The following is a 382,952-nucleotide window of genomic DNA, read 5'->3' as shown; positions in this document are numbered from 1 at the left end:
GCAAAGGCGAGTTCGCCGCCTTCTACAAACGTCTCGTCGCCAGTGGCAAAAAGCCGATCGTCGCTCTCGCTGCCGTCATGCGAAAGATCGTTGTCGTGCTCAATGCGAGACTGAGAGACGACCTCGTTCAACAGAGTTGATGACGGCGGAGGGGCCCGAGGATAACGGCCGAGAAGCCCCTGGGATAACCGGAACAGGGATGAAATAAATTAAAGCAGCGGCCGTGAGGCCGCCGCTGCTCTCAAAATTTGTCGCATCAGTGCAGGATCTGGCTGAGGAACAGCTTGGTGCGCTCGTGCTGCGGATTGTCGAAGAATTCCGCTGGCGCGTTCTGTTCGACGATCTGGCCCTGATCCATAAAGATCACCCGGTTGGCGACCTGGCGGGCAAATCCCATTTCGTGAGTAACGCACACCATGGTCATGCCCTCTTCGGCAAGTTGCACCATGGTGTCGAGCACTTCCTTGATCATTTCCGGATCGAGCGCCGAAGTCGGCTCATCGAACAGCATGATGCGCGGGTTCATGCACAGCGAGCGGGCAATAGCAACGCGCTGCTGCTGGCCACCGGACAACTGGCCCGGATACTTGTTGGCCTGTTCCGGAATCTTGACGCGCTCGAGATAGTGCATCGCGACCTCGTCCGCCTTCTTCTTCGGCATCTTGCGAACCCAGATCGGCGCAAGCGTGCAATTCTCGAGGATTGTCAGATGCGGGAACAGATTGAAGTGCTGGAAGACCATACCGACTTCGCGGCGGACTTCGTCGATCTTCTTCAAGTCGTTCGTAAGCTCAATGCCATCGACGATGATCTTGCCGCTCTGGTGTTCTTCGAGGCGGTTGATGCAGCGGATCATGGTCGACTTGCCCGATCCCGAAGGCCCCGCAACGACGATGCGCTCGCCGCGCATGACCTTGAGGTTGATATCCTTGAGGACGTGGAAATCCCCGTACCACTTGTTCATGTTGATGATATCGACAGCCACGTCCGTCTTCGACACGTGCAAGAGCGATCGGTCGACGTGGATTTCATTTGGGTCAACAACGTTTTCGGTTGTCATTATGCGGTGCTCCTCAGCGTTTATGTCCTTTGTCGAGCCGCTTTTCCATGAAGATGGAATAGCGCGACATCCCGAAACAGAAAATCCAGAATACGAAACCGGCAAAAATCAAGCCGGAGATGGGGGTCTGCGGTGATGCCCAATTGGCATCGGCGAAGTGCTGCTTCACGGTTCCCAGCAGGTCGAACATGCTGATGACCGTTACAAGGCTGGTATCCTTGAAGAGGCCAATGAACGTGTTGACGATGCCCGGGATGACCAGCTTGAGCGCCTGCGGAAGGATGATGAGCCCGGTCTTCTGCCAATAGCTCAACCCCAGCGAATCTGCGCCCTCATACTGCCCCTTCGGGATTGCCTGCAGACCACCGCGCACCACTTCCGCCATATAGGCCGAAGCAAAGAGCGCAACGCCGATCAGAGCACGCAGATACTTGTCGAAGGATACACCCGGCGGCAGGAACAGCGGCAGCATATAGCTTGCCATGAAGAGCACGGTGATGAGCGGGATGCCGCGGATCGTCTCGATGAAGATGACGCACAGCATCTTGATTACCGGCATCTTTGAGCGCCGCCCAAGCGCAAGCGCAATGCCGAGCGGCAGCGATACTGAAATGCCGACGAAGGATAGCGTCAACGTTACCAATAGTCCGCCCCAATTGGCCGTCTCCACATAAGGCAAGCCAAACCAGCCGCCGACAAGCAGGAAGAAGGCGACAATCGGGAAGATGAAGAAGAAGACGATGGCGTTGGCAACCTTGTACGGGGCCTTCGGAATGAGCAGCGGCACGAGCAGCAACACAAACAGGATCGCGACGATATTGACGCGCCAGTGCTGATCGATCGGATAGGGCCCATACATGAACTGGCTGAAGTTGGCGTTCACATAGGCCCAGCAGGCGCCCGACCATCCCTCAGGCTGGATGCCGCCCTGCGCCACCGTGGAGCAGACCGACCGGTCCGGACCGGACCAGACGGCGTTTACGAACAGCCAGTTGATGATACCGGGCAGGAACCAGGCGATCACCAGCAGCGCAAATACGGTCAGAGCCGTATCCATCGGCGTCGCGAAGAGATTGATTCTCATCCAGCGGATGATGCCTCGCTCTCCGAGCGGCGGGGTCTGCTCCTGCAACATTTCGGTGCGAACGTAGCTTAGATTATTATCCATGATCAGCGCTCCACCAGTGCCACTCTGGCGTTGAACCAATTCATGAAGATCGACGTCAGAACGCTGATGCCGAGATAAACCACCATCCAGATCGCAACCACTTCAATCGAGTGCCCCGTCTGGTTGAGGATCGTACCGCCCACAGCCACGAGATCGGGATAACCGATCGCAACAGCCAGGGACGAGTTCTTGGTGAGATTCAAATACTGGCTCGTCAGCGGCGGAATGATGATGCGCATCGCCTGCGGAACGATGACAAGCCGGGTCGTTGGACCGGCACGCAGCCCCAGCGCATGGGAGGCCTCGGACTGCCCCTTGCCCACGCCGCGAATACCGGCGCGGACGATCTCGGCAATGAAGGACGCCGTATAAAACGACAGCGCGAGATAGAGCGACATGAATTCCGGGCCGATTTGCGCGCCACCCTTGAGATTGAACGAGCCTAGGACGGGATAGTCGAACGACAGCGGAAAACCCTTGACCAGCAAGGCAAGCAGCGGCAGACCGACGATCAGAGCAAGTGCGGTCAGTCCAACCGGAAACTGCTGCCCGGTGACCATCTGGCGCTTGCGCGCCCAGCGCTTTACGAGCAGCGCTCCGACGATACCGACGATGAGGCCCACGCCGGCAAGCCAAGCGCCTTCGCCAAACACCGGCGACGGAAAGAAGAAACCGCGATTGTTGAGGTAGGTATTGAACGGCAGATGGATGCTCTGGCGCGCCTGAGGCAGCACCGAGAGAACGCCGAGATACCAGAAGAAGATGACCAGCAGCGGCGGAATGTTGCGGAATATCTCCACATAAACCGTGCAGATCTTGCGGATCAGCCAGTTATGCGACAACCGCCCGATACCGATGACGAAGCCGATGATCGTCGCAGTTATGATGCCTACGAAGGCGACCGTGATCGTATTGAGGATGCCGACCCAAAGCGCCTTGATGTAGGTGGAATCGCTCGAATAGGCCAGATACGGGCTGCTGCTGATGTCGAAGCCGGAACGGCCGTCCAGAAATCCGAAGCCAGACGCCAGATTAGCGCGCTGAAGATTGGTGATGGTATTGTTGATAATCCAGTAAATAAGACCCGCGATGACAACAACCGTCAGTACCTGAAAAACCAGTCCGCGAACTTTCGGATCGTAAAGAAGCGACGCCTTGGCGCTCGATCTTCCGACAGGCGTTATGTCCTGCGATGCCATTGACCCCTCGATTCATTCGTTTTTATTCTTATTATTATTGTTTTATGGTCGAGGGCGAGGAGGCAATGCCCCCTCGCCCCATGTTATTTGAGCATGAGTTAATCAGCGGATCGGCATCGCGTATTGCAGGCCGCCCTTGCTCCATTGTGCATTGATGCCGCGAGCAATCTTGAGCTTGCTGCCCGAGCCGATGTTGGTCTCGAACACTTCGCCGTAATTGCCGACTGCCTTGACGATGTTGACCACCCAATCGTTGGTCAGGCCAAGGTCCGTACCGAGCTTGGTATTGGCTTCCTGGCCGAGAACGCGCTTGATTTCCGGACTGTCGCTCTTCGTCAGTTCCTCGACATTTGCCTTGGTGATGCCGAGTTCTTCGGCGGTCAGCAGCGCAAAGTGCGTCCAGCGAATGATATCCGCCCACTGATCGTCGCCCTGGCGTACGACCGGACCAAGTGGCTCCTTCGAGATGATTTCAGGAAGAACGACATGGTCGTCCGGCGCCGAGAGCGTCAGGCGGATGGAGTAAAGGCCGGACTGGTCGGTGGTGTAGACGTCGCAACGGCCGGAATCATAAGCCGCGTTGACCTCTTCGAGCTTCTCGAACACGACGGGATTGTATTCCATCTTGTTCGCCTTGAAATAGTCAGCAAGGTTGAGCTCAGTTGTGGTGCCGGCCTGTACGCAAACCGAAGCGCCGGATAGCTGCAGAGCCGAGTTGATGCCCGACAGCTTCTTCGAATTGATCATGAAGCCCTGGCCGTCAAAATAGTTGACGCCGGTGAAATCGAAGCCCTGCGTATCGCGGCTGAGCGTCCATGTGGTGTTGCGGATCAGAACGTCGATTTCGCCGGACTGCAGGGCCGGGAGACGATCCTTCGCCGAGAGAGGCGTAAACTTTACCTTGGTTCCATCGCCAAAGATCGCAGCGGCGACCGCGCGGCAATAATCGACGTCGAAACCGGACCATTCGCCCTTGTCATTCGGAGCGCCGAAGCCGGCAAGACCGGTGTTGACGCCGCACTGGAGGAAGCCCTTCTTCTTGACGTCGTCGAGTGTGCTGGCGGAGGCAGCGGTCGCCAACAGAACGAGCGCCGAAACAGCAAGCGTGCCCTTCAAAACAAGATTTTTCATAACAAGTGTACCCTTTGGTTGTATTGCCCTTAGTTCCCAGAGAGGAAAAGTACGATATTGGCAGGTAACCCCCATACCCAAAAAGGGCCCAATACCTCTCCCATTCACCGCTGCATCGAAGGCCATTCTGTCTGTTTGGTCAAGGGACAATCTTTGCTTGAGAATATTGCAAAACAGGCCGTTAACCTGCCCTCAAAGCGATTATTCTGATTATTCGCTGTGCAAATCGCGATCCGCTCACCAAAAATTGTCGCGAAAGCGGATTTTGGGCCAGAATCGCCCGTCAGAAACAAAGGCAGTGCGGCGCCCTGCGAGGAACCTTGCAAGGGCAACCGTCAGTAGAAAGCCGACGCTGTAGCCGGCCACGACATCGGTCGGATAATGGGCGCGCACCAGGATGCGGGTAAATGCGATGAACATCGTTGCGAGGATGATCGCAACCCGCCAGCGCGGAAACCACAATGCAAGCACCGCGCCGACGGCACCCATGGTCGTCGAATGGCCCGACGGAAAACTTGCGAAATCATATCCCGACACAAAGGGCGAGAAGGCGTTTGGACCGAGCGTATCGATGAATTTCGGCCGGGCGCGTCCGATCAGAAACTTTGCGATATTGGTGAAAATACCCGAAAGGGCGATCGCCCAGAAAGCGAATGTCGCTTGCGAATAGATCAAGCCGAACTGAACTCTTCTTGTCCGCGCCAGACCCCACCAATCGATGCCGATAAGGCAAACTGCGACGGCAAACGCTGGGATCAAATACCACTGAGAAAGACCAATGTCGGTCAGGTGGCGCGCCTCGCGCAACCGTCCGTGCGATGACAGTGTGCGCGACAGCCACTCATCGTAGGGATGCAGCAAGAGAATGACGAAGACGATCATGACCGCAGCCATGGTCATTCCTTGCGTCCAGGCGGGTTCGGTCGCCGGATAAGCGGGCGCATTCATGCGGCGCAGAAAGCGGATGACGGACTGGCCCGCGCGCACGAAGCCGGAGGGGCGGTCCTGAAGCTGATCCGTCATATTTCCTTTCGACGCTCCCTGTTGCAACCGGCGCGCTGCCGGATTATCGACTTCTCACCAGACAGACAAGATGTGGAGACGAACTCATGGACAAGCAACCGGGTAAGCCGGCGAAACTGGGCATCAACACCAGATTGGCGCATGGTGGATACGATCCGCACGACTATCATGGCTTTGTCAATCCGCCCGTCGTCCATGCCTCGACGGTGCTTTTCCCCGACGCTGAAACCATGGCGGGCCACAGGCAGAAATATACATACGCAACGCATGGAACGCCGACAACGGATGCGCTTTGCCGCGCAATCGACGAACTCGAGGGCTCGGCAGGAACATTGCTCGTCCCTTCAGGTCTGGTAGCGGTAACGCTCCCCCTCCTCGCTTTTCTTGCCCCTGGCGATCACCTGCTGATGGTCGATTGCTGCTACGGCAATACAAGGCACTTCTGCAACACGATGCTGAAGCAGTTCGGTGTCGAGGTCGAATATTACGATCCGCTCATCGGTGCGGGAATCGAAAAGCTGATCAAGGCGAACACACGCGTCGTCTTCACCGAATCGCCGGGTTCCAACACGTTCGAGGTGCAGGACATTCCGGCTATCGTGGAAAAGGCACATGCTGCCGGCGCCATTGTGATGATGGACAATACCTGGGCAACGCCGCTCTATTTCAGGGCGCTCGATTTCGGCGTCGACATAACGATTCACGCAGCAACGAAATATCCATCAGGACATTCCGACATATTGATGGGAACGGTTTCCGCCACCGAGGCATGCTTCAAGAAGCTCGACGCTGCCTATACCGCCCTCGGACTTTGCGTCGGCGGTGATGATGCCTACCAGATCCTGCGGGGCCTCAGGACCATGGGCGTGCGCATGGAGCGGCATGCCAAGAGTGCGCTCGAAATTGCCAATTGGCTGGAGCGGCAGGACGGTGTGGTCGAAGTCCTCCATCCGGCGCTTGAAAGCCATGCCGGCCACACCCTCTGGAAACGCGACTTCGGCGGCGCCGGCGGCGTATTCTCAATTGTCATCGCTGGCGGGGTGAACCAGGCGCACGCCTTCCTCAATGCGCTGAAGATATTCGGTCTCGGCTATTCCTGGGGCGGCTATGAGAGCCTTGCCGTCCACGTCAATCTAGGCGGGCGGGTCATCACCGGAAAAAACTATGCCGGCCCCTTGATCCGCCTCCAGATCGGGCTCGAAGACCCTTCCGATCTGATTGCAGATATCGAAAATGCGCTTGCGGCAGCAAGAACGGCGTGAACGACGTGAAGAGAAGTGATTTCAGTTCATGCGGGGTTCTTGTTAGAACGACCGGATGAAACGCTTCGCTGCGATCTTCGCGCTGATAACTGCGCTTTGCATTGGCTGGGTGCCGGTATTCGCCGCACCCGGACGGCTCGCCGCGGAAATCGGGACGCAGCACCACGGTTTGGAGACGCCAGCGGCCCGGCACATCCATCACCAGCGCAACTGTGATGGACAAAATCATTGCGCGCAGGACCCGGCGCCGCATCTTGCCGCCTGCGCCGCCTGTATCGGCGTTCCAGCAACGGCACTGATGGTTTTAGTTGCCGCAAAGCCTCGAATCGTCATTCCACGCGACCGGCAACTGCCGCTCGTCAACGGCATACCAGCGCCCCTGCCACGTCCCCCCAAGCTCTGATCGTAAACACTTTTCGCAATTGACGCGCAGGTGAGCCGGGCCAAAGCCTCGCGCATGATTTCTGCTGGCCCAAGGAAAGTTACAACAATGAAGAGAGTTTATACGACAGCGCTGGTTCTCGGCATGGCCTTCGCTACGCCCGTTATTGCCCAGGATGACAGTTCACACGGGAAGATGCAGCATGAGATGTCCGCAAAGCCCGCCGGCGATCAGAGTGCCCCATCGAAGGCCTTCGCCGCGGCCAATGCCAAAATGCACGAGGATATGGCGATCAAGTTCACGGGAAAGGCCGACGAGGATTTCGTGCGGGGCATGATCGCACACCACCAGGGTGCCATAGACATGGCGAAGGTTGAACTCGAATACGGGAAGGATGCGGAGATCCGTAAACTCGCGAGCGAAATCATCGCGGCCCAGGAAGCGGAAATCAAACAGATGAAGAGCTGGCTGGCCAAAAACGGCGGCTGACGCTCCAAAAAAATCACCCGCCGGCGAGACCGGCGGGTGACCACATTGTTTGACTTGAAACTAGATACGCATCTCATAGCTCGCTGCGCGCTTTTGCAAGCATAGTTGCCACAGACTATAGGCGGCATCGGCATAGGTCGAAGTGCCCACCTTGAATTCAGCTGAACGCAACGGCAACAGATCTTCAATGACGTCCAATGTGCGTGCCGGAAGAATGTCCGTGCAAGTCCACAGGCGGCGGAACACGGTACTGATCGCGACCCGCTTCTCGTTAACGTCAATTACCGGTTCATCAGTGCCGAGTTCCCAGTCCTCAAGTGCATCGATCGCGTCTTGGAAGGCGTTTTGCAATATGATCGGCGCGTGGCCGTCGTGAAGTGGGTGCAGCAAACCAGGCATTCCTGTCTCCTCACTCTTTGGGTTGCACGACCGGGGGCTCCCGGAAGTAGAATCATAAGGGCGGAACGACGGTTTCAGCAAGCGCAAACTGCGATATCATACTAAATTACTAGGCATATCGGATTAAATCCAGATTTCCCGACAGTTTTAACCTTCTTTTTTTATCCGGAATATCAAAAGATTCTTCTATATAACTGATTTATAAAACTTGTGTCTTTTCGCCAAATTCGCGATCCGCTCGCGCTCATCCATCGATCGAGTGGTGAAAAACCCGGGTCCGCACGGGAATCACTGCCTGAATTGATCATTTAGCACCATTTGACGACGTGCCTGAACTCAAGTAAGAATTCGTTTATAGTTTTTTATCTTTTTAGATTTTTTCGGATTTAAACATCATGTATTTCGATGAGTACGTGGAGCTGGCATCCACATCGATTTTTACTTTCCAGACAAAGAAAACCGGCCTCGGGCCGCTGTCGGCCCTGCGGTTATTTGCAGCCGAATTTCTTCGGTCCTCTGGCCGGCGCGGAATTGATGAACTACCACGCGCAGTCCAGGCTGCCCTCGAAGTGCGGTGCCAGGGCGACGTGGCCATGGTTTGCCGGATACTCGATGGAGTTGGCGCGTTGCGCCGCAATTCCACTGTGCTGGAACTCGGCGCCGGCCGCGGCGCCACCACAAGCGAACTCGCCACTTGCGGCGCATTTACGCGCGTGCTGGCGGTTGAGCCGGAGCCCGAAAATTTCCGTGCACTTGCTCGAAGGGTTGCCGACAAAAATCTCGATGAGGTTGTACACAAGGTCCCCTCCGCCGCCGGCATGATCGATGGCATGATCAATTTCCATGTTAACCGTACCGACAGCCTCAAGAGCAGCGTCAGGCAAAAACATGCATCGGACATGCCGCTGCGGACCACCGTCAACACCGCCCAAACTATATTGGACGATGCGCGTGTCCCCACAAACCAGTTGGGCCTCGTCTGGATCGACATTGAGGGTTACGAGACGATGGCGTGCCTTGGCCTTCTCCAGGTCATGCGGCAGAGCATCCCCATTTACGTGGTCATGTCACCAAATCCGGCCCAACCGGGCCAGACCGCAAGTTTTTTGCGCTTTCTTGCAACTCATTACCATCGCTGTGTTGTATTTGACGACGAAAGCGCGCGGATAACCACGATAATGGATATTCCGACCAATCGCGTCGGCCAGCGCGTTCTGATTGTCAACTGAGCCCGATCATGGTGCAGCCGCCTCGGCATCACCCCCGGCGGTTGCTGGTCGAGCGGTCGCCATTCAGTATGTCGCGCACTTCATGACGTCTGCGTTGCGCGAGATTTTGGACACCCATCTTGCCAAAACATCGCCATTGGCCCATTCATGTCCGCGCTGCTTCGCGATCGGGGATATTTGACTTATGACGATACGGCACCTTCAGGTGATCATCCTTACCGTAGTTCTTGCCGGTTGCGGCAACATCCAGGGCCAACTCGACAACGAGAAGATTTCGTCGCTGAACTACGATACGACAGACTGCGCGGCTCTGATCGCTCAGCGCAACCAGAAGATGGCCGAGGTCAGCCGCCTGACAAATGGCGCCGGCTACCAGGACCCGAATATTATTGTTGGTCTTGGGCCCTTCCTTCCCGACTATCGCACCAATAACCAGAAGCAGGCCGGGCCGCTGCAGGGCCAGGTCGATTCGATGACACGTTCGATCGACCGCAGGAAATGTGCCAGTTAACCTACCCCCTTACTGAAAATGCAAGTCTCCTGCCAGCATCCACGCTTAAATATTGAGAACTACACTCATATTTTTGAAGAAGATGTGTCCGATTTACTTTTGTTTGTAAAAATTGTTTCGTTGTGTGAAGTTGATTCCACGCCATACAATCACGAGTTGAGGGGACCATCATGATTCTGGGTATGACGCCATTTACCTTGTTCCACGTGATCTTGAGCCTTATTGGCATCGTGACAGGACTGGTCGTCCTGTCGGGCCTGCTCAAGTCGGAGAACTGGCCGGGCTGGACCTTTATCTTCCTGCTGACGACGGTCGCCACGAGCGTGACCGGATTTCTGTTCCCATTCAACGGCTTCACCCCGGCGATTGGCGTCGGGATTATCTCGATGGTATTTCTTGTTCTGGCAATCGCCGCCCTCTATGCATTCCGCCTCGCGGGATCGTGGCGCTGGGTCTATGTGGTATGCGCGATCGTGTCGCTCTACCTCAACGTTTTCGTGCTTGTCGCGCAATCGTTTCAGAAGATCCCAGCCCTTAACGCACTCGCGCCCACGCAGTCGGAACCGCCATTCGCAATCAGCCAGGGGATCGTGCTTGTACTTTTCATCATCGCCGGGTTTCTTTCGCTGCGGCGGTTCCATCCGCTGCAAGCTTGAAAAATGCACTAAAAGAGCCGGTCCAGCCTGCTTGACCGGCAATCCTATTCTTGTTTTTCACGGCATGTTGAATAACAAACGCAGAATGTGACTGCTGCCGACATTGATCTTAGTTGTATAAGCACGAAACTAGGCGTACACATATCGGCTTAGGCGACAATTAAGCTTTCAGCCTTCCGACCAACGGAAGGTAATTTGCTCTTCTCCAGGGAGTGACGAAATGGGCGACGTGACGCTTCATCTGCCCCATAATGCCAGTTGTGCAAGCCAACAAATTCTACAAAAAGTCCGCGAAGAAATGCCAAAGAAGCCCGCAAGCCCCAACAAGCTTTCGGATATTTTGAGGCGCGCCAAGGGTGGTTTCACCCATCGCAGGTTCAAACAGCACACGGCATGACGACAATGACAATTTAAAATATTTGACCTGCCGGCTTGCTGGCAGGTCAAAATTGCGTGCTTCCCGCCAAGTCGTGCTGGGTTGCTTACGATGGGCGAGCGCGGGGCATTCGAAGCCCGCCACCCCAATCATTTCAATACATGTTTGTCTCTGCAACCCTAGGGTAGTATGACTTCGGCGTTGACCCGTTGAAGTTGCAGCTCTGCCAGACCTTGCTATTATCGCCACGATTGTTATGTCGCCCGGCTCAACAGGCGCAGCCTTGACGCAGTCGGTTGACGTTGCTCGTGCGCCCGGACTGGCCTGGCGGCGATACACTTTCGAACTAGTGCACATTTCCGCTTTTGATCTAACGACGTAGCCTGAATTGTTGAATTGTTTTCAACCTGCCACCATGGCTTGATGCGACCTGAGCCGCATTCATTAGTTGGCTCTAAGTCCTCTTAATCACTGTGTCACGGGCAGATGTGGGAGGCACCAATGGATGAGGAGGATGAACGGAAGGAACGAGAGGATTACGCGCCCTACCTCACTTCAATCTGGGGATACCTCATCATCTTTCTGATCATCATACCGGTAGTCTTGTATCTGGGCCGTCAGTTCGGAAGGTGAGTAGTTGTGCCGTTCATCGCGTTGAAGAAGAGGGCAAAGACCCCCGCAGCGAATATTCCAGCCACATTTGATGACAACACACGCTGTTTAGACGGTGAATTAAAAGCCTATCTCTATTGGCCGCTAGCGGTCGTGCTGATCGCTATCGCTGCGAGCAGTTATCTCGCCGGAATGTATTACGCCTCGTGAGCTTGCCAGCGCTCAGCGCGGAGCCTCGAATTCCGGAACCTTGCTGTCCTCACCGAAAAACAGCTTCTTGGGATCATCTGCAAAACCCGAGACCGCCCGGTCGATGCTGTCGACGGAACGCCGGCTCGCCGAAATGAATTTCTGCACCTCCGGCAGCTTCGTGCCGGTGAAACTGCCGATGTTCTTCAAGATGGACGCCAATTGAGCATCCAGGGTTTTGGCCTGCTGTTGATAGGCTTCAAGCTTGGCACGTGCGTCGCTGACGGCGCTGCCTTTTTCATCTGACAGTTCACGATCGACCTTCGCCAGGGCATTGTCGATTTTAACGGAGGCTTCGTTGATGCGGGCGATCACGTCACGCGCATCATGCGTGATCTCATTGAGGCTTTTTGCGCGCTCGCCATATTTATTGATCAGATCGGTGCTAGCAGCCAACTTGTCTGTCGCCGCCTTGGCCTGGTTGATGCCTTCGACAAATGGCCCGCGGGTGTCGGCAATGTATTTCTCGGTCGCCGTCGTTGCCTTGTCGACGCGGTCAATCCAGTCCTGCGCTGTCTGAACCAGGGTTTTCAACGATGTGGGGTCAATGTCGACGCGCGCAACAGTGTCCTCCTTTTCCGCCTCCTCCAGAAGCTTGGGCTCATAGGCCTTGCCGCCTTTCAACTCGATATAGGCGCGGCCTGCCAGCAATTCGAACGCAAGCGTCGCGACCGTCGAACGCGTGATCGGCGTTGTCGCATCGATGTCGGTCTGGACGATCACGGCGTCCGGATTGGTCGAATCGATATACAATCGACGCACCTGCCCTACCTTCAAGCCATTGAAATAGACCGGACTATTGGCAGCAAGGCCAGTCACGGATCCGGGAACCCTGATTTCTAGCGTGGCAGTCTCGCGCGTCTCTCCATAACGCCCGATCCAGTAAAAGAAACCGAATGCGAGGAAACTCACCGCGAGCAAGAATATAGCTACAAGAAAATAGTTGGCCTTGGTTTCCATTGAAATTCCGGAATGAACACAGGTTCAGAAAATTGATCTTCTCATTACCGCCTCATGTCGCGGCAAATCAATGGCGTTCAGCCTTAAAGCGTTCCAATGTACGCATTGATCGAGGTGTTGGTTGTGACGAATGTCGGATTGGCCAAGTTTGGCAGCCGTGCCGGGACCAGCAAAACAGGCCCGGCGCTTCGACACGTATGGCGCTTGCCCAGCGTTCGGATTAACTTGAATATCCAGGAAGGCATTTTCGGATATTGTCGAACAATGATGAAGCTCGAGGGGATTGCAACCTTTGTCGCCGTGGCCGAAGCAGGCTCGATCAGCGAGGCCGCCCGCCGGCTGCGGCTATCGAAATCGATCGTCAGTGAAAGGCTTGCGGAACTGGAGCGTCAGATCGGGGCTGTGCTTCTGCATCGCACGACACGCAGTCTTGCCCTGACCGAGGATGGCGCGGCCTTCCTCGAGCGCGCGGCACGCATTACGCGTGAGGTGGAGGATGCGGCAGCCGACATGGCCGAGCGGCGCGGCCTGCTGGTGGGCCCGTTGCGCATTTCCGCGCCCGTAACTTTCGGGCGCATGCATCTCGGCCCTGCCCTTTTCCCGTTTCTGAAAGCGCATCCCGATATCGAGCTTTTTCTCGATCTCGACGACCGCCGCGTCGACGTGGCGTCCGATGGTTACGATGCCGTCATCCGCCACGGTCCGATTGCCGATTCCCGCCTCATCACCTGGCGCCTGGCGAGCAGTCAGCGCGTGCTCGTCGCATCGCCCGCTTACATCGATAGTTATGGAACTCCGGATTCCATCGAAGCGCTCGACCAGCACAAAGGTATTTTTTATGCAAACCGCGGCGTGGCCGATTGGAGTTTCCCAACGAACGGCACCGTGATGACCGTCCGTGGCCGGATCGGGCTCAGGGTCAACAATGGCGACACGATGCGCGATGCCGCCGTTGCCGGGATCGGGATAGCAATGCTGCCGAGCTTCGTCGCCGGCGAAGCGATCAAGGCCGGGCAATTGCAGGTTATCGATATCGGCGTGGCGGCGGCGGCCGAGCACATCTACATCGCCCACCCCGAAGGCCGCACGCCTTCAGCCAAGCTGAGGGCCCTTGCCGACCATCTGCGCAAGGCCTTCGGTTCTCCGGCCTACTGGGACTGTTGAAGCCATTCAGCCTGCGTTCAGCAGGTCGATCGTACAAAGATCACACTAGAAATAATGGGACCGAAGGTTCTTTGACTGGACGGCGAGCCGTTGCACTTCGCGCTGGAACTTTTTCCGGCGCGCAGTTGTTGAACAGTGATAGAATAACGGTCCGTATGGGAGGTAGACTTCTATGTCCATCAGATATTTGACGCTGGCTGCAGCAGTGGGTCTCTCTGCGGTTTTTCTTTCGGGCTGCGTCGAGACGACAGGTCCTTATTACGGCGGCTATGGCGGATATGGCGGCTATTACGGGACGACCGTCTATAGCGGATTTTATGATGGCCCCGGCTACAATGGCTACCGCTATAACCCTTACCGGAATGACCGCTATAGGTACGACCGCTACAGATACGATCGCTCCCGTTACGATCGCAATGGCAATGACGACCGCCGTCACTACAGCAACAGTGACAACAACCGACCGAACGTCAACCCGCCATCAAATCCCCGCCCGTCCTCGAATAACGACGGCGGTTACGGGGACCAGAAGATCTACCTGCCCCGCGGCGGCGACGCCTATATGGGTGGGTCGGGACGGTCGCACCAATAAGCTAGCGATGACAAAGCGGATCTTGCGATATAATTGGCGGAGGCTGGTCCAAAAGCAGGGGGCGTAATTGGGGGAGCGATAATGTCCGATGCCTTGCTCGAACGCCTGATCCCCTTCATTGGCGAGTGGCGCACGGACGCGACCATTGGCGGCAAGCCCATGGCCAGCGGTCATACCCGCTTTGAATGGCTGGCCAACAGGCAGTTCGTGATCCAGCGGGCCGACGCGGAGATGGCGCCGAGCCTTCCACGCGAATGGACGGAAAATTCCCCGTTTCCGATCACGTCAATCATCGGGCTCGATGATGCGACCGGGCTTTTCACGATGCTTTACACTGATGCACGGCACGTACACCGCATCGTCAACATGACGGTTGGTGACGGAGTGTGGAAGCTTTGGCGCGATTCTCCGGGTTTCTTCCAGCGCTATGTCGGTACGTTCGACACCGGAGGAAACACGATCAAAGGTTCGTGGCAACGCTCGCAAGACGGCACGTACTGGGCGCACGACTTCGATCTCGTATATCGCAGGGTCGGATAACAAGCCGGACCTCGATAACCCCAGGGCGAATACCGACAATCTAAAGTCTAATACCTTCCATCCTGGAATTGCACTAGAATATTTAATTGACCTTCCGGTCGCAATCTTTTGCACAACCAAATTGGGAAAATACACGACCCACTATTTTCCTTGCTGTGATTTATACACAAGTAGATGCGTAAAACGCAGTATAATTTATTGCTATATATGCAAACTTATCACGCCGAAAGTTCTATATTTTATCTATACATTTGGGAGGAATACAGGTGTCAATGTACAAGCTAACCCGGCGCGCATGCCTCGCTGCCGGCATCGCCGCTTTGTCGGCAATCGGTTTTTCCGCGCCGGCAACGGCAGGAACTTTCCCGGATCATGTGGTTACGCTGGTCGTGCCGTTTGCTGCGGGCGGTTCGACGGATGTTGTCGCCCGCGTGATCGCAGCCAAGATGTCCGGTCTGCTCGGCCAGCAAGTTATTGTCCAGAACATGGGCGGCGGCGGCACCAGCCTTGGCGCGAGCTTTGTGGCGCGGGCTGAACCGGATGGCTACACCGTTCTCATGGGCACGGTTGCGTCGCATGCGCTGAACCCCTTGATCTTGAAGACCAAAACCTATGATCCAGAAAAGGACTTTGCGCCGGTATCGCTGCTATTGATGGTTCCTAACATGCTCGTGGTCAACCCGGCACTGCCGGTAAAATCGGTTCAGGAACTGATAGACCTGCTGAAGGCCAATCCCGACAAATACAGCTACGCCTCCTCAGGCACCGGAACGCCGCTGCATCTGTCGGGAGAACTCTTCAAGAAAATGGCCGGCGTATCGATGCAACATGTCCCCTATAAGGGCGCGGGCCCGGCGTTGAACGACGTTCTTGCCGGTCAGGTCCAGATCCTCTTCGATAATCCCCCTTCGGCAGGACCGCACATCAAGGCGGGCACATTGCGCGCTTTAGGCGTAACCACCAAGGAAAGGGTGCGGGTTCTGCCTGATATTCCGGCCATTGCCGAGACCATTCCAGGCTATGAAACCTATACGTGGAATGCGCTTTTCGCCCCGGCCGGCACCCCGCCCGAGGTGGTTGCCAAACTCAACGAGGCCGCCAACAAGGCGCTACAGGACCCGGACGTAATCAAGCGACTGACGGATCTTGGCGCCACCGTGGTTGGTTCCACCCCGGAGGAACTGGCGGCCCATGTGAAGGCAGAAATCGCCAAATGGACGCCGATTGTCAAAGAGGCCAACATTCAGTTGGATTGAGGGAATCGAGGGGAAGCGGGGTGCGCGCCCCGCTTCCCGCCAATTTCAGAAACGCTCGGGACACACTGCTATCGTGTTGAAATCACGCATTGATCTTCTGGAATATTGTCTTGACCGTGCGGTGCAGCCAGGGCCACCGCGCCAATAGCCCCGACAGTCTTCGCGTCAACTGACTGGGCGGTCGATATTCAGCCAGGTCCTTGGCGATGAGTGCGGCGTCCTTCTCCGGGTCGGCCTCGCGGAACGCCTGGGACAAGACCTCGATTACAGACGAGCGCGCGGCCTCGATGGACTGTTCTGCTGCGTCATCGCGCTTGTAGAAGGACGAGTCGCGCGTTTCTTCAAGATAGGACAATCCCCACTTCTGGTCAGGCTCAAGATGACAGCCCTCGCCCCATTCGTTCCAGGCGTTGATGAAGATGAAATTGTCTTCGCCCTTGTCAAACTCGGTTCGCGTATAGGCCCGCAAATAGCGCAGCCATCTGCCATAGAGTGATGGGTTGGAATTTATGATCGTCGTTGCCGTGTCCTGGCGGCGCGCGGTGTTGTCCCAGCTTGGAATAATCCCACGATAAAGCCGAAATGCGGGCACCGGCCGGTTGACGCTTTGAGCTACCATCTTGCGGTAGTCAACAAAGCGGCCGGAGAACTCCGGATTGGTCGTGATCGGCGACCGGTCGGGCCGGCTTTCCGCACCGATGAATTTGTGCGGCGGGAATTCGACCAGTGCATCGGCCCCGCACTCTTGAGGCGCCGAGATATCATAAAAATCCACCGCGGCAATGTGCAGGTCCGGAAACCCCTGCCGCTTCGCAAATTCGCGCCAGACGGCAAAACTCTTCTTCGGGTTTGGAATTTCTTTGGCGTGATAGACGACAAGCAGCGGTTTGCCGTCGATCTTGATATAGCGATCGTCCTTGAAGTAATCGATGAGGCTGGCGATGAAGGCCTCATCATCGCCTTCGGCATATTTCTGTTCGAGAAGCACGCTCCTGGTGTCGCCGTCCCAGGTCCGGGTCCAGTTTTCGTTGGCCCAGCAGAGGCAAAACTTAATATCGATATCCGATTTGAGAAAGTTTTCTGCGGGACGTTCAAGAATGCGTCGCCCGCTGAACCAGTAATGGTAAAAGCAGAAACCGTGGATGCCATATTGGCGCGCCAGCGCCGCCTGTTCCGCCAGGGGTTCCACGTAGGACAGATCGTAGAAGCCGAGCTCGCGCGGGATATGCGGCTGGTAATGGCCGTCGAAATTGGGCCGGCCACGCGCGACATTGGTCCACTCGGTAAAGCCGGGACCCCACCAAGCGGAATTTTCCTTCACCCGATGAAACTGGGGCAGATAGAAGGCGATCAGCTTGGAGGTGTCCACGGAATCTGTAACGCGGCCGCTGTCTGAAATATCCGGGCCAACTCGATTGGCAGCAGATCCAGAACGCTCGGGCCCAAAAAGGCGGTTCATTGGCTACCTCGTCCTCGTGCTCGCCCGGGCACTAATTTTGGCGATCCCGGCTGGATTCGAACCAGCGACCGTCGGCTTAGAAGGCCGGTGCTCTATCCAGCTGAGCTACGGGACCGTTTGGTATCGGCGCGCCCATCCCGGCGGACAGGCGCAAAATTCAGTAAATCAATGCGTCCAGGGCTGCTTGCGGTCGAAGCGAAAGTTTTCCGAATAGGAGACGGCGCGGCGGCGCGTTTCCTTGGGTTCCAGTACCGTGAAAGCGATGCCGTTTTTTTGCGCGTAGGCAATCGCCTCTTCCTTGGTCTCGAAAGTCAGGCGAATCTGGCTCTTCATGTCGCGCGACGAGGTATAGCCCATCAGCGGTTCAACCTTGCGGGGCTGTTCCGGCTCGTATTCGAGCGTCCAGGTGTCGGCTTTCGCCTTCCCTGACTGCATGGCTGTTTTTGCTGGACGATAAATGCGCGCTGCCATCGAAGAATCCCTTTGTCTGCAATGCCGATATATTACAGGCTTTTGCCGAACTCCAGCAGCAACTTCACTGAAAATGGTCGGAGCGGCAGGATTCGAACCTGCGACCCTCTGGTCCCAAACCAGATGCGCTACCAGACTGCGCTACGCTCCGTCCGTTCTTGGACGCTGAGTTCCCTATTGTCTTAGCTTCGATAACGCAAGAGCCGAAATCAAGAAAACGGTCTAAAACGGAATAAACGGGTTGCAGTGGCGCGTTGTGCCGCCAAAAGCCCTTACCACGGTGTCAGTCTGAAGCACAAAATCAGACAATGGAATCTGAACTGACAGGGCCTACGACGTCGAACTGTAGGTTACAGTAATGTACTTTACAGGCCAGATGCTGCCGCAGACACTCCACGCGTTGCAAGTATCACGGAATGGGGTGCGGCCCTGTGGCGCAATCGCTTCAGGTGATTGCCCCCTCACGAGGACCTTGCTTCGCGTGGCCAAGAGGAGGGTTCCATGCACTCTCGCTATCTGCACGTCTCTCGCGCCTTCATTGCCGCCATTGGCTTTACGGCCCTGACAGGAATCGGTTACCCGACAGCTTTCGCGCAATCGGTGAGCGGGCAAGCGGGTTTACCGGGAGCCACGACCACGATCGACGGCAAGCAACTTCCCCCACCACCGCCAAAGTTTGGCGGGGTGATCAGGGAAAAGGCTGCGGACTCGCAACCCTGGTGGGCGCCGCGCGTCGTACCCCCGAAAGGCGCGCCCAACATCCTCCTGATCATGACGGACGACCAGGGCTTTGGCGCTCCAAGCACCTTTGGTGGTGTCATACCGACGCCGGCGATGGACCGGATCGCCAATGCCGGACTGCGTTTCACTAATTTCCACTCGACGTCGCTGTGTTCGCCGACACGGGCGGCATTGATAACGGGCCGCAACCACCACTCGGTCGGTGCGGGGGGTGGTCGGCGAAATAGCCACCGGATACCCGGGCTATGATTCGATCATTCCAATCGAGAAGGCGACGATCGGCACAATCCTCAAGGAGAATGGTTACGCGACGTCGTGGTTCGGAAAAAATCATAACACGCCCTCCTACCAGTCGAGTCAGGCAGGTCCATTTACTCAGTGGCCGACAGGGATGGGCTTTGATTATTTCTACGGGTTCGTCGGCGGCGACGCCAGCCAATGGCAGCCGAACCTCTTTCGCAACACCACGGCCATCTATCCCTTCGAAGGTAATCCCGGCTGGAACCTAGAAACGGCAATGGCCGACGAGGCCATCCAATATATGAACCAGTTGAAGGAAATCGCGCCCGAAAAACCGTTCTTTGTCTATTACGTGCCCGGCGCCACGCATGCCCCGCACCACCCGACGCCGGAATGGATCAAGAAGATCAGCGCCATGCACCTGTTCGACGAGGGCTGGAACAAGCTTCGCGAGACCATCTTCGCCAACCAGAAGCGCCTGGGGATCATGCCCGACAACGCCCGGCTGACGCCATGGCCGAAGGAACTGCCCGAATGGGATTCGCTTGGATTGGAGGAGAAGAAGCTCTTCATCAGGCAAGCGGATGTCTATGGAGCATACCTTGCCTACGCCGACAACGAGATTGGCCGGGTTATTCAGGCCGTCGAAGACCTTGGCGAACTGGACAACACGCTGATCATTTATATCGGCGGAGATAACGGCGCGAGTGCCGAGGGCATGCTCGACGGCACGCCGAACGAGTTCACCACCTTCAACGGCGTCGACGTGCCCGTAAAGGACCAGTATCTCTGGTATCCGTTCTGGGGATCCGAGCGAACGTTTCCGCATTATGCCGCGGCCTGGGCATGGGCGATGGATACGCCGTTCAAATGGGTCAAACAGGTACCATCGCATTTCGGCGGCACTTCACAGGGCGTCGCCATGTCCTGGCCCGGCCACATTACGGACGTCGGCGGTATCCGCCGCCAGTTCCATCATGTCATCGATATCGTGCCGACCTTGCTCGAAGCCACCGGCATTCCGATGCCCGAAACGGTCAACGGGATCGAGCAGCGCCCCATAGAGGGGACGAGCATGGTGTATACGTGGGACAAGGCAAACGCCACCGCGCCGACCCGGCACACGACGCAGTATTTTGAGATGCTCGGCAATCGCGCCATTTACGACAATGGCTGGGTCGCGGCGACAACGCCTGCAACCCGGCCATGGGAACTCAGCACCGCAACGCCGCCCGATGTGATATCCGGTTATAAATGGGAGCTTTACAATGTCGACGAGGATCCCACCCAGTTCAACGATCTTGCGGCAGCCATGCCGGACAAGCTCAAGCAACTACAGGACCTGTTCTATGCGGAGGCAAAAAAGTACGACGTCCTGCCGCTCGACAATTCGACGCTTTCGCGATGGAATACGCCGCGGCCAAGTCTCACGGCCGGCCGAACGGAATTTACTTACTCTGGCGAACTAAGCGGCGTTCCGGCGAGTGCCGCGCCAGGTACGCTCAACAAGTCCTACACCATCAGTGCTGACGTGGAGATACCCGCAGGCGGTGCCGAAGGCATGATCGTCACCGAGGGCGGAAGGTTCGGCGGCTACGGTCTGTTCCTGAGCAAAGGCGAATTCGGCGTCGGTCGCGGCAAGATCGTGTTTCTCTACAACCTTCTCGACCTCAAGCGGACCGTGTGGGAAGGCCCGGAACTGGAACCCGGCAAGCACACAATTGTCTTTGATTTCAAATCGGACGGCAAAGGTCTCGGCACGGGCGGGACCGGCGTCCTTTCAGTAGACGGCAAGGAGGTTGCCAGGAACACGATGGATCACACCATTCCGGTTACCTTCCCCGAGGATGAGAGTTTTGATGTTGGCGTCGATACCCGCACCGGAGTTGCTCTCTTCGAATACCGCTACGATTCTCCGTTCAAGTTTACGGGAACGATCGACAAAGTGACCTTCAAGCTCGGACAATAGCGAAAGGGGCAAAGCACAATGCCGGGGCGCGTAAATACCAAGCCGCTTCTCTCCGTGATGGCTGCGGCCGAGGGCGCGACCGGAGTGGCGCTGCTGGCTGCGCCTGCAATGCTCGTCGAACTGCTCCTCGGCACGGGCGTTGATGCGACCGGTGCCACGGTTGCGCGTGTAGCCGGTGTTGCGCTGCTCGCCCTTGGCATTGCTTGCTGGCGGGCAAGCGTCGACGCGGCGAGCGATGCCGCGCGCGGGCTGGTAGCGGCCATGCTTGTCTATAATTTTGGTGTCTCCGCGGTTCTGGTGCTGGCGGCGTTCCGCCCTGGACTATCCGGCATCGGCCTCTGGCCAGTCGCTATCGCCCACCTTGCGATCGCTGGCTGGTGCCTCGCATTTATTTTGGCACCTTCCCGCGACACCGCTTGAGGGTTGTGGGCAACAGATAATGCAATTATCGATCGTCTCCGGGCTCGGTAAGACCATTTTTAAAGATCGAAAGCGGCCTGCCCTTCGTCGATAGCCGTCACCAGGCTGGCGGCGAGCGCGCGCGTTATCTTCGATTTGCGCTCAAGTGCTGCCCTGTCCAGCCGCTCAACAATCCGATTTGCCGTCGAGAGCGATCGCTCGATATGGCTTACAAGAAAGCCGATTACGCTGGGTTCGACGGCAATCTGCCTGTCGGCGAAAAGCTTGTAGAGGACGCCGGACAACAGCATGTCGTCGGGCTCGCCGATTTCCACCGTCGTTGCCGCCTTCAGGCGCGAGGCAAGGTCCGGCAGCGTCACCGGCCAGTTGGCCGGCCATTTGCGCGATGTCATCAACAGGCTCGAGCCGCTCTGCCGGACGTTGTTGATGAGGTGGAAGAGACCGGCTTCATCAATTCTACCGTCGCCGATATCGTCGATGAGGAATGGACCCGCCTCACCCGCAGCGGCGCCGATGCGTCGCGGGTCGACGACGAGGGCATTGGCCTCGGCCTTCCAGATTGCAGCAAGGTGAGTCTTGCCCGAACCGGTCGGCCCGGCGAGCACCACGACCGGCGCGATCCATTCCGGCCAGCGATCGACGATATCCACGGCCGCCATGTTGGATGAGGACACGATCAGGTCGTCGCGGGAATATCCTGGCTCATGGCCGAGATCGAGCGGGAGTTGGCGGGGCGAAATCGTGCTGGTCATGGCGATGAAATACAGCCAGCTCTCCTGCCCTGTCACCTCAATTGTTTGGGCTCATCGGATTTGGGGTAGTCGCCTGTGTAGAGCGGGGATTGTTTATAGCGTCCGATCATGAACCGCACGAGAACGCCGATGGCAGCGGCGGTCGGTACGGCGATCAGCATGCCGGTAAAGCCAAGGAGCGTTCCGAATGCGAACAGCGCGAACATGAGCCATACCGGATGCAGGCCGACGGACGAACCGACGAGTTTCGGCTGAAGAATATTGCCTTCGATGAACTGGCCGACGCCAAAGGCGATGGCGACGCCGAGAATATGGCCCCATTCGGGCCAGAACTGCACCATGGCCACGCCGAGCGCAACGACAAGGCCGACCAGCGATCCGACATAGGGAATAAAACTGATCAGACCGGCAAAGAGGCCAATGAGAAGGCCGAAGTTCAATCCGACAATGGTAAGACCGACGGCATAGATGACGCCGAGGAGGAGGCAGACGGTGCCCTGGCCGCGGACGAACCCGGCGATCGCCTTGTTCATGTCGCGGGCAATGGCACGTATCGTATAGACGTGCTGGCGCGGTACCAGATTGTCGATCTTGGAAACCATCCGGTCCCAATCAAGCAGCATGTAGAATGCCACGACGGGGGTCACGACGAAGAGCGCAAAGACATCGATCAGCGTCTTGCCCGAACTCCAGATCGATTGCAGCAGCGTGGTCAGGAAACCCGCGCCCTGCTGCAGCAGCGAATCGAGGCTGTTGCGGATGACCGAGGCGTCTACGCCGATGAAATTCTTCAGCCATTGCGAATCGCGGTTGGCGATCAATTCCTGCAGGCGTGCCACGTAACTTGGCAGGCGCGCGATGAAATCGCTCATCTGCGAAGCGAGAACGGGCACGAGGATGATAAGGAGCAGCGCGAATGTCACGATGAACAGGACAAGGATGACCACCGTCGCAAGCAGTCGCGACAGGCCGAGCCGCTGCAGCCGGTCCGCCACGGGATCAAGGAAATAGGCCAGCACCATGCCGGCCACAAATGGCAGCAGGATCGAGGAGAACATATAGAGGAAAAGGCCGAGGAAAAGGAGAGCAGCTGTCCAGAACACCGCCTGACGGCGAACGCTGCTGGCAAGCGTATTGACCTCAACTTCCACATGGATGTCACGATCGGGGATCTCGACCGGGATCGCCTGTGTCTTGGTCGTGACTACGCCCTTGCTTTCAGTCTTTGTCATATCCAGCCATGTGTTTTGTCCAGGCGACGAGATAGGCAGTCGCGGAAGCTACGGTCAAGAGGGCAACGCCCCAGGTGAGCACGGCGCGGATGCCGGCAAATGAATAATCAAATGTAATATCGGCAAGCGTCACCGCGACGAGTATGATCTGAAATACGGTATTCGCCTTTGAGACCAGTAATGGATGCATTGCGACCGGCCTGTCAATGACAGTGCCGAGCACCACGGCTCCAATAATGAAGATATCTCGTGAAACGACAATGACGACGAGCCAGACCGGCAACTCCTTGAGGAAGCCAAGGACTACATACAGCGACACGAGCAATACCTTGTCGGCAATCGGATCGAGATAGGCTCCTAGGTCGGATTTCTGGTTGTAGCGGCGCGCGATGAACCCGTCGACACCGTCCGAAACACCCGCAACGATGAATCCTGCAAGAGCCGCTCCGACGTAGCCGGACAACAGCGCCATGACGATGAACGGAACCAGAATAAAACGGAAGATTGTGATGTAGTTGGGAATGGTCACGCGTCTTCCTCAAGGCATGCATCTCTGCTCTACATGGCGCGATGAACGCTGACGCTCAAGTGCTTGCGCGGGGCAAAGTGTCAATAAGTGGCGTTTTCTCCGCCGCTCCCGGCATAAGTTCTTGCAGCCACGCGTAAGTCGTGCCATTTCGCCATCAAAATCCGGAGCTGACGATGAGTGACAAGAACCAAGCCGGCAAGAATGGCCTCACCTATGCGCAGGCAGGCGTCGACATCGATGCCGGCAATCTGCTCGTCGAAAAGATCAAGCCGATCGTGCGCTCGACGCGGCGGCCCGGCGCGGATGGCGAAATTGGCGGCTTCGGCGGCCTTTTTGACCTCAAGGCGGCAGGTTTCACCGATCCGGTCCTGGTGGCCGCCAATGACGGCGTCGGCACCAAATTGAAGATTGCCATCGATGCCGGTGTCCACGACACGGTCGGCATCGATCTCGTTGCCATGTGCGTGAACGATCTCGTCGTGCAGGGCGCCGAGCCGCTGTTCTTTCTTGACTACTTCGCCACCGGCAAGCTCGACCCCGATCAGGGCGCCGCGATCGTAAGCGGCATCGCCGAAGGTTGCCTGCAGGCCGGCTGCGCACTTATCGGCGGTGAAACGGCGGAAATGCCGGGCATGTATCGCGACGGCGACTATGACCTCGCTGGATTTGCCGTCGGCGCAGCCGAGCGCAATGAACTGCTGCCGTCCGGCGACATCGTCGAAGGCGATGTCATTCTCGGACTTGCCTCTTCGGGCGTTCATTCCAACGGCTTTTCGCTGGTGCGCCGCATCGTCGAACTTTCCCGGCTCGGCTGGGATGACAATGCACCGTTCAAATCCGGTACGCCGCTTGGCGAAGCATTGCTGACGCCGACGCGCATTTATGTAAAACCACTCCTTGCAGCCATTCGCGAAACAAAGGCGATCAAGGCGCTCGCCCATATCACCGGCGGCGGCTTTCCGGACAATATTCCCCGCGTGCTGCCAAAGCACTTGACCGCCAGCATCGATCTTTCCGCGATCAAGGTTCCGTCCGTATTCTCCTGGCTCGCCAGCACCGGCGGCGTCGAGCGCGATGAAATGCTGCGCACCTTCAATTGCGGGATCGGCATGATCGCAGTCGTAGCGCCTGAGAATGTCGACGCGGTACTCACCGCATTGAAATCGCAGGGCGAAGATGCTGTGCGCCTCGGGACCATGGTGGCCGGTGCCGATCGGGGCGTCGTCTACCATGGTAAGCTGGCGCTGTGAGCGCCGGAATGCAGAAGAAGCGGGTGGCGATCCTGATTTCCGGGCGCGGCTCCAATATGAGCGCGCTTATCGAAGCAGCAAAGGTGCCCAACTATCCGGCGGAAATCGTTGTCGTCATCGCCAACAAGGCCGATGCCGCCGGGCTTGCAGCAGCGCGCGCCGAAGGGATCGAAGCGATCGCCATCCCGCATCGCGATTTTACCTCCAAGGCTGAACACGAGGCCGCCGTCTCCGCCGCGCTCCATGCGGCAAACGCCGATATTGTCTGCCTTGCCGGCTATATGCGGCTGATCTCGCCGGAATTCGTCAGGCAGTGGGAAGGCCGGATGCTCAACATCCACCCTTCCCTGCTCCCGCTGTTCAGGGGCCTTCACACCCACGAACAGGTGCTCGCCTCCGGTATGCGCGTGCATGGCTGCACCGTGCATTTCGTCACCGAAGGCATGGATGAGGGTCCGGCCATCGCCCAGACCGCAGTTGCCGTAAAGACCGGCGACACGCCGGCGACCTTGGCGGAGCGCGTTCTATCCGTCGAGCACGAAACCTATGCGCGTGCACTCGCGCTGGTTGCCAGCGGCAAGGCCACGATGCACGAAGGGCGCACCGTTTTCAGCGACTAGGCTCCGCTTTTCCGCAAGGGATCCCCCTCAGCCGCTTAGGCGGCGTCCTGTTCATCGTTCGAGGTTCGAACAAAGGATAGACGGAACCCTAGTGCTTGGGCGACTTTCGCTATGGTTGCAAGTTCCGGATTTCCGTCGCCGCTCAAGGCCTTATATATCGCTTGACGACTGAGGCCGGTCGTGCGCGAAAGTTCCGTAATTCCTCGAGCCCTTGCGATGACGCCCAGCGCTCTTGCGATTTCCGAAGGATCACCATCCGCACAGGTCGCTGCCAAATATTCTTCGATGACGTCTTCGGAATCGAGATGGTCAGCAGGATCATATTGGCTCAGTTTGATCACGATTTCGTCTCTCTCAAAACGTTGTTCATTATATTCGCCCTCCCGATATCGCGGCCCTGTGTACTCTTGTCGCCGCCGCAAAGGAGGATAATCAGCGATCCGCCTTGCTCCACATAATAGACGCGATACCCAGGACCATAGTCGATCCGAAGCTCGCTCACTCCCCGGCCTACAGGCCTAACATCACCCGGATTGCCGGCAACCAGGCGATCAATCCGCCTTAAGATGATCGCCTTAGCCCTTATATCGCGAAGCCTGTCGATCCACTGCTGAAACACATCCGTCTTCTGGACCGTCAACATAAATACTGTAAACCATAGTTGTCAAATTGAGCAAACGAAATTAGTTATGCAAAACCAAAAAATACGCAGCGGGAGCGGCCGGTTCAGGCAAGCCGCACCCAAATCTTGTTGTCGTGAAAGGCCGCGCCGCCATTGGGAGCCGGTGAATCGGCGCCGGTCAGCACATTGATGCCCTCGCCGCGTTCGAAGGCGGAATTGGCAAAGATGCCTTCCGAGATAACGACGCCGCGCTTCGTCCGCGCTTCGACGCGAGCGTGCAGAATGACTTCGCCACGTTCATTGCCGATCTCGACGCGCGCGCCGTCGATAATGCCGAGCGCCGCAGCGTCTTCCGGATGAATCAAAAGTTCGGGACGCTGTTCCTTGGCGGTCGAGGTCGGTGTTTCGGAAAAAGTCGAATTGAGGAAGTTGTGCGCCGGCGATGTCGCCAACCGGAACGGATGCTTTTCATCGGCCGCCTCGATCGCTTCCCAATAGTCCGGAAATGCCGGCAGCGTGCTGTAAGGCCCCTGCAGCCCCATGGATTGCGGCGGACGGTTGGGCGACGGGCCGTTCACCCAATCCGGCCTGAAGCGAAACTTGCCGTCCGGCCAGGCGAAGCCCTTTTCGTAATGCGCGGTCTCGAAGTCGGGCTGGATGTCGAGCCAGCGCATGGCCTTGAGCGCGTCGAAGCCCGGCAGATTGCTCGCCGCCATCATATTGTCGATGAGGGTCTTTGCATCGAGATCAAAGCCCGGCAGGTGCGCGACGCCGAGCCGCGTGGCGAGTTCGTTGATGACGAAAAGATTGGGGCGTGTCTCGCCGGGTCCGTCGATCAGTTTTGGCCCAAGCACGATGTGCTGCTGGCCGCCGCCACGATAAATGTCGTCATGTTCCATGAACATCGTCGCTGGCAGCACGACATCGGCGAGCTTCGCCGTATCGGTCATGAACTGCTCATGCACGGCCATGAAGAGGTCATCGCGCAGCATGCCCTGTTTCACCAGCCGCTGCTCCGGCGCGACATTGGCGGGGTTCGTATTCTGCACCAGCATCGCGGTGACGGGAGGTCCGCCATAGAGCGCCGATGCGTCGCCCGTCAATGCGGGGCCAATGCGGGACTGGTCGATGTGGCGGATCGAGGGATCGGCAAAGGCCCGCCCCTCGATCTCGCGCTTGTCCATCCGGAAAATGCCGGAATTGGAATGGAAGCCGCCGCCGCCTTCAAATTTCCAGGCGCCGGTCACGGCCGGGATCGACAGCGCCGCATGCATATTGACCGCGCCGTTGCGCTGGCGGGCAAATCCATAGCCAAGGCGGAAGAACGTCTTCTTGGTCGTGCCGACGAGACGGGCGAATTCTTCGATTTCTGCAACTGAAAGGCCGGTGATCGCCGCGGCCCATTGCGGAGTCTTATCCTTGAGATGCCGTTCAAGCCCTTTCGGATCGTCCGTATAGGCATTGAGATAGTCCCAATCGGCGAAGCCATCGCGGAAAAGCACGTGCATGACGGCGCAGGCGAAGGCTCCGTCGGTGCCGGGCTTGAGCACGAGGCCGAGATCGGCCTGTCGCACCGTCGCCGTCTCATAGATGTCGATGGCGACGATCTTTGCGCCGCGATCCTTGCGGGCGCGCACGGCATGGGTCATGACATTGACCTGTGTCGCCGCGGCATTCGTGCCCCATATGACGACACAATCCGACTTTGCCATCTCGCGCGGATCGACGCCCCCAAGCTTACCGGTGCCGGCATAAAAGCCGCTCCAGGCGAGATTGGTGCAAATACTGTCGAACTGGTTGGTATATTTCTTGGCGTGGCGCAGGCGATGGATCGAGTCGCGCTGCACAAGTCCCATCGTGCCGGCGTAGTAATAGGGCCACACGGTTTCCGAGCCGTACCTTGCCTCAGCCTTGAGGAACCGTTCGGCGACGAGGTCGAGCGCAGCATCCCAGCTTGCCTCCTTCCACAGCCCCTCGCCTTTGGCGCCAGCGCGGATAATCGGCTTCAAGAGCCGCTCCGGATGGTGGATGCGCTCGGCATAGCGGGCGACCTTGGCGCAGATGACGCCGGCCGTATAGGTATTTTCCTTGGCGCCGCGCACCCGCCCGATATGGCCCGTGTCGAGAACCTCCACATCGAGCGCGCAGGTCGACGGGCAGTCGTGGGGGCATGCGGAATGGCCGGTGCGAAGAAGGACAGCTTTGTTCATGTCCGATCCATAGCGCAAAATCACATCGGCACAAATGCCGCTTTTTGTCTTGGTGACAAGCTTGACCGCGCCCCATCATCGTTGTTAGTTAAGCAACTACTTTAGTAATGATCAAAGCGGAGGAAGAAATGTCGCTGACGCTGTATTTTCACCCATTGTCATCCTTCTGCCAGAAGGTTCTGACGGCCCTCTACGAGAAGGACATCGCCTTCGAGAAGCACGTCGTCAATTTCATGGATGCGGCGGAAAACGCACGCTTCACCGAGATTTGGCCGATCCGCCAATTTCCAGTGCTTCGCGATACGGCAAGCGGCAGGACAGTCCCGGAGTCGAGCCTGATTATCGAATATCTCGACCAGCATTATCCCGGCAAAATGCAACTGTTGCCGGAGGATCGCGAGGAAGCTTTCGAGGCGCGCAGACTTGACCGGTTCTTCGATCTGCACGTGCAGGTACCGATGCAAAAGACCGTGACGGACAAGCTTCGCCCCGAGGGCCAGAATGACAGTTTCGGCGTCGAGGAGGCAAAAGCGAAGCTCAACACAGCCTACGGCGTGCTTGAAAAGGAACTCGGCGGCAAAACCTGGGCGACGGGCGAGCGTTATACAATGGCCGATTGCGCGGCCTCGCCGGCGCTATTCTATGCCAACCTGTCCGTGCCGTTCGGCGCCGAATATCCGGGTGTCTCTGCCTATCTCGACAGGCTGATGCAGCGCCCATCTTTCGCGCGCGCCGTGGAGGAAGCAAGGCCTTATTTCGATATGCGGCCCGAATAGGTCAGGCGAGCCGCATGACTGCCGCACCAGCCGCGATCAACGCCACGGCGGCAATACGTTTCGGTCCAACGCGCTCGTGGAGAACCAGCGCGGAAATTGCAACGGCGAAAAGAATGGAGGTCTCGCGCAATGCCGCGACCGTCGCCACCGGCGCCATCGTCATCGCCCAGAGCGCGAGGCCGTAGGAGCCAAGCGTTCCGACGCCGCCGATGGTGGCAAGGCGTATGCGCCTGGTGAAATGCGGCCAGAGTTCGCCGCGACGCATCACCACGGTCCACAAGAAGAGCGGTACAGCATTGAGGACGAAAACCCACATCGTATAGGAGGCGGGCGCGCCGGAATGGCGCACGCCGATGCCGTCGATGAGGGTATAGGTGGCGATGACGAAGGCATTCACGAGCGCAAACATCGTCGCGGCGCGATTGGCGGAAGCCCGCCGCCTCGCCTCCAGCGCCAGAGCGAGGACGCCGCCGCAAATAAGCGCGATGCCTGCCCATTTCTGCAGCGAAAGCACCTCGCCGATGAGCGGCCCACTGGCAATCGCCACGATAAGCGGCGCCGTGCCGCGCATGATCGGATAGGCCTGGCTCATATCGCCGCTGCGATAGGCAGCCGCGACGAGGATGAGGTAGATCACCTGCGCGACGCCCGACGCGGCGAGAAACGGCCAGCTCTCCCGCGCCGGCGGCGGCAGAAATGGCAGGCAGATTGCCGCGATCAGGCCTGCCGACGTGACAACGACGACGGTGTTGAGAAATTTGTCGCCTTCGGATTTGACGACGGCATTCCAGCTCGCGTGCATGAACGCGGCAAAGAGCACAATGAGAATGACAGTCCCGGACATGTTGCTAACCCGTAGCACGCCAGCGATACGAGTGTGCCCTGCGGCCCTATAGGACAGATTTATGACATTTGGCAAATTGGTTGCTTGAAAGCACAGGTTCAGGGAAATTGAAGGCTTGCTTTCGGCCGCTTCCTCGGTCCTCGGGACGAGCCCGGGGAAGACGGCAGCGATGGGTGGAAGCGGCGGTGGTAGCTGGAGCACGGCAATGATTGTGGATCCGCGCCCTGCCCCAGGCACGCGCAGCATCAAAATGAGGCAGCGGTCACACCGGATACTTGCGAGCGGCAGGACATCGTGAAACAAGCAGCGCATGAACTATCGCCACGCCTATCACGCCGGCAACTTCGCGGATGTGGTCAAGCACATCATCCTGACGCGGCTGGTGCTTTACCTGCAGCGCAAGGAACAGGCGTTTCGCGTCATCGATACCCATGCGGGGGTCGGCGGCTACGACCTTAAGGGTGTCGAGGCCGGCAAGACCAATGAATGGCAGAACGGCATTGGCAGGCTGCTGGAGGCAAAGTTCGATCCCGACGTCGCCGCGCTCGTGTCTCCTTACCTCGACATCGTCCGGGCCGAAAATGCCGATGGAGCGATGCGGCACTATCCCGGCTCACCGCTCATCGTGCGCCACTTGCTGCGGCGTCAGGACCGGCTTTCCGCCCTCGAACTGCACCCACGGGATGCAGAGCAGCTCGGCGACCTCTTTGCCGGCGACGTGCAGGTGCGCGTAACCCAGCTCGACGGCTGGCTCGCCATGGGCGCGCATCTGCCGCCGAAGGAAAAGCGCGGCCTCGTCCTCGTCGATCCGCCATTCGAGGTTGCGGGCGAGTTCGACCGGCTGGTCGACAGCCTTGCCAAGGCGCACAAGCGCTTTTCCGGTGGAACCTTTGCCCTGTGGTACCCGGTCAAGGACCGCCAGGAAGTCAGGCGTTTCGCGGAAGCGCTGCGCGATACCGGCATTCCCAAGATCCTGCGCACGGAGCTTATGATTCGCGCGCCGTCGGCCGAGCCGCGGCTCGACGGCACCGGCATGATGATCGTCAACCCGCCTTTCACGCTGGAAGCGGAACTGCGCATTCTCTTCCCGGCGTTGTCAAAAATCCTCACTGAGGAAAAAAATGCAGGCTTTACAGTCGATTGGGTACGCGGGGAACAAGTTGACGCTTGACCGGAAGCAACTGCTGGTCGAAATTGCGGCAAAGATTAGTGGAGAGTACACACATGGCACGCCTATCACCCCTCCTTGCGGTTGGCTTTGCGGTCAGCGTCGTATTGTCCTCAGGGATCCCGGTTAGGGCAGCGGACTACGTTCAGGGCGGCTACGACGATACATGCGGCCAGGCAAGTGTGCTGAACCGCATCGTGAACCGGTTCGCCTATCAGGTGCGGCACGTGCCCAACCTGCCGCAGGTCGGCATACAGAATTTCAGCGATGTTCGCATGACGCGCTTTGAGCCGAGTCGCGAGCCCGAACTTGCCGCCGTCGAGCGCCACTATTGCAAGGCCACCGCGCATCTGAGCGACGGCGTCCAGCGCCCGGTCTGGTACGTGGTCGAGGACGGCATGGGCTTTGTCGGCATCGGCAACAATGTCGAGTTCTGCGTGGCCGGATTCGATCGCTGGCACGTCTATGACGGCCAGTGCCGCACGCTGTACTGAGCCGCCGAAACCTCGTTAGGTGATGCCGATCGGCAAATGGGCCGGCTACGCGCTGTTTGCGGCACTGCTCGCGATTTCAGTTCTCACCTATCTGCGCGAACAGAATGCGCCGGAAATCACCGGGGCGGCGCCGGTCCCCGAAATCTCGGAGGACGCGCAACGATCCACCCCTACGGATGCAAAGTCAGTCCCCATAGGTTCGGGGTTCGATTTCTATGTCCTTGCCCTCTCCTGGTCGGCGAGCTACTGCGCGGCGGAGGGCGCGAAGGCCAACCGGCAGCAATGCAGTTCCGGCCGCCCCTACGGCTTCGTGGTGCACGGACTGTGGCCGCAATATGAGCAAGGCTATCCCGAGGATTGCGACACTACCGGGCCACGCGATGTGCCTTACGCCTTAGCGAAGCAGCTTTCGGACATCATGCCTTCTGTCGGGCTCGTCACGTACGAATGGCGCAAGCATGGCGCTTGCAGTGGCCTCAGCCAGCAGGACTATTTCGCCGTGATGCGCCGCGCGGTGGATCGGGTGTCGATCCCCGGAGCATATCGCCAACCGACCGCACGCCCGCAAGTTAATCCGCTGGTTATCGAACAGGCATTCATATCCGCCAATCCCGGCATACCGAAAGCGGGCGTCGCCGTGACATGCGACCGTGATTATCTTCGCGAAGTGCGCATCTGCCTGACCAAGGATCTGAATTTCCGGGCCTGCCCTGAGGTTGACCGCTCGAGTTGCCGGCAACGCGCCGTCGCAATGCCCGCTGCCCAATAATCGGGACCGCTTTGCGAAAACGCTCGCGGCGTTTACGTTTCACCATCGAATCGCAACACGCTGGAGCGTCATCGTGACGAAAGTTCTCTATTCCCCCGCCTCGCCCTATAGCACCAAGGTTCGCATGGCCGCGCTTTATTCCGGCGTGCCGATCGACAGCGTACTCGTCGACAGCAATGCCGAGCCGGCCGAACTGATCGACGCCAATCCGCTCGGCAAGATTCCGACGCTCATCCTCGATAATGGCAAGGCTATTTTCGACAGCCGGGTGATCACGCAGTATCTCAACCGCCTGTCCGGCAACAAGCTTTTCCCCCGCAACGCGGAAAAGCGCCTTGAGGCCGAACAGCTCGAATCGATCGCCGACGGGCTTTGCGATGTACTGCTCGCGCATGTCTATGAAAGACGGTTTCATCCGGAAGAGAAAATTCATCAGCCATGGCTCGATCGCCAATGGGGCAAGGCGGTACGCGTGCTGGATCACCTCAATGCCGCGCCGCCGCGCCTGGGAAAGAAGATCCATGGCGGGCATATCGCGCTCGCGGCGGCCCTCGCCTATGCAAGCCTGCGCTTCGAGGGCAAATGGGAAAAGGGCCGCTCGAAATTGAAGCGCTGGCAGAAGCGCTTCGAGGAGTTGCACCCCGAACTTGCGGCGCTGCTGCCGAAATAGCACAAAAAAAGGCCGGACAGTTGCCTGTCCGACCCCTTTCGTCATCCGGCTGGCTTAAAACTTGTAACCAACGCCAACCCGGACTTCGTTTGTGGTCAGCTTGCTCGAAACGTCGCTGAGGCCACCAAGATCGTAGTCCTTGCGTCCGAAATCGTTGTAGCGATATTCGACGCGGCCAACGATGTTGTTGGTGATCTTGGCTTCGGCGCCCGCACCAACCGTCCAGCCGAGCAGCGTATTGGAATCGCTGCCGGTGTCGGCCGAAAGCTTGCTGTTCGTCACGGCAAGACCGCCGGTGCCATAAAGCAGCACAGGGTCGAGGGCGATACCGGCACGGGCACGTACCGAGCCTTCTACGCCCTGCTTGGCCTTGATGCCGTTGCGGGTTTCATCGCCGCCGGAATAGCCGAGATCGGCTTCACCACCGTATACGAACTGGCCGTTCTGGAAGTTGTAACCACCATAAGCACCACCTTTGAAACCGTCGGCATTGATTTTGCCGTCATCGGTCTTGTGCTTGTTCCAGCCGTAGCCGCCATAGGCACCGAGATAAGCGCCTGACCAGTCGGATGCGACAGGCGCTGCTTCGACAGGAGCCGGTGCTGGCGGCTGTTCCATGACAGCGTCGGCGGCAAATACGGGAGCGGAAAGCATCAGCACAGCGGCCGACGCGAGGAAGGTTGTTTTAAGAGTGCGCATGGCAATCTCCTTTTTTTTAAACTCTTTTACACGGAGCGGGCACTGGTCGGGGGGAAAAACCATGGATTGCGTCCGCTTAACGAGGCGGACATTCGCGCCGCATTGTGGCGGCACTTGCGCGGCAGTGTGATAAGAAACCGACGAGATCGTGGCCGAAATGCGATGTGCTTTTTGCGCAACATTCTGCATTGCGGCCAAACTCAATAGTATGTCAGTCTAGCTGTGAAAGAACTGCTCACAAACATTTGATAATAAACAAAACTATCTCGCTGGTAATGGTTAAATTCCGATTAGAATACTTAATATTTACTTAATATTTGCACAGATCGACGGAGAGACATTGCCGCCGCCAAATAACGCAACTTTCGGCTGGCAAGCCGTAGCGAAAGAACACCGTTCGACTGCTTCTGTTCACTGCTGACCTTTCACCCTCGCGCTTTTCGTCGCCGAACCCTATATTCGGACCTGAATCACAGCATGGATGGAGTGGACCTTGAAGATTGACCGAACCGTTGCTCTCGTAACCGGCGGCGCGAAACGGATCGGCAAGGCGATTGTCGAGGACCTGGCGGCGCATGGCTTTGCCGTCGCCATTCATGGCCATAACGGCCTTGATGAAGCGCGCGACCTGCTTCGTTCAATCGAGGCGCAAGAGGGCAAGGGCTGCGTTGTGAAAGCCGATCTTAGCGACAGTGACGCAGTTCGCCGCCTGATCGGTGATGTCGGAACCGCGCTTGGCCCGGTTCAACTCCTCGTCAACAACGCTTCGGTGTTCCACGCGGACGGCATCGGCGATCTCGGCAATGACGAGATCTGGGACGGCCATTTCGCGGTGCATGTTAAAGCGCCGGTGCTGCTCGCCGATGCCATGGCCGCGGCCCTTCCACCGGAAGCCGAGGGACTGATTGTCAACATGATCGACCAGCGCGTCCTGAAGCTCATGCCGACGTTTACATCCTACACATTGTCGAAGGCGGCACTGTGGGCCGCGACGCAAACGCTGGCGCAAGCGCTGGCACCCCACATTCGCGTCAATGGCATCGGCCCAGGCCCTACCCTGCCGAGCTCCCGCCAAAATAGCGCCGCGTTCGACAAGCAGGTTCACGCGCTCCTGTTGCAACGCGGCCCCGATCTGTCAGAATTTGGCCGCACAATCCGCTACCTCTGGGAGACCCGCTCGATCACAGGGCAGATGATCGCCCTTGACGGCGGACAGCATCTGGCGTGGGAAACGCCCGATGTATCAGGAATTATTGAATGAGCGACCCGGACAATCAGAACCAGAAGAACGAGCTTCACGCAGACAATACCAACGATGACGACATCGTTCTTGGCGTCGACGAGGAGGAAGACGAGCCTGCCGAGGAAAGCAATGAGCCCGTCCGCGACGTCGCTGCGCTGATCAGCGCGATCGAATGGGATACGAGCGTCGTTTCCGAAGGCTCGAGCGGACCCGATGTGATTGCGGACCTCGTCAAGCGGCTGCCCAACAAGCCCGGCGTCTATCGCATGTTCAATGCGAGCGGCGACGTTCTCTATGTCGGCAAGGCACACAGCCTGAAGAAGCGCGTTTCCAACTATGCGCGCGGACAGGGCCACAATAACCGCATCTCCCGGATGATCCGCGAGACGGTCAAAATGGAGTTCGTCGTCACACGCACCGAAACGGAGGCGCTTCTCCTTGAAGCGAATCTGATCAAACGCTTACGGCCGCGTTTTAACGTGCTGATGCGGGACGACAAGTCCTTCCCCTATATCCTGCTCACCGCCCCGAAGCGCGGCGAAAAATGGCTGGCGCCCGGCATCTTCAAGCATCGCGGTGCGCGCTCCAGCAAGGGCGACTATTTTGGCCCCTTCGCTTCGGCGGGAGCGGTAGGACGCACGATCAATGCGCTGCAGCGTGCCTTCCTTTTGCGCACCTGCACCGATTCCTTCTACGAGAACCGCAGCCGGCCGTGCCTGCTCTATCAGATCAAGCGGTGCTCTGGCCCGTGCACCGGCGAGGTCAGCGAAGGCGACTACGACGAACTCGTGCGCGAAACGAAGGCGTTCCTCTCCGGCAAGAGCCAGGCGGTCAAGACCCACCTTTCCGACGCGATGCGCGAGGCGTCGGCCGAACTCGACTTCGAACGCGCCGCCATCTATCGCGACCGCCTCTCGGCGCTCTCGCACGTGCAATCGCATTCCGGCATTAATCCGCAATCCGTCGAGGAAGCCGACGTTTTCGCCATCTACCAGGATGGCGGCGTGACCTGCATTCAGGTGTTCTTCTTCCGCACCGGACAGAACTGGGGCAACCGCGCCTATTACCCCAAGGCGGACTCTTCCCTGTCCGCCGCCGAGGTTCTCGGCGCGTTCCTTGCGCAGTTCTATGACGACAAACCGTGCCCCGCATTGATCATGCTGTCGGAGACAGTCGAAGACCAGGAACTGCTCTGCGCTGCCCTCACCGCAAAATCTGACCGCAAGGTCTCGATCACCGTGCCGCAGCGCGGCGAAAAGAGGGACCTGGTCGAACATGCCTTGAGCAATGCGCGCGAGGCGCTGGGACGGCAACTCGCGGAGACCTCGTCGCAATCGCGCCTGCTCAAGGGCGTCGCCGATACGTTCGGGCTGGAAAAGACGCCGCGTCGCATCGAGGTCTACGATAACTCGCACATCATGGGAACCAACGCGATCGGCGCGATGATCGTTGCCGGGCCGCAGGGCTTCGTCAAGAACCAGTATCGCAAGTTCAATATCCGCTCGACCGAGATTACCCCGGGCGATGATTTCGGCATGATGCGCGAGGTCATCGAGCGGCGATTCAGCCGGCTGGTCAAGGAGCACGGAACGCCCGAGAACCGCGACGCACCGGCCGAGGACCTCGAGGTCGATGAATTCGAGGAAGATACCGATGCCTTCCCCGCCTGGCCGGACATCATCCTGATCGACGGCGGACAGGGGCAGATGAGCGCGGTGCGCGGCATCCTCAACGAGATGGGGATCGCCGACAAGGTGACGGCTATCGGCGTTGCCAAGGGCGTCGACCGCGATGCCGGGCGCGAGCGGTTCTTCATGGAAGGCAAGCCGTCGTTCACGTTGCCGCCGCGCGACCCGGTTCTCTATTTCCTGCAACGCCTGCGCGACGAAGCGCACCGTTTTGCCATCGGCACGCACCGGGCCAAGCGCAAGAAGGAAATGGTCAAGAATCCGCTCGACGAGATCGCCGGTATCGGTCCGTCGCGCAAGCGCGCGCTCCTGCATCAATTCGGCACGGCAAAGGCAGTTTCACGCGCCGCTGTCGAAGATTTGATGAAGGTCGACGGCATATCTGAAGCGATGGCGATTACAATTCGCGACCATTTCCGTACATAGCTGATTTTCGGACATAAATGCGCCTGACTTCTTATTGATTGGCTTGACGTTTGGCGGTCGAGCCACTTTGATCGGCACTGATTTGATTGGTTGGAAACATGCCCAGAAACAACGCCTACTCACTGCCGAACCTGTTGACCTATGCCCGTATCATCGCGGTTCCCCTCGTCGTCATTTGCTTCTTCCTCGAAGGCAGGCTGCAATCGAGCGACGCTGCGCGCTGGGGCGCGCTGGCCATCTTCCTGATCGCCAGCATTACCGACTTTTTCGATGGTTATCTCGCCCGTATATGGCAACAGACTTCTACGATCGGGCGTATGCTCGATCCCATCGCCGATAAATTGCTGGTTTCTGCCGTCCTCCTCCTTCTCGCTGCAGACGGGACCATAGCAGGCTGGAGCCTTTGGGCGGCCATCATCATCCTTTGCCGGGAAATTCTTGTTTCGGGCCTGCGCGAATATCTTGCCGAACTCAAGGTCAGCGTGCCGGTCAGCCGGCTGGCGAAATGGAAGACGACGATCCAGATGATCGCGATCGCGTTCTTGCTGACCGGCCCGGCCGGCGACAAGATCGTGCCGATCGTGACAATAACCGGCATTATTCTATTGTGGATTGCCGCGCTCATTACGCTGTACACTGGCTGGGACTATTTCCGCGCCGGCCTGAAGCATGTCGTCGATTAGAAAGGTTTCGATATGACCAAGCTCGTCTATTTCGCATGGGTACGCGAGCGGATCGGCAAAGGCGAGGAAGAGCTCGAACTCGCTCCATCGATCGTGACCGTCGGCGACCTTCTCGCGCATCTGAAGCAACGCGGCGACGAATATGAGGCCGCATTCGAATATCCAGAGGTCATCCGTGTCGCTATCGACCAGGAGCATGTCGAGCACGACGCGCCGATCCAGGGTGCGCGCGAAATCGCCCTCTTCCCGCCGATGACCGGGGGATGAAATGGGTTCGGTCCAGCCCCTCGTCCGGATTCAGGGTGAGGATTTCGATACAGCCTCCGAGATTGCCCGCCTGACCGAAAACCGCCGCGGCATAGGCGCCGTCGTAACATTCAGCGGCCTTTGCCGCGACGAGGCAGGAACGCTCGCCGCGCTCGAGATCGAGCATTATCCCGGCATGGCCGAAGCCGAGATCACCCGCATTGCTGACGAGGCCCTGGCGCGCTGGAGCCTGGACGGGCTGACGGTCATCCATCGCTATGGCTTCATCAAGCCCGGCGAAAACATCGTCCTCGTGGTGGCGGCCTCGGCGCATCGGCAGGCGGCTTTCGAAGCCGCGTCGTTCCTGATGGATTACCTAAAAAATGCCGCACCTTTCTGGAAAAAACAGCATCTCGTGGGCAGGGATGGCGAGAACAGCTGGGTGGAAGCCAAGGCAACGGACAAGGAAGCGCTAAGGCGCTGGCAGAAGAAAACCAAATGAACCGGATAGCAATCGGATCGCTCGTCATCGGCTTCATCGCCGCCGTCGTACTTCTTGGACTGTCGCTGACAGCGCGCAGTGCGGAAGCCGCCAGGCAATTGACCGACATCAACTGGGTTGCGGAAGATCTCAATGGCGGCGGCGTCATCGATTATGCGCAGACGACGCTGCTCATCGGGCCGTCGGGCGCCGCGAGCGGCTCGGGAGGTTGCAATCGTTTCGCAACGACTGCGACGATCAACGGTGCGAAGATCAGCTTCAAACCCGCTGCGGCGACGCGCATGATGTGCGCGCCTGCCGTGATGGACCAGGAGCAGAAATTCTTTGCGGTCCTGGAAGAGGCGCGGACCTATTCGGTCGAGGCCGCTACGGGAAAGCTCTTTCTCTACGACAAGGACGGCAAGATCGTCGCCCGCCTGTCGCGATAGACCTCCAGAAACAAAAAAACCGGGCACTTGGCCCGGCTTTTTCAATTCGATTATCAAGTATCAACCGACGATTTCGGTGCCCGAGAACCAGTAGGAGATTTCCTCGGCAGCGGTTTCGGGAGCATCCGAGCCGTGCACAGAGTTCTCGCCGATCGACAGGGCGAACAGCTTGCGGATCGTGCCTTCGTCGGCATTGGCCGGGTTGGTCGCGCCCATGATTTCACGGTTGCGGGCAATCGCGTTCTCGCCTTCGAGGACCTGAACGATCGTCGGGCCGGAGGACATGAACTCGACGAGCTCGCCGAAGAACGGGCGTTCCTTGTGAACCGCGTAGAAGCCTTCGGCTTCGCGGCGGCTCATCCAAACGCGCTTCGAAGCAACGACACGAAGGCCGGCCTCTTCGAACTTCTGGATAATGGCACCGGTGAGATTGCGACGCGTCGCGTCGGGCTTGATCATCGAGAAAGTGCGTTCAATCGCCATGGGAGTAAACCTTGTCATGAGGGAAATTGGTGGCGACCCTATAGCGGCAGGCAGTGCTTTTGCCAAGGGCTCGCCGCGATAAAGGCGAAAGGCTAAAAACTCATCGCTACCTGCCATGCTCGGGCGCGCCCATCCTTGGCGCAGAATAAAATCGCGTGGAAAGATGGCATCGTTTGGATAATGTGTCAGCAGGACTGACTCTTATCGGCGGAACGTCAACGTCATGGAACAGCATTTTCGCATGTTCGCAGCCTATAACCGCTGGGCGAACGAGCGGCTATATACAATAGCGGCCGAACTCGATGACGAGGAGTATCGCCGCGACATGCGCGCTTTCTTTGCGTCGATGCATGGGACGCTCAACCATCTTCTCGTCACCGACCGCATCTGGCTTTTCAGGTTCACTGGTGAAGGCGAAGCGCCGAAGGCCCTCGATGCGATCCTGTTCGACACGTTCGAGGATCTCAGGATTGCGCGCGTAAAGGAAGATGCCCGCATCATTGACTGGGTCAGCAGCCTGAATGCAGCGGCCATCGGCGGGCGCTTCACCTATACTACCGTGAGCGACATGCGCACGATCAGCCAAAGGCTTGCGCCGGCGCTGGCGCATTTGTTCAACCACCAGACGCATCATCGCGGCCAGGCGCATGCCATTCTGACGGCGCTCGGCAAGACGGCTCCATCCTTCGATCTGATCCAGTTTCAGCGAACGGAAGAAGGTCGCCCCTACGCCTGACGGCATTTTTCGGTCCGTTCGGGACATATCTGCAACAGGAGCGGCTTGCGAAATCGGCATTTCCCGTGCAAAAGCGCGGCCATGCTTATTCTCGACAATATATCCGTGCGCATGGCCGGCCGCTTGCTGATCGATCACGCCAGCCTCAACCTGCCTTCGGGCACGAAGGCTGGGCTGGTCGGCCGCAACGGCGCCGGCAAGTCCACGCTGTTCAAGGTGATTACCGGCGAGCTTCACGCCGAGACGGGCGATTTCTCGCTGCCGAAGAACGTGCGCATCGGCCAGGTGGCGCAGGAAGCGCCGGGTACCGAAGACTCGCTGATCGAGATCGTGCTGGCCGCCGATACTGAGCGCAGCGCCTTATTGGCGGAAGCCGAGAGCGCAACGGACCCGCATCGCATCGCCGATATTCATATAAGGCTTGCCGATATCGACGCGCATTCGGCGGAAGCGCGCGCCGGGGCGATCCTTTCGGGTCTCGGCTTCGATGCGGAGGCGCAGAAGCGGCCAGCCTCGTCTTTTTCGGGCGGCTGGCGCATGCGCGTTGCCCTGGCGTCAGTGCTGTTCGCCGAACCCGACCTTCTGCTCCTTGACGAGCCGACCAACTATCTCGATCTCGAAGGCACCCTGTGGCTCGAAGATTATGTGCGCCGCTATCCGCATACGGTCATCCTCATCAGCCACGACCGCGACCTTTTGAATTCCTCGGTCAACGCGATCATCCATCTCGACCAAACCAAGCTGACGCTGTGGCAGGGCAATTACGACCAGTTCGAGCGCCTGCGCAGTGAAGCGTTGGAGCTGCAGCAAAAGCAGCGCACGAAGCAGGAGGCCCAGCGCAAGCACATGGAATCCTTCGTCGAGCGCTTCCGTGCCAAGGCATCCAAGGCAAAGCAGGCCCAATCGCGCCTGAAGGCGTTGCAAAAGCTGAAGCCCATCGCCGCCGTTATCGAGGACCATGTCCGGCCGTTCCATTTTCCCGAGCCGGAAAAGGTCGTGGCATCGCCGATCATCGCAATCGAGAACGGCGAGGTTGGCTACACCCCGGGCAAGCCTGTATTGCGGCACCTCAATCTGCGCATCGACGCCGATGACCGCATCGCCCTCCTTGGCTCGAACGGCAACGGCAAGTCGACGCTGGCAAAGCTCATCGGCGGCCGCCTGCCATTGCAGAGCGGGCGCATGACCGTTGCGCCCAATCTCAAGATCTCGTTTTTCGCCCAGCACCAACTCGATGATCTGGTGCCGGAAGACAATGCGATCGAGCATGTGCGCAAGCTGATGCCGGATGCGCCCGAAGCAAAGGTCCGCGCGCGCGTTGCGCAGATGGGTCTTGCGACCGTCAAGATGAACACGGCGGCAAAGGACCTTTCCGGCGGCGAGAAGGCGCGCCTCCTGATGGGCCTTGCGACCTTCCACGGTCCGAACCTGCTCATCCTCGACGAGCCAACCAACCATCTGGACATCGATAGCCGCGAGGCGCTGATGTATGCGCTCAACGATTTCAACGGCGCGGTCATCCTCATCGCCCACGACCGCCACCTGATCGAGGCGACGATGGACAGGCTCTGGCTCGTGCGTGATGGCGGGGTTGCGCCCTATGATGGCGATCTCGACGCTTATCGCGCACTCGTGCTTGCCGATGCAAAGGCGGAACGCTCCGGTAGCGGCAAGGCGGCCGTCGATGAAGGGCAGAAGCTGACCAAGGCCGAGCAACGCAAGCTGGCGGCGCAGCGGCGCGAAGCGTTGAAGCCCCTGCAGAAGAAGATCCATGAGGCGGAGGCACAGGTTCAGCGCTTCCAGAAGAAGATCGACACGCTGCAGGCGCAGCTCGCCGATCCGGTCATCTATTCGCGCGAGCCTGCCAAGGCGACGCAGATCGGCAAGGAGATCGGCTATGCCAGGACTTCGCTCGCCCGCGCCGAAGAGGAATGGCTGACGCTGTCGGGCGAGTATGAGGAAGCGATGGCGGAACTGGCGCAGTAAACTTTGCCTAAGCTTCGGGCGGGATCAGCACAGTCGTATAGGGCGAGTGCAATTGCCAGCCTAAGGTCTGATAGAGCGCACGTCCATCCGGCGTTGCGACAAGGGCGGCATGGCGAATGCCGTTCTCGTGCGACAGACGCTCCAGCTGCTTCATGAGCGCACGGCCGAGCCCGCGCCGCCGGTGGTTTTCATGGGTGCGGATGCGGTCATAGACGGCGAGTTCGCCGGGAAATGCGATGCGCCCGGTGGCAGCGATCTCACCGCCACCGTCCAGAATATTGAGAAGCGTTACGCCAGCGCCAAGCTCCTGGCGGGAAAAGGAATAGCCGTCCGGCAGCGACGCATCTTGCCCGACCATTTCTCCGGAAAGCAGCATCATGTATCCCGGCGGCCCGATGTGCCATCGGCGCGGCAGATTTAACCCGACCGTTTTCGCGGGCGCGCAAACCTTCAGGAAGACGAAAGGCTCGCGGATGGCTTCAGCGTGCTCCAGGACATGGGCGGAATATGCCGGAAACAAGTGCCGCCGCTTCTGGTCGGGCAAGCCGACCTCGATGCGGTAAGCGCCATGCTCGAAAACGGGCGCCGCCACCTGCCGTGTCAGCGCCCATCCTTTCGCCCAAATCCCCACAATCGCCGGATCGGCTTTCAAATCGTCTTCATTCGCCATGCGCTATCTATAGCGGCTTGTGCAATTCGATCGCCAGCGGATTTTTCTTGCGAAGCGGCAGGGCAAAGCCCGCGATCATGGCGCCGAGGCCAATGATCGCCGAGACCGTGAATATGGTGATCGTCGCATCGCGTAGGCCATCGGGCGTGGTCGCCTCGGGGTAACCGGCGGCGTTGGCGGTAAGACCCGCCACCGCTGCACCGATTGCATAGCCCGCCGACTGCAAGGTCGGCAGCAGCGCGGAGGCGCGGTCGCGCTCACCGCTACGAGCGGCCTCCATGACATTCTGGCTCAGAAAGCCCCAGCTTACGCCAAAGCCGGTGCCAATGCTCATCTGTCCGAGCATCACGACGAGCGGAATATCCAGCGAAAAGCCAACGACAATGACGGCGAGGCCAGCAACCAGCAGGGCCGGCCCAAGCCGGATCAAGAATGCGCGGCGGGAAGGACTCTGAATATTGGCCACGAGGATAGCGCAGGTGCTCCAGGCGATGGCAAAGGTCGCGCTGAAGGCACCCGCCTTGGTCGGACCGTAGGACCAGAGGTCCTGCAGCGTCATCACCAGGTAGACGGATGTCGATGCCTGTGCCACCGGCATCAGCAGGACGACCCAGAGGCCGATACCGACCGTCGAATTCAATGCAAAAGCGTCCGAAGGGAAGAGCGGCGTGTGGCTGCGGCGGTCGAGGACGATAACGCAGATGAGCACCAGGGCGGCCGCTGCAACGAACACGACTTCCATACCGAGATTGTTGGCGATGCCGGCAAGAGCAACGAGCATGATGCCAGTACCGATCGCCGCGAGGCGAAAGATCGGCACAGAATGGCGTGATACTTCACCGGAAAATTTCGGCACGATACGCAAAACAAGGGCGATGAAGATCAGCCCAAGCGGAACGTTGACGAGGAAGGCGGCGCGCCAGGAAAAATGCTCGGTCAAAAGCCCGGATGCCAGCGGGCCGCCAAAGGCCGCAGTGGCCCAGACCAGTGCTTCGGCACCAAAAACCTTGGCGACCAGCCGCGACGGGAAGAGTTCGGGAATGAGCGCATAGCAGATCGCGGCAATGATGCCCTCGCCCAGTCCCTGCAAGGCGCGGCCCAGGAGCACCTCCGGCATTGAAGACGCAAACGCGGCGATGAGCGTGCCGAGCAGAAAGATCAGCCCGGAGCCGACGAGTGTCGTACGCGCGCCAAACCTTCCCTTCAGAAGCGCGCCGCTGGCGCCGCCGACAATGGAAAGCACCAGATAAAGCGTGAAGGCCCAGGAAATCAGTTCCAGACCGCCGATTTCGCGAACAGCTGTCGGCAGCGATGTCGAGACGAGGAAGCCGTTGAAGGCAAAGAGCGCAACGCCGAGGCAGAGCGTCGTCGTTGCGGCCGAGTAGCGCGGATCAAGCAATTCCGACCAGCCGGCGTCGCCAACATTTTCCTTTACTTCCGACATGGCATTTCCTCATTTAATAAGTTTTATGTTTTTATATTCCCTCAAATTAAACAAGCAATAGCTTTTTTAATTTTTTTCGATAAGCTCGAGACATGCAGGACCGTACGACAAACCGCATGCTATATTCACTGAAAGTGGCTGGTCCGCAGACCGCCGCCGCCCTGGCCGAACGACTGGATATTACCGCCGTCGCTGTCCGTCAAATGCTTGGGCGATTGCATGAGGGCGGCCTTGTCGCCTTTGAAGACAGCCGCGAAAGCGTCGGACGGCCCAAGCGCTTCTGGCACCTGACCGATGCCGGCAATGCGCAATTCCCCGACAATCATGCCGGTCTTACCGCCGATCTCTTGGCCTCGGTTTCATCTGTGTTCGGCGAAGCGGGCCTTGACCGGCTGATCTCGCACCGAGAACAGGCGACGTTGAGCCAGTACCGCGCGGCACTTGACCCAATTCACTCTATCGAAGGGAAAGTCGAGCAGCTCGCCGAAATCCGCTCGGCGGAGGGCTACATGGCGGAAGCCAGGCGCGACCCCGATGGCGATTTTATGCTCATCGAGAATCACTGTCCGATCTGTGTTGCGGCCAAGGCCTGCCAGAAACTCTGCAGATCGGAGCTCGAGGTGTTTCAGGCTGCGCTTGGGCCCGATGTCAGCGTCGAAAGGTTCGAGCACATCCTCAAGGGCGCTCGCCGCTGCGCCTACCGGATCAGGCCAACCAGCGAGGGTCAGCTGGCGATGAAGCTGTAGAGCATCGGGCTCATATAGGTAGTCCCTGTTCGCCAATAGTCGCGCAATGGACCGCCCTCGCATTCAAAACCGAGCTTGGTCACCAGCCGGATCGAAGGGGCATTATCCGGGTGAATGATCGCAGCAATGCGCCTTGTCTTGAGGTTTTCGATGCAGTGCGCCACCAGTCCCTGCACGGCTTCGCGCATCAGTCCGCGCCCATGCCAATTTGCGTTGAGGATATAGCCGATCTCCAGGCGATGGTTGCGCGCTTCGCGATGATGATAATTGACCATGCCGATGCATTCATCGGTTTTGGCATCGGCGACAGCCCAGGCAAGCGCGTCATAGGGCGATGTCGTCTTCGCAAGAATGCGCACCCAGCGCCGCGTCTCGTCGATATCCTCGCAGGCGACGAAATCCCAGTAGCGCATGAGTCGTTCATTGCCGAGACAAGCGTGGAGACCGCGGTCGTCGCGGGCCTCGAACTGCCGCAAGCGCAGCCGCTTCGTCGTAATTACCGGAAACGACCGGTCCATCACCGGCCCCATTTCGGCTGCGTCGGCACTTTTTCAACGGATTTGCGGCCGCGCGACCGGATAAGGCCGAAAACACCGATCGCGATCAGGGCGACACCGCCCGACACGATGCGCCAATCGATGGCCCGTGCACCGCGACGCAGGATCAGATCGACCCCGGCGACCTCGAGCCCATCAAAATCGCCGGGACCTATGGTGAAGGTATAATTGCCAGATTCGACCGGATCGATATCGCCGATACTGGCGCGATAGAACTGCGGGCCCTGTGGCGAGCCCTTGTTGCCAACCCGCCCGTTCAGATAATCCAGCGTCTTGACGAGAATGTCCTTGCCGTCCCGCGTCACCACTGCCGTCAGGGCCGTGCGTCCCTGCGTCGGCACGAAATTGCGTAGGGGCTGCATATCGACAAAAGCGCGCACCGGCGCATCGTTAACGTCGAGGCGGACCGTAACCGGCTTGTAGGGACCGGGCCGGTCGTAGATGCGCCGCGATCCGATCTCCTCACCGGAAAAATTGGTGGTCGCCCAGGGATCGGCCACGCCAAGGGCGATTCCGGCCAGGAGAATGAGAAACAGAATCAGCCGCATCTGACAGCGCTCACGCTTTCTTCTCCCAACGGCCCTCTGCGTTCTGCTGCCAGTAGGTCAGCGTGTGCCCTTCGGCCTTCAACGATTTCCACTGTTCCCGCGCTTGTTCGAGTTGCTGCTGGTCGTGGCCATCGAACATGAGCACCAGCCGGTCGTATTTCTCGACGTTGCGGGGTGCGGCGCCATCGACGAGGAACCGCACCGTTGCGCCATTCGGATTGCCGTCGCCGGTCGTCAGGATGATTGGCTGTTCTTCCGGGTATGGCTCCAGATCGGTGGCATGGGCGAGGAACGAGGCGTCTGACCAAGTCCATAAATGGTTGTCGAGGCTGTCGCGGCGCTCTTCCGACCCTGTCTGGATTACCACCCTCCACTTGCGCTCCACCGATCGCTCGATCAAGCCGGGAAGCGCGTTTTCGAGCGTCGATTCCGTCAGATGGTAGAAAAGGATCTCGGTCATTGGGTCTCGGCGATCAAAATTTCGTATGTTGCGAACGCGTGGACGCCATGATCGGCAACATTCGAACACCGTTCCACCATTCACGCAAGCGCGGCTGTTCGTCAATGAGGTTCGAGCCGATCGCAACGCTGGCGGCCGCAGCAAGCACGCTTCCGAGATAAAACGTCGCTAGCGTCGGGTCGGCGAACGCGGCAGCGGGCGATGCGGCGACAAAACCCTCAAGAACCCGCAGGACGCGCCGCCCGTCTTCAATGCTTTCGCTCGAAGGCTGCTCGCCGTCGCGCCACCAGAGCGGAACGTATATGTCCCACACGAGCGGCCGATAGCCGTAATTGTCGATGATGCGCATCAGCTGGCGCATGCGCGCCGCCATTTCCACGTCCGTCGGAGTGAGGCTCGACGGTTCTACGATTGCATCGATATAGTGGATTATGGCGTCCGTCTCATAGAGGCGAACGCCATCGATCTCGATGGCCGGAATGCGCTTGAAGGGATGGCGTAGATCGTAACCCTCCGGCACTGTTCCGCCTTCGAACGGATCGGTCTCGACCAGATCGAACGCCAGGCCCTTCGCGTGAAGGACGAGCCGCACGATCCGCGTATAGACGCTTTCATCGAGACCGTAGAGTGTGACGTCCACCAGACTAGCCTTCGAAATTGTCCCTTACCAGGCGGTCGAGAAGCCGAACGCCGAAGCCCGAGGCCCAGGACTGGCTGTATTCGGTTGCCGGTGAGCCCATTGCCGTGCCGGCAACGTCCAGATGAGCCCAGGGCGTGTCGCCGACAAAGCGCTTCAGGAATTGCGCGGCGATGATCGCACCGCCGTGACGTCCGCCGATGTTCTTCATGTCGGCGTTCTTGGTGTCGATCAGCTTGTCATATTCATCGCCGAGCGGCATGCGCCAAAGCTTCTCGCCAGTCGCCTCGCCTGCATCGAAGAGTTGGGTGGCAAGCGTATCGTCGTTGGAGAAAAGGCCGGCGCGGTAGACGCCGAGCGCCACCATGATGGCGCCGGTCAACGTTGCAAGGTTGACCATGAACTTCGGATTGAACCGGTCGTTGCAATAATAGAGCGCATCGGCGAGGACGAGACGGCCTTCCGCATCGGTATTCAGCACTTCAATCGTCTGGCCGGACATCGACGTGACGATGTCGCCGGGCCGCTGCGCCTCGCCATTCACCATGTTCTCGACAAGGCCGATGATGCCGACCACGTTGACCTTGGCCTTGCGCGACGCGAGCGCGTGCATGAGACCGGTCACGGCAGCGGCGCCGCCCATGTCGCCCTTCATTTCATCCATGCCGGCCGCAGGCTTGATGGAGATGCCGCCGGAATCGAAGGTAACGCCTTTGCCGACAAATGCGATCGGCTTGTCCTTACCCTTCCCGCCATGCCACTCCATGATCGCAAGACGCGCGGGGCGAACAGAGCCCTGGGCGACGCCCAGAAGCGAGCCCATTCCGAGCTTTTTCATGTCCTTCTCGCTGAGGATTTCGACCTTCACATCGAGCTTCTTCAACTCCTCGACACGTTCGGCAAATTCGACCGGGCCAAGAATGTTGGCGGGTTCGTTCACAAGGTCGCGCGCCAGGGTCACGCCGGCAGCGATGGCCTCGGCGTCCGAAAAAGCCTTCTTTGCCGCCTGTGGATCGGCAACATGAATGGTGATGCTGGCCGCCGACTTGCTCTCCTTGGCCTCATCGTCGTTCTTGCCCTTCTTCGTCTTGTATTTGTCGAAGGTATAGGCGCGCAGCAGCATGCCCAGCGCAAACTCGGCAGCATTTTCGGCGGAAATCTCGCTGGCCTGCAAAGCCAGGATCACCGACACATCCTTTGCCTTGCCCAATTTGGAGAACGCCGCGCCGCCAATCTTCAACCAGTCATCCGCCTTGAGCTTGGCCGGGTCGCCGGTGCCGACGAGGACGAGACTTTCGAGTTCGGTGGACGGCGCTACAGTCGACACGGTTGCAGCGAGTTTTCCCTTGAAATCCGAGACACCGATGATACGCGAGAGCAGCGCCTGCCCGACGATAGATTCGGCCTCCGCAGCGGTCTTGCCGTCTGCGGCGACAAGCACGATCGCAGTGCCTTTCTCGACGGCTGCGAATTTGGCGAAACTGATGGATGGGCGTTTGGACATGATATCTCCAGATCGAACAAAAACGTGATTTTCCTATTCACCAGACCGGTGAAAGAAGGGATGGTTGCGAAGAACCTTGACTAACACCTTGTTAACCAGCTTTCTTCGCCTATTTTTAGCCAAGCCTGACTAGAGTGAACATATGTCGGGTTTATTGAACATGTAACGGGTTCGTCCCATAGTGCGGCAAAAATAATGCCATGGAGTTCATGGCATGGATTAAGCAACCGGTGTTTTGTCGCCGGTCGGTCGAACAAAGTGGCGGTACTCTTTTGCGAAACATGACATGCGCCTGATTGAGATATATATCTTGCGACGGATCGTCGTCATGTTTTTTTCCGTGCTGCTATCGGCGGTCGGGATCACATGGATCGTTCAGGTTCTGAACCGCATCAACTTCCTGACCACCAGCGGCCAAAGTTTTCTCTATATCCTGAAATTCAGCTCGAACCTGCTTCCGGCAGCATTTCCGATCGTGATGCCGTTCGCACTCGTGATCGCAGTGGCGCAGACGCTCTCGACCATGAATCAGGATTCGGAACTCGTCGTCATCAATGCCGCCGGTGCGCCGCGCTCCGCCGTCATCCGCCCGGTTTTGCTGTTTGCGGTCGTCATTTCGGCAGCGTCTTTCCTCATCAACAATTTCATCGTCCCCTACTCATCGATGAACATGCGGCAGATGGTTGCCGAAGCTCGCTCCGACGTCATCAACCTCGTCGTGCAACAGGGCACGTTCAAGGAGATCGACACGGACCTCTATCTGCAGATCGAAAACCGCGACGCGAATGGCGCGATAAAGGGGCTTTTCGTTTCCGATTCGCGAGACAAGACGACCGACCTCATCTACTACGCCAAGGACGGTCTTGTGTTCGATACGGGCGAGCAAAACCTTTTGATCATGAAAGATGGCGAGATCGATCGCCGCGACGTCCAGACGGGCAACGTCTCGATCATCAAGTTCAACACCTACGCGCTTGACCTTGCAGCAATGCTGCCGGCGGACGACGACAATGTCACGCTGTTTCCGAAGGACCGGCCGCTGACCTATCTCCTGAGCCCGGATCCCAACGACAAATATTTCCAGCAGAACCCGCTGCGCTATCAGTCCGAACTGTACAAGCGGCTGACCGACTGGATGTATCCCATTGTTTTTGCGTTGATCTCGCTCGCAGCCGCCGCCGATTCCCGCTCGCACCGCGAAGCCCGGGTATCGGCATCGTTTACGGCGATCACGCTTAGTCTGATCGTGTTCTGGCTCGGCTATTCTGCCGGGCAGAGCAGCGACAAGAATGCCTCGGTATTGCCCCTGCTCTTTGCGTTCCCGATCGGCGCGGCCTTGCTGGCGACCTATGCACTTGTTACCAACCGGCAGATCGGCGTCCCGGTAAAATGGAGCAACTGGGTTCGCGATGCCTTCGCGACGCCGCAGACCGCCTTTGCCGGGGCTGGCGCCAGACTCTTCCGTCGCGGACGCGGAGGACGCTCATGATCGGCTGGACCCTCGGGCGCTACTTCTTCCTGCGCTATGTGCAGATCACGATGTATTTCCTTTTCGGCAGCTTCGCACTGGCGCTGATTCTCGACTTCACCGAACTCTCGGGCAAACTCTCGTCGCTCCCCGACTATTCGGCAATCCAGGCCTTTGGCCTTTCGGCGATGCGCGTTCCCTACATCATGCAGCAGGTGTTTCCCTTCCTCGCCTTGTTCTCGGCAATGGCGACGCTGATTTCGCTCAACCGCAAATATGAACTGGTCGTCGCGCGCTCGGTCGGCGTCTCCGCCTGGCAGTTCCTCCTGCCCGCCTGCACCGGCGCACTCCTGTTCGGCCTCGTCGCTATTTTGGTCGTCAATCCCCTCGCCGCCTGGGGCTTCGACCGCAGCGAGCAGATCACGGCAAACTGGCGCGCCGGCAAGGCCAATGACGTGCAGGCCGATCGGGTACCCTGGCTGCGGCAAAAGACGGAAGATGGCGAGACCATTATCGGTGCCAAGTCAGTGGTCAATCGTGGGTTGCGCCTGGTCGATGCGACCTTCATCAGGCTCGACAAGAATCAGGATATTCTCGAGCGGCTCGACGCCAAGGTCGCCGACCTTGAAGAGGGCTACTGGAAGCTCGCCGACGTTACCAAATTCGTCCTCGGCTCGACCCCTGTCGCGCAAGACGAGGTTCGGATCCCGACGCATCTTCGCCCTGAATTCGTTGAAGAAAGCCTCGCTCGGCCCGAGACCATTCCTTTTTTTGAGCTGCGTAACAAAATTGCCGCAGCCCGCTCATTTGGCTATCCGGCCAACGCTTTTGACATGCATTTCCAGTCTTTGCTGGCTTTGCCGGCTCTTCTGATGGCGATGACTTTAATCGCTGCAACCGTTTCGTTGAAATTTGTTCGTTTCGGACAATCGGGGACGATGATTCTGGGTGGCGTCCTCGCAGGCTTCGTGCTTTATGTCGTCACTGTTGTGGTCAAGGCATTCGGGAACGCAGGATTCGTCCCGCCTTTCGTCGCCGCATGGACACCCGTGCTGATTGCAACATTTTTTGGGGTCTCCTTTCTGTTGCACAAGGAGGATGGTTAGAGTGGGATTGAATGTAACGCGCTCGGTGTTGCCGACGTGGTTCGCACGGCTGGCGTGCGGGACGGCGGTTCTATGCCTTGCGGGCGGGATTTCACTCCCAGCCTATGCCCAAATGGGCGGCGCTGATGCGCTTACCGGAAATGTCCAGACCAACCCGAATGCCCAGCTTCTGCTGGAATCGGACGAACTCGTCTATGACATCAACGCCAAGACTATTTCCGCAGTTGGTGGTGTACAGATCGATTATGACGGCAACAGGCTTGTTGCGCGTCAGGTTACCTATGACCAGAAGACCGGGCGCCTCAAGGCGATGGGCAAGGTGGAGCTCGTTGAAAAAGACGGCAATCGCATCTATGCCGAAAATCTCGACGTTACCGACGATTTCCGCGAAGGTTTCGTCAATGCGTTGCGCGTTGAAGCAGCCGACAATACCCGCTTTGCGGCAGAGAGCGCCGAACGTATCGGCGGCGAGCTGACCGTCTTCAACAATGGTATCTATACGGCGTGCGAGCCGTGCCGCGCCAAGCCCGATCGTGCGCCGATCTGGCAGGTTCGCGCCCAAAAGATCGTATGGAACGGCAAGAAGAAAACGATCCGCTTCGAGCGCGGCCGGTTCGAAATGTTCGGCATGCCCCTGGCTTATCTGCCATCATTCGAAATTGCCGACCCGACCGTGAAGCGCAAGAGCGGCTTCCTCATGCCGAGTTATCAGCATGAAACCGAGCTTGGCTCGGGTATTTCCGTTCCCTATTTCTGGGCCCTGGCGCCGAACTACGATCTGACGACGACTGGCACCTACTATACCAAGCAGGGCTTTCTGGGCGATGTCGAGTGGCGGCACAGGCTGGCCAACGGCGCCTATACGTTAAGGCTCGCCGGCATCAGCCAGCAGGATCCGAATACATTCTCTCCGGGTGAGCCGGAAGACCGGAAGACCAATCGCGGCATGATTGGATCGACGGGCGCGTTCCAGATCAATCCACGCTGGTCCTACGGCTGGAATGTCATGACCCAGTCGGACAAGTCGTTCGCCTACCGGTACGGCATTGAAGGCTATTCCGGTTATAATATCACCGACCAGATTTATTTGGTGGGGCTTAACGACCGCAACTATTTCGACGCGCGGCTCTATCGCTTCCACGTCCAGGAAAGCATACCAGACTCTAATCCCAGCGCATCAGAGCCAAGACAACCATACGTTCTCCCGGTTGTCGATTATGCGTATTACCTACCGCAATCCGTGGCAGGCGGCGAACTTAGTTTCGACGTGAATTTGCAGAATCTTCATCGCGACAGCTTCGATTGCTTCTTGCCAACTAATCAGACCGCTTGCGGAAGCGGCTATATAGCTGGCGTTGAAGGTAACGACGGTCGGATCACGGGCGAAGCAGAGTGGAAACGCACGTTCATCGCCGACAACGGCTTGGTGATCACTCCAATTCTCGCATTACGCGCCGACGGAATGTACGTCGATTCGGATACAGCTGGCGTGACCCGATCCGAGGCTTTCCGCGGCATGGCGACAGCCGGCATGGAAACCAAATGGCCGATACTCTTCTCCACGACGAGTTCGACGCATATTCTCGAGCCCACTGCGCAGCTCTTCGTGCGCAACGACGAGCCCTATAATGGCGAGATGCCGAACGAAGACGCGCAGAGCTTTGTCTTCGACGCCTCCAGCCTTTTCGACCGCGACAAATATTCTGGTTATGACCGCATCGAAGGCGGCACGCGCGCCAATCTCGGTTTCCGTTATTCCGGCACGTTCAACAATGGCTGGTCGCTCAACGGTATCGCCGGCCAATCCTTCCAGCTCGGCGGCCTGAATTCTTTTGCAGGGCCCGATTTTGTCAATGCAGGTGCCGAATCCGGACTTGATTCGGCGCGCTCCGACTATGTTGCAATGATCGGCGCCAATCGCGGTGGCTTTACGCTGACAACCGGTGGCCGTTTCGACAAGGACTCGTTTGCGGTTCGGCGCGCCGAAGTTGCCAGCACCGAAACGGGTAAATACGGCACGCTCTTCGTCAAATATGCTTTTATCGACGCGCAACCGACCTATGGCTTCTCTGACGACAGGCATGAGGCAACGGTCGGTGGATCGTTGAAGATGACACCGAACTGGCGGGTTCTCGGATCCGGCACGTACGACATCTTCCACGAAGCGCTGGTCAAGCGTACGGCGGCCCTCGCCTATGACGACGAATGCTTTACCTACATGATGTACTATCAGCAGGAACAACCCATCACCTCGACGGGTGACAAGGGCGACGAAACGACGAAGTTCGGCTTCAATATTTCGTTCCGGACGTTGTGGGAATTCGGCAAGCCGGTTGATATCGGCGGTATCTGATCGCTCGCATGACAGGCTGTACTTGCAGCCAGTCATGCTTTTGCCTTACTAGAGCGACAATAGAGTGTCACGAGAACCCATAAGACTACCATCCATTCGGCAAGAATGGCCTATGATCGGATATAGTGGAACATGATGGCGAGGAAACATCTACTTGTAGCACTTATTGCTACCGCTTTGACTTCTACGCTCCTGGGTGGAATGGCCGCGCCTGCCGCGGCGAGTGAGGTCAAGGTCATCGTCAACGGTATTCCGATCACCGATTACGACATCACCAAGCGGGCCGCATTCCTCAAACTGCAGAAGAAGAAGGGCAACCTCAACCAGGAAGCCCGGGACGAATTGACGACCGAAGCGCTCAAGCGCCAGGAACTGAAGCGGCTCAATCTTCTCGTTTCAGACGGTGAAGTGAACGACGCCTATGCGCGTTTTGCCACCAACAACAAGATGTCGCTCGATCAGCTCAATACCATTCTCGATAAGTCCGGCGTAACTTCCACTCACTTCAAGGAATACATCCGCATCCAGATGAGCTGGGGCCGCGCGCTTTCCACGCGCAATAAATCCCAGGGCGGCGTTCGCGTATCGGAGCAGGAAGCCGTCCAACGCATGTTGAAGGATGGCGGCAAGAAACCGGTTTCGACCGAGTACAAGTTGCAGCAAGTCATCTTCGTCGTGCCGGCGAACAATCGCGGCATACTCGCGAAACGACGGGCGGAAGCCAACGCCCTCCGCGCCCGCTTCAACGGCTGCGAAAACACACGTGAGATCGCCAAGGGCACACTAGACGTGACGGTGCTCGATCTCGGCAAGTTCATCGAACAGGAACTGCCGCCGGAATGGTCGAAGCAGGTCATCTCGACGCCGGTCGGCCAGGCGACAACGACACTCGATACTGGCAAGGGCGTTGAATTCCTCGGCGTATGCGCATCCCGCCAGGTTTCGGACGACCGCGTTGCCCGCATGGTGTTCTCACAGGAGGATGCTGCGGCCACGGGCGACGGCAAGAAGGATGCGACCGCCGAAGCCGTCGATAAGAAATACATCGAAGAACTGCGCAGCAAGGCGAAAATCGTCAACGAATGATCGGATTGCACGCGCATGAATGCTGCCCTCGCCGTTAGTTCCGGTGATCCGTCGGGCATTGGCCCCGACATAGCCATTGCCGCCTGGCAATTGCGCCAGGAAATGCAAATTCCTGCCTTCTTCCTCCTCGCCGATCCGGATTTCGTTCGCTCGCGGGCATTGCGGTTGGGGCTGGATGTTCCGGTTGAGCCGACAAACCCGAACGCTGCGGCAGGAATTTTCGAACGGGCGCTGCCGGTCGTGCCGTTGCAGCACCCGCAGATCGACAGGCCGGGTGTGCCGCTGGTGGCGAATGCTGCCGCGACGATCGAGGCAATAGAGCGCGCGGTTGCGCTCACGCTGGCGGGTGAAGCCCATGCGGTCGTCACCTGCCCCATCGCCAAGAAGCCGCTCTACGAAGCTGGGTTCAAATATCCCGGGCACACCGAGTTTCTTGCTCATCTTGCCGGCGAATATCTCGGCCATAAGGTCACGCCTGTCATGATGCTGGCGGGTCCCGAACTTCGCGCAGTGCCGGTCACCATCCACATTGCGCTGAACACAGTGGCGACGGTCCTGGATGCAGCGACAATTCTCACCGTTTCCCGCATCACCGCCCTCGCCCTGAAAGAGCAGTTCGGTATCGCTCATCCGCGCCTCGCCATTGCGGGGCTCAACCCGCATGCCGGCGAACACGGCAGCATGGGCATGGAAGACGAGACGATTGTCCGTCCAGCCGTCGAGACGCTGCGCGCCGAGGGTATCGACGCGCGGGGGCCGCTTCCGGCCGACACCATGTTCCACGCCGCGGCGCGCACCCAATATGACGCAGCCATCTGCATGTATCACGATCAGGCGCTCATTCCGGTAAAAACGCTCGGCTTCGATGACAGCGTTAACGTAACCCTCGGCTTACCATTTGTCCGTACCTCGCCGGACCACGGCACCGCATTCGACATAGCCGGCACGGGAAAAGCCAAGCCCGACAGCCTCATCGCCGCGCTCAGACTGGCCGGAGAACTTCACGCCAAGCGCGCCCAACTGAAGCGCCCTGCCGCATGAGTATCGACCGCCTGCCGCCGCTGCGAGAGGTCATCGAACGGCATGGCCTGATGGCGAAGAAATCGCTCGGGCAGAACTTTCTGTTTGATCTCAATCTGACAGCGAAGATTGCGCGGCAAGCGGGTGATCTCGCGGGACAAACCGTCATCGAGGTCGGGCCTGGTCCTGGAGGGTTGACGCGCGCCCTGCTGGCGCAAGGCGCCAACGTCATCGCCATCGAGCGCGATGAACGCTGCCTCGCTGCCCTTCAGGAAATAGCCGACCACTATCCGGGTACGCTCACGGTCATTCCCGGCGATGCGCTGGAAGTCGACTTCACGCAGCTGGCCCATGGCAGCGAGGTCAAGATCGTTGCCAACCTGCCTTACAATGTCGGCACGCAATTGCTGATAGGCTGGCTCCTCAGCGAGCCTTGGCCGCCGTTCTACGCGTCGCTGACGCTGATGTTCCAGCGTGAAGTGGCCGAACGGATTGTCGCGAGGCCGGGTTCCGAGGCCTATGGGAGGCTCGGCGTTCTCGCAGGCTGGCGGACCGAGGCAAGAATCACCTTCGACGTGCCGCCGCAGGCGTTTACTCCGCCGCCCAAGGTGACTTCATCCGTCGTGCACCTCGTCCCGCGCCAGTCGCCACTCGCGTGCGATGCGGCGACGCTGGGGCGTGTGACCCAGGCAGCATTCGGCCAGCGACGAAAAATGCTGCGGCAGAGCATCAAGCCGCTTGGCGGCGAGGCATTGCTGCAGAAGGTCGGGATCGACCCGACCCGGCGCGCGGAAACGCTCTTGATCGAAGAATTCGTTGCGCTTGCAAACGCTCTTTAGAGCTTTTCTTCGAGCAGGCCGCTGACAAAATCGAAGAGGCCCGGGCAGCGGTCACGCCGCAGCCGTTCGGCGGTGACGATCGACTGTACCTGGTGAAATGCCTCGTCGAGATCCTCGTTGACCACGACATAGTCATACGAACGCCAGCGTTCGATTTCGTTGCGCGCATTGCGCAGGCGCATGTCGATGACTTCCTCGGTGTCCTCGGCGCGGCGATGCAGGCGCTGCTTCAGGTGCGCCATCGAGGGCGGCAGGATGAAGATACTGACGATGTCGCCCTTCATCTTTTCCTGGAGTTGCAAGGCGCCCTGCCAGTCGATGTCGAAAAGCATGTCCTGACCATCGGCGAGGGCATTTTCAGCGGCCTCACGCGGCGTTCCGTAAAAATTGCCATGCACTTCGGCCCATTCGATCAGCGCGTCGCTGTCGCGCAGACGTTCAAATTCACGAACCGAGATGAAGTGGTAGTGCACGCCTTCGATTTCGCTGGCGCGGCGCGGGCGCGTTGTCACGCTGATCGAAAGCGAGAGCTTCAATCCGGTATCATTGAGCAACAACCGGGCGAGCGTTGATTTTCCTGCACCGGACGGTGACGACAGGACCAGCATGAGACCGCGTCGCTTGATGCTGTTGAACATGATTACTCCAGATTCTGAATTTGCTCGCGCAATTGATCCACAACGGCCTTCAGGTCAAGCCCAATTGTCGTGATCGACGCAGCATTGGCCTTTGAACAGAGCGTATTGGACTCGCGATTGAATTCCTGCGTAAGGAAATCGAGCTTGCGGCCGACGCCATTGCCTTCTTTCAAAAGTGCGCGCGCCGATGCCACATGCATTTCCAGCCGGTCGAGTTCCTCTTGGATATCCGCCTTGGTGGCGAGGAAGGCCGCTTCCATGTGCAGGCGCGCCTCGTCGAGTGCGGGCGCCGCATCGAGAAGAAGGGCGACCTGAGCGGCGAGACGGGCACGAATTGCTTCAGGCGAGCGGCTCGGATCAAGCCGCGCCTGCTGCACCAGCATCTCGATCGTCGTGATCTGCACCCGCAATATCTCGCCGAGCGCCTTGCCTTCGGCCTGACGATTATGCGCAAGTTCGATGAGCGTTTCGTCAAGCACAGCGAGGACCGCGTGTTCGAGTTCGCTCTGGTCGCCCGGCAAGACCACCTCCTGCGGCACGTCGAGCACGCCGCGCAATGCCATCAGGCCCTCCGGCGTCGACGGCGCAAGGCCGTACTCCTCGCGAAGATGTGCCGCGATGGAAGCCAACTCCTTGAGGAGGGGCTCGTTGACGATGGCGCGACCCATATTGGCTGTGCGATCCACGGTCAGCGTCGCCTGGAAGTTGCCACGCTTGAAATGCTGCGCAACGAAATTGCGCGCCTTCTGTTCGATTGCTTCAAGCCCTGACGGCAGTCGAAACCGCACGTCGAGACCCTTGCCATTGACCGATTTGATCTCCCAGGAAATCTGTGCGCCGGCCATATTGCGAAGGTGCCGGGCAAACCCCGTCATGCTTTGCAGTGACATTGTGCCCCCTCGAGCCCGGCTTCAATGCGGGCTCGTCCGTTTAGTTGCCGCTATCGACGTCCGGTGCGGCGTTCTTGTCGCCTGTCGCCGCCTTGGCGGCCTCATCCAGGCGATTCTTCTCGACCTCGCGCCAGCGCTTCACATTATCATTATGTTCTTCAAGCGTCGCAGCAAACACATGACCGCCGGTCCCGTCGGCGACGAAATAAAGCTCGTTGGTCTGCGATGGATGGGCAACGGCATCCAGCGCATCGCGCCCGGGATTGGCAATCGGCCCAGGCGGCAGCCCGTTCACCGTATAGGTGTTATAGGGTGTCGGCTTTTCGAGGTCCGATTTCAGGATAGGCCGATCCGTCGGCTTGCCCTTGCCGCCGAACAAACCGTAGAGGATCGTCGGATCAGACTGCAGCCGCATCTTCTTGTTGAGGCGGTTGATGAAGACAGCGGCAACGCGCGGGCGTTCATCCGCCTTGCCGGTCTCTTTCTCGACGATTGAGGCAAGCGTGACGAATTCATCGATGGTCTTCAGCGGAACGCTGGGGTCGCGACGCTCCCAGATGTCGTCGACCAGTTTCTTCTGATCGGCCTGCATCTTCTTGACGAGTTCCTCGCGAGTCGTGCCGCGTGAGAAGCGCATCGTATTGGCAAAGAGCGAACCTTCGGCCGGCAAAACTGCGGGCAGATCACCGGTGAGAACGTCGTCCTCCTGAATGCGCTCGAAAATCTGCTCGACCGTCAGTCCTTCGGGAATTGTCAGCGAATGAAGCACGGACTTGCCGCTGCGCAGAAGATCCATGATCTCGTGCATCGACGCCCCGGCCTTGACTTCATATTCACCGGCTTTCATATCGTTCTGAAAGCCGTAGGCGCGCACTGCATATTTAAACACGCGTGCATCGGAAATGATGCCCCGGCGCTCGAGCCCGTCGGCAATCTCGGCAAAACCCGTACCGCTCTTCACCACGTAATTGGTTGTAACTTCGGTAGGCCCCGCCTCGTTGAAGGCGATTTTGCCGAAGTACACCGCAGCGGCCGCGGCCAACACCACCAGCACAACCAGCGAGAACAGAAAATTCGCGAAAACGACGATCTGGCTGCGGGCGCGCCGCGAACGCTTCTTCGGCGCAGGCGGGGGTGTACCCGGTTCAGGACGCAAAGCTTCCGATGCCGATTGCGGCACAATCGGTTTGCGCGCCGGCGCATTGCCGGCGTTTGCGTCTCCAAACTGTTGATCTGAGCTCACTCAAGCACCTCGGATATCCTCTGCTCTAGAGCCGGTAGAATCGATTGCGAATATGGCGAAAGCGCGAATGAGCGCTCCCGCCGTGCTCGCATCACTGTTGATAACGCCGCAATACGAGCGAAGCGTTCGTGCCGCCGAAACCGAAGGAATTGGACAGGGCGATATCGATCTTGCGTTCGCGCGGCTTGTGCGGGACGAGATCGATCTTGGTTTCCTTCGACGGATTGTCGAGATTGATGGTGGCAGGCGCGATATTGTCACGAATGGCGAGGACGCAGAACACAGCTTCGGTGGAACCTGCCGCGCCGAGAAGGTGGCCGATCGACGACTTCGTCGAAGACATCGAAATTTTCGATGCAGCATCGCCGACAACGCGCTCGACCGCACCGAGTTCGATGGTGTCGGCCATCGTCGAGGTACCGTGCGAGTTGATGTAATCGATATCGTCGGGCGTAATTCCAGCGCGCTTCAGGGCCATCTCCATGCAGCGCTGCGCACCTTCGCCATCCTCTGACGGGGCGGTGATGTGATAGGCATCGCCAGAAAGACCGTAGCCGATCACTTCCGCGTAAATCTTTGCGCCGCGTGCCAGGGCATGTTCGAGCTCTTCAAGCACGACGACACCAGCACCCTCGCCCATGACGAACCCATCGCGGTCCTCGTCATAGGGCCGCGAAGCAGCCGTGGGATCATCGTTGCGCGCGGTTGACAGCGCCTTGCATGCGGCAAAGCCGGCAAGCGAAATGCGGCTGACCGGAGATTCCGTACCCCCGGCAACCATCACGTCGGCATCGCCAAAGGCAATCAGACGCGAGGCATCGCCGATCGCATGCGCGCCAGTCGAACAGGCGGTAACGACCGAATGGTTCGGCCCGCGCAGCTTGTGCTTGATCGAAACGTGCCCGGAGGCGAGATTGATCAGGCGGCCCGGAATGAAGAATGGCGAAATGCGCCGGGGGCCTCTGTCCCGCAGCGTATAACCAGCCTCGACGATACCTTCGAGACCGCCAATGCCCGATCCGATCAGCACGCCGGTGCGAATCTGGTCTTCATCGCTCTCCGGCGCCCATTTGGCATCGGCAAGCGCCTGGTCGGCGGCCGCCACGGCGTAGATGATGAATGGATCGACCTTGCGCTGCTCCTTGGGCTCCATCCATTCATCCGGATTGAACGTCCCGTCGGTGCCGTCGCCTACCGGAATGCGGCAAGCGATCTTGCAGGGCAGATCATCAACTTCAAATTCCGTGACGCGCCGGGCACCACTTTGGCCTGCGAGCAAACGAGACCAGGTGGCTTCAACACCGGATGCGAGAGGAGACACCAGCCCAAGGCCGGTTATGACAACGCGCCTCATGGCCGATCCTTCAATGTCATATGCAACATGATTATTTCCGGCTCCACGCATGAACGAGGAAGGCAGAACACCTTACATCACCATCCACGCGGTGGCGAGCCGAACGAAAATCAGGCCTGTGCCTTGTCGATGAACTTGACCGCATCGCCGACTGTCAGAATCGTCTCAGCAGCATCATCGGGAATTTCGACGCCGAATTCTTCTTCAAAGGCCATCACGAGCTCGACAGTATCAAGGCTGTCGGCGCCCAGATCGTCGATGAAGCTCGCACCATCGGTGACTTTCTCGGCATCAACGCCCAGATGTTCAATGACGATTTTCTTGACGCGTTCTGCAGTATCACTCATGTGGAACCTCAACCTGTTTGTTTTTTCCTATGCCTTGGTTAGCGGCACGGATGACTCTAATCAAGCAATAAGATGGTTGTTTTACCCTGTTCGGCAGCCAAAACACCCACCCATGCGGCTCTTTCCTTGCGGAATTTGAAAGGACATCAAATCGGTTTGACTGCCCAAACTGGTGCGCGACTTATCACGCTTTATTCGTCGCCTCAATCTCATAAATGGGATTGGACCCAATACCCACCGATACCTGCACTAACAGGCTCAAATCATTGCCATGCCGCCGTTGACGTGAATGGTCTGGCCGGTGACGTATGCGGCCTCGCTGCTGGCGAGGTAGGCAACCGACGAAGCAACCTCGGCACCAGTGCCCATGCGGCGCATCGGGATGGCGGCCATGATGCTTTCCTTCTGCTTGTCGTTGAGCTTGTCGGTCATGGCCGATTCGATGAAACCGGGCGCGACGCAATTGACCGTCACGTTGCGGCTGGCAATCTCTTGCGCCAGCGACTTCGTAAAGCCGATCAGGCCGGCTTTTGACGCAACATAGTTGGTCTGGCCCGGGTTGCCGGTCACGCCGACGACGGAGGTGATGTTGATGATGCGGCCGTAGCGGCGGCGCATCATCGGATGCGTCAGCTCGCGCGTCAGCCGGAAGACTGCCGTCAGATTGACCTCGAGCACGCTGTCCCAATCGGCATCGCTCATGCGAACGAAAAGACCGTCCTTGGTGATCCCGGCATTATTGACGAGGATGTCGACGCCTTCGAGGTCGGCTTCCGCCTTCTCGCCCAGCGCCTTGACTTCTTCGCGGCTCGAAAGGTTGGCCGGGAAAATCTTGACGCGGTCGCTGAATTCGCCGGCCAGGGATTCCAGTTTCTCGACACGGGTGCCATGCAGCCCGACTGTGGCGCCCTGTGCGTGCAGCATCCGCGCGATCGCCTCGCCAATGCCCCCTGTCGCGCCCGTCACGAGCGCCTTGCGGCCGGTCAGATCAAACATGGTATGTCCCTCTTGTCTCAGGCGTTGAGCGCGGCGACTGCCGCATCGATGTCTTCCGGCGTACCGATGGCGACCCCGGAAATGTCCTTGTTGATACGGCGGGCAAGGCCGGTCAGCACTTTGCCGGCGCCGATCTCATAGAGCGTCGTCACTCCATTTGCGCCGAACCACTCGACGGTTTCGCGCCAGCGCACCTGGCCGGTGACCTGCTCGACCAGCAGCCGGGCGATTTCATCGGCAGATGTGACAGGCGCTGCGCGCACATTGGCAATGAGCGGCACGATCGGATCCTGCATGCGCACAGCGGCGAGCGCTTCGCGCATGGCCTCAGCCGCCGGCGCCATCAGGGCCGAATGAAAGGGCGCGGATACGGGCAGCATGATAGCGCGTTTTGCGCCCTTCGCCGTTGCCAGCGCCGCCGCCGCCTCGACAGGGGCCTTCGCGCCGGAAATCACCAGCTGACCGCCGCCATTGTCGTTAGCGATCTGCACAGGTCCCCCGGCAGACGCTTCTTTGCAAACGGCTTCAACATCGGCGTGCTCCAGCCCGATGATGGCGGCCATGGCGCCCTCGCCGGCGGGAACAGCCTTCTGCATGGCATTGCCGCGAATACGGAGAAGCCGGGCCGTGTCGGCGAGCGAGAACGTGCCGGCCGCGCAAAGTGCCGAATATTCGCCGAGCGAATGCCCGGCAACGCAGGCGACCTTGTTCTGCAGCGAAACACCCTTTGCCTCAAGGACGCGCAGGACGGCGATGGAAACCGCCATCAGCGCCGGCTGGGCATTGGCTGTCAGCGTCAGGGTCTCTTCCGGGCCTTCCCAGATGATTGCCGATAGCTTCTCGCCAAGGGCTTCATCCACCTCGTCGAACACCGCACGCGCTTCAGCGAAGTTGTCCGCCAGCGCCTTGCCCATGCCGACGGCCTGGCTTCCCTGTCCCGGGAAGGTGAATGCTATGGACATGGAAGGGCCTCCAATCGTTCGCTCGCTTGTCAATCTGACGCGCGATGTGCCTATGGGCAAGCGCGAAGTCAAGCTTTGATGCTGCAACGGCCGGCAAGCCCACAGTATTGAACCAATTGTTATATTGACTGCAGCCGTCGCACTGCTCATCAATTCTGGCTCAGCGTCCAGTTCATCGACGCCGTCAGGAGCGCAAATGACCTACCATAAGTATCCGGTCGCGGTCTCGCCGCTCTCCGAGGATGATGGCGGCGGTTTCGTCGCCTATGTTCCCGACTTGCCCGGGTGCATGAGCGATGGCAGCACGCCGGAAGAGGCCGTTCACAATGCCTACGACGCCATCGAAGCCTGGCTGGAAGCTGCACATGACCACGGTCGGCCGATCCCGGCACCATCGTCGAGGCTTACATCCGCTTGAATCGTCCGATCCCGCTGCCTCGAATATTCTCGGACGGGCGGGTTGCTTCTTTGACCTTTTGCCCGTATAAGCCGCCCGTTCATTGCTCGGCGTCAGCTGGGGGCTGAACGGAGGGCCGGATCAAGCATCCGTCGAAGCGTAAAGCTTCAGCCTCCCGTGTCTCCGCTCTCGATCGTCTCCATCAGCGTCCTTTCTTCCCCGGTCTTCCGGCAGAGAGATTCGCAGAGGTTTACCGTTGATACCGGGCAATATTAACGAAGAAAGGCAAAGACAATGGCTCTTTATGAACATGTGTTCCTTGCCCGACAGGACATTTCGCAGCAGCAGGTCGATGCGCTTGTAGAACAGTACAAGGGTATCATTGAGACCAATGGCGGATCAGTCGGGCGTATCGAAAGCTGGGGACTGCGTGCCCTCACCTATCGTATCAACAAGAACCGCAAGGCGTATTACTCGCTTCTCAACATCACTGCTCCGGCAGCGGCTGTTGCCGAACTCGAGCGCCAGCAGCGCATCAATGAAGACGTCCTGCGCTTCATGACGATTCGCGTCGACGAACACGAGGAAGGCCAGTCGGCCATGCTCGCACGTCGCGACGATCGCCGTGACCGTGACGACAACAAGTTCGGCGGCCGCGACGACGATCGTCCGCGCCGTCCGCGTCGTCCGCGTGACAACGAAGCCGGTGAAGGAGCAGAATAATGGTTGATATCAATCAGATCCCGACCCGCCGTCCGTTCCATCGCCGCCGCAAGACCTGCCCGTTCTCGGGTGCGAATGCGCCGAAGATCGACTACAAGGACATCAAGCTCCTGTCGCGCTACATTTCCGAGCGTGGCAAGATCGTTCCTTCCCGTATCACGGCCGTCAGCCAGAAGAAGCAGCGCGAACTCGCCCAGGCGATCAAGCGTGCACGTTTCCTCGGCCTCCTGCCCTACGTTGTGAAATAAGACAAGACCGAAGGCGGCAGCCCAGCCGCCGCCTTCCTTGCCATCCGCGATGGGCGCGGGCCTGGCGAACAAAAAAACCCAAGTTGAGGCTCTGGTCGAAGAACCGCCTCTAACTGCTGAAGAAGCAGGACAGCGAGCGAGATGAAACTGACTGCAAAAGATATTGGCGTTGGAGTAATGGCGGGGCTCGCAGCTGCGCTGCTCTCGGTCGGCGTCATCACGCAGTCGACGCTCGCCATGGCGCTCCTGCTTTTTTCCCCGCTTCCGATTTTCGTTGCCGCCCTCGGCTGGGGCACCGGCGCGGGCTTCATTGCCGCCCTCTCCATGGCCGTTGCCGTTTCGGTGCTTGCCGCACCGACCGCCGCCATCGTCGTCGTGCTTATCACGGCGCTGCCCGCCGCGGCAGCTTCCTACTTCATTGGCCTTGCACGTCCTGCCGAGGAGATCGGCGGCCCGAAGGATACCTATGTCTGGTACCCGATCGCCGACATGCTGCTTCGCCTCGCGCTGATCGTCGGCGCAAGTTTCATCGCCATCGGCGTGATGATCGGCTTCGGCGATGATTTCGCCGCGCAGCTTGCCGCGTCGCTTGGACAGCAGCTTGCCGCGAGCAATCCAGAACTTGCCGCCAATGCGGAAGCCGTCCAGGACATGGCCCTGCTCGTCGTGCGCGTCCTGCCGGCCATGCAGCCGGCCGTCTGGGTGATGATCATCGTCGCCAATCTCTACCTTGCCCTGCGTCTCACGGCAGCGTCGGGCAAACTGCGCCGTCCGAGGGATGACTGGCCGCGCGCCCTGCGCATGCCCCGCCCGGCGCTCGCCGTCTTTGCCGTTGCCTGTGCCGCGTGCTTTCTTCCTGGCGGTATCGGCTATGCCGCAACCGCCTTTGCCGGCGCCCTTGGCGCCTGCTTCATCATGGCCGGCTTTGCCATGCTTCACGCACGGACACGCGGAGCCGCGTGGCGTCCGGTGGCGCTATGGTTCGCCTACTTCGCCGTGATGCTCTTCGTCTTCGTGCTTTTCTTCTTCCTTCTCGCCGGTCTGTTCGACACATCGCGCAGCGCGCCGGTTTCGAAGGCTGCGAATACAACACCCAACAACGACAATTGAACTTGAAAGGAAACTCAAAATGGAAGTCATTCTTCTCGAACGTATCAGCCGCCTCGGCCAGATGGGCGACACCGTCAAGGTAAAGGACGGCTTTGCCCGCAACTTCCTCCTGCCGCAGGGCAAGGCTCTTCGTGCCAACGAAGCCAACAAGAAGAAGTTCGAGGGCCAGCGCGCCCAGCTCGAAGCCCGCAATCTCGAGCGCAAGTCCGAAGCCCAGGCAATTGCCGACAAGCTCAACGGCAAGACCTTCGTCGCCATCCGCTCGGCCGGCGAGACCGGTCAGCTTTACGGTTCGGTATCGACGCGCGATATCGCCGACCTGATCACGGCCGAAGGCTTCTCGCTCAACCGCAACCAGGTTGAGCTCAACCTGCCCATCAAGACGATCGGCTTGCACAAGGTCGTTCTCGCCCTGCATCCGGAAGTTGAGGCATCGGTCACTATCAACATCGCCCGCACGGCCGACGAAGCCGAGCGTCAGGTAAAGGGCGAAGACCTTACCTCCGCTCAGGCGATCTACGGAATTGAAGAAGCTCCGCTTTCGGACGAATTCTTCGACGAGGACGAAGAAGGCGAAGAAAACGCCTGATAGTACTTCGGTTACCATGAGGTAACTGCTTTACTTGAGTCGCACAAAACACCCGGCAGAGATGCCGGGTGTTTTTTTGCTTTTCAGAACGAAAAAATTGAGTAGATTTACTTGTCCTACCCATGCCCGACCTAGACTCAAGGTTGAGTCTTCTAGAGCAAAGGATATCCAAATGGCACCATTCTGCCGGAGGAAATTCGGGATACGGTCAAAGGGTCCGGCAAGACCGATCGCATCGGTCGAGCCAACGCCCGCAGAATTTATTCCGAATCTGCCCGGAACGCCGGGTTTCCGCCCAAGAAGACATACCTTTTGGACATCCTTTGCTCTGATGGCCGAGCTCTATCGTCAATGATGGAGATTGTTCATGAATGCCATTCTAAAGGCTGCACTATCACGGCTGATCCACACTGGTACCCTTGTAATAACGGACGCCTCGGGCAAATCCCGGACGTTTGGCGATGGAACGGGCGAACCGATCGCCTTTCGCATCAACAGCGCCGCCGCAGAGCGGAAAATCGCGTTCGACCCGTCGCTGCACTTTGCCGAAGCCTATATGAACGGCGAAATCGACGTTCTTGACGGCAATATCTACGATGTCCTCAAGATCATATTCGAGAATACCGGGGCAACGGTTGCCCGGGAACCCTGGATGCTGGCAATCGAAGGCATCCGCCGCGCCACACGCAGACTGCACCAGATGAACACGCTGACCCGCGCATCGAACAATGTGCAGCGGCACTACGACCTTTCGGGAGACCTTTATCGTCTCTTCCTCGACAGTGACATGCAGTACTCCTGCGCCTATTTCGAGCGCCCTGACGCGACGCTCGAAGAGGCGCAGCTTGCGAAAAAGCGCCATATTTCCGCAAAGCTTCTCGCCAGGAAGGGCCAGAAGGTGCTCGATATCGGCTGCGGCTGGGGTGGCCTCGGGCTTTACCTTGCCAAATATCTCGAAGCAGACGTTACGGGCGTCACGCTTTCGCAGGAGCAGCATAGCGTTGCCAACAAGCGCGCCTTCGATGAAGGCCTCTCGGCACGCGCACGCTTTGATCTCCGCGACTATCGCACGCTGGAGGACGGTTTCGACCGCATCGTTTCCGTCGGCATGTTCGAGCACGTGGGCGTCGGCCATTTCGCCGAGTATTTCCAGCACACGGCCCGGCTTCTGAAAAAGGATGGCGTGTTCCTCCTGCATTCCATCGGCCGTTCGGACGGTCCGTCCTACACGAATGCGTTCATCCAGAAATACATCTTCCCAGGCGGCTATATCCCGGCCCTGTCGGAAGTCGTCCCGCATATCGAGAAGGCAGGCCTTGTCGTCACCGATATCGAGATATTGCGTCTCCACTACGCCGAGACGCTGCGTATCTGGCGCGAGCGCTTCATGGAAAATCGCGAACAGGCCAAGGCGATCTATGACGAACGCTTCTGCCGTATGTGGGAATTCTATCTCGCCGCCTCGGAAGCGGCTTTCCGTTGGCAGAACCTCGTCGTGTTCCAGATCCAGCTGGCGCACCAGCAGGAGGCCGTGCCGCTGACCCGCGACTATATATTCGAGGCAGAAAAGCGGCTGAGGCGTCTCGAATGCGAGCGCAGTTCCGCCAACAGCCAGGTCAATACGAAGGAGTCGGTAGCGGGGCGCTAGGCCGCCCCTCTTCCCCTTCGCCGTCATCTTGCGCCTGGAATGCCACCACGATCACCCTCGGGCCTATGCTGCCGTTATCGTCGGTCCGTCCCGAGGATCCATTCCCCGCTAAAGAATCGGCGCTGGTCCCATTGCAGCTGTGCGGAGCGGCCGGCGTTCACACAGCTTATTGCCGCCTGCAATTTGCACAAATTCCCGCGCCGGGTGTAAATTCAGGAAGGCGAATCGCGCCCCGAATCTGCCTTTCTGAGTCAAGCTTCAAACAATCCGAGTCTGCTTTTGTTGTGGATTGAAATGTATGTTTCGACCCCGCATTGCGCGGTCAAATGCCCGGTTGCCATAGTGAAGGGATAACAGGAAAAGGCGAAATGGCTGAAGCAACGGTACGCAAGATCAATGAGGCGCGCGACGCCTTCTACAGGGAGGCTCCCAATAATATCGAGGCGGAGCAGGCCCTTCTGGGTGCCATTCTTGTCAACAATGATGCGTTCTACCGCGTTTCCGATTTCCTGAAGCCGACCCATTTCAACGAACCTTTGCACCGCAAGATTTTCGAGATCTCATCCGACATGATCCGGATGGGCAAGATGGCGAATCCGGTGACGCTGAAAACCTTCGTGCCGGCCGACGAGAAGGTCGGCGACATGACGGTCATGCAATATCTCGCCCGTCTCGCGGCCGAAGCGGTGACAATCATCAATGCCGAGGATTACGGCCGCGCCATCTACGACCTCGCGACCCGCCGCGCGCTGATCACCATCGGCGAGGACATGGTCAATATCGCCTATGACGCTCCCGTCGATGTCGCCCCGCAAGGCCAGATCGAGGACGCTGAGCGGCGGCTGTTCGAGCTTGCCGAAACCGGCCGCTACGATGGCGGGTTCCAGACTTTCACCGACGCGGTGAAGTCCGCGGTCGACATGGCCAATGCCGCCTTCATGCGCGACGGCCACCTCTCCGGCATCTCCACCGGCATACGCGCACTCGATGCGCGCATGGGCGGGCTGCAGCCTTCCGACCTTATCGTACTCGCCGGGCGCCCCGGCATGGGCAAGACCTCGCTTGCGACCAATATCGCGTTCAACATCGCCGCGGCCTATGAGCCGGAACAGCAGGCGGATGGCAGCTTCAAGGCCAAGAATGGCGGCGTCGTCGGCTTCTTTTCGCTCGAAATGTCGTCGGAACAGCTGGCGACGCGTATTATTTCCGAGCAATCGGAGATCAGTTCCTCGAAAATCCGCCGAGGCGAAATCAGCGAGGCCGATTTCGAAAAGCTGGTCGCCTGCTCGCAGCACATGCAACGCGTGCCGCTCTATATCGACCAGACCGGCGGTATCTCGATCGCCCAGCTTGCCGCAAGGGCACGGCGGCTCAAGCGGCAGCGCGGGCTCGACGTTCTCGTCATCGACTATATTCAGCTGATGCAGGGCTCTTCCAAGCGCGCCTCGGAAAACCGCGTTCAGGAAATCACCGAGATAACAACCGGCCTGAAGGCGCTCGGGAAGGAACTGAACACGCCTATCATCGCCCTCTCCCAGCTTTCACGCCAGGTGGAAAGCCGTGAAGACAAACACCCGCAACTTTCGGACTTGCGCGAATCCGGTTCGATCGAGCAGGACGCCGACGTCGTGCTTTTCGTTTATCGCGATGAATACTATATCAAGAACAAGGAGCCGAAAGTAGGGACGGAAGAGCATTTCAAGTGGCAGGCCGATCTCAACGAGGCTTCAGGCAAGGCGGAAGTCATCATCGCCAAGCAGCGCCACGGCCCGACGGGAACCGTGAGGCTTGCGTTCCAGTCGGAATTCACGCGCTTCACCGATCTTGCCGAGGATTCGCATCTTCCCGAACGATTCGAGTGATGATTTGAACAACAAGACCAATGTGACCACGACCGGCGCCGACCCGCGGCTGGCCGGTGGACGCCTGACCATCGACCTCGATGCTCTCATTGCCAACTGGCAGCTGCTCGCGGAGAAATCGAAGCCAGCCGAAACATCGGCCGTGGTCAAGGCCGACGCTTATGGGCTCGGGATCGTGCATGTCGTGCCCGCCCTTTGGCAGGCTGGCTGCCGCAGCTTTTTCGTCGCGCTTGCAGAAGAAGGTTTGCGGGTCAAAGCCGTTGCGCCGGATGCGCGCGTGTTCGTCCTCAACGGATTTTTCGAGGGCGCATTTCCCGCCTATGAGCAATCGGACCTCATCCCGGTTCTTGGATCGCCCCACGAAATCGAGCTTTGGGAGCGCGCGAATTCCGGTCGTCCCGAGCCGCTGCCATTCGCCTTGAATGTAGATACCGGCATGAATCGCCTCGGGCTGACGGTTGACGAGGCGCTGGCATATGCCGCAAGGCCCGGCGCACCGCCCCCGGTGCTCCTGATTACCCATCTTGCGGCGGCCGACGACACGGCCCACGCCTTGACGGCCAAGCAATTTGAATCATTTCAAAAGCTTCGAGCCGCTTTCAAAGGCATTCAGTCAAGTATCGCCAACTCGCCTGGCGTTTTTCACACACTGCATACGGGCTTCGATTTGAGTCGCCCCGGCGTCGCTATGTATGGCGGCGAACCACTCTTCGGCGTTGCCAATCCGATGCGTCCGGTGGTGACGGTAGAGGCGCGCATCGTACAAATCCGTAACGGCCGCAAGGGGGAGACGGTCGGTTACGGCGCCACCGCGACGCTCGAGCGTGATACGCGGATTGCGATCTGTTCGGTCGGCTACGCCGATGGCTACCTCCGCTCGGCTTCGGGAAGCGGTGTGCCGTTGCGCAGCGCTGTCGCCAAGGGCGGCGAAGGGTTCATCGCCGGCCAGAAAGTGCCGGTGATTGGCCGCGTCACCATGGACCTTACCTCGTTCGACGTGACGGATCTTCCCGAGGAGGCGGCAAAGCCGGGGGACTTCATCGAACTGATAGGCCCCAACATTGCGCTGGATGAGGCCGCACGAGCCGCCGGCACCATTGGCTATGAGATGCTTACCAGCCTCGGCAATCGCTATCACCGCCGCTATCTCCATTCGGGAAAGCGTAGCTGATGGCCAAGGCCCGGGTTCAATTCATCTGCCAGAACTGCGGCGCGGTGCATTCACGCTGGGCGGGGAAGTGCGACGAATGCGGTGAGTGGAACACGCTGGTCGAGGAAGGCACCTCCGGCGGGATCGGGAGCGGCCCGGGACGCCTTTCGGCCCGCAAGGGGCGAGCCGTCGCCCTCACCAGCCTCTCTGGTGAGATCGAGGATGCGCCGCGTATCCGCTCCGGGATCGGCGAACTCGACCGGGTGACCGGCGGCGGATTCGTACGCGGTTCCGCCATCCTCGTCGGCGGCGATCCAGGTATCGGCAAGTCCACATTGCTGACGCAGGCGGCAGCAGCGCTGGCGCGGCGTGGCAACCGCGTCGTCTACGTCTCGGGTGAAGAGGCGGTGGCGCAGATCAGGTTGCGCGCGCAGCGCCTCGGCGCTGCAGATACCGACGTGCAGTTGGCGGCCGAGACCAATGTCGAAGACATTCTGGCAACTATCGCCGATTCGAAGCGGCCCGACCTCATCATCATCGACTCGATCCAGACCCTTTGGACGGACGCGGCCGATTCGGCGCCCGGCACGGTGACGCAGGTACGCGCCGGCGCACAGGCGATGATCCGCTATGCCAAGCAGACCGGCGCCGCCGTCGTTCTCGTCGGCCATGTCACCAAGGAAGGCCAGATTGCCGGTCCGCGCGTCGTCGAACATATGGTCGATGCCGTGCTCTATTTCGAGGGCGAAGGTGGCCATCACTACCGCATTCTGCGCACGGTGAAGAACCGCTTCGGACCCACTGACGAGATCGGCGTTTTCGAAATGTCCGACCGCGGCCTGCGGGAAGTTGCGAACCCATCCGAGCTTTTCCTCGGCGAGCGCAACGAAAAATCCCCGGGCGCAGCGGTATTTGCAGGCATGGAGGGCACGCGCCCGATCCTCGTCGAGATCCAGGCGCTGGTTGCGCCGTCGACGCTCGGAACGCCGCGGCGCGCCGTTGTCGGCTGGGACGGCAACCGCCTGTCGATGATTCTCGCCGTACTCGAAGCCCATTGCGGCGTTCGGTTCGGCCAGCATGACGTTTATCTGAACGTTGCCGGCGGTTATCGCATTACTGAACCGGCCGCTGATCTCGCCGTCGCCTCTGCGCTGGTTTCATCCATCGCCGGTATTGCCCTTCCGGCCGATTGCGTCTATTTCGGCGAAGTCAGCCTATCGGGCGCCGTGCGCCCGGTTGCACATGCTGTACAGAGACTGAAAGAAGCAGATAAGCTTGGCTTCAAGCAGGCGGTTCTTCCCAAGGGAAGCAACGATGTTGCCAAGAACGGCAATGCCGCTCTGACCGAAACGGCTTCGTTGCCGGACCTTGTGGCCCGGATCGCGGCTTCGGGACCAGGCAAGAAACAACGCGCAGACTGACCGGATGGGGCCATCGGGCAGTGACATGGGGATGAAAGTAAATGCCGATTACGTTGCTTGACGGAATTCTATTGGGCATCACCCTCGTATCGGCGGTCCTCGCCATGGTGCGCGGATTTTCGCGCGAAGTGCTGTCGGTTGTTTCCTGGGCAGCGGCGGCAGCGGCCGCCTATCTCTTTTACAAGCCTGTTGTTCCCTTCCTTACACCGTACATCAGCAACGACACCATCGTGCAGATTGCAGCGGCGGGCCTTGTCTTCGTCGTCACGCTGATCGTCGTGTCCATTATAACCATGAAGATTGCCGATTTCATCATCGACAGCCGCATCGGCGCGCTTGACCGCACGCTCGGCTTCCTGTTTGGCGCAGCGCGCGGCATACTTCTCGTCGTCGTCGCCATGCTGTTCTTCAACTGGCTCGTGCCGGAAAACCAGCCAGCCTGGGTTGGAAACGCCAAATCGAAGCCGATGATCGACCAGCTTGGCGCGAAACTTGTCGGCCTTCTGCCGGAAGATCCCGAATCGACCATCCTGAAACGGCTGAAACCCGGCACGACCGCGCCGGAAGCATCGCCCGACGCGACGACTGCGCCGGAACCGAAGGAAGATATCCCGCCGGAAGGTGGTGCGACAAACCAGTGACTTGGAGTCTTGGCGCTTATACACCATATAGGGGCTTCGATTGACACGTGGACGCGGGTCCTGCCCTGTTAGTCGATTGCCTCCTATGGCATAATATGAATTAGGCTCAATTGAATCTGCGGCGAAAGGCTGGCGGTAATGACCGACATTTCTCGTGACGATACCCAATTGATGTCCCTCGATGACGACACACTGCATGAAGAGTGCGGTGTGTTTGGCATTTTGGGGCACACCGACGCGGCCACGCTGACGGCGCTCGGATTGCATGCGCTGCAGCACCGCGGGCAGGAAGCTGCCGGTATCGTTTCCTATGACGGACGCCAGTTCTGCTCGGAACGGCGCATGGGCCTTGTCGGCGATCACTACACCAACCCCGCCACGCTTGCCCAATTGCCGGGCGACAGGGCCATCGGCCATGTGCGCTATTCGACGACAGGCGACACGGTTCTGCGCAACGTGCAGCCGCTCCTCGCCGAGCTTGAGGTCGGCGGCATCGCCATCGCCCATAACGGCAATTTCACCAATGGCCTGACCCTGCGCCGCCAACTGATCGCCGACGGTGCGATCTGCCAGTCGAATTCCGATACGGAGGTCGTCCTCCACCTTATCGCGCGCTCGCGCCATGCCTCGTCCAGCGATCGCTTTATCGACGCGATCCGCCAGATGGAAGGCGGCTATGCGATGCTCGCCCTCACCCGCACCAAGCTGATTGCCGCGCGTGATCCGATCGGCATCCGCCCGCTCGTCATGGGCGAACTCGACGGTAAGCCGATATTCGCATCCGAGACCTGCGCGCTCGACATTATTGGCGCGAAGTTCATCCGCGACGTGGAAAACGGTGAAGTCGTTGTCTGCGAGATCCAGCCGGACGGCTCGATCAGCATCGACGCCTTCAAGCCCCAGGCTCCGAAGCAGGAGCGGCTCTGCCTGTTCGAATATGTGTATTTCGCCCGCCCCGACTCCGTCGTCGGCGGCCGCAACGTCTATACGGCGCGCAAGAACATGGGCATCAACCTTGCCAAGGAAGCGCCGCTTGAGGCCGACGTCGTCGTGCCGGTTCCAGATGGCGGCACACCCGCCGCGATCGGCTTTGCCCAGGCCAGCGGTATCCCGTTCGAGCTCGGCATCATCCGCAACCACTATGTCGGACGCACCTTTATCGAGCCGACGCAGTCGATCCGCGCTTTCGGCGTGAAGCTGAAGCATTCGGCCAACCGTGCCGTCATCGAAGGCAAGCGCGTCGTTCTCATCGACGACTCGATCGTGCGCGGCACGACGTCGGTCAAGATCGTGCAGATGATCCGCGATGCCGGGGCGAGCGAAGTTCATATCCGCGTCGCGAGCCCGATGATCTTCCACCCGGATTTCTATGGCATCGACACACCGGACGCCGACAAGCTCCTCGCCAACCAATACGCCGATCTCGACGCGATGTGCCGCTACATCGGCGCGGATTCGCTGGCGTTCCTGTCGATCGACGGTCTCTACAAAGCCGTCAGCGGCCAGCCACGCGATTCCCGTGCGCCGCTGTTCACCGATCACTATTTTACTGGCGACTATCCGACCCGTCTTCTCGACAAGGATGGTCCGAGCAACGTCCACAAGCTCTCGCTTCTCGCAAATAACGGTTGAGTTCACGACACAATGATTTCTGACGGCAGTTTCCGGCTGGACGGCAAGCTTGCGCTTGTCACTGGCGCATCCCGCGGCATCGGCTATTTTCTGGCGAAGGAACTTGCCGCACGCGGCGCCCATGTCATCGCCGTCGCCCGAACGGTCGGAGGGCTCGAGGATCTCGACGACGAGATCAAGAGCGTGGGCGGTACCGCGACGTTGGTCCCGCTCGACCTGACCGACATGCCGGCCATCGACCGGCTTGGCGGCTCGATCCACGAGCGTTGGGGAAAGCTCGACATCATGGTTGCGAACGCCGGTTTCCTCGGAACGATATCACCGATCGGCCATGTGGAAGCGAAGGTGTTCGACAAGCTGATGGCGATCAACGTGTCGAGCGTATGGCGCCTGATCCGCACCACCGATCCGCTCCTGAAGCTCTCGGATGCCGGCCGTGCGCTGTTCCTTTCCTCAGGCGTCGCCCACACGGCGAGAGCCTATTGGGGTCCCTATGCCGCTTCCAAGGCCGCCGTCGAGGTAATGGCGCGCAGTTGGGCCGAGGAGACGCGCCAGACGCGCCTTCGTATCAACTCTGTCAATCCCGGCGCAACCCGCACGGCGATGCGCGCCCAGGCAATGCCCGGCGAAGATCCGGAAACCTTGCCGACGCCGGGCGACGTTGCGGCCCAGATCGCGCTTATGCTTGACCCGGCACTCGATGTCACCGGCAAACTCTATGACGTGCGCGAAGGCAAGCTTCTGAACTACAACGATCCAAGCTAGCGTAACCGTACTCGTCGGCAGGTGTTGGTTACGATTTTGCCGGCTCGACCACGGCTCTTGCGAGAATTAGAAGCCATGCGCGGGCGAGCGAGCACATTTATCCGCTGATATGCACCGAAAAGCAGATCCGTCGCGGGCTCGATTGCGGTCTTGGCGACTTTTGAACCGTTCTACCGGAAGGTATTGATTTCACATCGCCGCTCCTCTCCACCGTCATCCTCGGGCGCTTGACCCGAGGACCACTCTTCCTTTTCGTGTGGTCAACAGCGTCCAAGATGGATCCTCGGGTCAAGCGCCCGAGGATGACGGCGGTGGGAGCGGATGACGGCAATGGGAGCCGTTGAGCGGGGGGCCGGCAGGGGCGCCAAGCAGGGAACGACGGCGGTGCGACCGGATGAAGGCAGTGGAGGCTAGACAACGAGTCGTATCCGCTTGGTCGGTCTGGCGTTCAGTTCCCATTGCAGCGCACGCCACGCCTTGGGGCTCATGCCTGTAACGCGCAGAAATTCGCGATTGAAATTGGACTTTGTTTGAAAACCTGCATCGAACATGATGCGGGTTATCGGATCGTCCGTATTTGCGAGCAGGCGGCAAGCCTCCTTCACGCGAAAATCATTGACATACTGCGAGACGCTCATTGCCTTGACGCGGTTGACCGCGCCCGACACCTGACGGGTCGAGAGGCCCATTTTTCGCGCAAGCCGGTTCAGGTTAAGATCGACATCCCGGTGCAGGCTCCGCGTTAGCATCAATTCGTCAAGCGAAGCAGCGATACGGGCGTCTTCCGCGCTCGGCACCGGGGACGGTATTTCACTGCCGCTTCCATCGTCTTCAGTTGCGGGTTGGCTGGTTCCCGCAACGGACGCTGCGGTTCCAAGGATCAGCAGGGCAAAGACATTGCCAATGGCCACGATACCCCCGGAATGGATTCCGCCTGTTTCGGCGAAATCGAGGCTGATGATGATATCCCCGAGACCGGAGCCAAGGATGGCGAACGCAGTGATCTGTAGCGCCCTATACGTGTTGCCGACACCGTCGAGCCTCGAAGAACCGAGCGCGTTCGGCCCGAGCCAGGCCAGCCATGTCAGCGCGCTACCATAGCCGAGAAATATCACGATAAGGGCGAGCGAAATCGGCGTCGGCCAGAACGCCACGAATGCCACAATCGTCAACGCTGGCATTGCATGCAATAAAAGCAGCGGGCGATTGCGCGGCAAGCGCCCGTCGCGCAAGCCATCGAAACTGAGCCATGCAAGAGCGGGGATAGTTGCAGCCAGTATCGCCTGCACAGGCAGGAGTGCGACGATGTCGTATCCCCAGCGCGTTCCTATCACCAGTGATTGCAGGGCGTAGAGAGCGATCAAGGCCGCAAAGAACAGGTTTGGCTTATTCCCATCGCTTCGCCTCACCATCTGGATCAGCAGGATGGCAAGCAGCAAGGCAACGACATACGGCAACGGGACAAATATCATCTGCACTCAATCCGTGAATTCGGCACCGGCAATATGTCCTCCATCGCGATTGCGGACGACCTGAAACGCAATTGAGGTCGTTATCATACGGGAATTACGCTGCGATCAAGGCTCGACCAACTCTACCATTTCGGAGCCCGGAAGCATGCTGGATATTCTCGCATCATTTATCGCACTCTTTTCGACGATGGCCATGCGTGCGGCCATCCCCGCGCTCGCAATTTTTGGCTCGCCGGAACTTGCTGATGCAGCAGGTTTTCAAACGCTGACCGTGCCTTCAAATAGAAGCGGACCAGAATTGCGAGGCGCCGTCTGGTATCCCTGCACCGGGATACCAGGTGAAGTGAAATTTCGCTTCGATACGCTCAATGTCGCCCAAGATTGCCAGGTGACTGGCGAAAAGTTGCCACTGATTATCATCTCGCACGGCGTCGGCGGCTGGTTCGGCAATTTTCACGTCCTCGCAGAAAAGCTTGCCGATGCAGGTTTTGTCGTCGCCGCTATCAGCCATCCTCGGGATGCCGGTCTCTCGGATTCCCGAGACCCCGGCGACATCGCTTCAATGACGCAGCGCCCGGCGGATATGACAAGGCTCGTCACCTTCATGCTCGGCTCCTGGCAGGATGCGTCGAGGCTTGATGCGGGCCGCATCGGGTTCTTCGGATATTCCCGAGGCGGCTTTACCGGCCTGGCGCTGCTCGGCGGACGACCTGACTGGAACCTGCTGCTAACAAATTGCCCCACCTATCCCGGCAATCGCTTCTGCGAACAAATCCGCGCCAGTGCGATAGGCCCCCTCACATCCGATCCCCGTATAAAGGCTGCTGTGGTCGTCGATCCAGCAGGCGGCAGCCTGTTCACCCGCGCAGGTTTGAAAGACGTGACAGTTCCTGTGCAGCTCTGGGGATCAGAACGGGGCGGCGATGGACTTTCGGTGAAGGATGCCGCGACGATTGCCGCCAACCTGCCACGCAAGCCGGAATTTCATTTCGTTGCCAATTCAGGGCACTTTTCGTTCCTGCCGCCGTGCGGCCCGGAACTGGCAAAACTTGTTGCCGACTCCGAACCCGAAATCTGCGCCGACGCATCGAACTTCGACCGCGTTGCGTTTCACAAGGATTTCAACGCGGAAATCCTCGCATTTTTCCGCAAGCAATTCATGAAACCCAAGCCCGAGTAACGGCCGAAAACCTAAGCCTCACGACGAAGTGGCTTCGGCCTCGTTGTTTGGAGAAGCGGTGGCGGCGCTGAGTGCATCCGCCGCTTCAAAGCGCTTCCAGGCGCGTGTGCTGAAAGGCAGGCTGATGAAGAAGGCGATCGTCGTCAGTGTCAGCGTCTGCCATGTGTAGCTCATCAGGAACGCAACGTAGACCACGATGAACAGGAAAATCGGCATGACCCAGTCGGAGCGCAGCTTCGTGCCCGCCGCCTTGCCGCTATAGACCGGCAGACGGCTGATCATCAGGCTGGCGACAATCACCGTATAGGCCGCCGCCCCGAAGGCGAGAGCCCGCGTCGGGGCAAGTCCGAGAAAGCCGAGATAGACCGGCAGCATTACCAGAAGCGCGCCGGCGGGTGCTGGCACCCCTGTAAAGAAGTTCTTTTGCCAGGCGGGCTGGCCTACGGCATCGAGCATGACGTTGAAACGGGCAAGGCGCAGGCAGCAGGCGATGCAATAGAGCAGCGCCGCGATCCAGCCGAAGGACCGCGCCTGATCGAGCATATAGGCATAAAGCACGAGGGCCGGCGCAACGCCGAAATTGACGATATCGGCGAGCGAATCCATCTGCGCGCCGAAATTGCTCGAGCCCTTCATCATGCGGGCGATACGTCCGTCAATGCCGTCGAGAAAGGCGGCAAGCAGCACCATGGCAACGGCGAGTTCGAAGCGATTCTCGAAGGCGAGCCTTATGCCCGTCAGCCCGGCACAGATGGCAAGCACAGTGATGACATTCGGGACGAGATAGCGCAGCGGAATGCGCCTGCCCCGCGGTTCGTGTGCCCGAGGCTTGTCGTCAAACAGCGGATCGGATTCGATGTCGTTCATGCCGCAACCTCAGCTGATCCGCACCAGCGGCGCGCTCGCCGCCCCGCCAAATTCCGCGATGACGGTCTCGCCGCCAACTGCCATCTGGCCAATTGCGACGCGGGGGGTAAAGCCCTGGGGAAGATAGACATCCACCCGTGAGCCGAAGCGGATGAGCCCGAAACGCTCACCGATCGACAGCGCGTTGTTCTCGTCAGCCCAGCACACGATGCGGCGCGCAACCAGTCCGGCGATCTGCACCACGGCGACCTCGCCATTCGGGCTTTCGATCAGGAGGCTGTTGCGCTCGTTCTCGGCGCTCGCCTTGTCGAGTTCGGCATTCAAAAACTTGCCCGGCTTGTGAACGATCGTCTTGATGCGTCCGCGCACCGGTGCGCGATTGATGTGACAAGAGAAAACGTTCATGAACACGGAAATGCGCGTCATCTCGCCGGTGCCGAGGCCGAGTTCGCGTGGGGGCACGGCTGGACCCACCGCTGAAACAATTCCATCCGCCGAGCTTATGACCAGCTTGTCGTCGATAGGCGTCACGCGCTGCGGGTCACGATAGAAATAGATACACCAGGCCGTCAGCACGAAGCCGATCCAGAACAACGGCTCCCAGAAATAGCCGAGAATGATCGTCGCACCGGCAAAACCGGCGATGAACGGATATCCCTCCCGATGAATCGGCACAAATGTATTGCGGATGGTATCGACAAGGCTCATTCGTTGCTTCCTGCTGGTCCCGGTAACGCACACGCGAAACCCAAGGCGCGCCAATGCGTTTCGCGCGTTACTTATCGGAGATTGGAGGCCGGGGCAAACGCTTCGCTCGCCAGTTCACTGAAACCGCTATGCTGCCGGCTCACCGCGCAAGACCACGCCAAGGTCGTCTTCCTCGCGCACACGGCGCAGCCGCTCCTCGGCCTCGGTGGCTTCGCGCTGGCGATTCCACATGGAAGCATAGAGGCCACCGCGGGCAAGGAGCGTCAGGTGCGTGCCACGCTCGGCAATGACGCCATCCTTGAGGACGATGATTTCATCAGCGCCGATGACAGTCGAAAGACGATGCGCAATGACCAGCGTTGTGCGGTTGCGGCTGACGAGATCGAGCGCCGACTGGATTTCATGTTCCGTGGCGCTGTCGAGCGCCGACGTCGCTTCGTCGAGGATGAGAATGGGCGGAGCCTTCAGGATCGTCCGTGCAATGGCCACACGCTGTTTTTCGCCGCCGGAAAGCTTCAGTCCACGCTCGCCGACCATCGACTCGTAGCCGTCCGGCAATGTCTGGATGAACGGACCGATCTGGGCAAGTTCGGCGGCGTTGCGCATTTCCTCATCGCTCGCGGCGATCCGGCCGTAACGGATATTATAGGCAATGGTGTCATTGAACAGCACCGTATCCTGCGGCACCATGCCGATGGCGGCGCGGAGGCTCTCCTGCGTAACGTCGCGAATGTCCTGCCCGTCGACACTGATCGAGCCGCTCTGGATATCGTAAAAGCGGAATAGCAGCCGGGAAAGGGTCGATTTCCCCGCACCGGAAGGCCCGACAATAGCAATCGTCTTGCCGGCCGGCACCTCGAAACTGACGCCCTTCAGGATGGGGCGCTTCGGGTCATAGGCAAAGTGAACATTGTCAAAGCGAACGGAACCGCGCTCAATGTCGAGCGGCCGCGCGTCCGGGCGGTCCTGAACTTCCTGCTCCACATCCAGAAGATCGAACATCTGCTCGATGTCGGTCAAGCCCTGGCGCACCTCACGATAGATGAAGCCGATGAAATTCAGCGGGATCGACAGCTGCATCAGCATGGCGTTGATGAATACGAAGTCGCCAAGCGTCTGCGTGCCGGCGAGAACCTCCCTGCCCGACATGATCATCATCACCGCCATGCCAACGCCGAAGATGACGGCCTGACCGAAGTTGAGCCAGCCGAGCGAGGTCCAGATACGGGTCGCCGACACTTCATAGCGCGCCATCGCTCCGTCGAAGCGCTTGGCCTCCATGGCCTCGTTGCCGAAATATTTGACCGTCTCGAAATTGAGCAGCGAGTCGATCGCCTTGGAGTTGGCGTCCGTATCGGAAGCGTTCATGTCGCGGCGTATGCCGATGCGCCAATCGCTGGCACGGACGGTAAACCACGTATAGAGCCAGACCGTGGCAACGACCACGGCGACATAGGAGAAACCATAGGTTACGGCGAAGATTACCGCCGTCATGAGGAATTCAAGGATCGTCGGCGCCGTGTTCAGGATCGTGAACCGGACAATCGTTTCGATGCCCTTGGTCCCGCGCTCGATGATGCGTGAAAGGCCGCCCGTGCGCCGTTCGACGTGGAAGCGCAACGACAAATCATGCATATGCACGAAGGTCTTATAAGCAAGTTTTCGCACGGCGTACTGGCCGACGCTGGCAAACAGCGCGTCGCGCAACTGGTTGAGACCTGCCTGGACGATACGGGCCAGATTATAGGCCGCGACCAGCATAAGCGGGCCAACGAGCAGAGCTGGCACGAGGTCCGAGGGCTCGAACTTGCCATTTAAGGCATTGGTCGCCCATTTGAAGAAATACGGAACAAGGATCAGAACGACCTTGGAAATGACGAGATAGACCGTGGCCCAGATCACGCGCATGCGCAGGTCCGGCCGCTCCATCGGCCACATGTATGGCCAGAGATTGCGTATGGTCTGGAATGTCTTTCCAGAGTCGGCGGAAACGGTCTTGTTGGCCACTTTTATTCCTTGTGGATCGCGGGGTGCAGCGAGGCACGGCCCCGAACCATCCCTTCATCGGAACAGCAAAGGCTCGCTATGTCGCTGACAAACGCGGCAACGGTGACGAATGCATCCGGATTAATACTGTAGTGCGAGCTCTGGCCTGAGGGCTGATAGCGGACAAGGCCTGCTTCGACGAGAATTTTCAGATGCTGCGAGACCGTCGACTGCGCAAGGTCAAGCTGCGCGACGATATCCTTGCAACAGGAGCGGTCGAGACAGGCGAGCTGCCGGACGATGCGCAAGCGCGCCGGATGAGCAAGCGCGGCAAGGATCCGGGCGGTTTCCGCGTCCGACAAAGAGCGTTCAAACGGATTGGTACAATTCATCGTCTATCGGCGATAAACGATATAAATTTCCAAAGCAAGCCGAAAAATAAAACGCTATTCCGGCTGGTGGGGCCGGAATAGCGCAATCATGTCACTCGACAGCCGATTTTTCCTGATCCGGCAAGGTGAAGACCTGACCGGGGAAGATCTTGTTCGGGTTGCGGATCTGCTCCTTGTTGGCAAGGTAGATCGTCGTGTAGCGAACGCCCGCGCCATAGGTGCGGCGGGAAATCCGCCAGAGATTGTCACCCCGGCGAATGATAACCGAACCGTCGACATTCTTGAGCGGCGCCTCGCTGTTCTGCGCTGCCGGATCCGTGCCTTGCGGAACGGCGCCAGTTGCGCTGTCGCCGGGCGTGGCATCAGCAATCGCTGCGACGCGTTCACCCGCCTCGCGTTTGAACGGCACCGCCGCACGCGCGATTATGGTCATGCCATCCCGGCCCATCATTTCGGCCCGGATAATATAATCGCCGACCGCAAGTTCCTGCACCGTCTGCAGCAGGAAGCGGCCGTTTGGCGCCGTCTTGGTCGTTCCAAGCGGATCGTCATTGGCATAGAGCTTGACTGTCGAGCCTGGCTCGGAGGTGCCGGCAATGAAAATCTTGTTGCCCTCGATCTCGACAGCCTCGACGGCGACGAGAGCCCTCTCGGCGGGCGTGGCGGGCTTGTCGCCGGCCGGCGAGGCGGCGGTCGCCGTTGCCGTCTGCCCTTCGGCCGGTGCAGCCGGTGTCGTGGCTTGCGGCGTCGTGATCATGCGGCTCGGTTGGCCAGATTGCTCGACGAGCGCCAGCACCTGTCCGGACTTGTTTTCGGGTATGGAGACAATGGCGGTCTCAAGCGATGTCAGCGCGCTGCCATCGGGCAGTGTCGAGCGCAGCACAAGCTGATAGTCGCCGGGTTTCAATGGCTTATCGAGGGCTATGACGAAGTCGCCGGTATCCGTCGCCTTGCCGGTGCCTACGATCTGCGATCCAGACAAAAGATCGACTGTAGCGTTCTTTGCCGCCTTGCCGGCAACAACGATCGATCCGGAGGGTTCGACGCGAAGAATGTCGAAAGTGGGTCCGCTCGATGTTATCGTCGCTTCGCCTTGCGGAACCGAAGCATCGGGCTGGGCAGCAGGCGCAGTGGCCCCAGGAAGCGTGGGGCTCTCTACCTTGGCCTCTTGTTGCGGGGCCGGTGCCGGTGCAGCGGCTGGCTGCTGTGTCTGTGCAGGACTGGTCGCAAGCGCTACGGGTTTGTCAGAAGTCGGCTCACCTGGCAGCAACGCCACGACAGCGGCGACGAGCCCAGCGGCAACGACAGTACCGAGCCCCAAAACCGCAATTTTATTCTCGAACATCGTTCCCCATTCCTATTGTTCTCTTTTTGGTCTAGCGCCTTTTCGCCGATGCTACAAGAAAACCCTTTAGATTCAGGACTAGTCTTTAGACTTATCAAGAACAAATCTGGGGTAGCAAACTTTTGTCGCATTACTACCGCCTTGACGTTTGGCGGTGCAGGAGGCACCACTCGTCGCATGAGCAAGATTCGATCCATCTGTGTCTATTGCGGATCCTCGCCGGGCCGCGATCCGATCTACAAGCAAAGCGGCAGGCTGCTCGGCAAGTCGATTGCCGCACACGGGCTTGAACTCGTCTATGGCGGCGGCACCAAAGGCATCATGGGCGCGGTTGCGGACGGCGTCATGTCCGCGGGCGGTCGAGTGACCGGCATTATCCCCAAATTCCTGATGAACAAGGAAGCCACCGAACACGCGCTTGGCCAGCTTTCCGAGCTGATTGTCACGGAAGACATGCACGAGCGCAAACACAAGATGTTCGAGCGCTCGGACGCCTTCGTCACGCTGCCCGGGGGCATCGGCACGGTCGAGGAGATCGTCGAGATCATGACCTGGGCCCAGCTCGGGCGGCATCGCAAGCCGATGGTCTTTGCCAATGTCAACGGCTTCTGGAATCCGATGCTTGCGCTCATCGACCACATGAAGGCCGAAGGGTTCGTGCATACGTCACATTTGGTCAATCCGCTTGTGGTAGAAAACCCGGATGAGATCGTGCCGGCGATCCTCAACGCCGCTGCGCGAGGCGACCGGGACGGCGATGAGTCGATCATCGAACGCATGTAGCTACGGAAAAGGGATCGATAGGTGGACACGAAGGCCTTGGATCCCAACAGCAAGCAACTCACCAGCGATGACTTTGTCATAAGCCACGCATTCAGCGCGGATGGCGCGCTTATCCAGCATCCTGGTGCCTCCAATCCTGGCGTATGGACGTGGAAAAGCTATGCCCTGGCCGATGCGAGAGCACGGCGCAGCCTCGAGACCGACGCCACCCTGCCCGAAGCGGTACGGGAGGTCCTGCTTGCCTCCGGCGACCAATGCCAGATCAATTTCGATGATGGCTGGCTATACGGCGAATTGCCCGATCTCCAGCACGAGCACTACGGTGATCCGCGCGAGCTCGGCTATTTCCGCTTCGCCTTCAATGATGGGGTCTTCATCAGCGCGCGGCGGCATCCGCTGCAGTCGGTCGACGACATACGCCAGGCGATGGGCCGGGGCAAAATCCGGCTTCCCTCACCGCTCACCCTGTTCAATGCTGTTTTCCGGCGTTTTCTTGAACTGCTCAAGGCGGAGATTGCCAAGCTTTCGGAAACGCTCGATTCGATCGAGGATCACATTGTCGGCGAGAACTGGCAGGGCGAACGGGAGCGCTTGGTGCCGGTGCGGCGGCAGATCGTGGTCTTCCACCGCTATCTGACAGCCACGATCAGCCTGTTCCGCCATATCGACCATGCCGACCGCAGGGCTCTGCCTGAGGAGTTGGACGATCTTATCGAGGCCCTGTCGCGGCGATCCGAAACCCTGCATGCGGAGGGTGACCAGTTGCAGCAGCGCGCACGGTTGCTGCAGGACGAACTGATGGCCAAGCTCACCGACCAATCGAACCAGTTCCTGTACGTTTTGTCGGTGATGACCGCTGTTCTTTTGCCAAGCACGGTCATCAGCGGGCTTTTCGGGATGAATACCGGCGGGCTACCGCTTGCAGAAAGCGCGCACGGTTTTTGGATCATCGCTTTCATCGCGCTCGCGATTTCCGCGGCGGTTTATCTGATTGTGCGCAGGATCGGCGGGAACAGGCGTTAAGCCGCCTTCACCTTGCGGGCTTGCTGCAACATCGACCACGTATAGATGGCAAGCGCCGTCCAGATCAGCGCAAAGGCGATGAACTGGATATGCGAGAAAGGCTCGCCGAAGACGAAGATGGCGCTGAGGAAGACGATCGTCGGTGCGATGTACTGCATCAGTCCGATCGTCGTATAGCGCAGCAGCTTGGCGCCGAATGCATAAAGGATGAGCGGCACCGCCGTTGCGGGCCCGGCGAAGAGCAGAAGGCCGACGTCGTGGGCGCTGCCATTGAAGAAGTGGCTGGTGCCCTGCGAGACGGTCCAGGCGATGAAGGCGAGCGAAGGCACTGACAAAAGCAGGACTTCAAGCATGAAGCCTTGGGTCGGGCCGATTGGCAACGTCTTGCGGAAGAAGCCGTAGAAGCCAAAGCTGAAGGCAAGCACCAGCGAGATCCAGGGCAAGCCGCCGGAATAGACCGTCAAAAGGAGCACCGCGCAGGCGGCGAGCCCGACCGCCACGGCCTGCGGCTTCGACAGGCGCTCGCCAAGGAAAATGCCGCCGAGCACGACATTCACCAGCGGGTTGATGTAGTAGCCGAGCGCGGTGTCGATCGCATGGCCGCTGCCGATCGCCCAAACATAGGTTCCCCAGTTGAGCGTGATGAGCGAGGCCGTCAGCATCGCCATGAATAGCATCCGGGGCGTCGTCAGCGCGACCTTCAGATCGCCGAACAACCCGAGCCACCACAGCAGCAGGGCGGCGATGGGTACCGACCAGATGATGCGATGCGCCACCACTTCCAGCGCCGGCATATGGGCAACCGACTTCAGGTAGAACGGAAGGACGCCCCAGAGCAGATAGGCCGAGAGCGCAAAGATGAAACCCTTCTTCCCGTCGGACATGCCGCCCGGACCTTCGGTTGTGACAAGGCCAGCGGTCACGGCGCGATTGGAAGCTATCTGTTCAGTCATGATGCGCCGACTCCTAGTCCTCGCTTCCCGGCGCGTCCATTGAATTCGGCTGATCGATACATCAAGAGAGTTGATGTTTTTTACGGCAATTCGAACAAATTATGAGCGAATTCCAGCTATTCCGCGGCGATCTTGCCAGCGAGATCGCGGTTTTTCATCAGCTTGTAGACAATGGAATCCATCAGCGCCTGAAAGGAGGCGTCGATGATGTTGTCGGATACGCCCACCGTCCACCAGCGCGCATTGCTTGAATCCGTGGACTCGATCAGAACGCGCGTGATCGCTTCCGTGCCGCCATTGAGGATACGAACCTTGAAATCAGCGAGCACCAGATCGTCGATCTCGTTCTGGTAACGGCCCATATCCTTGCGCAGCGCAAGATCGAGTGCGTTGACCGGGCCATGACCCTCGGCGACGGACATACGGGTCTCGCCGTCGACGTCGACCTTCACCACCGCTTCCGAGACCGTCTTTATGTTGCCGTTGGCATCGAAGCGGCGTTCGACCATGCATCGAAACGAGTCGACCTTGAAGAATTCCGGGACCGTGCCGAGCGTGCGCCGCGCCAAGAGTTCGAAGCTCGCATCGGCGCCTTCATAGGCATAGCCTTCCGCCTCATGTTCCTTGACGAGGGCGATGAGCGTGTCGAGCCGAGGATCGGACTTTGCCACGCTGATGCCACGGCGCTCCAGCTCATTGATGAAGTTGGACTTGCCGCCCTGGTCGGAGACCATCACCTTGCGGCGATTGCCGACGGTCTCCGGCGGGACATGTTCGTAAGTCGCCGGCTCCTTGATCAGGGCCGAAGCGTGGATGCCGGCCTTGGTCGCGAAAGCCGACGTCCCGACGAATGCGCCCTGCGGGTTGGGCGCACGGTTGAGCAATTCGTCGAAGCTGCGCGAGAGTCGCGACAGCCCCTGCAGTTTCTCCATGCTGATGCCGGTCTCGAAGCGGTCCGCCCAGGCAGGCTTCAGCATTAGCGTCGGAATGATCGTAACGAGATTGGCATTGCCGCAACGCTCGCCGATACCGTTGAGCGTACCTTGCACGTGGCGCACGCCGGCATCGATCGCAGCCAGCGAGTTGGCGACCGCCTGCTCGGTGTCGTTATGGGCATGAATGCCGAGATGATCGCCGGGGATCGACTTCGTCACCTCGCGCACGACCGTCGCCACTTCCGCCGGCTGCGTACCGCCATTGGTATCGCACAGAACGACCCAGCGCGCGCCGGCCTCATAGGCGGTTTGCGCGCAAGCGAGCGCATAGGCCGGGTTGGCCTTGTAGCCGTCAAAGAAGTGCTCGCAATCGACAATGGCTTCCTTGCCGGCTTCTACAGCGGCCGTGACCGAGGCGGCAATGCTTTCAAGGTTTTCCTCATTGGTGCAGCCGAGCGCCACGCGCACGTGATAGTCCCAGCTCTTGCCGACGAAGCAGACCGTGTCGGCGGCGGAACGGATCAGCGCCGTGACGCCGGGATCGTTGGAGGTGGAGACCCCTGCCCGCTTGGTCATGCCGAAAGCCGCGAACTTGGCGCGCTTTGTTCGCGTCTCGCTGAAGAACGCCGTGTCGGTGGGATTGGCGCCGGGATAACCGCCTTCGACATAATCGAAGCCGAAATCATCGAGCAAGGCGGCGATGACCTTCTTGTCCTCGACTGAAAAATCGATGCCTGGCGTCTGCTGGCCGTCGCGCAAAGTTGTGTCGAAGAGGTAGATGCGTTCCTTGGTCACTTGCTCGTTTCCCCGTCCCCGGCCTGCGGCCATTGATCCGTGTCATGGTCGGGATGCTGATAGGATATCATTGTTTTGAGAAATTCAGCCGATTCAGGATCGCCTTCCGACGTATAGCCCGGCAGCGCGCCGAGATCGTCGACGTAGGGCAACTTGCCCTCAAGACCCCATTGCAGGACAGGGGCAAGTTCCTCCGGATGATCGAAAGCACCGATCGCCAGCGCGAGGCCGTCGGGCGCCTCATAGGTCAGCGGCGTGCCGCACTCGGCACAAAAACCGCGCTTGACGTGATTGGACGACTGGTAGCGCTTGGGTTCGCCGCGCGTCCACTGGAAATGGGCGCCGTGCACCGATGCAAGCGGCGCATAGAAATTGCCGAACGCCTTCTGGCACATGCGACAATGGCAGATGGAGGTGTCGTCCACGCTGCCCTCGACGCGAAACCGAACCGCTCCGCACTGGCACCCGCCGGTGTATATGGGCTTGTTGTCAAGGCTCATGAGCGGGGCTCCGGCAAGAGGAACGGTGTTAACGCTTGCTCGAGTTCGATATAGACGGCTTCTTCCGCGAAAATTACGTCATTGTTGTCGAAACGCATGATGCGAAACCCTTGGCCGCGCAGGAAAACATCGCGACTCTCGTCGTGTTTCATCCCCGCGTCCGAAGCATGTGAATCACCATCAACTTCCACGATTATGCGCGCCGATAGCCAGGCGAAATCGGCAATGTATGGTCCAACTGGCGCCTCGCGGCGAAACCTCGCGCCACGCCGGCGAAAGCTTCGGAGCAGGTTCCACATACGATATTCGGCTCTAGTCAGCTCCCGACGAAGGGTTTTGGCGCGAGATCGTGTTTTGGGCTGGATGTTGCTATGAGGCAAGGAACACCCCTCCCGGCTGCTGCGCAGCCACCCTCCCCACAAGGGGGAGGGAAAGTGCGGCTAGCTCTCCACCAGTTTTCCGCTTCGAACGAAGGGCCGCAGCGGTTCTCTCCCTCCCCCTTGTGGGGAGGGTGGCTGCGCAGCAGCCGGGAGGGGCATTGTCCATCACCGCCTCACCTCCCAGGTCGTAACCCGCTCGCCCGTTTCAGGATCCTTGCCGTCCTTGAGCTGTATACCCTGATCCAGCAATTCGGCGCGGATGCGATCGGCCTCGGCGAAGCTCTTTGCGGCAAGCAGAGCGAGCCGGTCGGCGATCTTCGCCTCGATCTCGCCCGCGAGCTCTGACGACACTGTCTCAGCCTGCAAATCGAATCCGAGAAGCGCGAACGCTGCCCGGTAATCGCCAGGCTCGACCGCGCGCGAGCGCCGCGCCGAAGACAGCCAGTTGATCACGCTCGGCGTGGCGAGATCATCCGCAAGCAGGGCAATCACCTCATCCGGGATCGCACCGGGTTCGGCATTGCCCACATATTCGCGGGACTTGGCAAGAATGTTCTCCGCCTCCTCAAGCCGGCTTATGCTGAAATCGATCGGCTCGCGGTAGTTGGTCATCAGCATGGCGAGGCGCAGCACGTCGCCAGGCCACTTGCGCCCGCCGAACGTTTCGGTTGCGAGAAGCTCGTTGATCGTCACGAAGTTGCCGAGGCTCTTTGCCATCTTCTGGCCCTCGACCTGCAGGAAGCCGTTATGCATCCAGACGTTGGCCATGCGGTCGATGCCGAGCGCGCAGCACGACTGGGCGATCTCGTTCTCGTGGTGCGGGAAAACGAGGTCGATACCGCCGGCATGGATGTCGAAGATGTTCTTCTGCGGATCGTCGCACTGCAGCCCGCCGCCAAACGGCTCGAGCAGTTTCGCCATGGACATGGCCGAGCATTCGATATGCCAGCCTGGACGGCCAAGACCTTCGATCCCCGCCGGTGAGGGCCAGCCTGGCTCGCCCTCCCTTGACGGTTTCCACAGGACGAAATCCATCTCGTCGCGCTTGTAGGAGGCGACATCGACGCGGGCACCGGCGAGCATATCGTCGGCAGAACGGCGGGCCAGCATGCCGTAGCGCGGCCCCCTGGCGGCGTTCATCGCCGCCGGCGAGAACAGGACATGGCCATCGGCGGCATAGGCGATGCCGCGATCGACGAGACGGTCGATCATCGCCACCATTTCGGCGATATATTCCGTCGCCCGCGGCTGGGCCGTTGGCTGCAGGTTGCCAAGCGCCGCGACATCAGCCTGGAACTGGCGGTTCGTCGTTTCCGTCACCTTGCGGATCGCGTCATTGAGCGGAAGCTCCGGAAAGTCACGGGCGGCACGCGCATTGATCTTGTCGTCGACGTCGGTGATGTTGCGCACATAGGTAACGTGGTTTTCGCCGTAGACGTGGCGCAGCAGCCGAAACAAAACGTCAAAGACGATCACCGGTCGGGCATTGCCGATGTGGGCGTAGTCATAGACAGTGGGTCCGCAGACATACATGCGCACATTGTTCGGATCGATCGGCACGAACACTTCCTTCGTGCGGGTGAGCGTGTTGTAGAGGCTCAGTTGCTGCGGCATGGCGGTCTGCTCAAATCTCGGGTTTCAACATCAAACGCATATCATTCCACTGGTCTGGCGACCGGTGCGTTTCACATCTTTTGCTGAATTTTGAGACGAAAACGGCCGGGCCAGCGCAGTGCTAGCTGATAATGATCCGACAGGTAATAATGATGGTTACGGGCAACGTTTTCATGGCCGCATTTATGATCGACTGCGGGTCGATCGTCAAGCGTGTCGCCGCGAAACGCGGGTGTTGCATTTTTGCCTGCTTCCTCGTGGTTAATCCATCTTAACCGAATAGCCCAAAATCCTCCCGGAAAGTGCCTTTTTTCCGGCTCATTTGACCGGGAATCCTGACTTATCCGAAAAAGGGGATAGGACCAGAGCCATGAACACCATCAAGCAGACGGCAAAGCCGCGCGAAAGCGTCCGCGCCGAGAATCTCGTTGCCAAATATAATGCCATCGGCCCGGCGGCGATCCTTGCTGCAGTGCTGAGCAGCGTGCGCAAGCGTCCGCAGTTGAAGCTTGCTTCAATTGTGCAGGAAACGGACTAACAGGCTCGTTGCAATGCCGGCCATGACAAGGCCGATCAGGATGTCGAGGACGCGCCAGGCCGCAGGCTTGGCGAAGACCGGTTGCAGCAGCCTCGCCCCATAGCCGAGGCTGAAGAACCAGATGAACGAAGCGAGCGCCGCGCCGACGCCATAGGCCGCGCGGTTGACGCCCTCGAAGCGGGCCGAGAGCCCGCCCAATAGAACGACTGTATCGAGATAGACGTGCGGATTGAGAAATGTCAGCGCGAGCACCGTCCCGACGGCTGCCTTGAGTGAGCTTCCGCCAGAACCCGCCGCCCGCAAGCCTTCCGGATGAAACGCACGCCGAAAGGCGACCGACGCGTACCAGAAGAGAAACGCCGCTCCGCCCAGCGTCACGAAGGAAATCAGTTTCGGGGACTGTGCGATAAGCGTGCCGAGGCCGGCAACGCCAGCCGCGATCAGCAAGGCATCCGACAGCGCGCAAATGAAGCTCAGGATGAAGACATGTTCGCGCAGCAGGCCCTGGCGCAGGATATAGGCGTTTTGCGCGCCAATCGCGATTATGAGCGACGCGCCAAGGAGAAAACCGGAAAGAGCGGCTGAAAGCATATAGTCTGTGTCCTGAAGTTGGCGCGTGAAGGCCTAGAAAAGTTTCATCTGTGCGTCGGATTGCGGCGGCTTTGAACGCTGCGGTTTCTTGCGTTCCTCGGGCGGTGTCTCTTCGACCCGCTCCTGGATTTCCGGTCCGGTGTTTTCGAACTTGTTGACCTTGTCGGAGACAGGTATCGCCTCGAACAGGTCCTCGCGTGCCGGTTTCAGGAGGTCGGCGACATGGCGTGGCTCCTGCGTCTTGCAATCGAGCCAGCGCGAGAAATCCTTCTGCTCGATCACGACGGGCATGCGGTCGTGGATGAAACGCAGGTTCTCGCTTGCCTCCGTGGTAAGCACTGCGCCGGTATCCATCTCCGACCCCTCGGCATTCGCCCAAGGCTCGTAAAGTCCGGCAAAGGCGACAACGCCGCCATTGCGCGGGCGCACCCAATAGGCCTGCGCCTTCCGGTCGCCGTTGCGGCGCCACTCATAGAAGCCCGAGGCCGGGATCAGCGCGCGGCGATGGCGCATCGCCGCCTTGAACGATGCCTTGTCGATCGCGGTCTCGGCGCGGGCGTTTATCATCAGCGGATAATTGGCCGTATCCTTGACCCATCCCGGAATGAACCCCCATCGTACAAGGAGCGCACGCCGGTTCGGCCGGTTGCTGCCCGGCGGCGGCGTTTCCCCGCTGACGACCATGAGGATCGGTTGGGTCGGCGCGATATTGTAGCGGGGCGGGAAATCCTCAAGCTCCATAAGATCGAACCAGGCTTCGATCTCTTCCGGTGTTCCGAGGAGGGAAAAACGTCCGCACATTACAACGAGCCCTTAGTGACCGCGCCGATCTTCCCGATTTGCGGTCGTCCGTCAAGGCGACCTTGTCAAATGCGTTGATGCCGCTTACCCCTGAGATATGGATCAAATTCCCCTCTCCGCAACCGTCGATGGCGTTTCCGCGGTCTGTATCCGCGACAAGGCATTCCTGCTTGTCGAGCGCGGCCGCGAGCCCTCGAAAGGCTGGCTCGCCTTTCCCGGTGGAAGGCGCGAGGACGGCGAGACGCCGCAGGCAGCTGCAATCCGCGAGCTCTTCGAAGAGACCGGCATCATCGCGCAAGAGGTCACTTATCTGACCACCTATACCTTCGATTACTCGACACCCGAGTTTCCCTCGCCCAAGGCGTTCCGCCTCGCTGTGTTCCTCGCGCACGACGCAATGGGAGACGCCGTCGCCGCCGACGATGCCGCGGCCGTGCATTGGCTGCGCGCCGACGAAATGGCCGCATTTGACGTGACCGAAAGTGTGCTCGAGGTCGTGCACTTCCTGGCGCGTTCCTTCGAAAGTTGAGGGTATCGCCGATCAACGCCTTGAAGGCGCCTTGCTTTCGGGCAACATGTCGCGAAGGGCGAATAGGCTTGGGGAATTTCGTGCGGCGAGCAGCATTAATCACAGCGTTTCTTGCGACACTCGCCAGCGCTGTCCCGGCATATGCTGTCGATCCGCTTTACGAGGCCAAGCTCCTGCGCCTCGCCGAGGTAATGGGATCGATCCATTCGCTGCGCAATCTGTGTGGCGAGAAGAGCAGCCAGTGGCGCGATCGCATGGATACGCTGCTTCTGGCGGAAAACCCCGACCCCGCACGGCGGGCGCGTCTCATCGCCAGCTTCAACCGCGGCTACCGCACTTTCAACGAGACTTACTCCACCTGCACCAGCCAGGCGATTGCGGCGATTGACCGCTACCAGGCCGAAGGAATGAGGCTTTCATCCGAGATCGTATCGGGCTATGGAAATTAACTGTGCTTTAACTGTTGAAGCCAATGGGCCGCATTTTAAACAAAACATATGATAGAGTTTAGCGGTAGTTTAAGAATTGGCTTCGGCCAAGGACGGTATGACATGAACATGACATCGACGGACCTCGATAGGTTGGTTGCAGAAGAAAAAAAACTGGTTGCGATCGAATATCAGAATGAAGTCTGGGCAGATGGCACGCTCGAGGGTATCGAACCTGAAATTATGGCCGAGGCAGCATTCGCAACCGCGCTGATCGAACTGATCCGCGACAATGGCGAAGCCTCCGCTCTTGCGTTGCTTGAAGTGTTGCGTGAACGTATTTCCGCAGGTGAATTTTCAACGAATCGCGTTCTCCAGTAACGCCCGGGTGATCCAGCATGCTTGAGAAGCACTTTTCCGCGCCCGCGATTGCCCGCGCAATTGTCATCGTGGCCGCGTCCTGTGCGTTCAGCCTTCCTGCTGCGGCCGCCAGCGGCAAACCTGTCCAGCTTGCCTTGAGCGAACTTAAGAAGGAAGAGCTTCCCAAGCCTCCAGAGCCTGCCAAGCCCGATGCCACGCAAAAGCCGGCAGGCGAGACGCCGCCCGCTGCGACCGACCAACCGGCGGGCCCGAGCGACGGGGATGCGGACACGCCCGCCGCCAATGACGGCGCCGTCGTCCCCGACAGCAGCATCGCCATGCCCAACGCCAAGGAAGGCGCGGCGGCCGCGCAGGTCGAATACGACCTCAGCAAGCTGCCGTTTCCGGTGCGCAAGATGCACGAACTTATCCTGACGGCCGCCAAGTCCGGCAATATCGAGGCGCTGCGCCCTTTGATCGGCTCCGGCGACGACGTCACCATGCTCTCGCTCACTGAGATCGAGGGCGATCCCCTCGCTTATCTGAAGTCGTTGGCAGGCGATCCCGAAGGCATGGAGATTCTTGCAATCCTCGTCGATGTGCTTGAATCCGGCTATGTCCACCTCGATGCCGGCACGCCGGACGAGCTTTATGTGTGGCCCTACTTTTTCGCCTACCCGCTCGACAAGCTCGACGCCAAGCAGAAGGTTGAACTCTTTCAGATCGTCACCGCCGGCGATTATGACGAGATGAAGCAATTCGGGACTTACGTCTTCTACCGCCTTGGCATCACGCCGAAGGGACGCTGGCGCTTCTTCGTCACGGGCGACTGAGCCGGCGCCAGGCGCTCCATTTTGAATCCCCATCGCCGATCTTTTTCGTGAGAACCCCACCATGTCCAGAACGCGCGTCGCAATTCTCTTTGGTGGCAGATCTTCCGAGCACGATGTCTCCGTCATGTCCGCGAGAAATGTCTTCGAGGCGATTGACCCGGAGGTTTACGAAACCGTTCTCGTAGGGGTGACCCGGCAGGGCGAGTGGCTGCTCATCGACGGCGGCTTTCCGCAATCCGTACCGGCCGATGGTACGAAAATGACCTTGCTTCCGGGTGGCCGGGGCCGCGCACTTGCTCTTCCCATATCCGGCCCGGCCTATGAGATCACGCCTATAGACGTGCTGCTGCCGGTTCTTCACGGACCCTTTGGCGAAGACGGGTCTGTGCAGGGCCTGGCGGAAGTCGCGAACATTCCCTATGTCGGAAGCGGCATTTTCGGATCCGCCGCCGCCATGGACAAGTATCAGGCGAAGTGCCTGCTGGCCCATGACGGCCTGCCCGTTGCGTCTGGCATCATGGTGAAGCGCCCCTCGGACATTGATCTCGACGCCGTTGCGCAAACGCTTTCGTGGCCCGTCTTCGTCAAGCCGGCCAGGCAGGGTTCATCGGTCGGCGTCAGCAAGGCGAGGATAGCCGAGGAACTGCATGTGGCGGTTGAATCGGCATTGCAGTTCGACGATCATGTCCTCATCGAAGAGTTCATTGGAGGCCGGGAGATCGAACTCGGCGTGCTCGAAGCGGCAGATGGCACCGTGATTGTTTCGGTGCCCGGTGAAATCGCTCCGTCCAACACGCACGACTTCTATACCTACGAAGCAAAATACCTCGATGCGGATGGAGCGGACCTTACCGTGCCTGCCCGCATCAGCCCCGACGAGACCCAGGCTCTACGGGATATGGCAGAACAAGCTTTTCGCGCGCTTGGATGCGAGGGTATGGCGCGCATTGATTTCTTCCTGCGCGCCGATGGCAGCGCCGTGATCAACGAAGTCAATACGATACCGGGATTCACCAATATCAGCATGTATCCCAAGGTACTTGGCGCGACAGGAATACCCTATCCGGAACTGATCCACCGGTTGATCCAGCACGGATTGAAGCGCGCCGCACGCCGATCCTCGGGCTCTTGGCCCGGGACCCACCCGCGCCGCCGGGTGCAAAGTACAACGACCTGATCGCCAGCGACCCCCGGGGTTTCTGACGGAGGGCGCGGCATCGCGCTGGATGCAGCCAACATCGAAAAGCTGTTCAGCGATACTGCCAAGGTGCGGCAGGTATGTATCTATTCTCCGCAAATCTGCGGAGAATAGGCCCTGTAATCTCCGCGTCGCCCGCCACACCCGCCCGGTGGTTTATTCTCGCTCAGAGTTCGCCGCTTCCCACTCCAAGACCATCTTCCGCGCGAGTTCGGGCAATTTAGCCTTGGCTTGGGCCAGCAAGTCATAAACCTTTTGCTTGTCCCGCGGGCGCGGCATCCAGTCGTCAAGAATGGCGAAGTCTGCCAACCTGCCGAGCAGGCTTTCGGCGATCACCATGTCGGCTATCGCTCGCGCATGGTTGGCGGCAAAAGCTGGCGTGCTCTCGTGTTGTATCCTCTGCTCATCGAGCAGTGCCGTACAGTCGTAAATGCCAGCGTTGCCAAGATAGGTATTGGTGTTCGTCTCGCATCCCTCGCCTACGATGGCAAAGCGCCCGCTGATGACGCGATCTCGGCAAAATGTCTGAACGAAATGCCAGTCCCCTGTCCCGTCTTCGGAAATGAGATTCAGCGCAGGCCGGCCGCTCAAATAGCGAGTGGTCGATGTTGCAGGGATAGTCGCACGCATTTCATTACTCCGTCGGCGCTTGGAACCTAGACAGCTCGGAGTTAATCTGCAACGCCATCCACGCTCGTGCCGTCCCTACTCCTGCACGCTTAAGCCCGACCGCGAGATCCGAGCCAATCCCCGATCTCACATTGATGACACGCTAAGGCGCCGTGCGGGCGATACCGAGGCGATCTCCGCCAAACAAATGCAGCCTGTCCCAAAATAATCTTTGAGCGATGTCACATTAGAAAATGCTGTCTCGTCTTTTCTTCAGGCAACGCAATGCCGCACAAGGAGATCACTGATGAAACCGAGACTGAACCCCTATAACCACGACGCAATCAAGCCCATGATCGAGATGGAGAAGAGCGCCGTTTCCAGCGGGCTTGAGATGAGCCTTATAGAACTCGTCAAGATGCGTGCCTCGCAGATCAATGGCTGTGCATTCTGCCTCGACATGCATTCCAAGGATGCGCGCAAACGCGGCGAGACCGAACAGCGCCTCTATCTGCTCGACGCCTGGCGGGAGTCGCCGCTTTACAGCGAGCGCGAACGCGCTGCCCTCGCCTGGACCGAAGCATTGACGCTGATTGCCAAGACGCACGCACCGGATAATGTCTATGAGGAATTGAAGACGCAGTTCAGCGAAGAGGAGATCGTCAAACTGAGCATGCTCATTGTTACCATCAACGGTTGGAACCGGCTCGCCATCGGATTCCGGTCGGTGCATCCGGTGTCGAAAGATAGTGCCGCAGCAGCCTGACGCCACGTCGAGTATATTCAATCGCCTCAGAACGCGACTGATCCGCATTGCCTATCGCATGCTCGGATCGGTCGCGGAGGCGGAGGATATTGTCCAGGAAGGTTTCATTCGCTGGCACCAGGCCGATCGCTCGGAAGTGCGCAGCGAGGAAGCCTTCCTGGTTCGGATCGTCACGAGGCTCTGCCTCGACCACCTCAAATCTGCACGTGTTCGACGGGAGACCTATGTGGGAAGCTGGCTGCCTGAACCGATATTCGATCCGAGCGAAGACGAGACGGATGCCGATATCACGCTGACGCTGATGATGGCGCTGGAGCGGCTGTCGCCGCTGGAACGAGCGGCGTTCCTGCTGCACGATGTTTTCGGCCAAGATTTCAATGAGGTGGCGCAGGCGATAGGCCGCGATCCGGCAAGCTGCCGCCAGCTGGCGAGCCGGGCGCGAACCCATGTCCAGCAGGCAAAGCCGCGCTTTCCCGTTTCCGACGAACAGGGCAGGAATATTGCGCAGGCCTTCTACAATGCGTCGCGCAGCGGCGACATGCAGGCACTGCAGGCGCTTCTTGCCGATGACGTCGTCATGTATGCCGACGGCGGCGGCAACCGCACATCCACGATCAATCCAATCTATTCGCGGGCAAAGGTCGGACGCTTCTTCGACGGCATCGGGCGGACCGCCGGCTATCGGTTCTCGCCGCTATTGTATGAGGGCCTGGTCGACGGGCTTCCCGGCTTTGTGACCACCGAATTCGATGGCCTGCCGCAAACCACGGCGCTCGAAATCGAGGACGGCAAGATCAAGGCGATCTACATTGTCCGCAATCCGGAGAAACTGCGCCACCTGCAGTTTGCGCAGGCAATTCCGGGCGGGAGTGCTTGAAGGCTGGACGAGGCGGTGCGTTTTGCGCCAACCCTTACCGCCGTCCTCCTCGGGTGCTTAGTCCCCGTGGCGTGGCAAAGAAGGGATCCTCGGGTCGGGCCCGAGGATGACGGAGAAGAATGGAGCCTCAGCACAATGCAACGCGCGTTACCGAGGCAGCGCCTCACCAAATAGCACAGGTTCGCCTGTGGATGGCGTGACGATCTCGCCCTCCCACATCACCCTTTGGCCGCGAACGATTGTTCCGACCGGCCAGCCGGTGACGATCTTGCCGTCATAGGGCGTCCAGCCCGCCTTGGAGCCGACGTTCGCATTGGTGATCGTCTCGCGCCGCTTCATATCGACGATCGTCAGGTCCGCGTCATATCCGACGGCGATGCGGCCTTTGCGGGCCATTCCGAACAGCCGGTTCGGACCGTGCGAGGTCAAGTCGACGAAGCGCTCGATCGTCATGCGGCCCTCGTTCACATGGTCGAGCATGATAGGTACGAGTGTCTGAACGCCCGTCATGCCCGATGGGGACGCCGGATATGGCTTCGACTTTTCCTCAAGCGTGTGCGGCGCATGGTCGGAGCCGAGAACATCGACGATACCCTGCGTGATGCCTGACCAAACGCCATCGCGGTGCCGGGTATCGCGGACCGGCGGATTCATCTGCAGCAGCGTGCCGAGCGTCGCATACTGGCTCGCCTCGAGCGTCAAATGGTGCGGCGTCGCCTCGCAGCTTGCCACATCCTTGTGATCCTTGAGGAATTCGATTTCCTCGGCCGTCGATATATGCAGGACATGGATGCGCGCCCGGGTTTCCCTGGCAATGCGCACCAGGCGTTCGGTGCATTTGAGCGCTGCGATTTCGTCACGCCAAACGGGATGGGACGCGGGATCGCCGGCAATGCGCAGGCCCTCGCGTTCCCGCAGCCGAAACTCGTCCTCCGAATGGAAGGCGGCGCGGCGGCGCGTGTTCCTGAGGATCGATCGGACGCCTTCGTCATCTTCCACCAAAAGGTCGCCGGTGGACGAGCCCATGAAAACCTTGATGCCCGCAGCGCCGGGGAGACGCTCCAGTTCGGCCACCTGATCGGCATTGTCGCGCGTGCCCCCCACCCAGAAGGCGAAGTCGCAATGCATGCGGTGTCGGCCGCGCCTGATCTTGTCTTCAAGCGTTTCGGCCGACGTCGTCAGGGGCTTGGTGTTCGGCATTTCGAAGACGGCCGTGACGCCGCCAAGGACAGCGGAGCGCGAACCGCTTTCCAGATCCTCCTTGTGCTCAAGGCCTGGTTCGCGGAAGTGCACCTGGCTGTCGACGACGCCGGGCAGGATGTGCAGCCCGGTCGCATCGACGAGCTCGCCCGCCGAAGCGTGGCCGAGATTACCGATCGCGGCGATACGGCCATTGCTTATGCCGATATCCCGCAGGCCTACCCCATCCTGATTGACGACAAAACCGCTGCGGTAAATCGTGTCGAACGTCTGCACCATTTGCTTTTCCATCCAGCCTTGCGAACCTGCCTAGAGCGAATTAGGTAACAGGGACGATAAAGGCAAGGACAATGCTATGCCATCGGCAAGTTTAAGTGGACGCGCGCTCCTAGACGTCAAGGGCGACGACGCCGAAGATTTCCTCCAGAACATTATCACGACCGATCTCGATACGCTCGGCAAAGGTGATTTGAAGCCGGGCGCCCTGCTGACGCCGCAGGGAAAAATCCTGTTCGATTTCCTTGTTTCGCGCAACGGGGCCGGGCTGCGCCTTGATCTCAATGATTCATCTATAGACGAGCTCGTGAAGCGCCTCACGCTCTACCGGCTTCGCGCCAAGGTTCAATTTGCCGTGGATAAAGAGTCGCTTGTCACGGTTTCCTGGAATGACGATTCAAGTGCCTCGGAAACTGAATCAAGCCTGACCGACCGCCGGTTTCCCGAAAGCCTGAGCGTCAGGCGCCGGTACGGCGAACCTGCCGATGCTGGCTCGGGCGTTGACGCCTGGAATGCGCTTCGCATCGCATACGGCGTTGCCGAAGCACCGGACGACTATGCACTCGGCGAGGCATTTCCCCACGACGTCAACTTCGACCAGACGGGAGGCGTTTCATTCAAGAAGGGCTGTTTCGTCGGCCAGGAGGTCGTATCAAGGATGCAGCATCGCGGCACCGCGCGGCGGCGGATATTGGTCGCAACGGGCGCTGCTGACCTGCCGGCGCAGGGAACACCCCTAACTGCGGGCGGCCGCGAGATTGGTACCCTCGGCACCGTCGTTGCGAAAGACGGTCTCGCCCTTGTCCGCATCGACCGGGTCAAGGATGCGATGGATAGCGGCATGCCCATTATGGCAGGAGATGTCACGGTTCACCTTGCCATTCCCCCCGAACACCGCTTTACATTTCCGGTGACGACGCAGGAAGCGTGATCGGGAATTGTTGATGCCGGCGAAGCCGCAGACGGACAAGCGAACGGAACTCAGGGCCTGGCAGCGCATGCTGTCCGGCCGCAGGCTCGACCTGCTCGATCCATCGCCGCTCGACATCGAGATTGTCGACATCGCACAAGGGCTCGCCCGTGTCGCGCGCTGGAACGGGCAGACCGTGGGCGACCACGCCTTTTCCGTTGCGCAACATTCGCTGCTCGTCGAAGAGATATTTGGCAGGATCGTGCCGGAGGCGACAATCGATCAGCGGCTGATCGCGCTGCTGCACGATGCGCCGGAATATGTGATCGGCGACATGATTTCGCCGTTCAAGGCGGTGGTCGGCGGCGATTACAAAAGCGTGGAACTGCGCCTGCAGCACGCCATTCATGTCCGCTTCGCGCTTGCTCCTGTCATCCACCAGAACCTGCGCCTGCTGATCAAGCGCGCCGATGCGGTGGCCGCCTATTTCGAAGCGACCCGACTTGCCGGATTCGCCGAAAAGGAAGCCGTGCAATTCTTCGGCCGCCCGCGCGGTATCAGCCCGCATGGCATCGACGTGACCGCGCTGCCGACACAGGATGTTCAAGACGCTTTTTTACAACGTTTTGCCGAACTTGACGGGCGACGTTCACAAGACCAAGGTTAGCTCCATGCCGCACATCGTCGTTTCTCCCCTATCCCGCATCGCCGAATCCGCAATCCGCTTCGGCGCTCGCGACATGATCACGCTCATCAACACCGGCACGCCGGTGATGCGGCCCGCCGAAATCGCCGAGGCACGCCACCTTTTCCTCGGCTTCAACGACATCATCGAGCCTGCCGAAGGCATGACCTTGCCGGCGGTCGATCATATCCACCAGCTTCTGATCTTCGGCCGGCGCTGGGACCGGCAGGCGCCGCTGCTCATCCATTGCTATGCCGGTATATCGCGCTCGACCGCGGCCGCCTATATCACGGCGCTCGCCCTCAATCCGGAACTCGACGAAGCGGACCTGGCGCAGGCGTTGCGCCGCAACGCGCCATCGGCCACGCCCAACAGCCGCCTCATAGCCCTTGCCGACGACATGCTCGGGCGAAGGGGCCGCATGGTCGATGCGGTCAAGGCGATCGGGCGAGGGGAAGAGGCGTTCGAGGGTACGCCGTTCATTCTGCCCCTGAGCATTTCCGTATGACGGGTACACCCAACGCGGTCGAGATCAATTTGAGCGCAGCGATTGCGGCTGTGGCCAACAACGACCCGTTGATCCTTACGACAGCTTCCAGTGACGACATCGAACGCGACGAGTTGCCATTCGGTCCGTTCAATCCGCTGGAGCACCGCACCTTTGAGGCGGGCCTGCGCGAATGGGTCGCCGAGCAGACCCCCTTGCGGCTTGGTTATGTCGAACAACTCTATACGTTTGGTGATCGTGGGCGGCACAAGACTGCGGAAGATCGCGATCTTCACATCGTCTCGGTAGGTTACCTCGCCCTCACACGCATTACCGACGACAACAAGGAGTCCCTGCGCAAATCAGGCGCGCGCTGGCGCAGCTGGTATTCGTTTCTTCCCTGGGAGGATTGGCGCGGCGGCAAGCCCGCATTGATCGACGAGACGGTTCGTCCTGCCCTGCGCAGCTGGGCCGAAAGGAGCGGTGTTCCTGCGCGTCTCAGCCGCTTGCGGCTCGCGTTCGGGGAGGATGGCATAGCGTGGGACGAAGAGCGTGTGCTCGAGCGGTACGAATTGCTGTATGAGGCTGGCCTTATCGAGGAAGCCGTGCGCGACGGGCGGACCAACGATACGGCTCTGTCGCGCCAGCTCGGCGTTTCGATGAGCTTCGATCATAGGCGCATCCTTGCTACGGCGATTGCGCGGCTGCGCGCCAAGCTGAAATACCGGCCGGTCGTCTTTGAACTCATGCCGTCCACCTTCACGTTGACCGCCCTGCAGGAGACGGTGGAGGCGATTTCCGGCCGCCACCTGCACAAGCAGAACTTTCGCCGTCTGGTCGAGACCACGGAACTGGTGGAGCCCACTGGCGCCGAGCAATCGCAACCGCGCGGGCGGCCCGCAGCTCTCTATCGCTTCCGGCATAATGTGCTCGAAGAGCGCAGCGTCGCGGGTCTCCGGGTCGGCGGACGGACCTAGGGAGGAACCCATGAGCACGAAACCTGTATCGATCAATGCCGACGGCATTTCCGAGCCCTTTGCGGCAGAAGACGTTCCGTGGGAGGAATGGTCGGAAGGCAGCCGATACGGAACGCGCTTCCGCTATCTTTCCGGTCACGGCGGCGCAACCCATGTGGGCGTGGCGCTCGAAGAACTGGCGCCCGGAATGGAGTCGAGCCTCAACCACTATCATATGCTCGAAGAAGAGCAGGCCTTTGTGCTTGCGGGCGAGATGACACTGCGGCTTGGCGACAAGACCTATCGCATGAAGAGCGGCGACCATATCTGCTTTCCAGCCGGCCAGAAGGCGGGCCATTCCTTCTTCAACCACAGCGATGCGCCCTGCCGCTTCATCATCATCGGCGAGAAGAACCCGAACGACGTGATCTTTTACCCCGAGACGGGACGCGTCGGCGTGCGCCTCATGGGTGAAGGCTATGACCGCGCGGCCAAAATGGACTATTGGGAGGGAGCCGATACGCAGGGAAAGCCGTTGAAGTAGTTCTACTTCAACGGGTAGACATTCTCATCGCCGGGAAAAGTCCGCGAGCGAACATCGTCCGCATAGGATTTGACTGCCGCGTCGATGGCATTTCCGACCGCGCCATAGACCTTCACGAAACGTGGCGGCTTCGGATTATATCCGAGCATGTCCTCAAGAACGAGGATCTGGCCGTCGCACTCCCGTGACCCGCCGATGCCGATGGTGGGAATGCTGCTTTCGCGCGAAATTTCCGCCGCAAGCGGTTCAACGATGCCTTCGAGCACAACCGCGAAGGCTCCCGCCGAGGCGACGGCTTGTGCATCCGCCTTGATGAGGGGCCACAGCGCCGTGTCCCGTCCTTGCGTCTTGAAACCGCCAAGCGTGTTGATCGATTGCGGGGTCAGGCCGACATGCGCCATGACCGGGATGCCGCGCTCGGTGAGAAAACGGATCGTATCGGCCATCCGCACGCCGCCCTCGAGCTTGACGGCGCCGCAGCCGGTCTCCGCCATGATCCGCGCGGCATTGCGAAATGCGACCGCCGGACTTTCCTCGTAGGAGCCGAAGGGCATATCGACAACGACGAGCCCGCGCTTCGACCCGCGGACCACTGCGCGGCCATGGGCAATCATCAGATCGAGCGGAACGCCAAGCGTCGAATCCATGGCATAGAGCACCATGCCGAGACTATCGCCGACGAGGAGAATGTCGACATGATTGTCGACGATCCGCGCGGTATTGGCGTGATAGGCCGTCAGCGCGACAATCGGCTCGCCGCCCTTGCGGCCGAGGATCTCCGGTGCAGTGATCCGGCGCGTTACGATTTCCTGGCTCATAGGGTCTCCTCCCCTGCTACGTCAGCCGATGACACGCTGGTCGATCAGGCGGACCTTGCCGAAGCGCACGATGAGCAGAATGACCACCGGCTGCCGGAACTTGCCTGAAACGGGATCGAGCGTCTTGGCGTCGCGGATATCGACGGACTCGATCGTGCCGCGTTTTTCCGATTCAAGTATGCCGCGCACCGCATTGCGGATCGCGGGAACCGAGCGCTGGCCCTGCGCAACCATTTCCTCCGCCTTGGCCAGCGACCTTGACAGAATGACCGCGGCCTTGCGGTCCGCTGCCGTGAGCATGGCATTGCGCGACGAGCAAGCCAATCCATCCGCTTCGCGAACCGTCGGGACACCTATAATATCGATCGGCATGTTCAGATCATCCACCATGCGGCGAATGATCGTCAGCTGCTGGTAGTCCTTCTCGCCGAAGAACGCCTGGTCCGGCTGGACAATATTGAAGAGCTTGGTGACGACGGTGGTCACGCCGCGGAAATGGCCGGGGCGGATCTTGCCGATGAGGATGCGCGACAGCACCAGATTGTCGACGATCGTGTGCGCGCCAGGTCGATAGATTTCCGCGACTTCCGGCGTAAAGACATAATCGACGCCTTCGGCCTTCAGCTTGGCAAGGTCGCCGTCCATATCGCGCGGGTAGGTCGACAGGTCTTCGTTGGGGCCGAATTGCGTCGGGTTGACGAATATGGAAACGACCGTGATGTCGGTCGCGCTTTTGGCCCGGCGGACCAACTCCATATGACCGATATGCAGATAGCCCATGGTCGGGACGAGGCCGATCGCCTTGCCCTTCTGGCGTTCAGCCTTGAGCGTCGCGCGCAGCTCTGCAACCGTAGCGATGACTTTCATGCGATTTCAATGTCCAGTCCGATATCGAGCGTTGGCGCAGCCATAGTGATTTTTGATGTCGAAATATAGTCCACGCCTGTTTGCGCAACAGCTTTAATCGTATCGAAGCTTATCCCGCCGGACGCTTCGAGGACCGCGCGGCCGCCATTGATTCCAACCGCCTTTTCAAGGAGTTCCGGGCCCATATTATCAAGCAGAATCACATCGGCACCGGCTGCCAGCGCCTCTTCGAATTGCTCCAGACCATCGACTTCGACCTCGATTTTCACAAGGTGACCGGCATAGGCGCGGGCGGCCTCTATCGCCCTCGTCACCCCGCCTGCCACGGCGACATGATTGTCCTTGATGAGAATCGCATCATCGAGCCCGAACCGGTGATTGGCGCCGCCGCCGCACTTCACGGCATATTTGGCAAAGGCGCGCATGCCGGGGATGGTTTTGCGCGTATCGCAGACGCGCGCCCCGGTATCCTTGATGAGATCGACGAATTTGGCGGTATAGGTCGCGATTCCGCTAAGGTGCATCAGGTAGTTGAGGGCGACACGCTCGGATGAAAGAATAGCCCGCGCATTGCCCGAGACCCGCGCAATATCCTGGCCGGGCGAGATGGTCTCGCCATCTTTCGCGAACGCCTCGAATTCGGGCCTCGGGTCTATCAGCGCGAACGCCGTCCGTGCAAAGCCCATGCCGCACAGGGTGCCAGCCTCACGGCTTGAGAGCACGGCGGTCGCCGTGGCTTCCTCGGAAAGCGTGGCGTTGGTCGTTATATCACCGGCACGCCCGAGGTCCTCGCGCAAGGCGCCGCGTACGGCCTCCTCGATCAGGAGCTGCGGGAGCGAAGGCGGAAACGCAGAACCAGCGGGCCGGTGCGCCATCACGCGACCTCACGCATGTCTTCAACTGCGCCGTCGGCATCTGCCAAGGTCAGGAAGGTGCGATGCTGCCATTCCGGACGCGCCTCGGGGAAATCCGTGCGGAAGTGGCCGCCACGGCTCTCCTCGCGGCGCAAGGCACTGACCGCGACCAGTTTGGCCGTTGCAAGCACATTGCGGAATGCCGTGTCGCGATTGGCTGTCTCAAGTTCGAGGATTGTCTTCAGACCTTCCAGCATGTCCGTCCGGTTGCGAATGACGCCGAAGCTCGCACTCATCGTCGTGCGCAAACGCGTCATTGCCGGCGTATCCGCCTCCGCGGTGAGGTCGTCCCGATCGACCGATCCCTTCGACCAGTCGCCGGCGAAAGCCTCGCTTTCATTGCCGATCCTCGCAGCAATTCTTGCTGAAAATACAACAGCTTCGAGCAAGGAGTTGGATGCAAGGCGGTTTGCGCCATGGGCGCCGGTGGACGTGCACTCGCCGCAGGCCCACAGGCCGTCGATCGAGGTGCGGCCATCAGCATCAGTCAGGATGCCACCCATGAAATAATGCGCGGCGGGCGCAACCGGGATCGGCTGGACGACCGGGTCGATCCCGGCATCGCGGCAATATTTGTAGACGGTCGGAAACTCTTCGGCGAACGAGGCGCCGACAGCCTCGGTGCAATCGAGCCAGGCACCCTGCCCGCTCATAACTTCGGCATAGATGCCGCGTGCGACCACGTCGCGCGGCGCAAGCTCGGCATCGGCATCGATCTTCAGCATGAAGCGTTCGCCGGCGTCGTTGATCAATGTCGCACCATGGCCCCGGAGGGCTTCCGTCGCGAGCGGCGCCGGGTCCTTGTCGACGTTGATCGCCGTCGGGTGAAACTGGACGAATTCCATATCCGCCATCATCGCGCCGGCGCGAGCGGCCATGCCTATGCCCTCGCCCCGTGCCTCTGGCGGATTTGTCGTGACCGCATAAAGATGACCGATGCCGCCGGTCGCAATGACCACATTGGAAGAGGTGAGCCGCACCTGGGGTCCGCGACCGGCCTCGCTGCGGGCGATCACGCCCTCTACCGAACCGTGCGCCGTAACGATGTCCTCGACAACGTACCCTTCCATCACCCGGATCGAAGGTGTCGTTTCGACCGTCTTGACCAGCGCCTGCATGATGGCGCGGCCGGCCATGTCGCCCCGCACGCGGACGATGCGGCTTTCCGAATGGGCCGCCTCACGCGATACCTGGAGCCTGCCTTCGAGGTCGCGGTCGAAAGGTACGCCATAGCCAAGAAGATCGTGCACCCGCGCCGCGGCCTCGCTTGCCATCAGCCGGGCGATGGTCTCGTCAACGATGCCATCGCCTGCGGCGACAGTATCGGAAACATGCTTCTCAATGGTGTCACCTTCGGAAACAGCCGCGGCGATACCGGCCTGCGCCCACGCGGACGAGGCGCCGCGCCCGATAGGAGCGGCGGCGAGCACCGTCACAGGCCGCGGGGCAAGTTTCAGGGCGCAGAACAGCCCTGCAAGACCACCACCGATGATAATTACCGGTTCCGTTTGATTGGACATCGGGCCAGCCTCCGATCAGTTCCTGAGGTTCACCATGCGCTCGACCGCAAGCCGCGCGCGCTCGGCGACGAGCGGATCCACGTGAATTTCGTCGCGCATATAGACGAGGCTTTCCAATATCTTGGGCAGCGTGATGCGCTTCATGTGCGGGCAAAGATTGCACGGCTTGATGAATTTCACGCCGGGAACCTCGGACTCGATGTTCGATGCCATCGAGCATTCGGTGACAAGCAGCACCTTGGCAGGACGATTGTTCTTCACATAACCGATCATTCCGCTGGTCGAACCGGTAAAGTCGGCGACGGCAACGACCTCCGGCGGGCATTCCGGATGGGCGATGATCTGGATGTCCCGATCAGCGGCCTTATAGGCCAGCAATTCCTCGGCCGTGAAACGCTCATGCACCTCGCAGTGGCCTTTCCAGGTCAAGATCTTCACCTTGGTCTGCGCGGCGACGTTCTGGGCGAGAAACTCATCGGGAATGCACAAGACCCGGTCGACGCCGAAGCTCTCCACCACCTCAACCGCATTGGCCGAGGTGCAGCAGATATCGCTCTCGGCCTTCACCTCTGCCGAGGTGTTGACGTAGGTGACGATCGGAACGCCAGGATAAGATTCGCGCAGCAGGCGCACGTCGGCGCCGGTAATCGATTCGGCAAGGGAACAGCCGGCCTTCATATCCGGGATCAACACAGTCTTTTGCGGATTGAGCAGCTTCGAGGTCTCGGCCATGAAATGCACGCCGCATTGGACAATGATCTCCGCATCGACCTTGGTCGCTTCCTTAGCAAGCTGGAGCGAGTCGCCGACGATATCGGCAACGCAGTGGAATATTTCCGGCGTCTGGTAGTTGTGCGCTAGAATGACGGCATTGCGCTGCTTCTTCAGCCGGTTGATCGCAGCCACATAGGGCGCGTAGACCGGCCATTCGAGCCGCGGAATGTGATGCGAGACGCGCTGGTAGAGGTGTTCAGTCTCGGCCGCGACCTCGGGCGTATATGACAGATCGGGCATATCGACGACGCCGAAGCGGTCCGCCGCGGTCCTCACCGTGGAACGCTCTGCCGAAATGCGGGCGGGGTTGGTCATATTCCATTTCCTCCTGAACACGCCTCCCATTTATACTCAAATTGAGCATATTTATGGGCAAAAGAAAAACGGCAAGGCCGTGGGCAGTTACATAGGAGATTATTTTGCTGGCTTCAAGCGGTGTTCGAAAGAAAAGGCACGCTCTTTCCCTCGAAGGGATCATCAGCGATGGCGGTAGTTGTCGTTGTAGTAGCGGTACTGCTGATCGCGTTTGAACGGGCTGTCCCCGCCGAGGCGCGGCGTGCAGTCGGTAAAAATCCTCGCGTTGAAATCCGTCGGACGATCGCAGAATACCAGGGGGCTGACATCACCCGAACTTGCGCATCCGGCGAGAAAAAGCAGGCTTATCGACAAAAGCGCTAGCGAAGGTTGCATATGCCAAATCTCTCAATTTGCTTGATTTTACCGAGGCAGGAACGCCCAACCCATCAAACTCATTTAAGCAACAATCAACTCAATTCAATTGATTGCATGGAAGAAAGCGCTAATGCTCAGCGCTCTTAAAGGAGCGCATACCATGTCCCAAGCCCAAGCATCGACCGCCAAGCAGCCGGGCGTGCCCTGGCTCATCATCATTGCCGGCTGCCTGATCGCCCTCCTTACCTTCGGCCCGCGTTCGGCCATGGGCTTCTTCCAGTTGCCGCTTCTTTCCGAAAAAGGCTGGGACCGCACAACCTTCGGCATGGCGATGGCGCTGCAAAACCTGTTCTGGGGCGCTGGCCAACCGATCTTTGGCGCAATCGCCGACAAATTCGGCACGTGGCGTGTCCTGCTTCTTTCGGCGCTACTTTATTGCAGCGGTCTTCTCGTCATGGCCTGGGCCACGTCACCCGGCCTCCTTTATCTCGGCGGCGGTGTGCTGGTCGGGCTTGGCGTCGCGGCCGGTTCCTTCGGCATCATTCTTTCGGCCTTTGCGCGCAATGTCACGCCGGCCAACCGCACGCTGGTATTCGGCATCGGGACTGCGGCGGGTTCGGCAGGCATGTTTGTCTTCGCGCCGATCAGCCAGGGGCTGATCGAGAGTTTTGGCTGGTCTGACGCGCTCGTCTATCTCGGCCTTGCCATGCTGATCATCCCGGTCCTTGCCATTCCGCTGCGGGGCAATTCCTCGAGCGGCAGGGTCAGCGAAAGCCATTACAAGCAATCGATCGGCGAAGCGTTGCGCGAGGCATTCGGGCACAAGAGCTATATCCTCCTGACCACCGGCTTCTTTGTCTGCGGATTTCAGGTCGCGTTTATCACCGCGCATTTCCCGGCCTATATCGGCGATATCGGCATCGATGCGAAATACGCCGTCCTTGCCCTCGCCCTGATCGGTTTCTTCAACATCATCGGCTCGCTCGCGTCCGGCATCATCAGCCAGCGCTATTCGAAGCCGAAGTTCCTTTCCTTCCTCTATCTCGGTCGTTCGGCGCTCGTCACCGCGTTCCTGCTCCTGCCGCAGACCGGCACTTCGGTGATCATCTTCTCGATACTGATGGGGCTGATGTGGCTTTCGACCGTGGCTCCGACGAATTCGCTCGTCGCCATCATGTTCGGAACAAAGCACCTTGGAATGCTCGGCGGCATCGTGTTCCTGTCACACCAGATCGGCTCGTTCCTCGGCGTATGGCTCGGCGGTTACCTCTACGATCATTTTGGCAGCTATAATCCCGTCTGGTGGCTCGGCGTGGCACTCGGCATCTTTGCGGCCATCGTGCACTGGCCGATCGAGGAAACGGCCGCAGTGCGCCCGGCGCTGCAGCCGGCGGAGTAACTGTTTCGATAGTGCGCATTTTGATGCGCACCGAACTTGACACGCTTACGCTACAATGCGTATATAGATGCGCATTGTTGGGGTTTGCTTGTGGAACGCGATAGCAAAAAGATCATCAAACGCCTCAATGACGAAGGGTTTGAACTCGTTTCGGTTCGCGGTTCCCACCACAAATTTCGCAAAGGCGAAATTACCCTAATCATCCCGCATCCCAGAAAGGACCTGCCGCTCGGAACGGCACGTTCCATCGCAAAGGACGCGGGATGGATTTGATGACAAGACAAGGAGCAATATCCATGCGCCACTATTTTGCCCTCGTCCAACACGACGACGATAGTGCCTACGGCATCCAGTTTCCGGATATAGCCGGCGTCTACTCGGCCTCTGACGATGTTGACAATATCGTGCCAAATGCCGTCGACGCGCTGCGACTTTACGCGGAAGACATGGAGCTTCCCGCTCCTTCAGGTCACGCCGAAATCATGGCGAGGGAAAGCATCCGCGAGGAACTTGCGAATGGCGCTTTTCTCATATCTGTGCCGCTCATCGACAATGATACAGGCGTGGTGCGGGCCAATGTCACTTTCGAACGCGGCTTGCTGCGGGCCATCGATGAAACAGCAAGGGCGCGCGGATTGACGCGCGCCGCCTTTTTGGCAAGTGCCGCGCGGCAAGCGATAGAAGCCTGATGCCGCGCTATTTCGCTTGGAAAAAACCTCTTCCGCTCAGTCGCGCAGAGCGGCTTCGATCTTGTCGAGGGCATCGGCCTTGCCGATCCCGGTCAGGAACGCCAGAGTCGTGATGACCGGCTTGCCGAGGTCCTTCGGCAACTGGGTGGTCGATACGACGAGATCGACATCATCGATCTGTCCGGCCACTTCCGTCGCCTTGCACTGACGGGTGTTGATGCGGATGCCGCGATCCTTGAGCGCCTCTTCGACCGCGTGTGCGACGACGGTCGAGGTGGCAATGCCGGTTCCGCAGGCAAATAGCACTGTCTTCTGCTTGGCCATCTGTTCTTTTTCCTCCTTGAAATATCAAACCTAGCCGAGAAGTCCCAGCACGTCTTCCGCGGATTTTGCGGCGATGAGCGCAGCGATGATTTCCGGCGACTGGATTGTCCCGGCTATCTCCTGCAGCATTTCCACCTGCTTGTCCTTGTCGTTGAGCGCCATGACGAAAACGACGCTGACGGGAAGCTTCTCGTCGGGGTCCTCCATGTTCGAGAACAGCACCGGCTCGGCAAGCGTTGCAAGCGCTAGGCCGGGCTTGATGACATGGTGCGGATCGGTATGGGGCACCGCAACATTGTTTGCGCCGCCGAGCGGCAGCCCCGTCGGCAGCGCGGCTTCGCGCGCCACGACGGCATCGGCGTAACTCGGCTTCACATATCCGAGCCCTTCGAGGCGCGCCGCGAGAATGCGGATCACCTCTTCGTCGCTCGATGCCTTGACCCCGAGGACGATTGCCCCGGGATCAAGCGTGTTCAACAAGGCCTCAGCCATTCATTCACTCCACTTCGTTCAGGCGTTCTGGTCCACAGCGTCGTCGGCACCCGCGGCGCGTTCCCATGCGGCCGTGTTGCGGCGATAGGCCCAGAATGCGGCGGCGATGATGGCCGCAAGCACAACGAGACCAATGACGCCGAGGTTCTGGATCAACGCGATGACCACATAGGGTATCCACAGGAAGCCGTCGACCACGCTGGTAATCTGCACCGCATTGGCCGGCATCTGGAAGCCCGACGATTGGGCCGCGGCGGTGAACAGCGGTGCAAGCGCGTTCGCGACATAGAAGCCGACCGCGAGCGTTATCGTGCCGACGATGACCATGCGGAACACATTGCCCTTCAGGAGCGGCGCCGTCATGGCAACGATGAACGGAATGACCGCAAGATCGGCGAAGAGAATGACGCGGTTGCCCGGCAGGATCACCGACAGGATGATCGCGATCGGCACCAGGATGAGCGACGACGAGATTGCCGCCGGATGACCGATAAGGATCGCCGAGTCGAGGCCGACGAGAAGTTCACGGTCGCCGGTGCGCTTGCGCACGAACTCCTGTGCGGCGTCGGAAACCGGCAGGAGGCCTTCCATCAGGATCTTGACCATGCGCGGCAGAAGCAGCATCACGGCGGCGAGCGTCATGCCCGTCTGCAGGATCTTCGTCAGCGCCGTGCCGAAATCGCCGGCATTGTAATAGGCGATGGCGCCGAGGACGAGACCGATGATGAGGCCGAGGATGACCGGCTCGCCGAACACGCCGAAACGGCGCTCGAAGGTCTCGGTATTGAGTTCGATGCGGTTGATGCCCGGAATGCGATCGATGATCCAGTTGATCACGATCGCGATCGGCAGGATCTGCGCCGAGGCGAGATGCGGCACCGAAATGCCCGGAATGCCGTAGAACTGCTGTACTGCCCGCGCCGACCAATCAGCAAAGAGCAGACAAAGCGCAACCATGAGCGCGGCAACGACGAGGCCATAGGCAAGGCTGTCGGTCGCGGCAACGGCGAGCGAGCCGATGAAGGCAAAGTGCCAGAAATTCCACACGTCGACGTTGAGCGTACGGGTCAGGCGCGTCACCAGAAGAATGATGTTGATGACGATGGCGATCGGGATCACCCAAAGGCCGACAGAGGAGCCGAAAGCGATCGCCGCGGCTGACGGCCAGCCGACATCGACGATATCGCGCTGAATGCCGGTATTGGTAACGATGGCCTTCGCGACATCGCCAATCGACGTCAGCATCAGGCCAAGTACGAGATTGATGCCGATGAAGGCGACGCCGATGGTGACAGCGGCGCGAAACGCCCTGCCCGGCTTCGCGCCGAGCACCAGCGCAATGATAAAGATTACGATCGGCAAGAGGACCGTCGGTCCCATTGCGTCGACAGCGGCCTTGAGGCCCGCCAAGAAACTATCCATGTTTTCCTCCCCGGCAGTCGCGCGGACTGCGTTCACCCAACAGAACTTTTGTATTCTGCCCAATATCAATGTTTATCAATGGGAAATTTCAGCCGTCAACGTGCGACAAACGCTCAAGTCGCGACAGAAGCGAAAAACAAAGGGTTTTCAACAAAATTTATGGAAAGTGTGACTTACTTGCCGCGCATTTGCGGCACCGGCACAATCGGACTGCCCGTTTCAACACGAGGCTCTACTTGCTGCGCACGAAACTCTCGAGCGGAAAAATCGCGCAGGTTTCAGTGCCGTGCGCGAGCAGCTTGCCGTTCTTGTCCCTGAGGAACGCCTCTGACGTTGCAAGCGTGCGGCCACGATGAATGAGCCTCCCCTCGCACAGAACGAGGCCCATATCGGCCGTCAACGGCCGCACGAGGTTTACCTTGAATTCTGCAGTCGTATAGGCTTCGCCCGGTTTGAGCGTGGTCATGATGCAGCAGGCAAGAGCCGAGTCCATCAGTGTCGCAACCCAGCCACCATGGATTCCGCCCAGCGGATTGCGATGCTCGGGCCGCGGCAAGCCCTTGAAGACGACACGGTCCTGTTCGACTTCATGCAAGGTAAAGGACAGGGTCTGGGCCATGGGCGGCGCGGGATAGTCGCCGCGCAACATCGCCTGCAGGATGTCGAGGCCGCCGCGTGTGGCGAGGTCGGCGAGCGGAAGCAGGCCGACACCGCCTGGGAACTCGACCGGAGACACGTCGTCATAGCTCATGGAAGGATCGACCTTTCCTGCACCGGCGCCGTTGCCCCGGCTGCATTTGACAATGAACGCCCGAGCGCAGCGAGAAAACCGTCGCGGGCTTCCGGCGATCGCTGCGCCCGCGGCTCCCAGATATGGCGGTTGAAAAAGTAGCCGGTCAAGCGAAAGGCGCTGATGACTTCGTTCAGCGATGCGGCGCGCACCGTGGGGCTCGACATGAAGGGCGGCATTTCAAGAAGCTTTTCAGCCCATGGTGCGCCGGCATCGCGCGACACCGCCCGTCCCGATTTCGGCGAGACATAGGCAAGGTTCTCGTGGCCACCCGTAGCGGCGCAGGACTTCAAGTCGAGGCCGAAGCCAAGTTCTTCGAGCATCGTCAGCTCGAAGCGGAGGAGCAGCTCACCGGCGATCAGCGAATTGTCGCAATGCTCGACAATGACATTAAGAATTTCAAAGAGGTTCTGATGCGGATCCCGCTCGGGCAGAAGGCGCAAATGGGCAGCTGCTAGCTGGAGGCCGTAGAGCGCGACCGGCTGTTCGATCAGCCGTGCTGCCGCGAATGCCACCGGCTCGACCTGCATCATGCCGAGGTGCTCGTCCATGCGCGCGCGCCAGATCACGTCGACGCGGTTGCCTGCCTGAAGCATAGGCTGCATGCGCCGGGAACGACCGCCGCGCACCAGACCGAGGTGCCGGCCATGGTCACACGTCATCAGTTCGAGGATGGCGCTGGTTTCGCCATGCCGCCTCGTCCCGAGGATTATTCCTTCATCACGCCATTCCATCTAAAGATGGTCGCGCTATCAGTGCGGGAATTCAAGGCCCATTTCGCGGTAGCGCTCGGGGTCGTTCCCCCAATTGTCGCGCACCTTGACGAAGAGGAACAGATGAACCTTCTGCTCGAGGATCTCCATCAACTCCTTGCGCGCCGCCTGACCGATCGACTTGATCGCCTCACCCTTGTGGCCGAGAACGATCTTCTTCTGGCTGTCGCGCTCAACATAGATCACCTGGCTGATACGGACGGAGCCGTCCGGCTTCTCCTCCCAGCTTTCGGTCTCGATGGTCGAGGAATAGGGAAGCTCGTTGTGAAGGCGCAGGTAAAGCTTTTCGCGGGTGATTTCGGCCGCGAGCATGCGCATCGGCATGTCGGAGATCTGGTCTTCCGGATAATACCACGGCCCCTCGGGGAGATTGTCAGCGAGATACTGTACGAGGTCCTTGCAGCCATAGCCCTTCAGCGCCGAGATCATGAAGGTCTTATCGAACTTTACCTTATCATTGGCGGCCTGTGCGAGTTCGAGGAGCTTCGGCGGTTCGATCCTGTCGACCTTGTTGAGAACGAGGATGACCTTGCGCTTCTTTTCGTGGAGGCTGTCGAGGATCGCCTCGGCCTCTTCATTGATCCCAAGTTCGGCGTCGATGAGAACGAGGATCAAATCCGCGTCCTTGGCGCCGCCCCAGGCGGTCGTGACCATGGCGCGGTCGAGCCGCCGCTTCGGCTTGAAGATGCCGGGCGTATCGACGAGCACCATCTGAGTCGGCCCGTGAATGACGATGCCGCGCACAAGCGCCCGTGTCGTCTGCACCTTGTGGGTGACGATCGATACCTTGCTGCCGACCAGCTGGTTGACCAGCGTCGATTTACCGGCATTCGGCGCGCCGATGAGCGCCACAAAGCCTGATCGCGTCGGTACGCCGGTTTCCTGTTGATGTTCGGTCATTTCTCTTCTTCTTCCTGCGTCTTCTGACGGACACCTTCGCGATAGAGCAGTTCCACGGCAGCGTTCTGCTCGGCGATACGTTTCGAGCGGCCGGTGCCCGTGGCGGACGCAAAGCCCTTTACATCAACCTTGACGGTGAACAGGGGGTCATGATCGGGCCCTGTGCGGTCAACGACGCTGTAAATCGGTTGCGCGCCATCCTGCTGATGCGCCCATTCCTGCAATTCAGTCTTCGGGTCGCGCTGAGCCGAATTGATTTCACGCGACCGCGCGTTCCAGTAGCGTTCGATGAAAGGTTGCGCTGCTTCAAGACCGCCGTCCAGATAAATTGTGGCAATCAGCGATTCGACAACGTCGGCGCGCAGGCTCTTCAAGCGCTTGTCGGCTAGTCCCTTCACGTCCGAGCCCGTTCGAATGAACTCGTGGAGCCCGATCTCGTCGGCGACGGCCGCGCAGGTATCGGCATTGACGAGCGAGTTCAGGCGCAGCGAAAGCTCGCCCTCGCTCGCCGTCGGATAGGCGCGAAACAGAAGCTCGGCGATGACCAGCCCGAGCACGCGATCACCAAGGAATTCGAGACGCTCATAATCGGAACCGGCCGAGGGCCGAGCGCTCGCATGGGTCAGCGCACGCTCAAGCCGGCCGAGATCGCGAAAAGTGTGCCTCGTTTTTTCTTCCAGTCTGCGAACGGCGTCGGCGGACAGGTTCATCGGCTCATCAATTGGTTTTCACGGTGTTTGGCGCGCTGTTTACGCTGTGCAACAGGCGATCGAAGCGCAGTTCCGACGGCCAGCGCCAGATTTCGAGCGGGCTCGCCTTCCCGGCAATTGAGAAGAAAATGATATTGGCGCGGCCGATGAAGTTTTCGAGCGGCACATAGCCAACATCGAAGCGGCTATCGCTCGAATTGTCGCGGTTGTCGCCCATCATGAAGTAGTGACCGGCGGGGACGACGAATTCGCGCGTGTCGTCACCGATGCCGTTCGGCGTCAGGTCGAGCGTGTCATAGGTGATGCCATTTGGCAGGGTCTCGCGGTAGACGTCGACCGGGCGATTGACCTCGGTGACGTCCGGATTGTCGATCTGGCCGACCTTCTCGCGCGGAACGGCAACATCATTGATATAGAGCACGCCCTGGCGCACCTGAATCCTATCGCCCGGAAGGCCGATTACGCGCTTGATGAAATCGAGCGAGGTATCGTTCGGCTTGCGAAAGACAGCGATATCGCCACGCTTCGGCTCGCCGCTCCAGATGCGGCCGGAAAACAGGTCCGGAGCAAACGGAATCGAATATTTGGAATAGCCGTAGGAGAATTTCGAAACGAAGAGATAGTCGCCTTCAAGCAGCGTCGGGCGCATCGAGCCTGACGGAATGTTGAACGGTTGGAACAGCAACGTCCGGATGACAAGTGCGAGCAGCAACGCCTGCACGATGACGCTGATCGTCTCGCCAAGACCACCAGATTTCTTCACAACAGCTTTGTCACTCACGCTCGTCGTATCTCCGTAAACTCAATGTGACCCCTCTTAGCCGCTCGAAGCGCATGGGGCAATGCAGCCAATGGCTTTTGAATAAGGCTATTCTTCGATTTTCAACGCTTCAATAATCACGAATGCTTGTGCAAGCGGAAAGTCGTCGGTGATCGTGAGATGAACGCGCGCCGTGTGGCCTTTTGGAACGATCGCCTCGAGCCGTTTGGCGGCGCCATTGGTCAGATGCATCGTCGGCGCGCCGCTCGGCAGGTTGACGACGCCCATGTCGCGCCAGAACACGCCTTGCGCCAGGCCCGTACCGAGGGCCTTGGCGCAGGCTTCCTTCGCCGCAAACCGCTTCGCATAGGATGCGGCACGCTGTTTGCGCCGTTCGGATTTTGACCGCTCGATGGGCGTGAAAACCCGGGATATAAAACGCTCCCCATGGCGCTCCAGCGTCTTTTCAACGCGGGTAATATCGATCAGATCGCTGCCGATGCCGATGATCATGTTGGCTCAGGAACCCGGTGATGGTGCCGATGGAGGTGCCTGCGGCGATGCTGAAAGCCGGCGACGGCCCAGCGCACGGGAAAATAGACGATCACGGCCGCAAGGAGCCCGAGCGGTACCGCGCCGATCAGCATTGGCTCGATCACCGGACCCCACAGTACCGAAATATCGAGATGCCTCAGCATGTGGCCGAGATGTTGTGGCATGGGCTCGCCTTGCAGCGAACCGGTCATAACGAACCGGCCAACCTCCAGCGTCGCCGCCCAGATGAAGGGCAGGACCAGCGGATTTCCGAGCGTCGTTCCGATGACGGCTGCAGCAACATTGCCGCCGATCAGCCAGGCAATGGCAAGCGCGACCGCGATGTGCACCCCGAGAATGGGGATGAAAGCGGCGAAGATGCCGCAAGCAAAGCCGGACGCGATCGCGTGCGGGGTCGCCCGAAGCCGGAGCACCCGCTTGCCGAAATAGCGCAGCGACCGCCCGACCGAACGACGCGGCCATAGCGCCAGGCGCAGCCGCTCGCGAAAATCAGGTTTGTTGCGCCTCTTGAAAAGCATTCTCGTTCAATATCCTCGATATGCCGCGCCGCCGGCAATAAGCCGCGTCGTCGCCTCTGCCAAATAAGGGATCAGATGTTGCGACTACCCGGTTTAACGGGCGGAATTGCGGCAAGTTCCGGCGGAAGTTTATCCGCGGGATAGGCAGGCACTTCATACTCGGCCAAAGCAACCAGCGGCACGCCGACATCGCTCTTGCCGGCGGAACGGTCGATGATGCAGGCCGCCGCCAACACGTCTGCACCGAGTTCCTTCAGGCACGTCACCGTCTCGCGGATCGAAAGCCCTGTCGTTACGATGTCCTCCACGATAACCACCCGCGCGCCTTTGGCTATGTCGAACCGGCGCAGCTTGAATATGCCGTTTTCGCGCTCGACCCAGATCGCCGGAACACCGAGATGGCGGGAGGTTTCGTAGGCTGGGATGATACCACCGATGGCCGGCCCGACCACATAGTCAATTTGGCCAAGCCCTGCCGCCTTGATCTTCTCGGCGAGGGCGCGACAGACGCGCTCGGTCTTGTCCGCATGCATGAAAACCCGCGCCTTTTGCAGGAAGATCGGGCTGCGCAAGCCCGACGTCAAAATGAAATGACCTTCTAGTATCGCGCCCGCATCACGGAATACATCCAGAACTTCGCTCGTGTTCATCTTTCCCTCAATCAATTCTGGCTAGCCATTGACGCGCTGCGCATCGCTGACACATTTGCTCTCTTTAAGTTTCGACAATATCCGGTTCAAATGCTTGAGGTTCCACACTTCGAGATCGACGATCATCTGGGTAAAGTCGGGCGCGGTGCGAACCATCGAGAGATTGTGAATATTGGTCTCGTTCTCGGCTATAATCTGCGCGATCTCGGCGAGTGAGCCGGGTGCGTTGATGGCCGATATACTGATACGGGCCGGAAAACGGTCGCGGCTGTTATCGTCGATGTCCCAACGGACGTCGATCCAGCGCTCCGGCTGATCGTCATAGGCCATTAGCGCCGAAGACTGGATCGGGTAGATGGTCATGCCCGCGCCCGGCTGCAGGATGCCGACGATGCGGTCGCCCGGCACCGCACCCTCCGGCGAGAAGTGCACCGGCATGTCGGGGCTTGCGCCGCGGATCGGCAATGCATTGGGACCGCCGGGCGTCATGCCCTCGGCTTCCGCGCCCTCCGGCATTTTGAAGATCATGCCGGACGTATTGCGGAAATTGACCCAGCCCTCCTCGCGTTCGGCAGCGGGCTTCGGCTTGGAGTCCTGATATTCGGGATAGACGGCCTTCATCACATCCGACGACGGCAGTTCGCCGCGCCCGACGGCGGCAAGCACATCGTCGAGTTCCTTGCGTGCGAGGCGTTGCAGCCCCTTCTTCAGTTCGTCGCGCGAATAGACCTTTCCCGCCCGCTCGAAGGCGCGCTCTAGGATCTGCGTGCCGAGGCCAGAATATTGTTTACGGACGGCGATACGCGTGGCGCGGCGGATGGCGGCGCGCGCCTTGCCGGTAACGACAATCGATTCCCAGGCGGCCGGTGGCGTCTGCGCCTTGGAGCGTATGATCTCGACCTCGTCGCCATTGTGGAGTTCGGTCATGAGCGGCATGATGCGGCCGTTCACCTTTGCCCCGACGCAACTGTCACCAATATTCGTGTGGACCGCATAGGCAAAGTCGATGGGCGTCGCGCCGCGCGGCAAGGCGATCAGCCGGCCCTTCGGCGTGAAGCAGAAGACCTGATCCTGGAAAAGCTCGAGCTTGGTGTGTTCGAGAAATTCTTCGGGATTATCACCCTCGGCAAGCGCCTCGATGGTCTGGCGCAGCCAGGCATAGGCGTTTGTCTCGGTCGAAATCACATGCGGGTTCTGGGCGCTGCCGCGATCCTTGTAGATCGAGTGCGCCGCAACGCCGTATTCGGCGATGTCGTTCATCTCGCGGGTGCGTATCTGCAGTTCGACACGCTGGCGCGATGGCCCGACGATGGTGGTATGGATCGAGCGGTAGTCGTTCTGCTTCGGGGTCGAAATGTAATCCTTGAAGCGGCCAGGCACCATAGACCAGGTGGTGTGGATGATGCCAAGCGCGTTGTAGCAATCGGCGACGGTATCGACGACGACGCGAAAGCCGAAGATATCCGACAGTTGCTCGAAAGACAGGCCCTTGCTTTCCATCTTGCGAAACACAGACCACGCCTTCTTCTGGCGGCTTTTGACGCTGGCCTTGATGCCATGCTTGGCAAAGAGGTTGGAGAGGTCGGTCTCGATCTGCTTCAACGTTGCGCGGTTCTTCTCCATCAGTTCCGCGAGCCGGTTGGTGACGGCGTTGAAGGCTTCGGGATTGATATAGCGGAAGGCGAGTTGCTCCAACTCCTCGCGCATATCCTGCATACCCATGCGACCGGCGAGCGGCGCATAGATATCCATCGTCTCCTCGGAAATCCGCAGGCGCTTGTCTTCCGGCACGTGATGCAGCGTGCGCATATTGTGCAGGCGATCGGCGAGCTTGACGAGGAGGACGCGCACGTCGTCGGAGATCGCAAGGAGAAGCTTGCGCAGGTTCTCCGCCTGCACCGCCTTTTTCGAGACGAGATCAAGTTTCTTGAGCTTGGTCAGTCCTTCGACAAGCTTGCCTATATCCGGACCGAACAGCGTGTCGATCTCCTGTCGGGTCGCGGACGTATCTTCAATCGTGTCGTGCAACAGGGCGATGGCGATTGTCGCCTCGTCGAGATGCATGTCGGTGAGAATTGCTGCAACTTCCAGGGGATGCGAAAAATAGGGATCGCCCGACGCGCGCTTCTGGTGGCCGTGCTTCTGCATGGCATAGACATAGGCTTTGTTCAGAAGCGCTTCATTGACGTCAGGCTTGTAACGCTGGACACGCTCGACAAGCTCATACTGACGCATCATGGACGAAGACCTCACACACAGAATTGGCCGAACACGAAATTGTTATGGCGACTATATGGTATTGCACCACGGGAGCCGCAAAAATAATGCGCCGCAGAAAGCTGCGACGCATCAAAAGCCTTGCCGGCCGCTGCCGCGCCGGAGCGCGACATTTGACTTAGTAGTCGTCGCTCTTTTCCGGGGCCACAAGACCCTCGATTCCGGCCAGCAGTTCCTCTTCCGACATGGAGTCGAAGGAAACATTGTCTTCGGCTTCGCTGTCGGCATCGACATCGGCTGCCACATTGTCGCCGGCCGTCACCTGCGGTACCGCAACCGCTTCGGGCTCATCCACTTCGACATGCTTCTGCAGGGAATGGATCAGATCTTCTTTAAGATCGCCCGGCGAAAGGGTCTCATCGGCGATTTCACGCAGGGCTACCACGGGATTCTTATCGTTGTCGCGATCGATCGTGATCGCTGCGCCCTGGGAAATCAGGCGCGCGCGGTGACTGGCGAGGAGAACGAGTTCGAACCGGTTCTCAACCTTGTCAACGCAATCTTCAACAGTGACACGGGCCATAAACTGCCCCTTTCATTTTTCTCTGAATTAGCGGATTGCTCCGCACATAACGCGGATGAACGCAAAAAACAAGCAAAAGCCACCGATGCATATTGACGCTTTCGCGCGATTTACAGCTTCGCGGTGCGGGCCAATCACCGCATATCGGCGGAAACCTCGACAAAATATCAACGAACCTATTGGCTTTTGCCTCGACCCGACGTACTAAATATCCTACTTTCGTATTAAGTTCAGATCGGGCTCTATTATAAGCAAGCTGATTTGAAGTTAAGCTTAGATTTTTGAAATGGAACGTTATTATGTTTGATCCACGAGAAAAGATCGTCTTGTTCATTGACGGTGCAAATCTCTACGCGGCTTCCAAGGTACTCGGCTTCGATATAGATTATCGCAAGCTGCTCGCTGCTTTCCACAAGCGCGGCTACCTGCTTCGTGCGTATTACTACACTGCACTGGTTGAGGATCAGGAGTATTCTTCGATCCGTCCGCTGATCGATTGGCTCGACTACAACGGATATAAGGTTGTAACCAAGCCGGCGAAGGAATTCACCGACTCTGCGGGCCGCCGCAAGATCAAGGGTAATATGGACATCGAACTTGCCGTCGATGCCATGCAGCTGACGGACACGGTAGACCATTTCGTCATTTTCTCCGGCGATGGCGACTTCCGCTCGCTCGTCGAAGCGCTGCAGCGCAAGGGCCGCAAGGTCAGCGTCGTATCGACGCTCTCGACGCAGCCGCCGATGATTTCCGACGAACTGCGCCGCCAGGCCGATCACTTCATCGACCTCGTGTCGCTGCGTGCTGAAATCGGCCGCGAGCCTTCCGAACGGACACCACGCCGCGTCGAAGAAGAACAGGTCGATTATTGATCGCAGAATTGACGGGTCCGGAGCCTTCTCCGGACTGCCCTATTTGCACGCGTCTGCATGATTTCATCGCCGCTTGGCGGGACAAGGAACCGGGGTGGCACAACGCTCCCGTTCCGACGTTCCTGCCGGCCGCTGGTGCTAATTCCGTTCGTCTGCTTATCATCGGCCTGGCGCCCGGCCTGCGCGGCGCCAATCGTACCGGCCGGCCGTTCACGGGCGATTACGCCGGTGATCTTCTTTACGGAACGCTGAGCGAGTTCGGTTTTTCCCGCGGCACCTTTGCGGCGCGGCCGGACGATGGATTGCAGCTGATCGATACCGCCATCACCAATGCGGTGCGCTGCGTTCCGCCGGAGAACAAGCCCGTCGGCGGCGAGATCAGCAATTGCCGCCGCTTCCTGACCCCGACCATCGAACAATTTGCCGGTCTGCGCGCCATAGTGACGCTCGGCACCATTGCGCACCAATCGACAATTCGTGCGCTGAAGCAGCCGGTATCCGCCCATCCATTCAGCCATGGCGGCAGAGCCGAGATTGGCAATGTCCAGATTTTCTCGAGCTATCACTGCTCGCGCTACAACACCAACACCGGCCGCCTGACCGAAGCCATGTTCAAGAGCGTGTTCGCCGAGGTGCGAAAACACCTCGACGCCATCGCTGCGTAGCCTGATCGGGAATCACCCCTTCGGCAGATAGGGGATGCTCCCGGCAAGGTCCGTATCGTCGATGATGCGGAAGCGGCTCTCGCTGCCTGACTGCCGCGCACTCGCATAGGGCGCATATTCCGGATCGCTGGCGAAGGCTTCGGCCGCTTCGGTCGAAGGAAACTCGATGATAGCAATCAACGTCGTGTCGAGCGGTTTTCCCTCCAGCAAGGTAATATTGCCGCTGCGCGACAGATACTTGCCGCCGTGCTTGTGCGCTATGTCATGCACCGCCGCCGCGTATTTCGGTATCCATTTATCGTCCGTCACCTTCACGTCAGCAATCAGGTAAGCCGTCATCGTCCGTCTCCCTAGAGTCGGCTGTTAAGGTGCCCGCGGCAAGCTTAGCACAGTCGACTAGATCGCTGTAAATCCATTGTCGACGAAGAGATGCGTACCGGTGATGAAGGAGGATTCGTCGCTGGCAAGAAACAGCGCCGCGCGCGCAACCTCCTCCGGCTCGCCGATCCGGCCCTGCGCCGCCTGCATGGCCGCGTCCGATACATCGACGCCCCGCTTTTGCAATTCATCCACCTCGCGCAAGCCGTGGGGGGTGCGGATGAAACCGGGGCAAACCGCATTACAGCGGATGTTGCGGTCGCGAAACTCGACGGCGATCGCGCGCGCGAACATGTGGCACGCGCCCTTGGTCGTATCGTAGAGCACTTCCATCGGGGTTGCGGCAACCGCCGAAATCGACGAGGTGCAGACGATCGAGCCGCCGCCGGCCTCGAGCATGTGGGGGATTACCGCCCGCGTCATCAGATACATCGAGCGCACGTTGACCGCATGCAGCCAATCCCATTCCTCGAGCGTCGTTTCGAGGAACGGCTTGATGACGATTGTGCCGGCGTGATTGAACAATACGGTAACCGGGCCGAAGCGCTCGAAGGTCGCTTCAACGGCCCTGTTCACTTCAGCCTCATCCGAGACATCGGCAACGAAGTAGGCGGCCTCGCCGCCCGCCGCACTGATCTCGGCAACGGTTGCAGCGGCGGCCGCCTCGTTGCGATCGACGATGGCGACTTTTGCGCCCTCGGCGGCGAAGAGCTTCGACGCCGCTCCGCCCATCCCCGTGGCGCCGCCGGATATGATCGCCACCTTGTCCTGAAGCCTGCACGTCATGTCTGTCTCCCCCATGAAATGATCCGACATGACGTTACGCGCGGGCTATCTCCCGAACAAGAGCACGTCGTTTCGGGCATGCCGGGGCTTTGTCGATTTGGGCCATTTTCCTGTCGCGCGACCGCACTACATAGGTTAAAGAGTGGCCGAAAGCCGCCCCCTCGCCAAGGATGCTCCAGAACCCATGACAAATCCCGATACCCGCCCGATTACACCGGAACTCGTTGCCTCGCACGGGCTGAAGCCGGATGAATACCAGCGTATTCTCGATCTGATCGGACGCGAGCCGACATTTACGGAGCTCGGCATCTTTTCCGCCATGTGGAACGAGCACTGCTCGTACAAGTCTTCCAAGAAGTGGCTGCGCACCTTGCCGACCACCGGACCGCAGGTCATCCAGGGTCCTGGCGAAAACGCCGGCGTGGTCGATATCGGCGACGGCGAATGCGTGGTCTTCAAGATGGAGAGCCACAATCACCCCTCCTATATCGAGCCCTACCAGGGCGCTGCGACCGGCGTCGGCGGCATCCTGCGCGACGTGTTCACCATGGGCGCCCGGCCGATCGCGGCGATGAATGCGCTGCGTTTCGGCGACCCGGCCCATCCGAAGACTCGCCACCTCGTTTCCGGCGTCGTCGAGGGTGTCGGCGGCTACGGCAATTCGTTCGGCGTTCCGACGGTCGGGGGCGAGGTCAATTTCGACGCTCGCTATAATGGCAATATCCTCGTCAACGCCTTTGCGGCCGGCCTCGCCAGGACCGATGCGATTTTCTATTCGAAGGCAGAGGGCGTCGGCCTGCCCGTCGTCTATCTCGGCGCCAAGACGGGCCGCGACGGCGTCGGCGGCGCGACCATGGCCTCGGCGGAATTCGATGAATCGATCGACGAAAAGCGCCCGACCGTGCAGGTGGGCGATCCATTTACGGAAAAGTGCCTTCTCGAAGCATCGCTTGAACTGATGGCCTCCGGCGCCGTCATCGCCATCCAGGATATGGGCGCGGCCGGTTTGACCTGCTCGGCGGTTGAAATGGGCGCCAAGGGCGATCTCGGCATCGAGCTCAATCTCGACAGTGTTCCCGCGCGCGAAGAGCGCATGACGGCCTATGAGATGATGCTTTCCGAAAGCCAGGAGCGCATGCTCATGGTGCTGCGCCCGGAAAAGGAAGAGGAAGCCGAAGCGATCTTCCGCAAATGGGGCCTCGACTTTGCCATTGTCGGTTACACAACGGACGATCTGCGGTTCCGTGTGCTGCATGGCGGACATGAAGTCGCCAACCTTCCGATCAAGGACCTCGGCGACCAGGCGCCGGAATATGACCGCCCGTGGATGGAACCCGGCAAGCATGCACCGCTGCCAGCCGCCAATGTGCCGGAAGTCGCAGACTATGGCGCAGCGCTGCTGCAGTTGGTCGGCTCCCCCGATCTTTCGTCGCGGCGCTGGGTCTACGAGCAATATGATACGCTGATTCAGGGCAATTCCCTGCAGGTTCCCGGCGGCGATGCCGGCGTAGTCCGTGTCGACGGCAATAGAAGCAAGGCGCTCGCTTTTTCTTCCGACGTGACGCCCCGCTATGTGGAGGCCGATCCTTACGAGGGCGGCAAGCAGGCGGTGGCCGAATGCTGGCGCAATCTCACCGCTGTCGGTGCCGAACCTTTGGCCGCCACCGACAACCTCAATTTCGGCAATCCGGAACGGCCGGAGATCATGGGCCAGCTGGTCAAGGCGATCGGTGGCATCGGCGAGGCCTGCCGGGCCCTCTCCTTCCCGATCGTTTCGGGCAATGTCTCGCTCTATAATGAAACCAACGGCCAGGGGATCCTGCCGACGCCGACCATAGCCGGCGTAGGGCTCATTCCAGATTGGACCAAGACCACCAAGGTCGGCGGCATGAAGGATGGCGACGTGCTGATCCTGCTCGGCGTCGACGGCACGCATCTCGGACAATCGATCTACCTGCGCGATCTGCATGGCCGCGCCGACGGTCCGGCGCCAGCAGTCGATCTCGGCGTCGAAAAGCGCAACGGCAATTTCGTCCGCTCGGCGATCCGCAACGGCCAGTTGACCGCTTGCCACGATCTGTCGGACGGCGGCCTCGCCATTGCATTGGCCGAAATGTGCATGGCCTCCGGCAAGGGTGCGACGGTCGAGATCGGCGATGGCGCGCCGCATGCCTTGCTGTTCGGCGAAGATCAGTCTCGTTACGTCGTTGCCGTGGCGCCGGATGCGGCAAACATGATCACCCTGAATGCCGAGGGTTCCGGTCTCCCGTTCCGCAAGCTTGGGACAGTTGGCGGCAACGCATTGACGATCGGCGGTCTGCTCTCCATATCTGTGTCAGACCTGACACAAGCACACGAATCGTGGTTCCCTGACTATATGAGCGGTCACGTGGACGATAAGAATCAGGCCGCTTGAGGAGAGAACAGCATGGCAATGGATGCACGCGACATCGAGAAAATGATTCGAGACGCCATTCCGGATGCAAAAGTGACGATCCGCGATCTCGCGGGTGACGGCGATCACTATGCTGCCGAGGTTGTCGCGGAAAGTTTTCGCGGCAAGTCGCGCGTGCAGCAGCACCAGATGGTCTACGACGCATTGAAGGGCAACATGGGGGGCGTACTGCACGCCCTCGCCCTGCAGACGAGCGCCCCGGACTAAGACTTTTCGTACACTGCCAGAATCGGTCCCACCGGATCGGTTCCTCCAAGCAACACATTCCGGTCGTTGGACAGTGCAGAAATCATCCCGTCGAAGAATAGAGCGTTGGGGCAGCCAAGCTCATCCCTGAAAAGGCGCGCGAAACGGCCGAGACTGACCGGTTCCGTGGAAATCGCCAGTACGATCGTATTCGGATCGCGGACACCGACGCCATTGCGGACATACCGCGACGTGCCGTTGGGTTCGAAGCGCGGGTGCACTTTTCCGTCGATGACGAGCATGGGGCCCGACTGCGTGGCAATGCGGACATCTGGGGCTGCCTTCGCGTAGGCTTCGGTCGAAACAACGCCAGCCGTGCCGTCTTTTGCGACAAAGAACACGCCGTTCGGTTTCATGTAGAAATTGCCTGGGGCCTTTCCAGTGTTGAGAGGCGCAATCGCTTTCCCCTCCTCGACGTAAAGGCCAACCGGCGTCATGTCGGGCTCATACATCCCGGCATTCATCGAGAGAACGAGCTTCGCCGAGGCCGGTTGTCCCGCTGTGAATGATGCGAGCGAGCCATAGGGCTTGCCATCCGCACCATCGAGGCCAAGCCGGACGTCGTAGGAGCGCAGATCAACTTCGCAGACGATGTTGCCGCTGCCCTCGAAGTCGACAGTGCGGCAAGTGGCCGGCAGGTCCTTGCGGTCGAAGGGAAGCGAAACCATGGAACCTCCTGACGCTCCGGTCGCCGGCCGCAATTGCCCAAGTTGGGCAAATAATCCCGCCGCGATTGCGGCAAGAAGCACGCCGGCAGCGATGATGATACGATATGACACCCTCACCAGCCTTGTTTTGACTAAATTGAAGCGCTATCTGTAAACAACGAAAACAATTGAACCATGAAATGACGATTCGTCACATCTTGGGGTGAAAGGTTGCCGAAATGAGCGGTATCAATGAATTCATCGACAGTGAGGTCAAGAGCAACGATGTCGTTCTCTTCATGAAGGGCACGCCCGGCTTTCCGCAATGCGGCTTTTCCGGCCAGGTCGTGCAGATTCTCGACTATATCGGCGTCGACTATAAGGGTGTGAACGTTCTTTCGTCCAACGAACTGCGCCAAGGCATCAAGGACTATTCCAACTGGCCGACCATTCCGCAGCTTTATGTGAAGGGTGAATTTGTCGGCGGTTGCGACATCATCCGCGAAATGTTCCAGGCAGGCGAGTTGCAAAACCTCCTCAGCGAAAAGGGCGTCGCCACCAAGGCCGCCTGATTACGCAATAGTTCCAATCGGTTCCGGGATTGCCCGGTACCTTGTTTCGAAAGGCGTCGGCCGCTCCGACGCCTTTGTCTTTGTTGATATTTGCAGGTTTGATCATGGACAGTTCGACGACCACTTCCGCCGCCCGTCTCAGGGGAATGGGGAAAGCGGAATTCATCGCGATGATGGCGATGCTGATGGCGATCAATGCGCTTGCCATAGACATCATGCTTCCCGGCCTGCAGCAGATTGGGGCGAGCCTCGGCGTTGCCAGCGAAAATCATCGGCAATATGTCATCTCGGCCTATCTGATGGGTTTTGCCGTGTCGCAATTGTTCTATGGCCCGATCTCCGACCGCTTCGGCCGCCGCGTTCCGATGTTCGTCGGCCTCGTCGTCTATATCGGCTCGGCGCTCGCCTGCGTGTTCGTGCCGACCTTCACGTCGCTTCTGCTGTTCCGTTTGCTGCAGGGGATCGGTTCGGCGGCAACGCGCGTCATTACCATTTCGATCGTGCGCGACGTTTATGGCGGCCGCAGCATGGCGGAGGTCATGTCGCTCATCATGATGGTGTTCATGATCGTCCCGGTCATCGCGCCGGGAACAGGCCAGACAGTCATGCTGTTCGGCAACTGGCACCTCATCTTCATCTTCATGGCCGCGATCGCGAGCGCCGTTCTGGTTTGGGTCTACCTCCGCCTGCCGGAAACGCTCGATCCGGCCGATGTTCGCCCCTTTACCCTAAAGTCGGTGTTGCAAGGCTTCAGGATCGTGCTCACCAATCGCGTCGCGCTTTGCTACACGCTGGCGAATTCATTCATCTTCGGCGCGCTGTTCGGCTTCATCAATTCGGCCCAGCAGATCTATGTCGGGATCTACGATCTTGGCGTATGGTTCCCGGTGGCGTTTTCAGCGGTCGCCGTTACCATGGCCGTGTCGTCCTTCCTGAATTCGCGCCTTGTCGGCCGGTTCGGCATGCGCCGCCTGTCCCATGGCGCTCTCCTCTCGTTCCTTGCCGTCAATGGATTCTGGCTGCTGTTGACGATCCTTGGACCAAATCCGACGCCGTTCCCGATTTACCTGCTGCTGTTTGCACTGGCGATGTTCCAGTTCGGCTGGATCGGCTCGAATTTCAACGCGTTGGCGATGGAACCGCTCGGGCACGTGGCGGGCACGGCCTCGTCGGTCCTCGGCTTCATGAGTACGGCCGGCGGCGGCGTTGTCGGAGCAGTGATCGGCCAGGCCTTTAACGGCACGACGCTGCCGCTGGTCGCCGGCTTCTTTGTCCTGTCGCTGATCGGATTGGTGTTTGTGCTCATCGCCGAACGCGGACGACTATTCCAGCCGCATAACCGACCGGTTTGAATCGGGCGCGCCGCACGTTCATGAGTCTAGGGATCAGTTGCCCCGGACTTCATTGCGGCACCGGTAAGGAAGATGGGTCCTCGGGAAGAGCCCGAGGTTCCACCTTCAACAGCTCAAGCAAAGGGTATCAGCCGCGATCGCGCAGGAGCCGGGACTTCTCGCGGTTCCAGTCGCGCTGTTTTTCGGTCTCGCGCTTGTCGTGCAGTTTCTTGCCGCGCGCGACGGCGATCTCGAGCTTCGCCCGCCCACGGTCATTGAAATAGAGCTTCAGCGGAACGACCGTCATGCCCTCGCGGTCGACCGACTGCGCCAGCCGCGACATTTCCCGCTTGTTGATCAATAGCTTGCGGTGACGGCGCGGTTCATGGTTGAAGCGGTTGGCCTCGAGATACTCCGGAATATAGCTGTTGATCAGCCAGAACTCGCCGTTCTCGAAGCTGGCATAGCTTTCGGCAATGTTCGACTGGTTGCGGCGCAGCGACTTGACCTCCGTACCCGCAAGCACGAGGCCAGCCTCGAGCGTGTCGAGAATCTCGAAGTTGAAGCGCGCTTTGCGGTTCTCGGCAATGATCTTGCGAGCCGTCGTGGGTTTTGACGCAGATTTCGGCTTGTTCATGCAGGCTATATAGTGCGTTTCAACTGATTTGTCAGTTGATCAAACCGGCATGTTGCATGGCCCTGTCGATCCGCTCGGCGGTTGCAGCCTCGACCGCGACGAGCGGCCAGCGCAATGCGTTCTTGATCTTGCCGAGCTTGGCGAGCGCATATTTCGGGCCGGACGGATTTGGCTCCAGGAACAGAGCCTTGTGCAGCGGCAGGAGCCGGTCCTGCAATTCGACAGCCTTGCCGTAATCGCCGGCAAGTGTCGCCGCCTGGAATTCGGCACAGAGGCGCGGCGCGACATTGGACGTAACCGAGATACAGCCGACGCCGCCATGCGCGTTGAAGCCGAGCGCGGTCGCATCCTCGCCGGAAAGCTGGATGAATTCCTTGCCGCAGGTCAGGCGTTGCTCGGAAACGCGCTCGATCTTGCCGGTCGCATCCTTCACACCCTTGATGTTCTTCAAGTCGTGTGCGAGTTGACCCATCGTCTCCGGCGTCATGTCGATGATCGAGCGGCCCGGAATGTTATAGATGATGATCGGCAGCGTTACAGCCTCGGCAATCGCCTTGTAATGTGCGTAAAGCCCGCGCTGGTTCGGCTTGTTGTAATAGGGCGTCACCACAAGAATGGCGTCTGCCCCAGCCTTCTGCGAAAACTCTGCGAGTTCAATGGCTTCGCGGGTGTTGTTGGAGCCGGCGCCGGCGATCACCGGCACCTTGCCCGCGGCTTCCTCGATGCATACCTCGACCACGCGCTTATGTTCGCTGTGCGACAGCGTCGGCGATTCACCGGTCGTGCCCACCGGGACGAGGCCATTGGTGCCCTCGGCGATCTGCCAGGAAACGAAGCCGCGAAAGGCTTTCTCGTCGAACGAACCATCCTCGAGGAAGGGCGTTACGAGAGCGGTGATTGAGCCTTTCAGCATTGCGAAACTCCGGGATGGCAGTTGGTCACCCCCGTCCACGCGGGGGCTAAAGGTGGCGCACCATAATCGCGCTGATCGTCTGGAGCAAGTTCATTTGCCTGATGAAACACATCAAGTTGATGCATATCTCCGCTAGCATGAGTTGCAATAGGTTTAATCCAACGGGCTCGGATAACCCTTTGTTAAGAGGGCTTTCATACGTCCGCCACTATTATCGTCTTCATTGTCTCTACGGATCCGGGGGACCCTCTGATCCGCTCCAAAAAAACTGGTAGTTGTATGCTGAGAACTTCTGTTTTGCGTCACGTTCTTCTCGCGTCCACGCTTGCGTTGGTGACGACGGCTTCCCATGCCCAAACACCCGTGCCTTCGGCAGCCGTCCCGGTTCCCGGATTGAAGCCGTTCGCGTCGACGCAAACGCGCGTGAGCCCGGCAACGCAGGTACTGGCCCGGCCCGATCCGGTCACCACCGCCGGCATCACCCAACCATCGAAGCCCTCGGCGATTGCCGGCAGTCTCAAGAGCGGGCTTGACGCGCTCTCCGCCGGCGACGCGCAGCGTGCGCTCGGCATTCGCAACGGCCTGCCCGTTGACGCGCTCGACCGCCATATTCTCACCTGGGCGATCGGTCTTTCCAACGCACCGGGCATACCGAGCTCGGAGATTGCGCATGCCGCGCAGGAACTGCCCGGCTGGCCCGGCATGGCGACCTTCCGCAACAATTCGGAGCGGGCGCTCTATAAGGAAAATCCCGCGCCTTCGATCGTCATCAACGCCTTTGGCAACACCGCGCCGCAGACGACAGAGGGCGTCGTTATCCTCGCCCGCGCCTATGTGGCAAGCGGCAATGCTCCGCGAGCCCGGCAAATCCTCGGCGCGTTCTGGCGGACCAAGAAGCTCGAAGACACGCAGGAGACAATGATCCTCAAGGAGTTTTCGCAGGTCATTTCCCGCGACGACCATCTGACGCGCATGCTGACGATGCTTTACGAGGGCAAGGTAAAGTCGGCCGGGCGTGTCGCCAAGCTGGCCAACGCTGAATCGTTGTTCCAGGCATTCGCAGCCGTCCTGCAAAAATCACCGGATGCGGGTCAGAAGCTTGCCGCCGTTCATGGCGCGTGGGCGTCAAACGCGGCCTATATCTTCGCCAAGTCGCAATATCTGCGCCGCCAGGAAAAATTCCGTGAGGCAGCCGATGTAATGGCGACCGCGCCGCGCGATGCAGCAGCGCTGGTAGACCCCGATGCCTGGTGGACGGAACGGCGCGTTCTTTCACGCGAACTTCTCGATCAGGGCGACGTCAAGCGCGCCTATCGCGTGGCGGCAATGCACAGCGCCGAAACACCTTCGGCTGCCGCCGAAGCGGAGTTCCACGCCGGCTGGTACGCATTGCGCGGCCTCAACGATCCCAACACGGCGCAGCGCCATTTCACGCGCATCGCCGAGATTTCCTCGCGCCCAATGTCGGCATCGCGCGCCTATTACTGGCTGGGCCGTGCCGCGGAGGCGGGCGCGGCAGGCAGCGCGCGCGATTATTATGCGCGCGCATCGCGCTATGGCACAACATTTTACGGGCAGCTTGCAGCAGCAAAGCTCGGGCAATCCGGGCTGCAACTCCCCTATCCCAAGCCGACCGATGCAGAACGTTCTCGATTTGCCCAGCGCGAAGCCGTGCGAGCTATACAGAGGCTGGAGGACACCGGCTATGATTACCGTGCGGCGATCCTTTATTCCAGCCTCGCACAGGAACTCGACAGCCCCGGCGAATTGGCTCTCCTCGCCGTGATGGCCGAACGCAAGGGCAACCATTACGTGGCGCTGCGCGTCGGCAAGACCGCGGCGCAACGCGGCATCGATGTCGGTGCACTGTCGCATCCGGTCGGCGCCATCCCCGGCAATGCCAATATTTCGGGCTCCGGTGCCGCCCTCGCCTATGCAATCGCCCGCCAGGAGAGCGAGTTCAACCCGACTGCCGTATCGAGCGCCGGGGCGCGCGGCCTGCTGCAGTTGCTGCCGGGCACCGCAAAAGGCGTCGCCCAGCGGGCCGGCATGACCTACTCCAAGGATCGTTTGACCGGGGATGCTGCCTATAATGCAACGCTCGGCGCCAAATTCCTTGGCGAGCAGATCGCCAAGTTCGATGGTTCGTACGTGCTTACCTTTGCCGGCTACAATGCCGGCCCGAGCCGCGCCAGCGAGTGGGTGGCGCGGTATGGCGATCCGCGTGGCAAGCCGGTGGATGAAGTCGTCGACTGGATCGAGCGCATTCCCTATACGGAAACGCGCAACTACGTGCAGCGGGTCATGGAGAACTATGAAGTCTACAAGGCGCGGCTGACGGGCAAGGCGCAGATAGAGAGCGATCTCACGGCCGGACGCCGGGGTTGAATTTGGCCGAGGGCTATCGCGAGATCAGCTTCGATGCACCCGATGGACTGAAGCTCCATGGCCGAGTTTATGGATCGGAGCGCGCCGGGGCGGTGCCGCTCGTGTGCCTTGCCGGCCTCACCCGCAACAGCCGCGACTTTCACGAAGTCGCAGCACTTCTGTCGCAGCATCCCGACACGCCGCGCCAGGTCATAACATTCGACTATCGGGGCCGCGGACTGTCCGCATATGATCGCGACTGGTCCCACTACAATATTGGCGTCGAAGCCAATGACGTGATTGCAGGTCTTGGTTCGCTCGGCATCGACCGTGCAATCTTTCTCGGAACCTCGCGCGGAGGATTGATAACCCACATCCTGGCATCCGTGGCGCCGACGTTGCTGGCCGGTGTCATTCTCAATGATATCGGGCCGGAAATTGCCCCTGAAGGCTTGCGTCAGATCACGCAATATCTGCGCAAGTCGCGCAATCCGCGCACCTGGCCGGAGGCGATCGAGCGCCAGCGCAATCTGCACGGAGCGGCCTTTCCGGCGCTGACCGAAGCCGACTGGATGCGCTTCGCGCGCGCGATCTATCGCAGGCAGCGCGGAACCATTCGCCCGGACTACGATCTCAACCTCATGAAAACCATGGCGAATATTGATTTCGACAAGAAGCTGCCCGACCTTTGGGAGCAGTTCGACCTCTTTGAAAAGCTGGCGCTCTTGGTCATTCGCGGCGAAAACAGCAGCCTGCTGACACCTGAAACAGTGCTGGAAATGTCGCGCCGGCATCCCGCAATGCAGGTCATCAATGTTGCGGGTCAAGGCCATGCGCCTTTGCTCGAAACCGGACGCTTGCCTGAACTTATCGCAGCCTTTGCCGCTGGAATCGACCTTCGCGAAACCGCGCTTGCCTGAACGGTCTATGAGGGCTTGGTCGTTCCAGCCTTGCGCCGCGCTGTTGGTTTCGGCTTCGCCAGTTGATCTGCCGCAGGCATCTTTACCCTTGCCGCAGCCTGTCTGATCCACCCTTCCCTCTGCACGCGGCCGGGAAATCCTATTTCCTCGCCCACCCACGCAGCTTCCTCAATCGACCAGCCAGCAATCTGGTCGAAATGAAACAGCCCCAGATCGAAAAGCCGCGATTGTATGGCGGTGCCAATACCGTCGATATCAGTGAGTTTGTCGGGTTTGCCGCGCCGCGCCGCCTTGAGCATAACGGGCCGGTGGCTGTCGTCCTGCCGCGGATTGGACCTGCGTTCGACAGCCGTCTTCGCAGCCACCCGCTTTGCGGCTGTCTTGCGCGCCGGCTTGCCGCTCGCGGAGACTTCCGCCGGCGGCACGGGTTCCGCTGGCGGTATCATTGCGGCAGCCTCCCGGGCCGACTGCCTCACATCGTCATTCGCCGGAAGAATGGGGCTTGCTGCCAGGCGCGCATCGGCAGCGCGCGTGGATACTTCAGAAACCGATTCGCGTTTCGGTGACATCCGCTTGAAAAGATTGCCTAAAATCGCGCCGATGACAAAGGCTGCAGCAATGAGAAACAATGACTGGAGAAGAAATACAACCATTGTCTATCCCCTGGTTTGCATCATTGGCCCCGGTCGTATGTAGACCAACCGACATAGAACCCGACAAGAGCAGCAATCAACAGGAAGAGCCAGAGCTGACCGATCATGAACCACATGTTTCTAGCCTCCGCTGGTATTGACCGCGGCCTCCAGCTTGATCTCGCCCGGCTTGCCATTACCGGGAATTGGAGCGCGCAAGGCGGCGTTGATTGCATCGTAGTCGGCGGCGCTGGCCGCGGTGCCGCTGATACTATAGGTCTTGCCCGAGATTTCCACCTCTCCGTTGGTCAGTTGCGCCGCCTGGCTCAATGCGAAGTCGACAAGATCGAGAAAACCTTCCGGCGCGCCGCGCGCAACGGCCAATTCGTCGAGGATTTCGATGCCCGGCATGGCGCTTTCGGCAGACGCGAGAATTCGCGCGCGCGAATCGCCGAATGGGACGTTCCCTGACAGCAATATGCCGTCGTCGGATTTGGTGATGACGAAGGAAAACGGTTCGGCCAGGGGCAAAAGCGTCGCCTGATTATCTATAGTTCTTACGCCGGGCGTGCTTGCGGCGATGCCAACAGCGGCAGCAAGCGCCTCTTCGGATGGAGCGACACCCTTTAAGGTTAAATCGCGGCCGTCAATATCGGCGCTCGCCCAGGAATTATTGGCGCTCAGCGCAGCATTGGCCGCATCCGTGAGTTGCTGGTCGATGGGGTCAGTGAGGAACCAGCCGGCAAGAACCGTCAGAAGTGCGACGGTGATGACACCGGGCCAGAACCAGCTCCTGATGGTACGCATATTCCTAAGGCTTTCTCTCAGTCTCGATGGGCTGGAGCTATGTCTTGCCCCATGTTCATGGCCATTTCAACACGACGACCGGCCCATGAACAAAGAAAACCCGGCAGCTCGCGCCGCCGGGTCTTTATCAACCAATCCAGTAAAGGATTAGAAGTTACGCTGGAAGCGGATGATACCGCCGAATGCGTCGTCGTTACCGTTGTCGAACTCAGCAACGTCCTTACGAACGCCGTCGAACTTGGTGTAGTTGATTTCCGGCGTGATCGTGAAGCCAGGAACCAGTTCGTAGGCTACGTTAAGAGCGAAAGCGTAGGTGCCTTCTTCTTCGTATGCGCCCTGGCCGTTAAGAGTTGCCTTGTCTGAGAGCTTAGCCGAGAAGCCTGCCCAAGCAGCCCAATCGCCTTCCCAGGTGCCGAACCAGTTCTGGTTGCCGCCGGTTACAACGCCAGTCGTCGTGTCGAAGTCCGGTGCGCTGTAGTCAGACTGATAACCGCCCATTGCGAACAGCGAGATGGTGTCGGTGACTTTGAGGTCCAAACGCAGCTTTACAGCAACGTCTTCGACAACCGAGTCATAACCAACAACACCGGAGATGCCGCCCCAGCCCTGCTCCCACTTCGCACCAGCAAGAACGTGCGGCATGTAGTCGTCGATGACGTAGTCAAAGCCGAAGTTGCCGAAGTCGTTCTGGCCCTGTTCAGCAGCGATGATGGCCGAGAAGCCGTTGCCGCCTGCGAAGGTGTAGCTAACCTGGTTGGTCGTGCCCGACTGGTAGTTGATCACATCGTCGTTGATGATGTTGCCAGCATAACCGGTCCACGAACCGAAGATTTCGTCGGCGACACCGATGCGGAAACCACCGAGTTCGATGAATGCCTGCGGAAGCGAAGCACCGTTGTCACTGCCGTTGGTGAACTGGAAACGGGTCTGAGCGTAGGAACGCAGAGTGCCGAGTTCAGTTTCCGAACGTGCGTCGAAACGGACTTCAGCGCGGGTGCGCTTGTACCAGGTTTCGTTGTCGTTGGCGCCAACGTTCGAACCATTGTACGGATCGTCGCCACCAGCAGCGTCGTAACGCAGATAACCGCTGATCTTCAAGCAGGTCTCGGTCCCCGGAATGTAGAAGAAGCCTGCGCCGTAAGCGTCGCAAACGCGAACGTATTCGACGGGCTCTGGTTCGGCAACAACGACTGCATCAGCAGCACGCGCGCCGGTTACTGCGACGAGGGCCGCAGCGGAGCCGAGTAGAAGGCTCTTAATGTTCATTTCTGACCTCCAGTCAAAGTTAAAAATGGGTCTGGGCATTCCAATTTGGCTGAAGGACAACCTGTCCCCATCCCCTAAGTCCAAGAAGAAATGCGATGAACGCCCTTCCTCCCGACTGACCATACTCGCCAGCGCTGGCGTTTCAACCATGAAAGTCTCGCCGGAAGGGTTCCACAGCGTCTATGCAAGATCGCTGTTGCACAAATGCCACGAAATCGCCGCGCACCCTCCAATATCTTTACCACTCCTTAATAGAGGTAACTGGTTTTTTAATGAAATCTTGCCCTTGAATGCCGGTATTGGGACGTTACCTGGCTTGAGAATCGCCCATGAACCGGTGGTTTTCCTGGCGCTCCTCGATTCGAATCGGCAATCCGTCCGCTTCTTCCGCAATGGTGATTTGACATGACATATCTCTACCTCGTTGTTGCCATAGTCTGCGAAGTGGTCGCCACATCCGCACTGAAACAAGCGGACGGATTTACCCGGCTGTGGCCCTCGCTCGTGTGTATCGTCGGCTACAGCCTCGCCTTTTACCTGCTGTCGATTCCGATCAAGACGATTCCGGTTGGCATTGTTTATGCGATCTGGTCCGGCGCGGGCATCGTTCTCATCGCAGCTGTCGGTTGGTTCTGGTACCGCCAGGCCCTCGATATGCCTGCAATCATTGGTCTTTCCCTCATCATTGCCGGCGTTCTCATCGTCAATCTGTTTTCGAATACAGTCGGCCACTAACGACCGATTTCCGGTCGATCTCCAGCGAATCTTGACTGGAGGTCAGAAATGAACATCAAGAGCCTTCTTCTCGGCTCCGCTGCGGCTCTCGTCGCAGTAACCGGCGCACGTGCTGCCGATGCAATCGTCGTCGCCGAACCAGAGCCCGTCGAATACGTTCGCGTTTGCGACGCTTACGGTGCCGGCTTCTTCTACATTCCGGGAACCGAAACCTGCCTGAAGATCGGCGGCTACATTCGTTATGACGCGCGAGGCGGCGATGATGCCTACACCGGCAAGGAGCGCGGTACCTGGGATAAGCGTACCCGTGCCGATTTGCGCTTCGATGCACGCAATGAAACTGAACTCGGCACGCTGAAGTCCTATGCTGAACTTCGCTTCAACTTCAAGAACGGTTCGGATTCAGAAACTGTCGAAGTCAGCCAGGCCTACATCGAACTCGGCGGCTTCCGTGCTGGTGCAATCGACTCGCAATTCACTTCCTGGACCGACTATCTCGGCGACATCATTTCGGACGACGTGGTTCCCGAAGGTCCGTATGGCACCAACCAGATCAGCTATACCTTTGCCGGCGGCAATGGCTTCTCGGCAACCGTTGGTCTCGAGCAAGGCAGCGAGGGCTATTTAATCGACGATTACATGCCGCACGTCGTTGCTGGTGCCAAGTTCGAACAGGGCTGGGGCGCGATTTCGGGCGTTGCCGGCTATGACTCCGTCTCCGAAGAATTCGCTGGCAAGGTTCGTCTCGACCTCACGCTCAGCGATACGGTATCTGCCTGGGCGATGGGCGGCTACAAGTCGGACGGCGATGTCAACGATTTCTACGGCACCTGGGAAGGTGACTATGCGGTTTGGGGTGGTGTCTCCTTCAAGGCATCCGACAAGGCCACGATCAATGGTCAGGTCGCCTATGAAGACGCCGGCGTTCTCGCTGCGGCTCTTAACGTAAAGTATACGCTGGTTCCTGGCTTCTTCGTTCAGCCCGAAGTGAACTACACGCACTTTGACAACGATGCAGGTATCAACACCGACGACGCTGTACAGGGCATCATCCGCTTCCAGCGCAATTTCTAATTGTCTGACCTGAATACTTCCGACGCCGGTTTCCGGCGTCGGCTTTTCCAATTGAGCCAACAGTTTTAAGCAACAGCAATTTTCAGCGTTATTCATCGGCGCACAGCAATTTTCAGAGGAAGGATTTCAGATCGGTCGCGGACCGAGGAGACGTAGAAATGCTCGAACTGCAGCCCGTTGGGTTGATAACTGATAAAGCCTGTCGCTTTATCATACGGAAGTCTATTAGCCTAAATTGGCAGACGTTCCGGGATTGCGTTTTTCGGATTGGCGGATACAACTTGCCGCATATTTTTCCGATGCTTCTTCATTCTTTCAGAGCGCAATCATTATGCTAGTCGCCCCCTTGGACACGCAGCAGGACGCCCGTTTTTCGGTTCAGTTCGAATATGATCTGCACTACTCCTCAAGCGCTCACCAGACGCGACGACTGGTTCGGGATCACACGCTCGCGGAATTGACCGCGCAATATATCGGCATTCTCTGGGATGAAGGATCGCATAAGGTCAATGTCCGATCGTTTCTTGGCGAGATCGCCGAGATTGTGGGCGGCGAGCGATTCAGTGTGTTCAGCCAGGAGATGCTGGATTTCGTAATTGGAACCTTGCGCGAACGCGGAAACAGCAATGCCACCATCAATCGCAAGATGGCGGCCTTGAGCAAATTGCTGCGGAAAGCGTGCAAGATGGGCGATATCTATAATCTGCCGGAATTTCGCCGCCAGAAAGAGCGGCAAGGGCGGATTCGCTTCCTCGAATTCGAAGAAGAACAGCGCCTGTTTTCGGCAATTCGGGCACGTTGCGAAGACAGTTACCGCCTCAGCGTGTTTCTGGTCGATACCGGATGCCGTCTCGGCGAGGCGATCGGCCTTTCATGGAACGATCTGCAGGATAGTCGCTCGACTTTCTGGCTGACAAAATCCGGGCGCAGCCGGACCGTTCCCCTCACCTCCCGGGCTCGCGATGCGACGCTGATCCCGCGCGGGCGCCTGAAGGGTCCCTTCTCCATGCACAGCCAGGTACGGTTTCGCGCGATCTGGAATGAGGCAAAAGCCGAAGTCGGACTCGGTCGCGACGATCAGGTCGTCCCACACATCTTACGCCATACCTGCGCTTCGAGGCTGGTTCGCGGCGGTATCGACATCCGTCGCGTGCAGATGTGGCTTGGACATCAGACCCTGCAGATGACTATGCGCTACGCCCACCTTGCCACCAATGATCTTGATTCCTGCGTTGCCGTATTGGAGCACCATTGAGCCTCTGCCGAATTGGAGCACCATTGACGAAATAAGGCGCCGCTGACCGATGTGAGCGAAACCGGGAGGGGGCGCCAGCAAACTTTCCTCAAGCCCGGATACTCCCCGTTTTCGAAGGGTACGAGGGCGCACGGAGACCCTCCGCGTCGCTGCTTTGCGACGCTCCCCGCAAGCGAGAGGGCAATGCGCCCTCACCTTAACCCTGCGTTGTCACTTAGCGTCGCCTCGCTGCCGGCCTTACACTTCGAGTGGCATGAGGAACGTAAAGCGCGTTTTCCTGTCATTCGAATCGACCTCAATGACGCCGCCATGCAGCTTGGCGATTTCGGACGCGATGTAGAGCCCGAGGCCAAGCCCCTGCTGGCCGGTCTTGGCGCCATGGCGGAAGAAGGGCAGAAACAGCTGGTCGACTGATTCCGCAGGTATCGGCTCGCCGCGATTGGTAACCGACAGTTCAAATGCGTCATCGGTGGTTCGGGCATCCACGCGGATCGCCCCGTCTTCGGAGCCGTGGGCCAAGGCATTGCCAAGGAGATTTGACAGAAGCTGGCCGACACGCAGAGGGTCGCAGCGGATCGGATCATCGAATTCGAAGCTCGTCTCGATGACGCGATCGGGACGGACCGACCCGAGTTCATCGACGACCTGCGTCAACGTGGGCTTCAGTTCGGCATTGCGCTTGATCTCGACCAGGACGCCACTGCCGAGTCGCGCCCGCGCCAGGTCCATAACGTTATCGATGAGGCCAGACATGCGGACAACGCTACCGCGGATCAATTTGACGATGGCTTCCGCCTTTTCGTCGAGGGGGGTGCGCAACAGCAGGCGCGTGCCCGAATCGATCGACGCCACGGGATTGCGCAGGTCGTGACCAAGCACGGCGACAAATTGTTCGCGAAATTCGGAGATCGTCCGCTCGTCCACCAAGGCAGCCTCGGTTCTGGCAAGGCGGTCATTGGCGTCGAGATGAAAAGCAATCAAATCGGCGAAGAGCTTGAACATGCCGACCACTTGCGGATTCTTCAGGCGCGCCGGCGCTGGATCGATGGCGCAAAGCGTGCCGAAAAAAGTACCGTCCGGCAGTGTGATCGGCATCGAGATGTAGCTTTGAAAGCCATAAATCTGCGGCGTGTGGTGGGTCGAATAAACCAAATCCTGCGAGACTTCGTCAATAACGACGGCTTGGCCACTGCCGCGAATTTCATCGCAGATCGTTGTCTTGACCTCAAGTTCGCCCCCGGGCTTCAGCCCAAACGCAATATTGTCGAGCACCTGACAGGCGATCCAGCGATCTTCGGTCACCCGCGCAACAGCCGCGAATCCCATGCCAGTCGTCCGGCAGACGACATCAAGTATGGTTGGAACTGCATCGATGCGAGCAATGGCATCAATATCAGCTTGAAAATCGTGTGGCATGAAGTTTCCCGAATCTGAGGTGCAAGCCAATATAGGGGTTTTGAAGGATTGCACCATGCACGGGAACATTCTGCGCCAGCACCGCGTTGATTATAAGGCGGGAGGGACAATCGACCATCATTCCTCAACGATCGAGCGGCTTCAGATTAATGCCTTAACTTGACATCCAGGCTTCACATTGCACTGATAGGGACGGCTGAAATGGGAGAAAGGCCGGAAATGTTCGAAGACGAAGAAGACGAAATCTATTCGCACTACACCACCCCGATGTGGCGTCATCTTCTCATTTTCGCTTTTGCGGTTTCGGTCGCAGTCATTATTTCGCAGATGCTCCCGGGTTGAGCGAAAACCTTAATCACCTCATCCTGCGCCCCTTCCGACACTATTCCCGACGAAGTGGCAGGCTCTGGATGCTGTTTCCGGGCCCCGCAAGATGTTCGCCGGACTGGATGGTATCATCCTAACCCTCCATTTCCAGACACTCAACCATCTTGTCGCCCGCAACGCGCATGATATTGCGCTGGGAATTCGGCTTGTCGCTCCAGTGGAGTGGGCGGTCGAAAGGGATAATCTGCTTAGACCCGGAACGATCGAACCTCAGACACGTTAAACCGGTATGCCAAAAGCCTATGACGAATATAACGAGAAACGACCAGCTCCCAAGTTCCGAACATCCTTGTTGTACGGGTCATTGTTTTTCGTAGGTGTAGCCTTGGTTGTCGGGCTTACCTACCTTTTGTGAAATACCCGCAAGCCAACCAGGCTAATAAGCATCAAGCATTAATACGGGCTCAAAGTTGCGCTCCCTCGATCTTCGAGCCCGCCTGTGTTGCTGCGCTCCGGTACATCGGTCCCCATAGGGAAAGCGGTACTCCTCACCCTTCGGCGGTGAACAACCAGTTGAGTGTGTAAAGCATTTAGATAAACAAATAGGCTGCGTATCAATACATGGAGTTACCTCCTTGTATTACATTGCGCCACCATAGAGAGCTTGCAATCCTTCATTTATGGAACAGAGCGACGAACTACAACGCACGTTTTGGAATAAGTGGAACTCCGAAAATCGTCAGCACGATGTAGGAGAAATTTCCCGTCGGCAATCTCAGGTTATCGAGGAATGGCTTGTCGAGTTGGGACGACGCGATCTCAACATCCTCGAAGTTGGCTGCGGTAACGGCTGGTTCTGCCCGACCCTGGCAAAGTTTGGCAACGTCACTGGGACGGACATTTCCGACGAGGTTTTATCGGCATCGCGAACCCGCTGGCCCCAAATCAAGTTCGTCGCCGGCGACTTCGCCAAACTCGATTTTGCACCCATGTCTTTCGACGTGCTGGTCAGCCTGGAAGTGCTATCTCACGTTGCTGACCAGAACAAATTCTTCGCGCGTCTCGCGGAACTGCTCAAGCCCGGCGGGCACCTCTTCCTTGCGACGCAAAATCGTCCCGTTCTGCAAAATTATTGCAGGGTTCCGACCCAGCAACCCGGCCAGCTCAGGAAGTGGGTGGATCGCACGGAATTGGCTTCGCTAACAAGCAAGCATTTTGAAATAGAATCATTGTTCTCGATTACGCCAATCGCTCATAAACACTTCAGAAGATTGCTGACATCCAACAAAGTAAATCGACTTACCGCTCCATTGCTTGGTCATGGGCTCCGTGACTTCATGGAGAAAAGAGATTGGGGATGGACGCTAATGCTCAAGGCACAAAAGAGGGATGGTCGCTGAAGCTGAGACAACCTCTATAAATTGACAATTCAACGCACCATCCTTTCTCGCAACACATAAACTGACAATTCGGAATCGCGGCACACCAGTCCGTGGAGATCGTGATGTTACGACCGGCCCTGGTCGGACCGTCCCATGGTCTTACCCAAAACTAAGGTGCATCTATCATCCGCTTGATGGCAAATGCGCCGCCAATCAGTAGATCGCCATCCTCAAGGATTGTCGTGATGCCGCCCAGCGCATTCCACTTTCGGCTGTCGTCGGGAAAGAGCCACGTCTGCTTCGTCTCGCCAGTCGTCCAGTCCAGCCCGACATAAGCATGATTCCCGGCGATTTTGGTCGCGCAGTAGATAAGGTTGGTGGCCGCGGAGACAACGGGCACCATGATATCGGTGTTGTCGACCTCCATATTGACCCACGCTTTTTCGAACTTCTTCTCTTTCGGGTCCCAGGTAAATTTCTGAACGCCGAGCGGGGCTTTGCGCGTAACCCCGGCGGTGAACTGGTTGGGCGGGCCGGGCTCCGGAAACGGTTCCGGGTAGCTGCCGTTGATGACGGCAACCCCGTAACCGAGCACGTTGGGGGAAGGTTCGATTGTAAGGCTGGATATGTCGATCTTGATCTGATCGGCAATTCGTCGGGACAAGGTGCCGGGCTTCTGCTGGAAGCCATCCGGGATCGCGTCGCGCCAGAATGCAACCAGATTGGTCCCAGCTTCGGCGGCATCGGCAATAACGATGAGCTTGTCGGGATCGTCACCAAACCCCATCAGCGTCGGCGTCGTGCCCGAGCCGCGCGAGATTGCACCAAGCGCCATGGCTTTTTTGGGGTCCATCGACTCGTAAGGCGACTCCCATGCACCGTCTGCGGTGTCGGTTGAAAGCTTTTCGCCTGTCCAGGCGAGACGCAGCATGCGTTTGCTGGTGACGACATAGACCCCGCCCTTGTCATCGATGCAGATGGAGTTGTCGACTGCTTCGTCACCAAATCCGACATAGGACTTCACATTGAGATCGCGATCGAGGATCAGCGCTGCGCCGGGGGCAGCCGCAGCAAGATAGCCATCATAGGTCATGGCCAGCCCGATGATCCGCGACACGGATTTGGCGATGTCGGCCGGCAGGTCCTCCACCAGATTTTTGGAGGCTACGATGCGAAGGTCTGCCTTGGGATCGTTGTCATCGAACGACTTGAGCACTTTGGTTCCGCCAAAAACGCAGTAGTGATAGCCATCCTTGTCGAAGAGGTTGTAGACCCCATTGATGCCAGTCTGAATGTTGAGGCCCATGGAGCCCATTGTAGCAAGCGCGGCGACAATCTGGCTTTCGTCGCGAGCGCGAGATGCCGCATCAAGCTTGTCGAGGACAGCGTGGATGCTTTCGTTGGATGCCATTTTCGCATCCGCCTCGAAGCCGGGATACGGCACGAAATTGCCGGCCTCCATGGTCTTTCCCGTCAGGCGAAGCTTCTGAACGCCCACCGCTCCACTGGCAAAAGCGATCGTCTGATCGCCCACCTTCTTGAGCGTGGGATTGGAGGTGATGACCGTCGGAACGGTCTTGACCTCTTCGGTTGTAAGTTTACGGCCATGCACGGGCCCGGCGAACAGTACCGAATCCGTCGCGCCGGGATTGAAATGCGAGGTCGGATAGACGCTCTCGGCAAGCCATGGATTGCGCGGCGGCATAGTCGGCAAGTCCTGAGCGCTGGCTGCACGCAGAACAGGTCGCAAGCATGTCAAGCACGCCAGTAAAGAACCAAGACCAATCAGAACGTCGCGGCGGTTGCTCATAGCATTCCTCTTCCATCTTGATAGAAGTGAGCATGTGGGCGTTTCAAACAGGTTACATAGCTGTAACGCCGAAGTTTCGTTCCCTCAACCTTGTCGCTGAGTGACGCGTGATTCCGTCCGCCACTGCTCAGACAGTGGGAAGATCATCGGGACACAAATGTTCCCTTACGTAGATCGTTTTATTTCGCAAAATGGCAAAAGAACTAAATGCCGAGCGCGTCTCATAGGGCTCAAACTGGACACGGCGGTGGTTACGGAAAATCTCTGGAGGCAGCGGCTGACATTTGGACTGATTGCCCCAATCGCCACAGTTGGTCACCACACCGAAGTTGCTATCGAGGCAGACAGCGCCTTGTGCAAAATGCGATCAATAGCTCCGATCAATTCTTGTATGTTCTTTATGTTTCGCTTTACGTCAAGATAGGTTAGCTGAGGCGGATTTGAATGCGCGAGAGCTGTGCGAATTGAGTTGAAGCTTTCCAGCCTAAATTCCGCGTCGGCTTTGATACGGCTGGAAATTTGAGCGAAAACGTTGTCCACCCCTATACGAGAGAACATCACCTTGATGTTCTTCGGCGAAGGGTACTTTTTTTCTGAAAACACCACGCCACCATCGAAGCCCGGCGGAACTTGAGCTGTGCCCTCTAGAAACGACCAAAGATCGGCTTCTCGCTCGATTTTTTTCAGGAACTTGCTTTCATCACTGGTGTAAGCAAAGGCAGAGAAATGCTGCGAAAGGCGGTTCTTAGCAACAACAACGCGTGTACGAACCGGTATGGCGTTGCTTTGGATGCCGTTCATGCTGCGCATCTTAAAGGCCCATGCTTCAAATACCGATCTGATGTATTCCTCCACTGCCGCACTTGTCTGTAGTATAGAACACTGGAAGGCTAAATCTCGCACCCCTTGGTTCACGGCTTTGCGGCTCGCAAGACGAGATGTGCGCACTAGCTGATCTGTCCGATCTACAAAATCGGTTCTGTAGGGACTGACGCGATACCGCAAGACTAGAGCCCGTTGAAAAGTGCGATTGCGCGGGAGATACGCGTATCAACTGCGGTCTCGTCGCTCGTGGCTCTTTGCACACTGGTGGCGAAAGTATTGTCACCCATCAATTCAATAAAGGCTTGTTGCACTGCGTTTCTATCCGCGTGACGTCCGCGGATGGCGGGGCTGACAGTTTCAGCTATTCCAATCATTTGCGCGTCGTATATTGCTGAATTAAAATTACCTGCGGTTGTGAAGTCGGGCTTTATGATTTTAAACGCATTTCTCCCAAAGAAATAATCGACTGCCTCCAAAGTCTGGATGAATTCGCTCGTCCATGCATCCAGCTTATCCGCTGGGATGGAACGATGCGTGGTCGTGAACGTGTCTAGGAAGCCAGATAATGGCTTCCTATAGAGTTCTCGATCGTGCCTGAATGCAAAGTAACGTAATATCAGTTCAGCGCCCTTCATTCTTTTGTCAGATTTAATACCGCTAAGCTTTTTCCAAGTCTCATTCTTAACTAGGTTGTCGACCTCCCGCATTAGAGGACCGTGGTTCACCCCGTGCCGCAACTCCTGCCCATTGAGTTTCACCGACCCCGTATTGAGCCTTTCGAATACATCAAACTTAATTTGAGGATGTGTATCTTTGAGAATTGTGATGCATCTTATGGTTCGGTTGCTTATGTGGTCTCTAAATCGCGGATCAAGTTGGGCCCAAGTATAGCCGTTGAGTTCGGGGTATGTTGTCAAACCCTGTAATTCAAAGCCATCATTAAGGTACAGTTTTATCGACATCAGTCTTTGATTGCCATCGATAACGATTAGATTATTCGTTGAAGACTGGCTGAAATACACGACTGGTATAGGGCATTGAATTATGAGGCTTTCGATGAGCCTCGAGGCTTGAGTTCGGGTCCAAACGTACCCACGTTGGAACTCAGGTACCTCAATCTTTCCGGTTCCCATCAACTGATGGAGTGAGCCCACGGTCAGGTCTGCGGTTTCAGTATGCAGTCGGCGCTGCTCAGGTGGGATGTTCCTTACTTCGGCATCATCTTCCTGTGCCTGAACAACCGGAAAAAGCTTGTCAGCCAGTGCCTGTATCGTTGTTGTCATTTAAACTTAACCCTCGACCGATCCGTAGCATATTCGCTATCGCAAAATGGTTTACAACTATACCGATCGAGAAAGTCAAAAAACTTGTCAACAAGCTTTGGTGTCGAGGAGGTAAGTCGTTTCTTCAGCAGTTCAATGGTTGGAACTCGCCTGTTATGGTAAACCAAGACAACTTGGACTGGGAAGATTACCGCAGGCGGCCAGAAGCGTTCGAGGTGCATTCCCATATCGTCTCGAGAAAGCACACACGCATCGGGCATTATTGGGTGGCCTCATCGTATCCACCCCCTGGGGTTGGCTGCCGGTGAAACTCCCCGTGGGGACGGCCACTCGAAACTTTTCACCAAGCGTGCGACCTCCTTGTCCGCGTCGTGCGCATTCCCGGCTTGCCATTGCGAAGTCGGTCGACGAGGCTGCAACTTACATCGCTTTGAGACTTGATTTTGTCGCGCCAAACGCAACTATCGTTTGGGCACCGAGGGGCTTTTTATGCATCATCAAGATTGGATGGACGACGATAAAGGTAACGTCTTCGAGATGTACGTCGCGAACGGAGGTGCTGGATTTTGGGTAAGGCGAACGACTTGGGGCGGCACCTGCGCCAGAGTTGTTCGTGTTGGAGAGATGACAGCGCCTGCGCCTTATTTTGGCAATCCATCCGTCCTTATGGATGTTTACTCTCTATGCGGCCAATTGAAAGAACAAGCGACTCAATTGCCAGTTCCCGGCACCTATAAGACGTGGCGGCAAATTGAACCTCCTGAGTGGGCTGATACCGCTAAGCTCCGCCCGCTGGATGATCCTTTGCTCGACACTGTCCTCACACGGCTCGATAAGCAACGGGGCAAAGGAAATCCTCGAACCGATCCTGGGCAAGTTGAGAAAGTACTCCTGAACGTCCCCTTCTCGCGGAAGGACGAAGCAAAGAAGCTTGGGGCGCGATGGTCCCCCGTCGAGAAGTCATGGTGGCTACCCGCCAGTAATGCAGCCGCGATCGCTGAAGCTAGGAAACTGGGATTTATGTCACCAGACCACGAAGTGGACGCGCGCACTTGATGGCTGATCCTGAGGGTTTTCACATGCGATCGAGGTCCGCAGACGCTTCTTCTCATTCGCCCAGAGCGGGCCGCTCGCGGGTTTTGGGACCGTCGGTGACCGCCGGATACCGGAGCGGGGTAGCGCCCATGGCAGCGATCGTCGGCGCAAACGAGCCGACAGCGCAGGTTAAAGGTGCAGGGTAAAACTTGCGCTTTACAAAAGATGCTTAAACATCAATAAGTTACGATAACCGATGGCGGAGAAGAAGGGATTCGAACCCTCGAGAGCCTTTTGAGCCCTACTCCCTTAGCAGGGGAGCGCCTTCGACCACTCGGCCACCTCTCCGAGGACGCTGACTAAAGATGAAACCCCTTGTTTGCAAGGGCTTTGTTGGCTTTTCCGTAAAAAATGACGCAGGCGAGCCGGCGCGCGATCCTGGCAAATCCATCGTCGATAATATTCATGCGTTGTGACCAAGTTCTGACAATTTCCCGGCCTAGCCGCTATGCGCCGGGCCGTCATTGCTGATAGTGCCCGCGTCGAATCAAACCTGTGGGTTGTGTGATTTCGGGGACTTGGCGAGCAACTCCCCCTTCCCTTAGTCTCGCGCATCGCTCGCACCGCAGAAAATTGGATGGGTCTCGTATGAAAACAGTTCTTGTTGCGGTCGCGCTTGCCGTTGTGACATCCCAGCCGGTCTTCGCCATGGATGCGCGCGAAGAGACAGGCCTGCGCAAACTCGATCCGCAAACCCGGCTCGAACAACGTTGCGACGTCGAAGCAATGGAGCGCATTCGCAAAGACGAAGGCAAGTTCAACCCGGACAAGGTTCTGGCCTATGCCTTTGCCGAGCCACGCATGCAGGCGCATGGCATCCAGACCCGCGGCGCAGCCTTCCGCAGCGGCGGTGCCTGGTACCACCTCAAATACAAGTGCGAGACGAGCGCCGACAACATGGAGATCGTCGCGTTCAAATATAAGATCGGCGACCTTGTGCCGCAAAAAGATTGGACCACGCATTTCCTCGTACCCTGATGCTCGACACCAGGGCGCTGGTTGACTAGCCTTCATTCGAGAAAACGGGGGAGTTTGCATGCAACTCAGATCATTAGGCTGCGGCGCGCTGGCTATATTCATGGCGGCATGCACGACCACGAACAGCAAGAACGCCGGCACGGATCAAGTCGTGGCAGATGCAAGGACCCTGGTTATCGCCTCATATCAGTGCCAGGACGCCTTGGGACGCGAACCGCACTACTCGGCGATCGAGAGCAGCGAAACCGTGTTGAAGGCGCTGGGCAAGTCCGCCGATCAAGCCGATCAGACCGTGCGCGGCTGGCTGCGCGAGGTAAACGCGGGGCCGAAGCAACCAGGCGATTTCGACGCGAAGACCTGCAAGGACCGATTGTTGACGCTCGCTGAAAAAGTGCGCGTTGGCTACGAGGCCATCAAGCGAAAAGGGAATTAGTCCGCATACGAAAAGGGCGGCTTGCGCCGCCCTCGGTGTCAATTACTGATGGCTGCGGCCGCTGCCACCCATCTGGTTTTCACGCCACCTGCGGTCGCGATAGGTGCGAACATTGCGGCGCTCCCAATCGGACCGGCCCCAATGGGACCTGCCCCAGTTTCGGTTGTAGCGGTGATTTGATCTGTTCCAGTTACGGCGATTGTCCCAACCGTGACGATAGTACGGACGATACCTGTCGCGCGAACGTACCTGCTCAATATTGGACGTCACCTGCACGGGCTGGGAAGGGACCGGCGCGGCAAACGATGATATGGCCGAGCCCAGCAACATCGCCAAACCGACGATTGCGGCCGACAAGGCGGAAAGTGTTCTTTGCATATAAATGCCTCCTGATAAAAGCGGTACAGTTCTCAAATGCACCTCGAAGCATGAACTTGTCGTGAACGGATTGGTTCCCTGTTCACGCAATTGCTACCGCAGATCGCAGACATGCGCGGATCTGTAAATGCCGGTTGCAATTCTTGAATGGCACAGGCGGAACCGAGACCCTATTTGACCGTTATTGCGACGCTTTAGGACCACACCCAATCGAATACTGGAGGTTGCAGAATGACGACACCGACCGTTCCGCAGGATGTTTATCAACGCCACGAAAGAGAATGGCAAATGCTGCGCGAGGCGATCGCCAAGTCTCAGGAGTTGACCGAAAAGGCCGAGAAAAAGCCCGCGGAAATCAAAGCCGTTGCGGATACTTATCGCTGGCCGCCCATTCAAATGCATCAATGAGCGGAACGCAGCGCCGAGGCTGTAGCCTCGAGCCCCGCCATGGCAAATCTTTGAAAATGCTCGACGATTTCATTCTGGGTCTGGGGTTCGGCGGGGTTTAGCCCCGGTAGGACGCGCGTGAAGATCTGCTTGTTGCCGACGACCAGCATGGCAAAGGGCGAAATGATGTTGAGTGCGCAGCGCGTCACCGCCGGATCGTCATGCGGCAATCCCAGGATCTCGCCGACAATCGTCGTAACCACGAGCTTCTTCGGCAAAATTTCCTTGTCGAGAAGCACAGAAAACGCCGGTGATGGCGAAAGAATCTCACGTCCGAGCACGCCGAGCCCCCATGACGATCGAGCCGAACCCGTCACCGCTCGTGCGAGCAATCCGATAAGCCTACGCAGCTTTTCCCTGGGGTCACCCGGGCCTTCCGCAAGCGTCACAAGACTTTCATAGGTCAGGAGGCGGCGGTGTGCCTCGAGCAGCACTTGCCCGTAGAGCCCGTCGATACCACCGTAATAGTAGTTGACGGCGGCGGAGTTGCTGCCTGCCAGTTCGGCAATTTCCTTGCCGGTGGCGCGATCAAAACCCTTTTCGGCAAAGACCTCCCCTGCAGCCTCCAGAATCTGAGCTTTGGTTGTGGCGCCATCCTCGCGCCGGCCGGGAAGTTTTCGAGTGCTCTGTTTCGCCATGGAATCATTGTAGCGGAGTTTACAGGTTTTTCAAAGTTGAAATTCAAATTGTAATTTGACATAAACGCGCAAGTTGAATATGATGTGCGGCCATGGGTAAAAAAATCCGCATCTTGATCATTCTGGTCGTTCTTGCTGCGCTTGGCGTTGGCGCATGGTGGTACTGGCACCGTCCGGCAACCGCCGACGCGCTGACACTCTATGGCAATGTCGACCTGAGGCAGGCCTCCCTCGCCTTCAATGGCTCGGAACGCATCGATCAGGTCCTTGTCGAGGAAGGCGATGTCGTGAAAAAGGGGCAGGTGTTGGCCCGCCTCGATACCGGCCGGCTTGCGCCGCAGGTCCGCGAGGCCGACGCGACCGTTGCCTCACAGCGCGCCATGGTCCTGAAACTGCGCAATGGCAGCCGGCCGGAGGAGATCGCGCAGGCCCGCGCCAATCTCACGTCGGCGAAGGCCGATGCGGACAACGCCAACATACAGCTCGAACGGCGGATGAGCCTGACTGTCAATTCCACGATCAGCAAACAGGAACTCGACACCACCAAGGCAGCCGCGGCCGTTGCAGATGCCAAGGTCGAAGTGGCCCAGAGCGCGCTGGAGCTCGCCATCGCCGGTCCCCGCGCCGAGGATCTGCTGCAGGCCGAAGCACAGCTGCGCGGCAGCGAAGCGCAATTGGCGCTGATACGGGAACAACTCAACGATGCGGAATTGATTGCACCCGTCGATGCCGTGGTGCGCTCGCGCCTGATGGAGCCGGGCGAAATGGCTGCGCCGATGAAACCGGTGCTTTCGCTCGCCGTGATCAAGACGAAATGGGTACGGGCTTATGTCTCCGAGCCCAATCTCGGACATGTGAAACCCGGCATGCGCGCGCGGATCACCACTGACAGCTTCCCGGACAAACCGCAGGATGGTTGGGTCGGCTTCATATCGCCGGTTGCGGAGTTTACGCCGAAAACCGTGGAGACCGCTGATTTGCGATCGAGCCTCGTCTATGAGGTCCGGGTTTTTGTCGACGACAAGGATGATCTTCTACGGCTTGGCATGCCGGCAACTGTCACGCTTCTGCCGAACGAACCGCTGAAGCCACTGCCGGCGGGCGGCCAGGAGACCGACGCCAAGGCAAAGTCATGACCGAAGCCGCGCCTTCCGCACCGGTTGTCGCAAGAAACCTCTTCAAGACGTTTCACCGCGAAACCGGCGAGACGGTCAAGGCGCTGGAGGATGTTTCATTCGAGGCCCGGCACGGCACGTTGACCGCGCTCGTTGGACCGGACGGCGCCGGCAAGACAACGATCCTGCGCCTGATCGCCGGGTTGATGACCGCTGAAAAGGGCGATCTTTCCGTGCTTGGCGTTGATGTCGCCGCGGATCCGCAGAACATTCAGAACCGGATCGGTTATATGCCGCAGAAGTTCGGCCTGTATGAAGATCTGACCGTTCAGCAGAATCTCGATCTCTATGCCGATCTGCACGGTATCGGTCACGACGCGCGCAAGGAAATCTACCCTCGCCTGATGGAAATGACCGACCTCGGCCGCTTCACGGATAGGCTTGCCGGCAAGCTATCCGGCGGCATGAAGCAAAAGCTTGGCCTTGCCTGTACCCTCGTTCGCGCGCCGGAGCTACTTCTTCTCGATGAACCGACAGTCGGCGTCGATCCCCTGTCGCGGCGTGAACTCTGGGAAATTGTAACCAAGCTTGTGCGGGAAGACGGGCTGACAGTCGTCGTCAGCACGTCCTACCTCGACGAGGCGGAGCTTTGCGATCACGCCGTAGTCATGCATCTCGGCAAGGTCTTAGCGCAAGGCAAGCCGGAGGAAATCACCGCCAGGGCAAAGGACCAGGTGTTCATCGCAACGCCCGACGCCGGCACGACCGCGAGGTCCCTGCAGGCGCGGCTGTTTCGCCAGGAAGGCGTCGCCGACGCCGTGCCGGAAGCCGGCAGAGTACGCGTCGTGAAGCAACCGGATTTCGGCGGCGATATCCGCATCGACGATAAGCCTGTCGAGCTCGAACCAGTAAAGCCGCGCTTCGAGGATGGCTTCATGATCCTCTTCAGCGCCGTTGCCAGGAAAAGCCAGTCGAGCGCGGTCACTCTCGACAGGCCGAAGCCGGCTGGGGGCAGCGAGATCTCCGTCGAAGTCCATGATCTCGTGCGCAAGTTCGGTCACTTCACTGCCGTCGATCACGTCACGTTCGAGGTAAGGCGCGGCGAAATTTACGGTTTGCTCGGCCCGAACGGCGCGGGCAAGAGCACGACCTTCCGCATGCTGTGCGGCCTGATGCCGGCAACGAGCGGCACCTTGCGCGTCGCTGGGGCGGATCTGCGGACGTCCCGCGCCGAGGCCCGCGAAAATCTCGGCTATGTAGCGCAGAAGTTTTCGCTCTACGGCGATCTCTCCGTGGACGAAAACCTTGATTTCTTTGCCAGCGCCTATGGCCTGCGCGGTGCGAGGAAGCGCCAGCGTATCGAATGGTCAAAAGATCAATTCGAACTCGACAGCCTGTCGACACTGCCAAGCGGGCAATTGCCCGGAGGCTTCAAGCAGCGTCTCGCCATGGCGGCGGCGCTCTTGCACGAGCCGGATATCCTTTTCCTCGATGAGGCGACCAGCGGTGCCGATCCGCTGGCGCGGCGCGAATTCTGGGGCCGCATCACTGCGCTGTCCGAACAAGGCGTTACCGTGATCGTAACCACCCATTTCATGGAAGAAGCCGAGTATTGCGATCGCATCATCATTCTCGATGCCGGCCGCAATCTTGCCGAGGGCACCCCCGCCGAAATCCGAGCCCATGCCAAGCCGAAGAAGGGCGAAGAGGCCAACATGGAAGACGCCTTTATCGCCATCGTCGAGGAATCGCGCCGCGAAACTCGCGAAAAGGCAGCGTGATGGCTTACCAAACCGGCGAGGGCTCAGCCATGAACGCGCCCGCTTCGCATCCCGCCAGGAACAGCCTGCGCCGCATCCTGGCGCTGGTGCGCAAGGAATCCTGGCAAGTCGTGCGCGATCCGAGCAGCATCGCCGTCGGCATCGTCATGCCCATGATCCTCCTGATTCTGTTCGGCTACGGTCTTTCCTTCGACCTGAAGAACCTGCCTGTGGCGATGGTGATCGAAGATTCATCAGCCGAGGCCCGCAATGCCGTCTCCGGTTTCGAACTCTCGCCCTATTTTCAAACGCATCGGGTGATGACCATGGCCGAGGCGCAGCGCCTCCTGATGAACAAGACCGTCAACGGGATCGTTCGTATACCGCCGCAGTTTGCCCGCGATGTCGAGGCCGGGACGGCGGAGATCCAGTTCGTGGTCAATGGCAGTGACGCTAATACCGCCCGGATTGCACTCGGCTATGCGCAGGGTGCCGTCGGTATTGCAGCTGCCCGGCAGATGGCCGAAGGCAAGATCGTCAGCAACGGCGCGACGATCGATCTTGAACCGCGCCTCTGGTTCAACGCGGCCAATGACAGCACCTATTTCCTCGTCCCCGGGCTCATCGTATTGGTCATGACGCTCATTGGCGCCCTGCTGACGGCGCTGGTCATCGCGCGCGAATGGGAGCGCGGCACGTTTGAGGCGCTCTTCGTCACCCCCGCGCTGCCAAGCGAGATCCTCCTTGGCAAGACCGTGCCCTATTTCGTGCTCGGCATGCTCGGACTTGCGCTTTCGGTCATCGGCAGCCAGGTTCTGTTCGGCGTCCCGCTGCGCGGATCGCTCTGGATCCTGGTGGTGGTCTCGACGCTCTATCTGCTGGTTGCGCTCGGCATCGGGCTCTTGATCTCCTCGCTGACCAAGAATCAGTTCGTGGCAAGCCAGATCACGCTCATTGTCACCTTCCTGCCGGCAATGATGCTCTCGGGGTTTATGTTCGACATCAGGAGCATGCCCTATGCGATCCAGGTCATCACCCATATTTTCCCGGCGCGCTATTTCGTCAGCGTGTTGCAGACGCTGTTTCTGGCCGGCGATATCTGGCCGGTCATCCTGCCAAACGCGGCTGTGCTGGCCGCGATGGCTGCGGTGCTGATGACCGCCTCGGTCTTCGCAACACGCAAGAAACTCGGGTGAGCCGGTCATGAAGGAATCGTTCTTCCGCATCATCGCCCTGATCCGCAAGGAATTGCTGGCAATCTTCAAGGATCCGAAAAGCCGGATCGTGCTTGTGCTGCCGCCGATCCTGCAGTGCCTGATCTTCGGCTACGCTGCGAGCTATGACCTCAACAATGTTCCCTATGCTATCCTCGACCACGATCACAGCGCGGCCTCGATCGAGTTCATCTCCAAGCTTGACGGGTCGGGAACGTTCACGCGCGTGGCAACGCTGCAGCGGACCTCGGACATCGCGAAATTCATCGATGAGGGACGCGTGCTCCTCGTCATCGTCGTCGATGAGGATTTCGAAAAACGGCTGATGGCGGGGATGCCGGCCAAGCTGCAGGTGATCGCTGATGGCCGCAACTCCAACACGGCGGGCACGGCGCAAAGCTATATCAGCACGATCGCATCGGACTTCGCCACGCGCTGGCGGGCAGATAATGGTCAGGATCCGCCCGGCGGCATGAAGCTCACCACCCGAGCCTGGTATAATCCAAGCCTTGAAACGCGCTGGTACATGATCCCTTCGCTGATCGGCACGATCACGATGATGATGACATTGATGCTCACCGCAATGTCCGTGGCGCGGGAGCGCGAGGCAGGCACGTTCGACCAACTGCTGGTCACGCCATTTCGGCCCTCCGAGATCATGATCGGCAAGGCCCTGCCCTCGATGCTGGTCGGGCTCAGCCAGGCAACGACGATTCTTCTCGTTGCCCAATTATGGTTCCAGATCCCGTTTACCGGGTCCTATTTCATGCTGTATCTCGGATTGATACTGTTTCTCGCCGCAGCCGTCGGCATCGGACTCTTCATCTCATCGCTTGCAGCCAACATGCAGCAGGCCATGATCTATTCCTTCGTGCTGCTTATGCCGTTCATGCTGCTTTCCGGCCTGACGGCGCCTATCGGCAACATGCCCGAGATCCTGCAGTATATGACGCTCATCAATCCACTGCGCTATGCGATCAGCATCACGCATCAGGTCTATCTGGAGGATGCAGGCGTAAGGGAGCTCTATCCGGAAATGCTGGCGCTGGTCGCGATCGCCGCGGTCACCCTGCCCTTTTCGGCATGGCTGTTCCGCAACCGGCTGACCTGAAACGGCGGCTATTTGTCAGGAAAAGACTTCATCGCGATATCGACGAGCCTGTAGACGTCTTCACGGCTCGCGCCGCTCGACGCCTGCACGGCGGTACCTTGCGCAACGGTCAAAATGTACCGGGCAAGGTCCTCGGGATTGCTGTCCTCAGGCAGGTCGCCCTCGCGCTTGGCGCGCTCGAACCGACGCGCCAGCGCCTTCTGACCGACTTGAATACGCTCGACAATGGTCTTGTGGATCTCGAGCGCGGCATCGCTGCAGGAACTTGCGGCGTTGACGACGAGGCAGCCGCCGGGATTGCACGCTTCAGTCTGGGCCCGGACGAATCCGCGCAAAATGTCCAAGGCAACCGTGCGCGCCTCCGGCTGTTCGAGTGCGCTCCAGAAGAACGCCATATAGTGCTCTTCGTAACGCTGCAGCGCCATGCGGAAGAGTTCTTCCTTGTTGCCGAATGTGCCGTAGAGGCTTGGTTTTGTTATGCCCATGCCGTCAGTAAGGTCAGTGATGGACGTGCCTTCGTAGCCCTTGCGCCAGAACAGCTCCAAAGCCGTCTGCAAGGCATCGTCCGCATCAAATTCCCTCGGCCGTCCCATGGACAAGACTCCCTAAAAGAATTATACCGCTCGGTATAAAATCGGTTGACAGCTGCTGTACCGCAGCCTTATATCACGACTTCTATACCGATCGGTATAGAACGTCAATGATCGAGTTCCGATCTGCCATCCTCCCAAGTGGCATATATTTTCAAAGCAGGTGACCACGATGTCAATCAGCACTTTTAAGAAGAGCCTCCTCGTCAGCGGCATTGTTCTAACGCTTGCAACCGTAGGTGGCACAAAAGTTTTTGAATTCTCCAAAGGTCATGCAGAAGTTGAAAAGCAGCAGGCTCCCGCGCAGGCAATGCCGGTGTCGGTAGCGCTCGTTCAGCCGAAAAACGTGACGCAGTGGAACGAATTTTCCGGCCGTCTTGAAGCGATTGATTCGGTGGAAGTGCGCTCGCGCGTTGCCGGCGCAGTCCAGTCGATCCATTTCAAGGAAGGCGCGATCGTCAGGCAGGGCGACCTTCTGGTGAAAATAGACCCGGCGCCGTTCGAAGCAGAGGTTGCGCGGGCTCGCGCCGAGGTCAGCGCTGCGCAATCGAAGCTCGCCTTTGCCAAGAACGAGCTTGAGCGCGGCAAGCGCCTGATCGATTCCCGCACCGTATCGCAGAGCGATTACGACCAGCGCATGAACGTGCAGACCGGCGCGCAGGCTGACCTGCAGGCAGCCGAGGCCGTTCTCAAGACGGCCATGCTCAATCTCGGCTATACGGATATCCGCGCACCGATCACCGGACGCGTCGGGCGCATCGAGATCACACCCGGCAACCTGATCGCTGCCGGTCCGAGTTCGCCGCTTCTGACATCGCTCGTCTCGATCAGCCCGATCTATGCAAGCTTCGAGGCTGACGAGAACGTCGTCGCCAAGGCGCTTGCCGATCTGCCGAGCGGTCTCAACGGCCGCGACTTCGTCGATCGCATTCCCGTGCAGATGGATGTGCAGGGGTCGAACGGCGTTGCCGGAAAGCTCCAGCTCATCAACAACAGCGTCGATGTGTCGAGCGGCACGGTCAAGGTGCGTGCGGTCTTCGATAATGCCGACGGCAGGCTGATGCCGGGCCAATTCGCCAAGGTGCGCATGGGCCAGGCCAATGAGCGCCAGGAACTGCTCGTCGATGAAAAGGCTGTCGGTACCGACCAGAACAAGAAGTTCGTCATGGTCGTCAATCCGCAGAACATCGTCGAATATCGCGAGATCACGCTGGGCGCGCGGGCCGAAGGCCTTCGCATCGTGACGGCGGGCCTGCAGGCTGATGAAAAGATCGTCGTCAACGGCTTGCAACGCATTCGTCCCGGTTCACTCGTCGCACCGCAAATGGTGGCGATGGGGGCAACGGCGGCGGCTAACCAGCAAGCGCTTGCGGAACCCGCAAAGCAATAATCCAAAGCCCCTCCGGGCAGGTGGAATGACATGAACATTTCCAACTTCTTCATCGATCGCCCGATTTTTGCGGGCGTTCTTTCTTTCGTCATCTTTCTCGGCGGCCTGATTGCCCTGACGGCGATGCCCGTCTCGGAATATCCGGACGTCGTGCCGCCTTCGATCGTGGTGCGCGCACAGTATCCGGGCGCCAATCCCAAGGTCATTGCGGAAACGGTGGCGACGCCGATCGAGGAATCGATCAACGGCGTCGAAGGCATGCTCTACATGGGCAGCCAGGCGACTGCCGACGGCCAGATGACACTGACCGTCACCTTCGCGCTTGGTACCGATCCAGACAAGGCGCAGCAGCTGGTGCAGAACCGCGTCTCGCAGGCGGAACCGCGCCTGCCCGAGGAGGTGCGCAGTCTCGGCATCACCACGGTGAAAAGTTCGCCGGACCTGATGCTGGTCGTGAACCTCATCTCCCCCAACAACCGCTATGACATCACCTATCTGCGCAACTATGCCCTGATCAACATCAAGGACCGGCTTGCCCGCATCACTGGTGTCGGCGATGTGCAATTGTTTGGCTCGGGCGATTATTCGATGCGCATCTGGCTCGATCCGCAGAAGACCGCCGAGCTTGGTCTCTCGGCAACCGACGTTCTTAGCGAAATCCGCGCCCAGAACGTGCAGGCGGCTGCGGGCGTGATCGGTGCTTCACCGAGCCCCAACGACGTCAATCTGCAGCTGTCGGTCAACGCGCAAGGGCGGCTCCAGTCTGAAGAGGAATTCGGACAGATCATCGTCAAGACGGCGGCCAACGGGGCGATCACCCGCCTGAAGGACATTGCCCGCGTCGAGCTTGGCGCGGCACAGTACTCGTTACGCTCGCTGCTCGACAACAAGCCTGCGGTGGCAATCCCGGTTTTCCAGGCGCCCGGTTCCAATGCGATCCAGATCGCGGACCAAGTGCGCAGCGTCATGGACGAGATGAAGCTGACCATGCCGGAGGGCGTCGACTACGAAATCGTCTACGATACGACGCAGTTCGTGCGCGCCTCGATCGAGGCCGTGGTTCATACGCTGCTTGAAGCTGTCGTCCTCGTCGTCCTCGTGGTCATTCTCTTCCTGCAGACGTGGCGCGCCTCGATCATTCCGCTGATCGCCGTGCCGATCTCGATCATCGGTACATTTGCGGTGATGCATCTTTTCGGCTTTTCGGTGAATGCGCTCAGTCTCTTCGGCCTCGTCCTTGCCATCGGCATTGTCGTCGACGATGCGATCGTCGTCGTGGAAAATGTCGAGCGCAATATCGAGAACGGGCTTGCGCCCCGCCAGGCGACCATCCAGGCCATGCGCGAAGTTTCGGGACCGATCATCGCCATTGCGCTTGTGCTCGTCGCCGTGTTCGTGCCGCTCGCGTTCATCACCGGGCTGACCGGCCAGTTCTACCGGCAGTTCGCGCTGACGATCGCCATTTCGACCGTCATCTCGGCGTTCAACTCGCTGACCCTGTCGCCTGCCCTCGCCGCCCTGCTCCTCAAGGGACATGACGCGCCGAAGGATCGGCTGACACGATTTATGGACGCGTCGCTGGGCTGGCTGTTCCGCGGTTTCAATGCCGTCTTCACACGCGGCGCCAACGGCTATAGCCGGGGCGTGCGCGGTGTCATTTCGCGCAAGACGTTGATGATGGCGATCTACCTCGTCCTCATCGGCGCGACGGCGTTCATGTTCAAGAGCGTTCCCGGCGGCTTCGTTCCGCCGCAGGACAAGCAATATCTGGTCGGCTTCACCCAGCTGCCGGATGGCGCCACCCTTGACCGGACCGAGGCGGTCGTTCGCCGCATCGGCGACATCGCGCTGAAGATCCCGGGCGTCCAGAGCACAATTGCTTTCCCGGGCCTCTCGATCAACGGCTTCACCAACAGCGCCAATGCCGGCATCGTCTTCGTCTCGCTCAAGCCCTTCGAAGAGCGCAAGACGCCGGAACTCAGCGCCGGAGCCATTGCCATGCAGCTCAATCAGCAACTGTTCGGCATCCAGGAATCGTTCAGCGCCGTGTTCCCGCCTCCCCCCGTGCAGGGTCTTGGTGCGATCGGCGGCTTCAAGTTGCAGATCGAAGACCGTAACGGCCTCGGCTATCAGGCGCTCGACGACGCAACCAAGGCATTCCTCGGCAAGGCGGCAACTGCTCCGGAACTGACAGGCCTCTTCTCGAGCTACCAGATCAATGTTCCGCAGCTCTACGCAGATGTCGATCGTGCCAAGGCGCGCCAGCTCAACGTATCGCTACCGGAGATATTCAACACGCTGCAGATCTATCTCGGCTCCGTCTATGTCAACGACTTCAACAAGTTCGGCCGTACCTATTCCGTGCGGATGCAGGCGGAGTCGAATTTCCGGGCGAAGGCCGAGGACATCGGCGACCTGAAGGTACGCTCGGGAACTGGCGAGATGATCCCGCTTTCCGCCCTAATCAAGGTCGATTCCAGCGCGGGTCCCGACCGGGTGATGCGGTATAACGGCTTCCTCTCCGCCGATGTGAACGGCAATGCCGCGCCCGGATATTCGTCCGGTCAGGCTCGCGCAGCTGTCGAGAAGATCGCCGCCGAGACGCTGCCGGCAGGCATCGGTTTCGAATGGACCGAACTGACGTACCAGGAGATCATTGCCGGCAACTCCGCCTATCTGATCTTTCCGCTGTCGATCCTTCTCGTATTCCTTGTGCTTGCAGCCCAGTATGAGAGCATGGCCTTGCCGCTGTCGATCATCATGATCGTGCCGCTCGGGCTCCTCGCCGCCCTGACCGGCGTCTGGCTGACGGCTGGCGACAACAACGTGTTCACGCAGATCGGGTTGATCGTTCTGGTCGGTCTGTCGGCCAAGAATGCGATCCTGATTGTCGAATTCGCGCGCGAGCTCGAGTTTGCGGGGGCGACACCCTTCAAGGCCGTCGTCGAAGCGAGCAGGTTGCGCCTGCGCCCGATCCTGATGACGTCCCTCGCCTTCATCATGGGCGTCGTACCACTGGTTACCTCGACCGGGGCGGGCGCTGAAATGCGCAGCGCCATGGGCGTCGCGGTCTTTGCCGGCATGATCGGCGTGACGTTGTTCGGACTGTTCATGACCCCAATTTTCTACGTTCTGGTCCGGGCGCTCAGCGGGAATCGGCCTTTGCGTCATGCGACGCATGGCAGCCATTTCGAAGGCACGTCGGGCCATAATTCGGACGTGATTCTTCCGGCTCCGTCGCCGGCAGAGTAAAAAAACGCGGCGGCGCGGGCTTTTTCCCCACCCGCGCCGCTCGAATCAAAGCATTGATCCAGCATCGATTTTTTCCGCCAGAAAGCGGCCAGCGCTTATTTCAACTTGGTTATGGAACTTTTTGGGTGACAAAAGGTTTCAAACTGTTACAGTTATGTGACCAGCCGAATTCGGCACTGACGATCATGATCCTACCGCCTGTCGCGGGGGTCGTTAAAATCAGGAGAACGCCTTGAGCAGCTTTGCCGCAGCCAATGATAATCGGAAGGTCAGCGACGGATTTATTCCCTTCGTTGTCTTTGTGTTTCTGACCGAAGTCGCAGCAACTTTCCTGCTGACCGTGCCCAATTGGTATTGAGGCCGCAAAACTCGTCACAGGGTTTTTCCATACTGCCGATCCTGGCGGGCGCCATCGTGCTTTTGATGATTGGCGGCTTGTTGTTTATCTGACGACCCCGTTCCCCCTATTTTATATGCCCAAAGTCTGACTGTTCAACCTGCCAGCCAAGCGACATAATGGCGGGGGGCTATAAGTTCGTATTCTGGTGGCCCAGGAGGGACAGATGAGATTTACGGTGTTGTTCGCGCTTTTGCTGCCGCTGTTCGTTGCCGCATGTCAGACCATCACCCCCGAACAGCAGCGGACCATGGACAACCAGAAGTGTGCCTCCTTCGGCTTCAAACGCGGTACGACTGCCTTCTCAAATTGCCTGCTCCGCCTCGATCTCGACCGGCGTGCCGATCGCCGTGCGCAGATGCAATTCAACCAGCCCGTGTTCATTTACGGGCCGCCCTATTACGGCCCGGGCTGGTGGTAGAAGCGATGGCGAATGTTAATCAAATCCTGTCATGAGTTTGTCATCGGACTGAGGCACTAGTGTCGTGAAAACCTACCTTTTAGCGCTGCGCGGAAGCCCGGCTTAGAGATTTTAGCACGACCTTCATTTGTCACCAGACGGCACCTTCGCCGAACTTCACGGCATTTTCGCCCCATAGAATATTTAGTTCAAAGAGCATTACATTGCGGATAATTCAGATATCGGACACCCACCTCAGCCCGTCGAAGACCCATTTTAATGCAAACTGGCAGCCGCTCGCAGCGTGGATAAGTGCGCAAAGCCCTGACATGGTCGTCCACACCGGCGACCTGGCACTCGACGGGGCTGATCACGATGAGGACGTCGCATTCTCCATGCAGCAAATGAAGGCGCTGGTTTTGCCCCTGCTGATTGTGCCGGGCAACCATGACATCGGACATATGCCCGATATGGCGCAGCCTATGGATACTGTGCGCATCGAGCGCTGGCGGCGGCTGGTCGGCCGTGAGGAATGGGTGCAGGATGTCGGCGAATGGCGCTTCATTGGCTTGAACAGCCAGGTCTTTGGCCATGGTTCGGCCGCGGAAGACTGGCAGTTCGACTGGCTCGACGTAGCACTTTCGGGTGCAAATGGCCGGCCTATTGCAATTTTTGCTCATAAACCGCTTTTCGTGGACGACCCGGATGAAGGCGATTCCGGCTGTTGGGCTTTGAAACCTGTAGCGCGGCAGAAAATGCGCGATCTCCTCACCCGCTATAATGTTGCGCTCTACGCCAGCGGTCACCTTCACCGAGCCTGGACGGGGAAGCTCGGTGCAACCAACCTAGCCTGGGTGCCACCGGCATCTTTCATCATTGGCGCGATGGAACGCGACATGCCCGGCAAGCGCATCCTCGGAGCCATTGTGCACACGCTCGATGATAGGGGCGTCCACAGCGAAATCGTCGAGGTCGCGGGCATGACGCCCTATTTGCTCGATGACGTCGTCGACGAGGTTTATCCGTCGGTCAAGGCACCGGTGGAGGCCCTAGAATGATCGCGTTGGCGCTCGGAGCCATTGGTAAACACTAGCCACACCGGTGACGCCCGCATACCGAAGCCCGCTACGCCATGTTATCTAGGCGTTGCTGGAAGCTGGCACCGCGGGTGCACCGGCCACCCCGCTGCGGTCGGGCGTTCTCTACGATCCTTCGCCCACCACGCCGTGCCTGCAGGGCAATTCCGGCCATCACGATCTTATGACTCGCGCGTGTGCTTGTACCGCCAAAGCCCGGGGCATAACTTGGCTGTTGAACGCGCCGCCGATAACGTGCAGCCTGCATGCAAATTACTCTGACCTGGGAGATTTAAAATGCAGCTTGGCATGATTGGGCTGGGGCGCATGGGCAGCAACATGACGCAGCGCCTGTTGAAACACGGCCACGAGCTGGTGGTCTACGATACAAGAGCCGAGAGCGTAGCCGAACTGCAGCGGCTCGGAGCGGATGGCTCGACCGTGCTCGAGGAATTCGTGACAAAGCTGTCGCGTCCGCGTGCGGTATGGCTGATGCTGCCCGCAGCGGTCGTGGATACGGTGCTCGCCAAGCTGGTACCGCTGCTCGAAAAGGACGATATCGTCATCGACGGCGGCAATTCCTACTACCACGACGACATACGGCGCGGCGCGGCGCTTAAATCATCCGCCATCCATTATGTGGATGTCGGGACGAGTGGCGGCGTGTTCGGCCTTGAACGGGGTTACTGCCTGATGATCGGTGGGGAACCGGACATCGTGCAGCACCTTTCGCCTATCTTCGCAGCGCTCGCGCCGGGCAAGGGCGATCTGCCCGAGACCGAAAGCCGCCGCACCATGCCGGCGGACGAAAGCACAGCGGATCAGGGTTTTCTCCATTGCGGGCCCCACGGCGCCGGTCACTTCGTCAAGATGGTGCACAATGGCATCGAATACGGCCTGATGGCCGCCTATTCGGAGGGGCTGAATATCCTGCGCAACGCCGATATTGGCCTGCGCTCGCACGAGGCGGATGCCGAGACGACACCGCTCAAGAACCCTGAACACTATCAGTATCAATTCAACCTTCCCGACATTGCTGAAGTCTGGCGCCGGGGCAGCGTGATCAGTTCATGGCTGCTCGATCTCACGGCCGACGCGCTTTACGAAGATCCGGGCCTCGCCGGATATGCGGGGCATGTGTCGGATTCCGGCGAAGGCCGCTGGACGCTGATCGCCGCCATCGACGAGGCGGTGCCCGCCCCTGTGCTTGGCGCCGCACTGATCGAGCGCTTCAGTTCACGCGGCAATGCCGATTTCGCCAACAAGGTTCTGTCCGCCATGCGCCGTGAATTTGGCGGACACGTGGAAAAGCAGGCCAAGCCCGGCGGGCAATAGGGTTGCGCCGGCGGCCTGTCTGACAGGAGCAGAAACATGGCTAGGATATCATCGAGATTTGGCTTCCCGGCAGCGCTGTTGGGCGGAGTGCTTTCGCTCGCCCTCCCGCTCGCGGTTCACGCAGAGAACACAATGTCCAAGCAGACGGCAGCAACGCCAGCCACCAAACGCGTCAACGTTCGCGGCGCGATCGAAAGCTTGAGCGACACAGCGATCGTGGTGAAGACACGCGAAGGACCCGATGCGACCGTTGCCTTGAGTGACGGCTGGCAGGTCGGCGGCGTCGCCAAGGCTTCGATCGACGATATCAAGAAGGGCGATTTCGTCGGCATAACCAATGTGCCGAAAAGCGAAGGTGTCGCGAGCGCCGTTGAGGTCGTGATCTTCCCGGCAGCTCTTAAAGGCACGGGCGAAGGCGACCGGCCCTGGGATCTGAAGCCGAACAGCAGCATGACCAACGCGACGGTCGCCGATGCGGTCAAGGACATCGACGGACGGACGCTGACGGTCGTCTATCACGGTACGGAAAAGAAGATCGCCATTCCTGACGGAACGCCCATCGTTACCCTGGCCAAAGCGAGCAAGGATGACCTGAAGCCTGGCGCCACGGTGTTCATCTCAGCCGAGCGCGGCAATGGCGACAGCCTTTCGACAAAGCGCATCGTCGTCGGGACCAACGGTATCGTTCCCCCGATGTAATGAATGGGATCGCGCGCGTGCGCGGCCATTATCCGCGGCCCGACAGACTTGTGGCTGTCCGTTGCGGGGCTGACCGCGGATGCTCGCGAAAAGCTGCGGTGATGGCCCGAAGCGCTTCCCGGCTCTTCGGATCCGTCAGGGAAGAGTGCAAGACAATCGACAGGGAAGGCAGCGGCGGCAGCGCAAATCTTTCGCTGACGTCCACGACATCCGCCGGCGCCAGCCTGTATGGAAATGCGGCGACGGCAAGCCCTGCCGAGAGGGCGGCGACAATTGCGGACGTGCTTCCAATGAAAACCTCCGTCCACGAAATCGCCGCCCGATCCAGCAGGCTGGTCGAAACGTCGCGAACGACGCAGCTAGGAGAGGTCCCGGCAATGCGCAAGGGTTCACCCTTGCAGTGAACGAAACCCGGCGCGGCGAACCACCCGAAATGCTCGGGCCCCAGGGTTTCGCCATCGCGCCTGTCATCATCGCTGCGGATAATGACCGCATCGAGCGAACCGGCATCGTACAAATCCAAAAGCGACCGCGAACTGTCGACACGAACTTCGATTATTAGTGTCGGATCCAGCGACTTCAGCTTTGCCAATAACGATGATACCTCCGGGCCCATGACATGGCTCGCTATGCCAAGCGCGAAACGCCGGCGGGAGGCGGTAAGATCGGCCACCGCCCTTTCATGCGCAGTAAGAAAGGCCCGCGCCGATTGAATGAACATCTCGCCCTGGGCCGACAGCCTGACCTGTCGCGGCGTTCGCTCCAGCAATTTTTGCCCCAGCCGGTCCTCCAGCCGTTTCAACTTTACGCTGATTGCGCCCTGCGTCGTTCCCAGCACCTCCGCAGCACGCGTGAAGCTTTGAAAATCGGCGATGGTTACGAAGGCTCGTACGGCATCCACCTCAAGTGAAATCACTTCTATCATCCAAATTTGTTATCACTGATATGAGTTATCATACGATTGTGTTGTCATCAACTTCGCGACATTTTGCTCGTCGGTTTCCCCCGCAGCCAAGGTACTGGCCGCTCATTCGATCAAGGCAATCATGACAACCGACGTTTCAAGAAATACGATGGCGCTGGCCGCCGTTTGCTTGTCCGCGCTTATGCTCGGGCTCGAAATCTCCAGCATTCCCTCCATCCTGCCGACGCTCCAGAGCGTTCTGCCGGCAAGCTTCAAGGAGCTTCAATGGATAATGAATGCCTATACGATCGCCATGTGCACGGTCTTGATGGCGATGGGCGCGCTGGCGGATCGTTTTGGCCGCAAGCGTATTTTCCTGATCGGCATATTTGTCTTTGGCGCGGCATCTTTCGTTTGCGGTCTGGCTAACACCCCGTCGCTGCTCATCGGTGCACGCTTTCTGCAAGGCGCAAGCGGCGCCGCAATGCTGGCGTGTCAGGTCGCCGTTCTTTCGGACCAGTTTCGCAGCGGCAAGGAAAGGGCACGCGCGTTTGGCTGGTGGGGCATCATTTTCGGTGTCGGGCTCGGCTTTGGTCCCATTATCGGAAGCCTGATCGCGAGCTTTGCAGGCTGGCAATGGGTATTCCTGATCCACACGGTGCTTGCGGTCGGCACCGCATTTCTCACGCTCGCGGGCGTGGTCGAATCGCGCGATCCGCACGCGACGCGGATCGACTTTGCCGGCATGGCGACCCTCTCGCTATCCGTGTTCTGCCTTGTCTACTTCATCACTCAGGGTCAAGCCATTGGATTGACCAGTCTGCACGGGTTGGCAATTCTGGCAGCGAGCGGCATCAGCCTGCTGGCATTCATCGTCATCGAGAACTCGATTGCCCGGCCGATGTTCGACTTCCGCGTATTTAAAGTGCGCCTCTTCTCCGGTGCTCTCTTGGGATCAAGTGGCATGAACTTCAGCTTCTGGCCATTCGTCATCTATTTGCCGATCTTCCTGCAGGCGGTCCTAGGCTACGACAGTATCGAAGCAGGGTTCATTCTGCTTGCCTACACGGTTCCCAGCCTTGTCGTTCCGCCGCTTGCCGAGCGCCTGCTGCTGCAGCGGGGACCACGGTACGTCATTCCTCTCGGACTCTTTACGATCGGTACGGGCTTTCTGCTGATGCGCTTTGCGACGTTCGGTGATCAAGCTGGCATTGCGATCGTGCCCGGCTGCATTGTCGCCGGGGTCGGATTGGGATTGACGAATACGCCCGTCACCAACACCGCCACCGGCGCACTGCCCGTCGAACGCGCGGGCATGGCATCGGGAATGGACATGAGCGCCCGCATGATCTCGCTGGCGGTCAACATCGCTTTGATGGGCCTCATACTCGTTCTGGGCATTTCCGGCGCCCTCGCCCCGAATTTTCCCGCATCTGCGGCGCTGATCGACGCCATAGCCGCCGGCAATTTCTCCGAGGCAGTCGCCGCAGGCGTTTCACACGAACAAGCGATAAGCGCGTTGAACGATGGTTTTGGCTGGGTGATGCTCTATGGTGCAACTGCCGCCTGGATCATGGGCGCACTCAGTTTAACGGTTCTTCCCCGGCGCTGCGACAAAGTCAGATTGGCTGCGGCGTCGGGGAGCTAGGTGCGGGCCCGCCTTGCAAGGCGGGCCAAGGGAACCTATCGATGTGCCGACGCCTCGCTGTCTAGATGGGCCATCTGGACCGCAGCATAGCGGTCGCCGGCGGCCGCACCCTTGGGCACGGCCTTTTCGATAGCCGCAAGGTCATCGCGGCTGAGGCTTGCATCGAGAGCACCAAGCGTTTCAGCCAGACGATCGCGGCGGCGCGCGCCAATGACGGGGAAAATATCGCTCCCCTGCGCTACGACCCAGGCAATGGCGATCTGCGCGACTGACACGCCCTTTGCCTCCGCGATCTTCTTCAGCGCTTCGACGAGCGCCAGGTTGGCGTCAACATTTTCCGCCTGGAAACGGGGATTATGGGCGCGCCAGTCACCGGTCTGCGCGCTCTCCTTCGTCCAGTGGCCACTGATCAATCCGCGCGACAGCACGCCATAGGCTGTGATGGCAATACCAAGTGAGCGGCAGGTCTCAAGGATATTGTCCTCGATACCACGCGAAATCAGTGAATACTCGATCTGCAAATCGACGACCGGATGGACCGCGGCAGCACGCCGGATCGTCTCCGAGCCTACTTCCGAAAGCCCGATATGCCTGACGTAGCCAGCTTTCACGAGGTCGGCAATTGCGCCGATCGTTTCTTCGATCGGTACGGCAGGGTCGAGCCGCGCGGGGCGATAAATATCGATGTAATCGACACCGAGGCGCTGCAGCGAATAGGCTGCGAAGTTTTTCACGGCCTGCGGCCGTCCGTCAAAGCCGGTCCAGCCGCCTGCTGGGTCGCGCAGCCCGCCGAACTTGACGCTGAGTACGGCATCCTGACGCCTGGCGCCCTTCAGCGCCTCGGCAATGAGCAATTCGTTGTGACCCATTCCGTAGAAATCGCCGGTGTCGATGAGGTTGATACCGGCATCGAGCGCGGCGTGGATGGTGGCAATGCTTTCAGCGCGATCGGACGGCCCATACATGCCCGACATGCCCATGCAGCCGAGCCCGATCTGCCATACGCGCGGCCCGGTCTTTCCAAGTTGATGATGTTGCATTTCGTTCAATTCCTTTGCCTCGGTCGAAAGCAATATAGGCTCTCTGTATTTGTGCGATAATCCGCTATATTGTGCATGGGTTGTTCGGAAAATTGCACAATGACTGATCCTGATCTCTCTGATCTCAGCGCGCTGGTTGCGGTTGCGCAGACGCGGAATTTCCGCGCCGCAGCGACGATGCGCGGCGTATCCGCCTCCGCGCTGAGCGAAGCTATACGCCGCCTTGAGGCCCGCCTCGGCGTGCGGCTTCTCAACCGCACCACGCGGAGCGTTACCCCGACCGAGGCCGGCAAACTCCTCATCGAACGATTAACGCCGGCCCTTGGCGAGATCGCCGGCGCGCTCGACAGCATGAACAGTTTCCGCGACAGTCCGACGGGGACGCTCAAGCTCAATGTTCCGGTCATCGTAGCGGAACGGATCTTGCCGCCAATCATCAACGCTTTTCTTGCGGCCCATCCAGGTATCACGCTCGAGATCACCGCCTCGGACACATTCATCGACGTACTCGCCGCCGGGTTCGACGGCGGCATCCGTTATGATGAACGTATCGAGCGCGACATGATCGCGATCCCCATCGGGCCCCCAACCCAGCGTTTCGTCGCAGCGGCGGCGCCCTCCTACCTTTCGGCCCACGGCGTCCCCGCCCATCCGCGCGACCTCGTGAACCATGCCTGCATCCGTCACCGCTTCAGCAGTGGCTACATTCCGCATTGGGAGTTCGAACGGAATGGACAAGTAATCAAGGTAACGCCCAAGGGCCCGCTCATCGCGTCGACAGCCGAAATGGAGGTCAAAGCAGCGATCGACGGTCTGGGATTGGTCTATACATTTGAGGAATTTCTTGCCGGAGCGCTCGCCAGCGGCGCGCTGGTCGCGGTCCTAAGCGCATATTGGCAGAGCTTTACCGGTCCGCGCCTTTACTATCCAAGCCGCAAGCACATGCCAGCACCGCTGCGCGCATTCGTCGACTTCATAAAGGCATCCGCTAAATCGCCGTCAAAATAAGGCGGCTGGCCTTGCATCGCAGCGGCGACTATGCCATGACGCGCCTCCCTTGCCGGGTGCGCATTTCGCATCCGCTGAATTCCGACCTTAATGACATCACGCGATAGAAGGAGCGCTGCCATGGCACACGCGCTGGGCTTTGATTTCGGCACGACCAATACGGTCATGGCGCTCGCGGAGGGCCGTTCGACACGCTCCCTTGCCTTCACCAGCACGGCCGGCACCGCCGACAGCATGCGCACCGCCCTCTCCTTCATGAAGGACCCGCGCGCCGGCGCCGCGGCCCTCAAAGTCGAGGCGGGCCACGCTGCCATCCGCCAGTTCATCGATCACCCCGGCGAGTGCCGTTTCCTGCAGTCGATCAAGACATTTGCCGCCAGCCCGCTGTTTCAGGGCACGCTGATCTTCGCCAAGCGCCAAACCTTCGAAGACCTGATGGAGATTTTCCTGCGTCGCCTCAGGACTTATGCCGGCGATCACTGGCCGGCCGATATATCCCGGATCGTGACCGGACGGCCCGTGCATTTCGCGGGTGCCAATCCCGATCCGCAATTGGCAGTCGAACGTTACAACGCGGCGCTTACCCGCTTCGGCTTTCCAGAAATTCATTTCGTCTACGAGCCTGTAGCCGCGGCCTTCTACTTCGCCCAGAACCTGAAATCCGACGCGACTGTGCTCGTTGCCGATTTCGGCGGCGGCACGACCGACTATTCGATCATCCGCTTCGAAACGAACGGCGGCAAGCTTAGCGCCACTCCAGTCGGACATTCAGGCGTCGGCATTGCCGGCGACCATTTCGACTATCGCATGATCGACCAGATCGTCGCGCCACAGATCGGAAAAGGCAGCTTCTTCAAGAGCTTCGACAAGACACTGGAAGTTCCTGCCTCCTGGTATGCCAATTTCGGCCGCTGGAACCAGCTGTCGATCTTCAAGACCTCGAAGGAGTTTTCGGCGCTGAAGAAACTTGTCCGGGATAGCCTTGATCCGGAGCGGCTCGAACTCTTCGTCGATCTCGTCGAACATGACGAGGGCTACCCGCTCTACCAAGCAGTCTCCGCCACCAAGATAGCGCTTTCGTCCGGCGATGAAGCGGCCTTCGATTTCGCACCGCTTGGTCGCGGCGGCCACAAGACGATCCGGCGCGCCGACTTCGAGTCGTGGATCGCGGGCGACCTTGCCCGCATTGAAGGCGCGCTCGACGATGTTCTCGAAAAGACGGCAACGCCTGCCGGGGCGATCGACAAGGTATTCCTGACCGGCGGCACCTCGTTCGTGCCCGCCGTGCGGCGCATCTTTACCGAGCGCTTCGATCACAGCCGCATTGAGACCGGCGGTGAACTCCTGTCTATCGCCCACGGGCTCGCACTCATTGGCGAGCGCGACGACGTCAGGCAGTGGGCCGTCTAGACAGCCTTTCGCTCGGTCGCAAAGATCAGCAGCACCAAAAGTCCAAGGGCCGCACCTGACGCTGCCGTCGCCCACCAGCCGCCATAGAAATAGGTTGCCGCCGCAAGCGCGGATCCCGCCGAGCCAAGCAGGAAGACGATCGTCATATAGACGGCATTCAAGCGTCCGCGCGCATGGTCGTTCAGGGAGAAGATGATGCGCTGGCTGAGGATCTGGTTGGTCTGCACGGCGCTGTCGATGAAGATCGCCGAAAGCACCAGCGCAGCGATGGAAATAGCGGTGCCTGCCCAACCTGCCACGAGAAACCAGATCGTCAGCGTGATCATGGCGATCGCAGTCCCGCGCTGTGTGTGTCCACGATCGGCAAGCCGCCCGGCGATCGGCGCCGCTGCTGCGCCCGCTGCTCCGGCGAGGGCGAAGAGAGCGATCTGACGCTGGCTGTAACCAAATCTTTCGGTCAGCAGCAGCGGGATCGCCGTCCAGAACAGGTTGAAGCTCGCGAAGATAATGCCCTGGTAGATTGCACGGCGCTGCAGCGCGGGTGTCGTCACCAGCAGATGCGCCATGGATTTCAGGATTGCGCCGTAGCCCATTGAACCGTGGGGACGGCGGAGCGGGAGCGCAATGCGCAGAAGGGCGAGAACGACGAGCATGGCCCCCGCCGAAATCCAGAATATCGCCCGCCAGCCGAACTCCGAGGCAACAAGGTTGGCAAGTGGCCGCGCCAGCATGATGCCCGTCAGCAGACCGGCCATGACGTTGCCTATGGTGCGCCCGCGCGATGCCGCCGGCACCAGATGCGACGCGAAGGGTACGAGCACCTGCGCGCCGCAGGCAAAAAAGCCGATGGCAAAGGAAAAGAACAAAAACGTCGTGGCCGATCCGGACATGGCAGCGCCGGCAAGCCCGATCGCCGTGCCAGCCAGAGTTAGAAGGACGAGGAGGCGATTTTCAACAAGATCGGCAAGGGAGACCAGGAAGAGCAGTCCGGCACCATAACCGAGCTGAGTCACCGTGACGATGAAGCCCGCCATGCCGCCATGCATGTCGAGATCGGTGCTGATCAGGCCGATCAAGGCCTGCGCATAGTAGATATTGCCTACCATCGCCCCGCAGGCGAAAGCGAACAGAAACGTAAGAGCCGGCGAAAGACCCGGCAATTCGGGCGCGTCCGTGATGGCAGCTTCAATTTGGGCGGCGTCTCGGGAATGGGGCATCAAAATCGATCTTTCGACCGGCGCTCCTCTTTCGCCGGTTGTGCGTGGCTTATAGATGTGGCTCGATCAGGGAAAGATCGGCCTGCGACAGGCGATCGGACGCGGTGCGCGCCTGATGCCAATAGGGATAGATCAACGGCAGGAGGCTTACCTTGTCGAGCCTTTCCCGCTCCATGGACGTCAGGCTGATTTCGGCGGCTTTCAGATTGTCCGCAAGTTGCTCATCCGTGCGCGCGCCGACGATCACGGACGTGATGCCCGAGCGCCCGAGCAGCCAGGCCAGCGCAATCTGCGCCGCAGACACATCGCGGCTTTCTGCGATTTCAACCAGCACGTCGACAATATCGTAGAGCCGCTCCTGGTCGCGGATGGGCGGTTCGCCCCAATTGGCAAGCTGCCGCGTGCCTTCGGGCGCGTCCTTGTCGCGGCGATATTTTCCGGAGAGCAGACCACCGGCGAGCGGGCTCCAGACAAGCACGCCGAGCTGCTGGTCGAGCGTTGCCGGAATAAGTTCGTACTCGGCTTCGCGGGCTTCGAGACTGTAGTGAATCTGCTGGCTGATCGGCGCTATGTAGTTCTTGAGCGCCGCGGTGCCGATTGCCTTCATGAGGTGCCATGCCGAGAAATTCGAAACGCCGGCATAGCGCACTTTTCCGGATCGGATAAGCGTGTCGAGCGCCTCAAGCGTTTCATCGATCGGCGTCAGCCCGTCCCACTGGTGCAATTGGTAAAGGTCGATATGGTCGGTGCCGAGCCGCTTCAGGCTGGCCTCGGCAGCGCGGATAATGTGGTAACGCGACAGGCCGGCATCGTTGATTTCGGACCCCATCCGGAACCGCGCCTTGGTGGCGATCAGGACGCTGTCGCGCTTGCCTTTCAGGGCCTGGCCTACGATCTCTTCCGAGGCGCCGGCTGAATAGATGTCGGCCGTATCGAAAAGATTGATGCCGGCGTCGAGGGCCATGCCGATCTGACGCTTCGCGCCTTCAAGGTCCGTGTCGCCGGTCTTGGCGAAATTGCCCTTGCCGCCCATGGTCATGGTACCGAGGCTCAAGCAAGACACGATGAGGCCGGAGCGGCCAAGCTGACGATACTCCATGTCGGACTCCCTGATGATGCAGATGGGCTGCGCCGGAACGTGACGAAGGGCCTATCTATAATTGGCGGGTGCGCAGATGTCGCCCCCAGATTGAACCGGATGACGCAAATGTGCACCGTGAGCAACTGCCAAACACGACGAAGCCGGCTGCAGGCGCAACCGGCTTCGGGCCGTGATCGACAGCTATCGGTTTAACGCACCCAAACGACGCGTCTCGTGCTCCGGTCGATGAGCGCGGGCCTCTGGTCGACATAGACGTAGGAATAGCGCGGCTGGTCCGGGATATCGGTGAGCATCACATCTCCCGGAATGACCGTGCCGCTCGAAACGGGACCATCGATCATCACTGTGTCGACCGGATGTCGCTCAATATAGGTTATCGCATCGTCCGGCACGGCTTTTGAACTTTCGGACAGGTAGACCACCTGGCGGTTGTGCATCGATACGATCACCGGGCGGCCGTTGACGTAGACATAGCCAAAATCGGGATTATCCGGAATTTCATGGATGACGATCCTCTCCGGCACGACATAGCCCTGCGAAACGCTGTCGTCGAGCACCACCGGATCGGACGGATTCGCGATTACGTAGTCACGGGCGCCCTGCGGCACTTCCACGAGCACGTCCTGCGCAAGGGCGAAACCGGTCGTTGCAAACAACGCGGCTGCCGTCAGTGTGAGAACCTTGTTCATTGTGACCTCTCCTGTTTCATTCGCAGGGAAAACCCGGCCGGGGCCGATATGGTTCCGAGAAAATGCAGGCCCATCGGCGCTTTCACGGCTTGTTGTGTTGAACCTTCGGGTCGGTTATGGCCGTAAATGACGCAGACGAAACGCCAAAACAGGATCGCCATGAAGTATCCGTGGAATGATCGAGCCGGTAAGCTATCTGCCATCAAGATCGCAGCGCTGGCGGTCGCTTTTCTGCCTCTTTTGTGGATCGTTGCGAGCTACAAGACCAATATTCTGGGGCCACGGCCAATCACCCAGGCGATCCACGAGACGGGCGATTGGGCCATCCGTTTCTTTCTGGTCTCGCTGACGATTTCACCGCTTCGCGCCATTACGCGTTGGTCGAAGCTCATTCTTGTCCGGCGCATATTGGGGCTGACGGCCCTTGCCTACGCGCTCCTGCATTTCTCGCTCTACATCGTCGATCAGAACTTCAACCTTTCAAGGGTCGCCACCGAAATCTGGCTGCGCATCTACCTGCTCATCGGTTTTGTCACGCTCCTCGGATTGCTAGCGCTCGGCGTCACTTCAACGGATGCCATGATCCGGCGCATGGGGAAAAACTGGAACAGGCTGCACCGTCTGGCTTACCCGCTGGCCGCGCTCGGTATCCTGCATTTCTTCATGCAGTCGAAGGCCGATGTGACGGAGCCCACCTTGATGGCGGGGCTTTTGCTCGCGCTTCTCGCCTATCGAGTCTCCAAGGTGTGGGATTTTGATATTGCGGCAGTACCGACGCTCATCGCCATTGCCGTCATCGCGGCGCTTGGAACAGTCCTCATCGAATATGCCTGGTTCGCCATTGCGACGCGGATCCCCCCGTCCCGCGTCCTCCTCGCCAATCTCAGTTTCAGTCACTCGATCCGGCCAACCTGGTGGGTCCTGATGGCCTGTCTCATACCCGCGTTCTGGGCGGCGATAAAACCGATGATTGGCAATGATGGCCGCAAGATCAATCCGCTGTCGGCCAAGTAAACGCAGAAGTTTTGCTTTTCACGCCCGCAAAAACTGCTATCGCTTTTGCCATGGAACCGCAATTTACCCCCCTCATCGACTCCTTGCCCTCGACGGTGCCATTCGTCGGACCTGAAGCGCTCGAGCGCAAACGCAACCGCATTTTCCGGGCGCGGCTTGGTGCCAATGAAAACAGTTTCGGTCCGGCGCCGTCAGTCATTGCCGCCATGCAGGAAAATGCGGCGGATGCCTGGAAATATGCCGATCCGGAGAACTTCGATCTGAAGCAGGCGCTGGCTGCGCATCTCGGTGTGGCGCCGGGCAATGTCGTCGTCGGCGAAGGGGTCGATACGCTGCTCGGGCTTGCGGTGCGCCAATATGTTCAGCAGGGTACGCCCGTCGTCACCTCGCTCGGCGCCTATCCGACATTCAATTTCCATGTCGCGGGCTTTGGCGGACGACTGGTCACGGTGCCTTATCGCGATGACAGGGAAGACCTTGACGCTCTGCTTGACGCCGTCGAGCGCGAAAACGCACCGCTGGTCTATTTCTCCAATCCAGACAACCCGATGGGCACATGGTGGGCAGCGGCGGATATCGAACGTTTCATCGCGAGGCTGCCTACCACAACGATGCTGATCCTCGACGAAGCCTATGGCGAAACCGCGCCTGCCTCTGCCATGCCGCCGATCGACGTTTCGCGCCCCAACGTGTTGCGCATGCGCACATTTTCCAAGGCATATGGCCTTGCCGGCATGCGCTGTGGCTATGCCATCGGCGCTGAGCGGCAAATCCTTGCCTTCGACAAGATACGCAACCATTTCGGCATGAACCGGCTGACCCAGGCGGCAGCGCTCGCCGCGTTGAAGGATCAGGACTACCTGACATCGGTCATCGCGCGGATCATAGCCGGTCGCGACCGTATCGCGCAGATCGCCGCCGGAAATGGCCTGAAGGCCATCCCGTCCGCCACGAATTTCGTCACCATCGATTGCGGCCGCGACGGGCCCTTCGCGCTCTCCGTCCTCAATGCGCTGATCGAGCGCGACGTCTTTGTGCGCAAGCCCATGGCGCCCGGGCTCGACCGCTGCATTCGGGTGAGTGTGGGGCTGGAACACGAACTCGATTATTTCGCCGAGCAGCTTCCGCTCGCCCTCGCCTCACTTGCCTGAGCCTCAAAATCACGGAGAAACCCCGGTGGATATCAATCGCGCCTTTGTTGGCCTTGGCGGTCTTTTCGGAGCGGCCGGCATCGCCGCCTATGCGGCCGCGGCTCATAGCGCAAGCGGACATATGGCGACGATTGCGCCGATCCTTTCAATTCATGCGCCGGCGTTTCTTGCCCTCGCCATTCTCGCGCGGATGAGCAAGGCCGCCTATTTCGGCGGTCTGGTGCTGGTGTTCGGGCTCCTGTTCTTTATCGGCGATCTTGCTGCACGCGATTATACCGGCGACCGGCTCTTCGCCTTTGCAGCGCCGCTTGGCGGCTCACTGCTTATTCTTGGATGGCTGATCGTTGCGGCGACAGCTTTTCGCGGGCTGGATTTCAACGGCCAAAGATAAACGGCTTCACCACCGGCCAATTGTTTATGATTGCAAAGGCGCCGACGGCCATGCTCAGAGGCTGGCACGTTCGGCTGTCGTCCGCAGGCTGTTAGCGCGCCCGCGAAGCTCGCGGACGCCAACGGTTGACGCTTCCTTTCAGACAGAAAACATCTTCCCTCGGCCTCGCCGCATCCGCATCAAGATATCCAGCTTGGCATCGATCTTTTAGAAAGACTTTTCGAGAAACGCGACCCTCTGTTCAGGGATCGACAGTGCCGCTTCCGCCGAATTTCAAGGAATGCATCGGCAGCGGTTTCTGCGGCATCAGTTGCCCTTGAGCCTCGCATTGCACGTCGAGTAATAGCCGCCGCCCTGCTGGATCCAGCGCAAGCCGCCCAAAGTGCCCTTCTCCTTGTTGGCGTGATATTGTTCGAGACAGGTGTGCATCCGCGCCTTCGCCGGCGTTTCTGAAGCAAATTTCGCCGCCACCGATGAAGGGTACGTCGCCTTGCCGGAGTTCAATGTCGCCGTGGTGTCGGTCTTCTTTGGCGACTTTTTCGGCTTTGCGACAGGTTCCTCCGCTGCGGTGGCATCGGATGGCTGGGCATCGGTTTCAGTTGCCGCTGCCGGCGTCTTTGCGGCATCGGTTGCACAATTGGCCTTGCGAAAATCATTCCACGACACACCAGCTGCTTGACCCGCCGCCTGCGCAGCTTTGTATTTGATACTGCATTCTTTCATGCTGAGAGCGCTGGCGGGTAAGGCGTAGTTCAAAGGAACGAGGACGGCGACGAGGGCAATAGTTTTGCGGGCGATTCGGTAATCGATCATGAAAACCTGCTCTGAAAATGAATCATCAAAAAGCTCTAACAGTGTGATCCTACATGCACCTTTCGCTCCTTACCATGCAGACTTTCGTATAGGAAAAGTAGGGTTGAATTAATCGAACGATCGTTTTATTAACCCGCCATGGCACGAACCACAGGATCTGAAGGCGTTAAGACACGCAGCGCGATTGACGCGGCTGCGAAGCGTCTTATTGCGCGCGTCGGCTATGAGGCGATGTCGATGCGCCAGCTTGCTGATGAGGTTGGCGTCCAGTCGGCCGCCTTCTATCACTATTATCCCAACAAGCAGCAATTGCTGTTCTCGCTCATGCGGGCGCACATGGTCCGGCTGATCGACGCATGGGAGGAGACCAGCTCTGGCGTGGAAGACCCCGTCGAGCGATTCGCCGCTTTCATACGATTCCACATCACTTATCATGCCGATCGACGCGACGACGTGCATATCGGCAATATGGAATTGCGCAGCCTCAGCGCCGACAATCGCGCCGTGATCGTCGCCTTGCGCGGGCGATACGAGAACAGCTTGCGCGAAATTCTCGACGACGGGCTCGATGCCCGCCAGTTCGTCATCGATGACATTGCGCTGATGACACGCGCGATCATTGGAATGACGACCGGCATCAATCTCTGGTTCCGCAACGATGACAGGCTTACTGTCACCGAGGTTGCGGAAAAATACGTTCAGATGGGATTGCGCCTTGTTGGCGCCAAGAAGATCGAGACAGCTACCACGGGAGGACGCAATGTATCAGTCAGGACTAAGGTTCGGAGTATCTGAAGAGATCGAGGCGCTGCGCGACACCGTACATCGTTTCGCCCAGGAGAAGATTGCGCCGCTCGCGTCGGAGATCGACCGAACCAACCAGTTTCCCATGCAGCTGTGGCAGGAGATGGGTGCGCTCGGCCTTCTTGGCATGACTGCCAATCCTGAATTTGGTGGTTCCGGGCTCGGTTACCTCGCCCATGTGGTGGCGATGGAAGAACTGTCGCGCGCATCGGCTTCGGTCGCCCTTTCCTATGGCGCGCATTCCAACCTCTGCGTCAACCAGATCAATCGCTGGGGCACCGACGAGCAAAAGGCAAAATTCCTGCCGAAACTCTGTACCGGCGAGAATGTGGGCGCACTTGCGATGTCGGAGCCTGGTTCCGGGTCAGACGTCGTTTCGATGAAGCTCCGGGCCGACAAGAAGAACGACCGCTACGTTCTCAATGGCAACAAGATGTGGATCACCAATGGTCCGGACGCCAATACACTCGTCGTGTACGCCAAGACCGATGCTGCTGCCGGTTCGCGCGGCGTCACGGCTTTCCTGATAGAGAAGGAGTTCAAGGGGTTCAGCACGGCGCAGAAGCTCGACAAGCTCGGCATGCGCGGTTCGAACACCTGCGAACTCGTGTTCGAGGATTGTGAAGTCCCCTTCGAGAACGTCCTTGGCGAGGAAGGCAAGGGCGTCAAAATTCTGATGTCCGGCCTCGACTATGAGCGCGTCGTTCTTGCCGGCGGTCCGCTCGGCATCATGGCCGCCTGCCTCGATGTGGTCGTTCCATATGTGCATGAGCGCAAGCAGTTCGGCCAGCCGATCGGCGAGTTCCAGCTCATGCAGGGCAAGCTCGCCGATATGTATACGACCATGAACGCCTGCCGCGCCTATGTCTATGCGGTGGCGGCAGCCTGCGATCGCGCCGAAACCACCCGCAAGGACGCCGCCGGCTGCATTCTCTACGCCGCCGAAAAGGCAACGTGGTGTGCTCTCGAGGCCATCCAGGCGCTCGGTGGCAATGGCTACATCAACGACTATCCGACCGGCCGGCTTCTGCGCGATGCGAAGCTTTACGAAATCGGAGCCGGCACCAGCGAAATTCGCCGCATGTTGATCGGCAGGGAGATGTTTGCAGAGTCACAATAGCTGCCTGTCGCGTTTCGAGTCCCCGCTGCCAATCAATTGATCCTACAGGAGACCGCATGACGATTCTTTCATCCGAGGTCAGCACAACGTCCGACGTCTTTATCGCGAACCGGGCGCGGATGCAGGCGCTGGTCAGCGAAATCGAGACCAAGGCAGCAAAGGTCAATCTTGGCGGCACCGAGGAGGCGCGCAAGCGCCACACGTCGCGCGGCAAGCTTCTGCCGCGCGACCGCCTGGCCCAACTCCTGGATGCAGGCTCGCCCTTTCTCGAAATCGGTCAGTTTGCCGCTTGGGGCATGTATGACGACGATATTTCGTCTGCCGGGCTCATCGCAGGTATTGGGCGGGTATCGGGCAAGGAAGTCATGATCGTTGTCAACGATGCAACGGTCAAAGGCGGCACCTACTACCCGCTTACTGTAAAGAAGCATCTGCGCGCCCAGGAAATCGCGCTCCAGAACAACCTGCCTTGCATTTACCTCGTCGATTCCGGCGGCGCGAACCTGCCGAACCAGGATGAAGTGTTTCCAGACCGCGAACATTTCGGCCGCATCTTTTACAATCAGGCCAATATGTCGGCGGCGGGCATTCCGCAGATTGCCGTCGTCATGGGATCGTGCACCGCGGGCGGCGCCTACGTTCCGGCTATGTCGGAAGAAACGATCATGGTGAAGGGGCAGGCAACGATTTTCCTCGGTGGCCCACCACTGGTCAAGGCGGCGACGGGCGAGGACGTATCGGCTGAGGACCTTGGCGGCGCCGATCTTCACACACGCGAATCCGGTGTCGCCGATCACTACGCGATGGATGACGCACATGCGCTCGCCATTGCCCGCCGCATTGTCGCAAATCTCAATCGAAAGAAGACGATAGGGCTCGATCTTCGCAAAGTGAGTGCGCCGCTCTATGATCCGGCCGAACTCTACGGCATCGTGCCGACCGATCTGCGCCAGCCCTACGATGTGCGCGAACTGATCGCCCGCATCGTTGACTGCTCTGAGTTCGACGAGTTCAAGCAGAACTACGGCACGACGCTGGTCACGGGCTTTGCCCATCTCTACGGCATGCCTGTCGGCATCATCGCCAATAATGGCGTGCTCTTTTCGGAAAGCGCACTCAAGGGTACGCATTTTATCGAGCTGTGCACCCAGCGCGGCATTCCCCTCGTCTTCCTGCAAAATATCACAGGCTTCATGGTCGGCCGCTCCTACGAGGCGCGCGGCATTGCCAAGGACGGAGCCAAGCTCGTTACGGCCGTTGCGACGGCGCGGGTCCCCAAGGTCACGATGATTGTCGGCGGCTCGTTCGGCGCCGGCAATTACGGCATGTGCGGACGGGCCTTTTCGCCGCGCTTCCTGTGGATGTGGCCGAACGCCCGCATTTCAGTGATGGGGGGCGAACAGGCCGCCACCGTGCTTGCCCTGGTCAAGCGCGAAGGCATCGAACGCAAGGGCGGTGAATGGACCACGGCTGAAGAGGCTGCGTTCCGCGCGCCGATTCTCGAAAAATATGAGCGCGAGGGCCACCCACTCTATTCGTCGGCGCGGCTTTGGGATGACGGGATCATCGACCCCGCCAAGAGCCGCGATGTGTTGGCGCTGTCGCTCTCTGCCGCGCTGAACGCGCCGGTGGAAGAAACCCGCTTCGGCGTGTTCAGGATGTAGGGGAAAAAGACCATGACGAAAATGTTCTCCAAAATCCTGATCGCCAATCGCGGTGAGATCGCCTGCCGTGTCATTCGCACGGCGCAGAAGCTCGGCATAAGTACGGTGGCCGTCTATTCCGATGCGGACGCCCATGCGCTGCATGTCAGCATGGCCGATGAGGCCGTCAATATCGGTCCGGCGCCGGTCACCGATAGTTATCTTCGCGCCGACCACATCATCAAGGCGGCGCTCGATACGGGAGCCGAAGCAATCCACCCCGGCTACGGTTTCCTTTCGGAAAATCCTGGGTTCGTCGATGCCGTGGTCAAGGCCGGCCTCGTCTTCATCGGACCGTCGGCGGATTCGATCCGCGCGATGGGTCTGAAGGACGCGGCGAAGCGGCTGATGGAAAAGGCCGGCGTTCCCGTCGTTCCGGGCTATCATGGCGAGGCACAGGAACTCGTCGTGCTCGCATCCAAAGCCCGCGAAATCGGCTATCCGGTGCTGATCAAGGCCCGCGCTGGCGGTGGCGGCAAGGGCATGCGCAAGGTCGACAGTCCCGACGACTTCGCCGAAGCCCTCGGTAGCGCCCGCCGCGAGGCCAAGAGTGCCTTCGGCGATGACCGGGTTCTCGTCGAAAAGTACATCGCGAAGCCCCGGCATATCGAAGTGCAGGTCTTCGGCGACAATCATGGCAATGCCGTTCACCTTTACGAGCGCGATTGCTCGCTGCAACGCCGGCATCAAAAAGTGATCGAGGAGGCTCCTGCCCCGGGGATAACCGCGGAAATGCGCGAGGCCATGACCGGCGCCGCAGTCAAGGCGGCGCAGGCGATCAAGTATTCCGGCGCAGGTACGATTGAGTTCATCGTCGACGCAACGGAAGGCCTGCGGCCGGACCGCTTCTGGTTCATGGAGATGAACACGCGCCTTCAGGTCGAACATCCCGTGACGGAAATGGTCACAGGTCTCGACCTTGTGGAATGGCAATTGCGTGTGGCTGCCGGCGAGAAGCTGCCATTGGCTCAAGCGAATATCCCTCTCAACGGCCATTCCATCGAGGTTCGCCTCTATGCGGAGGATCCGGCAAAGAGCTTCCTGCCTGCCACCGGGACGCTTTATCACCTCGCCTTCCCCAATGGCGTCAAGGACGGCGCGGTACGGGTCGAGACCGGGGTTCGCAGCGGCGACGAGATTTCGCCGTTCTACGATCCGATGATCGCCAAGCTTGTGGTTCACGGCGCGGATCGGGCTGCCGCGCTCCGCGCGATACAAAACGCGCTGGGCGAGACGGAAGTCGCCGGGACGGTCACGAACACGGCCTTTCTCGCGGCGCTGGTGCGGCATCCTGGATTTGCCGCAGGCGATGTCGATACGGGGCTGATCGACCGCGATCTTGCCGGGCTTATCGCGCCAGTCGCGATTGAAGCAGGGGCGAAGGAACTCGCCATCCTCTTTGCAAGCGGCCTGCTCAAGCGCCCGGTTTCCACCGATCCCTGGACCGCCTTGCGCGGTTACAGCCATCATGCGGCCCTCGCCTATCCTGTGATGCTTGAGGAAAACGGAGCGATCACCCGTTACGAGGTGTCGGTTCTCGGCGATGAGCGATACGGGATTTCCAGTCCCGCCGGTACGCAGGAACTGCGCGTTCGCCATGGACCGGCCACGTGGCATGTCACCGGCAAGGGCATCAATCTGCATGCCAAGGCCATGACGATACCACATGGAGTCGCGGTGCTTGCCAAGGGCGCCGCGGCGACGTTCTGCGTTGCCGACCCCTTCCTCCTTGCCGAAGCGGCAGGCGGTGGAGGCGATCGCCTTGCCGCGCCAATGCCGGGTCTCGTGAAATCTGTGCGCTTTACGGCGGGCGATCAGGTCAAGAAGGGGCAGGTTTTGCTCGTGCTCGAAGCCATGAAGATGGAGCATTCGATTACCGCACCGCATGATGGCAGGATCGCCGAAATTGCCAGCGAAGGCACGCAGGTCAAAGAGAAGTCGTCGCTCGTGCGGTTTGAAGACGCGGGCAATGATTCTTCAAAGATTTGAGGCAGCAAGCACGCCTTCGGCATGCTACGAAAGTGGCGCGGGGCCCGCAGCAGCGGGCGCCGGGCTATGTTCCCGCCTTTAATTCAGGAGATTACCTATGGCCACAAAATCCCTCCAGACGATCAAGCGCGCGCCCCTCGCCACCCCTACCGACCTTGGGGAAAAGGCGACGCGCGATATTTCCGCCGCCGTCAATGCGCTGCTTGCCGATACATTCGCGCTTTACATGAAAACCAAGAATTTTCACTGGCACATGAGCGGCCCGCATTTTCGCGACTATCATCTGATGCTCGACGAGCAAGGCGAACAGATCTTCGCCATGACCGACGTTCTTGCCGAACGCGTCCGCAAGATCGGCGGCACCACGCTCAAGTCCATCGGGCAGATTTCGTCGAAACAGCGCCTTCTCGACAATGACGCGAACTTCGTAACGCCTGAAGACATGATCGCCGAGCTGCGCGACGATACAAAGAGCTTCATCGGCTATCTGCGCCAGGTGCATGAGCTTTGCAGCGAATATAATGACAGCGCCACGACCAGCATCATCGAGAACTATATTGACGAGTCCGAGCGGCGCCATTGGTTCCTTTTTGAAGCATCGCGCGTCGGCCCGGCTGGCGTCTGATCGATCCGTTGCGGATAACCCGGCCGTCCCGGCGGCCGGTTTGTTTCCGTGATTTCCCCCGGCAGACCGATACTATCTAAACAAGACGTGCTCTAATCGTTTGCCTTGGCCAGCCTTGCCAACTGCGCGCGGCCTTGCGTCTCAACAATCATGGTCTCGACCGATGAAATGTTGAGGGCCAGCGTTGCGATCTTCTGCAAAGTATTGTTGTCAGGAAATGTCTTGGTCTTGGCTGAGCTCGTTATCAGCTGCCTTTGGGCAGCCGTGAGCCTAGCGAGCAATTCTTCGAGTTCATCCATGAATGTCCGTCCGCCGTGGTTGCAATAAATACAATACCTATAGTTGTAGCGTAGCAGTATGGGTAACTTATACTGTAATCACAATCTTGTGTCCATCCACGGCTGGCAATCTAGCCATAGGGTGCAGACGAGAATTTTCTACACGCTAAGGTTGTGGTCCATTCCGACAGATCAGTGTGTCGTCATCCATTCGCGGGCTTCGCGCAGGGCGGTTGCGAGATCAATCTTGGACATTGTCTTGCCAAGTTCGGCCCGCAGTTCCGCGGCGCGATCGCACCCCTTGATGGCGGCAATGTTGAACCATTTGTGCGCGGCCACCAGGTCGATGGCGCAATCGCGACCGGTCGCATACATAATGCCCATTTCGAAGAGGATGTCGGTCTGGGCGGAGCCACCGGCGTCACCGGTTTCGACAGTCTGAAGATCAAAGCGTGCCATTTCAGTCAAACCCCTTGTTGAAACAAATTCGCGTCGAACGAAAAGCCCTGTTAGACTTCTGAGAACCGCCATTTGTTTGTTTCGGCGTGCTCTTTCGATGCTTTCGAGAATGAACGATAGGCTTGAAATTGCTGTTAAAAGCCATGATTAACCGCCCACAAACAAAACAAAAACAACTCGTAAACTTCGCAATTCATTAAATATAGCACGCCAGCAATTGCAGGCATTTGCCGCAAATTTGCCTAAAATCGGATTTTCCGGCCTGAAGAGTTTGATAACCAAACGCGCGGTTTGCGAATCTGAACGTCGGCAATTCACCCCCGCCCACGCTACTTGAAAACAGGCGGATTTTGGGCTGGGGCTGCTTTCTTTCCCCGATTTTTTGAATTACGTTTACGTTTGCGTAAGAAAGGCGATGCTGGAGAGATCGCCTTATATCGGGAGGAAATTCATGAAACGCAATATAGTTTTGGCCTGCACCGGCCTTGTCCTTATGGCTGGCCCTACCCTTGCAGAAGAAGCGATCGTCGGATCGTGGAAGCGGCCAAACGGCACCATCATTCAATATTCGTCCTGTGGGACAGATACCTATTGCGGCACGGTGATGACCGGCGAATACAAGGGAAAGTCGATCGGCTCGATGTCCGGCAAGAGCGGTTCCTACAAGGGCACGGTCAACAAGCTCGATGAGGGCAAGACCTATAATGGCAAGGCGACGGCAACCGGGGCAACCCTTTCGCTTTCAGGCTGTGTCATGGGCGGCCTCATCTGCAAGAGCGAGAGCCTGACGCGCCAGTAGAGGCCGGGTGGGGTAGGCAGACCCCTTGGGGGTGGCGGCACTCCTTCGATGCGTTTACATTATCCACCCGCTCCACCGTGTATTGGCGTAAGTGAGCACGGCCACCGGTGGCGGTACTGGGTCAGTCCGCCGTCTGCACTTCCCCGTCCATAGGACGGAGTCGAAGAGCGGACTTCGATGGCTGAGTGGCGGCAGTCCTCGCATAAATTCCCATCATCCACCCTCTCCGCCGTCATCCTCGGGCGTTAGACCCGAGGACCCACTCTTCCCTTCGCGGCGCGAACAGCGTTCATGCCGGAGGGCCATCCTTTCTTCGTGGGCAGACAGCGTCGACGATGGATCCTCGGGACAAGGGCCCGAGGATGACGCAAGTGAGGACAGTGAGGGGGCCCAAGGATGGCGGAAACGAGAACGGCCCGAGGCGACGCAGTGCACACGACCCTTAGATGACGGAAGTGGGGGACCGCCGAGGGCAACCGCCGTATGAACTGTGCAGCACTTGCGCCTGACGACAGCTGCGAACCACTCGGCCCGGGTTCTGCTTAACCGCGGTTCGAATCGCCGCCCGGCAAATCTCAGATGTTCTCAGCGACCAGGCTTGCCACCTTCCGGTGAATTTCATTCCGGCTATCCGCAGTTCCCTTCGGATCGTAAAGATAGACAGCCAGCAGGATCGGCTTGCGGCTTGGCGGCCAGATTACCGCGATGTCATTGGCCATGCCGCTGTCGCTGGTACCGGTTTTGTCGCCGACGCTCCAGCCCTTGGGCAAGCCGCCGCGCAGACGTTTGTCGCCGGTCTTGTTCGCAAGCAGCCACTCGATGAGCTGATCGCGTGAGGATTTCGCCAGCGCGTTGCCGAGAACCGTCTTCTGCAGGTCTTTCAAAATGTGCGCCGGCGTGATCGTGTCACGCGGATCGCCGGGCGCCGCCTCGTTCAGTTCCGTCTCGCGCCGGTCCAGTCGAAACGTCGCATCGCCGAGGCTGCGCGCATATTGTGTCAGACCCTTCGGCCCGCCGAGATTGTCCAGCAAAAGATTGCCGGCGGTATTGTCGCTCAACGTGATCGCAGCTTCGCAGAGTGCAGCAAGGGTCATGCCCTCGTCGACATGCTTTCCCGTGGCGGGCGAGCCGGCAACAAGGTCGCCCTTGCCGTATTTAATGACCCGATCGAGTTTTTCTTCCTTGCGGTCGACTTTCGCCAGTACCGCGGCCGCGGCCAGGAACTTGAACGTGCTGCACATCGCGAAGCGCTCATGCGCGCGGTATTCGATCTTGCTGTCGCTCGCCGTGTCGAGCGCTGCAACCCCAAGGCGTGCACCGGTCTTTTCCCCGAGCCCCTTGAACGCCGCATCGAGATCAACCCTTTCGGCCGGCGCGGCATAGGCCAAAGCCCTCGGCAACGCCAATGCCGGTATCGCCAGCATCGATCCGAGCAATGTTCCGCGGCGGGTAATAGAACCACTCATTTCATATCTCCATGTCTTACAAACCGACTGCGCGATTCACGCGTGGCGAAAGCTGCGATCCGAACTGGCAAATTCCGTGGAGAAACTGTGACGAAAAAGAGCGCCTGAACTTGACCAATAGTGAACCTTTAGGTTATTTAACTCCTTGGTAATTTATAACGCGGGAGTGAACGATGCGAAAGACCTATCATGGGAGCTGTCATTGCGGAGCGGTTCGTTTCGAGGCCGACATCGACCTCACTCAAGGCACCAGCAGGTGCAATTGTTCGGTCTGCGCCAAAGGCCGTTTCTGGAAGGTGATCGTCGGCGGCGATGAGCTCCGTGTCGTGACGGGGTCAGAAAAATTGACCGCGTATCGTTTTGGCGGCGGCGCAATTACCCATTTCTTTTGCGACACATGCGGCATGAAACCGTTCGGTCAGGGCGAGATGGAAAGCATGGGAAAGTTCTATGGCGTCAATGTCGCCTGCCTCGATGATTTGCCTGTCAAAGACCTGGTAGCGGCGCCTTTGGAGTATCAGGATGGGCTCCACGACCACTGGGAGCGGCGGCCGCAGGAAGTGCGCCATCTTTAGATGGGATTTTGAGTTCTAACAAAAATGAGCGAGCAAAAACAACACTCTACGCCGTGAAAAGCCCTTTATTTACAGCATATTAGACTAATGTCTAATTGTTTCGAACAATTCCCCCGGCTATAAAGAAATCGATTTTAGCGTGTAGTTGTTTTCGAAATGCACTGTTGTTGACCACCTTTATCCTGCGGTTGCTGGTGTCTTAAGTATCCAGTCGTTTATGTGCAAACCCTCCCTGCACATAAAGCCGAAATTTCGGGAGGATCAGGGATAGAATGGTGCGTAGGCCATTCCTTTCTTGAGGCACGTGCCCGAACTTTTGTCGGGCCAGGCAACCGCAGGACTAATGCGCTCGAGCAGCTCCTTCGCTGGTTACGGGCAAAAAGACAGGCAGCCATGGAAGTCCCCCCATGGCTGCCTTTTTCTTGTGGTAGATGAGTTTCCCGTGCCTGGTCGCAGCGATTTTGCAGCGCCCTTGCGGGCAGACGACTTTACGCCTTGTTAGGGGCCGCGAGTTACCGAGCGCTGTCGGTTGCGCACTTGCGACAGCGAGCTGCGGAGCGCTGGCCGAGCCCTGTAGGCGGCAGCGCGTCGCCCGGCCCTGTTGGTTGGGGACTTGGCCTAATTTTGGTTGCGACAGCGAACTGGTGAGCGCTGGCCGACGCCTGGCGGAGCCTGTAGGCGGCAGCGGTCGCCCGGCCCTGTTGGTTATGAACTTGGCCGTGTCTTGGCGGTGGAAAGGAATTTGCTGCGCGAGTTGTTGCGACGCGTTTGCCGCACCTTGTCATCAACAGCGAGTTTATCGAGCCCTGTCGGTTGAGGACTTGTCGTGTCTTGGTGGCGGAAGTGAATTTGTGACGCAAGTTGGTCTCTGACTTTGCCGAGCCCCTTAGGTGGGGTGCCCGCCGGGACAGCCGCTTGCCATCGCTCTTGTTGACATAATCCTGTTTCGTGACAATCATAACCTCATGGGGATTGCGATCTCCCCACGAGGCGTCATGCCCAAGTATCGCGTCCAACAACCCCACTTTAGCGGAGGGACGCGAAATGTCTTCGACGACACGAATTTCACCCGAAAAACTGGCACGGCTTATCGGAACGCCGGCGTGCCCTGTCCTTGTCGACGTCCGTACGGATGAGGACTTTGCCCTCGACGAGCGATTGATTCCCGGCTCACGCCGCCGCTCATATGCGGCAATCGAAACCTGGCGGGATGAACTCGTCGGCAAACGGGCAATCGTCATCTGCCAGCAAGGCAGGAAGCTCAGCGAGGGGACCGCGGCGCTGCTGCGTTATCACGGCGTGCCGGCCGAATCGCTCGAGGGTGGCTACGAGGCGTGGGTCACGGCATCTCTGCCGCTGGTTCGCGTGTTACGGCTGCCGACGGCAGACCCGAATGGACGGACAATCTGGGTCACGCGGGCGCGGCCAAAGATCGACAGGATTGCCTGTCCCTGGCTGATCCGTCGATTTATCGACCCTGATGCCGTGTTCCTGTTCGTTGCGCCTGCGGAGGTCGAGGCGGTGGCCGAACGTTTTGGCGCGACGCCGTTTGATATCGAAGACGTGTTCTGGAGCCATCGCGGCGAACTCTGCACGTTCGACGTGATGATCGAGGAATTCGGCTTGACGTCCGCACCGTTGACGCGCCTTGCAACGATTGTGCGCGGTGCGGATACCGCCCGGCCGGACCTTGCACCCGAGGCACCGGGATTGCTTGCCGCATCACTCGGCCTGTCGCGAATGTATTCCGACGATCTGGCACAGTTGGAAGCTGGCATGACGCTCTACGACGCATTCTATCGCTGGTGCCGTGATGCGACGGGCGAAACGCATAACTGGCCAAATCGCAAGCTTGGTGCATGAGTTGACCGTTTCAGCACCCGATGGCGTGAACGCCGTATCCCAAGGGCGAACGGGCCATGACATCTCGTTCAGCGAAGCCGTGCATGTCTGGATGCGTGTCGCATCACTGAGCTTCGGCGGGCCTGCCGGGCAAATCGCGGTGATGCACCGCATTCTGGTCGATGAGAAGCGTTGGATCGGCGAGAACAGGTTTCTGCATGCCCTCAATTATTGTATGCTCTTGCCCGGACCCGAGGCGCAGCAGCTGGCGATCTATATTGGCTGGTTGCTGCACCGGACCAAAGGCGGCCTCGTTGCCGGCACGCTGTTTGTCCTTCCCGGCTTTCTGTCGATTCTTGGGCTCAGCGTCATCTACGTCCTGTTTGGCAATGTCGGGATGGTGGCGGGGCTCTTCTTCGGCCTCAAAGCAGCCGTGCTTGCCATCGTGCTGCAGGCGGTGGTGCGGATTGGCGGGCGCGCACTCAAGAATTGGTTCATGGTGTCAATCGCGATTGCGGCTTTCGTTGCAATTTTCGTCCTGCACGTGCCTTTTCCACTCATCGTTCTCATCGCGGCATTGATCGGCTTCATCGGAGGAAAAACCGGATCGACGCTGTTTCAATTAGGCGGAGGTCATGGCGATGCAACCTCCGGTCTTGCGGACCGGGACTCGGCGCTCGGCGAAGCGACGCCCGACCACGCCCGGCCGAATCTCGCCTGGTCGCTGAAAATAGGCGCCGTCCTTCTCGTCCTCTGGCTTGCGCCGGTCGGTGCCATAGTCCTCGCTCTCGGACCGGACAATGTGTTCAGCCAAATCGGCATCTTCTTCAGCAAAATGGCGATGGTAACGTTCGGCGGCGCGTATGCGGTCCTTTCATACGTCGCCCAGCAGGCGGTCCAGCATTACGGATGGCTGCAGCCCGGGGAAATGCTGGATGGGCTTGGCATGGCGGAGACGACACCGGGACCGCTGATTATGGTGGTACAGTTCGTCGGTTTCCTCGGCGCCTATCGAGCGCCCGGTTCGTTGCCCCCGCTCACGGCAGCCGTGCTCGCCTCGATCCTGACGACATGGGTGACGTTCGTGCCATGCTTTCTGTGGATTTTCCTTGGGGCTCCCTTCATAGAGCGGCTTCGCAACAACCGGGCGCTGACAGGAGCGATGACCGCGATTACCGCCGCCATCGTCGGCGTGATCACCAACCTTGCCGTGTGGTTCGCACTGCACGTGATGTTCACCAGCATCGTTCGCTGGGAGGCATTGGGCATCACGATCGACGTGCCGGTACTCTCTTCTGTCAACCTCGCTTCCGTCGCACTGACCGTCAGCGCGATCGCGGCCATTTTCTGGTTGAGGTCGGGAATGTTGCCGACGCTTCTTGCCACGTCATTGGCGGGCATGGCGTGGTATCTCTTCCACGGGGTGAATTGAAGCCCTGCCCCGTCAGGGCTTCAATTGTGCCGGTTCAGCGGGCCCGCTGGCCGAAAAGCACCTTCTTGGCTTCCTCGTCGTCGGCGAGGTTGCGCCGCTCCTCTTTGCCGAGTTCGAGCCCGCGCTGCACGGCGGGCCGCGCACCGATCGCTTCGAACCAGCGCTTCAGATTGGGAAATTCGTTCAAATCCTGACCCTGATTGGCATGCGGCACGACCCAGCCATAGGCAGCCATGTCCGCGATGGAATAATCGCCGGCAAGATAGTCGCTTTCGGCAAGCCGCCGATTCATCACGCCATAGAGGCGGTTTACCTCGTTGGTATAGCGATTGAACGCATATTCGATCTTCTCGGGGGCATATTGGCGGAAATGATGCGCCTGGCCGGCCATAGGGCCGAGACCGCCCACCTGCCAGAACAGCCACTCTTCAACCGCGACGCGGCTGCGTTCCTCCTGCGGATAGAATTTGCCGAATTTCCGGCCGAGATACTGCAGGATCGCGCCGGATTCGAATACCGAAATTGGCTTTCCGCCCGGTCCCTCGGGGTCGATAATGGCCGGCATGCGATTATTGGGGGCGATCTTCAGGAAAGAAGGCTCGAACTGTTCGCCCTTGCCGATGTTGACAAGTTTCAGATCGTAGGGAACGCCGAGCTCCTCGAGCATGATGGATATCTTCCAGCCGTTGGGCGTCGGCCAGTAATAGAGTTCGATCGGTTTGGTTTGGGAGGTCATCGCAGTCTCCATGCGTGGGGGAATGTTCAAGAGAAATAGAACTTCCATGGCCGCGCGCAAGATGGCCCATGCAATTCCGTTGAACGCCAGATGAACGGCGGTCTCAGCTTTGGTTCAGCACGCCTCGCCTAATTTGCGCTCGATACGATGGGTGCCGAAGCGGGCCGAGGAGATTCCGGGACATGATGCGGTCGACAGCAAACTTTTCGCTGATTTTCCTGCGGGCGCTTGTCTTTTCGGCGATCCTCGTCGGGCCGGTCATCGCCTTTGCAGCAAGTTATGAAAGCCGCTCGCCATCCAATGGCGGCGTTGGGCTCGTACTCCTCGTCGCCTTGCAGCGCGTTTGAGACAGGTGCATTTCAACTGTCACCCGGAGCGACTATATTGCGGGGATGGATAAACGAATCGGAACAAGAAAGCCTGTCACGATCAGCATGCCGCCGCATGTTGAACCCGAAGAGTTCATGGACGAGCATGCGGCTGTCGACGCGCTGCGCCGGATCTACGAGCGCAATACGCAATTCCTGCGCGACGCCTTCGACAAGGTCGCGAAAGGCGAAGCCAAGGACACGCTGCATTTTCGCGCCTTTTACCCCGAGGTGCAGCTTTCCACGTCAAGCTATGCGCAGATCGACTCGCGCCTTGCCTTCGGCCATGTGTCTTCGCCCGGCCAGTACGCGGCGACCATTACCCGCCCCGACCTATTTGCAAGTTACCTCGAGGAACAGATAAAGCTCTTGATCCGCAACCACGGCGGACCGGTGACTGTGCAGGAATCGACGACGCCTATCCCGATCCACTTCGCCTTCCTTGAAGGAACGCATGTTGAATCCTCGATCGCCGATGCGTTCACACGGCCACTGCGCGATCTTTTCGATGTGCCGGACCTCAATGCAACCGACGACCGCATCGTCAATGGCGAATACGAGGCGGACGACCTCGACGGCATCATGCCGCTATCGCCTTTCACCGCACAGCGCGTCGATTATTCCCTGCACCGGCTGTCGCATTATACGGCCACGCATCCGGTGCATTTTCAGAACTATGTGCTGTTCACCAACTATCAGTTCTATATCGATGAATTCTGCGTGTGGGCGCGCAAGCTCATGGCAGCCGGCGGTGGCGGCTATGAGCGTTTCATCGAGCCAGGCAACCTGATCACCGAGGCAGGCAGCAGTGCGCCGACATCGGGCGTTCCGGCCGGTCGTATGCCGCAAATGCCGGCCTATCACCTTGAACGCCGCAATGGTTCGGGAATCACCATGGTCAATATCGGCGTTGGCCCCTCCAATGCCAAAACGATCACAGATCACATCGCGGTCTTGCGTCCGCATGCATGGCTGATGCTCGGGCATTGCGCGGGCCTGCGCAATACGCAGGCGCTCGGAGACTATGTGCTGGCCCATGCTTATGTGCGCGAGGACCATGTGCTTGACGATGATCTGCCCGTATGGGTCCCGATCCCTGCCCTTGCCGAAGTTCAGGTGGCGCTGGAACAGGCTGTCGCCGAAATTACCGGGCTTGAGGGCTATGATCTGAAGCGCATCATGCGCACCGGCACGGTGGCGACGATCGACAATCGCAATTGGGAATTGCGCGACCAGCGCGGTCCGGTGAAACGACTGTCACAGTCGCGCGCCATTGCGCTCGATATGGAATCGGCGACGATCGCTGCAAACGGTTTCCGCTTCCGCGTCCCCTACGGCACGCTGCTCTGTGTTTCCGACAAGCCGCTGCATGGCGAACTCAAGCTGCCGGGCATGGCGACGGAGTTCTACAAGCGCCAGGTTGCCCAGCATCTGCAGATCGGCATTCGCGCGCTCGAAAAGCTGGCGGAAATGCCACCCGAGAAACTGCACTCGCGCAAACTGCGCAGTTTCTACGAGATGGCATTTCAGTAGCACCTCAAGCGATCCGGCTCAGCTGCGCATGCCGACCAGGCAGAACATCGCGCCCTGCGGATCAAGGCATTGGAGGATAAAGGCGCCGCCCGGTACCTCCTGCGGCCCGAACAGGACCTTGCCGCCCTTGCTCGTCACCCGTTCCTGCGCCGCATCGATGTTGTCGACGCAGAAATAGAAATTCCACATTGGCGGGACCGACTTGTCCATCCGGTTCATCATCCCGCCGACTGCTTCGGCACCGGCGGCGAAGAGCTGGTAAGTGCCCATATCGCCCATATCGATCGCCTGGTCCTTGGTCCAGCCGAAGAGTTTCGAATAGAAGTCGAACGCGCCTTGCCAGTTCTCGGTGTTGAGCTCATGCCAGCCGATCGTGCCTTGCACCGGCGGTTTCGGCATATCGCCCTGGTCCGTCATGCTTGGCGCAAACAGCTGAAACGTTGCGCCCTGCGGGTCGGCGACAACTGCAAAGCGGCCAACATTGGGGATATCCGCCGGCTCGCGATAAACCTTGCCGCCGAGCTGCTCGACTTCCTTCGCCTTCGCATCGACGTCCTGCGCCCAGATATAGCCAGTCCACGCCGGCTTCATGTCCGGGCCGCAGTCGTCCGGTATCGTCATCAGGCCTGCCACTGGCGCAGCGCCAACGTTAAGCAACGTATAGCGCATGTCGGGATGTCCGGAATCCTTTGGGTCCCAGCCGACGACATCACTATAGAAAGCCTCTGCCGCCTCGGCGTCGGTGGTCATCAATTCATACCAAATGAAATTGCCGGGTGTGGTCATGTTAGTACCTCCTCCATGATTGGCCGGACTATATCGGGATCTCGTGATTAAATATTGACATTTAGGTTGATATCAACATATATAGGCCATGTCAAAGCCGATTTCCGTCCCTTTCGAAACTACACTTTATGTCCGTGATACCTGCATGTGTCTTGCCGTGCAGCGGACGGCGCGCGCCCTTGCCCGTCGCTTCGACGAGGCGATGCGCCCTTACGATGTCACCAACGGGCAGTTCTCCTTGCTCATGTCGCTGAATCGTCCGCAGCCGCCGAACCTGCGTTCGGTGGCATCGCTCCTTGCCATGGACCGCACCACACTGACCGCAGCGCTGAAACCTTTGGAGCGTCGCGGCCTCGTGAAGGTGGAGATCGACCCTGCGGACAAGCGCAGCCGATTATTGGCGCTCACGCCGGCCGGGAGCAAGCTCCTGTCCGACGTTTTGCCGGTATGGACCAGCACGCATAAGGACATTCAGGCGCTTCTCGGCAATGACGAACACGATCGCCTTCTCAGCAATCTGGCAAAGTTGCTTTGAGCTTCAAGCATGCGCGAGAATGTTGACGATCCTGCCCGACGGATCGCGTACGTAGAAGCGGCGCACGCCCCATGGCTCATCTGTGATGCCATAGGTGATCTCGTAGCCCGCCGCCACCGCCCGCGCATAGAGAGCATCGACGTCGTCGACCTCGATGGAAAGGTCGGGCACGGGCGTTCCTGAACCGCCTTCGCTGGCAATACTGAGCTCAGGTCTGGTCGGAGCGTCGGACGCGAAGGTCAGTATCCAGCCATGATCCATGACCACATTCAGGCCGAGCAAATCTTCATAAAACGCCCGGACCGCAGCAGGATCGGAAACAGCGAGATTGGCGACGATGCGCTTGACGGTCATAAGGTGCTCCGGTTCGACGGTACAGATTGTCCTATGGATATCTAGCTTCGCGAATGATGCAGTGAAAGACGCAATCCGATTCCCGTGCGTCGAAAGTCCAACGCGCTGCATCTTGGAAACGGAGCAGAGGGTGCTATACTATTTTTGGAGTGGGAACGGACTTTCGCCCGTCCCCTTTCTCTGGTTATGTAAAATGAACCCGGACACAGACTTGCCAGCCTGTCCGGGTTCTTTTCACTTCCAGAGTGATGCTAAGTGGTCTGAACCACATAACTTCACCTCCAAGTTTGACAGCAAGGCTGTTGCCTCAATCGGGGAGCCAATCTTCCCGATGCACCGGCTGGCGTGGTGCCTGCTGCTTTACCTTCAAACAGTGCAAAACATCGCGGGAAAGGGGCCTCGCGGCAACGAATTCAGGGTTGCAAATGCTGCGCGAAAAAGTTGACACCGATTGCAGGCGCGGACGTAACACCCTCTTGGAGTCATCATCTTGATTGCGTCGCAATTGCCGGTTTAATGCGTCCAATGACGACCCCATCATCGCATTCGCGGCTCAGGCTCGCTGCAGTCCTCATACCGAGCCTGATCTCGGTGCCGCTGGTTCTTGGCTTTTTCGGATCGGCGCATCCGCTCTTCGATGCCTTTACGCATTTTCGCATGCATCTCGCCGTACTGATGGCCATCTCGGCAATTCCTGCACTCATCCTTGGGCTATGGCGCGAGGGTCTGATGTCGATCGTCTTCGCGCTGACGGCACTTGGGACGGTGTTGATACCCACACCTGCTCCTTCGGCTGAAGGCGGAAAAGAGCCCGCATCGAATGTCGGCCTGCCCGAATTCAAGCTGATGCAGCTCAACCTGCGTTACGACAATCGCGATCAGTCGGAAGTCATTCGAACGATCGCGCGCGAAACGCCCGACGTTATCACTTTGCAAGAAGTATCCGACGACTGGCGATCCAGACTAAAAGCCGTCGAAGGACGATATCCTCACAAGATCGTCTGCCCAAGCACGAAGCGCGTCGGCGGCGTTGCCATCCTTTCGCGGCGGCCTTTCGCGCTCGGTACGACACCTCAGTGCGTCGGGAACAGTTTGATGGCGCTGGCGCGCATCGATTTCGGCGGGCGCAGCGCACTCATGGCCTCCGTGCACCTTGGCTGGCCCTGGCCTTTCGAGCAGGCTGAAAATGTCGAGGAGATGCAGCCCTATCTCGTGCGCCTTGGCGGTCCGATGATCCTTGCCGGTGATTTCAACGCTGCACCGTGGAGCCAGACCATCAGGAACCTCGTCGACGCCAGCAACACGCATCCAGTCGACGGCTTGCGTCCAAGTTGGCTGATCAACGGCACTTTTGCCCATGCCGCGCGCTGGATCGGCCTACCGATCGACCATGTGCTGGTATCAGAGCGCATTGCGGCAAAATCGGTGGATTCGCTTCAGCCGGTAGGCTCCGACCATCTGCCGCTGCTGCTGCGATTTTCAATAGAGGGCGTGGATGACAATGGACCGGACGAGCAGACCGTCATGCTCGGCAATCAGGAGCCCGGCCCGATCGCCGGGCTTTGAGAACTACATGTTCGTATAGACGGGCCCCTCGCCGCCCTGCGGCGGCACCCAGTTGATATTCTGATTGGGGTCTTTGATATCGCAGGTTTTGCAGTGAACGCAGTTCTGCGCGTTGATGACGAATTTCGGACCCGACGCCTCCTCGACCCACTCATACACACCCGCCGGGCAATATCGGGTCGATGGCCCGGCAAAGACATCATGTTCCGAAGACTTCTGCAGCGCAGGGTCCTTGACGATGAGGTGAACCGGCTCGTTCTCCTCGTGGTTGGTGTTCGACAGGAACACTGACGAAAGGCGGTCAAATGTGAGAACGCCATCCGGTTTCGGGTAGGCGATCGGGGTGTATTTGCTCGCGGGCTCGAGCGAGGCAGCGTCGGTCTTGCCGTGCTTCCAGGTTCCGAACGGCGACCAGCCGCCAAAGATCGTGTTGAGCCACATGTCGAGACCGCCGAGCATGACGCCGCCAATGGTGCCGAGCTTGGACCACATCGGCTTGACGTTGCGCACGCGCTTCAGGTCCTTGCCGATTTCACTGGAGCGCCAGGCATTCTCGTAAGTGATAAGTTCATCGTTGGCGCGGCCTGCCGCAAGCGCCTCGGCGACATGCTCGGCTGCCAGCATGCCGGACAGCATGGCGTTGTGGGAGCCCTTGATACGCGGAACATTGACAAAGCCTGCCGAGCAACCAATCAGCGCGCCGCCCGGGAACGACAGTTTCGGCACCGATTGCCAGCCGCCCTCGGTGATGGCGCGCGCACCATAGGAAAGGCGTTTGCCGCCTTCAAACGTACCGCGAATGGCCGGATGCGTCTTGAAGCGCTGGAATTCCTCGAACGGCGACAGATAGGGATTCTTGTAGTTGAGGTGCATGACGAAGCCGACGGCGACGGTATTGTCCTCAAGGTGATAGAGGAACGAGCCGCCCCCCGTCTTCATGTCGAGCGGCCAGCCGAAGGAGTGCTGCACCAGCCCGAGCTTGTGCTTGGAGGGATCGACTTGCCAGAGTTCCTTCAGGCCGATGCCGTACTTCGCCGGCTCCTTGCCCTCGCTGAGCTTGAAATTGTTGATCAACACTTTAGCGAGCGAGCCTCGCGCCCCTTCGGCGATGAGGACATACTTGCCAAGAAGAGCCATGCCGCGCGTATAGGCGGGACCATGCGTGCCATCTTTTTCAATGCCCATGTCGCCGGTGGCTACGCCGATGACTGCGCCGTTATCATCATAAAGAACCTCGGTGCCGGCGAACCCAGGGTAGATTTCAACGCCAAGTTCTTCCGCCTTGGTGCTGAGCCAGCGGCAGACATTGCCGAGCGAAACGATGAAATTGCCATGATTGTTCATCAGCGGCGGCATGGCGAAATTGGGCAGGCGGATAGAGCCCGAATGTCCCAGCACCAGGAAATGATCGGCCGTTACCGGCGTCTTGAAGGGGTGGCCCTCCTCGTCGCGCCAGCCGGGCAGCAGTTTGTCTATGCCGATGGAATCGACGACGGCGCCGGAAAGGATATGGGCTCCGATCTCACCGCCCTTTTCGAGAACGACGACGGAAAGTTCAGGATTGATCTGCTTGAGCCGGATGGCCGCCGAGAGGCCCGACGGTCCACCCCCGACGATCACGACATCAAACTCCATGCTCTCGCGCTCTGGAAGTTCTGGTGTCTCGCTCATGCTTTCCTCCTGAATACCTAGTATGTGCCCCGTAACACGATTCCTGCCCGTGTTTTTCCGATTTGTAACGCAACAATAGCCGCAAGACAGTGCCTAGAAAGCATTCCAGATGCGGCCAATTGCCCTCATGTTACGACGAGCGCGGCGATTCATAATTTACCTTGACGTAAACGTCAATCAACTGCCGCCCTGTGACAGTTGCGCGACTCGGCAATTCGTTCATACTTAGCCACGAACATAGCCGAAGCTGGTGCCCATCGTTTGATGATTGGAGACCGGATGACACGACCCCGGGCAATATGGATGCTCAAAGGCCTCCTCGCCGCCGCTTTGCTGTTCGCCGCCGCCGTTTCCACTGCAATCGCAGCCGAAGAACCCGAACTTTGGGTGGCGGGGCCCTATTCATTTTCCGACGAACTCGGCGGTTTTACGATCCGGTCGATCAGCGGAACGGGTACGCTGAAAGACCCCATCATCCTCACCGAGGAGTTTCCTTCCGCAACGCCGACAACCCTTGTCATCCGCACCGACAGGGTCGCGCTTGCAAATCCCAGCGAGGATGCCGGCATTCTCTTCTACTTGCAGGTTCGGGCGATCAACGGCAGCGGCCATCCGTGGATCGAGTTCGAATTTGAACTGCAGGAGCAGCTGAACGTGCCGAGCGACTATGGCGACGGGCTGTCGTTCTATCAACCGGGCGACAAGACCGACTTGGTCAAGTCGCGGGGCTTTGCCCATTACAGCGACGATTTCGAGCCTTACGACCGCCTTGTGTTCAGTGGCGGCAAACTCGATCCCGGCCAGAATGCGACGTTCCAGTTTCCAATCGCTGATTTTACGCCGAAGCGCGTGTTCTATCTGGTGCAGGACCCGCGCATTCCATCCTCTTGAACTTGCAATCGCCCGCACAATTTGCGACTTCAGAGGAAAAGGATTGCCCATTGCCCAACCTGCGCGAGCTCTTGCACTTTTATGCCGAGGCCGGTGTCGACACGCCGCTCGAGGATGTGCCCATCGACAGGTTTTCGCAGATCGAGGCGAAGCGTGCATCGTCAGTCGCGCCCATTTCCCCTCCTGCGAAGTCCGCATCCGCGCCGGCTCCTGAACGCCCTCAAGCCAACTTAGCCGCGCCAGCACTCGCCAAGGCGTCCGTGCCTGACGACGCTAAGATCGCAATGGCGCGCCAGCTTGCATTAGGGGCAGGTTCGCTCGAAGAACTGCGCGAGCAGCTCGCCGCCTTCGACGGGTGCAATTTGAAGTTCACGGCCAAGAACCTCGTCTTTGCCGATGGCAATCCCGCCGCATCCATCATGTTCGTAGGCGAGGCACCCGGGCGCGAAGAGGATCTGGAGGGCGTGCCCTTCATCGGTCGCTCCGGGCAATTGCTTGACCGCATGTCTGCTGCGATCGGCCTTGATCGCAGCAGCGTCTATATCGCCAATACAATCCCTTGGCGGCCGCCGGGCAACCGGACGCCGACGCCGCTCGAAACGGAAATCTGCCGCCCGTTCTTCGAGCGCCAGGTGGAACTCGCCAACCCAAAGATTTTGGTGGCACTCGGCGGCCCGGCTGCCAAGGCATTGACCAATGCCAGCGAGGGCATTTTGCGGCTGCGCGGCAACTGGAAGACCCATCTAACGCCGTCCGGCATAGAGATACCGGTGATGCCAACGCTTCACCCGGCCTATCTCCTGCGCAACCCGGCGCAGAAGCGCTTTGCCTGGCGCGATTTCCTCAATGTCAAAATGCGGTTGCGCAGCCTGGCCGAATAATCCAATGGCTTGGCGCAAAACTGGAAAGGCAGTGTCGTAATTATCGGCTTGCAGACCGAATGAAACCTGTAGCTTTCCAGGCTGACACGCAGGATCCTTCGATGTTTCTCCAGCTCTTGCCGATTACGGCGCTATTGACCAGCACGTTTCTGATGCTGACGGCGGGGGGCCTCGCGGGAATTCTGTTGCCGCTGCGCGCCGGCATGGAGGGCTGGTCGCCGACGACGATCGGCTGGCTGGGTACGGGCTACGCGCTTGCCTTCACCGGAGGCTGCATCGTCGTGCCACGACTTGTGCGGCGTGTCGGCCATGTCCGGGTCTTCGCCGTTCTCCTGACGCTGCTCAGCATGTCGATGCTCCTGCATGGCTTGATCGTCGATCCCTGGGCCTGGACCGTTTTTCGCGCTCTGGCCGGATTTTCGCTCGCCGGGAGCTATATGGTCATTGAGAGCTGGCTCAACGAGCGCGTCACCAATTCGACGCGCGGCATGGTGTTTTCGATCTATATGATCGTGTCGATGATCGGCCTCCTTGTCGGCCAATATATCCTGCCATTCGGCAATCCCTTGACACAGGCGCTGTTCATGATCGGCGCCCTCATCTACGCCGCCGCGCTCATACCGACGGGCCTTTCCAATGCGCAGTCGCCGCGTCCGCTCACCCAGGTTTCGCTGGATTTGCCCGGCCTCTTCCGCAAGTCGCCCGCAGCGCTGGTCGGCTCGCTGCTTGCCGGGATTATCGCGGGTGCATGGAATTTCTTATCGGCGGTCTACGGACGCGATATCGGGCTTTCCACCTTCGGCATCGCCACGATGATTGCCACATCGATGATCGGCGGGGCGATTTTCCAGTACCCCATCGGCCGCATGTCGGATTTCATCGACCGTCGCTACGTCATGGTCGTCGCCGGGGTTGGCGGTGTCGCCATATCATTGACGATGATCATGCTGCAGCCAACGACCCCATGGGTCATCTATACGCTGATGTTCGCTTTCGGGACCGTGCTCTTCCCCATCTATTCGCTGAACGTGGCCCATGCCAACGACTTCGCCGAGCCGAGCGAATTCGTCAAGGTGTCGAGCGGACTGCTCATTGTCTACGGTGTTGGCAGCACGATCGGGCCGCAGATCGCGGGCCGGCTGATGGACTTGAACGGCCCGTCCGGATTCTTCGTGACGATGGCGATTACCTACGCCGCCTACGGATCCTACGCGTTCTGGCGCAGCCTGCGCCGTGCCGCGCAGGCCCCCTCGACGCGGCCGGATTTCGCCATTCGCCCACATGACCGCCCGCAAACGCCCGAAACCTTGCAACTGCACCCGTTGAGCGAAGCGGCTCAGGGCGAGCAGCAGTAGGGCAATCAACCCTGCGGCGTCGATGCCTTGCGCGCCCTTGCGCGGGCAAGGCCGAGCCGGTGCTCGCGGTAGATGATGAAGATGCCGGCACTAATGACGATGACCGCGCCGGTGATCATTTCCGCGGTCGGGATATCGCCGAAGAGCAGGTAGCCGATAGTAATCCCGAGCAACATGGATGTGTATTCGAACGGCGCAATCGTCGACATGTCGGCGTGGCGGTAGCTTTCAGTCAGCAGGATCTGCGCGACGCCGCCGGCGATCCCGGCCATGATCAGATAGGTTGCCTGCAAGCCCGTCGGCCACACCCATCCGAATGGAAAACTTACGAGCGCGATAAGGCTCGACGCGATCGAGAAATAGACGACGATTGTGGGTGTACGCTCCGTCTGCACGAGCTTGCGCACGAGCAGCATGGCAAGGGCAGCAAGCCCGGCGCCGCCGAGCGTGGCAAGCGCGCCGATCGCCTCGCCGCCGCCAAATTCCGTCGCCCCGGTAAAAAAAGACATGCGCGGCCAAAGGATGATCAAGACACCAACGAGCCCGAAGCATACCGCCGACCAGCGGTAAAGGCGGACCGTCTCGCGCAGAAATATCGCGCTACAGACGACAGTCAGGAGCGGCGTCGCGTAAGAGATCGCAATCGATTCCGGCAGCGGCAGTTTGGTCAGGCCATAAAAACTGAGGCTCATGGCGCTGACGCCGACGAAGCCGCGCCAGAAATGGCTGAATGGCTCGCTCGTCTTGAAGGCGACGGTCATCTGTCCCTGCCATGCAATGAAGGCAATCACCGGAAAGATTGCGAAGAAGGAGCGGAAAAAGACGAGCTGGCCGGCGGGAATGCCATCCGATGCCTTGAGCAGGCTCGACATGCAGACGAAGACACAGACGGAGGCGACTTTCAGACCAATTCCGAGCATCGCATTGGTCGTACGCAATTTGTCTGCAACGGGCGGTTCACCTTCTTGCGGGTGAACGATAGTGGTCACAACGGGAATTCCTTGGGGGTAGGCGGCGAGCGAAATGATGAAGACTGGAAACTGATATATCTATATGCTTGTTTTCACAGGCACACCAGATGGAATTCCGATCACGTTGCGTTTGGCGCTCAAACAATCGGTTGATCGCTGACCTCAGGGTTTCCTACCGACGCAACTTGCTCTAGGTTCCGGCACCACACAAAGGATTTTTCGACTATGCGTACCGATACCGGCAAGGTTTTTCATCTGGAAGATTACAAGCCGACCGATTTCCTTATTCCCGAAACACATCTGGATTTCACGCTCGATCCGGAGCGCACGATTGTCAAATCGAAGCTCATCGTCGAACGCCGTGCAGGCGTCGGCGCCGATGCACCGCTCATTCTCGATGGTGACGAACTCAAGCTTGTCGATATCCGCATCGACGGCGCCCCGCTCGGCGACAATGCCTACATGGCCTCGCCGGAGCGACTCGAGATCCGCGGCCTGCCGGAAGGCGGCAGGTTCACGCTTGAAATTACAACCGAGGTCAATCCTACTCTCAACCGGCAATTGACCGGCCTCTACCGCTCGAGCGGCGTGTACTGCACCCAGTGCGAGGCTGAAGGCTTTCGCCGGATCACCTATTTCCTTGACCGGCCGGACCTTCTCTCCGTCTATACGGTTCGCATCGAAGCGGCGCGCAGCGAGGCACCTCTCCTGCTTTCAAACGGCAACCCCAAGGATAAGGGCGCGCTTACGGACGGGCGCCACTTTGCAATCTGGCACGATCCCCATCCCAAGCCCGCCTATCTCTTTGCGCTCGTCGCCGGCGATCTCGGCGTCATCACCGACAGCTTCACGACGGCGTCCGGCCGCCATGTCGATCTTGGCATCTATGTCGAACATGGCAAGGAAGCGCGCGCGCTTTATGCGATGGACGCACTGAAACGTTCGATGAAGTGGGACGAAGAGGCATTCGGCCGTGAATACGATCTCGACATCTTCAACGTCGTCGCCGTTTCCGATTTCAACATGGGTGCGATGGAGAACAAGGGGCTCAACGTCTTCAACGACAAATATGTCCTTGCCGATCCCGAGACGGCGACCGACGCAGACTATGCCGGCATCGAGGCCGTCATCGCCCACGAATATTTCCACAATTGGACAGGCAATAGAATCACTTGCCGGGATTGGTTCCAGCTTTGCCTCAAGGAAGGCCTGACCGTCTATCGCGATCACGAGTTTTCGGCCGATATGCGTTCACGGCCGGTCAAGCGCATTGCCGAGGTCAAGGCGCTCAAGGCGCATCAGTTCCCGGAAGACGCCGGTCCCCTCGCCCATCCGGTGCGCCCGCGCCAGTTTCGCGAGATCAACAATTTCTACACCTCGACGGTCTATGAAAAAGGTTCGGAAGTCGTGCGCATGATCCGCACGATCCTTGGACCCGAACTCTTTCGCAGGGGCATGGATCTCTATTTCGAACGCCATGACGGCGATGCAGCGACCATCGAAGATTTCATCAAGGTCTTCGAAGATGCATCCGGCGAGGATCTCAGCCAGTTCGGCCTCTGGTACGATCAGGCGGGAACGCCTAATCTCGCCGTCACTTACGACTACGACCAGGCAACCAAGACATTCGAGATCGAAATCGAACAGTCGCTGAAGCCGACGCCCGGACAGGCGTCGAAGAAGCCGATGCACATTCCCATCAAGTTCGGCCTGCTCGGTGCCAAGGGCCGCGAACTCAAGCCGCGGTCGGCGAAGGGCGGGCTCGTCGATGGCGACGTGATCCATCTGCGCAAGCGCAAGGAACGTTTCACCCTTTCGGGCATCGCCGAGCGCCCGGTGCCATCGCTGCTGCGCGGCTTCTCCGCGCCGGTGACGATGACGAGTGAGTTGACCCGGACTGACCTCATCTTTCTTGCACGCAACGATGGCGACGAGGTCAATCGCTGGCAGGCATTGACGGAGCTTCTCAACAGCAAGCTCACCAGCAACGCCAAACGCATTCGCGGCGGCAAGCCGGCGACCATCGAAAGCTCATCGATCAAACTTCTCGGGGAGATCGCGGCCAATGTTGCGCTGGACGAGGCTTTCCGCGCGCTTTGCCTGAGCGTTCCGTCCGAAAGCGATATTGCTCGCGAGCTCGGCGCCAATATCGACCCCGACGCGATCCTCGCGAGCCGCGACGCGCTGATCAAGACCGTCGCCGAAGCCAATGAGGAAAAGTTCACCCAGATTTACGAACAGCTCGCCGATGACGGGCCATTCCAGCCCGATGCTGCAAGTGCGGGGCGGCGTGCGCTGCGCAACGTCCTCCTCGATTATCTGAGTGTCGCGGAAGCGGATCCGAAGCGGGCGGCTGCTCAATTCAACGGCGCCGACAACATGTCGGACCGTGCAGCGGCGTTGCATGTGCTTGTCCAGCGCTTCAGCGGCAGCGATGCGACCAGCCAGGCGCTCAAGGCCTTCGAGGACCGCTTCGGCAATGACGCGCTGGTCATGGACAAATGGTTCATCGTCCAGGCGATGCAGCCCGGCGTCGGAGCGCTGCAGAGGGTGCAGCGCCTGATGAAGCACAAGCTGTTCTCTCTCGACAACCCCAACCGCGCGCGTGCGCTCATCGGCGCATTTTCGAGCGGCAACCAGACCGGGTTCAACCGCGCCGACGGCAATGGCTATGTCTTCTTTGCCGAAACGATCCTGACGATCGAAAAGAAGAACCCGCAGCTTGCCGCGCGCCTGCTGACGGCGATGCGCTCTTGGCGCTCCTTCGAGCCGGTGCGGCGCGAACATGCGCGCGAAGCGCTGGCAAATATCGCCAAAGTCGGCGGTCTTTCGGCGGATGTGCGCGATATCGTGGAGCGAACTCTGGCTTAGGCCGGGTCTCCCGGCCACTTGCGATCAGGGAATTCGAGTCATTTCAAGGTGTTACGATCCGTCGCTCATCGGAGGCCTCGATTTGCCTAAACTATTGATAAATATTTAATAAAGGGACTAGACACAAAGAATCAGTTTTGATTCACTGTAGCTGCTTCGGATGTGCGGCGTGCCGGAGCAAATCACGGGACACAACGACAATTCGAGGGGGCCATTCAATGGCAAATGCGGACGCGTATCGCGCGCCGACGGGGAAGATTTACGCCAAGGACCGGACGACTGCGCGGGGGCGCAACCGGCTCTCCGGACACGTAAAGCTTCTTGCCGACCCCGCCTATGGCAAGCTTCTCGCCACCGAACCCTATCTGCGCCGCGCCATTCCGCCGCTGATCGTTGTTTTTCTCATCGTGCTCGCCGTCATACGCTCGATGTCGCTGCTCGCCTGGCGCGACGATGCCGAGCGGACGGCCCGCGCTACGCTTTCCATGGCTGCCATCCATATGGCGAGCATCATCGACAACCGGATGAACGGCGGCCAGAAACTCGGCCGCGGCGATCTTCAGAACATCATCGCCGAGACCCGCGCCAGCGACCTCATTCCCCAGGGCATGTGGTTTGCAATTGCCGATGCGGATGCGCGCATTATCGCCTCGTCCGAAGGCGGCGAGCGCTGGCGCGAACGCAATCTGGAAACCTTCGTGACCGAGGGGCAGCCGCTGTTCCTTTTTGGCGAGCGTGCAGGCACCATGCCCGTCAAGGTCGAGGGAACGCCTGCCTTTGCCGCCTATAGCCGCACAGCCAATGCGGCGCATTCGGTCTTCGCCATGCAGCCGGTCGAGGACGTCTTCGCTGAATGGCGGCGCACCGTCTCGGTCAATGTGACGATGTTCGCAGGAACAGCGACGATCATGCTGATCGTGCTCTACGCCTATTTCAGCCAGTCGGCCCGGGCCCAGGATGCAGACGAGCTCTACCAGCACACGCAGGCACGGGTCGATACCGCCCTCGCCCGCGGGCGTTGCGGTTTGTGGGACTGGGACATGGCGCGCGGGCGGGTGTACTGGTCACGTTCCATGTATGAAATGCTGGGCTATGAGGCGCATGATGCGATCCTCTCGCTCGGCGACATTTCGTCGATCATTCATCCCGACGACGACAAGCTCTATAATGTCGCCTCGCAGGTCGCGGCCGGCGAAATCAATCAGATGGATCGCGTCTTCCGCATGCGCCATGCCGAGGGCCATTGGGTGTGGATGCGGGTGCGGGCGCAGGTGGCGGGCGAAGGCGACCTGCACCTCGTTGGTGTCGCCGTGGATGTGAGCGAGCAGCATCGCTTTGCCCAGGCGACCGCGCAGGCCGACCAGCGCATCCGCGAAGCGATCGAAAGCATCTCCGAGACCTTCGTTCTATGGGACGCCGACAACCGGCTCGTCATGTCCAACGGCAAGTTCAACGAGTATTCCGGACTTGCGAACGAGTGTCTCCTGCCCGGCATCGGCCGTGACGAGCTGGAGCCGCGTATCCGCGCCGTCGCCTTCGAGAAGCGCATGGCCAATGAGAATGGTCGCAACGGCGCGCTGACCTTCGAAAGGCAGCTTGCCGACGGACGCTGGCTGCAGGTCAACGAGCGCCGGACACAGGATGGCGGACTTGTCTCCGTCGGCACCGACATCACTCAATTGAAGGTGCACGAGGAACGGCTGGTCGACAGCGAGCGCCGCCTCATGGCGACCATTCACGACCTCAGCCTCGCCCGCAAATCCGAAGTCGAGCGTACGCTCGAGCTTACGGAGCTCAACAGCAAATACGTGGTCGAAAAGGAACGTGCCGAGGCGGCCAATCGCGCCAAATCCGAGTTCCTAGCCAACATGTCACACGAACTGCGCACGCCGCTCAACGCCATCATCGGTTTTTCCGAGATCATGCATTCGGGAACCTTCGGCGAACTCGGCTCCGACCGCTATGTCGAATATGTCCACGACATCCACACCAGCGGCAATTATCTGCTTAACGTCATCAACGACATCCTCGACATGTCGAAGATCGAAGCGGGACATTTCTCGCTCGACCGCGAGGAAATCGATCTTTGCCCGCTCATCCACGAGACAGTCCGGGTCATCTCGCTGCAGGCGCAGGAGAAGGACATCAAGGTCGATACGCGCATTGCCGACAGCGTCACGATCGACGCCGACCGCCGCGCGATCAAGCAGGTGCTGCTCAACCTTCTCTCCAATGCCGTGAAGTTCACCGATACGGGCGGGCGCATCGCGGTGCGGGCGCGCAAGGTCTCGGGCGCGCTGGTCTTCACAGTCGAGGATACGGGCTGCGGCATCCCCAAATCGGCGCTGAAGAAGATCGGCCAGCCCTTTGAACAGGTGGAAAACCAGTTCACCAAGTCGCATGCGGGCTCAGGGCTTGGCCTCGCCATCTCGCGCTCGCTCACGGAGCTTCACGGCGGCGCGCTAAAGATCCGTTCGACCGAGGGTGTCGGCACCATTGTCTCGGTGCGCATCCCGACGCGGGCGCTGGAAGCCGCCTAGCTACTTCTTCTTTGCTTTCTGCAGCAATGAGTCAAACGTCTTGCGTACCGACATGGCTGTCTCCTGAAGTTGCGCCTCCACGCGATCAAGATCGGGAAGGTCGGAGGCCTTGCAGAGAAGATCGCCAAGACCCGGTGGGAAATCCTCGCGCTTGACATCGCCGTCGAGGCACAGGCGGATGATCTGGGTAAGGCCGGTATAGAGGTTCGCTGCCTCGACAAGACGGTCGACTGTTGCGGGATCAACGAACTCGGGCTTCAGCTTGCGCAGCACTTCTGCCGTGGAAAGGGCCACGACGGGCCCTTCGACATTGCCGGTGAGCACGGCAAACTGGGCGATGAATTCGAGATCGATGATGCCGCCGGCGACAAGTTTAAGGTCCCAGGCGTCGCTCGGGGGTTTCTCCGCTTCAATCAGAGCCCGCATTTCGGCGGCATCCTTGGCGATTTTCGACGCGTCGCGGGGCATCGCAAGGATGCCGGCCACGTCTTCCTGAATTTCCGGGAAGAAAGAGGCATCACCGGCGACCGTGCGCGCCCGGGTCAGGGCCATATGCTCCCACGTCCAGGCATCATTGCGCTGGTATTTGCGGAACGCGTCGATGTGCGTGGCGACCGGGCCCTTGTTTCCGGACGGCCGCAGACGGAAATCGACTTCATAGAGAACGCCTTCCGCCGTCGGCGCCGAAAGAGCCGCTATGAGGCGTTGCGTCAGGCGCATGTAGTATTGCGATGGCGCCAGGCCTTTTTCGCCATCTGACTCGTCCGCGTCCTCGTCATGGTCGTAGAGCAGGATGAGATCGACATCGGAGCCTGCGGTCAATTCACGGCTGCCGAGCTTGCCCATGCCAAGAATGGCGATGCGTCCACCTTTGATCGAACCATGTCTTACGGCGAATTCGTCGATGACCGCCTTCAGAGCGCGGTCGATGACGAGATCGGCAAGGTCCGAAAAGGCCTTGCCAGCGCGCGCCCCGTCGATCGCGCCGGTCAGCAGGCGGATGCCGATGAGAAAACGGTGCTCGGCGGCGAAGATGCGCAGCCGGTCGAGAATATCCTCGTAAACCTTGGAGGGCCCGAGAAAATTCTCCAGCCGCTCCGCAAGATAGCTGCGCGTTGGAACATCGGCGAAGATCGCTGGGTCGAGCATGCCGTCGAAAATATGCGGCTTGCGGGTGATGATTCCGGCAAGTCTTGGCGCCGCGCCCATGATCAGCACCAGAAGGTCGAGGAGGCGCGGATTTGACTGCAGCAGGCTGAAGAGCTGTATTCCCGCCGGCAAGCCCTTGATCATTTCGTCAAAGCGCATCAGCGCCTCGTCGGCACGGCTCGTCGCGCCGAAGGCCTTCAGCAGGACCGGCGTCAATTCGGTGAGGCGCTCGCGCGATTCCGCTGACTGCGTGGCACGGTAGCGGCCGAAATGCCAGGTGCGGATGACCCGGCAAATATCGCTCGGGCGTTCGAAGCCAAAATTGGCGAGCGTCTTCAATGTGTCCGGATCATCGACATCGCCGGTGAACACGAGGTTTCCGGCCTCGCCGGTAAGTTCCTGCGCCTGTTCGAACAGCGCGGCATAGTGTGTCTCGACGGTCGTCAGCGCCGCGCGGAAATCCGCCGCAAAGCTTTCGCCATCGCGGTAGCCCATCAGATGCGCAACGCGCAGGAACTCCTCGTCGTCTTCCGGCAGCATATGCGTCTGCTCGTCGGCAATCATCTGGATGCGATGCTCGACATCTCGCAGGAACCAGTACTCTCGCGTAAGCGTGTCGCGCGCTTCCTCGCCGATCCAGCCGAGATCCTCCAGTGCTGCAAGCATATCGACGGTGCGCGAGCCCCTGAGCTTGGGAAAACGGCCGCCAGCGATGAGTTGCTGCGTCTGGACGAAGAATTCGATCTCGCGGATGCCACCGCGGCCGAGCTTCACATTGTGGCCACGCACGGCAATTTCGCCGTGGCCCTTATGCGCGTGGATCTGCCGCTTGATCGAATGCACGTCTGCAATCGCAGCATAATCGAGATATTTTCGCCAGACATAGGGTGCAAGTTCCGCAATCACCCGCTTGCCGGCGGCGATATCGCCGGCGACGGGCCGCGCCTTGATCATTGCCGCCCGTTCCCAGTTCTGACCCCGACCCTCGTAATAATTGAGGGCGGCGCCGACAGGAATCGCCAGCGGCGTCGATCCCGGGTCGGGACGCAGCCGCAAGTCGGTGCGAAAAACGTAACCGTCCGCCGTACGGTCCTGAAGGATGCGCACCAGCCGGCGCGTCAGTCGCGAGAACGTTTCAACGCAGTCATAGGGGTCGGGAATGGCCGGGCTGTGCTCGTCGATGAAGACGATGAGATCAATATCGGAGGAATAGTTCAGTTCGAACGCGCCGAATTTCCCCATGGCGAGGATGATCCAGCCCGAATCAACCTCCGGATGCTTCAGATCGAGGAGCGTCAATTTGCCGGCGGCATGGGCGTCGCGAAGGAGGAAGCGCGCGGCCGCTCCAACACTCTCTTCGGCCAGGCGCGAAAGCCAGAACGTGGCATCATTGGCCGAAAACACGCCTGACAGATCGCCAAGAGCGATAAGCAGGTGCCCTTCGAGCTTTTGCTGCCGCAGCGCTGTCATCAAATCGGCTTCGGTGATGTCTTCCGCAGCGCTGCCCGCCGTGATCTCATGCAACAGCGCTTCAAGCCGCCGCGGGAGCGAACGCTCGAACAGTGGATCGAGCAATTGCGGACGCTGCAGGAGCGTACCGCGCAGATAGGGTGAAAGATCAAGAACGGCAGACAGAAAACCGACAGCGGGCTTGTTGTCGTTCAGCGTGCTGCTGAAGCCGCAGCCCTTTTCCGCGGCATGGGCAAGAAACTCGCGCAAGAGAGCCGCAGCATTCTTGTTATCCAAGGGCGCCAGTTCCCGCAAAACCTGCGAAAAGAATGGCGCGTCAGCATTTGCCGCCTTGGATAGTCCTCTCATCCGCTTTCCTCTCCCGCCGGAAATGTCAGGACCGCCCGTAGCCCCGGCGCGTTGTCCGCTAGTTCCAGTGAACCACCGTGCAATTTCATGACCGCCTTGGCAAGGCTGAGACCAAGACCGGAACCGGGTTGCGAACGGCTTTCCTCAAGTCGCACAAAGCGTTCCGTCGCGCGTTCCATCTGATCGGCGGGAATACCCGTTCCATTGTCGGCAACGATGACTTTCACCTTGTCGTCCGCTCTCACGACGGAAAGCGAAACCTCCACGGGACGGTCGACGCCGCTGGCATATTTGATCGCGTTGTCGACAAGATTGGACACGGTCTGCGCGACAAGTTCCCGGTTGGCCCTGACAGGTGTTGCATCAACTGGTCCGAGCAAGAGCTGGACACCGGCTTCTTCGGCGGAAGGCTCGTAAAGCTCGAACACATCCTCGGCGATCACCGAGAGCGGGATTTGTTCGAGCGCTTCCGTGGAATAACCGGATTCCAGGCGCGAGATCATCAGGATCGCATTGAAGGTGCGGATAAGCTGATCGGAGTCGCTGATCATGCCTTCCATGGCAGCGCGCCATTGTTTCGTCGTCCTCGCGCTGGCGAGTGCAGATTCGGCGCGATTGTGCATGCGCGTCAGCGGCGTCTTCAGATCGTGGGCGATATTGTCGGAGACATGCCGAACGCCTTCATTGAGTTCCTGAATGCGCGCGAGCATGCCGTTGAGATTCTCGGACAAGCGGTCGAATTCGTCACCGGACCCGCTGACCGGCAGGCGCCCGGCGAGATCGCCGCCCATGATCCGCTGCGATGCGACGGAAACCTTGTCGATGCGCTGCAGCGCGCGGCGGCCGACGAAGAACCAGATCAGGAACGCGCCGATGCCCATGGTACCGAGAGCGGCCATGAGCGCCCGGCGTACGACGAGGCGAACCTGCTCGGGCTCCCCGAGGTCACGCCCGACCATGACGCGAATCCCGTTCGGCATGACGATGACGCGGGCAATGGCGGTGTGGGTCTTTGCCTCGTTGCCCTCGCCGTAACGCTCATAGGTGATGGGACGTTCGATCCAGCCTTCAGTCTGGAGGACGCCGATTTCAATGCTCTGGACGTTTCCGGCAACGATCCGCCCGGCGGGGTCGGTCACCAGATAGAGATAGGCGCCGGGCTGGCGGCCACGCCGATCGATCGAACGCACAAGCCCGGCAATGCCGCCGCGCTCATAGGATTGACCGATGCTTTCGATCTCTTCGTTGACGGCGGTCTCAGTTTGGGTGGTCAGAAGACGCACGGAAAGCCTGGTCATGTAGAATACGAGGCCCAGCGCGCAAACCGTAAAGAGCAGGAGGTAAAGTGCCGACAGCCGGACGGCCGTCATCTTCATCATGGCGGAGAAACGGCTCATGCACCGGTCTCGGCTGCCTTGAGCATGTAGCCGGCACCGCGCACCGTATGCAGCAGCGGCGTACCGAAATCCTTCTCGATCTTGCCGCGCAGGCGCGAGACATGGACATCGATTACATTGGTCTGCGGATCGAAATGGTAGTCCCATACATGTTCAAGCAGCATGGTACGGGTGACGACCTGCCCGGCATGGCGCATCAGATATTCGAGCAGGCGAAATTCTCGCGGCTGCAGGATGATGACCTGGCCGGCGCGCTTGGCCGTATGGGAAAGACGGTCGAGTTCGAGATCGCCAACCCGGTAAACGGTCTCTGCCTCTTTTGGGCTCGAGCGGCGCTGAAGCACTTCGATCCGTGCGAGAAGTTCGGAGAAAGCATAGGGCTTGGTGAGATAATCATCGCCGCCAGCGCGAAGACCGGTGACGCGATCATCGACCTGGCCGAGGGCGGAGAGAATCAGCGCCGGCGTGTCATTGCCGCGCGCCCGAAGCGCTGCCACGACGGAAAGGCCATCGCGACGCGGCAGCATCCGGTCGACGACGAGCGCATCATAGCTGCCCTGTTCTGCCAGCGCGTAACCGGTTTCGCCATCGCCGGCGACATCGGCCGTGTGGCCGGCCTCAGCAAAGGCCTTTTCCAGATATCGGGCCGCTTCGCGGTCATCTTCAATGACGAGAATCTTCATGGCGCAATTCTAAGCCGGTTTTGGTGAATGCGTTAAGTGGTGCCCCAAAAGAAGTGGGCGGCAGATTAATCGAAGGAGATCTGCCGCCCTTGTTTGCGTTGGCGCTTGCGGGGTGGGGGATGTGAAGCGCCGCCGCAACCTTTAGATCAGGATCAACCCTGATTGATCGGCAGCGCCACGAAGCGCGACTGATCGTTGGTCTGGACCTGCAGGAGGACCGCCTTGCGGCCGGCCTTCGTTGCAGAGGTGATCGCCGTCTCGATGTCCGCGCCGCTCTTTACCGGCAGGTTGTTGACCGAAACGATGATGTCACCCGTGGTGATGCCCTTGTCGGCTGCGTCGCCCTGGCGGTCTACGTCGGTAACCACGACACCCTTGCCGTCGTCGGAAGGCATGACGGTCAGGCCGTAGTCATCAAGAGCCGAAGGCTTTGCAGTCTCCTGGTCCGGCTGCGTGTTCTTCGAGGCCAGCTGATCGTCGCCCGGCATCGCCTTGATCGCAACGTTCAACGACTTTGCTTCACCCTTGCGCCATACAGTCAGCTCGACATCCTTGCCCGGATTAATCGCAGCGATCTTCTTGGCAAGGTCACGTGGGTCGGAGACGGTCTCGCCGTTGACGGCCGTGATCACGTCGCCTGCCGATACGCCAGCCTTTGCGGCGGGGCCATCAGCCTGCGGTTCGGCAACGAGAGCGCCCTTCTCTTCGGCAAGGCCAAGGGACTCAGCGATCTCCTTGTTGACCGGCTGAATCTGTACGCCAATCCAGCCACGCGAAACCGATCCGGCCTTGATGAGCTGATCGACAACGTTCTTTGCTGTCGTCGAGGGGATGGCGAAGGCGATGCCGACGCTGCCGCCTGACGGGGAGAAGATAGCGGTGTTGATGCCGACGACTTCGCCGTTGAGATTGAAGGCCGGACCACCGGAGTTGCCGCGGTTGACGGCAGCATCGATCTGCAGGAAGTCATCATAAGGGCCTGCGCCGATATCACGGCCGCGAGCCGAGACGATGCCCGCCGTAACGGTACCGCCGAGGCCGAACGGATTGCCGACAGCAACGACCCACTGGCCGACGCGGATCTTGTTGTCGTCGCCGAACGAGACATAGGTGAACTTGCGCTTGTCGTCGACCTTGAGGACGGCGAGATCGGTACGCTTGTCCTTGCCGATCAGCTTGGCGTCGAGTTCGGTGCCGTCATTCAGCACGACCGAATAGGCGCTGCCGTCTTCAACGACATGATTGTTGGTGACGAGATAGCCGTCTTCAGAGATGAAGAAACCGGAACCCTGGGCAGTCGGACGGATGCGGTCCGGACGGTTGTGATCGCGCGGGCCACCCTTGCGCGGCTCCATGCGCTGGCCGCCTTGGCCACCGAAATCGTAGAAGAAGCGCTTCAACGGATGGTCGTCCGGCAGCTGATCAAGGCCCGGCATGCCCCCCGAACCATCGTCAGCGGTCTGGTGAACGGCGCTCTTGACGCGGACGCTGACAACCGCGGGGCTGACCTTCTCGACAACGTCGGCAAAGCCGGGCTGCTGTGGAGCATCGACACGCACGGCTTCAGCCTGAGCCGGAACGATAGCGGCGAGCGGACCCGTTGCCAGAAAGCCCCCGACGAGCGCCGAGGACAACATTGCGGCAGCGATGCCCTTGCGGAAGTGTGAGGACTTGCGAATATTCGGCATGAATGTATCTCCTTGAAAGTCCGATCGTGAGGAGGACGATCGCTTTATAGCAGTAGTGATACAGATAGGAACGTTACCCCGCTATTTCCGCAACATGACAAATTTGTAAGATTGACGTTGGACGACATGTGGAAAGCTGGCTACAAACCGCAGGCGCTTCCACCTTTTGTTACCTGGAGACACCCATGCCGCCGCTTGGCTCAACGCTGCGTATCCATAAGCCTTACGAAGGCGTTTATGCCTTCTATGATGGACGGATTGACGGGGTGCGCGCCTATTCCGAACGTCCCAACTGGCTGGATGACGGCGCTTATTCGCTTGGCGTATGTTCCTATGCGCTGCTGTCCGGAGATGAGGCGCTTGTCTATGACACGAGCATTTCTCTTCCCCACGCCCGAGCAATTCGCAAGACCCTCGAAGATGCCGGCGCACGCAGGATTATAGTCGTGCTGAGCCACTGGCATGTGGATCACGTTGCCGGCAACGAAGTTTTCGCCGATTGCGAGATCATCGCCAATAGCCTGACGGAAAAGGCGTTGCGCAATCATCGCGACAATCTGGAAAACAGGGATCCGCCAATCCGGCCGCTGGTCATGCCCAACCGCATTTTCGAGGATGAATTGAGCTTGAAGGTCGGTGCGTTCGACATCGATTTGCGCGTCGTCGATATTCACAGCCACGATGGCACCATGATGCTGCTGCCGGCAATGGAGCTGTTGTTTGCCGGCGATGCGCTCGAGGATCCGATAACCTACGTCGCTGAACCCACCCGGCTGAAAGAGCATCTTGCCGATCTCGCCCGCATGGCGACCTGGGATTTCTCGAAGATCCTGCCCAATCATGGCGCAGAGGATATCATTGTCGCGGGCGGTTATGGACGGGGCCTGATCGATGCAACAAGAAACTATGTCGAGAAGCTGATCACGGTGCGCCAAAACAGGGATCTCCCGAGCGGCGACCTAAAGGCATTTGCAGAAGAGGATTTTCGTTCGGGCGCAATCAATTATTTCGCTCCCTACGAGGTCGTGCACCGCGAGAACATCAAGGCAGTTCTCTCCGGAGAGGCGGAAGAATAGTCCGCCTTATTCCTTCGGAGCGGCGAAGATCTTTTTCAACTCGCGTTTTTCGCCATCCGTAAGCGGCGCGATCTGCGTAGGATTAGCGCGGCGCCGCCGTATCGAAATGAGAATTGCAAATCCTCCGGCAACAAGCGCAGCGATGGGAAAGCCCCAAAGCAGGAGCGTTGAGAACTGCAGCCGCGGTTTCAGGAGCACAAACTCGCCATAGCGCGCGACAAGAAAGTCGAGCACCTGCTGGTCAGTATCGCCGGCGACCAGCCGCTCGCGCACCAGCAGCCGCAAGTCCTTGGCAAGATCGGCGTTCGAATCGTCGATCGACTCGTTCTGGCAAACCATGCAGCGCAATTCTGCCGAGATGGTACGCGCACGTTTCTCCAGGGCCGGATTGCTCAACATTTCGTCGGGCGACACCGCCTGCGCCGCGCCAGCCAGGCACAAAGAAATGCCGAGGATAATTAGAACAAGCAGGCGTTTCATGCCGTCGCCCGCGCCTTCGATATCTTCGCTTTCGCCGGAGCACCAATGCGAAGACGCCTGTCGAACAGCGAGAGACAGCCGCCAGCCATCATCGCAACGCCGCCGAGCCAGATCAGAGTGACCAACGGTTTCCACCACACCCTCACAACGACGCCGCCATCCTTGGCCGCATCGCCGAGCGAAACATAGAGCTGGCTGAACCAGAACGTCTTGATGCCCGCCTCCGTCGTCTGCATCTTGCGGACGGGGAAGAAACGTTTTGACGAAAGGAGATCCGTCACTTGCGCACCGGAACTGTTGAGGACGGTAAAGTGACCTTGGTCTTCGGTGTAGTTGGACGATTTCACGGACTCGGTCCGATCAAAACGCAACGTATATCCCCCCGCGGCGATGGTATCGCCGGGCTTCATCACGAGAACGCTTTCCGTTGCAAAAGTCGACACCGCCACGATGCCGAGCAGCGTGACGCCGAGACCGAAATGCGCCAGCGTCGTGCCGAAGACCGAACGCGGCAGGCCGACGAGGCGCTGGAAGGCAGTGCTTGCTGAGGTCTTGCCGAAACCGGTCTTGAGAACGAGATCGGTGAGCGCGCCAAGCATCAGCCAGACTGCGAGACCAATACCAAACGCCGCGAGAACGCCGGACGCCGATGTCTGGTAGAGCACGAGACCAACGGCAATGAGCGCGATAAAGAACGCGGCCATCAATCGTTGCGCTACGGCGAGAATATCTCCGCGCTTCCAGGCAAGGAGCGGTCCGAAGGGCACGGCGGCCAGCAACGGTAGCATCAGCGGGCCGAAGGTGAGATTGAAGAAGGGCGCACCCACCGAAATCTTCTCGCCGGTCAGCGATTCGAGCAGCAGCGGGTAAAGGGTGCCGATCAGCACGGTTGCCGCTGCCGTTGTCAGGAAGAGGTTGTTGAAGACGAGCGCTCCTTCGCGCGAGATCGGCTGGAACAGGCCGCCGGGTTCCAGCGTCTGCGCCCTCCAGGCGAAGAGCGCCAGCGATCCGCCGATGAAGAGCACAAGGATCGCAAGGATGAACAGGCCGCGTCCGGGATCGGTCGCAAAGGTGTGAACCGACGTCAGCACGCCAGAGCGGACGAGGAATGTGCCCAGCAATGACAGCGAGAATGTGAGGATCGCAAGCAGTATCGTCCAGATTTTCAGCGCCGAGCGCTTCTCCATAACGAGCGCCGAGTGCAGCAGCGCCGTTCCCGCGAGCCACGGCATGAAGGAGGCGTTCTCGACCGGATCCCAGAACCACCAGCCGCCCCAGCCAAGTTCGTAATAGGCCCAGTAGGAGCCCATGGCGATGCCGCCAGTCAGGAAAAGCCAGGCGGTCAAGGCCCATGGGCGCACCCAGCGCGCCCAGGCGGCGTCGATCCGGCCGTCGATCAGGGCCGCGACGGCGAAGGAAAAGCAGACCGAGAACCCGACATAGCCGAGATAAAGCATGGGCGGGTGGATGGCGAGGCCGATATCCTGCAGGATCGGATTGAGGTCCTGGCCTTCGATCGGCGCAGGATTGATGCGGGCGAAAGGGTTGGACGTCGCCACGATGAACAGAAGGAAGGCACTGCCGATCCATGCCTGCACACCCAGAACGTTGGCTTTGAGCGCAGGCGGCAAATTATTGCCGAAGAAAGCGACGAGCGCGCTGAAGAAGCTGAGGATCAGCACCCAAAGCAGCATGGAGCCTTCATGGTTGCCCCATACGCCGGTGAATTTGTAGAGCAGCGGCTTTTGCGAATGGGAATTCTCAAAGACGTTCTGCACCGAGAAATCGGAAAGGACATAGGCTGTCGTCAACGCAACGAAGGAGAGCGCGATCAGGGCGAAGACCGTGAAGGCCGCGGGAACTGCGACCGCCATCATCCGCTCGTCGTTGCGGCGCGCGCCCAAAACAGGCAGGACCGCCTGCACTATCGACAAGGCAAGGGCGAGTACCAGCGCGAAATGTCCAAGTTCCACTGTCATTGCTGCTTTGCCTCCCCTTGCCAGACACCCTTGGCTTTCAGACTGTCTGCAACCTCCTTGGGCATGTAGTTCTCATCATGCTTGGCGAGGACGCTATCGGCAACGAATGCACCGCCCGGCGTGAACCTGCCCTCGATCACCACCCCCTGGTCCTCTCGGAAGAGGTCCGGCAAAATGCCCTCAAAAGTCACAGGCACGCTTTTGATGTGATCGGTGACGGCGAAACTTACTTTCGCACCCTCACCGCGTACAACGGTACCCTTTTCGACGAGGCCGCCAAGCCGGAACCGCGATTCCGACTGCATGTCCGTTGCCTGAATATCCGACGGCATGCGAAAGAAGGCGATCTTCTGCTGAAGCGCAAACAGCACGAGTGCTGCCGCGACGCCGAGAACGAGCAGCCCGCCGCCGATCACCGAAAGCCGTTTCTGTTTGCGCGTCATCAATTCTTCTCCGGCGTCCCGGGCTCGTCTTCAAGCCCGAGGTCCTTGGCAACCGCATCGAGCTGAGCGACCTTGTCGGCACTCAGAACTGACTTTGCACGCCCAAGCGCTTCAATCGCATCGTTTGGGCGGTTGAGAACCACGTAGGAGCGAACCAGCCGTTCCCAGCCCTCCACATCATCAGGCGATTGTTTCAATTTTTCGGCAAGCCCGGCGACCATCGTTTCGATCATCTCGGCGCGATCCTGGCTGCTCATGCCGGCTGCCGCTTCGACCTGCGAGGCATCGGGACCCGTCTTTTCGACATTGCTGACATCCGGCGCATCGCCCGAGATTTCCTGGTCCAACCTGGTCAACGCCGCCTGCGCCTGATCGCGCCATGGAACGTCCGCGGGTGCTTCGACCAAAAGCTTTCTGATCAGATCGCGCGCTTCCGTGAGGCGACCCTGCTGCATCCACCCGTCAATGATGAAGAATTGCGGACGCATGTCCTTTGGATCGAGTTCAAGCGCGTGCTTGAAGACGGCCTCCGCCTCAGGCGTGACCTTGCCGTCGGCGGCAGCCGTCATCGCCTGCCCGAGGCCCAGTTGCCGCGTCGCGGTGTCGCCATTGAGGCGGATTGCGTTCTGGAACGCGGTTATCGCATCGGCAGGCCGGCCAATGCGCAGATAGATCGGCGCAAGCACCTCCCAGCCCTGCCCATCGTCCGGGTTTAGCGTAAGATGGGCCTCGGCGCGCGCTATGAGCTCGGCGGGCGTACTCTGATCCGGCGGGCGCGACAGACGCTCGGCCAGCGGCTGCGCCGGAAGATCAGGCGAACCCGTCTTCGTATAAATGCCCCAGGAAATCAGAGGAATGGCAATTACGGTTGCGAGCGTAAGCCATTCGCGCAACGCGCTTTTCTGCGGGCGAACGCTCGTCCTGTCGGCTTCGACAGCCTTTGCAGATTTCAGCAGGCGGCGGCCGATTTCGGCCCGCGCCTGTTCGCTACTTACATGGTCGATGAGCCCGCGCTGTTCGTCCGCGTCAAGTTCAAGCAGCTGATCCCGGTAGACTTCGACATCGTATTGACTGTCCGATGCCGATGGCTTGACGCGGCGCGTCAAGGGCAGAAGCACGAGCAACGTTGCGCCCACGGTCAAAATTGCAGCGGATATCCAGAAAACCATGGGTTGAGACATAGACTCCCATCCGCCTAAAATCCAAGGGATTTCGCAGATAGGGCATTTCGCCGCAAAACTAAAATGTGATCAGATTGCAGCTATGTAAGCGGTGTCCAGCTGCCGTCTTCATTTCGGCAAGCCGTCCCGCGCGCTGATTGCGGGGTGCCGTCTATCCTCACCGTATGCGTGTACTGGCGGCAATTTTGCGATCCCACCTGGTAGGGCTGCGCGGCGACGACCTCCCCGGAGCGAGTGCCAGTGCTGTTCTTCCATTCGACCGTCTTTCCGGCGGGGGAATATTCCAATGCCTGGTACTCGGCTTGCAGGGCGCGCTTGCGATCGGAGGCATCGAGCGACGCATTGCCGACCAGCCCATTGCCGAGGGCTGCAATCACGCCGGAGGCCGGCGCCTTTGCGCCTCCCGTGAGGCCGCTGATCGTTCCGCCGCCACTTTTCGATGCTGAGGTCGTCGAGCAGCCGGCGAGGAGTGCGACCGCTAGGAGGGAAATGGCAATCTCAAGTTTCATCATCTGTCCGTCTACAAATACATCAAATACATGGGCAGCAATCGTTTATGGCCTGATTGAGCGCCGTCTTGCAAGCCTCATTCAGGTTCCGGCGACGGGCAGCGTCAAACGGGCGCTCAAGCCGCCAAGATCGGCACTGCGTTCCAGCCGAAGCGTGCCGCCATATTCACGCACGGTGTCGTGGACGATGGAAAGCCCAAGACCGGTGCCCGGCTTGCTCTCGTCAAGACGCTTGCCGCGCGTCAGGGCATCCTTGATCTGTTCGGGGGCAAGCCCCGATCCATCGTCATCAACGCTGATCTCGAACCCGGCATCTAACTGGCTGAGCCTAAGCCTGATGACGCTATTTCCCCATTTGCCGGCATTCTCAAGGAGATTGCCGACCATTTCTTCAAGGTCTTCCTGTTCGCCTGCGAAGATGACATCGTCCATGTAATTGTCGAAGCGCACTTCCTTGTCGGGATTGAGCTTCGCCGTTACGCGCACCAACCGTTCAAGGATCGGTGTCACCGGCGCTCGAAACACCACGCTGTCGCGCTGGGCGGCGACGCGGGCGCGCTGCAGATAGTGCTGGACCTGAACCTGCATCGCCGCGCTCTGCTCGGCGATGAGGCGCCCCTCGGTGCCGCCGATCGTGCGGCTTTCATTGACAAGGACCGAAAGCGGCGTCTTCAGCGAATGGGCGAGATTTCCGACCTGGGTTCGCGACCGTTCCATGATGCGGCGATTGTTGTCGATCAACGCATTCATCTCGCGGGCAAGCGGCGCAATCTCATCGGGCAGGTTCTCATTGAGGCGTGTTACCTTGCCTTCGCGAATGTCGGTAAGGCTCCTTCGTACACGGTCGAGGGGTCTCAGGCCGAAAAGTATGACGGCAGCGTTGATCAGCGTGCCGCCCAGACCGAAGATACCGAGGTAAAAATACAGCGTATGGCGAAAATTGGCGATTTCGCCCTCGACTTCGCTGAGATTGCCCATGACGCGGAACCGGGCGACACGGTTCTCCGCGTCGAGGACGACTTCCGTTTCAACAACAGAGAGCTGCTGCCCATTTGGTCCTTCTTCCGTGTATGAGCGCTGGAACGAGGTGTCGAAGGGAACGAGGAGGGTGGACGGAGAGTCGATGCTCTTGTCGCCAAGCGAAATGGAGCGGAGCGAGCCCTTGAGATTGTCACCCACCGGCTCGACCGACCAGTACCAGCCCGACATGGGGCTCGAATAGCGCACTTCTCCAGGATCGGGACGGCCTGCAAGTGCGCCGTCATTGACGCTGACCGACGCGATGACGCTGAAGAGATGGGCCGAAAGCAATTGCTTGAAGCTTTGCAGGCGCGCCTCGCCATAGAGCGCCGAGATGATCGTGGCGATCGCGAAAAACGAAATGATGGTCCAGAGCGTCGACAGGGTGATGACGCGCAGGGAAAGCGAACGCAGGCTGGGAAGATAGCTGCTCAGGCGGATGTTCACGCGTCGCCCTTTGTCCTTGTGGTGATCGAAAGGTGGTCGGCAGCCGGCAGGCGGGACACAATCAGGACTTGCTGTCCTGCGATTTGATCCGGTAACCCATGCCGCGGATCGTTTCGATCAGATCCATGCCCATCTTCTTGCGCAGACGTCCAACAAAGACTTCGATCGTGTTGGAATCGCGGTCAAAATCCTGGTCGTAAAGATGCTCGACGAGTTCGGTGCGCGAGACCACTTCGTCCATATGATGCATCAGGTAGGATAGAAGGCGAAACTCGTGCGAGGTCAACTTCAGCGGCGTGCCGTTGACCGTGGCTTTCGATGTCTTTGTGTCGAGCCGCAACGGTCCGCATGTGATCTCTGACGAAGCATGTCCTGCTGCGCGGCGGATAAGGGCACGCAGGCGCGCCAGAACTTCCTCGATGTGAAAGGGCTTCGCCACATAATCGTCCGCCCCGGCGTCGATGCCGGCAACCTTGTCGCTCCAGCGATCGCGCGCCGTGAGCAACAGGACCGGCATGCTGCGGTTGTCCCGCCGCCACTTTTCTAGAACCGTCAGGCCATCCATCTGCGGCAGACCGATATCCAGCACTACCGCATCATAGGGCTCCGTATCCCCCAGGAAGTGCCCCTCCTCGCCGTCAAAAGCCTTGTCGACCACATAGCCGGCCTCGGTCAGCGCTTCGACCAATTGGCGATTGAGGTCACGATCATCTTCGACGACGAGTATTCTCATCCATTGTTTCCCAAGCGCAAACTCAGTTTGCCGGTACGGCCACTTCGACGCGGCGTGGCCGTTCGCCATCCCGGCCCGGAATGAGCACCACGACCACGCAAACTTCCTTGCCGTTCTGCACAACGGACGTGGCGCGCGCAAGGGTGCCGCCTTGCGAGTCAGCGACCTGTTGGCCGACAGACGAACAATCCGCGGCTTGGGCGCTGCCGGCCCCAAGGACGCCAGCGACCGATATAAGGCCCGCAAGGGGCAGGGAGAAAATCAGGTGTTTCATCATGGCGTTATTAGTATCGCTTGGTGTCTGAACGATGCATGAACAGTTGGGATGCAAAGGGCAGGATTGCCACTACGTCACGCCTTTTAACACTATATTTCTTTACGTGAAATGAGCGACGTCGCACTTATGCGGCCAAATAGCGCTGCGATTCCGCTGAGCGCGGTCATGAACTGTACGATGGTCTCGGTGAACTCGGCCGGTTGGATATGGTCAACGGAAATGTTGAAGAAGCCCGAGCAGGATAGCAAAACCGTAACGATCGATGCCCAGATCGTCTTCGAAAGGTACCAGGGTTTTTCATTGGTCATAATCAAATCCCTTTTAAAAATGGCTTTATTTCAATAGGTTATGGCGAATTGCCAAATGAGCCTGCCGGCTGGGTCCCGTGACGGCCGAAATCATCGCGACGTAGAAATCAAAGTCTGCATCAGGATTGCCCAAGTCGTCCCGGCGCTGCGGCAAGCCATAGAGCCAGCTCGGACCAGCAACCTCCGCGGAACGCACCACGCGCTCGCCAAGGCGAATCTCGATGCGGTAGGCCTCTCGTTCCTCGCCGAGTGGTATGTCGGCGGCCAGCCAACTGTCTGCATCGATTCGGCCGCGCCTGATCCAGCGGAACCGCAATTCGCCATTGGCCTCAAGGCTTGCTTGCAAGTGCACCGGCTCAAGCGGTTGCAGAGCGCGCAGACCAGCCGTCGCCGCGACGGTCGTATAGAATTGGTCGGTAAAGTCCTCGCCGGACGCTCCGATGCGCCAATTCAGGGTAAGCCCCGCCTCCTGCGGTTTCAGTCCGATCGGCGCGACGGCACGGTCGAGAAGGATCAATGTCGTATCCGCCGGCCTTGCCTCACGCGCTTCCCGCTCTGTTCCGCACTGCCCACGCAACAGCCCGGACAGCCGCCAGCGATCGCTCTCAACCTCTTCGGCGCTCTGAAACTGCAGCATTTCCCAATGGCCGCCGTCTGCGGTCGCCAGCAAAGCAGTGTTGCCGCCGTTGAGCATTTGCGAAAGGGAAATTGACCGCAGTTCGCTGGAGTGGAGATGAACTTCGAGAAACTGGCCGTAAATGAGCCGTCCGCTTGCGCCACTGCCAGGAAAAGGAACAGTCAGTTCGCCCATTATGGCCTGGTCTGTCAGCTTCGACCGGACTTCGAAGCCCGACATTTCCGGTGAAGCGAAGGCGCTGACCCCACGCCAGGGTTTGGCGAGAGCCGCAATCCGGAATTGGTCCGCAGGCTTTTCGATCCCAGGCCACATCGGCAGATCGATGAGTTCGAAATGCGGCTTCCCGACGATCATGACGCTACCGGCAACGGTGGCCGCAGGAAGGTCTGCCTTGGCGGGGTAGTGGACGTGGCGCGACATCGCCCTCGCGGCAACGCGGCGTGTTCCGCCATCCTCGATGGAGGTGACCACGAAAACCGATGCGGCATTCTCGCCGGGGAACCTGATCTTGTCGCCGGGTTTCAGCGCCGCGTGTTTCCAAGGGAGTTCGCATACGAGCGAACGGCGTGCGGCGCGGCGCGCTTGCAGCCGCTCCTCGGCCAGCGAAACGGCCTGTCCTTCATCGATCATTCCAGCAAGGGTGAGGTTTTCCGTGCCTTTGCCATCGGGCCGTTCGGCGAAGGCCACTGCTCCCTGAAAGTCGAGCAAGGGATCGCGATAGGCAATTTCGACGCGTGACGGCTGGTCCATCAACTCGTCCAACCGCCATTTGACCGGGCCGGAATCCTCCTGTTCCACTATCTCGTCGATCAGAGCCGCCTCGCCGCTGAGCCGCGAACTGCTTCTGAAGATAAGCCGCCCGCCATCCTCGAAGGCGTCGATTCCAAAAAGCGTCAACAACGGCTCGATCGCCGCCCGCACGCTTGTGGGCTCATCAATGACGTAGCCACTGACGAAGCCGTCGACGGCGCTTGTGTCGAAATTTGTCGCCCCAAAATCGCTGAGGATCGCTGAAAGGAGTTCGTCCAGCGCCACGCCGGAGAGCCGTCCGTTCAACCAGTGACCGGTGGTCCAGTTGCCTCCGTCGGCCCACAGCTTGCGATTGAGCGGGAATTCCGGAAACGGCCGCGTGTCCCAGGCCCAGACATAGAGGCGCTCCTTGTCCAGCATCTGGCCACCGCCGCCCGCAATCCAATGACTGAAGTGCGCGCGCAAATAGCGGTTCTGGGCAAGATCATTGCGCCCTTGGTCCGAGAAATATGGAAACGCGCCCTCTGAGGATTTCATGTCCGGAAAGACATTCGGCTGGTTCGGCCCCTTGTCGGCCGCCGGACATCCAAGCTCCGTAAGCCAGACCGGCTTCATCATCGGCCGCCAAGCGGTCGGAGTGGCGCTCTCAACCCCACTGATGCGGTTGAAATGCAGGTTCTGCCACCAGCTCGGAATGTCCTTGTAGCGGTAGATCCATGGCTTGCCTCGCCCATCGGTGATCGGCGTCCGCTTTCGCGTCGTCCGGTCGGCGCTGGATGCGTAGTACCAATCAAACCCTTCACCGGAAGCAATCTGCGATCGCAGGGCGGCGACGTCGTAAGGTGCCGCGAAACCGTCCGGCCCTGGCACGCTATAGTCCTCGTCGCGCCAATCGCTGAGTGGCATATAGTTATCTATGCCAACGGCATTGATGTCGGGATGCGCCCAAAGAGGGTCGAGATGAAAATAGACATCGCCGGACCCGTCCTGCGGATGGTGGCCGAAATACTCGGTCCAGTCGGCGGCATAGGTCAGTTTGCAGCCGGCGCCGACCACCTTACGGACATCGGAAGCGAGTTGGCGCAGCCCGTCGACAAACGGAAAGCCGTTCGACTGGTCCCTGACGATGGTCAGTCCGCACAACTCCGAGCCGATGAGGAAGGCGTCGACGCCGCCCGCCAGTTGAGCGAGATGCGCCATGTGCAATATCATGCGGCGATACCCCCAATCGTCGGTATCTCCCTTGAACTCGACCTGCCCCTTCTTGACGCTGAAGTCTTTTGCCTTGCCGAGAAATGCCGCGATCTGAGCCGCCGCGTTGGCCGTCCGATTGGCGCTGGCGGGCCGCAACGGCGCCGGGTGGCAGGTTATGCGGCCCCGCCACGGAAAGGTCGCTTGACGGCTGCCCCCGTAGGGATCGGGCAGCTGGTTACTGTTTGGAATATCAAGCATGATGAAGGGGTAGAGCGTGACCCCGAGCCCCCTCGCCTTCGCATCCATGATCGCGGCGATCACGCTCGCATCGGACGGCGTGCCGCCGTAGGCCGCGCCCTCTGCGGTCCGCGAGATCAAATGAGCGCCGGAACGGGCGATGCCGCCGGCGCCCCAGGGTTTGCTCTCACCACGCGCCTTTCGCTCCATCACGCCCGGCTTGATCCGGCACTCACCGGCGCGCAGGTCCGTGCCGAACCACGGCACCACGATCGCGACATGCCTCAGCGAGGGGCAAAGCGCCTGTAACTCGTCCATCGAGGCCTGCCAGTCGCTCTGCGCGCGCAGGCAATTGCGATTGAGCGATCGCGTCTCGCCCTTGCTCGGCTCATCAGTCACAAGTTGCGGCGACAATCCGAACTCGGTCGCGCCAGGTATCAAGGCGGCCGCCGGCAGATCACGAGCGGCAGCACCAACGGCGCGCACCACCTCAAACTGGAATTGCGGAATACGCCCGCCAAACTCATCGACAGGCATGCGCTCGAAGACCACATAGGCCGTGCCACGATAGGCGGGGGCATTGCCGGCTCCCTGCTTGGCTTCGATCAAGGGATCGGGCGGTTGGGTCTCGCTGCCCTTATAGACCCGCATCGTGCATTTCGTCTGGTCGAATTCCTTGCCGTCGGCCCACATGCGGCGGATCAGACTGATCTCGCCATTGGCCACAGCGATGGCAAAATTGGCGAAATAGGAATATTCCGTGACTTTCGGCCCGCCCTTGGAGCCGCGCCGATCGCTTTTGACCTCTTCGAAACGCGTCGCCCAGATCAGCGTGCCGGGCAGACGCGCGGTTCCGTAGAGGCGCGGCAGCCCGGCACCTTCTTCTGCAACGGTCGGCCGCATCGACGACATCCGGCCCGTCTCGACGCGCTCACCAAACAGGGCCTGATCGATGAGATAGCCACCGAGCGAGGCGGCCGCGGTCCCGATTGCCGCTGCCACCGTACCCTGGCCGAGCAGCCATCCCGCCGCAGTTGTCAGAACAATTGTTGCCATTTTATTAGATCTTTCAGCAATCTTCTGCCGGTTCAGGAAATGCGAAGGCGCCGGCAACCCGGCGGCGCCATTGCGGCACAAGCGCCGATTCGAGTACCGCGTGTCCTTCATAGGCGTGGATGAAGCGCTCCGGACTGGACAGGATACCGAGATGTTTCGCTGCGACATTGTCGCGCCAGCGAAAAACCAGCAGATCGCCGGTGCCTGCTTCGCAAGGCGGCTTTTCGATCATGTGCCGCTGCGCGGCCTCAAGCAGCGGATCGCCGAAGCCCGCCTCTGCCCAATCCGCCGAATAGGGCGGGATCTGTTGCGGCTCGCCGCCATATAGCGCACGCCAGATGCCGCGAACGAGGCCGAGGCAGTCACACCCGACCTGGCAACGTGATCCTGCATGGCGATAGGGCGTGCCGATCCAGCGGCGCGCTTCGGCAACAGCAAGGTCAGCAGCGGTCATGGTACCAACGGCCCGCCATCAAAATTGCCCTTGCCGTCGGCGTAATTGTAGGCGGCATCGTTGCCCGGCAGATGCGGGAAGCCGCGAAAGTTGGCGCTGTTGCCAAACTTCGCCTTGCATTGGGCAAAACTCTTGTCGCATCCCGGCAAAAGTTCGAAACGGTCGCCGACCTTCGGATCCGGAAATTGCGCGTCGCGCAGGCCGAGCCGTATTCCGCCGCCATATTGCCCGCTGCTTAGAACAACATTTGGCGTGCCGTTCATCCATGTGAGCGCTCCATTGTCAAACCACTGGCCGGTTGGCGGCTGCAAACCCGAGACCACGATTTCGCGATCGGATAAAATCTGGATGACCACGCCGGCCTGTTTAGCCGCACCGTAGCCGCAACGACGGTCTCCGAGTTGGGCGTCGCATCGACGCGTGACGCGCCTGCCGCTGATCTTATCGAGGTCGGCGGCGCTGCTTTTCAGTTCCGCCACAAAACGCCCGCCGGAGCGGGTAATCGCGCCAATTCGAGAACTTCGCAGAAGGGTGCGCTGGTCGGGAGCGCTCCAGTTGACGAGCCAGGTTTCTACCACCGCCAGATCGAATGCCCCGCGTTCGATGTCCGCATCGGCGATGCTCAGAGACGAAAGCGCGCCCTCCACGTCCGCGCTGTCGACGCTGAGCCCCAATGAGGTCGTTGCCTCGCTGCCGCTGAGTCCCGTCTGGGGCTCGCAGGCAACGCCGGCGACGGAGAGTTTCCGGTCGTGATCTGTAAAGCCGAAGACTGCTGCGTCACGTCGGCGGATAATCCAGCAGAAACAATGGGTTGTAACCTCACCTGCAAGATGTGATTCCAGCAATGGCGAAATCTGCGTCATGCCTTCACCTCAATGATCGGTATGGATGGAATTTCGCCCGCCTTGAATGATTTCAGGCTAATCGCCAGCCGATCCGTATCGAAGCGGGCCGGCACGTCGAAGCTGAAACCGGCGGTGATGCTTGCTCCGGCAGGCGGAACCTTTCCCTGCTGGAAACTGACGCGTCCGCTCATGGTATCGACGGCGAAATCGCCGCTACTTCGCTCTACCCCATTGACCGCCATGCGCACGCTGCCGGGCTCTGGCCTGGTGATAGGCCTCACATATTCACCGTACCGCTTGGTCAACTGAAATATAGCGTTAACGCCATCGCCATGCCCAAGCCACTGATCGGCAGGCGAAACCGACTGTCCAGCCTTGCACGACAAATGATCGAAAGGATCGCGGAACCGGAAAGCGTAAAGCGAGCCGCGGCGCGCCTCGAAAAATGTCATTACGCTTTCAAGATCGGCGAGCGACCGAATGCCGGTGCCCGCATCATAGTGACGCCGCGATTGGGCCCAGCGCGCATTGCGCTGTTCGAAACCGGAGGTCAGCGGAACGATCTCATTGCGCCATTCGGGACCGCCCGTCGCGCCGAACGACACGCCGGTTGGGAAACGCACGTCATGGAAACCAGTCATGGTTGATCGCCTTTAAAGGGTTCGCGCCCCGCGTTGAACCGCACGCGCCAGCATGCCGGTCATCTGCGCTTCCGATTTGCGGAATGAGGCGGCATCCGGCGTCGTCACATTGAAAGTAACGTGCACCGGTGCGCCGCCACCCTGGGATACGACGCCAAGCTTGCCGTCGGCGCCGCGCGCCAGCGGCATGATCGCCTCGGCGCCGGCTTCGCCCATCAATCCCAATGCACCGCCATCGTTGAAGTAAGTAGGACTGTTGACCACGCCGCCCTTCGCATGCGGCTTTGCCCCCTGCAGACCGTTGAACAGCCCTTCAAACCAGCCGGACGCCATTTTCTGCAAGGGTGCAAGACCGGCGCCGAGGGCCATGTTGGCAAGGCTCATTCCGAGGTTGCGCAAGACATCCTCAAAACTCCTGCCGCTGACGGCCGCACCCTTCAGCACGTCGCTTATGGTGCGGCCGAATTGCTTCGACCTCGCTTCAAGGTTGGTGAGAACATTTTCAACGGACCTCGCATCGGCCGTAATTTTCAGCGGCACGGCAAATTCTTCGGTGGTCATTCATTGCTCCACATCATCGGGAAACCTGCGCATAAGTTGTTCAATTTCGGATCGTGTAGGTGCCAGGAGCGCACGCGGCCGCGCGAAGGCGGCGTTGAGTTCGCGCAAGGTCATGGCCCAGAACGCCGATGGCGCGAGCCGCAGCAGGCCCAATCCCGCCTTCATGATGGCGTCCCATGGAAAGGCGTCGACCGGCTGATCTGCTGCGGCTTTCAAGGGTTTGGCGGCGCTTGCTCCGATTTTGAATCACCGAAGGTCGCGCTCAGGAGTTCGCTCACGATGGTTGCAAAGCCGGCGGCTGCGCCCTCCGTGCGCATCAGAGCCACTGCCTCTGGCCCTACATCGTTCCCGCCGCCTCTAAGTCCAGCAGCGATGATCTTTATGAGATCGCCCGCAGAAAGCGCGCCGCCGGCGAAGCGTCTCAGCAATGCGCCAAGATCCTCCGCCCCGTAGGCGTCCTCGAGCTCGGCAAGGGCGCCAAGCGTCAGGCAAAGCGTAAAGTCGCGTCCGTCGAGATTGGCGCTGATCTCACCACGGCGGCGATTAGGCATGGGCCGCCTCCGTGAATTCTACAGGACCCGCGGATTCCAGCGCGATTTCGAAGGTCACCTCGCCGTCATGCGCGCCGCCATATTCGAGCGCCATGATCTGGAACAATCCGCGCAGGATGCCGAAATCCGGCAGGACGACCTGCCAATTGGCGATGCTGCCGTCGAAGAAGGCCTGGCGGATGAGCGCGTCGGATTGTGCATCCTTGAACAGTCCAGAGCCGCCGATCGAGGCGCGCTGCACACCGCTTCCGCCGAGCAGTTCGCGCCAGCGGCCGATGGCGTCGGCATCCGTCACGTCTACGGCTTCGGCGTTGAAGGCGATGCGCTTGGAGCGCATGCCGGCGACGGTCATATAGCTGCCGGCGGCATTGGCGATCTTCAACAGAATGTCTTTGCCTCTTTGGGCACCCATCTCGTGTCCTTTCCTATGGCTGTTCTTCGGTGACGGCGCGGTAACGGAGCACACCGAGATAGCCGTCTCGATTGTCTTCGGGCCGCGCCAGCGACGATTGCGGAATCAGGTTGATCAGCCGGTGGCCGGTGAGCGTCAGTTGCGTCCCGGTCAAAAGCCGATCGATTGCATGCATGATCTGCATCACGGATGTGCGGCCGTTCGCGCGATCCCAGACATTCAGCGTGAAGAGATGTTCGCTGCCACGCTCGCTCGCCGTGCTCCAGTCGTAAGTCGTCGAGGCGCCGAGGGTCACATAGGGAAATTCCGCCTGCGCCGGCACGCGGTCGCAGACACGGGTATCGATCAAGCTTTTCAGCGACGCATCTGACTTCAAGAGTGCTAGAACCGCCTTCTGGAGTTCCAGTCCGGCGCTCGTCATCGCTTCGGCTCCGGCTTGGGCTGGCCTGAGACGCGCACCGGTATCTCAGGCTTCGGTGCTGCGATCTCCTTCTCGGATAAAGCGATAGCTTGCCAGCGCAGGGTCCTTATGAGATCGGCGACCGTCAGTTCCATCGTAATTTTCATTGGACCTCCTCGCGCACGCGGCAGACAAGATAGCGGCCGCTCTCATCCGGATCGTGCAGTGTCAGAATCTGGAAAATGCGGTTGCCTTTGCGCAGGCGCATGGCGCTAGTGATATCGCGGCGCATACGCAGGGTTATGCGATGCGTCGCCTCGGGCAGCGCCTGTTCGCCCAGCCAGCGTACCCCTGCGTCTATTGGCTCGACCTGAGCCCAGAGCGTGCCGATTTCGGTCCAGGCGACGAGAAGGCTGCCGGTATCATCCGTGTCGTACCGGGGCTCCTCCAACGACAGTTCCTGCGACAATCGTCCAGGATCGATGAACAGCGTCGGCATCAAAGGGATATCCTGCGCCAAAGGCCGACGGTCCGCTCGAAGGCTGGCGGATAGGAGACTGGCTGCTGCGAGGCATGGAAGACGCCGCGAAACTCATACCAGTGCGCGACAAGGGTCATGATTGCGTGGCGCAAGGCATCGGGGACGTCCGTGCCTGCCTCTCCGAAACCGGCCTCGAAATCGATCTCAAGGCCGGAGAGCGCCGCATGGCTCGGTGCAGCAAGGTAAAGCCGCGCTGGACGGGTCGAACCGTTTAAGTGAATTGAGTCTTGTGCAAGAGCGACCGGCGTCCCGTCGTCTTGGTATGCTGTGACCGAAACAATGGAGCGCAGAGGATATTTGGCAATCTTGATCAAGCCATGCCTTGGCCAGCAATCGGCGTAAAGTCGCCAGGTCTGGGCGACGAGCGCAAGACCGGTCTGCTGTTCCAGCGTTTCACGCGCCGCCTTGATCAGACCCGTCAGGAGCGCGTCCTCGCTGCCATTGTCGAGACGCAAAAACTGGCGCAGTTCCGCCAGCGTCACCGGCTCGAGCGCCGGCGCCGTCAAAATTGCAAGAGTCATGGAAGTGTCCTGATTGGAATCGGTCTTTGGTGCCACACGGCACTCTTCCGCATGGGAAGAGTGCCGCCGCGCCGGTTTCCTTACGAGGCCGCGAACTTCAGGAGTTTGATCGCTGCAAAATCCTGGACCCCGCCGCCGACGCGCTTGGTCGTATAGAAAAGCACGTAGGGCTTGGCTGAGTAGGGATCGCGGAGAACACGCACGCCCGTGCGATCCACGACCAGATAGCCGCGCGCGAAATCGCCAAAGGCGATGGCAAAGCCGCTGCTGGAGATATCCGGCATGTCCTCGGCCTCAGTCAAACCAAAGCCGAGCAGCGACGCCTGCTGGCCCGGTGCGGCAGGCGGTACCCAGAGATAGTTGCCGTCATTATCCTTGAGCTTGCGCACTTCCGCCTGCGTCTTGCGGTTCATCACCCAGTTCGCATTCTGGCGATAGCCGGCCTTTATCGAATAGATCGTATCGAGAAGAATGTCGGAGGCGGCGGTCGCCGGAAACTTCGCTGCGACGCCAGTCGCGAGGAAGCCGATCTTGCCCCAGGCCCAGGCATTTTCCGCCACCGTGTCGTAGTTCAGAAACCCGCGCGGCTTGTTGACGCCGTCGCCGGAGACGAATGCCTTGCCCTCCTGCTCGGCAAAGGCGGTTTCCACCTCCGCCGAGATCCACTGTTCGACGTCGACCGCGCCATCGTCGAGAAGCGACGCGGTCGCCGCCGGCATGGCGTAGAGTTCCATGGTCGGGAACTGCAGTTCCGCCAGCTTGGAGGCATCGGTCTGCGGCCTCGCGTCGGTTTCGCCAACCCAGCCTACCGCCGGCCCCTTGATCGAAAATGGCTTCTTCAGCAGCGAGCTTGAAACCTGCCGCACCGATGCAAGGTTGCGGATTGGCGAGATTGCGGCCAGCCGTGTCCCGATTTCGCGTTCCATCTCCGGGGGCACGAGGTAGCCACCATCGGTGGCGGAGCCGATCGACAGCGCCTTGGCTTCGATCGGGCGCAGACCGCTTTCGTCGCCGCGCCGGACATAATTGTCAAAAGCCGTCTTGTGCTCGAGCGAGACCAAAGGGTCAAAACCACCATCGAGGTGGGGCCGTGCCCGCTTCAGCAGCATGTGGTCGATGACCCGCTTTTGCTCGTCAAGCGCGTCATTGATGCGGTCGAGCTTCTCATTCGTCAGCACGTCCGTGCCGCCCCGGCGCTCGATTTCCGCAAGCCGGTACTCGTTGGTGCTTTTATACTCGTCGAACGAGCGCATGAACGCATCGAAGGAATCGTCCACACTGCTCGCGTTTTTTGTCTCAAGATCAGGCATTGATGTCTGTTGCGTCATCGTTTTTCCTTTGGTCATTGAAATGGCGTTGCGGCTCTGATGTATCTGGCAGCGGCACGAAGCTTGGCCGAGAGGCGCTCCGCTTCGGTATGAGCCTGCCGGGCGAGGCTCTTCACCTGCCCGACGCGGGCCGATGGCAGCATCGGGAATGTCACCACCGAGATCTCCCAGAGGTCGGCTTCCTGGATATGGCGAATGCCGGCCCTGCCGGATCTGGCGCGTACCGTTCGAAATCCGATCGAAAGGCCATCGATCGCCCCCGTTCGCATCAGTTCGAGGATTTCCCCGGCACGGGCGACTCCCTTGGTCAGCCGGCCCTCGACATAGAGACCGCGGTTGTCTTCCCTTATCTCGGTCCATACCCCAATCGGCTGGTTGGGATCGTGCTGCCAGAGCATGCGGATGCCCAGCGCGCCGCGTTCGCGTACCGATTTGGCAAAGGCGCCGGGTTCTATGGCGTCCTTGCCGAGGTCGACCTCGCCAAAGAGGCTGGCGTAACCGGAGAAGCTGCCATCAGGGGTAACCTTTTCGATGGAAAGCCCGGCAAATTTCTTCTCGATCACTGGAGATATCGCCTTAGCGCGCATCCGCGATATCCTTTTTGTTCCATTGCTTGCGTGACAATGCGGAGTTTTCGATTCACCCGTGCGGGCCGCAAGCCGCGCAAACAAGCCGAGCGCCGTCCAGGCCGCGAGACTTGCGGCCGTTGCACCCATCAGCATCAGTTCGCCGTCGCCGAGCTGCCCGCGAATATCGAGTTCCACCGCGATCTTGACGCCTGCAGCACCGCCGAAAGCGAGCCCGCAGACAATCCCGACGATAAAGCGGATCGCCGCTTCGCTCTTGTCCTTCGGCAACATGTAGGCAAGCGAAACAGCCGATCCTGCCACGGCGCCGACCGCTTTCGCCGCGAGTATCCAGGCGGCGTCCGACCAATGTGTCATCGTCAATCTCCTGAAGTTTTCTGCGTGTAGCCGACAGCCTCGCGCTTCTCCTCATCGCTGAGGAACGGCGCCGCGGCGATGCGCTGCCAGAGGGCGTCGCGCTCCTGCGCCAATCCGTCGACGCGGTCGAGATCAGGTTCGAGCCTGAATTTGCCGCCATAGGCGGGCCTGAGCCAATTGCTGAAAGCCTTTGCCGTTCGCACCGCCAGCGGGATAACGCTGAGGCGATAGAAAGCGCGATTGGCTTCCGCATAATTGGCGTAGGTGTTGTCGCCCGGAATGCCCAGCAACATCGGCGGGATGCCGAAGGCGAGCGCTATGTCGCGGCTTGCCGTATTCTTGGCGGCGACAAAGTCCATGTCGCGCGGTGACAGACCCATCGATTTCCAGTCGAGCCCGCCCTCAAGCAGGAGCGGACGCCCCGCCTTGGCGGCGCCCGTATAACCTTCTTCAAGCTCGGCCTTCAGCCGGTCGAACTGCTCTTCGCTAAGGTGGCTCGTTTCGCCGGGCGCATAGACGAGAGCGCCTGACGGGCACGCCGAGTTGTCCAGCAGCGCCTTGTTCCAGGTCGCTGAAGCATTGTGGATGTCGAGCGCCATCGACGCCGCTTCGAGCGGCGCAAAGCCGTAATGATCGTCAAGCGGGTGAAACAGCTTCAAATGCAGGCTGCGGCCTTCGCCGAGCGGCACCGTCCGTTTCTGCATGCCGGCACCATAGGTGAGCGCGGTCGGCCAGCCGCGATCGTCCGCGACGATACGCACGCGGTCGGGTCTGAGAAGATAGAGTTCACTTGCGCCGCTGCCGCTCTCCACCCGCTCCACATAGGCATTGCCCGACAGAAGGAGGTGACCATAGAGCTCTTCGAAAAAGCTCGAGCCATCCATCCCGCGATGCGGATCGGCGAGAAGCTGGAGGGCGGGGTGGCGGCTGTCTTCAGCATCTCCTTCATAGAGCAGCCAGGGGATCGAACTTGCAGCTTCGGCGAGATGGCGTACGCAGCGATAGACGACAGCGTTGCGCATGAAGCCTTGCCGCGACAGCCCGCAATAGCCGCTCTGCGACCAACGCGCTTCGCGCTCGAGCTGCAGTGCCACCAGGCCCGGCGCGGATTTACGCTGGAGTTGCGGGTTCTCGTTCGCGGCGCCCCGGCGCCACGGCCATTGAATTGCCATTTGACTATTGCTCTCCGTCTGACGGATGGAATTGACCCAGTCGCCGTTAGGCCACGACGCGGACGCGCGGACTGCCGTCGCGGCGACGGAACAGATCGCCCAGCGCCCAGACCAGGGCGTCCACACGATCGGGCGAACGGCCGCTCGATAGACCGGAGGCGGTGAAATCGCACATCTCGTCCTCCAATTGCCGGAACCGCCCGGCGTGACGCACCCTGCCCTGTTCGTAGAGCGCGGCGATCGGTTCGGCGCGCAAAGCCTTGCCGCGATTGGCCCGTACGGAACGCACCGGCACCGCCGCATCCTCGGCGGCGATAACCGCCGCGACCATATCGCCACCCTGATTGACCTCGGCGATGATGAGGTCCGCTTCAAGGCGGTGAAAGAGTGCAATTGCCCGCCTCGCCCACTCGTGCGGCTTGGCCGGCGCAAGACTGGCATCGGCCAGTACCCAGGCGATGCCGGCGCCATCGAAGCCTGCGGCGACGATCCCGCATGCGTCCGACTTCTTGTTGGCGCTTGCCGGCGGATCGATAGCCACAACGATGCGCTTCAGGTCTGGCACATCAGGACAATAGATCTTCTCCAGCAATGGGCGCGACCACAGGGCGTCGGGGTTGTCCTCGATCAGTTCGCCATCGAGTTCCTGTCGGCCGAGACGCGTTCCTCCATAGAGTTCGCTGACATGGTCGATAAACCCGGGAGCGAGGTTCGCCGCATTCTCTTCGGTTCGCATGCGCCAGACCGGAATTGCCGGATCGGCGATCATGGCTTTCAGGAGCGGCAACGGACGCGGCGTCGTCGTAATAACCTGACGCGGCTTCGTGCCGAGCCGCAGTCCGAATTGCAGCATGTCCCAGGTCTCCTGCAGATTGCGCCATTTCGCCAGTTCATCGCACCAGGCGGCGTCGAATTGCGGGCCGCGCAGGCTGTCCGGATCCTCCGAGGAGAACATCGAGGCCGTCGCGCCATTAGCCCAGAGAAGCCGGCGGCGGCTCGCTTCGAAGCGCGGACGCTCGGTGCGGGACACTGCCATGATGCCCGAAGGTCCGTCGATCATGATTTCGCGCACGTCGGCAAGCGTTTCGCCGACAAGTGCGATATTGCTGGATTTGACCGCGGAAAAGGGAGGAAGTGCGTGAACCATGCCGTTTACCCATTCCGCGCCCATCCGCGTCTTGCCGGAGCCGCGCCCGCCAAATATCAGCCAAGCGCGCCATTCACCGCGTGGCGGCTGTTGTGCATTGCGCCCCTGGATCATCCATTCCCGGACCGCCGCTCTCGACTCCCGTTCGTTCAAATTGGATCTGGACCAATTCTCTTGCCCGCATTTCCGCAAGTTCATCGATCCTCTCGTCAATGCGCGTCAGGACGTCGCGCAATTCGTCCGTGCTGAGGCCGCCAACGGCTTCGAGCCTTACGGCCGCAAATCGTTCCTGGAGATCGCCCACCTTTTCGATGGTGCGGGTAAGCAACGCCAGCGTGTCGAGTTTGGTCTTGCTGAGGCTGTCGTCCTCAAGCGCAGACAGCGCTTCCACCTCTTTTTGCAAGAGGTTCATGATCTTCTCGGCGAGCCGCAATTGCCGGCTCTTTTGTTCGACCCCTCCGCCGGACAACCCGTGGCGCTTCAGGGCCCGCAGGAACTGCGCTTCGTCCTCCCCGAACAACGGTGCGATCTCGGCTGATGAAATGCCATAGTCACGGCAGAGCGCAACTGCGCTCCGCCGCCGCATGACGGACGAGGAAGAGGCCATGAATGTCCTGAGAGGATGCGCTTTGCGAACCGTCAACGATCGCAGGGCGGTGCTGCCCTGCGAAGCACTGAAGTCACATTTCCGACGATGACCAGAACCTACAGGACGACCGTTACGCAGTCAAGGACTATTTTCCTATATATGAATTTTTTCTCTCTAGGCCGCTTTGTGCCAACCCAGAGCCAGCATACCAGCGCCGATCATCAGCGACCCGCCTGAGCGATTGACGATGCGCTGCACCTTGGGTTTGCGGATCGTGTGGCGGGCCATGGATGCCATCAGCGCATATGTGCCGGCGTTCAGCGTTGCCAAAAGCAGGAACGTCGTCTCGAAGATGACCATCTGGCCGAGTACGGGACGCGACAGGTCGAGGAACTGCGGCAGGAACGCAACGAAGAAGATGATGCTCTTCGGGTTGAGAGCGGTGACGACATAGGCATGAAGGAAGACCGGCAGCGCCTTCTCCTCCTTGACCGCCGCATCGCCGCCACCAGGATTGGAAACAGGCGCTCGCCAGAGCTTGATGCCGAGATAAATCAGATAGGCTGCGCCCACCCATTTGAGGACGGTGAAGATCGTTGCGGAGGCGGCAAGCAGGGCGCCAAGGCCGAGCATTGAAGCTGTCATCGCGGTAAAATCGCCAAGCGCGACGCCGGCAACCGTTGCCACGGCAAAGCGGCGGCCATGGCCGAGTGCGTAAGAGATGACAAGAAGGATGGTGGGACCGGGAATGGCCAGGAGAATTGCAGATGCCGCAACGAATGCGAGCCAATGTTCAATCGACATGCGTACCATCCTCGAGTGAAAAATGGCATCAATCCACCGGTGGCTACCAATTGCAAGCGCAATTTGCAGGCTTGCGCTTCGGCAACACTCCTCGATCAAATCAACTTGCGCGGCTCGTCGCGTCTTGTGGCCTTAGTCATAAAAGCGGTATTCTTTAGTCTAAGAAGCCACCATATAATCTCTGCAAAACAGCCGTCCTAAGAAGCTGTTAAATGTAATCCGCTACACCATGTCCAATCAGGGTGGACGTGCCAAGCGTAGGGCAGGCAAGAACTCATGGAAGAGCCCAGGCCAGGCAAAGAACGGAAGCGATTCAAGGTCTCGCCGCTGCTGGGCCTTGACGCCTGGATCGATTCAACCCTTTACGAATTGCGTTTTCGCCTCGTCGAGTTCTGGGAAGATACGACGATTTTCTTTCGCCGGTTCCATGTCACCGGCTGGCGTCGCGTCATCATCGAATTGCTGGGCGAAGGCTTTACCTGGGGCACCGCGGGGTCGGTCGTCATGCTGACGCTTGCCATTCCCGCCTTTCACGAAACCGAGAAAAACTGGCGCACGCGCGACGACTTTGCGGTGACGTTTCTCGACCGCTATGGCAATGAGATCGGCCAGCGCGGTATTCTCCATCGCAGCGCCGTTCCTATCGATGAATTGCCGGATCACGTGATCAAAGCGGTCCTTGCCACCGAGGACCGGCGTTTCTTCGATCATTTCGGCATTGATTTCCTCGGCCTGTCGCGCGCCATGACGGAAAACCTGCGCGCCAATTCCGTGGTGCAGGGCGGCTCGACGATCACCCAGCAGCTTGCCAAGAACCTTTTCCTGACCAACGAACGCAGCCTCGACCGCAAGATCAAGGAAGCCTTCCTTGCCCTTTGGCTCGAATCGAACCTCACCAAGAAGGAAATCCTCCAGACCTATTTGGACCGGGCCTATATGGGCGGCGGCACCTTCGGCATCGCGGCCGCGTCGCAGTTCTACTTCGGCAAGAGCATCAAGGACGTCAATCTTGCAGAAGCCGCGATGCTGGCCGGCCTCTTCAAGGCGCCCGCCAAATATGCACCGCACGTAAACCTGCCGGCCGCCCGCGCTCGCGCCAATGTCGTGCTGACGAACCTTGTCCAGGGTGGGCTGATGACCGAAGGCCAGGTGGTCGGCGCCCGCCGCAACCCGGCGACCGTCGTCGATCGCGGCCGGTCCGAAAGTCCGGACTATTTCCTCGACTGGACTTTCGACGAAGTCCGCAAGGTCGCCCAGAAGTTGCCGACACATACGCTCGTCGTGCGGACGACGATCGATATGGGCATCCAGAAGGCGGCCGAAGAGTCAGCCGAATATCACCTTCGCCAGTACGGCAAGGAATATAACGTTACGCAAGCGGCCATCGTCGTTCTTGAAAACAATGGTGCTGTGCGGGCAATCGTCGGCGGACGCGACTACGGCGAAAGCCAGTTCAACCGCGCGACGGCGGCCCAGCGTCAGGCGGGCTCGTCGTTCAAGCCCTATGTCTATGCCGCCGCGATGGAAAAGGGCATGACACCGAAGACGCTTGTGTCCGGCGGCGCCGTTTCCTGGGGCAACTGGTCGCCGCAGAATTATTCGCGGCAATATCTCGGCAAGATCGACCTGACGACGGCGCTGGTCAAATCCATCAATACGGTGCCCGTCCGGCTTGCCAAAGATTATCTGACCACCGCGCCCATCGTTGCGCTCGCCAAGGCAATGGGGGTCGAATCGCCGATCAGTTCGCACAAGACCATGGTCCTCGGCACATCCGGCATGACGGTGCTCGACCAGGCGACCGGCTACAATGTCTTTGCCACCGGCGGTATTGCCGGGATGCGGCACCCCTTTACGCAAATCCTCAGCCAGAATGGCGACGTGCTTTGGGACTGGAAGAAGGATGGCGAGAAACCGCACCGCGTTCTTTCTGAGACAGCCAACAACAATATGAACATCATGCTGGCTCAGGTGCCGGAATGGGGCACCGGTCGGCGTGCGGCGCTATCCATGACGCGCGTCGCCGGCAAGACTGGAACGACGCAGAGCTATCGAGACGCCTGGTTCGTCGGATTCACCGGCAACTACACCGCTGCCGTATGGTTCGGGAACGATAATTTCACGCCGACCAAGGAACTCACGGGCGGCATCCTTCCTGCAATGACCTGGCAGCGCTTCATGAACTACGCGCATCAGAACATCGAACTCAAGGCCATACCAGGAATCGACCCGACCATGCCGAAACAAGAAAAGGTCGCCGAGGCCAAGCAAAAGGCTGCCGACGACGACGCCGATGCCCTGACTGCCATCGAACGGCCGCGCGTCCTTTCCGGGGCGACCGCTACGGCCGTGCGCGAGATCGGACAGGCTCTGAAAGCCGCCCCGCAATTGAAACTGCCTGTCCCGCCCGAAAAGGTCTCGGTGCTTTGATTGCGTCCCCGAGCACGCCCGTGTAGTCATCGTCTTCATGCTTCGCAATGTTCTCCTTGCCCTCCTTGCGCTTGTGATTGCCGTCGGCGGCGGAACGCTGAGCGCATGGTATGCGGTGAGCCGATTCGACGGCTTCGGTTCGCTCGCCATCGGACAATGGACGGCGCATCCCGACGCGGGCACGCCCCTCTCCGATCCTTATGCGAAAGCGCGCGCGGCCCGCGAAGGCGCCTTTCCGCTCGGCGGCACCGAGGGCCTCGTCTTCTACGCCTATAGCGACAACGAGGGCAAAACGCTGGATCGGCGCTGCACGTACAAGGTGGAAGGAAATACGCCCAACACCCGTTTCTGGACGCTTTATGCCGCAGACCGCGCGCTGACCTCGCTCGAGCCCGGCAAGGACAAACTCCCCGCGCTGCACTCCCGGCAGATATTTCGCAATGATGATGGCGGTTTCAGCATCAGCGTCTCGCCGACGGCGCAGCCGGGCAATTGGCTGGCCACAAGCGGCGGCGGACGCATGGTGCTCGTCATGACGCTCTATGACACTCCGATTGCGGGTAATTCCGGTCTGGTCAATATGGCATTCCCGACGGTTACGAGGATCGGGTGCGATGGCTAGGTTTCTTCGTGCAATCCTGTTTGGCCTTGTCGGTGCCGGCCTCATCCATCTCGTGGTGGTGCTGCTGGTGCCCTATTACTCCGACCGCAACAGCTGGTCCCGGGTCGCCGCTTACGGTGACGATTGGCAGTTCCATCGCGTCACCCGCGACGGCGCGCCGGGGATGGTTCCCCTCGCCTTCGATCCGCTGTTCCAGGCATCCGTCTGCCGCTTCGACATCACGGATCTGCCCGCGCACATTACCGGCCTTGGAACGACCCCCTACTGGTCGATTTCAGTCTACAACCGGCAAGGTGAAAACCTTTATTCGATCAATGACCGCACGGCGATCGCCGACCAACTGGACCTTGTTGTGGCAACGCCCCTGCAAATGATCGAGCTCAACAAGACCAAGCCTGAGTCCGCCGAGAATTCAGTCCTGATCGAAGCCGATATGGATGAGGGTTTTGTGGTCGTGCGCAGTTTCGTACCGGACGCCTCGTGGCAGAGCCAGGTAACGGCGTTCCTTGACAGTGCGGCCTGCACGCCGCTGCTTTAGGACGGTTGTGCCGACTACCCCGGCTGGGGCACCCGATCAAGGAACCTGCGATTTGGTTTCGGTTTGGCGCGCTTTGGCGGCTCAGGCGCATAGCGTTCGTAGCGCACGCCCGGAAAGATGGTGATTTCGGCTTGGTGATGCCGATTTATCTCTGCGCTAGGCCGGCGCTTGCTGGTGGTGCTGCCTGGAAATGCGATGACAAATCCCATGACTTCATCCGTATCGGTCTCTGGTTGATCTCCCTGGATACTCCGATGCCTACGCGCGCATGAACTGCGCCATAATTTCATTAGACATGCCGATGGTTAACGGCTTGCTAACGCTTGGCGGCTAATTTTAGCCATTGTTTAACCGCGTTGTGTTCCGAGTGGAGTGTGTTCGTGAAGTATCCTGAGTTTCGGGCGCTTGAAGACCGCAACGGCGGCAGCAAGGCTGACGATCTCCTTACCGCATCGATTACCGCTTTCTGCTGTGTCGCAAGGCCAGCACGGAGCGACGCACAGCAACTCGAAGACCTTGCCGTTCCCCTGCTCGCCCTCGCCTCGCCGCGCGTCCGTCGCCATGCGGCCGCTGCCCTGTCGGAAATTCCGCACGCACCGAAGCGCCTGATCCTCGCACTTGCCGAGGACGACATCGATATCTCGGCATCGCTATTGCTGCGCTCGCCGCTGCTCACGCCAAAGGACCTCATCGACATCATAACCCACAAGGGGATCTCGCACGCCCGGGTCATAGCCCGCCGGCGATCGGATGATCCGCAACTTCTGAATGTCCTGCGCAGCTTCAAGGATACGGCCATAGACAACGCGCTCGAGATCAAATCTCATTTCGACCTCGGGGACGATGCGCCGATTGCTGATGCAGCGACCGCGCCGGAATCGCCCCGGCTTCGCGAAACCCGCGAAGCGCTGAAGGCTCTAATGCGCGATGCTGCCTTGTCCGATGAAGGCACGCTCGCCAACCACCTTGTCGATGCGGCACTGCTTGACGAGACGATGTCGTTCGAACGGGAGTTGGCCATCGCGCTTAACCTTGATGTCGAGACGGCACGAAAAATCATAGGCCACGGATTGAATGCCGAATTGACCATTGCCCTGGCGTCGCTTGGCCTTTCAGCGGAAGCGGCACATCTGGTCCTTACCGGGCTCTTCGGCCTGGTGCACAAGGATCTGCGATCCCTGCGCCTGTTTATCCAGTCTTATCGCCAGATCGACCGCGACAAGGCGCAGGCGACCGTCGATCGCTGGAAAACCGCTGAAAACTCGGAAAAGCTGCGGCAAAAACTGCGCGAGATGGCCGAGGATTACGAAGACGGCAGACGCCGGGTGTCTTAGAGCGGTTCTATCAAGCGCTCTACCCCAGATTACTCGGGAGCAATCGGGAAGAGTCCGGCGCGATCGTCGCGGTAGTCCTCAATCTCGACGACCCAAAGATCACGGTCCCAGCGCTTCTGCTTTTCTAGGTCGGCATCGGCTGTGGTCTCTTCCACACCTTGCCTGACGGCGGAAAACAATCGCTCCTGCGGCTTCGTTTCGTCATAGGCCATTTGCGGCGCCGGACCGAAGAGGTCATAGGTTCCGTCGGCATTGCGGAACTTGATGAAGATCGCTCCCGCCTCGGCAGCGCCCTTGTTGGAGAGCGCCGCGAACGCACCGCTATTATTGACGCGGCGCACGAGCGCCGAAACCCAGAACTCTGATGTAAGACGCATTTTTAGGCTCCAATCAGTTGATCAGGCCGATTTCCTGCATCTTGGCAAGGAGTTTCGTATCAGGCTCTCCCGTCACCGGAAGTCGGAACAGTTTCTGAAACTCGCTTACGGCAGCCTTTGTCGACGCGCCGACCCTGCCGTCGATCTCCACCATATCGTTGCCGAAAGCACGCAGGCCCGCCTGCACGCGAACGATCTCGGCGGGGGAAAGGCCGCCGGCTGCGCTGCTCGCGGCGACATCCTGCGCGGGATTTGTCGATATTTTCTGGACGGTCGCTTCTTCGGTCTGGGCCGGTTTTTTAGCCGGAACCGCAATGCTCGCCGTCGTCTCGCTGGGCTTATCGACGGTTGCCTCGGTATCGATGCCGATTTCGGCGGCCGCCTTGCGATAGGCTTCAATGGCCGCCCGGGTGCCCTTGCCGGAAATGCCATCAACCGTGCCGGTGTAGAGCCCAAGCGCCAGCAGCTTTTGCTGCAGCTTGGCAACCTCGGGATCGCCGCCGGGCGCCAATACGGGATCGCCATTAATGGCGGCGGCAATCGGATCCTGGCTCTGGGGAACCGGAACCGACGTCACCTTGCGGATGGGTGCATCCATTGGCTGATTGTCTGAGTTATCGGAAGCCTTGCCGAGCGGGTTCGCTTGCTGCTTGATCGGCTTGAAAACGAGCTCCGGCCTTGTGCGGAAGAACACGCCATCATGCACGTGCGGCTGATACCAGAGCGCATTGGCAGAGATGAAGCCGAGCGTCACCAGGAAGGCGGTCGTGCCGCCGGCGATAGCCGGATTGCTCGCCACCAACCCGCCGGCGGCCAGCAGAACCATCGTTACCCGTCCGCGCTTCGGGGCGCGCCGCTTCTTAGGCCGATTTACGGGTTTCGGCATGGGAACCTCCCCTCATATCGCTATCAATCCTGAACTCGACCACGTTTGCCGCCTCATCCTCGATATGATCTTCCATTTGCGGTCCTTCGAGCGGGATGCGCACGTCGACGACAGTGCCCTCGCCCGGAGTGCTCTTTATGTTGAGGCTGCCGCCGTGCAGGCCGACGAGGCCCTTGACGGTCGCAAGACCGAGACCGGTGCCTTCGTGTTTGCGCGTGTAATCGTTCTGAACTTGCCGGAAGGGCTGACCCAGCGTCTTCAGGTCAGCTTCCAGAATGCCAATCCCCGTGTCGCTGATGGAGAAAGCCAGCATTTCGTCTTCGATAAGCGCATCAATCGTAACCACGCCGCCGCTCTCGGTGAACTTGACAGCATTCGACACGAGATTGATCAGCACCTGATTGATGGCACGCCGGTCGGCAACCACAGTCCCGACCCGCGGGCTGACACGGTCGCACAAAGTCACGCCCTTCTGCGCGGCCTGGTGCGCCATCATGTCATGGACCATCGTCACGGCATCCTTGAAGGCGAAACGCTCGGTGACAATGGGATAGGTCCCGGCTTCGATCTTCGAAACGTCGAGGATGGCATTCACAACCGAAAGGAGATGTGTTCCCGAACGGTGCACCAGTTCGACATATTCGCGCTGGCGCGAATCTGGCAGCTTGCCGCAGATTTCCTGCAGCAGCAGGTCCGAGAAGCCGATGATCGAATTCAGCGGCGTGCGCAATTCGTGGCTGACCGAAGAAAGAAACCGGCTCTTGGCGATTTCAGCGGTTTCAACCTCGCGGCGCGCATGGGCAAGTGCGTTCCTGTCGGCAACGGCCTGGGCGATATCCGTGGCAACCACGAGGAAACCCGTGCCTTCGCTGTGCGGAACCGCGCGCAGATGGTGCGTGGCAAAGCGGATAGTGTGCGCATGCTTCGACGTTTCGCCGGCTGCGACGCTGCGCAGCTTCACATCGGCGGTGGCGACGGGCGCGCCTCCCTTTAGATCCGCGAGGAAATTCGCGTACTGCACGCGGTCCGAAACGTGCACCCTCTCCATCAAAGCTGTGCCGATGAGCAGGTTGCGCGCAATGCCGAACTGTTCTTGCGCCCGGGGCGAAAGGCACTCGATCGTTCCATCCGTCGCAAGCCTGATCACCACACCTTCGATGACGCTTTCGAGATCGGCGATGCGATCGTCGCGGCGTGCCGACCGTGCGTGGCGGGAAAGCGCATTGCATGTCCGGGCCAGCAGGATGCCCATATAGCCAAGCGATGCGAGAAGGACGGGAGCAGAAAGGGTCACCAAACCGCCGCTCTCGAATGCCACAATCGAAAGGACAGCAACGACCGCTGCCGCAGTGCAGCCGGCCACTCCCAGCGCAGTCCTGGATTTATGGACGAACCATGTCTCGAGCGGGATCGCTGCCGTCATCAGCCACAAAAGCAGGCTGGCCGATCCTGCGCTGACGCTGATGGCGGCAATCGCCGCGCCATAAGCAATTAGCGCAGCTGTGCCGACTGTCGCGCTCTTTCGCGAAATCGACAGCGCGCCGCAGAAAATCATCGGCAATGCCAGAACCCCGACGACGAGGCTCACGATGACTGCGATATCATTCGTCAAAGGGTGAGTTGTCAGCATGGCTACCGCCAGCAGCAACGGCATCGTGAACATGCTGCCGGCGATGCGTGCGTCGCGTGCTCGTTCCGCCGCGTCCACGACGGATGCATTTACCCAGCGCTTGCAGAGACGTTCATAGGTCTCGACAATACTGGATCGAATGACGGAATGAATCGGCACCAGCTTTTTCCTGCTTTCCGCACGTTCCGGCCTAAGCCGGATGAAATGCGGTCATTTTCCGAATGTCGCTTGCAACATTCTTGTCGGCGTTAACTTTTGCAGACGAGGCTTTAAGGAAAGGATAAAGCGGGGCACACCCCGGCCGGTTGTGGCCCGTTTCGAGCGATTGTGGCGGGCATGGTAAATGAAGGGTTGCCCTTGGCCGTCGCGCTTCCTTTCGAATCGTAAGCATGCAGTTCCGCTTCGAAGAATTCTTAATCCTTCGTTTCTATGATCGCTCAAATTCGGAGGTTTGCCGCAACGAGTTCTTGCCGGTTGTGTGGCAGGCTTATCCCATAAAACGCCACCACTAGGGATCGGGCAAAGGAAAAGGAATGGGTTTCCTGATCAGATTTGCGATCAAGTTCTGCTTCTGGATGATGCTGGTGTCGCTGTTCATTCCGCCGGCGAAGGACGAGCACGGCGCAAACCAGCCTGGTCCGCTCGAAGCTTTCACAGCCGCACGGGAAGCCATTGTCGACCTTGGCGATTTTTGCAACCGCAAGCCGCAAGCCTGCGAGACGGGTAAGGCCGCCTTCGCCAATGCCGGCGAACGCGCCGGCGACGTTGCCAAGGCAGGTTACGACTATTTCGACACACAACTCGGCAAGGACGTGCCCCGGCCGGACGCCGCGGTCGCCGCAGCTCATGGCGACGCAAAGCCCGCCGCAACCGCCGATGCCATCAAGGCGAAATTGCGCGAACTCGCACTGCGCGAATTGATCGAAGCCGCTGACCGCCAGAGCGAAGCGTCAACCAGTGTCGACAAGAAGGCGCAGACCGGTACAGTCGTCCGAGACTAGCCGGCGTGGCGAGGCTAACGTTTCATCCATCGGACGATACCGGAGCCCGATGGATTTTAGGGCAAATTCACCCTACCCTCCCAAGATTCCGGCTGGCGCACAACCACCTTCCGCGTGGATTGTCTCGCCATCCGAGAAGCAGAACTGTTTTTATCTAGGCAAGACGTGCTCTAATCCCGTGACGTTTGCCGCTAGGTTGCCTATATGTGCCTTGAAAGGATCCAAGGCATGGCACAGACAATCGACGACATTATTGCTGATTTCGATTTTCTCGATGATTGGGAAGATCGCTATCGCTATGTCATCGATCTCGGGCGTGACTTGAAGCCCTATCCCGACTCCGCCCGCGATGCTGCCCACAAGGTGAGAGGATGCGTCAGCCAGGTTTGGCTGAAAAGCTCCCTGAATGGCGACGTGGATCCTGTCATTGATTTTCTCGGCGATTCAGATGCGCATATCGTTCGCGGCCTCGTCGCAATCATGATGGTGCTCTATTCGGGCAAACGCGCATCGGAGATCATGGCGATCGATCCCGACGCCATCCTGAAAAAGCTTGGGCTCGACGAGCATCTCACGCCGCAGCGGTCGAATGGCCTGCGCGCCATGATCGGCCGGATCCGCAGCGAAGCGCAGGCTGCCCTCGCCACAGCGTAATCTCAAAGTGCCGGCCGGTAATCTTCCGTTCCCCAGTGAATGATGCGCTGGCTCCGCCGTGACGGCATTGCCGGATGATAGTGACGGTCAAGCGCAGCAAGCGCCGTTCTTAAAATCAGCTTTGCCGAACGGACGGGCCACTGCCGTTCCCGTTCGACAAGCTCCAGCCCCTTCAAGAAGCAACAGACGTCGACAAGGACGCCGGAAAGCTCCGGTCCCACCGCTTCCAGTGCGCGCTCGACCCGCTGGCGGGCAGCAAGCGCCGCATCGGTGATTTCGAGGACGCCGTTTGAACACGAGGCGCTGCCCGTCACGTCCCAATTTGCCCCGATCGAGGGCATCAGGTTGCCAATCGTGTAGTCCGCGCGCAGCCGTTCGCCCGCCTTGAACGCTTCGTCGTTGATAAAGGGCGTTCCGCCGGCATCTTTGCGCTTGCGGAGCGTGGCAAGGGGCGATTCACTCTGGTTGCTGCGTACCTGGGATGTGCCATGTCGGTCAGCGAGGACCACCGTCGTCTCTTCGCGATGCTGACCGGCGAAAGGATCGTCCGATAAGGCGACCCGGCGCAAATGTGCTTTGCCGGCTTCGCTGATGGAAAGTTCCGTTCCGCGCAGCGTCGCGCTGCCGTTGCTTAGTGCCGATTTGACTGCGGCATGCTCGACCGAAATCGCGCCGTGCTCGCAGCTTTCCAACATCACCCTCCCATTTCCGGCTTGATCGACGAGGAAACCCGGGCCTTTTGCCAGAAAGCGCAACAGTCGCAACTCGCGGTTCTTATCGTTTGCTGCTCTCATCAGCGCACCGTCCCGTCGCGCATGAATGCGACCTTCACGATGTTCTCGATCGTCTGAACAATATGGTCAAACTCCAGCTCCTCGCGCATGTCCTCGATAAGATGGCATGCGTGGTTCACTGTGCTCCGGTCGCGGCCGAAGGCGCGCCCTACCTCGCTCATGGTCAGAGCAAGCGTCACATGCGCGACATACATGCCGATCTGCCGAACCCTGGCAACCGGGCGCTCGCAGCGTGAATGTGAGCGCAGTTCGCGGCCGCTCACATTGAAGAACGTCGAAAGAATATCGATCAGGCCATCGCAAACCTGGAGCAGCCGCTCGTCGAGAGGCGCTTCCTCGTCGACGGACCCAAGCTCCGGTATCTTCGGTTTACCGCGCCTTGGCCGAAGCGAGTGGACCATCGCCTTGGCCTCAGGGGCGGAACGGATCAGATTGAGCAAACTCGAAGACATCCTAGCTCCAATTTCTAATAGGAATATCTTCTTATATTGGACCCTTCAAGTGCGTGGATAAGTTTTCCTGACAGCCTATCTTAACAATCTGTATTTACATTGTATTTTTGCATTCGGCCTTCAAAGCCGAGGACATAAATCCTACACGCAGCATCATCGCGCATAATCGTTTGATCCACAAAAGAAGGGGTAAAACGTGTCGGTGATCGATTGGAACAGACAGAAAATCGCATTTTTAAAATCGCAGGAGCAAGAGACCAGCGATGCTCGCCAGCGACTTGCGCTTCAAATTCTTTGTGGCGAGGATCTGGGTACGGTTCTATTGCTTGACGCGGCGAAGAAGGAACATCTGTGCAAGCGGCTGAAGCGGCTGATCGAACGCGAACGCCTCAAGGGCGCCGCAGGCCATTGGAGCTATGATCTCAACCGCCATATTGGCCTGAAGCAGGCGCTTGAAACGCTAAAAGTATCGCTTTCCAGCAGCGAGCCGGAGAAACAGATCCGCACCGCTTGAATGCAAAAACGGCGCCCTGCGGCGCCGTCCCGTCTGCGTGGCATATGCCCGTTGCTCGATCAGGCAGCCTTCTTGCGCTTGCGACCGAGGCCCATGTTCTTGGCCAGGCGCGAACGCGCTGCTGCATAGTTCGGAGCGACCATCGGATAGGACGGGTCCAGATCCCACTTTTCGCGATACTGTTCCGGCGTAAGGCTGTAGTGGGTCATCAGGTGACGCTTCAACGACTTGAACTTCTTGCCGTCTTCGAGGCAGACGATGTAGTCGTCCGCAACGGACTTCTTCGGGTTGATGGCCGGCTTCGGCTTTTCCTGAACAGCAACGACTGTTTCGACGCTGCCCCCAACTCGGCCGAGCGCTGCATGAACGTCGGCGATGAGAGTAGGCAAGTCACCGGCTGGCACCGAATTGTTGCTGACATAGGCAGCAACCAGTTCGGCAGTGAGTTCAAGCAGGACGTCGCCGGCAGTTGTGTTTGAATTGTCGAACGTGGTCATCTAAGTCCAATTCCTTCGTCTATTTTTTTATCTCGGTAGGTAGATTAAAATCACCAATATAAAGTCGAGAACACGCGAGGTCTCCAACGCCTTTGATGACACTCTATTGCGGAACGCATTTTATTTGTCAAATCAATACTTCGTTCAAAAAAGAAATATTTCAAATAATCCCGTGAATAGAGATTAACAGGACGCAAACGACAATGGACGCAAGAAAGCCAGGGCCCGGCCACTGGTGCGACAACACTTAGGGAATGCTGACAGCGATTTGCGGCATACCACTAAGACAAAAAATGGCAAAAATGAGGAACAACGATCCGCGTCCCAAGCATTCTATAATAACAGATATTGCCGATTCTAGTGTTCATGCCTACATCTGGCGTAAAAAGGAACCCTCAATGACCACAAGAACATTCAAGGTCGTCAAGTCGGACGCACAATGGCGTGAACAGTTGACACCCGAACAATACCAGATCACGCGAAATCACGGGACGGAACGTGCTTTTTCCAGTCCGAACTTCGACAGCAAGTTGAAGGGGACCTACAAGTGCGTCTGTTGTGACCGACCGCTCTACCGCTCCGAGACAAAATATGACTCGGGCACAGGTTGGCCAAGTTTCTACGCGCCCATCGAGCCTGAGGCCGTTTTTGCTGTCGAGGACCGCTCCTACGGCATGCTGCGCACGGAGATAAAGTGCTCGGACTGCGACGCGCATCTTGGCCACGCTTTTCCCGATGGGCCACCGCCTACGGGCGTGCGCTATTGCATGAACGGCAATGCGCTCGTCTTCGATGAGGATTGACGTGGCGCCGGCGTTTCTTGCACATAGTTTCTGAACGTGTATTTCCGCCCGCGGGACGCTCCCGTCGGTAACCATGAAAGTTTTTAGATGACCAACCCTTCGCGCTTCCCCGCTCTTGCTGCACCTCAATCCGAAAAAAGGCCCGTCTCCGACACACGTCACGGGATTACCCGCGTCGATGACTATGGTTGGATGCGGGCCGAGAACTGGCAGGACGTTTTTCGCGATCCCGCCACGCTTGATCCGGCAATTCGCCAGCATCTCGAAGCGGAAAACGCGTATCAGACAGCGCTGATGGAAGATACCAAACCGCTCCAGCAGCGTCTCTTTGACGAGATGAAAGGCCGGATCAAGGAAGACGATTCGTCAGTACCTTCGAAAGATGGTCCTTATGCATATGGCACGTCCTATAAGGTTGGTGGCCAACAGCCGCGGTTTTTCCGCACGCCGCGCGATGGCGGCGATGAGACCATGCTGCTCGACGGCGATCTCGAAGGCGAAGGCAAGCCGTATTTCCGTCTCGCGTCGGCCGATCACTCGCCGGATCACAACAAGATGATCTGGGGGTACGACGACAAGGGCTCCGAGTTCTTTACATTGAAGGTTCGCGACCTGACAAAGCTTCAGGACCAGACGGACAGCGTGAGCGACACCACCGGCGGCGGTGTATGGAACGCGCAATCCAATGGCTTTTACTACACCCGGGTCGATGCCAATCACCGGCCATCGCGCCTCTACTACCATGAACTCGGCCAACCGGAGAGCGAGGACCGCCTCATTTATGAGGAAAAGGATCCAGGCTTCTTCCTCGGCGTCGGCGGCAGCTCGCTGAACGACTTCATCTTCGTTGATATTCACGATCACCAGACGTCAGAAATATGGCTGATCCCCGCCAACGACGCGACCGCCGAGCCAAGACTCGTTGCAGGGCGCGAGCCCGGCGTCGAATATAGTCTCACCGAAGGCGGCGACGTGTTTTACATCCTCACCAATGATGAGGGCGCCAAGGATTTCAAGATCATGAGCGCTCCGGTGGACGCGCCCGAAAAGTCGAATTGGACCGAAGTGGTCGCGCACAAATCCGGACGTCTTCTCCTTGGTCATTCCGCCTATTCCAGCCATCTCGTTTGGCTTGAGCGCGAGAACGGTCTGCCGCGTATTCTCATTCGCGATCGCAAGAGCGGCGAAGAGCACGCCATCGCCTTTGACGAGGAAGCTTATGCGCTTGGTCTTGAGGGAAGCGCCGAGTATGACACCGACATCATCCGATTCTCATATTCGTCAATGACCACGCCGACACAGGTCTATGACTACAACATGCGTACCCGCGAGCGCACCTTGCTGAAAACGCAGGAAGTTCCATCCGGGCACAATCCTGAGGATTATGTGACGCGTCGCTTGCTGGCCCCTGCCCCCGACGGCGAGCTTGTACCTGTCTCGATCGTCTATCATCGCGATACCAGGATCGATGGCACAGCACCGTGCCTGCTCTATGGTTATGGGTCCTATGGGATCAGCATACCCGCGAGTTTCAATACCAATTGCCTCTCGCTCGCCGACCGCGGATTTATCTACGCGGTTGCGCATGTTCGCGGCGGCAAGGACAAGGGCTATGACTGGTATGAGAACGGCAAGCGGCTCAACAAGAAAAACACCTTTACCGATTTCATTGCCGCTGCACGGCACCTCGTAGCCGAAGGGTACACGAGCCACGACCGCATCGTCGCGCAGGGCGGTTCCGCCGGCGGCATGCTGATGGGCGCCATCGCCAACATGGCGCCTGATACATTCGGCGGCATCATCGCCGAGGTGCCATTCGTCGACGTAATCAACACCATGCTCGACGATACGCTGCCACTGACGCCGCCCGAGTGGACGGAATGGGGCAATCCGATCACTTCGGCGACCGACTATGAATATATGGCCTCCTATTCGCCCTACGAGAACGTTGAAGCCAAGGCGTACCCGCCAATTCTGGCCGTCGCGGGCCTGACTGATCCGCGCGTTACCTATTGGGAACCGGCGAAGTGGGTGGCCAAAATTCGTGAGCTCAAGACCGACAACAATCCGGTACTCTTCCGCATCAATATGGAAGCCGGGCATGCGGGGGCTTCGGGGCGTTTCTCACGTCTGGAAGAGGTGGCCTATGTGTACGCCTACGCGCTGAAGCTCGCCGGAAAAACACAAATGTGAACACCATCGCAGAAACTTCCGAGTGCCCCGTGCCGTTGCTCAATGAAACGAACGCGCAATGTTGCGCCAGATTGAGTATAACTGCTGTGTTGGCTACGGAGGTTTCTTGCAATGTTACAAAGCAGGCTCATGCTATTGGCTGCTATGGGGCTCGCCGCCCAGCCTTTTCTCGCCGTTGCCCATATTGATCGCGCGGCGGCCGTACTCAAGAATGTAAGCGAATATGCCGGGCGGCGCTGCAATACGCCGCCGCGCGGCTCCGGCATCATCATCGGCTATTATTCAGGCACGACCGACAATCCGATCATCTCGTTTGGCGGCGACGAAGCGCCCGTCTTTGCGGTCCGTTGTTTCACTTCGTTGCAGGAATGCCAGGGCTGGCTCTATACGATGCGAAGCAAATATAATGATGGTCCGTCTGTCCTGATCCGCTGCGAACGGCGATGATCGCTAGCATTCACTGGGGCGCAGGAGCCGGATAGCCATTCGGGTGCGGCGGCGCAGCCTTCAGGTAGGCGGCGATTGCCTCGCGATCGGACGCATCGACCTGGGCCATGTTCTGGACGACGTCAGCCATGGAACTTCCAAGCGAATCGAATTCCGGCGTAAAACCGCTCTCGAGGGCGTAAGCGATGTCCTTCTCCGACCAATCGCTGATGCCTCCCTCCCCGTCCGTAATGTTGGGGACGACGCCCTTGCCTTCTGCGGCCTTGGCCCCCGCAAGCCATCTGCCCTTGTCGAGCCCGCCTATGGCGTTGCGCGGTGTGTGACACTCGCCGCAATGTCCGGGACCCTCGACAAGATATTGGCCGCGCTTCACCGCATCCGTCGCCTCGGCAATGGCAAGGACGGGTTTCGGCGAAAGATAAAGCCGCTTCCAGAGCCCCAGACCACGCCGGACATTGAAGGGGAAGCCGAGTTTGTGCGGACCGGCAACATTGTCCGAAGGCGGCAAGGTCTTGAGGTAGGCGTAAAGATCGGCAACATCCTGTGGCTGCATGCGCGCATAGGACGTATAGGGGAACGCTGGGTAGAAATGCCGGCCATCGGGCGCAACGCCTGCCATCATCGCATTGGCGAGGTCTTCGAACGACCAATCGCCGATACCCTGTTTTGAGGGAGAGATGTTCGGCGTCACGAAGGTCCCGAACGGGGTGACAAGGTTGACGCCGCCAGCCAGAACCAGCCGTGCGTCGCCCTTCGAGCCCGGTGCTGCATGGCAAGAAGCACAGCCGCCCTGCCAAAACACCTTCCCACCGCGCTGAACGTCGCCGGGGGCCACCCCGGCAAGTTGTGACGGATCAAGCCGGACGGGTGCCGTAAGATACCAGAAGCCCGCTCCAGCGATGACCGCGAGCAAGATGACGATGAGCGCGGCCCTGCGCATCATCGGTACGGTCTCAGTCTTTCTTGATTCGGAATGCCTTGTGGCAAGTGCCGCAATTCTCGGTCACCTGATTGAAGACGACCTTGAAGCTGTCGAGATCCTTTGGCTCGGCGGCAGCTGCCTTGGCTGCGTCGGCCTTGTATTTGCTCATGGCCGCTTCGAAACCAGCGCTATCTTCCCAGATTTTCGGCGAGGCTGTTGTCTTGCCGCCCGTCTCGGAGCCTTTCGGGAACAGTGTCGCGATATCGATTTTCTGCGCATCCTCGTTCAGATGCTTCAGCGCGGTCATGACCAGTTGGGCGTCAAAAGGCTTTTCGCCCTTGATGATCGGTGTGATGCTACCCACGGTCTTGCCCTGATCCTTCATCAGTGCCTGTCGGTCCGCGATCGGATCTGCATGCGCTGACATCGAAAAAACAGCGACGGCAAAAAGCGGCGCCGCAGTCAAAGCGATCAGTCTATTCATGGGTGTCTCCCAACTCTTGTGGCTAAATATGGTTTGGCTTCAAGGGTTTCCGGTTGGCACTCTAGATCAAAGGCAGCAAAAATCACCCGTAGCGTTCGATCAACTTTTCGTTTGTTGCAAAAACCCCGGCACTTGGCCGGGGTTTGTGCGTCTTAGAGCGAGAAGTAAACGCCGGTACGATAGTAACGCCCGCGGTTGTATCGCCGGTCATCCCACCCGCGATAGTGCGGGCGATCCCAGCGGCGATGGTGTGGACGATCCCACCGGCCGTAGTGACGACGGTCCCACCGGCGGTCCCAGCGTCGATCCCACCTGCGATCCCAACGATGATCACGCCTGTCCCACCGATGATGACGGCGGTCCCAGCGATCGTGGACGGGTTGTACATTCGGGTTTTGCACGCCGGCACGTGTGGCATCGACCGGTCGTTCAATAGCGACTGGCGCAGCGCTTGCGGTTCCGGTCGCGCCGACCGTTCCAAACGAAATAAGCGTGGCACATATGGCCGAGATCAATTTTCGCATCATTCCTCCAGTGAGAGCCGCTTCAGTTGGCTTTCAGCGTGTTTAATATGGAGCCTAGGACTTTAGGCACAGCTCCTGAACGCTGGATGAATAACGAATGTGTCAGAGATTGGATCGATTCCGGTGCGATCACTTATCGAATCAATTCGACCATATACGTGACATTGTCGTCGCCGTACCGCTCGCGCTCGCGACGACCATGCCTGCGCGACCACGCTTCCAATTGGGCGAATAATAGCTGACGACGTTCGTACGGTTTCGAAGCGAACCTTGAGATGTTCTTTTGATTATTTTTTTGGCTGGCAATATTTCAAGTGAAACTGATAGTGTTTGCGTAGCAGCATAAGAAATTGAATAAAATGCAACGGAATTTAACAACGCAATAGCAACAATATACGCACACTTCTTCATGACATACCCTTTTTACGCCTCACATTATTATTATTTCTACTAGATCAGAGCGCCTTACAGCTTGCTTTCCCAATTAGTTGCTAGTCGTTATTTTGCGATTGTTACAATCATCCGACTTTTCGCAAATGCTCTAATGTTTTCAATGTGATGCGCGCCCAGCTATTGTGCCTGGAATATTAAGGATAACGAAGTTTTAAGCGCGTCGGGGGCGCGCTAAACGCCATTTGATGCGGATGCTGACAAAATATGGCATGATATTTTAGAGAGATTTTGCAATGTCCCGATCAGAACGCCTGCTCGACCTTATCCAGATCATGCGCCGCCACCGCCGTCCGGTAAGCGGAAAAGTGCTCGCCGATGAGACCGGCGTGAGTATTCGTACGCTCTATCGCGACATCGCTACGCTTCAGGCGCAGGGCGCGCATATCGAAGGCGAGCCGGGTCTCGGTTACATGTTGCGGCCGGGCTTCATGTTGCCTCCGCTCATGTTTTCCGAAGACGAACTTGAGGCGTTGGTCCTCGGCTCCCGCTGGGTCGCAAAGCAGCCGGACAAACGATTGGCGCTCGCCGCGCGGGATGCCCTTTCGAAAATCGTCGCTGTTCTCCCGGAGGACTTGCGCAACGATGTCAATTCCTCGGCCCTGCTCGTCGGCCCACCGGGTTCTTCGCGGGATACGGTCGACCTCGCCACAGTTAGGAAGGCGATTCGTTCAGAACGGAAACTTGAGATCACCTACAGTGATGGCAATGGAACACAGTCGCGCCGCCTGATCTGGCCGTTCGCTCTCGGCTTTTTTGATCGTGTCCGTGTTGTTGTCGCCTGGTGCGAATTGCGCCAGGACAATCGCCATTTCCGCGCCGACCGGATTTTGGCGCTTGAGACCACGCACACGCGCTATCCCAAACGCCGTCATGCGCTCATCAAACAGTGGCGGGAGGCCGAAGGCATAAACCCGCTGGATTGAACGTTTGCTACTGCCAAAAACTGACAGTGTTAGAAGCTAGATTGCTCCTGTCAAACAGGAGGCAAAAATGTTCAATCCCAATTTCATGCTGATCTATGTGAAAGATGCAAAACGCAGCCGGCAGTTCTATGCCGAATTGTTCGATCGGGACCCTGTAGAGGAGTCTCCCGACTTTGCAATGTTTGTCCTCGATTCGGGCCTCAAATTTGCAATGTGGTCGCGCGAAAAGGCCCTGCCCGCACCCGCCGTTGAGCTTGGCGGCAGCGAACTGGTTTTCAGCGTCGACAGCGATGCGGCACTGGAAGCGTTGCATAGTGAATGGATAGGCCGTGAACTCGCCATCGCCCAACAACCGACACGACTGGATTTTGGCTATAGTTTCGTCGCGCTTGATCCGGATGGACACCGTTTGCGCGTCTATGCGCCGGCGGAGGACGCTACCCAGTGACCCGGCACTGGATCGCCGTCGCGTCGGCCGACCACGTCCGCAGGGGGCTCAAGGGCGGCTTCATGCAGGTTTGCCACGGCAAGATTGCACCATTGAAGCGGATCAAGCCCGGGGATCATGTCGCCTATTATTCGCCAACCGAAATACTAGGCAGCAAGGATGGGCTGCAATCATTCACAGCCATTGGTACTGTAAAAACCGGCGATCCTTACAGTTTCGACATGGGAAATGGCTTCGTCCCGTCCCGGCGTGACGTCGATTGGGACGAAACACATACAACGTCGATACGTCCTCTGCTCGACAAGCTTGAATTCACGGCGGGCAGGCCAAACTGGGGCGCTCAATTGCGCTTCGGCCTGCTTCAGATCAGCGCTGGTGATTTCGAACTGATTAAAGCGGCCATGAAAAACAAGACGGCCCCGTAAAGACGGGGCCGTTTGTGTGACTAGCGATCATGCTGCCTGGATAGTCGTGAGAGTCGTCGCTTGTTGAAAGTCTTTTATTTGACGATGGTTTAGGAGCGCTCACTCGCTTCGCTAGTCGGTGGGGACTTAAGGCACGGTAGGGATGCACGGCCTTGGCAGCTGATTCGTTATAGGCTTCGAGCCTTTGAGACCATCGGCGAGGAGATGCAGCGCCTTGCTTCGACGCAGTTCCACATCCATGCTCGCTCAGCAGATTTTTGGATTTTCGACCGTAGATGGCTGGTAATATATCGTTTCATCATCGGCTTCCGGCTGTAAAATGGCTAAATTCTCAAAGGCGTTTGGTTGAATATGTCCGTTATACCGCCGAAACTTTTCGGCAAAAGTGACAACGTTGTCCCTATTTGCCCGTATCGAGTTTGTTTATAATTATCCCATTGGTAAAATTGAGTAATTTTGAAAGATTTTTATATGCCAACCAGTTTCGGGGCTGATCTCCTGGTCGTCGAAGATCAACACTTGATGCGACTCGCCCTGGTCCACGAACTCCAGACCGCATTTCCAGCGTCGGTCGTGCACGCAGCGGGTACCATAAGCACGGTGATTGAACTAGCCGAATCGATCTCGTTCGCGCTTGTACTCATCGACCCTGGTCTTCCAGGCTACGATCCGCACTCCGCGCGCGATCGGCTGCACGTGATCAGGTCGATTGTGGAGCAGTCACCGGCGGCCATCCACGTGGTCATCACCGGCTCCGATAGTTTGGAAGAATGGGAGGCCTGCCAACGGCTCGGCGTCGCCGGTTACATCGCGAAGAACAATCTCAAGCCCGGCGCCATGGCTGATATCGTGCAGGAAATTGCCGAAGCCGGAAAATCGGTCGGCCTTGATCACGATGAAAGCACCGAGCCTGAGGTCTACCATTCGGCCCTGTCCCCGCGGGAACAGGAGGTGCTTGCCTGGATGCGGCAAAGACCATCCGGCGTCAGCAGAAAGGAAATTTACGACCAACTCGGATCGCATCTCAACATCGATGCGGCCTCGGCCGAGCGCTACTACAAACGCGCGAAGGCAAAGCTCTTGAAGATCGGCGTGTTGTCGAATCTATTTTGATATGTGCTATTGTCTGGTCGTTGCTTGATTCTATTATTTTAGCTTTTTCCGCACCGGTCAGGGGATTTTAAGCGGTCACGACGCTCTGGTTAATCGCTGGGCCTTCACCGTTATTCTTTTGCCGCCGGCGGACAATTTTGTTCGATGGATACTATGAGAATTACTTTCGATACGCACGAAATAATCGTGCCAATTCTTCCCGGCGACGTATCCGAGAAAATCTGGTCCGCACTGCAGAACGGCACCTATGAGGCCAAGGAAGCGTTCTGGGTGAAGCGCGCGGTTCGTCCCGGCGATCGCATTCTGGAGCTCGGCACGGGTCTCGGCATCATTGCGTCGGTAATGGCGGCAACCGATGACGTTCGCGTTCTGGCATTCGACGCCAATCCTGAAGTCGTCGCGCTGGCGCGGGAGGTGATCAGTACCAATGGCTTCGACAACGTCACGGTCAACCATGGCCTGCTTATGGCCGGCGAACCGCGCGAGGTCCCATTCTACGTGCGCAGGGATTTCTGGATGTCTTCGACATTCGCGGATCAGGGCCCCTATGAGCGCGTCATCACCATCCGTTCAATGAAAGTTGACGAGATTATAGCCGCTGCCGGGATAACGATCCTCGTGATGGACATCGAAGGTGGTGAATACGAGCTTCTCCGGGGCGCGCAATTGCCAGGTGTCGAGCGCGTCTTCCTTGAGTTGCACGACCATCTTTACGGCCTGGATGGCGTTATGCAGATCATGGCGGCGATGGCAGCGAAGGGTTTCGCTTTTGACCCGCGCGGCTCCAGTGGAGCATGCGCATTGTTCACCCGTGACCTGACGCTGCGGGCGTATGAAGAGGCTTTCGCTCTTGCCGGCGTATAGATTGCTCAAGGCCATGTTGCTTGTTGTTTCCGCCGGCCTTTGTCTGGTTGCAGGATGTGCCGTAGCCCAGCAGTGGGACGACGCGGCATTAATTCTCAGAGATACGTCAGGTGAGATCGTAAGGACCTACACGCGTCAACAACTCCGGAAAGAATTCACGCCGCGCGAACGAAACACCGATACACCTTGGAGCGCAGGGACAACTGTCGGCTTTCGCGGGCCGTTCTTAAAAGACATTTTGGCGAGGAACAGCCTCGTTGGAGGCTCGTTTGAAATTGGCGCCGCCAATAATTTCGTAGCCAAGATCAGTTCGAGTGAGATCGAGCGCTACGCGCCCATTCTCGCGACAGAGAAGAAATGTACGGATGAAGACAGGCAGAGCGGCGCCTGCAGCCCCAGCCAAACGTATCGGCTCTTGTCAATTGACGATGGCGGGCCACTTTATCTCATCTGGCCGCTCCACGATTTGCCGCCAAGATATCTCCCCAGCCGCAACGCTATTTGGGTTTGGTTCGTCGTATCGGTCAGGGCCCTTTCATGAAAAGGTATTTGTCGCAAGCTTCCTCGTTTCTTCTATACGCCGGCCTCCTGACGTCGGTGTGCCTGACGATTTGGGTGCTCCTGCGCACGGATGTCTACAGGCGTGAGACGGAGATCGTTTTTGGTCAGAGTTCGGAGGTGCAGTGGCGAGCATCGCAATCGCGCGACAAGGTGGCGCGGATTGTCGGCTATCTGAACGTTGCTGTCCAGACCGGGCAGCGTGACCCGCGTTTGCTCACAGAGATCCGGATGTTGCGATTCAACCTGAAATCGCTTGCTGCCCTCGAATATGCCAAAGACTTCATGCCACCAAACGACCCCAACGGGCTCGACCGCTCGATAAGAATGCTCGATACGGTCGTTTTACCCAACGTATTGGCTCAAACAAATTATAACGAGGTTCTGCATGATGTCTCCCTCGTCGACCTCTACCTCGCCGGGCTGCTGGGCGCCACCGTGGACCATAGTCAGGCGATAAGCGCTACAACGCGCATTGGAATTGACGCGGCCAGGAATCGGCTGACGTTTTTCGCGGCGCTTTCGGTAATTATCTTGAGCGCCATAGCAATTTACCAGCACAACAGGGACAAGAGCCGCGAGGATCAGCACATAAGGTCCTTCTCTTTGCTTTTCGCCCATATGACTCGCACGCGCATTGCAGCGCTGCGCCTGTTCCTCACCTACATCGATGGGAAAGTTCAACCATCCGCGGAAATGACGGAAGCTGCTCTTGCCACCATTCTCGAACTCGATTCGATCAATGAAGGGCTCATGCTGATTGGCCACAGGCGTTCCGACGCGCGTTCAATGCCGCTTGGTGATGTCGTTGCCGAGATTGCCAGCAAGAACAAACAGACTCTGATCATTCGAGCCAGCGAAGAAGCCTTCGCCATCCGCGTTCCTGCAGCGCAATTTCATCTGCTTATCGATGAACTGGTTCGCAATGCTATCAACGCGATACCAGCATCCAAGCGGCCGCAAATCACGATCGGGGCCGATATTCATCGCACCTTCATGGGAGCGGCTCGCCTTGTCCTCGCTGTCAAGGATAATGGCAAGGGTATGAGCGCGGACCTGCTTGCCAAGGCCCGCGAACCATTCTTCTCGACCAAGGCGGGCGTCCATGTCGGGCTCGGGCTGACCAATTCAGTTGAACTGGTCAAGTCGATGGGAGGGAAGCTTCAGATACAATCGACGCCGTTTGTTGGAACGGAAGTCCGTATATTCTACCCGATCTGAGCCCCCGCGCGATCACTACTAATATGCGAGCGCGCGAAACGTCAGCGTGGCGGGCATTGCTTGGGCTAAGCTCAAAACAAAAACGGCCCCGTAAGGACGAGGCCGCTTTACTGATCAGAAGCAGAGCCTACTTGGCCTTTTCGTAGAGCTCGAGCACGTAATCCCAGTTGATGAGATTGTCGACGAACGCTTCGAGGTACTTGGGACGGGCGTTACGATAGTCGATGTAATAGGAATGCTCCCACACATCGACGCCGAGAATGGGCGTGCCGCCATGAACGAGAGGATTCTCGCCATTCGGCGTCTTCGTGATTTCGAGCTTGCCGTCCTTTACGGAAAGCCAGGCCCAGCCTGAACCGAACTGCGTGGTGCCGGCATTGATGAAATCCGTGCGGAACTTGTCGTAGCCGCCAAGATCGGATTCCACGGCCTTTTCGAGCGCCCCCGGCAGTTTCTTGCCGCCGCCGCCCTTCTTGAGCCAGTGCCAGAAATGCAGATGGTTGTAATGCTGTCCGGCATTGTTGAAGAGGCCGGGATTCTTGCCGAAGGACTGCTTGACGATCTCTTCGAGCGAGAGGTTTTCGAGACCAGCTTCGGCAGCCAATTTGTTGCCGTTGTCAACGTAAGCCTTGTGGTGCTTGTCGTGATGGTATTCGAGCGTCTCACGCGACATATAGGGCGCAAGCGCGTCGTAATCATACGGCAGTGCGGGCAATTCGAAAGCCATGGAAGTCTCCTCTTCGATTAATTCTGTGACCGGATTGGCCGCCCGGCTGGGTACCGGTGCGTTGGTCGCCAATCCTGACAAAACCTGCCTTCGTTACATAGGTCCCAATTACTTCAGGAGCAATGCAAAACGGATCAATATTTCCGGCCGTTGCCTTTCGGCGGGTTAAATTTTCGGCGTGGAATGCGCAAACTCCCAATAAAGCTCCCGCGCCTTCTTGGCGATGGGACCCGGTTGAAGGTCGCGATCCTCGATGCGGGTAACGGGAACGACCTTCGAATGGTTCCCCGTCGAGAAAATCTCGTCAGCGCTGAGGAAATCGTGAACGCTCAACGTCGCCTGCGTTGTGCGGAAACCGTAGTCGGCAAGCACATCGATCGTGCGGGCGCGCGTGATTCCGGAAAGGAACGTCCCGTTGGGAGCGGGCGTGAAGATGTGACCGTCCTTGACGAGGAAGATATTGGAGGTGCCGGTTTCCGCGACATTGCCGAGCATGTCGAGGACGAGCGCGTTGTCGAAGCCACGCGATTTCGCTTCCGTGATCGCCCGTGCATTGTTGGGATAAAGGCAGCCTGCCTTGGCGTTGGTCGGCATCGTCTCGAATGTCGGGCGCCGGAACGGCGAGACAGTGACCGAGAAACCACTCGGCGCAATCATTGGCGCCTCATAGAGGCACAGGCAAAACCGCGTCGATTCCGGATCCGCGGGTACGCCCATATAGCCGCCATGCTCGGCCCAATACATCGGCCGGATATAAACGGCGGTATTGCCGTCGAACTTCTTTAATCCATCGTGGGTAAGCCCGATGATTTCGTCCACGCTCATCGTCGGATTGAGCCCGAGCGCAACCGCCGAGGCGTTGACGCGCGCCGCATGACGGTCGAGATCGGGGGCAACGCCCTCGAACCAGCGCGCTCCATCGAAGACCGATGATCCCAGCCACATCACATGGCTACGCGGGCCGATGAGTGGCACATTTCCTTCATACCAGTCGCCATCGACATAGGTCCATGTCAATGTCTGGGCTTGCGTACTGACGGCCATGATGCTGCTTCCATTCCCTGTAATCTGCTTTTTCATATCGAACGGCCAATTGCCTTCAAAATCAATGGCAGTTTCAGCTTCGAACGCCAAGTACCTATTGGCTCTTTATGTTCTTAGACGAAGGTCTAATTGCCAAAATGCGCGGACTCTAGGATTATAAAATCACAGTGTTCCTGCTCCTCGTCGATATCTCCCCTTTGGCGAGGAAATCTTTACAGACCCGCCAGGGTCTGTTTTTTTATGCCGACCCCGTTCGAACAATTCGACCAGTTGGCAGCAGACGAAACGATCTTTCACGAAGTGTTTATCCGCCGGTGAACGCGCTTTCGGTCGTTCCCGCGCCGTTTTGTTGCTTGGCGGCAACAGTGGCGCCGCCGCCTTCATTGCGCCCTATTGTAATCGGCTCGCGGCCATAATCATTGTGCGTCTAGAGCAACCACAAGCGTTTGTTCAAACCCATCCTTCCACGAATTTGGTTCAATCATGCAAAATACAATATCACGTCGCGGCTTTCTTGCGGCGTTGACTGCGACGGCCGCCGCCGGCCTCTCCGGTTGCGCTACAATCCGCGACGATCTTCCCGTCATCCAGGTGGACGACGCCGGCAATCCGCTCATGCAGCCGCAAATGGATGTGGATCCGGCATTTGCTTCCTTTGCGGAAATGTACTCCGCCCGCGAAGACGGCGGACATTCTCTGCCGGCCATACCGATCGCCAAGATGGACAAGCGCTATCTGCGCCAGATCGTCCCCGATCCGACAGGTGAGCGCCCCGGAACGCTTGTTGTCGATACCAACGACAAGTTCCTCTATCTCGTACGCGAAGACGGCCAGGCGGTTCGCTACGGCGTCGGCATCGGCAAGCAGGGCTTTTCATGGTCCGGCCGTGCTGTCGTCCAGTGGAAGCGCCATTGGCCGACCTGGACGCCGCCAGACGAAATGATCGCCCGCCAGCCGGACCTCGTAAAGTACAGCGCCAGGAATGGCGGCATGGAGCCCGGTCTCAAGAACCCGCTCGGCGCACGCGCGCTCTATCTCTTCCAGAACGGCGTCGATACGCTTTATCGCATACACGGCTCGCCGGAATGGTGGTCGATCGGCAAGGCCGTCTCGTCCGGCTGTGTCCGCCTAATCAACCAGGATGTGATCGATCTGTACGACCGCGTTCCCAACAAGACGCCGGTGCTGGTGATCTAGCCACCTGACGAAAAAAGGCCGGCAGCAACCGGCCGGCCTTTCGCAATGCTGATCAATGCTACAATGACAGTGCCTATCGCCGGCTCAGGCTTCCGAGGATGCCGCGCACCAGGGCACGCCCGAGCGAGCTTCCGACCGAACGGACGACGGACTTCATCGCCGCCTCCGCTACCGTCTGCCGGCCTCGTGGCTGGCCACCGCGCGGACCGGGCTTGCTGCTGCCGCCGAGGATATCCGGAAGCGTCCAGCCGCTGGTGCTGTCCGCTTCTTCGACCTGTTTGGCGGCGTCGGCTTCGGTCTTGGCCTGTTCGGCCTTCTTTTGTAGGAGTTCATAGGCGGATTCGCGATCGACCATCTCGTCATATTGGCCGGCAACGGGGCTGGCATTGATCAGGCGCTGGCGTTCATCGCTGGTCAGCGGTCCGATGCGGCCGGATGGCGGCCGGATCAGCGTGCGCTGAACCATGGACGGCACGCCCTTGTCGGCGAGCGTCGAAACCAGCGCCTCGCCGGTGGCGAGGTTGGTGATTGCCGCGAATGTATTGAAGTCGGGGTTCGGCCGGAACGTATCGGCGGCGGTTTTCACCGCATTCTGCTCGCGCGGCGTATAGGCGCGCAGTGCATGCTGCAGCCTGTTACCAAGCTGTGAAAGCACGGTTTCCGGCACATCCAGTGGATTTTGCGAAATGAAGTAGACGCCGACGCCCTTCGAACGAATGAGGCGAACGACCTGCTCGACGCGGGTGAGCAGCGCCTTCGGCGCTTCGTTGAAAAGCAGATGCGCCTCATCGAAAAAAAACACCAGACGCGGCTTTTCCGGATCGCCCACTTCGGGCAATTCCTCGAAAAGCTCCGACAGGAGCCAGAGCAGGAATGTCGAATAGAGGCGCGGATTGTTCATCAGTTTATCCGCGGCAAGAACGCTGACAACGCCGCGCCCATCGGTGCCGGTGCGCATGATGTCGGCGATCTTCAGGGCCGGTTCGCCAAAGAACTTCGTGCCGCCCTGCTGCTCGAGGACAAGCAGCGAGCGCTGGATCGCTCCCACTGACGGCTTGGTGACGTTGCCATATTTGGTGGAAAGCTCTTCGGCCCGCTCGGCCACGTTGACCAGCAAGGCCTGCAGATCCTTCATGTCGAGGAGCAGCAATCCGTCCTCGTCGGCGATCTTGAAGGCGATGTTCAGCACCCCCTCCTGCGCGTCGGTCAGGTTCATGAGGCGTGAGAGCAGCAATGGGCCCATTTCCGAGATGGTGGCGCGGATAGGATGCCCCTCCTCGCCGAAAATATCCCAGAAAATAACCGGCGATGCGCTGAGCTCATAGGGATCGAGCTTCACGTCGGCGGCGCGCTTGACGAGAAAGTCCTTCGCCTCGCCTTTGGCGGCAATGCCGGAAAGATCGCCCTTGATGTCGGCGCAGAACACTGGTACGCCCGCCTGGGAGAACCCCTCGGCGAGCACCTGCAGCGTCACCGTCTTGCCGGTGCCTGTCGCGCCGGTGATAAGGCCGTGCCGGTTGCCGAATTTCAGCAGCAGCGATTCTGCCTGCTGGTAGCTATCGTCGGGTTTGCGGCTTGCACCAAGAAAAATGCTGTCAGCGGCCATGTCGTTCGATCCTCGCAGGAAGTCACTCACTACACGGTATAGACAGCCAATTTGCATGCGACAATGGTTGCTTGGGAATAATGGCGAGGGCGAGCCAGCTTGAGCGTGTTTGAGGGGACCATTCACGTAGATTTGCGTAAACTTCGCACCTGTGTCTCAAGGTCCAAGCATGAATTTTGCGCCGTTCAACGATAATTTGCCGAGGTGCGTTTTAGAGCTGTCATCCAAGCTGAAATAGACTTGTGCGGCGCGGATTTCGCGCATATTACGTAAACGTAATTCATGACGAGACGGGAGATTAGGCTCATGGAAGAACTCATCGCGCGGATTTCCGCCAATGTCGGCACCGATCCGGCAACCGCCACCAAGGCCGTCGGCCTGATCCTCGCTTTCCTGCAGAAGGAAGGTCCGGCGGACAAGGTCGGCGAACTCATTGCAGGCTTTCCCGGTGCCGAAGCCGCCATTGCCGAGGCGCAGTCGGGCGGCGGTCTGCTGTCCGGCCTAATGCCGGGCGTGATGGGCCTCGGCTCGAAGCTCATGGGGCTTGGGCTCGGCATGGGCGAAATCAGCGGCATTTCCAAGGAAACCATCGCTTTTGCCCGCGAAAAGGCCGGCAGCGGCCCGGTTGACGAAGTGGTCAATTCGATCCCCGGCCTCAGCCAGTTCGTCTGATTTTATGCCATTTTTATAAAAGCGCGTGCCGCTGGCGCGCGCTTTACCTTTTTCAGGTGCGATTGATCGAAACACCACCATCGACGAGCATGGCCGATCCTGTCGTGAAGCTTGCTTCATCGGAGGCGAGGTAGAGCACCGACTGGGCAATCTCGTCCGGCGTTGCAATCCGCTTCAGCGCATGCATCCCCTCGACGAATGCGCGCTTCTCAGGAGTATCGGTCCAGGCGTCCGCCAAGCGCGTCGCAGTACCGCCCGGCAGGATCGCATTTACTCTTATGCCGCTCGGCCCGAACTCGACCGCGAGCGTTTTCATAAGGCCGATGATGCCCGCCTTGCTCGCCGCATAGGCAGCAGCGCCCGGCATTCCCGCGGTGTAGCCAACGAAAGTGGACGTGAATATCAGCGAACCACCACCGCGACGCTGTAAAGCCGGTATTTGATGTTTTGCGCCCAGAAAAGCGCCCGTCAGATTGACATCGAGCGCGTTGCGCCAGCCTTCGAGCGATATTGCGGCGCTCGGCCCTATTTCGCCGTTTATCCCGGCGTTGTTGAAGGCGATGGCGAGACCTCCGAAACGGCTCTCCGCCAATGCAACCGACGCAGCGGCAAATTCTTCGTCCGTGACATCTCCCGCAAGTGCGGCCGCCCTGCCCCCGTTGCTTTCGATGGCATCGACAAGCTGTTCGAGTTTATCCCGACGCCGTGCCGTCACGACCACGTTTGCACCCTCGCTCGCAAATAGCAGCGCCGTTGCAAGGCCTATCCCGGAACTTGCGCCGACAATAAGCGCCGTCTTGCCTTTGAGTCTGTCCATTTTCGCTGCCTTTCAGGTTTCGATCCTGATGCAGAAATTTCACAGTAGCGCAGCGTCAGCCACCCGAAACCTGCGCGTTGTCCAACATGGAACAAACGTGGCAAAAAAGCCCGCTTTCTCAATATGTTGGCCAAGCGGCACTTTGCTTTGTTGCGAAGCAGCATGAGTCCTCCTAAAGTCGCCGACAAAAATGCGCCGACCGGGAGTAAGCATGGACTCGTCACTGATCAAGGAAACGGAATTTGCGGCAATTGACCGGGATATTTGGGTCAAGCTTGCGCAAAAGGCCTTGAAAGGCGCCGATTTCGATGAATCCCTGACATCCAGGACCGACGATAACATCAAGATCGAGCCGCTTTACGAGCGCCGGCGCAAGGCGCAGCTCACGCCGCGCAAGGACCCTGCGCAGCCCTGGCGTATCGTCCAGCGCATCGACGATCCGGATCCGGCGCGCGCCAACAAACAGTTGCTTGAGGATCTTGAGAACGGCGCTACCGGCATCGCTCTCGTCTTCGAAGGCGCGCCAAATGCCTTTGGCTACGGCCTTCCCTCGACCCGCGAGGCTGTCGACGAAGTGCTCTACGGCGTTCATCTCGACATGATCCACCTGCGCATGGATGTGCACCCGCGCAGCCGCGCCTGTGCCGACTGGTTCGTCGACTATATGCGCCCGCGCGACGTCAACCCCAAGACGCTGAGCTTTTCGCTCGGCATCGATCCGGCGGCGACGCTTGCCGGTACGGGCCGGCTTCGCATGACGCTTGCAGCCTTGAAAGCATCGCTGCCGCAGTCCCTCTCGGGTTTCTTTTCGCCCGACCTGCCCGGCATCGTTCTCGAAGCCGATGGCCGCGTCTATCACAACGCCGGCGCTACGGAGGCGCAGGAACTCGGCGCCATGCTGTCGATCGCCGCCGGGCATTTCCGGCTGTTCGAAGAAGCACGCCAGCCCATCGTCTATGCGGCGCCGCATCTCGGTTTTGCCCTTTCACTCGACCAGGACCAGTTTCTGTCTATCGCCAAGATCAGGGCGTTGCGCCGGCTGTGGGCGCGGCTCCAGCAGGTCTGCGGCAGCGTTCGTCCTGCTCCCGCTGTGATCCATGCCGAAACGTCGATGCGCATGATGACGAAGCGCGACCCCGAAACCAACATCCTGCGCACGACGATTGCCGCTTTCGCCGGCGCTGTCGGCGGCGCCGACTCGATCGCAATCCTGCCGCACACGATCACCCATGGCCTGCCCGATCCGTTTGCCCGCCGCCTCGCCCGTAACACGCAGCTTATTCTCGCCGACGAAAGCAATCTCGCCTTCGTCGCCGATCCGGGGTGCGGGTCCGGGGCTGTCGAGGGGCTCACCGAAGCGCTGTGCAAGGCGGCGTGGAAGGAGTTCCAGGCGCTTGAACGCGACGGCGGCATTCTGCAAAGCCTCGTCGACGGCAAATTCCAGGCGCGCATCGTTGAGGCCCGCAACCGGCGCGCCGCGGAATATGCGTCGGGCAAACGGGCCATCGTCGGCACCACCATCTTTCCGCCGAAAAAGGAGAGGCCAGTACGGGTAATCGACGCACCGCACATGCCGATGCCGACCGACGGGGTTGTACATTGCGAACCGCTTAGCTTTCCGCGCATAGACGAAACCTTCCAGGCCGCCGAGTAAAATGAGAATTCCGGATTTCACCACCATCGATTGGCAAGAGCCGAAACCGCTGCCATCCAGGCTCGACAGGTCAAGTTGGAAGACGCCTGAAGGGATCAAGGTCAAGCGCAGCTATGGCGACGCAGCCGTGAGGATTCTTCCGCATCTCGACAGCTATCCCGGCGCCGCGCCCTTTATTCGCGGGCCCTACCCGACCATGTATGTGCAGCAGCCCTGGACGATCCGCCAATATGCGGGCTTCTCGACGGCCGAAGAATCCAATGCATTCTACCGGCGCAATCTCGGCGCGGGCCAGAAGGGTTTGTCTGTTGCGTTCGACCTTGCAACGCATCGTGGCTATGACAGCGACCATCCCCGCGTTGCCGGCGATGTCGGCATGGCCGGCGTCGCCATCGACTCCATTCTCGACATGCAGCAATTGTTCGACGGCATCCCGCTCGGCGAGATGACGGTTTCAATGACCATGAACGGCGCCGTCTTGCCGATCCTTGCGCTCTATATCGTCGCGGCGGAGGAGCAGGGGGTCGCGCAGAAACAGTTAGCGGGGACCATTCAGAACGACATTCTGAAGGAGTTCATGGTTCGCAACACATATATTTATCCGCCGCAACCATCGATGCGGATCGTCTCCGACATCTTCTCCTATACGTCGGAGAACATGCCGAAGTTCAACTCGATCTCGATCTCCGGCTATCATATGCAGGAGGCCGGTGCGACCGCCGATCTCGAACTTGCCTATACGATTGCCGATGGCATCGAATATGCCCGCGCCGGTGTTGCGGCCGGCCAGGACATCGACAGTTTTGCACCGCGCCTCTCCTTCTTCTGGGCGATCGGCATGAACTTCTTCATGGAAGTCGCCAAGCTGCGCGCGGCACGGCTGCTCTGGGCAGCGCTGATGAAGAAGAACTTCAATCCGAAGGACGAGCGCTCGCTGTCGCTGCGCACCCATTCCCAGACCTCCGGGTGGTCGCTGACCGCGCAGGATCCGCACAATAACATCATGCGCACGATGATCGAGGCGATGGCGTCGACGCAGGGGCACACCCAGTCGTTGCACACCAACTCCTTCGATGAAGCCCTGGCCTTGCCGACCGATCACTCGGCCCGTATTGCACGTAATACGCAGTTGATCCTGCAAAAAGAATCCGGCACAACGCGGATCATCGATCCCTGGGGTGGATCGGCCTATGTGGAGCGCCTGACGCACGATCTTGCGGCGCGGGCTTTGGCGCATATCGAGGAAATCGAAGCGCTCGGCGGCATGGCGAAGGCAATCGAAAAAGGCATTCCGAAAATGCGGATCGAGGCCGCGGCGGCCCGCACGCAGGCCCGGATCGACAGCGGCCAGCAGCCCGTCGTTGGTGTCAATTCCTATCGCCCGACAAAAGACGTCGAAGTGGACGTCCTGAAGGTCGATAATGCGGAGGTCCGCGCTCGCCAGCTTGCCAAGCTCCAGCAACTCAAGGGCACGCGCGACGTTGCTGCGGTCGACGTCGCACTTTCCGCGCTGACAAGCGCTGCGAAGGCCGGAACCGGCAATCTCCTCGATTTTGCCATCAAGGCTGCGCGCGCCCGCGCGACAGTGGGCGAGATTTCCCTCGCGCTCGAAAAGGCTTACGGCCGTCACGTGGCGGAGATTCACACGATCTCCGGTGTCTATCGCAAGGAGATCGGCAAGAGCGATGCGGTCGACCGGGTGCAGGCGAAGGCAGCCGCCTTCGAGAAACGCACCGGAGAGAAGCCGCGCATTCTCGTTGCCAAGATGGGACAGGACGGCCATGACCGCGGCCAGAAGGTCATCGCAACTGCATTCGGCGATCTCGGCTTCGAGGTCATCGTTGGCGCCATGTTCCAGACACCTGAGGAAGTCGCCGATCTTGCCGTTGAAAGCAACGTCCGCATCGTCGGCGTATCATCGCTTGCGGCAGGCCATCTCACCCTGGTGCCGGAACTCAAGGCAGCTTTGAAACGTCACGGCCGCAATGACATCCTGATCATCGTCGGCGGTGCCATCCCGCCGCAGGATTTCAACGCCGTTCTCGAGGCCGGCGCGACCGCGATCTTTCCGCCCGGGACCGTTATCGGCGAGGCCGCCGAAAAGTTGATCGATAAATTGCTGGATTCATTGTGACATGATCTTTGTCTATACGCTCGAAGAAGATTACCTGATGGCGAGCGCCGCACTTGCAGGCGCTGAACTGCCGGCAAACACCGTTTGGGTTGACCTCCTCAACCCGACGCACGAGGAAGATCATCACGTTGAAAGCTGGATGAAGGCGTCGATCCCGACCCGTGACGACATGCATGAGATCGAGGAATCGAGCCGCTTCTACGCCGAGAACGGTGCGCAATATCTGACAGCTCCGGTCCTGTACTCCACAGGCGAAAACAGCCATGGCATCGGCCCGATTTCCTTCATCCTGACGGGTCAGCGCCTGGTTACGGTTCGTTATACCGAACCGAAATCGTTCAACCTCTACATCAGCCGCGCGACAAAGCCGGGCAACGGCCTGATCAACGAAAAATGCACGGGCGTCAGCATCCTTCTCGGCCTTATCGAAGCGGTGACCGATCGTCTCGCCGACATCCTCGAAGACGTTGCCGGCCGAATTGATCTGAACTCGCACGCAATCTTCCGGCGCTCCGAAACCGATAAGCCGATGACCACCAAGAATTTCAGGGACAGCCTCAACCAGATCGGCATAACGGGGGCGTTCCTGTCGAAAGTACGTGAAAGCATCACCGGCGTCAGCCGCCTCCTCGTCTATATGACTGCCTTCACCAACCAGGAGCCCTACAAGAAGGATACGCGCGGCTGGATCAAGTCCCTGGAGCGCGACACGCAATCGCTGAGCACCTATGTAGACTTCCTGTCAAACAAGGTGACGTTCCTGCTCGACACCGTGGTCGGCCTGATCTCGATCGAACAGAACGCCATCATCAAGATTTTTTCGGTCGCGGCCGTTGCCTTCATGCCGCCCACCCTCGTCGCCTCGATCTACGGCATGAATTTCCATCTGATGCCGGAACTCGACTATCGCTGGGGCTATCCAATGGCCCTTTGCATTATGATTGCTTCGGCGGTGGTTCCGCTGCTGATCTTCCGCAAGAAGGGCTGGCTGTAGAGCACCCTACGAAGGTCTTACTTGAAGATTGGCGGTTTTCCGTGTTATAATTTTTGTTATAACATTGGAGCTGAGCCATGAATGTCACGTTACGAAAGATCGGCAATTCCGAAGGCGTGATCCTGCCAAAGGACGTTCTCGACCGCCACAACCTCAAGGCAGGCGATCAACTCGTTCTGACTGAAGACGCCGATGGCCTTACTCTTCGGGCTTTGCACGATGATCCCGAAGCGTTTGAGAAAAAAATGCAGATCGCACGCGAGCGTATGAAGAAGTACGAGACCGCCTATCGCGCTCTCGCCAAATGATCGAGTTCCATTCTCGCGAATTCGTGGAGTCGCTTCACGCGGAGCAACTGCGCCTGCATGGCGGCGCTCCGGGTGTGCGCGACGTCGGAATGCTTGAATCAGCTATAAATCGGCCGCTGCAGAAGGAAGCTTACGGCGACCCCGATCTTTGCGAGCTTGCCGCGGCCTATCTCTATGGCATCGTCAAAAATCATCCGTTCATTGACGGCAACAAACGCACCGGATTCGCGGCAGCCGACCTTTTTCTCGTTTTCAATGGGTTCAGTATCGAAGCACCGGCTGAGGACATCATCCAACTGGTTTTAAGTGTCGCCGCCGGCGAAATCGACGAGACCGGCGCGGCGATGTTTTTCCGCGACCACATAGAAGCGATCTAAAGTTCAATGATTTGAGTCGGCTGGCTTGGGTGTCTTCAGTTGTGATTCAACTTCAGGTCGAGACGGCTATTTTCGTGATTTCCCATTCGTGACCGTTCAACTCGAACGTATCGCCGACTGATTTTCCGAACATCACCTTCGCCATCGGCGCCACGTGCGAGATCTTGCCGTGGCTGGCGTCGACCTCATCCTCACCGACAATCTGCCAGGTCTGGGTCTTTCCAGCATCATCGGCGATTGTTACGCTCATGCCGAAACGCACAACATCACTCTTCGGATCGGGATGCGAGACTTCGGCCGTTTCGCGGCGTGCTGTCCAGTAGCGCAGGTCGCGCGACGCCCGGGCGATCAACTCGCGATCCGCTTCCGCGTTGCCCTTGGCCAATTCCTCGTGCAGCGCGGCGATCTCGGCATCGATCATGGCGAGGCCGCGTTCGGTTACGAGATTGCGATGCGGACTGATCGGACGTTCGCCAAAATCAATCGAGGCATTGCTGTCGTCCTGTTTGGTAAAAGCACTGCTCATTACTCCAAAGTAGGGATTGCCCGCCTCAACAGCAAGTGCAATCCTTCGATGTATCCAGACCCTCGCTCTATTCTGCCTGCAACGCCAAGGAACAATCATGATCAGCAGACGACTTGTCCTCGCCGGTCTGACCGGGGTCGCCTTGAACCACGGCTTCCAGCAGGTTGCGCAAGCAGCATCCAACGCGTCTGCGCCACTCAACGCCGTCGATTACGGTCTTCAACCGGGATCGACACAGGATCAAACGGCGAAATTCAACGCGCTTCTCGAGAGCGCAAGCGCCAAAGGCAATCAGGTTTTCCTGCCGGCCGGGACCTATATCGTTTCCGCCGTCCTATGCCCGTCCTATGTCAATATTCTCGGCGTGACCGGCCAAAGCCGCATCGTCTATGCGGGCAAGAGCGGCTTCGTCCAGGCCAGCGACTCCAAGCTGATCCAGTTCACCGGCCTCGTTTTTGACGGCAACGGAAAGCCGCTCGGCGACAAGGTGAAGGGGCTCATCGAGGCCAACAATGTCAGCACCTTGTTGATCCGCGATTGCACGATCGTCGGATCGGCGCAGAACGGGCTTTCGCTCTTTCAATCGGGCGGCGCAATCGACGGCAACCGGATCTCGGGCGTAGCCGACGCCGCGATATTTGCCGCCAATTCTGCGGGCCTTGCGATCACCCGCAACACGATCAGCGATTGCGGCAATGGCGGCATCCTTGTTCATCGCTACGACAAGGGCCGCGACGGTACCATCATCAGCGGCAATCGCGTGCAGAAGATCCGGGCCGATTCCGGCGGAACGGGCCAGAACGGCAATGGCATCAATGTCTACAAGGCAGACAATGTCATCGTCGCAGACAATGTCGTCAGTGACTGCGCCTTCACGGCCGTGCGCGGCAACAGCGCCGGAAACATCCAGATCACTGGCAACAATTGCACGGCAAGCGGCGAGACGGCGATCTATTCCGAGTTTGCATTCGAGGGCGCCATCATCGCCAACAATATCGTCGACGGCGCCGCCAATGGCATATCGATCGTGAACTTCGACGATGGCGGACGCCTCGGTACCTGCACCGGCAATATCGTACGGAATCTGTCAGTGAAGGGCCCATACGCAGGCACGTTCGGCATCGGAATTTCGGCGGAAGCGGACAGTACCATTACGGGAAATCTTGTTGAGGGCGCGCCGACATACGGCCTCCAGCTCGGTTGGGGACCTTACATGCGCAATCTCGTTGCCAGCAGCAACATCATCCGCAATTCCGGCGAAGGCATCTATGTAACGGTCGTCGATGGGGTTGGACCGGCCATCATCACCGACAATATCATTCAGGGTGCAGCCAAAGGCGCGATTGTCGGCCACAAGTGGGAAGAGGTTGCGATGAAGGATCTCACCCAGAAGGGCTCGGCCTATCCCAACCTCGTCGTCGAGCGAAATATCGTCAGTTGATTTCCGCCTCGGTCAGTTCTTCCGTCGGGCTGATGACCCCATAGGTGATGCCGTTCCAGTTACGCATTTCGCGATCGGCAAACCTGTCGAGCTTCGACTCAAGCTCCGCTTCATTGCGGAAAATACGCGCCAGGACCGTCGCAATCATTGCCTCGGAAGCGCGCGTCGCGCCATCGTCGCACTTGACGGCGATTCCGAGCCCAAGCTCGGGGACGGCACCGACAAATACACCCTCCGCGCCCGTCTTCACGAATATGCGGCCCGGCGCCATTTCCATGAGCTCGGTGCAGGCGCGGTGTGTGCCGGCCACATAGAAGGGAGCGGCCATCGCCGCGTCCATCAGGCGCCGCGCCGCCTTCGCGCGCGCTGGCGCGAGGTCGGTCCCCGTCGCCATGCGCGCAAAGCCATGCGCGAGGTTCTTCAGGGGAATAGCATAAGTCGGTATGGAGCAGCCGTCGGTGCCGCAATAGTCCAGCGTGTGGGGAGCGCCGGTAACGCTTTCCATCGCTTCACGCACCATATCCTGTTCGGGCGAGCCCAGCGCCGAGTAGCCGCGCGTCTCGACGCCAAGGTGTCGGCAGGTGCAAAGAAACCCCGCATGCTTACCCGAACAATTGTTGTGAAGCGCTGTCGGTTCCTGCCCACTCTTCGCCAGCGCAATGAGCACCGGCTGCTGTGTCGGCCAATGGGCGCCGCATTCGAGCGCCGAAACATCAAGGCCGGCTCGTGCCAACATGTCGGCTGCCCGGCTCACATGCTGGGGCTCGCCGGAATGCGATGCGCATGCCATGGCAAGCTCCTCATTGCCGAAACCATAAGCATCGGCTGCGCCGCTTTCGACAAGCGGCAGCGCCTGGATCGCCTTGATCGCGGAGCGCGGAAATGTCGGGCGCTCGATATCTCCGAGCGAATAGACGATCTTGCCGTCGCCATCGGTAACAACCACCGAGCCGCGATGACGGCTTTCGACCGTTTCACCGCGGAAAACCTCAACGAGAACCGGATTAGTCATGGGAGATCATCTTTCAATTGGGTCGAAAATCTTACGCCTTGCCGATTTATAGGCCGTCCCGCCATCGATACCAAGCTCGCCAAGCGGAATCATTTCATAGGGTTGGCGCGCGAAGCTGAAAGGTTGAATCAGCGCCTTCAAGCGCCGATTCAACCTGTGGCCGAACCTATTTGATCCGTTCGAGAACGGAAACGTAATTGGCGACCGCTGCACCGCCCATGTTGAAGATGCCGCCAAGCTTTGCGCCGGGGACCTGGATGCCGCCTGCTTCGCCGGTGAGCTGCATCGCCGACAGAACGTGCATCGACACGCCACTTGCACCAATCGGATGCCCCTTCGCCTTGAGTCCCCCTGACGGATTGACCGGAAGGCGCCCGTCCATGGCAGTCTCGCCCTCGAGCGCGACCTTGGCGCCCTCGCCCGGTTTCGCCAGACCCATCGCTTCATATTCGATTAGTTCGGCAATCGTGAAGCAGTCATGAGTCTCGACGAAGGAGAGATCGTCGATTGTAATACCGGCCTGCGCCAAGGCGCGCTTCCATCCTAACGCGCATCCTTCAAATGAGAGGATGTCACGCTTCGAGATGGGCAGGAAGTCCTGAACATGCTGGGCGGCACGGAATGCCACGGCGCGCTGCATTTTGAGTGCGGTCTCGGTATCGGTGAGGATAAGTGCCGCGGCGCCGTCGGAGACGAGCGAACAATCGGTGCGCTTGAGCGGGCCTGCCACGAATGGGTTCTTTTCGCTCTCCTGCCGGCAGAATTCATAACCGAGATCCTTGCGCATCTGCGCATAGGGATTGCCGACGCCGTTCTTGTGATTCTTCGCGGCGATCATGGCCAGCGCATCGGACTGGTCGCCATATTTCTGGAAATAGGCGGCGGCAATCTGGCCGAAAACGCCGGCAAAACCCGCGGGGATATCGCCTTCCTCGGGAAGGTACGATGCTTTCAGCAGATTTTTGCCGATCTCCGGGCCGGGTGTCGAGGTCATCTTCTCGACGCCGACGACGAGCACAACCTTGGCCGCTCCCGCGCGAATGGTCTTGATCCCCTGATGAACTGCCGCCGATCCGGTGGCGCAGGCATTTTCCACGCGGGTCGCGGGCTTGAAACGCAGCGCATCGCTGGCCTGGAGGACGAGGCTGGCCGTGAAATCCTGCGGCGAGAACCCCGCGTTGAAATGCCCGAGCACGATCTCGTCGACATCCTCGGGACCGATCCCGGCATGCTCGAGCGCTCCGATCGCGGCCTTGACGATCAGGCTTTCGACCGTTTCACCCTCGAGTTTTCCAAACGGCAAATGCGCCCATCCGACGATGCAGGCTGTCATCTTGTTTCCTCCACAAATATCATGGCCATTGACCTAACCACGATCAGACTCTTGTTCAAGGTGCATGCCCGTCGTGGCGAACAAGACCGCCCAAACTCGTGCTCTTAATCGTACTCCTTTCCGTACACCGGCGCAGAGATTTTTATTGATTGACCAGTCAATCAAGAATAGATTTGCGGGAAACAGGGTGCCGGGCAATGCCGAAATTAGGAATGGAACCGTTGCGTAAACGCGAGTTGATCGATGCTGCGATCCGCACCATCGGCCAACGCGGCTCGCTTGATGTGACTGTTGCGGAGATCGCCCACGAAGCCGGTGTTTCAGCGGCGCTGGCGCATCACTATTTCGGCGGCAAGGAACAGTTGATCCTGGCAACCATGCGGCATCTCCTGAAGGAACTCGGCAACGATCTGCGCAATGCGCTGCACAAGGCGCCAACAGCCGCTGGGCGCGTTGCGGCGGTCATCGCAGTCAACTTTTCGGCCTCGCAATTCGCACCGGAGACGGTGGCAGCGTGGCTGACATTCTATGTTCATGCACAAAAATCCGATGAAACGCGCCGTCTCCTGCGCATCTATGCGAGGCGCACCCATTCGAACCTGGCCTATGCGCTCGGACAAATGACCGATCGGGCGACGGCAGCGCAGATCGCCGAAGGGGCAGGCGCAATGATCGACGGCCTCTATATCCGCCATGCGCTGCGCAATGGCGCACATGAGGCGGCGTCGGCCATCGCCCTCGTCGAAGATTACGTGAATATCAAACTCGCAGCCGCCGGAGCACTGCAATGACAAGGCCCAACATTCTCATCATCGTCGTCGATCAACTGAACGGCACGCTTTTTCCGGATGGCCCGGCGCCTTTCATCCACGCGCCGCATCTGAAGGCACTTGCCAGGCGTTCAGCCCGATTTGCAAAAACCTATACGGCCTCGCCGCTTTGCGCCCCGGCGCGGGCATCGCTGATGTCGGGCCAACTGCCTTCGCGCACGCGGGTTTACGACAACGCTGCTGAATTCGCTTCGGACATTCCGACCTACGCGCACCATTTGCGCCGTGCCGGCTACTACACCGGCCTTTCTGGCAAGATGCATTTTGTTGGGCCGGACCAGCTTCATGGTTTCGAAGAGCGGCTGACAACCGATATTTATCCTGCCGATTTCGGCTGGACGCCTGACTATCGCAAGCCCGGCGAGCGGATCGACTGGTGGTATCACAATCTCGGATCGGTGACCGGCGCCGGCGTTGCCGAGATCACCAACCAGATGGAATATGACGACGAGGTTGCGTTCCACGCCCGGCAGAAGCTCTACCAGCTTTCGCGCGAAGCCGATGATCATGCACGGCGCCCCTGGTGCCTGACTATTTCCTTCACGCATCCGCACGACCCCTATGTCGCCCGCCGCAAATATTGGGACCTCTACGAAGGTTCGGAAGCCCTCGACCCCTCTGTCGGCGAGATTGGTTTTGCCGATCAGGACCCGCATTCGCAGCGTCTGCTCAAGGCCTGCGACTACGAGGCCTTCGACATTACGGCCGATCAGGTACGCAAAGCGCGCCAGGGCTACCTCGCCAATATTTCCTACATCGACGACAAGGTCGGCGAGATTCACGACGTTCTGCAGACGACCCGGATGCTTGACGATACGATCATCGTCTTCACCTCGGATCACGGCGACATGCTCGGCGAGCGCGGCCTGTGGTTCAAGATGAACTTCTTCGAAGGCTCGGCACGCGTGCCGCTTATGATCGCTGGCAAGGGCATCGAAGCGCGGCTTATCGAAGCGCCCGTATCGACACTGGATATCACGCCGACGCTGGCAGCACTTGGCGGTGTCGATATTGCCGAAGTCTTGCCCTGGACCGATGGTGAGGACCTTGGCCCGCTCATGCGCGGCGATGGGGCGCGCAAATCACCTGTGCTTATGGAATATGCGGCTGAAGGCTCCAATGCACCGCTCGTTGCGCTGCGCGACGGCAAATACAAGTTCGTCCACTGCGAGATCGACCCGCCGCAACTCTTTGATCTTGAATCGGATCCGCATGAACTCAACAATCTTGCGGGCGATCCCGGTCACGCTGGAGCAGTCGCGGATTTCACGGCAAAGGCTCGTGCGCGCTGGGATATGGCCGCCTTCGATGCAGCGGTGCGCGAAAGCCAGGCGCGGCGCTGGGTGGTCTACGAAGCATTGCGCAACGGCTCGTATTACCCCTGGGACTATCAACCGCTGCAAAAAGCCTCCGAGCGCTACATGCGCAATCATATGGATTTGAACGTTCTGGAAGAGAATGCCCGCTATCCGCGTGGCGAGTGAGACCGGGCATGGAAGCAGATTTCGTCATCATAGGTTCGGGTTCCGCCGGCTCCGCCATGGCCTACCGCCTGTCGGAAGACGGCAAGCATTCGGTAATCGTTATCGAATATGGCGGCACCGATATCGGGCCGTTCATTCAGATGCCGGCCGCGCTTTCCTTCCCGATGAACATGAGCACCTATGATTGGGGTTTCAGCTCCGAACCCGAGCCGCACCTCGGCGGCCGCAGGCTGGTCACGCCGCGTGGCAAGGTCATCGGTGGATCGTCGTCGATCAACGGCATGGTCTATGTGCGCGGCCACGCCCACGACTTCGATCACTGGGCCGAGACCGGCGCCGCCGGCTGGTCCTATGCCGATGTGCTGCCCTACTTCAAGCGGATGGAGAATTCGCATGGCGGCGAGGCAGGATGGCGCGGCACGGACGGCCCGCTGAACGTGCAGCGCGGGCGCCGTGACAATCCCCTGTTTCACGCCTTCGTGGAGGCAGGCAAGGAAGCAGGCTTCGAAGTCACCGACGACTATAACGGCTCGAAGCAGGAAGGCTTCGGGGCGATGGAGCAAACGATCTACAAGGGCCGGCGCTGGTCGACGGCGAACGCCTATCTGCGCCCTGCCCTCAAGCGCCAGAATGTAAGCCTGATCAATGGGTTCGCGCGCCGCGTGATCATCGAGAATCAGCGCGCGACCGGCGTCGAGATAGCGCGGCGCGGCAAAACCGAAACTATCCGGGCGCGGCGCGAAGTGATCATTGCCGCCTCTTCCATCAACTCTCCCAAACTGCTCATGCTGTCCGGCATCGGTCCGGCCGCGCATCTCAAGGCGCACGGCATCGATATTGTCGCTGACCGCGCGGGTGTCGGCCAGAACCTGCAGGACCACCTCGAAGTCTATATCCAGCAGGAAAGCCTTAAGCCGATAACGCTCAATTCCAAACTCGGGCTTGTTTCCAAGGCGATGATCGGCGCCGAGTGGCTGTTCTTCAAGAGCGGGCATGGTGCGACAAACCATTTTGAATCCGCAGCCTTCGTGCGGTCGAAACCCGGTATCGATTATCCGGATATCCAGTACCATTTCCTGCCCGCCGCGATCCGCTACGACGGCAAGGCGGCTGCCAAGGGCCATGGCTTCCAGGCCCACGTCGGACCCATGCGCTCGAAGTCGCGCGGCAGCGTAACGCTGGCCTCATCGGATCCGTTCGAAAAGCCGAAGATCGTCTTTAACTACATGTCGCATCCGGACGACTGGAGCGACTTTCGCCATGCTGTGCGGCTGACCCGCGAGATTTTCGGCCAGTCCGCACTTACCCCTTATCGTGGCCGCGAAATTTCCCCGGGCTCGCACGTGCAATCGGATGATGAAATCGACGATTTCCTGCGCGAACATGCCGAGAGCGCCTTTCACCCCTGCGGTACCTGCAAGATGGGCGCGACCAGTGACCCGACCGCCGTGGTCGATCCGCAATGTCGTGTAATCGGGGTGGAGGGACTCCGCGTTGCCGACTCGTCGATTTTTCCGCGCGTGACCAACGGCAATCTCAACGGTCCATCGATCATGACCGGCGAAAAGGCTTCGGACCATATTCTCGGTCGCGATCCACTGCCCCGTTCCAACCAGGAGCCCTGGATCAATCCGCGCTGGCAGGTGAGTGACCGGTAAGGTATCCATACGCATTCAAAGGAGAGCACCCATGCGCGCGCAGCCCAAGGCATCGCATTTCATCAACGGCCGGTTTGTCGAGGACAAGGCGGGCAAGCCGCTTGATGTGATCTACCCGGCTACCGGCGAGACCATTGCCAGGCTTTTCGGCGCAACGCCTGCCCTCATCAATGAGGCGGTTCAGGCGGCAGCCGCGGCGCAGCCCGCCTGGGCCGCGCTGAAACCGGTAGAGCGTGGCCGGATCCTGCGCCGCGCCGCCGATATCCTGCGCGCCCGCAATGCCGAAATCGCTGAACTTGAAACGCTCGATACAGGCAAGGCCATTCAGGAAACGCTGGTCGCCGATCCGGCCTCGGCCGCCGATGCACTCGAATTCTACGGCGGCATCATTGCCGGTTTCAATGGCGAGATGATCGAGCTTGGCGGCTCCTACGCCTATACGAGGCGCGAAGCTCTCGGCGTCTGCGTCGGCATCGGCGCCTGGAACTACCCTATCCAGGGCGCGGGCTGGAAATCGGCACCGGCTCTCGCAGCGGGCAATGCCATGATCTTCAAGCCTTCGGAAAACACGCCGCTTTCTGCTCTGGCGCTCGCGGAAATCTACAAGGAAGCCGGCCTGCCTGACGGCCTGTTCAACGTTGTCCAGGGTTTTGGCGATGTCGGGTCGCAATTGGTCGACCATCCGCTCGTCGCCAAGGTATCGCTGACGGGCTCCGTGCCGACCGGCAAGCGGGTCCTTGCCCAGGCAGGTTCGCACATGAAGCATGCGACGATGGAGCTCGGCGGCAAGTCCCCGCTCATCATCTTTGACGATGCCGACGTGGAGAATGCCGTCGGCGGTGCGCTTCTCGGCAATTTCTATTCGACCGGCCAGGTCTGCTCCAACGGTACACGTGTTTTCGTCCAGGGCGGTATCAAGGATCGCTTCCTGGAGCGCCTGACAACCCGCACGAAAGCTATCCGCCTCGGCGACCCGCTCGATCCTGAGATCCACCTTGGACCGCTCGTCAACGCGGCGCAGCGCGACATGGTCGTGTCCTACATCGAAAAGGGCAAGGCAGAAGGGGCGACGCTCCATTACGGCGGCGGCGTACCGCAGATGCAAGGGTTTGAAGGCGGCTGCTTCGTCGAGCCGACCATCTTTACCAATGTGACCGACGATATGATCATTGCCCGTGAGGAGATATTCGGGCCGGTCATGGCCGTTCTCGATTTCAAGGACGAGGATGAGGTCATCAAGCGCGCCAACGACACGGAATTTGGACTATCGGCTGGCGTGTTCACGCAGGATCTTGCGCGAGCGCATCGGGTCATCAGCCAGATGAAAGCCGGCACCTGCTGGATCAATACATATAATCTGGCGCCGGTGGAAATGCCTTTCGGCGGGTTCAAACAGTCCGGCGTCGGGCGTGAGAATGGCCTCGCCGCGCTCTACCACTACAGCCAGATCAAATCGGTCTATGTGGAGACAGGGAAGGTCGAAAGCCCTTACTGATCGACCGAATACCCGTTACTTGCCGACATAATCCACGTATTGCGTGAGCGCGCAGACGAGGTGATAGAAGATCGAGGCGGGAACGTCTTCCGCCTTGGCGCGGCCGGTCTCGTCGATGAGATCGATCCACAGCCCCCTCGGCGCCGGTTCGATGTGCCAGCGGAACAGCCGGCCCACACGCGCCTCGATCTCCGGCTTCAAGTTCGGGCCGCCATTGCCGTCGAGCGCGATAGCCGCCTTCACGGCTTCAGTCTGCGGCCAACTGCGTGAATTGGTGTCGAGCGGCAGGCCATGGCGCGACACGGCGCCATAGGCAAGGCCCGTCGCCCGGTTGAGGCCGTTGGCAATGGCCGAGGAATAGAGCTTGCGAGCAAAGCGGACGAGATCCTTTTGCCCGGATGCGGCGGCGAAATTGACGAGCAGCGAAGCCCATTCGAAATGGTGGCCGGGTTCGGTCCACTCGCCTTCCTCGCCGGGCGCCCGCTCCCAATCATTGGTAAAGTACTCGCCGAGCGTCCAGGTTTCCGCGTCGAACATGTGGTGGCGGAAAAGGTCAACGATGCGCGCCGCCCGTTGCAGATAGTCGCGATTGCCGGTGGCGTTATACCAGGCCAGAAACGCTTCGAGCAGGTGCATGTGCGGGTTGGAGCGGCGCAGGCCCTTGCCGTCCGGGGTCTCCAGAAAGCCGGTCAGGCGCGCATCGGCGAGATATTCGTCGATGAAGGCAAAGGTTTCGGTACCGAGCGCGAGCGCTCCCGAATGGCCAGCCTTATGCGCATGCGCAAGCGCCAGCAGGACGAAGGACTGGTCATAGGCGTCTTCCGTGGCATCGAGCACGCTGCCGTCCGGGTTGAAGGTCTTGACCCAGCCGCCGCGGTCGGTACGGCCGTTCCTGGCGATGAAATCGATGCCGTGATCGATCAGCGCCGCTGCCGGGCCGTCCCAGCCCATCTCGTGGGCGACGGCAAATGCATAAATCTGCCTGCCGATGGTGCGCATGCGTTTCGGCTTGGCAACCGGCGTCGCCTCGAAGGACAGCGCCTCGTGAAATCCGCCGAAACGCTCATCAACACCAACGGTCGACCACAGCGGCAGCGTCTCGCTGAACAGCCAGTGGCGCACGCGGTTGGCATAGGCGCCGACCTGTGGAAGGCGGTCTTGCGAAGGGGTGAACTTGGTTTCGAGCCGTCCCGACTTTTCCAGTTGCTCGACGATCTTGCGCACGTTCTGGCTTTCGCTGACCGGGGCGACGAAGGTTGCATCCGCCGTCGCCACAACAGCGGTGTCGCGCAAGCCCACGACAGAAAGCAGCCCGCCTTCGCTGCGCAGATAGCTGTGCTCGCAGTCGATGGCGACAACATCACCAACGATGACGTTGCCGTTGGCGTCGACCGAACCGACATCGAGCAGCGACTGCCAGGAGCCGAGGTCGTTCCAGCGGAAGGTCGCCGGGACGAGCGCGATACCCGAAGCCCGTTCCATGATGGCGTAGTCGACGGAAATCGACGGCACGTCCGCATAAAGCTCATAGGGAAGATAGGTGCCGGAAACATTGGTGTCGGCAGCATCGAGCGCGGCGACGGCCTTGTCCCATATCTCCGCAGCGTGCGCTTTGAAGGCTGCACGCATGGCGCTGGCACGGAAAAGAAAAATGCCGGCATTCCAAAGAAAATTGCCCGATTCCAGATAGTCCCTGGCCTTGGCTTCGTTGGGCTTTTCGACAAAGCGCACGACATCGCGGGTGCCCTCGCCCGTCGCCCCCACCTCGATATAGCCGAAACCGGTCTCGGGACGGTCCGGCTTGATGCCGAATACAACGATCCGTCCGGCCTTTGCCGCGGCAACGCCGGCTTCAACCGTGTTCCAGAAATCGCGATCGGTGGTGATCTCATGGTCGGAAGGCACGACGAGCACAAGGTCGTCGCCATGCTCCCGCAAGGTCACTTCGGTGGCAAGCACCACGGCCGAGGCAGTGTTGCGGCCCATCGGCTCGAGGATCGGCCGCCCACCCGCGAGGTCGACGCCGGCAAGATCATGCTGGATGCGCGCGGCGTGTCGTTCAGAGGCGAGAAGATAGACAGGTACGGCTGTGTCGTCTGCCCGCGCGCTCATGCGCCGGACCGTTCGCAACAACATCGAGCCCTGACCCGAGAGATTGTGGAACTGCTTCGGAAAATCCTCGCGCGACAGCGGCCATAGCCGCGAACCAACACCGCCGCTCATGACGAAGCTGATGATCTTCTGCTTTTCCGCCGCCATCGAACGCAGCCCCGCACTTTCTACGCATTGAAGACTTGATGCCAATCGATACAGGAGTTTGGAAGGCGATCACAGAGGAAAATAAGGCGTAGGACGCTCGGAAAAAGGTTTCCAGAGCATTATCAAAAAGTGGATAGAAACGACTTGCAGGTACCGAGACCGGACGGTATATACCGCGCGTCACTGGTTACGGAGTGTAGCGCAGCCTGGTAGCGCACCTGCTTCGGGAGCAGGGGGTCGGAGGTTCGAATCCTCTCACTCCGACCAGTTGAATCAGGCCCCGATTTCCATTGTGGCCAGAACAATTCCCTTAACCCCATGAGGTTAGCCCACAGTGGTGTAAATCCATTGCGGCCCAGCTTTGCTAAAATGGCGTGATCAATAAGGGGTTATTGATGTGAACGACGCTACTCTTATACTGCTTTCCATCTTTACGGTCATTGGTGCATATCTGTTCTACGTGCCTCCACTGTAGACCAAGCGGCCGGCATCCGCGAATGTTTGCGCGCTCTAAAATATGAGCCGCGGAACAGCCTCGATCAATGCGCGCGTGGTCTCGGCTTTCGGCGCTTTGAGCACCGTCTCCGTATCGCCGCTTTCGACGATTCGCCCTTCGTCCAGCACGATCAAGCGCTCGGCGAAAGCGCGGACGACGGCAAGGTCGTGCGATATGAAAATATAGGCAACGCCGGTTTGCTCCTTCAGATCCAGGAGCAGGTTAAGGATCTGGGCACGCACGGAAACATCGAGCGCGGATACGGGCTCGTCCAGAACGATCAGTTCCGGCTTCGTCATAATTGCCCTTGCTATCGCCACTCTTTGCCGCTGGCCGCCCGAAAGCTGACGTGGCGGACGATCGATCAAATCCGTGCCGAGTCCGACGCGCTCCAGTGCTGCGCCGATCGTCGCGGTATAGTCGCCGGGGTTGGCGAGCCCATGCAGGCGCAACGGGTCCTCAAGAATATCGCGGACGGTGGCGCGTGGATTGAAAGCCGCGAGCGGATCCTGGAATACCATCTGGAATCGGCTGCGACGCCGGCGCAGACGCTCGCCGCGCAAGGCGGTAATATCCTGCCCGGCCAGATGGATCGAACCCTTGTCCGGGTCGGCAAGGCGCATGATAAGGCGCGCGAGCGTGGTCTTACCTGAACCCGAAGCACCAGCCACGGCCAGCGTTTCGCCCGGAGCGAGCACAAAACTGATATCCCGCAGGCCAGCCGCGCCCCGATCGGCGAAGCGTTTGCTGATATTTTTGACTTCGAGGACCGGAGCGGACGACGTCATTCGAGACCTGCCGTATCGATTTCGGCAAGGCGCTTTCTACGTGGTGTATCGAGCGAAATGTGCGTGTCGACAAGCGCACGCGTATAGGGGTGGCGGGGCGCGCCGAGCACGCCTGCCGCAGGACCGAACTCCACGAGCCTTCCCCGATAGAGCACGCCGATCTTGTCGGCGCGCTCCGATGCCAGCGCGATATCGTGCGTGACGAAGATGAGCGTCAGCCCATTGTCCCTGACGAGCCGATCGAGCAGATTGACAATGTGTCGCTGTACGACGGTATCAAGCGCGCTTGTCGGCTCATCGGCGATGAGCAGCGAAGGATTGCCCGCAAGTGCGATGGCAAGGGCGATACGTTGCTTCTGCCCCCCAGAAAATTCGTGCGGATAGCTGTTAAGCCGTGTGAGAGGACGTGAAACCTGGACTGCGCCCAGCAATTCGGCGGCGCGGACCCGGGCCGCAATCCAGCCAATCCCCTGGTGGATCATCGCAACTTCAGCGATCTGGTCACCCACATTCATCACCGGGTCAAGACTGCCATTGGGATCCTGGAACAGAACACCAATATCCTTGCCCGGTCTTGGCTTGTAGCCAAGCGTGGGAAAATCAACCGACCCTGTCGCCCTTGCCCCCTCGGGCAGAAGCCCGGCGACCGCCATTGCCAGCGTGGATTTCCCGGAACCGCTTTCGCCGATGAGCGCGAGCCTTTCACCTTGGCTCACCTCGAGCGAGATATCTTCAAGACCAACGGCCGCGCCATAACGCACGCCGAGGCCCGCTATATGCAAATAGGGCTTGCTCATGCCTGCAGCCTTTCTGAGCGCGACAAGCCACGACCGAGCAAATGAACGGCAAGGACAGTAACGACAAGCGCAATTCCCGGGACGATGGAAAGGTATGGCGCGGAGCGAAGAACGGTGCGCCCTTCCGCGATCATGCTCCCCCAGGTCACCCGATTGGGGTCGCCGAAGCCGAGGAACGACAGGGCCGCCTCGATGAGGATGGCGGCGGCGACGGAAATAGCGGCAAGCGATGCTGTCGGCCCGAAGGCATTGGGCAGAATTTCACGAAAGGCAATCTCGAGCGGATGCATGCCAAGCGCGCGCGCCGCCGCGACAAAGTCGCGTTCGCGCAGCGACAGAACCTCGGCACGGGTGACGCGAGCCGCTTGCGTCCAGGTGCCGAGGCTGATTGCAAAGATGAGCGTCGGCACGCTGGGCCCGGTAACACTGATGGCGGCAAGCGCCAGCAGAAAGCCGGGAACGGTCTGGAAAGCCTCGGTGATCCGCATCAGGATCGCATCGGCGATGCCGCCGAGAAAACCCGCCAACGTGCCGACGACGCTGCCAACGATGAGTGCCGCGGCGGCCGAAAAGAAGGCGACAAGCAGCGTGGTGCGGGTCCCGTGCAAGAGACCGGCGAGCACGTCGCGTCCGAGCCGATCGGTCCCGAGCGGATGCACTGCGTCGGCGAAGGGGTGAAGCAATGGTTCGCCGCTGATCGCCAAGGGATCCCCCGGCGCGAGGATGGGCGCCAGCAGCGCCACGAGGATAAGCGCCGTCAGGATTGCCGCCCCGATCCGCCCTTCCCCGTTGAGATTGCGCCAGGCATTCATCGGCCGGTTCTCACGCGCGGATCGAGCTTGCCATAGGCCAGATCGACCAGAAGATTGGCGATTATGACGGTGATGGCGCTGCAAAGAATAATCCCGAGCAGCAGCGGTGTATCGCGCCGCGCCACCGCTTCGGCGGCGAGGCGGCCAAAGCCTGGAATGGCGAAGACGCTTTCGACGACGACGCTGCCACCGAGCATGGCCGCCGCCTGAAGCCCAAGCATGGTGACGACCGGCAGCACCGCGTTGCGGGCGACATGGCGCCAGACGATACGCCAATGGCCGATGCCGCGCGCCCGCAGCGACTGCACAAATGGCTCATGCCAGATTTCGCCCATGCGATCGCGCATGAGGCGCAAATAGAGGGCGAGGTAGACCATGGCGAGCGAGGTAACGGGCAGGATCAGGTGCGCGCCAATATCGCCGAGACGGGTGAACCCCGACTTGCCGGAAGCAATCGACTCGATGCCGCCGACAGGCAGCCAGCGCAGATCGACCGCGAAAATCACGATCAGCACCAAACCCAGCCAAAAACCCGGAACGGCATAAATCGCTAGCGAGGTGACCGAAAGAAATCGGTCGCGTAGCGAACCGGGACTGGCGCCGGCAATCACGCCCAGCAAGGATCCAAGGAAAAATGCCAGCGTCGTGGCAAGGGTCATCAACAGCAGCGTAATGGGCAGCCGCTCGAGGATCACCGAGCCGACAGGCCGCTGATATGCGGTGGACCAGCCGAGATCTCCCTGGGCGAGCGCGGTGGCGTAGGCCTTGAAACGGTAGGCAGGGCCCTTGTCGAGCCCCCACTCCTGGCGCAATTGCGCCAACTGCTCGGCGTCGAGCGTGCCGGAGCGCGCGACGTAAGAATCGACCGCATCACCCGATGCCGCTTCAAGCAGCAGAAAACTGCCGACGAGAACGATCGCCAGGACAGGAAGAGCGCCGAGCAGACGTTTCAGCAACAGGGAAACGAGAGGCGGCAAGATTACTCCGGTCGGGCGACGTGTGCGATTGATTCCAGCACTAGGCTAGAGGTTTTGCCATTGAAATTGAAGCGGTTCCTGTGGCTGTTATGGCTTCACCCAGACGTTCGACCAGTTGGAAACTGCCCAGCGCGGATTGTCCGACACGTTTTGCACCGAGTCGCGCGCTACCGTGATGAACGAGAATTCGGCGACATTGATCAACGGCAGATCGTCGGCAGCTTTCTTCTGGAGTTCCTTGTAGAGCCCTGCCCGCTTGTCTGCATCGATGGTCGAGGCAGCATCCTTGATCAGCCTGTCGATTTCGGCATTGGCATAGCCGTACTGGTTGGAGAAGGGAACGCCGGCCGGCAGACCGCTCTCAAACAGGATCGTCGTCGAGATTGCGGGATCTGAGCGGTAGACGGGCGTCGCCACCGTAATATCGAAGTCATGGTCTGTATAAACCGCCTTCAGGTGGGCTGGCGTGTCGTTGCTGACAATCTGGGCATCAATGCCGATCTTGGCCAGAGCCTGGCGAAGATAATCGCCGAACTGCTTGGTTTCGTTGAAGAACGGCGCCGGCAACAGTTTGAGGGTGAAGCGGTTGCCATCAGCGCCGCGCTTGTAGCCGGCTTCATCAAGCAGCGCCTCGGCCTTCGCCGGATCGAAAGCATATTTTGTGACATCGGGTTCAAAGAACGTCTTGTCGTAGGCGGGTACGGGTCCTGATGACGATTTCGCATAGCCAAGAAAGATCGTTTTCACCACAAAGTCGTGGTCGATGGCATGGGCGATTGCCTGGCGTACCTTGAGGTCAGCGAGTTCCTTGCGGCGATGGTTTATTTCCACGATGAGCTGATAAGTCAGGCCTTCATAGCCGTTGGCATAGACCTTGAGACCCGGCACCTTCGAAATCCGGTCGAGGTCGGCAAGCGGAACCGCGGAAAAAGCTGCAAGCTGAATCTGTTCGGCCTCGAGCGCATTGCCGGCGGCAGCACGATCGGGAAGGAACTGATAGACGATTTCGTCGAGCAGCGGCTCGTCCTTCTGCCAATAGGCGTCGTTGCGCTTGAGGAGATAATACTCGCCCGGCTTGTACTCGCCGAACTTGAACGGTCCCGTGCCGACCAATTGCTGATTGGCGGGATTCTTGGCGATGTCCGTGCCTTCGTAGATATGTTTCGGCACCACGGAAGTCACGACCGGCAAGGCGTTGCGAATGAGCTGGAACGGTGTCGGCTGCGAAAACTTCAGTATCGCCGTGTGGTCATCAGGCGTATCGACGCTGTCGAGGTTCTTGAACACCACGCGGCCGAGATTCTGCAATTTCTTCCAGACTTCGAGCGCGGAGAATGCGACGTCGGCAGAGGTAAACGGCTTGCCATCATGCCAGGTCACGCCCTCGCGCAGTTTGAATGTCGCCGACAATCCGTCGGGTGACCCCTCCCATGACGTCGCGAGGCGCGGCGAAAGCCCGTCCTTGCCCTCGTAGGATTGCTCGGCGAGCGGCTCGATGACCTTGCTGGCAACGAAGAACACGCCGTTCGATGCAACGATAGCCGGGTTGAGATTGGCCGGTTCGCTATCACCGGCGACGATCAGACGGCCACCCTTGACCGGCTGCTCCGCCGCCCACCCCCTGCCGCCGAAAGCGGCGATAGCACCGGCACTGGCGGTCGCAGCAAGAAATGCGCGTCGATTGAGGATAATACGGGACATTGGTAACCTCTCGGGCTCAAGTGGAAGTTCGATTTGACAGGATTTCGTCGAGGGCCTTGACGGCGGCGCGGGCAAAAGAAGGTTCGGCGGAGGCGCCCATATGGCCGACGCGCAGTACCTTGCCGGCGGTTTCGCCGCGGCCGAGCGAAACTAGAATACCGTGATCATCGAGCAGCCGGTCGCGCACGGCGGCATCGCTCCAGCCCTCGGGCACGCGAAATGCGGTCGTCGTCGGCGCGCACCATTCTTCGCGCTTAGGCCAAAGCTGGACACCGATTTGCCTTAAGCCATCGCGCATTATAGCCGCTGTCCGCGCATGGCGGGCCCAGACATTTTCGGCGCCTTCGCTGAAATAGCGATCGAGCGCGGCGTCGAGGCCGTATATCTCCGAGATCGACGGCGTCACGGGGAAGCTTCGCCCGGGCTCCGACGCGTCCTTCCAGCCAAGGAGACTGAGGAACGAGCCGCGCGGCGCGTCCCTGTTCGTTTCCATCTTTTGCCAGGCACGCTCGCTTACCGAAATGAGGCTTAAGCCCGGCGAAGCGCCGAGACACTTCGATGGCGAGGTGATGAAAATATCCGCATGTACGGCGTCGGGATGGACATCAAGGCCGGCAAAGGAAGAAACGGCATCGACAATGAGGTAGGCCCCGTGTTCAGCGACGACCTTGCCGATCTCGGCCAACGGATTGAGCGTACCGGATGGCGTATCGTGGTGACAGACCGAAACGACCGTGATCTCCGGCCGGCGCCGCAGGACCTGGCGAACCGCCTCGGCATCGATCACTTCGTCAAATGGAACGGCAAGCTCGACAACCTCCTTGCCATAACGCGCCGCCCAGGCGGCAAAGCCTTTGCCGTAGACGCCGGATACGAGGTTGAGGACGACGTCGCTCTTTCCGATCAGCGCCGCGGCGGCCGCCTCGATACCGAGGATCGCCTCGCCCTGCATGATGACTGGCGCGAGCCGGGTCCGCATGGCCCTGCGCAGTTTATCGATGACATCGGCATAGTAGGTCTGGAATGCGGGGTGATAATCGTAAATTACCGGCCGACCCATTGCCTGGAGCACCTCGGGGTAAACCGGGACAGGCCCGGTCGTCAGCATCATTGGCGGAATGGGAAGCCTGGATTGCACTGCCGAACTTGTCCCGTCCTCATCGATGCTCTGTCGCCGACGCAGACCATATTCTGCCGAATGCCGGAAACCAAGGAAAACTCTTTCAAACCTTGGCCGTTCGGCAATGCGAATATTTCGAAGCTTCGAACCCGGGCCTCGGCTCTCAAGGAACTTTCTGGCGCAGGCTTCATTTGTTCGCCATAGTAAACCCCTGGCCCAGGCAAGAAACAGGACGGCATCATGAGCAAATATGTCTTGATCGGTTCGGAAGGATGTGGATCGGTGATCGTCGAACTCGCCATGCGCGAAGCCCAGGCAGAGTTCGAACTCGAAGAAATCCCCTACCTCGAACCCGGACCGGACCGGGACCGTCTGCTCGAACTCAACCCGCTTGGTCAGGTTCCGACGCTTATCATGCCAGACGGCAGCGTTATGACCGAGAGCGCGGCGATCATCCTCCACCTCGCGGATGCCTTCCCCGACCAACGCTACGTGCCCTCATCCAGCGATCCGCAGCGTCCGGCGTTCCTCCGCTGGCTGCTGTACATCAACAGCGAGATTTATCCGACGACAACGTTCGCCGACGATCCCGACCGCTGGAAAATATCCGAGACAAGAAGCCAGGAATACAAGGATGCCATCGATCAATACCGGATGGAGTTGTGGGCAAATGTCGAGCAGGTCGCCGACGATCCCTATTTTCTCGGCGAAAGGCTTTCGGCGATCGACTTTTACATTGCGGTGATGCGCCATTGGCGGCCGGGCAAGAATGCCTTCGCCAAGGCGTTGCCCAAGCTCAACACCATTGCCGACAATGTCTCCCGCCTTCCCCAGTTCGAATCGATCCTGAAGCGGAATTTCCCTGATTCCTGACAAGGAAAAGCTTCAATCCTCGAATTCGGCCCAGGTAGGCGCGTGGTCGCTTGCATTGGCCAAGCTCCGCGCGTCGCGGTTGACGCCCGCATCCGTTACCCGTTCATAGGCCGCGGGCGATGCCATCAGCATATCCAGCCGCAGACCCGCATCGCGATCCCATGCATTGCGCATATAGTGCCAGAATGAATACATCGGCTCGTCCGGATAAAGCGAGCGTACGACGTCGACCCACCCTTGCTCCACCAACTTGGCGAATGCCTCCCTGCTCTCCGGTTGCAGCAAGGCATTGTCCATCCACGGGCGCGTATTGTAGATATCGAAATCGGTCGGAACCACGTTGAAGTCACCCGCGAGGATGACCGGTATGTCCATTTCGAGAAGTTCCGCCGCGTATTGGTGCAGGCGCTTGAACCAGGCGAGCTTGTATTGAAATTTCGGCCCGGGTTGCGGATTGCCGTTCGGCAAATAGATCGACGCGATCAGAACGCCGTTCACCGCTGCCTCGATGTAGCGGCTTTGCACATCCTCGGGGTCACCCGGCAGCCGGTCACGCGTGAGGATCGGCTTGGCGCCGCGCGCAAGGATCGCAACGCCGTTCCACGATTTCTGGCCTTTCCAGACCGCTTCATATCCGGCATCGCGCAACGCCTCTGCCGGAAAGCTAGCATCCTCGCACTTCAACTCCTGCAGGCAGACGACATCCGGCGCGGACGTTTCCAACCAATGCAGAAGATTCGACAGTCGCTTGTTGATATTGTTGATATTGTATGTGGCGATCTTCACTGGCGATCCTGGTTGCCCGCTCCCATATGATTTCTACATCATTTCGGAGCGCCGCCAAGCGTTCTTGCCAAGCGAATGCGGAACCTTCGGCGCAGCTTTTTGCTTTTGCATGGAAAGACGTTGTCGAAATCAACCGAGGAGCAGGATATGAATCGCGGCATCACCATCAATCCGCATCCGGAGCCGGTAACGGTCCGGTTCCACGACGTCGTGATAGCGTCGAGCGATCACGCAGTCGAACTGCACGAGCCCGGACATGAGCCGGTCCTTTATTTCCCCTTCGACGACATCTATTTCGTCCATCTCGAAAAGACCGAAACGCACACGGAGTGCCCATGGAAAGGCACCGCGTCCTATTGGCGTGTGCTCGGTCAGGGCGAGGCCTCGGACGATGCCATGTGGTCCTATGAGGATCCTAAGCCGGAGGTCGCGGCCATCCGCGGTTATGGCGCGTTCGATCAGAGGAAAGTCAGGTTCGAATAGGCGCCGTTTGGAACCTTGGCGCCTACCCTTCGTTAGGAAGTATTCCCACCGAAAACGAGGATGGTACCATGGCCACGGAAAACAATTTCGTCACCGACCGGGGTAATGGCGGTGAAATCCATCAGCATGTGCCCGAGAAAGGCCCGCATGGAGCCGAGGGGCACCTCACCACCAACCAGGGCATTCACGTCAGCGACAACCAGAACAGCTTGCGGTCCGGGGAACGCGGACCGACCCTGCTCGAAGACTTCGTCCTGCGTGAGAAGATTTTCCACTTCGACCACGAGCGCATCCCCGAGCGCATTGTCCACGCGCGCGGATCGGCGGCACATGGCTATTTCGAGCTCTACGAATCCCTTGCCGACATCACCAAGGCCGACCTCTTTCAGCGCAAGGGCGAGAAGACGCCGGTGTTTACCCGTTTCTCCACCGTGGCTGGAGGTGCGGGATCGGTCGATACACCGCGTGACGTGCGCGGGTTCGCAGTCAAGTTCTATACCAAGGAAGGGAACTGGGACCTCGTTGGCAACAACATCCCGATCTTCTTCATCCAGGACGCGATCAAATTTCCCGACCTCGTTCATGCTGTGAAGATGGAGGCCGATCGCGCGTTCCCGCAGGCAGGCAGCGCCCACGATACGTTCTGGGACTGGGCCTCGCTCATGCCCGAAACGACGCACATGCTGATGTGGGCCATGTCAGACCGGACCATCCCCCGGTCTTTCCGCACCATCGAGGGCTTCGGCATCCACACCTTCCGTCTCGTCAATGCCAAGGGCGAATCCACCTTTGTCAAATTCCATTGGAAGCCCAAGCTCGGTTTGCAATCGACCGTGTGGGACGAGGCCCTTAAGTTGCAAGCGGCGGACAATGACTATCACCGGCGCGATCTGTGGGAAGCAATCGAATCCGGAAATTTCCCCGAATGGGAACTTGGCCTGCAGCTTTTCGACGAGAAGTTCGCCGATGCCCAGCCCTACGATGTGCTTGACCCGACCAAGATCATTCCTGAAGAAGTCATTCCGGTGCGCAGGGTTGGACGGCTCGTCCTCGATCGCAACCCTGACAACTTCTTCGCCGAGACCGAACAGGTCGCCTATTGCCCGGCGAACATCGTCCCGGGTGTCGATTTTACCAACGATCCGCTGCTCCAGGGCAGGCTCTTCAGCTATCTCGACACCCAAAAATCACGGCTTGGCACAGCCAACTTCCATCAGCTTCCGATCAATGCGCCGAAATGCCCGGTGATGAATTTCCAGCGCGACGGCCAGATGCAGATGAATGTTCCGAAAGGACGCGCCAACTACGAACCCAACAGCCTTGCCGCGCATGGCGAGGACGGCGGGCCGCGCGAATGTCCGGTCACCGGGTTCACGACTGCTGAAGGCCGGACCGGTCAAGCGGAAACCGGGGGCAAATTGCGGATACGTGCGGAACTCTTCGCCGATCACTACAGCCAGGCAAGATTGTTCTGGCGCTCGCAGCAGCCTTCCGAACAGGCCCACATCGCTTCGTCCTTCGTGTTCGAGCTCTCGAAAGTCACACTTGCGCAAGTACCGCCCCGCATGGTCGCAAATTTGCGCAACGTTGACGAGGATCTCGCCAAGCGCGTGGCAAACGGGCTTGGCATCGAATTGCCGGCAAAGTCGGAGGCCGCGCGCGCGCCGCTCGACATGGAGCCCTCGCCTGCTCTCAGCATCCACGGAAACATGAAACCCACGCTTGACGGACGTTCGGTCGGTATCCTGATCGATGACGGCACCGATGCCGCGGCGCTCGGCGCGCTAACCAATGCAGTCAAGCAGGCAGGCGCCAAACCTGTCATCGTCGCGCCAAAGATCGGCGGCGCCAAACTGGCCAATGGCGATATAATGAAAGCCGATGGTCAATTGCTCGGTACGCCGTCGCAATTGTTCGACGCCGTCGCCGTTATCGTCTCCGCCGATGCTGCCGGCAGGCTGGCGAATGAAGGAGCGGCAAAACAGTGGGTGATGGACGCCTTCGGCCATCTCAAGGCGATCGGCTATGCCGCCTCCTCCAGGGCTTTGCTCGACGCCGCCGGCATCAAGGACGATGCCGGTGTCGTGCCAGTCGACAAAGGCTTCACCGATGCCGCGACCAAGCGCTATTGGGACCGCGAACCGAAACTGAGGATGCTCGCCTAGGCGCAAGCCAGTGGAGGCGGAAGCGCATTGACAATTTGTTTCCCCTCTGCACGATCCTCTCCACCGTCATGCTCGGGCTAGGTCCCGGATAGATTACCCGTGCAGGCTCCTTGGTTGTAAATGCCACACCTACCTGTGGGTCAATCGGGACATAGGCCGAGAATGACGGTGGGGTGGATAGGGGCCAAGGCGCTGACGTTACCCTTTCCGTGGCGAGGAACAAGCCTCAAGGTGCAACGGTGGAGCTTTATCTGACATGGGAAGACATCGCCATTCGCCTCGGCCTGACCGTCGTGGCTGGTGCGATCATCGGGTTTAACCGGGAGGCCAGCGGCCACGCTGCCGGCCTGCGGACCACGCTCCTTGTCGGCCTTGCCGCCTGCATGGCGATGATACAGGCCAATCTGCTTCTATCTACAGTCGGCAAGGCGTCTGATTCCTTCGTCAATATCGACGTGATGCGCTTACCGCTCGGTATACTCACCGGCGTCGGCTTCATCGGCGGCGGCGCGATCTTCAAGCGCGGCGACCTCGTCAGCGGGGTAACCACTGCGGCGACGTTGTGGATCATGACGGCGATCGGGCTCGCTTTCGGCAGTGGCCTCATCGAACTGGCATGCGTTGCGACCGCCCTTGTCTATTTGATCCTTTGGGCGATGAAACTTATCGATATCCGGATCTCGCGTGAGCGAAAGGCTTTTCTTACGATCGTGCGCGAGGACGGCGAAACGCCGCGCACATTCGAGCAGGAACTCGCATCCATCGGCTATCGCGCGCGCTTCATGAAACAATATCGCCGGCCTGACAGTAACCACGTGACGGTTACCTATGAAGTGCGCTGGCACAGGCCGGAGATAGCCGGGCCGCCGCTCGATCTGATCGAGTTCGTCGAAAAAAGGTACACGATCGAACTGTTCGACACGATCCTCGACTCCGATCGCGGCTGAGCGCTAGGGCTCAAGCGGGATGACATCGACGGACTGCTTGCCTTCCTGCGAACCGCTTGTCTTCAAGATGCCGACGATCGGCGACACATCGGCGTAGTCGCGGCCATAGCCGATGGTGATGTGGTCATTGCCGGCAACCATGTTGTTGGTCGGGTCGAACTCCTGCCAGCCGGCTTCGCGGCCGCACCAGGCCCGTACCCAAGCGTGCATCGCGTCGGCGCCCTCGAGCCGCTCCTCGCCCGGTGCCGGTATGGTGCGCAAGAAACCGCTGACATAGCCGGCCGGGATGCCGAGTCCGCGCAATCCGGCGATCATCACATGGCTGAAATCCTGACAGACCCCGGCCTTGAGATCGAATGCCTGCCGCGCCGACGTGCGCACGTCTGTCGCCTCCCCGTCATAGGTGAAGTCCTTGTAAATGCGGTGGTTGAGGCTGTTCACGACCTCCATCACCGTGCGCGCCTCGGCAAGGCTCTCCGCCGCATAGGCGGTGATCTGCGGATCGATCGCGGCATAATCGGTCGAGTTCAGAAAGTGATGCGGCGCGTCCGCGGCGATTGACCGGACGCTCCTTATTTCCTTCTGAAGGCCAGCCATGTCCGGCGATACATCGAGCATTGTCGGCGGACGTGTGACATTTACCCGCGCCGTCATCGTCACATCGAGCGTCTCGTGCGGATTGCGGTAGGCTATCGATGTTACGGTGTTGGCGAAGAAATCGGTAAACTCGGATCGTTCGGCCGCAGACGGGTCGAAGGACAGGCTTGAGGCGATCACCCGCTGGATGCCCGGCATCGTCTGCGGCATGACTCGAATATGGTGACGCCCGCCGGCGGCGGAGCGCTCATAATCATAGTGGAGATGCAGGCGGATATTGTAGAGCATCGGTCGCCTCAGGCGAAATAGGTGTCGGAGATCGTATCGGAGAGCACTCCGATTTCATAGGCAAGTCCATGGAGCTTATCCGGCGTGAGCTCCGACGCTTCCATAATGGCAAGGTCGGTGTGGAGCCGAAGCACCTTCTTCATAAGTACCGGCATCTCGGTGCTCGAATCGCGCGCCGGCAGAAGCCCGAACTCCGTCTTCAGGGCCTCCAACTGGAAAAGAATGGAGCGCGGGTTGAGCGGATCGAGCGTCAGAAGATCGAGCACGCTGAGGCGCCCGGAATAAACACTGTATTGGCGCCGGTGGGTCATGACGCTGTCGCCGATCTCCAGCAGCATTTCGAGCGCCCCATCCGCTGCGTCCGGACGCGATAGCGTTGCCAGGATGCGCGCCATGCCGATGCTGCGCTCGATGCGGCGTCCGATTTCGAGGAAGCGCCAGCCGGTGAACCGGTACATGTTCTCGTGCACGAGGCCGGAAAAGCCGGCAAGCTTGCGCAGAACGATGGTCATTGCCCGGGTTGTGTCGTCGCCCGCAGCCACCGCATCATGAAAACGATGGATCGTCTTCGAAAGGTCCCGCAACGCAAGCCAGCCATCCGGCGAAAAGCGATCGCGAATACGGCTGGCGCTGAGCATCGCGCCGTCGATCGAGCGCGAGAGACCCTTTGGAATGGCGCTGTCGAGATCGACGCCGAGAGGCTTCAGATAGGCACGCATTTCCGCGAGCAGCGGAAGTTCCCTGTTGGCCGCCTCCGCATGACGCGCATGGCAGGCCCGGAGGATGCGCGCGGTTCCTTCCGCCCGCTCGATATAGCGTCCCATCCACATGAGGTTTTCAGCAGCACGGCTAGGAAGCGTTCCCGGCACGTTGCGCCGGAAAGCGTCATCCTCGCGCGGCAGCAGCGTGTCCTTGCCGACCGGTCCGCTGCTCGTGATCCACACGTCGGCGGCCTGCCCGCCACGCTGCATGGCGATCGCAGCGGTATCTAGTGTAAGGCCCACGCGCGCAAAACCGCCGGGCAGAAAGCTCCAGCCATGCTTGGTCCGCGCGGCGAAGACCCGCAATACAAAGGGGCGCGGTTCCAGCTTGCCGTCGACATAGACCGGCGTCGTCGAAAGCTTGACCGCCTCCTGCCCGACAAGGCTGCGCCCGTCATACCTCAGCCGTGCAAGCAGTTCGCTGCGTGCGCTATCGTCAAGGCCGGCGCCGAGCGCGGTCGCGCCCATATCTTCGAACGGCAATTGTCTCGACATTGCCGGTCCCACCATCATCTGGTCGAGGTGGTCCATGACGTGCCGGCGCTCCTTGTCCTGGCCGCACCACCATGTTGCGATGCTCGGCAGCGCAAGGTCGCGCCCATGCAGCGCGTTGGAAATGGCCGGGAGAAACGCCAGCAAGGCCCGCGTCTCCAGGATGCCGGAGCCTAGTGCGTTGACGAGCGAGACAGAACGTTGCCGGAGAGCCCCCACCATGCCGGGGGTGCCAATCCAGGAATCTGCCTTCAGTTCAAGCGGATCCATATAGGCGGCGTCCATCCGTCGCCAAAGCACATCCACGGGCTTGAGGCCCGAAACGGTGCGCACCATGACCTTGCCCTTGCTGACGGTGAGATCATCACCCTCCAGCAGCATGAAGCCGAGATAGCGCGCGATATAGGCGTGTTCGAAATAGGTTTCGTTGTTGGGTCCGGGCGTGAGGATTGCTGCACGTCCCTGCGGATTCTTAACCTGCGCCTGCAGCGAATCGCGAAACTCCTTGAAGAACCCGGCAAGCCTGTGAACGTTCATGGACGCGGAAACATCCGCGAGGGCCCGCGTACTTGCGACGCGGTTTTCAAGGGCAAAACCCGCACCCGACGGCGCCTGCGTGCGGTCGCCGAGAACCCACCACCTGCCGTTGGGCGCCCGGCCGAGTTCGAAGGCGCAAAAATGCAGAAAATGCCCGCTCGCCGGTTTCACGCCTGCCACTGCATGCAAATATTCGGAATTCGAAGCAATCAGATCGGGGGGAAGCAGGCCCTCGCCGATCAGCCGGTTCTCGCCATAAATGTCGGCGACGATGTCTTCCAGGAGATCCGCGCGCTCGGCAAGACCGCGCGTGATCGACTGCCAGTCATGCTCGTCAATCAGAAGCGGGATATGCGCCAGCGGCCATTCTCGTTCCTGTGTGCCGGTTTCGTCGTAGACCCGGTAATAAACGCCCGCATCGTGCAGATATTGGCTGGCCTTGGCAAAGCGGGTCGCGAGCTTTTCAGGACCGATTTGATCGAGTTTGCGAAGGAGTAATTCCCAACCCGGACGCACTGCGCCGGATGGGTCGATCATCTCGTCGGCAACATTGGGCAGCGGTTGATAACCCGCGAGCAGCCCTGATACGTTTGGCGCTCTCACGGGCGATGGCATGGTTGCACACCCCCCGGGCCGCGGTGGCGGGGCATTTGGCTAGACAGAGCCGGGGTAAAACTCAGACTCATCCGATCTCGCATTCGTCGCATCAACTTGGCCGTGGCCGCCTGAGGTCGAGGGTCATCGGAAACTCGCCGGAAGGCTGCTCCTTCCTGAGTTCATAGGCCCCCGCCGTGTGTCCCCGCGCTTCGAACCTGGCAAGGCGGCGCGCCTCCGCTTCGTTCGAATTCACGGGAAAAGTATCATAGCTGCGCCCACCCGGATGTGCGACATGATAGACGCAGCCGCCGATCGCCCTACCCGACCATTGATCGTAAATATCGAATACAAGCGGCGTATTGACCGGGATCATCGGATGCAGCCCGCTGCGCGGCTGCCACGCCTTGTAGCGTACGCCTGCGACCGCCGTACCCTGCGTTTCGGTCATCCGCAGCGGGACTTCGCGCCCGTTGCAGGCAACGCTGTGGCGCGCAGGATTGAAGTTCTCCATCTTCACTTGCAATCTTTCGACCGAACTGTCGACGAAGCGCACCGTCCCGCCGATTGCGCCCTGCTCGCCCATGACATGCCATGGCTCCAGCGCCTGGCGCAGTTCCAGCTTGACGCCCTCGCGCTCGATCTCGCCGCAGAACGGAAAGCGGAATTCGAGCTGCGCCTCGAACCATTCCGGCCGGAACTCGAAGCCGTTCTCCCGCAGATCGGCGAGAACATCGAGAAAATCGGCCCAGACAAAGGCAGGCAGCATAAAGCGATCGTGGAGCGACGTGCCCCAGCGGACGAACCCGCCCTCGATGGGCTTGTTCCAGAAGCGTGCTACCAGCGCCCTAACCAGCAATTGCTGTGCGAGGCTCATGCGGGCATTGGGCGGCATTTCAAAGCCGCGGAACTCGACGAGGCCAAGCCGTCCCGTTGGTCCGTCAGGCGAGAACAGCTTGTCTATGCAGATTTCCGCCCGGTGGGTGTTTCCAGTGACGTCGATCAAAAGGTTGCGGAAAAGCCGGTCGACCAGCCAGGGCAGAGGCGGTGCACCTCGACCCGGCATCGGCACCTGCGCCATGGCGATTTCGAGCTCGTAGAGACTGTCATGGCGCGCCTCGTCGATGCGCGGGGCCTGGCTTGTCGGACCGATAAAGAGGCCGGAAAACAGGTAGGACAAGGATGGATGCCGCTGCCAGTGAAGGACAAGGCTCTTCAAGAGATCCGGCCGCCGCAGGAACGGGCTGTCATTTGGCGTTTCGCCGCCGACAACGACATGATTGCCGCCGCCCGTGCCGGTGTGCCTGCCGTCGACCATGAATTTGTCGGCGCCGAGGCGCGACTGGCGCGCTTCCTCATAGATCGCCGTTGTCGTTTCGACGCACTCACGCCAGTTGGCGGCAGGATGGACGTTGACCTCGATGACACCCGGATCCGGCGCTACGCGAATGACGTTGATGCGCGGGTCCTGCGGCGGACTGTAGCCCTCGATATGAACCGGCAGTCCGAGCTTCGCAGCAGCAGCCTCGGCGGCGCCGACGAGTTCGAGATAGTCCTCCAGCGCTTCAACCGGCGGCATGAACACGCTGAGGCGGCCCTCCCGCGGCTCAACGGAGATCGCGGTGCGCACCGCGCCGCCAATATCGCCGAGTTCCTGTTCGACCCGCTCCTGCTGACCCCCTTCGGCGGCTGTGAATGACGCGACGGCCTGCGGCGTGTCCCGGGCCGCCGGATCTGCTTGAGCAATCGAGTCGGCAAGCGGTCCGCGATCCACGGACGGGTCCACGGGCACGATATAGGGATATTCCGAAGGCGGGACATGCGGCAGCGCTCCGAGCGGCAGGCGGTATCCGACCGGCGAATCCCCCGGCACCAGAAAGAGCCTGCCACGGCGTGTCGTCCACTTTTCGCTGCGCCAGCGCGGGCCGGCAACAGCCTGGCTGTTCCAGCGCTGTACCGGAAGCACATATCCCGTCGGTTCAGTCAGGCCACGTTCGAAGACCCGGGACATGCGGCTGCGCTCTTCCGGGTCCTTGAGTTTCGAATTGGAGGGATCGACATTGGCCGGCAGGTTGCCTTCCTTGACCAGCCACTCGGCCGGATCCTCATAGGCCGGCGCGACCATCTCCGTCTCGACGCCGAGAACATTCGCCATGCCGGTCAGCAATTGTTCCGCGTCCGCCGGCTTGATCTTGCCCTTGCTGTTTTCGGCAGCGATGAGGTTCGGATCGACCCAGATCGGCTTGCCGTCCTTGCGCCAGTAGAGCGAGAACGTCCAGCGCGGCAGGCTTTCGCCCGGATACCATTTGCCCTGCCCATAATGCAGGAAGCCGCCGGGCGCAAAGCGATCGCGCAGTCGGCGGATCAGCATGTCGGCCTTTTCGCGCTTGGTCGGGCCGACCGCATCGGTGTTCCATTCGCCGGATTCGAAATCGTCGATCGACACGAAGGTGGGCTCACCGCCCATGGTCAGCCGCACGTCGCGCTGCTGCAGCATCGCATCGACCTTATCGCCCAAAGCATCGAGCGCTGCCCAGGATTCGTCCGAGAACGGTTTGGTTATGCGCGGGTGTTCGGAGACCCGTGTCACATGCATGTCGAAATTGAACTCGACATTGGCGGGTTCGGCCATGCCGGAAATCGGGGCGGCATTCCTGTAGTGCGGCGTTGCGGCGAGCGGAACATGGCTTTCGCCGGTCAGAAGGCCCGAGGTCGGATCAAGTCCGATCCAGCCCGCGCCCGGCAGGTAAACCTCGCACCACGCGTGAAGGTCGGTGAAATCCTTGTTCGTCCCCGCCGGGCCATCGAGGGCGACGAGATCGGGTTTCAACTGGATCAGATAGCCGGAGACGAACCGGGCCGCGATGCCGAGATGGCGCAGGACCTGTACGAGCAGCCAGCTGGAATCGCGACAGGAACCGGTCGCGACGCCGAGCGTCGTATCGGGCTCCTGCACGCCGGTTTCCATGCGGATGACATAGCCAACCTCGCGCTGGATACGCGCATTGAGGTCGACGACGAAATTCACCGTATTGGTCGGGTTGCGGTCGATCGTTGCAAGAAACGCGCTCAGCAGCGGACCCATTGGCTCCGGCTTCAGATAGATCGAGAGGTCGTCCCGGATATCCTCAGGATAGGCGAAGGGCCACGTCTCCGCGATCGGCTCGACGAAGAAATCGAAGGGATTGTAGACCGTCATGTCCGCAACGAGGTCGACCTCGATCTTCAGTTCGGTGACGGGCTCGGGAAACACAAAGCGGGCGAGAAAATTCCCGTAGGGATCCTGCTGCAGGTTGACGAAGTGATTGGAAGGGCTGACTTTCAGGGAGTGGCTGAGAACCTTCGTACGCGAATGCGGCGCAGGCTGCAGGCGAATGACCTGAGGTCCGAGCATGATCGGACGGTCATATTTATAGTGCGTCAGATGGTAGACCGCAGCGTGAATTGCCATATCGCCTCAAATAACTAGCCGCGCATCGCGCGAAACAAACTGAAACCTAAACTACTCTCTTTCATAGGGCACGTCCTAAAATGTGCCGTTGCCAATTATTTTAGCACTTGAGAATTTTGCCGTATAAACGTGCTTGCCAGCGGAGAAATCCCCGCATAGCATCCGCGCCGATGGTTTCTCCGGGATGACAACACCGGAGATGAAAAGGGAACACGGTGAGGCGTACCCAATAGGGACCGAGACCGTGGCTGCCCCCGCAACTGTAAGCGGCGAGCGTTGCCTGACGATGCCACTGATCGAACGATCGGGAAGGCCGGGCAAAGCTGAGACCCGCGAGCCAGGAGACCTGCCATCAAGCAAACGATTCGAACCGGACGGGGTGTGCCGGGAGCGATGCGGTGTTGCCGTTTACGGATGACCTTGAGCAACTGCTGAGGCGTCCTGTGATTGGAATATCCACGTTCCCTGTTCCTGTCCCCATGAAGGACAGGCATGCACATCGACCCTCATCATCATCATCGCTTGTGCCCGCACCCTGGCTGGAACCTGCCGGTTGACATTGCTTCGCGTTTGCTATCATACGATATAACATTACATCAGTTGATCGAAGTTTCCTGCGTGCGAGGATCTTCGATTGCCGGAAAACGCCAGCCATGAGTTCCATCCTTCTCAGCGCCGACACGGTCAGCTATCGAATCGGCGGCAAGTGCCTGGTCGAGGTTGCATCGCTGCAAATTCCACGCGGATCGCGGCTCGGCATCATCGGTCCAAACGGCGCCGGCAAATCCACGCTGCTGCGGATGCTGGCAGGGCTTGCAGCGCCAACAAGCGGAGCAATTCATATTGAAGGCGAGAATATTAGCCGCTTGACCCCGCTGGAGCGGGCACGCCGCTTCGCCGTGGTCGGCCAGACGGATACGCCGGACGGCCAGTTGCGCGCCATCGACTACGTGGCGCTTGGCCGTATCCCCCATGGCGGACTCTACAGCGCCGCGACGGACCGCGAGATTGTTGGGGAAGCCATGGACCGTGCCGGCGTCGCGTCGTTTGCGGCCCGGACGGTTGGTTCGCTGTCCGGCGGCGAGCGGCAGAGGCTGCAGCTGGCGCGCGCTCTCGCCCAGCAACCGGCGATCCTGTTTCTCGACGAGCCGACCAATCACCTCGATCCGAAGGCCCGCAGCGCCCTGCTTTCGCTCGTTTCCGGGCTCGGCATCACCACCGTCGCCGTCCTGCACGACCTGCCGCTCGTTGCGCCGTTCGCCAGCCACGTCGCCGTCATGCATGCCGGGAAGATCGTCGCCGCCGGCACACCCAACGAGACATTGACCCCGCGCATCGTCAGCGACGTGTTCGACCTCGACGTCCTGCGCCTGCGCCACCCGCATCAGGACCGCGAACTCATGGTGTTCGACGTTCCCGGCCCCGTTCAATCTGATCAGTCACGGAGACTCCCATGAAAAAAGCCCTCATCGCGCTCGCGCTCACGCTGCTGTCGGCGCCGGCATATGCCTTTCCCGTCACTGTCGACAGTTGCGGCACGCCGCTGACCTTCGACGCGGCGCCCAAACGCGCCGTCATCCAGGATATCAACATGAGCGAGATGGCTTTCGCGCTCGGCCTCCAGCCCTCGATCGTCGGCGTGACCGGCATCACCGGCTGGTACAAGCTCGACGAGGCGTTCAAGAAGCAGCTAGGATCGATCCCCGAGCTTGCACCTAAATATCCGACCATCGAGAACCTCGTCGCCGCCAATCCCGATTTCTTCTTTGCCGGCTGGTATTACGGCATGAAGCCGGGCGGCGACGTTACGCCGGACACGCTCGCGCCCTACGGTATCAAGACGCTCGTCCTGACGGAGAGCTGCGTTCATCTCGACAAGAATCGTCCCGCCGCCTCGATGGATTTGCTCTATGGCGATATTGAAAAGCTCGGCAAGATTTTCGGCAGGGAAGCCGAGGCCAACAAGCTGGTCTCTGGCTGGAATGCGGAGCTTGCCGCGATCAAGGGCAAGATCGGCGGCAACGGCGACACGCGCGTCTTCCTGTATGACTCCGGTGAGGACAAGCCGTTCACGGCCGGCAAGTTCGCCATGCCGTCGGCATTTATCCGCGAAGCCGGCGGCGTCAACATCATGGACGACATGGAGACGAGCTGGGGCACGACGTCGTGGGAAACGGTCGCCGCGCGCAACCCGCAATTCCTCGTCCTTCTCGATTATCAGGATGATGCCGGCTACCAGAAGCTTTTGAATTTCCTGAAATCGCACCCGGCGATGAAGGAGACGGATGCGGTGAAGAACGAACGCTTCGTCGCCCTGCGCTACGCCGAGATCACGCCCGGACCTGCCAATATCGAAGCCATCGGCAAGATCGCTCGTGCGATGCATCCGGAAGCATTTTGAGGGGTGACCAGCAACGCGCCTCCCGGCTGCTGCGCAGCCACCCTCCCCACAAGGGGGGAGGGAAAAGGCGGCGCCATGCATACGAAAGCCTTTGACGAAATGATCCACTTACCCCCCTCTGCCCTGCCGGGCATCTCCCCCACAAGGGGGAGACCGATTGGCGGCTTCGCACACTCGCTACTCGAACGAGGCGTTGGCTTCTGCGGGCTCGCGCCTTTCCCTCCCCCTTGTGGGGAGGGTCGGACCGAAGGTCCGGGGCGGGGTTCTTGCGACCGCGAAGCCCTTCGAGGCATCCCAGGCACGCCCCTCCCGGCTGCTGCGCAGCCACCCTCCCCACAAGGGGGAGGGAAAGGCGGCGCCATGCATACGAAAATCATTGACGAAAGTGATCCACTCACCCCCCTCTGCCCTGCCGGGCATCTCCCCCACAAGGGGGGGAGATCGATTGGCGGCTTCGCACACGCGCTACTCGAATGCGGCGGTGGCCTTTGCGGGCTCGCGCCTTTCCCTCTCCCCTGTGGGTTGGGACGGACCGAAGGTCCGGAGCGGGGTTCTTGCGACCGCGAAGCCCTTCGAGTCATCACAGGCACACCCCTCCCGGCTGCTGCGCAGCCACCCTCCCCACAAGGGGGAGGGAAAGGCGGCGTCATGCATTCGAAAGTCATTGACGAAATGATCCACTCACCCCCTCTGCCCTGCCGCCCATCTCCCCCACAAGGGGGGAGACCGATTGGCAGTTTCGCACATTCGCTACTCGAACGAGGCGTTGGCCTTTGCGGGCTCGCGCCTTTCCCTCTCCCCTGTGGGTTGGGACGGACCCGAAGGTCCGGGGCGGGGTCCTTACGACGGCGGAGCTATTTGTTTCATCCCAGGCACGCCCCTCCCGGCTGCTGCGCAGCCACCCTCCCCACAAGGGGGAGGGAAAGGCGGCGACGCATTTGAAAGTCATTGACGAAATGATCCACTCACCCCCCTCTGCCCTGCCGGGCATCTCCCCCACAAGGGGGGAGACCGATTGGCTTCCGGCGCTTAGTCCAGCCGCCACCGGCAGGGTATTGCGCCGAGATGACTGCAGGCTTTTCTCCCCCCTTGTGGGGGAGATGGGCGGCAGCCCAGAGGGGGGTAAATGAGCTTCGCCCCCACGCAGCGACGCATGCTTATCGGCGCAAGCGTGGCGATGCTCGCCCTCGCCCTTGCCTCGATTGCCTATGGCTCGACCCTGATCCCGCTCGGCGACGTCATGCGTGCGCTTGCCCATGCCGCCGGTCTCAGCGACACGTCCGTCGCCGCGCCGGTGCAACGCATCATCATCGACCTTCGGCTGCCCCGCGTCATCCTTGCGCTGTGCGTCGGTGCGGGCCTTGGCGTCATCGGCGCGATGCTGCAGACCGTCACGCGCAACGATCTCGCCGACCCGTTCCTCTTCGGCCTCTCCTCGGGCGCGGCCGCCGGTGCCGTCTCGGTGATCAGCATCTTCGGCGATCGCTTCGGCATCTGGACCTTGCCGATTGCCGCGTTTACGGGCGGCATGCTCGCGGCCCTGCTGGTGCTGGTGCTCGTGCGGCGCATCGAGGGCCAGGGACCCGAACGGCTGATCCTCGCGGGCCTTGCCGTCTCGTTCCTTTTTGCCGCACTCACCAACTACATCGTCTTCCTCGGCGACCAGCGCGCCGCCCACTCCGTGCTGTTCTGGACACTCGGCGGTCTCGGCCTGGCGCGGTGGGATAATCTGCCGCTGGCAATCACCGGGCTTGCCGCGATCCTCGCATTTGCGCTCTTCAACCACCGCCGACTCGATGCGTTTCTCGCCGGGGAAAACACCGCCGAGAGCCTCGGCGTGCGTGTAGCGCGCACGCGCAGTATCGTTTTTATCGTATGCGCCTTTTCGACCGCGATTTTCGTCTCGGTTACCGGCGTCATCGGATTTGTCGGCTTGATGATCCCGCACATGGCGCGCCGCTTCGCCGGTCAGCTTCACGCCGGACTGATCCTTGCCTGCGCCATTTTCGGCGCCATCCTGATCCTGCTCAGCGACCTTGCCGCGCGCCTGCTGCTCGCGCCGCAGGAATTGCCGATCGGAATCGTAACGAGTTCGGTCGGGGCGTTCTTCGTGGTGACGATACTCTTGCGAAAACCGCGAGGCTAAGGCCGGCCCCGAGCCACGAAATGCGGGTTGGCGAAATCCGCATCATGCGCCTGGTTGCGCCGCCCGTAAGTCAGCGGCCTGCCGTCGAGCGTCGAGGTGATGCCGCCGGCCGCGCGCAATACGGCATCGCCTGCCGCCGTATCCCACTCCATGGTGCGGCTCAGCCGCGGATAGATGTCGGCCTCCCCGCGCGCGAGCAGGCCGAATTTCAGCGATGAACCAACCGAAACGCAATCGGCGATGGCGAACTGGTCGAGATAGGCGTCGGTTTCCGGCGTCCGGTGCGAGCGGCTCGCAACCGCGACCAGAACGTCGGGGGCTGAACGGCAAGCAATGGCCTGACGTTCGATCACGCTGCCGTTGCGATCGATCGTCACTTGTTGCGCCCCCTCGGGACCGCCGGTGAAGAGCAGGCCGCGCACGGGAGCGTAGACGAGGCCGAGCACCGGTACGCCGTTTTCGATGAGCGCGATGTTGACGGTGAAGTCGCCATTGCGGCTGACGAACTCCCGCGTACCATCGAGCGGGTCCACTAGATAGAAGCGGGTGCCGAGATCGCCGGGGATATGGCCGCCTGCGATCTCTTCCTCGGCAACGATGGGGATGTCCGGTGTCATACCCCGCAACGCCTGAAGGATGATCGCCTCGGCGGCGTGGTCGGCTGCAGTCACGGGTGACTTGTCGTCCTTGAGTTCGACAGCGCAGCCTTCCTCGTAGATACGCAGGATCTCTTGACCGGCAACGATCGCGGCTTCTTCGAAGAGGGTGAGTAGATCAGAGTGGAATGTCATGCAGCGCTCTCTGCCCTGCCGGGCAATTCCATCCCAAGGGGGGAGACCAATGCGCAGTCACACTCAACGACATTCGAATTGCCGGCGGACATGCCTATGCGACCTCCCCCGTTGTGGGGGAGATGGGCGGCAACCCATAGGGGCGTGAGTGCGAATTGCATGACTTGATCTAGATGGACCACGAACTCTGGTCGTAATTGAAGATGATGCCACGCTCAGCAAGCAGGTTTTCGACCTCGGAGGCAAGCTCTTCCGTCGTTCGCCCGACGGTTTTCAGATGAAGTTCCGGGGCCTCCGGCGCTTCATAGGGCGAATCCACGCCGGTGAAGTTCTTGATCTCACCGCGCAGCGCCTTGGCGTAAAGGCCCTTTGGATCGCGACGGGCGCATTCCTCAAAGGGCGTATCGACGAAGATCTCCATGAACTCGCCGTCGCCAAGCAATTCCCGCGCCATGCTCCGCTCGGAGCGGAAAGGCGAAATGAACGAGACCAGCACGATCAGCCCCGCATCCACCATAAGCTTTGCCACCTCGCCGACGCGTCGGATATTCTCGACGCGGTCCTCCTCGGTGAAACCGAGATCGCGATTGAGGCCGTGGCGGACATTGTCGCCGTCAAGGATATAGGTGTGCTTGCCGAGCGATGAGAGGCGCTTTTCGACAAGGTTCGCAACCGTGGATTTGCCCGAACCGGAGAGCCCGGTGAACCAAAGCACGGCCGGCTTTTGATCCTTCAGTGCCGCGCGCGACGCCTTATCGACGTCGAGCGCCTGCCAGTGCACGTTCGATGCGCGGCGAAGCGCAAAATCGATCATGCCCGCGCCAACCGTGGCATTGGTCAGACGATCGATGAGGATAAACGACCCGGTCGAACGGTTCGACTTGTAGGAATCAAAGGCGATCGGCTCCTGCGTCGAAATATTGCAGACCCCGACTTCATTCAAATCGAGCGATTTGGCAGCAACTTCGGCGAAGCTGTTGATATCGATTCGATGTTTGAGATCGGTGATCGTGGCCGTGACCTGGTCGGTTTCGGTGCGCAGGATATAGGAACGGCCCGGAATGAGCGCATGCTCGGCGAACCAGACAAGATGGGCCGCGAACTGGTCCGCGACTTCAGGGCGCGCGCCCGGGGAAACCAGCATGTTGCCGCGCGAAACCTCGACCTCATCTTCCAGCACTATGGTAACCGCCTCGCCCTCGCCGGCGCGATCGAGATCGCCATCCCAGGTGACGATGCGCTTGACGCGCGATGTCTTGCCGGACTTCGCCACGACGACCTCGTCGCCGGGCGCTACAGACCCCGAGGCAATAGTGCCGGCAAACCCGCGAAAATCGAGATTGGGACGATTGACGAATTGGACGGGAAACCGGAAAGGGCGTTCTTCGGCGGTGCGATCAAGCGGCACGGTTTCGAGATGTTCAAGCAGCGATGGCCCCTTATACCAGGGCAACTTATCGGATGCACCGATGACATTGTCGCCGTAGCGCGCCGAAAGCGGGATCGACTGTATCGAATTGAATCCGAGCTTGCCCGCAAACGTCTGATATTCCTCGACGATCCTGTCGAAAATCTCCTCAGAGTAATCGACGATATCGATCTTGTTGACCGCCAGTACGATATTGCGGATGCCAAGCAGGGAGGCGATGAAGCTGTGACGCCGCGTCTGCTGCAGCACGCCTTGCCGCGCATCGACGAGCACAATGGCGAGATCCGCCGTCGAAGCGCCGGTCGCCATGTTGCGGGTATATTGCTCGTGCCCGGGCGTATCTGCGACGATGAACTTGCGTTTCGGCGTCGAGAAGAAGCGATAGGCCACATCGATGGTGATGCCCTGCTCGCGCTCGGCCTCAAGGCCATCGACAAGCAAAGCAAAGTCGATATCCTCGCCATTCGTTCCGTGCTTGCGGCTGTCGTTGGTCAGGGCGGCAAGCTGATCCTCGAAGATCAGCTTTGTGTCGTAGAGCAGCCGGCCGATCAGCGTCGACTTGCCGTCATCGACGGAGCCGCAGGTCAGGAAGCGCAAGAGCGACTTCTTTTCCTGTTCGGCCATATAGGCGTTGATTTCCTCGGCGGCTGCTTCGGCTGCGGACAACTCGATCTGGGCTAGTTTACTCATCAGAAATAGCCCTCACGCTTTTTCTTTTCCATGGAGCCGGCCTCGTCCTTGTCGATCATGCGGCCCTGCCGCTCCGAGGTGCGGGAAACCAGCATTTCGCCGACGATCTCCGGAAGCGTCGTGGCGCTCGATTCAACAGCGCCGGTCAGCGGGTAGCAGCCAAGGGTCCTGAACCGAACCATCTTGTCCTGCAGCACCTCACCCGGCAGCATCTGCATCCGTTCGTCGTCGCGCATGATCAGCATGCCATCGCGCTCGACGATCGGCCGCTTGGCGGCGAAATACAGGGGAACGATCGGAATCTCCTCCTGCATGATGTATTGCCAGATGTCGAGTTCGGTCCAATTGGAAATTGGAAAGACGCGGATCGATTCACCCTTGGCGACGCGGGTATTGTAGATCTTCCACATTTCCGGACGCTGGTTCTTCGGGTCCCAGGAATGCTGGGCATTGCGGAAGGAAAAGATGCGTTCCTTGGCGCGCGACTTCTCTTCGTCGCGGCGCGCGCCGCCAAAGGCAGCATCGAAGCCATATTGGTCGAGTGCCTGGCGCAGAGCCACCGTCTTCATGATGTGGGTATGCGTGTTCGAACCATGAACGAAGGGGCTGATTTCCTGCTCGATGCCTTCCTGGTTGCTGTGGACAAGAAGATCAAACCCAAGCCGCTTAGCTTCTGAATCACGAAACGCGATCATCTCCTTGAATTTCCACGTGGTGTCGACATGGAGAAACGGAAATGGCGGTTTTGCCGGATAGAACGCTTTCATCGCCAGATGCAGCATGACGGACGAATCCTTGCCGATGGAATAGAGCATCACCGGCTTGGCGAAGGTTGCCGCAACTTCACGGAAAATGTGGATTGCCTCGGCTTCAAGACGCTGAAGATGCGTCAGGTTCTTGGTCATCAAAATCACTATCCACTTGTGCCGGGCGCGTTATTGACGCCAGCAAAAATCATTCAGGACACCGGCGTCCTTCGACTGCCGGAACGTGCCGCAAACATAGTGGAACAGTAGCGGTTTAGAAAAGGATGGTTTCACGCCTCGCGCAAAATCGACGCCAATTTATTGCCGTTGCAGGCGAAATCTAAGAACGCCATGCTCCTGTCGAGTGGCGTCCAACCACAACCGTTTTAAAAACCTTCTATCGTGGAAAATTCATCCGGCCTTGCTGTCGCCAAGACCAGCAATGAATTTATCGAACGCTTTCGCATCGGCATAGGACTTCTGCGTGCCTTCGCGGGTGATCGAATCGGCGGCATAGAGCGCAGCCTTGCGCAGCGAGGCTTCGACGTCGCGGCCTTCCACGTAGAACCGGGCAAAGCTGCCAATGAAGGCGTCGCCGGCTCCCGTCGTATCCTTGGGCTTGACCTTCAGCGGCTCGATCAGCGTCGCCTTGTCGGCCGTGATCAGCCGCGCGCCACGTGAGCCAAGGGTGACGATGACGGTGCGAATGCCCTTGGCGATCAATGAGCGGGCCGCGGTCTCGATTTCGGCATCGGTACCGGTCGGCATGCCGGTCAGCAATGCGAGCTCCGTTTCGTTCGGCACAAGAAACGTCGCTTTGGTGACCTTGCCGGCATCGAGATCCGGCGCGGCCGGCGCCGGATTGAGAATGGTCTCGATGCCATGCTGGTCGGCAAAGGCGATCGTGTAGTAGACCGTCTCCAGTGGAACTTCCAGTTGCATGAGAATGAGGTCGCACCGCTTCAGGTCTTCTGCGGCGGCATCGATATCCGCCGGCTTCAACTCGTTGTTGGCGCCCTTGATGATCAGGATGGAATTTTCGCCATGCTCGTCGACGAAGATCGGCGCAACGCCGCTCGACTGGCCGGCAGCCGTATCGACGTGGGTGATGTCGATGCCATTGTCCTGCAAATTGCGGATCGTACTCTGGCCGAAGACATCGTCGCCTACCTTGGTCACCATCATGACGTCGGCGCCGAGACGTGCGGCCGCGACCGCCTGATTGGCGCCCTTGCCGCCGAACCCCATGGCGAATGCCGGCGCTTCGACTGTCTCGCCGGGTGCGGGCATGCGGACGATCGAAGTAACCAGATCCGTCATGTTGCTGCCGACAACGGCGATACGGTGGGCCATGTGCGTATTCCTTGTGTAGTCCAGTCGTTTGGAATTTTTCTATATCAGCGATCTTGCGGAAAGAAACGGGGCCTCATCGATCGGTGTTGCGAAATGCGTTGAGAGCAATGACCAAAAGCAGGAAGCCGCCCCATATGAAATCGATGAGGTGGTTGGAGAAGCGCAGGATCTGGAAGCCGGATGAGAGCAGCATCAGCGCAACCAGCGCGATCGACACGCCAAGCACCCTGCCCTTGCCACCAGCCGGGTTTGTGCCGCCAAGCACAGCGATCAGGATGGCTTGCAAGAGGTAGGATGCGCCATAATCCGATTTCGCGGCATTGGTCCGCCCCGAAAGAATGATGCCGGCAATGGCGGCGAGAAACCCGGTCAGCATATAGGAATAGAAGATCATCCGATCCTTGCGCAGGCCGGCAAAGACGGCGGCGCGCGGGTTGGTGCCAATGAGCATGAGATTGACACCGAGTGTGGTGCGCGTGAGCAGAACGGCGACCGCACCGGCAACGACGACGAACAGGATGAACGGCGTTGCGAGGCCCAGGATCTTGCCGTTGCCGATATAGTTCCAGCCATCCGGGAATCCGACGATCGCCGGGCCGCCGGTGAGGACGACAGCGAGGCCGGTGAAGATCTGGCCGGTGCCGAGCGTCGCAAGGATCGGCGTGATGCGCAGTTTGGCGATGAGAAAGCCGTTGAGGACACCCGCCAAGAGACCGATCGCCAGCGCCATCAATATGCCGATGCCCGTATAAAGCATGATCATGCCGGTGGACTGGTCAGTTCCGGTGATGACATGGTGAAAGAACACGCCCGCGAGAATCCCGGCGAGGTTGGCGATGCCGACGACCGAAAGATCGATACCGCCGGTCAGCATCGCGATCATCATGGCGATCGCGAGAATGCCGAGTTCCGGCATGATGTAGGTGATGGACTCGAAATTGTAGTAGCGCAGGAACTTGTCGGGGTTGAGATAGGACATCAGCGCGAAGACCAGCACGGTGATCACGAGAAGCTGCAGGATATTGCGGTCCTGCCCCAAAATGCGCTTGGCGATAGAGCTGTTCTGCATGTCCTGTCTCACACCAGTTTCTTGCGGTCGCGCCAGGCGGTGAGCGCCGTGGCGATGATGATGATGAGGCCCACGACCACCCGCTGCCAGGTGGTATCGACCTTCATGATGATGAGGCTGTTCTTGACCATAACCAGCATGAACACCCCAAGCAGCGTGCCGATGACGCTGCCACGTCCGCCGAAGATGGAAGCGCCGCCGAGGACCACGGCCGCGATGACATCAAGCTCAAGGCCGACGAAATCGCGGGGATTGGCAAGCCAAATCATCGAGCCGTGTAACAGCCCGGCAAATCCGGCCAGCGCCCCGGCGAAACAGTAGACGACGAATAGCGTGTTGCGGGTATTGAAGCCGACCCGGCTTGCGGCCTCCGGCGCACCGCCGAGAGCGAACACCGAGCGCCCCATCATTATATAGCGCAGAAACAGATGTGTGAGCAGCGCGAGGCCGAAATAGATGAGGATCATCGCGGTCAGGCCGAAATTGGTGCCGCTTGCAGAAGTCAGGCTGATGAGGTCCGTCTTGGCGAAGGCGATCAACTGCTGAGGCATCTTGTCGATGTTGATCATGCTGGTGCCAACGAGGCCAAGCAGCAGGCCGCGCACGACGCTACCCGTACCGAGGGTGACGATCAGCGGGATCATACGGAAGCTATGGATGAAGAAGGCGTTGAAAGCCCCGAGAAAAGTGCCGATCAACGTTGCGGCGACAAAGGGCAGGAGCACACCGCCATAGCCATAATAGATCATGACCTTGATCGTGAGATACATGGCGGCGACGGCAAAAGCTGTGAAGGAAACGTCGATGCCGCCAGAAATCATCACCACAAGAACGCCAAGCGCCAGGATGCCGATGATCACGTTGGCCCGCAAGAGTCCGAACAGGTTGTCAAGCGACCAAAAGGCCGGGTTGATCAGTCCGATGATGATCATCGCAGCGCCAAGAATGCAGGCGATGATGAATTCCGATCGACGAAACATAGTCATTTCAAGGCCTTCAGCCGGTCGTTTAAAGCGTCTTCATGCAAAGAATCAGGTCCGATTTCATCGACGAAACGCCCTCGGTGCATGATGATGATGCGGTTGCAGTTCTGGACAAGTTCCGGCACGTCGTCGGAAATCATCAACACGGCCAGACCGTTCTCGACCGCCAGTTCCCGTATCTTGCGATGGATCTGCGCCTTGGAGCCAACATCGACGCCGACAGTCGGGCCATTGAGAATGAGCACCCTTGCGCCCGTCAGCAGCCAGCGCGCCAGCACGACGCGCTGCTGATTGCCGCCGGACAGATGGTTGACCGGCGTTTGCGGACCTGGCGCCGCAATCTGCATCGCACCGAACATGCCCGACGTTGCCGCAGCCGTGCGCTTGCGATCGATGAAGATGCCGCGCACGAAATTGTTGAGCGATGTCGCCAGCATGTTGCGTTCGATCGATTGGGGTAAAAACAGACCCTCGCTGAGCCGATCCTCCGGAACGTAAGCGATGCCGGATCCGATGGCCTCCTGCACTGTCGCCGGATGCACTTCCCTGCCGTCGACCTTCACTGTCCCGGTAAACTTTGGGTTCATGCCGAAGAGCGCCAGCGCAAGCTCGGTGCGGCCGGCGCCGATCAATCCGGACAGGCCGACGATCTCGCCGGCATGGAGCGTCAGATTGATATCCTCGATACTCCCCGGCACAGAGAGATTGCGTACCTCTAGCCGCGGCGGGCTGCCTCCGGCGGCTGGCTCCCAAACGTAGCTCTGATCGGTGAGATCATGCCCGGTCATGGCGCGGGTGATCTTCGGCTCGTTGAAATCGGTAATCGGGCCTTCGGCCACCTTCTTGCCGTTGCGCAAGACGGTCAGCCGTTCGCTGATTTCGAGCATCTCGCGCATCTTGTGGCTGACGAACAGGACGGCGATGCCCTGCGCCTGGATATCGCGCACGATACGGAAGAGCGCATCGACCTCGGGCCGCGTCAGCGCCGTCGTCGGCTCGTCCATGATGATGAGCCGGGCATTCACCATGACGGCGCGGGCAATTGCGATGATCTGTTTGCCGGACGTCGGCAAGGTTTCGACATCGGCGTCGAGGTCCATCGTAACGCCGAGACGTGCGAGTGCCTGTTCGGCAAGGTTGCGGGCACGCGTCCAGTCGACGATACGGCGTTTTTCGAGAAGCATCGTATTGAGCGCGAGGTTTTCGGCAACACTGAGGTTCCCGAAGAGAGAAAAATCCTGATAGATGACCTGAATGCCATGCTGTACCGACTGCGCGGGCGTCATGCCGGTTACCGGGACGCCGTCGATGCGTATTTCGCCCTCGGTCGGCTGATAGACGCCAGCCATGATCTTGATGATGGTGGATTTGCCGGAACCGTTCTCACCGGCAAGGCAGTGAATTTCACCGGGCTTGATTGCCAGCGAAACCGCGTCCAGCGCCACGAGGCCGCCGAAACGTTTGCTGATATTATTCAGCTCCAGAAGATATTCGCTCATGCTTGCTCCGGCCATTCGAAATGTCCGGGCGACAACGCTGCCGCCGCCCGGACAATAGGCAAATCAGAAGTTGTAAGGGGCCATGTTATCGACCGTGACGCCTACCCAACCGGCGCCGTAGAGCAGGTTCGGCTTGGAAGCGTCGGGCGCTGTGAGGCTCGTATAGCCGGGAAGGCCGAGGTCGAGGCCGGGCTTGATCTCGGCATTCTTCTTTTCGAGCGCCATGACGGCAAGCTCGTTCATGGCATAGCCGGCAACGGCAGGATCCCAGAACTGGATATACTGGATGTCGCCATTCTTCAGGTATTCACCGGCAACCGAAACCAGACCTGTTCCCGCGAAAAAGACCTTGCCCTTCAGACCGCCCTCTGCGATCAGGCGTCCTGCGCCTGCCGAAGTCGGCATCGGCGCGCCGAGAATGCCGGTAACGTCCGGATAGGTGGTCATCGCCTCTTTCAGCTTGTTGTAGTCCTGATTGGCGTCGTCATAGGTTTCGAGGCGTTCGGTCGCCAGCGACATTTCAGGAAAGTTCTTCTTCTGATATTCGATGGCGCCGTCGATCCAGTCCATCTGTGACTTCGAGGTCAGGCTGCCGACCGTCGCAAGATACTTGCCCTTGCCGCCCATGTTCTTCGCAAGCACTTCCATGAGCTTGGCCCCATAGGCCTTGTTGTCGAAGGCTTCGAGCTCGTAATCGACATTGACGATGTTGGAGGCTTCATGGGCGATGACGACGATCCCGCGGTCGCGGGCCTTCTTCAGCACAGGCTCCACCGCCTCGACCGAGAATGGCACGATGCAGATTGCATCGACGCCCTGTGCGATCAGGTTTTCAACGATCTGGACCTGCGCAGCAGCGTCGGCCTGGCTCGGCCCGACCATCCAGGTATCCATCCCGGTATCTGATTTGAACTGTTCGACGCCGGCGCGCATGCGGTCGAACCAGGCAATGCCGTCGACCTTGACCACGGTGGCGATGGAATAGGTCTTGCCGCTAGCCGACGTGACATATTCCTTTTTGACTTTGGATGTATCGATCGGCCCTTCGGCCTTTGCCGGCGCGACAAGAGCCGCGACAATGGCGAGTGATGCGAGCAGTTTCTTCACAGGCATATCCTCCTTGGTTGTTGCCCAAACCGTGCGGAATGGCGTAGCCACCCGCCGACCTTTCGAAGTGTCAGGAAGAAAACTGGAGGCAAACGATCAAACCACGCGGCATTGCGCGCAGCGACCTTGGTTCTGCCTTGCCGATCTTCGCGCCGGACCACTCCCGTCCAGATGCGAATGCTCACTCCCTGCGATTCATACTTAAGTGATGAAACGTTTCATTTAACATTCAAGATGATGCGGCGCTTGTCAATATGGAAGCGGCGCATAGAACAAATGTTATTTGAAATGTTAAAGTGTGTGCAATTTAGAAGTGCAGAACGGTCGATATTTCGAGTGCCAAGGCCAAGATTTCCGTAATGTCCGGGATGGCTGGGGCGCCTGGATTCGAACCAGGGAATGGCGGTACCAAAAACCGCTGCCTTACCACTTGGCTACGCCCCAAAATCTTGCGTTCTGTCCAGGCGAAGCGCCCGACCGCGCGGCCTTATAACCTCTGGCTCGGGGTTGCGCAACGTGAATGATCGGCCATTTGTCGCTCTTCGCAATTGTTTCCATATAATTTTCATGACAAGGGTGACTTCGATTTCACGCCGTTCCGAACGAGGCCCGGATTGCCCTTTGCTGCATTGCTTGCGCCATTCATCGCCACCGCCATCGGCGCCGCCATACTGCTCGCGGCCATCATAAGGCTCCTGCCGAGCGATTTCCTAGGCGCCGCCATAACGGAGCGGTCCAACCATACGCAGCCGGCGCGCCAGCTTGGCGGTCTTGCCATCATCCCGGCAGTCCTCCTGGCGCTTTGGATATTCGGCCCGGCAGCCGGTCTCGACTGGCAATTTCTTGCCTCGAGCAGCGCCGCCGCGCTTATCCTGTGGGTCACCGGGTATTTCGACGACCGCCATCATCTGCCCGAAAGCGTCCGGCTGATCGCACAGTTTCTTGCGGCCGGAATAGCCGTCTATGGCCTCGGCAGTGAATTTCGGCTGCTGCCCGAGCTCCTTCCTTTCGCCGTCGAGAGGCTGCTCCTTGCCTTTGCGCTCGTCTATTTCATCAACCTCACCAACTTCATGGACGGTCTCGACCTGATGGTCGTCTCCGGGCTTGGCATACCGCTGGCGCTGGCTGCGGTTCTTGCGGCGATCGGCCTCGTGGCTTCGGGTACGGGCGTGCTTGCCGCCTGCCTCGCCGGGGGCCTCTTTGCATTTGCCCTGTTTAACCGCCCGAAAGCGCTGGTTTTTCTCGGCGATTCCGGCAGTCTGCCGATCGGGCTTTTGAGCGGGCTTGCCTTCTTCCTGGTTGCCCGCGACCTTTCAATCGCCGCCGGCCTGCTTTTGCCGCTGTTCTTTATCGCCGACGCTACCTCGACGCTGTTCATGCGGCTTGCGGCGCGAGAGAATATTCTCGCTGCCCATTCCAAGCATGCCTATCAGATCGCCAAGCGGTCGGGCTGGTCGGTCTGGCAGATCGTTACCAGCGTCGGCGCGCTGAATTTCATCCTCGGCATCTGCGCCTTCCTGACATTCGATGGCGGGCTTGTTGCGGCCGGCGCAATTTGCGCCGGGCTGCTGGCAGTGACGTTGCTGCTGTCGCGTTTTCGCAGCGCTGGACGACGAACTCTTTAAGACGTTGCGCGCTCGTAGAGCAGCTTGCGGACGCCTTCCGTATCGCGCCGCTCGATCAGAAGCTGGAGTTCTGCCACAGCATCCGGCAGGTGGTCGGCGGCATTGGACCGGCGCTGGGCGCGCAGGATTTTTGTGTGGCTCGTCGACCCGACGCCGGTGGGATCGTAGAACAGTTCCTCATGCAGCTTCTCACCGTCGCGAATGCCCACTGTGACGATCTCGATGTCGCCATCGGGATTGCTGCTGTCCTTCACCGACAGTCCGGCGAGCAGGATCATGTTTTCGGCAAGATCGCGGATACGCACAGGTTCACCCATTTCCAGCAGCAATATATCGCCGCCCTCAGAAAGCGCGCCGGCCTGGATGATGAGTTCGGCAGCTTCGCGCACGGACATGAAATAGCGGGTCATGTCGTCATGGGTAACCGTCAGCGGCCCACCCTGCGCGATCTGCTCGCGAAAGAGCGGCACCACCGACCCGCTTGAACCGATGACATTGCCGAAACGGACCGAAGCAAATATCTGCCCGGTCCCCTGCTCCCTGGCGATATCCCCCTGATGCCGCACGATAAGTTCCGCCCAGCGCTTGGTCGCCCCCATGACATTGGAGGGCCGAACGGCCTTATCGGACGAGATCAGCACGAAGTTCCGCACCCCGGCCTGCTGCGACATTGAGGCCAGCACGTCGGTGCCGATGACATTGTTGCGCGCGCCCTCGACGACGTTCTCTTCGACAAGCGGCACATGCTTGTACGCGGCGCAATGATAAACATTTTCAACCTTGTGCTCGGCGAGCAGCGCGCGGATCAGCGAAGCATCGCTGATCGAACCAAGCGCCGGAACGATCACGCAATCGGTCATGCCCGCCAGCTCGCGCTGGAGCTGGTAGATGCTGTGCTCGTTGACATCGAAGACAATGAGCTTGGCGGGCGCAAGCTTGACGATGGTGCGGCAAAGCTCCGAGCCGATCGAGCCGCCGGCGCCGGTAACAAGGATCACCCGGCCTTCCACGGTCTTGTCGAGCAGCGTCGGGTCGGCCGGAACGGGCGAGCGGCCGAGCAGGTCGTCAATGTCGATGTCACGCAGATGGCTGACCAGATACTTGCCGGCCGTGAGGTCGGAGATAGCCGGAAGAATGCGAACCTTGACGTCAAGCGCTTTCAATCGGCCGATCAGCCGGCGACGCTCGATGCCGCTCAGCGATGATGTCGTGACGATCAGTTCGCTGATACCGAAATTATCGATCAGCGTTTCAAGGTGTTGCGTAGGATAGACGCGGATACCGAGAATATCCATGCCATGCAGGCTCCGGTCGTCGTCGATGAAGCCGGCAACGGATACTTCGTTCTGGCTGCGCAGCGCATTGGCAAGCTGGCGTCCCGCATCGCCCGCTCCGAAAATCAGACATTGCCGCGCCATGAGCTTGTCGCGCAGTGCACTCCACAGCAGCCATTTGGCGCCGAAGCGGCTGCCGCAGATGATGCCAATGCTCAAAACCCAATAGAGGAAGGGAATGGCGCGCGGCACACCCTCAGCGCCGGTCATGAGCGTCAGGAACGCCAGGCAGACCCAGAGAATGACGGATATGGTCACCGCCTGGATCATCGTCCAGATGGCCTTGTCCGGCAGGTAGCGGATGACGGCGCGATAGAGTCCGAAGCGGATGAACACCGGCAGCCCGATCAGCGGCGCGGCAACCATCAAAAGTGCCTGTTCGCTGTTCGGAATAAAGAATGTGCCAAATCGCAGCAGATAGCTGAGCCAAACGGCAAAGGTCAGCGCGATCACGTCGAATACGACCAGGATCAGTTGCTTGTAACGACGCGGCATCATCGAGACGCCCTGCCGAAAATTTTCCAGTGTCATTGATCCTCGATGTTCACGGCATGCAGACGGGCTTGATAAGGGACGTTCAAAAGCACCTTTGCGCAAGGGATGAGCCGGCCAGGCGTCTCGCCCTACAACGGAACCCCAAACGGACGCAAGACCAGTAACATAGGGCTACATAAATGCAATGACCGGCAGCTCGTCAATCAATCACCATGTGCATCGCCGGTTTATCCAACACAATCACAACGGCTGTACTGTCCCGGCAATGGCGAAGCGCGGAAAGGACAGCCACATGGATCAGACGTCGAACCTTAAATTGCCCTATATCGCCCCCTCGCAGGCGCAAAAGCATGTAACCCACAACGAGGCGATACGCGCGCTCGATGCTCTGGTGCAATTATCGGTGTTGAATAGCAATGCGCAGGCGGCGCCATCCAATCCCGTTGAAGGCGACCGCTACATTATCGGATCCGGGGCAAGCGGAGCCTGGGCCGGCAGGGATCAGCAGGTCGCCGCCTTTCAGGATGGTGCCTGGGCATTCTTTCAGCCCCTTGAGGGCTGGTCCGCCTGGGTCGCCAAGACCGCGAGCTTCCTTGTGTTTACGAACGGCGCGTGGAAGGCCGCTGCAAGCGGTGGTACCAATCCGGTGAATGCGGTCGGCATTCAGACTGTCGCGGATGATACGAACCGCCTCGCCGTGAAAAGTCCGGCATCACTGTTCGACCACGCGGGCACGAGCCATCAAATCAAAATCAACAAGTCCGACGACAACCAGGCAGCGTCGCTCCTCTTCCAGTCGAACTATCAGGGCCGCGCCGAAATGGGCACGATGTGGGGCCGCGACTTCCGTATCAAGACCAGTGCGGACGGTAATAGCTGGCGCGATGTCATGATCGCCGACAATGCGACCGGCGTCGTGCGGTTCCCCAATGGCATTGCCAGCGCGGCCACTGGCAAACGCCTGTCCGGGCTTGTCTTTTTGCCGGCTGGGCTCGATGCGACAATCTATCAAATGCCGGGCAGCGCCACGCCGGCCATCGCCAAGGTCGCCTCGATCGCCGCCGACATCATCACGCTCGCTGCCAATAGCGCCGTGAGCTTGTTTGGAACGGCCATGCGCGACGTCGCAATGGTGCGGCTCTGGAATGTCACAAAATCGCCAGCACAGTCGGCCTGGGTCAAATGGGACACCGCCCTCAACGGACTTCAGGTCGCAAACGCCGATCACATCAAGCAATGGGCATCCGGCGATGTGCTGCAGATCGTCGATCCGGTCAAAAAGACGGTCGCTATCGATATCTCGCCGCTCATGCAAAAGCGGCTTGGCGGCGTGTTCGCACAGGACGGTGTGCTGCTCACGATCGTCAATTCGGGCAATCCAGTCGGCAGCCTCGTCCTGCCAAGTTCCGATCTGTCACCCCAGTCCGGAGCGAACCTCGTCTATTTCCGCGGTGATGAGACGCGCATGTTCAACATTGCCGGTGTCTATGGCTGATCAACTGCCCCGATAGGTCGAATAGGACCAGGGAGTGACCAGAAGCGGCACGTGATAATTTGCGTTCGTGTCGGCAATCGCGAAGCGTATCGGCACATCGTCGAGAAAGGCCGGGGTGTCGAGCGCAACGAGCTTGTGCTTGAAATATTCCTCGACGAAAAACGTCAGCTCGTAGCGGCCGACCGCCATCTCGTCGGCGGCAAGGAGCGGCTTGTCGGTCCGGCCATCCGCGTTGGTAACGGCGGTTTTGAGCAGGACAGGCCCACCCTCCTCGATACGATGGAGTGTCAGGGCCATCCCGTCCGCGGGCTTTCCGGCGGAATTATCGAGAACATGCGTGGATAACTTTCCCATGAGTAGGTCCTTAAGTGATCAAATCGTGCAAGCGAAACCGCGCAATCAGGGCGATCTGCCGTAAAGCTTCGGCGACTTCCTCGCCGGCGTTGTGATCGAGGCGCTGGCGAAACGCCGCCATGATCGAGTGCTTGTTATGGCCGCGCACGGCAAGGATAAATGGAAAACCGAAACGGCTCTGATACGCGTTGTTGAGACGATGGAACTCCTCGAATTCCTCGTCGGTCAGCCGGTCAAGCCCGGCTCCGCGCTGTTCGCTGGTTGATTCGACGGTAAGACTGCCCTGGCGCGCCGCCTTCCCTGCCAAATCCGGATGCGCACGGATCAAGCCCAATTGTGCCGCCTGACCGGCCTTTTCGACGGCGACGACCATGGCTCCGTGCAGGATCTCGACGCTTGTGAATGGTCGCTGGCCGGCGACCGCCTCAGCGACCCACGGCGAATGTTCGAACACACCGCCGAGCGCGCCAACGAATTCCTCCGTGCTGGCACTGTTCAGTTGTTCAAGCCTCATGTCCCCTCCCTCTCAAGCTGTTCGGTTGGCTTTGGCCTCCCCTACTGACCGTAGAACATTTTCCGGCGTTGCCGGAGAATCGAGATGCGGAACGCCTGCGTGGATCGAGGCGATAGCGTCGCGGATCGCCAGCCAGACCGAAATGCCGAGCATCAATGGCGGTTCGCCAATCGCCTTGGAGCGAAATACCGTCTCCTCCTGGTTTGGCTTATTATCGAGAATGCGGACGTTGAATTCAGGCGGAACGTCGCGCGATCCCGGTATCTTGTAGGTCGAAGGTCCGACGGTGCGCAATTTGCCGGCCTTGTCCCACCATAGTTCCTCGCAGGTAACCCAGCCCATGCCCTGAACGAAGGCGCCCTCGATCTGGCCAAGGTCGATGGCGGGATTGAGCGGCGAGCCGACGTCCTGCAGGATATCGGCCCTTAGGCATCGGGTCTCGCCGGTCAGCGTGTCGATCGCAACTTCAGCAACCGCTGCTCCGTAGCTGAAATAGAAGAACGGGCGGCCTTTCATCGTCTTGCCGTCCCAATGAATCTTGGGCGTCGCATAATGGCCGGCCTCGGAAAGCTGAACGCGCTTGGCCCAGGACATCTTTGCAAGTTCGCCGAACGAAATCGATTCATTGCCGGCATGAACGCGGCCCTCGCGGTAGACGATCACGTCTTCCTCGACGTCGAAATGTTCGGCGGCTACCCGCGTCATGCGCGCCTTAATCGCGGTCGCCGCCTTGAAGGCCGCCATGCCGTTGAGGTCCGAGCCGGTCGACGCGGCCGTCGCGCTGGTGTTCGGCACCTTGCCGGTCGCAGTGGAGGATATCCGCACCATGTCGAGTTCGACCTGGAACACTTCGGCGACAACTTGCGCAACTTTGACGAAAAGCCCCTGCCCCATCTCGGTGCCGCCGTGATTGAGGAAGATCGAGCCGTCGAGATAGACATGGACGAGCGCGCCGGCCTGGTTGAGCGAGGTCAAATTGAAGGAAATGCCGAACTTGATCGGCATCATGGCGAGGCCGCGCCTTATGACAGGATTGGTCGCATTATGCGCGTCGATCTCGGCGCGACGCCGGCTCCAGTCAGCCGAGGCGAGCACGGCTTCGGTCACCTCGACCAGGCGATTGTCTTCCACCTTCTGGCCATAGGGCGTCATATCGCCGGTTTCGTCGCCATAATAATTGATGGCGCGGACGTTGTTTGGCTCGAGCTTCAGCTCGCGTGCGATCGTATCGATGATGCACTCGATGGCGATGATACCTTGCGGACCGCCAAAGCCACGAAATGCGGTGTTCGAAACGGTATTCGTCTTGCAGGCATGACCGACAAAGCGGGCATGGGGGATGAAATAGGAATTGTCCGAATGGGTCAGGGTGCGCGTGATCACCGGTCCCGTGAGGTCGGGGAGATTGCCGGCCCGGGCCAGATACTCGATGTCGAGCCCAACTATGCGCCCCCTGCTGTCGACGCCCGCCTTCCAGTTGACGACATAATCATGCCGCTTGCCGGTGGCGACCATGTCGTCGCGTCGCTTGAGGCGCATCTTGCACGGCTTGCCCGTCAGGGCCGCGATCAGCGCCGCCGCGCAGGCGATGATCGTCGGCTGGCTCTCCTTACCGCCGAAACCGCCGCCCATGCGCCTCACCTGGCATTCGACCGCGTTGGCATGAACGCCAAGGACGAGCGCCACATGGTGCTGGACTTCGGTCGGATGCTGGGTCGAAGAATGAACCAGCATTTCGCCGTTCTCGCCGGGAATGGCATAGGCAATATGGGTTTCAAGGTAGAAATGATCCTGTCCGCCCATGCGCAACTTGCCGGAGATGACGTGGGGTGCGCCGGAGAGCGCCGTATCTACATCGCCTTCGACCACCTGCTGCGCAGGAAGAACATAGCTCTTCTTCTGATGCGCTTCCTCAATGTCCAAAACCGGTTCGAGCTTTTCGATGTTCAGTTTGACGCGTTTGGCGGCGCGATAGGCTGTCTCGAAATCCGACGCAGCGACTGCGGCGACCACCCGCCCTTCGTAGTCGACGATATCTTCGGCAAACAGCGTCTCGCCGTGCAGGATAGGGCCAACTTCGTTGTGGCCGGGTATGTCCTTGGCCGACCAGATGCCGGCGACGCCCGGCATCGCCAAGGCTTCCGATGCGTCGATGCCGAGAAGCCTGCCGTGCGCCACCGGCGAAAGAACGAAGGCCGCATGCAATGTCCCAGGCAGTTCCGGCATATCGTCGATATAGGCGGCTTCGCCAGCGACGTGCCTTGCCGCTGAGTCATGGGCGATTCCCTTGCCGACGATACTGCGGTGAACGATCTTGGCATCGATATTCATAGCGCCATCACCTCCACCGTCTCGCCTGCCACATCGCGCCAGAAGCGCTCGGCAAGATTTGCAGCGACCTCAAGGCGATAATCGGCGCTGCCCCGCCAATCGGTCAACGGCTTGAATTCGGTGGCAATGGCTGCGGCGCAGGCCGCAACTGCCTTTCTATCAAAACTGGTTCCGACGAGCGCGCGTTCAGCTTCAGGAGTGCGGCGCGGTGTTGCCGCCATGCCGCCGAAAGCGATGCGGGCGCTGCGAACCTGCCCTTCCTCCCGCACGATCGAAAATGCAGCGCAGACGGTGGATATATCCTGGTCATAGCGCTTCGATATCTTGTAGACGCGAAAATCCTGGCCTTCCTTGGGCTTGGGGATCGAGACAGAAGCGATCACCTCATCGGGACGCAGTTCCGTCTTGCGGTAATCGAGGAAGAAATCTTCAAGCGACAGGAAACGGTGGCCGCTCAGGGAGGCAAGCTCGATTTCTGCGCCAAGGGCAATCAGCGCGGGCGGGCCATCGCCGATGGGGCTGGCGGTGCCGATATTGCCGCCAATCGTGCCCATGGATCGGATTTGCGTCGAACCGAAGCGCCGGATCAGCGTAGCGAGGGATGGATAAATCGGCGCGACCGCAGCCAGCACTTCCTCCCACGTCACCGCAGCGCCGAAGCTCAGATGGTTGTCGGTCTCGCGAATCGCCCGCAATTCGCTGACCCGAGCGAGCGAAATGACATCGTCCCAATCGCTGTGATAGTCGGCCAATGCCACGCCGAGGTCGGTCCCACCGCCAAGCAAAATCGCGTGCGGTCTCTCCTTGCGCAGTTGCAGAAGCGCATTGAGCGTCCCCGGCTGATCGAACGACGCACCGCCGGCCGAAACCGATCGGCGCGGCTCAATCTTCGCAAAAGCCGTAACCGCCGGGCCGCTAATGCCGGCACCGCCGGCGCCGATCACCTTGCGTGCTGCTTCGACAATCGGCCTGTAGCCGGTGCACCGGCAAAGATTGCCGGCAAGGGCATCGTGAATGTCCTGTTCGCCGGATTCCGGCTTGGCCGCGACAAGACCCGCAATCGAAATGACGATGCCGGGCGTGCAGAAGCCGCATTGGGACGAGCCGTTTTCCGCCATCGCAAGCTGGACCGGGTGAAGTTGTTCGCCCTTCAAGCCCTCGACGGTAACCAGCGCACGGCCGTCAATCTGGCCCATCGCAAGGATACAGCTGTTGGCGGCGTGATAGTGCACGCGGGGTTCGGCGGCGCCCTCTTCCGAAGGATCGCCGACGAGGACAGAGCACGCCCCGCAATCGCCTTCCGCACACCCTTCCTTGGTACCTGTCAGGCGCGCCGGACCGCGCAACCAATCCAGCACCGTCATATCGGGTCGAACTGCAGCTTCCTGCAATTGACCATTGAGAAAAAACCGCATCGTCATAGCCATGTGAGCAGCTTCGACCGGCTGGACGTGGGCGTCAAGTGGCGAGATTGCGCAATGACCCAGGGGCGATCAGATGGAGCCAATCCTGTAAAGACGGTCTTCAAAGAAGAATTCTTCGAGATTGTTGCCCTCGCCGCCGCGGTCGACGACCACGAAGTCCGATTCGGCCTCGATCGATATCAGCGGATGATGCCAGGCGTTGCGGGCATAGTTGACGCCCTGGTTGCCCTGACACAGGAACGCGACCGGCGATCCCGGCCGCCCGCCTTCATCTTCGGCCACCACCGCAAGGTAGCGCCGGTTCTGCAGCGGCATGAAAGCCTGGCTGCCGAAGGGATGACGTTCCAGCATCTTGATGTCGATCGGGGGCGCGAAACTCTGGCCGCGAAATATGTTGACCAGCACGCGCGCTCCCGGCCCCGTCACATCGACCTTTGCAAGGTCGTGGAAGCGCTGCGTCGTGCCGCCGTTGATAAGGCGCATCTGCGCGCCTGCGGTTTCGATGACGTCGCCATAGGGTGCGAATGCCGCCCGCGTCAGCGGCGTGACATTGAGGCTGAGGATTTCCATCTTAGTTTTCGTCTGCCGGGCGGTGATGTTCGTGCCAATGATTGGCGATATCGATGCGCCGCGTGATCCAGGCGCCTTCCTGATGCTGGACATAATCGAGGAAGCGCTCCAGCGCCGCGGCGCGTCCCGGGCGCCCGACCAGCCGGCAATGCAGGCCGATCGACATCATCTTCGGCGCGCCTTCCCTGCCCTCGGCGTAAAGCACGTCGAACGTATCCTTGAGATAGGTATAGAACTGGTCGCCCGAGTTGAACCCTTGCGGCGTCGCAAAGCGCATGTCGTTTGCATCGAGCGTGTAGGGCACGATCAGATGCGGACCCTTTGGACCCTTGACCCAATAGGGCAGCTCGTCGGCGTAGCTATCGGCGGAATAGACGAAGCCGCCCTCCTCCATGACGATCTTCAGCGTATTGTCCGACGGTTTACCCTGGTAAATCCCGAGCGGCCGCGACCCGGTAATCTCGGTATGCAGGCGCACCGCTTCAAGAATGTGCTGCCGCTCGGTGTCCTCGGGACAGTCCTTGTATTCGAGCCAACGCAGGCCGTGGCTCGCAATTTCCCAATCGGCCTCCTTCATGGCGGCGACAGCTTCGGGGTTGCGCGCCATGGCAAGGGTAACCCCATAGACCGTGACCGGCATCTTGCGCCGGGTAAACATGCGCCACAGCCGCCAGAAACCGGCCCGTGCGCCATACTCATAGATCGATTCCATGTTGAGGTTGCGCTGGCCCGGCCAGGGCTGCGCGCCGACGATCTCCGACAGAAGGCACTCCGACGCCGGATCATTATCGAGGATCGAGCTCTCGCCGCCTTCCTCATAGTTGACAACGAACTGCACGGCGATGCGTGCGCCGCCCGGCCATTTCGGGTCGGGCGTGTTTCGGCCATAGCCGATCAAATCCCGCGGATAATCTGACAAGACGTGCCTCTCATTTTTGAACGAGTATCATGAGAAACTGCGAAGGCCGGGTCGCAAAGTCAATGGCCGGCGCAAAAACAAAGGCCGCGGACGATGCCGCGGCCCAATAATGTTTGCGGCAAGCTCTCAACGGCGCTTGAGCAACGAGCCAATGGCCGGAACGATGGCAGCCGCCAGAGCGAGCTTCAAAATGTCAGCGACAATGAACGGACCAACGCCGAAGGTGAACGCCTTCTCGAAGCCGAAGAGATAGGCCATCCACAGGAAGCCGAGGCCGAGAATCGCAACCTCTGCCGCTAGCATCGCCGCGCCGAGAACGATCGGGTTGCGGGCATAACCCTTGTCGGCGGCGGTGCCGACGATCCATGCAGCAACGAGATAGGAGACGAGGTAACCGCCCGTCGGTCCAACCATATAGGCAAGGCCGATGCCTTTTTCTGGCGTGCCGGTGAAAATTGGCATGCCAAGCGCGCCTTCGAGCAGATAGAGCGCCATGGTAGCGACGGCAAGGCGCGAGCCGTAGGCGGCGGAGATGGCGAATACGGCGAAAGTCTGCATCGTCACATTGACGAAGACCATGTCTACCTTGGTCTTGGCGGCAAGCGTCATCAGCGCGGTGCCGATCAGTGCGAGCGTCACATACCAGACCGCTTTGGCGAGTTGACCTTCAGGCTGGAATTCTTGGGCAAGGGAACGGGTTTGCGCAGCGATCATGTCGATATCCTCTGTATAGCCTTCGCCGTGGGGCGGTATTTCCACCGTTTGTGAAAACGGTATATTGGGGATTATGCCGCGCCGCAATATGTCGAAAGGCTTTGAAAGGTCCGCTTGCGTTCATGTCTCTAGTTTTCGACACCAGTTTTGCGCCGCGCTACGGTGAAGCGGTCGACATTGCCCCTAAGGTTCAGCGGATAACCGTCAACAATCCAAGCCCGTTCACCTTTCACGGCACGAACTCCTATCTCGTGGGCCACGATACGCTGGCGTTGATCGATCCCGGACCGCTGGATGACGCCCATCGCGCCGCACTTGTCCGTGCCATCGCCGGGCGCCCGGTCAGCCACATCTTCGTCAGCCATACCCACCGCGACCACTCACCACTCGCCGCGCGCTTGCGCGATGAACTCGGCGCCGTCGTCGTCGCCGAAGGGCCGCATCGGCCGGCGCGGCCGCTGCATGTCGGTGAAGTCAATCTCCTCGACGCCAGCGGCGATACGGACTTCGTTCCTAACCTTGTGGCCAGTGACGGGGCGGTGATCGAGGGCGACGGCTGGGCGCTGCGTTCGATCCATACGCCCGGACACACCGCCAATCATATGGTTTTCGCACTTGAAGAGATCGGCGTGCTGTTTTCCGCCGACCACGTCATGGCCTGGGCGACATCGATCGTAGCGCCGCCGGATGGCGCAATGTCAGACTATATGCGCTCGCTCGACCTGCTGCTTCACCGCCATGACCGCATCTATTTCCCCGGGCACGGCGGACCTGTCACCAGGCCAAAGACCTTTGTGCGCGGCCTGAAGGCGCACCGCAAAATGCGCGAACGCGCCATCCTCGAGCGCGTGCGGGCCGGCGACCGCACGATTCCTGCCATGGTCGGCGTCATTTACCGGGAAACCGATCCACGCCTGCATGGTGCCGCCGGCCTTTCGGTTCTTGCCCATCTCGAAGATCTCGTCGCGCGCGGCGTCGTCCACACCGACGGCAATCCCGCCATCGACGGCGTCTACTGGTAGCGATCGGCTAGGGCTGCTCCGGCTGCGTGGTTTCCTCGTCGGGCTGGGTGCCCTGCACCTCCGTGTCGAGCGCCGTCATGAACGCCGTGATGCGGTCGGCATTCTCGCCAAGATCATGAATGCCGTAGCGGGAGACGGAGCGCATGTCGACATAGGTAGTCTCGCCTTCGTCGGTGAGGCGGATAACGACGTCGCTGGTAAAGCCGAGCAGCCAGGTGCGGGCCACGACTTCGAGAAGGATTTCCTCGTCGTCGCCGGGTTCGCCCTTCTGGCTCAGCACCGTCCATCCCTTGTTGGAGATAACGGTATTCACCGCCGTCAGGATCCGATCCGGCGAACCGTCATAGCGGCGGCCCGTGACCTGCGGATAGGCGCTCGATTGCAGTCCCCGGCTTTCCTCATCATTGACGAGCGGGTTCATCCGCTCGCTGCGCTGGCCGGCGGCGAAAAGCTCAGGCGGGTCGGCTATATCGGTGGAAACGTCGTAGAGTGTCGGCAGCGTCAGTGCCTGGTAGAGGGTCATTGCGAAGGGCGCCAGAACGATGAGCGCGATGATCCCACCCCAGAACGCACTCGGTCCGCCGCGGTCGCCCCGGCGCCAAAGGCTGGTGAAGCCCTTGAAGCTCAAAAGCAATGCAAGCAGCGCCAGCCCGGCGACGACCGCAAGCAGCCAGAGAAATTCCGGCGTCTCGATGCGCTCGAAGCGATGCCCGAGCCCGGACAGAACGAAGAGGATCGCGGCCAGAAAAGCGACGCGCACCGACCACTTGGCTGAAATCGACTGGCGGCGGCGAAAATGATGGCGCATGGAATCCCGGCGATGCACGAAACGTCTCGCCAAGAGCTAATCGCATAATCGACAGGAGGCAAGCGCGCGTGACAAATCACGTGCTTTAGATGCCGGCATCATCGATCCATTCACTTGCCGTTCCTGAGCTCTCCCGCCCCAACGCTCCAGCCGGGACGGAAGAGTTATAATTGTTCGCGATCAGCTTAGACGGCGTAGTCCTTGTAGACGCGCGTTGCCTCGTCATACTGCCTGCCGATGGCGGGATCGCTCTTGCCGATCCTGCCATTTTCGAGCCGGCCCGCGTAACGACGCAGATAAGTGCCATCATCGAAGAAGGCCACGTCGTACCAGCCGTCCGCCGTTGCAGTTTCCACAGCGGTCGTTCCCTCGCCGATGGACCTGGTCTCACCCGTATAGGCATTTATCATGGTGAGCTTGCCGTTCGGGTTCCACTTGCCGAAGCTGAACTCGATCTGCGCGGCATCGGCCTTCGACTTGATATCGACGATTTCGGCGATCAACTGTTGCGTCGCAGTCTGCACGTTACCGCGCAGCTCAAGAAGATAACCATTCGGACCATGGACGGCATAGAAATACAGGCCATCCGTGCTCGTTGCTGTCAGGACATCCGAAAGCTCGCTTCGCAAGCCATCGTTCTTGGTTCCTTCAACGCTGTAGAGTTTTGCACTGTCCTTGGTGGCATACGGAATGACGGTAAACGCCGCACCGAGCGGCCCCTGGTTCCTGAATGTCAACCTCACGGATTTCGATTCGACTGCCGTGATTGCATGGAAGTCATAAGCGATGGGCAATTTTTCGCAACGTGCCCGGTCTTGTTTGAGCGCAGTTTTCGCGTGAAGAGGATCAGCCAGCATATGACCGACGTTAGCTGAAGCCCCCATAAACAATCCAACGGGTATTTTCTTTTTTTCTGCGCTGGTTATGATCCGGGCTGCAGTCGCCGCTGGAACAACCTGCTCAAGGGCAGTTGTTTCCGACCGTTTGAAATCCAGCGTGCTGGTAAGATCACCTGCGATTGCCAGCCGCCACGACGACAGATTCTCGAAGGCTGGCGCGTCCGGCTTTTGAAGGCCGCGAGCAACGAGCCATTTATCAAGAAAACGGATGGCCGAAGTGTGATCGAACACCTCCGAATTGACGCGGCCGCCCGTGCTCCAGGGCGAAATGATCAATGCGGGAACGCGAGCCCCCATGCCTATGGGGTTTTTGGATTGGATCGAAGATTCAGAATTAACGGTGCCAGGAACATCAAACACTATACCGGGCGTGGTTTTCCCGTTGGCGGGGTCGATGGGTGGAACCGGTTGTACGACATGGTCAAAGAACCCGCCATTCTCATCGTAGTTGATGATGAACAGCGTTTTCTTCCACACTTCCTTGTTCGTTGTGAAGGCACGCAGGATCTCATGCACGTAATACTCGCCGAAATGGGGCGGGAAGTGCGGATGTTCGGTGAACGCCTCGGGCGCAACGATCCATGAAACCGCCGGAAGCTTGTTGTCTCTTACGTCCTGCTCAAATTGCGATGGTACATCGGCGTTGGTTCGCAGAACTGGATTGACCGACTGATTCTTCTTGAAGATTTCGGTGGTATTGTCCTGGAACTGTACGAAGGAGTCGAGAATATTGTCACTGTAATTGCCGGTGAACGTATCTAGGCCCAGACCCTCCTGGTAGAATTTCCAGCTTACCTTCAGGTCTTCCAATTTCTCCGGATAGCTTTTCCAGAGCAGCAACGCACGATCGGCAACATTGGCCTTGTTGAAATAGTCGTTCTCCGTTCTGCCCTTACACGACCCGGTAAAGAATATGCTGCGATTGGCGTCGGTGCCGCCATTGTGGGCGCAGTGATAGGCATCACAAAGCGTAAAGGCCCGTGCCAGCTTGAAGTACAGCGGAATATCGGTTTCCGTGTAGTGGGACATGGTGACGATTTTTTTGTTCTCGATCCATTGGTCCATAAAACCACCGTTCCAGGCGCCGAGGCTATCGGCAAACCTGTGCTTTGGATCGTCGATGTAGGTACCCCCAACGCTCAAGGGGTCCACGGGCTCCATAAGTGGTAGAGCGCGTGCATCTTTGAACATGCGATAAGGCGTCGAATCCGGCACGATCCCCGTGACCGGATCAGGCTTATTAGGCGGGGACGCCGATTGCTGCCAGACGGTTTTGCCGTTCCTCAATTTCAATGGACGCGGGTCGCCAAAACCGCGCACGCCGCGCAGCGTGCCGAAATAGTGATCGAAGGACCGGTTTTCCTGCATCAGGAAAACGATATGCTCAATATCGGCGAGCGAGCCCTCCTTGCACTCACCTTCCACCGTCAGAAGTTCATCGATCGTTGAAGCCGACTGTGCGAGTGCCTCCCCCATATAGGCTGAGCACGCCGCGTAAGCGGCAGCGCTGGTGCCGGCAAGGCCGAGCAACTTGATAAAATCACGTCGTTGCATAAATAAGTCCTCTTAAATGAATGCATTAATCCAGTGACCGGATGACGAAACCGTCACCCGGCATTTAAAATAGTCAGTCGATGCGGGCTAAAGCCGATCAGGCGACGAGCGGCCTGTAGACCCTTTCCTTTTCGTCATATTGCAGGCCGATAGCGGGATCGCTTTTGCCGATCTTGCCGTTCTCGAGATGTCCGGCGTAGCGGCGCAGATAGGTGCCGCTGTCGAAGAATGCAACGTCGTACCAACCGTCCGCGGTAGCCGTTTCAACGGTTGTCGTGCCGTCGCCGATGGCCTTGGTCTCGCCGGTGTAAGCATTGACCATCGTAAGCTTGCCATTCGGGTTCCACTTGCCAAAGGTAAACTCGATTGTTGCTGCATCCGCCTTCGATTTCACGTCGGCGATTTCCGCCGTCAATTGCTGCAAGGGATCGCGAACATTCCCTTTGAATTCATGAAAGCTCCCGTTTGGTCCGTGTATCGCGTAACTGTAGTCGCCCGACGGAGAACTGATCTCGTACCTGTCCGTTAGCTCGATTATGGGCTTTGTGGGCTGCGCCGCTTTCTCGAGGCTGTAGAAGTGCGGTTTGGCGGCCGATTCGTAGGGGATTACAGTGAAGGCAACGCCGAGCGGACCCTTGTTGCTGAACTTCAGCGTGATGCCGGTCGCGTCCGCCGCCGGCAAAACGGTGAAGTCGTAGTTCAGGGGGAGGATTTCGCAGCGTTGCGCATCCTGTTTCGAAGCAACAGGCTTGGCGCTGTCAGGATCAGCAGTAATGTCGTCGGGCTGAGGGTAGTAGCCGGCAGGAGCCCAAAAGGTGAACCGAGGCACTTCGTCCTTGTCCGTTTCAGATATAATACGTGCCGGCTCGGAGGCACTGACGATACTGTCCAGACCGGCAGCCGTGGGCGTTTTGAAATCGAGCGTGCTCGTCATGTCGCCAGCGATTTCGCGGCGCCACATGGATATATTCGGAAAGGCAGCATTGTCCGTCGTCACCAAGCCCCGCGCGACCATCCACTTCTCAAGCAGGCGGATCGGCGATGTATGATCGAATGTTTCGGAGCACACGCGGCCGCCGACACTCCAGGGCGAAATAACCAGCGTCGGTACCCGATGTCCCATGCCGATAGGAACTTCGGACACTTCCCCGTCGAAGGTCATTTTGTCGATCGATACCTCGGAGTTGATAGTTCCGACCGTGTCGAAACCTATTCCAGCGGATATCTTACCCCCCAACATCCCCACTGCTGGTACTGGCGGCAACACATGGTCAAAGAAACCGCCATTTTCGTCGTAAGTGATGATAAAGAGCGTTTTCTTCCAAACCTCCTTGTTAGCCGCGAAGGCGCGCAAGATTTCGTGGACGTAGTATTCGCCGAAATGCGGTGGAAAGTGCGGATGCTCGCTGAATGCCTCAGGCGCAACGATCCAGGAGACAGCTGGAAGTTGGCCGCTGGCGATATCTGTTTCGAATTGGGATAGCTCATCCGCTTTTGTCCGCAGAACGGAGTTCACAACCTGGTTCTTCTCGTAGAGGGGGGATGTCGTGTCCTTGTACCGTTCGAAGTGGTCAAGCGTGTTGTCGCCGTAGTTGCCCGTAAAGGGATCCATCGTCCAGGTCAGACCGTCCTGATAGAACTTCCAGCTGACGCCCAGTCCTTCAAGCCGCTCGGGAAAGGTCAACCATTCATGTAACTCGGTGCTGAAACTGAAGTAGTTGTTCCCGGTCTTACCCATACAGGCACCGGTGAAGAAATAGGCCCGGTTCGTATCGGTCCCGCCATTGTGCGAACAGAAATACGCGTCACAAAGCGTGAAGGACTTGGCAAGCTTGAAATAAAGCGGAATATCCTTCTCGACATAGTGGGCCATCGTAATGAGGTGCTTCTCCTCGACCCAACTATCCATGGCGCCAAAGTTCCAAGCCATCAGTCCATCTGAGAAGTTGTGAGGAGGATCCTGGAGGTAGACGCTGCCAACATTGTCCGGCGCGATGGTTTCGGAGAGGATCGGCGTCTCATAGCCGACCTTCTTCGGCACACGGTAGGGTTTTGCATCAGTCGATTGCTCCCACACGGTCTTGCCATTGATTAGCTTTTGGGGGCGAGGATCGCCGAAGCCGCGAACGCCCCGAAGCGTACCGAAATAGTGATCGAAGGAGCGATTCTCCTGCATAAGGAAAACGATGTGCTCGATGTCGGCGAGTGAATGGTGCTGGCATTCGCCACTTGCGGCGAGCAGTTCGTCGATTGTCGAACTTGAGCCGGCGAGAGCCTGTTCCATATAGGTGGAACAGGCTGTGTAAGCTACGAGGCTTGTTCCGGCCTGGCCGAGCAACTTGATAAAATCACGTCGTTGCATAAATAAAGTCCTCTTAAATGAATTCATTAATCCCGGGAGCGGATGACAAATCGTTGTCCGTCATTAAAACCGTCGGTCGATAGAGGCTAAAGCCGATCAGGCGACGAGCGGCTTGTAGACTCCTGGCAAACGCTCTTGGCGATCTTCAGAAGCTTGTCGTTGGAAGCGTCACGTTCCTTGATCGCCTTCTCCTTGGCGGCAAGCGCTGCGTCGCGCTCGGTCTGCACAGCCTTGATATCTGCTTCCTTCTTGGCGATTTCGGTCTTCTGACTGTCGATCTGGGCTTGCGCCTGATCGCTTTGCTTTTGCAGGTCGTCCCGCTTGGTGGTCATAGCGGTCAGGTCCTTGCCGGACTGCTCAAGCTGTTTGGCCAGTTCTCCCTTTTCCGTCGTCGCCTGATCGAAGCTCTTTTGCAGTTCGTCGCGCTTGGCGGTCATCGCCGTCAGATCTGTGCCAGCCGTCTCAAGTTGCTTGCCGAGAGCGGCTTTGTCTGTCGTCGCATCATCGAAGCTCTTTTGCAGATCGTCGCGCTTGGTGGTCATGGCGGTCAGGTCCTTGCCGGACTGCTCAAGCTGCTTGGCCAGTTCTCCCTTTTCGGACGTCGCCTGATCGAAGCTCTTTTGCAGATCATCGCGCTTGGCGGTCATCGCCGCCAGGTCCGTGCCAGCCGTCTCAAGTTGCTTGCCTAGAGCGGCTTTTTCTGTCGTCGCATCATCGAAGCTCTTTTGCAGATCGTCGCGCTTGGCGGTCATCGCCGTCAGGTCCGTGGCGGCCTGTTCTAGCTGCTCGGCCAGTTCTCCCTTTTCAGTCGTCGCGTCGTCGAAGCTCTTTTGCAGATCATCGCGCTTGGCGGTCATCGCCGTCAGGTCCGCGCCAGCCGTCTCAAGTTGCTTCTCAAGGGCGGCTTTCTCGTTCGTCGCGTCGTCGAAACTCTTTTGCAGATCGTCGCGCTTGGTGGTCATGGCGGTCAGATCCGTGCCTGCCTTTTCAAGCTGCTCGCCAAGAGCGGCCTTTTCGGTCGTCGCATCATCGAAGCTCTTTTGGAGTTCGTCGCGATTCGCCGTCATGGCGGTCAGATCCGTGCCGACCTGTTCAAGCTTTTGGGTCAGGACCGCTTTGTCGCCGGTGGTCGTGGCAAGCTCGCTTTCGAGGGCCGCCAATTCCGTGGTCTTCTCCACGACGGCTTTGTCGAGTACAGCAATCTTCGCCAGATCGGTCTCAATGTCCTTGAGCTTCTGGTCGCGTTCGGCGGCGATCTTGTCCTTGTCGGCAACCATCTGCGATAGCTGCGTGGAAATGCTTTCCTTCTCAGCCGAGACTTGTTTCAGCTCGGCAGCAAGCTTGTCCTTGTCGGCCGCGACAGTTTGAAATGTGGTCGTGATAGAAGCTTTCTCGCTGCTTACTGCTTCAATCGTCTTCTTGAGTTCCGCGTTCTCCTTCTTGGTGCTTTCCAGTTCTACGGACTGGGCATCGAATGTCGATTGCGCAACGGAATTGGGTGTCGGTTGCGACGAATCCGAGCCATCGCAGGCAGAAATGAGGACGAGCGGAATGAGAGCCAAAAGGTTGTTCTTCAAAATAATTTCTCCAAATAAATAGCCGGCCAACTAACTGCCAGATCGCTGCGAAAATTAATTTCTTAAAAAGGGAGCGCACAACCTCCTACATGAGAAAGCACGCATCCAGAATTTGAATTGATGTAGCGAATACGGGGCAAATGTAATAGCTGGATGACAAGCCCCGACATTCCGGAACCTGCATCATCTTGCCGCACGACCGACCGCACGTTTAGCGCGTTTACATTTCGTGAGTGGATGGCTCGTCGCTCTGCTGACATCATCGCGGTGGTGATTTGGGTTGCATCCACGTCGTGGAAAAAGCGGCAGCCGGCGGGCCAGTTAAGTAATAAAAATAAATAGATAGAGAATGAGGCTGGGGCATGATGCCAGACGTTGAAAAACCGGTATCACTGGAGGTTGTCGAGATCGAGCTTGCGCTCGGCGCGCAGGATATTGTGGCAGACGGATTCGAAGGCGCGCTGCAAAAGGCCGCGGAACTCGTCAATGGCGAAGTGATCTTCAACATCCGGGCTCCCGAAGATAGCGACGAGCAACGCATTGGCGCCATCTCGATTTCCGACGGCACCACGGACCAGACCGTTTTTATCATGCTCGGCAAGGACGGGACCACGCTCAGCGTCACGCCCGAACAGGACCAGACGACGCTTTTCGACAAGCTTGGGCCGGATTTCGCCGCTGTCATGAAAGGCCTGCGGTCCTAGCGCCTTTTCGCGCGCTTCGCCTTTCGCTTGCCGACAACACTCGCTAAGATTGAAGCTTCCTCTTCAAGCCGGAGTCCGAAATGGCGAACAGCCGTCCCCTCACCAATGTCCAGCAGCGTGACGTCAACGCAATCCTGCATCCCTATACCCCCATCCACAAACTCCAGGAGACGGGCCCGCTCGTCATGGGCCATGGCAAGGGCGTCTATCTCTACGATACGCAGGGCAAGGAATATATCGAGGGCATGTCGGGGCTTTGGTGCGCTGGGCTCGGCTTCGGCGACGAGGAAATGATCGAGGCGGCAACCGAGCAGATGCGCACGCTGCCCTATTATCACCTCTTCGGCGGCAAGGGCATGGAGCCTGCCATCGAGCTCGCTGAAAAGCTCAAGGAACTGGCGCCCGTGCCGATCTCGAAGGTGTTCTATACGTCGTCGGGTTCGGAGGCCAACGATACGCAGGTCAAGCTTGCCTGGTATTACAACAATACGCTTGGCCGGCCGAACAAGAAGAAGATCATCTCGCGCGTCAAAGCCTATCACGGCGTTACAGTCATGTCGGCTTCGCTTACCGGACTTCCGGGAAACCACAAGGGTTGGGACTTGCCGGTACCCGGCATCCTGCACACCGATTGCCCGCATTATTATCGTTTCGGGCTTGAAGGCGAGAGCGAAGCGGAGTTCGTCGCGCGCCTCGCACAATCGTTGAAGGACATGATCGAGCGCGAGGGTCCGGAGACGATTGCTGCCTTCATCGCCGAGCCGGTCATGGGCGCGGGCGGGGTCATCGTGCCGCCGGCGAACTACTTCGCGGCGATTGAACCCGTCCTGCGCGAGCACGACATCCTCATCATCTCCGACGAGGTGATCAACGGTTTCGGTCGCACCGGCAACTGGTGGGGGAGCCAGAGCGTCGGAATGACGCCGACCACGATCTCGGCTGCCAAACAGCTTACCGCCGCCTATTCGCCGCTCGGCGCCGTACTGGTGCCCGAAGACGTCTACCAGGCCTATGTCGATCACAGCGCCCAGCTCGGCACGTTCGGCCATGGCTTCACCTATGGCGGCCATCCCGTCGGTTGCGCGCTCGGCGTCAAGGCGATCGAGATTTACCAGCGCCGCAATATCGTCGAGGAGGTCCGCCGCCTGACGCCAACCTTCGAAGCGCGGCTTGCCAAGGTGAAGGATCATCCGCTCGTTGGCGATGTGCGCAATTGCGGCCTGATGGGCGCCGTCGAACTCGTCGCCGACAAGGCAACCAAACGCTCGTTCGATCCGGCGCACGGGGTTGCGGCGCAACTCGCGCGTTTCCTGGAGGGTCACGGCGCCGTCTTGCGCGCCATCGGCGATTCCATCGCATTCTGCCCGCCGATGATCATCACCGAGGCCGAGCTCAACGAGCTCTTCAATCGCTTCGAGCTCGCGCTCGCGGATACGGAAGCGCATGTATCCAGCAACAGCCTGCGCGCTGCTGCCTGATCAGAGGATTCACAGAAATGAAAATGGCCGCCTTGCGCGGCCGTTTTTTTTAGACGCCCGACTGCACCGGCTTTTCGCTCTCCGTCACGTCTTCGAGGCGAACGAAATGAAAGCCTTTTTGCTTGAGGGCAAGGACGCCCTTGACGACGCCGGCACCGGCAACCCGCGACGGCTGGTTGATGTGGGCGATGATGACATCGCCATCCTTGGCTCCGGCGATACGCTTTTCAACCTGGGCCGACATCAACGATGCACCCATATCGGCGTTGAGCGAATAGCCCGCGACGCGATAGCCCATCGAATGGACCAGTGCGATCGCGTCGTCGCTGTAGCGAGCCGTTGCATCGCGATACCATACGGGCTTCACCTTGGACGATGCCTCCATGGCGAGCGCTCCGCCTGCGATCTCGGCCTGGATCGCTTCCCTAGAGCCTGCCGTCTTCAGCCCGAACATCTCCGGCTGGTTGTCGATCGCCGGTACGTGGTTGAGGCCATGGTTTTCGAGTTCGAACAGATCGCGATGTGCCTGCAGGATTGCGACGGCTTCCGGATTGCGCTTGAGCCAACGACCAGTAACGAAGATCGTCGCCGGAATGCGATTGTCCACAAGGGCATTAAGGATGCGCATGTCGGTTTGGCCGGCGCAGGCATCTAAAGTCAGGGCGACTTGCGGCGCGGCGTGCCCGCCCTTCGCAATGTAGAGTTTCGGCTCAACGAAATGCGGCTTGTCGCCAGCCACGGCATTCGCCATGGGCAGCGCCAGCAGGAGGGCGGTAAGGGCTGGCAAGGCTTTGCGCACGATATTCGCCGTTCTTGGAGGAATCTCGCGCGCAGATAGGCCAAGCAAACCGAGCGGATTTAAGGCAGAACCGCTCAGCCTTTCTTTGGCTTTGCCGATGCCTGCGCCGCTGCCAGCCGAGCGATGGGTACACGGAACGGCGAACAGGACACATAGTCGAGCCCGGTTTCGTCGCAGAACTTGATCGAGGCCGGATCGCCGCCATGTTCGCCGCAAATGCCGAGCTTGATGCCCGGGCGTGTCGCCCTGCCCTTTTCCACGGCGATGCGGACGAGTTCGCCGACACCGTCAACGTCGATCGAGACGAACGGATCCTGCTCTATGATGCCCTTCGCCTGGTACGTCGTCAGGAAGGAGGACGCATCATCGCGCGAGATGCCGAACGTGGTCTGGGTCAAATCATTGGTACCGAAGGAGAAGAACTCGGCGACCTCCGCGATCGAATGCGCCCGCACGGCGGCGCGCGGCAATTCGATCATGGTGCCGACGAGGTAATTGATCTTGATATCGGCTTCCTTCATCACGTCCGCAGCAACCGCATCAATGCGCGCCTTGACGAAATCGAGTTCCGCCCGAAGCCCGACCAGCGGGACCATGATTTCCGGCTCAACCGGCGCACCGGTCGACTTGGCTGCGGCAACGGCTGCCTCGAAAATGGCACGCGCCTGCATTTCCGCGATCTCCGGATAGGAAATTGCGAGGCGGCAGCCCCGGTGGCCGAGCATAGGGTTGAATTCGTGCAAACTGTCAGTGCGCTCGCGCAATTTGTCGGCGCTGACATTCATCGCAGCCGCAACCTCGGCAATTTCTTCCTCGGTCTTCGGCAGGAATTCATGCAAGGGCGGGTCGAGCAGACGGATCGTCACCGGCAGACCGTTCATGATCTCGAACAATTCGACGAAATCCGATCGCTGCATCGGCAGCAGCTTTTCGAGCGCGATCCTGCGGCCCTTTTCGTTGTCCGCGAGGATCATCTCACGCATGGCGACGATACGCTCGCCCTCGAAGAACATGTGTTCGGTGCGGCAAAGGCCGATGCCCTCGGCGCCGAAGGAGCGCGCCGTGCGCGCATCGGTCGGGGTTTCGGCATTGGCGCGCACCTTCATGCGCCGCGTCTTGTCGGCCCATTCCATGATCTGCCCGAAATCGCCAGATAGCTCCGGCTGCAGCATCGGCACGGAGCCCTTCAGCACCTGCCCCGCGCCGCCATCGACGGTGATGATGTCGCCTTTCTTCAAAACGACGCCCATGGCGAGCAGCGTCTCATTGCGGTAGTCGACCCGCAACGAACCAGCGCCGGAGACGCAAGGCTTGCCCATGCCGCGCGCAACCACAGCCGCGTGGCTGGTCATGCCGCCGCGCGTCGTCAGGATGCCTTCTGCCGCATGCATGCCATGGATGTCTTCCGGGCTCGTCTCGATACGCACGAGAATGACCTTGCGGCCTTCGGCCTTCGCCTGTTCGGCGTCTTCAGAGGAGAAGACAAGTTCACCCGTGGCAGCGCCCGGAGATGCAGGCAGGCCGGTCCCGATCACGTCGCGCTTGGCTTTCGGATCGATGGTCGGGTGCAGCAACTGGTCGAGCGAAGCCGGATCGATGCGCAACACGGCTTCCTCGCGGGTAATCAGCCCCTCGTTCGCCATGTCGACGGCAATCCTCAGCGCAGCCTTGGCCGTGCGCTTGCCGGCCCGCGTCTGCAGCATCCACAATTTGCCGTCCTCGATGGTGAATTCGAGATCCTGCATGTCGGTATAATGCTTCTCAAGCCGGTCCGAGACGGCGCAGAACTCGGCAAAAGCCTGGGGCATGACTTTCTCGAGCGACGGCTTGTCGGAACCGGCGGCGATCCGCGCATCTTCGGTGATGTTCTGCGGCGTGCGAATGCCGGCAACGACATCCTCGCCCTGGGCATTGACCAGGAACTCACCATAAAGCTTCTTTTCGCCGGTTGATGGGTTGCGCGTAAAGGCGACGCCTGTCGCCGAGCGATCGCCCATATTGCCGAAGACCATCGCCTGGATGTTCACGGCGGTGCCCCAGTTTTCCGGAATGCCGTGCAGGCGGCGATAGGTAATCGCGCGCGTGTTCATCCAGCTCGAAAATACGGCGCCGATCGCGCCCCAAAGTTGCTCCTCGGGATCCTGCGGGAATGGTTTTTCCAGCTCTTCCTCGATCTTTTCCTTGTAGAGCTCGATGATATTTTTCCAATCGTCGGCACTGAGCGCCGTATCGACCTCGTGGCCAAGATTGGCCTTGGTGTCTTCGAGGATTTCCTCGAAAACCGAGTGGTCGAGGCCCATGACGACATCGGAATACATCTGGATGAAGCGGCGATAGCTATCATAGGCGAAACGGGGATCGCCCGATTCCTCAGCGATTGCTTCCACGGTTTCGTCATTCAGGCCGAGATTGAGGACCGTATCCATCATCCCGGGCATCGATGCTCGTGAACCTGAGCGCACCGAAACGAGAAGCGGCTTTGCCTTGTCACCGAAGGTTCGGCCGGTCACTGCAGCAATATGCTCCAGCGACTTCTTGACGTCGGCTGCGAGCGCTTCAGGGTATTTGCGGCCGTTCTCGTAGAACCAGCTGCACACATCGGTGGTAATCGTAAAGCCCGGAGGGACTGGCAGGCCCAGCGCGCACATCTCGGCGAGATTGGCGCCTTTGCCTCCCAGGAGATTTCGATCATTGGCAGAACCCTCTGCCTTGCCGTCACCGAACGTGTAGACCCATTTCATTCTAGCAGCCTCCCTTGGCACAAGAGAGGTCTACGCGATCGATCCGTCAAGCACCACAGAAAAATGCTGCATTGCACCATTCAAATCGATTAGCAGAGTAAAACAGCATTAAGCTTTGAAAAGCTTTGTCATTTCAGCGGATGGAAGTCAGCTTGCTTCGCGCAATTGCTCCGCGGTCTGGAGATCGACGGAAACAAGCTGGCTAACACCCTGCTCGCCCATGGTGACGCCGAACAGCCGGTTCATCCGCGCCATGGTGATGGGGTTGTGGGTAATGACCACGAACCGCGTATCCGTGGAGGAAGCCATCTCGTCCATCAAATTGCAGAAGCGCTCGACATTGTGATCGTCGAGCGGTGCATCGACTTCGTCGAGCACGCAGATCGGTGCCGGATTGGTGAGGAACACGGCGAAGATCAGCGCCATGGCCGTCAGCGCCTGTTCGCCGCCGGAGAGCAGCGTCATGGTCTGCGGTTTCTTTCCTGGCGGCCGCGCAAGGATCTCGAGCCCCGCCTCAAGCGGATCGTCGGATTCGATCAGTTGCAGTTCCGCCGTGCCACCGCCGAAGAGATGGGTGAACAGGCGCTGGAACTGGACGTTCACCACCTCGAACGCCGCAAGCAAGCGCTCGCGGCCTTCGCGGTTGAGGCTCTGGATGGCCTGGCGCAGTTTCTTGACGGCCTCGATGATGTCCTCGCGCTCGCTGACGATCGCTTCGAGGCGGGCGGAAAGTTCCTCCTGCTCTTCCTCGGCGCGCAGGTTGACTGCACCGAGCCGTTCGCGCTCGATCTTCAACCGCTCAAGATTGCGTTCGGTGGCGTCCACATCCGGCAGCGGATCATTGGGTCCAAGACCTGTCAGCTTCATGGCTTCGTGCGGCGCGCAGTGAAGGGCCTCAGTGATGCGCGCTTCGGTATCCTTGCGCCGCTCCTGCGCTGCCGCGAGGCGTTCTTCGGCGCGCGCCCTGCCCTCACGCGCTGTCGCCAGCGCCTGAATGGCTTCGGTTGCGGCCCGGTCGAGTTCATGCTGGCGGTTTTCGGCCACGGCAAGCCGGTCTGCGGCATCGCGGCGAAGCAGGTCGGCCTCGGAAAGCTGCGACAGCAAAGTACGGTTGCGATCCTCTATTTCCTCCGGCGCATCCGCCAGTTGCTCGGATTCGCGCTCGGTTTCGAGGCGCCGTTCGATCAGCGATTTGATCTGGCGGTCGGCGTTGTCGGCGCGCCCGATCCAGCTCTTGCGCTCAAATGCAATGGCTTCTAGCCGGCGCAGGCGATTGTCCGCCTCGCGGCGCAGCCCGTCATGAATGGCGCGCGCTTCCGACAGTCCGGCGCGGTCCTGCGTTACCTCGCTCGTCAGGTGGGCGAGACGCAAATCGAGGTCCTGCAGGTCAATCGCATGGGCCAGCCTCGTTTCGGCGTCCACATACTGTTCGTGCGCTTCTTCGAGCGTTTCGGCGAGCCGTGTCTTGCCCTCTTCGAGCGCTGCACGGCGGCTCGACAGTTGGCCCGCCGCCCGCTCGGCCGCTGCCAGCGCCTCGCGTGCGTCGCTCACTGCGCGTTGCGTGCCGCGGACCCGCTCGCGGGCTCCACGTTCGGCATCAACCAATTGACGGACATTGGCTTCCGCGCCGGCAATCGCGGCTTCCGCCTCGCGCAACCGTTTCGTTGCCGCCACAACTTCGAGATCGAGTTCCGCCAGCCGGTTCTTCTGGGCAAGCCGCTGCGCCGCCGGCGTTGGGGCATCGGCCCTTGCGGTATAGCCATCCCAGCGCCATAGCGCACCGGAGCGGCTGACTAGGCGCTGCCCGGCCTGCAGCGACGATTGCAGCCGGGCGCCATCGGCTTCATCGACGACGCCAATCTGCGCCAGACTGCGTGCCAATTGCCGTGGGGCGCGGACAAACTCCGAGAGGGACCGGACGCCGGACGGAAGATCCGGATCACCGCCCGCATTGTCGACGTCGCCCCAGAATACGGGCGCACCATGATCGGTCGGTGCGTCGAGATCCTCCCCGAGCGCGGCACCGAGCGCAACTTCGTACCCTTTGTCCACCTTGATCGATTCGACAACCGGCGGGAAAAGATCCGTGCCTCCCGCGTTGATCATCCTGGCAAGCGTATGCGCCTCGGTTTCGATACGGCCAAGCTCAGCACGCGTCTCCTGCAAGGGTTGCCGCAGTTCGGCTTCTCGCTGGCGCGCATCTTCGACGGCAGTTTCGGCAATGATCGCGGACTCTTCGGCCTGCGCCAACTCAGCTTCGGCGGCTTCAACCAAACCCTGCTTTTCGACTGGGTCAGCCAGGGCAGAGATCTCGCCGATCACACTGGCGAGATCGCGTTCGACATCGCCAAGCTGGCGCACCAGCCGGTCGCGGCGTTCAGCGCTATCTCGCATGTTGCGCTCGATCTGCGCCCGTTCGGCGGATGCTTCGGCGCGTTCGGCCGTAAGCTTGGTAAGCGCAGCCTCACTTTCCTTCAGCTTCGCATCGGCGCGTTCGAATTCGGCGCGTGTCGCAATCTCGCGTTCGCCGGCGCCGGCATTTTCTTCGTGAAGCGCCTGTTCTTCTGCCTCGAGCCGGGCGAGAACGTCAGCATTGTCGCGCACCATCTGCTCTTCGCGGGCAATGTCCGCCGTAAACTGCACAAGTCGCTTTTCAAGTTCACCCTGGCGGGCGCGGATGCGCTCTGCCTCTTCGTTGAGTTGTGCGCGGGCGATGGTAAGGCGCTGCAGGACCGCGGCGGCTTTGGCCTCCGCCTCACGCAGGTCCGGCAGCTTGTGGGCGCCGATGGCCTGTTCCTTGGCGGCATTCATCTGCAGTTGAGCCTGCTCGCCGACGCCTGATGTCGCCACCGACAGCGCCGACTGCGCTTCGCCTTCATGGGCCTTGGCGACCGCCCACTTCAGATGCAACAGGATCGCTTCGGAACGGCGGATATCGGCGGAAAGGCTCTTGAAACGGTTTGCCTGACGCGATTGCCGGCGCAGGCTTTCGATCTGGGTTTCGAGTTCGCCGACAACGTCTTCAAGCCGCTCGAGATTCTGCTCGGCCGCGCGCAGCCTCAGCTCCGCCTCATGCCGGCGCGTGTGCAGGCCAGAAATGCCCGCAGCTTCTTCGAGCAATGCACGCCGCGCTTGGGGCTTTGCCTGAATAAGCTCGCCGATGCGGCCCTGTCCGACCATGGAGGGAGAGCGTGCGCCCGTGGACTGGTCGGCAAACAGCAATTGCACATCCTTGGCACGGGCATCCTTGCCGTTGATGCGGTAGACGGACCCTGCCTCGCGTTCGATGCGGCGCGATACCTGCAGTTCATCGGCATTGTTGAATGCAGACGGGGCAGTGCGATCCTGATTGTCGAGAAAGAGCGTCACTTCGGCCGTATTGCGCGATGGGCGCGTTCCCGACCCGGAAAATATCACGTCATCCATGCCGGATGCGCGCATGTTCTTGTAGGAATTCTCGCCCATTACCCAGCGCAGCGCTTCGACAAGGTTGGATTTGCCGCAGCCATTGGGGCCGACAACGCCAGTCAGCCCGCCTTCGATGACGAATTCAGCTGGCTCGACGAAGGATTTGAAGCCGAGGAGACGGAGTTTGGTGAAGCGCATCAGCAGCCCTTCCCGTCACCCGGCGCCCGAATGCAAACGGCGGGCGCGCCGAAGCACCCGCCGACAACTGTATCGCAGGTATTAGAGCAGGCCGTCGATGATCGCCGACATTTCGTCAACCGAAAGGGCTCCCGAGTATTTCGAGCCATTGATAAAGAAAGTCGGAGTTGCATTTACTCCGAATTCATTGGCTCCGCGCTCACGCGCAGCATTCACATCATCCAGAAGTTTTTGGTTCGTCAAGCAAGCCTTGAACGACTCCTGTGTAAAACCGGCCAATTTGGAGATTTGCAGCAAAGGTTCTTCTGCATTTGCTGCGCCCGCCCATTGTTCCTGCTGTGCGAAGAGGACTTCGACCATCGGATAATAGCGATCTTCCGGCGCGCACCGTGCAAGCATGAAGGCGGCTGCGGCACGCGGATCAAACGGGAATTCGCGAAGGATGAGCTTCGCCTTGCCGGTGTCGATGTATTTTTCCTTGATCGTCGGCAGGGTCGTCGTGGCGAAATGCGCGCAGTGCGGGCAGGTCATCGACGCATATTCGACGATGGTGACAGGCGCGTCGGCCTTGCCCATCACGATATCCTTCAAGGTGCCTGGCGCCATGAGCTTGGCTTCATCGATCTTGCCCGCCGGCTCGGGGGCTTTCACCGGCGCTGTGCCATCCGCAGGCTTTGCTGCTTCCTGGGCCCATGCCTGGCCGGATGCAAGAGCAATTGCGGCCGTCGAGGCTGCGGCAAGCGCCAGTACGTTTCTGCGGGTGAAGAATTCAGTCATAAGTTCACCTGTCTCCGGTGTTGATCTGTCTACTGACTCGTTAGAGCCCCATGGCAGTCTCTTTAAGGCAGAGACAGCGATCTGTCTTTGAATTTTTCGTGAAGGATCAAGGTCCGTTGGTGGCAGCTCAGCGCCCCTTACGCTCCGCATGGATGCTGTTTCCAAGCCGCTCGAGTGCCTCGCGCAATCCGTCATCCTCGATAGGCTCGACAGCGTGGCTGATCTTGCGCGAGGTCTCTGCGTCGAGGGGCGGCAAGGAACGCTTTTTCACGACGGGCAGCGCGACCGGCTTTTGCTCGATCTTGATGCGCCCGACCGCAGCAAAGCCCAGGAAGGCATTGACACGGCTAATGATTTCCCCGGTCTCATGCTGAACGCGCATCGCGGTGAATCCCTGGCAAGCAATCACCAAGGTGGCCGGTTGAAACGGATCATCCTCGCGGCCGCGCCGGGGCCAGATGAGTTTCAGCGGACGGGATAATCCGCCAAGGCTCGAGCCGACGACTTCGTCCCACGCCTGGACGAGTTCGATCGTGATCCCGGCCCGTTTGCGCAACACAGGATCGAGGATGCCCGCGGCGGGATCGGCCAAGGGCCGGAATCCTTTCCGCTGTTGGCTATCGTTCATCGGATCGTCGCCATCATGTCACCGGCCATTGTAGCCGCGGAACCACTCTACGAACAAAGGTATGCCTTCTTCCAACGAAGTCGAGGGAGAAAACCCGAGATCGCGTGCCGCAAGGTCGATATCGGCATAGGTGCGCGGCACATCGGCGGGCGGCATGGGCGCAAATTCCTTGGTGGCTTCGCGGCCGCATGCCTTTTCGATAATCTCGATAAAGCGCATTAGGGCGACGGGCTTGTTGTTGCCGAGATTATAGACCGGGGCCGTTGCTTCAGGATTGGTCAGGATGCGGTTCATTGCGCCAACGACGCCATTGACGATATCGTCGATGAAGGTGAAATCCCGTTCCATCTTGCCGTGGTTGTAAACCTTTATCGGCTCTCCCTTTAGGATCGCATCCGTAAACAACCAAGGCGCCATGTCAGGGCGGCCGTAGGGGCCGTAAACGGTGAAGAAACGCAGTCCGGTGGACGCAATCTTGTGCACATGCCGGTAAGAATGGGCCAGGAGCTCGCCGGAACGTTTGGTCGCCGCATAGACGGATACCGGATTATCGACGGGATCGCTCTCGGAAAACGGCACTTTGCTGTTGGTCCCGTAGACCGAAGACGAACTCGCATAGACGATGGGCGGTCGCTTTTTCATTCGCAGGGCCTGTTCGAAGACCGTGACCTGACCATGGACGTTCGCGTCGACATAGGCAGCAGGATTTTCGACCGAATAGCGAACCCCCGCCTGCGCGGCCAGGTGAACGATGACATCGGCATCGGTATCCTCGCCGATCGCAGCGGCGAGCTCGCCGGCATTGGCAATGTTGGCACGCACGAAGCGGATGCCAGCATGTCCATCAAGAGCCGAAAGCCGCGTTTCCTTGAGCGCTACCGGATAGTAGTCATTGACATTGTCGATCGCGACAATCTCGACGCCTTCGGTTGCGAGCCTTCTTGCAACGTGAAAGCCGATAAAGCCGGCGGCTCCTGTGACGATGGCCTTCATCGTTCTCCCGTTTCCCTTTGCGACCTGCCCAAATTCATGCCCTCGCGCTCAGCGCCGCAACGTCCGCCTCGGCGTGTTGGGCAACCTGGGGGATCGAAAGAAATGGTGCATTGCCCGGCATCCAGCAGATCAAGATGGTCAGATAGATGAATACAGCGTCCGTGGCATCGTGGCCGAACATGATCCCTAACATGCCGGTTATGATGTAGCTCGACAGCAAGAGCAACGCGATTGCCGTCGCAAGATCGCGGCCCGGCCCCGGCTCCTTCTGGCGCGCGCCAATGATAGGGGTAGCAAGGAGCGCCAGGACACCGAGGACGCCGAGAATGCCGCCGTCAACCGCAGCGTTCAAAAGTCCGTTGTGAACATGGGTAAAGGTCATCTGCTTTTCAGGCGGCAGATTCAACACCGCGTTGACCGAGGACATTCTGTTCTGCGGCCCCTCGCCGAGAAGCGGCGACTGCAGGAATACCTCAGCGCCGGCCGACCAGAGCATAAGGCGGGCCTTCAGCGAGTTGATGTTCTCCTGCGGCTGGTCAAGGTGGGTGATATCGCTTTCGAGCGCATGGTAGCGCTCGGTTACCTTGATTGACGCGACGGAAATGACCGCCACGATGAGGACGGTTCCCACAACCTTCGCCGCATTGGTAAGCGACGGCAACGACTGGCCGCGCAAGTACCAGTAGAGGATGGCAAAGTGTACCGGCATGACCAGCCAGGCCGATCTTGTCCCCGAAAGAAAAGCGCAGGCCATTCCGCAGGCAAATCCCAGGATCGCAATCACACGCTCAGTCCTGCTATTTGAGTGGGCGTTGAGGAGCGAGACACTGCCGAAGAGCACAGCAAACAGTCCAAAGACGGCAGCATTGCCGGCGCCGGCTTCAGCGCGCGTGGCAAAAAAAGCTATCTGGACGAGGCTGTAGGCGAGTGCTCCGATCATGCCGATGCCCGCGCCGGTGATCAGGAAGGGCACGAGGCGGCCGGAAACGCCCGCATGAAGCCGCGGAAGTACCGCCCAAACGGCGAGGAACGGGATCATTTTCAGGATGTAGGTGAGGCCGGCTTTCGCATTGGGATGGAGGACGACCGACACGACCGTAACGGCGATATAGAAAGTGACGCACCAGGCGACGCGTTTTTCAGTCGGTGTCAGTTTGAAGGGGAAGCGCTTGAACGCCAGCGAGATAACTGCCCATATGAAGGCCAGGACGAGCGTAACTGACGTCCCGCTTGCCAAAAGGCCCGGGAAAAGCGCGAAGAGAAATGTGAAAATGCGATTATTGCGATCGATTCCAATAAAATGTCCCCTGGCGGGGAGCATCAAGGGCTTGGTCAACTGATCTGGAAACATTCATGATTCCGAATATTTTTGTTCTTGTACTCGCAGCGGTTCTGTATGAACCGTTGGCCCCGTGTAGCGCAGTTTGAGATTGATGCAACCAATAACCGCCAACCTGCTCGATTGGTATGATTCTCACCACCGGATTCTACCATGGCGCATTTCGCCGCGCGAGCAGAAGGCCGGGAAAGCTGTGGATCCCTACCGCATCTGGCTGTCCGAGATCATGTTGCAGCAGACGACGGTCGAGGCCGTGAAGCCCTATTTCAACGCCTTTGTCGAAAAGTGGCCGACCGTGAAGGACCTTGCCGCTGCCAGCCAGGATGCCGTCCTGCGCGCCTGGGCGGGGCTTGGCTATTATTCGCGGGCGCGCAATCTGAAGAAGTGCGCCGATACCGTGTGCGCCGATCACGGCGGAGCGTTCCCTTCTGATATCAACGGGTTGAAGTCATTGCCGGGGATCGGGGACTACACGGCCGCGGCGATTGCCTCCATCGCGTTCAACAGGCCTGTCGCGGTCGTCGATGGCAATGTGGAGCGTGTTATCAGCCGCCTTTACGCAATCGACACCCCTTTTCCCGCCGCCAAGCCCGAAGTCCGCGCCCGCATGCAGGCGCTCACCCCTGACGAACGTCCCGGCGATTTCGCGCAGGCCATGATGGATCTCGGTGCGACAATTTGCACGCCGAAGCGGCCGGCCTGTTTTGTCTGCCCCGTGAAGGAGGGCTGCGAAGCCCTGCAAACGAGCGATCCGGAGCTTTATCCCGTCAAGGCGGCCAAGAAGGAAAGGCCGATCCGCCTTGGGGCGGCGTTTGTTGCCATCTCTGCGGACAACGAAGTTTTGCTGCGCAGCCGCACCGAAACCGGTTTACTTGGCGGGATGGCCGAGGTGCCCACCACAGCCTGGACAGCGCGTCAGGACGGCGCGACGGATATCGCCAGCGCGCCATTTGCGGCCGACTGGATTGCTGCCGGCAACATCACGCACATCTTCACACATTTCGAGTTGCGCCTTGCCGTCTTCAAGGCAGGCAATATCCCTGCAATGCAAAACCTTGACGGTTGGTGGGTAAAAATCGAAAAACTTTCAGCCGAGGCGTTGCCTACGGTCATGAAAAAAGTCATTGCAGCAGCCATCCCCCACGCTTTTGCAAAAAGAGGTAAGGACGTATGACACCCGTCAAGCATATCGTTTTCGACATTGGCCAGGTTCTCATCCACTACGAGCCCGATGCCGCTTTTCGGGAACTCATTCCGGACGCCGCCGAGCGGAAATGGTTCTTTGACAATATCTGCACGCATGAATGGAACATCGAACAGGACCGCGGCCGCAAATGGGCCGATGCCGAGGCCCTGCTGATTGCGGACTTCCCCGACCGGGAAGATCACATCCGCTCCTTTCGCAAGAACTGGCACATGATGATCACCCATTCGATCGATGGCAGCGTCGCGATCCTGCGCCAGCTCATCGCTGACGGCCATGACGTCACCATGCTGACCAATTTCGCGTCCGACACGCTGCGCGAGGCCTGGGAGCGCTTTCCGTTCTTGACCGAGAGCCGCGGCGTAACCGTTTCAGGCGATATCGGACTGATCAAGCCGGACAAGGCCATCTATGATCACCATGTCGCGGCCTTCGACCTTGATCCAGCTGTAACACTGTTCATCGACGACAGCGCCAGGAATGTCGCGGGGGCACAGAAGGCTGGCTGGCAGTCCGTGCAATTCACCGGTCCAGAGGCCCTGAAGGCGGACCTCAATAATCTCGGTATCCGCGTCTGACTGCCAAAGACGAAACGCCCAGGCATGAGGCCTGAGCGTTTCGGATCAGAACGGCACTGGAGGTCCGCGTCCGATCGGAACGTCAGCCTCCGGCTGTCGTCATGCCGCTTCGCACCTGCTTTCGCAACTCGTCGATCGGCTTGAGAACGCCTGCATCTTCATAGTGCCAGAAAGTCCAGCCGTTGCAGGCATCGAGCCCTTGCGCCTTTGCACCCATCCGGTGGATGGAGCCGGCATCGCCACCTGCCGTGACGGTGCCGTCGGCCCTGATGATGGCCGCGTGACGGCGCCGCGCATCGCTGAGAATGGCGCCGGGCTTCAACAGGCCTGACTCGACAATACTGCCAAAGGCGACGCGCGGCTCGGCGCGCTTGCCGGTCATGACCGTGAGTTCAGCCCCAGCCAGCGGCTCCACGGCAGCGATGCGAGCCGTCGCAGCATCGATATATTTCTGCTCGCGCTCGATGCCGACGAAATGTCGCCCGAGGCGCTTTGCCACCGCGCCAGTGGTTCCCGAACCGAAGAAGGGATCGAGAATGACGTCGCCGGGTTTTGACGATGCCATGAGAATGCGGGCAAGCAGGGCTTCTGGCTTCTGCGTTGGGTGGATCTTGTCGCCATTCTCATCCTTCAGACGCTCCGCACCGGTACAAATGGGAAACAGCCAGTCCGACCGCATCTGCAGGTCGTCATTGGCAGCCTTCATCGCCTCATAGTTAAATGTGTAGCCCTTGGACTTCTGGTCGCGCGATGCCCAGATCATGGTTTCATGCGCATTCTGGAAGCGGCGGCCGCGAAAGTTCGGCATGGGATTGTTCTTGCGCCAGATGATGTCGTTGAGCATCCAGAAGCCAAGATCCTGCATCATCGAGCCGACGCGGAAAATATTGTGATAGGAGCCGATGACCCAGATCGTGCCGTTGGGCTTGAGAACGCGTCGGCACGCCAGCAGCCAGGCACGGGTAAAGGCATCATAGGCCTGAAAGCTTTCGAACTGGTCCCAGTGGTCATCGACCGCATCGACCTTCGACTGGTCGGGACGATGCAGATCACCGTCGAGCTGCAAATTGTAGGGCGGGTCGGCAAAGATGATATCGACGGAATGATCCGGCAGCCGGTTGAGGGCGGCCACACAGTCGCCCTTCAAAATTGTATCGAGCCAGGAGGATTGCGGCGCTGCCTGGGGCAGTTCATTCACGAGACGAACAACGGACATGGGGTACTCGACTACTGGGGACGCATTACAGAGCCTCATGGTTACCGGACGCGGTAAATTTCGCGTTAAGAGCCGGCGTTATGCGGGAAACTGTTCGGTGCATTGAACCCCGCAACCTTTCTGGGGCGTGACGGAGCGCAAAGGCGGGCGAGCCTTCATTTGAAGGGAGCCACTTTATAGGTGCCGGTGAACGCCTGCACTTCGTCGTTTATTTCCTCGGTGTGGAGCAGCTTATAGTTTTGGGACAGGACCGCAGAGCCGCCCATGATGACGCTCCCCGTAGCGAGTTCGAGAACCTCGCCGCTCGGCCGCTTCAAGACGAGAACGACAGCGCAATCGCTCTGGATCGTGCATTGGCTATCAAGTTGCGTAAGCAACCATTCGCCCGCAGGCGTTGTCAGGCGAGCAGTGTAAATATTAGGTAGCGTTTCTGGATCGCCAGACTTGGTGAAATACGAGCTTTCCCAAATCCCGTCAGGATCGCGCGCTGCATTTTCGGTCGTGAGTTTGAGCTGGAACTTGTATCCGTCCGCAGCATAGGCGGGGGGCGCGATCAGTACTGCCGAAACGAACACAGCCGTCAAGGTTCGGTAAAAAGTCATGGAATATGCCTCGTTCGTTGAAAAAATTGCAAACCTTTGCGAGCGGTATCGTAGGTCAGAAAACAAAGCGCCCGCGTCATGAGAAAAGCCATGCGCACCGCCCGCCATGCGAGTAAGCGGCAACGAGCGCCGCGACTACAACGAGGCCTGTTTCCAGGGGGCGCTCGGCCGGGTGAGCGACGACATGCAGCGTCCATTTGACGAGAGCGTTGATCGCGCCAAAGATAATCACGGCGACGCCAAAGAGGGCGAAGGGTGCGAGTTCAGCCGGGCTGACCCTGCAGTCCGTGTGTGGATAGAAGTAATCGGGGTGATTGGGATCATTATTCATTCTGATTGCTTTCGATGATTAAGGGTAGGTAATACTTAACATTTCGAACAACTTCGCGATACACACCTTTAGAAGTATCTATTTGTAATTACTGCCATTTTCGCCAGATTGCAACTCTAGGTTTTCAAGCCAAACCAGAACCGTTGCTTGACGCCCTCGGCATTCGGTATGTCGAAATAGTATGGTTTGTCGCGCAGCGGCCGATCAAACTTCTGGATGAGTTCGCATGTCGAGTGGTTGTCGCCGCTGTTGGTCCAGACCTCTTGTGTAATGATATCTTTGTCACTGCCTGGGACTTTATCGTCGTTGTTGTTGTTCTGTTCTTTGGGTCCTCTTCGGCCGGTGAAAAGCCGGCAGGACAATCATCATAAAGGTCCTTGCCGGGCTTACCCGCCTTGCCACCCACATCGCCATAGCCCGCTTTTCTTTGACGCCCGGCCAATTAGCGTGTAGTCGATGCCGGTAAATCCCCCAAGCGACCGAAATGCTGCACGATGGCAGCGCTATTTTCACGAACAGGTATGATTTAATGGAACCACAGCTCATTATTTTCGACTGCGATGGCGTGCTCGTCGATTCCGAATTCCTTGCCGCACAGGTCGAGTCCAAGCTTCTGACCGATGCAGGCTATCCGATCGAACCCGAAGACATTGCCGAGCGCTTTGCCGGCCTGACCTGGACCGACATCCTGCTTCAAGTCGAGAAGGAAGCAGGAATTCCAATTTCCGCGCAGTTGATCGAAGAATCCGCCAAGCAGATGGATTATAAGCTGCGCAACGAGCTCAACGTCATCGACGGCGTCGAGCAGGTCGTTGCCGCGCTGAAATATCCGAAATGCATCGCCTCGAACTCGATCAGTTCCTCGCTGAAGATGATGCTGGAGCAGAGCACGCTCTATGATCTGTTTGCGCCGCACATCTTTTCGGCGCGTGAGGTCGGATCGCAAAAGCCGAAGCCGGCGCCGGACGTCTATCTCTTTGCGGCGCGGCATTTCAACGTCGATCCAGCGCGGGCGATCGTAATCGAAGACTCGACACATGGTGTTCACGCGGCCCGGGCAGCCGGCATGCGGGTCATCGGCTTTACCGGCGGCGCCCACACCTATCCGGGTCATGCAGACAAATTGACGGATGCCGGCGCTGAAACAGTCATCAGCCGCCATCGCGATCTGCCGGCCGTGATCGAAGCCATGTCGGTGTGGTCGGAAGCCGTTTGATCTGGCTTCAGTCAAAAAGAAGACGGCCGGTATTTCCACCGGCCGTCTTTGTTGACCATCTAGTTCTTTTTCTTTGTCTTTGCCTTGGCGCTATCGTCCGGACCTTCGTCAAAGCCGACGAAGACCTGAACGTTCCGGCTCGCCGGCTTGGGGAAGCTCACGTTCGGATCGTTGAAGATGAACTGGGTGGCCGCGCCACTGTCGTTGACTGCAACCGCCTGCCTGCTCAGCTTGGAGTAGACAACATCGGAGCCCTGGATAACGGCAACACGGATTGGCACTGTGACCGTACCGGGCGTGAACTTCGCCCCGGGAACGATCTTGCCGGAAACGGCGACAGTCATGGTCATCGTCGTGTCGTCCGAATTGCAAGAGCGGGTTTCGTCCGACATGGATGCCTGATAAATCAGGTTCGCCGGGTTCTTGTCGGTGGTCTTCCCGTAATTGTTGATGACCGAGGTTCCCTCGCGGATCGTGACGGGTGGGCAGAAGGCGCGCAGTTGCGAGGCGGTGAGGCGCTTGTCGGCCTCGGCGGTGGCCTGGGCCTTGGGGGAGTTCGTGTCCACGGTCCCGCCGCTCGTCGAACAGGCCGCAAGACCCGCAGCAAAGACCAATGCACAAATTGGGGCGCAAAGTTGATAGAAGGGCAGAGTTTTTTGTGTTTCTGACTTCATGAACTGAACTTTCCTCGTAGAACGAACCTTGACGAACGAACGTGTTCTATATCAACGGTTCGATGAGAATGCGACGGGCTGCGCAAGCTTTTTGCCGAGGCGGCGCGTGCATCCAAAGGCAAGGGATATTTGAGATGAAATACGTTAGTACACGCGGCGAAGCGCCGGTTTTAGGATTTTCCGATGCCCTTCTCGCCGGCCTTGCGCGCGATGGCGGGCTCTATCTGCCCCAGGAATTTCCACAATTTTCTGCAGACGAGATCCGTTCGCTGCGGGGCAAGACCTACGCCGAGATCGCGATTTACGTGCTGACGCCATTCATTGCCGGCGATATCGACCAGGCCGATTTCGAGGCGATGGTACACGAAGCCTACGCCACCTTCCGCCATGAGGCGGTCTGCCCTTTGGTCCAGACCGGACATAATGAGTTCGTGCTCGAGCTTTTCCATGGTCCGACGCTCGCATTCAAGGATGTGGCGATGCAGCTTCTGGCGCGGCTGATGGATTACAGTCTTGCCAGGCGGGGCGAGCGGGCGACCATCGTCGGCGCAACGTCCGGCGACACGGGCGGCGCGGCTATCGACGCCTTTGCCAACCGCGACCGGACCGACATCTTCATTCTGTTTCCGCACAACCGCGTCTCGCCCGTGCAGCAGCGGCAAATGACGACGTCAGCAGCGTCCAATGTTCATGCGCTCGCCATCGATGGCAATTTCGACGATTGCCAATCGCTCGTCAAAGGCATGTTCAACGATCTCAACTTTCGCGACGCGCTCTCGCTCTCCGGTGTCAATTCGATCAACTGGGCGCGGATCATGCCGCAGATCGTCTATTACTTCACGGCGGCGCTCAGCCTCGGCGCTCCCGACCGCCCAGTTTCGTTCACTGTGCCAACCGGCAATTTCGGTGATATTTTTGCAGGTTACGTTGCAAAGCGCATGGGACTTCCGATCGAGCGCCTCGCCATTGCCACCAACGACAACGATATACTTGCCCGGACACTCGAGACCGGCAATTACGAAACGCGTGGCGTGGTACATACGACCTCGCCGTCGATGGACATCCAGGTTTCGTCCAACTTCGAACGCTTGCTCTTTGAAGCACACGGCCGTGACGCGGCCTCGGTGCGGCGCCTCATGGACGGCCTCAAGCAATCCGGAAGCTTCTCGATCGCCGAAAAGGCACTCGGCTTCATCCGGTCCGAATTCGATGCCGGCCGCTCCAGCAAGGCGGAGACAACCGGGATCATCGCGAGCGTGCTGAAGCAGTCCGGCTATCTGCTCGATCCACATTCGGCCATCGGCCTGAAGGTAGCACGCGAAGTTCTGCGGGCGACGGCGCCAAGCGTTGTCCTTGCCACGGCTCATCCGGCCAAGTTCCCGGATGCCGTGAAGGAGGCAAGCGGTGTCCATCCAGACCTGCCACTCTGGCTGGGTGATCTCATGCAACGAAAAGAACAGTACACGGTACTTCCCAACGACCTTAAAAATGTGGAAGAGTATGTGAGCCGGCATTCAAGAGCGGCAAAGTAAGGAGCATTGCATGGGCGTTGAAATCAGTCGCCTCTCCAACGGTTTGACGATTGCGACAGAGACAATGCCGCATGTGGAGAGCGTAGCCCTTGGCATTTGGGTCAGGGCAGGGTCACGGAACGAGGCAAGCAACCAGCACGGTATAGCCCATCTTCTCGAACACATGGCCTTCAAGGGCACCGAGAACCGCTCCGCCTGGAAGATCGCCGCCGATATCGAGGATGTGGGCGGTGAAATCAATGCTGCGACCAGCGTCGAGACCACTTCGTATTATTCTCGCGTCCTGCGCGATGACATGCCGCTCGCGATCGACATTCTCGCCGACATCATGACGAGTTCGAAATTCGACGCCGAGGAACTCGAGCGCGAAAAGAACGTCGTCATGCAGGAGATCGGTGCTGCGCATGATACGCCCGACGATGTGGTTTTCGATCGCTTCACCGAAGCTGCCTTCCAGAACCAGACCATCGGACGTACCATCCTTGGCACGCCGGAGACCGTCCAATCCTTCTCGTCGGCCGACCTTCGCCGCTATATGGACGAGCAATACAGCGCCGAGCGCATGGTCGTCGTCGCCACCGGCGGCGTCAAGCACGACGAATTCGTCCGAGAGGTCGAAAAGCGCCTCGGTTCGTTCCGGTCGAAATCGACGGCCCCGGAACCCGAAATCTCCCACTATGTCGGCGGCGATTTCCGCGAACAGCGCGAATTGATGGACGCCCAGGTGGTGATCGGTTTTGAAGGCCGCGCCTATCATGTGCGTGATTTCTATGCCTCGCAGCTTTTGGCGATGATCCTCGGTGGCGGCATGTCTTCACGCCTCTTCCAGGAAGTGCGGGAAAAGAGGGGCCTGTGCTACTCGGTCTATGCGTTCCATTGGGGGTTCTCCGAGACCGGCGTTTTCGGGGTCCATGCTGCAACCGGCCGCAATCATCTGAAAAAGCTCGTGCCCGTGATCATTGACGAGCTGCACGCTGCTGCACGCAATATCAGCCAGGAGGAATTGAACCGGGCACGGGCGCAATATCGGGCGAGCCTGCTGATGTCGCACGAAAGCGCAGCAAGCCGCGCCGGACAGATCGCACGCCAGATGCTTCTCTACGGCAATCCGATATCGACCGACGAACTGGTCGAGCGTCTCTCGAAGATCACTGTCGAACGTTTGACCGACCTTGCCGGACGCCTGTTCCTCGACACGACGCCTACAGTCGCCGCCGTCGGCCCGATCGGTTCCCTGATGAAGTTCGCCGATATCCGTCATGGACTGACTGCCCCAGCGTCGAGCCCGAGAAAGATAGCGGTCTGACGGCGATCCGGAGCGGCAATGATCGCCCTGCCCTTTCTCAAAAGCGTGGCCCCGCCCTTGCAGGGCAAGCGCATTTACCTGCGTCCGCCGACGCTTTCCGACTATCGCGCCTGGGCATCGCTGCGCGCCGAAAGCCGCGAATTTCTCGCGCCATGGGAACCGCTCTGGGCGGTCGATGATCTGGAGCGCGGCGCATTCCGCCATCGCATTCGCCATTATGACGACGAGGCGGCGGCAGGCACGGCCCATCCGTTCTTTCTCTTCCGCAATACCGACCAGCGCTTGCTCGGCGGCATCACACTTGGCAACATCCGCCGCGGTGTCGGCCAGAATGGCATGATCGGATACTGGATCGGCGCACCCTTCGCCGGACAGGGGTTCATGCACGAAGCATTGAGCCTGCTCATCCCCTATGCTTTCACCAAGGTGAGGTTGCACCGCCTGGAAGCTGCCTGTATTCCAAGCAATGAAAGATCGATCCGCCTTCTCGAAAAAGCCGGATTTCAGAGAGAAGGACTGCTCCGTTCTTACCTAAAGATAAACGGAATGTGGCAAGATCATCTTCTCTTCGCGCTGATTGAGGATGATGCAAGGGCTGGCAAATGAAAAAGTATCGGTGGCTTTGTTGGGACGACAGATGCTGAAAGGCTTATCGCGGGCTCTGGTCCTCATATTCATGCTGCTCGCGGCCCATACCGCCGCCAATGCCTTCGAAACAATCAAGATCACCAAGGAAAGCACGGCGCTCGACCTGTCGAAGGCCGTCGAGGTCTATCGCAACCAGGGTGAGACGTTCCAGATTTCAACGGCACCCGGTACGGACGGCATCGTTCGGCGTATCGAGGTGCAGGCAAACGACAAGCGTTCGACCGGCGACTGGGCCGCCTTTTCGCTCGCCAATCCGACCGACGAGCAGATCGACCGGCTGATCGTCGCGCCGCATTTCCGTCTTGTCGGATCGCGCTTCATCTGGCCCGACCTCGGTTCCACGCGCATCACGTCGATTACCCCCAGCGAAGGCTTCGCCCTCGACCGGCAGGCGAGCGACGACGCGGATATTTTCCTGATCACGCTCAACCCGGGTTCGGTCATCACCCTTGTCGCGGAACTCGCTTCTCCTAACCTGCCACAGGTCTATGTGTGGGAGCCGAATGCCTATAAGGATACGGTCAATTCCTATACGCTCTATCGCGGCATTCTGCTTGGCATTGCCGGCCTGCTGGCACTGTTCCTGACCATCCTTTTCGTCGTCAAGGGTACGTCGCTATTCCCGGCGACGGCAGCACTCGCCTGGGCGGTTCTTGCCTATATCTGCGTCGATTTCGGCTTCTGGAGCAAGCTCATCGAAATCGCGCCGGGCAACGAACAAATGTGGCGGGCGGGCACCGAAGTGGCGCTTGCCGCGACGCTCGTGATCTTCCTTTTTACCTATCTCAACCTCAATCGCTGGCACGATAATTTCAGCTATGGCGCACTGACCTGGATTCTCGGTCTCGGCATCGTCTCCGGTGTCGCAATCTTCGACCCACCGATTGCTGCCGGCATTGCCCGCTTTTCCTTCGCGCTGACCATCATAGCCGGCACGATCCTGATCGGATTCTTCTCGTTCCGCAGCTATGACCGGGCAATCATGCTGATCCCGACGTGGATCCTGCTCCTGGTCTGGCTGATGGGCAGCTGGCTTACCGTTGCCGGCATTCTTGCCAACGACATCATCCAGCCCGCCCTGGCAGGCGGCCTTGTCCTTATCGTTCTCCTGATCGGCTTTACCGTCATGCAGCACGCTTTTTCCGGAGGCGCGTTGCAACAGGGGCTCTTCTCCGACGTCGAGCGGCAGGCGCTCGCCATCATCGGTTCGGGCGATATCGTCTGGGATTGGGACGTGCCGCGCGACCGCGTTGTCACGACGCCCGACCTCACCAATTTCCTCGGAGCGTCGGCAAGTTCCTTGCACGGGGCGGTGCGCAACTGGCTGCCGATGCTGCACTCCGACGACCGCGACCGTTTCCGGACCACGCTCGACGTCATTCTTGAGAACCGTCGCGGCCGCATCTCCCAGACCTTCCGCCTGCGCGCCAACGACGGTCATTATTACTGGTATTCCTTGAAGGCGCGCCCGGTCATCGGTTCGGATGGTGAGATCGTACGCTGCGTCGGCACCTTGATTGATGTTACGGAACAGAAGAAGGCAGAGGAGCGGCTGCTCCACGATGCCGTCCACGATAATCTGACCGGCCTTCCCAACCGCGAACTTTTCCTGGATCGCCTCGGCTCGGTGATCACCATGGCGCAAACGGAAAGCAAAATCCGCCCGACTGTGTTCATCATCGACATCGACCGCTTTAAGCAGGTCAATGACGGGCTCGGCCTGTCTGCCGGCGACACCTTCCTGCTGACCATATCGCGCCGCCTGCACCGCCTGCTGCGCCCGCAGGATACGCTGAGCCGCCTCTCTGCAGACCAGTTCGGCCTGATCCTCGTATCCGAAAGCGAGCCCGCCAAGATTGCCGCCTTCGCCGATGCGGTGAAACAGGCGATCCGCGCGCCCATCGCCTTTGCCAAGCGCGAGATTGTTCTCACCGCATCGCTCGGCCTCATCACATGGACGAGCGGCAGCGCCGCCTCGCCGGAGGATCTGGTGAAGGATGCCGAGCTGGCGATGTACCAGGCGAAACGCTTTGGCGGCGACCGCATCGAGCCCTTCCGCCCGGCCTTCCGTGCGGTCGGCAGCGATCGCCTTCAGCTTGAATCGGACCTGCGGCGCGCGCTGGAACGCCGTGAAATCCATATGGCCTATCAGCCGATCGTGCGCCTCGATGACAACAGCATCGCCGGCTTTGAAGCGCTCATGCGCTGGGATCATCCGCGCCGCGGGTCGATCCCGCCGTCAGAGTTCATTCCCGTCGCCGAAAGTTCCGGCCTCATCGTCCAGCTTGGCCTCTTTGCGATGCAAAAAGCCGCCGAAGATCTCGTCAATTGGCGCCGTACCCTCGGAGCGACACCGCTCTTCGTCTCGGTCAACATTTCGAGCAGCCAGTTGATCCGCCAGGATCTCATCGATGATGTCCGCTCGGTCCTGCTGCAGACGCAGATCGAGCCGAGCAGCCTGAAGCTCGAACTGACGGAATCTCTGATGATGGAAAATCCGGAGCGCTCCGGCTATGTGCTGTCCAGCATCAAGGCAATGGGCGTCGGCGTCTCGCTCGACGATTTCGGCACCGGCTATTCTTCGCTTTCCTATCTCACATCCTTCCCGTTCGATATGATCAAGATCGACCGTTCGTTCCTCAAGGCGGATCAGCCGCAAAAGGTGACCCTGCTGCGCTCGATGATCAGTATGGCGCATGACCTTGGCCTTGCTGTCGTGTCGGAAGGCATCGAAAATGAAAGCGATGCGCTGCAACTGCGCCAGATGGGCTGCGAATATGCGCAGAGCTTCATGTTCAGCCCGCCTTTGACCCTCGACGTCGCCACCAAGCTTCTGCGCGAACAGTTCCAGCAGTCGAAGGCCGCATCGTAAGACTAAAAGCGGGCTTGGAATTGGCGAAGAGACTGCTATTATTATTAACTGGAGCGTGGGGCGAGCCTTCGCCCACCCCACCTTTACCTAGGTAATCAATCGAACCCGGATGCAGACTTGCCAGCCCGTCCGGGTTCTTTTGATTTCAAAGGTAATAGTCAGTGGCAAAAACCACATGCCTATTCTCCGAGTTTGAGAGCAAGGCCGTTGCCACGGTCGGGAGGCCCATCGTCCCGATGCACCAGCTGGCTTGATGCTGCTACTTGGCTCTCGCTTTCATTGATTGCTTGGATTTGGATTCCCAACAAGAAATGCAGGGTTGAATCCCTTGCTGTATCGCGTTGCAGCGCGACCGGAAGACATGTCAAAACCGATTGGTAAATTTAAGCGTGGCCCGCGACCGTGGCGAGGCGCGACGGATCGATACCCATATAGGCGAGCAGCCGATCATAGGTGCTGTCAATGTTCGGATCGAAGAGCAGATCGTGCGGCGCCTGGCAAGTGAGCCAGCCATTATTGGCGATCTCGTTTTCGAGCTGGCCGGAGGCCCATCCCGAATAACCCAATGTCATCAAAGCCTTGCGCGGACCACGTCCGCCTGAGATGGCGCGCAGGATGTCGACCGTTCCCGTCAGGCACAGTTCCTCGGCAACGGGCATTGTGGAATCCGTCAGATAGTCGTCGGAATGGAGGACGAAGCCGCGCCGCACTTCGACGGGACCGCCATTGCGGACGAGGAAATCGCGCGTCCTGTCCGGCATCATGATGACTTGCTGCTCATCGAGCACGCCAAGCTGAACCAAAATTTCTGCAAATTCCATTTCCTGGGCGCGATTGATGATAAGACCCATCGCGCCATTTTCCGAATGGGCGCAGATGTAGATAACCGAGCGCGCAAAACGGCTGTCTTCCATCCCCGGCATGGCGAGAAGGAATTGTCCATTCAGAAAACCGGCTTCGTTGGTCGCGTCTCTCAAGTTTCCCATAAGAATAAGGGTACCAAGGATTCTATAAATGACAACGCCCAATGGTAACGAATTGTAAACGACAGCGGTCACCGATGTGAAAAGTTTGGCCGAACACGACTTCGTCACACAGATATGATGGGCAAATCCCCTCATCTCCTTGATCGCAACGAAAAGCATTGTAATTGTCGCCGCCATGAAAACAAAATTCCTTTGCCTCATTGCCTCATTGCTCTTCGCTCTTCCGGCAGCCGCTGCCAGTTCAGACTGGACCAGCACGCCGGGCGGCAAGGTCCGCGTCATCGTCGACAATCCACCGGACGGCACCCCGGAGGTGCGCGGCGCCATCCAGATCAATCTCGATCCGGGCTGGAAAACCTATTGGAAGGAACCGGGTGACGCAGGCGTGCCGCCCGAACTCGATCTTACGGCAAGCGACAACATCAAAGCCTATGCGCTTGCCTTCCCGACGCCGCACCGTTTCGCCGATGGGGGCACGCAGTGGGCCGGGTACAAGAAGCCCGTTTCGCTCCCGTTCACGCTGACGCTGGAAGACCCCGCCAAGCCAGCCCATCTCAAGGGACACGCTTTCCTCGGCATATGCGAGACAATCTGCATTCCCGTCACGGCCGAGTTCGATATTGCCATCGATGGTACGCCGAGCGACGCGCTGACCATGGCCGAGATTTCGACCGCATTTGATCAATTGCCGGCACCAGCATCGGCGGAATTCGGCGTTCGCGCCGTCACGCGCGACAATGACCATCTTGATTTCACGGCTGAACTTGCGGCGGGCAGCGAGGAGGTCGATCTCTTCGTGGCTGCGGAAGGAGGGGCCAATTTCGGCATGTCGAAATTGAAGAGCCGCGACGACAAAAGTGCCGTCTTCGCCGTGCCGCTCGTTTCCGGCGCACAGGCAAAGCCCGGCCTCCTGTACTATACGCTGGTGCAGGGCGACAAGTCCGTATCCGGAACAATTCCCTTCAAGGAATAGCTCGACTTTTCACCATCCGCACCCTATCTGCGATAGGCCTTTGCGCAATCTCAAGAGGAGCGATTCATGACTATCAAGGTAGGCGAACGTTTGCCCGATGCCACATTCAAAACCAAGACCGATGAGGGCGTCAGCGAAGTACGCTCCGACAGCCTGTTCAAGGGCAAGAAGGTCGTTCTCTTTGCCGTTCCAGGTGCGTTCACGCCCACATGCAGCATGAACCACCTCCCCGGTTATCTCGAAAACCGCGACGCTATTCTCGCGAAGGGCGTCGATAGCATCGTCGTCGTCGCCGTGAACGATCCGCACGTCATGGGTGCCTGGGCTAAAGCGACCAACGGCGAAGGCAAGATCCAGTATCTGTCGGATGGAAATGCGACCTTCACCAAGGCCGTCGGCCTCGAAATCGATCTTGCCGCCGGCAATATGGGCGTGCGCTCCAAGCGCTATTCCATGCTCGTCGAGGACGGCGTCGTCAAGGAACTCAACATCGAGGAAGCGCCGGGACAGGCCGTTACATCGAGCGCGGCAACCCTGCTCGGCCAACTCTGATCTTATGGCTGCGAGGGCTTTACCGGCCCTCGCCTCCTTGGACCACCGGCTTGCGCTTGAACGGAGCCATGCCCGCCCGCGCCAGTTCATCGGCGCGCTCGTTTTCCGGGTGGCCGGCGTGCCCCTTTACCCAATGCCACACGACCTTGTGTCGCTTGCGCGCCTCATCAAGCTGTTGCCAAAGCTCGGCATTCTTCACCGGCTTCTTGGCCGCCGTCTTCCAGCCATTGCGCTTCCAGCCTTCGATCCAGCCCGAAATACCGTCGCGCACATAGATGGAGTCCGTATAGAGATCGACGTGGCAAGGCTCCTTCAGCGCGCTCAGCGCCGCAATTGCCGCCATAAGTTCCATGCGGTTGTTGGTTGTGTCCGCCTCGCCGCCGGAGAGTTCCTTCTCGTTGCCATTCCAGCGCAGTACAGCGCCCCAGCCGCCCGGACCAGGATTGCCGGAACAAGCGCCGTCGGTGAACGCTTCGATATCCTTCATACGCGTTGTCCTTCGAGGACCAGTCCATATTCCTCGGCAGACTTGATCTGGCGATGAAACCGCATGCGGCGCAGATACTCCATCGGGTCCTTCTTGACGACGAGGCTGCCCTCCGGCGTGTTCAGCCAGTCATAGAGGCGGGTCAGCATGAAGCGGAGGGCCGAGCCACGCGCAAGGATCGGCAGGCTTGCCGCCTCGTCGGCCGAAAGCGGCCGGATGGAATTATAGCCGCGCAGGAGCGCAGTACCCTTGGTGAGGTTGAACGCATTGTCCTTCTCGAAGCACCAAGCATTGAGACACACCGCGACGTCGTAGGCGAGAAGGTCGGTGCAGGCGAAATAAAAGTCGATGAGGCCGGAAAGCTTGTTGCCGAGGAAGAAGACATTATCCGGAAAAAGATCGGCGTGGATGACGCCGTGCGGCAGGTGCGATGGCCAGTTCGCCTCGAAGAATGCGAGATCGGCTTCGGTTTCGCTGGCAAGGCCGGGTTCAACTCCATCCGCGCCTGCCCTGGAATTCTCCCAGAGCGGCCGCCAGCCTTCGACCGAGAGCGCGTTCTTCCGCCGCATGGGGAAATCCTCGCCCGCAATGTGCATCCGCGCCAGCGCCTCGCCAAGCGCGAAGCAATGCTGCACCGTCGGGCGGCGCATCCACATGCCTTCAAGGAAGGTAACGATCGCGGCGGGGCGGCCGGCAAGCTCGCCGATGCTTGAACCGGATTTCTGATTCACCGGCAATGGACAACTGATCCCCTTGCCCGCGAGGTGGCGCATGAGACCGAGAAAGAACGGCAGGTCGTTGCTGTTCACCCGCTTCTCGTAAAGCGTCAGTATGAACGAGCCTGCACTTGTGTGCAGGAGATAGTTCGAATTCTCGACGCCTTCGGCAATGCCCTTATAGGAGAGCAGCTCGCCAACTTCGTAGTCCTTGAGGAAATGCGCCAGGTCGATTTCGTTGATGTCGGTGTAAACGGCCATGATCAGCGGCTTCCGTTGACGAAGGCCATATCGAGGCTTGTCAGTTCCACGTCACGCAGGTCGCGCATGACGTGGAAGTTTTCGGTCTCGATGGTCGTCTCAGCAAGTTCGATGGACACGGTGTAGCGTTCCGAAAAGAATTGAATGATTTCGTCGACGATGATCTCCGGAGCCGAGGCGCCGGCGGAAAGTCCGACCACGGATATGTCGCCGACCTGATCCCACTCGATATCCGAGGCGCGCTGCACCAGCATCGAGTGGCTTGCGCCCGACCGCTCCGCGACTTCGACGAGCCGCTTCGAATTGGATGAATTGGGCGCGCCGACAACGAGGAAGAGGTCGCATCCCGGCGCCGCAGCCTTCACCGCGTCCTGGCGGTTGGTGGTTGCATAGCAGATGGATTCGGCGGCCGGTGCCATCAATGCTGGAAAACGCTGCTGCAGGGTTGCAATAATTCCGGCGGTATCGTCCACCGAAAGCGTTGTCTGCGTCACGAAGCCGAGATTGTCCGGATCGACGGGCATGTAGGCCTCGGCGTCCTCGATCGTCTCGATCAGCGTGACGGCGCCTTCCGGCAGTTGGCCCATCGTTCCGATAACCTCCGGATGGCCGGAATGACCGACCAGGATCACGTGCCGGCCGAGGCGCTGATGCCGCATCGCCTGCTTGTGCACCTTGGAGACCAGTGGACAGGTGGCGTCGAGATAAAAGAGGTTCTTGTTCTGCGCATCGGCGGGAACAGATTTAGGCACGCCGTGGGCGGAAAAGACCACGGGCTGGTCGCGATGTTCCGCTGGGATTTCGTCGAGTTCCTCGACGAATACGGCGCCCCGGGCCTGCAGGCCCTCGACCACGTAGCGGTTGTGCACGATTTCGTGGCGCACATAGACCGGCGCGCCGTATTTTTTTAGAGCCAGAACCACGATCTGGATCGCCCTGTCCACCCCGGCGCAAAATCCGCGCGGTCCGCAAAGGCGGATTGTCAGCGGTCTCTTCTCAGGCATCTTTATCGTCTCGCGGAACCGGTTGAAATGCTACTTGGACTTGGGCGGCAATCAGCGGGAAGTCAAGTCGGAAGACGATGCTCCATCGACGGCCGTCTTGTTTTCCGCTGGGAGTTTATAGCGTCGCCGCAGCGAGATTGCCAAAATTACGACCAGGGTTGCCGCAAGGCCATACCAGGTGACGGCATATTGCAAGTGGCTGTTGGGCAGATCGATGATCGTGACCCCGCCGACCGGCGCACCACCCGGGTTGGGCGTCTTGTCGGCGTCGATGAAGAAGGGCACGAGCTTTCCCCTGTCGATCCCCGATTGCGAGGCCATCGTCGCCAGGTCTTTCCAGTAGTAGATATTGGCGGGAAGATCATTATCCGGAACAAGCGAGGACGGCTTGGCATCAAGCGGGTTGCGGGCAAGGCCGGTAATCGTCACCTGGCCCTCGACCTCGCCCCCTGGGCGCGTCGCCGGTTCCTTCCGGTCGTAGGGCACGAAGCCGCGATTGACGAAAACCGCGCGGCCGTCATCAAGCAGCAGCGGCGTATAAACGTAAAAGCCGGAATAACCGTCGTAGGTCGCGAAGAAATGCCGCTCCTTGTCGTTCAGCAGCCGGCCGGCAACCTTGACGGTGCGGTAATCGACATCCTGACCTTCGTTCCAGACCTTTTCGATTTCGGCGAGCGGAACTGGTGCGGCATGGGTCCGCGCTTCGATCTCCGCAAGGAGACCTTCCTTCCAGTAGAGCCGTTCGACCTGCCACGTGCCGAGCGCCACGAGAATTGCGAAGAGCACTGCGCCAAGGATAAGCGTGATCCAGGGAAATCTTGGGCGGTCCGCCGCTACGTATGTCTTACTCATGAGCGGTCGGGCGATCGAGCCGTCCCTCTGCGGCCTTGTGCTTGTACTGGAGGGCGATGAGAATGCCCTTCATCCAGCGGAGCGTGGCGAGACAAAGCACGAGTGCTAGCGGTATCCACAGGATGAAATGGACCCAGAGCGGCGGGTCGATATTGACCTCCATCCACAGGGCAAGGCCAACCACGATGAAGCCGATCAGCAGCATGACCAGGACGGCCGGCCCCTCGCCCGTATCGATAAACGAATAATCGAGACCGCAATTGGTGCATCGCGTCGCGGGTTTCACAAATCCATCGAACAATCTGCCCTGGCCGCAGCGCGGGCATTTGGCCTTGATGCCGGCCACGATCGGATCGACGGGCGGGTAAAGGGCTGTGTCTTCGTTCATTGAAATCTGCGCTCGAAGGATTGTTTCAGTTGGCGTTGTGATCGGGACAAGCGTCGAGATTAAGGCCGCGTGCGATTAGTGACGCCGTTTGGTTGATCTGTCCAGCAGCCAAGTTGAAGCACATCCCAAAGAAAAGGGCGGGCCATGTCACCATGCCCGCCCCTTCATGTCTCGATAGATGCCGCTTATTCGACGGCCATCGGTGCGCCCCAACCGGCCCATACATAGATGGAAAAGAAGAGGAACAGCCAGACGACGTCAACGAAGTGCCAGTACCAGGCTGCAGCTTCGAAGCCGAAATGCTTCTGCGGGGTGAAGTCGCCGCGAATCGAGCGCAACAGGCAGACCGCCAGGAAGATCGTGCCGATGATGACGTGGAAACCATGGAAGCCGGTCGCCATGAAGAAGGTCGCGCCGTAGATCGAATCCTTGAAGGCGAACGGTGCGTGCACATATTCGTAGGCCTGCACGAAAGTGAAGAGCATGCCGAGCAGAACCGTCAGGGTGAGGCCTGTGATGAGGCCCTTGCGATCATTGTGGATGAGCGCATGGTGCGCCCAGGTAACGGTCGTTCCCGAAAGCAGCAGGATGATCGTGTTGTAGAGGGGCAGATGCAGCGGATCGATCACCTCGATGCCCTTGGGCGGCCAGATGCCACCGGTAAAGGCGGTACGGGCAACCTGCTCGACCTCGCCCGGGAACAGGCTTGCGTCGAAGAATGCCCAGAACCAGGCAACGAAGAACATCACCTCCGAGGCGATGAACATGATCATGCCGTAGCGCAGGTGCAGTTGGACAACGCGGGTATGATGGCCCTGCTTGCTCTCCTTGATCGTATCCGACCACCAGCCGTACATGGTGTAAAGGATGATCACGAGACCGATGAGGAAAATCCATGGGCTTGTCAGGTTGGCCCTGAACAGCACGAGTTCACCGCCGGCATGGTAGCGCATGAATGCGATACCGCCGAGGGCCAGGACGAAGGCACCGACCGATCCGAGGAACGGCCACGGACTTGGATCGATGATGTGGTAGTCGTGATGTTTCTGGTGTGCTTCGGCCATTCTAACCCCCGCAATTTCTGTTCATCTGTAAGACACCGGCCAGAGCCGGCGCAAGTTCAAAGCTGTCCTGACCCGTTCTCTTTCTTGATATCGGTGTTGGCGGCAAGCGGGGCCGGCATTGCGATGGGGAAGAACGTGTAGGACAGGGTGATGGTATTGACGCCCTTCAGTTCGGGCGCGTTGACAATGTCCGGATCGACAAAGAAGACGACCGGCATTTCAAGGTCTTCACCAGGCTTGAGCACCGTATCGGTGAAGCAGAAGCACTCGACCTTGTTGAAATAGGCGCCGGCGGCCTGCGGCGTAACGTTGAAAGCCGCGCGTCCCGCTGTCGGTTTGTCGGCGATACTCTTTGCCTCGTACTTGATCAACGAGGTCTCACCGATCTTCATCGTGACTTCGCGCTGCACGGGCTCGAATTTCCACGGCAGTGCGCCGGAGGTGTTCGCATCAAAGCGGACCGTGATCGTCTTGTCGAGAATCGTGTCCGACATCTGTTCGACTCGTTGCGTCGTCCCGCCATATCCGGTCACCTGGCAGAACATCGCGTAGAGCGGAACCGCCGCAAAGGCCATGCCAACCATGCCGAAGAAGAAAGCAAGGCACGAAATCGCAATCGTGCGATCCGAAACCTTCCGCTTCCGCCCGGATGGCGCATTTGCGCTCTTTACGGTTTCCTCAGACATTGAACCACTCATTACATCGGCCGGATCAGGATGTTGGCGCCGAGCTTCGCCCAGGTGCCGACATAGACGATGATGACAAAAGCAGCGAGCGCCAGCGCAAGTGCGATAGAACGGCTGCGCTGCGCCTTCTTCTGCTTGTCGGTTAGGGTCACGCGATCATTGCTCATATCAGGCACCTGCCAATAGTAGTGCTTTGCGCACGAGAATTTCGCCGAGAAGGACAGCGTAGATTCCGAAGAGGTAGAGGATGGAGAAGGCGAACATCTTCTTTGCCGGCTTGATCATGTCCTTGCCCACCGGCGCCCGCCATACCCGCCAGGCATAGACGATGAAAGCGACGCCCATGGCCGCGGCGAAAAGGCCGTAGGCCGGGCCGGCGAAGCCCATGATCCATGGCAGAACCGCAACGGGCGACACAAGGAGCGTATAGAGAAAAATCTGGAACTTGGTCGATGCCGGACCCATCACATTCGGCATCATCGGGATCTTCGCCTTTTCATAGTCGTCCGACATGAACAGCGACAGCGCCCAGAAATGCGGCGGCGTCCACAGAAAGATGATCATGAACAGCACGATGCTTTCCATGCTCACCGAATTGGTAACGCAAGCCCAGCCGATCATGGGCGGGAATGAACCGGCGGCTCCGCCGATGACGATGTTCTGCGGTGTCGAACGCTTCAGCCACATCGTATAGACGACCGCATAGAAGAATATCGTAAAGGCCAGCAGGAATGCCGAAAGCACATTGACGAAAAGGCCGAGCGTGACGACCGAAAACGCCGAGAGCAACAGGCCGAAGGTCAGCACTTCCTCGCGGCTGATACGCCCGGCGGGAATCGGCCGCTTGGCCGTGCGCTTCATCACGGCATCGATATCGGCGTCGTACCACATGTTGAGTGCGCCCGAGGCCCCTGCCCCGACGGCGATACAAAGGATAGCTATGCCCGCAAGCACCGGATTGATATGTCCCGGCGCCGCCAGCAAGCCGACAAGTGCGGTGAAGACCACGAGCGACATAACCCGCGGCTTGAGCAGCACGACATAATCCGACGCACTGGCCTCCGAAAGGCCGATGCTCGTATCCATGCTCGCGTTTTTCTCAACCAATGCCATTTGTTCGTTCTTGCTGCAGTCCGATAGATTGTCGTCAGGGCCATCCGGACCACTACCATGAATGGTCCGGACAGCCATTGTCTTACTTGATACGCGGGAGCTGTTCCCACTGGTGGAACGGCGGCGGCGAAGAAAGCTGCCATTCCAGCGTGGTCGCACCGACGCCCCATGGGTTTGCCCCTGCCTCACGCTTCTTGGCAAAAGCCTCGAAGACACCGAAGAGGAAGATCAGCACGGCAACACCGGAAATGTACGAACCGATCGACGATACTTCGTTCCAGCCGGCAAAGGCGACCGGATAGTCGATATAGCGGCGCGGCATGCCGGCAAGGCCGAGGAAGTGCTGCGGGAAGAACACGAGGTTCACGCCGATGAACATCACCCAGAAGTGCGTGTTGGCGATCGCGTGGTTGTACATGTAACCCGTCATCTTCGGGAACCAATAGTACCAGCCGGCGAAGATACCGAACACGGCGCCGAGCGAAAGCACGTAGTGGAAGTGTGCAATCACGTAGTAGGTGTCGTGCATGGCGCGGTCGAGACCGGCATTGGCGAGCTGGACGCCCGTCACGCCGCCAATGGTGAAGAGGAAGATGAACCCGATCGCCCAGATCATCGGCGGCTTGAATTCGATCGAGCCGCCCCACATCGTTGCGATCCACGAGAAGATCTTCACGCCCGTCGGCACGGCGATGACCATCGTCGCGAAGACGAAGTAACGCTGGGTCTCGAGCGAGAGACCGACGGTGTACATGTGGTGCGCCCAGACGATGAAGCCGACGACGCCGATGGCAACCATTGCATAGGCCATGCCGAGGTAGCCGAAGATAGGCTTCTTCGAGAAGGTCGAGACAATGTGGCTGATGATGCCGAAGGCCGGCAGGATCATGATGTAAACTTCCGGATGACCGAAGAACCAGAACAGATGCTGGAACAGCAGCGGATCGCCGCCACCTTCAGGCGAGAAGAAGGTCGTGCCGAAATTGCGGTCGGTCAGAAGCATGGTGATGCCGCCAGCCAGAACCGGCAAGGCCAGAAGCAGCAGGAAGGCGGTAATCAGCACCGACCAGGCAAAGAGCGGCATCTTGTGCAACGTCATGCCCGGAGCGCGCATGTTGAAGATCGTGGTGATGAAGTTGATCGCACCGAGGATCGAGGACGCACCGGCGATATGCAGCGAAAGGATCGCGAAATCCATCGCCGGCCCGGGCTGGCCCGTGGTCGAATAGGGCGGATAAATCGTCCAGCCGCCACCGGTGCCGTAGCCGCCGGCAGGACCCGGAACGAACATCGACAGGATGAGGAGCAGGAGCGCTGGCGGGAGCAGCCAGAACGAGATGTTGTTCATGCGCGGGAACGCCATGTCCGGCGCACCGATCATGATCGGAACCATCCAGTTGGCAAAGCCGCCGATGAGCGCGGGCATGACCATGAAGAAGATCATGATGAGGCCGTGCGCCGTCGAGAAGACGTTGTACATCTGCTTGGCGCCGTCGATGGCGGCGTCGCCTTCATAGCCATAGACCATGGACGCAAGGCCATGGAAAATCTGGATGCCGGGCTGTTGCAGCTCGGCGCGCATAGCGATCGAAAGAGAACCGCCAATGAGACCGGCCACGATCGCGAAGATCAGATACAGCGTACCGATATCCTTGTGGTTGGTCGAATAAACCCAACGCGTCCAGCCTGTCGGCTTATGAGCGTCGTGGGCTTCGTGAGCTGCAGAACCTGCCATCAAAGTGCTCCCGTTCCTAATCTAGTGCGTCAGCCAGCTCAGTTGCCGGCGACGTTCACGTTCTTGTCTGCGTCGATTTTCGCGGTCAACGCCTTGTATGCGCCCGGAAGATCCTTTCCGGCGGCGGCGAACCACGTATCGTATTGTTGCTGCGAGACCACATGGATCGCAATCGGCATGTAGGCATGGTCCTTGCCGCAAATCTGCGAGCATTGACCGTAGTAGAGGCCTTCCTTTTCCGCCTTGAACCAGGTCTCGTTGCTGCGGCCTGTGACGGCATCCATCTTCACGCCGAAAGCCGGCATGGAGAAGGAATGGATCACGTCGGCGCCGGTGACGAGGAGGCGGACCGTGGTATTGACCGGCACGACCATCTCGTTGTCGACGGCGAGGAGGTATGGGAAAGCTTCGCGATCTTCCTTGCCAAGTGTGGGGCGGTCGGCATCCTTCAGAAGCACCGAATCGAACGAAACCGGCGCTTCACCGGCCTGATACTCATAGCCCCAATACCACTGGTAGCCGGTTGCCTTGATCGTCAGCTTGGGCTCTTCGGGAGAATATTGGGCTGTCAGGAGCTGGAAGGAGGGAATTGCCAGGAAAAGCAGGATGACGACCGGTCCAACCGTCCAGACGATCTCGACCGCCGTGTTGTGGCTGGTCTTCGAAGGGACCGGATTGGCGCTCGCACGATAGCGAATCATAACCCAGGCCAGAAGCACCATCACGAAAAGCGTAATCGGGACGATAAACCACAAAGTATAGCGCTCGAACCAGACGATCTGCTCCATGATGCCGGTAGCAGCGGGTTGGAACGTCATCTGCCAGGGCTCGGGCTTTGCTGCATGAGCAGCTGTTCCAGCACCGAGCAGGCCACCCAGGACACCCATCAGCGTGACAAAATTCTTCTTCACCTAGAAATCTCCCGAATGAAGCTTTGATTCCATACGATAACACCGGGCGCAGGAAGGCCCGGTCATATGCCGCGTTCAAACCACACATTAGCTTACATCGCAAGGAAGGCGAACGTGATCTCATGCGGCATTTTTGCGCGCAGCTTTCCATTGCGGAAGCGCATGCCGGCTTGAACGGGCATGTTTTTTCGCATTCGCCGCGTTTTTGCTGCCCAAGGCATAAAAGGGCTCACAATCCGGCCATTATTGCATTACACGACACATTCGACGGTCGCTCTATGCTGGGGAGTGTTGGTGCGGCATTCTTTTCATCTTCGACGGGTAGGTTTAACGTCTGGATGATTCGTTTTGGAGCCTATATGTCGTTTTTTCCGCTACGCAGTATCGCCATCGGCCTGCTTACCCTGTCGCTGACCGCCCTTGCGGGCACTGCCATGGCAGCGCAGCAGAGCGGTACGGTCAAATCCACGCATGGAGCATGGTCGATCCTTTGCGATACGCCCGCGGGCGCCAAATCCGAACAGTGCGCTCTCATACAAAATGTCGTCGCCGCCGACCGGCCCGAAATGGGCCTCTCCGTCGTCGTGCTGAAGACTGCCGACAACAAGGCTAAAATCCTGCGGGTGCTCGCGCCCCTCGGCGTCCTCTTACCCAACGGCCTCGGCCTCAATGTCGATGGCAAGGACATTGGCCGCGCCTATTTCGTGCGCTGCTTCGAAGATGGCTGTTATGCGGAAGTCATACTCGAAGACCAACTGGTCCAGACATTGAAGACCGGCAAGGCCGCAACCTTCATTGTATTCCAGACGCCCGAGGAAGGCATTGGTATTCCCGTCGAACTCAACGGGTTTGGCGAAGGCTTCGACGCCCTTCCATAGACGGCTCATATCAACAAACGCGCGCGTCTTGTACTTGTCGTGGGCCGATGAATGGCCTACATGCCGTTCATGTATTTTGAAATGGACGTTTTATTATGAAAAGCCTTATCGACAGTTTTGATGTGCCCCGTGAAAAAGTCCTTGAAACGGTCAAGCAAAGCCTTGCCGGCGCCGACGATGGCGAACTGTTTCTCGAGTACAGAGAATCGGAAGGCCTTGTCTTCGACAATGGCCGCCTGAAGAACGGGTCTTTCAATCAGGATCAGGGCTTTGGCCTGCGCGCCGTTGCTGGTGAAGGCGTCGGCTATGCTCACGCGGGCGAGTTGTCGCTTGGTGCCCTGAAGCGCGCCGCCGATGCCGCTTCCGCCATCCGGACCGGTTATGCCGGCACCTATACCGCTGCCCCGCCCGGAACCAATCGCAGCCTCTATAGCGACGAAAATCCGCTCGGGTCGCCGACATTCGAGGCGAAAGTCAAGTTGCTGCAGGAGATCGACGCCTACCTTCGCGACAAGGATCCCAAGGTTCGCCAGGTCTCGGTATCGCTCGCTGGATCGTGGCAGCAGGTCGAGATTTTGCGCGCCGACGGCCATTTCGTGCGCGACATACGTCCGATGGTCCGCCTCAACGTCAGTGTCGTCGTCGGTGAAGGTGACCGCCAGGAAAGCGGCTCGTTCGGCACCGGCGGCCGCAAGGGTTTCGGCGAGTTCGTCGCGACCGACAAATGGCATCACGCCGCGGACGAAGCACTGCGACAGGCGCTCGTTAATCTCGAAGCGATCCCCGCCCCCGCCGGCACCATGGATATCGTGCTTTCGAGTGGTTGGCCCGGCGTCATGCTGCACGAAGCGGTCGGCCATGGCCTCGAAGGCGATTTCAATCGCAAGAAGACGTCCGCCTTTGCCGGGCTGCTCGGACAGCGCGTCGCCTCGAAGGGCGTCACCGTGGTCGATGACGGGACCATTGCGGAACGGCGCGGATCGTTGACCATCGACGACGAGGGCATGCCGACAAACAAGACGGTATTGATCGAAGACGGCATTCTCGTCGGCTACATGCAGGACCGGCAGAACGCCCGTCTCATGGGCATGCAACCGACCGGCAATGGCCGGCGCGAATCCTACGCGCACGTGCCGATGCCACGTATGACCAACACCTATATGCTCGACGGCGACAAGACGCCCGAGGAAATCATCGCTTCGGTCAAGAAGGGTATCTACGCCGTCTCGTTCGGCGGCGGTCAGGTCGATATCACCTCCGGCAAGTTCGTCTTCGGCTGCACCGAGGCCTATCTGATCGAGAATGGCAAGGTCGGTGCGCCGATCAAGGGCGCCATGCTGATCGGCAACGGACCGGACGCGATGCAGCGCATCTCTATGATCGGCAATGACCTGCAGCTTGATACCGGGATGGGTATGTGCGGCAAGGCGGGACAGTCCGTACCCGTCGGCGTCGGCCAACCGCATCTGCGCATGGACCAGATGACGGTCGGCGGCACCTCGGTTTAACCGGCCTTTATCGGTGTAGACAGGCAAGTTTCACCACTCTGTCCTGCCGGACAGAGGGGTGCCTCCAATTCAAGCCTCTATTTCTTGCTCAACAGCGCCACGGCCTCGACATGGGGCGACCAAAGAAACTGGTCGATCGGGATCACCCGGTCGATCCGGTAGCCGCCCTTGACGAGAATGCTCAAGTCTCGTGCCAGGGTGACGGGATTGCATGACACCGCCGCGACTTTCGGCACGGTGGATTTGGCAATCTCCATCGATTGCGCTTCGGCGCCGGCACGCGGCGGATCGAAAACAAGTCCGTTGAAGGGCGCGAGTTCACGGGCAAGAAACGGCCGGCGGAAGAGATCGCGGCGCTCGGCGGTCACCGGCTTCAGGCCCTGCACCTGGCGCACGCTACGGTCGAGCGCGGCCACCGCCGCTGCATCGCCCTCCACCGCATGCACCGCGGATTTCTCGGCAATGCGCAAGGCGAACGTGCCGGCACCCGCAAAAAGGTCGAGCGTCTTCTTGGCCTTGGCAAGATGGGCGGTCACCAGAGCTGCCATGGCGTTTTCTGCATCGACTGTCGCCTGCAGGAAGCCGCCGGCTGGCAAAAACACCGGCACCCTGCCGAATTGAACCATGGGCCTGCGCGGTTCGACGATGATTTCGCCTTCATAGGTCAAGCGGGCAAAGCCCTTCTTCAGCACCAGCGCCGTCAGGGCCTGGCGCTTTGCGGCGTCCGGGGCCTGGCAACCCGAGACCATGATGTCGAGACCCGAGGCCGTTGCCGTCACGGTCAACCGAAACGGCTTCATCCCCCCACCGATAACCGCAACGAGATCGCGCAGGTCATCAAGGCGCGACACGATATCGGGCAGGGTCACCGGGCATTCCGAAATGTCGATGAGATCATGGCTGAGATGGCGATTGAAGCCGAGCACCGCGCCGTGATCGCTCGTGCGAGCCGCGAACACCACGCGCCGGCGGGTCTGCGGCATGCAGGGCACCAGCGGTTCAAGATCGAAAGCGAGCCCCCTTCCCGCAAGGGCTTCCTGAACCAGCGAGCGCTTCCACACCCGATAGGGTTCATCCTGCCAATGTTGCAGCGCGCAGCCGCCGCACTCTTCGAAGTGGCGGCAGGCAGGGGCGATGCGCTCCGGCGAGGCTTCGAGCAAAGCCATGAGCGTGCCCCGGCCATTGTCAAGCGCGATATTGGCCGTCTCGCCCGGAAGTGAGAACGGAACGTAGGCGATCCCGGATGCTGTCGAGGCAATGCCATCGCCGCCCGCTCCCATCTTCTCGATTGTAACGCGTGTGCTCATCAAACTTTTCTTTTCAATCCGGCGAGAAGATACTCGCGGTTGCCGTCGCCGCCTTCGATCGGCGAAGGACAAAGTCCGAGCGCGTTCCAGTCCGGCATTGCATCAAGCCATTTCATTAGATCATCCGCCACCCGTTCACCATCCTTCGGGTCGCGCAAAATTCCGCCCTTGCCGATGGCCTCGCGCCCCGCTTCGAATTGCGGCTTGACGAGGAGGACGCAGTGCGACCCGGGTTCGGCCAGATCGAGGGCTGGCGGCAATGCAAGTTTCAGCGAGATGAAACTGACGTCGGAGACGACGAGATCGGCCTTCAGGCCGCCAAGATGGTCTCGGGTCAGTTCCCGCGCATTGAGCGATTCAAGGTTGGTTATCCGCGGGTCGCCGCGCAGCCGCTCATGCAACTGTCCGTGCCCTACGTCGACAGCTATGACATGGGCCGCGCCGCGTTCAATCAGCACTTGCGTGAAGCCGCCGGTCGAAGCGCCGATATCCAGGGCTGCTCGCCCAGCAACGGGAATGCCGAAATGGTCGAGGCCGGCAATGAGCTTGAGCGCAGCGCGGGAAACGTAGGCGCTGGCGGGGTCGTCAACGAGGATGATGGCGGCTGCGCCAATCACCGCGCCCGGCTTGGTGACGACGGCACCATCCACTTTGACAGTCCCACGCACGATCGCATCGCGGGCGCGCGAGCGGCTGGCAAAGAGGTCTCGTTCGACTAGAAGCTGGTCAAGCCGCATTGTCACGCGCGTGCTGGCGCAACCAGTTGATCGCGTCCGAGCGCACTGAAAACGGCCTGTACAATACCGGCGCTGTCGAGCCCGGCGCGCGCATACATGGCTTCGGGCTTGGCGTGATCCTGATAGGCGTCCGGCAGGGTCAGCACGCGGACGCGCAGGCCATGGTCGAGAAGCCCGTCGCGGCTGAGGAAATGCAGCACGTGCGAGGCGAAGCCGCCGACCGCGCCTTCCTCGACGGTGACGAGAACCTCGTGTTCGCGCGCGAGGCGGCGAATGAGGTCCTCGTCGAGCGGCTTGGCGAACCGTGCATCGGCGACCGTGGTGGAAAGACCGGCGGCGTCGAGTTCATCGGCGGCAGCGAGGCACTCCTGCAAGCGCGTTCCGAATGACAGCAGCGCGACCTTGCCGCCCTCGCGGACAATGCGGCCCTTGCCGATCTCGAGGATCGCCCCACGCTCCGGCAGGTCGACGCCCACGCCATCGCCGCGCGGGTAGCGGAAGGAAATCGGACCTTCATCGTAAGCGGCGGCCGTGCGGACCATATGGCGAAGCTCGGCCTCGTCCGATGCGGCCATGACGACAAAACCCGGCAAGGCGGCAAGAAAGCCGGTGTCGAACGATCCGGCGTGCGTTGCGCCGTCGGCGCCGACAAGTCCAGCGCGGTCGATCGGAAAGCGTACGGGCAAGTTCTGCAACGACACGTCATGGACGACCTGATCATAGCCGCGCTGCAGGAAAGTCGAATAAATGGCGGCGAAGGGCTTGTATCCTTCGCTCGCCATGCCGGCCGCAAAAGTTACCGCATGCTGTTCGGCAATGCCGACGTCGAACGTGCGCTGCGGAAATACTTCCCCGAAGAGATCGAGACCGGTTCCGCCTGGCATCGCCGCCGTAACAGCGACGATCCTGTCGTCATGGCGCGCTTCCTCGATGAGGCTCGTCGCGAAGACCTTGGTATAACTCGGTGCGTTTGCAGGCGGTTTTGCCTGCGCGCCGGTGATCACGTCGAACTTGTTGACGCCATGATATTTGTCGGCTGCCGCCTCGGCAGGGGCATAGCCCTTGCCCTTTTGCGTGACGACGTGGATCAAGACCGGACCGTCCATCGTGTCTCGCACGTTCTTCAGAACCGGAAGTAGATGATCGAGCTTATGGCCATCGATCGGGCCGACATAATAGAAGCCGAGCTCCTCGAACATGGTGCCGCCAGTCCAGAAACCGCGCGCATATTCTTCCGAGAGCCGCGCCTTCTCCTGCAGGAATTTCGGCAGTTTCTTCGCCAATTGCTTTGCCGTCTCGCGAAACGTGCGATAGGCCCGGCCGGAAACGAGGCGCGCAAGATAGGCGCTCATTGCGCCGGTCGGCGGCGCAATCGACATGTCGTTGTCGTTGAGAATGACCACGAGCCGCGCATCGAGCGCGCCGGCATTGTTCATCGCCTCGTAGGCCATGCCCGCCGACATGGCGCCATCGCCGATGACCGAGACGACATTGCGCCTCGTTCCGGCGAGGTCGCTGGCGACAGCCATGCCGAGCCCGGCGGAAATCGAGGTGGACGAATGGGCAGCGCCGAATGGATCGTATTCGCTTTCGCTCCGCCTGGTGAAACCGGAAAGTCCGCCCTCCTGGCGCAGGGTCCGGATGCGGTCGCGCCGACCGGTCAGGATCTTGTGCGGATAGGCCTGATGGCCGACATCCCAGATGATACGGTCGTGAGGCGTGTTGAAGACATGGTGGAGCGCAATGGTGAGCTCGACGACGCCGAGGCCCGCGCCAAGATGACCACCGGTCGTCGACACCGCATCGATAAGCTCGGTGCGCAGCTCAGAAGCGAGTTGCGGCAGGTCCGACTCCGGTAGCGCGCGCAGGTCCGAGGGGATCTTGACGCGGTCGAGCAGCGGTGTGTCAAAATTCTTGGCCAAGGTGCGAGGCTCCGTTTAAAAGTCAGGCGTTCCTAGAGTAAATCGACCTGTGCGGCAAGGAGCCGGGCCTTTGCCCTACCCCTCCGGCAGGGGAATGAATTCTTCTTCGTCGCCAGGGACAATATCGAAGCGGCCGCTGCGCCACTCTTCCTTGGCCTGTTCGATACGCTCCTTGGACGACGAGACGAAATTCCACCAGATATAGCGCTGAGAGGGCAGAGCTGCGCCGCCAAAAAGCATGAAATGCGCGCCTTCCGGTGCGCTGATGATGATTTCGTCGCCGCTGCGAAACGCCAGCAGGCGGTCAGCCGGGAATGTCTCGCCGGCGACCTCGACCGGGCCTTCCAGCGTATAGATCGCCCGCTCTTCGGCCGCTGTCCCCGGTATCTGGATGCGTTTTCCGGGTGCAAGGCGAATATCGACATAGAGCGTTTCGGCGTGCTGCTTTACCGCTGACTTGGCGCCGTGGAATGTTCCCATGACCACGCGCACGTCGATGCCGTTTTCGCTCATCGAAGGAAGCTCGGCAACACCGGTATTGGCAAAGGCCGGGTCGATCTCTTCGAGATGGTCGGGCAAGGCGAGCCAGGTCTGCAGGCCGGAAATCGGCAGCGGCTCCTTGCGCAATTCTTCCGGCGACCGCTCCGAATGGACGATGCCGCGCCCCGCCGTCATCAGGTTCACGTCGCCTGGACGAATAACCATTTCGGTGCCGAGGCTGTCGCGATGGCGTATCTGGCCGTCGAAAAGGTAGGTCACTGTCGAGAGTCCAATATGGGGGTGCGGGCGCACGTCGATCCCTTGGCTCGGACGCAGAATTGCCGGGCCCATGCGGTCGAAAAAGATGAAAGGGCCGACGAGCCGGCGCTTGGCAGTCGGCAGCGCGCGGCGCACTTCAAGATTGCCGATATCGCTGGTGCGAGGAATGATCAGCGTTTCGATGGCGTCGGCGGCGGTCCGGTCGCCGGGCTCGGGGTCATTGCCAGGGAAAAAGCTCATGGGCGCACTCCTTGGGTCACACCACGACCCGAATTGATACCAACCATAGAGTCCCGGCGCGCCGTTGAACAGCGTCGCTCAATTACTCGGGATCAAGCGGCTCGGTGCCGACCGGCTGTCCGTCGCGGCCGAGGCGAATCTTCTCAACCTTGTCTTCGGCCACTTTCAGCAAGGCATCGCAATGTTTCTTCAGCGCTTCGCCGCGCTCGTAGATGCGAATCGACTGTTCGAGTGGCACATCACCGCGCTCGAGGTCATCGACGATCTTTTCCAATTGATCGAGCGCCTGTTCAAAGCTCATGGCAGCGATATCGGTATTGTTCGGGGCGTCTGCCATGGTCAACCTTCCATCAAGCGTTTGATATGCGCGCCCGCGGAGAGCGACATTCCCTTGAGGTCGTAGCCGCCTTCAAGAAGGCTGACAAGGCGATTTCCCGCAAAGCTCCCAGCTCTTTCCATGAGCATGGCGGTTGCCCAGTCGAAATCCTCTTCATCGAGGTTGATTTCGGCGAGCGGATCGCGGCGATGCGCGTCGAAGCCCGCCGAAACGATGATGAGTTCGGGCTGGAAAGTATCGAGCGCGGGCAGAATCCGCGTGGTGAACGCTTCGCGGAAATGGTCGCTGCCGGTCATCGGTGCAAGCGGCGCGTTGACGATATTGCCGGCGCCGGTTTCGGATTTCGCACCGGTGCCGGGATAGAGCGGCATCTGGTGCGTCGAACAATAGAGCACCGAGGGATCGTCCCAGAAAATGTCCTGGGTGCCGTTGCCGTGGTGGACGTCCCAATCGACAATCGCGACCCGTTCGACGCCGTGCGCCTTTTGCGCATGGCGTGCGGCAATCGCGGCATTGTTAAAAAGGCAAAAGCCCATGGCCTTGTTGCGCTCGGCGTGATGGCCGGGCGGGCGCGAGGCAACGAAGACATTGTCCGCCCGCTTGGCAAACACGTCGTCGACGGCGGCGTTAGCCGCGCCGATCGCGGTCAAGGCCGCCTCCCAGCTTTTCGGGCTGACTGTCGTAGCGGCATCGACGCGCGTTAGCCCCTCATCCGGTATTGTGCCGCGGACGCGCTCGATAAATTCCTGCGGATGCGCATAAAGGATCGTCGCCTCATCGCCCATCG

Annotated in this window: 373 protein-coding genes, 5 tRNA genes, 3 pseudogenes and 1 riboswitch (1 of these 382 running past the window's edge); of the genes and pseudogenes, 174 read left to right on the top strand and 207 right to left on the bottom strand. The window is 59.4% G+C overall.

The window, feature by feature from the left end:
* Positions 1-140, top strand: a pseudogene (locus AC1DNI_RS08040) (IS110 family transposase); the annotation flags it as partial.
* A gap of 116 nt (positions 141-256) precedes the next feature.
* Here AC1DNI_RS08040 and AC1DNI_RS08035 read toward each other — a convergent pair.
* The 5 genes from AC1DNI_RS08035 to AC1DNI_RS08015 form a co-directional block, all read right to left on the bottom strand.
* A complete protein-coding gene (locus AC1DNI_RS08035; protein WP_027232368.1) occupies positions 257-1,060 on the bottom strand; it encodes an amino acid ABC transporter ATP-binding protein in 804 nt (267 codons plus the stop codon).
* 13 nt (positions 1,061-1,073) lie between these two features.
* Complete coding sequence (locus AC1DNI_RS08030; RefSeq protein WP_027232367.1) at positions 1,074-2,228, bottom strand: amino acid ABC transporter permease; 1,155 nt, start codon at positions 2,226-2,228, stop codon at positions 1,074-1,076.
* A 2-nt stretch (positions 2,229-2,230) separates the two neighbouring features.
* Complete coding sequence (locus AC1DNI_RS08025) at positions 2,231-3,427, bottom strand: amino acid ABC transporter permease (RefSeq protein WP_153667717.1); 1,197 nt, start codon at positions 3,425-3,427, stop codon at positions 2,231-2,233.
* A 102-nt stretch (positions 3,428-3,529) separates the two neighbouring features.
* A complete protein-coding gene (locus AC1DNI_RS08020) occupies positions 3,530-4,558 on the bottom strand; it encodes an amino acid ABC transporter substrate-binding protein (RefSeq protein WP_027232365.1) in 1,029 nt (342 codons plus the stop codon).
* A 237-nt stretch (positions 4,559-4,795) separates the two neighbouring features.
* Positions 4,796-5,581, bottom strand: coding sequence for a phosphatase PAP2 family protein (locus AC1DNI_RS08015; protein ID WP_051615118.1), 786 nt, complete (start codon positions 5,579-5,581; stop codon positions 4,796-4,798).
* 86 nt (positions 5,582-5,667) lie between these two features.
* Here AC1DNI_RS08015 and AC1DNI_RS08010 point away from each other — a divergent pair, with 86 nt between their 5' ends.
* From AC1DNI_RS08010 to copM, 3 genes are all read left to right on the top strand, one after another.
* Positions 5,668-6,843: a cystathionine beta-lyase gene (locus tag AC1DNI_RS08010; protein ID WP_477691439.1), complete on the top strand. Its 1,176-nt coding sequence runs from the start codon at positions 5,668-5,670 to the stop codon at positions 6,841-6,843.
* Positions 6,844-6,898: 55 nt separating this feature from the next.
* Positions 6,899-7,246 (top strand): hypothetical protein, encoded by a 348-nt coding sequence (locus tag AC1DNI_RS08005; RefSeq protein ID WP_477691438.1) that lies wholly within the window; start codon positions 6,899-6,901, stop codon positions 7,244-7,246.
* A gap of 87 nt (positions 7,247-7,333) precedes the next feature.
* On the top strand, positions 7,334-7,714 hold the full coding sequence (gene copM, locus AC1DNI_RS08000; protein WP_477691437.1) for a CopM family metallochaperone: 381 nt from the start codon (positions 7,334-7,336) through the stop codon (positions 7,712-7,714).
* 60 nt (positions 7,715-7,774) lie between these two features.
* Here copM and AC1DNI_RS07995 read toward each other — a convergent pair whose 3' ends face one another.
* Complete coding sequence (locus tag AC1DNI_RS07995) at positions 7,775-8,113, bottom strand: BRA0787 family protein (RefSeq protein WP_027232361.1); 339 nt, start codon at positions 8,111-8,113, stop codon at positions 7,775-7,777.
* Between the two features lie 626 nt (positions 8,114-8,739).
* Here AC1DNI_RS07995 and AC1DNI_RS07990 point away from each other — a divergent pair.
* The 4 genes from AC1DNI_RS07990 (at position 8,740) to AC1DNI_RS07975 (ending at position 10,906) form a co-directional block, all read left to right on the top strand.
* Complete coding sequence (locus AC1DNI_RS07990) at positions 8,740-9,342, top strand: FkbM family methyltransferase (protein WP_477691436.1); 603 nt, start codon at positions 8,740-8,742, stop codon at positions 9,340-9,342.
* Positions 9,343-9,526: 184 nt separating this feature from the next.
* A complete protein-coding gene (locus tag AC1DNI_RS07985; protein ID WP_477691435.1) occupies positions 9,527-9,853 on the top strand; it encodes a hypothetical protein in 327 nt (108 codons plus the stop codon).
* Between the two features lie 170 nt (positions 9,854-10,023).
* On the top strand, positions 10,024-10,509 hold the full coding sequence (locus tag AC1DNI_RS07980; RefSeq protein ID WP_477691434.1) for a hypothetical protein: 486 nt from the start codon (positions 10,024-10,026) through the stop codon (positions 10,507-10,509).
* Between the two features lie 220 nt (positions 10,510-10,729).
* On the top strand, positions 10,730-10,906 hold the full coding sequence (locus AC1DNI_RS07975) for a hypothetical protein (protein WP_153667724.1): 177 nt from the start codon (positions 10,730-10,732) through the stop codon (positions 10,904-10,906).
* Positions 10,907-11,719: 813 nt separating this feature from the next.
* On the opposite strand, the gene AC1DNI_RS07970 is transcribed toward AC1DNI_RS07975, so the two are convergent.
* A complete protein-coding gene (locus AC1DNI_RS07970) occupies positions 11,720-12,706 on the bottom strand; it encodes an MlaD family protein (RefSeq protein WP_477691433.1) in 987 nt (328 codons plus the stop codon).
* Between the two features lie 264 nt (positions 12,707-12,970).
* Between AC1DNI_RS07970 and AC1DNI_RS07965 the strand changes: the two genes are divergently transcribed.
* The 4 genes from AC1DNI_RS07965 (at position 12,971) to AC1DNI_RS07950 (ending at position 16,258) form a co-directional block, all read left to right on the top strand.
* Positions 12,971-13,870, top strand: a complete 900-nt coding sequence (locus tag AC1DNI_RS07965; RefSeq protein ID WP_477691432.1) for a LysR family transcriptional regulator — start codon at positions 12,971-12,973, stop codon at positions 13,868-13,870.
* Between the two features lie 172 nt (positions 13,871-14,042).
* The gene (locus AC1DNI_RS07960) at positions 14,043-14,462 is read left to right on the top strand and encodes a hypothetical protein (protein ID WP_477691431.1); all 420 of its coding nucleotides are present in this window, start codon (positions 14,043-14,045) and stop codon (positions 14,460-14,462) included.
* A gap of 81 nt (positions 14,463-14,543) precedes the next feature.
* Complete coding sequence (locus AC1DNI_RS07955; RefSeq protein WP_477691430.1) at positions 14,544-15,002, top strand: hypothetical protein; 459 nt, start codon at positions 14,544-14,546, stop codon at positions 15,000-15,002.
* Between the two features lie 272 nt (positions 15,003-15,274).
* Positions 15,275-16,258 (top strand): Bug family tripartite tricarboxylate transporter substrate binding protein, encoded by a 984-nt coding sequence (locus AC1DNI_RS07950; protein ID WP_477691429.1) that lies wholly within the window; start codon positions 15,275-15,277, stop codon positions 16,256-16,258.
* Between the two features lie 82 nt (positions 16,259-16,340).
* Here the strand turns inward: AC1DNI_RS07950 and AC1DNI_RS07945 are convergent, their stop codons facing one another.
* The 4 genes from AC1DNI_RS07945 to AC1DNI_RS07930 all read right to left on the bottom strand — a co-directional run bounded on the left by AC1DNI_RS07945 (position 16,341) and on the right by AC1DNI_RS07930 (position 18,339).
* The gene (locus AC1DNI_RS07945) at positions 16,341-17,717 is read right to left on the bottom strand and encodes a glycosyltransferase WbsX family protein (protein WP_477691428.1); all 1,377 of its coding nucleotides are present in this window, start codon (positions 17,715-17,717) and stop codon (positions 16,341-16,343) included.
* Positions 17,718-17,755: 38 nt separating this feature from the next.
* Positions 17,756-17,832: transfer RNA gene (locus AC1DNI_RS07940), tRNA-Arg, on the bottom strand.
* Between the two features lie 50 nt (positions 17,833-17,882).
* On the bottom strand, positions 17,883-18,188 hold the full coding sequence (locus AC1DNI_RS07935) for an ETC complex I subunit (RefSeq protein ID WP_027232353.1): 306 nt from the start codon (positions 18,186-18,188) through the stop codon (positions 17,883-17,885).
* 74 nt (positions 18,189-18,262) lie between these two features.
* Positions 18,263-18,339, bottom strand: a tRNA-Pro gene (locus tag AC1DNI_RS07930).
* A gap of 350 nt (positions 18,340-18,689) precedes the next feature.
* On the opposite strand from AC1DNI_RS07930, the pseudogene AC1DNI_RS07925 reads away from it, so the two are divergent.
* A pseudogene (locus AC1DNI_RS07925) lies at positions 18,690-21,138 on the top strand (arylsulfatase).
* A gap of 18 nt (positions 21,139-21,156) precedes the next feature.
* Complete coding sequence (locus AC1DNI_RS07920) at positions 21,157-21,558, top strand: hypothetical protein (RefSeq protein WP_477691427.1); 402 nt, start codon at positions 21,157-21,159, stop codon at positions 21,556-21,558.
* 59 nt (positions 21,559-21,617) lie between these two features.
* Here the strand turns inward: AC1DNI_RS07920 and hdaA are convergent, their stop codons facing one another.
* The 3 genes from hdaA to AC1DNI_RS07905 are packed head-to-tail and all read right to left on the bottom strand — an operon-like array spanning position 21,618 to position 24,071.
* Positions 21,618-22,310, bottom strand: coding sequence for a DnaA regulatory inactivator HdaA (gene hdaA / locus AC1DNI_RS07915; RefSeq protein ID WP_477691501.1), 693 nt, complete (start codon positions 22,308-22,310; stop codon positions 21,618-21,620).
* Between the two features lie 32 nt (positions 22,311-22,342).
* On the bottom strand, positions 22,343-23,542 hold the full coding sequence (locus AC1DNI_RS07910) for an AI-2E family transporter (RefSeq protein WP_153667734.1): 1,200 nt from the start codon (positions 23,540-23,542) through the stop codon (positions 22,343-22,345).
* The gene (locus tag AC1DNI_RS07905) at positions 23,529-24,071 is read right to left on the bottom strand and encodes a CDP-alcohol phosphatidyltransferase family protein (RefSeq protein ID WP_113281912.1); all 543 of its coding nucleotides are present in this window, start codon (positions 24,069-24,071) and stop codon (positions 23,529-23,531) included. Before AC1DNI_RS07905 ends, AC1DNI_RS07910 begins: the two co-directional genes overlap by 14 nt.
* A 173-nt stretch (positions 24,072-24,244) precedes the next feature.
* Between AC1DNI_RS07905 and purM the strand changes: the two genes are divergently transcribed.
* Together purM and purN are read left to right on the top strand one after the other, a co-directional pair.
* Positions 24,245-25,321, top strand: a complete 1,077-nt coding sequence (gene purM, locus AC1DNI_RS07900; RefSeq protein ID WP_477691426.1) for a phosphoribosylformylglycinamidine cyclo-ligase — start codon at positions 24,245-24,247, stop codon at positions 25,319-25,321.
* A gap of 8 nt (positions 25,322-25,329) precedes the next feature.
* Positions 25,330-25,941: a phosphoribosylglycinamide formyltransferase gene (gene purN / locus AC1DNI_RS07895; RefSeq protein ID WP_477691425.1), complete on the top strand. Its 612-nt coding sequence runs from the start codon at positions 25,330-25,332 to the stop codon at positions 25,939-25,941.
* Between the two features lie 35 nt (positions 25,942-25,976).
* Here the strand turns inward: purN and AC1DNI_RS07890 are convergent, their stop codons facing one another.
* The 3 genes from AC1DNI_RS07890 to AC1DNI_RS07880 form a co-directional block, all read right to left on the bottom strand.
* Positions 25,977-26,285 (bottom strand): addiction module antidote protein, encoded by a 309-nt coding sequence (locus AC1DNI_RS07890; RefSeq protein WP_477691500.1) that lies wholly within the window; start codon positions 26,283-26,285, stop codon positions 25,977-25,979.
* Positions 26,279-26,584, bottom strand: a complete 306-nt coding sequence (locus AC1DNI_RS07885) for a type II toxin-antitoxin system RelE/ParE family toxin (protein WP_477691424.1) — start codon at positions 26,582-26,584, stop codon at positions 26,279-26,281. Before AC1DNI_RS07885 ends, AC1DNI_RS07890 begins: the two co-directional genes overlap by 7 nt.
* 83 nt (positions 26,585-26,667) lie before the next feature.
* Positions 26,668-28,773, bottom strand: coding sequence for a molybdopterin oxidoreductase family protein (locus AC1DNI_RS07880; protein WP_477691423.1), 2,106 nt, complete (start codon positions 28,771-28,773; stop codon positions 26,668-26,670).
* 128 nt (positions 28,774-28,901) lie between these two features.
* On the opposite strand from AC1DNI_RS07880, the gene AC1DNI_RS07875 reads away from it, so the two are divergent.
* Complete coding sequence (locus AC1DNI_RS07875; RefSeq protein WP_477691422.1) at positions 28,902-29,549, top strand: glutathione S-transferase family protein; 648 nt, start codon at positions 28,902-28,904, stop codon at positions 29,547-29,549.
* Between the two features lies 1 nt (position 29,550).
* On the opposite strand, the gene AC1DNI_RS07870 is transcribed toward AC1DNI_RS07875, so the two are convergent.
* Positions 29,551-30,393, bottom strand: coding sequence for an EamA family transporter (locus AC1DNI_RS07870; protein WP_477691421.1), 843 nt, complete (start codon positions 30,391-30,393; stop codon positions 29,551-29,553).
* 310 nt (positions 30,394-30,703) lie between these two features.
* Between AC1DNI_RS07870 and AC1DNI_RS07865 the strand changes: the two genes are divergently transcribed.
* The 4 genes from AC1DNI_RS07865 (at position 30,704) to AC1DNI_RS07850 (ending at position 33,494) form a co-directional block, all read left to right on the top strand.
* Entirely contained in the window at positions 30,704-31,564 is an 861-nt protein-coding gene (locus AC1DNI_RS07865; protein ID WP_477691420.1) for a 23S rRNA (adenine(2030)-N(6))-methyltransferase RlmJ, read from the top strand.
* 53 nt (positions 31,565-31,617) lie between these two features.
* The gene (locus tag AC1DNI_RS07860) at positions 31,618-32,055 is read left to right on the top strand and encodes a hypothetical protein (RefSeq protein WP_027229775.1); all 438 of its coding nucleotides are present in this window, start codon (positions 31,618-31,620) and stop codon (positions 32,053-32,055) included.
* 22 nt (positions 32,056-32,077) lie between these two features.
* Positions 32,078-32,824 carry a ribonuclease T2 family protein gene (locus AC1DNI_RS07855; RefSeq protein WP_477691419.1) on the top strand — a complete coding sequence of 249 codons (747 nt, stop codon included), beginning with the start codon at positions 32,078-32,080 and terminating at the stop codon, positions 32,822-32,824.
* Positions 32,825-32,897: 73 nt separating this feature from the next.
* Positions 32,898-33,494, top strand: a complete 597-nt coding sequence (locus tag AC1DNI_RS07850) for a glutathione S-transferase (protein ID WP_477691418.1) — start codon at positions 32,898-32,900, stop codon at positions 33,492-33,494.
* A 54-nt stretch (positions 33,495-33,548) separates the two neighbouring features.
* Here AC1DNI_RS07850 and AC1DNI_RS07845 read toward each other — a convergent pair whose 3' ends face one another.
* On the bottom strand, positions 33,549-34,193 hold the full coding sequence (locus tag AC1DNI_RS07845; RefSeq protein WP_027229778.1) for an outer membrane protein: 645 nt from the start codon (positions 34,191-34,193) through the stop codon (positions 33,549-33,551).
* Positions 34,194-34,686: 493 nt separating this feature from the next.
* On the opposite strand from AC1DNI_RS07845, the gene AC1DNI_RS07840 reads away from it, so the two are divergent.
* The 6 genes from AC1DNI_RS07840 (at position 34,687) to AC1DNI_RS07815 (ending at position 39,409) form a co-directional block, all read left to right on the top strand.
* On the top strand, positions 34,687-35,454 hold the full coding sequence (locus AC1DNI_RS07840; RefSeq protein ID WP_477691417.1) for an SDR family oxidoreductase: 768 nt from the start codon (positions 34,687-34,689) through the stop codon (positions 35,452-35,454).
* Positions 35,451-37,550, top strand: a complete 2,100-nt coding sequence (uvrC, locus tag AC1DNI_RS07835; protein WP_477691416.1) for an excinuclease ABC subunit UvrC — start codon at positions 35,451-35,453, stop codon at positions 37,548-37,550. The genes AC1DNI_RS07840 and uvrC overlap by 4 nt, the downstream gene beginning before the upstream one ends.
* A gap of 98 nt (positions 37,551-37,648) precedes the next feature.
* Positions 37,649-38,233 (top strand): CDP-diacylglycerol--glycerol-3-phosphate 3-phosphatidyltransferase, encoded by a 585-nt coding sequence (gene pgsA / locus AC1DNI_RS07830; RefSeq protein ID WP_027229781.1) that lies wholly within the window; start codon positions 37,649-37,651, stop codon positions 38,231-38,233.
* 12 nt (positions 38,234-38,245) lie between these two features.
* Positions 38,246-38,500 (top strand): molybdopterin converting factor subunit 1, encoded by a 255-nt coding sequence (gene moaD, locus AC1DNI_RS07825; protein ID WP_027229782.1) that lies wholly within the window; start codon positions 38,246-38,248, stop codon positions 38,498-38,500.
* Position 38,501: 1 nt separating this feature from the next.
* Positions 38,502-38,981 carry a molybdenum cofactor biosynthesis protein MoaE gene (locus AC1DNI_RS07820; protein ID WP_477691415.1) on the top strand — a complete coding sequence of 160 codons (480 nt, stop codon included), beginning with the start codon at positions 38,502-38,504 and terminating at the stop codon, positions 38,979-38,981.
* Positions 38,978-39,409, top strand: coding sequence for an META domain-containing protein (locus AC1DNI_RS07815; protein ID WP_091919046.1), 432 nt, complete (start codon positions 38,978-38,980; stop codon positions 39,407-39,409). Before AC1DNI_RS07820 ends, AC1DNI_RS07815 begins: the two co-directional genes overlap by 4 nt.
* A 60-nt stretch (positions 39,410-39,469) precedes the next feature.
* Here the strand turns inward: AC1DNI_RS07815 and ndk are convergent, their stop codons facing one another.
* The gene (gene ndk, locus AC1DNI_RS07810) at positions 39,470-39,892 is read right to left on the bottom strand and encodes a nucleoside-diphosphate kinase (protein WP_027229784.1); all 423 of its coding nucleotides are present in this window, start codon (positions 39,890-39,892) and stop codon (positions 39,470-39,472) included.
* Between the two features lie 223 nt (positions 39,893-40,115).
* On the opposite strand from ndk, the gene AC1DNI_RS07805 reads away from it, so the two are divergent.
* Complete coding sequence (locus AC1DNI_RS07805) at positions 40,116-40,628, top strand: DinB family protein (RefSeq protein WP_477691414.1); 513 nt, start codon at positions 40,116-40,118, stop codon at positions 40,626-40,628.
* Positions 40,629-40,709: 81 nt separating this feature from the next.
* Positions 40,710-42,614, top strand: coding sequence for an ABC-F family ATP-binding cassette domain-containing protein (locus AC1DNI_RS07800; RefSeq protein WP_477691413.1), 1,905 nt, complete (start codon positions 40,710-40,712; stop codon positions 42,612-42,614).
* A gap of 7 nt (positions 42,615-42,621) precedes the next feature.
* Here AC1DNI_RS07800 and AC1DNI_RS07795 read toward each other — a convergent pair whose 3' ends face one another.
* Complete coding sequence (locus AC1DNI_RS07795) at positions 42,622-43,284, bottom strand: GNAT family N-acetyltransferase (RefSeq protein ID WP_477691412.1); 663 nt, start codon at positions 43,282-43,284, stop codon at positions 42,622-42,624.
* Positions 43,285-43,291: 7 nt separating this feature from the next.
* On the bottom strand, positions 43,292-44,728 hold the full coding sequence (locus AC1DNI_RS07790) for an MFS transporter (protein WP_477691411.1): 1,437 nt from the start codon (positions 44,726-44,728) through the stop codon (positions 43,292-43,294).
* A gap of 116 nt (positions 44,729-44,844) precedes the next feature.
* Here AC1DNI_RS07790 and AC1DNI_RS07785 point away from each other — a divergent pair, with 116 nt between their 5' ends.
* Positions 44,845-45,474, top strand: a complete 630-nt coding sequence (locus AC1DNI_RS07785; protein WP_477691410.1) for a helix-turn-helix transcriptional regulator — start codon at positions 44,845-44,847, stop codon at positions 45,472-45,474.
* Here AC1DNI_RS07785 and AC1DNI_RS07780 read toward each other — a convergent pair.
* From AC1DNI_RS07780 to AC1DNI_RS07760, 5 genes are read right to left on the bottom strand one after another with little or no spacing between them, the layout of a single operon-like run.
* Positions 45,453-45,992 (bottom strand): GNAT family N-acetyltransferase, encoded by a 540-nt coding sequence (locus tag AC1DNI_RS07780; protein WP_162737271.1) that lies wholly within the window; start codon positions 45,990-45,992, stop codon positions 45,453-45,455. The two genes, AC1DNI_RS07785 and AC1DNI_RS07780, sit on opposite strands and share 22 nt — an antisense overlap.
* On the bottom strand, positions 45,992-46,579 hold the full coding sequence (locus AC1DNI_RS07775; RefSeq protein ID WP_477691409.1) for a hypothetical protein: 588 nt from the start codon (positions 46,577-46,579) through the stop codon (positions 45,992-45,994). The genes AC1DNI_RS07780 and AC1DNI_RS07775 overlap by 1 nt, the downstream gene beginning before the upstream one ends.
* 10 nt (positions 46,580-46,589) lie before the next feature.
* Positions 46,590-47,039, bottom strand: a complete 450-nt coding sequence (locus AC1DNI_RS07770; protein ID WP_477691408.1) for a DNA polymerase III subunit chi — start codon at positions 47,037-47,039, stop codon at positions 46,590-46,592.
* 13 nt (positions 47,040-47,052) lie between these two features.
* Positions 47,053-47,679, bottom strand: a complete 627-nt coding sequence (locus tag AC1DNI_RS07765; protein ID WP_477691407.1) for a glutathione S-transferase family protein — start codon at positions 47,677-47,679, stop codon at positions 47,053-47,055.
* Between the two features lie 4 nt (positions 47,680-47,683).
* Complete coding sequence (locus AC1DNI_RS07760; RefSeq protein ID WP_477691406.1) at positions 47,684-49,180, bottom strand: leucyl aminopeptidase; 1,497 nt, start codon at positions 49,178-49,180, stop codon at positions 47,684-47,686.
* Between the two features lie 286 nt (positions 49,181-49,466).
* On the opposite strand from AC1DNI_RS07760, the gene AC1DNI_RS07755 reads away from it, so the two are divergent.
* The 6 genes from AC1DNI_RS07755 (at position 49,467) to rsmA (ending at position 57,052) form a co-directional block, all read left to right on the top strand.
* Positions 49,467-50,669 (top strand): LptF/LptG family permease, encoded by a 1,203-nt coding sequence (locus AC1DNI_RS07755; protein WP_036813177.1) that lies wholly within the window; start codon positions 49,467-49,469, stop codon positions 50,667-50,669.
* On the top strand, positions 50,666-51,754 hold the full coding sequence (gene lptG / locus AC1DNI_RS07750) for an LPS export ABC transporter permease LptG (protein ID WP_477691405.1): 1,089 nt from the start codon (positions 50,666-50,668) through the stop codon (positions 51,752-51,754). The genes AC1DNI_RS07755 and lptG overlap by 4 nt, the downstream gene beginning before the upstream one ends.
* Before the next feature lies 1 nt (position 51,755).
* Entirely contained in the window at positions 51,756-54,107 is a 2,352-nt protein-coding gene (locus tag AC1DNI_RS07745) for an LPS-assembly protein LptD (protein ID WP_477691404.1), read from the top strand.
* 132 nt (positions 54,108-54,239) lie between these two features.
* Positions 54,240-55,193: a peptidylprolyl isomerase gene (locus tag AC1DNI_RS07740; protein WP_477691403.1), complete on the top strand. Its 954-nt coding sequence runs from the start codon at positions 54,240-54,242 to the stop codon at positions 55,191-55,193.
* A 15-nt stretch (positions 55,194-55,208) separates the two neighbouring features.
* Entirely contained in the window at positions 55,209-56,234 is a 1,026-nt protein-coding gene (pdxA, locus tag AC1DNI_RS07735; protein ID WP_477691402.1) for a 4-hydroxythreonine-4-phosphate dehydrogenase PdxA, read from the top strand.
* A complete protein-coding gene (gene rsmA / locus AC1DNI_RS07730) occupies positions 56,231-57,052 on the top strand; it encodes a 16S rRNA (adenine(1518)-N(6)/adenine(1519)-N(6))-dimethyltransferase RsmA (RefSeq protein ID WP_477691401.1) in 822 nt (273 codons plus the stop codon). The genes pdxA and rsmA overlap by 4 nt, the downstream gene beginning before the upstream one ends.
* Here the strand turns inward: rsmA and gmk are convergent.
* The 7 genes from gmk to fabD all read right to left on the bottom strand — a co-directional run bounded on the left by gmk (position 57,049) and on the right by fabD (position 63,482).
* The gene (gmk, locus tag AC1DNI_RS07725; RefSeq protein ID WP_027229797.1) at positions 57,049-57,660 is read right to left on the bottom strand and encodes a guanylate kinase; all 612 of its coding nucleotides are present in this window, start codon (positions 57,658-57,660) and stop codon (positions 57,049-57,051) included. The genes rsmA and gmk overlap by 4 nt on opposite strands.
* A 32-nt stretch (positions 57,661-57,692) precedes the next feature.
* Positions 57,693-58,580: a YicC/YloC family endoribonuclease gene (locus AC1DNI_RS07720; protein WP_477691400.1), complete on the bottom strand. Its 888-nt coding sequence runs from the start codon at positions 58,578-58,580 to the stop codon at positions 57,693-57,695.
* A 40-nt stretch (positions 58,581-58,620) separates the two neighbouring features.
* Positions 58,621-59,823 carry an endolytic transglycosylase MltG gene (mltG, locus tag AC1DNI_RS07715; RefSeq protein ID WP_477691399.1) on the bottom strand — a complete coding sequence of 401 codons (1,203 nt, stop codon included), beginning with the start codon at positions 59,821-59,823 and terminating at the stop codon, positions 58,621-58,623.
* Positions 59,824-59,914: 91 nt separating this feature from the next.
* The gene (gene fabF / locus AC1DNI_RS07710) at positions 59,915-61,177 is read right to left on the bottom strand and encodes a beta-ketoacyl-ACP synthase II (RefSeq protein ID WP_027229799.1); all 1,263 of its coding nucleotides are present in this window, start codon (positions 61,175-61,177) and stop codon (positions 59,915-59,917) included.
* Between the two features lie 110 nt (positions 61,178-61,287).
* A complete protein-coding gene (locus AC1DNI_RS07705; RefSeq protein WP_008128530.1) occupies positions 61,288-61,524 on the bottom strand; it encodes an acyl carrier protein in 237 nt (78 codons plus the stop codon).
* 258 nt (positions 61,525-61,782) lie between these two features.
* The gene (gene fabG / locus AC1DNI_RS07700; RefSeq protein WP_027229800.1) at positions 61,783-62,520 is read right to left on the bottom strand and encodes a 3-oxoacyl-[acyl-carrier-protein] reductase; all 738 of its coding nucleotides are present in this window, start codon (positions 62,518-62,520) and stop codon (positions 61,783-61,785) included.
* 17 nt (positions 62,521-62,537) lie between these two features.
* A complete protein-coding gene (gene fabD, locus AC1DNI_RS07695) occupies positions 62,538-63,482 on the bottom strand; it encodes an ACP S-malonyltransferase (protein WP_477691398.1) in 945 nt (314 codons plus the stop codon).
* A 196-nt stretch (positions 63,483-63,678) separates the two neighbouring features.
* Between fabD and AC1DNI_RS07690 the strand changes: the two genes are divergently transcribed.
* The 12 genes from AC1DNI_RS07690 (at position 63,679) to AC1DNI_RS07635 (ending at position 75,668) form a co-directional block, all read left to right on the top strand.
* Positions 63,679-63,900 carry a type II toxin-antitoxin system HicB family antitoxin gene (locus tag AC1DNI_RS07690; protein WP_477691397.1) on the top strand — a complete coding sequence of 74 codons (222 nt, stop codon included), beginning with the start codon at positions 63,679-63,681 and terminating at the stop codon, positions 63,898-63,900.
* 273 nt (positions 63,901-64,173) lie between these two features.
* Complete coding sequence (gene rpsF / locus AC1DNI_RS07685) at positions 64,174-64,602, top strand: 30S ribosomal protein S6 (RefSeq protein ID WP_027229802.1); 429 nt, start codon at positions 64,174-64,176, stop codon at positions 64,600-64,602.
* Positions 64,602-64,850, top strand: a complete 249-nt coding sequence (rpsR, locus tag AC1DNI_RS07680; RefSeq protein ID WP_027229803.1) for a 30S ribosomal protein S18 — start codon at positions 64,602-64,604, stop codon at positions 64,848-64,850. The genes rpsF and rpsR overlap by 1 nt, the downstream gene beginning before the upstream one ends.
* A 141-nt stretch (positions 64,851-64,991) precedes the next feature.
* Positions 64,992-65,960, top strand: a complete 969-nt coding sequence (locus AC1DNI_RS07675; protein WP_477691396.1) for a DUF2232 domain-containing protein — start codon at positions 64,992-64,994, stop codon at positions 65,958-65,960.
* A gap of 19 nt (positions 65,961-65,979) precedes the next feature.
* Positions 65,980-66,549, top strand: a complete 570-nt coding sequence (gene rplI / locus AC1DNI_RS07670; RefSeq protein WP_091919068.1) for a 50S ribosomal protein L9 — start codon at positions 65,980-65,982, stop codon at positions 66,547-66,549.
* A gap of 367 nt (positions 66,550-66,916) precedes the next feature.
* Entirely contained in the window at positions 66,917-68,197 is a 1,281-nt protein-coding gene (locus AC1DNI_RS07665) for a class I SAM-dependent methyltransferase (RefSeq protein WP_477691395.1), read from the top strand.
* A gap of 368 nt (positions 68,198-68,565) precedes the next feature.
* Positions 68,566-70,059: a replicative DNA helicase gene (locus AC1DNI_RS07660; RefSeq protein ID WP_027229807.1), complete on the top strand. Its 1,494-nt coding sequence runs from the start codon at positions 68,566-68,568 to the stop codon at positions 70,057-70,059.
* Positions 70,060-70,063: 4 nt separating this feature from the next.
* Positions 70,064-71,230 (top strand): alanine racemase, encoded by a 1,167-nt coding sequence (alr, locus tag AC1DNI_RS07655; protein ID WP_477691394.1) that lies wholly within the window; start codon positions 70,064-70,066, stop codon positions 71,228-71,230.
* Positions 71,230-72,630, top strand: coding sequence for a DNA repair protein RadA (radA, locus tag AC1DNI_RS07650; RefSeq protein WP_027229809.1), 1,401 nt, complete (start codon positions 71,230-71,232; stop codon positions 72,628-72,630). Before alr ends, radA begins: the two co-directional genes overlap by 1 nt.
* 41 nt (positions 72,631-72,671) lie before the next feature.
* A complete protein-coding gene (locus AC1DNI_RS07645) occupies positions 72,672-73,271 on the top strand; it encodes a CvpA family protein (protein ID WP_027229810.1) in 600 nt (199 codons plus the stop codon).
* A gap of 138 nt (positions 73,272-73,409) precedes the next feature.
* Positions 73,410-74,903 carry an amidophosphoribosyltransferase gene (gene purF / locus AC1DNI_RS07640; protein WP_175492349.1) on the top strand — a complete coding sequence of 498 codons (1,494 nt, stop codon included), beginning with the start codon at positions 73,410-73,412 and terminating at the stop codon, positions 74,901-74,903.
* 12 nt (positions 74,904-74,915) lie between these two features.
* Positions 74,916-75,668: an SDR family NAD(P)-dependent oxidoreductase gene (locus tag AC1DNI_RS07635; RefSeq protein ID WP_477691393.1), complete on the top strand. Its 753-nt coding sequence runs from the start codon at positions 74,916-74,918 to the stop codon at positions 75,666-75,668.
* Between the two features lie 410 nt (positions 75,669-76,078).
* Here AC1DNI_RS07635 and AC1DNI_RS07630 read toward each other — a convergent pair whose 3' ends face one another.
* A complete protein-coding gene (locus tag AC1DNI_RS07630; RefSeq protein ID WP_477691392.1) occupies positions 76,079-77,140 on the bottom strand; it encodes a helix-turn-helix domain-containing protein in 1,062 nt (353 codons plus the stop codon).
* 145 nt (positions 77,141-77,285) lie between these two features.
* On the opposite strand from AC1DNI_RS07630, the gene AC1DNI_RS07625 reads away from it, so the two are divergent.
* Complete coding sequence (locus tag AC1DNI_RS07625) at positions 77,286-78,320, top strand: alpha/beta hydrolase family protein (protein ID WP_477691391.1); 1,035 nt, start codon at positions 77,286-77,288, stop codon at positions 78,318-78,320.
* An 18-nt stretch (positions 78,321-78,338) separates the two neighbouring features.
* Here AC1DNI_RS07625 and pssA read toward each other — a convergent pair whose 3' ends face one another.
* The 5 genes from pssA to AC1DNI_RS07600 all read right to left on the bottom strand — a co-directional run bounded on the left by pssA (position 78,339) and on the right by AC1DNI_RS07600 (position 83,618).
* On the bottom strand, positions 78,339-79,187 hold the full coding sequence (gene pssA, locus AC1DNI_RS07620; protein WP_477691390.1) for a CDP-diacylglycerol--serine O-phosphatidyltransferase: 849 nt from the start codon (positions 79,185-79,187) through the stop codon (positions 78,339-78,341).
* Between the two features lie 9 nt (positions 79,188-79,196).
* Positions 79,197-79,928 (bottom strand): phosphatidylserine decarboxylase, encoded by a 732-nt coding sequence (locus tag AC1DNI_RS07615; RefSeq protein ID WP_255695364.1) that lies wholly within the window; start codon positions 79,926-79,928, stop codon positions 79,197-79,199.
* A 93-nt stretch (positions 79,929-80,021) separates the two neighbouring features.
* Positions 80,022-81,902, bottom strand: coding sequence for an ABCB family ABC transporter ATP-binding protein/permease (locus AC1DNI_RS07610; RefSeq protein ID WP_477691389.1), 1,881 nt, complete (start codon positions 81,900-81,902; stop codon positions 80,022-80,024).
* 2 nt (positions 81,903-81,904) lie between these two features.
* A complete protein-coding gene (locus tag AC1DNI_RS07605) occupies positions 81,905-82,243 on the bottom strand; it encodes an ArsR/SmtB family transcription factor (RefSeq protein ID WP_477691388.1) in 339 nt (112 codons plus the stop codon).
* 121 nt (positions 82,244-82,364) lie between these two features.
* The gene (locus AC1DNI_RS07600; protein WP_477691387.1) at positions 82,365-83,618 is read right to left on the bottom strand and encodes a LysM peptidoglycan-binding domain-containing protein; all 1,254 of its coding nucleotides are present in this window, start codon (positions 83,616-83,618) and stop codon (positions 82,365-82,367) included.
* Between the two features lie 177 nt (positions 83,619-83,795).
* On the opposite strand from AC1DNI_RS07600, the gene AC1DNI_RS07595 reads away from it, so the two are divergent.
* Complete coding sequence (locus tag AC1DNI_RS07595) at positions 83,796-84,401, top strand: LOG family protein (protein ID WP_477691386.1); 606 nt, start codon at positions 83,796-83,798, stop codon at positions 84,399-84,401.
* 21 nt (positions 84,402-84,422) lie between these two features.
* Positions 84,423-85,424, top strand: coding sequence for a CorA family divalent cation transporter (locus tag AC1DNI_RS07590; RefSeq protein ID WP_477691385.1), 1,002 nt, complete (start codon positions 84,423-84,425; stop codon positions 85,422-85,424).
* Here the strand turns inward: AC1DNI_RS07590 and rarD are convergent.
* From rarD to cysS, 5 genes are all read right to left on the bottom strand, one after another.
* Positions 85,421-86,377 (bottom strand): EamA family transporter RarD, encoded by a 957-nt coding sequence (gene rarD / locus AC1DNI_RS07585; protein WP_370462119.1) that lies wholly within the window; start codon positions 86,375-86,377, stop codon positions 85,421-85,423. The genes AC1DNI_RS07590 and rarD overlap by 4 nt on opposite strands.
* Before the next feature lie 116 nt (positions 86,378-86,493).
* Complete coding sequence (gene cimA / locus AC1DNI_RS07580) at positions 86,494-88,140, bottom strand: citramalate synthase (RefSeq protein ID WP_477691384.1); 1,647 nt, start codon at positions 88,138-88,140, stop codon at positions 86,494-86,496.
* Positions 88,104-88,607, bottom strand: coding sequence for a GFA family protein (locus tag AC1DNI_RS07575; RefSeq protein WP_477691383.1), 504 nt, complete (start codon positions 88,605-88,607; stop codon positions 88,104-88,106). Before AC1DNI_RS07575 ends, cimA begins: the two co-directional genes overlap by 37 nt.
* Positions 88,604-88,906 carry an endonuclease domain-containing protein gene (locus tag AC1DNI_RS07570; protein WP_477691499.1) on the bottom strand — a complete coding sequence of 101 codons (303 nt, stop codon included), beginning with the start codon at positions 88,904-88,906 and terminating at the stop codon, positions 88,604-88,606. The genes AC1DNI_RS07575 and AC1DNI_RS07570 overlap by 4 nt, the downstream gene beginning before the upstream one ends.
* 246 nt (positions 88,907-89,152) lie before the next feature.
* A complete protein-coding gene (gene cysS / locus AC1DNI_RS07565) occupies positions 89,153-90,601 on the bottom strand; it encodes a cysteine--tRNA ligase (RefSeq protein ID WP_477691382.1) in 1,449 nt (482 codons plus the stop codon).
* A gap of 370 nt (positions 90,602-90,971) precedes the next feature.
* Between cysS and AC1DNI_RS07560 the strand changes: the two genes are divergently transcribed.
* Positions 90,972-91,139, top strand: a complete 168-nt coding sequence (locus AC1DNI_RS07560; protein WP_153667781.1) for a hypothetical protein — start codon at positions 90,972-90,974, stop codon at positions 91,137-91,139.
* On the opposite strand, the gene AC1DNI_RS07555 is transcribed toward AC1DNI_RS07560, so the two are convergent.
* Both AC1DNI_RS07555 and AC1DNI_RS07550 read right to left on the bottom strand, forming a co-directional pair.
* Positions 91,116-91,730, bottom strand: a complete 615-nt coding sequence (locus AC1DNI_RS07555; protein ID WP_027229824.1) for a LysE/ArgO family amino acid transporter — start codon at positions 91,728-91,730, stop codon at positions 91,116-91,118. The genes AC1DNI_RS07560 and AC1DNI_RS07555 overlap by 24 nt on opposite strands.
* Before the next feature lie 33 nt (positions 91,731-91,763).
* Entirely contained in the window at positions 91,764-92,531 is a 768-nt protein-coding gene (locus AC1DNI_RS07550) for an SOS response-associated peptidase (RefSeq protein ID WP_477691381.1), read from the bottom strand.
* Between the two features lie 97 nt (positions 92,532-92,628).
* On the opposite strand from AC1DNI_RS07550, the gene AC1DNI_RS07545 reads away from it, so the two are divergent.
* From AC1DNI_RS07545 to AC1DNI_RS07525, 5 genes are all read left to right on the top strand, one after another.
* Complete coding sequence (locus tag AC1DNI_RS07545; RefSeq protein WP_477691380.1) at positions 92,629-93,060, top strand: NUDIX hydrolase; 432 nt, start codon at positions 92,629-92,631, stop codon at positions 93,058-93,060.
* 80 nt (positions 93,061-93,140) lie between these two features.
* A complete protein-coding gene (locus tag AC1DNI_RS07540) occupies positions 93,141-93,509 on the top strand; it encodes a TIGR02301 family protein (protein ID WP_081815825.1) in 369 nt (122 codons plus the stop codon).
* Positions 93,510-93,611: 102 nt separating this feature from the next.
* Positions 93,612-93,869 (top strand): hypothetical protein, encoded by a 258-nt coding sequence (locus tag AC1DNI_RS07535; RefSeq protein WP_027229828.1) that lies wholly within the window; start codon positions 93,612-93,614, stop codon positions 93,867-93,869.
* A 17-nt stretch (positions 93,870-93,886) separates the two neighbouring features.
* Complete coding sequence (locus AC1DNI_RS07530) at positions 93,887-94,681, top strand: hypothetical protein (protein WP_477691379.1); 795 nt, start codon at positions 93,887-93,889, stop codon at positions 94,679-94,681.
* 61 nt (positions 94,682-94,742) lie between these two features.
* Positions 94,743-95,858, top strand: a complete 1,116-nt coding sequence (locus AC1DNI_RS07525) for a D-alanine--D-alanine ligase family protein (RefSeq protein ID WP_477691378.1) — start codon at positions 94,743-94,745, stop codon at positions 95,856-95,858.
* Between the two features lie 177 nt (positions 95,859-96,035).
* Here the strand turns inward: AC1DNI_RS07525 and AC1DNI_RS07520 are convergent, their stop codons facing one another.
* Positions 96,036-96,509 (bottom strand): hypothetical protein, encoded by a 474-nt coding sequence (locus tag AC1DNI_RS07520; RefSeq protein ID WP_477691377.1) that lies wholly within the window; start codon positions 96,507-96,509, stop codon positions 96,036-96,038.
* 286 nt (positions 96,510-96,795) lie between these two features.
* On the opposite strand from AC1DNI_RS07520, the gene AC1DNI_RS07515 reads away from it, so the two are divergent.
* On the top strand, positions 96,796-97,254 hold the full coding sequence (locus AC1DNI_RS07515) for a carboxymuconolactone decarboxylase family protein (protein WP_027229831.1): 459 nt from the start codon (positions 96,796-96,798) through the stop codon (positions 97,252-97,254).
* Positions 97,238-98,131 (top strand): sigma-70 family RNA polymerase sigma factor, encoded by an 894-nt coding sequence (locus AC1DNI_RS07510; protein ID WP_477691376.1) that lies wholly within the window; start codon positions 97,238-97,240, stop codon positions 98,129-98,131. The genes AC1DNI_RS07515 and AC1DNI_RS07510 overlap by 17 nt, the downstream gene beginning before the upstream one ends.
* A 147-nt stretch (positions 98,132-98,278) precedes the next feature.
* Here the strand turns inward: AC1DNI_RS07510 and AC1DNI_RS07505 are convergent, their stop codons facing one another.
* Positions 98,279-99,610: a dihydroorotase gene (locus AC1DNI_RS07505; protein ID WP_477691375.1), complete on the bottom strand. Its 1,332-nt coding sequence runs from the start codon at positions 99,608-99,610 to the stop codon at positions 98,279-98,281.
* 76 nt (positions 99,611-99,686) lie between these two features.
* On the opposite strand from AC1DNI_RS07505, the gene ygfZ reads away from it, so the two are divergent.
* The 5 genes from ygfZ to AC1DNI_RS07480 are packed head-to-tail and all read left to right on the top strand — an operon-like array spanning position 99,687 to position 103,189.
* On the top strand, positions 99,687-100,538 hold the full coding sequence (ygfZ, locus tag AC1DNI_RS07500; RefSeq protein WP_477691374.1) for a CAF17-like 4Fe-4S cluster assembly/insertion protein YgfZ: 852 nt from the start codon (positions 99,687-99,689) through the stop codon (positions 100,536-100,538).
* Between the two features lie 13 nt (positions 100,539-100,551).
* Positions 100,552-101,184 (top strand): YfbR-like 5'-deoxynucleotidase, encoded by a 633-nt coding sequence (locus AC1DNI_RS07495; protein ID WP_477691373.1) that lies wholly within the window; start codon positions 100,552-100,554, stop codon positions 101,182-101,184.
* Positions 101,185-101,188: 4 nt separating this feature from the next.
* Positions 101,189-101,710 carry a tyrosine phosphatase family protein gene (locus AC1DNI_RS07490; RefSeq protein WP_027229836.1) on the top strand — a complete coding sequence of 174 codons (522 nt, stop codon included), beginning with the start codon at positions 101,189-101,191 and terminating at the stop codon, positions 101,708-101,710.
* The gene (locus tag AC1DNI_RS07485) at positions 101,707-102,666 is read left to right on the top strand and encodes an NUDIX hydrolase (protein ID WP_477691372.1); all 960 of its coding nucleotides are present in this window, start codon (positions 101,707-101,709) and stop codon (positions 102,664-102,666) included. Before AC1DNI_RS07490 ends, AC1DNI_RS07485 begins: the two co-directional genes overlap by 4 nt.
* Positions 102,667-102,676: 10 nt before the next feature.
* Positions 102,677-103,189, top strand: coding sequence for a cupin domain-containing protein (locus AC1DNI_RS07480; RefSeq protein WP_477691371.1), 513 nt, complete (start codon positions 102,677-102,679; stop codon positions 103,187-103,189).
* Positions 103,190-103,191: 2 nt separating this feature from the next.
* On the opposite strand, the gene panB is transcribed toward AC1DNI_RS07480, so the two are convergent.
* The 6 genes from panB to AC1DNI_RS07450 all read right to left on the bottom strand — a co-directional run bounded on the left by panB (position 103,192) and on the right by AC1DNI_RS07450 (position 108,772).
* Positions 103,192-104,007 carry a 3-methyl-2-oxobutanoate hydroxymethyltransferase gene (gene panB / locus AC1DNI_RS07475; protein WP_477691370.1) on the bottom strand — a complete coding sequence of 272 codons (816 nt, stop codon included), beginning with the start codon at positions 104,005-104,007 and terminating at the stop codon, positions 103,192-103,194.
* Positions 104,008-104,028: 21 nt separating this feature from the next.
* Positions 104,029-104,874 (bottom strand): pantoate--beta-alanine ligase, encoded by an 846-nt coding sequence (gene panC / locus AC1DNI_RS07470; RefSeq protein ID WP_477691369.1) that lies wholly within the window; start codon positions 104,872-104,874, stop codon positions 104,029-104,031.
* Entirely contained in the window at positions 104,871-105,749 is an 879-nt protein-coding gene (nadC, locus tag AC1DNI_RS07465; RefSeq protein ID WP_477691368.1) for a carboxylating nicotinate-nucleotide diphosphorylase, read from the bottom strand. Before nadC ends, panC begins: the two co-directional genes overlap by 4 nt.
* A complete protein-coding gene (locus tag AC1DNI_RS07460; RefSeq protein WP_477691367.1) occupies positions 105,749-107,308 on the bottom strand; it encodes an L-aspartate oxidase in 1,560 nt (519 codons plus the stop codon). Before AC1DNI_RS07460 ends, nadC begins: the two co-directional genes overlap by 1 nt.
* A gap of 15 nt (positions 107,309-107,323) precedes the next feature.
* Positions 107,324-108,397, bottom strand: a complete 1,074-nt coding sequence (gene nadA, locus AC1DNI_RS07455) for a quinolinate synthase NadA (protein WP_477691366.1) — start codon at positions 108,395-108,397, stop codon at positions 107,324-107,326.
* Between the two features lie 162 nt (positions 108,398-108,559).
* Positions 108,560-108,772, bottom strand: a complete 213-nt coding sequence (locus AC1DNI_RS07450; RefSeq protein WP_091948875.1) for a hypothetical protein — start codon at positions 108,770-108,772, stop codon at positions 108,560-108,562.
* A 142-nt stretch (positions 108,773-108,914) separates the two neighbouring features.
* Between AC1DNI_RS07450 and AC1DNI_RS07445 the strand changes: the two genes are divergently transcribed.
* From AC1DNI_RS07445 to AC1DNI_RS07435, 3 genes are all read left to right on the top strand, one after another.
* On the top strand, positions 108,915-110,153 hold the full coding sequence (locus AC1DNI_RS07445; protein ID WP_477691365.1) for an MFS transporter: 1,239 nt from the start codon (positions 108,915-108,917) through the stop codon (positions 110,151-110,153).
* A gap of 90 nt (positions 110,154-110,243) precedes the next feature.
* Positions 110,244-110,426, top strand: a complete 183-nt coding sequence (locus AC1DNI_RS07440) for a type II toxin-antitoxin system HicA family toxin (protein WP_477691364.1) — start codon at positions 110,244-110,246, stop codon at positions 110,424-110,426.
* A gap of 23 nt (positions 110,427-110,449) precedes the next feature.
* A complete protein-coding gene (locus AC1DNI_RS07435; protein ID WP_091948869.1) occupies positions 110,450-110,842 on the top strand; it encodes a type II toxin-antitoxin system HicB family antitoxin in 393 nt (130 codons plus the stop codon).
* Between the two features lie 36 nt (positions 110,843-110,878).
* Here the strand turns inward: AC1DNI_RS07435 and AC1DNI_RS07430 are convergent, their stop codons facing one another.
* The 13 genes from AC1DNI_RS07430 to rpoZ all read right to left on the bottom strand — a co-directional run bounded on the left by AC1DNI_RS07430 (position 110,879) and on the right by rpoZ (position 121,536).
* Positions 110,879-111,166, bottom strand: coding sequence for a PTS sugar transporter subunit IIB (locus tag AC1DNI_RS07430; RefSeq protein WP_027229850.1), 288 nt, complete (start codon positions 111,164-111,166; stop codon positions 110,879-110,881).
* A 30-nt stretch (positions 111,167-111,196) separates the two neighbouring features.
* Positions 111,197-111,658 (bottom strand): PTS sugar transporter subunit IIA, encoded by a 462-nt coding sequence (locus tag AC1DNI_RS07425; RefSeq protein ID WP_027229851.1) that lies wholly within the window; start codon positions 111,656-111,658, stop codon positions 111,197-111,199.
* Between the two features lie 18 nt (positions 111,659-111,676).
* On the bottom strand, positions 111,677-113,080 hold the full coding sequence (locus AC1DNI_RS07420) for a PTS galactitol transporter subunit IIC (RefSeq protein WP_027229852.1): 1,404 nt from the start codon (positions 113,078-113,080) through the stop codon (positions 111,677-111,679).
* A gap of 232 nt (positions 113,081-113,312) precedes the next feature.
* Complete coding sequence (locus AC1DNI_RS07415) at positions 113,313-113,831, bottom strand: PaaI family thioesterase (protein WP_091919117.1); 519 nt, start codon at positions 113,829-113,831, stop codon at positions 113,313-113,315.
* Positions 113,828-114,604 carry a DNA repair protein RecO gene (gene recO / locus AC1DNI_RS07410; RefSeq protein ID WP_027229854.1) on the bottom strand — a complete coding sequence of 259 codons (777 nt, stop codon included), beginning with the start codon at positions 114,602-114,604 and terminating at the stop codon, positions 113,828-113,830. The genes AC1DNI_RS07415 and recO overlap by 4 nt, the downstream gene beginning before the upstream one ends.
* 18 nt (positions 114,605-114,622) lie before the next feature.
* A complete protein-coding gene (gene era / locus AC1DNI_RS07405; RefSeq protein ID WP_027229855.1) occupies positions 114,623-115,543 on the bottom strand; it encodes a GTPase Era in 921 nt (306 codons plus the stop codon).
* Positions 115,540-116,253 carry a ribonuclease III gene (gene rnc / locus AC1DNI_RS07400; RefSeq protein WP_027229856.1) on the bottom strand — a complete coding sequence of 238 codons (714 nt, stop codon included), beginning with the start codon at positions 116,251-116,253 and terminating at the stop codon, positions 115,540-115,542. Before rnc ends, era begins: the two co-directional genes overlap by 4 nt.
* A 7-nt stretch (positions 116,254-116,260) precedes the next feature.
* Positions 116,261-117,034, bottom strand: a complete 774-nt coding sequence (gene lepB / locus AC1DNI_RS07395; protein WP_027229857.1) for a signal peptidase I — start codon at positions 117,032-117,034, stop codon at positions 116,261-116,263.
* A gap of 87 nt (positions 117,035-117,121) precedes the next feature.
* Complete coding sequence (acpS, locus tag AC1DNI_RS07390; protein ID WP_477691363.1) at positions 117,122-117,526, bottom strand: holo-ACP synthase; 405 nt, start codon at positions 117,524-117,526, stop codon at positions 117,122-117,124.
* Entirely contained in the window at positions 117,523-118,086 is a 564-nt protein-coding gene (locus AC1DNI_RS07385; RefSeq protein WP_027229859.1) for a DUF2062 domain-containing protein, read from the bottom strand. The genes acpS and AC1DNI_RS07385 overlap by 4 nt, the downstream gene beginning before the upstream one ends.
* 71 nt (positions 118,087-118,157) lie before the next feature.
* Positions 118,158-118,736, bottom strand: coding sequence for an orotate phosphoribosyltransferase (pyrE, locus tag AC1DNI_RS07380; protein ID WP_477691362.1), 579 nt, complete (start codon positions 118,734-118,736; stop codon positions 118,158-118,160).
* Positions 118,737-118,757: 21 nt separating this feature from the next.
* Positions 118,758-120,974, bottom strand: a complete 2,217-nt coding sequence (locus AC1DNI_RS07375; RefSeq protein ID WP_091948855.1) for a RelA/SpoT family protein — start codon at positions 120,972-120,974, stop codon at positions 118,758-118,760.
* Positions 120,975-121,131: 157 nt separating this feature from the next.
* Complete coding sequence (rpoZ, locus tag AC1DNI_RS07370) at positions 121,132-121,536, bottom strand: DNA-directed RNA polymerase subunit omega (RefSeq protein ID WP_027229862.1); 405 nt, start codon at positions 121,534-121,536, stop codon at positions 121,132-121,134.
* A gap of 299 nt (positions 121,537-121,835) precedes the next feature.
* On the opposite strand from rpoZ, the gene AC1DNI_RS07365 reads away from it, so the two are divergent.
* Positions 121,836-122,408, top strand: a complete 573-nt coding sequence (locus AC1DNI_RS07365) for a LabA-like NYN domain-containing protein (RefSeq protein WP_027229863.1) — start codon at positions 121,836-121,838, stop codon at positions 122,406-122,408.
* The gene (locus AC1DNI_RS07360) at positions 122,408-123,073 is read left to right on the top strand and encodes a uracil-DNA glycosylase (RefSeq protein WP_477691498.1); all 666 of its coding nucleotides are present in this window, start codon (positions 122,408-122,410) and stop codon (positions 123,071-123,073) included. Before AC1DNI_RS07365 ends, AC1DNI_RS07360 begins: the two co-directional genes overlap by 1 nt.
* 12 nt (positions 123,074-123,085) lie before the next feature.
* Here the strand turns inward: AC1DNI_RS07360 and AC1DNI_RS07355 are convergent, their stop codons facing one another.
* Together AC1DNI_RS07355 and AC1DNI_RS07350 are read right to left on the bottom strand one after the other, a co-directional pair.
* Positions 123,086-123,412: a DUF1330 domain-containing protein gene (locus AC1DNI_RS07355; protein ID WP_027229865.1), complete on the bottom strand. Its 327-nt coding sequence runs from the start codon at positions 123,410-123,412 to the stop codon at positions 123,086-123,088.
* A gap of 57 nt (positions 123,413-123,469) precedes the next feature.
* Positions 123,470-124,237, bottom strand: coding sequence for an SDR family NAD(P)-dependent oxidoreductase (locus AC1DNI_RS07350; RefSeq protein WP_477691361.1), 768 nt, complete (start codon positions 124,235-124,237; stop codon positions 123,470-123,472).
* 184 nt (positions 124,238-124,421) lie between these two features.
* Here AC1DNI_RS07350 and purL point away from each other — a divergent pair, with 184 nt between their 5' ends.
* Entirely contained in the window at positions 124,422-126,653 is a 2,232-nt protein-coding gene (gene purL, locus AC1DNI_RS07345; protein WP_477691360.1) for a phosphoribosylformylglycinamidine synthase subunit PurL, read from the top strand.
* A gap of 12 nt (positions 126,654-126,665) precedes the next feature.
* Complete coding sequence (locus AC1DNI_RS07340) at positions 126,666-126,899, top strand: BolA/IbaG family iron-sulfur metabolism protein (RefSeq protein WP_027229868.1); 234 nt, start codon at positions 126,666-126,668, stop codon at positions 126,897-126,899.
* Here AC1DNI_RS07340 and AC1DNI_RS07335 read toward each other — a convergent pair.
* On the bottom strand, positions 126,896-127,606 hold the full coding sequence (locus AC1DNI_RS07335; RefSeq protein WP_477691359.1) for a phosphodiester glycosidase family protein: 711 nt from the start codon (positions 127,604-127,606) through the stop codon (positions 126,896-126,898). The genes AC1DNI_RS07340 and AC1DNI_RS07335 overlap by 4 nt on opposite strands.
* Before the next feature lie 218 nt (positions 127,607-127,824).
* Between AC1DNI_RS07335 and grxD the strand changes: the two genes are divergently transcribed.
* Positions 127,825-128,157 (top strand): Grx4 family monothiol glutaredoxin, encoded by a 333-nt coding sequence (gene grxD / locus AC1DNI_RS07330; protein WP_027229870.1) that lies wholly within the window; start codon positions 127,825-127,827, stop codon positions 128,155-128,157.
* Positions 128,158-128,303: 146 nt separating this feature from the next.
* Positions 128,304-129,509: a multidrug effflux MFS transporter gene (locus tag AC1DNI_RS07325; RefSeq protein WP_091919137.1), complete on the top strand. Its 1,206-nt coding sequence runs from the start codon at positions 128,304-128,306 to the stop codon at positions 129,507-129,509.
* 127 nt (positions 129,510-129,636) lie between these two features.
* Here AC1DNI_RS07325 and smpB read toward each other — a convergent pair whose 3' ends face one another.
* Both smpB and dapA read right to left on the bottom strand, forming a co-directional pair.
* Entirely contained in the window at positions 129,637-130,125 is a 489-nt protein-coding gene (gene smpB, locus AC1DNI_RS07320; RefSeq protein WP_027229872.1) for an SsrA-binding protein SmpB, read from the bottom strand.
* A gap of 31 nt (positions 130,126-130,156) precedes the next feature.
* Entirely contained in the window at positions 130,157-131,038 is an 882-nt protein-coding gene (dapA, locus tag AC1DNI_RS07315) for a 4-hydroxy-tetrahydrodipicolinate synthase (protein WP_477691358.1), read from the bottom strand.
* Between the two features lie 279 nt (positions 131,039-131,317).
* Here dapA and AC1DNI_RS07310 point away from each other — a divergent pair, with 279 nt between their 5' ends.
* Together AC1DNI_RS07310 and AC1DNI_RS07305 are read left to right on the top strand one after the other, a co-directional pair.
* Positions 131,318-133,426, top strand: a complete 2,109-nt coding sequence (locus tag AC1DNI_RS07310; protein WP_477691357.1) for a lytic transglycosylase domain-containing protein — start codon at positions 131,318-131,320, stop codon at positions 133,424-133,426.
* The gene (locus AC1DNI_RS07305; RefSeq protein WP_477691356.1) at positions 133,423-134,325 is read left to right on the top strand and encodes an alpha/beta fold hydrolase; all 903 of its coding nucleotides are present in this window, start codon (positions 133,423-133,425) and stop codon (positions 134,323-134,325) included. The genes AC1DNI_RS07310 and AC1DNI_RS07305 overlap by 4 nt, the downstream gene beginning before the upstream one ends.
* Before the next feature lie 5 nt (positions 134,326-134,330).
* On the opposite strand, the gene AC1DNI_RS07300 is transcribed toward AC1DNI_RS07305, so the two are convergent.
* The 3 genes from AC1DNI_RS07300 to AC1DNI_RS07290 form a co-directional block, all read right to left on the bottom strand.
* Positions 134,331-134,978: a hypothetical protein gene (locus AC1DNI_RS07300; protein WP_477691355.1), complete on the bottom strand. Its 648-nt coding sequence runs from the start codon at positions 134,976-134,978 to the stop codon at positions 134,331-134,333.
* Positions 134,979-135,098: 120 nt separating this feature from the next.
* On the bottom strand, positions 135,099-135,764 hold the full coding sequence (locus AC1DNI_RS07295; RefSeq protein ID WP_477691354.1) for a BON domain-containing protein: 666 nt from the start codon (positions 135,762-135,764) through the stop codon (positions 135,099-135,101).
* A gap of 147 nt (positions 135,765-135,911) precedes the next feature.
* On the bottom strand, positions 135,912-137,030 hold the full coding sequence (locus AC1DNI_RS07290) for a porin (RefSeq protein WP_027229877.1): 1,119 nt from the start codon (positions 137,028-137,030) through the stop codon (positions 135,912-135,914).
* Here AC1DNI_RS07290 and AC1DNI_RS07285 point away from each other — a divergent pair.
* The 4 genes from AC1DNI_RS07285 (at position 137,023) to AC1DNI_RS07270 (ending at position 140,094) form a co-directional block, all read left to right on the top strand.
* Entirely contained in the window at positions 137,023-137,439 is a 417-nt protein-coding gene (locus tag AC1DNI_RS07285) for a hypothetical protein (protein WP_477691353.1), read from the top strand. The two genes, AC1DNI_RS07290 and AC1DNI_RS07285, sit on opposite strands and share 8 nt — an antisense overlap.
* On the top strand, positions 137,436-137,765 hold the full coding sequence (locus AC1DNI_RS07280) for a DMT family transporter (protein ID WP_113281979.1): 330 nt from the start codon (positions 137,436-137,438) through the stop codon (positions 137,763-137,765). Before AC1DNI_RS07285 ends, AC1DNI_RS07280 begins: the two co-directional genes overlap by 4 nt.
* 48 nt (positions 137,766-137,813) lie before the next feature.
* Positions 137,814-138,839, top strand: coding sequence for a porin (locus AC1DNI_RS07275; protein WP_477691352.1), 1,026 nt, complete (start codon positions 137,814-137,816; stop codon positions 138,837-138,839).
* 331 nt (positions 138,840-139,170) lie between these two features.
* The gene (locus tag AC1DNI_RS07270; protein ID WP_477691351.1) at positions 139,171-140,094 is read left to right on the top strand and encodes a tyrosine-type recombinase/integrase; all 924 of its coding nucleotides are present in this window, start codon (positions 139,171-139,173) and stop codon (positions 140,092-140,094) included.
* 237 nt (positions 140,095-140,331) lie between these two features.
* Here AC1DNI_RS07270 and AC1DNI_RS07265 read toward each other — a convergent pair whose 3' ends face one another.
* Positions 140,332-141,510 (bottom strand): GAF domain-containing sensor histidine kinase, encoded by a 1,179-nt coding sequence (locus AC1DNI_RS07265; protein WP_477691350.1) that lies wholly within the window; start codon positions 141,508-141,510, stop codon positions 140,332-140,334.
* Positions 141,511-141,729: 219 nt separating this feature from the next.
* Here AC1DNI_RS07265 and AC1DNI_RS07260 point away from each other — a divergent pair, with 219 nt between their 5' ends.
* Positions 141,730-141,852, top strand: a complete 123-nt coding sequence (locus tag AC1DNI_RS07260; protein WP_255453098.1) for a hypothetical protein — start codon at positions 141,730-141,732, stop codon at positions 141,850-141,852.
* Between the two features lie 665 nt (positions 141,853-142,517).
* The gene (locus tag AC1DNI_RS07255) at positions 142,518-143,237 is read left to right on the top strand and encodes a class I SAM-dependent methyltransferase (protein ID WP_477691349.1); all 720 of its coding nucleotides are present in this window, start codon (positions 142,518-142,520) and stop codon (positions 143,235-143,237) included.
* 151 nt (positions 143,238-143,388) lie between these two features.
* On the opposite strand, the gene AC1DNI_RS07250 is transcribed toward AC1DNI_RS07255, so the two are convergent.
* The 3 genes from AC1DNI_RS07250 to AC1DNI_RS07240 form a co-directional block, all read right to left on the bottom strand.
* Entirely contained in the window at positions 143,389-144,924 is a 1,536-nt protein-coding gene (locus tag AC1DNI_RS07250; RefSeq protein ID WP_477691348.1) for a hypothetical protein, read from the bottom strand.
* A 420-nt stretch (positions 144,925-145,344) separates the two neighbouring features.
* Positions 145,345-146,034: a HEPN domain-containing protein gene (locus AC1DNI_RS07245; protein ID WP_477691347.1), complete on the bottom strand. Its 690-nt coding sequence runs from the start codon at positions 146,032-146,034 to the stop codon at positions 145,345-145,347.
* A gap of 2 nt (positions 146,035-146,036) precedes the next feature.
* Positions 146,037-147,137: a GmrSD restriction endonuclease domain-containing protein gene (locus tag AC1DNI_RS07240; RefSeq protein WP_477691346.1), complete on the bottom strand. Its 1,101-nt coding sequence runs from the start codon at positions 147,135-147,137 to the stop codon at positions 146,037-146,039.
* 489 nt (positions 147,138-147,626) lie between these two features.
* Here AC1DNI_RS07240 and AC1DNI_RS07235 point away from each other — a divergent pair, with 489 nt between their 5' ends.
* A complete protein-coding gene (locus AC1DNI_RS07235) occupies positions 147,627-148,193 on the top strand; it encodes a DUF5710 domain-containing protein (RefSeq protein ID WP_477691345.1) in 567 nt (188 codons plus the stop codon).
* A 236-nt stretch (positions 148,194-148,429) separates the two neighbouring features.
* Here the strand turns inward: AC1DNI_RS07235 and AC1DNI_RS07230 are convergent.
* Positions 148,430-148,520: transfer RNA gene (locus AC1DNI_RS07230), tRNA-Ser, on the bottom strand.
* 300 nt (positions 148,521-148,820) lie between these two features.
* On the opposite strand from AC1DNI_RS07230, the gene AC1DNI_RS07225 reads away from it, so the two are divergent.
* The gene (locus AC1DNI_RS07225; protein WP_477691344.1) at positions 148,821-149,210 is read left to right on the top strand and encodes a DUF930 domain-containing protein; all 390 of its coding nucleotides are present in this window, start codon (positions 148,821-148,823) and stop codon (positions 149,208-149,210) included.
* Positions 149,211-149,268: 58 nt separating this feature from the next.
* On the top strand, positions 149,269-149,643 hold the full coding sequence (locus AC1DNI_RS07220; protein WP_477691343.1) for a hypothetical protein: 375 nt from the start codon (positions 149,269-149,271) through the stop codon (positions 149,641-149,643).
* A gap of 42 nt (positions 149,644-149,685) precedes the next feature.
* Here the strand turns inward: AC1DNI_RS07220 and AC1DNI_RS07215 are convergent, their stop codons facing one another.
* A complete protein-coding gene (locus tag AC1DNI_RS07215; protein WP_139217607.1) occupies positions 149,686-150,021 on the bottom strand; it encodes a hypothetical protein in 336 nt (111 codons plus the stop codon).
* 231 nt (positions 150,022-150,252) lie between these two features.
* Here AC1DNI_RS07215 and AC1DNI_RS07210 point away from each other — a divergent pair, with 231 nt between their 5' ends.
* Positions 150,253-150,429: a hypothetical protein gene (locus tag AC1DNI_RS07210; protein WP_477691342.1), complete on the top strand. Its 177-nt coding sequence runs from the start codon at positions 150,253-150,255 to the stop codon at positions 150,427-150,429.
* On the opposite strand, the gene AC1DNI_RS07205 is transcribed toward AC1DNI_RS07210, so the two are convergent.
* Positions 150,423-151,106, bottom strand: coding sequence for a TetR/AcrR family transcriptional regulator (locus AC1DNI_RS07205; RefSeq protein ID WP_477691341.1), 684 nt, complete (start codon positions 151,104-151,106; stop codon positions 150,423-150,425). The two genes, AC1DNI_RS07210 and AC1DNI_RS07205, sit on opposite strands and share 7 nt — an antisense overlap.
* A 92-nt stretch (positions 151,107-151,198) precedes the next feature.
* On the opposite strand from AC1DNI_RS07205, the gene AC1DNI_RS07200 reads away from it, so the two are divergent.
* Genes AC1DNI_RS07200 through AC1DNI_RS07185 form a run of 4 tightly spaced genes read left to right on the top strand, consistent with a single transcriptional unit; the run spans position 151,199 to position 156,306 of the window.
* Positions 151,199-152,242 carry an HlyD family secretion protein gene (locus AC1DNI_RS07200; protein WP_051614496.1) on the top strand — a complete coding sequence of 348 codons (1,044 nt, stop codon included), beginning with the start codon at positions 151,199-151,201 and terminating at the stop codon, positions 152,240-152,242.
* Positions 152,239-154,002 (top strand): ATP-binding cassette domain-containing protein, encoded by a 1,764-nt coding sequence (locus AC1DNI_RS07195; RefSeq protein WP_477691340.1) that lies wholly within the window; start codon positions 152,239-152,241, stop codon positions 154,000-154,002. Before AC1DNI_RS07200 ends, AC1DNI_RS07195 begins: the two co-directional genes overlap by 4 nt.
* A complete protein-coding gene (locus AC1DNI_RS07190) occupies positions 154,002-155,177 on the top strand; it encodes an ABC transporter permease (RefSeq protein WP_477691339.1) in 1,176 nt (391 codons plus the stop codon). Before AC1DNI_RS07195 ends, AC1DNI_RS07190 begins: the two co-directional genes overlap by 1 nt.
* Before the next feature lie 7 nt (positions 155,178-155,184).
* Entirely contained in the window at positions 155,185-156,306 is a 1,122-nt protein-coding gene (locus AC1DNI_RS07185) for an ABC transporter permease (RefSeq protein ID WP_228018776.1), read from the top strand.
* An 8-nt stretch (positions 156,307-156,314) separates the two neighbouring features.
* Here the strand turns inward: AC1DNI_RS07185 and AC1DNI_RS07180 are convergent, their stop codons facing one another.
* Entirely contained in the window at positions 156,315-156,899 is a 585-nt protein-coding gene (locus tag AC1DNI_RS07180) for a TetR/AcrR family transcriptional regulator (protein WP_477691338.1), read from the bottom strand.
* 169 nt (positions 156,900-157,068) lie between these two features.
* On the opposite strand from AC1DNI_RS07180, the gene AC1DNI_RS07175 reads away from it, so the two are divergent.
* The 7 genes from AC1DNI_RS07175 (at position 157,069) to AC1DNI_RS07145 (ending at position 165,445) form a co-directional block, all read left to right on the top strand.
* Complete coding sequence (locus AC1DNI_RS07175; RefSeq protein WP_477691337.1) at positions 157,069-158,286, top strand: efflux RND transporter periplasmic adaptor subunit; 1,218 nt, start codon at positions 157,069-157,071, stop codon at positions 158,284-158,286.
* A 30-nt stretch (positions 158,287-158,316) separates the two neighbouring features.
* Complete coding sequence (locus AC1DNI_RS07170; RefSeq protein ID WP_477691336.1) at positions 158,317-161,538, top strand: efflux RND transporter permease subunit; 3,222 nt, start codon at positions 158,317-158,319, stop codon at positions 161,536-161,538.
* Positions 161,539-161,770: 232 nt separating this feature from the next.
* Positions 161,771-161,896 carry a hypothetical protein gene (locus tag AC1DNI_RS07165; protein WP_255453099.1) on the top strand — a complete coding sequence of 42 codons (126 nt, stop codon included), beginning with the start codon at positions 161,771-161,773 and terminating at the stop codon, positions 161,894-161,896.
* A gap of 205 nt (positions 161,897-162,101) precedes the next feature.
* Complete coding sequence (locus AC1DNI_RS07160; protein ID WP_477691335.1) at positions 162,102-162,356, top strand: hypothetical protein; 255 nt, start codon at positions 162,102-162,104, stop codon at positions 162,354-162,356.
* Between the two features lie 203 nt (positions 162,357-162,559).
* Positions 162,560-163,393 carry a metallophosphoesterase family protein gene (locus AC1DNI_RS07155; RefSeq protein ID WP_477691334.1) on the top strand — a complete coding sequence of 278 codons (834 nt, stop codon included), beginning with the start codon at positions 162,560-162,562 and terminating at the stop codon, positions 163,391-163,393.
* 315 nt (positions 163,394-163,708) lie between these two features.
* Entirely contained in the window at positions 163,709-164,746 is a 1,038-nt protein-coding gene (gene gnd / locus AC1DNI_RS07150; protein WP_477691333.1) for a phosphogluconate dehydrogenase (NAD(+)-dependent, decarboxylating), read from the top strand.
* A 36-nt stretch (positions 164,747-164,782) separates the two neighbouring features.
* A complete protein-coding gene (locus AC1DNI_RS07145) occupies positions 164,783-165,445 on the top strand; it encodes a hypothetical protein (protein ID WP_477691332.1) in 663 nt (220 codons plus the stop codon).
* A gap of 28 nt (positions 165,446-165,473) precedes the next feature.
* Here AC1DNI_RS07145 and AC1DNI_RS07140 read toward each other — a convergent pair whose 3' ends face one another.
* The gene (locus AC1DNI_RS07140; protein WP_477691331.1) at positions 165,474-166,370 is read right to left on the bottom strand and encodes a LysR family transcriptional regulator; all 897 of its coding nucleotides are present in this window, start codon (positions 166,368-166,370) and stop codon (positions 165,474-165,476) included.
* 121 nt (positions 166,371-166,491) lie between these two features.
* Between AC1DNI_RS07140 and AC1DNI_RS07135 the strand changes: the two genes are divergently transcribed.
* Positions 166,492-167,997, top strand: coding sequence for an MFS transporter (locus AC1DNI_RS07135; protein ID WP_477691330.1), 1,506 nt, complete (start codon positions 166,492-166,494; stop codon positions 167,995-167,997).
* Between the two features lie 35 nt (positions 167,998-168,032).
* On the opposite strand, the gene AC1DNI_RS07130 is transcribed toward AC1DNI_RS07135, so the two are convergent.
* Positions 168,033-169,037 carry an aldo/keto reductase gene (locus tag AC1DNI_RS07130; RefSeq protein ID WP_477691329.1) on the bottom strand — a complete coding sequence of 335 codons (1,005 nt, stop codon included), beginning with the start codon at positions 169,035-169,037 and terminating at the stop codon, positions 168,033-168,035.
* A 99-nt stretch (positions 169,038-169,136) separates the two neighbouring features.
* On the opposite strand from AC1DNI_RS07130, the gene AC1DNI_RS07125 reads away from it, so the two are divergent.
* Complete coding sequence (locus AC1DNI_RS07125) at positions 169,137-170,045, top strand: LysR family transcriptional regulator (RefSeq protein WP_477691328.1); 909 nt, start codon at positions 169,137-169,139, stop codon at positions 170,043-170,045.
* Between the two features lie 120 nt (positions 170,046-170,165).
* The gene (locus AC1DNI_RS07120) at positions 170,166-171,455 is read left to right on the top strand and encodes an Hsp70 family protein (RefSeq protein WP_027229900.1); all 1,290 of its coding nucleotides are present in this window, start codon (positions 170,166-170,168) and stop codon (positions 171,453-171,455) included.
* Here AC1DNI_RS07120 and AC1DNI_RS07115 read toward each other — a convergent pair.
* From AC1DNI_RS07115 to AC1DNI_RS07105, 3 genes are all read right to left on the bottom strand, one after another.
* Positions 171,452-172,672, bottom strand: coding sequence for an MFS transporter (locus AC1DNI_RS07115; protein WP_477691327.1), 1,221 nt, complete (start codon positions 172,670-172,672; stop codon positions 171,452-171,454). The two genes, AC1DNI_RS07120 and AC1DNI_RS07115, sit on opposite strands and share 4 nt — an antisense overlap.
* A gap of 49 nt (positions 172,673-172,721) precedes the next feature.
* Positions 172,722-173,771 carry an aldo/keto reductase gene (locus AC1DNI_RS07110; protein ID WP_477691326.1) on the bottom strand — a complete coding sequence of 350 codons (1,050 nt, stop codon included), beginning with the start codon at positions 173,769-173,771 and terminating at the stop codon, positions 172,722-172,724.
* Between the two features lie 191 nt (positions 173,772-173,962).
* Positions 173,963-174,463: a DUF1236 domain-containing protein gene (locus AC1DNI_RS07105; RefSeq protein WP_477691325.1), complete on the bottom strand. Its 501-nt coding sequence runs from the start codon at positions 174,461-174,463 to the stop codon at positions 173,963-173,965.
* Positions 174,464-174,589: 126 nt separating this feature from the next.
* Between AC1DNI_RS07105 and AC1DNI_RS07100 the strand changes: the two genes are divergently transcribed.
* From AC1DNI_RS07100 to AC1DNI_RS07090, 3 genes are read left to right on the top strand one after another with little or no spacing between them, the layout of a single operon-like run.
* Positions 174,590-175,477 carry a protein-methionine-sulfoxide reductase heme-binding subunit MsrQ gene (locus AC1DNI_RS07100; RefSeq protein WP_477691324.1) on the top strand — a complete coding sequence of 296 codons (888 nt, stop codon included), beginning with the start codon at positions 174,590-174,592 and terminating at the stop codon, positions 175,475-175,477.
* A gap of 50 nt (positions 175,478-175,527) precedes the next feature.
* Positions 175,528-176,628 (top strand): pyridoxal phosphate-dependent aminotransferase, encoded by a 1,101-nt coding sequence (locus AC1DNI_RS07095; protein ID WP_477691323.1) that lies wholly within the window; start codon positions 175,528-175,530, stop codon positions 176,626-176,628.
* A 25-nt stretch (positions 176,629-176,653) separates the two neighbouring features.
* Positions 176,654-177,019: a DUF423 domain-containing protein gene (locus tag AC1DNI_RS07090; RefSeq protein ID WP_477691322.1), complete on the top strand. Its 366-nt coding sequence runs from the start codon at positions 176,654-176,656 to the stop codon at positions 177,017-177,019.
* Positions 177,020-177,325: 306 nt separating this feature from the next.
* On the opposite strand, the gene AC1DNI_RS07085 is transcribed toward AC1DNI_RS07090, so the two are convergent.
* On the bottom strand, positions 177,326-177,832 hold the full coding sequence (locus AC1DNI_RS07085; protein WP_477691321.1) for a hypothetical protein: 507 nt from the start codon (positions 177,830-177,832) through the stop codon (positions 177,326-177,328).
* Positions 177,833-177,970: 138 nt separating this feature from the next.
* Between AC1DNI_RS07085 and AC1DNI_RS07080 the strand changes: the two genes are divergently transcribed.
* From AC1DNI_RS07080 to AC1DNI_RS07060, 5 genes are all read left to right on the top strand, one after another.
* Positions 177,971-178,627, top strand: a complete 657-nt coding sequence (locus AC1DNI_RS07080; protein WP_477691320.1) for a TetR/AcrR family transcriptional regulator — start codon at positions 177,971-177,973, stop codon at positions 178,625-178,627.
* On the top strand, positions 178,593-179,756 hold the full coding sequence (locus AC1DNI_RS07075; RefSeq protein WP_153667843.1) for an isovaleryl-CoA dehydrogenase: 1,164 nt from the start codon (positions 178,593-178,595) through the stop codon (positions 179,754-179,756). Before AC1DNI_RS07080 ends, AC1DNI_RS07075 begins: the two co-directional genes overlap by 35 nt.
* 56 nt (positions 179,757-179,812) lie before the next feature.
* Positions 179,813-181,420, top strand: a complete 1,608-nt coding sequence (locus AC1DNI_RS07070) for a carboxyl transferase domain-containing protein (protein ID WP_477691319.1) — start codon at positions 179,813-179,815, stop codon at positions 181,418-181,420.
* A 21-nt stretch (positions 181,421-181,441) separates the two neighbouring features.
* On the top strand, positions 181,442-183,448 hold the full coding sequence (locus tag AC1DNI_RS07065; RefSeq protein WP_477691497.1) for an acetyl-CoA carboxylase biotin carboxylase subunit: 2,007 nt from the start codon (positions 181,442-181,444) through the stop codon (positions 183,446-183,448).
* Between the two features lie 97 nt (positions 183,449-183,545).
* On the top strand, positions 183,546-184,073 hold the full coding sequence (locus tag AC1DNI_RS07060) for a Dps family protein (RefSeq protein ID WP_027229911.1): 528 nt from the start codon (positions 183,546-183,548) through the stop codon (positions 184,071-184,073).
* 92 nt (positions 184,074-184,165) lie between these two features.
* On the opposite strand, the gene AC1DNI_RS07055 is transcribed toward AC1DNI_RS07060, so the two are convergent.
* Positions 184,166-184,372, bottom strand: coding sequence for a hypothetical protein (locus AC1DNI_RS07055; RefSeq protein ID WP_027229912.1), 207 nt, complete (start codon positions 184,370-184,372; stop codon positions 184,166-184,168).
* A gap of 171 nt (positions 184,373-184,543) precedes the next feature.
* A complete protein-coding gene (locus AC1DNI_RS07050) occupies positions 184,544-184,810 on the bottom strand; it encodes a sel1 repeat family protein (RefSeq protein WP_477691318.1) in 267 nt (88 codons plus the stop codon).
* A 451-nt stretch (positions 184,811-185,261) separates the two neighbouring features.
* Here AC1DNI_RS07050 and AC1DNI_RS07045 point away from each other — a divergent pair, with 451 nt between their 5' ends.
* A complete protein-coding gene (locus AC1DNI_RS07045; protein ID WP_477691317.1) occupies positions 185,262-185,609 on the top strand; it encodes a DUF2147 domain-containing protein in 348 nt (115 codons plus the stop codon).
* Between the two features lie 575 nt (positions 185,610-186,184).
* On the opposite strand, the gene bla is transcribed toward AC1DNI_RS07045, so the two are convergent.
* Positions 186,185-187,075 (bottom strand): class A beta-lactamase, encoded by an 891-nt coding sequence (gene bla, locus AC1DNI_RS07040; RefSeq protein ID WP_477691316.1) that lies wholly within the window; start codon positions 187,073-187,075, stop codon positions 186,185-186,187.
* Positions 187,076-187,248: 173 nt separating this feature from the next.
* On the opposite strand from bla, the gene AC1DNI_RS07035 reads away from it, so the two are divergent.
* From AC1DNI_RS07035 to chrA, 3 genes are all read left to right on the top strand, one after another.
* Complete coding sequence (locus AC1DNI_RS07035; protein WP_477691315.1) at positions 187,249-187,650, top strand: GFA family protein; 402 nt, start codon at positions 187,249-187,251, stop codon at positions 187,648-187,650.
* A 1,044-nt stretch (positions 187,651-188,694) separates the two neighbouring features.
* Positions 188,695-189,513, top strand: a complete 819-nt coding sequence (locus AC1DNI_RS07030; RefSeq protein WP_477691314.1) for a chromate resistance protein ChrB domain-containing protein — start codon at positions 188,695-188,697, stop codon at positions 189,511-189,513.
* Positions 189,506-190,924 (top strand): chromate efflux transporter, encoded by a 1,419-nt coding sequence (gene chrA / locus AC1DNI_RS07025; protein ID WP_477691313.1) that lies wholly within the window; start codon positions 189,506-189,508, stop codon positions 190,922-190,924. The genes AC1DNI_RS07030 and chrA overlap by 8 nt, the downstream gene beginning before the upstream one ends.
* Positions 190,925-190,958: 34 nt before the next feature.
* Here chrA and AC1DNI_RS07020 read toward each other — a convergent pair whose 3' ends face one another.
* A complete protein-coding gene (locus AC1DNI_RS07020) occupies positions 190,959-191,660 on the bottom strand; it encodes a glutathione S-transferase N-terminal domain-containing protein (protein ID WP_477691312.1) in 702 nt (233 codons plus the stop codon).
* A 182-nt stretch (positions 191,661-191,842) separates the two neighbouring features.
* On the opposite strand from AC1DNI_RS07020, the gene AC1DNI_RS07015 reads away from it, so the two are divergent.
* Complete coding sequence (locus AC1DNI_RS07015; RefSeq protein WP_153667852.1) at positions 191,843-192,007, top strand: hypothetical protein; 165 nt, start codon at positions 191,843-191,845, stop codon at positions 192,005-192,007.
* A gap of 45 nt (positions 192,008-192,052) precedes the next feature.
* Positions 192,053-193,561, top strand: a complete 1,509-nt coding sequence (locus tag AC1DNI_RS07010; protein ID WP_091919223.1) for an AMP nucleosidase — start codon at positions 192,053-192,055, stop codon at positions 193,559-193,561.
* Between the two features lie 18 nt (positions 193,562-193,579).
* Here AC1DNI_RS07010 and AC1DNI_RS07005 read toward each other — a convergent pair whose 3' ends face one another.
* Positions 193,580-194,347, bottom strand: a complete 768-nt coding sequence (locus AC1DNI_RS07005; protein ID WP_477691311.1) for a VOC family protein — start codon at positions 194,345-194,347, stop codon at positions 193,580-193,582.
* Positions 194,348-194,435: 88 nt separating this feature from the next.
* Here AC1DNI_RS07005 and AC1DNI_RS07000 point away from each other — a divergent pair, with 88 nt between their 5' ends.
* On the top strand, positions 194,436-194,882 hold the full coding sequence (locus AC1DNI_RS07000; protein WP_027229922.1) for a MarR family winged helix-turn-helix transcriptional regulator: 447 nt from the start codon (positions 194,436-194,438) through the stop codon (positions 194,880-194,882).
* 3 nt (positions 194,883-194,885) lie between these two features.
* On the opposite strand, the gene AC1DNI_RS06995 is transcribed toward AC1DNI_RS07000, so the two are convergent.
* Positions 194,886-195,236 (bottom strand): VOC family protein, encoded by a 351-nt coding sequence (locus AC1DNI_RS06995; RefSeq protein WP_477691310.1) that lies wholly within the window; start codon positions 195,234-195,236, stop codon positions 194,886-194,888.
* A 525-nt stretch (positions 195,237-195,761) separates the two neighbouring features.
* On the opposite strand from AC1DNI_RS06995, the gene AC1DNI_RS06990 reads away from it, so the two are divergent.
* Positions 195,762-196,802, top strand: coding sequence for an endonuclease/exonuclease/phosphatase family protein (locus tag AC1DNI_RS06990; protein ID WP_477691309.1), 1,041 nt, complete (start codon positions 195,762-195,764; stop codon positions 196,800-196,802).
* Positions 196,803-196,805: 3 nt separating this feature from the next.
* Here the strand turns inward: AC1DNI_RS06990 and AC1DNI_RS06985 are convergent, their stop codons facing one another.
* Positions 196,806-198,473, bottom strand: coding sequence for an electron transfer flavoprotein-ubiquinone oxidoreductase (locus tag AC1DNI_RS06985; RefSeq protein ID WP_477691308.1), 1,668 nt, complete (start codon positions 198,471-198,473; stop codon positions 196,806-196,808).
* Between the two features lie 279 nt (positions 198,474-198,752).
* On the opposite strand from AC1DNI_RS06985, the gene AC1DNI_RS06980 reads away from it, so the two are divergent.
* The 3 genes from AC1DNI_RS06980 (at position 198,753) to AC1DNI_RS06970 (ending at position 201,600) form a co-directional block, all read left to right on the top strand.
* Positions 198,753-199,364 (top strand): hypothetical protein, encoded by a 612-nt coding sequence (locus AC1DNI_RS06980; protein WP_244506723.1) that lies wholly within the window; start codon positions 198,753-198,755, stop codon positions 199,362-199,364.
* 50 nt (positions 199,365-199,414) lie between these two features.
* Positions 199,415-200,245 (top strand): uracil-DNA glycosylase, encoded by an 831-nt coding sequence (locus AC1DNI_RS06975; RefSeq protein ID WP_477691307.1) that lies wholly within the window; start codon positions 199,415-199,417, stop codon positions 200,243-200,245.
* A gap of 101 nt (positions 200,246-200,346) precedes the next feature.
* Positions 200,347-201,600, top strand: a complete 1,254-nt coding sequence (locus AC1DNI_RS06970) for an MFS transporter (protein WP_477691496.1) — start codon at positions 200,347-200,349, stop codon at positions 201,598-201,600.
* 5 nt (positions 201,601-201,605) lie between these two features.
* Here AC1DNI_RS06970 and AC1DNI_RS06965 read toward each other — a convergent pair whose 3' ends face one another.
* Positions 201,606-202,520 (bottom strand): DMT family transporter, encoded by a 915-nt coding sequence (locus tag AC1DNI_RS06965; RefSeq protein WP_477691495.1) that lies wholly within the window; start codon positions 202,518-202,520, stop codon positions 201,606-201,608.
* 276 nt (positions 202,521-202,796) lie between these two features.
* Here AC1DNI_RS06965 and pepN point away from each other — a divergent pair, with 276 nt between their 5' ends.
* Complete coding sequence (gene pepN / locus AC1DNI_RS06960) at positions 202,797-205,442, top strand: aminopeptidase N (protein WP_477691306.1); 2,646 nt, start codon at positions 202,797-202,799, stop codon at positions 205,440-205,442.
* Between the two features lie 218 nt (positions 205,443-205,660).
* On the top strand, positions 205,661-207,982 hold the full coding sequence (locus AC1DNI_RS06955; protein ID WP_477691305.1) for a PAS domain-containing sensor histidine kinase: 2,322 nt from the start codon (positions 205,661-205,663) through the stop codon (positions 207,980-207,982).
* Here the strand turns inward: AC1DNI_RS06955 and AC1DNI_RS06950 are convergent, their stop codons facing one another.
* From AC1DNI_RS06950 to AC1DNI_RS06935, 4 genes are all read right to left on the bottom strand, one after another.
* The gene (locus AC1DNI_RS06950) at positions 207,983-210,949 is read right to left on the bottom strand and encodes a bifunctional [glutamine synthetase] adenylyltransferase/[glutamine synthetase]-adenylyl-L-tyrosine phosphorylase (protein ID WP_477691304.1); all 2,967 of its coding nucleotides are present in this window, start codon (positions 210,947-210,949) and stop codon (positions 207,983-207,985) included. It lies immediately after the preceding gene.
* The gene (locus tag AC1DNI_RS06945; RefSeq protein WP_477691303.1) at positions 210,946-212,346 is read right to left on the bottom strand and encodes a sensor histidine kinase; all 1,401 of its coding nucleotides are present in this window, start codon (positions 212,344-212,346) and stop codon (positions 210,946-210,948) included. The genes AC1DNI_RS06950 and AC1DNI_RS06945 overlap by 4 nt, the downstream gene beginning before the upstream one ends.
* Complete coding sequence (locus AC1DNI_RS06940) at positions 212,343-213,029, bottom strand: response regulator transcription factor (protein WP_027229934.1); 687 nt, start codon at positions 213,027-213,029, stop codon at positions 212,343-212,345. Before AC1DNI_RS06940 ends, AC1DNI_RS06945 begins: the two co-directional genes overlap by 4 nt.
* A gap of 152 nt (positions 213,030-213,181) precedes the next feature.
* On the bottom strand, positions 213,182-214,717 hold the full coding sequence (locus AC1DNI_RS06935; protein WP_477691302.1) for a Do family serine endopeptidase: 1,536 nt from the start codon (positions 214,715-214,717) through the stop codon (positions 213,182-213,184).
* Between the two features lie 185 nt (positions 214,718-214,902).
* Here AC1DNI_RS06935 and AC1DNI_RS06930 point away from each other — a divergent pair, with 185 nt between their 5' ends.
* Positions 214,903-215,793: an MBL fold metallo-hydrolase gene (locus tag AC1DNI_RS06930; protein ID WP_477691301.1), complete on the top strand. Its 891-nt coding sequence runs from the start codon at positions 214,903-214,905 to the stop codon at positions 215,791-215,793.
* 6 nt (positions 215,794-215,799) lie between these two features.
* On the opposite strand, the gene AC1DNI_RS06925 is transcribed toward AC1DNI_RS06930, so the two are convergent.
* The 28 genes and pseudogenes from AC1DNI_RS06925 to AC1DNI_RS06790 all read right to left on the bottom strand — a co-directional run bounded on the left by AC1DNI_RS06925 (position 215,800) and on the right by AC1DNI_RS06790 (position 237,954).
* Positions 215,800-216,273 carry a cytochrome c-type biogenesis protein gene (locus AC1DNI_RS06925; protein ID WP_153667862.1) on the bottom strand — a complete coding sequence of 158 codons (474 nt, stop codon included), beginning with the start codon at positions 216,271-216,273 and terminating at the stop codon, positions 215,800-215,802.
* Positions 216,270-218,252, bottom strand: a complete 1,983-nt coding sequence (locus AC1DNI_RS06920) for a heme lyase CcmF/NrfE family subunit (RefSeq protein ID WP_477691300.1) — start codon at positions 218,250-218,252, stop codon at positions 216,270-216,272. The genes AC1DNI_RS06925 and AC1DNI_RS06920 overlap by 4 nt, the downstream gene beginning before the upstream one ends.
* Positions 218,249-218,695 (bottom strand): cytochrome c maturation protein CcmE, encoded by a 447-nt coding sequence (gene ccmE / locus AC1DNI_RS06915; protein ID WP_027229939.1) that lies wholly within the window; start codon positions 218,693-218,695, stop codon positions 218,249-218,251. The genes AC1DNI_RS06920 and ccmE overlap by 4 nt, the downstream gene beginning before the upstream one ends.
* Positions 218,695-219,876 carry a c-type cytochrome biogenesis protein CcmI gene (ccmI, locus tag AC1DNI_RS06910; protein WP_477691299.1) on the bottom strand — a complete coding sequence of 394 codons (1,182 nt, stop codon included), beginning with the start codon at positions 219,874-219,876 and terminating at the stop codon, positions 218,695-218,697. Before ccmI ends, ccmE begins: the two co-directional genes overlap by 1 nt.
* Positions 219,877-219,956: 80 nt before the next feature.
* The gene (locus AC1DNI_RS06905; protein ID WP_027229941.1) at positions 219,957-220,385 is read right to left on the bottom strand and encodes a membrane protein; all 429 of its coding nucleotides are present in this window, start codon (positions 220,383-220,385) and stop codon (positions 219,957-219,959) included.
* 81 nt (positions 220,386-220,466) lie between these two features.
* Positions 220,467-221,768, bottom strand: a complete 1,302-nt coding sequence (locus AC1DNI_RS06900) for a sensor histidine kinase (protein ID WP_477691494.1) — start codon at positions 221,766-221,768, stop codon at positions 220,467-220,469.
* 145 nt (positions 221,769-221,913) lie between these two features.
* Positions 221,914-222,585 (bottom strand): response regulator transcription factor, encoded by a 672-nt coding sequence (locus AC1DNI_RS06895; RefSeq protein ID WP_477691298.1) that lies wholly within the window; start codon positions 222,583-222,585, stop codon positions 221,914-221,916.
* A 22-nt stretch (positions 222,586-222,607) separates the two neighbouring features.
* Positions 222,608-222,862 carry a hypothetical protein gene (locus AC1DNI_RS06890; protein WP_036813231.1) on the bottom strand — a complete coding sequence of 85 codons (255 nt, stop codon included), beginning with the start codon at positions 222,860-222,862 and terminating at the stop codon, positions 222,608-222,610.
* 89 nt (positions 222,863-222,951) lie between these two features.
* Entirely contained in the window at positions 222,952-223,170 is a 219-nt protein-coding gene (locus AC1DNI_RS06885; protein ID WP_477691297.1) for a hypothetical protein, read from the bottom strand.
* 25 nt (positions 223,171-223,195) lie between these two features.
* Positions 223,196-227,044, bottom strand: coding sequence for a baseplate multidomain protein megatron (locus AC1DNI_RS06880; RefSeq protein WP_477691296.1), 3,849 nt, complete (start codon positions 227,042-227,044; stop codon positions 223,196-223,198).
* 13 nt (positions 227,045-227,057) lie between these two features.
* Positions 227,058-227,498, bottom strand: coding sequence for an NlpC/P60 family protein (locus AC1DNI_RS06875; RefSeq protein ID WP_477691295.1), 441 nt, complete (start codon positions 227,496-227,498; stop codon positions 227,058-227,060).
* Complete coding sequence (locus AC1DNI_RS06870) at positions 227,495-228,361, bottom strand: DUF2163 domain-containing protein (RefSeq protein ID WP_477691294.1); 867 nt, start codon at positions 228,359-228,361, stop codon at positions 227,495-227,497. The genes AC1DNI_RS06875 and AC1DNI_RS06870 overlap by 4 nt, the downstream gene beginning before the upstream one ends.
* Positions 228,358-228,984 (bottom strand): phage distal tail protein, Rcc01695 family, encoded by a 627-nt coding sequence (locus tag AC1DNI_RS06865; protein ID WP_477691293.1) that lies wholly within the window; start codon positions 228,982-228,984, stop codon positions 228,358-228,360. Before AC1DNI_RS06865 ends, AC1DNI_RS06870 begins: the two co-directional genes overlap by 4 nt.
* Positions 228,985-228,996: 12 nt before the next feature.
* Positions 228,997-229,545, bottom strand: a complete 549-nt coding sequence (locus tag AC1DNI_RS06860) for a phage tail tape measure protein (protein WP_477691292.1) — start codon at positions 229,543-229,545, stop codon at positions 228,997-228,999.
* Complete coding sequence (locus AC1DNI_RS06855; protein WP_477691291.1) at positions 229,546-229,761, bottom strand: rcc01693 family protein; 216 nt, start codon at positions 229,759-229,761, stop codon at positions 229,546-229,548.
* Complete coding sequence (locus AC1DNI_RS06850) at positions 229,758-230,096, bottom strand: gene transfer agent family protein (RefSeq protein ID WP_477691290.1); 339 nt, start codon at positions 230,094-230,096, stop codon at positions 229,758-229,760. Before AC1DNI_RS06850 ends, AC1DNI_RS06855 begins: the two co-directional genes overlap by 4 nt.
* Positions 230,089-230,508 (bottom strand): phage major tail protein, TP901-1 family, encoded by a 420-nt coding sequence (locus tag AC1DNI_RS06845; protein ID WP_477691289.1) that lies wholly within the window; start codon positions 230,506-230,508, stop codon positions 230,089-230,091. Before AC1DNI_RS06845 ends, AC1DNI_RS06850 begins: the two co-directional genes overlap by 8 nt.
* A gap of 13 nt (positions 230,509-230,521) precedes the next feature.
* Positions 230,522-230,929 (bottom strand): DUF3168 domain-containing protein, encoded by a 408-nt coding sequence (locus tag AC1DNI_RS06840; RefSeq protein ID WP_477691288.1) that lies wholly within the window; start codon positions 230,927-230,929, stop codon positions 230,522-230,524.
* On the bottom strand, positions 230,926-231,075 hold the full coding sequence (locus AC1DNI_RS06835; RefSeq protein WP_477691287.1) for a hypothetical protein: 150 nt from the start codon (positions 231,073-231,075) through the stop codon (positions 230,926-230,928). Before AC1DNI_RS06835 ends, AC1DNI_RS06840 begins: the two co-directional genes overlap by 4 nt.
* Complete coding sequence (locus AC1DNI_RS06830) at positions 231,072-231,407, bottom strand: phage head closure protein (RefSeq protein ID WP_477691286.1); 336 nt, start codon at positions 231,405-231,407, stop codon at positions 231,072-231,074. Before AC1DNI_RS06830 ends, AC1DNI_RS06835 begins: the two co-directional genes overlap by 4 nt.
* On the bottom strand, positions 231,407-231,970 hold the full coding sequence (locus AC1DNI_RS06825; protein WP_477691285.1) for a head-tail connector protein: 564 nt from the start codon (positions 231,968-231,970) through the stop codon (positions 231,407-231,409). Before AC1DNI_RS06825 ends, AC1DNI_RS06830 begins: the two co-directional genes overlap by 1 nt.
* A gap of 80 nt (positions 231,971-232,050) precedes the next feature.
* Complete coding sequence (locus AC1DNI_RS06820) at positions 232,051-233,298, bottom strand: phage major capsid protein (RefSeq protein WP_477691284.1); 1,248 nt, start codon at positions 233,296-233,298, stop codon at positions 232,051-232,053.
* Between the two features lie 14 nt (positions 233,299-233,312).
* A complete protein-coding gene (locus tag AC1DNI_RS06815; protein WP_477691493.1) occupies positions 233,313-233,885 on the bottom strand; it encodes an HK97 family phage prohead protease in 573 nt (190 codons plus the stop codon).
* Positions 233,886-233,945: 60 nt separating this feature from the next.
* Positions 233,946-234,242: pseudogene (locus AC1DNI_RS06810) on the bottom strand (DUF6107 family protein); the annotation flags it as partial.
* A 2-nt stretch (positions 234,243-234,244) separates the two neighbouring features.
* Positions 234,245-235,414 (bottom strand): phage portal protein, encoded by a 1,170-nt coding sequence (locus AC1DNI_RS06805; RefSeq protein WP_477691283.1) that lies wholly within the window; start codon positions 235,412-235,414, stop codon positions 234,245-234,247.
* A 46-nt stretch (positions 235,415-235,460) separates the two neighbouring features.
* A complete protein-coding gene (locus AC1DNI_RS06800; RefSeq protein ID WP_477691282.1) occupies positions 235,461-236,675 on the bottom strand; it encodes a DNA-packaging protein in 1,215 nt (404 codons plus the stop codon).
* Positions 236,635-237,168 carry a hypothetical protein gene (locus AC1DNI_RS06795; RefSeq protein WP_477691281.1) on the bottom strand — a complete coding sequence of 178 codons (534 nt, stop codon included), beginning with the start codon at positions 237,166-237,168 and terminating at the stop codon, positions 236,635-236,637. Before AC1DNI_RS06795 ends, AC1DNI_RS06800 begins: the two co-directional genes overlap by 41 nt.
* Before the next feature lie 156 nt (positions 237,169-237,324).
* A complete protein-coding gene (locus AC1DNI_RS06790) occupies positions 237,325-237,954 on the bottom strand; it encodes a LysE family translocator (RefSeq protein ID WP_113282028.1) in 630 nt (209 codons plus the stop codon).
* A 276-nt stretch (positions 237,955-238,230) separates the two neighbouring features.
* On the opposite strand from AC1DNI_RS06790, the gene AC1DNI_RS06785 reads away from it, so the two are divergent.
* The 4 genes from AC1DNI_RS06785 to AC1DNI_RS06770 all read left to right on the top strand — a co-directional run bounded on the left by AC1DNI_RS06785 (position 238,231) and on the right by AC1DNI_RS06770 (position 242,878).
* A complete protein-coding gene (locus AC1DNI_RS06785; protein ID WP_091919280.1) occupies positions 238,231-240,384 on the top strand; it encodes a transglycosylase domain-containing protein in 2,154 nt (717 codons plus the stop codon).
* 37 nt (positions 240,385-240,421) lie between these two features.
* Positions 240,422-241,006, top strand: a complete 585-nt coding sequence (locus tag AC1DNI_RS06780) for a DUF1214 domain-containing protein (RefSeq protein WP_027229964.1) — start codon at positions 240,422-240,424, stop codon at positions 241,004-241,006.
* Positions 240,999-241,544: a DUF1254 domain-containing protein gene (locus tag AC1DNI_RS06775; protein WP_477691280.1), complete on the top strand. Its 546-nt coding sequence runs from the start codon at positions 240,999-241,001 to the stop codon at positions 241,542-241,544. Before AC1DNI_RS06780 ends, AC1DNI_RS06775 begins: the two co-directional genes overlap by 8 nt.
* 380 nt (positions 241,545-241,924) lie before the next feature.
* A complete protein-coding gene (locus AC1DNI_RS06770; RefSeq protein WP_477691279.1) occupies positions 241,925-242,878 on the top strand; it encodes a DUF2336 domain-containing protein in 954 nt (317 codons plus the stop codon).
* Between the two features lie 29 nt (positions 242,879-242,907).
* On the opposite strand, the gene AC1DNI_RS06765 is transcribed toward AC1DNI_RS06770, so the two are convergent.
* The 3 genes from AC1DNI_RS06765 to AC1DNI_RS06755 are packed head-to-tail and all read right to left on the bottom strand — an operon-like array spanning position 242,908 to position 245,930.
* Complete coding sequence (locus tag AC1DNI_RS06765; protein WP_477691278.1) at positions 242,908-243,255, bottom strand: DUF1491 family protein; 348 nt, start codon at positions 243,253-243,255, stop codon at positions 242,908-242,910.
* Positions 243,256-243,268: 13 nt separating this feature from the next.
* Positions 243,269-244,141: a peptidoglycan-binding domain-containing protein gene (locus tag AC1DNI_RS06760; RefSeq protein ID WP_477691277.1), complete on the bottom strand. Its 873-nt coding sequence runs from the start codon at positions 244,139-244,141 to the stop codon at positions 243,269-243,271.
* Complete coding sequence (locus tag AC1DNI_RS06755; protein ID WP_477691276.1) at positions 244,116-245,930, bottom strand: sensor histidine kinase; 1,815 nt, start codon at positions 245,928-245,930, stop codon at positions 244,116-244,118. Before AC1DNI_RS06755 ends, AC1DNI_RS06760 begins: the two co-directional genes overlap by 26 nt.
* Before the next feature lie 374 nt (positions 245,931-246,304).
* On the opposite strand from AC1DNI_RS06755, the gene AC1DNI_RS06750 reads away from it, so the two are divergent.
* Both AC1DNI_RS06750 and AC1DNI_RS06745 read left to right on the top strand, forming a co-directional pair.
* Positions 246,305-246,772, top strand: coding sequence for a DUF5330 domain-containing protein (locus AC1DNI_RS06750; protein ID WP_477691275.1), 468 nt, complete (start codon positions 246,305-246,307; stop codon positions 246,770-246,772).
* 228 nt (positions 246,773-247,000) lie between these two features.
* Positions 247,001-247,426 carry a SufE family protein gene (locus tag AC1DNI_RS06745; protein ID WP_027229972.1) on the top strand — a complete coding sequence of 142 codons (426 nt, stop codon included), beginning with the start codon at positions 247,001-247,003 and terminating at the stop codon, positions 247,424-247,426.
* A 2-nt stretch (positions 247,427-247,428) separates the two neighbouring features.
* Here the strand turns inward: AC1DNI_RS06745 and AC1DNI_RS06740 are convergent, their stop codons facing one another.
* A complete protein-coding gene (locus AC1DNI_RS06740) occupies positions 247,429-248,220 on the bottom strand; it encodes a DUF6456 domain-containing protein (protein ID WP_477691274.1) in 792 nt (263 codons plus the stop codon).
* Positions 248,220-248,672: a helix-turn-helix domain-containing protein gene (locus tag AC1DNI_RS06735; RefSeq protein WP_477691273.1), complete on the bottom strand. Its 453-nt coding sequence runs from the start codon at positions 248,670-248,672 to the stop codon at positions 248,220-248,222. Before AC1DNI_RS06735 ends, AC1DNI_RS06740 begins: the two co-directional genes overlap by 1 nt.
* Before the next feature lie 205 nt (positions 248,673-248,877).
* Here AC1DNI_RS06735 and AC1DNI_RS06730 point away from each other — a divergent pair, with 205 nt between their 5' ends.
* A complete protein-coding gene (locus tag AC1DNI_RS06730; RefSeq protein ID WP_477691492.1) occupies positions 248,878-249,186 on the top strand; it encodes a cytoplasmic protein in 309 nt (102 codons plus the stop codon).
* Positions 249,187-249,245: 59 nt separating this feature from the next.
* Here AC1DNI_RS06730 and AC1DNI_RS06725 read toward each other — a convergent pair whose 3' ends face one another.
* Positions 249,246-249,683: a Ros/MucR family transcriptional regulator gene (locus tag AC1DNI_RS06725; RefSeq protein ID WP_027229976.1), complete on the bottom strand. Its 438-nt coding sequence runs from the start codon at positions 249,681-249,683 to the stop codon at positions 249,246-249,248.
* 398 nt (positions 249,684-250,081) lie between these two features.
* Between AC1DNI_RS06725 and msrB the strand changes: the two genes are divergently transcribed.
* From msrB to AC1DNI_RS06710, 3 genes are all read left to right on the top strand, one after another.
* On the top strand, positions 250,082-250,486 hold the full coding sequence (msrB, locus tag AC1DNI_RS06720) for a peptide-methionine (R)-S-oxide reductase MsrB (protein WP_113282039.1): 405 nt from the start codon (positions 250,082-250,084) through the stop codon (positions 250,484-250,486).
* Positions 250,487-250,573: 87 nt separating this feature from the next.
* Positions 250,574-252,679: a S9 family peptidase gene (locus AC1DNI_RS06715; protein ID WP_477691272.1), complete on the top strand. Its 2,106-nt coding sequence runs from the start codon at positions 250,574-250,576 to the stop codon at positions 252,677-252,679.
* A gap of 111 nt (positions 252,680-252,790) precedes the next feature.
* Positions 252,791-253,126, top strand: coding sequence for a hypothetical protein (locus AC1DNI_RS06710; protein WP_027229979.1), 336 nt, complete (start codon positions 252,791-252,793; stop codon positions 253,124-253,126).
* Between the two features lie 10 nt (positions 253,127-253,136).
* Here the strand turns inward: AC1DNI_RS06710 and AC1DNI_RS06705 are convergent, their stop codons facing one another.
* The 3 genes from AC1DNI_RS06705 to AC1DNI_RS06695 all read right to left on the bottom strand — a co-directional run bounded on the left by AC1DNI_RS06705 (position 253,137) and on the right by AC1DNI_RS06695 (position 254,920).
* Positions 253,137-254,069 (bottom strand): c-type cytochrome, encoded by a 933-nt coding sequence (locus AC1DNI_RS06705; protein ID WP_477691271.1) that lies wholly within the window; start codon positions 254,067-254,069, stop codon positions 253,137-253,139.
* A gap of 10 nt (positions 254,070-254,079) precedes the next feature.
* Complete coding sequence (locus AC1DNI_RS06700; RefSeq protein WP_477691270.1) at positions 254,080-254,532, bottom strand: c-type cytochrome; 453 nt, start codon at positions 254,530-254,532, stop codon at positions 254,080-254,082.
* A gap of 82 nt (positions 254,533-254,614) precedes the next feature.
* Positions 254,615-254,920, bottom strand: a complete 306-nt coding sequence (locus tag AC1DNI_RS06695; RefSeq protein WP_477691269.1) for a hypothetical protein — start codon at positions 254,918-254,920, stop codon at positions 254,615-254,617.
* A gap of 822 nt (positions 254,921-255,742) precedes the next feature.
* Here AC1DNI_RS06695 and AC1DNI_RS06690 point away from each other — a divergent pair.
* The 7 genes from AC1DNI_RS06690 (at position 255,743) to AC1DNI_RS06660 (ending at position 261,061) form a co-directional block, all read left to right on the top strand.
* A complete protein-coding gene (locus AC1DNI_RS06690; protein ID WP_477691268.1) occupies positions 255,743-256,432 on the top strand; it encodes a helix-turn-helix transcriptional regulator in 690 nt (229 codons plus the stop codon).
* Positions 256,433-256,499: 67 nt separating this feature from the next.
* Positions 256,500-256,880, top strand: a complete 381-nt coding sequence (locus AC1DNI_RS06685) for a VOC family protein (RefSeq protein WP_477691267.1) — start codon at positions 256,500-256,502, stop codon at positions 256,878-256,880.
* Positions 256,877-257,305, top strand: coding sequence for an EVE domain-containing protein (locus AC1DNI_RS06680; RefSeq protein ID WP_477691266.1), 429 nt, complete (start codon positions 256,877-256,879; stop codon positions 257,303-257,305). Before AC1DNI_RS06685 ends, AC1DNI_RS06680 begins: the two co-directional genes overlap by 4 nt.
* 471 nt (positions 257,306-257,776) lie before the next feature.
* Entirely contained in the window at positions 257,777-258,418 is a 642-nt protein-coding gene (locus AC1DNI_RS06675) for a DNA-binding response regulator (protein WP_153667900.1), read from the top strand.
* 153 nt (positions 258,419-258,571) lie between these two features.
* A complete protein-coding gene (locus AC1DNI_RS06670; protein WP_477691265.1) occupies positions 258,572-259,282 on the top strand; it encodes an FkbM family methyltransferase in 711 nt (236 codons plus the stop codon).
* Position 259,283: 1 nt separating this feature from the next.
* Complete coding sequence (locus AC1DNI_RS06665; RefSeq protein WP_477691264.1) at positions 259,284-259,823, top strand: hypothetical protein; 540 nt, start codon at positions 259,284-259,286, stop codon at positions 259,821-259,823.
* Entirely contained in the window at positions 259,820-261,061 is a 1,242-nt protein-coding gene (locus tag AC1DNI_RS06660) for an ATP-binding protein (RefSeq protein ID WP_477691263.1), read from the top strand. Before AC1DNI_RS06665 ends, AC1DNI_RS06660 begins: the two co-directional genes overlap by 4 nt.
* A gap of 127 nt (positions 261,062-261,188) precedes the next feature.
* On the opposite strand, the gene AC1DNI_RS06655 is transcribed toward AC1DNI_RS06660, so the two are convergent.
* Positions 261,189-261,788: a superoxide dismutase gene (locus AC1DNI_RS06655; protein ID WP_477691262.1), complete on the bottom strand. Its 600-nt coding sequence runs from the start codon at positions 261,786-261,788 to the stop codon at positions 261,189-261,191.
* A 165-nt stretch (positions 261,789-261,953) separates the two neighbouring features.
* Entirely contained in the window at positions 261,954-262,832 is an 879-nt protein-coding gene (locus AC1DNI_RS06650; protein ID WP_153667904.1) for a branched-chain amino acid aminotransferase, read from the bottom strand.
* Positions 262,833-263,315: 483 nt separating this feature from the next.
* On the opposite strand from AC1DNI_RS06650, the gene AC1DNI_RS06645 reads away from it, so the two are divergent.
* Complete coding sequence (locus tag AC1DNI_RS06645) at positions 263,316-264,029, top strand: L,D-transpeptidase (RefSeq protein ID WP_091950086.1); 714 nt, start codon at positions 263,316-263,318, stop codon at positions 264,027-264,029.
* Positions 264,030-264,102: 73 nt separating this feature from the next.
* Here AC1DNI_RS06645 and AC1DNI_RS06640 read toward each other — a convergent pair whose 3' ends face one another.
* On the bottom strand, positions 264,103-265,635 hold the full coding sequence (locus AC1DNI_RS06640) for a helicase HerA-like C-terminal domain-containing protein (RefSeq protein ID WP_477691261.1): 1,533 nt from the start codon (positions 265,633-265,635) through the stop codon (positions 264,103-264,105).
* Between the two features lie 306 nt (positions 265,636-265,941).
* Between AC1DNI_RS06640 and AC1DNI_RS06635 the strand changes: the two genes are divergently transcribed.
* Complete coding sequence (locus AC1DNI_RS06635) at positions 265,942-266,307, top strand: hypothetical protein (protein WP_027229994.1); 366 nt, start codon at positions 265,942-265,944, stop codon at positions 266,305-266,307.
* Positions 266,308-266,359: 52 nt separating this feature from the next.
* Here the strand turns inward: AC1DNI_RS06635 and AC1DNI_RS06630 are convergent, their stop codons facing one another.
* Positions 266,360-267,124: an SDR family oxidoreductase gene (locus AC1DNI_RS06630; RefSeq protein WP_477691260.1), complete on the bottom strand. Its 765-nt coding sequence runs from the start codon at positions 267,122-267,124 to the stop codon at positions 266,360-266,362.
* 211 nt (positions 267,125-267,335) lie between these two features.
* On the opposite strand from AC1DNI_RS06630, the gene AC1DNI_RS06625 reads away from it, so the two are divergent.
* The 5 genes from AC1DNI_RS06625 (at position 267,336) to AC1DNI_RS06605 (ending at position 272,591) form a co-directional block, all read left to right on the top strand.
* Complete coding sequence (locus AC1DNI_RS06625; RefSeq protein ID WP_477691259.1) at positions 267,336-268,778, top strand: methylmalonyl-CoA mutase subunit beta; 1,443 nt, start codon at positions 267,336-267,338, stop codon at positions 268,776-268,778.
* Position 268,779: 1 nt separating this feature from the next.
* Positions 268,780-270,912 (top strand): methylmalonyl-CoA mutase, encoded by a 2,133-nt coding sequence (gene scpA, locus AC1DNI_RS06620; RefSeq protein WP_477691258.1) that lies wholly within the window; start codon positions 268,780-268,782, stop codon positions 270,910-270,912.
* A 1-nt stretch (position 270,913) separates the two neighbouring features.
* Entirely contained in the window at positions 270,914-271,906 is a 993-nt protein-coding gene (locus AC1DNI_RS06615) for a magnesium transporter CorA family protein (RefSeq protein ID WP_153667909.1), read from the top strand.
* Positions 271,907-271,983: 77 nt separating this feature from the next.
* The gene (locus AC1DNI_RS06610) at positions 271,984-272,214 is read left to right on the top strand and encodes an AbrB/MazE/SpoVT family DNA-binding domain-containing protein (protein WP_027229999.1); all 231 of its coding nucleotides are present in this window, start codon (positions 271,984-271,986) and stop codon (positions 272,212-272,214) included.
* Positions 272,211-272,591 carry a type II toxin-antitoxin system death-on-curing family toxin gene (locus AC1DNI_RS06605; protein WP_477691257.1) on the top strand — a complete coding sequence of 127 codons (381 nt, stop codon included), beginning with the start codon at positions 272,211-272,213 and terminating at the stop codon, positions 272,589-272,591. The genes AC1DNI_RS06610 and AC1DNI_RS06605 overlap by 4 nt, the downstream gene beginning before the upstream one ends.
* A 52-nt stretch (positions 272,592-272,643) precedes the next feature.
* Here AC1DNI_RS06605 and AC1DNI_RS06600 read toward each other — a convergent pair whose 3' ends face one another.
* Entirely contained in the window at positions 272,644-273,117 is a 474-nt protein-coding gene (locus AC1DNI_RS06600; protein WP_477691256.1) for a GreA/GreB family elongation factor, read from the bottom strand.
* A gap of 97 nt (positions 273,118-273,214) precedes the next feature.
* Between AC1DNI_RS06600 and AC1DNI_RS06595 the strand changes: the two genes are divergently transcribed.
* On the top strand, positions 273,215-274,558 hold the full coding sequence (locus AC1DNI_RS06595) for a TIGR03808 family TAT-translocated repetitive protein (protein WP_477691255.1): 1,344 nt from the start codon (positions 273,215-273,217) through the stop codon (positions 274,556-274,558).
* Here the strand turns inward: AC1DNI_RS06595 and AC1DNI_RS06590 are convergent.
* Entirely contained in the window at positions 274,551-275,570 is a 1,020-nt protein-coding gene (locus AC1DNI_RS06590; protein WP_477691254.1) for an asparaginase, read from the bottom strand. The two genes, AC1DNI_RS06595 and AC1DNI_RS06590, sit on opposite strands and share 8 nt — an antisense overlap.
* A gap of 166 nt (positions 275,571-275,736) precedes the next feature.
* Entirely contained in the window at positions 275,737-276,903 is a 1,167-nt protein-coding gene (locus AC1DNI_RS06585) for an acetyl-CoA acetyltransferase (protein ID WP_477691253.1), read from the bottom strand.
* A gap of 197 nt (positions 276,904-277,100) precedes the next feature.
* On the opposite strand from AC1DNI_RS06585, the gene betI reads away from it, so the two are divergent.
* The 4 genes from betI to betB are packed head-to-tail and all read left to right on the top strand — an operon-like array spanning position 277,101 to position 282,370.
* A complete protein-coding gene (betI, locus tag AC1DNI_RS06580; RefSeq protein WP_091919343.1) occupies positions 277,101-277,694 on the top strand; it encodes a transcriptional regulator BetI in 594 nt (197 codons plus the stop codon).
* The gene (gene betC / locus AC1DNI_RS06575; protein ID WP_477691252.1) at positions 277,691-279,217 is read left to right on the top strand and encodes a choline-sulfatase; all 1,527 of its coding nucleotides are present in this window, start codon (positions 277,691-277,693) and stop codon (positions 279,215-279,217) included. The genes betI and betC overlap by 4 nt, the downstream gene beginning before the upstream one ends.
* Before the next feature lie 8 nt (positions 279,218-279,225).
* A complete protein-coding gene (gene betA / locus AC1DNI_RS06570; protein ID WP_477691251.1) occupies positions 279,226-280,875 on the top strand; it encodes a choline dehydrogenase in 1,650 nt (549 codons plus the stop codon).
* Between the two features lie 31 nt (positions 280,876-280,906).
* A complete protein-coding gene (betB, locus tag AC1DNI_RS06565; protein WP_477691250.1) occupies positions 280,907-282,370 on the top strand; it encodes a betaine-aldehyde dehydrogenase in 1,464 nt (487 codons plus the stop codon).
* 15 nt (positions 282,371-282,385) lie between these two features.
* Here betB and AC1DNI_RS06560 read toward each other — a convergent pair whose 3' ends face one another.
* On the bottom strand, positions 282,386-284,629 hold the full coding sequence (locus tag AC1DNI_RS06560) for an AGE family epimerase/isomerase (RefSeq protein WP_477691249.1): 2,244 nt from the start codon (positions 284,627-284,629) through the stop codon (positions 282,386-282,388).
* Between the two features lie 190 nt (positions 284,630-284,819).
* Here AC1DNI_RS06560 and AC1DNI_RS06555 point away from each other — a divergent pair.
* A tRNA-Pro gene (locus tag AC1DNI_RS06555) sits at positions 284,820-284,896 on the top strand.
* 243 nt (positions 284,897-285,139) lie between these two features.
* Here the strand turns inward: AC1DNI_RS06555 and AC1DNI_RS06550 are convergent.
* The 6 genes from AC1DNI_RS06550 to ppaT form a co-directional block, all read right to left on the bottom strand.
* Positions 285,140-285,913: an ABC transporter ATP-binding protein gene (locus AC1DNI_RS06550; RefSeq protein ID WP_477691248.1), complete on the bottom strand. Its 774-nt coding sequence runs from the start codon at positions 285,911-285,913 to the stop codon at positions 285,140-285,142.
* The gene (locus tag AC1DNI_RS06545) at positions 285,910-286,710 is read right to left on the bottom strand and encodes an ABC transporter ATP-binding protein (RefSeq protein ID WP_477691247.1); all 801 of its coding nucleotides are present in this window, start codon (positions 286,708-286,710) and stop codon (positions 285,910-285,912) included. The genes AC1DNI_RS06550 and AC1DNI_RS06545 overlap by 4 nt, the downstream gene beginning before the upstream one ends.
* Positions 286,707-287,522 carry an ABC transporter permease gene (locus AC1DNI_RS06540; protein WP_477691246.1) on the bottom strand — a complete coding sequence of 272 codons (816 nt, stop codon included), beginning with the start codon at positions 287,520-287,522 and terminating at the stop codon, positions 286,707-286,709. The genes AC1DNI_RS06545 and AC1DNI_RS06540 overlap by 4 nt, the downstream gene beginning before the upstream one ends.
* On the bottom strand, positions 287,519-288,499 hold the full coding sequence (locus AC1DNI_RS06535; protein ID WP_477691245.1) for an ABC transporter permease: 981 nt from the start codon (positions 288,497-288,499) through the stop codon (positions 287,519-287,521). The genes AC1DNI_RS06540 and AC1DNI_RS06535 overlap by 4 nt, the downstream gene beginning before the upstream one ends.
* A gap of 87 nt (positions 288,500-288,586) precedes the next feature.
* On the bottom strand, positions 288,587-290,200 hold the full coding sequence (locus AC1DNI_RS06530; RefSeq protein WP_477691244.1) for an ABC transporter substrate-binding protein: 1,614 nt from the start codon (positions 290,198-290,200) through the stop codon (positions 288,587-288,589).
* Between the two features lie 16 nt (positions 290,201-290,216).
* Positions 290,217-291,338: a pyridoxamine--pyruvate transaminase gene (ppaT, locus tag AC1DNI_RS06525; protein WP_477691243.1), complete on the bottom strand. Its 1,122-nt coding sequence runs from the start codon at positions 291,336-291,338 to the stop codon at positions 290,217-290,219.
* Positions 291,339-291,560: 222 nt separating this feature from the next.
* On the opposite strand from ppaT, the gene AC1DNI_RS06520 reads away from it, so the two are divergent.
* Positions 291,561-292,193, top strand: a complete 633-nt coding sequence (locus AC1DNI_RS06520; RefSeq protein WP_477691242.1) for a glutathione S-transferase family protein — start codon at positions 291,561-291,563, stop codon at positions 292,191-292,193.
* A gap of 12 nt (positions 292,194-292,205) precedes the next feature.
* Here AC1DNI_RS06520 and xth read toward each other — a convergent pair whose 3' ends face one another.
* Positions 292,206-292,979: an exodeoxyribonuclease III gene (gene xth, locus AC1DNI_RS06515; protein WP_477691241.1), complete on the bottom strand. Its 774-nt coding sequence runs from the start codon at positions 292,977-292,979 to the stop codon at positions 292,206-292,208.
* A gap of 120 nt (positions 292,980-293,099) precedes the next feature.
* On the opposite strand from xth, the gene AC1DNI_RS06510 reads away from it, so the two are divergent.
* From AC1DNI_RS06510 to AC1DNI_RS06500, 3 genes are all read left to right on the top strand, one after another.
* A complete protein-coding gene (locus AC1DNI_RS06510; RefSeq protein ID WP_477691240.1) occupies positions 293,100-293,462 on the top strand; it encodes a DUF427 domain-containing protein in 363 nt (120 codons plus the stop codon).
* Between the two features lie 68 nt (positions 293,463-293,530).
* Positions 293,531-295,627 carry a catalase gene (locus AC1DNI_RS06505; RefSeq protein ID WP_477691239.1) on the top strand — a complete coding sequence of 699 codons (2,097 nt, stop codon included), beginning with the start codon at positions 293,531-293,533 and terminating at the stop codon, positions 295,625-295,627.
* Between the two features lie 173 nt (positions 295,628-295,800).
* Positions 295,801-296,574, top strand: coding sequence for an MgtC/SapB family protein (locus AC1DNI_RS06500; RefSeq protein ID WP_477691238.1), 774 nt, complete (start codon positions 295,801-295,803; stop codon positions 296,572-296,574).
* A gap of 3 nt (positions 296,575-296,577) precedes the next feature.
* Here AC1DNI_RS06500 and AC1DNI_RS06495 read toward each other — a convergent pair whose 3' ends face one another.
* The 3 genes from AC1DNI_RS06495 to AC1DNI_RS06485 form a co-directional block, all read right to left on the bottom strand.
* A complete protein-coding gene (locus AC1DNI_RS06495) occupies positions 296,578-297,459 on the bottom strand; it encodes a transglutaminase family protein (RefSeq protein WP_091950041.1) in 882 nt (293 codons plus the stop codon).
* A gap of 8 nt (positions 297,460-297,467) precedes the next feature.
* Positions 297,468-299,864, bottom strand: a complete 2,397-nt coding sequence (locus tag AC1DNI_RS06490) for a circularly permuted type 2 ATP-grasp protein (RefSeq protein ID WP_477691237.1) — start codon at positions 299,862-299,864, stop codon at positions 297,468-297,470.
* A gap of 91 nt (positions 299,865-299,955) precedes the next feature.
* A complete protein-coding gene (locus AC1DNI_RS06485) occupies positions 299,956-303,294 on the bottom strand; it encodes a transglutaminase family protein (protein ID WP_477691236.1) in 3,339 nt (1,112 codons plus the stop codon).
* 154 nt (positions 303,295-303,448) lie between these two features.
* Positions 303,449-303,662, top strand: a riboswitch (cobalamin riboswitch).
* Between the two features lie 285 nt (positions 303,663-303,947).
* Here AC1DNI_RS06485 and AC1DNI_RS06480 point away from each other — a divergent pair.
* The 3 genes from AC1DNI_RS06480 to AC1DNI_RS06470 all read left to right on the top strand — a co-directional run bounded on the left by AC1DNI_RS06480 (position 303,948) and on the right by AC1DNI_RS06470 (position 307,841).
* Positions 303,948-304,751, top strand: a complete 804-nt coding sequence (locus AC1DNI_RS06480; protein ID WP_477691235.1) for an ABC transporter ATP-binding protein — start codon at positions 303,948-303,950, stop codon at positions 304,749-304,751.
* Complete coding sequence (locus tag AC1DNI_RS06475; protein ID WP_477691234.1) at positions 304,748-305,695, top strand: ABC transporter substrate-binding protein; 948 nt, start codon at positions 304,748-304,750, stop codon at positions 305,693-305,695. Before AC1DNI_RS06480 ends, AC1DNI_RS06475 begins: the two co-directional genes overlap by 4 nt.
* A gap of 1,126 nt (positions 305,696-306,821) precedes the next feature.
* Complete coding sequence (locus AC1DNI_RS06470; RefSeq protein WP_477691233.1) at positions 306,822-307,841, top strand: FecCD family ABC transporter permease; 1,020 nt, start codon at positions 306,822-306,824, stop codon at positions 307,839-307,841.
* Here the strand turns inward: AC1DNI_RS06470 and cysQ are convergent.
* The 9 genes from cysQ to AC1DNI_RS06425 all read right to left on the bottom strand — a co-directional run bounded on the left by cysQ (position 307,838) and on the right by AC1DNI_RS06425 (position 317,952).
* Complete coding sequence (cysQ, locus tag AC1DNI_RS06465) at positions 307,838-308,632, bottom strand: 3'(2'),5'-bisphosphate nucleotidase CysQ (protein ID WP_477691232.1); 795 nt, start codon at positions 308,630-308,632, stop codon at positions 307,838-307,840. The two genes, AC1DNI_RS06470 and cysQ, sit on opposite strands and share 4 nt — an antisense overlap.
* A gap of 169 nt (positions 308,633-308,801) precedes the next feature.
* A complete protein-coding gene (gene nodQ, locus AC1DNI_RS06460) occupies positions 308,802-310,751 on the bottom strand; it encodes a bifunctional sulfate adenylyltransferase/adenylyl-sulfate kinase NodQ (protein ID WP_477691231.1) in 1,950 nt (649 codons plus the stop codon).
* Positions 310,751-311,656 (bottom strand): sulfate adenylyltransferase subunit CysD, encoded by a 906-nt coding sequence (gene cysD, locus AC1DNI_RS06455; RefSeq protein ID WP_477691230.1) that lies wholly within the window; start codon positions 311,654-311,656, stop codon positions 310,751-310,753. The genes nodQ and cysD overlap by 1 nt, the downstream gene beginning before the upstream one ends.
* A gap of 252 nt (positions 311,657-311,908) precedes the next feature.
* Complete coding sequence (gene rbsK / locus AC1DNI_RS06450) at positions 311,909-312,850, bottom strand: ribokinase (RefSeq protein WP_477691229.1); 942 nt, start codon at positions 312,848-312,850, stop codon at positions 311,909-311,911.
* A 73-nt stretch (positions 312,851-312,923) separates the two neighbouring features.
* The gene (locus tag AC1DNI_RS06445) at positions 312,924-313,919 is read right to left on the bottom strand and encodes an ABC transporter permease (protein WP_091919385.1); all 996 of its coding nucleotides are present in this window, start codon (positions 313,917-313,919) and stop codon (positions 312,924-312,926) included.
* Positions 313,920-313,927: 8 nt separating this feature from the next.
* Entirely contained in the window at positions 313,928-314,905 is a 978-nt protein-coding gene (locus tag AC1DNI_RS06440; RefSeq protein ID WP_477691228.1) for an ABC transporter permease, read from the bottom strand.
* Positions 314,902-316,401: a sugar ABC transporter ATP-binding protein gene (locus AC1DNI_RS06435; protein WP_477691227.1), complete on the bottom strand. Its 1,500-nt coding sequence runs from the start codon at positions 316,399-316,401 to the stop codon at positions 314,902-314,904. The genes AC1DNI_RS06440 and AC1DNI_RS06435 overlap by 4 nt, the downstream gene beginning before the upstream one ends.
* Before the next feature lie 63 nt (positions 316,402-316,464).
* Positions 316,465-317,508 (bottom strand): autoinducer 2 ABC transporter substrate-binding protein, encoded by a 1,044-nt coding sequence (locus tag AC1DNI_RS06430; RefSeq protein ID WP_027230034.1) that lies wholly within the window; start codon positions 317,506-317,508, stop codon positions 316,465-316,467.
* Positions 317,509-317,877: 369 nt separating this feature from the next.
* A tRNA-Gln gene (locus tag AC1DNI_RS06425) sits at positions 317,878-317,952 on the bottom strand.
* A gap of 170 nt (positions 317,953-318,122) precedes the next feature.
* Here AC1DNI_RS06425 and AC1DNI_RS06420 point away from each other — a divergent pair.
* Positions 318,123-319,133 (top strand): MraY family glycosyltransferase, encoded by a 1,011-nt coding sequence (locus tag AC1DNI_RS06420; protein ID WP_477691226.1) that lies wholly within the window; start codon positions 318,123-318,125, stop codon positions 319,131-319,133.
* On the opposite strand, the gene AC1DNI_RS06415 is transcribed toward AC1DNI_RS06420, so the two are convergent.
* Entirely contained in the window at positions 319,130-320,998 is a 1,869-nt protein-coding gene (locus tag AC1DNI_RS06415; RefSeq protein WP_477691225.1) for a polysaccharide biosynthesis protein, read from the bottom strand. The two genes, AC1DNI_RS06420 and AC1DNI_RS06415, sit on opposite strands and share 4 nt — an antisense overlap.
* Positions 320,999-321,254: 256 nt before the next feature.
* On the opposite strand from AC1DNI_RS06415, the gene AC1DNI_RS06410 reads away from it, so the two are divergent.
* On the top strand, positions 321,255-322,457 hold the full coding sequence (locus tag AC1DNI_RS06410; protein ID WP_477691224.1) for a DUF2793 domain-containing protein: 1,203 nt from the start codon (positions 321,255-321,257) through the stop codon (positions 322,455-322,457).
* Here the strand turns inward: AC1DNI_RS06410 and uraH are convergent, their stop codons facing one another.
* The 7 genes from uraH to AC1DNI_RS06375 form a co-directional block, all read right to left on the bottom strand.
* A complete protein-coding gene (gene uraH, locus AC1DNI_RS06405; protein ID WP_091950013.1) occupies positions 322,458-322,811 on the bottom strand; it encodes a hydroxyisourate hydrolase in 354 nt (117 codons plus the stop codon).
* Positions 322,812-322,821: 10 nt separating this feature from the next.
* The gene (gene uraD / locus AC1DNI_RS06400; protein ID WP_027230038.1) at positions 322,822-323,325 is read right to left on the bottom strand and encodes a 2-oxo-4-hydroxy-4-carboxy-5-ureidoimidazoline decarboxylase; all 504 of its coding nucleotides are present in this window, start codon (positions 323,323-323,325) and stop codon (positions 322,822-322,824) included.
* Between the two features lie 12 nt (positions 323,326-323,337).
* Positions 323,338-325,656: a xanthine dehydrogenase molybdopterin binding subunit gene (gene xdhB, locus AC1DNI_RS06395; protein WP_477691223.1), complete on the bottom strand. Its 2,319-nt coding sequence runs from the start codon at positions 325,654-325,656 to the stop codon at positions 323,338-323,340.
* Entirely contained in the window at positions 325,653-327,083 is a 1,431-nt protein-coding gene (gene xdhA / locus AC1DNI_RS06390) for a xanthine dehydrogenase small subunit (RefSeq protein ID WP_477691222.1), read from the bottom strand. The genes xdhB and xdhA overlap by 4 nt, the downstream gene beginning before the upstream one ends.
* 66 nt (positions 327,084-327,149) lie before the next feature.
* Entirely contained in the window at positions 327,150-327,650 is a 501-nt protein-coding gene (locus tag AC1DNI_RS06385; RefSeq protein ID WP_477691221.1) for an ureidoglycolate lyase, read from the bottom strand.
* A gap of 1 nt (position 327,651) precedes the next feature.
* The gene (gene puuE, locus AC1DNI_RS06380) at positions 327,652-328,569 is read right to left on the bottom strand and encodes an allantoinase PuuE (protein WP_091950005.1); all 918 of its coding nucleotides are present in this window, start codon (positions 328,567-328,569) and stop codon (positions 327,652-327,654) included.
* 126 nt (positions 328,570-328,695) lie between these two features.
* A complete protein-coding gene (locus AC1DNI_RS06375) occupies positions 328,696-329,283 on the bottom strand; it encodes a biotin transporter BioY (protein WP_027230043.1) in 588 nt (195 codons plus the stop codon).
* 122 nt (positions 329,284-329,405) lie between these two features.
* Between AC1DNI_RS06375 and AC1DNI_RS06370 the strand changes: the two genes are divergently transcribed.
* A complete protein-coding gene (locus AC1DNI_RS06370; protein WP_477691220.1) occupies positions 329,406-330,305 on the top strand; it encodes an MBL fold metallo-hydrolase in 900 nt (299 codons plus the stop codon).
* 7 nt (positions 330,306-330,312) lie between these two features.
* Here AC1DNI_RS06370 and AC1DNI_RS06365 read toward each other — a convergent pair whose 3' ends face one another.
* From AC1DNI_RS06365 to AC1DNI_RS06350, 4 genes are all read right to left on the bottom strand, one after another.
* Entirely contained in the window at positions 330,313-331,113 is an 801-nt protein-coding gene (locus AC1DNI_RS06365) for a DUF1499 domain-containing protein (protein WP_477691219.1), read from the bottom strand.
* A 185-nt stretch (positions 331,114-331,298) separates the two neighbouring features.
* Positions 331,299-333,566 carry a phosphocholine-specific phospholipase C gene (locus AC1DNI_RS06360; protein WP_477691218.1) on the bottom strand — a complete coding sequence of 756 codons (2,268 nt, stop codon included), beginning with the start codon at positions 333,564-333,566 and terminating at the stop codon, positions 331,299-331,301.
* 97 nt (positions 333,567-333,663) lie between these two features.
* Positions 333,664-335,928, bottom strand: a complete 2,265-nt coding sequence (locus tag AC1DNI_RS06355; RefSeq protein ID WP_477691217.1) for an alkaline phosphatase family protein — start codon at positions 335,926-335,928, stop codon at positions 333,664-333,666.
* A gap of 86 nt (positions 335,929-336,014) precedes the next feature.
* Positions 336,015-337,505 (bottom strand): hypothetical protein, encoded by a 1,491-nt coding sequence (locus tag AC1DNI_RS06350; RefSeq protein ID WP_477691216.1) that lies wholly within the window; start codon positions 337,503-337,505, stop codon positions 336,015-336,017.
* A gap of 362 nt (positions 337,506-337,867) precedes the next feature.
* Here AC1DNI_RS06350 and AC1DNI_RS06345 point away from each other — a divergent pair, with 362 nt between their 5' ends.
* Positions 337,868-338,209, top strand: a complete 342-nt coding sequence (locus tag AC1DNI_RS06345; protein WP_477691215.1) for a hypothetical protein — start codon at positions 337,868-337,870, stop codon at positions 338,207-338,209.
* Between the two features lie 80 nt (positions 338,210-338,289).
* Positions 338,290-339,687, top strand: a complete 1,398-nt coding sequence (locus AC1DNI_RS06340) for an aminotransferase (protein WP_477691214.1) — start codon at positions 338,290-338,292, stop codon at positions 339,685-339,687.
* Between the two features lie 49 nt (positions 339,688-339,736).
* Here AC1DNI_RS06340 and AC1DNI_RS06335 read toward each other — a convergent pair whose 3' ends face one another.
* The 7 genes from AC1DNI_RS06335 to AC1DNI_RS06305 all read right to left on the bottom strand — a co-directional run bounded on the left by AC1DNI_RS06335 (position 339,737) and on the right by AC1DNI_RS06305 (position 350,582).
* Positions 339,737-340,489 (bottom strand): polysaccharide deacetylase family protein, encoded by a 753-nt coding sequence (locus AC1DNI_RS06335; protein WP_477691491.1) that lies wholly within the window; start codon positions 340,487-340,489, stop codon positions 339,737-339,739.
* Positions 340,490-340,560: 71 nt separating this feature from the next.
* On the bottom strand, positions 340,561-343,227 hold the full coding sequence (ppdK, locus tag AC1DNI_RS06330) for a pyruvate, phosphate dikinase (protein WP_477691213.1): 2,667 nt from the start codon (positions 343,225-343,227) through the stop codon (positions 340,561-340,563).
* A gap of 147 nt (positions 343,228-343,374) precedes the next feature.
* Complete coding sequence (locus AC1DNI_RS06325; RefSeq protein WP_477691212.1) at positions 343,375-346,833, bottom strand: chromosome segregation SMC family protein; 3,459 nt, start codon at positions 346,831-346,833, stop codon at positions 343,375-343,377.
* Positions 346,834-346,914: 81 nt separating this feature from the next.
* Positions 346,915-347,610 (bottom strand): DsbA family protein, encoded by a 696-nt coding sequence (locus tag AC1DNI_RS06320; protein WP_477691211.1) that lies wholly within the window; start codon positions 347,608-347,610, stop codon positions 346,915-346,917.
* 127 nt (positions 347,611-347,737) lie between these two features.
* Entirely contained in the window at positions 347,738-348,238 is a 501-nt protein-coding gene (locus tag AC1DNI_RS06315; protein WP_477691210.1) for a DUF721 domain-containing protein, read from the bottom strand.
* 18 nt (positions 348,239-348,256) lie between these two features.
* A complete protein-coding gene (locus AC1DNI_RS06310) occupies positions 348,257-349,231 on the bottom strand; it encodes an SDR family NAD(P)-dependent oxidoreductase (protein ID WP_477691209.1) in 975 nt (324 codons plus the stop codon).
* Positions 349,232-349,265: 34 nt separating this feature from the next.
* Complete coding sequence (locus AC1DNI_RS06305; RefSeq protein WP_477691208.1) at positions 349,266-350,582, bottom strand: O-antigen ligase family protein; 1,317 nt, start codon at positions 350,580-350,582, stop codon at positions 349,266-349,268.
* Positions 350,583-350,664: 82 nt separating this feature from the next.
* Between AC1DNI_RS06305 and mutY the strand changes: the two genes are divergently transcribed.
* Positions 350,665-351,744: an A/G-specific adenine glycosylase gene (mutY, locus tag AC1DNI_RS06300; protein ID WP_477691207.1), complete on the top strand. Its 1,080-nt coding sequence runs from the start codon at positions 350,665-350,667 to the stop codon at positions 351,742-351,744.
* Positions 351,741-352,352 carry an HAD family hydrolase gene (locus AC1DNI_RS06295; protein WP_477691206.1) on the top strand — a complete coding sequence of 204 codons (612 nt, stop codon included), beginning with the start codon at positions 351,741-351,743 and terminating at the stop codon, positions 352,350-352,352. The genes mutY and AC1DNI_RS06295 overlap by 4 nt, the downstream gene beginning before the upstream one ends.
* A gap of 82 nt (positions 352,353-352,434) precedes the next feature.
* On the opposite strand, the gene AC1DNI_RS06290 is transcribed toward AC1DNI_RS06295, so the two are convergent.
* The 3 genes from AC1DNI_RS06290 to AC1DNI_RS06280 all read right to left on the bottom strand — a co-directional run bounded on the left by AC1DNI_RS06290 (position 352,435) and on the right by AC1DNI_RS06280 (position 354,501).
* Positions 352,435-353,568 carry a site-specific DNA-methyltransferase gene (locus tag AC1DNI_RS06290; RefSeq protein WP_027230057.1) on the bottom strand — a complete coding sequence of 378 codons (1,134 nt, stop codon included), beginning with the start codon at positions 353,566-353,568 and terminating at the stop codon, positions 352,435-352,437.
* A gap of 155 nt (positions 353,569-353,723) precedes the next feature.
* Entirely contained in the window at positions 353,724-354,170 is a 447-nt protein-coding gene (locus AC1DNI_RS06285) for a hypothetical protein (protein ID WP_477691205.1), read from the bottom strand.
* 76 nt (positions 354,171-354,246) lie between these two features.
* Entirely contained in the window at positions 354,247-354,501 is a 255-nt protein-coding gene (locus tag AC1DNI_RS06280) for a hypothetical protein (RefSeq protein WP_477691204.1), read from the bottom strand.
* A 529-nt stretch (positions 354,502-355,030) separates the two neighbouring features.
* Between AC1DNI_RS06280 and AC1DNI_RS06275 the strand changes: the two genes are divergently transcribed.
* The gene (locus AC1DNI_RS06275) at positions 355,031-355,717 is read left to right on the top strand and encodes an HAD family hydrolase (protein ID WP_027230058.1); all 687 of its coding nucleotides are present in this window, start codon (positions 355,031-355,033) and stop codon (positions 355,715-355,717) included.
* A 59-nt stretch (positions 355,718-355,776) separates the two neighbouring features.
* Here the strand turns inward: AC1DNI_RS06275 and AC1DNI_RS06270 are convergent, their stop codons facing one another.
* Positions 355,777-356,391, bottom strand: a complete 615-nt coding sequence (locus AC1DNI_RS06270) for a hypothetical protein (RefSeq protein WP_091949968.1) — start codon at positions 356,389-356,391, stop codon at positions 355,777-355,779.
* Positions 356,392-356,525: 134 nt separating this feature from the next.
* On the opposite strand from AC1DNI_RS06270, the gene thrC reads away from it, so the two are divergent.
* From thrC to AC1DNI_RS06250, 4 genes are read left to right on the top strand one after another with little or no spacing between them, the layout of a single operon-like run.
* On the top strand, positions 356,526-357,923 hold the full coding sequence (gene thrC, locus AC1DNI_RS06265; RefSeq protein WP_477691203.1) for a threonine synthase: 1,398 nt from the start codon (positions 356,526-356,528) through the stop codon (positions 357,921-357,923).
* A 10-nt stretch (positions 357,924-357,933) separates the two neighbouring features.
* On the top strand, positions 357,934-359,229 hold the full coding sequence (locus tag AC1DNI_RS06260) for a M16 family metallopeptidase (RefSeq protein ID WP_477691202.1): 1,296 nt from the start codon (positions 357,934-357,936) through the stop codon (positions 359,227-359,229).
* A gap of 18 nt (positions 359,230-359,247) precedes the next feature.
* Entirely contained in the window at positions 359,248-359,835 is a 588-nt protein-coding gene (locus tag AC1DNI_RS06255) for a GNAT family N-acetyltransferase (RefSeq protein ID WP_027230062.1), read from the top strand.
* Positions 359,836-359,866: 31 nt separating this feature from the next.
* A complete protein-coding gene (locus tag AC1DNI_RS06250; RefSeq protein ID WP_091919427.1) occupies positions 359,867-362,749 on the top strand; it encodes an EAL domain-containing protein in 2,883 nt (960 codons plus the stop codon).
* A 383-nt stretch (positions 362,750-363,132) separates the two neighbouring features.
* Here AC1DNI_RS06250 and AC1DNI_RS06245 read toward each other — a convergent pair whose 3' ends face one another.
* A complete protein-coding gene (locus AC1DNI_RS06245) occupies positions 363,133-363,735 on the bottom strand; it encodes a YqgE/AlgH family protein (protein ID WP_027230064.1) in 603 nt (200 codons plus the stop codon).
* A 175-nt stretch (positions 363,736-363,910) separates the two neighbouring features.
* On the opposite strand from AC1DNI_RS06245, the gene AC1DNI_RS06240 reads away from it, so the two are divergent.
* Together AC1DNI_RS06240 and AC1DNI_RS06235 are read left to right on the top strand one after the other, a co-directional pair.
* Positions 363,911-364,708, top strand: a complete 798-nt coding sequence (locus AC1DNI_RS06240; RefSeq protein ID WP_477691201.1) for a protein-disulfide reductase DsbD domain-containing protein — start codon at positions 363,911-363,913, stop codon at positions 364,706-364,708.
* A 66-nt stretch (positions 364,709-364,774) separates the two neighbouring features.
* On the top strand, positions 364,775-365,260 hold the full coding sequence (locus AC1DNI_RS06235) for a peroxiredoxin (protein WP_113281735.1): 486 nt from the start codon (positions 364,775-364,777) through the stop codon (positions 365,258-365,260).
* A gap of 19 nt (positions 365,261-365,279) precedes the next feature.
* Here the strand turns inward: AC1DNI_RS06235 and rnhA are convergent, their stop codons facing one another.
* From rnhA to coxB, 11 genes are all read right to left on the bottom strand, one after another.
* A complete protein-coding gene (rnhA, locus tag AC1DNI_RS06230; protein ID WP_477691200.1) occupies positions 365,280-365,747 on the bottom strand; it encodes a ribonuclease HI in 468 nt (155 codons plus the stop codon).
* Positions 365,744-366,724, bottom strand: coding sequence for a homoserine kinase (locus AC1DNI_RS06225; protein ID WP_477691199.1), 981 nt, complete (start codon positions 366,722-366,724; stop codon positions 365,744-365,746). Before AC1DNI_RS06225 ends, rnhA begins: the two co-directional genes overlap by 4 nt.
* A gap of 2 nt (positions 366,725-366,726) precedes the next feature.
* Positions 366,727-367,728 carry a 4-hydroxy-3-methylbut-2-enyl diphosphate reductase gene (gene ispH, locus AC1DNI_RS06220; RefSeq protein WP_091919432.1) on the bottom strand — a complete coding sequence of 334 codons (1,002 nt, stop codon included), beginning with the start codon at positions 367,726-367,728 and terminating at the stop codon, positions 366,727-366,729.
* 51 nt (positions 367,729-367,779) lie between these two features.
* The gene (locus tag AC1DNI_RS06215; RefSeq protein ID WP_477691198.1) at positions 367,780-368,580 is read right to left on the bottom strand and encodes an SURF1 family protein; all 801 of its coding nucleotides are present in this window, start codon (positions 368,578-368,580) and stop codon (positions 367,780-367,782) included.
* Positions 368,573-368,968, bottom strand: a complete 396-nt coding sequence (locus tag AC1DNI_RS06210) for a DUF983 domain-containing protein (RefSeq protein ID WP_477691197.1) — start codon at positions 368,966-368,968, stop codon at positions 368,573-368,575. The genes AC1DNI_RS06215 and AC1DNI_RS06210 overlap by 8 nt, the downstream gene beginning before the upstream one ends.
* Positions 368,969-369,153: 185 nt before the next feature.
* On the bottom strand, positions 369,154-370,032 hold the full coding sequence (locus AC1DNI_RS06205; protein ID WP_027230071.1) for a cytochrome c oxidase subunit 3: 879 nt from the start codon (positions 370,030-370,032) through the stop codon (positions 369,154-369,156).
* A gap of 56 nt (positions 370,033-370,088) precedes the next feature.
* Complete coding sequence (locus AC1DNI_RS06200) at positions 370,089-370,718, bottom strand: cytochrome c oxidase assembly protein (protein ID WP_477691196.1); 630 nt, start codon at positions 370,716-370,718, stop codon at positions 370,089-370,091.
* An 11-nt stretch (positions 370,719-370,729) separates the two neighbouring features.
* Entirely contained in the window at positions 370,730-370,885 is a 156-nt protein-coding gene (locus tag AC1DNI_RS06195; RefSeq protein WP_027230073.1) for a hypothetical protein, read from the bottom strand.
* 1 nt (position 370,886) lies between these two features.
* A complete protein-coding gene (gene cyoE, locus AC1DNI_RS06190) occupies positions 370,887-371,831 on the bottom strand; it encodes a heme o synthase (RefSeq protein ID WP_477691195.1) in 945 nt (314 codons plus the stop codon).
* 82 nt (positions 371,832-371,913) lie between these two features.
* Complete coding sequence (gene ctaD / locus AC1DNI_RS06185; RefSeq protein WP_027230075.1) at positions 371,914-373,566, bottom strand: cytochrome c oxidase subunit I; 1,653 nt, start codon at positions 373,564-373,566, stop codon at positions 371,914-371,916.
* A gap of 38 nt (positions 373,567-373,604) precedes the next feature.
* Positions 373,605-374,453 carry a cytochrome c oxidase subunit II gene (gene coxB / locus AC1DNI_RS06180; RefSeq protein ID WP_036813808.1) on the bottom strand — a complete coding sequence of 283 codons (849 nt, stop codon included), beginning with the start codon at positions 374,451-374,453 and terminating at the stop codon, positions 373,605-373,607.
* Between the two features lie 383 nt (positions 374,454-374,836).
* Between coxB and AC1DNI_RS06175 the strand changes: the two genes are divergently transcribed.
* Together AC1DNI_RS06175 and tldD are read left to right on the top strand one after the other, a co-directional pair.
* Positions 374,837-375,355, top strand: a complete 519-nt coding sequence (locus tag AC1DNI_RS06175) for an invasion associated locus B family protein (protein WP_027230076.1) — start codon at positions 374,837-374,839, stop codon at positions 375,353-375,355.
* A gap of 95 nt (positions 375,356-375,450) precedes the next feature.
* Positions 375,451-376,863 (top strand): metalloprotease TldD, encoded by a 1,413-nt coding sequence (tldD, locus tag AC1DNI_RS06170; RefSeq protein ID WP_477691194.1) that lies wholly within the window; start codon positions 375,451-375,453, stop codon positions 376,861-376,863.
* 77 nt (positions 376,864-376,940) lie between these two features.
* On the opposite strand, the gene AC1DNI_RS06165 is transcribed toward tldD, so the two are convergent.
* From AC1DNI_RS06165 to AC1DNI_RS06140, 6 genes are all read right to left on the bottom strand, one after another.
* Positions 376,941-378,170, bottom strand: a complete 1,230-nt coding sequence (locus AC1DNI_RS06165; RefSeq protein ID WP_477691193.1) for a class I SAM-dependent RNA methyltransferase — start codon at positions 378,168-378,170, stop codon at positions 376,941-376,943.
* Complete coding sequence (locus AC1DNI_RS06160; RefSeq protein WP_477691192.1) at positions 378,170-378,907, bottom strand: TlyA family RNA methyltransferase; 738 nt, start codon at positions 378,905-378,907, stop codon at positions 378,170-378,172. The genes AC1DNI_RS06165 and AC1DNI_RS06160 overlap by 1 nt, the downstream gene beginning before the upstream one ends.
* A gap of 2 nt (positions 378,908-378,909) precedes the next feature.
* Positions 378,910-380,829, bottom strand: a complete 1,920-nt coding sequence (dxs, locus tag AC1DNI_RS06155; RefSeq protein ID WP_477691191.1) for a 1-deoxy-D-xylulose-5-phosphate synthase — start codon at positions 380,827-380,829, stop codon at positions 378,910-378,912.
* 75 nt (positions 380,830-380,904) lie between these two features.
* Entirely contained in the window at positions 380,905-381,828 is a 924-nt protein-coding gene (locus AC1DNI_RS06150) for a pirin family protein (protein ID WP_091919445.1), read from the bottom strand.
* Between the two features lie 82 nt (positions 381,829-381,910).
* Positions 381,911-382,165, bottom strand: coding sequence for an exodeoxyribonuclease VII small subunit (locus tag AC1DNI_RS06145; RefSeq protein WP_027230082.1), 255 nt, complete (start codon positions 382,163-382,165; stop codon positions 381,911-381,913).
* A 2-nt stretch (positions 382,166-382,167) separates the two neighbouring features.
* Positions 382,168-382,952, bottom strand: partial view of a histone deacetylase family protein gene (locus AC1DNI_RS06140; RefSeq protein WP_477691190.1) — the 3' portion only. 142 nt of this gene lie beyond the right edge of the window; 785 of the gene's 927 nt are visible here — the last part of the coding sequence; its start codon lies beyond the right edge, outside the window; its stop codon occupies positions 382,168-382,170.

This window comes from Phyllobacterium sp. 01N428 (genome assembly GCF_056399405.1).
The sequence above is the reverse complement of the archived record's forward strand: the minus strand, read 5'-3'. Positions and strand labels throughout refer to the sequence as shown.

What these genes read in the sequence shown, in the direction of transcription:
- AC1DNI_RS08035 (WP_027232368.1), bottom strand. Translation starts at nt 1,060, where the DNA reads ATGACAACCGAAAACGTTGTTGACCCAAATGAAATCCACGTCGACCGA.
- AC1DNI_RS08030 (WP_027232367.1), bottom strand. Translation starts at nt 2,228, where the DNA reads ATGGATAATAATCTAAGCTACGTTCGCACCGAAATGTTGCAGGAGCAG.
- AC1DNI_RS08025 (WP_153667717.1), bottom strand. Translation starts at nt 3,427, where the DNA reads ATGGCATCGCAGGACATAACGCCTGTCGGAAGATCGAGCGCCAAGGCG.
- AC1DNI_RS08020 (WP_027232365.1), bottom strand. Translation starts at nt 4,558, where the DNA reads ATGAAAAATCTTGTTTTGAAGGGCACGCTTGCTGTTTCGGCGCTCGTT.
- AC1DNI_RS08015 (WP_051615118.1), bottom strand. Translation starts at nt 5,581, where the DNA reads ATGACGGATCAGCTTCAGGACCGCCCCTCCGGCTTCGTGCGCGCGGGC.
- AC1DNI_RS08010 (WP_477691439.1), top strand. Translation starts at nt 5,668, where the DNA reads ATGGACAAGCAACCGGGTAAGCCGGCGAAACTGGGCATCAACACCAGA.
- AC1DNI_RS08005 (WP_477691438.1), top strand. Translation starts at nt 6,899, where the DNA reads ATGAAACGCTTCGCTGCGATCTTCGCGCTGATAACTGCGCTTTGCATT.
- copM (WP_477691437.1), top strand. Translation starts at nt 7,334, where the DNA reads ATGAAGAGAGTTTATACGACAGCGCTGGTTCTCGGCATGGCCTTCGCT.
- AC1DNI_RS07995 (WP_027232361.1), bottom strand. Translation starts at nt 8,113, where the DNA reads ATGCCTGGTTTGCTGCACCCACTTCACGACGGCCACGCGCCGATCATA.
- AC1DNI_RS07985 (WP_477691435.1), top strand. Translation starts at nt 9,527, where the DNA reads ATGACGATACGGCACCTTCAGGTGATCATCCTTACCGTAGTTCTTGCC.
- AC1DNI_RS07980 (WP_477691434.1), top strand. Translation starts at nt 10,024, where the DNA reads ATGATTCTGGGTATGACGCCATTTACCTTGTTCCACGTGATCTTGAGC.
- AC1DNI_RS07975 (WP_153667724.1), top strand. Translation starts at nt 10,730, where the DNA reads ATGGGCGACGTGACGCTTCATCTGCCCCATAATGCCAGTTGTGCAAGC.
- AC1DNI_RS07970 (WP_477691433.1), bottom strand. Translation starts at nt 12,706, where the DNA reads ATGGAAACCAAGGCCAACTATTTTCTTGTAGCTATATTCTTGCTCGCG.
- AC1DNI_RS07965 (WP_477691432.1), top strand. Translation starts at nt 12,971, where the DNA reads ATGATGAAGCTCGAGGGGATTGCAACCTTTGTCGCCGTGGCCGAAGCA.
- AC1DNI_RS07960 (WP_477691431.1), top strand. Translation starts at nt 14,043, where the DNA reads ATGTCCATCAGATATTTGACGCTGGCTGCAGCAGTGGGTCTCTCTGCG.
- AC1DNI_RS07955 (WP_477691430.1), top strand. Translation starts at nt 14,544, where the DNA reads ATGTCCGATGCCTTGCTCGAACGCCTGATCCCCTTCATTGGCGAGTGG.
- AC1DNI_RS07950 (WP_477691429.1), top strand. Translation starts at nt 15,275, where the DNA reads ATGTACAAGCTAACCCGGCGCGCATGCCTCGCTGCCGGCATCGCCGCT.
- AC1DNI_RS07945 (WP_477691428.1), bottom strand. Translation starts at nt 17,717, where the DNA reads ATGAACCGCCTTTTTGGGCCCGAGCGTTCTGGATCTGCTGCCAATCGA.
- AC1DNI_RS07935 (WP_027232353.1), bottom strand. Translation starts at nt 18,188, where the DNA reads ATGGCAGCGCGCATTTATCGTCCAGCAAAAACAGCCATGCAGTCAGGG.
- AC1DNI_RS07920 (WP_477691427.1), top strand. Translation starts at nt 21,157, where the DNA reads ATGCCGGGGCGCGTAAATACCAAGCCGCTTCTCTCCGTGATGGCTGCG.
- hdaA (WP_477691501.1), bottom strand. Translation starts at nt 22,310, where the DNA reads ATGACCAGCACGATTTCGCCCCGCCAACTCCCGCTCGATCTCGGCCAT.
- AC1DNI_RS07910 (WP_153667734.1), bottom strand. Translation starts at nt 23,542, where the DNA reads ATGACAAAGACTGAAAGCAAGGGCGTAGTCACGACCAAGACACAGGCG.
- purM (WP_477691426.1), top strand. Translation starts at nt 24,245, where the DNA reads ATGAGTGACAAGAACCAAGCCGGCAAGAATGGCCTCACCTATGCGCAG.
- purN (WP_477691425.1), top strand. Translation starts at nt 25,330, where the DNA reads ATGCAGAAGAAGCGGGTGGCGATCCTGATTTCCGGGCGCGGCTCCAAT.
- AC1DNI_RS07885 (WP_477691424.1), bottom strand. Translation starts at nt 26,584, where the DNA reads ATGTTGACGGTCCAGAAGACGGATGTGTTTCAGCAGTGGATCGACAGG.
- AC1DNI_RS07880 (WP_477691423.1), bottom strand. Translation starts at nt 28,773, where the DNA reads ATGAACAAAGCTGTCCTTCTTCGCACCGGCCATTCCGCATGCCCCCAC.
- AC1DNI_RS07875 (WP_477691422.1), top strand. Translation starts at nt 28,902, where the DNA reads ATGTCGCTGACGCTGTATTTTCACCCATTGTCATCCTTCTGCCAGAAG.
- AC1DNI_RS07870 (WP_477691421.1), bottom strand. Translation starts at nt 30,393, where the DNA reads ATGTCCGGGACTGTCATTCTCATTGTGCTCTTTGCCGCGTTCATGCAC.
- AC1DNI_RS07865 (WP_477691420.1), top strand. Translation starts at nt 30,704, where the DNA reads ATGAACTATCGCCACGCCTATCACGCCGGCAACTTCGCGGATGTGGTC.
- AC1DNI_RS07860 (WP_027229775.1), top strand. Translation starts at nt 31,618, where the DNA reads ATGGCACGCCTATCACCCCTCCTTGCGGTTGGCTTTGCGGTCAGCGTC.
- AC1DNI_RS07855 (WP_477691419.1), top strand. Translation starts at nt 32,078, where the DNA reads ATGCCGATCGGCAAATGGGCCGGCTACGCGCTGTTTGCGGCACTGCTC.
- AC1DNI_RS07845 (WP_027229778.1), bottom strand. Translation starts at nt 34,193, where the DNA reads ATGCGCACTCTTAAAACAACCTTCCTCGCGTCGGCCGCTGTGCTGATG.
- uvrC (WP_477691416.1), top strand. Translation starts at nt 35,451, where the DNA reads ATGAGCGACCCGGACAATCAGAACCAGAAGAACGAGCTTCACGCAGAC.
- pgsA (WP_027229781.1), top strand. Translation starts at nt 37,649, where the DNA reads ATGCCCAGAAACAACGCCTACTCACTGCCGAACCTGTTGACCTATGCC.
- moaD (WP_027229782.1), top strand. Translation starts at nt 38,246, where the DNA reads ATGACCAAGCTCGTCTATTTCGCATGGGTACGCGAGCGGATCGGCAAA.
- AC1DNI_RS07820 (WP_477691415.1), top strand. Translation starts at nt 38,502, where the DNA reads ATGGGTTCGGTCCAGCCCCTCGTCCGGATTCAGGGTGAGGATTTCGAT.
- AC1DNI_RS07815 (WP_091919046.1), top strand. Translation starts at nt 38,978, where the DNA reads ATGAACCGGATAGCAATCGGATCGCTCGTCATCGGCTTCATCGCCGCC.
- ndk (WP_027229784.1), bottom strand. Translation starts at nt 39,892, where the DNA reads ATGGCGATTGAACGCACTTTCTCGATGATCAAGCCCGACGCGACGCGT.
- AC1DNI_RS07805 (WP_477691414.1), top strand. Translation starts at nt 40,116, where the DNA reads ATGGAACAGCATTTTCGCATGTTCGCAGCCTATAACCGCTGGGCGAAC.
- AC1DNI_RS07800 (WP_477691413.1), top strand. Translation starts at nt 40,710, where the DNA reads ATGCTTATTCTCGACAATATATCCGTGCGCATGGCCGGCCGCTTGCTG.
- AC1DNI_RS07795 (WP_477691412.1), bottom strand. Translation starts at nt 43,284, where the DNA reads ATGGCGAATGAAGACGATTTGAAAGCCGATCCGGCGATTGTGGGGATT.
- AC1DNI_RS07790 (WP_477691411.1), bottom strand. Translation starts at nt 44,728, where the DNA reads ATGTCGGAAGTAAAGGAAAATGTTGGCGACGCCGGCTGGTCGGAATTG.
- AC1DNI_RS07785 (WP_477691410.1), top strand. Translation starts at nt 44,845, where the DNA reads ATGCTATATTCACTGAAAGTGGCTGGTCCGCAGACCGCCGCCGCCCTG.
- AC1DNI_RS07780 (WP_162737271.1), bottom strand. Translation starts at nt 45,992, where the DNA reads ATGGACCGGTCGTTTCCGGTAATTACGACGAAGCGGCTGCGCTTGCGG.
- AC1DNI_RS07775 (WP_477691409.1), bottom strand. Translation starts at nt 46,579, where the DNA reads ATGCGGCTGATTCTGTTTCTCATTCTCCTGGCCGGAATCGCCCTTGGC.
- AC1DNI_RS07770 (WP_477691408.1), bottom strand. Translation starts at nt 47,039, where the DNA reads ATGACCGAGATCCTTTTCTACCATCTGACGGAATCGACGCTCGAAAAC.
- AC1DNI_RS07760 (WP_477691406.1), bottom strand. Translation starts at nt 49,180, where the DNA reads ATGTCCAAACGCCCATCCATCAGTTTCGCCAAATTCGCAGCCGTCGAG.
- AC1DNI_RS07755 (WP_036813177.1), top strand. Translation starts at nt 49,467, where the DNA reads ATGCGCCTGATTGAGATATATATCTTGCGACGGATCGTCGTCATGTTT.
- lptG (WP_477691405.1), top strand. Translation starts at nt 50,666, where the DNA reads ATGATCGGCTGGACCCTCGGGCGCTACTTCTTCCTGCGCTATGTGCAG.
- AC1DNI_RS07740 (WP_477691403.1), top strand. Translation starts at nt 54,240, where the DNA reads ATGATGGCGAGGAAACATCTACTTGTAGCACTTATTGCTACCGCTTTG.
- pdxA (WP_477691402.1), top strand. Translation starts at nt 55,209, where the DNA reads ATGAATGCTGCCCTCGCCGTTAGTTCCGGTGATCCGTCGGGCATTGGC.
- rsmA (WP_477691401.1), top strand. Translation starts at nt 56,231, where the DNA reads ATGAGTATCGACCGCCTGCCGCCGCTGCGAGAGGTCATCGAACGGCAT.
- gmk (WP_027229797.1), bottom strand. Translation starts at nt 57,660, where the DNA reads ATGCTGGTCCTGTCGTCACCGTCCGGTGCAGGAAAATCAACGCTCGCC.
- AC1DNI_RS07720 (WP_477691400.1), bottom strand. Translation starts at nt 58,580, where the DNA reads ATGTCACTGCAAAGCATGACGGGGTTTGCCCGGCACCTTCGCAATATG.
- fabF (WP_027229799.1), bottom strand. Translation starts at nt 61,177, where the DNA reads ATGAGGCGCGTTGTCATAACCGGCCTTGGGCTGGTGTCTCCTCTCGCA.
- AC1DNI_RS07705 (WP_008128530.1), bottom strand. Translation starts at nt 61,524, where the DNA reads ATGAGTGATACTGCAGAACGCGTCAAGAAAATCGTCATTGAACATCTG.
- fabG (WP_027229800.1), bottom strand. Translation starts at nt 62,520, where the DNA reads ATGTTTGATCTGACCGGCCGCAAGGCGCTCGTGACGGGCGCGACAGGG.
- fabD (WP_477691398.1), bottom strand. Translation starts at nt 63,482, where the DNA reads ATGTCCATAGCATTCACCTTCCCGGGACAGGGAAGCCAGGCCGTCGGC.
- AC1DNI_RS07690 (WP_477691397.1), top strand. Translation starts at nt 63,679, where the DNA reads ATGACCTACCATAAGTATCCGGTCGCGGTCTCGCCGCTCTCCGAGGAT.
- rpsF (WP_027229802.1), top strand. Translation starts at nt 64,174, where the DNA reads ATGGCTCTTTATGAACATGTGTTCCTTGCCCGACAGGACATTTCGCAG.
- rpsR (WP_027229803.1), top strand. Translation starts at nt 64,602, where the DNA reads ATGGTTGATATCAATCAGATCCCGACCCGCCGTCCGTTCCATCGCCGC.
- AC1DNI_RS07675 (WP_477691396.1), top strand. Translation starts at nt 64,992, where the DNA reads ATGAAACTGACTGCAAAAGATATTGGCGTTGGAGTAATGGCGGGGCTC.
- rplI (WP_091919068.1), top strand. Translation starts at nt 65,980, where the DNA reads ATGGAAGTCATTCTTCTCGAACGTATCAGCCGCCTCGGCCAGATGGGC.
- AC1DNI_RS07665 (WP_477691395.1), top strand. Translation starts at nt 66,917, where the DNA reads ATGAATGCCATTCTAAAGGCTGCACTATCACGGCTGATCCACACTGGT.
- AC1DNI_RS07660 (WP_027229807.1), top strand. Translation starts at nt 68,566, where the DNA reads ATGGCTGAAGCAACGGTACGCAAGATCAATGAGGCGCGCGACGCCTTC.
- radA (WP_027229809.1), top strand. Translation starts at nt 71,230, where the DNA reads ATGGCCAAGGCCCGGGTTCAATTCATCTGCCAGAACTGCGGCGCGGTG.
- AC1DNI_RS07645 (WP_027229810.1), top strand. Translation starts at nt 72,672, where the DNA reads ATGCCGATTACGTTGCTTGACGGAATTCTATTGGGCATCACCCTCGTA.
- purF (WP_175492349.1), top strand. Translation starts at nt 73,410, where the DNA reads ATGACCGACATTTCTCGTGACGATACCCAATTGATGTCCCTCGATGAC.
- AC1DNI_RS07635 (WP_477691393.1), top strand. Translation starts at nt 74,916, where the DNA reads ATGATTTCTGACGGCAGTTTCCGGCTGGACGGCAAGCTTGCGCTTGTC.
- AC1DNI_RS07630 (WP_477691392.1), bottom strand. Translation starts at nt 77,140, where the DNA reads ATGATATTTGTCCCGTTGCCGTATGTCGTTGCCTTGCTGCTTGCCATC.
- AC1DNI_RS07625 (WP_477691391.1), top strand. Translation starts at nt 77,286, where the DNA reads ATGCTGGATATTCTCGCATCATTTATCGCACTCTTTTCGACGATGGCC.
- pssA (WP_477691390.1), bottom strand. Translation starts at nt 79,187, where the DNA reads ATGAACGACATCGAATCCGATCCGCTGTTTGACGACAAGCCTCGGGCA.
- AC1DNI_RS07600 (WP_477691387.1), bottom strand. Translation starts at nt 83,618, where the DNA reads ATGTTCGAGAATAAAATTGCGGTTTTGGGGCTCGGTACTGTCGTTGCC.
- AC1DNI_RS07595 (WP_477691386.1), top strand. Translation starts at nt 83,796, where the DNA reads ATGAGCAAGATTCGATCCATCTGTGTCTATTGCGGATCCTCGCCGGGC.
- rarD (WP_370462119.1), bottom strand. Translation starts at nt 86,377, where the DNA reads ATGACTGAACAGATAGCTTCCAATCGCGCCGTGACCGCTGGCCTTGTC.
- cimA (WP_477691384.1), bottom strand. Translation starts at nt 88,140, where the DNA reads ATGGCCGCAGGCCGGGGACGGGGAAACGAGCAAGTGACCAAGGAACGC.
- AC1DNI_RS07575 (WP_477691383.1), bottom strand. Translation starts at nt 88,607, where the DNA reads ATGAGCCTTGACAACAAGCCCATATACACCGGCGGGTGCCAGTGCGGA.
- AC1DNI_RS07570 (WP_477691499.1), bottom strand. Translation starts at nt 88,906, where the DNA reads ATGTGGAACCTGCTCCGAAGCTTTCGCCGGCGTGGCGCGAGGTTTCGC.
- cysS (WP_477691382.1), bottom strand. Translation starts at nt 90,601, where the DNA reads ATGCCGCAGCAACTGAGCCTCTACAACACGCTCACCCGCACGAAGGAA.
- AC1DNI_RS07560 (WP_153667781.1), top strand. Translation starts at nt 90,972, where the DNA reads ATGAACACCATCAAGCAGACGGCAAAGCCGCGCGAAAGCGTCCGCGCC.
- AC1DNI_RS07555 (WP_027229824.1), bottom strand. Translation starts at nt 91,730, where the DNA reads ATGCTTTCAGCCGCTCTTTCCGGTTTTCTCCTTGGCGCGTCGCTCATA.
- AC1DNI_RS07550 (WP_477691381.1), bottom strand. Translation starts at nt 92,531, where the DNA reads ATGTGCGGACGTTTTTCCCTCCTCGGAACACCGGAAGAGATCGAAGCC.
- AC1DNI_RS07545 (WP_477691380.1), top strand. Translation starts at nt 92,629, where the DNA reads ATGGATCAAATTCCCCTCTCCGCAACCGTCGATGGCGTTTCCGCGGTC.
- AC1DNI_RS07535 (WP_027229828.1), top strand. Translation starts at nt 93,612, where the DNA reads ATGAACATGACATCGACGGACCTCGATAGGTTGGTTGCAGAAGAAAAA.
- AC1DNI_RS07530 (WP_477691379.1), top strand. Translation starts at nt 93,887, where the DNA reads ATGCTTGAGAAGCACTTTTCCGCGCCCGCGATTGCCCGCGCAATTGTC.
- AC1DNI_RS07525 (WP_477691378.1), top strand. Translation starts at nt 94,743, where the DNA reads ATGTCCAGAACGCGCGTCGCAATTCTCTTTGGTGGCAGATCTTCCGAG.
- AC1DNI_RS07520 (WP_477691377.1), bottom strand. Translation starts at nt 96,509, where the DNA reads ATGCGTGCGACTATCCCTGCAACATCGACCACTCGCTATTTGAGCGGC.
- AC1DNI_RS07515 (WP_027229831.1), top strand. Translation starts at nt 96,796, where the DNA reads ATGAAACCGAGACTGAACCCCTATAACCACGACGCAATCAAGCCCATG.
- AC1DNI_RS07505 (WP_477691375.1), bottom strand. Translation starts at nt 99,610, where the DNA reads ATGGTGCAGACGTTCGACACGATTTACCGCAGCGGTTTTGTCGTCAAT.
- ygfZ (WP_477691374.1), top strand. Translation starts at nt 99,687, where the DNA reads ATGCCATCGGCAAGTTTAAGTGGACGCGCGCTCCTAGACGTCAAGGGC.
- AC1DNI_RS07495 (WP_477691373.1), top strand. Translation starts at nt 100,552, where the DNA reads ATGCCGGCGAAGCCGCAGACGGACAAGCGAACGGAACTCAGGGCCTGG.
- AC1DNI_RS07490 (WP_027229836.1), top strand. Translation starts at nt 101,189, where the DNA reads ATGCCGCACATCGTCGTTTCTCCCCTATCCCGCATCGCCGAATCCGCA.
- AC1DNI_RS07485 (WP_477691372.1), top strand. Translation starts at nt 101,707, where the DNA reads ATGACGGGTACACCCAACGCGGTCGAGATCAATTTGAGCGCAGCGATT.
- AC1DNI_RS07480 (WP_477691371.1), top strand. Translation starts at nt 102,677, where the DNA reads ATGAGCACGAAACCTGTATCGATCAATGCCGACGGCATTTCCGAGCCC.
- panB (WP_477691370.1), bottom strand. Translation starts at nt 104,007, where the DNA reads ATGAGCCAGGAAATCGTAACGCGCCGGATCACTGCACCGGAGATCCTC.
- panC (WP_477691369.1), bottom strand. Translation starts at nt 104,874, where the DNA reads ATGAAAGTCATCGCTACGGTTGCAGAGCTGCGCGCGACGCTCAAGGCT.
- nadC (WP_477691368.1), bottom strand. Translation starts at nt 105,749, where the DNA reads ATGGCGCACCGGCCCGCTGGTTCTGCGTTTCCGCCTTCGCTCCCGCAG.
- AC1DNI_RS07460 (WP_477691367.1), bottom strand. Translation starts at nt 107,308, where the DNA reads ATGTCCAATCAAACGGAACCGGTAATTATCATCGGTGGTGGTCTTGCA.
- nadA (WP_477691366.1), bottom strand. Translation starts at nt 108,397, where the DNA reads ATGACCAACCCCGCCCGCATTTCGGCAGAGCGTTCCACGGTGAGGACC.
- AC1DNI_RS07450 (WP_091948875.1), bottom strand. Translation starts at nt 108,772, where the DNA reads ATGCAACCTTCGCTAGCGCTTTTGTCGATAAGCCTGCTTTTTCTCGCC.
- AC1DNI_RS07445 (WP_477691365.1), top strand. Translation starts at nt 108,915, where the DNA reads ATGTCCCAAGCCCAAGCATCGACCGCCAAGCAGCCGGGCGTGCCCTGG.
- AC1DNI_RS07435 (WP_091948869.1), top strand. Translation starts at nt 110,450, where the DNA reads ATGCGCCACTATTTTGCCCTCGTCCAACACGACGACGATAGTGCCTAC.
- AC1DNI_RS07430 (WP_027229850.1), bottom strand. Translation starts at nt 111,166, where the DNA reads ATGGCCAAGCAGAAGACAGTGCTATTTGCCTGCGGAACCGGCATTGCC.
- AC1DNI_RS07425 (WP_027229851.1), bottom strand. Translation starts at nt 111,658, where the DNA reads ATGGCTGAGGCCTTGTTGAACACGCTTGATCCCGGGGCAATCGTCCTC.
- AC1DNI_RS07420 (WP_027229852.1), bottom strand. Translation starts at nt 113,080, where the DNA reads ATGGATAGTTTCTTGGCGGGCCTCAAGGCCGCTGTCGACGCAATGGGA.
- AC1DNI_RS07415 (WP_091919117.1), bottom strand. Translation starts at nt 113,831, where the DNA reads ATGAGCTATGACGACGTGTCTCCGGTCGAGTTCCCAGGCGGTGTCGGC.
- recO (WP_027229854.1), bottom strand. Translation starts at nt 114,604, where the DNA reads ATGGAATGGCGTGATGAAGGAATAATCCTCGGGACGAGGCGGCATGGC.
- era (WP_027229855.1), bottom strand. Translation starts at nt 115,543, where the DNA reads ATGACCGAACATCAACAGGAAACCGGCGTACCGACGCGATCAGGCTTT.
- rnc (WP_027229856.1), bottom strand. Translation starts at nt 116,253, where the DNA reads ATGAACCTGTCCGCCGACGCCGTTCGCAGACTGGAAGAAAAAACGAGG.
- acpS (WP_477691363.1), bottom strand. Translation starts at nt 117,526, where the DNA reads ATGATCATCGGCATCGGCAGCGATCTGATCGATATTACCCGCGTTGAA.
- AC1DNI_RS07385 (WP_027229859.1), bottom strand. Translation starts at nt 118,086, where the DNA reads ATGCTTTTCAAGAGGCGCAACAAACCTGATTTTCGCGAGCGGCTGCGC.
- pyrE (WP_477691362.1), bottom strand. Translation starts at nt 118,736, where the DNA reads ATGAACACGAGCGAAGTTCTGGATGTATTCCGTGATGCGGGCGCGATA.
- AC1DNI_RS07375 (WP_091948855.1), bottom strand. Translation starts at nt 120,974, where the DNA reads ATGATGCGTCAGTATGAGCTTGTCGAGCGTGTCCAGCGTTACAAGCCT.
- rpoZ (WP_027229862.1), bottom strand. Translation starts at nt 121,536, where the DNA reads ATGGCCCGTGTCACTGTTGAAGATTGCGTTGACAAGGTTGAGAACCGG.
- AC1DNI_RS07365 (WP_027229863.1), top strand. Translation starts at nt 121,836, where the DNA reads ATGTTTGATCCACGAGAAAAGATCGTCTTGTTCATTGACGGTGCAAAT.
- AC1DNI_RS07355 (WP_027229865.1), bottom strand. Translation starts at nt 123,412, where the DNA reads ATGACGGCTTACCTGATTGCTGACGTGAAGGTGACGGACGATAAATGG.
- AC1DNI_RS07350 (WP_477691361.1), bottom strand. Translation starts at nt 124,237, where the DNA reads ATGACGTGCAGGCTTCAGGACAAGGTGGCGATCATATCCGGCGGCGCC.
- purL (WP_477691360.1), top strand. Translation starts at nt 124,422, where the DNA reads ATGACAAATCCCGATACCCGCCCGATTACACCGGAACTCGTTGCCTCG.
- AC1DNI_RS07340 (WP_027229868.1), top strand. Translation starts at nt 126,666, where the DNA reads ATGGCAATGGATGCACGCGACATCGAGAAAATGATTCGAGACGCCATT.
- AC1DNI_RS07335 (WP_477691359.1), bottom strand. Translation starts at nt 127,606, where the DNA reads ATGGTTTCGCTTCCCTTCGACCGCAAGGACCTGCCGGCCACTTGCCGC.
- grxD (WP_027229870.1), top strand. Translation starts at nt 127,825, where the DNA reads ATGAGCGGTATCAATGAATTCATCGACAGTGAGGTCAAGAGCAACGAT.
- AC1DNI_RS07325 (WP_091919137.1), top strand. Translation starts at nt 128,304, where the DNA reads ATGGGGAAAGCGGAATTCATCGCGATGATGGCGATGCTGATGGCGATC.
- smpB (WP_027229872.1), bottom strand. Translation starts at nt 130,125, where the DNA reads ATGAACAAGCCGAAATCTGCGTCAAAACCCACGACGGCTCGCAAGATC.
- dapA (WP_477691358.1), bottom strand. Translation starts at nt 131,038, where the DNA reads ATGCTGAAAGGCTCAATCACCGCTCTCGTAACGCCCTTCCTCGAGGAT.
- AC1DNI_RS07310 (WP_477691357.1), top strand. Translation starts at nt 131,318, where the DNA reads ATGCTGAGAACTTCTGTTTTGCGTCACGTTCTTCTCGCGTCCACGCTT.
- AC1DNI_RS07300 (WP_477691355.1), bottom strand. Translation starts at nt 134,978, where the DNA reads ATGGTTGTATTTCTTCTCCAGTCATTGTTTCTCATTGCTGCAGCCTTT.
- AC1DNI_RS07295 (WP_477691354.1), bottom strand. Translation starts at nt 135,764, where the DNA reads ATGCGTACCATCAGGAGCTGGTTCTGGCCCGGTGTCATCACCGTCGCA.
- AC1DNI_RS07285 (WP_477691353.1), top strand. Translation starts at nt 137,023, where the DNA reads ATGTTCATTTCTGACCTCCAGTCAAAGTTAAAAATGGGTCTGGGCATT.
- AC1DNI_RS07290 (WP_027229877.1), bottom strand. Translation starts at nt 137,030, where the DNA reads ATGAACATTAAGAGCCTTCTACTCGGCTCCGCTGCGGCCCTCGTCGCA.
- AC1DNI_RS07280 (WP_113281979.1), top strand. Translation starts at nt 137,436, where the DNA reads ATGACATATCTCTACCTCGTTGTTGCCATAGTCTGCGAAGTGGTCGCC.
- AC1DNI_RS07275 (WP_477691352.1), top strand. Translation starts at nt 137,814, where the DNA reads ATGAACATCAAGAGCCTTCTTCTCGGCTCCGCTGCGGCTCTCGTCGCA.
- AC1DNI_RS07270 (WP_477691351.1), top strand. Translation starts at nt 139,171, where the DNA reads ATGCTAGTCGCCCCCTTGGACACGCAGCAGGACGCCCGTTTTTCGGTT.
- AC1DNI_RS07265 (WP_477691350.1), bottom strand. Translation starts at nt 141,510, where the DNA reads ATGCCACACGATTTTCAAGCTGATATTGATGCCATTGCTCGCATCGAT.
- AC1DNI_RS07260 (WP_255453098.1), top strand. Translation starts at nt 141,730, where the DNA reads ATGTTCGAAGACGAAGAAGACGAAATCTATTCGCACTACACCACCCCG.
- AC1DNI_RS07255 (WP_477691349.1), top strand. Translation starts at nt 142,518, where the DNA reads ATGGAACAGAGCGACGAACTACAACGCACGTTTTGGAATAAGTGGAAC.
- AC1DNI_RS07250 (WP_477691348.1), bottom strand. Translation starts at nt 144,924, where the DNA reads ATGCCGCCGCGCAATCCATGGCTTGCCGAGAGCGTCTATCCGACCTCG.
- AC1DNI_RS07240 (WP_477691346.1), bottom strand. Translation starts at nt 147,137, where the DNA reads ATGACAACAACGATACAGGCACTGGCTGACAAGCTTTTTCCGGTTGTT.
- AC1DNI_RS07235 (WP_477691345.1), top strand. Translation starts at nt 147,627, where the DNA reads ATGCATCATCAAGATTGGATGGACGACGATAAAGGTAACGTCTTCGAG.
- AC1DNI_RS07225 (WP_477691344.1), top strand. Translation starts at nt 148,821, where the DNA reads ATGAAAACAGTTCTTGTTGCGGTCGCGCTTGCCGTTGTGACATCCCAG.
- AC1DNI_RS07220 (WP_477691343.1), top strand. Translation starts at nt 149,269, where the DNA reads ATGCAACTCAGATCATTAGGCTGCGGCGCGCTGGCTATATTCATGGCG.
- AC1DNI_RS07215 (WP_139217607.1), bottom strand. Translation starts at nt 150,021, where the DNA reads ATGCAAAGAACACTTTCCGCCTTGTCGGCCGCAATCGTCGGTTTGGCG.
- AC1DNI_RS07210 (WP_477691342.1), top strand. Translation starts at nt 150,253, where the DNA reads ATGACGACACCGACCGTTCCGCAGGATGTTTATCAACGCCACGAAAGA.
- AC1DNI_RS07205 (WP_477691341.1), bottom strand. Translation starts at nt 151,106, where the DNA reads ATGGCGAAACAGAGCACTCGAAAACTTCCCGGCCGGCGCGAGGATGGC.
- AC1DNI_RS07200 (WP_051614496.1), top strand. Translation starts at nt 151,199, where the DNA reads ATGGGTAAAAAAATCCGCATCTTGATCATTCTGGTCGTTCTTGCTGCG.
- AC1DNI_RS07195 (WP_477691340.1), top strand. Translation starts at nt 152,239, where the DNA reads ATGACCGAAGCCGCGCCTTCCGCACCGGTTGTCGCAAGAAACCTCTTC.
- AC1DNI_RS07190 (WP_477691339.1), top strand. Translation starts at nt 154,002, where the DNA reads ATGGCTTACCAAACCGGCGAGGGCTCAGCCATGAACGCGCCCGCTTCG.
- AC1DNI_RS07185 (WP_228018776.1), top strand. Translation starts at nt 155,185, where the DNA reads ATGAAGGAATCGTTCTTCCGCATCATCGCCCTGATCCGCAAGGAATTG.
- AC1DNI_RS07180 (WP_477691338.1), bottom strand. Translation starts at nt 156,899, where the DNA reads ATGGGACGGCCGAGGGAATTTGATGCGGACGATGCCTTGCAGACGGCT.
- AC1DNI_RS07175 (WP_477691337.1), top strand. Translation starts at nt 157,069, where the DNA reads ATGTCAATCAGCACTTTTAAGAAGAGCCTCCTCGTCAGCGGCATTGTT.
- AC1DNI_RS07170 (WP_477691336.1), top strand. Translation starts at nt 158,317, where the DNA reads ATGAACATTTCCAACTTCTTCATCGATCGCCCGATTTTTGCGGGCGTT.
- AC1DNI_RS07160 (WP_477691335.1), top strand. Translation starts at nt 162,102, where the DNA reads ATGAGATTTACGGTGTTGTTCGCGCTTTTGCTGCCGCTGTTCGTTGCC.
- gnd (WP_477691333.1), top strand. Translation starts at nt 163,709, where the DNA reads ATGCAGCTTGGCATGATTGGGCTGGGGCGCATGGGCAGCAACATGACG.
- AC1DNI_RS07145 (WP_477691332.1), top strand. Translation starts at nt 164,783, where the DNA reads ATGGCTAGGATATCATCGAGATTTGGCTTCCCGGCAGCGCTGTTGGGC.
- AC1DNI_RS07140 (WP_477691331.1), bottom strand. Translation starts at nt 166,370, where the DNA reads ATGATAGAAGTGATTTCACTTGAGGTGGATGCCGTACGAGCCTTCGTA.
- AC1DNI_RS07135 (WP_477691330.1), top strand. Translation starts at nt 166,492, where the DNA reads ATGACAACCGACGTTTCAAGAAATACGATGGCGCTGGCCGCCGTTTGC.
- AC1DNI_RS07130 (WP_477691329.1), bottom strand. Translation starts at nt 169,037, where the DNA reads ATGCAACATCATCAACTTGGAAAGACCGGGCCGCGCGTATGGCAGATC.
- AC1DNI_RS07125 (WP_477691328.1), top strand. Translation starts at nt 169,137, where the DNA reads ATGACTGATCCTGATCTCTCTGATCTCAGCGCGCTGGTTGCGGTTGCG.
- AC1DNI_RS07120 (WP_027229900.1), top strand. Translation starts at nt 170,166, where the DNA reads ATGGCACACGCGCTGGGCTTTGATTTCGGCACGACCAATACGGTCATG.
- AC1DNI_RS07115 (WP_477691327.1), bottom strand. Translation starts at nt 172,672, where the DNA reads ATGCCCCATTCCCGAGACGCCGCCCAAATTGAAGCTGCCATCACGGAC.
- AC1DNI_RS07110 (WP_477691326.1), bottom strand. Translation starts at nt 173,771, where the DNA reads ATGGAGTATCGTCAGCTTGGCCGCTCCGGCCTCATCGTGTCTTGCTTG.
- AC1DNI_RS07105 (WP_477691325.1), bottom strand. Translation starts at nt 174,463, where the DNA reads ATGAACAAGGTTCTCACACTGACGGCAGCCGCGTTGTTTGCAACGACC.
- AC1DNI_RS07100 (WP_477691324.1), top strand. Translation starts at nt 174,590, where the DNA reads ATGACGCAGACGAAACGCCAAAACAGGATCGCCATGAAGTATCCGTGG.
- AC1DNI_RS07095 (WP_477691323.1), top strand. Translation starts at nt 175,528, where the DNA reads ATGGAACCGCAATTTACCCCCCTCATCGACTCCTTGCCCTCGACGGTG.
- AC1DNI_RS07085 (WP_477691321.1), bottom strand. Translation starts at nt 177,832, where the DNA reads ATGATCGATTACCGAATCGCCCGCAAAACTATTGCCCTCGTCGCCGTC.
- AC1DNI_RS07080 (WP_477691320.1), top strand. Translation starts at nt 177,971, where the DNA reads ATGGCACGAACCACAGGATCTGAAGGCGTTAAGACACGCAGCGCGATT.
- AC1DNI_RS07075 (WP_153667843.1), top strand. Translation starts at nt 178,593, where the DNA reads ATGTATCAGTCAGGACTAAGGTTCGGAGTATCTGAAGAGATCGAGGCG.
- AC1DNI_RS07070 (WP_477691319.1), top strand. Translation starts at nt 179,813, where the DNA reads ATGACGATTCTTTCATCCGAGGTCAGCACAACGTCCGACGTCTTTATC.
- AC1DNI_RS07065 (WP_477691497.1), top strand. Translation starts at nt 181,442, where the DNA reads ATGTTCTCCAAAATCCTGATCGCCAATCGCGGTGAGATCGCCTGCCGT.
- AC1DNI_RS07060 (WP_027229911.1), top strand. Translation starts at nt 183,546, where the DNA reads ATGGCCACAAAATCCCTCCAGACGATCAAGCGCGCGCCCCTCGCCACC.
- AC1DNI_RS07055 (WP_027229912.1), bottom strand. Translation starts at nt 184,372, where the DNA reads ATGGATGAACTCGAAGAATTGCTCGCTAGGCTCACGGCTGCCCAAAGG.
- AC1DNI_RS07050 (WP_477691318.1), bottom strand. Translation starts at nt 184,810, where the DNA reads ATGGCACGCTTTGATCTTCAGACTGTCGAAACCGGTGACGCCGGTGGC.
- AC1DNI_RS07045 (WP_477691317.1), top strand. Translation starts at nt 185,262, where the DNA reads ATGAAACGCAATATAGTTTTGGCCTGCACCGGCCTTGTCCTTATGGCT.
- bla (WP_477691316.1), bottom strand. Translation starts at nt 187,075, where the DNA reads ATGAGTGGTTCTATTACCCGCCGCGGAACATTGCTCGGATCGATGCTG.
- AC1DNI_RS07035 (WP_477691315.1), top strand. Translation starts at nt 187,249, where the DNA reads ATGCGAAAGACCTATCATGGGAGCTGTCATTGCGGAGCGGTTCGTTTC.
- AC1DNI_RS07030 (WP_477691314.1), top strand. Translation starts at nt 188,695, where the DNA reads ATGTCTTCGACGACACGAATTTCACCCGAAAAACTGGCACGGCTTATC.
- AC1DNI_RS07020 (WP_477691312.1), bottom strand. Translation starts at nt 191,660, where the DNA reads ATGACCTCCCAAACCAAACCGATCGAACTCTATTACTGGCCGACGCCC.
- AC1DNI_RS07015 (WP_153667852.1), top strand. Translation starts at nt 191,843, where the DNA reads ATGATGCGGTCGACAGCAAACTTTTCGCTGATTTTCCTGCGGGCGCTT.
- AC1DNI_RS07010 (WP_091919223.1), top strand. Translation starts at nt 192,053, where the DNA reads ATGGATAAACGAATCGGAACAAGAAAGCCTGTCACGATCAGCATGCCG.
- AC1DNI_RS07005 (WP_477691311.1), bottom strand. Translation starts at nt 194,347, where the DNA reads ATGACCACACCCGGCAATTTCATTTGGTATGAATTGATGACCACCGAC.
- AC1DNI_RS07000 (WP_027229922.1), top strand. Translation starts at nt 194,436, where the DNA reads ATGTCAAAGCCGATTTCCGTCCCTTTCGAAACTACACTTTATGTCCGT.
- AC1DNI_RS06995 (WP_477691310.1), bottom strand. Translation starts at nt 195,236, where the DNA reads ATGACCGTCAAGCGCATCGTCGCCAATCTCGCTGTTTCCGATCCTGCT.
- AC1DNI_RS06990 (WP_477691309.1), top strand. Translation starts at nt 195,762, where the DNA reads ATGACGACCCCATCATCGCATTCGCGGCTCAGGCTCGCTGCAGTCCTC.
- AC1DNI_RS06985 (WP_477691308.1), bottom strand. Translation starts at nt 198,473, where the DNA reads ATGAGCGAGACACCAGAACTTCCAGAGCGCGAGAGCATGGAGTTTGAT.
- AC1DNI_RS06980 (WP_244506723.1), top strand. Translation starts at nt 198,753, where the DNA reads ATGACACGACCCCGGGCAATATGGATGCTCAAAGGCCTCCTCGCCGCC.
- AC1DNI_RS06970 (WP_477691496.1), top strand. Translation starts at nt 200,347, where the DNA reads ATGTTTCTCCAGCTCTTGCCGATTACGGCGCTATTGACCAGCACGTTT.
- AC1DNI_RS06965 (WP_477691495.1), bottom strand. Translation starts at nt 202,520, where the DNA reads ATGCTCGGAATTGGTCTGAAAGTCGCCTCCGTCTGTGTCTTCGTCTGC.
- pepN (WP_477691306.1), top strand. Translation starts at nt 202,797, where the DNA reads ATGCGTACCGATACCGGCAAGGTTTTTCATCTGGAAGATTACAAGCCG.
- AC1DNI_RS06955 (WP_477691305.1), top strand. Translation starts at nt 205,661, where the DNA reads ATGGCAAATGCGGACGCGTATCGCGCGCCGACGGGGAAGATTTACGCC.
- AC1DNI_RS06950 (WP_477691304.1), bottom strand. Translation starts at nt 210,949, where the DNA reads ATGAGAGGACTATCCAAGGCGGCAAATGCTGACGCGCCATTCTTTTCG.
- AC1DNI_RS06945 (WP_477691303.1), bottom strand. Translation starts at nt 212,346, where the DNA reads ATGAGCCGTTTCTCCGCCATGATGAAGATGACGGCCGTCCGGCTGTCG.
- AC1DNI_RS06940 (WP_027229934.1), bottom strand. Translation starts at nt 213,029, where the DNA reads ATGAAGATTCTCGTCATTGAAGATGACCGCGAAGCGGCCCGATATCTG.
- AC1DNI_RS06935 (WP_477691302.1), bottom strand. Translation starts at nt 214,717, where the DNA reads ATGCCGAATATTCGCAAGTCCTCACACTTCCGCAAGGGCATCGCTGCC.
- AC1DNI_RS06930 (WP_477691301.1), top strand. Translation starts at nt 214,903, where the DNA reads ATGCCGCCGCTTGGCTCAACGCTGCGTATCCATAAGCCTTACGAAGGC.
- AC1DNI_RS06925 (WP_153667862.1), bottom strand. Translation starts at nt 216,273, where the DNA reads ATGAAACGCCTGCTTGTTCTAATTATCCTCGGCATTTCTTTGTGCCTG.
- AC1DNI_RS06920 (WP_477691300.1), bottom strand. Translation starts at nt 218,252, where the DNA reads ATGACAGTGGAACTTGGACATTTCGCGCTGGTACTCGCCCTTGCCTTG.
- ccmE (WP_027229939.1), bottom strand. Translation starts at nt 218,695, where the DNA reads ATGACGCGCAAACAGAAACGGCTTTCGGTGATCGGCGGCGGGCTGCTC.
- ccmI (WP_477691299.1), bottom strand. Translation starts at nt 219,876, where the DNA reads ATGTCTCAACCCATGGTTTTCTGGATATCCGCTGCAATTTTGACCGTG.
- AC1DNI_RS06905 (WP_027229941.1), bottom strand. Translation starts at nt 220,385, where the DNA reads ATGAAACTTGAGATTGCCATTTCCCTCCTAGCGGTCGCACTCCTCGCC.
- AC1DNI_RS06895 (WP_477691298.1), bottom strand. Translation starts at nt 222,585, where the DNA reads ATGAGAATACTCGTCGTCGAAGATGATCGTGACCTCAATCGCCAATTG.
- AC1DNI_RS06890 (WP_036813231.1), bottom strand. Translation starts at nt 222,862, where the DNA reads ATGATGAAACACCTGATTTTCTCCCTGCCCCTTGCGGGCCTTATATCG.
- AC1DNI_RS06885 (WP_477691297.1), bottom strand. Translation starts at nt 223,170, where the DNA reads ATGACCAATGAAAAACCCTGGTACCTTTCGAAGACGATCTGGGCATCG.
- AC1DNI_RS06880 (WP_477691296.1), bottom strand. Translation starts at nt 227,044, where the DNA reads ATGGCAACAATTGTTCTGACAACTGCGGCGGGATGGCTGCTCGGCCAG.
- AC1DNI_RS06875 (WP_477691295.1), bottom strand. Translation starts at nt 227,498, where the DNA reads ATGACCGCTGCTGACCTTGCTGTTGCCGAAGCGCGCCGCTGGATCGGC.
- AC1DNI_RS06870 (WP_477691294.1), bottom strand. Translation starts at nt 228,361, where the DNA reads ATGACGCAGATTTCGCCATTGCTGGAATCACATCTTGCAGGTGAGGTT.
- AC1DNI_RS06865 (WP_477691293.1), bottom strand. Translation starts at nt 228,984, where the DNA reads ATGACTGGTTTCCATGACGTGCGTTTCCCAACCGGCGTGTCGTTCGGC.
- AC1DNI_RS06860 (WP_477691292.1), bottom strand. Translation starts at nt 229,545, where the DNA reads ATGACCACCGAAGAATTTGCCGTGCCGCTGAAAATTACGGCCGATGCG.
- AC1DNI_RS06850 (WP_477691290.1), bottom strand. Translation starts at nt 230,096, where the DNA reads ATGCCTAATCGCCGCCGTGGTGAGATCAGCGCCAATCTCGACGGACGC.
- AC1DNI_RS06845 (WP_477691289.1), bottom strand. Translation starts at nt 230,508, where the DNA reads ATGGGTGCCCAAAGAGGCAAAGACATTCTGTTGAAGATCGCCAATGCC.
- AC1DNI_RS06840 (WP_477691288.1), bottom strand. Translation starts at nt 230,929, where the DNA reads ATGACGAGCGCCGGACTGGAACTCCAGAAGGCGGTTCTAGCACTCTTG.
- AC1DNI_RS06835 (WP_477691287.1), bottom strand. Translation starts at nt 231,075, where the DNA reads ATGAAAATTACGATGGAACTGACGGTCGCCGATCTCATAAGGACCCTG.
- AC1DNI_RS06830 (WP_477691286.1), bottom strand. Translation starts at nt 231,407, where the DNA reads ATGCCGACGCTGTTCATCGATCCTGGACGATTGTCGCAGGAACTGTCG.
- AC1DNI_RS06825 (WP_477691285.1), bottom strand. Translation starts at nt 231,970, where the DNA reads ATGACTCTTGCAATTTTGACGGCGCCGGCGCTCGAGCCGGTGACGCTG.
- AC1DNI_RS06820 (WP_477691284.1), bottom strand. Translation starts at nt 233,298, where the DNA reads ATGACGCAACAGACATCAATGCCTGATCTTGAGACAAAAAACGCGAGC.
- AC1DNI_RS06815 (WP_477691493.1), bottom strand. Translation starts at nt 233,885, where the DNA reads ATGCGCGCTAAGGCGATATCTCCAGTGATCGAGAAGAAATTTGCCGGG.
- AC1DNI_RS06805 (WP_477691283.1), bottom strand. Translation starts at nt 235,414, where the DNA reads ATGGCAATTCAATGGCCGTGGCGCCGGGGCGCCGCGAACGAGAACCCG.
- AC1DNI_RS06800 (WP_477691282.1), bottom strand. Translation starts at nt 236,675, where the DNA reads ATGATCCAGGGGCGCAATGCACAACAGCCGCCACGCGGTGAATGGCGC.
- AC1DNI_RS06795 (WP_477691281.1), bottom strand. Translation starts at nt 237,168, where the DNA reads ATGGCCTCTTCCTCGTCCGTCATGCGGCGGCGGAGCGCAGTTGCGCTC.
- AC1DNI_RS06790 (WP_113282028.1), bottom strand. Translation starts at nt 237,954, where the DNA reads ATGTCGATTGAACATTGGCTCGCATTCGTTGCGGCATCTGCAATTCTC.
- AC1DNI_RS06785 (WP_091919280.1), top strand. Translation starts at nt 238,231, where the DNA reads ATGGAAGAGCCCAGGCCAGGCAAAGAACGGAAGCGATTCAAGGTCTCG.
- AC1DNI_RS06780 (WP_027229964.1), top strand. Translation starts at nt 240,422, where the DNA reads ATGCTTCGCAATGTTCTCCTTGCCCTCCTTGCGCTTGTGATTGCCGTC.
- AC1DNI_RS06775 (WP_477691280.1), top strand. Translation starts at nt 240,999, where the DNA reads ATGGCTAGGTTTCTTCGTGCAATCCTGTTTGGCCTTGTCGGTGCCGGC.
- AC1DNI_RS06765 (WP_477691278.1), bottom strand. Translation starts at nt 243,255, where the DNA reads ATGCGTCTTACATCAGAGTTCTGGGTTTCGGCGCTCGTGCGCCGCGTC.
- AC1DNI_RS06760 (WP_477691277.1), bottom strand. Translation starts at nt 244,141, where the DNA reads ATGCCGAAACCCGTAAATCGGCCTAAGAAGCGGCGCGCCCCGAAGCGC.
- AC1DNI_RS06750 (WP_477691275.1), top strand. Translation starts at nt 246,305, where the DNA reads ATGGGTTTCCTGATCAGATTTGCGATCAAGTTCTGCTTCTGGATGATG.
- AC1DNI_RS06745 (WP_027229972.1), top strand. Translation starts at nt 247,001, where the DNA reads ATGGCACAGACAATCGACGACATTATTGCTGATTTCGATTTTCTCGAT.
- AC1DNI_RS06740 (WP_477691274.1), bottom strand. Translation starts at nt 248,220, where the DNA reads ATGAGAGCAGCAAACGATAAGAACCGCGAGTTGCGACTGTTGCGCTTT.
- AC1DNI_RS06735 (WP_477691273.1), bottom strand. Translation starts at nt 248,672, where the DNA reads ATGTCTTCGAGTTTGCTCAATCTGATCCGTTCCGCCCCTGAGGCCAAG.
- AC1DNI_RS06725 (WP_027229976.1), bottom strand. Translation starts at nt 249,683, where the DNA reads ATGACCACGTTCGACAATTCAAACACAACTGCCGGCGACGTCCTGCTT.
- msrB (WP_113282039.1), top strand. Translation starts at nt 250,082, where the DNA reads ATGACCACAAGAACATTCAAGGTCGTCAAGTCGGACGCACAATGGCGT.
- AC1DNI_RS06715 (WP_477691272.1), top strand. Translation starts at nt 250,574, where the DNA reads ATGACCAACCCTTCGCGCTTCCCCGCTCTTGCTGCACCTCAATCCGAA.
- AC1DNI_RS06710 (WP_027229979.1), top strand. Translation starts at nt 252,791, where the DNA reads ATGTTACAAAGCAGGCTCATGCTATTGGCTGCTATGGGGCTCGCCGCC.
- AC1DNI_RS06705 (WP_477691271.1), bottom strand. Translation starts at nt 254,069, where the DNA reads ATGATGCGCAGGGCCGCGCTCATCGTCATCTTGCTCGCGGTCATCGCT.
- AC1DNI_RS06700 (WP_477691270.1), bottom strand. Translation starts at nt 254,532, where the DNA reads ATGAATAGACTGATCGCTTTGACTGCGGCGCCGCTTTTTGCCGTCGCT.
- AC1DNI_RS06695 (WP_477691269.1), bottom strand. Translation starts at nt 254,920, where the DNA reads ATGTACAACCCGTCCACGATCGCTGGGACCGCCGTCATCATCGGTGGG.
- AC1DNI_RS06690 (WP_477691268.1), top strand. Translation starts at nt 255,743, where the DNA reads ATGTCCCGATCAGAACGCCTGCTCGACCTTATCCAGATCATGCGCCGC.
- AC1DNI_RS06685 (WP_477691267.1), top strand. Translation starts at nt 256,500, where the DNA reads ATGTTCAATCCCAATTTCATGCTGATCTATGTGAAAGATGCAAAACGC.
- AC1DNI_RS06675 (WP_153667900.1), top strand. Translation starts at nt 257,777, where the DNA reads ATGCCAACCAGTTTCGGGGCTGATCTCCTGGTCGTCGAAGATCAACAC.
- AC1DNI_RS06670 (WP_477691265.1), top strand. Translation starts at nt 258,572, where the DNA reads ATGAGAATTACTTTCGATACGCACGAAATAATCGTGCCAATTCTTCCC.
- AC1DNI_RS06660 (WP_477691263.1), top strand. Translation starts at nt 259,820, where the DNA reads ATGAAAAGGTATTTGTCGCAAGCTTCCTCGTTTCTTCTATACGCCGGC.
- AC1DNI_RS06655 (WP_477691262.1), bottom strand. Translation starts at nt 261,788, where the DNA reads ATGGCTTTCGAATTGCCCGCACTGCCGTATGATTACGACGCGCTTGCG.
- AC1DNI_RS06650 (WP_153667904.1), bottom strand. Translation starts at nt 262,832, where the DNA reads ATGGCCGTCAGTACGCAAGCCCAGACATTGACATGGACCTATGTCGAT.
- AC1DNI_RS06645 (WP_091950086.1), top strand. Translation starts at nt 263,316, where the DNA reads ATGCAAAATACAATATCACGTCGCGGCTTTCTTGCGGCGTTGACTGCG.
- AC1DNI_RS06640 (WP_477691261.1), bottom strand. Translation starts at nt 265,635, where the DNA reads ATGGCCGCTGACAGCATTTTTCTTGGTGCAAGCCGCAAACCCGACGAT.
- AC1DNI_RS06635 (WP_027229994.1), top strand. Translation starts at nt 265,942, where the DNA reads ATGGAAGAACTCATCGCGCGGATTTCCGCCAATGTCGGCACCGATCCG.
- AC1DNI_RS06630 (WP_477691260.1), bottom strand. Translation starts at nt 267,124, where the DNA reads ATGGACAGACTCAAAGGCAAGACGGCGCTTATTGTCGGCGCAAGTTCC.
- AC1DNI_RS06625 (WP_477691259.1), top strand. Translation starts at nt 267,336, where the DNA reads ATGGACTCGTCACTGATCAAGGAAACGGAATTTGCGGCAATTGACCGG.
- scpA (WP_477691258.1), top strand. Translation starts at nt 268,780, where the DNA reads ATGAGAATTCCGGATTTCACCACCATCGATTGGCAAGAGCCGAAACCG.
- AC1DNI_RS06615 (WP_153667909.1), top strand. Translation starts at nt 270,914, where the DNA reads ATGATCTTTGTCTATACGCTCGAAGAAGATTACCTGATGGCGAGCGCC.
- AC1DNI_RS06610 (WP_027229999.1), top strand. Translation starts at nt 271,984, where the DNA reads ATGAATGTCACGTTACGAAAGATCGGCAATTCCGAAGGCGTGATCCTG.
- AC1DNI_RS06605 (WP_477691257.1), top strand. Translation starts at nt 272,211, where the DNA reads ATGATCGAGTTCCATTCTCGCGAATTCGTGGAGTCGCTTCACGCGGAG.
- AC1DNI_RS06600 (WP_477691256.1), bottom strand. Translation starts at nt 273,117, where the DNA reads ATGAGCAGTGCTTTTACCAAACAGGACGACAGCAATGCCTCGATTGAT.
- AC1DNI_RS06595 (WP_477691255.1), top strand. Translation starts at nt 273,215, where the DNA reads ATGATCAGCAGACGACTTGTCCTCGCCGGTCTGACCGGGGTCGCCTTG.
- AC1DNI_RS06590 (WP_477691254.1), bottom strand. Translation starts at nt 275,570, where the DNA reads ATGACTAATCCGGTTCTCGTTGAGGTTTTCCGCGGTGAAACGGTCGAA.
- AC1DNI_RS06585 (WP_477691253.1), bottom strand. Translation starts at nt 276,903, where the DNA reads ATGACAGCCTGCATCGTCGGATGGGCGCATTTGCCGTTTGGAAAACTC.
- betI (WP_091919343.1), top strand. Translation starts at nt 277,101, where the DNA reads ATGCCGAAATTAGGAATGGAACCGTTGCGTAAACGCGAGTTGATCGAT.
- betC (WP_477691252.1), top strand. Translation starts at nt 277,691, where the DNA reads ATGACAAGGCCCAACATTCTCATCATCGTCGTCGATCAACTGAACGGC.
- betA (WP_477691251.1), top strand. Translation starts at nt 279,226, where the DNA reads ATGGAAGCAGATTTCGTCATCATAGGTTCGGGTTCCGCCGGCTCCGCC.
- betB (WP_477691250.1), top strand. Translation starts at nt 280,907, where the DNA reads ATGCGCGCGCAGCCCAAGGCATCGCATTTCATCAACGGCCGGTTTGTC.
- AC1DNI_RS06560 (WP_477691249.1), bottom strand. Translation starts at nt 284,629, where the DNA reads ATGGCGGCGGAAAAGCAGAAGATCATCAGCTTCGTCATGAGCGGCGGT.
- AC1DNI_RS06550 (WP_477691248.1), bottom strand. Translation starts at nt 285,913, where the DNA reads ATGACGTCGTCCGCTCCGGTCCTCGAAGTCAAAAATATCAGCAAACGC.
- AC1DNI_RS06545 (WP_477691247.1), bottom strand. Translation starts at nt 286,710, where the DNA reads ATGAGCAAGCCCTATTTGCATATAGCGGGCCTCGGCGTGCGTTATGGC.
- AC1DNI_RS06540 (WP_477691246.1), bottom strand. Translation starts at nt 287,522, where the DNA reads ATGAATGCCTGGCGCAATCTCAACGGGGAAGGGCGGATCGGGGCGGCA.
- AC1DNI_RS06530 (WP_477691244.1), bottom strand. Translation starts at nt 290,200, where the DNA reads ATGTCCCGTATTATCCTCAATCGACGCGCATTTCTTGCTGCGACCGCC.
- AC1DNI_RS06520 (WP_477691242.1), top strand. Translation starts at nt 291,561, where the DNA reads ATGAGCAAATATGTCTTGATCGGTTCGGAAGGATGTGGATCGGTGATC.
- AC1DNI_RS06505 (WP_477691239.1), top strand. Translation starts at nt 293,531, where the DNA reads ATGGCCACGGAAAACAATTTCGTCACCGACCGGGGTAATGGCGGTGAA.
- AC1DNI_RS06495 (WP_091950041.1), bottom strand. Translation starts at nt 297,459, where the DNA reads ATGCTCTACAATATCCGCCTGCATCTCCACTATGATTATGAGCGCTCC.
- AC1DNI_RS06490 (WP_477691237.1), bottom strand. Translation starts at nt 299,864, where the DNA reads ATGCCATCGCCCGTGAGAGCGCCAAACGTATCAGGGCTGCTCGCGGGT.
- AC1DNI_RS06485 (WP_477691236.1), bottom strand. Translation starts at nt 303,294, where the DNA reads ATGGCAATTCACGCTGCGGTCTACCATCTGACGCACTATAAATATGAC.
- AC1DNI_RS06480 (WP_477691235.1), top strand. Translation starts at nt 303,948, where the DNA reads ATGAGTTCCATCCTTCTCAGCGCCGACACGGTCAGCTATCGAATCGGC.
- AC1DNI_RS06475 (WP_477691234.1), top strand. Translation starts at nt 304,748, where the DNA reads ATGAAAAAAGCCCTCATCGCGCTCGCGCTCACGCTGCTGTCGGCGCCG.
- AC1DNI_RS06470 (WP_477691233.1), top strand. Translation starts at nt 306,822, where the DNA reads ATGAGCTTCGCCCCCACGCAGCGACGCATGCTTATCGGCGCAAGCGTG.
- cysQ (WP_477691232.1), bottom strand. Translation starts at nt 308,632, where the DNA reads ATGACATTCCACTCTGATCTACTCACCCTCTTCGAAGAAGCCGCGATC.
- nodQ (WP_477691231.1), bottom strand. Translation starts at nt 310,751, where the DNA reads ATGAGTAAACTAGCCCAGATCGAGTTGTCCGCAGCCGAAGCAGCCGCC.
- cysD (WP_477691230.1), bottom strand. Translation starts at nt 311,656, where the DNA reads ATGACCAAGAACCTGACGCATCTTCAGCGTCTTGAAGCCGAGGCAATC.
- rbsK (WP_477691229.1), bottom strand. Translation starts at nt 312,850, where the DNA reads ATGGCCCACCGTATCGCCGTTGTCGGCAGCAACATGACGGATCTGGTT.
- AC1DNI_RS06445 (WP_091919385.1), bottom strand. Translation starts at nt 313,919, where the DNA reads ATGCAGAACAGCTCTATCGCCAAGCGCATTTTGGGGCAGGACCGCAAT.
- AC1DNI_RS06440 (WP_477691228.1), bottom strand. Translation starts at nt 314,905, where the DNA reads ATGACTATGTTTCGTCGATCGGAATTCATCATCGCCTGCATTCTTGGC.
- AC1DNI_RS06435 (WP_477691227.1), bottom strand. Translation starts at nt 316,401, where the DNA reads ATGAGCGAATATCTTCTGGAGCTGAATAATATCAGCAAACGTTTCGGC.
- AC1DNI_RS06415 (WP_477691225.1), bottom strand. Translation starts at nt 320,998, where the DNA reads ATGACACTGGAAAATTTTCGGCAGGGCGTCTCGATGATGCCGCGTCGT.
- AC1DNI_RS06410 (WP_477691224.1), top strand. Translation starts at nt 321,255, where the DNA reads ATGGATCAGACGTCGAACCTTAAATTGCCCTATATCGCCCCCTCGCAG.
- uraH (WP_091950013.1), bottom strand. Translation starts at nt 322,811, where the DNA reads ATGGGAAAGTTATCCACGCATGTTCTCGATAATTCCGCCGGAAAGCCC.
- uraD (WP_027230038.1), bottom strand. Translation starts at nt 323,325, where the DNA reads ATGAGGCTTGAACAACTGAACAGTGCCAGCACGGAGGAATTCGTTGGC.
- xdhB (WP_477691223.1), bottom strand. Translation starts at nt 325,656, where the DNA reads ATGAATATCGATGCCAAGATCGTTCACCGCAGTATCGTCGGCAAGGGA.
- xdhA (WP_477691222.1), bottom strand. Translation starts at nt 327,083, where the DNA reads ATGGCTATGACGATGCGGTTTTTTCTCAATGGTCAATTGCAGGAAGCT.
- AC1DNI_RS06385 (WP_477691221.1), bottom strand. Translation starts at nt 327,650, where the DNA reads ATGGAAATCCTCAGCCTCAATGTCACGCCGCTGACGCGGGCGGCATTC.
- AC1DNI_RS06375 (WP_027230043.1), bottom strand. Translation starts at nt 329,283, where the DNA reads ATGATCGCTGCGCAAACCCGTTCCCTTGCCCAAGAATTCCAGCCTGAA.
- AC1DNI_RS06370 (WP_477691220.1), top strand. Translation starts at nt 329,406, where the DNA reads ATGTCTCTAGTTTTCGACACCAGTTTTGCGCCGCGCTACGGTGAAGCG.
- AC1DNI_RS06365 (WP_477691219.1), bottom strand. Translation starts at nt 331,113, where the DNA reads ATGCGCCATCATTTTCGCCGCCGCCAGTCGATTTCAGCCAAGTGGTCG.
- AC1DNI_RS06360 (WP_477691218.1), bottom strand. Translation starts at nt 333,566, where the DNA reads ATGCAACGACGTGATTTTATCAAGTTGCTCGGCCTTGCCGGCACCAGC.
- AC1DNI_RS06355 (WP_477691217.1), bottom strand. Translation starts at nt 335,928, where the DNA reads ATGCAACGACGTGATTTTATCAAGTTGCTCGGCCAGGCCGGAACAAGC.
- AC1DNI_RS06345 (WP_477691215.1), top strand. Translation starts at nt 337,868, where the DNA reads ATGATGCCAGACGTTGAAAAACCGGTATCACTGGAGGTTGTCGAGATC.
- AC1DNI_RS06340 (WP_477691214.1), top strand. Translation starts at nt 338,290, where the DNA reads ATGGCGAACAGCCGTCCCCTCACCAATGTCCAGCAGCGTGACGTCAAC.
- ppdK (WP_477691213.1), bottom strand. Translation starts at nt 343,227, where the DNA reads ATGAAATGGGTCTACACGTTCGGTGACGGCAAGGCAGAGGGTTCTGCC.
- AC1DNI_RS06325 (WP_477691212.1), bottom strand. Translation starts at nt 346,833, where the DNA reads ATGCGCTTCACCAAACTCCGTCTCCTCGGCTTCAAATCCTTCGTCGAG.
- AC1DNI_RS06320 (WP_477691211.1), bottom strand. Translation starts at nt 347,610, where the DNA reads ATGACTGAATTCTTCACCCGCAGAAACGTACTGGCGCTTGCCGCAGCC.
- AC1DNI_RS06315 (WP_477691210.1), bottom strand. Translation starts at nt 348,238, where the DNA reads ATGAACGATAGCCAACAGCGGAAAGGATTCCGGCCCTTGGCCGATCCC.
- AC1DNI_RS06310 (WP_477691209.1), bottom strand. Translation starts at nt 349,231, where the DNA reads ATGAAGGCCATCGTCACAGGAGCCGCCGGCTTTATCGGCTTTCACGTT.
- AC1DNI_RS06305 (WP_477691208.1), bottom strand. Translation starts at nt 350,582, where the DNA reads ATGTTTCCAGATCAGTTGACCAAGCCCTTGATGCTCCCCGCCAGGGGA.
- mutY (WP_477691207.1), top strand. Translation starts at nt 350,665, where the DNA reads ATGCAACCAATAACCGCCAACCTGCTCGATTGGTATGATTCTCACCAC.
- AC1DNI_RS06295 (WP_477691206.1), top strand. Translation starts at nt 351,741, where the DNA reads ATGACACCCGTCAAGCATATCGTTTTCGACATTGGCCAGGTTCTCATC.
- AC1DNI_RS06290 (WP_027230057.1), bottom strand. Translation starts at nt 353,568, where the DNA reads ATGTCCGTTGTTCGTCTCGTGAATGAACTGCCCCAGGCAGCGCCGCAA.
- AC1DNI_RS06285 (WP_477691205.1), bottom strand. Translation starts at nt 354,170, where the DNA reads ATGACTTTTTACCGAACCTTGACGGCTGTGTTCGTTTCGGCAGTACTG.
- AC1DNI_RS06280 (WP_477691204.1), bottom strand. Translation starts at nt 354,501, where the DNA reads ATGAATAATGATCCCAATCACCCCGATTACTTCTATCCACACACGGAC.
- AC1DNI_RS06275 (WP_027230058.1), top strand. Translation starts at nt 355,031, where the DNA reads ATGGAACCACAGCTCATTATTTTCGACTGCGATGGCGTGCTCGTCGAT.
- AC1DNI_RS06270 (WP_091949968.1), bottom strand. Translation starts at nt 356,391, where the DNA reads ATGAAGTCAGAAACACAAAAAACTCTGCCCTTCTATCAACTTTGCGCC.
- thrC (WP_477691203.1), top strand. Translation starts at nt 356,526, where the DNA reads ATGAAATACGTTAGTACACGCGGCGAAGCGCCGGTTTTAGGATTTTCC.
- AC1DNI_RS06260 (WP_477691202.1), top strand. Translation starts at nt 357,934, where the DNA reads ATGGGCGTTGAAATCAGTCGCCTCTCCAACGGTTTGACGATTGCGACA.
- AC1DNI_RS06255 (WP_027230062.1), top strand. Translation starts at nt 359,248, where the DNA reads ATGATCGCCCTGCCCTTTCTCAAAAGCGTGGCCCCGCCCTTGCAGGGC.
- AC1DNI_RS06250 (WP_091919427.1), top strand. Translation starts at nt 359,867, where the DNA reads ATGCTGAAAGGCTTATCGCGGGCTCTGGTCCTCATATTCATGCTGCTC.
- AC1DNI_RS06245 (WP_027230064.1), bottom strand. Translation starts at nt 363,735, where the DNA reads ATGGGAAACTTGAGAGACGCGACCAACGAAGCCGGTTTTCTGAATGGA.
- AC1DNI_RS06240 (WP_477691201.1), top strand. Translation starts at nt 363,911, where the DNA reads ATGAAAACAAAATTCCTTTGCCTCATTGCCTCATTGCTCTTCGCTCTT.
- AC1DNI_RS06235 (WP_113281735.1), top strand. Translation starts at nt 364,775, where the DNA reads ATGACTATCAAGGTAGGCGAACGTTTGCCCGATGCCACATTCAAAACC.
- rnhA (WP_477691200.1), bottom strand. Translation starts at nt 365,747, where the DNA reads ATGAAGGATATCGAAGCGTTCACCGACGGCGCTTGTTCCGGCAATCCT.
- AC1DNI_RS06225 (WP_477691199.1), bottom strand. Translation starts at nt 366,724, where the DNA reads ATGGCCGTTTACACCGACATCAACGAAATCGACCTGGCGCATTTCCTC.
- ispH (WP_091919432.1), bottom strand. Translation starts at nt 367,728, where the DNA reads ATGCCTGAGAAGAGACCGCTGACAATCCGCCTTTGCGGACCGCGCGGA.
- AC1DNI_RS06215 (WP_477691198.1), bottom strand. Translation starts at nt 368,580, where the DNA reads ATGAGTAAGACATACGTAGCGGCGGACCGCCCAAGATTTCCCTGGATC.
- AC1DNI_RS06210 (WP_477691197.1), bottom strand. Translation starts at nt 368,968, where the DNA reads ATGAACGAAGACACAGCCCTTTACCCGCCCGTCGATCCGATCGTGGCC.
- AC1DNI_RS06205 (WP_027230071.1), bottom strand. Translation starts at nt 370,032, where the DNA reads ATGGCCGAAGCACACCAGAAACATCACGACTACCACATCATCGATCCA.
- AC1DNI_RS06200 (WP_477691196.1), bottom strand. Translation starts at nt 370,718, where the DNA reads ATGTCTGAGGAAACCGTAAAGAGCGCAAATGCGCCATCCGGGCGGAAG.
- AC1DNI_RS06195 (WP_027230073.1), bottom strand. Translation starts at nt 370,885, where the DNA reads ATGAGCAATGATCGCGTGACCCTAACCGACAAGCAGAAGAAGGCGCAG.
- cyoE (WP_477691195.1), bottom strand. Translation starts at nt 371,831, where the DNA reads ATGGCATTGGTTGAGAAAAACGCGAGCATGGATACGAGCATCGGCCTT.
- ctaD (WP_027230075.1), bottom strand. Translation starts at nt 373,566, where the DNA reads ATGGCAGGTTCTGCAGCTCACGAAGCCCACGACGCTCATAAGCCGACA.
- coxB (WP_036813808.1), bottom strand. Translation starts at nt 374,453, where the DNA reads ATGGGTGTCCTGGGTGGCCTGCTCGGTGCTGGAACAGCTGCTCATGCA.
- AC1DNI_RS06175 (WP_027230076.1), top strand. Translation starts at nt 374,837, where the DNA reads ATGTCGTTTTTTCCGCTACGCAGTATCGCCATCGGCCTGCTTACCCTG.
- tldD (WP_477691194.1), top strand. Translation starts at nt 375,451, where the DNA reads ATGAAAAGCCTTATCGACAGTTTTGATGTGCCCCGTGAAAAAGTCCTT.
- AC1DNI_RS06165 (WP_477691193.1), bottom strand. Translation starts at nt 378,170, where the DNA reads ATGAGCACACGCGTTACAATCGAGAAGATGGGAGCGGGCGGCGATGGC.
- AC1DNI_RS06160 (WP_477691192.1), bottom strand. Translation starts at nt 378,907, where the DNA reads ATGCGGCTTGACCAGCTTCTAGTCGAACGAGACCTCTTTGCCAGCCGC.
- AC1DNI_RS06150 (WP_091919445.1), bottom strand. Translation starts at nt 381,828, where the DNA reads ATGAGCTTTTTCCCTGGCAATGACCCCGAGCCCGGCGACCGGACCGCC.
- AC1DNI_RS06145 (WP_027230082.1), bottom strand. Translation starts at nt 382,165, where the DNA reads ATGGCAGACGCCCCGAACAATACCGATATCGCTGCCATGAGCTTTGAA.